Here is a 378,314-nt window from a genome sequence, read left to right as displayed (position 1 = left end):
GCACACCCCCACCCTTCTGACACACGCACCACCCCGCACCCACGCCTCCCTGCGCGCGCTCCTCCCCGCGCGCGCTCCTCCCTCCCCGCACGCCTCGCAGACGCGCCCGCATCGAACACACGCCCTCGCCTCGAGCAGGCGCACCCGCGCCCGCGCCGATGCGCTCGCCTCGAGCAGACGCGCCCGCGCCCGCGCCGATCGACACCCAACCTTCTGACGCGTGCCGCCCCGCACCCGCACCCGGCAAGCGCACCCACGCCCTCAGCGACTCATCCCCACACCCCGGGCGCGCACCGCCCTGCACCCGCGCCCGTCAGGCCTGCCCGCGTTGTGGAGACGCACTCGCGCTCGGTGCAGGCGCGCGTCCCCGTGTCGGCGGTCCGCGGTCGGCATCAGCACCCGCGCTGAGCAGCCGCGCGCGCCTCGAGCAGACGCACCCGCCTTGAGCAGGCGCGCTCACGCCGAGTGCGAGCGCACGGGCATCTCCGCATCGGCGGTCGGAAACGACAGCCGGGCCACGCGAACGACGAACTGCCCAGGCCGCATCACCCGGTCAAGGCTGGGGCGGCAGAGCCTCGGAATCGATCCAGCGCGACAGCGTCGCCGCGGCATCCGCTCCCCCGGCGCGCTCGACGGCGCGACGGAAGTCATCGGTGGTGACGAGGGCGTGGCGGTGCTCGGCGGTCCACGACCGCAGCAGGTCGAAGAAGGCGGCGTCGCCCAGCTGACGGCGCACCGCGTGAAGGGTGAGCGCCCCGCGCTTGTAGACCCGATCGTCGAACATGTCGTCGGGCCCGGGATCCACCAGCAGCAGATCGCGCGGTTTCGCCGCCAGGCGCGCGTGGTACTCGCCCACGCAGGTCTGCACCCTCGGTCCGCCCGAGTGCTCCGACCACAGCCACTCCGCGTAGCAGGCGAAGCCCTCGTTGAGCCAGATGTCGCTCCAGCGCGCCAGCCCCACGCTGTTTCCGAACCACTGGTGCGCGAGCTCGTGCGCGACGAGGCGCTGGGCGGCGGGAACGAGGTGGTTCATTCCGAAGACGGCGAGACCCTGGGCCTCGAGGGGGATCTCGAGCTCGTCGGCCGTCACCACCAGCGTGCACGCGGGCTGGGGGTACGGCCCGAACAGGGTGTCGAAGAGCCGCAGCATCTCGGGCACCGGCGCGAAGGCGCGATCGACGGCAGCGGTGAGGGAGGGCGGCGCGCTCACCGTCACGGCGGGAACGACCCCGGTGCCGGAGCCCGCGAGCGGGCGCGTGCGATAGCGCCCCACGTGCACGGCGGCGAGGTAGGTGGCGGTCGGCACGTCGGAGACGAACGTCGTGGTCACCCGACCTCCTCGACGCGAGCTGACGCCCTCGACTCCCGTGGCGACCGCGGTGTAGCCGTCGTCGACGGTGATCTCGATCCGCATCGCAGCCCGGTTGTCGGGCCGGTCGTTGCAGGGGAACCACGTGGGGGCTCCGACGGGCTGCCCCGCCACGAGGGCGCCGTCGGTGAGCTCCTCCCACCCGACCGCGCCCCACCGCGACCGCCGCGGCGCGGGCGCACCCGCGTACGCCACTTCGATCTCGAACGCCTCCCCGGCGCTGAGTCCCCGCGCCGGCGTCACCCGGAGCACGCGGGGCCCCGGAGTGAAGCGCACCGCCTCTCCATTGACCTTCACCCGCGTGGTGCGGAGTCCGACCAAATCGAGCGCGAACGAGGTCACGGGTTGGCGGGCGACCGCGGAGATGGTGGCCACCCCGTCGAGGCGGTTCGTGCGAACGCGGTATCCGAGTACCAGGTCGTACGACGTCACGTCGTACGAGAGATCGCCGCTCTGCGGAGCGTAGGCGTCGGCGCTCACGAGGTCGACTGGTAGGCGCGCACCTTGACCGCGCGCCAGGGGCCGATGGGGTTGCCGCTCCACCGCGAACCGACGGGCACCGTCTCTCCGCGCATGACGAGCGACGCGGGTCCGACCGTGGCGTGCGCCCCGAGGGTCGAGGCGGGCAGCACGACGCTGTGGGGGCCGAGCGTGGAACCCGGTTCCAACTCGACGGTGTCCATGCTCATGATTCGATCATGGAACAGATGCGTCTGAACCACGCATCCGCGGTTGACGGTTGACGCGTCGCCCAAAGTGACCAGGTCGGGCTCGGGCAGCCAGTAGCTGTCGCACCACACGCCCCGGCCGATCTTGGCACCGAGGGTGCGCAGCCACACGGCGAGCGCGGGCGTCCCCGCGGCCGCGCGGGCGAACCAGGGAGCGGCGACCATCTCGGTGAAGGTGTCCGACACCTCGGTGCGCCAGACGAAACTCGACCACAGCGGCTGCTCGCCCGCCCGGATGACACCCACGATCGCCCACTTGGCCGCGGTCGACACCCCGGCGGCCACGGCTCCCGCGGCCAGCAGCACGATGCCCGAGAGCAGCAGCGTCCCCACCGGACCGACCGTGTCCCACAGCGCGGCGAGCGCGAACAGCACGCCCAACCCGATGGCGCAGGTGACGACGACGGGCACGAAGCGGCACAGCTCCCACAGCGTGCGCGCGAGCCGCAGACCGGCGGTGGGCCGGTACGTGCGCGACTCGTCGCCCTCCGCCGACAGGCGACGCAGGCGCACGGCGGGTGAACCGAGCCACGACGACCCCGCCTTCGCCTTGGGCGGGGCGGCCGAGAGCACCGCGACCAGTCCGTCGCGAGGCACGCGGTGGCCGGGGGCTGCCATACCGGAGTTGCCGAGGAAGGCGCGCTTGCCGATGCGCACGGGGCCGATGCGCATCCATCCGCCGTGCAGCTCGTACGAGGCGATCATCGTGTCGTCGGCGAGGAACGCGCCGTCTTCGATGCGCGCCATGGACGGAATGAGCAGCACGGTCGAGGCCTCGACGTCGCGACCCACGCGCGCGCCCAGCATGCGCAGCCATATCGGCGTGAACAGCGACGAGTACAGCGGGAAGAGGATCGTGCGCGCGGCGTCGAGCAGTCGCTCGATCGTCCACGCCTGCCAGGCGACGCGGCTGCGCACCGGGTGGGGGCCCTCGACGAGCCCGATCGACAACAGGCGCACGAGCAGCACGACGGATGCCGCGAACACGAGCCCCGTCACGGCCACGGCCGGAACGAGCCAGGCGAACGCCGCCCCGACGGCCTGCGCGAGATCCGCGCTGCCGCGCAGCCCCTGGGCGAGCACGAGTCCTCCGACGGTGAAAGCGGCGAGCGGCAGCAGAGCGAGCACGACGGCCGATACCGCGTACGCCCACAACCATCGCGTGGGGGCGGCGGGCCGCTCGCGCGGCCAGTCCCGTGCGATCCCGCCCACCCGTTCGGCGGGCGAGCCGGCCCACGACTGGTCGGCCTTGACCCGACCGAACACCGCGGAGCCCGGCGCGATCTCGGCCCGTCGACCGATGCGGGTGCCGGGCGCGAGAGTAGATCGCGCGCCGACCGTCGCCCCGGCCCCGATGCGCACCTGGCCGATGCGCACGAGGTCGCCGTCGATCCAGTACCCGGTCAGATCGACCTCCGGCTCGATCGAGGCGCCGTCGCCGATCACGAGCATCCCCGTCACGGGCGGCAGGGCGTGCAGGTCCACGTCGCGGCCGATGCGCGCCCCCAGGGCCCGCGCGTAGTACGACACCCACGGCGCTCCGGCCAGGCCGACGGCATCCACCTGGTCGGCGATCTGCTCCGCCAGCCACAGGCGGATGTGCACCCCGCCGCCGCGCGGATAGTCGCCGGGGCGCACCCCGGCCAGCAGGAGGCGAGCGGATGCCACGGCGATGGCCATGCGCCCGAACGGGGTCGAGAAGATCAGCAGGCCGATGCCGAGCACGGGCCAGGAAACGGAGGGCAGCACCTCGAAGCCGGGCACGGTCTGCAAGATCGCGGATGCCGTGAGCAAGTACAGCACCCAGCGCACGCCCGACAGGATGAACAGCGGCGCTCCGAGCAGCGTCTGCACCCACTGGGTCGATCGCGGGGTGGGCGCGGCCCGATGGAACGACGCGGGCGCCTCGTCCTTGAGCTGCGGACCGAGGGCCTTCGCCATCGCGCCCAGGCGCGGCACGTCGTAGATGTCGGCGACCGAGAACTCCGGCACGCGCGCGCGGATGCGCGAGACCAGCTGCGCGGCGGCGAGCGAGCCGCCTCCGAGGTCGAAGAAGTCGGTCTTGCGGTCGGTGACGGGCAGCCCCAGCACGGCCTGCCACTGCTCGGCCAACCACGCCTCGTCGGCGGAGAAGTCGGTGGCCGCGGGCGTCTCGACGCCGGGCAACGGCCACGGCAGCGCGGCGCGGTCGACCTTTCCGGAGGTGCGTACCGGCAGGGCGTCGACGACGCCGAGCAGGGGGATGGTCGCCGCGGGCAGCCGCTCGGCGAGCGCCGTCCGCGCGGCGGACCGATCGAGCTCCATCCCCTCCTCCATGACGAGGTAACCCACGAGCACCGGCACCCCGGCCTCGGTGGTGCGCACCGCGACCGTCGCGGCGCTGACATCGGGCAGGTCCTGCAGCGCCGACTCGACCTCGCCGAGCTCGATGCGTCGACCGCCGACCTTCACCTGGTCGTCGGCGCGCCCCTGGAACACCAGGCCCGCCGGGTCGAAGCGCACGAGGTCACCCGATCGGTAGGCCCGCTCCCATCCCAACGTCGGCATCGGCGCGTACTTCTCCGCGTCCTTCGCGGGGTCGAGGTAGCGGGCGAGGCCCACGCCGCCGATGATGAGCTCTCCCACCTCGCCCTCGCCGACCGGCAGGCCCTCGGCGTCGACCACCGCGAGCGACCAGCCGTCGAGCGGCAGGCCGATGCGCACGGGGAGCGATCCGTCCAGCAGCGCCGCGCACGCGACGACGGTGGCCTCGGTGGGGCCGTAGGTGTTCCACACCTCGCGCCCCTCCGCGACGAGTCGCGCCGCCAGTTCAGGCGGGCACGCCTCACCACCGAAGATCAGCAGGCGCACGTTCTCGATCGAATCCGCCGGCCACATCGCCGCGAGCGTCGGCACCGTCGACACGACGGTGATGCTCTGGCGCAGCAGCCACGGGGCGAGGTCTTCCCCCGAGCGCACGAGCGAGCGCGGCGCCGGCACGAGGCACGCGCCGTGCCCCCAGGCCAGCCACATCTCCTCGCACGAGGCGTCGAAGGCGACGCTCAGTCCGGCGAGCACCCGGTCGCCCGGACCCAACGGGTCGCCCTGCAGGAAGATGCGTCCCTCCGCCTCGACGAACGCCGCCGCCGACCGGTGCGAGACGGCGACTCCCTTGGGCACCCCGGTGGAGCCGGAGGTGAAGATGATCCACGCGTCGTCGTCGACGCCCGGGGGCGCGACCACGGGGACCGCGTTGGTGCTCGGGTGGGGCGCGTCGCCCTCGTACAGGCGCACGAGGTCGGCATCCGGATCGCTTGCGACGAACTCCCCGTCACCCGCCACGATGCCTTTCACCCCCGCCTCGCCGAACACCAGGCGCGCGCGCTCGTCGGGGTCGTCGGCGTCGACGGGCACGTAGGCCGCCCCGGCCGCCATCACCGCGAGGATCGACACGTACAGCTCCTTCGAGCCCGACGGCATCCGCACGCCCACGCGGTCTCCGCGGCGCACCCCGGCGGCGTGCAGCGCCGCGGCCGTGCGCCACACGCGCGCCAGCAGTTCGCGGTAGCTCAGCGCGCCCGATCCGTCGTCGATCGCCGAGGCTTCCGGATGCCGCGACGCGACGTCGCTGAGGAGGTCGATCAACGTGCGGGCGGGGGCAGCGGCGTCCGTTCGATCGAGCGGGGCCTGTGCGGCGAAGGCGGGTGTCGTCACGGGCGAACAGTACAACGCCCAGGAAAACGCCCCGGAACGGCGTACCCGGTTCACCTCCCGTTCACCCGCACAACGCAGTCTGTTAGCAGTCGCTGTTTACCGTGCCGGAGAGCCCTGCACCGGGTTTCCAGTTCCCGACATCCGAAGGATTCACACAGTGAAGATCTCCCGCCTCGCCCAGCTGGGCACCGTGGCCGCCGTGGCCTCTCTCGCGCTCGCCGGTTGCGCCGGCCCCTCGGCCTCCGGTGGCGACGCCGCCGGCGCCTCGGCCTCCCCCTCCGACTCCGGCGTGGCATTCACGGTCGACACCGCCCTCACGGGCACCATCACGTCGGGCGGCTCGAGCGCTCAGTCGAACGCGCAGGCCGCGTGGACCGCCGCGTACAACGCCCAGGCCAAGGGTGTCACGATCAACTACGACAAGTCGCAGGGCTCCGGCGGCGGTGTCACCAACTTCCTGAGCGGCGCCTACGACTTCGCCGGCTCCGACGCTCCCCTCACCGCCGACCAGACCACCCAGTCGAAGGCGCTGTGCACCGAGGGTGGCGTGAACATCCCCATCTACCTCGATGGCGTCGCGATCATCTTCAACATCCCCGGCGTCACCGACCTCAAGCTCTCGGGCGAGACCATCGCGAAGATCTTCGCGCTGCAGATCACCGACTGGTCCGACCCGGCCATCACGGCCGACAACGGCACCGCGCTCGCCGCCGGCCCCATCACCACCGTCGCGCGCTCGGACGGCTCGGGCACGACCACGAACTTCACCAACTACCTCGCCGCGACCCAGTCGTCGGTGTGGACCTCCCCGGCCGGTAAGGACTGGCCGATCGAGGGCAACGTGTCGAAGCAGAAGGGTGGCTCGGGCGTCGTCGAGGCCGTCAAGGCCGGCACGGGCACCATCGGCTACGCCGACCACTCGGCCATCGGCGACCTGAACGCGGCGTCGATCGTCCAGGACGGCACGGCCATCGCGTACAGCGGCGAGGCCGTCTCGAAGACCTTCGACCTCGCGGCCGTCGAGGCCAGCAACGGTGTGACGGGTGACCTGTCGAAGAAGTTCGACTACTCGAAGCTCACCGCCGAGACCTACCCGATCCCGCTCGTGTCGTACGCGATCACCTGCACCTCGTTCAAGGACGCCAAGCAGGCCGAGCTCGTGAAGTCGTACCTCGGCTTCATCACCAGCACCCTCGGTCAGCAGGTCGCCGCCAAGAACGCCGGCTCGGCTCCGCTGCCCGAGTCGGTCCTCGAGGCCGCGCAGGAGACCCTGTCGGCCATCAAGTAAACATCTCGTCGGACTCGGCCCGGCTCGCATCCACTGCGGGCCGGGCCGGGCTGATCGGAACGGTCGACCACCGTCGAACGCTCCGCTGAGCCGAAATCCTCAGAGAACACCCGATCGAGGAGAACCCATGACCCGTGCCGAGCGTGAGGTCCCCCGTGACTGACACCGTCACCGAACCCGAGACCTCGCCCGCCTCCCCGCCGCCGTCGCAGCCTCGCTCGAGCATCGTCGGCAAGCGTCGCGTCGGCGACTCCGTCTTCCTCGGTCTGTCGACCACCGCCGCGGTGTCGATCATGATCATCCTCGCCGGCGTCGCGATCTTCCTGATCCTGCGCGGCCTCCCCGCCATCACCGGCAACTGGACCGAGGGCGATCTCGCCGGCTACCAGAACGGCCAGTGGACCAACTTCTGGCAGTACGTCGGCCCGCTGCTGTTCGGCAGCATCTGGGCGGCGCTCATCGCCATGGTCATCGGCGCTCCGGTCGCGATCGGCATCGCGCTGTTCATCTCGCACTACGCCCCGCGCCGCATCGCCGGATTCCTGGGCTACATCGTCGACCTGCTGGCCGCGGTCCCCTCGATCGTCTTCGGCCTCTGGGGCATCATCGTCATGCGCCCCCTGCTGCTGCCGGTCGGCGAGTTTCTCAACCAGTACCTCGGCTGGATCCCGCTGTTCCAGGGTCCGGTCTCGTCCACCGGCTCGACGATGCTCACCGGTGGCGTGGTGCTCGCCGTGATGATCCTCCCGATCGTCACCTCGATCACCCGCGAGGTGTTCCTGCAGACCCCGCGCCTGCACGAAGAGGCGGCCCTCGCCCTCGGCGCGACGCGGTGGGAGATGATCCGCCTGTCGGTCTTCCCCTACGCCCGCAGCGGCATGGTCTCGGCCACGCTGCTCGGCCTGGGTCGCGCGCTCGGCGAGACCATGGCCATCGCGCTGATCGTGTCACCCAGCCTCATCTACTCGGTGCTCCTGCTCACCGACGGGTACAACTCGCAAACCATCGCCGCCAACATCGCGCTGAACTTCCCCATCGCCACCGACCTGCAGCGCTCGGCGCTGATCGGCACGGGCCTGATGCTGTTCGTCGTGTCGCTCGCGGTCAACATGTTCGCCCGCTACATCATCGGTGCGACCGGACCCGGGTCCAAGGGCCGCAAGAAGGGCAAGCGTTCATGACCGTCACGGCCCCCTCCGCTCCCCTGGCGCTGACCAGCGGGCAGCTCCCCCGCTACATCGAGCCGATGATGCTCGTGGGCGTCGCGATCGTCGTCGCCGGCGTGCAGCTGCTGCTCGGCGGCTTCAACCTCGCGACCTGGCTGATCATCACGGCGATCATCTACCTCATCGCGATCGGCGTCGGCTCCACCATCGTCGAGAACCGGCGCAAGGCCGTCGACCGGGTGGTGCGCGGCCTCGTCACCGTCGCGTTCCTGCTGGCCGTGGCCCCACTGATCTCGACCCTCTGGACCGTCGTCTCCAAGGGACTCGCGGTCGTCAACTGGAACTTCATCACCCAGACCGGCGGATCCACGTTCGACCCGAACACCCTCGAGGTCGTCGCCACGGCGGGTGCGTGGCAGGCCATCGCCGGAACGCTGATCATCACGGGCATCGCCGCGCTCATCTCCGTGCCGATCGGCATCCTCGCCGCGGTCTACCTCGTCGAGTACGCGCAGCCGAACAACCCGCTGCGTCGCGCCATCACCTTCCTCGTCGACGTGATGACGGGCATCCCCTCGATCGTCGCCGGTCTGTTCGCGTTCTCGCTGTTCAGCCTGGTCATCGGTCCGAAGGCGTTCAGCGGCTTCTCGGCATCCATCGCCCTCTGCGTGCTGATGATCCCCATCGTCATCCGCTCGACCGAAGAGATGCTGCGCCTGGTCCCCGCCGACCTGCGCGAGGCGTCCCTCGCCCTGGGCGTGCCGCGGTCGGCGACGATCATCAAGGTCGTCCTGCGCACCGCGGCATCCGGAATCATCACCGGCGTCGTTCTCGCCGTGGCCCGCGTGGTGGGTGAGACCGCGCCGATCTTCATCGCCGCCAGCTTCACCGACAACTTCAACGCCAACCCCTTCGACGGCCCCATGCAGACGCTCCCCGTCATGGCGTACACCGCGTACAGCTTCCCCGGGCAGGACATCGACGCGTCGCAGGCCAACGCCTGGGGTGCCGCCTTCCTGCTCGTCGTCCTCGTCGTCATCTTCAACCTGATCGCCCGTATCGTGGCGGCGGTGTTCGCGCCCAAGGCGCGCTGAGCCCAGAAAGGCACTCACTCGTGTCCAAGAGCATCGAGGTCCAGGACCTCAACGTCTACTACAGCGACTTCCTCGCGGTCGAGGGCGTCTCGATCGACATCGAGCCCCGCTCGGTCACCGCGTTCATCGGTCCCTCGGGCTGCGGCAAGTCCACGTTCCTGCGCACGCTGAACCGCATGCACGAGGTCATCCCCGGCGGTCACGTCAAGGGCCGCGTGCTCATCGACGGCGACGACCTCTACGGTCCCGGCGTCGACCCCGTGCTCGTGCGTCGTCACGTCGGCATGGTCTTCCAGCGCCCCAACCCGTTCCCGACCATGTCGATCCGCGAGAACGTGCTGGCCGGCGCGAAGCTCAACGACAAGCGCATGTCACGCAGCGACGCCGACGCCCTCGTCGAGAAGTCGCTGCAGGGCGCCAACCTCTGGAACGAGGTCAAGGACCGCCTCGACAAGCCCGGCGGCGGCCTCTCGGGCGGTCAGCAGCAGCGTCTGTGCATCGCGCGCGCCATCGCCGTCTCGCCCGACGTGCTGCTGATGGACGAGCCCTGCTCGGCCCTCGACCCCATCTCGACGTTCGCGATCGAGGAGCTGATCGGCGAGCTGAAGAGCGAGTACACCATCGTGATCGTGACGCACAACATGCAGCAGGCCTCGCGCGTGAGCGACAAGACGGCGTTCTTCAACATCGCCGGCACCGGCAAGCCCGGAAAGCTCATCGAGTACAACGACACCGCGTCGATCTTCACCGCGCCCAGCGTCCAGGCGACCGAGGACTACGTCTCGGGTCGCTTCGGATAAGCACCCAGCGCACCGCGAAGGCCCCGCTCCGGCGGGGCCTTCGTCGTTCACGCCTCAGTCCCGCAGGCTCAGTCCCGCGGGCTCAGTCCCGCGGGCTCAGTCGCGCGGGCTCAGTCGCGCGGGCTCAGCAGGTAGGCGTTCAGCTCGTCGGTGAACGCGCGGTCGACCGGAACCGACGTGCCGTCGACGGAGCGGATCGGGGCGGCGAGCCGCACGCTCGACAGCAGCCACGCGGCATCCGCCGTCGTGAGATCGGTCACCGGGACCGTCTCGTACGCCGTCGAGAAGCCGCGCGCCTCGAGGAACGAGAACAGACTCAGCTGGGTCGTGCCGTGCAGGATGCCGGCGGCGGGCGACGGGGTCGCGAAGCGATCTCCGACGCGCAGGACGACGGATGCCGTGGGAGCCTCGAGCACGAATCCGTCGGTGGTGACGAAGACGGCGTCGTCGGCTCCGCGCCGTTGGGCCTCGCGGATGGCCGCCATGTTCACGCCGTACGACAGCGTCTTGGCACCCAGCTGCAGCCACGGCGCGTGCGCGGGGGCGTCGAGGGCGTAGCCGCGGTCGAGGGTGACGACGTCGACACCCTCGCTCCGGGAGCGGGAGTTGTCGGGCGCCGTGGCGAGCGTGATCCACGCGGTCGGGGTCGGGCCCTGCTCCACTCCGCGGCTCAGGACGAGCTTCATGACGTTCTCGCCCGAGCCCGCCTCGGTCGCGACGCGGGCGATCGCCGCCCGCCACTGCGCGGGGTTCGGCGCGGGCAGCTCGCAGAGCTCGGCGGAGCGCGCGAGGCGGGCCAGGTGCGGGCCCACCTCCTGCACGTGCCCGTCGACGACGCCGAGCGACTCGAAGATCCCGTCGCCGCGCTGGGCGCTCAGCTCTCCGAGCGGAAGGACGGGCCCGTCGGGGTCGACGACGCGGAAGGTCGCGTCCCAGTCCTCTCGGGTGTCGTCGGATGCCGCGGGGTCGAGCAGAAGAGCGGAACGCCAAGCCATACCGCGAGCCTAGACGCGGGAAACGACACGCCCGGGGCTTGTCAACGGGGCTGTCGGAGGGAATGCCACCGCGCCGGTCTTGTTACACTCTTCATGCCGGGCCGCAGTAACCCCGGGCTCCATCTTCTGCCGCTCTGAGCGGCCTTGCGCCGAGAGGCGTTCTGCGGTCCGGCACTTTTCTTTTCCGCGGTGTGTTCTCCCGCGGAGCGCTCACGTCAACGCGTCGCGGCGCCAGAGAGCGGCGGATGCCGAGAGATCTTCGGCGTAGGTCGCCAGCCGCAGGGCGCGCGTGGTCAGGGCACTCGCCCGCTCCGACTCGGTGTTCTCGTAGTCGTCGGCGAGGTGGGTCGAGCCCGCCGCCTGCACCCGGCAGAACGCCGCCGCGCGATCGAGGGCGACGGCGAAGTCCCCCTCGAAGAGACCGCGCAGGATGGTGTCGATGAGCGCCACGAGCTCTTCGGGTCCGGCGGGAGCCGGGGCCCCGGCCACCACGGCATCCACCGTCGCCATCTCGACCCGGCCACGCTCGTACAGCAGGGCGGCGGTCGGGGCGTCGTCGTGGATCATGAGCTGCAGCAGGTAGAGCCGCCACAGTGCCCCGGGAAGCGACCGCGCGGGCGAGCGCGACCACAGCTCGGCGATGTCGTCGATGCCGTGGTCGTCGGTGAAGGCGACGAGACGTTCGACTACGTCGATGCTGGGGTCGGCCCGCACTCGGGACAGCAGCGCCTGAGCGGTGCTGTGCGCGACGCGCGACACCTCGGCGGGGTCCTCGGCGGAGAACAGGCGGTCGAAGAGCTCGGCGGGGCGCCGGACCGGCTTGTGGAACTCGCGGGGGGAATCGCTCATGCATCCAGGCTAGAGCGTCGGCCCCGGAGGCCGGGCCGGGCTCAGGCGGGGCGACTCACGCCGTGGCGACAGCGAGCACGGGGGCCGAGCTCGGCGTGCCGTCGGGCGAACCGCCGGCGGGTTCGACGGTCACGGCGATGACGTCACCGCTGTGCATCTCGCCCGTGAGCTGGGCCGTGGCGTTGCCGTCGGCATCCGGCTCGAAGATCCCGGCCGGGATCGCGATCTGGTCCTCACCGCGGACGAACCACAGTTCGTAGGTCTTGCCGTCGGGCAGCGCCGGCATGCCGTCGGCGACGAGCACGCTCTTGCCGCTCGAGGGCGACCAGTGGGCCGTGGCGACCGTGCCGTCGGGCATGGTGGCCGAGGCCGACTGCGCGTCGGGCGCGTCTTCGATCTGCTGGAGGGCCACGACCGCGGCGGGCGGGGCGAACAGCTGACTGACGGTGACGGCGCCGAAACCGAGGACGAGGACGGCGGCGAACGACGCGGCAAGCGCGAACCAGCGGCGGGCACCCCAGCCGGAGGCCGACGACGCGCCGACCGTGACAGCCTCGCGCTCGGGCTCGATGACGGCGGGCCCGGCCGCGGCGTAATCCTCGTCGTCGACGACGGATTCGTTCGGAGATGTGGATACCGCTGAGTCCTGCGGGAGCTCGGAGATGCGGGCGAACAGCGACGCACGCACGGACGGCGGGGGCTCGACGGGCTCGACGGAGTCGCCGATCGCGGCGACCGCATCGACGGCGTGGCGTACGTGGTGGTCCCAGTTCGGGTTCCCCGCGAGAGCCTCCTGGTACGCGCGCTCATCAGCCTCGGAGAGCGCGTTGAGCGCGTGTCCGACGGCGAGGTCGGCGAAGTCCCTCTCGTTCACTTGTCCACCCCCATTTCCATCCTCAAGCGCGACAGGCCGTCGCGCATCCTGGTCTTGATCGTGCCGAGCGGTGCCCCGACGAGGGTTGCGATCTCACTTTGGCTGTACCCACCGAAATAGGCCAGCGTGAGTGCTTCCTTCTGTGCTTCGGGAAGCGCCGCCAGTGCATCGACGACGCGCCGCCCTTCTATTTTCATCTCTACTTTTTCCGATACGGCGTCGTAAGCGACATCCATATCGCGGAATCCTGCGCGCACATCGCGATCCACGCTCGACTGCGATGACCGCACGCGGTCCACCGCTCGACGGTGCGCGATCGTGAGAATCCACGATCTTCCTTGCCCTCTGTTCGGAGTGAACCGCGCAGCGGATTGCCAGATTTCGAGGAAGACCTCCTGCAGAACCTCTTCGCTCTGCGACCGGTCGACGAGCACGCGCAGGATGAGACCGAACACTCGAGGGGACAGCGTGTCGTAGAGCTCGGCGAAAGCGGAGCGGTCGCCGTCGGCCACGCGCTGCAGCAAGGCACCGACGTGATCGGCAGGCGCAGGCCCCTCATCGGGGAGGTCGAAGCCGTCGATCACCATGCGTCCCATCATTGCGTACGTCTCCGCGTGGGCACGCGTGCGTGCGCGCGCGTCGCGCGTGAGCTAGCGCCCGCGGCCTTCCCGCCCCCTTCTCCGGCGCGAAGCAAACTCGTCCAAAAATATTCTCGGGAACATTTTCACCCCTCTGATCTGGTATTTATCGTCGTCCGGATGCCGTGACGCCGGGCGAATCGCAACATTCCGCAATCCGATGCGACGGGGGTCCCGAATGCCCTGTGTAAGCCGCTCCACGGCGAACCGCCCCTCGCACCGGGGTGTCCCTGACGGGTCGCAGACGCGATCCGGACGATTTCGGAGGAATGTCATGCTCACCAACAAGAAGCCCGTTATTGCTGGTCTCGCCCTCGTTCTGGGCTCGGCCTTCGCACTCACCGCCTGCTCGGGCGGCTCCACCGCTGGCGGCTCCACCACCGACGAGTCCTCGTCGATGCCGTCGATGTCCGCATCGCCGTCGATGTCGGCGTCGTCCAGCGCCATGGACCCGGCCTCCAACCTCGTGGGCCCCGGTTGCGCCGACTACGCCGCCGCCGTTCCGTCCGGTGCCGGTTCGGTCGAGGGCATGGCCGCTGACCCGGTCGCCGTCGCCGCGTCGAACAACCCGCTGCTCAAGACGCTCACCGCAGCCGTCTCGGGCCAGCTGAACCCCGACGTGAACCTGGTCGACACCCTGAACGGCAGCGAGTTCACCGTCTTCGCCCCCGTCGACGACGCGTTCGCCAAGATCGACGCCGCGACCATCGACTCGCTGAAGACCGACTCGGCCACCCTGACCAAGATCCTCACGTACCACGTGGTCCCCGGCCAGCTCTCGCCCAGCGAGATCGACGGCACCCACACCACCGTCGAGGGCCAGGACGTGACCGTCGCCGGCTCGGGTGACGCGATCACCGTCAACGGCTCGACCAACGTCATCTGCGGTGGCGTCCAGACGGCCAACGCCACGGTGTACCTCATCGACTCGGTGCTGATGCCCCCGATGTAAGTCCTCGGACGCGCGGCGACGCGCATCCGACCGATCACTGAGTGATCGATCCTGACGGCGAGCGCCGGACCCCAGGCGAGGGGGTCCGGCGCTCGCTTTCGTTCGTCACGAACCTAGGACGCGGACGATCTCGTCTTGCACGAGCCGTGCCGCGACGGGGCCGGCGTTCATGAACCAGGGGTCGAAGTCGACGATCGTCGTCTTCCCGTCTGCGACGGCGGAGAGCGTCGACCACAGCGGGGCGTCCTCGATGAACGAGACACCCTGCCCTGTTCCCCCGTAGAACACGTGATCGGCGTCGGCGAGGTCGATCTGCTCGGCGCTGATCTCCTGCGACGTCTCGTCGAACCGCTGCGACTCCGGGCGTCCGAGACCGAGGTCTTGAGCGATCCCGCCCGCGAACGAGGGCACGCCCATGATGCGCGTGCGATCGCCGGTCGACTGCAGGAACGACACCGTCGGCTCCTCTACGGCGTGCGTCGCGGCGAAGTCCGCGCTGTCGCTCTGCAGCGCATCCAGCACACCGCGAGCCGCTCCCTCGTCGCCCAGGGCGTCGGCGATCAGCAGGAAGTCGCTCTTCCAGTTCACTCCGTTGCCCTTCGTCACCACCGTCGGCGCGATCGCCGACAGCGCGTCGTAGAGCGCCTCGCCGCGTGTCGAGTTGATGAGGATGAGGTCGGGCGCCGCCTGCGCGATGGCCTCGAGGTCGGGCTCGGTGCGTTCTCCGATGTCGGTCATCGCGTCGAGCGACGCCGCGTCGTCGGCGAACGCGTCGCGCAGGTACTGCGGGACGAGCCCGCTGTTCTCGGCCCGGGTCGCGGCGACGGGGACGTCGCCGAGCGCGAGCACCGCATCGAGCTGCCCCGTCGAGACCACCGCGATGCGCGTCGGCGCAGCCGGGACCTCGGTGACCCCCTCGAAGTGCGTCACCTCGCGGGGGAAGACGCCGTCGGCCTCGTCGGACCCCATGCCCGGCTCGAGGTCGCGCGAGACGACCCACTCTCCGGTCGCCGCGGCTTCGGCATCCACCTTCGAGGTGGGGGCGGCAGGGCCGGCGCAGCCCGCGAGGGCGACGACGGCGACGGCACCGAGAGCGGCGACGAGGGGACGGAAACGGTGGCGGGAAGACAGGGAACGAAAAGCAGTCACAAGGTTAGGTTATCCTTACCTTTGTGCTCGACATCCACCCGGCCGTGTCTGCGGATGCCGACTCCCCGGCGCGCCTGCGTCGCCGCTCGCGAGCGCGCATCGCCGTCGTCACGCTGGGCCTCACCGTCGTCTTGATGGGCGTGATCGTGGCGAGTCTCGCCGTCGGATCACGGCCACTCTCGCCGCCCGACGTCGTCTCGGCGCTGTTCTCGAATCGCACGGATGCCGCGGGCGTCATCGTGCACCAGCTGCGCCTGCCGCGCACGATCACCGCCGTGTTCGCGGGCGCGTGCCTCGGCGTGGCCGGGGTGCTCATGCAGGCGCTCACCCGCAACCCGCTCGCCGACCCCGGACTTCTCGGGGTGAACGCGGGCGCCGCCCTCGGCGTCGTCGTCGCGATCGCCGTGTTCGGCATCGGGACCGCGAGCGGCTACGTCTGGTTCGCCTTCGCGGGGGCAGCCGGCTCGGCCGTGCTCGTCACCCTCGCCGCCCGACCCGGGCGACGCACCGACACCGTCGGGCTCGTGCTCGCGGGGGTCGCCCTCAGTGCCTGCCTCGGCGCGCTCGTCCGCATCATCACGCTCGCGGACGACGACACGTTCGAGTCGTTCCGCTTCTGGGCGGTCGGTTCGTTCGAGCGACGCGATCCCGGCGTCGCCGCGCAGCTGCTCCCGTTCGCCGTCGTGGGCATCGTGCTGGCGGTCGTCGTCGCGCGCGGCCTCGATCAGCTGCGTCTCGGTGACGACCTCGCCCGAGCACTCGGCGTTTCCCCGCTCCCGGTGATCCTCGGCGCGGGTGCCGCGATCACCATCCTCTGCGCGGCGGCCACCTCCGCGGCCGGCCCCCTCGCGTTCATCGGACTGCTGGTCGCGCACCTCGTCCGCGGATCGGCGAGCGGTGGCCTTCGCTCCTCACTCCCCCTCGCGGCGGTCGGCGGCGCCACCCTGACGCTCGCGAGCGACGTCGTCGGTCGCGTCATCGCGCTTCCCGGCGAGGTGGAGGCGGGGATCGTCGCCGCCTTCGTCGGCGCGCCCCTGCTGCTGTGGCTGATCTTGCGGAAGACGACGTGACCGCGCTCGTGCGACGCCGCTCCCGCCGTCCCGTCATCGCCCTCGGCGTGACGCTGGTCGTCGCCGCGGTGGCGGCAGTGGTCGGGCTGACGACGGGTTCGTTCCAGGCGTCGGTGGGAGACGTGGCATCCGCCCTCTCCGGCACGGGCGATGCGCGCACCTCGCTCGTCGTGCTGGGCCTGCGGGTTCCCCGGATCTCGGCCGCGCTCGCGATCGGTGCCGCCCTCGGGCTCGCCGGGGCGGTGTTTCAGACCCTCGCCCGCAATTCGCTCGCGAGCCCCGACATCGTCGGCTTCAGCGCCGGCTCGGCCACCGGGGCGTTGATCGGGCTGACCCTCATCGCTCCCACCGCCTCGCCGGCGGCCGGTGCGTGGATGGGCGGGCTGCTCACGGTCGTGGTCGTCATGATGATCGCCCGGCGGGTCGGGATCTCGCGCGAGAAGACGATCCTCGCGGGGATCGCGCTCAGCATGCTGCTCTCGGCCGTCAACGACTACCTGCTCACACGTGCGCCGCTCGAGATCGCGCGCAACGCGACGCAGTGGCTCTTCGGCAGTCTCGTGGCCGCTTCGGCATCCGACGTCGCCCTGCTCCTCGCCTCGCTGATCGTGCTGTCGACGGTGCTGGTCGTCGTGCACCGCGAGGTCCGCGCGCTCGAACTGGGCGACGACACCGCCCGCTCGCTGGGTGTGCGCACGGGCCGCGCCAAGCTGGTGCTCATCGTCGTGGCCGCGCTGCTGACCGGCACGGCCACCGCCGTCGCGGGACCGATCGGCTTCGTCGCCCTCGCCGCACCCCAGCTGGCGAGGAGGGTGATGGGCACCAGCGGCATCCCCCTCGTCGGGTCGGCCGCGATCGGCGCGACGGTGCTGCTCATCGCCGACGTCGTGGCGCAGCGGGCGCTCGCTCCCCTGCAGATCCCGGTCGGGCTCGTCACGGGCGTGGTGGGCGGGGCGTACCTGTTCTGGATCGTGGCGCGCACGCGCCGGTGAACACGCGGGCCCGTTCGCGCCCGGTACGCTGGAGACATCAGGGCCTGTAGCTCAGTTGGCAGAGCATCGGACTTTTAATCCGCGGGTCGAGGGTTCGAGCCCCTCCGGGCCCACTCTCTCCCTCTCGGAGCACTACGCCGTCGGACCGGACGCGACGCTCTCCGCCGCCGTCGCGCGCTTGCGCCGCCAGAGGTGCGTTCATCCCCCCGCTCTGCGCCCACGACGCACCCGCTCGACGGTCTCGGCGGCTGCGACACCGGCGAGAAGGATCGCGGCCGCGATCGACAATCCGAGCGCGTCGAGGACAGGCAAGAGAAGGGCCATCCCCGCAAGCACGGCCAGACCGACGAGGCCGAACAGCTGAGCTCTCGGCCACCGCCGTTCGAGGGTGCGCCGGAACAGCACGGTGCCCGCGAGGAAGAGGAGGGGCCCGCCGACGATGACGATGGTCGCGGCGGCACTTCGCTGGTCGGGATGCGAAAGCATTTCCTTGTCGCCCACACTCAGCAACACGATCCCGCCGATGATCGGAAGGTGCACCCAGGTGTACGCCGTGCGAGCGAGTCGGCCTGGTTCGTCCGACGCCTCGATCGCCTCAGCGCCGACGCGCTCGCCGTGATCGAAGTAGATCCACCACGCCGCCGCGGCGGCGACGAACGCGGTCACCAGCGACGCCACCGATGACGCGGACGACTCCTTCTCGACGAAGGTGAGGCCGGTGACGAGCAATCCCTCGCCGACCGCGATGAGGACGAAGAGCGCCGTGCGTTCGGCGATGTGGGGGCCGGACAGATCCCACGACTGCAGCCGCACTTTTCCTCGACCCGGTATCGGGTACCCCAGGATCGTGCCGAGCAGTTCGAGAGCGAGCGCCGCGGTCCACAACGGCAGCTGCCCGGCAGGGGGCAGCACGGCACCGACGATCCAGAGGGCGCCCCCGACGACGGTCCATCCGAGGATCAGAGCGAAATCGTGCGCCACCCGCCGGTCGTGACGAACGGTCGCCCACACGATGAACCCCGTGCGCCCGATCTGCAGGACGACGTACGCCACGGCGAACGCCCACGCTCGATCACCGAAGGCCTCCGCGATCGAGACGCTCATCACGAGCGCGACGAACCCCAGAGCGACGACCACTCCGCGCACGGGAAGCTTCACAGGGTCGAGCCAATTGGTCACCCAGGTGGTCGACACCCACGCCCACCACAGCGCGCACACCATGATGACGCCCTCGAACGCGCCGAGCGGAGTCTGGTTCTCGAAGAGGTAGGCGGACAACTGCGTCAGCGCGAGAACGAACATCAAGTCGAAGAACAGCTCGACGTACGTCACCCGGTCCGCGCGCGAGGAGTCCGTGGGGCGCAACACGTCGCGGGCCATCCCGAATGCCATGCCTCATCCTGGCACCGACGCGTCGGGTCACGACGGCGAACCGCTCACCGACCCGAGCCGGCCGTCAGCCGATCAGCTCGACCCCGAACTCCGCCACCACGGCGCGCATCTCGGCGAGGTAGCGCTGCGCCTGCTCGGTGAGGGGGATGGCCGTGCGACCGATCCAGCCGATCTCGATGCGCTCGTCGACCTCGAGGGGCACGGCGACGATCTCGGGGTCGAGGTCGTCACTGATGATGCCGGTCGAGATCGTGTAGCCGTCGAGGCCGATCATGAGGTTGAAGATCGTGGCGCGATCCGAGACGCGGATCTCCTGGCGGCTCGACAGGGTCGAGAGGATCTCCTCGGCGAAGTAGAACGAGTTGTTCGCGCCCTGGTCGAAGGTCAGGCGCGGCAGGTCGGCGAGGTCGTCGAGACTCGCGCGCTCGCGCCCGGCGAGAGGATTGCGCCGCGAGACGAAGATGTGCGGTTCGGCGCGGAAGAGCGGATGGAAGGCGAGTCCCGAGTCCCGCAGCAGCTTGTCGAGCACGTTGCGGTTGAAGTCGTTGCGGAAGAGCACGCCGACCTCACTGCGCAGGGTGCGCACGTCTTCGATGATGTCGAAGGTGCGGGTCTCGCGCAGGGAGAACTCGTACTCCGCGGCATCCGTCGCCTTCACCATCCGCACGAACGCGTCGACGACGAACGAGTAGTGCTGCGCCGAGACGCCGAGCAGGCGACGCGAAGGCGGGCGCCCCAGGTAGCGCTGCTCGAGCAGCTCGGCCTGCTCGACGACCTGGCGGGCGTAGCCGAGGAACTCCACACCGTCGACGGTCAGCGTGACCCCGCGCGCGGAGCGGGTGAGCAGGTCGCGACCGACGCGCGTCTCGAGGTCGCGCATCGCCGCCGACATCGTGGGTTGCGCGACGAACAGCAGGTCGGCCGCCGCGCTGATCGAGCCCTCGGCCGCGACCTCGATGAAGTACTGCAGCTGCTGCAGGGTGATGCCGCTCGATCGCCTAGCCATAGTCGAAGGCTATACCTCTGCATAGTTCAACGGAATTACCCGATGACTCCGGTCGAAGCGCACCATGAAGACACGATCACCGCACGGCCCACCCGGCCCTTCTCGATTGGCTTGCCATGGCGAACGACATCACGTTCCGCATCTCCAGCACCCGCTTCGACGAGGACTACGCGCCGTCGAGCAGCTCGCGGATCACCACCAACTTCGCCAACCTCGCCCGGGGCGAGCACCGCCAGCAGAACCTGCGCAACGCCCTCGCGATGATCGACCGCCGCGTGAACGACCTCGTCGGCGGCGGCGCGGATACGTACAGCGTCGAGCTCGACATCGTCTCGGCCCACCTGCAGTTCGACGACGACGCCGGCGCCGACCGCGAGTTCCCGCTGCTGGAGGTGCTCGACATCCACGTCGTCGACACCACCACCGGCGAGCGCCACCAGGGCATCGTCGGCAACAACTTCTCGTCGTACCTGCGCGACTACGACTTCAGCGTGCTGCTGCCGGCGGCCAACGCGGACGGCAAGCCCTTCACCCTGCCCGAGGACTTCGGCATCCTGCACGGCAAGCTCTTCCAGCACTTCCTGGGCTCCACCGCCTACCGCGAGCGCTACGCGCAGTCGCCCGTCGTGTGCATCAGCGTCTCGACGAGCCGCACCTACCGCCGCACCGGCGTCGAGCACCCCGTGCTCGGCTTCGAGTACGAGCAGGACAGCTTCAGCCTCACCGACGAGTACTTCGGCAAGATGGGCCTGCAGGTGCGCTACTTCATGCCGCACGGCAGCGTCGCTCCCCTGGCGTTCTACTTCGAGGGCGACCTGCTCGCCGACTACACCGACCTACAGCTGGCCGGCACGATCGCCACGATGGAGACGTTCCAGAAGATCTACCGCCCCGAGATCTACAACGCCCACTCCCCGGCCGGCGAGGTCTTCCGTCCGACCCTCGAGCACGGCGACTTCACGCGCACCGATATCGCCTACGACCGCGAGGAGCGCAGCCGCCTCGGCATCACGCAGGGCCGCTACACCGAGGAGCACTTCGTGACGCCGCACCGCGCGGTGCTCGACGCCTGGCTCGTCGCCGACGCCCTCCCGACCCGATGACTTCCCCGGAGACCCCCACCGTGAACGCGCTCATCCCCACCGCCCTCGTCGGCAGCCTCCCCAAGCCCTCGTGGCTCGCCCGCCCCGAGGTGCTCTGGTCGCCCTGGGAGCTCGAGGGCGACACCCTCGCCGAGGGCCAGCACGACGCCCTGCGCGCCGCCGTCCAGGAGCAGGAGCGCCGCGGCATCGACATCGTCAGCGACGGCGAGCAGACGCGTCAGCACTTCGTCACGACCTTCATCGAGCACCTCGAGGGCGTCGACTTCGAGAACCGAGAGACCGTGCGCATCCGCGACCGCTACGACGCGAGCGTGCCCACCGTCGTCGGCGCGGTCGGCCGTCGTCAGCCGGTGTTCGTCGCGGATGCCGCTTTCCTGCGGCAGCAGACGGATCGCCCGATCAAGTGGGCCCTTCCCGGGCCGATGACCATGATCGACACCCTCGCCGATCGCCACTACCGCAGCCGAGAGAAGCTCGCCTGGGAGTTCGCGACCATCCTCAACCAGGAGGCCAAGGAGCTCGAGGCGGTGGGCGTCGACATCATCCAGTTCGACGAGCCCGCGTTCAACGTCTTCTTCGACGAGACGAAGGATTGGGGCATCGCCGCCCTCGAGCGCGCGGTCGAGGGCCTGCGCGCCGAGACGGCCGTGCACATCTGCTACGGCTACGGCATCAAGGCCAACACCGATTGGAAGGCCACGCTCGGCGCGGAGTGGCGCCAGTACGAGCAGTCGTTCCCGCTGCTGCAGAGCTCGAGTATCGACATCGTGTCGCTCGAGAGCCACAATTCGCACGTGCCGATCGATGTGATCGAGCTCATCCGCGGCAAGAAGGTCATGCTCGGCGCCGTCGACGTGGCCGGCCACGACATCGAGACGCCCGACGAGGTCGCCGACACGCTGCGGCGCGCCCTGGAGTTCGTCGACGCCGACAAGCTGATCGCGAGCTCGAACTGCGGCATGGCCCCCCTGCCGCGCCAGGTCGCGTTCGACAAGATGAGCGCGCTCTCCGCCGGCGCCCGCATCCTGCGCGACGAACTGGCGCGCGTCCCGGCCTGACGCGCGCACCGGGTCATCCGTGGCAGAGTCGGTCCATGCCCATCGCTGCCGATGACCCCCGCCTGACCTCCGCCTTCTCCGCGTCGACCGCACGGTACGACGACGTCCCGTTCGCGCGGGCGGGTGTCAGCGGCATCCGTCTACCCCGCATCTCTCTCGGTCTGTGGCAGAACTTCGGCAGCGGCCGCACGCTCGACTCGCAGCGCGAGATCCTCCTGCACGCGTTCGACCGCGGGGTCGTGCACGTCGACCTCGCCAACAACTACGGCCCGCCCTACGGCGCCGCCGAGTCGACGTTCGGCACCGTTCTCGACAGCCACCTGCGCCCCTACCGCGACGAGCTGTTCCTCTCGACGAAGGCCGGCTACGACATGTGGCCCGGCCCCTACGGCGACGGCGGATCCCGCAAGTACCTGATGCGCTCCCTCGACCAGAGCCTCACCCGCATGCGCACCGACTACGTCGACGTGTTCTACTCGCACCGCGTCGACCCCGAGACGCCCATCGAAGAGACGGTCACCGCCCTCGCCGACATCGTGCGCAGCGGCAAGGCGCTCTACGTCGGCATCTCGAACTACCCCGCCGACCTCACCCGCCGCGCGTACGAGCTGCTCGCCGCCGAGGGCGTGCGCCTGTTCGTGCACCAGCCGCGGTACTCGCTGTTCGACCGCACGCCCGAGGCCGACCTGTTCCCGACGCTGCGCGACCTCGGCGTCGGCAGCGCGGTGTTCTCGCCGCTCGCTCAGGGTCTGCTGACGGCCAAGTACCTCGACGGCACCGTTCCGGCCGACTCGCGCGCCGCTGACAGCCGCTTCCTCGACGGCAGCGCCCTCACCGACGACTACCTCGAGCGCATCCGCGGCATCGAGGGCGTCGCCCGCGAGGCGGGACTGTCGATCCCGCAGCTGGCGGTGGCATGGGTGCTGCGCGACCCCGTGGTCACCACCGCGATCATCGGCGCCTCGCGTCCGAGCCAGGTCGACGACGCGGTGCACGCGAGCAAGGCCACGCTCTCCGACGACGTGATCGCCGCCCTGGAGCCGTTCGCCGCCCCCGTGGGCGCCGCCGTCCGCTGAGCGCAGGCATATCGCCCGCGGTGACGCAAGCGGCACGGCATCCGCTGCTCGATCGTGTGGGGTGGACACCTCACGACGCGAGCAGAGGAGTCACCATGGGAGTCGGACGTTGGATCGGGACCGGAGCGGTCGCCCTCGCGGGCGCCGTCATCGCCCGCACGGCCATCGGGCGCGCCGCCGCCGCGGGGACCGTCGCCTACCGGGTCTGGAAGGACCCGAAGGTGCAGAAGATCCGCCGCAAGGTGATCGCGAAGATGAGCAAACAGCGCGGCGTCCGCACGAACACGCGCTGAGTTCTCCCGGCGTTCACGCGACCCTCGTACCCTCCGGGTGAGGAGGTCGACGGATGCCGAAGAACGTGCGGTCCCGCATCGCCGTCGTCGCTGCTGCGGCGGCGGCGATCGCCGTTCTCGGCGGGGGCGTGCTGATGTTCGGCCTCATGGCCGATGAGACGCGCTTCCCCCGCTCCGACCCCGCCTTCGACGCGTTGAGCGCGCAGGTCGGCTCGATTCCCGGGGTGACGGACGTGCAGAGCGAACGCTGGGTCGAGGCGCCGTTGTTCGTCCAGCCGCACGCGTCCCTCTCGGTGACCGTCTCCGATGACGACCTCGACGAAGTCTGGCGCCTGGCGTGCGCGTCGGAGTATTCGGATGCCGTGTCGTGGGGTTTCGACGTGGTCACCGTCGCCGACACGCGCGTCTCCTTCGCGGGCGAGGCCGACGACGGGTGTCCCGACGTCGGGTTCGATCCCGCCCCGGTCGTGACCGAGATCGGCCGACTCGCGCCCGGGGAGACCGTGCAGGCTGCGATCTGGGACGGTGCGCGCCTGGGGATCTCGACGATCGACGGCCGCGAGATGGCGGACCGCCTTCTCCCCCTCGTCGCCGGCGCCGACGCGCTGCGGACGGCCGCGGGCGTCGGCCCCGGCACTCCCGTGGAGGTGAGCGGCCCGCAGCTGGGCGTCGTCGTCGGCCCCGGCGAGGCGCAGCGCTATCACGACCTGCTCGCCCGGCTCATCGACACCTATGGAGCCACGGCGCTCTTCCTCGGCGGCGGGGGAACCCCCATCGACGGGGCCGAGAAGGTGCAGCTCACCGCCCCCGCCGAACACCACGCGGCGATCGAACGCGAGATCGCCGCCTCGGGTCTCCCGATCGCCGACCTGCCGGTGGCGTTCCTCTCCTGATCGGGCGACCGGTCGATCCGATCAGCGGCGCGCGGTCTCCTCGCCGAGCGGGAGCGGCGAGAGCGGCTTCGTCTCGGCGAAGGCGAACGTGGTGTCGATCGAGGCCAGCGACGGGATCGCGCGCAGGTGCTCCCGCAGCAGGCGCTCGTACTCCGCGAAGCTCGGCGTGACGATCCGCACGAGGTAGTCCCAGTCACCCGCCAGCAGGTGCGCCTCGACGATGTGCGGGATCGCGCGCAGGCGCTGCTCCACGGCATCCACCGTCGCCCCCTCGTGCGTCGCCAGGCGTAGTCGCACGAACGCGGTGATGCTCAGCCCGACGACCTTCGGGGCGACGACGGCGCGATAGCCCTCGATGACCCCCTGCTGTTCGAGGTGGCGCACGCGCCGCAGGCACGGCGAGGGCGAGAGGCCGACACGATCGGCCAGCTCCTGGTTCGTGAGACGGCCGTTCTGCTGCAACTCGTGCAGGATTCGCTTGTCGATGCCATCGAGAGCCGTCATACGGCAGATTCTGCCAAGATCAACGATTCACGGGCAACTTTCGCAATCGCCTGCCACCGGCGAATCCCTACGCTCAGCGGGTGACCACGTTCGCCCTGCCGCGCCGCCCCGCGCTCGCTCGCTCCACCGTGATCGGCCTCGCGGCCGTGGCCGCGGTCGTCGCGCTCTGGTCGTCGTTCGCCCTGTCGGCGCGGGCCCTCGAGGGAGCCGGACTGACGATGGCGGATGCCGCGATCGTGCGTTTCGCGGTGCCCGCGCTCGTGCTGTCGCCCTGGATCTCCCGCACCCTTCGCGCTCTCCGCCGGGAGCGGGCGCTCATCGTCGCGCTGGTGTTGCTCGCCGGACTCCCCCACTACCTGCTGTTCGCGTGGGGCGCCCACCTCACCTCCGCCGCGCTGACCGGCCTGCTGGTGCCCGGGACGGTGCCCCTCTTCGTCACGCTCCTGCTCTTCGCGCGCAGCCGGCGCGGCATCCCCCGCCGTCGAGCCCTCGCCCTCGCCGCCATCGTCGCAGGCGTCGCCGCCAGCGCGGTCTTCACCGGCGGATCGGCCGGCCCCGGCGGCATCGCCGTGCTGCTGGCCGCGGGGTTCGTGTGGGCGGCGTACACGGTGGGCCTCGCTCGCACGCGCCTCGACCCCGTCGGGGTGATCGTCGTCGTCTCGCTCGCTTCACTCCTCGGTGCCGCGGTGCTCGCCGCAACCGGCGCCCTGCCGTCGCACCTGTTCTCGGGCTCCATCGACCTGGGAGCCCTCGGCGGCTACGCCCTCGTGCAGGGCATCGGGACCGGCCTGCTGTCGACCGCCTGCTACGTCGTGGCGGTGAAGAACCTCGGCAGCAGCATCCCCGCGGCGGCCGGCGCGCTCAGCCCCGTGCTCACCGCGGTCGTGGCGGCCCCCCTGCTCGGCGAGCCGGTCACGGCCGGACTGGCTCTCGCCCTGGCCCTCATCGCGTCGGGCGTCGCCCTCTTCGCACTCACCCCCACGGCATCCGTTTCCCCTTCCGCTCCGAATGAGGTGTGAGGCCTCGTCACGCGTGCGCGACGGCCGGAGACGAGGGATGCCATGACCACCGACACCACGGCGAAGACCGACCGGAAGGCGTCGGTGCGCCGCCCCCACGCCTGGATCTGGGCCGCACTCGCCGGAATCGTATCGGCGGCAGCACTGCTGGCGGTCGCCGAGGCCCTTGCGGCACTGGTCGCCCGCTCGGCGAGCCCGATCCTCGCGGTCGGCTCGTTCATCGTCGACATCGTCCCGCGCCCCCTGAAGGAGCTCGCGATCACCCTGTTCGGCGAGAGCGACAAGATCGCCCTGCTCGCCGGCGTCGGACTCGGTGCCGCCGTCGCGGCCGCCGTCGCCGGTGTCCTCGAATACCGCTTCCGCTTCGTCGGGGTCGTGCTGCTCGGCATCGGCGGAATCCTCGCCACCGCCGCCATCGTCACGCGCACTGGCGCCGGCGCCCTCAGCTGGCTCCCCCCGGTCGCCGGCACCATCGCCGGCGTCCTCGTGCTGATGCTGGCCATGGTCCGCCTGCGTCGCTGGGTGGCGGCCGCCACCGCGCAGAACGTCGAGGCCACGGGCACCGACCGCCGCCACTTCCTGCTCTTCACCGGCCTCACCGCCGTCGGCGCCGTCGTCGTCGGAGTGGGCGCACGTGTGCTGAACGCAGCGACCTCGTCGGTCGCCGCCGCTCGCGACGCCCTGCGTCTGCCGGCCGCGCGGTCGACCGTCACCGTCCCCGCGGACGCCAACTGGGAGATCGACGGCCTCAGCCCGATCATCACCCCCAACGCCGACTTCTACCGCGTCGACACGGCGCTGAGCGTTCCCAACGTCGACCCCACCACGTGGCGCCTGTCGATCGAGGGAATGGTCGACAACCCCATCGAGCTCAGCTTCGACGACCTCGTCAACATGGGCCTCGACGAGTACGGCGTGACCCTCACCTGCGTGTCGAACGAGGTCGGCGGAGACCTCGTCGGCAACGCGATCTGGACGGGGCTGCCGATCCGCGACGTGCTGCGGATGGCGGGTGTGCAGGCGGATGCCGACATGGTGCTCTCCGAGAGCGTGGACGGCTTCACGGCATCCACTCCCCTCTCCTCGCTCACCGACGACAACCTCGACGCGATCTTCGCGGTGGCCATGAACGGCGAACCGCTGCCCTTCGAGCACGGGTTCCCCGTGCGCATGGTCGTTCCGGGTCTGTACGGCTACGTCTCGGCGACGAAGTGGGTCACCAAGCTCACCGTGACCCGCTTCGACAAGGACGAGGCGTACTGGACCCCTCGCGGGTACGCCGCGCAGGCGCCGATCAAGATGTCGTCGCGCGTGGACACCCCCAAGATCGGCACGCCGATCGCCGCCGGACCCGTGGTCGTGGCCGGAATGGCCTGGGCCCAGCCGATCGGCGTCGAAAAGGTCGAGGTCAGCATCGACAACGGCGAGTGGCAGCAGACGCAGCTCTCGACGCCCATCAACGCCCAGTCATGGGTGCAGTGGAAGTTCGACTGGACCGCCGAGGCCGGCACGCACTACATCGCGGTCCGGGCCACCGACGCGCAGGGCAACGTGCAGATCCAGGACCAGGCGCCCATCGCCCCCGACGGCTCGAGCGGCTGGCAGCGCACCCTCGTCACCGTCTCGTGACACGGGAGCGGACCGGTTCGGCGAATGTCAATCGCTGTCGGTCCGCCCCACCGGGGGGCCATGATCGAGGCATGGCTTCAGCGAGTATCCCGACCCGCGCCCGTGCCGTCCGATGAGCAGCGTGCCCGAAGAACCCCCGACTCCGCCCGTCGCGCCCGGGGTCGACCCGGCGCACCCGTTGACGAGCATCCGGCGCTCGATCCCTCAGGACTGGGACGAGCAGGTCGACCTCTTCGCGATCGTCAAGCTCGACAGCGGCGGGTTCGTCCGCGGCTGGAACCTCGGCGCGGAGCGCATCAAGGGCTACAGCGAAGACGAGATCCTCGGATCGCACTTCTCGCGCTTCTACCGTGAAGAAGACCGCCGACGCGGGGTTCCCGACTCACTGCTGGCCGCCGCGCAGCGCGACGGTCACGTCGAAGACACCGGCTGGCGCCTGCGCAGCGACGGCTCGGAGTTCTGGGCCCGCGTCACGATCTCGGCGATCCGCAACGACCAGGGCCAGGTGCTCGGGTTCGTCAAGATCGTGCGCGACCTGACCGGCGAGAAGCAGGCCGCCGACGAGCGGGTCGCCCTGCAGCGCACCTTCGCCCACGACCTGCTCTCCCCCGTGACGGCGCTGCGCGGCTACCTCGACCTGATCGGCGAGGAGATCGGCGACGACAATCGCCTGCTGCAGCGGGCCGGCGAGGCGAGCGACCACATGGTCGCGATGGCCGAGGCGCTCATGGCCAACGTCAACCCGGAGTCGACGCGCGGTCACCACCGCGCCACCATGGATCTCGTCGCCCGGGGCGCCGTCGCACTCGTTCTCCCGGGCGCCGCGTCCGAGCGCGTCGTCTATGCGCAGATGGACCCCGTTCCGGTCTGCGGAGACGTCCTGGGTCTGCGCCGCGCCATCGCGAACGTGCTCGAGAATGCGGCCAAGTACTCCGACGACGAGATCGAGATCTCGGTGTTCGAGACCGACGAGGGTGCCGCCGTGCGCGTGCGCGACACCGGCCGCGGCATCCACCCCGACGATCTCTCGGTGATCACGAACGACGGCGAACGCGGCCGCTACGCCGCGAAGGGCGACGGCGGTCAGGGTATCGGGCTCGCCAGCGTACAACGCGTGGCCAATGCGCACGGCGGTCGACTGCGCCTCGTCAGCGCACCCGGCGAGGGCACCACGGTGACCCTCTCGATCCCCCGCACCGACGACGACGACCCGACCGGGTGCGTGTAGCCGAGCTCACTCCGCCGAGGGGGTCAGCCGCGCACCGGCTGCCTCGAGCTCGGCGAGAGCGGTGGCGCTGGAGTCGGGGTGCACCCCCGCGATCAGGTCGGTGAACACCCGCACCCCGCGACCGGCCGCCAGCGCGTCGAGGGTCGAGGCCCGCACGCAGTAGTCCGTCGCGATCCCCACCAGATCGATGTCGCGGATGCCGTGGGCCTCGAGGATCTGCGCGGCGGTCTCACCCTCGTCGGACACTCCCTCGAAAAGCGAGTAGGCGGGCTTGCCCTGCCCCTTCTTGAGGTGGTGCGTAACCCGCGAGGTGTCGAAGAACTCGTCGTAGTCGGCGCCAGGGGTGCCACCGACGCAGTGCACGGGCCACGAGTCGACGAAGTCGGGGGTCGACGAGAAGTGCCCGCCGTTGTCGTCATCGCCGTGATGCCAGTCGCGCGAGGCGACGATCACGGCGTACTCCCCCGCGTGACGCTCGAGGAAGCGCGAGATGCGCTCGGCGACTGCATCCCCTCCCTCGACGCCCAAAGCGCCGTGCTCGGTGAAGTCGTTCTGGACGTCGACGATGAACAGGGCTCGGGTCATGCCTCGAGCCTAGGCGCGTCGGCATCCGCCCGCTCCTGCCGGCCGAGCTTCGAGGGCCACCAGATGCGTCGACCGAGGTCGTACGCCAGGGCGGGCACGAGCAACGAGCGCACCACGAAGGTGTCGAGCAGCACACCGAAGGCGACGATGAAGGCGATCTGCGCGAGGAAGAGGATCGGGATGACGCCGAGCGCCGCGAACGTGGCGGCCAGCACGAGTCCCGCCGAGGTGATGACGCCGCCGGTGGCGACCAGGCCGCGCAGGATGCCCGCGCGGGTGCCGTGCGCGAGCGACTCCTCCCGCACGCGCGACATCAGGAAGATGTTGTAATCCACCCCGAGCGCGACGAGGAAGACGAAGCCGTACAGGGGGACGGCGGGGTCGGCGCCCGGGAAGCCGAAGAGGCCGTCGAAGACCAGCGCACTGATTCCGAGGGCGGCTCCGAACGACACCACCACGGTTCCCATCAGCAGCAGCGGAGCCACGATCGAGCGCAGCAACGCCATCAGGATGAGCAGGATCACCACGAGGACGATCGGGATGATCAGCGATCGGTCGCGGATGGACGTGTCGATGGAGTCGATGTCGGTGGCCGTGACGCCGCCGACCAGGGCGGTGCCCTCACCGAGCCGGTCGGTGAGATCGACGCGCAGCTGCCGCACCGCCTCGTCGGCGGCGGGTGAATCCGCGGTGTCCGAGAGCGTCGCCGCGAGCAGTACGTCGCCGTTCGAGACGGTGGGCGCGGGGGCGGGCGTGCCGGGAGGCCCGAACGCCGTGGTCTGCAGGGCGCCGTCGACGACGCTCACCGGCGACTGGCCGCCGGGCGCGTCGCCGCTGAGCACGGCCACCGCGTCGACGCCTGTCGCTCCATCGAGCACCTCGACGGCCTGAGCCGCCTGCGCTTCGGGGACCAGCACGTACGCGGGGCTTCCCGAGCCGCCCGGGAAGTGCTCGGCGAGCGCGGCCTGACCGTCGCGCGCCTCGGACGCCCCCAGCACCAGGTCGCTCGCGGGCACGCCGTCGGCGCGCAGCTGCGTCACCCCGACGCACGCGGCCAGGAGCACGAGCGTGCACACGATCCAGACGGGGCGGGCCCGACGCGCGACGAAACGCGCCTGCCGCGGCCACAGGCCCTTGGCGGGCTGCGTGAAGTCGTCGGGCAGGGCGGTGCTGCCCGGCTTGGGCAGGAAGGGCCAGAACGCCGCACGCCCCACCAGGGCGAGCAGGGCCGGAAGGAAGGTCAGCGCCGACAGCACCGCGAAGGCGATGCCGATCGAGGCGATCGGACCGAGGGCCCGGTTCGTCGCGAGATCCGACAGGAGCAGGCAGAGCAGGCCCGCGATGACCGTGCCACCCGAGGCCAGGATGGGCTCGAACGCTCCGCGCCAGGCACGGGTCGTGGCATCCCACCTCTTGCGACCCTCGCCGATCGCCTCGCGGAAGCGCGCCGTGTATAACAGCGCGTAGTCGGTCGCGGCACCGATCACGAGGATGAACAGGATGCCCTGCACCTGGCCGTTGAGCACCACGATGCCCGCGTAGGCGAGCCACCAGACGGTCAACAGCGCCACGCACAGCGCGAACACCGAGGTCAGCAGCACAAGCACCGGCAGCAGCGGCGAGCGGTAGACGATCACGAGGATGACGAAGACCGCGACCAACGCGACACCGAGCAGCAGCCCGTCGATCCCGAGGAAGCCCTTGGCGAGATCGGCGGTGAAGCCGGCGGGACCCGTGACCCACGCGTCGATGCCCGCGGGCACCTCGGCGGACACCTTCTCGCGCACCTGCTCCACGACGTCGCGCACCTCGCCCGAGCTGTCGATGGGCACGAAGATCTGCGCGGCCTGCCCGTCGTCCGAGACGACCGGAGGCGACGCGTCGCCACTGACGCCGTCGAGACCCGCGATGTCGGTGGCGAGCGTCTGCAGGTCGGTCACCTGCTCATCGGTCAGGGCACTGCCATCGGCGGACGAGGCAACGACGATGGCCGGAATCGTGTCACTGCCCACGAAATCGGTCAGGCGCTCGCTGACCCGGGTGGCATCCGCCGACTGGGGCAGGAACGACGACTGGTCGTTGGTGGCGACCTGGTCGACCTTGCCGAAGAAGGGTCCACCGATCGAGCCGCCCACGACCCAGAGGAGCACGAGAAGGCTCGGGATGCCGATGCGCAACCAGCGCGACGCCGTCGATCGATCGTCGAGGCGGCGTGAACGGCGGCGGGCGGGCGCGGGAGCGTCGGGCATATTGCTAGCTTATCTAGCGATATGGTCCGTTCGTCAAGTCCGACCTTCGCGGGCCGCGCGGGAGCCGGGCACGGATCACCCGCGCGCGAACAACAGCACGATCGAGATCACGAACGCGATGGTCCCGAGCGAGAGCACCCCGGCGGCCAGCAACGAGACGAACCGTACGAGCGGCGACGACTTCGTCAGACGCATGCGGTGCGCACTCCCCCGGCGATAGAAGATGTCGGTCATGTCCGCGGCGCCGACCTTCGCGTCGTCGTGCGCGGACAGCGGCGCCTCGTTGACCCCACCGTCGTCGTCGAACCACCGCACGACGCGCCCACCCTCGACGTGCTCCACCACGGCGCGTGCGGGCATCCACGTGCCGTCGGCGAGGAAGAGGAACACCGCCGCGAAGGCGAGGAGCAGACCACCGCCGAGGCCCACCCACGTGAAGATCTCGATGACGGCATCGAGGGCATTCGACACGGGGGCTCCTGCGGGGTAGCGGGCGGAAAGACGCCGTCGCGCGAGCGCGGAACGAGGCGCCCCTCAGCCTATCGGGCACCGTCACCGGCCCCCGGCTCGTCGCGCGGGATGCAAAAAGGCCCCCACCCGGTGGAAGCGGGTGAGGGCCTTCGGAGCCGCCTAAGGGAATCGAACCCTTGACCTATTCATTACGAGTGAATCGCTCTGCCGTCTGAGCTAAGGCGGCACGTGCGCGCTGTCGCGTGCACGATCATCGATCTTACATGCTCCAGCGGGCCTCGCGGTACGCGGGTCAGTAGTCCCCGGTCGCCGAGCGGTCAGCGAGGATGTCGCGGCTCGACGACAGACCGAGGCGCGTGGCCCCCGCCGCGATCATCTCTTCGGCGGCGGCGCGGGTGCGCACGCCGCCGGAGGCCTTGACCTCGGCGCGATCGCCGACGGTGCGCTTCATGAGCTCGACCGCGTGGACGCTGGCGCCGCCGGCCGGGTGGAAGCCGGTGGAGGTCTTGACGAAGTCGGCACCGGCGGCGACCGCCGCCTCGCACACGGCGACGATGGCCTCGTCGCTGAGCGCTGCGGACTCGATGATGACCTTCAGCACGGTGGGCGCGGGAGCAGCCGTGCGCACGGCGCGGATCTCGGCCTCGACCACGTCGTACGAGCCCGCGATGGCCGCACCCACGTCGATGACCATGTCGATCTCGTCAGCGCCCTGCGCGACCGAGAGGGCGGCCTCGGCGGCCTTGACTTCGGCGTGGTGCTTGCCGCTCGGGAAGCCGCAGACGACGGCGAGCTTGAGCCCTGCGGGCAGGTCGACGGGCAGGAACGACGGCGAGATGCACACGCTGTAGGTTCCGAGCTCGGCGCCCTCGGCGATGAGGCGCTCGACGTCGGCGCGGGTGGCCTCGGGCTTGAGCAGCGTGTGGTCGATGTAGCTCGCCAGGTCGGCGATGGGCGCGGTCATAGGGGTCTCCTCGAGATGTGACATGACAAGCCTAGGCGGGTGGGGGTCGCGACGCTGTGCCGCTACTCGCAGCGGAGTCCCACCGCGGGGACGGTGCCGTCGACGAGGTAATCGTCGACGGCCGAGTTCACGCAGTCGTTGCCCTTGTTGTAGGCGAGGTGTCCCTCGCCCACGTAGGTGACGAGAACGCCCTGCGAGAGCTGCTCCGCGAGCGCCTGCGCCTCGGTGTAGGGCGTGGCCGGGTCACCGGTGGTACCCAGCACCACGATGGGCGGGGAGCCCGGCGCCGTGATCTTCTCGCGGACGCCGGTCGGCGGCGCGGGCCAGGCGGCGCACGCGTCGGGCCCGATCCAGTACGGAGCGACGACGGGAGCCTTCTGTTCGAGCTCGGCCAGCAGCTGCGGGTCGTCTTCGTCGCCTTCGTCGGGATAGTCGACGCAGTTGTAGGCGCGCAGCGCCTGCATCGTGTTGTCCTGGTACGTGCCGTCGACGCGTCCGTTGTAGAAGTCGGCGAGCTGGAAGGCCACCGTGGCGTCGCCGTTCTGCACGTCGGCGAGCGCCTGCCGCAGGTAGGGCCAGTTCTGATCGCTGTACAGCGCCGCCACGATCGAAGTTACGAGCGTGTCGGCCCCGAGCTGTCGCCCGTCGCCGGCGGTGAGCGGGCGCGCATCGACGCGGGACAGCAGGGACGACAGGTCGTTCATCGCGTCGTCGACCGAGCCGGTGAACGGGCACTCCGACGAGGTGAGGCAATCGGCCATGAAGGCGCGGAGGGCGTTCTCGAACCCGACCGCCTGGGCGATTCCGCTCGCGCTGGACGGAAGGCTCGGGTCGATCCCGCCGTCGAGCACCATGCGTCCGACCCGCTCGGGGAACAGGCCCGCGTACGTGGTACCGAGGAACGAGCCGTACGAGAACCCGAGGTAGTTGAGCTTCTCGTCGCCGAGCACCGCGCGCAGCAGGTCCATGTCGCGCGCGGCGTTCGCAGTCGAGACGTACGGCAGGATGCCGTCGCTGTTGTCGGCGCACGCCTGGGCGAAGTCGGCCTGACGCTTCTCGAGCGCGGCGTTGCGCTCGTCGCTCCCCCGCTCACCGGGCGGGATGTCGTACAGGAAGGCGTCCATGCCGGCCGCGTCGTAGCAGGTGACGGGCGCGGACTGCCCGACTCCGCGCGGGTCGAACCCAATGACGTCGTAGTCGCGCGTCAGCGTCTCGTCTGCCACGAGCGAGAGGGAGTCGCGCACGGTGTCGACGCCGCTCACGCCCGGGCCACCCGGGTTCGTCAAGAGCGACCCGAGAGGTTGACCCGACGTCGCGCGGTGGCGGATGACGGCCAGCTGCAGCTCGCCCGCCGAGGGGTCGGCGTAGTCGCGCGGCGCCGTGACGCTCGTGCAGTCGAAGCCGGCGGATCCGCAGGGCTGCCAATCGAGCGTCTGACCGTAGTACGGCAGCAGCGAGGAGTCGATGCCCTCGGTCTGAGGCGTGAGCGACGGACCGTCGACGGGGGCCGTGGGCGGGATCTGCGCGTAGAGGCACCCGCTCAGAACGAGGGCGAGGCCGGCGAGACCCGCCGCGGCAGCGGTGATGCGCCTGCGCAGGCTCACGGGGTCGATCCGTTGGCGACGGTGATCATCAGACTCTCCAACGCCAGCACCGGGGCGGCGTTCTGCTCGAGGTTGCGGCGAGTGACCGAGATGCGGTCGAGCACGCCGAGGGTGCGGGCGGGCGACCACTCGCTCGCGAGGGCGCGGAGCGCGTCGATGCGCTCGCTGTTGACGAGGTCGCCCTCGCGGCCGTACTGGATCATCACCACGTCGCGGAACAACGACTGCAGGTCGGTGAGCACGCGGTCGATCCCGTCGCGCAGGCTGCGCGTGGCGCGACGCTTCTGGTCGTCTTCGAGCGCGTTGACCTGCCCGCGCACCGAGGGCGGCACGGCGACCCCCTCGGCCACTCCGAGCATGCGCAGCAGAGAGCGACGCTCTTCTTCGTCGCGGGTCGCGGTGAGCGCGTTGGCGTCGTCGGTCGCCAGTCGCACGATGCGGCTCGCCACGTCGACGGCGTCGCCGATGCCCCGCACCGCGAGCACCGCAGCGAGCGTCTCGGCCCGCCGGGCGCGGGCGTCGTCGTCGGTGGCCAGGCGCTGCGCCATGCCGATGTGGCGTTGCGCGTGCCGGGCGGACTCCTCTGCGACCTCGGGGGTCACTCCGGTGCGTTCGACGATGAGCGCCGCGACGTCGGCGACGCTGGGCTCGGCCAGTCGCAGTACGCGGACGCGCGAGCGGATGGTCGGCAGCAGGTCGGCGTCGCTGGGTGCGCACAGCACCCAGACGGTCTTCTCGGGCGGCTCTTCGAGCGCCTTCAACAGCACGTTCGAGGTGCGCTCCGACATGCGGTCGGCGTCTTCGACGACGATCACGCGGTGTCGCCCGAGCGAGGGGGCGAACGAGGCGCGCTCGACGAGACGGCGGGCCTCGTCGATGCGGATCACGACCTGCTCGGTGCGCAGCGCGGTGAGGTCGGGATGGGTGCGCGCGAGCACCTGCCGCTGGGCCTGCTCGTCGCCGGGGTCGGCGATCAGCGCGGCGGCGAAGGCGTAGGCGAGGGTCGAGCGACCCGACCCGGGCGGACCGGTGATGAGCCACGCGTGGGCGAGGGCGGAGGGGTCGGATGCCGCGGTGCGCAAGCTCGCGACCGCTTCGTCTTGCCCCCACACGGCGTCCCACGGGAAGGGCGCCGGACCGGCGGTCCGGGACGACGGCTCGATCACGACGGACATGGGCCCAGCCTATCCGGGGGGTCGGACACCGCCGTCGGTGCGCGGCTGTGCATCCCCTGGTGACCCGTGATCAGCCCAGTCGCCGGCCGACGGCCTCGCGTACGCGCGCCGCCAGCTCGTCGGCCGGGCGAGCGGCGTCGAGCACCAGGAAGCGCTCCGGCTCGTCTGCGGCGAGCGCGAGGAACCCCTCTCGCACGCGGGCGTGGAACTCGCTCTTCTCGGCCTCGAGGCGGTCGAACGGCTTGTCGTCGGCGTCGAGGCGCGCTCGCGCCGCCGCGGGATCGAGGTCGAGCAGCACGGTGAGGTCGGGTAGCAGCCCTTCGGCCGCCCACAGCGACAGCGCGCGGACGTCGTCGGCGTCGAGCACCCGCCCCGCGCCCTGGTAGGCGACGGAGGAGTCGAGGTAGCGGTCTTGGATGACCACGCCGCCCCTCGCGATCGCGGGCCGCACGAGGGTCTCGACGTGGTGCGCGCGGTCGGCGGCGTAGAGCAGGGCTTCGGCGCGGGAAGCGACGTGACCGCGGTGATGCAGCACGATGTCGCGGATGCGGACGCCCACCTCGGTCCCCCCGGGCTCGCGCGTGCGCACGACCTGTCGGCCCTGGTCGGTGAGCCACTCCTCGAGCAGCGACGCCTGCGTGGTCTTGCCCGCGCCGTCGCCGCCCTCGAACGTCACGAACAGGCCGGGCCCCCCGGCCGCCGCGGCCCGAGGGACCTGCAGCGGCCGGGTGGTGTCGCCGGTCACGACTTCTTCGCCGGCGCCTTGCGCGTGGTCGTCGCCGTGGCGGCGGTCGTCTTCGCCGCCGTCGTCTTGGCCGCGGTGGTCTTCGCCGCCGTGGTCTTCGCCGCGGTGGTCTTCGCCGCCGTCGTCTTGGTCGCCGTGGTCTTCTTCGCGGCGGTCGTCTTCGCGGCCGTGGTCTTCGCGGCCGTGGTCTTGGCCGCGGCGGTCTTGGCGGCCGGCGCCTTGCGTGCCGCAGTCGCCCGCTTCGGCGCCGGTCCCTTCGCGCGCTTGTCAGCGATCAGCTCGACGGCGCGCTCGAAGGTGATCTCCATCGCGTTCTCGCCACGCGGCACCGTGGCGTTGGTCTCGCCGTCGGTGACGTACGGACCGAAGCGACCGTCCTTCAGCTTGAGCGGCTTGCCGCTGACCGGGTCGGCGTCGAACTCCTTCAAGGCGCTCGAGGCGCGGCGAGCGCCGTACTTGGGCTCGGCGTACTTGGCCAGCGCCTCCTCGAGGGTGATGTCGAAGATCTGCTTCTCGTCGTCGAGCGACCGAGAATCGGTGCCCTTCTTCAGATACGGACCGAACCGACCGTTCTGGGCGGTGATCTCCTCGCCCGACGTCGGGTCGGCGCCCACGACGCGCGGCAGCGAGAGCAACTGCAGGGCGGTGTCCAGCTCGATCGTGTCGACCGACATCGAGCGGAACAGCGAGGCAGTGCGGGGCTTGGGGGCCGCGTCCTTCTTCGTCGCGCGCTTCTTCGGCTGCTCGACGACCTCACCCGTGGCCTGGTCGACCTCCTCGGGCTCCTCGGCGTCGACCTCTTGCACGTAGGGACCGAAGCGGCCGTCCTTGACGACGACGAGCTTGCCGTTCTCGGGGTTCTCGCCCAGCACGCGGTCGCCCGCGACCGGAGCGTCGATGAGCTCCTGCGCCTTCTGGGGCGTGAGCTCGTCGGGAGCGAGGTCTTCGGGGATGTTGACGATGCGCGGCTTGGCGTCGGCGTCGGCCGTCGGGTCGGTGACCTCGAGGTAAGGACCGTACTTGCCGAAGCGCAGGGTCGCGGTGTCGGTGATGCGCGTGGAGTTGAGCTCGCGCGCGTCGATCTCGCCGAGGTTGTCGACGATGTGACGCAGGCCCACCTGCTTGTCGGAGCCGAAGTAGAACGACTTCAGCCACTCGGTGCGGCGCTGCTCGCCGCGGGCGATGGCGTCGAGGTCGTCTTCGAGGGCGGCGGTGAAGTCGTAGTCGACGAGGTCGGCGAAGTGTTCTTCGAGCAGTCGCACGACGCTGAACGCGAGCCAGCTCGGCACGAGCGCCTGACCCCGCTTGGTGACGTATCCGCGGTCGAGGATGACGCCGATGATGCTGGCGAAGGTCGACGGGCGACCGATCCCCTTCTCTTCGAGGGCCTTCACCAGGCTCGCCTCGGTGTAGCGCGGCTTCGGCGAGGTGCTGTGCCCCTTGGGCTCCACGTCGCTGACGACGAGCTCGTCGCCGACGGCCACCGCGGGCAGCGACTGGTCGGCGTCGTCGTCGTTGCGCTTCTCGTCGGCGCCTTCCTCGTAGGCCTCGAGGAAGCCCTTGAAGGTGTAGACGGTGCCGGATGCCGTGAACTCGGCCGTCTGCGCGCCCGCCTGCACCGTGAGCGTGACGGTCGTCGTCTCGTACTTGGCATCCGCCATCTGGCTGGCGACGGTGCGCTTCCAGATGAGGTCGTAGAGCTTCTGCTCGTCGCGGTCGAGCGACGAAGCGAGCGACGCCGGCGTGCGGAAGGTCTCACCCGAGGGACGGATCGCCTCGTGCGCCTCCTGCGCGTTCTTCGACTTGCTCTTGTACATGCGGGGGTTGGCGGGAACGGCCTTGTCACCGTAGAGCGCCACGGCCTGCGCACGGGCGGCCGAGATGGCCTGGCCCGACAGCGCGACCGAGTCGGTACGCATATAGGTGATGAAGCCCTTCTCGTAGAGCCGCTGCGCGACGCCCATGGCGTGCTTGGCGCTCATCGAGAGCTTGCGACCGGCCTCCTGCTGCATCGTGGAGGTGGTGAACGGGGCGCGCGGGCTGCGGGTGCCGGGCTTCGCCTCGACCTTGGCGACCGTCGCGCGACCGGCGGCGGTGATCGCCTCGGCCAGGGACCGGGCCTGCTCTTCACCGAGCACGACGACGGCCTTCTTCAGCTGTCCGTTGTCGTCGTAGTCGCCACCGCGGGCGATGGGAGCGCCGTCGAGACGATTCAGGCGCGTGCGGAACGACGACCCCGCCTGCGAGGCGAGCGCTTCGACGTCCCAGTACGACGCTGACACGAACGCCATGCGCTCGCGCTCGCGCTCGACGACCATGCGGGTGGCGGCGGACTGCACGCGGCCGGCGCTGAGGGCGGTGCCCTCGCGACCCGAGCCGACCTTGCGCCACAGGACCGGCGAGACGTCCCAGCCGTAAAGGCGGTCGAGGACGCGGCGGGTCTCCTGCGCGTCGACGAGCGAGACGTCGAGCTCACGCGTGTGTTCGGCCGCTTCTTTGATGGCGTCCTTGGTGATCTCGTGGAAGATCATGCGACGCACGGGAACCTTGGGCTTGAGGACCTCGAGCAGGTGCCACGCGATGGCTTCGCCTTCGCGGTCACCATCAGTGGCGAGCAGGACTTCGTCGGCCGTCTTGAGCGCGCGCTTCAGCTCGGCGACGGTCTTCGTCTTGCGATCGTTGACCACGTAGAAGGGGTCGAAGTCGTTCTCGACGTCGATGGAGTACTTGCCGTACGCCGCCTTCTTGTCAACCGGGATCTCCTTCTTCGACGCGAGGTCGCGGATGTGACCGACCGAGCTGAGCACCTCGTAGTCGTCGCCGAGGTATCCCTGGATCGACTTCATCTTCGTCGGGGACTCGACGATGACGAGCTTCTTTCCGTTTGCCACTGGGGTCCTTTCTTCGATGCACACCATACACACGCCTCCCTGTTCGGGTTCCGGGAGGTCTCACGGGCTCACCGGCTTGGGGGTCCGGCTCGCGAGCGCGCATCGAGGGAGATTCCACCGTACGCCCCGCCGACGGTGACGGTGGCGACGAGGCCCGCGACATCGCACTCTCGCAGGGTCGCTCCGCCGGCCGCGGCGATGCGTCCCGCTTCGTCGCACGGGGTGCCCGTCACCGCCCCGCTCGCCGCGTCCGCCGCGGCGAGTGCGGCCGCATCGGCCGTCCCCGCGAGGCGCGACGCGGCGATCGCGGCCCCGCCGACGCAGCCGAGGCCGACGGCCAGCGCCGCCACGACGGCGACCACCCCCACCGTCGCCGTCGCGCCGGCCATCAGTGCCTGCCGTCCAGGGCGCACGCCCGGGCGGCGACGGGAGGGAGAGGAAGGTGCAGCGGCACGGGGGCTGAAGCCTCGACGCATACCAGGTCGTCCGAACGCTGCATCGTGGCCGTGGCCCCGATCTCGGCGACCCGCGCGAGCCCGCTCTCGTCGCCGCGGCCGAGGAGCCGTGCCGCCTCGGTGGCGGCGTGCTGCACGCGGATGGTCGCCGCCGCCGTGCTCAGCGCACCGACCGCCAGGGCGAGCACGACCAGTACGGCGGGCAGGGCGACGGCGAACTCGGCCGTGACCGACCCCCGTTCACCGAGCCGTCGGCCGGGCTCACCTCTCGACGCGCCCGCCACCGCGATGCGAGTACACCCGCTGCGCGACCAGGGCATCGTCATTGCACCGTCAGGGCGCGGCGCACCAGGTCGGTGAGGATGCCGCGCACCTCGTCGCTGCGCATGATGACGACGAGCAATCCCGCGAAGGCGACGGCGGCCATCGTGGCGACCGCGTACTCGGCCGTCGCCGCCCCCCGTTCGTCGAGGAAGAGCGCACCCGCCCGCGCCGACGTGAGGGAGGGAAACGGGAGCAAGGAAGAACCCGAGTCGCGATGAGGGAAGAGAGGCATGTCGTTCTCCAGGGTAGAGGTGGGGAGGGGATGACTCCGCGGGCCGACGGCGAGCGGAGGGCGCGGTCGCGCCGGATCGCGGGTCAGGGGAAGGCGTTCGATCGGACGATGCCGAGCACCAGCGGGACGACGGCGAGGAGGAGGAACGCGGGGAGGGTGCAGACGGCGAGCGGAAGCAGCAGCCGCGTCGACAGCCGCGCTGCGGCCGTTCGCCCCTCGGTGCGCGCGCGGTGGCGGGCGAGCCACGCGTCGCCGCGGAGCAGCTCGACGGCGGGGACACCCGCCCGGGTCGCCAGATCGAGCGTCCGCTGCACGGCCGCTGTCGCCTGGTCGTCCTCCCCGACGTCGGCGAGGCCGCCCATAAGCGCGCTCGCGCGGTCGACCGACACTCCCGCCGACAGCGCGACGGCCCACAGCTCGGGCTCCAGACCCGGAATGCGTGCGGCCGGGCGAGCTCGGCGCGCGAGCGCTCTCGTCCAGAGTCGCGCCCCGACCATGAGGAGGCCCCCGATGACCAGGCACGGCGGTCCGAGGGGATCGGTGACGAGGATGCTCACGGGGTCGAACCCCATCGCGTACCCCATCGGCACCCCGAGCACCGGCAACCAGCCGAGCAGCCGGGCGGTCGAGGTGGGCTCGGCCAGCGCGACGGCCACATCGGCCGACACCTCCGAGACATCGCGCAGCGCCACGACGGCCCCGCGCAGCGTCTCGGCAAGGGGAGCTCCGGTCTCGACCGCGACGCTCCAGATCGCCCCGACCCCGATCCACGAGCCGCCCGCGGCGACCAGCACGGGTCCGACGTCGACGCCGCGTCGCGCGGCATCCGCTGCGGCGTTCACGACGGCACCGCCTCCGGCTGCGAGGTGCGACCACGCCGCCGCCGGTGCAGCGCCCCCGGCCATGAGCGTCGCCAACCGCGCGACGGTCTCGATCGCGTCGTCGTCGCCCGCGGCCGGACGGGCGGAGGGCCGTGTCACTCCCACTCCCGCGCCTCGATCAGCAGTCGACCGTCGCGAATCGCGGGTCGCCCCCATGCCGCGACACGGCGGCGCCCGGCGACACGCTCCACGTGCACGATCGCCGCAATCGCCCCCGCCGTCTGCCGTGCCACCGCCCCGGCATCCATCCCCGCGAGAGCGCCCAGGGCCTCGAGCCGGGGCGCGACGTCGACGAGGCTGTTGGCATGGAGCGTCCCGGCTCCCCCGTCGTGGCCGGTGTTCAACGCGAGCAGCAGCTCGCGCACCTCTTCGCCGCGCACCTCGCCGATCACGAGCCGGTCGGGCCTCATGCGCAGCGCCTCGCGCACGAGACGCGACACGGGGATGCCTCCGACGCCTTCGATGTTGGCCTGGCGCGCTTCGAGAGCGACGTGATGGGGGTGCGCTGGTCGCAGCTCGGCGACCTCCTCGATCGTCACGATCCGTTCGGTGTCGGCGACGCAGCCCAGGAGAGCGGCGAGGAGAGTGGTCTTCCCGGCCCCCGTCGCGCCGACGATCAGCAGGTTGTCGCGCCGAGCGACGAGTCCCTCGAGCCGGGCCCTCTGCGCGGCGTCGAACATGCCGGTACCTTCGAGCCTCGCCATGTCGGGTGCGGACCACACCGGCACGCGCACCGAGATGCACGTCCCGGTCGCTGCGACGGGCGCGAGCACCGCGTGCACGCGCACCCCTCGCGCCCACCTCACATCGACGCATGGAGAGGCGTCGTCGAGGTGCCGCCCTCCGCGCGCGATGAGGCGGACGGCGAGTCGTCGCACCTCCGCCTCGCTGGCCCGCCACGACGGCACGCGGACGATGCCGTCTCCGCGGTCGACGAAGAGGCCCCGTTCGCCGTTGACGAAGAGATCGGTGACAGTGGGGTCGTCGAGGAACGGGCGAAGGAACGCCAGCGCCGCGTCGTCGCGATCCGCGTCCGTCGCGTCGACGACGGACGGAGCGGGGAGGGAGGGAATCGACATGACGACGACCGTAGGGACCGGTCGACCGCGCCCGCTGACCGGATCGGTCGATCGGTGGAGAGACGGAGCGATGAGTCATCTGGGGAGGAACCCCGCGCCTCGTCGCGCGGGAGGGCCGTCCGAAAATGAAGGGGGCGGCATCCCTACAGTGGGGGGCGAGGGATGCCGCCACGCGCCGGGGAAAATTGGGGGGCTCCCCCGACGCGGTGCCGGAAGCGATGTTCGGGCGGTAGACAGCGTACGCGCGCCGGAGGGCGCCACCAACTTTCCAGACGTATGCAACGCGATATATCAGTTGTTTCCCTGCTGCGCCGACCGATCACCGCGATGCCAACTATCGGAGGTGGCCCGTGTCGGAGGGTGTCGCTAGCGTGACCGACGTGACGACGCTGCGCATGGGCGCCGGCGTCCGTGAACGCGAAGGAGCGCCGCGATGAGCAGCCAGATCGACCACCTCCTCAACGAGACCCGCCGGTTCGCCCCGTCGGCCGCATTCGCCGACGCCGCGATCGGCGACCGCGAGCTCTACGAGCGCGCCGCAGCCGACCGCGAGGGCTTCTGGGCCGACCAGGCACGGGAGCTGCATTGGCACACCCCCTTCACGAAGGTGCTCGACTGGTCGAATCCGCCCTTCGCCGAGTGGTTCGCCGACGGCGAGCTCAACGTCGCCTACAACTGCCTCGACCGCCACGTCGAGGCCGGTAACGGCGACCGGATCGCCTTGCGCTGGGAGGGCGAGCCGGGAGACACCCGCAACGTGACGTACGCCGAACTCACCGACGAGGTGAAGCGTCTGGCGAACGTGCTGACCGACCTCGGCGTCGAGAAGGGCGACCGCGTCGCGCTGTACCTGCCGATGATCCCCGAGGCGATCTCGTCGATGCTCGCAGTGGCCCGCATCGGCGCGGTGCACTCCGTCGTCTTCGGCGGGTTCTCGGCCGACAGCCTGCGCGCGCGCATCGACGACGCCGGAGCGAAGGTCGTGATCACGGCCGACGGCGGCTGGCGTAAAGGAAAGGTGTCGCCGCTGAAGCCCGCGGTCGACCAGGCCCTGGCCGATCGCAACGGGTCGGGCGTCCAAGAGACGGTCGAGCACGTCGTCGTGGTCAAGCGCGGCGGCAACGAGGTCGAGTGGACCGATGAGCGCGACCTCTGGTGGCATGACGTCGTGCCCCAGGCGTCGGGCGAGCACCAGGCCGAGGCCTACCCCGCCGAGACGCCGCTGTTCATCCTCTACACCTCCGGCACGACGGGGAAGCCCAAGGGCATCCTGCACACCTCCGGCGGATACCTGACGCAGGCGGCCTTCACGAACCGCGTCGTCCACGACGTGCACCCCGAGACCGACGTGTACTGGTGCACCGCCGACATCGGCTGGATCACCGGGCACACCTACGTCACCTACGGCCCCCTCGCCAACGGCGCCACTCAGCTCCTCTACGAAGGCACCCCCGACACCCCGCACCCCGGACGCTGGTGGGAGCTCATCGAGAAGCACAAGGTGTCGATCTTCTACACCGCGCCCACCGCGATCCGGTCCTTCATGAAGATCGGACGCGACGTTCCGCAGAAGTTCGATCTGTCGTCCCTGCGCCTGCTCGGCTCGGTCGGCGAGCCGATCAACCCCGAAGCGTGGGTCTGGTACCGCGAGATCATCGGCGCCGACGAGACGCCGATCGTCGACACCTGGTGGCAGACCGAGACCGGCGCCATCATGATCTCCGCGCTGCCGGGCGTCACCGAGACGAAGCCGGGCTCGGCGCAGGTGCCCGTGCCCGGCATCTCGATCGCCGTCGTCGACGACGCGGGCGAACCGGTCGGCAACGGCAGCGGAGGACTCCTCGTGGTCACCGAACCCTGGCCGAGCATGCTGCGCGGCATCTGGGGCGACCCCGACCGCTACCGCGAGACGTACTGGGAGAAGTTCGCCGACAAGGGCTACTACTTCGCCGGCGACGGCGCCCGCCTCGACGACGACGGCGACGTGTGGCTGCTCGGCCGCGTCGACGACGTCATGAACGTTTCGGGGCACCGCCTCTCGACCGCCGAGATCGAGTCGGCCCTGGTCGGTCACGAGGGCGTCGCCGAGGCGGCCGTGGTCGGCGCGAGCGACGAGACCACGGGTCAGGCGGTCGTCGCCTTCGTCATCATCAAGAGCCGCTACCTCAAGCAGAACCCCGTCGAGGGGCTCGGCGACGAGCTGCGCAAGTGGGTCGGCCAGCAGATCGGCCCGATCGCCCGCCCGCGCGACGTCTACATCGTGGGAGAACTGCCCAAGACGCGCTCGGGCAAGATCATGCGCCGTCTCCTCCGCGATGTCGCCGAAGGCCGCGAGGTCGGCGACACCACGACCCTCGCCGACACCGCCGTCATGAGCGTCATCAGCGCCCAGGTGAAGTGAGGAAGATCCCGGATGCCGTGATCCATGGCATCCGGGATCTTCAACGTTCGAAAAGCACGGGGAGCGGCCGTCGAGCTAGGTACTGTGGTGTCGGGAATCGACATTCGAGGGGGACGAGGATGGCGGATCGCATCCGGATCGATTTTGGCCGCGTCAGCCAGACCGTCGAGACGCTTCGCAGCGCGTCGTCACGCATGGGCGCAGAACTCGATCAGCTGGACGCACAGCTCGCTGCCATGGAGAGTGGTTGGCAGGGCGAGGCGCGTGAGGCGTACTCCCTCGCGCGGACGCAGTGGGAAGAGCAGATGCGCGCCATGCAGGCTCTGCTCGACGGCTGCGCCGAAGTGCTCCTACGGACCGGGACGGCGATCGCCGACGCCGAGTCGGCGCTCGCACGTTCATTCTGACCGCCTTCCCCCTCCTCCCGCGAGTGGCTGCACCCGCAATCGGTCGCGGCGATGGGTTGCGCACGTAGACTGCGACCGTGATTTTCGGCAAGCGTAAGCGCGAGGAGGCTCTGCGCGAACGGGCCCAGCTCCGAGCGGAGATGGAGGGCAGCGGGTGGGCCTGGTTCGCCAGCCAGCCCGCACCTCCGTACGAGCTGCGCGAGGCAGCTCTGCGCGGCATCCGCCGCAACGACATCTGGACGGTTGCGGTGATCGACGTCGCCGAGGGGTCCGTCGCCGGGCACCGCTGTCGCGCGGGCCGCCTGATCGGGTACGAATACGGCACGACGAACAGCGGCATTCCGCACGGAGATCGGCGGGAGACGAACGCGGTGTGGATCGATCTGCCTGCGCCTCTCCCCGAAATCAGACTGGTCGACGCTGCATCGACGCAGAAGGACTACGGGCTCTCACTTCCGCCGCTGGGTCCCGGGCGCACGGCTGACGGCCGTTGGACCGTCGAGGGATTCGTGCCTTCCTTCGCCGAGGACCTTCTGACACCGCAGACCCTCGACGTGCTCGCAGAGATGGTTTCCGTGAGCGCCGTGGTCATTCGCGCCGGCGTCGTGCTCGCCTACGGCTTCGAGCCCTACGACGCAGGCCACATCCGTAGCGTCGCGACGACGCTTGCGGGCGTGATCGAATCCGTCCCCGAACGCGCATGGGGTCGCGCCGATCCCCTGGTCGCGGGCACGGGGGTCTTCCCGCGTCGTCTCGAGGGTGGTGCCGGACTCTCCCTCGGCCAGCGCCTCATCCGCCCGGACTGGAAGGGGTACGGCCTCGAGGGCAAGGTGCCATGGCAGGAGGCGCCCGACGCTCAGAAGCACGTCACGATGTCGCGCCAACAAGCCATCGACGTCTGGGACGTTCCACCCGGCACGCCGACTGGTGTGTATGTGGGCACGCGGTCGGGAGGCTCGCACCTTCCGACGGTCGCGTCAACGATGGGCGGCGAGCGGTAGGCGACGGCGCGCCACCGCGCGATGTCACTGCTGGCGCGCAGTTTCTGTATCATCCAGGGCTGCCAGAGGGCCCCGCAATCCACCCGTGACCTCTGCCACGAGTGCAGCAGAAGCCTCGGAGTGGCCGGTCTCGTCGACCGCAGCGATCAGATTGCCCTCGAGATCGAGCAGCGCCTCGCGGATCGTCGTCGAGACGAGCCGTCCCAGGACCCGTGGGCCCAGCGCGGCTCCTCGCGGCGTGATCTGCAGATCGGTCAGAAGGCCCCGGGCCGACACCGTCGCCGTGACCTCGCCGAGGTAGGACGAGGCTGTGCCCCGCGCCGCGTCCATCGCCCGCTGAGCGGCGAGGATTTCTTCTCCGCGTGCGCGGGCAGCGGCGTACTGCGCCTCACGCAGGGCGAGGCGCTCGCGCGTGGGCTGCGGTACCCCGGAGGAGTCGCCGGGGCCGCTCACGACTCGGCCCCCGCTTCGGTGGACTTCGTGATGCCGCTGTTGATGCCCTTCACGGCGTTGACGAGATCGACGGACTGGACGCTGACCAACACGTCGACCTTTCTGTCGAGGGTGCCTTTGATGGTGCCCGCGTTGATCTCGAACTTGCGTCCGAGCTGCGTGAACGTCTCGACGATGTCCTGTATTCGGCGCATGACCTCCTGGATCTTCTCCACCCATCGCGCGACCTGGGGTACGCGTTGGGCGATCTTCGCGCTGCATTGGGCGACGACGGCCGGCAGGCCGACGCCCACGGTCGCCATGGCGATGACGACCGCCTGGATGAGCTGACCGACCAGATCAGCGATGATGCCCTTCACGATCTCGTACACGACTTGCACGACGGAAGCCGCGAGACGCAGTCCGTTGGCGTTGCTGTGGGCGGCGTCGGCCAACGAGCGCATAAGGGTCGTCAAGCCGTTGGCGACGGTCTCGTAGCCGGTGGCCGCCGCGCCCTCCCACGACTCGCGCAACCCGGCGAGCGCGCGGTCGCGATCGTCGGCGATCGCGGTGAGCGCCTCCCCCACGTTGTCCCAGGTCCCGCCGAGCGCACGCACCATCTCCGGACTCCCGGTGAGGAGTTCGAGTTCTTCATGCAGCGGGCTCATGTAGTCGAGGAGGAACGCCGCGCACGACGATACGAGCGTGGCAATGGGGTTCGCGATGACGCCGACGACGTCGAGAGCCGATCCGGCGACGTCGATCACGCCCGAGGTGATATTGCCGTTACCGAAGTCGCGAACACTGTCGGCGATTCCTCCCGCAATGGGAATCGCCCCGAGGATGGCTTCCCCGCTCGCTCCGCTCTCATAGGTGGGCGCGACGAGCAGGGACATCAGATGACCTTCGCGATCTCGGAGGCGAGCACGTCGTCGAGGAGGGCGTAGGCGCTCCCCGCTGCTGAGACGGCGGTCGCCTCTGCGGACAAAGCGAGCTTGAGTGCGCCCAGCCCCGCAACCGTGGTCGCTTGCTGCGTGCCGACGACGGGTACGAGGAACGAGCACAGCAGCCCGAAAGCCTCGGGCGAGAGAGAGACCGCTTGCAGCGCCGCAACCGCCGCCGCGTCGAACCTCTCCGCCGAACCGTGAAGAGCGGACGCGTGCGCGTGCAACGCGTCGGCCTGGACATCGAGATCGGTCATCAGCGATTCTCCTCGTCTGTGATCCCGTCGACCGCTTGAACACGACGGAAAAGCTCGTCCAACTGCGCCGAGAAGTCAACGGTCTGCTGGGGGCGGTAAGGCTGCAGGATGGCCGCCTGCAAAGGCTCGGCCTGACGCTTGACGTCGTCGATCGCACGCTTCGTCGCAGTGAGGATCGCCTCCGCGATCGAGCGACCATCCGAGCGAGAGACCCCGGCGGACAGAGTCACCCCCGTCACGATGCCCTGGTGATCGACCGTCACCGTCGCCTCGTCATCTTCGCTGCTTCCCACCCCGGTGAGAGCGGCGAGCTCCCCCGACAGGTTCTCCGCGACGTCGGATAGCTCCTTGGCTTTTTCCAACTGACCGGCGATCGCGATCAGCATCTGCGCGGCGTCGTTCATTCGAGCCCTCCCCCCGGTTATCGGCTCGGCCCGATGCTATCGAACCTCATGCCGCGCACGGGGAGGGTCCGGCTCACCGGCGTCGGGCGTCGACCACTTCCTGCGCCCGTGCGACGACGAACGCCAGGAGGGCGCGCACGGCCGGGAAGATGCCCGCCACCCAGATGACGGATGCCACCGCGTCGCCGACGTAGTGCACGCCGATGTACACCACCGACAGCATCATCGCCGCGACCAGCACGACGCCCACTCCGATCGCCAGGGCGCGCCAGCGGGTCGCCCACGACACGCAGATCACCGCCGCGGCGAAAGCGGCGACGAACGCGACGTGGCCGCTCGGGAACGACGGGTCGGCCGTCGTCCCGACGGCGTTCACCACCTGCTCCGACAGGCCGGGGCGAGGCCGCTCGACGACGAGCTTGATCGCTTCCGCCGAGCCCCAAGTGAGCGCGATCGTCCCGACGAACGCGAGGGCCGCCTGCCACCGACGCGTGGCGAAGCCGACGACCGCCGTCGCCACGACCATGATCCCGGCCGCCGAGACCGGTTTGACCGCACGATAGAACCCCTCCGCGATCGCACCGAGGGCACCGAGGTGCGAGCGGTGCACGACACGGGAGAGCCCGACGTCGAGCGGCACGAGCCGCAGGAGGAAGCCGACAGCGACGAGCACGAGCACGGTCGCCACGGCGGTGAGCACCAGCCGACGCGGGTGGGCGGCGGGGGCCAGGAAGGGGTTCGAGGCGGCGGCGGACGACGCGCCCGGCACGACGGAGGTGGTCATGAGCACGAATGATCCTCCCCGCCACTTCAGAATCCGCCGTGACCGGCGACCGGCGGCGCGACGAAGGGGGCGCCCCGACACGCGGGACGCCCCCTTCGATCCGGATGCCGAGGAGTCGGCATCCGGAATTCCGCTCACGCGACCGAGAAGACCACCTCGACCTCGACGGGGCTGTCGAGCGGGAGCACCGGCACTCCCACCGCGGAGCGCGCGTGCGCCCCGGCCTCGCCGAAGACTTCGCCGAGGAACTCGCTCGCACCGTTGATGACGCCGGGCTGCCCGGTGAATTCGGGGACGGATGCCACGAAGCCGGTCAACTTCAGCACACCGGTGAGGTTGTCGACGCCTCCCACGAGCGCGGCGGCCGCCGCGATGGCGTTCAGCGCGCACTGACGGGCGTAGGTCTTGGCATCCGCGGGGCTGACGAGCCCGTCGGTCTCGCCGACCTTGCCGGTGGCGGGGAGTGCACCCTGCACCATCGGAAGCTGGCCCGAGGTGTAGACGAGGTCGCTGTGGCGCTTCGCCGGGATGTACGACGCCACGGGCGGCACGACCGCGGGCACCTCGACGCCCAGAGCGGCCAGACGCTCCGAGACGGTCACTGCTGCCCCTCGAACTGCTTGGCGGCGGTCTCGGCGGCACCGAGACCCGCGTTCGCTGCGCCTCCGCCCGTGGGGCGCTTGAGGTAGGCGACGAGTCCGCCCTCGGGGCCGGTCACCACCTGCACGAGCTCCCAGCCCTGCTTGCCCCAGTTGTTGAGGATCGCGGCGGTGTTGTGGATCAGCAGCGGCGTGGTGAGGTACTCCCACGTGATCATCTCGGGCTCCCGGAGGTTGCTCGGAGCGCGCAGCATCTGCGCGCGGGGGCGGACGCGTACGCGCGCAGGGCTCACCTTCGAGGCATCGCCCAGCAACGTCGCTTATCCTCAAGGCTATGCCCGAGAACAAACGAACGGCTAGCGGTGCCCTCGGCGGCATCGTCGGCCTCGTCGGCCTGAGCGCGGTCGCCGGACTCCTCGTCACCGCTGCCGTGACGCCCGCCATCGCCGTTTCCGGCGCGGCGGCCTCCAGCGCCATCACGATCTTCGACAACATGCCGAGCTACCTGCAGCCCGACGAGCTGATGCAGCCGACGACGCTGATGGCCGGCGACCAGGTCCTGGCCAAGTTCTACGACCAGAACCGCTCCCCGGTCACCTTCGACCAAGTCAACCCGGTCATGTACGACGCAATCCTCTCCTCCGAGGACCCGCGCTACTACCAGCACGGTGGTGTCGACCTCATCGGTACGACCCGTGCACTGCTCAGCAACGCCTCGGGCGGCGAGACGCAGGGTGGATCCTCGATCAGCCAGCAGTACGTCAAGAACGTGCTCGTGCAGCGTTGCGAGCGCGACGCCCGTGCGATCCCCGCCGTGGAGGCGACGGACAGCACCCCGGCGGTCGAAGCCAAGAGCCGCGACGAAGTTCTGCAGGCGTGCGCGCTCGAGGCCATCCAGTCGGACGGTGCCGCGGGCTACCAGCGCAAGCTGCAGGAGATGCGCTACGCGGTGCAGCTCGAGAAGGAGTACACGAAGGATCAGATCCTCCTCGGGTACCTCAACATCGCCAACTTCGGCGGAACCACGTACGGCATCGACGCCGCCGCGCGGTACTACTTCAACACCCCCGCCGCGAACCTGACCGTCGGACAGTCCGCGATCCTCGCCGGCATGGTGCAGAACCCCAACCGCTTCCGCATCGATCTGCCCACCGGCAGCATCAGCGACGGCGAGACCGCCTACAACAAGGCTCCCGACGGCTCGATCGACGATGTCGACCAGGGCACCATCCAGGCGCTGTACACGCTGCGCGACAACGGCGAGATCACGCAGGACCAGCTGGTCGCCGCCGCCGACGGCTACAGCGAGACCAAGGGCCGCCAGCTCTACGTGCTGAGCCGCATGGAGGCCGACGGCAAGATCACCCACGAGCAGTACGTGTCGTTCGCGATCGAGCCGATCACCCCGGCGATCACCCCGACGACCCAGGGCTGCGCCGCCTCGGCCGCCCCGTACTTCTGCCAGTACGTGGTCTCGACGATCCTGAACTCCCCCGCGTTCGGCGAGGGAACCGACGACCGCGTCAACGCGCTGCGTCAGGACGGTCTGACGATCCAGACGACCCTCGACTGGAACGTGCAGAACGCCGCTCAAGAGACCATGAGCGAGAACGCGCCGACCAACCTCGACCCGGCCCGCTACGACAACCTGAAGTTCGGTGCCACCGCCGTCAGCCTCGAGGCCAAGACCGGTCGCCTGCTCGCCCTCGCGCAGAACACGAAGTTCACGCAGGACCCGACCCTCGCCGACTCCGACCCCTCGTACAGCTCGATCGTCTTCGCCGGCGATTCCGACAACGGCGGATCGATCGGTTTCAGCGCCGGATCGACGTTCAAGCTGTTCACCCTCATCGACTGGCTCGAGAAGGGGCACTCGCTCAACGAGACGCTGAACGGTCGCCTGCAGCCCGTCCCCAACATGAAGAACTCGTGCCAGGGTCCGTGGGTCAACACCACGAAGTACACGATCAACAACTTCAACGAGAGCCGCGGCTACGTGGGAACGCCGATGATGTTCACGCGCGACTCGCTGAACACGGGCTATCTCGCCATGGCCGCCGAGCTCGACCTCTGCGACATCGCCAACGTCGTGAAGAAAATGGGCGTGAAGACGGGCGACGGCAAGGAGATCTTGATGGCGAACGCCAACGAGGTCATCGGTAGCGACAACATCTCGCCGATCGCCATGGCCGGCGCCTTCTCGACGGTCGCCAACGGCGGCACGCGCTGCCCCGCGAAGGTCATCGACAAGGTGACTGCGGCCGACGGCTCCGAGCGCCCCATCCCCGACCAGCAGTGCGAGACCGCACTGACGCCCGAGATCGCGGCGACCGCCGCGTACGCCCTCCAGGGCGTCATGCAGGGTGGCGGAACGGGTTCGCAGGCCAACCCCGGCGACGGCACCCCCGTGCTCGGTAAGACCGGTACGCACGAGGCCCACGAGACCTGGATGATCGAGTCGTCGACCAACGTCACGACCGCGGTCTGGGTCGGCAACTGGGACGGCGGCACCGTCAGCCTCTTCCAGAAGTTCGCCAACGGCCTGCAGCTCAGCGACATGCGCTACCGACTGGCACGTGACGTGCAGCGCGCGGCCGACGACGTCTACGGCGGCGACCGCTTCCCCGACCCCGCGAGCAACCTGCTGCGCACGCAGCAGCGCGACCTCCCGAACGTGGTCGGCCAGAGCATCGACAGCGCGACCTCGACGTTGCAGAACGCCGGCTTCCGCGTGACGGTCGGAGACCCGATCGATTCCGAGCTCGGCGGCGACCGCGTGGCCGCGCAGAACCCCGGTGGCGGCTCCGCCCCCGCCGGTTCGCAGATCACCCTGAGCCCCGGCAACGGAAAGGGTGGCACCGTCCCCGACGTGATCGGCCGCAGCATCAACGCCGCGCAGAACGATCTCAAGAACGCCGGTTTCACCAACTTCTCGATCGGCGACTGCAAGAAGAGCGACAAGGCCCCCGACGGCGGCCAAGTCACCGCCAGCAACCCCGCCGGCGGCACCGCGGCCAACAAGGACACCCCGGTCGTGCTGAACGTCAGCGCGAAGGACTGCCCGTGAGCCGCGCCTCCCGCGTCGCCGCCCTCGCGCCCCTCGGGGTCGCGGGGGCGGCCGCTGTCGGGGCGGCCGTCTGGGGCATGGGCGTCGAGCGCTACCTGTTCACGGTGCGCTACCACGCCCTGCGCGTGCTTCCGAAGGGCGCGGAACCGATCCGCGTGCTGCACGTCTCCGACGCGCACATGGCCCCCTGGCAGCACCGCAAGCAGGAGTGGATGGCGCGCCTGGCCGACCTTTCGCCCGACCTCGTCGTGAACACGGGAGACAATCTCGGTCATCGCGATGGGCTCACCGGCATCCGGACCGCCTTCGCCGCCCTGCGCGGCGTCCCCGGACTCGTCGTGCACGGCTCGAACGACTACCAGGAACCCGCGCCGCGCAATCCGCTGCGCTACTTCCTCGGACCGTCCGGGCATGTTCCGGCTCACAAGCACCTCGACATCGATGCCCTCGATCGGTTCTTCACCGCCGACCTCGGGTGGAAGCTCCTCGACGACACGGCCGTCTCGCTCGAGGTGAAGGGCACGCGGATCACGGCGTTCGGCGTGAACGACGCGCACCGCAACTGGGATCGGCCCGAGCTCATCCCCCCGGTCGTCTCGAGACTGGATGCCGGCGACCTCACCCTCGGTGTGATGCACGCCCCCTACCGGCGCACCCTCGACGCCTTCACCTCGTTCGGCGCCGACGTGCTTCTGGCCGGGCACACCCACGGCGGACAGGTGCGCATCCCCTTCAGCAGCAAGGCGCTGGTGTCGAACTGCGACCTGCCCCTCGACCAGGCGCGCGGTCTGAGCGAGTGGACGCACGACGGGCGAACGGTGCCGTTGAACGTCAGCGCGGGTCTCGGACACTCCATCTACGCCCCCGTGCGCTTCGCGTGCCGGCCGGAAGCCACGCTGCTGACGCTGCTGCCTCGCTGACCGCTTCTGCACAGCACCAGAACGGACCGATCCCTCCACGGATCGCTCCGTTCTCGCATCGGCGGCGATCGCTCCTCACGCAAGATCGAGTCTCTTCCAATCGAAGGGACTCGCATGCAGCACTCACCACCTCCGTCACGGCGCCGTCGGGCGGCGTTCGCCGCCGCCGTCGCCGTACTTCTCGGCGCCGTCGGCTTCGCGCCCGCCGCGCACGCCGCCGACCAGGGCACCGGTTTCGGCACCTGGGCGCCGTTGTCGTCCACGGGTTGGCACGGATCGATGCGCGTCGGCGACGTGCACACGTACTGCATCCACCCGGGGCTTCCGGTGGCGACCGGTGACACGACCGACCACGGCGAATCCTCCGACGTGAACGGCCTCAGCCCCCAGCAGCTGGTCTCGATCAACCACCTCGTCGGCACCTACGGTCAGACCGACGACCCGGTGCAGGCGGCGAGTGTCGGCTGGGCGGTCAAGGCGATCGTCGACCGCGACACCACCCTGCATTCGTGGGGCTACACCGGCGACGATCTGCGCGGCGCCATCGACCACATCATGCGGCGGGCCAGCCCCGAGAACAACGTCGCGGTCCAGAACCTCGCTCTGACCTACCTCGCTGAGGCCGAGGCGTTGGCGGTCCCGCGCGTCGGCGGAACGCTGACCCTCACCACGCAGGCAGACGACCCCACGCGCGGCACGGTGACCGCCGACGTCGACCCCACGGCGTCGGGCACGCTGCGGCTCGAGAACGCCGTGTTCGCCGACACGGGCGCCGCGGAGCGATCGGGGGTCGTGGGAGGCATCGTCTACCCGATCTCCGCCCCGGTTCCCGCCGCGAACGACGGACGACCCTATGCGGTCCGCGCGACGGGGACGTTCACCGTCGAGACCGCCGCGATCCGTTCGTACACCACCCCCGATCAGCAGCAATCGGCCGGGCCCGCACGCCCCACGACCTTCGAGCTGACCGCCGAAGACGCCACCACGCGCCCCGTGCGCTTCGCGCCGCACATCTCCACCTCAGCGCACCTGCAGGACGGACGATTCGTCGACGAGGTCGCCGTCGAGAGCGACGAGCCGTGGCCGCGTCACGAGGACGGCTCGTTCGTCGTCATCACGGCCACGGCCGACGTGTTCGCGACCAGCTCGTTCCCGGTCGAATCCGACGAGATCCCCGCGGGGCTGGACCCCGTCGCGCACCTCGAGCTCCGCACCGATCCGGCCACGGGAGGCGGCGTCTACCGGGTGCAGAGCGACCCCCTTCCCGGCCCCGGCGTGTACACCGCCGTCTGGCGCATCGATCGCGGCGCCCAGGATGCCGAGACCATGGAGCACCTCTCTCCCGGCTTCGTCTTCGTCGAGAGGTTCGCCTCCCCCTCGCAGACGACGCAGTGGGGGGATCCTCCCCCGGTGCGGGTCGACCCGACCCCCGCGGCGAGCACACCGCCGCCCGTGACGTCGAGTCCGCCCGCGTCGACTCCGGCCGCCCTCGCCGCGACCGGGATGTCGGCGGCGGCGATCGGAGGAACCGGCGGGATCGCGGCCGTCGTCCTGGCGATGGGGGCCGCCGCGTACTGGATCGCGCGGAGACGAGGCACTCCGCGCACCTGATCCCGCACGAACGGCCTCGATCATGACGCGCCCGGGTCCTGCCGTGGTTCGGAGCATCCGCTTCGACAGGGTAGACTTTTCTAGTTGCAACGGGGTGTGGCGCAGCTTGGTAGCGCGCGTCGTTCGGGACGACGAGGCCGCAGGTTCAAATCCTGTCACCCCGACCACAACACAGAAGGCCCTCCGCGGGATCGCGGGGGGCCTTCTTCCTGTCCGGCGGATGGATGCGCCGCTCCGTCGGCTCGCGGGTCACCGCGCCGGAGGCGGCGAATCGCTCGTGGTCACGAAGATCGGCGACGTCGAGACCTCCTGCGTCGAAGACGCCGCGGTACCGGTGACCGCGGCCAGGCGCGCCCCGTCGACGCTCGTGACCGTCAGGTACGCCTTGCCCGTCGCCGGGAGCGTCACCGACGTCGTCGAGGTGTCCGCCGACGACCGGGTCGTGCGCCACATCACCCGCGTGGTGACCCCCTTGTCGTTCGAGAACACGTACGACTGCACGTCGCCGGCGAGCGTGTCCGTGCGCACGTAGTGGAAGCCGTCGAGTTGCGACCGCAGGACGTAGAACGCGACCGCGGCCTTCTTCGGCTGGAACCCCTTGACGTTGTCCGTCGCCTGACGGAACAGGCCGAAGTTGTACTCCGTCTCGGTCGGGCCGTAATCGAGCGCCTGGTACCAGTTGACGAGAGCGATCTGCGGGCTCGCCTGCGGCGCGATGAAACTGTAGACGAGCCGGTCGGCCTGCTGTTCCTCGGTCCCGACCTTCGCGGGGTTGCCCTTCTGCTCGGTGGAGATCGACCACCCGACCTCCGTCATGTACAGCGGCTTGCCGACACCTCGATTGTTCTTCTTGATCAACCGCGTGATCTCGTCGGCGACCTCGCCCAGGCGCTGCGGCGTGAGCCCGTAGGGGTGGTACGAGAAGGCGTCGCCGTAGGCGACTCCCCCCGCCGAGAAGAAGTCGCGCCACCAATCGAGGCTGACACCCGCGAGTCCCCCCGCGACGATGACGACATCCGGATGCCGCGACTTCACGAACGGATAGACGACCTTCGCGATGTCGAGATAGCACGCCGCCGTCGCGCCGCAGGCGCTGTTGTTCGTGCCGTTGAACTCGTTGAGCATCTCGACGGTGGTGACGTGGGGGTGCGCGGTGAGGAATGCGTCGATGTACTTCGCGTACGCGCGGATCGCCTCGGGCGACGACGGGAGGCGGCCCCCGTCGTACAGGGGATTGCCGCTGCCGGCCGTCCAGACGAGCGACATGTCGTTCTGATCATCCTCGTCGAGCGTGCGCTGGATCGACGGCGGGGTCGAGTATTCGCCGGCCGACAGCTCGAACTGGCTCCAGTACACCGAGTCGCGTCGCGACGAGAAGCCGAGTCCCTTCAGCATCGGGATCAGACGGTCCATGTTGACGCTGTAGACGCTGTTCGGGTGCGCGCTCAGGGTCTGCACGCTGTAGTAGCGATCGTCCGCGGGGGCGGGGCCGGTGACCCCGAACGCGGCGGTGACGTCTCCATCGGACGGCGAGGAGAGGGTCACCGTGTAGTAGCCGGTCGGCACCCGCTGCGCGACGTCGATGGTGAGGGATCCGTCGTCGGGCTCGGCGGTGCCGGAGACCACCTCGTGACCACCCTCGTCGGCCACGCTCCACGTCACGCTCGCGCTCGCCCCCGACACGGCGAACGACACCGCCCCCGGGTCGGAGAAGATGAGCGTCGGGTTCTCGAGGACGAGATGCGAAGACGAACTCACCCGCTGGACCGCGAAGGTCAGGACGAGGGCGGCGACGACCACGGCCGCCACGACGAGAACGATCGTGGTCGCCCACGCTGCGCGTCGGGTTCTCATCCGTTGCATCCTTCGCGGGCTCCGTCGGGCACGTCAGCTCATCGTAATCGCGCGACGAGTCGGCGCCGTCCCCCTCGTCGCGCGCACCGACCCGCGGTCGCGACAACGAAAGCGCCCCCGACGCCTTCCGAAACGGGAAGGCGCCGGGGGCGCTGGCTCATCGACCTCAGCGGGCCGAGCGGCGCACCTTGCGGAAGCCGAGGGCACCGAAGCCCGCGAGCAGGAGTGCCGCAGCACCCCACGCGAACGGAGCCACGTCGCCCATACCGGTCACGGCGAGGCCGCCACCGTTACCGCCGTTGCCCGCGCCACCGTTGCCGGATCCACCGTTGCCGTTGCCGCCCGGAGCGGGGGTGCCGCTCGGGGAGGGCGACGGCGCCGGAACGGCTGCGACGGCGAAGCTGACCGTCGCGGTGCTGGAGACACCCTCGACGGTCTGGGTCGCGACGACCGCGTAGGAGCCCTCACCGAGGGCGGCGGGCAGCACGATCGACCAGGTGCCGTCTTCGTCGACAGTGGTCTCGCCGACCTTGGCGTCGTTGATCGTCACGACGACCTTCGCACCGGCGACACCGGTGCCCGAGACCGAGGTGGGAACGGCCGCGCCGCTGTAGGTGGCGCCGTCCTGGATGCCCGAGATGGTCGGAGCCGACGGAGCGACCGTGAACGACGAGGTGGCCTCGGCGGAGGTCTGCCCGTCACGCGCCTGAACGGCGGTGACGGAGTAGGTGCCGATGCCGAGGTCGGTCTTGACCGACCACTGTCCGCTGGCCGAGACCTTCGCGGTGCCGGTGGCGTCGCCGCTCAGCGTCACCGTGGCGCCGGCGAGGCCGGTGCCCGAGATGGCGGTGAGCTCGTTCTCGACGATCGAGCCGTCGACGGGCGAGACGATGACCGGGGCCTCGGCCTTGACGACGACCGAGGCGTCGACCTTGGCCGAGGTGTTGTAGCCGTTGACGGCCTGCAGCGAGAAGTCGTAGTCGCCCAGCTTGTCGGGGGCGGGGAAGCTCCAGTTGCCGGAACCGTCGGTGGTCGCCTCGAAGGCGTCGCCCGCGGCGGGGGTGACCTTCACGGTCGAACCGGCAGGCGCGGTGCCCGAAATCGTGCCGCCCACGGCGACCGATCCGCCGTCGGCGGGGGTCGTGAGAACGGGAGCGTCGATCTTCAGCGCCACGGTGTAGCCACCGGTGCGCTCGAGTCCGGCCTGGAGGTCGGCGGCCCAGAGGAAGGCACCCGTGGGGTCTCCACCCGAGACGACGCCCACGGCGGTCGAGCCCTGGAACACCGAGCCACCGGAGTCACCGCTGAGGACGGTGCCGGGGGCACCCTCCACCGCGAAACCGTAGACCCAACGGGCATCGCCCGCCTCTTCTTCCACCTGCACCCAGCCCTCGGCCGTGACGGTGCCGCTGGTGAGCCCCGTCGTGCGACCCGACTTGGACGCCGGCTTGTCGAGCTGGGCCTTGCCCACCGCGCGCACGTCGGTGGTCGACTTCGACAGATCGCTCGGCGTCGACCAGTCGGTGATCTCGGGGAGCAGATCGAGCGTGACGTTGGTCACGTCGATGGTCGCGATGTCGACCGACGAGGCGTTTCCGTTCGCGCCCTCGCTGTTGCCCGGACCGCCGAACTGCGAGAAGCCGAGGGTTCCGAGCGGAGCACCGATCGCGGGCTGGGTGCCGCCGGCGGCCTCGTCGCGGGAGGGGACGGTGAGGAAGCTCTGCGTGAGAGTGCCGTCGGCGTTGCAGTGGCCGGCGGTGATGACGGCGGGGTCGCCCTCGGGGGTCCACCCGCTGAAGCCGACCGAGCACAGGGCGCCCGAGGTGTCGTCGATGGGCGAGACGTAGCCCGCACCGCCGACGACGTCGGTGGCGGCCAGGGCCGAGATCTTGCCGATGTTCTTGACCACGACGTTCGAGGTGGAGTCGACGAAGGCCTTGGCGGTGCCCTCGAGCTCGGCCTCGTCGGTCGAGGTGAAGATCACGACGTTGCCGGAGCCGTCTTTCGCGACGCCCTCGACCTGGTCGTTCTCGGTCATCAGCTTCTTCGCCGTGGAATCGAACTGGGGTCCCGAGGTCGGGGCGGTGGACTCCGCCTCACCGGCGAAGGCGACAGCCGGGGCCAGGAGTCCGGAGGCGGTGAGCGCCAGAGCGGCGGACGCACCGGCCCACCCCAAGCGCTTCATGTTTCGTGTCATCGTCTCTCTCACGTGTCTCGTCGGAAGACGCACGGCGAGCAGGACGGGAACCGCGATCGGGCCCCCACCCACCTCTCAGCGTCGCGCCTACCCTACGACAACCTGAACGTTCGTTATGAAGTTCTTTTCGCTTTCCGTCATTCATGAGAGGACTCTCATGCTTCCCCGGGATCCTTCGGCTGCGTCTCCTGTCTGCGGCCGACGCCGTGGAGCACTTCGGGATCGAACCACCCGCGGCGGAACGCCTTCCCGTGGGGGACGCCGCCTCTTCACCCGCAGCCTCGCCTGAGGGGCCGTCGGGAGATCCGCGGCCTCCCGCCTAGAATCGACACGACCCCGCGCCGCATCTGTAGGCGTGCGCGCAACGACCACCTGATGCCAGGAGCACCCGTGCCCGACACCACGCCCCGCCTCGTCGCGTTTGATCTCGACGACACCCTCGCCCCGTCGAAGTCGCAGATCGACCCCCGCATCGGCGAGCTCCTGCTCGCCCTCGCGGCCCGCGTCGAGGTGGCGATCATCTCCGGAGGCCAGTTGCAGCAGTTCCGCACCCAGGTGGTCGAGCGTCTGCCGCAGGCCGACGCCGCGCTCCTGTCGCACTTCCACCTCATGCCGACCTGCGGCACGCAGTACTACCGCCTGAACGCCGAGGGCATCGAGACGGTGTACGCCCACTCGCTCACCGACGACGAGAAGCAGCGCGCCCTCTCCGCAGTGCGCGAAGAGGCCGAGCGCCTGGGTCTGTGGGAGGCCGAGCCCTGGGGTGACATCCTCGAGGACCGCGGCTCGCAGATCACGTTCTCGGCTCTCGGCCAGTCGGCGCCGCTCGAGGCGAAGATGGCGTGGGACCCCACGGGCGAGAAGAAGAACAGCCTGCGCGAGGCCGTCGCCGCACGCATTCCCGACCTCGAGGTGCGCTCGGGCGGGTCGACCTCGGTCGACATCACCCACCGCGGGATCGACAAGGCCTACGGCATGGGCAAGCTCGCCGAGGCGACCGGCATCTCCCTCGACGACATGCTGTTCGTCGGCGACCGCCTCGACCCCGACGGCAACGACTACCCCGTGCTCGCCATGGGCGTCGAGTGCCAGGCCGTGCACGGCTGGGAGGACACCGCGGCGTTCCTCGACGAGCTCGTCCCCACGCTGCCCGAGCGCGCCGAGAGCTGAGCCCCGAGGGCCGGGCCATCCGCCCGCGCTGACGCCCACCCGCGCTCGAGCGCGGGCGGCGTTCGCCCGTCAGAGGATCTGACCGATGGGCTCGCGCTTCTCGGCCTGGAACCGGTCTTCGGTACGCCCGTAGGCCCAGTACCCCGACAACGACACCTGCGACCGCTCGAGCTGCCACTGCCCGAACACGATGTCGCGCAGGGCCTTCATCGCCTCGCGCTCCCCGTGGGCGAACACCTGCCCGCGTCCGGGGAGCGGATGCCACTGCGAAACGGCCTCCGCGAGCACCGGCGTCGCGCCGGCGGGGGCGTCTCCCCGGTGCACCCAGGTGAGGGCGATGCCCTCGGGCGCCCGCAGGGTCACCTGCTCGTCGGGGCTCTGCACCTCGAGGAACGCCGCCCCCACGGCATCCGGAGCCAGAGCCTCCAGCGCCGCCCCGATCGCCGGCAGGGCCGACTCGTCGCCGGCCAGCAGGTGCCAGTCCGCTGTCGAGTCGGGGGCGTATCCCCCGCCGGGCGACGAGACGACCAGGCGCTCCCCCGGCTCGGCTCGGGCGGCCCAGGGGCCGGCGAGTCCCTCGTCGCCGTGCACGACGAAGTCGATCGTGAGCTCGTCGCCGTCGACCGCCCGCACCGTGTACGTGCGCGTGACGGGGAGGTCATCGGGGGCCAGCGTCTCGCGCAGCGCCGCCAGGTCGTACGGCGGCTCGAGACCCAACTCGGGCTTGGCGAAGGTGATCTTGACGTAGGCGTCCGTGTGCGGGCTCTCGCGGAACGCGGTGAGGTCGGTACCGCGCGCACGGATGCGCACGAGGTGCGGGCTCAGCCGCTCACGGGAGACGACGGACAGCACGTGCTGCGGACGCGGCGGGCGCGCGGGGCGATCGGACACGGTTCTCCTTATCAAGACGGGTGCGACGCCCGTCGACGGCTCAGACGGGCGTAGACGACCTGTCGGCGGTCACGGCGACACGCGCCGCGTCGGCGACGGCGGCGTCGGCGGGGTCGGACGGGCTCAGAGCCTGCGCCACCTCGGTGTAGTAGTCGGCGATGTGCCGGCGGATGCAGTCCCGCGCCTCGGCGGCGTCTCCGCGTTCGACGGCGTCGACGATCCGCCGATGCTCGCGCCGCAGCCGCTGCGCGGTGCTCGCCCAGTCGTCGAGCCGCAAGGCCCCGGCTCGCGTGTAGGCCTCGATCGAGCTGCGGAGTCCGGCCATCATGGCCGAGACGACGGCGTTACCCGACGCCTCGGCGAGGGCCTGATGGAACCGCGCGTCGAGAGCGAGGAACTCATCGGATGCCAGGTCGTCGGCATCCATCGCGTCGAGCACCTCGACGGTGTCGGTGAGGTCGGCCTCCGCGCCGGCGAGGCGTTCGGCGACGTCGCACTCGAGCACGATGCGCGTGCGCACCACGTCGCCCAGCGGGAAGCCGTTGGCGGCGACCTGCAGGCGCAGGAAGGCGGCGAGGCCCCCGCGCGGGGTCGTGACGATCATCGCCCCCGCGGTGGGGCCCGATCCCGTCGCGGTGCGCACCACGCCGAGCACCTCGAGCACGCGTACCGCTTCGCGCACGCTCGAGCGCCCGACGCCCAGCTGGGTCGCGAGCTCGCGTTCGGGCGTCAATCGATCGCCGGGGGCGAGCCGGCCCTCGCGGAGGTCGCCCTCGATCCGCTCGAGCACCACCTGCCAGGCGCGTGGAGCGCTGTTCGGCATGGCATCCTCCGTCTGCGCGGACCTCACGGTGTGGCCCGACCACATCACCCTACGCTCGTGTCCGCGCGGCGACAGGGGGTTCAGGCGTCGGCGGCCGTGCGGTACCCCTCGGGGTTCGTCGTCTGCCAGTTCCAGTAGTCGCGGCACGCGTCGTCGATCTCGAGTCGCGTGCGCCAGCCGAGCACCTCGCCGGCCTTGGTGGGGTCGCAGTAGGTCGCGGCGACATCCCCCGGGCGGCGGTCGAGGATCTTCTTGGGCAGTTCGTGCCCCACGGCCTTCTCGAACGAGGCGATGAGCTCGAGCACGCTGACCGGACGACCGGTGCCGAGGTTAAACACCGCGTGACCCGGCTGCGCCTGCTCGAGAGCGGCGACGTGACCCTCGGCGAGGTCGACGACGTGGATGTAGTCGCGCAGACCCGTGCCGTCGGGGGTGTCGTAGTCGGAGCCGAAGACGCCGATCTCGTCGAGCGAGCCGATCGCCACGCGCGAGACGTACGGCATGAGGTTGTTGGGGATGCCGGCGGGGTCTTCACCGATGAGACCCGACGGGTGCGCGCCGACCGGGTTGAAATAGCGCAGCACCGTCACGTTGAGATCGGGGTTCACCCGCGCGACGTCGGCGAGCACGACCTCGTTCATGCGCTTGGACTTGCTGTAGGCGTTCGAGAGGTCGACGCTCGTGGTCGACTCCTCGGTGAAGGGCAGGTCGGCCGGGTCGGAGTACACCGTGCCGGTGCTCGAGAAGACGAAGCTCCGGATGCCGCGGGCGATACCGACCCGCAGCAGAGCGAACGTGGTGTCGAGATTGTTGGAGTAGTACTCGAGGGGCTTCTGCGTCGACTCGCCCACGGCCTTGAACGCGGCGAGGTGGATGATCGCGTCGATCGGTCCGTGGTCGTCGAAGGCGGAGGCGACGACGGCTTCGTCGGCGGCGTCGCCGATGATCAGCGGCGCGGGCTTGCCGGTGATCTTCTCGACCCGCTCGGCGGCGACGGCGTGCGTCCCCGACAGGTCGTCGAGCAGGACGACGTCATGACCGGCTTCGAGCAGGGCGACGGCCGTGTGGGTTCCGATGTAACCGGCACCGCCGGCCAGGAGTACGCGCATGCCTCCAGGCTATCGGTCGACTCCGACGCCGATCGTCACGCTCGCGCTCGCGGCGGCCCTCAGCGGCCGTCGAGCCGCCCGCCCGACTCGCGCAGGTAGCAGGCCGCGCACATCGACTCGTAGGTGACTTCGCCCGCGATCTGCCCCTCGTCGATCGCGACCTGGTCGCCATCGAAGACGAACCTTCCGCCGACGAGACGCGCGTTGAAGATCGCCTTGCGGCCGCAGCGGCAGATGGTCTTGAGCTCTTCGAGGCTGTGGGCGATCTCCATCAAACGGGCCGATCCCGGGAAGGCCTCGGTGCGGAAATCGGTGCGGATGCCGTACGCGAGCACGGGGATGCCGTCAAGCACCGCGATGCGCAGCAGGTCGTCGACCTGCGCCGGGGTGAAGAACTGCGCCTCATCGACGAGCAGGCACGCGACGGGCGCGTGCCCCGCCGCAGCATGGAACACCTCGCGCAGGTCGTCGGCGGGCGCCACGAGGAAGTCGACCAAACGCTTCACACCGAGTCGGCTGTCGATCTGGTCGGCGCCCTTGGTGTCGATCTCGGGCTTGGCCAGCAGCACGCGCTGACCGCGCTCCTCGTAGTTGTACGCCGCTTGGAGCAGGGCCGTCGACTTGCCGGAGTTCATCGCCCCGTAGCGGAAGTACAGCTTCGCCACGAGCGCCTCAGGGGTTGATCGAGAGGGCCTGCGCCGTGGCGTCCAGCTCTCGACGGGCGACGTCGGGTCGCGTGTTCAGCGACTCCCCGTAGCTGGGGATGAGCTCGCGCAGACGCGGCTCCCACGCGGCCATGCGCTCGGGGAAGCACGTCTTGATCAGGCCGAGCATGATCGACACGGCCGTCGAGGCGCCCGGCGAGGCGCCGAGGAGACCGGCGATGGAGTGGTCGGCCGAGGTGACGACCTCGGTGCCGAACTGCAGGACGCCGCCCTTGTCCTTATCGCGCTTCATCACCTGGGCGCGCTGACCGGCGTCGAGCAGCTCCCAGTCGTCGTCCTTCGCGGTGGGCATGAACTCGCGGAGGCTGTCGACCTTCTTCGCGTGCGTCTTGAGCAGCTCGCTCACGAGGTACTTGATGAGGCCCGGGTTGTCGACGGCGACCTTGAGCATGGGTCCGATGTTGTGCGGACGAACCTGCGTGACGATGTCGAGCATCGAGCCGTTCTTGAGGAACTTCGGGCTGAAGGTCGCGAACGGTCCGAACAGCAGAGCCGACTCCCCGTCAACGACACGCGTGTCGAGGTGCGGCACCGACATGGGAGGCGCGCCCACCGAAGCCTGCGAGTAGACCTTGGCGCGGTGCTTCGAGACGATGTCGGGGTTCGAGGTCTTCAGCCACTGCCCGCCGATCGGGAAGACGCCGTAGCCCTTGATCTCGGGGATACCCGAGCGCTGGAGCAGCTTCAGCGCCCATCCGCCTGCACCCACGAAGACGAACTTCGCGTTGATGGAGCCCGGGGTGCCGCCGATGACGTGGCGGTACGAGACCTCCCAGGTGCCGTCTTTCTTCTTTTTGAGCTTCTTGACGTCGTGGTTGGTGGCGACCTCGACGCCCTTCTCGCTCAGGTTCGCGAAGAGCTGGCGCGTGAGCGAGCCGAAGTCGACGTCGGTGCCGGCGGGCACGCGGGTGGCGGCGAAGGGCTCGCCCTTGCGACGCTTCTGCATCAGCAGCGGAGCCCACTGGTTGATGACGCGGGAGTCCTCGCTGTACTCGATGCCGGCGAACAGCGGCTGCTGCTTGAGCACCTCGTAGCGGCGACGCAGGTACGCCACGTCTTTCTCGCCGCGCACGAAGGTCATGTGCGGGGTCGCGTTGATGAACGTTGACGGCTCGTCGAGCACGCCCTCGGCCACGAGCGTCGACCAGAGCTGGCGGCTCTGCTGAAACTGCTCGTTGATCGCGACGGCCTTCGACGGGTCGAGCGCTCCGTCTTTGCTGTCGGGCATGTAGTTGAGCTCGCACAGCGCCGCGTGGCCCGTGCCGGCGTTGTTCCAGGCGTTGGAGCTCTCCTGCGCGACGTCGCTGAGGCGCTCCAGCACCGCGATCTTCAGATCGGGCTGGAGGTCTTTGAGCAGCGTGCCGAGAGTGGCGGACATGATGCCGCCACCGATGAGGAGAACATCGACGTTTTCAGTCACCCGTCGATTCTAGGTGCGGGCCGTGAGGTGTCTCGACATCGAGAGATCGGTCGGTTCGATGTCGAGACACCTGACACCCGGCATCCGGATGCCGTGTCCTCAGGCGGTCGCGAGACGCTTCTGGGCGACGAGCTCGGCGATCTGCACCGCGTTCAGCGCCGCGCCCTTGCGCAGGTTGTCGTTGCTGATGAACAGCACGAGGCCCTTGCCCTCGGGGGCGGACTGGTCGGCGCGGATGCGGCCGACGTAGCTGGGGTCGGTGCCGGCGGCCTGCAGCGGGGTGGGCACCTCTTCAAGGCGCACGCCGGGGGCGTCGGCGAGCAGTTCGCGGGCGCGCTCGGGCGAGAGGTCGCGCGCGAACTCGGCGTTGATGCTGAGCGAGTGACCCGTGAAGACGGGGACGCGCACGCAGGTGCCGGCGACGCGCAGCTCGGGCAGCTCGAGGATCTTGCGGCTCTCGTTGCGCAGCTTTTTCTCTTCGTCGGTCTCGTTGAGGCCGTCGTCGACCAGGTTGCCCGCGAAGGGGATGACGTCGAACGCGATCGGGGCGACGTACTTCTCGGGTGCGGGGAAGTCGAGGGCCGAACCGTCGCGCACGAGACGCTCGACACCGCCCTGCGCGAGCACTCCCTCGACCTGGCCCAGGAGCTCCTGGGCACCGGCGAGGCCGGACCCCGAGACGGCCTGGTAGGTGCTGACGATGAGGCGCTCGAGGCCCGCCTCGGTGTCGAGCACCTTCAGCACCGGCATGGCGGCCATGGTCGTGCAGTTGGGGTTGGCGACGATGCCCTTGACGGCCTCGTCGATCGCGTGCGGGTTGACCTCGCTGACGACCAGCGGCACCTCGGGGTCCATGCGCCAGGCGCTGGAGTTGTCGATGACGAGCGCGCCCGCCTCGGCGAAGCGCGGCGCGTGGGCGCGCGAACCGGTGGCGCCGGCGGAGAAGAGGGCGACCTCGACCCCCGCGGGATCGGCCGTGGCGACGTCTTCGACGACGACGGAGTGACCGCCGAAGTCGATCGAGGTGCCGGCGGAGCGAGCGGTGGCGAACAGCCGCAGCTCGCGGATGGGGAACGAGCGCTCGGCGAGGATCTCGAGCATGACGGTGCCGACCTGGCCGGTGGCGCCGACGACGGCGAGGGAGATTCCGGAATCGGAGATGCGGGTCATGCGAGTGTCCTTGCGTTCGGGATTTCGATGATCTTACCGGCAGGCGCAGACGGCTCTTTGCGAACCCGTTACACCGCGGAAACAGCGCGCTCTATATTGTGTTCACGATGAACACTTATGACGGATCCTCCCCCGTGCGGATCGCCGTTCTGCAGGCCCGCGGAGAGCCCGGCGACGTGCCCCGCAACCTCGAGCGCATCGCCCGGGCCGCACGCGAGGCGCGGAAGGGCGGAGCCGAGATCCTGGTCACCCCCGAGATGTTCGCGACCGGCTACAACATCGGGCCGCGACTCGGCGAGGTCGTGACCGATGACCTCGTCGACCGCCTGCGCGAGGTCGCCGTCCGGGCCGGCATCGCCCTCGTCGTGGGCACCGGCCTGCGCCGCCCCGACGGCATCGCGAACGCCGTGCTCGTGATCGACGCCGAGGGCACGGTGCTCGCGCGGTACGACAAGACGCATCTCTTCGGCGACCTCGACCGTTCGCTCTTCGTCGCGGGCGAGACGCTCGGTCCCCTCCTCACCTGGCGGGGCCTTCGCCTCGGTCTGCTCATCTGCTACGACGTGGAGTTCCCCGAGAACGTCCGAGCCCTCGCCGTGGCCGGCGCCGATCTGATCCTCGTGCCGACGGCGCAGATGGAGCCCTACGCCTTCATCGCGGAGCACCTCATCCGCGTGCGCGCGTGGGAGAGCCAGGTCGCGATCGCCTACGCCAACCGCGTCGGGTCGGAGGGCGATCTGAGCTACGTCGGGCGCAGCAGCGTCGTGGGTGCCGACGGCGTCGTTCTGGCCGCCGCGGGCCCCGACCGCGACGAACTGCTGCTCGCGACGGTCGACCCCGCCGCGATCGAGCGCTCCCGCGCCGCGAACCCCTACCTGCGCGACCGGCGTCCCGACCTCACCTCCGCTCCCTCCCCGCAGACCGCCCCCCGGCAGCCCGACCCCGTCACCCGCAACGAAAGGCCGCCCGCATGACCCCCACTCCCCCGACAACCCCCGGCGTGAAGCGACTCTCGGGTCGACTCGGCACCGGCTCGATCGTCTTCATGGTGATCGCCGCCGCCGCTCCCCTCACCGTCATCGGCGGCAACGTGCCGATCGCGGTCGGCTCGGGCAACGGCGCCGGCGCCCCGGTCGGCTTCCTGCTGGCCGCGCTCGTGCTGCTCGTCTTCGCCGTCGGCTTCGTCACGATGACGCCCTACGTCCGCGATGCCGGAGCGTTCTTCTCGTACGCCTCGGCGGGGCTCGGCCCGCGCGCGGGACTGGCCGCCGCCTTCGTCGCCCTCGTGGCCTACACCGCCATCCAGGTCGGCGTGTACGGCTTCCTCGGGTGGGCGCTCGGAGATCTCGTGACGTTCTTCGGGGGGCCGACCCTGCACTGGGGCGTCTACGCCTTCGTCGCGCTGATCCTCGTCGCCGTGCTCGGCTACAGACACATCGAACTGTCGTCGCGCGTGCTGGGGATCGCCCTGGTCGCCGAGATCACCGTGGTCGTCGTGCTCGACGTCGTCATCTTCTCGACCGGTGGCGCCGAGGGGATCGCGTGGTCGACGTTCTCGGCCGAGAACGTCTTCAGCCCCGGCCTCGCCATCTCGGTGCTGTTCGCGCTCACCGGGTTCATCGGGTTCGAGGCGACGGCCGTCTTCCGCGACGAGGCGCGCGACCCCGCCCGCACGATCCCCCGCGCCACCTACCTCGCCGTCATCATCATCGGCGTCTTCTACGCCGTGTCGTGCTGGGCGCTGATCACGGGCGCGGGCGCCGACGGCGCGGTCGCTCTCGCGAAGGCGACGCTGGCGGGCGACGCGAACATGCTGATGGACCTCACCGGTCGCTACCTCGGCCCGATCTTCCAGGACATCACGCAGGTGCTTTTGGTGACGAGCCTGTTCGCCTGCGTGCTGTCGTTCCACAACATCATCGCGCGCTACCAGTTCACCCTCGCCGGTCGCGGCGCACTCCCCCGGCGCCTCGGCGTCGTGCACGGGCGCCACGAATCGCCCGCGTTCTCGTCGATGGTGCAGACGATCACCGCCGCGGTCATCGTGGGTGCGTTCGCGCTGTTCGACGTCGAACCCCTGGTCGGCGTCTTCGGCTCGATGGCCGGGGTCGCCACGGTCGGCATGGTGCTGCTCATGCTGCTCACCTCGGTGGCCGTGCTGGTCTTCTTCTCGCGCAACGCCCAGGTGCGCCGCGCCCTCATCGGCCGCGCGGTGGTCGCCCCGATCGCCGCGGTGATCGGCCTGGCGCTCTCGCTCTGGCTGGTGCTGTCGAACTTCACGCTGGTGACCGGAGGAAGCGTCGCCCTGTCGATCGTGCTCGCTCTGCTCCCGGTGGCCGCGGGTGTGGTCGGTGCGGCGTGGGGCGGGCGACGCCGTATCGGGGAGATCCAGGTACCGGATGCCACGCCCACCGCCGCGATCGCCGTCGCCCGCGCGCAGGATGACATGATCGACGGATGACGACGGAGAGTGCCGATGCCGCCGCGGCCCCGGCACTCTCGTCGATCGTCCCGCTCTCGGCATCCGACGCCGTACGCGCCCGACTGTGCCTCGCGATCGAACTGGGCCTGCTGCCGCCCGGTGCCCACCTGCCCTCGGATCACCGCGCGGCGGACGCGTTCGGAGTCAGCACGGCGACCGTGCGCCGGGTGTTCGAGACCCTGACCGAGGAGGGACTGCTCGAGCGGCGCCGCGGCCGCAACGGCGGCACGTTCGTCTCGGCCCACGCCGACATCTCGCGCTGGGCGAACGACCCGGCCGTGGTCCGACTGCGCGGCGAGACCCCGACGGTGCGGGTCCTCATCGCCCAGCGCGCGCTGATCGAGTCGTCCCTCGCCGCCGAGGCGGCCTGGCACCGCGACGACCCGACCGCGATCGCCCACCTGAATGCGGCTCGGCAGGCGAGCGCCGACGCGTCCGCCGCGGACGACTGGTCGCAGTTCCACGAGGCAGACGTGCGGTTCCACCGCGCGATGGCCGCGGCGGCGCTCCAGGACTGGGCCCTCGAGACGCACCGCACGACCGCCGACGCGCTCTACGGCTACTTCGTGCCGTACCCGATCGAGTACCTCCGCGGCAGTAACGACGAGCACCTTGCGATCCTCGCCGCCGTCGAAGCCGGCGATGCCGAGCGCGCGGCGGCTCTCGCGCGCGAGCACGTGCTCGAGCTGCGCGCGTCGATGTTCATCTCGGCGCGACCCAGCGGCATCCGCTCGTCGTGAGCGTCGACCGCCGCGGATGAGCCGGGCGGATCAGCGACCGGTGCCGGCGTGGACCGTGGCCTCGGCGTCGCCGTCGAGACCGTACGCGGTGTGCACGAGGCGGGCGGCCTCGGCGAGGTCGACGCCGCGCACCACGACCGAGATGCGGATCTCGGAGGTCGAGATCATCTCGATGTTGACGCCCGCCAGGCTCAGCGCCTCGAACAGCGTCGCCGAGACGCCCGAGTGCGTGCGCATGCCCGCGCCGACGACCGAGAGCTTGCCGATCTGATCGTCGTGCACGAGGCTCTGGAACCCGACCTCGGACTGCTCGCCCGCGAGGGCCTTGAGCGCGACGGAGGCGTCGGTCTTGGGCAGCGTGAACGAGATGTCGGTGCGACCGGTCGCCGCCGCCGAGACGTTCTGCACGATCATGTCGACGTTGGCACCGGACTTGGCGACGATCTTGAAGATGTCGGCGGCCTTGCCGGGCACGTCGGGCACGCCGATGACGGTGATCTTGGCCTGGCTGAGGTCGGTGGCGACGCCGGCGACGATGGGCTCTTCCATGGTGGCTCCCTCGGGGACGAGCGGGTACTTCTTCGACGGGTCGAGCACCCAGGTGCCCTCGTTCGGGCTGAACGTGGACCGGGCGTGGATCAGCACGCCGTGGCGCCGCGCGTACTCGACCGCGCGAATGTAGAGGACCTTGGCACCGTTGGCGGCGAGCTCGAGCATCTCTTCGCTGCCGACGCGGTCGAGCTTGCGCGCGAGAGGCACGACGCGCGGGTCGGCGGTGAAGATGCCGTCGACGTCGCTGTAGATCTCGCAGACGTCGGCCTTCAGCGCCGCGGCGAGCGCGACGGCGGTCGTGTCGGATCCGCCGCGACCGAGCGTGGTGATGTCGCGGGTGTCGCGGTTGAATCCCTGGAAGCCGGCGACGATGACGATCGCGCCCTCGTCGAGCGCCTCGCGGAGTCGGATGGGCGTGACGTCGACGATGCGGGCCGCGCCGTGCGTGGCATCCGTGATCATGCCCGCCTGGCTGCCGGTGAACGAACGCGCCTCGAAGCCCATCGAGTGGATGGCCATGGCCAGCAGCGCCATCGAGATGCGCTCTCCGCTGGACAGCAGCATGTCGAGCTCGCGCGGCGCGGGGATCGGCGCGACCTGACCGGCGAGGTCGAGGAGCTCGTCGGTGGTGTCGCCCATGGCGCTGACGGCGACGACGACCTCGTGGCCGGCGCGACGCGTGTCGACGATGCGCTTGGCGACCCGCTTGATGCTCTCGGCGTCGGCGACGGACGAGCCGCCGTACTTCTGGACGATCAGAGCCATGAGGAGAACTCCCGGAGGGGTCGTGCGTCGGGATGCCACGACGCCGGCGCTGGTGTCGCGCCCGAGGATCATCCTAAAGGCGCGCGCATACCGCCCCCGTCATGCACGTACTGTCATGCGAGCGCCCAGCCGCCCGCGGATAGGATCGACGGGTTCCACCCCCTCCCCCCTGGAGCGATCGGATGCCGCTCACCCCCGGCCACTGGCTGTCGTCGCTGCGCCGTCTCGTGCACACCGACGACGCGTCGTCGTCGCCCGACACGACCCTGCTGCCCGTCATCGACGAGGCGCTGTCGACGCGCATCCTCGACCTCGCGATCCGCATCGGCGAGACGATGCTGGTCGTCGGCGCGCCCGCCAACGAGGTGACGCTCACGATCGTGCGCGTGTGCGGGGCGTACGGACTCGACCCCGTGCACGTCGACGTGACCTACAACTCGATCACCATCGCGCACAGCCGGCCGGGGGCGACCCATCCGACGACCCTGCTGCGCGTCGTGCGCGGCTCGGTACCCGACCACGCGAAGCTGCAGCGCCTGCAGGCCCTCGTCGAGGAGATCGCGAACGGCCTGGCCCTCGACGACGCCATCTCGCGCTGCCGCGCCATCCGGCGCCTGCCGTTCCGCTACCGCCCCGCGATCGTCATCGTCTCGCAAGCCTCGCTCGCGGCCGGCGTCGCCATCATGTTCGGTGCGAACTGGCTCGCCCTCGTGCTGTCGTTCATCGCCGCGGCGCTCGCCGCGACCACGCAGCACATCATGGCCCGTGCCCGCGTGCCCTACTTCTTCGCCCAGATCGCGGGCGGCTTCGTGCTCACCGTCGTCGCGGCGCTCTCCCCCCTGCTGCGTTACACGGGCCTCGACGCGGCCGCGGCGATCAGACCGTCGGTGATCGTGGCATCCGGGATCGTGCTGATGCTCGCGGGACTCACCGTCGTCGGCGCAGCCCAAGACGCGATCGACGGCTTCGCCCTCACCGCCACGGGCCGCATTCTCGAGCTGACGACGCAGACGCTCGGCGTGGTACTCGGAATCCTCGCCGGTCTCGAGACCGTGCGCGTGATCGGTCTCGGCATGTCGCCGCCGTCCACGGCTCTGCCGCTCGGACCCGTCGCCCTGCAGTTCGTGGGCGCCGCCGTCATCGCCATCGCGGTAGCGGTGTACAACGGCGCCGGCGCACGCATCGTCGTGGTCAGCGCGGCGCTCAGCCTCGTCGCCTGGGCCGGGTACGTCGCGGCGACCGGGGTCGGCTTCGAGGTCGCGGCCGCGAGCGGCGTGGGCGCCTTCGTCGGCAGCTTCGCCGGCATCGTGGTCGCCTACCGCCTGCACGTGCCGTCGGTCGCGATCACGACCGCGGCGATCCTGCCACTCGTGCCCGGTGCCGCGGTGTTCCGCGGACTGCTCGGCGTGGTCGAGTCGGGCGACGACCCCACCGTGCTCATGACCGGCGTGACCACCCTCGCGGGGGCGGCCACCATCGGCATCGCGTTGGCCGTCGGCGCCTCGCTCGGCATCTACCTCGGCCAGCCGGTGCGCGCGACGCTGACCAGCGTCACCCGGGTGCGGGCGCGCGTGCGGCGGTAGTCGCGGGCGGCCGGCGCGGACTTTCCGAGGCCGAGGTCAGAGCGCGCGGCGGCCCTCGAAGGCGCGACCCAAGGTGACCTCGTCGGCGTATTCGAGGTCTCCGCCGACGGGGAGACCGGATGCCAGGCGGGTGACGCGGATCTCGAGCGTGTGCAGCAGCCGGCTGAGGTAGGTCGCGGTCGCCTCGCCCTCGAGGTTGGGGTTGGTCGCGAGGATGACCTCTTGCACCGTGCCGTCGGCGAGGCGCTGCATGAGCTGGGTGACGCGCAGGTCGTCGGGACCGATGCCGGCGATCGGGCTGATCGCCCCGCCGAGCACGTGGTACAGACCGCGGAACTCGCGGGTGCGCTCGATCGCGGCCACGTCTTTCGCGTCTTCGACGACGCAGATCAGGGTGGCGTTGCGACGGGGGTCGCGGCAGATGGAGCAGCGCTCCTGCTCGGTGACGTTGCCGCAGATCTCGCAGAACTTGACCTTGTCGCGGATCTCGCCGAGCAGAGTCGACAGTCGCGAGACGTCGAACGACGGCGACTGCAGGATGTGGAACGCGATGCGCTGGGCCGACTTCGGGCCGATGCCCGGCAAGCGGCCGAACTCGTCGATGAGGTCTTGGACGATTCCGTCGTACATCAGTTGAACCTCGTCGGGGGCTCGTAGGGTTCGTCACGCACGTAGGTGGCGCCGAGCATCTGTCGCACGACCGCCTCGCCGTAGCGCTGCACGCCGCCGCCAAGCGGGGGCATGCGCGGAACGACGACCGGCGGCAGCGGGGCCTCGGTCTCGTCGGCGGGCGGGATCACGTCGTCGTCGTCGACCTCTTCGGGGGCCGGGACCGACCGGGCCACGTCACGGGGCGGGAGCACGACACCCTCGCGCACGGGGGTGGCCGGTGCGATGCCCGCGGAGGCCTCGTCGGGTTCGTCGTCGACCGCCAGGGCGGTCGGAGCGCGGAACGCCGACGGCGCGGCGCCGTCGGAGGCCGGGATGGGCGCCACGGCCCACTCGGTCACCGACGAGGCGTACGGGGCCGACGAGGTCGCGGCGCGCGGCGCGGGGGGCTGCTGCCCGCTCGGTCGCGTCGCCTGCGGGCCGGCGGGCGCCGGGCCGGCCGGTCCGCGCGGAGCGCCGCCCTGGCCGCCGGGGCCACCGCCCGACCCACCGGGGCCACCGGGCTGGTCGCCCTCGAGGCGGGCGAGGTACTTCACTCGGACCCCGAGCACGGCCTGGATCGCCTGCCGCAGGTCTTCGCTCGGGCCGCCCTCGGGCGTGCGGGTCTTGAACGCCGACAGATCGTTCGTCGTGCGGAACGCGAGGGTGAGCACGTCGTCGTCGTACGCGACGACAGTCGAGGTCGACACGATCAGCCATGAGGCACGGCTCGCCACCTCGAGCTGACCCAGCACCTCGGGCCACGCGTCTCGTACGTGCGCCAGGTCGATCGGGCCGACCGGGGTCGCCGGCGGCGTCGGGGCGGACGGCTCGAGCGGGAAGGCCTCGTCGGATGCGGGAGCTTCGCCGGGCGCGGGAGCCGCGTCGGCGGGCTCCGCCGCAGCGGCGTTCTCGGCTGCCGCGTCGTTCTGGGCTGCCGCGTCGGGCGCGGGGGTCGCGTCGGGCGCGGGGGTCGCGTCGGGCGCGGGGGTCGCGTCGGGCGCGGGGGTCGCCGTCGGCTCAGCCGCCGCAGCGGGCTCGACGCGTTCCGAGGGCTCGGCTGTGCCGGTCGCCTCAGCGGGCGGGGCCGTGGACGCCGACTCGGGCTCCGACGCCGGCGCGGCTTTCGTCGGGGACTCGGGCTTCGCGACCGGTTCGGGCTTCGCGTCCGGCTCGGCCTCCGCGACGGAATCTGTTGCTGAAGTGCCTCCCGACGTCGAGACGGATGCCGCCGAGGGCGCTCTGTCGAAGGGGTGCGCCTCGTCGTCGTCGGGCATGGCGAGAGCCGGTTCGACGGCCGTCGCGGGCGAGGCCGCGCGGGTCGGTGCGGGTTCGTCGAACACGGAAGCGTCGCCGTCGTCGAACGGCGGCGGAGCGTCGTCGTCGGTGAAGGGCGGCGGGGCGTCATCGTCGGAGGGGGCGCTGCCGGCCGTCGCGGGGGCGGCGACGCGGTTCGTCGCGGGCGCGGGCGCGGGCCTCTCGGCATCCGCCGGCGTCGGCTCGGGGCGACCGGGAGCCGCGATCCGCGGGGCGGCGACGCCCGGAGACGCCACCGCGGGGGCTGCCCCGCCCGGCGACGCGATGCGGGGGGCGGCGACCCCAGGAGAGGCGATGCCGGGGGAAGCGACGGCCGGCGAGGCCACGGTCGGTGAGGCCACCGCCGGTGAAGCGATCTTCGGGGAGGCCACGGCCGGCGACGAGGCGCCGCCCGATGAGGTACCGGGCGACGCGATGCGCGGGGCCGCCGCGGGAGCGGACGACACCGCCGACTGGGTCGACGGGGCGGCGATGTCGGCCGCGGGTGACGCGGGACGCCCCGTCGCGGGGGCGACCTGCGCGGGGGCTGCGGCATGACCGCGCCCTGCTTCGATGTCGTGCGCCGTGGCGGGCGATCCGCCCTGAGCGACACCCGCGTGCGTGAGCACGCGCGCCACCAGCAACTCGAGCTGAAGACGGGGCGAGGTGGCGCCGGTCATCTCGTCGAGCGCGGCCACCACGAGGTCGGCCGTGCGGGACAGACGGGTGGTTCCGAAGGCGGTGGCCTGCCGCGACATGCGCTCCAGCTCGTCGTCGGGGACACCGCGCAGGACCGCGGAGGCGCCCGCACCCGTGGCCGCCACGATGATCAGGTCGCGCAGGCGCTCGAGCAGGTCGTCGACGAAACGGCGGGGATCTTGGCCGGTCTGCACGACACGGTCGACGGCGGCGAAGGCTCCTCCGCCGTCGTTCGCGGCGAAGGCGTCGACGACCTCGTCGAGCAGCTCGGAGTGCGTGTAGCCCAACAGCGAGACCGCGCGCTCGTAGCGCACGAGCACGTGGCCCGCGGGTTCGGTCGCCGAGCCTGTCGACGGGTCGCTGCCGGCGATGAGCTGGTCGAGCAGCGAGAGGGTGTCGCGGGGCGACCCGCCACCGGCGCGAACGACGAGGGGCAGCACGCCGGCTTCGACGCTCACGCCCTCGGTCTCGCAGAGCTCTTGGACGTACTCGAGCATCGCGGCGGGCGGAACCAGCCGGAACGGGTAGTGGTGCGTGCGCGAGCGGATGGTGCCGAGCACCTTCTCGGGCTCGGTGGTGGCGAAGATGAACTTCACGTGGGCCGGAGGCTCTTCGACCAGCTTGAGCAGGGCGTTGAAGCCCTGCTGCGTCACCATGTGCGCCTCATCGAGGATGAAGATCTTGAAGCGGTCGCGCGCGGGGGCGAAGATCGCGCGCTCGCGCAGGTCGCGGGCGTCGTCGACACCGTTGTGGCTCGCCGCGTCGATCTCGACCACGTCGAGCGACCCGCCGCCGCCGCGCCCCAGCTCGACGCAGCTGTCGCACGTGCCGCAGGGGGTGTCGGTGGGACCCGCCGCGCAGTTGAGGCAGCGCGCCAGAATGCGGGCCGAGGTGGTCTTTCCGCAGCCGCGCGGACCCGAGAACAAATACGCGTGACCCACGCGGTCGCTGCGCAGGGCGGTCATGAGCGGCTCGGTCACCTGCGACTGCCCGATCATCTCGCCGAACGCCTCGGGGCGGTATCGGCGGTACAGGGCTGTCGTCACTCCACCAGCCTACGGCGTACCTCCGACATCGCCTCCGCGCCCCCGACGATCGACCCTCGGACCGCGGGGAACGGCGGAGATTCCGGCGACGGAGGACGCGATCGCCCCCTGGCGTCCTCCCCTCCCCGATCCTCCTCCCGCGGGCGGAGAAGGCGCCCGCGAACGCCGAACGCGGCGACCCCCGCAGGGTGCCGCCGCGTTCGAAGAGCTCAGAAACCGCCGTCGAGTCCGACCGCGATGGGTGCCTCGTCGTCGCCGACGACCGGGATGGTCGCGGTGACGATCGGCACCGACGCCGACAGCAGCGTGCCGTCCTCGCGCACGGAGCCCTCGAGCTGGCGGATCGAGGGACGACCGGGCCGCACCGGCCCCTGTCCGTGCAGGGCCACGCGCACCGTCTCACCTGGCGCGACGGTGTAGTCCACCCCGCGCACGGCGAAGGTGACGGGGCCGCCCTCTCCCCCTGCGCGAAGGGTCAGCGCCGACGCGGTGAGGGTGATGTCGAGGCGCGTGCCGTGCCAGTGCAGCACGTACGACAGCTCGGGCCAGTCGGCGGGCAGACGCGGGTCGAAGGTCAGCAGACCGAAGTGGTCGCGCATGCCGCCGAAACCGCTGACGAGGGCCGTCCACACCCCACCGGCCGAGGCCACGTGCACGCCGTCAGAGGCGTTGTGATGCAGGTCGCCGAGGTCGACGAACGCGGCCTGACGGAAGTACTCCAAGGCGAGGTCCTGGTAGCCGACCTCCGCCGCGAGGATCGACTGCACGACCGCCGACAGCGTCGAGTCGCCCGTGGTCAGCGGGTCGTAGTACTCGAAGTCGGCGAGCTTCTCGGCATCCGTGAAGTGATTGCCCTGCAGGAACAGCGCGAGCACCACGTCGGCCTGCTTGAGCACCTGGTACCGGTAGATCACCAGCGGGTGGAAGTGCAGCAGCAGCGGACGCTGATCGGGCGGGGTGTTCTCGAGGTCCCAGATCTCGCGCTCGAGGAACACGGCGTCTTGGGGGTGGATGCCGAGGGCCTCGCTGAACGGGATGTGCATGGCCTCGGCGGCCTTGTCCCACCGCTCGGGCTCCGACGGGTCGAGGTTCATGCGATCGGCCATGTGCGCGTACGCGTCGGGATCACGGTCGGCGAGATCGCGGACCGTGCGCGCGGCGAAGCGCAGGTTGAACCGCGCCATGACGTTGGTGAACAGGTTGTCGTTGACGACGGTGGTGTACTCGTCGGGCCCGGTGACGCCGTGGATGTGGAAGGAGTCGCGCTCCCCGTCGTCGGAGCCGTCGCTCGAGCGCCAGAACCCCAGCGTCGCCCACAGGCGGGCCGTGTCGACGGCGATGTCGACGCCCTCACGGGCGAGGAACTCCTCGTCGCCGGTCGCCCGCACGTACTTCGCCAGCGCGTAGGCCACGTCGGCGTTGATGTGGTACTGCGCGGTGCCCGCGGCGTAGTAGGCCGAGGCCTCTTCGCCGTTGATGGTGCGCCACGGGAACAACGCCCCGGCCTCATTCAGCTGGTGCGCGCGTTTGCGGCCCGCGGGAAGCATGAGGTAGCGCATGCGCAGCGCGTTGCGGGCCCACAGCGGCGACGTGTACGCCAGGAACGGCAGCACGTAGACCTCGGTGTCCCAGAAGTAGTGCCCGCTGTAGCCGGAGCCCGTGACGCCCTTGGCCGGCACGCCCTGCCCGTCGGCGCGGGCGGCCGCCTGCGCGAGCTGGAAGAGGCACCAGCGCGTGGCCTGCTGCAGGTCGCCGTGACCGCCGATGCGCACGTCGGAGCGATCCCAGAAGTCGGCGTACCAGGCGATCTGCTCCTCGACGAGCCGGTCGACGCCCGTCTCGACCGCGCGATCGAGCGTGCGGCGGCAGCGGTCGAGCAGCTCACCCGTGGGAACGCCACGCGAGGTGTGGTAGCTCACGAGCTTGGTGATCGTGGTGGGGACGCCGGCCCGGGCGTGCACCCGATAGACGTTCTTGGCGATGTCGGGCTCGATGAGCTGGCGCGAGGTGTACTCGTTCTCGGTCTCGACGAGGTGGTCGGCGATGACGGCGAGCGTCATGGCCGACTCGCTGACCTCGTAGCTGAGGGCCGAGCGGTCGCCGTCCTGCCAGTACTCGCGCGGCTGCAGCACGCGGTCGCTGAGCTTCTCGGTCTTGCGCGGGTCGAAACCGGACTGCTTCGATGCCATGGGCGAACCGCCGTAGATGCCCTCGCCGTCCTGACGGTTCAGCAGCTGGCTGCTCACGGTGACGGGGGCGTCGGCATCGAGCACGGTGACGGTCAGGCGCAGCACCGCGAGGTGCTTCTCGTCGAACGACACGAAGCGCTCGTCCTCGATGCGCACGCGCTTGCCCGAGGGCGTGACCCACAGGAGGTTGCGGCGCAGGATCCCCTGACGCATGTCGAGCACGCGCTCGTACTCCCGCACGTCGGCGACGTCGAGCGACAGCGGCTCGTCGTCGACGTAGACGCGCATGACCTTGGCATCCGGAGCGTTGATGATCGTCTGACCGACCTCGGCGAAACCGTAGGCCTGCTCGGCGTGACGGATCGGGAACGTCTCGTGGAACCCGTTGATGAACGTGCCCTGTTCGAGCGCGAACCGCCCCTCGATGGAGTTGCCGCGCAGTCCGAGGTAGCCGTTGCCGACCGCGAAGAGGGTCTCGGTGACCCCCACGTCGTCGAGCGAGAACTCGGTTTCTACGAGACGCCATTCGTCGATGGGGAAACGATCGCGATCGATCATCACGTGCCTTCCAGGGCGAGGGGGCATCCCGCGCGCCCGCGGTGAGTCGGGTGGGTCGCGTGCAGGCGACGGCTCAGTCTACGAAGGCCGCGAGGTCGTCGACGACCACGGTGGCCCCGGCGGAGGCGAGGTCGTCGGCCCCGACGCCGCGATCGACGCCGACGACGACCGCGTATCCGGCCGCGACGGCCGACTTCACGCCGCTCAGTGCGTCTTCGACGGCGACGGATCGGGCCGGGTCGACGCCCAGCATGCGCGCCGCCTCGGCGAACACGTCGGGTGCGGGCTTCGACGACAGGTGGTCGCGCTCGGCGACGACGCCGTCCATGACGACGGGGAAGCGATCGCGGATGCCGGCGGCGTCGAGCACCTCGACGGCGTTCTTCGAGCTCGACACGACAGCGATGGGGACCCCGGCCTTCTGGAGCACGTCGAGAAGGGCCACCGACCCCGGGTACGGCGCGATGCCCTCGCGGCGGAGGATCTCTGAGAAGACCACGTTCTTGCGGTTGCCGACTCCGCACACGGTGTCTTCGGAGGGGTCGTCGGAGGGATCGCCCCACGGCACCTCGACGTCGCGGCTGCGCAGCAGACTCGCCACGCCGTCGTAGCGCTTCTTGCCGTCGACGTACTCGAAGTAGTCGCGGTCGGTGTAGGCCGGCTCGATCTTCCACGCGGCGAACAGCTCGTCGAACATCGTCTTCCACGCCCGCATGTGCACCTCGGCGGTGGGGGTCAGCACGCCGTCGAGATCGAACAGCACCCCGTCGAACGTCGTCAGGTCGGGCAGATCGGCGGTGGGGGTCATGGGGAACTCCGGGTCGAAGAAGACGATCGCCCCAGCAGGGCGGGGTCAGCGTAGCGGGACGAGGTGTCTCAGCGGGTGACCGACAGGGTCTGCCGCGCGATCTCGAGCTCTTCGTCGGTGGGCACGACGAGCACCTCGACGCGCGAGGCGTCGGTGGAGATGCGCCGGATGCCGCGTCCGCGCGTCGCATTGCGCTCGGCGTCGATCTCGACCCCGGCGAACCCGAGAGTCGCCATGGCCTCGGCGCGCACGGCGGCGGCGTTCTCGCCCACCCCCGCGGTGAACGAGATGACGTCGACCCCGTTCAGCTGCGCGAGGTAGGCGCCCGCGTACGCGCGCAGGCGATGGATGTAGACGTCGAAGGCCAGGCGCGCCGCCGGGTCTCCCGCCTCGCGTCGCTGCTGGATGTCGCGCATGTCGGACACTCCCGCGATGCCGAGCAGGCCCGAGCGCTTGTTGAGAAGCGTGTCGAGATCGGCGGTCGACATCTCGGCGCGGCGCGCGAGCTGCAGCAGCACCGCGGGGTCGAGGTCTCCCGAGCGCGTGCCCATGACGAGCCCCTCGAGAGGCGTGAGGCCCATCGAGGTGTCGACCGAACGCCCGCCCTCGATCGCGGCGACCGAGGCGCCGTTGCCGAGGTGGAACACGATCTGCTTCAACTCGGTGAGCGGGCGACCCACGAAGGCGGCGGCTGCCTCGCTGACGAATTTGTGGCTCGTGCCGTGGAACCCGTAGCGACGGATGCGGTGGGCCTCGGCGACCTCGCGGTCGATCGCGTACGTGTACGCCTCGGGAGCGAGCGACTGGTGGAAGGCCGTGTCGAACACGGCCACGTGCGGAACGTCGGGGAACGCCTTCTTCGCCGCGACGATCCCCGCGAGGTTCGCGGGATTGTGGAGAGGCGCCAGGACCGACAGCTCGTCGATGTTGATCTCGACGAGCGGCGTCACGACCGTGGGCGCGAAGAAGCGCGCACCGCCGTGCACGACACGGTGACCGACCGCGACCGGGGCGCGCTCGTCGAGCGAGGGCCCGTGCGCGGCGAAGGCGTCGAGCATGACGGCGAAGCCCGCGGTGTGGTCGGGGATCTCGCGCTCGATCGTGTAGGTGGCATCCGTCACCGTGGGCGCCGGAGCGTCGGGAGCGGAGAGGGCCGCGGCGGTGATGGTGTGGGTCGCCGTTCCCCCGGTCCCTGAGCCTGTCGAAGGGTCGCCGATGCGTTCGACGAGACCGGATGCCAGCACCCGCTCGTGCGCCATGTCGAGTAACTGGTACTTGAACGACGACGAACCGCTGTTGACGACGAGGACGACGCTCATTGGGTGCCCCCCTGGGCCTGGATCGCGGTGATCGCGATGGTGTTGACGATGTCGTCGACGAGGGCGCCGCGCGAGAGGTCGTTGATGGGCTTGTTCAGACCCTGCAGCACGGGGCCGATCGCGACGGCCCCGGCCGAGCGCTGCACGGCCTTGTAGGTGTTGTTGCCCGTGTTGAGGTCGGGGAAGACGAACACCGTCGCGCGACCGGCGACCTCGGAGTCGGGCATCTTGGCCCGGGCGACGGCCGCGTCGGCCGCGGCGTCGTACTGGATGGGTCCCTCGACGAGCAACTCGGGCGCGCGCTCGCGCACGAGGGCGGTCGCGGTGCGCACCTTCTCGACGTCGGCGCCCGTGCCGGACTCGCCCGTCGAGTACGACAGCATGGCCACGCGCGGCGCGATGCCGAACTGCTCGGCGGTGGCGGCCGACGACACGGCGATGTCGGCGAGCTGCTCGCTCGTGGGGTCGGGGATGACGGCGCAGTCGCCGTAGACGAGCACGCGGTCGGCGAGGGCCATGAGGAAGACGCTCGAGACGACCGAGACGCCGGGGGCGGTCTTGATGATCTCAAACGCGGGGCGGATCGTGTGCGCCGTGGTGTGAGCGGCGCCGGAGACCATTCCGTCGGCGAGGCCGAGGTGCACCATGAGCGTGCCGAAGTACGACACGTCGGTCACGGTGTCGGCGGCCTGCGCGAAGGTGACGCCCTTGTGCGCGCGGAGCCGGGCGTACTCGGTCGCGAACTTGTCGACGTGCACGGCGTCGAAGGGGCTGAGCACCTCGGCGTCGCGGATGTCGATGCCGAGCTCGATCGCGCGCCCACGCACCTCGATCGGCTCGCCGAGGATCGTGAGGTCGGCGATGCCTCGCGAGAGCACGGTGGCCGCCGCCCGCAGCACGCGGTCGTCGTTGCCCTCGGGCAGCACGATGCGGCGCTTGTCGCTGCGGGCGCGGTCGACCAGGCCGTACTCGAACATGAGCGGGGTGACCACGCTCGGGCGGGCGACGCCCAGTTCGCGCGTGAGGAGTTCGGTGTCGACGTGGCGCTCGAACAGGGCGAGGGCGGTGTCGTAGCGGTGCTGCGAGTCGGCGGCCAGGCGACCACGCGTGTTCATGATGCGCACCGCGGTGTCGTAGGTGCCGAGGTCGGTCGCGATGATCGGCAGGGGCGAGCCGAGGCCGTCGATGAGGCGCACGATCGCATCGGGCAGCTCGAACCCGCCGTTGAGCACGATGCCGGCGAGAGAGGGGAAGGTGCCCGAGGCGTTGGCCAGCAGGGCGGCGATGAGCACCTCGCTGCGATCGGCGGGGATGACGACGACCGCGGACTCTTTGAGCCGTGGCAGGACGTTGACCATCGACATTCCCGCGACGACCACGTCGAGCACCTCGCGGGTCAGCAGCGCCGGGTCGCCCTTGATGAGCTCACCCTCGACGGAGCGCAGCACGCCGCGCACCGAGGGGGCGATGAGGAAGCGGTCTTCGGGAAGAGCCCAGACGGGCACGCTGCGGCGTTCGGCCGCGGTGCCGACGGGCAGCGCGTCGACGACCTGACGCACGGATGCCGTGATCTCGTCGAGGTGATCGGGATCGGCGCGGTTGGCGATCACGGCGAACAGCGCCGCCCGCTCGTGCTGCAGTTCGGAGACGGCGAGCGAGGCGATCTGTCCGACCTCGTGCGGGGTGCGTGCGACCGACATGCCCAGCGTCTCGCTGTGACCCTGCTGCGCACGACCGCCGAGCACGAGGAGCACGGGGGCGCCCAGGTTGGCCGCGATGCGGGCGTTGTAGGCCAGCTCGGCGGGGCTGCCGACGTCGGTGTAGTCGCTGCCGATGATGACGACCGCGTCGCACTGGGCCTCGACGGCCTTGTACCGCTCGACGATGCGGGCCAGAGCGGCGTCGGCGTCGTCGCGCACGTCGTCGTAGGTCACGCCCACGCAGTCGTCGTAGGCGAGGTCGACGCTGTCGTGATCGAGCAGCATCTCGAGCACGTAGTCGCGCTCGGCCGTCGATCGCGCGATGGGACGGAACACCCCCGCGCGCGGCGTGACGCGGCTGAGGGCGTCGAGGACGCCCAGAGCCACCGAGGATTTGCCCGAATGACCTTCGGCCGACGTGATGTAGATGCTCTGCGTCACGGAGCCAGCCTATTGCGGGCCTCCGACACCGCCGCGGGGTTGCTTCGGTGTCGAGTGATCAGGAGGGGTCCACCGGCACGAGCCGGGCGCCGACCCTCCGGAGATCCGCGGCGAGCGCCGTGTCGGGGTCGAGGTCGGCGATGATCCCCGCGACCCCGTCGAGCGGCAGGATGCCGAAGCGCGAAGCCGCACCGAGCTTCTCCTCGCTCGCGAGGACGAACGTCTCGGCCGCGCGGGCCGCGAGAGCGCGCTTCATGGCCGCCTCCTCGGCATCCCCCGTCGACAGCCCCGTTTCGGGGTGAACCCCCGTCACGCCTAGGAAGAAGAGGTCGGCGCTGACGTTCTGCGCCGCTTCCATCGCCGCGGCCCCGCAGGCCACGGCGGAGTGCTTGTAGAGGCGCCCGCCGAGGATGATGACCTCGGCGTCGTGGTCGAGGAGCGCGGCGGCGATCGTCGGCGAGTGGGTGATGATCGTGCCGCCGAACGAGCGCGGCAGCAGATCGACCATCGCCAGGGTCGTCGTCCCGCCGTCGAGCAGCACGGTGGAGTCGGGCTCGATGAGGGCGACCGCGGCGGCGGCCACGCGCTCTTTACTCCCCCGCGCGACCTCGCGACGAGCGGCGTAGTCGGCGACGGCGGGCGAGGCCGGGAGCGCCCCGCCGTAGACGCGGACGGCGAGGCCCGCGGCATCCAATTCTCGGAGGTCCCGGCGGATGCTGTCTTCAGAGAGACCCAGCTCGACGGCGATGTCCTTCACGACGAGACGGCCGTCGCGCCGGAGCCGGTCGAGCAGGGCGTCTTTCCGGGCGGCAGCGAGCATGGTCCACAGTGTTGCACGTTTCTGCACTATTGTTCCGAGTCATGACCGACCCTCGCCCCGGCACCACCGTCGCCGATCACCGCGGCCGCACCGGCCTGCACCTCACCGGCCGCGACCTCGACCGCAACCCGCGGGTGGAGGTCACCGACGTCGACCTCCTCGCGGCCGGCTGGCACGTGCTGCGGGCGACGACGTTCCGCTACCGCGGCGACGACGGCGAGTGGACGACCCTCACACGCGAGACCTACGACCGCGGCAACGGTGCGACGATCCTGCTTTACGACCCCGACCGGCGGACCGTGCTGCTCACCCGGCAGTTCCGCTACCCCGTCTACGTCAACGACCACCCCGACGGCATGCTCATCGAGACCGCCGCGGGCCTGCTCGACGACGACGACCCGGTCACCGCGATCCGTCGCGAGGCCGAGGAGGAGACGCGGGTGCGCGTCGATGAAATACAGCACGTGTTCGACGTCTACATGAGCCCGGGATCGGTCACCGAGCGCCTGCACTTCTTCGCCGCGGCCTACGACGGCGCCGACCGCGAGGGCGATCGCGGGGGCCTGGCCGAGGAGGACGAGGAGATCGAGATCCTCGAATACGACATCGATCTGGCGATGCAGATGATCCGGGACGGATCGATCCATGATGCCAAGACCATCATGCTGCTGCAGTGGGCGGTGCTCGACGGGCCCTTCGCCCGGCATTAAGGCGCGGTGTCGAGCCACAGAGTCGGGCATCGGGGAAAAGAAAAGACCCTCCGCGCACCCGGTAGAGCCTGGTTACCCTTGCTACGTTTCCGTCCTGGGGGAGTTGGCCGGGATACCGCCACGCGGAGAGCCGTCGACTAGCCTACCCGACTCATCGGCGTCTCCCCGCCGCGATCCAGCCGCGCGCATCCGTCGCCGGGATTCACCGCCGAAACCGGCCCCGCGACGACGGCACGCGGCGCCTCACGCCTGCAGCGCCAGCGCGGCCGCGCCCAGCAGCGGTCCGTCGCCGTCGAGTCCCGACCCCACGATGCGGCAGCGGCGCGCGTAGGCGTGCAGAGAGGCGGCCTGGGCCGCCGCGCGCACCTGATCGATGTAGTCGGGCGCGACCTGCGAGAACCCGCCGGCGATGGCCACGGCCTCGAGGTCGCACAGCGTGGCCGCGGCCGCGATCGCCTGCCCGACGGCGGTGGCCGAGCGGCGCACCGCGCGGACGGCGATGTCGTCACCCGCCGCGTGCGAGGCGGCGAGATCGAGCCCCGTCAGGCCCTCCCACCCCTGGGCGCGTGCCCACGCGACAGTGCCGGGTCCGGCCGCGACGGCTTCAAGGGTCGAGGCGACGACCTCGCCGTCGTCGATGGTGCGCACGAAGATCTGGCCGAGGTGTCCGGCATTGCCGCTGGCGCCCCGCACCGGCTCGCCGGCCAGGACGAAGCCGCCGCCCACGCCCGTCGACACCACGATGGCCATCGCGTCGTCGCAGCCGACCAGGGCTCCGCGCCAGTGCTCGGCGAGGGCGATGCAGGTGCCGTCCAGGGCCAGGTGGATCGGACCGTCGACGAGTCCGTCGAGCACCTCGTCGATCTGCAGGCCCGCGGCCAGGGGAAGGTTCAGCGGCGACACCGACCGCGACGGGAGGTCGACGGGACCGGCACTGCCCACCCCGATCGCTCCCACGCGGGCACCGGGCACCGCGGCGAGCGCGGCGACGGCGGCCTCGCGGACGTAGCGGGCGATCTGCGCACGGTCGGCCTCGCGCCCCGTCGGGCGCCGGGCCACGCTCGCACGCTCGACCTCTCCCTCGACGGACACGAGGGCCGCGTCGACCTTGGTCCCGCCGATGTCGACGGCGAGCACGTGAGTGAACGGGAGGGTGGTCGCGGTGTCGGGCATGGGGCTCCTCGGGCGGATCGACGCCCCCGATCCTAGGGGTGCAGCCGTGCGCCCCCTGTGCACCCGGCTCTTTCCGACCCGCCGCACCATGACGCGGGTTACGATCAGGTCACGGCGGCGAGGATGCGCCGCCGCCCTCCACGACACAAGGGATGCCATGGACGAGACGGTCACGCCCGAGGCGACCACGCGGACACGCCGCACCGACACGAGCCCGCGCCCGGGCGTCGACATCGGCCTGGACGCCGCGTCATTCGCCCAGCTGACCGGCGACATCGTGGCATCCGTCTCCCGCGTGATCGACGGCAAGCCCGATGCCGTGCGCAGCGCCCTGATCGCGTTGCTCGCCGAGGGACACCTGCTGATCGAAGACGTTCCCGGCGTCGGCAAGACCATGCTCGCGCGGGCCCTGGCCGCCACGGTCGACGCCGACGTGCGGCGCATCCAGTTCACTCCCGACCTCCTTCCCGGTGACATCACGGGCGTGTCGGTGTTCAACCCGGTGCAGCGGCAGTTCGAGTTCACCCCCGGTGCCGTGTTCGCCAACATCGTGATCGCCGACGAGATCAACCGCTCCTCCCCCAAGACGCAGTCGTCGCTGCTGGAGGCGATGGAGGAGCGCCAGGTCACCGTCGACGGTCGGACCCACGTGCTCCCCTCGCCGTTCCTCGTCGTCGCGACGCAGAACCCCCTCGAGATGGAGGGCACCTACGCGCTGCCCGAGGCGCAGCGCGATCGCTTCCTGCTGCGCATCTCGATGGGGTATCCGGATGCCGCGGCCGAGGCGCTCATGCTGCGCCAGCGCGACAGCGTGAACCCGCTCGACGGACTGACTCCCGTGGTGACCGCGCGTCAGGTGACGGCGATGATCGCCTGGGCGCGCGGCGTGCACGTGGCGCCCGCGCTCGAGGACTACGTCGTCGCCCTCGCGCAGGCGACCCGCAGCCATCCCGACATCCGCCTGGGGGCGAGCCCCCGCGCGACCCTGCAGCTCGTGCGCGCGGCGAAGGTGCGCGCGGCCCTCGACGGTCGCGCCTACGTCATCCCCGACGACATCACGGCGCTGCTGTCGCCGGTGTTCGCCCACCGTCTGATCGCCAACCGGTCGGCGGCCGGCGGTCGCGCCGGGGCCGCCGTGGTCGCCGACGCGCTCGATCGGATCGCCACGAGCGTCCGCGTGCCGCTCGCGCCGCGACCGTGAGGCCGGCCGTGCGGCGCTGGTGGCCGTTCACCGTCCGCGGCACCGGCGCGGTGCTGCTGGCCGTGGCCTCGTTCGTGATCGCCCAGCGCGCCGGCATCCCGGAACTGTTGTACTTCGCCTCGCTGCTGGCGGCGCTTCTCGCGGCCTCCGGCATCGCCCTGCTGCTCACGCGGGGCGCGGGCTCGGTGACGCGCACGATCACCCCGGAGGTGCCCGAGGTCGGCGCCCGCGCGAGCGTGCTCGTGCGCGCGGGTCTGCACAGCGCGCTGCCGACGGGCCCCGGACGCTGGCGTGACGCGCTGCCGTCGGGTCTCTCGGGTCGGGCGGAGGGCGCTTCTCCCGGCCTCTCATCGACGCTCGCGGGCGCGGGCGGAGCGATCGAGGTGCGTTACGAGGTCGTCGGCACGTCGCGCGGCATCCATTCCCTCGGTCCGTTCGAGGTCACCACGACCGATCCCTTCGGCCTGGTCCGGCGGCGGCTCGCCCTCGGGCGCCCCACCCCCGTGACCGTGGGTCCGGCCGTGGTCGACCTCGCTCCCCTGCCCACCGCGTCGGGCGAGGCCGGCGGGTCGCGCCAGACGACGACGATGCAGTTGGGCCAGGGCGCCGACAACCTCGTCGCCCGGCCCTACGCCCCGGGCGATTCGATGCGGCGCATCCACTGGCGGGCGACGGCCCACCGCGACACCCTCATGGTGCGTCAGGAGGAGCAGGAGTCGTCTCCGGCCGCGACGGTCGTGCTCGACCGCGCGCTGTCGCGCTGGTCGCCGCTCGCCGCGCACGCGCCGGGCGCCGATGCGGCGTTCGAGACGGCAGTCAGCGCGTGCGTGTCGGTCATCGCACGTCTCGTGCACGAGGGCTACACCGTCGACGTCGTCGACAGCGACGGGGCCCTGCTCACGGATCCCGTCGAGGGCGGTGACGACGTCGACGCCCGCCGGACCGCGGCCGGTTTCGCGAGCCTGCGTGCGCGCCCCGACGACCCCTCGCACCGCATCGTGCCCGCCTCGGCCGGCGCGCTGCTGGGCCCGGTCGTGGTGGTCACCGGACGACTGGGGGCCGACGATCGTGCTTCGCTGGGCACCGTGGCGCGACACTCGGCCATGCCGGTGCTGATCGTCGTCGCGGACGAGGGTTTCGACACCGACCTCGACGGCCTGCGCGCCGGCGGATGGCGTGCGTCCCTCGTGCGGTCGGGCGGCGAGGTCGCCGCAGCGTGGGACGACGCCATGGAACAGGGGTACTCCCGTGTCGGCTGACCTCACGGTGCTGCGCACCCCGCGTCGACGTCGCGATGCGACGATGCTCACCCTGGGGCTGTTCGCGGCCATCGTCTCGGCGATGCTGCCGGTGTTCTCGGTCATCGCGCCGGGCCCGTGGGTCGCGGGCGCCGTCGTCGTGACGGCCGGGGTGCTGGGCGCGGGCCTGCTGGTGCGCATCGCCCGCCTGCCCGCGATCCTCGCCAGCGCCATCGAGCTCGGTGTGTGGGTCGTGCTGCTGACGGCGATCTTCGGTCGCACCACGGCGCTCCTCGGGCTCATCCCCACCCCCGCCACCTTCGCGAGCGTCCCGGGTCTGCTCTCGGGGGCGTCGGAGGAGATCCGCCTCGGTGTCGCCCCCGTCGAACCGGCCGTCGGCCTGGCGTTCCTGCTCGTGGGAGCGATCGGCGGACTCGCCCTGGTGCTGGATCACGTCGTGCTCACGGCCCGGATGCCGTTGCTCGCCGGCGTCGGTCTCGTCGCGGTCTCGTTGATCCCGACCATCGCGATCCCCTCCGACGTCGACATCGTCGCCTTCGTGCTGCTGGCGGCCTCTCTGCTGTTCCTCTTGCGCGTCGACACACGCGCTCGGGCGATCGCGGTGTCCGACCGCGACCCGGCCCCGCGTCGCCTGGGCGCCTCGTCGACCGCGCTCGGCGTGGCCGCCGTCGCCGTGATCGTCGCCGTGGTCGCCACCCCGCTACTGCCCCAGCCGGGCCTGCGTTTCGCGACCGGCGGGACCGGCGGTATCGGGACGACCATCAACCCCAACCTCGAACTCGGCAACGACCTGCGCCAGCCGCGCGAGGTCGACGTGCTGACCGTGCGCACGACCGGGCCGACCGCCCCGTACCTGCGTGCCGTCACGCTCTCGCGCTTCGACGGCGCCGTGTGGGAACCCGACAGCTCCGATACGGTGCCCGTGCCCTCCGACGGGCCCGTGTTCGACCGCGTGGGCGTCGACCAGGACATCGCCCTGGCCGATTGGTCGACCACCGTCACCGTCGATCAGCTCGACAGCCCGTGGCTGCCCGTGCCCTACCCCGCCTCGACCGTCACGGGACTGTCGGGCGACTGGCTGGGCATGCCGCAGAACCGCACCGTCGTCACCCGCGCCGGCTCGACGCGCGACCAGGTGTACGAGGTGCAGGCGAACGTGCCCCGGCCGACCCTCGAGCAGATCCGCGCCCGTCAGGTCGGCAGCCCCGACCTCGACCCGGCGCTCACCTCGCTGCCCCCCGACGTCCCCGCCATCATCGGCGACACGGCTCGACAGGTGACGGCCGGCGCGAGCACGTCGTACGACGCGCTGATCGACCTGCAGACGTGGTTCCGCAGCAGCGCGTTCCGCTACTCCCTCGATGCGCCCGTCGAGGCGGGCTTCGACGGGGCGGGGATGGATGCCGTCGCCGACTTCCTGCAGGTGCGCGCAGGCTACTGCGTGCACTACGCCTCGGCGTTCGCGGTCATGGCGCGCTCGCTGGGCATGCCCTCGCGCATCGTGATCGGGTACCTGCCCGGCACGGCCTCGAGCATCCCGCAGCAGGGGGGCATCGAGTACACGGTCACCTCCAGCCAGCTGCACGCGTGGCCCGAGGTGTACTTCCAGGGCATCGGCTGGGTGCCCTTCGAGCCGACCAACAGCCTCGGCGTGCCCACGAACTTCGCCTCCAGCTCCACGACAGGGGGAGCCGCCCCCACGACCCCCGAAGAAGACGCGGCCGTTCCCTCGACGGCTCCGTCGCCGGCGGCGTCGTCGGCGGATCGCGGAGACACCGGGGCGGTGGAGGCCGGAGGCGCGGGCGTGGCCGCCCGCACCGGCACGGCGTGGATCCCCTCCGTCGTGATCGCACTCGCACTGCTGCTGCTGGCTGCCGCACCGTCGGTCGTGCGCACCGTCGTCCGGCGCCGTCGACTCGCCGCCGCACGGGCGGGAGACCCGGTGGCCGCGTGGACGGCGATGCGCGAAGACGCCGTCGATCTCGGCATCCCCTCCCCCGCGAGCGTGTCGCCGCGCGCCTACGCCACCCAACTCGTCGACGAGCACGGCGTGGACGCCGACGACGTCGATCTGCTCCGCGCAGCGCTCGAAGAGGTCAGCTACGCCGGAACGGAGCCGGATGCCGCGGCGGGACCCGCGCTCGCCGACGCGGTCGAGCGCATCCGCACGCAGTTGGCGTCGGGCGCCTCCCGCACGCGACGCCTCGTGGCACGGATCGCGCCGCGCTCCCTCCTCGTGCGACCGGGGGCCGAGGCCCCGGAGCGCGAGACCACCCCCGTCTGACGAGCGAAAAGCGCCCCCCCCGAGGGGTGACGCTCTTCGTGTGGCGGAAGTGACAGGATTTGAACCTGCGAGGCGAGTTACCCCGCCTACATGGATTCCAGCCATGCTCCTTAGGCCGCTCGGACACACTTCCAAGGGACGATCTTACACGGCGCTCCGGCCCCGCTCGAACCGCCACCGCGTCCGGGCCACCCCCCGGTCAGAGCACGCTCTTGGGCAGGCGGTGCAGCGTCACCGCCCCCACGGCGCGGAACGGATGCAGCGGATCGGGCGCTTCCGACCCCGTCGGTCCGCCCAGCTCGCTGTGCACGAGGGCGCTCATGACCGCGTACGCGTCCATCCGGTCCCAGCCGCGCTCGTCGACGAGGTGGTCGAAGACGTCTTCGTAGCCGCGCCGGACGCTCTCCTGCACGGGGTCGCCCAGGCCGACGAAGATCCACTCCTCGTCGGTCTCGACGCGGGGCGCGCGCAGAGCGGCATCCGGGATCAGATCGATCGAGACCACGGCCACGCCCGCCGCCTCGATCGCGACGAACGACGACTCGCCGCGGGCCATCACGGCGTGGATGTCGCCGATCGACAGCAGCGCCCCCTCGACCTCGACGGGCAGGTACACCGTGGCGCCCGGGGCGACGTCGGTGAGGTCCATGTTGCCGCCGAGCGCGGTCGTGGGCATGACGGTGGAGTTCTGCCCCGTCGCCGGCGCCGTGCCGATGCACCCGATCATCGGACGCGCGGGCACCACGTGCCGCTCGGTGAGGTGAACTCCCTCCGCGTCGATCGGGATGCGCCGGCTGACGACGTGGTCGGGCATGCGGTGCTGCAGCGCTCCGGCGCCGGGGAGGCTCTGCGACCAGCCGTAGTCTCCCAGGCGGATCTCGTGCACGTGCACCGCCAGGGCGTCGCCCGGCTTCGCCCCCTCGACGTACACCGGACCCGTCACCGGGTTGATCGGCGCCTGGAGGGCAGCGAGATCGCCGTGGTCGTGCAGCTCGGCGTACACCGCGTCGTCGGTCTCGAACGCGATCCTCTCGCCGGTGCCGGGGCGGATGCGCAGCACCGGGGGCACCGAGGCGTCGTACCCCGGGCGACCGTGCTCCTTACCGAGCCGGTGCTCGAAGGTCATCGGGACGCCACCTCTCCGCCGCCCTCGCCGGCGGTCGCCGTGGCGTGCTCGGGCAGGGGTCCGGTGGCCCCGCCGCTCTTGCGGGCGAAGATCACGTAGACGATCGCGCCGACGACCAGCCACAGGATGCCGCCGATCTTGGCGGTCATATCGGCGTTGAGCAGCACGTATCCGATGATCAGGAAGCCGACCAGCGGCACCACGAGGTGGAGCAGGTAGTTCTTCGACTTCTTCTTGCCGAGGTAGTACGCCGCGACCGACACGTGCAGCAGCATGAAGCCGAGCAGGGCGCCGAAGTTCACCAGCGACGAGATGACGGCGATCTGGCCGACGAAGAACAGCACCAGCACGAGCGAGATCGCGCTCACCAGCAGGATCGCCGCCATCGGCACCTGGCGCGAGGTGACCTTCGACAGGAAGGCGGGAAGGCGCCGGTCGCGGCTCATCGAATAGAGCAGGCGCGAGGTCGCCGCCTGGGCCGCGACCGCGTTGGCGATGCCGACCGCGATGACGTTGACCGCGAGGAAGGCGGTCGCCCACCCGCTGCCGGCGGCCTTGGCCACGAGCAGGAAGAAGGCGTTGTTGACCTCGTCGTCGCCGAAGGCGATCGTGCCGTTGGCGAGGGCGCTGGCGAACCAGGTCTGCGCGATGAAGAGCACCGCGACCACGAGCAGGGCGATGATCATGGCGCGACCGCCGGACTTCCGGTCACCCGTGGACTCCTCGGCCATCGTGGAGATGCCGTCGAAGCCGAGGAAGCTCAGCACCGCGATCGAGAGGGCGGTGGCGATGAGCGCGGGGTTGACCTTCTCGGCATCCCACAGCGGAGCCATGGTGAACTCCGCGCCGGGGATCGTGCCGGACGACAGGGCGACCATCGCGATCACGACGAAGATCACCACGAAGGCGAGCTGGATCGCGAGCATGACCCGGTTCGCGATCTTGATCGAGCCGATGCCGAGCACGTTGATGACGGTGTTGATGATGACGAACGAGACGGCCCAGATCCACTGCGGGACGTCGGGGAAGATGCCCGCCATCGACGAGGCCGCGAACACGTACAGCAGCGTCGGCACGAGCAGGTAGTCGAGCAGGATCGCCCAGCCCGCGAAGAAGCCCACCGTGGGGTGCAGACCGCGACCGACGTACGAGAAGACGGAGCCGGCGATCGGGAACGCCTTCGACATCTGCGCGTAGGCGAGGGCGGTGAAGATCATCGCGATCACGCCGGTGAGGTAGACCAGCGGCACCATGCCGCTCGCGGCGTTGAACACCACGCCGAAGATCGCCCACGGCGCGATGGGCACCATGAAGACGAGACCGTAGACCACGAGGTCGAAGGTGGACATGGAGCGCTTGAGCTCCTGCTTGTAGCCGAACGACTCCAGCGACTGCTGGGCCTCGGGGGCGGGGTGCGACATCGGGTCTCCTGGTTCGGGTGGGGTGGGGCGGGTGTCAGGGAAGGGGCGCGAGGAAGTCGGCGATGACCGTGCGGAAGGCGTCGGGCATCTCGAGGTGGGTGCAGTGGCTCGCCCCGGCGAACACGTGCGAGCGGGCGCCGGGGATGTGCGCGACGAAGGGCTCCCACGTCTCGGGGGTGGCCTCGTCGAACTCGCCGGCGACCACCAGCGTGGGCACGGCGACCTGGGGCAGGCGGTCGATGATCGTCCAGTCACGACCCGTGCCGACGACGTGGAACTCGTTCGGCCCGTTCATCGTGAAGTAGACCGTGGGGTCGGCGAGCATCTGCTGCTCGCTGTCGACGAAGTCCTGCGGCATCGGCGTGACGCGGCACACATGGCGCTCGTAGAACACGCGGGTGGCCTCGGCGTACTCGGGGTCGTCGAGGGTGCCGGCGGCCTCGTGCCGGTCGAGGGCGTCGCGGGCGTCTTCGGGGAGTTCGGCGCGCAGTCGCGCCGCTCCCGCGAGCCAGAGGGCCATGGATGCCGGGGAGTTGCAGATCTCCAGGCTTCGCAGCCCCGCGGGCTGACGCACGGCGATCTCGGCGCCGAGCATGCCGCCCCACGACTGACCGAGCACGTGGTACTCGTCGAAGCCGAGCGCTTCGCGCAGGTTGTGGAACTCGTCGACGAACAGCTGCGGCACCCACTGGGAGGCCGAAGCGTCGGGGTGGTGGGAGCTCTTGCCGCACCCGATCTGGTCGTAGTGCACGACGGTGCGACCGGTCAGCTCCGCGAGGGCGTCGAGGTTCGAGACGTAGTTGTGCGCCATCCCGGGGCCCCCGTGGAGCACGAACAGCGGCGCGGCGCCGGTGGGCTCGGTCGGTTCGGTGAGGCGGGCCCAGGTGAAGCCGTCGCGGAAGGGAACGGTGATCTCGCGTTGCGTGGAGCGGTGCGTGGAGCGGTGCATGCAGTCATGGTGGACCCGTTAAAGGTGCGTTGGCAAACCTTTTCTGCGGAATTAACATGGGAGAAACGACGGGAGCCCATGGCCGACACCGACGACGCCTCCCTGGTGGAGCGCGTAACCGATCGATTGATCACCGCCGTGGCGGTGGGCGAGTTCCTCCCGGGCACCCGTCTTCCCGCCGAGCGCGACCTCTCTCCCCTCCTGGGCGTCGGACGCACCACGGTGCGCGCTGCCCTCGACGACCTGTCGACACGCGGCCTGATCGAACGGCGTCGCGGACGGAGCGGCGGCACGTTCGTCGCCGAAGACTGGCCCGCCTCGATCGTGGTCGGCGTCGACCGGTGGTTCGAGGAGCGATGGAGCGACCTCGTCGACGCGTGCACGGCGAGCTCGATGCTGCACTCCTCGCTCGCGCGCCTGGCCGCCGAGCGGCGCACCGACGCCGACATCGCCGCGATGCGGGGCCGCCTCGACGACTTCCACGCGGCGGAGTCGGGCGACCCGAAGCAGCGCGCCGACAGCCTGCTGCACCTCGCCATCATCGACGCCGCGCACAACACCGCGCTGCGCGACATCCTGCTCGAGCACGAGCGACACCTCTCGCTGTCGGCCCCGGCGCACCCGTGGGGCGACCGCGGAAGCCATCGCCGCATGGAGACGCGCGCCGCCCGCGAGCACGACGCGATCGTCGACGCGATCGTGCAGGCCACCCCCGACGAGGCCGCCGAGCTCGCGCGCCGACACGTGCAGATCGACCTCGAGCTGTTCACCGAGGCGCGGGAGTTCGCCCGTCGTCGCGCCGCCGAGGCCGCCGCCGGCTGAGCCCGCGCCCATACGCGTCCGCCTCACGCCACGATCACCGCGAGACTGCATCTCGCTGACACGCCCGTTGCAGACTGCGGCCGTTTCGTCGGCGAGATGCAGTTTCGGCGCGATCAGGCCTCGCGCAGACGCTCCTCGAGACCGGCGCGCACCGCGGGCCACTCGTCGCGCAGGATCGAGAAGTACAGCGTGTCGGCCACGCTGCCGTCGGGAGCGATGCGGTGCTGTCGCAGGCGCCCCTCGCGGGTGGCCCCGAGACGCTCGATGGCGCGCGCGCTGCGCTCGTTGCGGGCGTCGCACCGGAGCGCCATGCGATTGACCTCCCACGCCTCGAACGCGTGGGTGAGAAGCAGCATCTTCGCGGCGGGGTTGGTGCGACCGCCCTGGAACGCGCGGCCGTACCAGGTCGTCCCGATCTCGACCCGCCCCTGCGCGGGCACGTACTCGTAGAACGTCGTGGCGCCGCGGACCTCACCGGTCTCGGCATCCCGCACCGTGAAGGCGTACAGCCCCGGCGTCGCGCGCTGCTGCTCGACGCGCGCGGCGTAGGCCTCGACCGAGTCCGCCCAGGGCGTGGTCATGCGGCTCCACAGCTCCGGGTCGGTCAGCGGCCACGCCTCGGCCGCGTCGTCGGCTCGAGCGGGAGACAGGCGGATGCCGTGACCCTCGAGGACGATGTCGTGCGCGGTCATCGTGCCTCCAGTTGAGCGATGAATTCGTCGGCCGCGGCGACCTTGCGGCGGAGGTCCTCCCGCCGCTGGTGCGCCTCGTCGCGGATGTCGGCGAGCCGCGCGCGCAGCGCCTCGTCGGAAGGATCGGCCTCGAGGCCGTCGACCACCGAGAGCAGCTCCCCCATCTGCTCGAGGGAGTAGCCGAGCGGCTTCATGCGGCGAATGAGGAGCAGGCGCGACTCGTCGTCGGCGGTGTAGAGACGGAAGCCACCCTCGGTGCGGGCCGAGGGACGCAGCAGACCGATCTCGTCGTAGTGACGGAGCGTGCGGATCGACAGCCCCGTCCGCTCGGCGAGCTCGCCGATCTGCATCGGTCGCACCTCGGTCATCGCATCCCCGATCCCGCAACCCTCTCGTTACGGTAGAGTCTAGTTCGTCGCGATCGCGACCCCCCTATTCTTCCCCGCGCCGACGCGGGTCCCCTCCCCTACCTCCTGGAGACTCTCCATGACCTCTGCCCTCGCGCGCCCGCGCACCGAGCCCACCGTCCTGCAGGCCCTGCGCTCCCCCCGCCTGCTCACCCGCGAGGTGCTCGCCGGCCTCGTCGTCGCCATCGCCCTCATCCCCGAGGCGATCGCGTTCTCGATCATCGCCGGCGTCGACCCGCGCCTGGGCCTGTTCTCGTCGTTCGTCATGGCGGTCGCCATCTCGTTCCTTGGCGGACGCCCCGCGATGATCTCGGCCGCCACCGGGGCGATCGCCCTCGTCATCGCCCCCGTCGCCCGCGAGCACGGTGTCGACTACCTGCTCGCGACGGTGATCCTCGGCGGCCTCCTGCAGGTGATCCTCGGCCTGCTCGGGGTGGCCAAGCTCATGCGCTACATCCCGCGCAGCGTCATGGTCGGCTTCGTCAACGCGCTCGCGATCCTCATCTTCACGGCGCAGGTGCCCCAGCTGATCGGCGTGCCGTGGGCGGTCTATCCGATCGCCGCGGCGGGCCTTGCGATCATGTACCTGCTTCCGCGCCTGACCAAGGTCGTGCCCGCCCCGCTCGTGGCGATCGTGCTGCTGACCGGCGCCGTCGTCGTGTTCGGCATCTCGGTGCCGACCGTCGGCGACCAGGGCGCCCTTCCCGAGAGCCTTCCCGCGCTGCTCGTGCCCAACGTCCCGCTGACGGGCGAGACGCTGGCGATCATCTTCCCGTTCGCGATCGCCATGGCCATCGTCGGACTGCTCGAGTCGCTCATGACCGCGGCCCTGGTCGACGACATCACCGACACCCCCTCGTCGAAGACGCGCGAATCGCTCGGGCAGGGCGCCGCCAACGTGCTGTCGGGCCTGTTCGGCGGAATGGGCGGGTGCGCGATGATCGGCCAGACGATGATCAACGTCAAGGCGTCGGGGGCCCGCACGCGCATCTCGACCTTCCTCGCGGGCGTCTTCCTGCTGGTCCTCGTTCTGGCATTCGGCGATGTCGTCGCGATCATCCCGATGGCGGTGCTCGTGGCCGTCATGATCGTCGTCTCGGTCGCCACCTTCGACTGGCACAGCATCCGCCCCGCGACTCTGCGGCGGATGCCGGTGAGCGAGACCATCGTCATGGTGCTCACCGTCGCCGTGACGGTGTGGACGCACAACCTCGCCATCGGCGTCGGTGTCGGCGTGATCGCCGCCGCCGTGCTCTTCGCCCGCCGCGTCGCGAGCCTCACCCGCGTCACGCGTGAAGTCGGCGCCGACGTCGCCCGCTACACCGTGGAGGGCGAGCTGTTCTTCGCCTCGAGCAATGACCTCACCACGAAGTTCGCGTACCACGACGACCCCTCGCGAGTGGTCATCGACCTGTCGCGCTCGCACGTGTGGGACGCCTCGACGGTCGCCGCCCTCGACGCCGTGCGCACGAAGTACGCGCACGTGGGCACCACGGTCGAGCTGGTGGGCATGAACGACCACGCCTCGCGCTTCCACGACCGCCTCAGCGGAGAGCTCGGCGCGGGCCACTGACCCGGCGCGGGTGACCGCTTCGTGTCAGGAGCGCAACGTCGTGGAGGGCGTCTCTCCGAACTCGCCGCGGTACATCGCCGCGAACCGGCCGAGGTTCGAGAAACCCCAGCGCGCCGCGATCGCGGCCACGGTGTCGACCGACGGATCGGCGCTGCGCAGCTCGGCGCGCGCGGCGTCGAGACGCACCCGGCGCAGGTACTGCATGGGCGTGCGACCCGTCGCGGCGCGGAAGGCGTACTGCAGCCCGCGGGGCGACAGGCGCGCCGCCTGGGCGATGTCGGCGAGCACCACGGGCTCCGCGGCGTGCGCTTCGACGTACGCCTTGGCGCGGCGCACGGGCGCGGGCAGCGGTCGCGAGGGTCGACCCGCCGCGAGGGCGTCGGTGAAGGTGGTCGGGAAGGCCAGGAGCGACGCCTCGAGCATGAGGGTGCGCGCCTGCTGCTCGATGAGTGGGGTGCGCTCGGGCGAGCGCAGCAGCACGTCGCGCGTGTACTCCCACGTGCGCGACCAGTAGCGCATGCGCTGTTCGCTCACCGGGGCGTAGCCCGTGGCGCGCACGCGCAGGGTGTCGTCACCCGAGAGACGGCGCGCGGCCTCGTCGAAGTCGGTGCGCGAGAACGAGACGGCGGTGCCGGCGATCCTCCCCGTGAAGGCGATCTCGAGAGGACGATCGACCACCATGAACGGCACGGCCGCGTCGATGCGCTCGCGACGATAAGTGGCCGAGACCCGCGGGCCGGCGATACGGCCGACGACGACCTGGTCGAGCGGGTCGGATTCGACCAGCATGGTGGAGCCGATCGTGTAGTCGCAGAACGCGAACCCCGGCTCGGATGCCGCGTGCCAGGTGAGCGCCGGCTGAATCGCCTCGGCTCGCGAGATGCGTGCACCGGGGACGACCGTCTGCCACAGATGCTCGACGGTCTCGGCGTCTCGCGTCTCGATGTTCGTATGCTCCACGAAGTGTCCTCATTCGTCCGGGATCGACGGCGATAACCGGCGCGATAGCGCAGGTGAATGCGGGAACGCTCCCACGCAGTCGATACGACGAATGCGAATTTCGCGGATGCCCCCCATCCGTCTTTCCACCGTATCTTTCCCGCGCGCATTCATGCGCATTTCGACTTGATCAGCCATAAAATGAAGCGCTCAATACAGAATGCGCATTCGCGTGAGTAGTCCTCGGCCAGCGGAGACGGGCCGCGCGCGAGGCCATAATGGGAGGGTGACGCCGCCCGGCGCCCCGCCCGCCGAAGGGACCCGCATGCCGTTCCGCACCATGACGACCCTGCAGACCTGGGTCGACGACTTCCGCGCAATGGGGTACGACCACGCGGAGATCCTGCGGGTGATCCCGCAAGACGGCGACGACGGCTCCGACACGGGTCTGATCGCCGCGCAGCTGCGCAGCGTGTCGACGACGTTCTTCATCTCCCCCGGCCCCGAACAGGGATCCACCGAGTGGGCCGTCACCTTCGAGCCGCGCGAAGACGCCGCACCGCTGCCCGCCGGACGCGTCATGGCGCTGTCGGGCGAACTCGCGACGCTCAGCGCTCTGTGCTCGTTCCTGCAGGCGCGCTCCGAAGCGTTCGTCGCACGCTCCTGACCCGACGCCTCGTCGGCGACGTGATCCGCGGGCGATCCGAACGGTCGCCGATGCTCAGCTGTCGGTGGCCCCGATGAGCTGATCGATGACGCTGGCCGCGATGGCGGCGTGGGCGGGGTCGAGATCGGCGACGGCCTTCTCGATGCCCGCGTCGAACGCGCGCAGGTGACGCCAGGGCTCGGCGTCGAGATCGACGGTCGCGGTGATGTGGTTGACGCGGCGATCCTCGTCGTCGAGGTCGCGGCGCACAGCGCCGCGCTGCACGAGGCGGTCGATGAGGGTCGTGACGCCCGCGGAGGTGATGCCCAGGTGGTCGCGCACGTGCGAGGGACGCGCTCCCGGGTTCTCGGCGACGAACATGAGGGCGCGTGCGTCGAGCTCGTTGAGCGAGAGGACGCGCCGCGCTTCCGCGGCCGCCGTGCGGCGGGCCTCGCCGTAAGCGAGCAGCGCGCGACTCAGGTCCGACCCCGGCGAGGGGGGCGTCGAAGCACCGGTAGACGTCTGCACGAGGCACGATCGTACTCACTGCAACCCAGAGCGCCGCCCGCTTGCGCCCGCGCGCCGTCATCGTGACACTCCGAGCCGACGCACACGCCACCCTTTCGCAAACGCCCCGCGGGTCGGCCCGGCGGCGGAGTACGCGGTTCCCGGCCGGCATGCTCACCGTGTCACCGCTGTCAAGGGCGCGTCTCGCCGCGCATCGCGGGGTTAGGACTGAGGTCACGACCCCGTCGGGAGACGGGCATCCCCGTCGGGAGACGGGAGCGAGGAGAACGACCATGATCTACGGACAGCAGAGCGGACGGCAGACGGGCTCGGTGTGGAGCATTGCGATGACCGCCGCCATGGGTAACGGCATCGGCCCGCGCTCGATCGATGAGGCCCCCCAGCCGTCGGCGACGGCGCCCGCGACGAAGCGGTGGCCCTGGTCGCGCACGCACGAGGTCGGCGAGGCGAAGGAGGTCGCGCCCCCGGCGTGATCGACCGCCCCTTCACCCGACGCGTCGGTTCCTTCCCCCGGGAGCCGGCGCGTCGGCTCGTTCACGGGGGCGAACCGGGTCGTGTCCCGGCGTTCATGCGATGGTCTCGTGGACGTAACCCACCACTCGGGGTCGAGCCTTCAGCATGGGACGACCGCGTCCGCGGTGCCCCACCCCCGGCCCCGAAGGCGACTGACGATGACTCGACCCATCCGTGTTCTCTCGCTCTACGAGGGCTTCTTCGCCGGCGGGGCGCGCATCCTCCACTCCGACGTGGTCGCCGGCCTGTCGCAGGGCGGGGCGCAGCAGCACCGCGTGCTCTCGCTCACCTCCGCCGCGCGTCGCGACGCCTCGATGCAGTCCGCCCGCGACGACACGCGCTTCCGCCGCCTGCAGCAGGCGGGGGTCGTCATCGACACCTTCGACCGCATCGCGGGCGATCGTCCCCTCGCCCCCGAGGAGTTCACCGCGACCGAGCTCGCCCGGGCCGCCGCCCTGTTCACCGAGGCCGACGTCGTGCTCTCTCTGAAGGAGCAGCCGCTCAGCCTCGTCGTCGCGCTGGAGCGTGCAGGTCTGCTCCCCGACCGCCCGATCGCCGCGTGCCTGCACCGCTCCGACCCGACGCACTCCGGCCCCGCTCTCGAGTGGTTGACGGATGCCGCGGGCAGCGGCGCCGTGACCGCCACGATCTCGTGCGCCGAATCGACCTCGCTCGCCTACGCGAACGCCGGTGTCGTCGCCCGCGAGGCGCGGGTGATCGACAACGGCATCGACACGCGACGCTTCCGCCCCGGCACGCGCGTGCAGCGCCGGCGCATCCGCGCGGGCCTCGGCATCCCCGACTCCGCCCCCGTCGTGCTGCTCGCCGCGCGGTTCGACGCGATGAAGGACCCCGGGCTCTTCCTCCGCGCGGTCGCCACGCACGCGCGTCGCGCGCCCGGAGCGCACTACGTCATGTGCGGCTCGGGCATGACGGCCGACAACCCCGCGTTCCGCGCCCTGCGGGCCGAGAGCGGAGTGGGCGAGTCGGTGAACCTGCACGCGCTCGGGCTGCGCGAGGACATGCCCGAGCTGTACCGGATCGCCGACATCGTCGCCCTCACGAGTGCCTTCGGCGAGGCCTCGCCGCTCTGTCTCGTCGAGGGGGCGGCATCCGGAGCCGTTCCCGTCACCACCGACGTCGGCGACGCCGCGCGCATGATCGACGGGTTCGGCCTGGTCACCGCCCGCGACGAGTCGTCGATCGTGGCGGCGTGGACCCACGCCCTCGCCCACCGGCCCGCCCTGCGCGCCGCGGCCGTCGCCGCCCGCGGGCGCCTCGACCGCCGGCGCATGATCGACGACTACCGCGGAGCCATCGCGGGGCTGCTGTTGGCGGACCTGGTCGCCGTCTGAGGCGCTGGCACGAGAATCGGCGCACGACAACCGGTCTCCGATCCGCGCCCGGTCGGGTGAAACCGTGTCAAGGTGAGGCATGACCGCCCGCATCGTGTCGATCGGCACGGCCCTGCCCGATACCCGTGTCTCCCAGTCGACATTGCGCGACCTGTTCGCCGCGCAACCCGGGTTCGACCGCAAGAGCCAGCGCCTCGTCGGCGCGGCGTTCGACGCCGCCGCCATCGACACTCGCCACGTCGTGCTGCCGCAGCTGGCGGGCACCGAGGTCGAGGGGCTCCCGGTGCGCGACGGCGACACCCTGCTGATGCCCCCGACGGGAGCGCGCAACGATGAGTACCGCCGCCGTGCGCCCGCCCTCTTCGCCGCGGCTGCCGGGGAGGCGCTGTCGGGCTCGGGGTACGGGGCCGACGCGGTGACCCACGTCGTGACGGTGTCGTGCACCGGCATGTTCGCCCCCGGGCCCGACTACCACCTCGTGCGCGACCTCGGACTCTCGCCGGCGGTCGAGCGCTACCACCTCGGCTTCATCGGCTGCGCGGCGGCCATTCCCGCCCTCCGTCTCGCTGCCCGCATCGTCGGCGACGACCCCGCGGCGGTCGTGCTCGTCGCATGCTGCGAGCTGTGCTCCCTGCACTGGCAGACCTCCTCGCACCCCGACCAGATCGTCGCCGCCTCGGTGTTCGCCGACGGTGCGGGAGCGGCGGTCGTGGCATCCGGAGACTCCTCGCGTGACGGCCTCGACCTCGACGGGTTCGCCACCCATGTGACCGACGACGGCGAGAAGGACATGGCCTGGACGGTCGGCGACTCGGGGTTCGAGATGACCCTGACCCCCGAGGTTCCGCGGATCATCGGTCGCGAGATCTCGACCATCGCCGACGACGTGCTGGGCGACCTCTCGGCCGTCGACGCGTGGGCCGTGCACCCGGGCGGGCGCAGCATCCTCGACCGCGTCGAGAACGCCCTGGGTCTGGATGCCAGCGCCCTCGCCCCCTCGCGCGAAGTTTTGCGCCGACACGGCAACATGTCGAGCGCGACGCTGCTGTTCATCCTGCGCGACCTGCTGGCCGATGCGGAGCGCGTCGAGGGCGACAGGGTGGCCGCCCTCGCGTTCGGGCCGGGGCTCACGGTGGAGGCGGCGCGGCTGACGATGCGCCGCACCGGCGCGTGAGCACGCTGGCCCGGCGCGACACCGCGCTGACAGAGCTGATGGACGACCCCGACTGCGACCCCCGCGCACTCGCCGCGACGTATCGGCGGTTCGACGTGGTGAACCGTCTCGTCTCGGCGTGGGGGCACGTGTACCGCACGCGGGTGCGTCCCGAGCTGCGCGCCCTGGGCCGACCGGCGCGCGTGCTCGACCTCGGATGCGGGGGCGGCGACGTCGTCGTGCGGCTGGCGGCGCTGGCCGCGCGAGACGGACTCGAGGTGGAGTGGGTCGGAGCCGACCCCGATCCGCGCGCCGTCGAGGCCGCGCGCGAGCGGCAACGATCCGGCGTGCGGTTCGTCGCGCAGGGGTCGGACGATCTGCTGTCCGCGGGCGAGAGGTTCGACCTCGTGATCTCGAACCACGTGCTGCACCATCTCGACGCCGACGGGCTGCGGCGCTTCGCCGATGACTCGCTCGCCCTCTCGCGCGGACGTGTGCTGCACGCCGACATCGCCCGCGGGCGCCTCGCCTACGCCCTGTACGCCGCGGGGATCGCCCCTCTCGCCGCCGGCACCTTCCTGCGGGTCGACGGGCTGCGCTCGATCCGGCGGAGCTATCGCGCGCCCGAGCTCGCCGCGGCCCTCGGCGCGCCCTGGCAGGTGGAGACCCCCGCGCCGTTCCGGGTGCTCGCCGTGGCTCGAGGGCGGGCGGATGCCGATGACTGAGGTGCTCGTGGTCGGCGCCGGCCCCGTGGGGCTGGCGTTGGCCGCCGACCTGCGCGCGCGGGGCGTCGACATCGCCCTCGTCGAACGTCGCACCGAGGCCGGAGCGGGAACGCGGGCGATCGGCATCCACTCCCCCGCCCTCGCCCTGCTCGAGGCCTCGGGCGCCACCGACGGGATCCTCGACCGAGCGGTGCGGATCGCGCGCGGAGAGGCCCGAGCCGACGGACGCCTGCTCGCCGCGATCCGCTTCGATCGCCTGCGGGCGCGCCACCCGTACGTGGCGGCGCTGCCGCAGTCCGACACGATCGAGGTGCTGACCGCCCTCGCCCCGCCGGTGCGGCGCGGGGTGACCGTGGAGTCGCTGCGGGCGGAGGCGGACGGCGTGCGCGTCGGCGTCGCGGGGGCCGACGACCTGCGCGCGAAGGTCGTGGTCGTGGCATCCGGATGGGCGGGACGCTCCCTCGTCTACCGCGACGGGGCCGTGCGCACCCACCACTACCCCGATCGCTACGTCATGGCCGACGTCACCGCGCCGGGAGGGCCGGTCGCCCGCGTGCACCTCGAGCGCGACGGCGTGGTCGAGTCGTTCCCCCTCCCCGACGGACGTCGGAGGCTCGTGGCCTGGGCCGGGCGGGACGAGGTTCCGGATGCCGCGGCCTTCCTGCACGACGCGGTGGCGCGCCGAACGGGGGTCGAGGTCGACACGGCCGGGGCGTCGAGCTTCGGCGTGCGACGCGCGGTGGCTCCTGCACTGCGTCGCGGCCGCGTGATCGTCGTCGGCGACGCCGCGCACGAGGTGAGCCCGATCGGCGGTCAGGGCATGAACCTCGGACTGCTCGACGCGCTCACCCTCGCCCCGCTGCTCGCGCCATGGGTGCGCGGGGGCGACGAGACCGGTCTGGATCGCTGGCAGCGCGACCGCCTCGCGTCGGCCCGGCACGCCGCGCGCCTCGCCTTCCTCAACACCCTGCTGGGCCGCGCCTCCGGCCCGCGGGCGCACGCGGCCCGTTCCGCCGCGCTCCGCACCGCTCTGCGCGGACCGGGTGGCGCGCTGTTCACCCGGGCCTACGCGATGCGCCTCGACCGGGCGGCATCCGGAACCTGACGAGCAGTTCTCACGCGATGACGAGCTGGGCGGCCAGCAGGAGGGCCGCGAGCATCGTCATCTGGAACACCGCGCGTCCCGGGGGCCGCACCAGCACGAGCACCGCGGTGACGACCGCGACCACGACCACGGCCGCGAAGAACACCGCCCCGACGGCATCCGCCCCACCCGACGGCCCGAGCAGCACCGCCAGAGCTCCGACGACGATCCCGGCCGCGGCGATCAGCACCGACCCGCGGGCACCGAGGCGGTGCGGCAACCCGCGCACGCCCGTGCGGCGGTCATCGTCGAGGTCGCGCACGACGTTGGTGAGGTGCACGGCGGCGCCGAGCGCGGCTCCCGCCAGTGCCGCCCACGGCGCGGCGAGCGCCGGGTCGGGGCCGGCGAGGGTCGCGAACGAAGGGAAGAGACCGAAGCTCAGCACGAACGGCACGATCGAGAGCGGGGTCGACTTCAGGCCCGCGTTGTAGGCCCAGGCCGAGGCGAGGGCGATCGCGTGCGCCGCGACGAGAGCAGCCCCCAAGGGTGCGGAGAGCAGCAGGGCGACCACGAGGGCTCCGACGGCCACGGCCAGCGCGCGCTCGGGGGTGAGGGCTCCCCCCGCGATCGGCTTGTCGGTGCGTCCGACCGCGGCATCGCGGGCGCCGTCGATCGCGTCGTTCGACAGTCCGACCGAGACCTGCCCCGCGAACACCGCCACGACCAGCAGCCCCAGGCGCCACGGCTCGAGCCCCGCCGCGATGCCCAGCGCGAGTGAGAGGACGGTCACGACGAGCGTGGGCCCCGGATGGGTGGCCCCCCACAGGGCCCGCAGGGGCGACCTCGTGGTCGCGGCATCCGTCACGGGTCCGACGCTACCGCGCGGCGGCGGTCCGGTGGCCCGCGGCGGTGGCGGTCCGGAGGCCCGCGGCGGGGTCGCCGGGCACAACGGCGGGGATCCGGCGCAACGCGCCGCGGATCGGCATCCGGGAACGGCGTGTCCACCGGGCGGCCCGCCGGTGCGCACGGGCGTCGGCCGTCGGTACGTCAACCCCCGCGGCATCCGATCCCCTCCCGCCTACCGTCGCGAGCGCCGGGGCAGCAGCGTTCCGCAGAAGCCTCGAAGGAGACCCCGATGCCCCAGGTCGTCGTCATCACCGGAGGATCCCGCGGGATCGGCCGTGCCACCGCCCTGCGCTTCGCCCGCCAGGGGGCGCGTCTCATGCTGGTGGCCCGAGACGAGGAGGCGCTCGCGTCCGCCGCCGCGGAATGCCGCGCTCGCGGGGCCGAGGTGCAGACCGCGTCGATCGACCTCGCTCTCGCCGACGGCCCGCAGCGCGCCGCCGACATCGCCCTCCTCCGGTTCGGACGCATCGACGTGTGGGTGGCCTCGGCATCCGTCTTCTCGTACGGGTCGATCGCCGACACCCCCGATGCCGTGCGCGACCGGGTCATCGAGACCAACCTCACCGGCCACATGCGCGCGGCGCGGGCGGTGCTCCCCCACTTCCTCGCCCGCGGCACCGGGACGATCGTTTTCGTCGGCTCGCTGTACGCGCAGGTGGCGGGCCCGTACGTCTCGTCGTACGTCGCCGCGAAGCACGGCCTGCTCGGATTCACGCGGTCGCTGCGGCAGGAGATGCTCGCGCACCGCGGCATCCGGGTGAAGATCGTGCTCCCGGCGAGCATCGACACCCCCATCTACCAGCGCGCCGCCAACTCGACGGGGCGCACGCCCTTCCCTCTGCCGCCGGTGGTGTCGGCCGACCGCGTCGCCCGGGCCGTCGTGCGGGTGACGCGCGGGCCCCGTCACGAGGTCGGCGTGGGAGCGGCGCAGTTCGTGACCCGCCCCCTGCAGTTCTTCGCGCCGCGCGTGTACGACCGTTTCATCCGCACGCTGCAGCACGCGCTGGGACTGCGGCGTCGCCCCGCGCCGACGACCACCGGAGCCGTCCTCGCTCCCCAGCACGATCCCGGTGCCGTGAGCGGGGGCTGGTCGCGGATCCCGCTGCGTCGCCCGCGCTGACCGTGTCGGGAAGGGCCACGAATGCCGACGCGCACGGGGCTCGCGTCAGGGCCGATGGGCTCGGCGAGGTGCGCCGATTTCGCATGCAGGGTCTTGGCACTCTCCTGGGCCGAGTGCTAATCTGATCGCAGTTGAGCCATATGGACTCAACTTCACAGAACATCGGGGATCCGAGTCCCGACCGATCGAAAAGGAGAACGACCATGGCCACCTACGACCCCTTCCGCGACCTCGACCGCCTCGCGTCGACGCTCCTCGACGCTCGCCGCGGCGGTGGTCCGCGACGGATGCCGATGGACCTCTACCGCGACGGCGACCACTACGTGCTCGCGGCGGACCTCCCCGGTATCGACCCCGGCTCGGTCGACATCGACGTCGACGGCCAGCTGCTCACGATCCGCGCCGAGCGCACCCTCGGCTCGGGCGAGGGCGTCAAGTGGATCACGCGCGAGCGCGAGACGGCGTCGTTCGTCCGCCAGCTCAACCTCGGGCAGGGCATCGACACCGACGGCATCAGCGCGTCGTACCGCAACGGGGTGCTGAGCGTGACGATCCCGGTCAGCGAGAAGGCGAAGCCGCGCCGCATCGCCGTCTCGACCGACGAGCACGACGGTGCCATCGCGGCGCACGAGAGCACGCCTCAGCTGATCGAGCAGTAGTCCGCACGCGACGATGCCCCGGCCCCCTCATCGAGGGTCGGGGCATCGTGCGGTGTTCGCGAGACGTCTCAGAGGTCTTCGGGAGCGAGGTCGCCCTGTCCCTCTTCGCCCAGCTCGACAACGCCCGGGTCCATACCCTGCGAGTCGGTGCCGGTGGACTCGGGGTGAATGTCCTCGAGCGGGATGTCGCTGTCGTCGGCGGGGATCTCGGCCGGGTCGGCGCCCGTCGCGGTGGCAGGGTTGATGTCGTCGGGGTCGGCGCCCTCGTCGATGGCGGTCGTGGCGTCCCACTCCGCCTGGGCGGGGTCGAGCGTGGGATCGGGCTCGATGGAGGTGTCGCCGTCGCGCAGCGGCTGCACGCCCGCCATAGCCGCGTCGGAGGGAGTGGGGTCGATCGAGGCGTCGCTCATGAGAGGGTCCTTTCGTCGCAGACGCGAAGCCGCGGGTGGCGCGGCTCTCTCATCAAACGGGGCCGCGGTCATCGGCCGGTGCCCCTTGACAGGTCCCTGCGACCGTCGTCGCCGTCGTGAGCGGCACCTGTCAAGGTGCTGGCGGCGTATACGCCGATGACGCACGGTGGGACGAACGAGAGGATCCCCCATGCCCGACCCCCGTTCCGCCGTGCCCGCCCGCGCGACCCCGCGCATCGTCGTGATCGGCGGCGGCAACGCCGGACTGTCGATCGCCGGGCGCCTGCACCGCGCCCGTCTCGGCGACATCACCGTGATCGAGCCGCGGGAACAGCACGTGTTCGCTCCCCTGCAGTCCCACATCGCCGGCGGCGCCGCCCGCGCCTCGGAGGCCGTCCGCCCCCAGGCCGACGTCATCCCGCCGGGGGTGAGGTGGCTGCGCGACGAGGCGTTCACGGTCGACCCCGACGCCCGACGCGTGCACCTGGTGTCGGGCGGTCGCATCGACTACGACCAACTCGTCGTGTGCGCGGGCCTCCGCATGGCGTGGGAGCAGGTTCCGGGCCTTCCCGAGGCGATGGCGGATGCCACGGGCATCTCGAACTACGACTACGACCTGGCGGCCAAGGCCTCGCCCGCGCTCCGTGACTTCCGCTCCGGCACCGTGGTCTTCACGCAGCCACCCGAGCCCGCGTCGTGCGGAGCCGCGGCGCAGAAGCCGATGTACCTCGCCTGCGACTGGTGGCGCTCGATCGGCGTGCGCGACGGCATCCGCGTCGTCTTCGTGTGCCCCGACCCCGTACCCTTCGGCATCCCCGCCATCGACCGCGAACTTCAGCGCAAACTCGACGAGTACGGCATCGAGGTGCACTACAGCCGGGAGCTTCGAGCGGTGGATGCCGCGGCACGGACGGTGACGATCGGCCACGGCGACGCCGAGGAGACGATCGCCTACGACCTGCTGCACGCCGTCCCTCCGCAGCGGGCGCCCGAGTGGATCGCCGGCAGCGGCCTGGCGGCCCCGGACGACCCGCACGGCTTCGTCGACGTCGACCCCGAGAAGTTCCAGCACACCCGGCATCCGGAGATCTGGGCCCTCGGCGATGCCGCGACCGTCGCCACGCGCCGCTCGGGCGGAGCGATCCGCCGCCAGGCCCAGGCGCTGGTGAAGAACATGACGGCCGTGCTGGCCGGGCGCGCGCCCACGGCGACCTACAACGGGTACAGCGTGGTGCCGTTCACGGTGTCGCGCGGCACCGTCGTGTTCGCGGAGTTCGACCGCCAGGGCCGGCTGCAGCCGAGCGTCCCGTTCTGGCGCTCGCTGTATCGCGAGCGCCGGCTCTCGTGGATCGCCGACCGCCGCGTGCTTCCGTGGGTCTACTGGCACCTGATCCTGCGCGGCCGCGCCTGACGCGTCTCCCCCGCGTATAGGCCACGAGGGCCGATCCCTCAACCCCCGGGGTGCGGGCGGGTGGGCGCACGAAGACTGGGGGCAGCCCCGGAAGACACACAGGAAGAGGACACCATGGCCCAGGTCATCGAAACCATCGACGTCGACGTTCCCGTTCGCGTCGCCTACAACCAGTGGACGCAGTTCGAGGAGTTCCCCCACTTCATGAGCTTCGTGGAGTCCATCACGCAAAAGTCCGAGACCCTCACGCACTGGAAGGTCAAGATCGCCGGAGCCGAGCGCGAGTTCGACGCCGAGATCACCGAGCAGCACCCCGACGAGCGCGTCGCGTGGAACAGCGTGGGCGGCGACGAGAACCACGCCGGCGTCGTGACCTTCCACCGCCTGTCCGACACCGAGACGCGTGTCACGGTGCAGATCGACTGGGCCCCCACCGGCGTCCTCGAGAAGCTCGGTGCCGCCTTCGGCGCCGACGACCACTCGGTCAAGAAGGACCTCGACAACTTCAAGAAGTACATCGAGTCGCGCGGCACCGAATCGGGCGCCTGGCGCGGCGACGTCAGCTGACGTCACCTTCCGAACGAAAGCCGGGCTCGTCCATATGGACGGGCCCGGCTTTCGTCATGTCGGTCTCACCACTGCGGGTGGATCTCCGCCCGCAGACGCCGGTCGTACACGTCGCGCACGAGGGTGTCGAAGGCCGCGAGGTCGAAGCCGCCGTCGATCAGGTCGGCCGCGGCGGCGTTCGCGGTGGCCTGCTGCACCGAGCGGGCCCCCGGGATCACCGAGGTGATGCCTTCGCGCGACGCGATCCAGGCCAGCGTCGCCGCGGGCAGCGTCACGCCCTCGGGCAGGGCGTTCTTGAGCTCGTCGGCGGCCGCCACTCCCTCGTCGAACGGCACGCCCGAGAAGGTCTCGCCCTTGTCGAACGCCTCGCCGTTGCGGTTGTATGTGCGGTGGTCGTCCTTGTCGAACGTGGTGTCGCGCGTGTACTTGCCCGACAGCAGACCGCTCGCCAGGGGCACGCGCGCGAGCACGGCCACGTTCTTCTCGGCCGCGAGCGGCAGCACCTCGTCGAGCGGCTTGAGGCGGAACGGGTTGAAGATGATCTGCAGGTTGGTCAGGTTCGGCCGCTGGAGGGCCGACAGGGCCTGGTCCATCGTCTCGACCGAGGCGCCGTACGCGGCGATGACGCCGTCGCTCACGAGCTGGTCGAGGGCGTCCCAGGTCGCGTCGTCGTCGATGACCGCGGACGGCGGGCAGTGCAGCTGGACGAGGTCGAGGGTGTCGGTGCCGAGCAGGCGCCGCGAGCGGTCGAGCCAGCCGCGGAAGTTCTCGATCGTGTAGTTCTCGGGCACCTGGTCTTCACGGCGGCCCATCTTCGTCGCGACGGTGATGCCCGTGGCATCCGTGCTCCGAAGGAAGGTGCCGATGATCTCTTCGCTGCGGCCGTCGCCGTAGACGTCGGCGGTGTCGAAGAGAGTGACGCCGGCGTCGGCCGAGGCCGCGAGCACCGACAGGGCCTCGTCTTCGCTCACCCCGCCCCAGTCGGGGCCGAGCTGCCAGGTGCCGAGGCCGATCGCCGAGACCTCGCGGCCGGTACGAGAGAGGGGACGCTGCTGCATTGCGGTTCCTTTCGAAGCTGTTCCGAGCCTACCCACGGGCTCCGACATCGTCGGCCGCAGGCTCCGGATGCCGCGACCCGATGACGCGCAACCCCGGTCCACCCCGATGGATCGGCGCCTAGCGTGGCGGCACACCCACGGAAGGAACACCATGGACAACCCCGCCGACCACCTGCCCGGAACCGACGAGGAGAACCTCGTGCCCGAATCCGACGGTCTCGCCGCCGACGTGCCCGCCGGCGCCGCCGGTGCCGACACGGGGGCCGTGGGAGCCGCGCGCATCGACCCCGACGACGAAGCGCGCGTGCAGGGCGTCTCGAGCCAGAACGACCTGCCGGGGGTCGGCACGCGCAACGCCGACGGAGAGCGCGAACACGGCGGCGACGGGGGCTCGACCTCGCGTCACACCGAAGACATCGACAGCGCAAACGCGGACGCCGACCACACGGCCGACGAGTCGGCCGAGAAGACGCCGGCCTCGCCCGCGCCCGCCGATGACGGCCCCGAGCCGCACGTCGACGGCGACGACCCGATCGCGAAGTTCCAGCCGGGGGTCGGTCGCGATTCGGCGGCCTCGAGCCGCATCGCGCAGACGCTGCCCGACCCCGACCGGGCCTGACGAGCGCGGCGGGGGCGGCCGGGAGAGCCGGTCGCCCCGCCGCGCTCGGGGCGGCCCTTCGACAGGCTCAGGGACCTTCCACCGGCTCGGGGACCTTCCGGGTTCGGGGTCCCTTCGACAGGCTCAGGGACCTTCTGCGGGGTCAGGGAGCTTCTGCGGGTTCGGGGCCCTTCGACAAGCTCAGGGACCTCAGACAGGATCGCGCTCAGTGCGCGAGGCGCAGGGCGTCTTCGGCGAGGTGGAAGAAGTCCCGCGTCGCGCCGGTGACCGCCGCGGCATCCGTCGACGACATCATCAGCACCACGATCGCCTCGCCGTCGTCGTCGCGCACGAACCAGCTGCCGGTCACGACGCCCCGACTCGAACCGCCCTTGAAGGCCACGTAGGGCCAGGTGCCCACGTCGAGGCCCTGCCCGGGGTTCTCGCTCAGGATGCCGAGCACCTCGGCGTCGCCCGTCTGCTGCAGCGTTCGGTGCACCCCGGCGACATCAGCGGCCGAGGCGAACCAGTCGAAGCCGTCCTCCCACGCCGGCGCGACGACCGCCGCACCGTCGACCGCGAGCGGTGCCGCATCGATGCGGTCGAGCAGAGCACGCTTGCCCGCGACATCGGCGGCGGCCCACTCCTCGTGGAGCGCCGGATCCCCCCAGCCGAGGGTGAACAGCTCCTTCGTCGAGACGAACGGCACCAGCACCGCGGGGTCGGCATGTCCGCTGCGCGCGACCGCAGCCTCGACCCTCTCGCGGCCCAGTCGGCCGATCAACAGGTCGGTCGCGGTGTTGTCGCTGATGCGGATCATCGCCGAGGCGGCCTCGCGCACCGTCACCTCGGTGCCGGTCGGTTCGTCCTGCAACTCGCCGGAGGGGAGGCTGCGGTCGGCGTCGCCGAGCACGAGCACCTCGTCCCACGACAGGTCGCCGGATGCCACGGCATCCGCCACCGCGAGCAGCACGTACAGCTTGAACACCGACGCGAGCGGGGCCGATCGCGCGCTGTCGATGTCGAGCATCTCGTGGTCGCCGCGGAGCACCAGCGCGCTGACGTCGCCCGGCAGGGCGCGCAGGCGCTCCTCGACCTGGTCGAGCGAGGTCGAGGGCTCCCAGGGCGTGGCGGCCGGCCCGAAGATCATGCCGGTGATGCGGTCGTCCGCGTCGATCGAGAGGGTCAGGTCGAAGGGATCGCCCAGGCTCCCGGCGACGGTGGCGAGCGCCTGGGTGTCGGTGCCCTGGTAGGCGGTGACGGTGAAGGGAGCCGCGGGCCGGATCTGCCGATTGAGCAGCTCGGCGACCTGCTCCGCCGACACCTGCTTCTGGAAGTCCTCGTGGAGCACGCGGGCCCAGGTTCCGGGCGTCGCGTCCTCCTCGGCTTCGAGCTGGTCGAGAACCCACGTCATCCGCTCCCCCACCGCGGTGGAGGGGATGTCGACGGATGCCGCGCGACTCGCACGCGACTCGGGGGCCGCGCTCGTGCACGCGGCGAGCGCGGCGACGGCGAGGACGGACAGGGCGGCGGCGAAGCGACGGGCGAGAGTCACGGTGGTCCTTCCGGGGGGGGGTGGGGATGCCTCCACGCTACGGATCTCTCACGCCCCGTCGCCTCCCCCTGTCGAGGGAGATCAGCCGCGCCCGATCACCGCCCCACGAACAGGAAGGCGGTCGCCGCCAGCACCACGAAGACGCCTCCGGCGATGCCGTAGGAGGTCCCGTTGGTCGTGCGCGTGACATCGGCCGAGCGCCCGACCTCGGGCAGAGCGGGCAGCGGGGTCTCGGCCCGAGCGCGCGTGGTTTCGACGATGAGCGCGGGCGCGGCGGAGGGCAGGCGCACGGCGGCGTACCCCCACTCGACGCTGAACTGGTTGAGGTTGACCGTGAACGAGGAGGCGCTGTTGCCGACCTCGAGGGCGGCTGCGAAGGCCGACACCGCCTGTGCGCCGGGCTTGAGCTTCGGGTCGCGATAGGGCGGCTCGACCAGGGCGTCGTACGCGACGGGGGCGGGAAGGGTGATCCAGCTGTCCTGCTCGTGGGCATTCACCGTTTCATCATGCCCATCGCATGGCACCTCTCGGTCGCGATGACGCGCACGGTCACGGCCTCACTAGCATCGACCCGGCGAGAGGATGCGGGAAACCATGATCGAAGCAGACGGTGCCGACGCTGAGACCGCGGCGCATGCGCACCGCGTGATGCCGGGCGAGGCGCCCGACCGGCCCCGCGTCGTGATCGCCGGGGCGGGCGGATTCGTGGGCGGAGCGCTCCGCGCGGCGTTCGCGGACGACGGCTACGAGGTGGTCACGGTCGGTCGGTCGGGGCCGATCGTCTGGGGCGACACCGCGGCCATCGCCCGCGCGGTCGACGGCGCCGCCGTGCTCGTGAACCTCGCCGGAAAGATCGTGTCGTGCCGGTACACCGACGCGAACCGCGACGAGATCCTGCGCTCGCGCGTCGACACGACGAGATCGTTGCACCGCGCCGTGAGCGCCGCCCGGCGACCACCCCGCGTGTGGATGAACGCCTCCACCGCGACGATCTACCGGCACGAGACCGAGAGCGGCAACGACGAGGTCGACGGCATCATCGGCGAGGGGTTCTCGGTGGATGTCGCCACGAGCTGGGAACGCGCGTTCTTCGACGGCGACCTCCCCGGCACCCGGAGGGTCGCCCTGCGCATGGCGATCGTGCTCGGCGACGGCCCCGCCACCCGCATGCTGTTCGCCCTGGCCCGCCTCGGACTCGGCGGGCCGCAGATCGACAGCTGGTGGTTCCCGCATCGCCGCTATCGCGCGATCGGCGCGCACCCCACGGGCCCGACCCTTTCGGGATGGCACCGGACCTCGGGCCGCCAGCGGTTCAGCTGGATCCACATCGACGACGTCGTGGGGTCGGTGCGGTTCCTCCGCGATCGCGAGGATCTCGCCGGTCCTGTCAACCTGTCGGCCCCGGAAGCGAGCGACAACCGCACGCTGATGCGCGAGCTGCGGCGCATCGCGCGTGCGCCGTTCGGTCTGCCCGCCTTCCGCTGGATGCTCGATCCCGCCATGGCCGTGCTGCGCAACGAGCCGGAGCTCGTGCTCAAGAGCCGCTGGGCCGTGCCGCGCGTCCTGCAGGAGGCCGGCTTCGCGTTCCGCCACGACAAGCTCGGACCCGCGCTCGAGGCCGTCGCGGCGCAGCACCCGCCGCGGGCGCGCGATCTCTTCACCGCCTGAACGAACGAACGCCGCCCGCCGCGACGAGTGTCGCGAGGGGCGGCGTGGTAGACGCGGAGCGTCAGGCCTTGCGGCGGATGAAGCGCATGAGGGCGGCGATCACACCGATGATCAGGATGATGATGCCGATCCACAGCAGGAACTTGACCGCCTCGACGAAGACGCCGAGGAACAGCAGCACGAGACCGACGATGACGAGGATGATGGCGAGAGCTGGCATGTCTCCACCCTGCCCGGCGTCCGCGATCCGGCCCACGCCCTTGACACCGTCGACGGCGCACGGCAGAACGCGTGTCAAGAGCCTCGGGCACGCGGCATCCGGGGACTACCGTCGATTCCACCACGACCCCGAGGAGGCGGCTATGGCTGATCACCACGTTCCCGGCCACGACGGCGACCACGCCGACGGACATGCGGGCGCACACGGCACCGGACCCGGCGAGGGCGAGTACACCGACGTGCAACTGCCCGATGGCACCGCGGATCGCGGCAGCGCCGACCAGCCCGGCGAGTACGTCGACCGCGAGAACGCCGACGGCAGCGCCTCTCGTCCGCGTGCCGACGAGGCGGGCGCCTACACCGACGTGCAGCTGCCCAGCGGCGACCGCGACGACGAAGACGTGAGCGACCCCGGCGAGTACACCGACCGCGATCGCTGAGCGGTCAGCGTTCGAGCGTCGTGCGCGGCGAGACGCCGTAAGCCGCTCGGTACGCGGTGGCGAACACGGCGGGATCGCCGAAGCCCCATCGCGCAGCGACCTGCTCGGTGCTCGTCTCGTCGGCGTGCGCATCGAGCAGGTCGGCGTGCGCGGCGCTGAGGCGGGCGAGTTCGAGGTAGCCCTCGGGCGACTCGACGACCTGCCCGTTGGCGGCGAACGCGCGACGAAGCCCGTCGACCGAGGTGCCCGCGGCGCGAGCGGCGTCGTCGACCGTGACCGGCAGCGAGGCGTGATCGTCGATCCACGCGGCGGCGGCGTTGTAGATCGACGCCTGGGCCGCGGCCGACGCGCGTCGCTCGCGCGGATCGCCGACCAACGCGAAGCTCTCGAGCGCCGCGACCGACAACGCGCGGTACACGTGCGCCCGCACGAGCGGTTCCGCGAGGACCGGCAGCTGCGTCAGGGCCCATCGCTGGGTCGCCAGCCAATAGTCGCGCAGGCGCGGCGAGACGGGGTCGGTACCGGCGAAGCGGACGGTGAGCTCGTCGTCACCGTAGATGGTGCACGCGGTCTGCGTCAGTCGTTCGGCATCGAACGAGACGACGTCGAGACGGCAGTGGTCGGCGAGGGCGCGCAACTCGTCGCCGGGTTGGATGACACCCGGAGCGACGCTGAACTCCCCGTCCCAGCGACCGATCCGCCAGGCGTACCCGGGCGTCGAGCTGCACACGTAGAAGCGGTCGGATTCGTAGGCCAGATCGACGCGGGAATCCCACTCGAGTCGTCGCAGTGCGAATGCGCCGTCGCCGACGAGACGCTCGGCGTAGACGGCGTCGTCGGCCTGCAGGTCGACGTGACCGTACTGCGCGCGCAGCCACGCATCCGTCGCGGCGATGTCGTCCGTGCGGACCGAGGTGTCGTAGAAGTCATTCATGGTGCGAGATACCGTTCACCCGAATGACGCGGCACCGAAGCCCATGATAGTTAACCCGCAGCCTCACATCCCTCAGAAGGACACGACCATGGCCGACGCGCCCACCATCCGTCCGATCACCACCGACGACGCGGGAGAGGTGCTGACCATTCAACGCGCCGCCTTCGCGAGCGAGGCGCTCATCTACGGCGACCCCGACATGCCGCCGCTCACCCAGACGCTCGAAGAGCTGCGGGCGGAGCTCGTCGAGAACCTCGGGTGCGTCGCGGTCGACGCACACCGCATCGTCGGAGCCGTCCGCGCGCGCCGCGACGGGGAGCTGCTGCTGATCGGCCGCCTCGCGATCGCGCCCGACCAGCAGGGCGCGGGGCTCGGTTCGGCGCTGCTGGCGGCCGTCGAGCAGCGCGGCCGCGATGAAGGGGCGACGACCGCGGAACTCTTCACCGGCGGTCTCAGCGAGGCCAACCAGCGCCTGTACGAGCGCGAGGGCTATCACCGCACCGAAGAGACCGCCGACGGCGAGATCTTCTACCGCAAGCCGCTCACCGACTGACCTGCCGGAGCGAGGTCCCTGAGCCCGTCGAAGGGACCGGAGGCTTCGACAGGCTCAGACACCTGCGCCCCGCCCCGCACCATCTGCCGGAGCGAGGTCCCTGAGCCCGTCGAAGGGACCGGAGGCTTCGACGAGCTCAGCCACCTGCGCCCCGCCCCGCACCACCTGCCGGAGCGAGGTCCCTGAGCCCGTCGAAGGGACCGGAGGCTTCGACAGGCTCAGCCACCTGCGCCCCGCCCCGCACCACCTGCCGGAGCGAGGTCCCTGAGCCCGTCGAAGGGACCGGAGGCTTCGACAGGCTCAGCCACCTACGCCCCGCTTCGCACCATCTGCCGGAGCGAGGTCCCTGAGCCTGTCGAAGGGACCGGAGGCTTCGACAGGCTCAGCCACCTACGCCCCGCTTCGCACCATCTGCCGGAGCGAGGTCCCTGAGCCCGTCGAAGGGACCGGAGGCTTCGACAGGCTCAGACACCTGCGCCCCGCCCCGCACCACCTGCCGGAGCGAGATCCCTGAGCCCGTCGAAGGGACCGGAGGCTTCGACAGGCTCAGCCACCTACGCCCCGCCCCGCACCACCTGCCGTAGCGAGGTCCCTGAGCCCGTCGAAGGGACCGCAGGCTTCGACCGGCTCAGCCACCTACGCCCCGCTTCGCACCATCTGCCGGAGCGAGGTCCCTGAGCCCGTCGAAGGGACCGGAGGCTTCGACAGGCTCAGCCACCTGCGCTCCGCGAACGACGGAGGGCCGCCGTCCGAACCCCGGACGACGGCCCTCTCTGCGCACGACGCTTACGGCGTGGGCATGCCGCCGTTGACGTTGAGCGTCTCGCCGATCACGTAGCTCGACTCCGCCGAAGCGAGGTAGACGTACGCCGGGGCGAGCTCGGCCGGCTGGCCCATGCGACCGAGAGGGGTCTCCTCGCCGAACTCGTCGACCTTTTCGTCGGGCTGACCGTCGGTGACCTGGAGCGGGGTCCAGATGGGGCCGGGAGCCACGGCGTTGACGCGGATGCCCTTGGGGGCGAGCTGCTGACCGAGCGCCTTCGTGAAGGTGTTGATGGTCGCCTTGGTCGAGGCGTAGTCCACGAGGATCGGCGCCGGCGAGTAGGCCTGGATCGAGGTCGTGTTGATGATCGTCGAACCGGGCTTCAGGTGCGGCACGGCCTCTTTGCAGATCCAGAACATCGCGTAGACGTTGGTCTTGAACGTGTCGTCGAACTGCTCGTCGGTCAGGGTGGTGACGTCTTCGTTGAAGATCTGCTTGCCGCCGTTGTTGACGACGATGTCGAGGCCGCCGAGGCCCTCGACCGCCTCCTTCACGAGCGTGCGGGCGTACTCGCGCTCGCGCAGGTCGCCGGGGATCTGCACGACCGTGGCACCGGCTTCGCGGAGGATCCCGGCGATGCGGTCGGCATCCTCCTTCTCCTGCGGCAGGTACGACATCGCGACCGAGGCGCCCTCGCGGGCGAAGGCGATCGCGGTGGCGGCACCGATGCCCGAGTCGGCGCCCGTGATCAGGGCCTTGCGGCCCTTGAGGCGCTCGGTGCCGACGTAGGTGTCCTCACCCAACTTGGCCTTGGGCGTCAGCTCGGCGTCGAGGCCGGGCTCCTTCTGGTCCTGCGACTGCGGGTCGATGTCGGCGTACAGCTTCGACGGGTCGGTGAACGTGTACTGCGTGCTCATGGCGAGTCCTTTCAGGGGGGGGTGGATGCCGGGACCGGAGGCCCCGGTGGAGGATCAGTGACCGCCGAGGTCGGCGGGGTCGACCACCTCGCGGATGACGAGGGCGGCGTTGATGAGGGCGAGATGGCTGAGTGCCTGCGGGAGGTTGCCCCAGAAGGCGCCGTCGTCTTCGGCGATCATCTCGGAGTAGATCCCGACGTCGTTGCCCTGGGCGACGAGGGAATCCATGGCCTCGATCGCCTCGGCGTGCCGGCCGACGCAGGCCAGGGCGGTCGCCCGCCAGAAGGCGCACGCGACGAAGGTGTGCTCCTCCTGGTCCATGCCGGTGTAGCGGTAGACGAGGTGGTTCTCGGTCGTGAGGCGCTCGGTGATGGCATCCACCGTCTTCGACATGCGCTCGCCCCGGTCGAAGCCCGTCGGAGCGTGCAGCAGCACCGAGGCGTCGAGGTCTTCGCTGCCGGGGGCGAGCGTGTAGGTCTGCAGGTCTTCCGACCAGCAGTGCTCCCCGACCCAGTGATGGATGCGGTCACGCTCGGCGCGCCAGCGGTCGCCGTTGTCGGGGATGTGGCCGCCGGTGGCGAGCCACTGCGCATCGTCGAGCGCCTTCCAGCAGCCCATCTTCGACGAGGTGTAATGCCGCAGCTCGGGGAGCTCCCACATGCCCGAATCCTCGAGACGCCACAGGTCGCACGTGCGGTCGGCGACGTCGGCGAGCAGACGCCCGGTCTGGATGTCGAGGCGGTTGCCGGCCTCGACGTAGGTGCGACAGAGGGCGATGAGGTCGCCGTAGACGCCGAGCTGCAGCTGCCCCTGCGCGGGGTTGCCGGTGACGACGGGCTGGTTGCCGTTCCATCCCGGCACCTGGTGCTTCTCGAGCCCGATCTCGGCGTCGCCGTCGAGGGTGTACATCACCTGTACTTCGGGGCCGTTCTTGCGGATCGTGCGCAGCAGCCACGAGATCGCGGCGTGCGTCTCTTCGCGCAGGCCGAAACCGACCCAGGCGTGCGCGGTGTAGGCGAGGTCGCGCACCCAGGCGTAGCGGTAGTCCCAATTCTTCCCCCCACGCGGGTTCTCGGGCAGCGACGTCGTCGCCGCGGCCGCGATCGCACCGGTCGGGCTGAACAGCAGGAGCTTGAGGGCGAGGGCGCTGCGCTGCACGTCGTCGGCCCAGGGACCGTCGTACGAGAACTCGTCCGACCACATCTCCCAGCCGCCGATGGTGCGGTCGATCCCGCGGTCGACGTTCTGCGCGTCGGGGACGCGCAAGGGCTCCCCCTCGGTCGCGGCGATCACCAGCAGGTGACGCGACCCCTTCTCGGTCGTGAAACCGCCGTCGATACTCTCGTTCCCGGCATCCGGATCACCGTGAAGACCGTGCTCGTGACCCGTCACTGCGAGCGACACGTGGCCGATGCGCATGATCGAGAAGCCGTCGATGCGCTCTGTCCAGGGGGCGGCGGAGCGCAGCATGGTGCCGGGCTGCACGCACCAAGCGAACTCGACCTCGCCCTTCACGCCGTCGACGCGGCGGGCGAGTTCCGCCCACGGCAGGCGACCGGCGATGCCGGTGACCATCGCGTCGGTGACCGTGGCGACCCCGGTGTCGGTCGTGAACGTCGTCTCGAGCACGTTCGTGCGCGGGATGTAACGACGGGTGACGGTGTACTCCCCGACCGGGGCGAGCTCGATGCAGCCGCCGGACGACTCGTCGACGAGGCGCGCGAACACGGGCCGCGAGTGGATGTTGGGCAGCGGCAACCAGTCGACCGAGCCGTCGAGGCCGATCAGGGCGACCGTGCGGCCATCGCCGATCGCGGCGTAGTCGCGAAGGGGGCGAGAGGGCGAGGGCGGATGCAATGGCACGACTCTCACGCTAGGAACGCGGCGGCGGCACGGAGCCGGGGTTGTCGATCCCCGGGTGAACGGCTAGGGGCGATCGGCGGTACCCCGGCTTCGCAACCCCCGCAACCCCCGCTGCGAGTGCGTGCGTCGCGCCTAGCGTCGATATCGACCGTGAGTGAAAGGAACGCGCATGTCCACTACCACCAAGGACGCCCCCACCAAGAACCGTCGTCGCCCCGCGCGCGGAGGCAGCGGTCCCGAGACCACCGACGAGCAGAACGCCGAGAAGGGCTTCCAGGCGTCGGAGAAGCTGACCGACTCGCTGCAGGCCGTGCTCGTCGACCTGATCGAGCTGTCGATCCAGGGAAAGCAGGCCCACTGGAACGTCGTCGGCAAGAACTTCCGCGACACGCACCTGCAGCTCGATGAGATCATCGACGCCGCACGTGAGTTCAGCGACGAGGTCGCCGAGCGCATGCGCGCTCTGCACGCCCTGCCCGACGGCCGCAGCGACACCATCGCCGAGACCACCACCCTGCCGGAGTTCCCCCAGGGCGAGGTCGACACGTCGGAGGTCATCGACCTCATCACCCAGCGTCTCGACGCGACGGTCGGCACCGTCCGCGAGGTGCACGACGACGTCGACGACGAAGACCCCACGAGCGCCGACATCCTGCACGGTGTGCTCGAGCGCCTCGAGCAGCTGTCGTGGATGGTCAGCGCCGAGAACCGCGTCGCCCGCAAGTCGTAACACACGCAGAAGAGACCGGATGCCGGGGCCCCGGGGCCTCGGCATCCGTCGTTCGTGCGCGGGTTCCCCCGGCTTCGCCGCTCACCCGCGCGCGATGAGGAACGGCGGGTGGGGGCCCTCGAGGCGGGCCACCGTCGTTCGGATCTCGGCGAGGGATTCACTCACGGCGATGAAGCGCGCGCCCACGGCGACGAAGCGCTCGTCCGTGCGCGCTTCGAAGCGCGCGAGGTCGAGCTTGAGGCCGACGAGGGATTCGTCATGGATTGCGGAACGGGCATCGGCCCGGTCCATGCGCTCGTCCATCCGATCGAAGCGCGCGTCCATCCGGTCGAAGCGCGCGTCCATCTGGTCGAAGCGTGCGCCGACTTCGGCGAAGCGCGCGTCGGTGCGGTGTCCGACACGACCGATCATCCACTTCGTGCCCCCGAGGATGGTCGCCGAACCGGTGACGAGCAATCCGATCGCTGTCGACAGCAGGGGGATCGTCTCCATGGCCCGGTCCTTTCACGATGAGATGCCCCGACTGTAGATCACGGTGCGGGCTGCCCGCGGGCAGCTGTCGTGAGACTGTGCACGAATGCACCCGATCGCCCACTGTGGAGAAGGCCGCCGCCGCGCGTGCCAGGTGGCGGCGACGGCTCGGCGACACGATGCGCCCGCGTCGCTCCGATAGCGTCGGAGCATCGACCGAGACGGGGGCCTCATGGACGACGACACCGACCTGCGCCGACGAACGGGCACTGCGTGGTTCGTGCTGCTGGGGCGGCGGGCGGCGTGGCGGGTCTGCTGCCCTGGTTGCTGACCGGGCCGTTCCTGCCGCTGCAGAACCTGGGCGAGGGGCAGGATCCCGCGAAGGTCGGGCCCTTCGTGATGCTGCCCTACAGTCAGTACGCGATCACGACGATCATCGTGCTGCTCGTCGTCGGGGGCGTCTTCGCCGGGATCATCGCCCGCGCGCGCCGGTCGCGTCCGGGCCTGGCCCGATCATTCGCCGCGCTGGGCGGGCTCGTGATCGTTCAGGTCGTCGCGATCGTGCAGACGGCGGCGACCACCCGCTCGGTACTGCAGCAACGCCACCGGCCGCATCTCCACCATGGTGTTCCCCGTCGCAGGGGCCGCCGGGGCAACGACGACGGTGACGTTCACGTACGACTCCTCACACCGTGTGACGAAGGTCGCGCAACAGCCGGGCATTGACACCACCTTCGCCTACTCGTTCGGTCGAACGGTAGTGACGGATGCCAACGGGAACGCATCCGCCTACGCCTACGACAACACCGGCAAGGTGACCAACACCAAGGACGCGCTCGGACGCGGGCGGTCGCAGTCTTGGACAGCAAACAACCCGGAAGCCGGCGGCGCGCGACTCGCTCGCGCTGCGCTCGGCTCAGGCCACGGAGTCGGAGGAGGCATCGGGCGCGGGCCTGGTGAACTTCGGCATCCTCGTGACCGCGACTGTAATCGACCCGAGCAAGGAGGCCGACGCTCGCGCGGCGGTCGACAACCTCGGCGCGACCGCTCGGCTGCGGCTGCGCCCGGTGTGCGGGTCACAGGACAGCGCCTTCGCCGCGGCTCTGCCCCTCGGGCTCGTGCTGACCAAGCACGTAGCTGTCCCGGCGATGCTGAGGGAGGGAATCTGATGAGCCCTGATCTGATCGCGCTGCTCGCGTTGGGCGGGTTGATCCTGCTCGTCGTGGTGGGTGCGCTCGTCTTCGTCCGCACCGGGCGCAAGAACACCGCCACGGGCGCGGGCGCGTCCGGTGGGTCGCTCACCTCTCGCGGGTGGAGCGGCCCCGGCGGCGGTTCGTCGACGTACCTACAGCCCGTCCCGGAGTGGCGCGGCACGACGGTGCAGACGTGCGGCCTGTGGCCGTACGCGATCGGCGCCGGTACGCCGATGGTGGGCGTGCCGCTGGGTCGCCACATTCACACGGGGGCGACGCTCTGCGCCGACCCGATTTCGTGGTTCCAGCGGGCGAAGCTCATCAGCAACCCGTCTGTGTTCGTGCTCGGTAAGCCCGGGCTCGGCAAGTCGACGGTCATCGCTCGCATGGCGTCGGGACTCGCCGGCTACGGCGTGCAGCCCCTCGTGCTGGGCGATCTGCGCCCCGACTACGTGGAGGTCATCCGCGCGCTCGGCGGTCAGGTCATCACCCTCGGCCGCGGGCGCGGATACCTCAACGTGCTCGACCCCGGCGAGGCCAAGGAGGCCGCTCTGCGCCTCATCGAGGCCGGTTTCCAGAAAAAAGCCAACGAGGTACTGGAAGACGCCCACGGTCGCCGCCTGGCGATGGTGTCGTCCCTGCTGACGATCCAGCGCAAGTCGCCGCCGACCGACGTCGAGGAGTCGATCATCGACCAGGCCCTCCGCGTGCTCGATCGCAACATGGAAGGCATCCCGGTGCTCGGTGATCTGCTGGCCGTCGTGCAGAAAGGCCCGGAGGAGCTGCGACAGGTGGCCGTCGACCGCGGCGACTTCGACAAGTACCAGGAGATTACGCGTGGCCTCGAAGCGTCGTTGCTCGCCCTGGCGACCGGTAGCGGTCGCCTCGGCGGGGTGTTCTCGCACCACACGACGAACCCCATGGCGCTCGACCGTCCGGTGGTCTACGACATTTCCGCGATCGGTGAGGCTGAGGGCGATCTGCGCGCGGCCACGCTGCTCGCGTGCTGGTCGAACGGCTTCGCGACGGTGAACATCGCCAACGTCCTCGCGGACGCTGGCCTGGAACCCCGACGGCACTACTTCGTCATCATGGACGAGCTGTGGCGCGCCCTGCGCGCCGGAAACGGCATCGTCGACCGCGTGGACTTCCTCACCCGACTCAACCGTCAGGTGGGCGTCGGCACGGCGATGATTTCGCACACCATGGCCGACCTGAGCGCCCTCCCGGAGGAGGACCGCTTGAAGGCGAAGGGCTTCGTAGAGCGCGCCGGCATGGTCATGTGCGCGGGTCTGCCGTATACGGAAATGCCGGAGCTCACGACGGTCATCCCGTTCTCTGAGGCTGAGCAAGAGCTGTTGACCGCGACGAGTCGGTGCTCTACCTGGTGCTGCTGACGGCCGTGGCCGTGCTGGCCGCGCTCACGGCGTGGGTCGCCTGCGTCCTCCTCGCCGCCGCGCCGCGCGCCGGCGCGGGTCTCGGCCTGGTGGTCGGGGCCGCGGCGGGGGGATCGTGGCTCGCGACGTTCCTCTTCCCGTTGTTCTCGTACACCTCTCCGTTCGAGGCCCTGCTGCCGGTGCTGCCGTACGTCTCCCCGGTTCTCGTCGGCCTTGCGATCGTCTGGACGGGTGTCTCGACCATCGGGCGGGTGCTGACGGGCCTCGTGGGACTCGTGCTGGTGTGGCTGGTCCCGGCTCTGACGACGGCGCTGTCCTCGGCCGCGGGGACGCGAGTGCTCGCCCGTGATCTGCCGGGTATGGCCGATCTCGGTGCGCGCGTCTTCGTCTCGGCATCCACCATGCCGGAGATCATCGTGCCGCCACTGGTGACGACCGTGGTGGTCGCCGTGGTCGGTCTGGTGCTCCGCCGCGTCGTCGGTCGGCGCCCCACCGGGGGAACCGCGGGTTAGAGGCGGATCACCTCGGTGACGCGCACGATCGCCGTGCCCTCCTCCTCGGAGGCGGCGAGGTCGACCTCGGCGCGGATGCGCCAGTCGTGGTCGCCGGCGGGGTCGTCGATGATCTGCTCGACGCGCCAGACGCCGTCCGCAGCGGACGACTCGTCGATGACGACGAGGGCCGAGGAGCGCGCCGCTCCCCCGGTGCCGATCTCGTCGTGCTCGTCGAAGTAGGCGTCGAGGGATGCGGGCCAGTCGACGTCGGGGTCGAGTTCGACGAGCTCGTCGTCGCGCTGGAGAGCGGCCAGCTGCACGCGGCGGAACATCTCGTTGCGCACGAGCACGCCGAACGCGCGCCGGTTGGTGAGGATCGACGGCGGAGCGGGCGGAACCACCGGAGCCGTGGGATCGTCGGCCGGGTTGATCAGCTGCTCCCACTCGTCGACGAGACTCGAGTCGACCTGACGCACGACCTCGCCGAGCCACGCGATGAGATCGAGCAGGTCGGGGGTCTGCGCATCGACCGGAACCGTCTGGCGGATCGCGCGGAACGCGTCGCTCAGGTACCGCAGCACGAGACCCTCGCTGCGGGCGAGCTGGTACAGCGAGACGTACTCGCCGAACGAGCACGCGCGTTCGTACATGTCGCGCACGACCGACTTGGGCGACAGCTCGAAGTCGCGGATCCACGGCTGGCTCGAGGCGAACACCTCGTACGCCTGTGCGAGCAGCTCGTCGAGGGGCTTCGGCCAGGTGATCTCCTCGAGCAGCTCCATGCGCTCGTCGTACTCGATGCCCTCGCGCTTCATCGCCGCCACGGCTTCGCCGCGCGCGCGGAACTGCTGCTGCGACAGGATCGGGCGCGGGTCGTCGAGGGTCGACTCGATGACGCTGACGACGTCGAGCGCGTAGTGCCCCGTGCCCACCGACGACGCCGCCGGCACGGCATCCGGAGCCCTCCCGAGCTCGACCTCGGGGTCGAGCATCTCGATCGCGGCGAGCGCGAACGGCGAGAGGGGTTGGTTGAGCGCGAAGTTCGGCTGCAGATCGACGGTGAGGTGGATGCCGTCGGCATCCGCCTCGACGACACCGGCCTGCACGAGGGTGCGGAAGATCGCGAGGGCTCGACGCGCGAGTTCGTACTGGCGGGCGCGCGACTCGTGGTTGTCGAAGACGAGCGAGCGGACGTTGCCGAACACGTCGCCCCCGCGGGCGATGACGTTGATGAGCATCGCGGCGCTCAGCTTCATCTGCGGCTGCAGCGGCTCGGGCTCGGCGGCGACGAGGCGGTCGTAGCTCTGCTCGGTCCAGTTGACGAAGCCCTGCGGCGCCTTCTTGCGCACGATCTTCTTCTGTTTCTTGAGGTCGTCGCCGGCCTTGAGGATCTGCGCGGCGTTCTCGATCTCGTGGTCGGGCGCCATGACGACGACGGTTCCGGCGGTGTCGTAGCCCGCGCGGCCCGCGCGACCGGCGATCTGGTGGAACTCGCGCGCCGAGAGCTGGCGCATGCGCGTGCCGTCGTACTTGGTCAGCGCGGTCATGAGCACGGTGCGGATCGGCACGTTGATGCCGACGCCCAGGGTGTCGGTGCCGCAGATCACGCGCAGAAGACCGCGCTGGGCGAGTGTCTCGACCAGGCGGCGGTAGCGCGGCAGCATGCCGGCGTGGTGCACGCCGATGCCCGCGCGCACGTAGCGCGAGAGCGTCTTGCCGAAGCCGGTCGTGAAGCGGAAGCCGCCGATCGCCTCGGCGATCTCGTCGCGCTGCTCGCGACCGATGATGCGGATCGACGACAGCGCCTGGGCGCGCTCCATCGCCGCGGCCTGCGAGAAGTGCACGACGTAGATCGGCGCCTGCTTCGTGTCGAGCAGCTCCTGCACCGTCTCGTGCACGGGCGTGCGCGCGTACTCGAAGTGCAGCGGCACGGGCCGCTCGACACCTGTCACCCGCGCGGTGGGCCGGCCGGTGCGACGCGAGAGGTCGTCGGCGATCTCGGTGACATCTCCCAGGGTGGCCGACATGAGGATGAACTGCGCGCGGGTCAGCAGCAGCAGCGGCACCTGCCAGGCCCAGCCGCGGTCGGCCTCGCCGTAGTAGTGGAACTCGTCCATCACGACCTGGTCGACGTTCGCGTCGGCCCCTTGCCGCAGGGCGAGATTCGCGAGGATCTCCGCGGTGCAGCAGATGATCGGAGCGTCGGAGTTGACCGACGAATCGCCCGTGACCATGCCGACGTTCTCGGCGCCGAAGATGTCGACGAGGGCGAAGAACTTCTCGCTCACGAGGGCCTTGATCGGCGCGGTGTAATACGTGCGCCCGCCGCGGGAGAGGGCGGCGGCGTGCGCGGCGACCGCCACCAGCGACTTGCCCGTGCCGGTCGGGGTCGACAGGATCACGTTCGCGCCCGAGACGATCTCGATGATCGCCTCGTCCTGCGCGGGGTAAAGCGTGAGCCCTCGCGAGCCCGCCCACTCGACGAAGCCCAGGTACGCGGCATCCGCATCGGCGCCGACGGGAACGTGCTCGAGAAGGGGGGTCACTCCCCCAGCCTCTCATCCGCGCCCTTCGACAGGCTCAGGGACCACCCTTCGACAAGCTCAGGGACCACCCTTCGACAGGCTCAGGGACCACTGCGCACGAGGTGGCTGAGCCTGTCGAAGCCACCGGAACCACGCGAGGCGACTGAGCTTGCCGAAGCCTCAGGGACCGCCCTTCGACAGGCTCAGGGACCGCCCTTCGACAGGCTCAGGGACCGCCCTCCGACAGGTTCAGGGACCGCCCTGGATGCCGCCTGCCGCGACCGCGGGTCGGTCCTCTCCGTCGCGGTCCGCGAAGACCCCGACGTTCTCTCCGTCGAAGACGAACTGCACGCTCGTGCCGAGGGGGAACCGCTCGACGAAGGCCTCGGGCATGCCGTCGGCGACGACGAACTGCACGGTCGCGGGGAACACTCCCGCGCCGCACCCGCCGTAGACGAAGTTGCCGCGGAAGCCGCGCGAACCACCCTGGTCGACCTCGTCGGTGTCGAGGAGGTACAGGCAGGGGCTGCGGTTCTCGCTCGCGTCGATCTGCACGTACCCGGCGAAGGCGGTCACGCCGAAGTAGTCGCGGTAGCCGCGGGAGTCGAGTCCGCGGTCGCCGAAGATCGAGGGGACCGTGGCCGCGGGATCGGGCACGAGCACGTCGACCTGCGACGCCCCCGTCGCCGTCGACACCGGAACGAGCGCCACCCCCGACGCCGTGGCGGCGCTCGCGAGGGCGGTGACCGCCGCCAGAGATATCGCCCACGCCCAGAAGCTGCGCTTCGACCGCACGAGCGGGCGGCGCTCGCGGGGCGTCTCGTGGTCGCGACCTGCGTCATCGTCGGACGGCGTCTCGTCGGTGCTCGCGACCTCGAGGGGGCGGGAGGTTCCGGATGCCGCGGCGGCGGGGTCGACGGCAGGCCGGGGCGGCAGCGGGGGCGGGTCGACCGGGGTCGGAGCCGGGGTCGCGCGAGCCCGTCGCTCCTGCTCCTCGAGCTGTGCGAGCCGCTGCTGGGCTGCGGGGTCATCGGCGATGTCGGCGTCGGGTCCGTACGCCCGTGCGCGCAGGAGCTGCAACTCCTGGAGCACGTCATCGTCCATGCTCTGAATGGTTCCACACCTGGACGCCCCCGGGGCCGATCGCGGTATATGCGCGGGAATAGATCGAGGAGTGTGATGTTGTATCCGACATGCGCTCCTTCGGCACACTCTCCTTCGGCCACTACGGGCCCCTCGGCGGTGGGCGTCAACTGACCGCCGGCGACTCGATGCTCCAGGCGATCGATCTCGCCCAGGGCATGGACGACCTCGGGGTCAACGGCGTCTCGTTCCGCGTTCACCACTTCGCCCGCCAGCAGGCCGCCCCCATGCCCCTGCTTGCCGCGATCGCCGCCCGCACCTCGCGCATCGAGGTCGGCACCGGCGTGATCGACATGCGGTACGAGAACCCGCTCGTGCTCGCCGAGGAGGCGGCATCCGTCGACCTCATCAGCGGCAATCGACTCGCCCTCGGCGTGAGCCGTGGCTCACCCGAGTCGGTCGTGCGCGGCTACGAGGCGTTCGGCTACACGGGCTCGCAAGACCCGCGCGGCGGCGACATCGCCCGCGAGCACTTCGACCTGTTCCTGCGCGCAATCGACGGCGAGGGTCTCGCCGAGCGCGACCCGCACAGCCCCTTCGGCGGCGGCACCGGCCTGCAGCGCATCGAGCCGCACTCCCCCGGTCTGCGTCAGCGCATCTGGTGGGGTGCCGGCACCACCGCGACCGCCGAGTGGGCGGGACGCCTGGGCGTCAACCTCATGTCGTCAACGCTGCTCACCGAGGCCGACGGCACGCCGTTCGACATCCTGCAGGCGCAGCAGCTCGACGCCTTCCGCGCCGCGTGGCGCGAGGCCGGACACCCGGGCGAGCCCCGCACCTCGGTCAGTCGCAGCATCTTCCCGATCGTCACGGCCGAAGACGAGATGTACTTCGGCGGTTCGTCCGGCAGCGACCAGATCGGCGTGATCGACGGCATGCGCTCGACCTTCGGCAAGACCTACGCCGCACCCCCCGAGGTGCTCGTGGAGCAGCTGCAGAACGACGCCGCCGTCATGAGCGCCGACACGCTCATGCTCACGATCCCTTCGCAGATGGGCGTCGACTTCAACCTGCGCCTGGTGGAGAACTTCGCGAAGCACGTCGCCCCCGCCCTCGGCTGGCAGTCGACTCTCGCCACCGCCTGATTCGCGAGTGCCCGGACGGGCCCGGATGCCGATTCCCCGGCATCCGGGCCCGTTCCGTCTACGGTGGGGCGGTGAGCGTCGTCATCCGCACCGCCCGGTTCCCGCGCGACGGTGAGTCCGTCTCGATGCTCGTCGGCGACTACCTCCGTCGCACCGAGTCCGAGAAGGCCGAGCACGGACTCGTCGACGCGGATGCCGCGATGCCCGCCCGCTACGCGCGCGAGATCGACGATCCGGCCGACGTCTTCGCCGACCGTCGCGTGCTCATCGCCGCGGTCGACGATGAGGACTGCGGCGTCGTGGTGATCGCGCGCTCAGCCGAGGGAGGCGAGATCTCCCGCTTCTGGACGACCCCGGCCGCCCGCGGTCGCGGCGTCGGTTCAGCGCTGCTGGCCACCGCCGTCGACGGTGCGCCACGACCGGTGCGGCTGTCCGTGTGGAGATGGCGCGAGCCCGCGCTGTCGCTGTACGCGCGCGCCGGGTTCGAGGTCGTGCCGTCGTGGGACGAGCGGCCCGACCTGGTCTGCCTCGAGCTGCGGTGATCCGAGCGGCGCCGATCAACGCGCCGCGGCGGGGATTACCGGTAGCCCGTCAGCCCGTGCGAACGCGCGATGGTCTGCGACACGAGGTACTCACCCCACGCCACGGCATACGCGCCGAGCGAGGCCCACACCCACCCCGAGGGCAGGGGGCCCGCGAGACCGAGCAGAGCCGCCACCGTGAGGGCGACCACGACGACGAGCACCGGCACCGTGGCGCGGGCACCGACCGTGGCCCCATCGCTCCGCCAGATGACGAGCAGCGCCCCGGCCGTGGCGACCAGCAGGATCACCGGCGTGAACCAGGGCCCCAGGGCGCCCATGGTGATCGCGGCGCCGATCCCGGCGATCGCGAGGGAGGCGGTGCGCAGGGCGCGGATCCTCGTCGAAGAGGGCGAAGCGGCGATGGGGGTCTCCTTCGGGTGCGCGCGAGTCGGTGACGCGACTCGGCGGTTCCAGGGTACCGACGCCGCGATACGACTCTGCTGGACGTTCCTGCCTACGGTGGGCTCGTGGGCATTTCCCTGACGCGCCTCGACGCGGCCGATCCCGACGACCGCTCTCCTTCGCGCGGGCCTGAAGTCACGCTCTCCGGCGAGCTGCGCTGCGCCGACGCGGCCGAGGCGGAACGCGTGCGCGCCCACCTCGACGAGCACGTCGCGCTGACTCGCGCCGAGCCCGGATGCCTGTCGTTCGAGGTCACTCCCACCGCTGACGAGCTGGTGTGGCGGGTGGCGGAGCGCTTCGTCGACGAGGCCGCATTCGACGCCCACCAGCGTCGGGTCGCCCCGAGCACCTGGGGGCGGGAGACCGCCGGGATCGAGCGGTCGTACGTGATCCGCGGGCGGGTTCGGGATGACGAGGCCCTCGTCGCCGCGGCCTGGGCAGCCGAGCAGCACCTGCTGGATCCGTCTGTGCGCTCCGACCCGCAGGAGGCGGGCCGACTGCTCGATCCCTCGTTCGTGGAGTTCGGTCAGTCCGGCCGCCGCTGGACGCGCGACGAGATCGTGGCCGCGCTGCAGAACGAGCCGGGCACCGACCCCGCCCCCTCGCTGAGCGAGAGGGAGCACCGAGTGCTCGGACCCGACACGGTGCTGCTGACGTACCTGCTGCGGTTCGAAGATCGCGTCAGCCGCCGGTCGTCCCTCTGGCGGTGCGACCCCGCACCGCGGTGCCTGTTCCACCAGGGGACGCCGGTCGGCTGAGCTCACCCCATCGTCGGGTAGGTCGTGTGCTCCTTCGGCGCGGGCTCGGGGTGCACGGAGCGGAATGCGGCGAGGTCGCGCACGTTCTTCTGCACGGCGACGACGGCGAACAGGCTCATCGCGAATCCGATGCCGTAGAAGCCCTTCTCCGACAGCAGCAGCTCGGCGTTCCACAAGCCGACGGCCATGACCGTGAGCGCGACGAGCAGCATGCTCCACGCGACGCCGAGGTATGCGCCGGTGACCGGGATCTCTTCCGCACGGTCGCGCACGGCCTTCTGCACCGAGATCGCGGCGAACAGCCCGAGCAGGAAGACCGAGAGGTAGAAGCCCTTCTCGGCCAGCGTCATGTGCGCGCTGTACAGGCCGATGAAATACACCGAGGCGCCGAGCCCGAGTGCCACCCAGGAGGCCCCCACGAAGGCTCCGGTCGGCCGACCGAGCACCTGCGGTGTGTGCGTGTCCGTCATCTTTCCCACCCCTTCGTCGATCCCCGTGCGGGGATATATGCCGTGGCGGAGAAGCTAGCGGAGGTCGTATGTCGAAAGTGAGATACGCGGCTCGGATGTGGACGATCTCCGGATGCCGAGGCCTGGGGAGAAGCCTCGTCAGGGGTGGCCGACGGGCTTCTGCCTGCCCGCGTCGCGGCCGTGCTCGCGCTCGAAAGCGACGATGGCACCTCGCGCCCTGACCAGCATGACGATGCTCGCGGTCAGCAGGACCGCCCAGAGGACGACAACGATCCACTGCCAGCCGACGGTGCCACCGGACTCGACGAGGGGCACGATCTGGAACATCAGATTGAGCGCCGATACCGCGATGGCGGCGATCGGGTAGGCCAGACCGCGCGAGAGGGTCATGCGTCGCTGGATGAGGGACGGGGCCTGCGGCTGGTCGGGCACGTCTCTTCCTATCGTGCTGATCGGTTCGCGCGGAAGCCCTTGCCGCTGTCTCGGGCCGTTGTCCCCGGCCGACGTCCCGGGCCGATGTCGGAGGTCGGCGGGAGCATGTTTACATGCACAGCCGCCCCGTCACCGACGACGCGGACGAGCTCGCGCTCGACCAGATCGTCGAGGCGTTGATGCGGGTCGACGCGTCGATCGCGAAGCTCGAGGCGGAGCGAGCGCGGCTGCTCGGCCGGGCGTTCGCCATCGCCGCGGCGCGGACCGCGCACTCGCCCGCGGCCGTGCAGGAGCGCGAGCTCGCGCTGCGGTCGGTGGCGGCCGAGATCGGCGCAGCACTCCGGTGGCACGACCGCACGGCGCAGCGCCGCCTGTCCGAGGCGGCGAGCCTGGTCGACGACTTCCCCGCCACGGTGGAGGCACTGGCCGAGGCGCGCATCACGGCGCGGCACACCGAGGTCGTCCGCGAGATCGGTGCGTGCCTCGTCGACGAGCCGAGCCGACGGCAGTACGAGCGTCGAGTGCTCGCACGGGCCGAACGCGACACCGTCGCCGGCACTCGCGCATTCGCCCGCGCCGTGGTCGACGAGCTGCAGCCCCGCTCGATCGACGAGCGCCACGACGAGGCCGTCCAGCGGCGCCGTGTGTGGATCGAAGACGACGTCGACGGCATGGCGCAGCTCGGGGTGATCGACAGTGCCGCGAAGATCCGGGCGATGTTCGACCGCCTCACGCGCCAGGCCCGCGCGGTGCGCCAGGTCGCGCACCTCGCGGGCGACGACGGTGGGGTCGACGACACGAGATCGATCGATGAGACCCGCGCCGACCTGCTGTGCGACCTCGTCCTGGGCGGCCGGCCCGTCGTCGATCCGACCCAGGCGCACCTCCCCGGGGGCCTCGGGGCGATCCGTGCCGAGGTCTCGGTCGTCATTCCGGTGCTCACCGCCGTCGGCGCGAGCGAGCGGGCGGCGATGCTCGACGGATGCACTCCCGTCGACGCCGACACGGCGCGCGAGCTCATGGCCGGGGCACCCGGGTGGGAACGCCTGCTCACCGATCCCGTGACCGGTGTCGCCCTCGCCGTCGACCGCTACCGGCCGACGCCCGCGATGCGTCGCTTCGTGCGCATCCGCGACGTGCACTGTCGATTCCCCGGATGCCGCCAGCCCGCCCGACGCTGCGAGATCGACCACAACCTGGACCACGCGAAGGGCGGCGCGACGCACCTTTGCAACCTCGCCTGCCTGTGCAAGCGCCATCACGTGCTCAAGACCGAGGCCGCGTGGACAGCCGAGCAGCAGCCCGACGGGAGCATCGTATGGACCAGCCCGTTGGGTCGTCGCACCACTGACCCGCCGGAGCGGCGAGTCGCCTTCGCGCCCGACCCCGACCCGCCGCCGTTCTGACGTGCGACGGCCCCTCCGGCGGGCCCGTTTCTGCCCGACTCAGCGGCCCCCTCACGCGGCGACGCATCCGCGCGAACACCCGCTCGCCAGCACCCTCGCCTCCGCCACCCGCGAACACCCTCGCGTCCGCCACGCGACGGTGGTTGGCTGGCCGGCATGCGACGCGTCCTCATCCTCGGCGGAACGGCGTGGCTGGGCCGTGCCATCGCCGCTCATGCCCTCGCGCACGGCGCCGAGGTCACGTGCCTCGCCCGCGGCGACTCCGGCGACCCCGCGCCGGGTGCGCGGCTCGTGCGCGCCGACCGCGACGACCCCCACGCTTACACCGACGTGCGGCACGACTGGGACGAGGTCGTCGAGCTCTCGTGGGACGCCGGGTTCGTGGCATCCGCCCTCGAGGCCCTGGCCGACCGCGCCGCGCACTGGACGCTCGTGTCGAGCGTCTCGGTGTACGCCCACTCCGACGTCCCCTTCGCCGACGAAAGCGCCGATCTCGTCGAGCCGCGGGATCTGACGGCGTATCCGGATGCCAAGGTGCACGCCGAACGGCTCACCGCGGCGCGACTGCCCGATCGGGCTCTGCTCGCCCGGGCCGGACTGATCGTCGGTCCGGGCGACCCGAGCGACCGCTACGGTTACTGGCCGGCTCGGTTCGCCCGCGGCGGCCGCGTCCTCGTGCCCGCGACCGCCGGTCGGCACGTGCAGGGCATCGACGTCGACGACCTCGCCGCGTGGATCGAGCTCGCCGGGCGCACGGGGGTGACGGGGCCGATCAACGCGGTCGGCGAAGAGCTGCCGCTCGCCGCGGTGCTCGCCGCCGCTCGCGACGCCGCCGGGGGCGACACCGCCCGGGGGCACGCCGATGCGCCGGTCAGCGAGAGCGTGCCGCTCGACGACGACACCCTCTCGGCGCGCGGGGTGCAGTACTGGGCCGGGCCGCGGTCGCTGCCGTTGTGGCTCCCCGCCGAGGCGCGGGGCTTCTCGCGGCGCAGCGACGCCGCCTTCGTGGCATCCGGGGGTCGTCGACGACCGCTCGCCGAGACGATGCGTCGCACGCTCGACGACGAACGCGCGCGCGGAATCGATCGCCCGAGACGCGCCGGACTGACCCCCGCAGAAGAGGCCGAGGTGCTCGCGGGCTAGCGCTGCGCGCGGGTCAGCGACCGTTGCGATCCGCTGCCGACCGCGGCGGGGCCGAGGCCACCTCGAGTCGGTCGAGGCCGCGCAACGACGTCCAGATCAGTTCTTCGCCCTTCGCGGCGTGCTGCGAGGCCCGCACCGCGCGCTCGTCGGCCCACGAGTTCAGCACGTGGCCGGAGTGTCCGCGCACGTGCTCGAGCACCACGTCGGGGAGCCCCGCGGCCCGACGGGCGTCGCGCGCGGCGATGAGCGCCTCGAGGATGCCCTGGTTGGCGACCGGCTTCTTCGCGCTCGTGACCCAGCCGCGGCGGCGGTGGCCGTCCATCCACTTCGAGTACGTGTCGATGGCGTACTTCGAGTCGGCCTGCACGACGAGTTCGCGCACGTCGGGGTGGTCGGTGATCGCGTGCAGGAGACCCAGCAGTTCGCCGATGTTGTTCGTGCCCTCGGGGATCGAGCCCGCGGCCCAGTGCCCGTCTTCGCCGACCCACGCCCAGCCCGCCGGCCCCGGATTGCCCTTGCAGGCGCCGTCGGTGGCGACGACGTAGCGGTCGGAGGGCGCGGTCGCGGAGGAACTGCTCATCCCTCTAGTCTCCCCTGCCCGAGGGAGCGCCTTCACCCGTGGGATCCGGCCCGCATGGTGAGCACCCCATCACACGCGTGCGAAACGGCGGGTGAACGCGAGAGGGGCTCGCCGGGACGACGGGCGACGGCGCGCTCTGTGCGCCGCGCGCCCGTGTGAATCTGGCGCGACCCGCTCTCGCGTCTTGCGCACCCCTCGAGAAAGCGTCCCGCCATGTCGACGTCGTCCCCCGCCCCGACCCGCGCCCGCCTCCACCCCGCCGCGGTCGTCGCGCTCGCGACGGGTGGGGTGATCATCCTCGGCGCCATCGCGTTCCTCGTGTGGCTGCTGACGGCAGGACAGACGACGCCCAACGCCGCCGCGACCGACAAGCTCGTGCAATGGCAGCAGGTCTTCGAGACCTACCGCGACGCGAACAGCGGCCTGCCCGACGTCGCCGCCGGCGGTTACTGCCTCGGCACCGGCTTCCCGGTCGGCGCGGGAGGCACCCCCAACTGCCGCGACTACGACGGCAACACCTTCTACACCGAAGAGGCCAGCGCCCCGCTGATGCAGGCGCTGGCGACGACCGGTCCCCTCCCCGAGGGGGTTTCGGCGCCCGTGCGCGGCACGGTCGGGCCCTACGCGATCGTCGACGACGCCGGCATCCACCTGCTCACCGCCGAAGACGGCACGTGCGAGGCCCCCGCCGTCGAGGTGTGGAACGACGGCGGGGGCCTCTTCATCTGTCAGATCCTGCTCGAGCGCTGACGCCGCCCCGACCCGCGCCGGGGCCGCTCGTCAGTCGCGACCGCTCTCGGCCTTCTTCTGGCCGGCTTCGAGCACGTCGCCCGCGGGCAGCTCCTGGTGGCCGCCGAACTGCAGACGCATCGCCGAGAGCACCTGGTTGGCGAAGTGGTCCTCACCGCGCGAGGCGAAACGCTCGAACAGCGACGCCGCCAGCACGGGCACGGGCACGCCGGTGTCGACGGCGGCCTTCACCGTCCATCGGCCCTCACCCGAGTCCGACACGCGACCGGCGAGGCCGTCGAGCGTGGGGTTCTGCGAGAGGGCGGCGGCGGTGAGGTCGAGCAGCCACGACGAGATGACCGACCCGCGGCGCCAGAGCTCCGTGACCCGCGCGGTGTCGATGTCGAACTGGTAGAACTCGGGCTCCTCCAGCGGGGCGACCTCGGCGGAGTGCTCGCCCTGGTGCAGGCCCGCGTCGGCGCTGTTGAGCACGTTCAGTCCCTCGGCGAGCGCGGCCATGATGCCGTACTCGATGCCGTTGTGCACCATCTTCACGAAGTGTCCCGAGCCCGACGGACCGCAGTGCAGGTAGCCGCGCTCCTCGGTCGAGTAGTCGCCGGTGCGGCCGGGTGTGCGCTCGACCTCGCCGGGGCCCGGGGCGATCGTGCGCAGCACCGGCTCGAGGTGGGCGACGGCTTCGTCGTGGCCGCCGACCATGAGGCAGTAGCCGCGCTCGAGACCGAAGACCCCGCCGCTGGTGCCGACGTCGACGTAGTGGATGCCGCTGTCGTCGAGCTTCTTCGCGCGGCGCACGTCGTCGCGGTAGTTGGAGTTGCCGCCGTCGATGATGATGTCGCCCGGCTCGAGCACCGCGGCCACCTCGTCGACGACGGTGCCGGTGAGGCCGGCGGGGATCATGAGCCAGATCGCGCGCGGCTTCTCGAGCTTCGAGGCCAGGTCGGCGATGCTGGTCGCTCCCGTGGCCCCTTCGGCCACGAGGGCCTGCACGGCGTCCTGGTTCACGTCGAACACGACGCAGTCGTGACCGTCTCTCATGAGCCTGCGGACGATGTTGGCGCCCATTCGTCCGAGTCCGACCATGGCGAGTTGCATTGGTACCCCGTTCGTCGTGGATCACGGCCGCCGCGAGCGGCCCCTCCGCGAGTCTAGGAGCGCCCGAGGGCCCCGGGCATCGGTGCTAGCCCTGGAAATCCTCGGGATCGACGTCGTCGAGGAAGCGACGGAACTCCTCGACCCGGTCCTCGTCGGCCGCGGCCTCGAGCTCGACCGCCTCGTCGGGAACCCCGGCCTCGGCGAAGACCGCCTCGGCCACGAGGATCACCGCATCGGCGCGGGCGGCAAGGGCGATGGCATCCGAGGGTCGCGCGTCGAAGGTGCGGGGGCCGACCGGGGTGTTCAGCACGACCCGCGCGTGGAACGTGCCCTCGTCGAGGTGCGTCACCTCGACCCGGTCGACCGAGGCCGACAGCTCGCCGAGCATCGCGGTCATCAGGTCGTGCGCGAGCGGCCGCGGCGACCCCGAGCCCTCGATCGCGACCAGGATCGACATCGCCTCCTGCGGACCGATCCACACCGGCAGGACGCGGTCGCCGTGGCTCTCGACGTCGACGGGCTTGAGCAGGATCACGTGCTGCTGGGCGGGATCGAGCGCCACCCCGACCACGCGCACCCGGATCATGGGGCCCATCGTACGGGCACGCGGTGGTCGGTCGTCAGCGCAGGATGCCGAGCGATCGGGCCGCCGACACCGCCGCGGTGCGGGAGGTCACGCCGAGCTTGGAGAAGACGTGCGCGAGGTGCGACTTCACCGTGGCGTCGGTGATGTGCAGGCGCCGCGCGACGTCGGCGTTCGACGCCCCGCGCGACACGAGGCGCAGCACCTCGATCTCGCGGACCGACAGCGTCACCCGCGGTTCGCGCAGGCGCGCGAGCAGGCGCCCCGCGATGGCCGGGGCCAGGGCGCTCTGCCCGGCAGCGGCGGCGCGCACGCCGGCGAGCAGCTCGTGCGGCGGCGCGTCTTTGAGCAGGTATCCGCTGGCGCCCGCCTCGACCGCGCCCAGGATGTCGCCGTCGGTGTCGTAGTTGGTCAGCACCAGCACGTAGGGCGGGGCGGCGAGCGCACGCACGCGGCGGGTGGCGTCGGCTCCCGCGGCCCGGTCGCCGAACTGCAGGTCCATCAACACGAGTTCCGGGGCGAGGTCGGCGGCGAGCGCGACCGCCTCGTCGGGGGTCGAGGCCTCGCCCACCACGGCGATGTCGGGCTCGGCGTCGAGCAGGGCCCGGACCCCGGCGCGCACGACGGGGTGATCGTCGGCGATGACGACGTGGATCACGACGCCCCCACCGGCAGGGTCACGGTGAGAGTCGTGCCAGCGCGAGGGGCGCTGTCGACCTGGATGCGCCCGTCGAGCTGGTCGACCCGCTCGCGCATGGCGCGCAGCCCGAAGGAATCGGTGGCTGATGCCGTGGACTCCGCCCGCTCGATATCGAACCCCATGCCGTCGTCGGTCACGGTCAGCCGTACGCCCTCTTCGACGGACGCCAGCAGGATGCCGACGCGGTGGGCCCGCGCGTGCTGTCCGACGTTCGCGAGCGCCCCCTGCGCGATGCGCAGCAGAGCGGTCTGCGCGTCCATCGGCAGCGACACCTCCGCATCGAGGTCGAGGTCGACCTCCACGCCCTCTCGGCTCCCCCACCCGGCGGCGAGGCGTTCGAGCGCCGACGCGAGCCCGCGATCGAGGCTCGGGGGCGCCAGCTCCCGGATGAACCGACGGGTCTCGGCCAGGCCGTCGGCCGCGGTCTGGCGCGCGAGGCGCACGTGGGCGATGCCGGGGCCCGTGGCATCCGCCCGCTCCGCCGCGTGCAGCAGCATCTGGATGCTCGACAGCCCCTGCGCGACGGTGTCGTGCAGTTCGCGGGCGAGGCGCGAACGCTCGGCGAGGGTGCCCTGCTCGCGTTCGGCGGCGGCGAGGCGGTCGCGGGTGGCCAACAGCTCGGCCATCAGGGCCTCGCGCTCGGCCGCCCGCTTCTCGAGCGCCGAGTAGCCCAGTCCGATCAGCAGGGCCACCCCGGCGCCCACGATCGGTCCCACGACGCCCCCGACGCTCAGACCGCCGTGCACCGCGAACGCCACGATGGTCAGCGCCGTGGTCAGCACCACGGCGATCGGTCCCACCCCTCGCGGCAACAGGTGCAGGTACAGGAAGAACAGCGGGAAGACGAGATAGGCCGCCTCGGGCACCAGCCACACCAGCGCCGCCCACACGAGCGTCAGCGCCACGATCCACACGATGCCCCACGCGCGGCGTCGCGTCCGGGCGACGACGAGGCCCGAGAGATAGACGAGGCCGAGGACACCGGCGAGCACCAGCGCCACGAGGGAGCCGTTCGTCACGAGCACGCGCACCACGACCAGCGCGAGCAGCCCGCAGAACAGAACGTGCAGGCCGACGCGCAGGCCCGCGAAGACGGGGGCGAGGGTGCGGTGCGGCATGTCGGTGTCCAGGCTACGGAAGCCGCGCCCCCGACGGATCATCCGAAAGGTGGAGAGCGGGTTCGCCCGTTGCCCCGATGACGCGGACGCGTCCGCTGACCACGCTGGAGGGGTACCGGTGAGATCCGCCGGCGGAAGGAGGCGACGTGTACGTCGCATGGCGCGATCTGCGGTTCGCCCGCGGGCGGTTCGCCCTCATCGGGGCGGTCGTCGCCCTCATCACCCTCTTGGTCGGCTTTCTCTCCGGCCTGACCGGCGGTCTCGCCGCGCAGAACGTCTCGGCGGTGCTCGCCCTGCCCGGCGACCGGCTCGTACTGCAGCCCACCGCCGACGCCGCGGCCACGTTCGCCGAGTCGGCGATCGACGACTCCACCGTCGCCGCGTGGCGGGCGGCACCGGGCGTTGAGAGCGTCACCGCGGTCGGCATCTCGCAGGCGCGAGCGGAGGGCCCCGGCGGCTCGGCGGGAGTCGCCCTGTTCGGGCTCGACTCCCCCGCGTTCGGCGTGAGCGCGGCGGGCGACGACGAGGTGGGCCTGTCCTCTGCCGCGGCAACGGCCCTCGGAGCCGGGGTCGGCGACACCGTCACCCTCGCCGGAGCCGCCTTCCGCGTGTCGTCGATCGGCGCCGACCTGTCGTACAGCCACACGCCGGTACTCGCCCTGACTCCCGGGGCGTTGCGCGCCCTCGACGAGCGGCTCGGCGGCACGGGCGCGGCGACCGTGCTGGCCGTCACCGGCACTCCCGCGTGGGATGAGGTCGCCGCCGAGACCGGCACCACGGCATCCGCCCCGTTCTCGAGCCTCACGGCGCTGCCTACGTTCCGCTCCGAGATCGGCTCGCTCGCGCTCATGATCGCGATGCTGTTCGGCGTCTCGGCACTGGTGGTGGGGGCGTTCTTCACCGTGTGGAGCATGCAGCGCGCCGGCGACGTCGCCGTGCTGAAGGCGCTCGGTGCCAGCACCCCGGCCCTCGTGCGCGACGCCCTGGGGCAGGCCCTGGTCGTGCTGGTGCTCGGCGTCGGCGTCGGGATCGGCTTGACCGCCCTGCTCGGAGCGCTGGCCGGGGGCGCGTTGCCGTTCGTGCTGAACCCCCTGACCACCCTCGCGCCCGCCGCCATCATGATCGCGCTCGGCCTCGCCGGCGCGGCCGTGTCGCTGCGCACCGTCACCTCGTCCGACCCTCTCACTGCTCTGGGGAGCACCCGATGATCCTGCTCGACGACGTCACCCTCACCTACCCCGACGGCGACGCCCGCGTCACCGCGGTCGACCGCGTCACCCTCGAGGGGCGGTCCGGGGTGCTCACCGGCATCACCGGCCCGTCGGGCTCGGGCAAATCGAGCCTGCTCGCGCTGGCGGCGACCCTCGTGCGGCCCGACTCCGGCCGCGTGATGATCGCGGGAACGGATGCCACGCGCCTAAGTCGCTCGCAGGCCACGACGCTGCGCCGCGAGAGCATCGGCATCGTGTTCCAGCAGCCGCAGTTGCTCCCCGCCCTCACCGCGCGGGAGCAGCTGCGGGTGATGGCAGAGCTCGGCGGCTCCGGTCGGCGCGAGCGTCGCGCCCTCGTCCGCGGTCGCGTCGACGAGCTGCTGGATGCCGTGGGGCTCGCCGCCGTCGCCGATCGCCGCCCGGCGCAGCTATCGGGCGGGCAACGTCAACGCGTGGCGATCGCCCGTGCCCTCGTGCACGAGCCCTCGGTGCTGCTGGTCGACGAACCCACCAGCGCCCTCGACACCGCACGCGGAGCCGAGATCATGGGCCTGCTTGCGCGGCTGACGCACGAGCGGCAGACGGCCACCCTGCTCGTCACGCACGACCTCGTGCACCGCGAGGCGCTCGACGAGACCGTGGAGGTGGTCGACGGGCGCGCGGCGCTGGTCACCACCCGAACGCGTTGAACCAGTCGCGTCGGTGATCCGCTTCGGCGCGCGACTCGTCGCCTCGCCACGAGTCGTGCGCCGACAGCGTGCCCTCAGCGGTCAGTTCGACGAACGCCCAGCAGACGGGGCAGACAGCCCGACCGTCGGGGAAGCCGTCGTCGAGTGTCGGCGCGGGTTCAGCCTCGGTCCCCGCTCCGCTACACGCGGGCGGGTCGGCCTGGAGGTCGTTCCACAGCAGGCGTCCGCCTTTGCGGTGGTGCAGCCCGCGGTGGCCATTCTCACGGGTGCAGATCTCGCCGTTTCTTCGACTGAGGCAGAGTCTCCGGGCGGCGCCCGGGAGTGCCGCCAGCGTTCTCGTCATCCTCCGATTGTCTCCGCTGCGAGCGCAGCGGGGGCATCGCCGGGATGCGAACGGGGCGATGGGGGCCGGTGGGGAAGGGCTCGGTGGTCATCGCAGACCACCACCGGTACGACGAGCGAACATGTCGACCTCCTGATGATTCGACGATCCGTCAGGAGACGCCTCCGGCCGAGGGGGTTGACAGGACGGGAGACGGTGCTAGTCATACCCCTCGGGGGTATGCTGGGACCATGCACGGATACGAGGGCCACAAGGACGACCTGCTCAAGCGCCTCCGCCGCGCCGAGGGCCAGGTGCGCGGCATCGCCCGCATGGTCGACGACGACAAGTACTGCATCGACATCCTCACCCAGGTGTCGGCCGTGACCAAGGCCCTCGAGAACGTCGCCCTCTCACTGCTCGACGACCACCTCTCGCACTGCGTCGCCGAGGCGGCCGCTCAGGGCGGACCCGTCGCCGAAGAGAAGCTCAAAGAAGCCAACCAGGCGATCGCCCGCCTGGTTCGATCGTAAGGAGTCCCCCATGACAGAGCAGCGCATCGAACTCGGCCTGAGCGCCTCCACCCCGACCTCGGGCGGCTGCGGCGACGCGTGCGGCTGCGGCCATGGCGCCGCGGCATCCGCACCCTCTTCCCGACCCGCGACCGACGAACTCCGCGTCGAGGGCATGACCTGCGACCACTGCGTGCGCGCGGTGACCGAGGAGCTCAGCGCCCTCGACGGCGTCGAGGTCCTCGACGTCGAGCTGCACGTCGGAGGCGCCTCGATCGTGCGCATCGCCTCCACCGGTGCGGCCGACGAGACCGCCCTCGCGGGTGCGATCGACGAGGCGGGCTACACGCTCGCCCGGTGAGACCGGCTCGGCGAACCGCGGTCAGGCGCCGCGGCGCACGAGCACGTCGACGGCCGCGTGGAACGTGAGGTGTTGCGACACCTCCACCGCGCGGTCGTAGCGCGTACCGCCGAGGGCGACGAAGACCGCCCCGACCACTTCGACGTATCCGACGATGTATCCGCCGCGGGCGACCTCGTACAGATCGAGGTCGATGCGCGTCCACGGGATCTCGGTGATCGTCTCGAGCGCGGACGACGCGACCGGCGACGGGGAGATCACGGTCGGGGTCGTCGGCGCGGAGAGAGCGGCGAGCTTCGCGGCGGCGCGAGCGGCGGCTTTCAGAGAACCCGAGCGACTGAGCGGTGCTTCCATGACCATGTGAGAACTCCTTGGGTCGTTCGGGTTCTCTCACAGTGCGCCGCAGACCCCCGGCCCGCGCCGGGGTTGACGGATCCGACGATCAGCGTTACCCGCGATCAGACCGCGGAACGGGCCGGTCGACCGCGCCGCGGACGCTCCTCCGACAGCCCGAACGGCTCGGCTCCGACCGTGAGCTGCTCCACCTCGTCGAGCCAGCGCAGGTCGGCCTCGAGCCGCGCCCGCCGCGCCGCGCGCACGATGGCCGCCGGCGCGGCATCCGCCCCCTCCTCGTCGACCCGCGCGAGCGCCTCGCGCACGGCCGCGCGCTGAGCCGACAGGATGCCGTCGACGTCGGCGCCCGGCAGAGTGACGGCGAGGGCGATCTTCAGCGCCACCTCGTCGCGCCCCTCGGCCAGCGACGCACCGGCGAGCCAGGACCGCGCGTCGTCGCGACCGGCGGCGGTGGGCTGCCAGAGCACGTGGGCCTCGTCGTCGACGCCGATGCTCTCGATCAGCCCGTCGCGCTCGAGGCGCTCGAGCGTGGTGTACACCTGGCCGACGTTCACGCGGACCCCCGTGCGCCGCTCGTACTCGGCCCGCAGCTGCGAGCCGTAGCAGGCGCCGCGATCGAGGATCGCGAGCAGGCTCTGACGCACCGACATGCGGCCTCCGGACGGGTTCGGGAAAAGACTTGCTCGGTAAGCCCCAATCTAGACCGGCGGAGGTGGTTCGACGCCGAATCATCGCCCTTCGGCGCTCCGACGGCGCGGCGTAGCATGTGGTCTGACCACATAATCCGGTTCGATCGGAGGCTCCTGATGGAGTGGCTCGACCCCCTCGCCCTCGCCCGCTGGCAGTTCGGGTTGACGACGCTGTACCACTTCCTCTTCGTGCCCCTGACGCTGGGGATGTCGCTCATCGTGGCGATCTTCCAGACCGTCTGGTACCGCACGGGAGACGTGCGGTGGCTGCACATCACGCGCTTCTTCGGGAAGATCTTCCTGATCAACTTCGCGATGGGCGTGGTCACCGGCATCGTGCAGGAGTTCCAGTTCGGCATGAACTGGTCGGCCTACTCCCGCTTCGTCGGCGACGTCTTCGGCGCCCCGCTCGCCTTCGAGGGCCTGCTCGCCTTCTTCCTCGAGGCGACCTTCATCGGCCTGTGGATCTTCGGGTGGGACAAGCTCCCCCGCCTCGCGCACCTCGCGAGCATCTGGATGGCCGGTATCGGCGCCACCCTCTCGGCGTACTTCATCATCGCCGCGAACGCGTTCATGCAGAACCCGGTGGGTTATCAGATGTCGGCCGACGGCCACCGCGCCGAGCTCGTCGACTTCTGGGCGATGCTCACCAACCCCGTGGCCCTCGCCGCCTTCCCGCACACGATCTTCGCCGGCTGGATGTTCGCGGCCATGGTCGTCGTCGCCGTCTCGGCCTGGCACATGGCGCGCGGACGCAACACCGACATGATGCGCAAGACGCTGCGCTTCGGACTGTGGGGCACGCTCGTGTCGTTCGTGCTCGTCGCGATCGTCGGCGACCAGCTGAGCCTGGTGATGGTCGCGACCCAACCCATGAAGATGGCGGCGGCCGAAGCGACCTTCAACACCGTCTGCGGGCAGGACGCCTCGTTCTCGATCTTCACGCTCGGCACCCCCGACGGAACCAGCGAGCTGTTCAGCATCCGCGTGCCGTTCCTGCTCAGCATCCTGTCGACGCACTCGCTCGACGGCTGCGTCGAGGGCATCAACGACCTCAACACCCTCTACAGCCAGCAGATGTTCCCGCAGTTCGCCGACCAGGTCGACGGCAACTTCGCCCCCGTGCTGTGGGTCACCTACTGGGCGTTCCGCTGGATGATCGCCCTCGGCGGCATCGCGGCGCTCGTCAGCGTCGTGGGCCTGTGGGTCACCCGCAAGAACGCCAAGCGCCCCGTCGCCGGCTGGATGTGGCGCATCGCGATCTGGGCCGCTCCCCTGCCCATGCTCGCGAGCCTCGTCGGATGGGTGTTCACCGAGATGGGCCGTCAGCCCTGGATCGTGTTCGGCCTCATGCTCACGCAGGACGGCGTCTCGCCGAGCGTGCCGGGCTGGAGCGTGCTGATCTCGCTCGTCTCCTTCACCCTCGTCTACCTCACCCTCGCGATCGTCGAGTTCGGTCTCATCGTCAAGTTCGCGCAGAAGGGCCCCGAGCCCTTGCCCGATCCGGATGCCGTGCACGACGACTCCATCGAGAACACCCCCACCACGGTCTACTAGGAGCAGGAAATGGATCTCGCGCAGCTCTGGTTCTGGATCGTCGCCTTCCTCTTCGTCGGCTACTTCGTGCTCGACGGGTTCGACTTCGGCGTCGGCATGTCGCTCCCCTTCCTCGGCAAGGACGACATCGCCCGTCGGCAGATCATCAACACCATCGGTCCCGTGTGGGACCTCAACGAGACGTGGGTCATCGTGGCCGGCGCCGCGCTGTTCGCGTCGTTCCCCGAGTGGTACGCGACGCTGTTCAGCGGGTTCTACCTGCCGCTGCTGGCAATCCTGCTGGCTCTGATCGCCCGCGGCGTCTCCTTCGAATACCGCCACCAGCGCGATTCGCTCAAATGGAAGCGCTCGTTCGACCGCATGATCGTCATCGGCTCGGCCGTGCCCGCATTCCTCTGGGGAGTCGCGTTCGCGAACATCGTGCAGGGCGTGCCGCTGGATGCCGACCACGAGTACGCCGGCACCGTGCTGACGCTGCTCAACCCGTACGGCATCCTGGGCGGTCTCACCACCCTGAGCCTGTTCTTCCTGCACGGCGTCTACTTCGTGGCCCTCAAGACCGACGGGCAGGTTCGCGCCGACGCACGGGCGCTCGCGAAGAAGGCGGGCCTGCTGACGATCGCGCTGGCCGCACTCTTCCTGGTCTGGACGATCATCGACGCCGCGAACGCCGAGGCGCCCCTGCTGCTCGGTGTCGTCGCCCTCGCCGGGGTCGCCGCCCTCACCCTCATCGGGTCGTGGGTCGCGAACCTGCGCGATCGGGAGGGAACCGCCTTCACCCTCGGGGCCGTCACGATCGTCGCCGCCGTCGCCGCGCTCTTCTTCGCGCTGTTCCCCAACGTCATGCCCTCGACCCTCGCGGGGGGCGCGAGCCTGACGATCGACAACGCGTCGAGCACCGACTACACGCTCACGATCATGAGCTGGGCGGCACTGATTTTCCTGCCGCTGATCCTGGCCTACCAGGGGTGGACCTACTGGGTGTTCCGCAAGCGCGTGACCCGCGCCCGCATCGAGAAGGCCGCGCTCGTCGCGCACTGAGACCCCCGCCATGAAACCCGTCGACCCCCGCCTGCTGCGGTACGCGACCGCGTCGCGGAGCTTCTTCGCCGTGACCGCGGCGATCGTGCTCGCGCAGGCGGGGGTCATCGTGGGCTTCGCCTGGGCGCTCACGAGCGCGCTCGTCGGGGTGATCGAGGGGCGCACGCTGAGCGAGGTGTGGGGTTTCGTGGGAATGGCGGCCGCACTCGTGGTGCTGCGCGGAGCGCTGATCGCCGCCTCCGAGCGGGTGTCGGCCCGCGGCGCCGCGGCAGCCTCGCTGCAGCTGCGCGACGCCCTCGTCTCGGCCGTGACGCGCCTCGGCCCGCGGTGGCTCGGCGCCCGCAATGCCGCCGGCCTCGCCGTGACCGCGGGGCACGGTCTAGAGGCGCTGGACGCGTACTTCGGCCGCTACCTGCCGCAGCTGGTGGCCACCGCGATCACCATGCCGATCCTCATCGGCACCATGACCCTCGCCGACCCGCTGTCGGGGCTCATCGTCGTGCTGACGATCCCCCTCATCCCGGTGTTCATGGTGCTCATCGGCCTCGCCACCCGCGGCGTGCAGCAGAGGCAGTACCGCACGCTCGGCCGCCTCGCCGCGCGCTTCGCCGACACCGTCGAGGGGCTCGGCACGCTGAAGGCCTTCGGACGCCAGCACCGCGCGGCCGACTCCATCGAGACCATCACGCGCGACTACAAGCGCGAGACGATGACGGTGCTGCGCGTGTCGTTCCTGTCGGGGTTCGCGCTGGAGTTCCTGGCCTCGATCTCGGTCGCGATCGTCGCGGTGACCATCGGCTTCCGCCTGCTCGCCGGCGATCTCTCGCTGCTCGTGGGGCTGTTCGTGCTGCTGCTGGCCCCCGAGGCCTACCTGCCGCTGCGTCAGGTGGGCGTGCAGTTCCACGCAGCCTCCGAGGGAGTCGCCGCGACCGAGGAGATCTTCGACGCCCTCGACGCCGCGCGCTCCGCGCGGGAAGGACAGACTCCGGATGCCGCGCCCTCGACGCTCGGATCGACGGTGGCCCTCGACGGCGTGCGGGTGCATCGCGAGGGCCATGCCCTGCCGACGGTCTCGCTCTCGGTGGGTCCGGGCGAAGTGGTGCTGATCGCGGGACCGAGCGGCGTGGGCAAGTCGTCGCTGATCGCCGCTCTGCTCGGCTACGCGGAGCACGACGGCCGGGTGCTCGTCGACGGGGTCGCCGTGCCGCACGCCCGCGCCGTCGTCGCCTGGGCGGGCCAGCGTCCAGGACTCGTGTCGGGCACCGTCGCCGAGAACGTCGCGCTCGGCTCCCCCGCCGATCCCGCCGAGATCGCTGCCGCCCTGGCCGACGCGGGGGCGGCCGACATCGCTCCCGGTACGCCGCTCGGCGCGGGCGGCGCGGGTCTGTCGGGCGGCGAGGCGCAGCGCGTCGCCGTCGCACGCGCCCTGTACCGCAGCCGGGTCGTCGGAGCAGCGGTGCTCGTGCTCGACGAGCCCTCGAGCGCTCTGGATGCCGACACCGAGGCGCACCTGTGGGCCACGCTGCGCCGCGAAGCCGATGCCGGCCGGGGCGTGCTCCTGGTCTCGCACCGCCGGTCCGCCCGCGCGATCGCGGATCGGGTGATCGAGCTCTCGCCCCCGCGCGACGCAGCCCGACAGGTCCCTGAGCCGCCCCCCGAGGTCCCTGAGCCTGTCGAAGGGACCGGAAACCCGCGCCCTGAGCCGCCCCCCGAGGTCCCTGAGCCGCCCCCCGAGGTCCCTGAGCCGCCCCCCGAGGTCCCTGAGCCGCCCCCCGAGGTCCCTGAGCCTGTCGAAGGGACCGGGACCGTCCACAAACTCACCTCGCTCCATCCGGAGGTGCGCTCATGAACGACCGCGTCCGCGGCATCCTGCGCTCGGCCCTGCCGACCCCGCGCCGCCTCGCACCCGCCCTCCTGTCGGGCTTCGGTTCGGCGGCGAGCGCCGTCGCGCTGATCGCGGCGAGCGCGTGGCTCATCACGCGGGCGGCCGAGCAGCCCCTCGTGATGTACCTCTCGGTCGCCGTCGTCGGGGTGCGCGCGTTCGCGCTGTCGCGCGGGGTGTTCCGCTATCTCGAGCGCCTCACCGGTCACGACGCGGCGCTGCACCAGCTCGCCGGGGTCCGCGCCGACCTCGTGCGCGATCTCGTGGCCCTCGCCCCCGACGGACTCGCCCGCTCGCGCCGCGGCGGTCTGCTTTCGAGCGTGGTCGACGATGTCGAAGAACTGCAGAACCTTCCCCTGCGCGTGGTGCTGCCGCTGGTGACCGCGGGAGTCACGGCCCTCGCCGCCGTCGTCTTCACCGCGTTCGTGTCGTGGCCGGCCGCTCTCGTGCTGCTGCTGTGCCTCGCGCTGGCCTTCGCGGTCGCCGTCGCCGTGGGCTGGGCCGCCGGAGCCCGGGCGGAACGCTCGATCGCCCCCTTGCGCGCCGCCGTCGCCGACGCGGTGCACGACCTGCTCGCGAACCTCGACGTGCTCACGGCCTACGAGGCTCTCGATTCCGCGCGCGAGCGCGTCCGGCACGCCGATGCGGCGCTACGCCGGGCGATCGTGCGGCGCGGCGGCGCGCAGGGCCTCACCGCGGGGGCGGTGTCGGTGCTGGCGGGTGTCGCCTCGCTCCTCGTTCTGATCGTCGCGGCGTCGGGGGTCACCGCCGGCACGCTCTCCGGCCCCGGCCTGGCGGTCGTCGTGCTGCTGCCGATGGCCGTGTTCGACGTGTTCGGCCCGGTGCCCCTCGCCCTCGCGTCGTGGCGGCAGGTGCGCGCCGCGGTCGAACGCCTCGCCGAGGCCGTGCCCGACACCGTTCCCGCGGGCCTGCCGCGCGACGAGTCGACCCCGACCGGCGTGGCCCCGGCGCTCGGCGCGGGCCTCGAGCTGCACGGCATCCGCGCGCACTGGCCCGCAAGGGCCGAGACCGACGGCGACGCCGGCCGGCTCACCGACGTCTCGCTGCGCGTGGCACCCGGCGAGACCGTGCTCGTGACGGGTCCCAGCGGCGCGGGCAAGACGACCCTCGCGCACGTGCTCGCGCGCTTCCTCGATTACGAGGGGTCGTTCCGCCTCGGCGGCGTCGAGGCGCGGGAGCTGTCGGGCGACGACCTGCGACAGACGATCGGCCTGATCGACCAGGCGCCGTACCTGTTCGACGAGTCGGTCCGCCAGAACCTCCTGTTCGCGCGCGACACCGCGACCGACGACGATCTGTGGGATGTGCTCGCCCGGGTCGGTCTGGCCGAGTGGGCTCGCGAGCGCGGCGGTCTCGACGCCCGCGTGGGCGACCGCGGCGGTCTCGTCTCCGGCGGGCAGGCGCAGCGCCTCGCCCTCGCCCGTGCGCTGCTGCGCGACTTCCCGGTGCTCGTGCTCGACGAGCCGACCGCGGGCGTCGACCCCGCGGCATCCGATGCCCTTCTTCTCGATCTGCTCGGTGCGGTCGGGCGCGAACGCGCCGTGGTGCTGGTCTCGCACGTCGAGGTGCCCGAGGGCCTGGTCGACCGCGAGGTGCGGCTCGAGGGCGGGCGGGTCGTCGGCGTCTGAGTCAGGATGCCGGCGCGAATCGCACCCGCGCGGGATCGATGCTCCAGCGCACCACGTCGCCCGGGCGCAGGCCCGCCGCCTCGGCCGGTGAGACCTCGGCCACGACCTCATCGGTGATCACGCGGACGCCGGACGGCGTCGGCTCGAGGGCGACGACCGTGGCAGCCCGCACCTCGCCGAGGCGCACGTCGCTCGCGCGGAAGAGCGCGGCCAGGGCTGTCCCGTCGACGGGCGCGGCGTCCGCCGACTCGAGTCGCAGGTCGCCCCGCTGCCAGGCGCCGCCCCGCGCCTCGCCGATGAGCCGCTCGAGACCGGCGATCTTCGCCGCCACCTCCGTCGCCGGTGCCGACAGCACCTCGCGCACCGACCCCTGCTGCGTGATGCGGCCCCGCTCGACGATCACGAGACGATCCGCCAGGGCCGCCGCGTCGACCGCATCGTGCGTGACGGCCACCGTCGTCACCCCGGCGAGGCGCTCGCGCAGCATCGCGCGGATCTCCGATGCCGTGACGGCATCGAGGGCGACCAGGGGCTCGTCGAGCAGCACGACCCGGGGCTCGGCGGCGAGCGCGCGGGCCACCGCGACGCGCTGCTGCTCTCCGCCCGACAGCTCGGCGGGGCGGCGATCCCCGTCGCCGGGGAGCCCCACGCGCGCGATCCACTCGTCGGCGGCGGCACGGGCGACGGATGCCGCGACCCCGGCCGAGCGCGGACCGAAGGCGACGTTCTCGCGCGCGGTCAGGTGGGGGAACAGCCGGGCGTCCTGACCGAGCAGCACGATCCCGCGCTGCATCGGAGCCGTCCGCAGGCGCGGCGCACGGTCGAGGACGCGCCCGTCGACCGAGATCTCCCCGTCGTCGAGCGGGGTGAGACCCGCGAGCGCGCCGAGCAGCGTCGACTTGCCTGCTCCGCTGCGCCCCATCACGGCGACGGTCTCGCCGGGGGCGACGTCGAGGGCGATGTCGACGGCGAAGTCGCGTCGGCGCACGACGACGCGAGCGCTGAGCGCGGCGGCATCCGGGATCGTCATCGCCCCACCCCCGGGCGCCATCCGCGCACGAGCAGCAGCACGGCGACCGCCGTGACGAGCAGCAGCAGCGAGAGGGCCACCGCGGTACCCTGCGACACCCCCGCGCCGTTGAACGCGGTGTAGATCGCCAGCGGCATCGTCTGCGTGACGCCCGGGCGGTTGCCGGCGAACAGGGCCGTCGCACCGAACTCGCCGATCGCGCGGGCGAAGCACAGCACGACCCCCGCCACGATTCCGGGCGCCGCCAACGGCAGGGTGATGCGCCGCAGGATCGTGGCGCGCGACGCCCCGAGAGAGGCGGCGGTGCGCTCGAACCCCACCCCGGTGCTGCGCAGGGCGCCCTCGACGGCGAGCACCAGGAAGGGCAGGGCGACGAACACCTGCGCGAGCACGACGGCGGGCGTCGTGAACGGCAATCCCAGCGCGCCGAGGGGGCCGGTACGCCCGAACAGGTACAGCAGCGCCACGCCGCCGACCATGGGCGGCAGCACGAGCGGCACGGTCACGAGGGCCCGCAGCACCGCCGCCGTGCGCGCGGGACTGCGCGCGATGAGCAGAGCCAGAGGGATGCCGACAACCGCGCACACCGCGGTCGCCACCACCCCCGTTCCGAGCGACAGGCCGAGGGCAGACAGCGCGGCGGGCGAGGTGACGTCGCTCCACAGCGTCGCCCACTGCACGCGTGCGACGAGGGCGGTCAGCGGAACGAGCAGGAACAGCAGTCCGATCCCGGCGGGCACGACCAGCCAGCGAGGAACGAAGCCGCCGCCGGTCACGGAGCCCGGAATCCCGCGTCGGAGAGGATCTTCTGCCCGTCGTCCGACAGCACGAAGGCGGTGAAGGCCGCGGCCGCCTCGGGGTTCGGTGCGTCGGTGAGAGTGGCGATCGGGTAGGTGTTGACCACCGTGTCGGCGCCGTCGGGCACGATCGCCTCGACGTCGCCGTTGCCCTTCGCGTCGGTCGCGTACACGAGTCCCGCGTCGGCCTCGCCGGCGGCGACCTTGGTCAGCACGGCGGTGACGTTCTGCTCGCTGCTCGCCGGAGTGACCGCGACCCCGGCGTTCGACAGCAGCGTCTGCGAGGCGGCACCGCACGGCACCTCGGCGGCGCACAGCACCGTCGTGACCCGCGCGAGGTCGGCGAGCGTCGCGACCTTTCCGGGGTTGCCCGTCGGCACGGCGATCACGAGCGTGTTGCCCGCGAACGGCTGCGGGTCGGGAGCCAGGTCGGCGACCTTGGCCATGTTCTTCTCGTCGGCCGAGGCGAACACGTCGGCGGGGGCACCCTCGCCGATCTGCGTCGCGAGCGTGCTCGACCCGTCGTAGACCGCGCTCACCGTGATTCCGGGGTGGGCGGCCTCGAACGCCGTCGCGATCTCGTCGAACGAACGCTGCAGCGAGGCGGCCGCGTACACCTCGACCGTTCCGGCGAGGGAATCGGCGGATGCGGAGGGGGCCGGGTCTGCGCCCGGGCTCGCGGACGCGCAGCCCGAGGCGAGAACGGCGACCGCGCCGAGGATGGTCAGAAGGCGGAGGGAGCGACGCATGTGGTCCTTTCGGCGACCCGGCGGCTCGCTTGTCTACGATTATTCCGCATTCGCGGAGTTCGACGGCCATTCCCTCCCGATTATGCCGCGAAACTGCATCCCGCTGACAACTGCGCGTCAGCCTGACGTTGACTTGTCAGCCAGATGCAGTCTCGCGTGCGGCAAGCGGCCGAGCGGGCGCGGCAAGCGGCCGAGCGGGCGCGGCGAGCGGCCGAGCGGGTCAAGAGCGGGCCGAGCTGCGCGCGTCAGCTACGCGGCTTCTCGACCGTGACGACCGTCGCCTTCACCGACGCGACGGCCAGCGACCCCGGCTCGAGCGCCAGCTCGCGCGCCGCCTCGGCCGACATCAGCGACACCACCCGGTGCGGCCCGCACTGCAGGTCGACCTGCGCCATCACGCCGTCGACCTGCACGCGCGTGACGAGCCCGACGAAGCGATTGCGCGCGCTCGAGGCAACCTTGGTGGGGTCATCGGGCTCGGCGGCGAGCGCCACGGCCCGCTCCGCGAGAGCGGCCCCGGGGATCTCCACCGGCGTCGCGCCCGTGGTCGGCAGCAGCCCCAGGTCGATCCAGCGGCGCACGGTGTCGTCGCTGACGCCCAGCAGGCCCGCCGCCTGCGCGATGCGGAAGGTGTTCGTCATGCGACGACCGTACCGCCCGCGGTGGCCGGGACGCCCGGCGAGAGCGGCCCGCCGTGGCGGCATCCCGGCTCACCGCCCGACCCCACCGGGACTGACCTAGGCTCGACCCATGGATGCCGAGCACGCGACCCCGACGCGACGGCCGGTGGCCGTGGCCCTCGGCGCGACCGTGACGTCATCGGGGGCCACCGCGCTCCCCTCGACCGGCGCCGCCTCTCCGGCATCGGGCGCGACCGCCCTCCCGGCGACCGGCGCCCCCTCTCCGGCATCCGGCGCGACCGCCCTCGCCGCGACCGGAGCCCCGCAGGACGGCGGCCTGCTCGACCGCTTCGGCCGCGTCGCGACCGACCTGCGCGTTTCGGTCATCGACAAGTGCAACCTGCGCTGCACCTACTGCATGCCGGCCGACGGGATGCCGTGGCTCCCCCAGACGCAGCTGATGTCGACCGACGAGATCCGCCGCATCGTGCGCGTCGCGGTGCAGTCCCTCGGCGCGGAGGAACTGCGGATCACGGGCGGCGAGCCCCTGGTGCGCAAAGACCTCGAGTTCATCATCGCCGGCATCCGCGAAGACAACCCCGAACTGCCGATCTCGATGACCACGAACGCCGTGGGCCTCGATCGCCGCGCCCAGGCGTTGAAGGACGCGGGCCTCACCCGCCTCAACGTCTCGCTCGACACCCTGCACCCCGAGACCTTCGCCGAGCTCACGCGCCGCCCGCACCTCGACAAGGTGCTCGCGGGGCTGCAGGCCGCGCGCGCCGCCGGCCTCGGCCCCATCAAGATCAACGCGGTGCTCTTGCGCGGCGTCAACGACACCGAGATCGTCTCGCTCGTCGACTGGGCCGTGACGAACGGCTTCGAGATGCGCTTCATCGAAGATATGCCCCTCGACGGAGACCGCTCGTGGATGGCGACGAACGTCATCGCCGCGCGCGACATCCGCGCCGAGATCGAGACGGCGTTCTCGCTCACCCCCGATCCGCGCGGACGCGGGGCCGCCCCCGCCGAGCGCTGGGAGGTGCGCCGCCCCGGAGAGACCGCCGTCGCCGGACACATCGGCATCATCTCCTCCGTCACCGAACCCTTCTGCGCCGCCTGCACGCGCACCCGCGTCACCGCCGACGGAAAGGTGCGCTCGTGCCTCTTCTCGCACGAAGAGACCGACCTCCTCTCGACCCTTCGTGCGGGCGCCGACGACGCCGGCATCGCGCAGGTCTGGCGGGAGGCCATGTGGGCCAAGCCCCGCGCCCACGGCTCCGACCGCGTGGGACTCGCGCGCCCCGACTTCGTGCAGCCCGAGCGCACGATGAGCGCGATCGGCGGATGAAGCCGCTGGTCGAGCCGGTGGCCTCGCTCGCCCCGGAAGAACTCATCCGCACCGCTCGTCACGCCGTGCTCGCCGCGATCGGCGAGGAGGGCCAGCGCCGCCTCGCGGCAGCGCGCATCGCCGTCGTCGGAGCCGGCGGTCTCGGCTCCCCCGTGCTGCTCGCACTGGCCGCGGCCGGAGTCGGCGAGCTCGTCATCATCGACGACGACACCGTCGAGCGCACCAACCTGCAGCGCCAGCTCGCGCACCGCATCACCGACATCGGCACCGCCAAGACGGCCTCCGCCGCGCGCGCCGTGCGTGACCTGTCGCCCCTCACCGTCGTCCATGAACGAACGGTACGACTGACCTCCGACAATGCCTCCGAGCTCTTCGCGGGCGCGCATCTCGTCATCGACGGAAGCGACACCTTCGACACGCGCGAGGCCGTCGCCGCCGCGACCGAGGGCCTCGGCATCCCCCTCGTCTGGGGCGCCGTGCAGGAGTGGGCCGCGCAGGTGACCGTGTTCTGGTCGGCCCCGCCCGAGGGGCACGCGCCCGTCGTGCTCGGCAACCTCTTCCCAACGGGCTCGGCGGGCGAACCACCCACGTGCGCCCAGGTCGGCGTGCTCGGGTCGCTTTGTGTGCAGGTCGGCGGCATGCTGGCCACCGAGGCGATCAAGCTCGTCACCGGCGCGGGCGACCCCCTGCTCGGCCGGCTCGTCGTGATCGATGCCCTGCGCGTCCGCCACGACGTGATCCCGCTCTCCCCCGCCGCCCGCCCCGCCGTTTCGTCCTGACCCCGGAGGCCCCGATGACCCCGCTGCTCACCGTCGAGGAGCACCGCGTCCGCGTGCTCGACGCCGTCTCGGTCCTGCCCGTCGAGACCGTGCGCCTCGCCGATGCGGCCGGCCGCACGCTCGCCGCCCCCGTGCGCGCCGCTCACGACCTGCCCGGCTTCGACAACTCCTCCATGGATGGTTTCGCGGTCCGCTTCGCCGACGTCGAGGGGGCGGATGCCGAGAACCCGGTGACCCTGCGCGTCATCGCCGATCTGCCCGCCGGGTCGTCCGACGACCCGTCGTTCGGCGCGGGCGAGGCGGTGCGCATCATGACGGGCGCGCCGGTCCCCGCCGACGCCGACGCGATCGTTCCGTTCGAAGACACCGCGGGAGGCCTCGCCGACTCCCTGGGCACCGTCGAGGTGCGGCGCGCGCCCGCGGCATCCGGAGCCTTCATCCGCCGCCGCGGCGGCGACACCCGCGCGGGCGATGTCGTCCTGTCGGCCGGCGAACGCCTGGGGCCGTTCGCTCTGGCCGCGGCCGCCGCGGCGGGGGTGGCCGAGCTCGACGTGCACCGTCGCCCGCGGGTCGCCGTCGTGTCGACCGGCAGCGAACTGGTCGTCCCCGGGGTCGTCCCAGGGCGCGGTCAGACCCCCGACTCCAACTCGACGCTCCTGACCGGCCTGGTCGCCGACGCCGACGCCGACGTGACGGTCATCTCGTCGCTGCGAGACGACGCGAACGCGATCCACGCCCTGCTCGAGCACGCGGCCGACGTCGACGTCATCGTCTTCAGCGGGGGCGTGAGCGCGGGAGCCTACGAGCCCGTGCGCCAGGCCCTCGAGGGGCGCATCGCCTTCGAGAAGGTCGCGATGCAGCCCGGCAAGCCGCAGGCCTTCGGCGCGCTCGACGACGGTCGGCTCGTCTTCGGCCTGCCCGGCAACCCGGTGAGCGTCGCGGTGTCGTTCGAGGTGTTCGTGCGCCCCGCCCTTCTGGCCCTGCAGGGCCGCACCGTGATCGATCGGCGGATCGCCCGGCTCACGGCATCCGAGTCCTGGACCACCCCGCCCGGCCGCCGCCAGTACCTCCCCGCGGTGATCGACCTCGTCGCCGGCACCGTGCGCCCCGCCACGGCGGGCGGATCGGGCTCGCACCTCGCCGCCTCTCTCGCGCGCGCCGAGGCGTTCGCGATCGTCCCCGCCGAGGTGTCCACCGTGTCGGTGGGCGACCCGCTCGATGTCATGCTGATTCCATGACCTTCACCCACCTGGACGCCGCGGGCCACGCCCGCATGGTCGACGTCACCCTCAAGCAGCCCACCGTCCGCACCGCCACGGCGCGTGGCTTCGTGCGCTGCGCCCCCGAGGTGGTCGCCGCCCTCCGCGACGGCACGGCCCCCAAGGGCGATGTGCTCGCGGTGGCCCGCATCGCCGGCATCCAGGCCGCGAAGTCCACTCCCGCCCTCCTCCCCCTCGCGCACGTGATCGGGGTGCACCGCGCCTCGGTCGACCTCGCGATCACCGACGAGGGCGTCGAGATCGAAGCCACCGTCGGCACCGCCGACCGCACCGGCGTCGAGATGGAGGCCCTCACGAGCGTCTCGGTCGCCGCCCTCGCGATCGTCGACATGGTGAAGGGCATGGACAAGGGCACGGTCATCGAGAACGTGCGCATCGTGTCGAAGACCGGCGGCAAGTCGGGCGACTGGATGCGTCCCGGAGAAGACGCATGAACGTCCGCGTGCGCTACTTCGCCGCTGCGGCGGAGGCGGCGGGAACGGATGCCGAGGACCGCGCCGAACCGTCTCTGACGGCCCTGCGCGAGGCCGTCGTCGCCGACCACCCGGCTCTGGGCGAGATCCTGGATCGTTGCGCCGTGCTCGTCGACGGCACCCGTCACGACGACGACGTCCCGCTCGCGGGGGTCACGCACGTCGACGTGCTTCCGCCCTTCGCCGGCGGCTGAGCCCGGGCTCGCGCACTCCCTCACCCGCCCGCCGCCACCCTTCCTCGCAGGGAAGCGGCATCGCACCCTGTTTTACTGGCCGCATGTCGACCGCCCGCCGCACGGCCTTCTTCGTCACGCTCGTCCTCGGCTCGGCCCTCGCCGTGCTCGCGGTCTGGCCGCAGCTGGTCGGCGCGCAACGGCTGCAGGTGTTCGCGCAGCTGATCCCGTTCCGTGGACCTGTCGCGCTGGCCTTCGCCGTGCTCGCAGCCGTCGCCGCGCTCGTCGCCGTGCTCCGACGTCGGTGGGCCGTGTCCGCGGCGCTCGCGATCGTTCTCGCGGCAGCAGCCGTCGGCAACGGCGCGGTGGTGCTGAGTCGCGGCTTCGGCGGCTTGATCGCCGACGGCGAGGTCGTCGTGGCCGCGTGGAACACCTACGGGGGCGGTGCCTCACCCGACAGCATCGCGCGGCTGGTGCGCGAGACGGGCGCCGACGTAGTCGTCCTCCCCGAGACCGATGCCGTGGCGGCGGCGACCGTCGTCGACCTCCTGGCCGGCGACGGCATCGGCATGACCGCAACCACCCGAGAAGCCGACCCGGGCGACGACCCCATTCCGACCTCGCTCCTGCTCTCCACGTCGATGGGGCCGTACGCCCTCGACGCGTCGGCGGGCTCGACGCCGGGAGTGCCGAGCGGCGTGTACCGCCCCGTCGGCGGTGACGGGCCGACGATCGTCGCCGCGCATCCGCTGCCGCCGTTGCCGCTGATCATGACGGAGTGGACGGAGGGGATGGACTGGGTCGCGGCGCAGTGCACGGGCCCCGATGTCATCCTCGCGGGCGACCTCAACTCGACCCTCGACCACCTCGCGGGCCTCGGCGAGGGTGAGGCGACGGTCGGCGGATGCCGGGATGCCGCCGCCGACGCGGGAGCGGCCGCGCTCGGCACGTGGCCCGTGCGCCTGCCGACGGGTCTCGCCGCGCCGATCGACCACGTGCTGGTCGGGTCGGCGTGGGAGGTGCGCTCCTTCGAGGTCCGCACCGATTTCGACGACGCCGGGAGCGACCACCGCCCGATCGTGGCGACGCTGTCGCGCCGGTGAGCGGCGCGGAGCGAACCTAGCCGCCCAGGCCCTTCCACTCCGTCGTCCCGTCGGCCTCGACCTGTCGTTTCCACACGGGCAGGTCGGTCTTGATCGTCTCGATCACGGTGCGGCACACCTCGAACGCCTCGGCGCGATGACCGGATGCCACGGCGATGACGACGGCGGCCTCCCCCACGCCCAACCGGCCCACGCGGTGGCTGACCGCGACGATCGCGTCGGTGCCGGCGGTCGCGCTCTCGGCGATGCGCTGCAGCGCCTGCTCGGCGTCGGGGTGCGCGCTGTACTCGAGCGCGACGACCTGACCCGTGGCGTCGGGGTCGATGTCGCGCACGCGCCCGACGAAGGTCGTGACGGCGCCCGACGAGGAGTCCTCGACGGCGTCGAGGTGCGCGTCGAGATCGAGAGGCGTCTCGGACAGGCGGGCGATGCGGACGGCGCTCATGCGTGGTCTCCTCCGGAGAGCTGGTCGAGCACGTGAGGGGCGAGCTCGGCGATGACGGCGATCCCGGATGCCACGGCGCGGGTCGACCCGGGCAGGTTGACGATCAGGGCGCCGGGGTCGGCGATCCCCGCGAGGCCCCGCGAGATGACGGCCATCGGGGTGTCCGCGAGGCCCCGCCGACGCAACTCCTCGGCGATGCCGGGGATCTCGCGGTCGAGGACGCGTGCCGTGCCCTCGGGCGTGCGGTCGGTGGGGGCGATGCCCGTGCCGCCGGTCGTGACGATGAGCCCCGGTCCCGCCGCGACGAGTGCGCGCAGCGCCGTCTCGACGCTGTCGGCGCCATCGGGCACGACGACCGCGTCGTCGCAAGCGAACCCCGCCTCGCGCAGCAGTGACACCGCGAGGGGTCCTCCGCGGTCTTCGCGCAGCCCTGCGGCCGAGCGGTCGGAGACGGTGAGGACGCAAGCGTGATGTGGCACGCGGCTCAGCCTACGGGCGCGACACGAGAGCGGGGCAGGCCTGCGGCCAGGCGAAGCTCACGACGAGGGGGCCGCGGTCGTCTCGACCTCGGCGATCTCCGGCGCGATGCGCCCCGCCTTCGCCTTCGGCTCGAGGTCTTCGCGCTGTACGTGCTCGGCGGCGGCGGTGATGCGCCGGGCCATGCCGCTGAAGATCAGCCCGTGGAACGGCAGCACCGACAGCCAGTAGAGCCGCCCGGCGAGCCCGGTCGGGAAGAACAGGGCGCGCTGGTCGAACCGCGCCCCCTCGCCCTCGGGGGTGGCCCGCAGCTCGAGCCAGGCCCCGCCCGGCACCTTCATCTCGGCGCGCAGACGGAGCAGGTGACCGGGCTCGATCGCTTCGACGCGCCAGAAGTCGAGGGCATCGCCCACGGTGACCACCGAGCGGCTGCGCCGGCCGCGGGCGAGGCCCACGCCACCGACGAGGCGGTCCATCCAGCCGCGGATCGCCCACAGCAGCGGCGAGGAGTACCAGCCGTTCTCGCCGCCGATCCCCTCGATCACCGACCACAGCTGCGCCGAGCTCGCCGTCGTCGTCATGGTGCGGATGTCGGTGTACACCAGGCGCCCCGACCACTCCGGGTCGCTGGGCAGCGGGTCGCTCGGGGCACCCGACACCTCGGAATCCTGCCAGCTGGTCTCGATCGCGTCGTCGTTCACGCGTCCCAGCGCGCGGCGCACGGCCTCGCGGTACGGCATGAGCCCGCCTTCGGGGCGCGGCACGAGATCGTCGATCGCGCGGTCCTTGACCACGCAGTCGTTCTGCAGCGACTCGACGAGAGGGCGCGCGATCGCCTTGGGGATCGGGGTGACGAGGTTGACCCAGTGCGAGGCGAGGCGCGGGGTGAGCACCGGCAGCGACGCGATCGCGCGCTGCGGCAGCCCCGCCTCCATGGCGTAACCGTTCATCATCTGGCCGTAGCGCAGCACGTCGGGGCCGCCGATGTCGGCCGCGCGGTTGACGTTGGGGGCGACGCGGGCAGCGCCGAGCAGGTAGTGCAGCACGTCGCGCACGGCGATCGGCTGGATGTGGTTGCGCACCCACTTGGGCGCGGGCATGTAGGGCAGCACGTCGGTGAGGTGGCGCACCATCTCGAACGAGGCCGAGCCCGAGCCGATCACGACGCCCGCCTGCAGCACGAGGGTGGGCACACCGCTGCGCAGCAGGATCTGCCCCACCTCGACGCGCGAGCGCAGGTGGGCCGAGAGCGTGGCGTCATCGGGGTGGAGCCCCCCGAGATACACGATGCGCGAGACCGATGCCGCCGAGGCCGCGTCGGCGACGGTCTGGGCCGCGACCCGGTCGGTGGCCTCGAAGTCGCGGGCGCTGCCCATGGAGTGGATGAGGTAGTAGAGCACGTCGACGCCGTCGACCGCGGCGCGCACGGCGTCGACGTCGGTCGCGTCGCCCGTGGCGGTCTCGACGTCGTCTCCCCACGGGAAGGCGCCGACACGTCGCGGATCGCGCGCGAGCACCCTGACCCGGTAGCCCGCCGAGAGCAGCCGCGGCACGAGCCGCCCGCCCAGATAGCCCGTGGCCCCGAGGACCAGGGCGAGGGGTGCAGACCCGTCGGATCGCGGCTGCGCGACCAGGGCTGGTTCGCGGCCGGTGGGGGCGGAGAGCTCGCTCATGCCGGTCACGGTACGCCGCCCCTCCGACATCGCCGGGGGCTTGACCTCCGGCGGAGAAGTCTGCGGATCCGTGGACTAGCAAATCGCCGGGCGCAACGCCTGGACTGGAAACGCGAGCGCGATGGGGGTAACGGTAGAAGGATGAACGAGAAATCCCCCTCGGCATCCGGAGCCCCCCGGCTCGAGGTCGACGATGTCATCGTCGTCGACACCAAGCGCGTCCGCACCGCCATCGGCGGCACCGTCGTCGGCAACTTCATGGAGTGGTTCGACTTCGGCATCTACGGCTACCTCGCCGTGACGCTGACCGCGGTCTTCGCCTCCGACGTCCCCGCCCCGTGGGGCCTGCTGGTCACCCTCCTCGGTTTCGCGATCTCGTTCCTGGTCCGCCCGTTCGGCGGGTTCGTGCTCGGCCCCCTCGGCGATCGCATCGGCCGGCAGAAGGTGCTGTTCCTGACGATGGCCATGATGGCCTCGGCGACCGCGCTGATCGGCCTCCTGCCCACCTCCGCCCAGATCGGGCTCTGGGCGATCATCCCGCTCTACCTGCTGAAGATGATCCAGGGCTTCTCCACCGGCGGCGAATACGCCGGGGCCACGACCTACGTGTCGGAGTTCTCCCCCGACAAGCGCCGCGGCTTCTGGTCGTCATGGCTCGACGTGGGCTCGTACGTCGGCTTCGCCGCCGGCGCCTCGGCCGTCGCGATCACCACCGCGATCACCACGTCGATCTCGGGCGAGAACGCGATGATCGACTACGGCTGGCGCATCCCGTTCCTGCTCGCCATCCCGCTCGGCATCGTGGCGATCTACTTCCGCCTGCGCATCCCCGAGACGCCCGCCTTCGAGCAGGGCGGATCGACCGAGATCGACGCGAGCGACCCGATGGCCCGGCAGGGCCTCGTCGGCATCGTCCGCCACCACTGGAAGGCGCTGCTGATCGGCATCGCTCTCGTGGCCGCGACCAACACCGCCGGCTACGCCCTCACGAGCTACATGCCGACCTACCTCGAGAAGGAGGTCGGCGTCTCGAACATCACGGCGGCGGTGGCGACGGTTCCCGTGCTGCTGGTGATGTCGGCCGCGCTCCCCCTCATCGGGCGGTTGAGCGACCGCATCGGCCGCAAGCCCGTGTATGCGATCGCCGCGGGCTCGGCCCTGGTGCTGCTGGTGCCGGCGTTCCTCATCATGCAGATCGGCGAGCTGTGGGCCGTCATGATCGCGCTGTGCCTCGCGGCCGTGCCGGTGGCGTTCTACGTCGCGATCTCGGCATCCGCTCTTCCGGCGCTCTTCCCCACGGCCTCGCGCTTCGGAGCGATGGCCGTGGCTTACAACATCGCCGTCTCGCTCTTCGGCGGCACGACCCCGTTGTTCAGTCAGGCGCTGATCGACCTCACCGGCAACACCCTGATGCCGGCGTTCTACATCATGTTCTTCGCCGCGCTCGGACTCGTCGCGCTCCTGGCGATGAGCGAGACCGCCAAGCGTCCGCTCCTCGGGTCGCTGCCCACGGTCGAAACGCCGGCCGAGGCCGAGGCCCTCGTCGAGGGGCAGGACGAAGACCCCTTCCTCGACACCTCGACCATGCCGCTGGCGATCCGCCGCTCGTAGCGGTGACGTGGAAGGGGGCGGATGCCGAACACCTCGGCATCCGCCCCCTTCCACGTTCTCGGGGTCAGCGCCGTCGGCTGTTGCCGAACAGGCCGCGGATGACGCCGTTCACGATGCTCTTCGTGGCCCCGCGACCCAGCAGGCCGTCGAGCCCCGAGGCGGGCGCGCTCGTGCGGCTGCGCGGAGCGGCCGTCGACTTCAGGATGCGGTCGTACTCCCGCTGGGCCTTCTTCTGCGCCTCGGCGTTGGCCTTGTCGATCGCGGCCTTCTGCTTGGCGTATTCGGCGGCGTCGGCGGCCTCCTTCTTCGCCCGCTCGTCCGCTTCGCGCGCCTCGGTCGCCGCCTGCATGCGCGCACCGAGGATCTCGCGCGCCGACTCGCGGTCGATGGGCGTGCCGTAGGTCGAGAAGAGGGCGGATGCCGTCACGGTCGCGGCCATCGTCTCGGCGGCGATCGGCGACATCGAGGCGCGGGGCGCGAAGATGCGCGTCCACGCGACAGGGGTGGGTGCCCCCCGCTCGCTCATCACCGTGATGATGGCCTCACCCGTACCGAGCTCCTGCAGCACCCGCTCGAGGTCGTAACCCGAATCGGGGTAGGTGCGCACGGAGGCGCGCAGCGCCGTGGCGTCGTCGGGGGTGAAGGCGCGTAGCGCGTGCTGCACCCGCGAGCCGAGCTGGGCGAGCACGTCTCCCGGCACGTCCTTCGGGGTCTGCGTGACGAAGAAGACGCCCACGCCCTTCGAGCGGATGAGCCGCACGGTCTGCGTGATCGCCTCGAGGAACGCCTTCGACGCGTCACGGAACAGCAGGTGCGCCTCGTCGAAGAAGAACACGAGCTTCGGTTTGTCGACATCGCCCACCTCGGGCAGCACCTCGTAGAGCTCCGCCAGCAGGTACATGAGGAACGTCGAGTACAGCTCGGGGCGGGCGGCGACGTTCGGCACCTCGAGCAGGCTCACGATGCCCGCGCCCGAGGCGTCGGTGCGCAGGAAGATCGAGACGTCGAGCTCGGGCTCGCCGAAGAAGGTCTCGGCCCCGGCGGCCGAGAACGCGACGAGCTCGCGCAGGATCACGCCGGCGGTCGCCGCCGACAAGCCGCCGATGCCCTTCAGCTCGGCCTTGCCCTCGTCTCCGGTGAGGAAGGTGAGCACCGCCCGCAGGTCGGACAGGTCGACGAGGGCGAGCCCCTTCTGATCGGCGTAGTGGAACACGAGCCCCAGGCTCGACTCCTGCGTCGCGTTGAGTCCGAGCACGCGGCTGAGCAGCAGCGGACCGAAGCCCGACACCGTGGCGCGCACGGGGATGCCCGAACCCACATCGTCACCGAGCGCGAAGAACTCCACGGGGAACGCCCGCGCCGACCAGTTCTGGCCCAGGGCGGCGGTGCGTGCGGAGAGCTTCTCGCTGGGAGTCCCCGCGGCGGCCAGGCCCGACAGGTCACCCTTGATGTCGGCGGCGAACACCGGAACGCCGTTCTCCGAGAGCTGTTCGGCGAGCAGCTGCAGGGTGCGCGTCTTGCCCGTGCCGGTGGCGCCGGCGACGAGGCCGTGGCGGTTCGTCATGGCCAACGGAATGCGCACGGGCACGGCGGGCACCGGTCCCCCGTTCACGAGCACGCCGAGATCGAGCGCTGCGCCGGTTCCGGCGTACCCGGCGGCGATGCCCGCGACCTGCGCTTCGGTGAGAGGCGCGTCGGGGGCGGGGGTTCCGGATGCCGCGGGGTGTGCGGGAGCGGCGGGGGTTGCGGGAGCGGCGGGGGCTGCGGGGGTCGCGGATTCGACCTCATCGCCGGGCGCCGGCGTCTGTTCGGCGGCCGGGGTCGCGGCATCCGGCGACGGCGTCCCCGACGCGGATCGGGCCCGTGCGGCGGCGGCTTCGGCCGCGGCGAGTTCCGCCCGCGCCCGCGCGAGCCTCACTTCGGCTTCGGCAGCCTCCGCCTCGGCGCGAAGTCGCGCCAGCTCGGCATCGGCTGAGGTCGGATCGGAGGGCACGGCACCGGGCTCGCTCATGCGCGTCAGCCTACGACGAGGGCGCGGCCTCGGCATCCGCCTTGCGCGCGCGTCTGATGGCCAGTCGGTCCTCGTCGCGAGCACGCAGGCGCGAGAACGCCGCGGCCAGGATCAGCGCGGCCCCGGCGCCGACCAGGGCGCCGCCCACGGTGTCGGAGAGCCAGTGCGCGTGCAGGTACGTGCGGCTGAACGCCATGAGCACGACCCACGCGACGCCGACGATGCGCACCCAGACCTTCGGGAAGAGCACCGCCGCCACCACGGCGATCGTCGCGGCGTTGGCCGCGTGCCCCGAGGGGAACGAGCCGAAGTCGCTGAGGATGAGGATGTCTTCCGGGCGCGCGCGCCCGAACGTGTGCTTGAGCGCCTGCACGAGCAGCGCACTGCCGACCGAGGCGCTCAAGAAGTACAGCGCCGACCATCGTCGTCGCGAGAAGAACAGCGCGGCCGCGCCCAGCACCGGCACGATCAGCACCGCGGTGAGGTGGCCGCCGACGGTGTCCATGAAGATCGCGAAGACGTACACCGGCTGCGACGGAGCCGAGGCGAAGAGCTGGTTCCACCATGTGTCGATCGCGAAGGGGCTGGGGCCGCGGAAGAACACCCACGCGCCCAGACCGCACGCCAGAGCGACGAGCACGATGCCGACGGTGGCGCGGAAGCGCTGCGGGCGCGTGTCGAGCACGTCCTGAGTCGCTGTGGCATCCATCGCCTCATGATGCCGGGTCGGCGCCACCGAGGGAATGGCCCCCGTCAGCGCGGGGCGTGCAGGGGCCGTTCTGCTACTGTGTGCGCTCCCACGGGTGCGAGGGTCACGGCGCGAGACGCTCGACGGTGCGCGGGCGCACCAGCAGCCACAGCGAGAGCACGCCGATGACCGCGCAGCCCAGCATGACCGAGGCCATGGTCGTGGCGGTGATGCCCGAGCCGACCGACAGCAGTCCGACCAGCGGCGAGATGATGCCGGCGATGCCGAAGTTGGCCGCGCCGATGATCGACTGCGCCGTGCCGGCGGCCTTACCGTGGCGATCGAGGGCCAGCACCTGGGCGCAGGGGAAGGTGAACCCGCACGCGGTCATGAAGAAGAACAGCGGGATGATCGTGCCCCAGAGTCCGAGCCCGAGCTGGTCGGTCAGCACGATAGCCCCACCGGCGACCACGAGCACCGCCGTCGAGACGGCCAGCACCCACTGCGGCCCGAAGCGCGCCGCCAGACGCGAGGCGATCTGCACGCCCACGACGACGCCGATCGAGTTGGCCGCGAACAGCACGCCGTACTGCTGGGCGTTGAAGCCGTACGACACCTGGAACAGGAACGACGACGCCGACAGGTACGAGAACAGGCCCGAGAAGGTCATCGCGCCGATGATGAGCACGCCGATGAAGACGCGGTCGCGGAAGACGCTGCCGTAGCGCTGCCACACGGTGGTCGAGCCGGGGCCCCCACGACGGGCGGCCGGAAGCGTCTCGGGGATGAACAGGATGGCCGAGACCAGCATGACCGCACCGTAGACGGCGAGCACCACGAAGATGCCGCGCCACGGCATGACCAGCAGCAGAGCGGAGCCGGCGAGCGGGGCGAGCACCGGGGCGACGCCCGACACCATCGCCATACGCGAGAGCATCACGACGAGGCGCTTGCCGCCGAACAGGTCGCGGATGATCGCCGCGGCGACGACGCCGCCCGCAGCGGCTCCGGCACCCATGAGCACGCGCGCGATCGAGAGGGTCTCGAGCGTCGGGGCGAGAGCGGCGAACACGCTCGCGACGACGTGCAGGGCGGTCACCGACAGCAGCGGCACGCGGCGGCCGACCTTGTCGCTGAGGGGCCCGACGATCAGCTGACCGAGCGCGAAGCCGATCATCGTGCCGGTCAGCGTGAGCTGGATCGCGGCCGCGGTGGTCTGGAAGTCGGCCTCGAGGGTGGGGAACGCCGGCAGGTACAGGTCGATCGTGAAGGGCCCGAGGGCCGTCAGCGCACCGAGAACGATGATGTAGAGCAGGCGGCGCGACGACGGGATCGCGTCTCCCGGGTGCAGCACGATCGGCGCGGTGGCGGGGTTCTTGCCGAGCGCGCGGATGGCGCCGGTGTGCGTCTGCGCGGAGCGGGAGTCGGGGGAGACGACGGGAACGGAAGCAGTATCGAGCACGGGGGTTCGTTTCGCAGCATGGACAGCCCGAACGGGTCGGGCTGAGAAAGTTTGGGGGGAATATCGAACCTCGAATCGATTCGACTTCGTTCATACTAGCGCGCAGACCCCCTGCGCCACCATCCGGGCTCGCGGGTTCCTCCCAGGCCGTCAGCTCATTCACCCGAATAAAATGGACCCGTCGGCGGCTGCCGATGCGTCCCGCCCACCAGAGAGACGAACACAGCGCATGACCTCTTCCTCCGACAAACGTGCCAGCGGAAACCCGGCCAAGCAGGCGCAGATCGACCTCACCGTGAAGCAGCAGCGCGAGCAGAAGCGCCAGGAGAAGCTCGCGGAGTACCAGAAGCAGGTCGCGAAGCGGAAGCGCGGCAAGCTCGTGTGGTGGGTCGTCGGTTCGACCGCGGCCCTCGTGGTGATCGGCCTGGTCGTCGCCTCGTTCGCGTTCGCCCCCGCTCCCCCCACCAGCTACCAGGCGGGCAACAGCACCGGCCGCGAGATCGACGGCGTGCAGACGTTCGAAAACCGCTCCGATCACGTGCAGGGCACCGTCACCTACGAGCAGACCCCGCCCGCGGGTGGCCCCCACAACCCGATCTGGCTGAACTGCGGTGTCTACACCGAGCCCCAGCAGAACGAGAACGCGGTGCACTCCATGGAGCACGGCGCCGTCTGGATCACCTACGACCCCGAGCGGGTCGACGCAGCCGGCATCGACGCCCTCAAGGCCGTCATGCCCTCGAGCTACGCCCTGCTCTCGCCCTACCCCGGCATGGACACCCCCGTCGCGGTCAGCGCGTGGAACCACCAGCTGAAGGTCGACGACCCGTCCGACCCGCGCATCTCGGAGTTCTTCACGGAGTTCTGGCGCAGCCAGAACGCCCCCGAGCCGAACGCCGCGTGCTCCGGTGGAGCGAACGGCCCGGGCCGGGCCTGATGACCGACGACACCCCGGTCGCGCGCCCCGCCGTCCGGTGGGCCGTCGTCGCACTGGTCGTCGTGGCGATCGTGGCCGTGGCGTTCGCGATCGGACGCTTCACCGCGTTCGGCGCGACCGCCGCGCCCGCGCATCCCTCCGACACGTCGGCGGATGCCGGCTTCGCACGCGACATGCAGGTGCACCACACGCAGGCGGTGCTCATGGCGATGGAGATCTACCGCAAGACCTCCGACGACGAGCTGCGCAGCCTCTCGTACGACATCGCCACCGCCCAGTCGGGCCAGCGCGGCGAGATGTACGGGTGGCTCGTCGAATGGGGGCTCCCCCAGTCGTCGTCGCAGCCGCTCATGACGTGGATGGAGAAGTCGGGCGAGCACAGCCACGGCGACACCGCCACGCTCACCGAACAACAGCTGCTCGATGAGATGGGCATGGCGACCGACGCGCAGCTCGACGAGCTCCGCAGCGCCGAAGGTCAGCCCGCCGACTGCCTGTTCCTGCAGCTCATGATCCGCCACCACGAGGGCGCGATCCCCATGGCGCAGGCCGTCATCGAGCTCGGCAGCGATCCCCGCGTCAAAGAGGTCGCCGGCGCGATCGTCACCGGCCAGTCGGCCGAGCTCGACGCGATGCGCGACATCCAGTCGCGCCTGGGCTGCAGCGCCTGACCGCCCGGCGCGACGCGCGCCGCGATCCGGACCGCCAGCGCCCCGCGGCATCCGCCCCACCCCACCCGTGAACGCGATCCGCTCGTGTCGACGGTCTCTCCTCGCGTCTTTGCGGGCGGATGCCGTTCATGCACGCGCCCCCGGCCGATATCCCCCGCCACCCGGGCACCTCGCCAGCCGGCGCACCCCGCCACCCGGCGCACCTCGCCACCCACCGACCGCCGGGAACGACGAAGGGGCGCGACACCCGTGCGGATGCCGCGCCCCTTCGGTCGTGACGGGCTCAGCCCTTCGTCGCTCCGGCCAGCAGGCCGCGCACGAAGAAGCGCTGCAGCAGGAAGAACACGATCAGCGGCACGAGGATCGAGATGAACGTGCCCGCGGACTGCAGGAACCACTGGTCGCCCCAGGTGCCCGACAGCGAGTTGAGCGATTGCGTCAACGGCAGCGACGACGATGGCGCGAAGATCGTCGCCACCAGCAGGTCGTTCCACACCCAGATGAACTCCAGCACTGCGAACGACGCGAGCGCGGGGGCCGCGAGCGGGAGGATCAGGCGGAAGAAGATCTGCCCGTGACCGGCCCCGTCGACGCGCGCGGCCTCGATGACCTCGGCCGGGATCTCGGCGATGAAGTTGTGCAGCAGGAAGATCGCCAGCGGCATCGCGAAGATCACGTGCGCGATCCACACGGTGGCGAAGCTGTGCTCCACCCCGCGCAGGTCGAAGCCCGGGAAGATCGTGACCTCGTTGATCGTCAGCCCGCGCGAGAACAGGCTCAGCAGCGGCACGAGGGCCATCTGCAGCGGCACGATCTGCAGCGCGAAGATGAAGATGAAGAAGAAGTTGCGGCCCTTGAAGTCGATCCAGGCGAAGGCGTACGCGATGAGCGAGGCGACCGCGAGGGCGAAGAGCACGACCGGGATCGTGATCGCCAGCGAGTTCAGGAACGACTGCGCCAGCGTCAGGGCGGTTCCGCCCGAGGTCAGCGCGAGCCGATAGTTGTCCAGCGTGAACGCCGGGTCGACGAACACGGTCCACCAACCGGTGGACTGCGTGTCGGAACCCGGACGGAACGACGTGATGAACAGGCCGAACGTCGGGATCGTCCAGAAGAAGGCGATCACGATCGCCGCGATCGTCGCGCCCTTCGAGGTGAGGCGCTTGCGCGCCATCGCCTCGTGCTTGCGCGTGTCGCGGGCGACCTGGCGGGCCGAGCGGTTGTCGGTGGTGGGCTCGATCACCACGGTGGAGGTGGTCATCGCACTTCCCTCTGCTTCCGGATCTGGCGCACGTTGAAGATGATCAGCGGCAGCACGAAGATGAACAGCACCACGGCCAGCGCAGCGGAGTGCCCGTAGCTCTGGAATCGCTGCTGCTGGTTGACCATCTCGAAGGCGAGGACGGTCGAGTCGTTACGTCCACCGGTCATGACGGCGACGATGTCGTAGATCTTCAGCGCACCGATCGCGATGGTGGTCAGCACGACGATGAGCGACGAGCGGATGCCGGGGACGGTGACGTTGATGAAGCGCTCCCAGGCGCTCGCGCCGTCGAGCTCGGCGGCCTCGTTCTGCTCTGGCGGAACGGCCTTGATGGCCGCGGACAGGATCACCATGGCCAGACCCGTCTGGCTCCAGATGAAGACCACGACCAGCAGAAGGGTGTTCACCAGCGGCGCCGCCGACAGCCACGAGATCGGCTGACCGCCGAAGGCCGTGACGATCGCGTTCAAGACGCCGAGCTGGTCGCCTTGGCGGAAGTCGTAGACGAACTTCCAGATGATTCCGGCGCCGACGAACGAGATCGCGAACGGCATGAAGATGAGGACCTTGAGGTACTTCTCGCCCGCGGCCCGGTCGATGAAGACGGCGTACGCGAGACCGATCGCGGTGGCGATGGTCGGGGCCAGCAGCACCCAGATGAGGGTGTTGATGACCGACCAGAAGCCCTCGGGGTTCGTGAAGGTCCAGATGTAGTTCTCGAAGCCGACGAAGTTGTCGCCCGTCTTGTCGAAGAACGACTGGAAGAACGTGGTGATGGCCGGGTAGACCAGGCCGATCAGCAGGAGGATCGCCGCGGGTGCGGCGAAGAGGATGAGCTGGAACAGGTAGCCGGCGCCCTGGCGTGAGCGGTAGTCGGCGTAGAAGAGGATCGCGCCCAGGATGACAGCGATGCCGAGCACGTAGACGACGGCGTTCTGGTAGGGCCGCAGCAGCATGAAGGCCAGCACCGGGATCGCGAAGCACGCGATGAGGCGGAGCCAGAAGTATCCCTTGCCCGCGCGCGGCGCGTACTCGATGAGCAGCAGCAGGAGGGCGACCACCACGCCGAACACGACGATGACGAGCGGGATCTGCACGAGGGGGCTCAGGCCGCCCAGCCAGATGAAGAAGCTGTTGAGGGAGAAGCCGAGGGTGGTCGGCTTGGTGTCGGCGGGAGCGCGCGTCACCATGAACAGGAAGAGCGCCACCGCGAGGATGAGGCCCACGAGGACCACGATCGTCGTGGTCCGTCTCGTGGCGGCGGTGCCGCGCGATGCACGGGCCTCTCTGCCACGCGGCGGTGGCGACGCCGCCGGCGTCGTCTCCGCGTTCTTGATGTCGGTCATGACGTCCCTCCCGAACACGCCTTCGTGCTCATCGATGAGTGCCCGTTAGCAACAGGGCGGATGAGAAGTATGGACCCGGTGGGCCGCCCGCGTCGCGGACGGCCCACCGGTTGATCTTCCAGGGTCAGTTGTCGTAACCGGCCTGGATGTCGCTCAGCACCTGGTCGGTGGGCGTGCCGTCGATCCAGCTGACCATGCCCTTCCAGAACGAGCCCGAGCCGACGGTGGCCGGCATGAGGTCGGACGCGTCGAAGCGGAGCGTGGTGTTCGGGTCCTGCAGCGTCTTCATCGCCTCGGTGAGGAACTCGCTGGAGGCGAGCGACGGGTCGGCGCCCTTGTTCGCGGAGATGACGCCGCCGAGCTTCACGCGAGCGTTGGCGAAGTCGGGGGTCGACATGAACTCGGCGACCTTCTGGACGGCCTCGTTGTCGGAGAACGTCGCGACGAACTCGCCGCCACCCTCGACGGCCAGCTCGCCCTCCTTGACGCCCGGGAGCAGGAACGCGTAGACGTCGCCGTCGGGGGCGATCGTCGGGGTCGCGCCGGCCGCGGTCTTCACCGTGAGGAAGTTGGCCGAGAGGAACGACGCCTGGTGCGTCATCGGGCAGCTGCCGTCGGCGACCTTCGCGGCCACGTCGGCGAACGCCGTCGAGTTGATGCTCTTGACGTCACCGAAACCGGCGTTGACGTACGACGGGTTGAGCAGGATGTTGCCGACCGCGTCGAAGGCTTCCTTGATCTGGGGGTCGGTGAACTTGACCTCGTTGGCGACCCACTGGTCGTAGACGTCGGGGCCGGACTGGCGCAGGACCATGTCCTCGATCCAGTCGGTGCCCGGCCAGCCCGACGCGGCGTCGGAGGCGAAGCCGGCGCACCACGGGGCGGCGCCGGTCTTCTGCTGGATGGTCTGCGTCAGGGTCATGAGCTCGTCGAACGTCTTGGGAACCTCGACGCCCCACTCCTTGAACTTCGCCGGCGAGTACCAGACGTAGCCCTTGAGGTTGGCGAGCATCGGGGCGGCGTAGAACTCGCCGTCCTGGGTGCCGTAGGACTTCCAGTCCTCGCCCCAGTACTCGTCGACGTTCTTCGACACGGTGTCGGACGCCTTCTGGACGTCTCCGGTGCCGATGAGGGTCTTGAGCAGACCGGGCTGCGGGACGATCGCGATGTCGGGGGCGTCGCCACCGGACACCTTCGTGACGATGTTGCCCTCGAAGCTCTTGTCGCCGGTGTAGACGACCTTGATGCCGGTGTCCTTGGTGAACTGCTCGAAGCTCTGGTTCAGCGCGTCGGCCTCGGTACCGGTGATGCCGCCGGAGATGCGGACGGTCGTGTCGCCTCCCGAGCCGCTGCCGGTGCCGCCGCTGCTGTCACCTTCGGCGCAGCCTGCGAGGGCGATCGCTCCGACCGCCAGCAGCCCGACGGGAGCCAGCAGGCGATACCGCTGTGACATACCCATGTGATCTCTCCTCTTTGAGTTCAGTGGTGCATCGGAACCTGTCAGGAACCGATTCCAGGCAACCGTAGATGCAATCCCGAAGAGTTGCAACCGGTCCCACATCACGAACCGATAACTCCCGGAAAGACGCGGGATCTCGGCCTGGATCCGACGCGAAACCGGTTCCAGTTCGGGTCGATCTCGGATACGCTACTTCGACGTCGACACGGACGTCGACCACGGGAAGAAAGATCACGCATGAGCGGAATCGCCGATGTGGCACGCCTCGCCGGGGTGTCGAAATCGACCGCGAGCCGTGCTCTCACGGGCGGCGGCTACGTCTCCGACAGCACGCGCCGACGCGTCGCGGACGCCGCGGAATCCCTCGGCTACGTGCCCTCGACGAGCGCGGTGAGCCTAGCCACCGGACGCACGCGCACCATCGCCCTGATCGTGCCGAAGGTCAACCGCTGGTACTTCGGATCCATCGTCGAGGGCGTCGAACGCACCCTTATCCCCCTCGGCTACGACGTGACCCTGTACGTCGCGGAGCCCGGGTCGGACGACCGCGAGACGCTGTACTCGACCTATCTCGCGAGAAAGCGCTTCGACGGCATCATCGCCGCGGCCCTCGAGCCCGACGACGCCGATCTCGAGCGTCTCGCCAACATCGGCAAACCCGTCGTCAGCATCGGCAACCCGCTGACGGGCGTCCCCACCCTCGGCCTCGACAACGTCGCGATCACGCGCAACATCACCGAGCACCTGATCGCGCTGGGCCACACCGACATCGCCTTCGTCGGCAGCACCCCCTCGACCGACGCACCCGCGAAAGACGTCGACGAACGCTCGATCGGCTACCGCAACACCATGAACGATCACGGCCTGGCCGTGCGCATCCGCAGCGTGCCGGCGACGCTCACCATCACCGACGCGTACGCGGCGGCGGTGTCGTTCCTCGCCGACACGGCGACGCGTCCCACCGGGGTGGTCGCCGCGTGCGACGAGGTCGCGATCGGCGTCATCATCGCCGCGCGCAGGATGGGCATCTCGGTACCGACCGAATTGAGCGTGGTCGGCATCGACGGTCACGACTACGCCGAGATGTTCTCGCTCACCACCGTTGAGCAGTTCCCCGAGGCCCAGGGCGTCGAGGCCACCCGCCTGCTGCTGTCGATGATCGAGGGCACCAGCCAGCCGCCGTGGCGCACGCCCGCCGAGACCCGTCTCGTGGTGCGCGCCTCCACCGCTCCCCCGCGACCGGCCTGAGCCACCCCGGCCGCGCGACCGGCCGGGAACGACGAAGACCCCGGATGCCGCGGCATCCGGGGTCTTCGTGCGACTCGAGGTCAGTCGGCGTTGCGCGTCGCGCGTCGGCGGACGACGAGGCCGAGACCCAGCAGAGCGAGCGCGGCGAGCACGCCGGCACCCATCCAGGCGGTGTCGGTACCGGTGAGTGGCAGCGCGCCGGGCTGTCCCGGGGTTCCCGGACCGGCGGGCTGCCCCGGCTCGCCGGGTGTGCCGGGCTGTACCGGAGTGCCCGGGTCGACCGCGGCGTCCGTCACCCGCACGGGCACCGTCGCCGTCGTGCCCGTCGCGGTGGTGAGGACCACCTCGAGGGACTCGCCGGCGTCGGCCGGCACGGTCACCGACACCTGAGCCGCGCCGTCGACCACGGGCACCGTGACCGGGGCCGCGGAGCCGACGGTCACCGTGAGCTCCGTGGTGAGGGGGCTGCCCAGCGAGGTCAGGTCGAGCTTCGAGACGCCGAAGCTGATCTGGCCCCCGCGCTGCACCTCGGCCGGAGCCCCCGTCACCTGCACCGCGCGAGCGGCGAAGTCGGGCGTGAGCCCCGGGTTGGCCTGCAGGTAGGCGATCCAGCCATCGCGGTCGATGAGACCCGAGTCGCGCGTGTCGGCACCCTCGGTGAAGACCGAGAAGGCGTCACCGCCCTGCAGCAGGAAGCTGAACGTGCCCACCCGGTACTCGGCCTCGGGAGTGACGGCTGCCCCGTCGATCCAGATGCCCGTGATGCGCTCGCCCGCGGGGAGCGAAGCATCGTAGGTGTAGCGGACGTTCTGGGACACCCCGAGCGCGAGCGTCGCGGCGCGGCCGGCCTCGTCGCCCCACTGCTGCTCGAGCAGGCGGCGCAACTGGTCGCCGGTCAGCGTCGTCGTGCCGAGGTTGTTCACGAACGGCAGGACCGCGTTGGCCTCGGCGAACGTGATCACTCCGTCGTCGCCCCGCAGCAGCTCGGCGCGCAGCCCACCCGGGTTCACCAGGGCGATGTCGGCGCCGCCGCGGTCGGGGTCGGCCAGCGTCGTGCGCAGCGCATCGGCGACCAGGCCGCCCAACGCCGAGGCGCTCGAGCGGTCGTCGCGCGTGCCACCGGTGTAGACGCCGTCGACGTAGGCGCCGCCGGTGAACGCGGTGGTGATGTCGGCCGTCACCGAACCGACCGGCTGCGAACCGACGCGGTCGGCCTCGGCCAGGGCGGCGTCGACGATGGCGTCGACCTCGGCGACCCGCGGGTAGGTCGCGATCAGCTCGGCGTCCAGCGCCGCGCTGTTCTCGGCGGTCTTCTCGGGGTCGTCCTCGACGGCCTCGGCCGCCAGACGGGGGACGTTGCGGGCGGTGTGACCGACGACCTCGCCGCTCTCGCGGTCGACGTCCAGGACCACCTGGCCGATGTTCGCGCCGTAGCTGCCGGTCTGGAGGATCGGACGCGTGCCCTCACCACCGGGGATCGGTGCCTCCCACACGTACTCCTCGTGGGTGTGACCGGTGAAGATCGCATCCACATCGGCATCCGTCTCCGTCACGATCCGCGCGAAGGCGCCGCCCTCGGCGACGGCCTTCTCGAGGGTCTCGCCCGCCGACGCGCTCGCGCTGGCACCCTCGTGGTACTCGGCGACGATGACGTCGACCTGGTCGCGGATCTCGCCGACCACGCGGTTGACCTCGGCCACCGGTTCGCGGAACTCGACGCTTTCGATGCCGCTCGGGGTGACGAGCGACGCCGTCTCCTCGGTGACGGCGCCGATCACGCCGACGCGCAGACCGTCGACCTCGAGGATCTCGTAGCCGGGGAGCATCGGCTGACCGTCGCGGTAGACGTTCGCGCCGAGGTACTCGAAGTCGGCGAGGTCGGAGACGCGCCCGAGCAGGTCGTCGGCGCCCTTGTCGAACTCGTGGTTTCCGACTCCGGATGCCGCGAGATCGAGCGCGTTCAGCACGTCGATCGTCGGCTTGTCACCGGCGTTCGACGACGCGAACAGCGAGGCGCCGATGTTGTCACCGTTGGAGAGGAACAGCGTCTTGTCGTCGCCGCCCTCCGCGCGCAGCTGCTCGATCGTGCCCGCGAACTTCACGGTGTTGGCGTCGATGCGCCCGTGGAAGTCGTTGATGTTGAGCAGGTTGAGCTCGGTGGTCGACGACAGGTCGACCCCCACGACGACGGGGTCGTGGTCGCTGGAGCGGTAGGGCGAGGCGTCGTAGAAGTTCAGCGCGTTGTAGTTGTAGCGGCTGTACTCCAGGGCGAGGGCCTCGACGGCGTTGATGTTCCACACGTCGACGCCGGTCACGAGGTCGCGCGCCGAGGGCGACGCGAGCACGTGGTCGAGCGACCCGGACTGCCCGCTGAACGAGTACGAGTACTTGCCCGTGCCCGCCTCCAGCGGCTCGTAGCCGAACGAGCGCAGCGTCTCGATCGGGTCCTCCTGCGTGTAGGAGTTGAAGTCTCCGAGCAGGAACACCTCGTCGGTGCCGACCTGCGCGGAGCGCTCCTGCGCGAAGGCGCCGAGCGCTTCGGCCTGACGCACGCGGTCGCCGTTGAACGCGCCCTGCACGCCGTTGGCGTTGTCGCCGGTGGCGGCGGGTCGGCTGTCGCCCTTCGACTTGAAGTGGTTGACGATCGCGAGCATCTTCGCGCCCTCGTCGTCGACCGGCGCGAAGGCCTGGGCGAGCGGCTGGCGGGCGTTGGCGAACGCCGGGTCGTCGAGGATGACGCTGTCGCCCACCGTGGTCACGACGGCCTTCTTGTAGATGAAGGCCGTGCGGATGACGTCCTCCGACGCAGGCACGGCGGCGGGCGAGGGCACGAAGGCCCACTCCTCGGCTCCGAGGGCGTCGTTGAGGGCGTCGACCAGCGTCGACAGTGCGTCGTCGCGGTCCTTGCCGAACTGGGCCGAGTTCTCGATCTCCTCGAGCGAGACGACGTCGGCGCCCAGACCGTTGATCGCAGCGACGATCTTCGCCTGCTGACGCTCGAGGTTCTCGGCGTTCGCGGCACCGCGAGGACCGGGGGCGGGGCACGTGTCGGCCGTGACGGGGTTGCCGTCGCGGTCGTCGTAGGTCGAGGTGCACCCGACGCTCTCGGCGGTGGTGGTGAAGTAGTTCAGCACGTTGAAGCTCGAAATCTTCACGCTGCCGCCGACCGGCTCGGGAGCCGAGGTGCGGGTGTTCGCGAAGGTCGCGGGCTGCACCGTCGAGGCGTTGTCGACCGTGAGCTGCTGGGTCGGCTGGAACTTCCACGCGTTGTTGCGGTAATCGAGGATGACCGGCTGCGTGAACGTCACCGGAGCACCCACGCGCACCGGGTCGGTGAGCGAGACGTAGGGCAGCGGAATGCCCTTGTTCGCATCGTTCAGGAAGTTGATCGACGCCCCGTCGTCGAGCACCACGGCCCGAGCGTTGTTGTCGGCGACCGCCGCCACGTACTCGGGGGTCGCGGGACGAGCGACGTCGGTGGGGGTGCGCAGCGGCGTGGTCCCGGCGGCGAGACCGACCTCGGCGTACTGGTTGGTGCTGTACGAGTTGGTGACGGTGAAGTCGCCCTGAGGCGCCAGCAGCATCCCCTCGAAGCGCTCGCGCTCCTCGTCGGTCTGGGGCCAGCCGATCTCGGCCGGCGACACGGCGTCGGCGTCCTCGGTCAGGATGCTGACCGCAGCGGCATCCGCGGTGATCTGGGTCTGGCCGGAGAACTCGCCCGCCGTCCCGGTCACCTCGACGTAGTCGCCCTGCGCGACGAGCGCCGTCGCGGCCGAGCCGTAGACGAAGATCGCGTCGGATGCCGTGTGGGTCGCGGCGTCGACCGCTCCGCCGGTCCCCGGGGTCTGCAGGAAGAAACCGTTGTACCCGCCCGTGGGGTATGCGGCGGTGACGATGCCGCGGGTCGTGACGGTCGTGCCGTCGAGTGGGGTCGTGGCGCCCGTGCCCTGGATCTCGCGGATGGGCGTGACGACGTCGGGAGCCGGAGCCGAGGGCTCTTCGGTCGGCTCGGGGTCAGGCTCGGGCTCGGGGGCGGGGGTTCCGCCGGCGGAACCCTGGGGCGTGACCGTCGTGGCGTTGGTGAAGTCGGTGGAGTTGTCGTCGGTGTCGACGAAACCCGAACGCACGAGCGAGTTGGGCACGGAGTTGCCCCCGTCGACCGTCGCCGCCGCCGTCTCGAAGCCGACCGCCGAGCCGTAGCCGACGAAGTCGACCACGCGGTCGTCGTCGACCGAGCCGGCGGGAAGGGCGAGCGACTCCGCCACATCGGCGAGGAACAGCTGGCCGTTCGTCCCCGAGGGGTTCAGGCCCGTGCTCGTGAGGTCGGCGGCGGGCAGGGCCGCGCCAGTGGCGCCGTTGCCGGGGAGGGCGATGAGGTAGTAGCCGCCAGCGGCGATCGAGCCGGTCAGGCTCTGCGTGTTCGCACCGGTCGGGGCGCTCTCGCTGGAGGCCGAGCGGTACTGCAGCGACCACCCGCTCAGGTCTTGCGCGGTGTCACCGGCGTTGTAGAGCTCGACGAACTTCTGCGAGAACGGAGCGTTCGCGCTCCCGCCCTTCAGGTAGGCCTCGTTGATCACCACCCGGGGGCCGTCGGCCGCGAAGGCGGGGAGCGGGACGAGGGCGGAACCGAGCAGAGCCGCGCCGAGGGCGGCGCTCAGGACGGTCGTGAAACGGCGTGCGGGCACGCGCGACACATCGGAAAGCATGGGTCTCCAGATAACGACGAACGTGGGAACGACGTCGCGTGGGGGGATCGACGGGGGTTCTCAACGACCGTAAACGATCCGCATACCCTTTTCCCAGACTCACAGGTTTCGTTTGCGTGAACTCCGTCCGAGGCTCCGACCGGGAACGACGAAGCCCCGGATGCCGTGGCATCCGGGGCTTCGTGTGCATCGCGTTACCGCGACCGTGAAGCGTTATTACTTCAGGGTCACCGTGGCGCCGGCGGCCTCGAGGGCCTCCTTGGCCTTGTCGGCGGTCTCCTTGTTCGCGCCCTCGAGCACGGCCTTGGGAGCACCATCGACGACGGCCTTGGCCTCGCCGAGGCCGAGCGAGGTGAGCTCGCGGACGACCTTGATGACCTGGATCTTCTTGTCACCGGCGGCCTCGAGGACGACGTCGAACGAGTCCTTCTCCTCGACCTCTTCGGCGGGGGCAGCGCCACCGGCGGCGGGGCCGGCAACGGCCACGGGGGCGGCAGCGGTGACGTCGAAGGTCTCCTCGAACGCCTTGACGAACTCGGAGAGCTCGATGAGGGTGAGCTCCTTGAACGCGTCGAGCAGCTCTTCGGTGCTGAGCTTAGCCATGTTGTATCTCCTTGATCGGGTTAATCATCCGGGGCCGGGTCAGGCCGCGGTGTCCTGCTTCTCGCGCAGCGCGTCGACCGTGCGAACGGCCTTCGACGGAAGCGCCTGGAAGACGTATGCCGCCTTGGTCATCGTCGCCTTCATCGCGCCGGCGAGCTTCGCCAGCAGGACTTCACGGCTTTCGAGATCGGCGAGCTTGTTGACCTCATCCGCGGTCAGAGCGGCGCCATCGAAGTAGCCGCCCTTCACCACGAGCTGAGGGTTAGCCTTGGCGAAGGCACGCAGGCTCTTCGCGACGGCGACAGGGTCACCGTGCACGAACGCGATGGCAGACGGGCCCTTGAGCTCGTCGTCCAGTCCCGTGACCCCCGCGTTAGCCGCGGCGATCTTGGTCAGCGTGTTCTTCACCACGGCGTAATCCGCGTCCTGACGGATGTCGTTGCGCAGCTGCTTGAGCTGGGCAACCGTCAGACCGCGGTACTCGGTCAGCAGAACGGCGGTCGAGCTCTCGAAGTTCTTCGTGAGCTCGGCGACCGATGCATCCTTCTGCGCCATGGCCACTCCTTGTGTGAACGAGGCGCTCCGCGATGGCGGGGCGCCGGCCGAAGACACCGGGGTCCGGACAAAAAAGAAGAGCTCCGGCGCAAGGCACGGAGCTCGATTCCCGAAGGAGAGTTCGTACACCTGCGTTGGTCCCCTGCTTTTCAGCAGACGCTTCGATCGGAATGCGAGCACTCCGATAACCGACGGTCTTTGGCTTGCCCCCACTGTACCCGATCCCCCGGGCCTGCGCCAATCCGCCCGCGTCAGGAGACGCGGGGTTCGGGCAGCAGAGCGCGGGTCATGCGCACGATACGCGACGGAGTGCGCGCACCGAGCCACACGGTGCACATCGGCGCGTCGCCGCACGCCCACTCCGCGCACCACGCGTGGATCGCCTGCGCGAGCCGCTCGCCGCGCGGACGCAGTTCGCCGTCGATCGTGCGGTCGAGCCAGCTGACACGCCCGTCCCCCGCGTCGACGACGCCGACCTCGGCGGCGCCGCACACCTCGACGACGACGGTCAGGTGCACGTCGGGCGAGAGCGCGGCCGCGATCCGACGCATCTCGGCGACGTTCTGCGCGTCTCCCCCGAGCAGCACGGCGCCCTCGATGTCGCACCAGCGCCCGCCGTCGGGGCGCTTCGCGGCGTGATCTTCGGCGGGCATGCAGACAACTTAGGGCACCCTTACCTGCGGCACAAGACCCCGGATGCCGACGCGCCGCGCCTCGCATGCGCTCCACGGGCGAGCGGGGTTAGGGTCGAACGCATGTCCCCCGAGCTCGTCGCATCGCGCAGCGCCGACCTCGACGCCCGGATCGTCGCGGACTCGCGTGATCGCGTCGCCTGGATCCGCGCGCGCAGCCGGGGCATCACCGCGACCGACGTCGCGACGCTGACGAGCCACAACGCCATCGCGCGAGCGGCGGATGCCAAGCTCATGGGCTCGAACTTCTCGGGCAACGCCTTCACGGCGCACGGTCGTCGTCGCGAGCCCGAGATCGCCGCATGGGTGGCGGCGACCCACGGCATCCGCCCCTCCTCCGCGCTCTACCACGCGGTCGTCGAGAAGCGTCACCTCGCCACCCCCGACGGCGTGGTCGTCGACGGCGAGGGCCGCATCGTGCTCGCCGAGATCAAGACGACCAACAAGGCGTGGCGCTCGATCCCCAAGACCTACATGCGTCAGATCTGGTGGCAGCAGCACGTGCTCGGCGCCGAGCGCACCCTCGTCGCCTGGGAGCAGCACGACGGCTTCGTCCCCCTGCACGACGAACCGCGGTGCCAGTGGATCGACCGCGACGAGCGCGAGATCTCCAAACTGGTGGGTCTCGCCACCTCCCTCATCGACGAGCTCTACCGCCGCACGATGGAGGCGCGTCAGCCGCGTCCCGAGCCGGTCCGCCCCGAGCCCACGGAGAGGTACCGCGCTCTCGCGCTCCTCGATTAATAGTTGACGGAAGTCAAGCAATAGGCGTATCGTTGACATCAGTCAACTAATCGCGCCATCGTCGTCGCGGCATCCGTCCCCCCTTTCGTGGAGCTCCCGCATGACAACCTCTTCCCCCGAGGCGCCCGCACAGCGGCGCGTCCTCCCGGCCCTCATCGGCCTGCTGCTCGGCACGTTCGTGTCGATGCTCGCCTCGACCGTCGTCTCGACGTCGCTGCCGGTCATCGTCCACGACCTGTCGGGCGACCAGAACGCCTATACGTGGGTCATCACCGCGACCCTGCTCACCACCGCGATCTCGACCCCGATCTGGGGCAAGCTCGCCGACCTGTTCAACCGCAAGGTGCTCATCCAGATCGCGATCGCGATCTTCGTGCTCGCCACCGCGGCCGCCGGGTTCTCGCAGAACACCGACATGCTGATCGGCTTCCGCGCGGTGCAGGGCCTCGGTGCCGGCGGTCTCGCCGCCCTCAGCCAGGTGATCATGGCCGACATCATCAGCCCGCGCGAGCGCGGCCGGTACATGGGCCTCTTCGGCGCCGTGATGGCCGTCGCCACCGTCGGCGGCCCCCTGCTCGGCGGTGTCATCACCGACGCCTTCGGATGGCGCTGGAACTTCTTCGTCGCCCTCCCCTTCGCCGTCGCCGCCCTGCTGATCCAGCAGCGCACGCTGCACCTCCCCGCCCGCCCGACGCGCAAGGTCAAGATCGACTACCTCGGCATCGTGCTGCTCTCGGCCGCCGTCTCGCTGCTGCTCGTCTGGGTGACCAACGCCGGCAGCACCTTCGAGTGGGCCAGCACCGAGACTTTCCTGATGGTCGGCGGCGCGGTGCTCGCGGCGATCCTGTTCGTCGTCGTCGAGCTGCGCTCGTCGGAGCCCCTCGTGCCGCTGACGCTGTTCCGCGACGCCACCTTCACCCTCGCCACGATCGCCTCGATCGCGACCGGCCTGGCGATGTTCGGCACCTCGGTGTTCCTCAGCCAGTACATGCAGATGGCCCGTGGCGCCACGCCCACCGAGGCCGGCGTCATGACCATCCCGATGATCGGCGGCCTGCTGGTCTCGTCGATCGTCGTCGGTGCGCTCATCTCGCGCTTCGGTCACTGGAAGCCGTTCCTCATCACCGGCGGCGTGCTGCTGATCGCGGGGACGTTCCTGCTGTCGACGATCCACTACGACACCAACTTCGCGCTCGTGTCGCTGTACATGGCCCTGCTCGGTGCCGGTGTCGGCATGACGATGCAGAACCTCGTGCTCGTCGTGCAGAACACCGCCAACCCCAGCCAGATGGGTGCGGCCAGCTCGGGAGTCACGTTCTTCCGCAGCCTCGGCGGCACGATCGGCGTCTCGGTCATGGGTGCGGCCCTGGCGAGCATGGCGACGAGCCTGTTCACCGACCGCGCGGCCGACCTGCAGGCCGCGATCATGGGCCTGGGCGAGAAGGGCGCCGCCGTCGCCCAGACGCTGCAGTCGGGAGCCATCCCCCAGGTGTCGACCCTGCCCGAGAGCGTGCGCGTGATCGTCGAGGACATCTACGCCCAGTCGATCGCCCACTCGTTCCTCATCGCGGTGCCCGTGGCGATCGTGAGCCTCATCGCGATCGTGTTCCTGCCGAACCGTCCCCTCACCCGCATGACGACGACGGAGCGCGTCGCCGCGAGCGAAGCCGACCTCGCCACGGTCTCGGTCCCCGAGGCGATGGCGACGCTCTCGGCCACGGGAACGATCCCGACTCAGGATGCCGCCTCCCCGCGCCGCGCACGTCGTGACGCCGGGATGGGAGAGGATGTCTGACGTGAAGAGCGAAACGGACGACGAGCGCCGCGAGGCCGTACAGGCCCTGGAATCGTCGTTCTCGGAGCTCATGACCGTGTTCCGCCGCTTCGTCTCCGAAGCGGCGGAACGCGTGAGCCCGGGGATGCTGCCGGCGACGTTCAAGGCCCTCTCGGTCGTCAGCCGCTTCGGACCGCTCACCCTCTCGGCCCTGGCCGAGCGCCTCGCCGCCGACAAGGGATTCCTCAGTCGCGGGATCAGCGAGCTCGAGGATCTCGGACTCGTCACCCGCACGCCCGACCCGAACGATCGTCGTTCGCGCCTGATCGCCGTCACCGAGCTCGGGCACACCCGCTTGGCCGATGCCCGCGCCCCGCACGAGAGCCGCCTCTACGACGCCATCGCCGATTGGACCATCGGCGACATCCGTCACCTCTCGACGCTGCTGCACGCCCTCGCCGTCGGCGAAGTCCCCTCGCGCGACTGACCGGCAGCGGGGGCCGACCGCGGAGGGCATCGGGCGATCCCGGATGCCGTGGATCCCGGCCCTCGACGGGCTTCGCGACACGGTGACCGACGCGTAACACCGGCGAGACAATGGCGCGATTGACTGGGCGGACCGCAGCGAAGTCGCTGCGTAGCGACGTCACGAGAGAGAGCGCCCGATGAGATTCCGATCGACGCGTCCCGAGGCCGCCCTCCAGCCCGCCCCCGCGCTGCCCGAGACGATGCGAGCGGTGGTGTTCGATGCCCCCGGTTCCGCCGAGGTGCTCCGGGTCGCCGACGTCGCGGTCCCCACTCCGGTGCTCAGCGAGGTCCTCGTGCGGGTGATCGCCGCCGGCGTCAACCCGATCGACGCGAAGACCCGCGCGGGACGCGGCATGTCGGCTGCCATCGACGCGTGGCCGGCCGTGCCGGGGTTCGACGTGAGCGGCGTGGTGGTGCGCACCCCCTTCGACGCGCACCCGTTCCCCGTCGGCACCGAGGTGTACGGCATGGCCGCCTTCCCCCGCACCCCCGGGACCTCGGCCGAGTACGCCGTCGTTCCCACGCTTTCGCTCGCCCGCAAGCCCGCCTCGCTCTCGCACGTCGAGGCCGCCGCCGTCCCCCTGGCCGCGCTGACCGCCTGGGGACTCGTCGTCGAGACGGCCCTCGCGCACCAGGGGCAGCGCATCCTCATCCACGCCGGCAGTGGCGGGGTGGGGCACTTCGCCGTGCAGTTCGCCGCCTACTTCGGCGCGCACGTCATCGCGACCGGCTCGACGCGCAACCTCGAATGGCTCCGCGAGCTCGGAGCCGCCGAGGTCGTCGACTACACCGCGACGCGCTTCGAAGACGTCGTCCACGACGTCGACGTGGTCATCGACCTCATCGGCGACGTCTCCGACGACACCGGCACGCGCTCCCTCGAGGTGCTGCGCCCCGGGGGCCTGCTCATCGAGGTGCCGACCGGCGCATGGCCGGGCTTCCGCGAGGCGGCCGCGGCCCGCGGCATCCGTTCGACGGACTACAAGACGATCCCCGACGGCGGCGCCCTGGCGACCATCGCCCGCCTGCTCGATTCGGGTGCGGTGCGGGTCTACGTCGAGCACGTGTTCGACCTCGCCGATGCCGCCGACGCGCACGTCGAACTCGAGCGCGGGCACACGCGCGGCAAGATCGTCCTCTGCGTCAGCGACGACTGACCGGCGGATGCCGCGGAGCCGGGGGTCACCCGGCTGCGAGCATCCGCCGCCCCTCGCCGACGATCTCGTCGGCCACCTCGTCGAGCAAGGGAGAGGTGAGGTTCCACTGCTGCCAGAACAGGGGCACGTCGACCGGATCGGCACCGAGCCGCACCAGGCGACCCTGGGCGAGCCCCTCGGCGGACTGGAATCCGGGGAGAAGCCCCCACCCGAGCCCGAGCCCGACCGCTGCGGCGAAGTCCTGCGAGGCGGGCACGCGGTGCCGCGGAGGATCCGCCGGCGAGACCCCGCGCCGCAGGAGCCACTGCGTCTGCAGGTCGTCTCGTCGGTCGAAGTCGACGATCGGCGCCACCGCGAGCGCGTCGGCGTCGACCCCCCGAGCGAACCACCGCTCGGCGAACCCCACGGTCGCCACCGCTTCGTAGCGCAGCACCCCGAGTGAGCGCACCCGGCACCCGGCCACCGGGGTCTCGCGCGAGGTGACGGCGGCCATGACCGTGCCGCTCTCGAGAAGCCCGGCCGTGAAGTCCTGGTCGTCGCGGTGCAGGTCGAACACCACCGCGCGGCGCGCCGCCACGCGCGCCAGCGGGGGCAGGAACCACGTCGCGAGCGAGTCCGCGTTGACGGCGAGGGCGACGGATGCCACCGAGCCCTCCTCCGCGCCCAGGGCGGCCAGGGCGTCGTGTTCGAGCAGGGCGAGCTGGCGGGCGAGGCGCACCACGGCGTCGCCGGCCTCGGTCGTGCGTACGGGCTTGGACCGCACGAGCACGACGCGTCCGAGTTGGTCCTCAAGCGCGCGCAGCCGCTGGCTCACCGCCGACGGGGTGATGTGCAGGCGTCGGGCGGCGGCGTCAAGGGTGCCCTCGTCGACGACGGCGGCGAGGGTGCGAGCGAGATCGAGCGGGACCGGCATGAAGCGATGCTAATGGTTCATCAGAATAATGAGCTGTTCTTTTCTTCTGGGCGACCGTAGCGTCGTCGTCGTGCTCCCCTCCGTCTTCGCCGGTCTCGGCCTCGGCCTGTCGCTCATCGTCGCCATCGGCGCCCAGAACCTCTTCGTGCTGCGCCAGGGCATCCGGCGCGAGCACCTGCTCGCCGTGGTCGCGGTGTGCGCTCTGTCCGATGCGATCCTCATCGTGCTCGGCGTCTCGGGCGTCGGGCTCGTGCTGCAGGCCGTGCCGTGGCTGCTCACCGTCGTGCGCTGGGCGGGGGCCGTGTTCCTCGTCGGTTACGGCGTGCTCGCCGCGCGGCGCGCTCTGCGTCCGAGCGGCGAGACCCTGCGGGTCGACGGGGGCGCGGCATCCGCCCCCTCCCCCCGCGCCGGAGACGCCGGCGGTACCGCCGTGCGCACGCGCCCGGCCCGGACCACGCTGGCCGCCGCCCTCGCGACGTGCCTCGCCCTGACGTGGCTGAACCCGCACGTGTACCTCGACACGGTGTTCCTGCTGGGCTCGGTCGCCTCGACCCACGGCGACGATCGATGGGCCTTCGCTTTGGGCGCCTGTGTGGCGAGCGTGCTGTGGTTCACCTCGCTCGGCTTCGGCGCCCGCTGGCTCGGGCGGTGGCTCGACACCCCGCGCGCGTGGCGCATCCTCGACGCGGTGATCGCCGTGGTGATGTTCGCGATCGCGATCTCGCTCGTCCTGCCGCACTGAGCGGCGATTCGCCGGCCGCGGGGCATCCGCGGCCCACGGGACGACGAGAATGGACCCATGCGCACGGCGACGATCACGGTGAACGGACGCGTGCAGGGTGTGGGGTTCCGCTACGCACTGCACGACGAGGCGCAACGGCTCGGGCTGCGCGGATGGGTGCGCAACCGCCGCGACGGCTCGGTCGAGGCGCAGGTGGCGGGCGATCCCGACGCCGTCGAAGCCCTCATCGCCTGGGCGCACGAGGGTCCGTCGACGGCCCGCGTCGACGACGTCGATGTGATCGAGGGCACCACCGATCCCGGCGACGGGTTCGAGATCCGCGCGACCGCCTAGAGCGGAAGACCCGCCCGCAGCTCGGCGAGAACGTCGGCGGCATCATCCAGACGCGCGAGGCCCGCAGCCTGGCCCAGCCACAGCGACAGCAACTCGGCGTCGCCGCTCGCCGCGGCGGCCTGACGGAACACTCCCGTGAGCCAGTTCTGCGCCGGGAAGGGCGCGATCTCGCCGGACTCCTCGATCGCCCGCACCGCGTCGTTGGGCACTCCGCGCGCGAGCCGACCGCTCATCGCCGTCGTCAGAACGGTGGTGGTGTCGGATGCCGAGGCGATCGCCTCACGATGCGCCCGCGTCGCCGCCGACTGCCTCGTGCGCAGGAACGCGGTGCCGACCTGCACGCCCTCGGCCCCCAGGGCGAAGGCCGCGGCGACACCCCGACGATCGGCGATGCCCCCCGCCGCGATCACCGGCACCCCCACGGCGTCGACGACCTGGGGCACGAGGGCGAACGTGCCGACGAGCGAAGCCGAGGCGTCGCGCAGGAACGAGACCCGGTGACCACCCGCCTCCATTCCGGTCGCCACGATCGCGTCGACACCCGCGGCATCGAGCGCGCGGGCCTCGTCCACCGACGTGGCCGTTCCGATCACGCGGATGCCGAGCTCTCGTGCGGTCGCGAGGGTCGCGGCATCCGGAACGCCGAACACGACGCTCAGCACGTCGGGGCGCGCGTCGAAGACGGCCTCGAGCTGCTCGGCCACGGGCGGGATGAAGGCGCGCGGCGCCTCGGGGCGGGAGATGCCTGCGCGCGCGAAGAGGTCGCCCGCGGCGTCGACGTAGCGCTGCAGGTCGACGTCGTCGGGGGTGACCTCGTCGCCCCGCGGCATCCACAGGTTGACGGCGATCGTCTTGTCGGTCGCCGCGCGCAGAGCAGGGACGGTGTCGCGGATGCGCTCGGCCGCGTAGCCGTAGAGGCCGAACGATCCGAGCCCGCCCGCCTCGCTGACCGCGGCCGTCAGCCCCACCGACGACAGGCCGCCGAACGGGCCGAGTACGATCGGCACCTCGACGCCGAGCACCTCCCGCAGACGCGACATGATCAGTCCATCGGTCGCAGGAGTCGGTCGAGGAAGCGCTTGGTGCGCTCCATCTTGGGCTGACGCAGGATCTCGGACGGAGTGCCGCGCTCGACGATCACTCCCCCGTCGAAGAAGAGCACCTCGTCGGCGACTTCACGGGCGAAACCGAGCTCGTGCGTCACGATGACCATCGTCCAGCCCTCGGCCGCGAGTTCGCGGAGTACCGTCAGCACCTCGCCCACGAGTTCGGGGTCGAGGGCACTGGTGGGCTCGTCGAAGAGCAGCAGCTGCGGCTGCAGCGCGAGGGCGCGCACGATGCCGACGCGCTGCTGCTGTCCGCCGGAAAGCTCGGAGGGATACGCGTCGCGCTTCTCGGCGAGGCCGAAGCGGGTCAGCAGAGTGTCGGCGCGGGCGATGGCCTCGGCCTTCGCGACGCCGTGCGCCTGCGTCGGCCCCTCGATGACGTTCTGCAGCACCGTCAGGTGCGGGAACAGGTTGTGGTGCTGGAAGACCATCGCCGACTTGTCGCGCAGCGCCGTGCGGTCGGCCTTCGACACCTTGCCACCGAACTCGACCACCGGACCCTGATCGAACGCCACGACGCCGGCATCCGGGGTCTCGAGTCCGTTCAGGCAGCGCAGCACCGTCGTCTTGCCCGACCCCGACGGACCGATCAGCACGAGCACGTCACCGCGGCGCACCTCGAGATCGACGCCGTCGAGCACGCGGTTCGTTCCGAAACTCTTCTGCAGCCCGGTCGCTGCGAGCAGCGGGGCGGACGGTTCAGTGGGCGACATGGCGGTCCAGCCTCTTCTCGAGGGCGTTCTGCCCGAACGACAGCACCAGGCAGAACAGCCAGTAGATCAACGCCGCCTCGAGGTAGACGGCCATGAATTCGTACGAGAACGCCGCGATGTTCTGCGCCTGGCGGAAGAGCTCCGTGACGAGGATCAGCGACGCGAGCGAACTGTCCTTCACCAGCGAGATGAAGGTGTTCGACAGCGGCGGCACCGACACCCGGGCCGCCTGCGGGAGGATGATGCGGGTCAGCGTCTTGGTCGGCGACAGGCCGACGGTGTGCGCGGCCTCCCACTGCCCGCGGGGGACGGAGAGGATCGCGGCGCGGATGATCTCGGCCGCGTAGCCGCCGACGTTCAGCGAGAAGGCGATGACCGCCGCCGGGAACGGATCGATCGTGAGCCCCAGCGACGGCAGGCCGAAGAAGATCACGAACAGCTGCACGAGCAACGGCGTCCCGCGGATGACCGAGATGTAGAACCGGGCGATGCCCGACAGCACGAGGTTGCGCGAGAGGCGCATGAGCGCCATCAGCAGGGCGAGCACGAGACCGATCGCGAACGAGGCCAGCGACAGCGGAATGGTGCCGGTGAACCCGGCCAGCAGCATGGGCCAGAACGATTCGACCAGGAGCGACCAGACGTCGTTCATGGGCTTCCTTCCTCGCGCGGGCGCGGATCACCCGCGGCGGACGCCGCAGCGGATCATCCGCCGTCCACGCTACGGGTGGGTGGCGGATGATCCGCGGGGCTTTACATCGGGCTTACTGGGTGACGTCTGCGCCGAAGTACTTCTCGCTGATCTGCGCGAGAGTGCCGTCGGTACGAAGCTCGTCGAGGGCGCCGTCCACGGCATCCGCCAGCTTGTCCTGACCCTTCTTGAACGCGAACGCGCTCTCGGAGGTGTCGTCGGTCTGCGCGGCGATCTTCAGGCCCGTGGGGCTGTTCGTCTTCTCGTAGTCGAGGTAGGTGAGCTGGTCGTTGACCGTGGCGTCGACCCGGCCCTGCTTGAGCAGCGCGACGGCCTGCGCCCAGCCCTCGACGGCTTCGACCTGGGCACCGCTCGAGGTCGCGAGCTCGTACCAGTTGCTGGTGAGCGACTGCGCGGTGGTCTTGCCCGACAGGTCGGCGAAGCTCGAGATGCCGTTCTCGTCTTCGGTGGTGACGATCACGCCACGCGACACCGTGTACGGCGAGCTGAAGTCGTACTTCGCCTGACGGTCGGGGTTGATCGAGACCTGGTTGGCGATGACGTCGAAGCGACCCGCATCGAGGCCCGCGAAGATCGCGTCCCACTGGGTCTCCTGGAACTTCACCTGCAGGCCGAGCTTGTCGGCGACGGCCTTGGCGATCTCGACGTCGAAGCCCGTGAGCTCGCCGGCGCCCTCGTGGTACGAGAACGGGCGGTAGGTGCCCTCGGTGGCGACGGTCAGCGTGCCGCCCGAGACCAGACCGAGGTCGGCGCCCGCGGCGGGATCGGTCGTGGAGGAGCCGCCGCTGCAGGCGGTCAGCGCGAGGGCGCTCAGGCCCAGGGTGGCGGCGAGGACGGTCAGACGGCGACGGGGCATAGCTGTTCCAGACATGTGTGATGTGGGGGGGGTGGCGCGGTGCGGCGCCGGACGTGGTCGGTGCGCGAGCGCACCCTCCAGCAGAACACGCCGCGGCAGCGGAGTCTTCCCGGATGACGCTGTATTGCACGATCGTGCACGCGCCGGCAACGCAGAAGCCCCGCCGCGCAAGGCGCGACGGGGCTTCCGAAGTGACGGATGTCACATGATGGAGTTGACGTCCAGCGGGATGCCGGGGCCGAACGTGGTCGACACGGCGCCCTTCTGGATGTAACGGCCCTTCGAGCTCGACGGCTTGAGGCGGACGATCTCCTCGAGAGCGGCGGCGAGGTTCTCGTCGAGCTGCTCAGCGGTGAACGATGCCTTGCCCACGACGAAGTGCACGTTGGCGTGCTTGTCGACGCGGAACTCGATCTTTCCGCCCTTGATCTCCTCGACGGCCTTGGCCGGGTTGGGGGTCACGGTGCCGGTCTTGGGGTTCGGCATGAGGCCGCGGGGTCCGAGGACCTTACCGAGGCGACCGACCTGGCCCATGAGCTCGGGCGTGGCGACGGCCGCGTCGAACGCGGTGTAACCGCCGGCGACCTTCTCGATGAGCTCGGTGCCACCGACCTCGTCGGCGCCGGCGGCGAGAGCCGCCTCGGCCGCGGGGCCGTTGGCGAAGACGATGACGCGCGCGGTCTTACCCGTGCCGTGGGGCAGGATGACCGTGCCGCGAACCATCTGGTCGGCCTTACGGGGGTCGACCGCGAGCTTCAGCGCGACCTCGACGGTCGAGTCGAACTTCTTCGAGCCGGTCTCCTTCGCGAGGGCGACGGCCTCGGTCGGGGTGTAGAACGTGTCGGCCGCGATCTTCTCAGCAGCGGCGCGGAATGCCTTGGACTTGGTAGCCATTGTTATCTCCCTCAGTCCTCGACCGTGATGCCCATGGAACGGGCGGTGCCGGCGATGATCTTCGAGGCGGCCTCGATGTCGTTCGCGTTCAGGTCGGGCTGCTTCGTGGTGGCGATCTCGCGGACCTGGTCCTTGGTGAGCTTGCCCACCTTGACCGTGTGGGGCGTCGACGAGCCCTTGGCGAGACCGGCGGCCTTCTTGATGAGCTCTGCGGCGGGGGGCGTCTTCAGGATGAACGTGAAGCTGCGGTCCTCGTAGACGGTGATCTCGACGGGGATGACGTTGCCGCGCTGGGCCTCGGTCGCCGCGTTGTACGCCTTGCAGAACTCCATGATGTTGACGCCGTGCTGACCGAGCGCCGGACCGATGGGGGGCGCGGGGTTGGCCGCACCCGCCTTGATCTGGAGCTTGATCAGGCCGGTCACCTTCTTCTTGGGTGCCATATCCTTTTCCTCTCTCGAGCGGGGCCGTGGCGGCTCCCTCTCTCCCGCACACCCGGCGGATTCCGGGCAGCGGTCGTCGCGCGCTGACGCACGCAACCTGCCCATCATACGCGACGTGACGCCCGTCGGCATCCCACCCTCCCGACGCAAGGAGAGCGGCGCCCGCCGGGAACGGCGAACGCCCCGCCGGACGAGCCGGGCGGGGCGTTCGCGAAGACGCGGGTGGGCGTCAGACCATCTTGGTGACCTGGTCGAACGACAGCTCGACCGGGGTCTCGCGCTCGAAGAGCGACACCAGCACCGTGAGCTTGCCGCTCTCGGGCTTGATCTCGCTGATCGTGCCGGGAAGACCCGCGAACGAGCCCTCCTTGATCGTGATCGTCTCGCCGGTCTCGAAGTCGACCTCGGCGGGGATGACGCGCTGCGCGGTCGGAGCACCCTTGACGGCGCCGCCCTTCGCGGGAGCGGACTCCTTGACCTCGACGAGGCTCTTCAGCATGTTGAAGGCCTCTTCGAAGCGCAGCGGCGTGGGGTTGTGGGCGTTGCCCACGAAGCCCGTGACACCGGGGGTGTGACGCACGACCGACCAGGTGTCTTCATTGAGGTCCATGCGCACCAGCACGTAGCCGGGGATGCGCACGCGGTTGACCATCTTGCGCTGGCCGTTCTTGATCTCGACGACGTCCTCCATGGGGACCTCGACCTGGTAGATGTCGTCCTCGACCTCGAGCGTCGACTTGCGCTGCTCGATGTTGGCCTTCACCTTGCGCTCGAAACCGGCGTAGGAGTGGATGACGAACCACTTGCCGGGGAGCGACCGCAGCTCGGCGCGGAACGCCTCGTACGGGTCGGCGTCTTCGTCGGTCTCTTCGGCGTCGACATCGGTCGCGGCGTCGGCCGGCGACTCGGACGCCTCGGCCTCGTCGACGACGGATGCCGCGGCGGAGACCTCGTCGACGAAGTCCTCGTCGAGCACGGGCGCGTCGGGCTCGCCGTTGATGTCGGGACCGTCGTAGGGGGTGACCTCGTCGGCGGCCTCGGCGGCCTCTTCGGCCTGCTCCTCGGCGAGGGCGTCGGTGAGCACCTCGGCGGCGGCCTCGGCCTCGCTGGTCTCGTCGATCTCGAGAGCGTCGTTCACGATCGCGTCCGCCTCCGGGTCGGTGATGTCGATGTCGCCGAGGTCGGCGTCGTCGGTGTCGGTCTCGTCGTCGACGACGTGCACGGCGGAGTGCTCGGCCGAGTCGGAGGCGCGCTCCTGCGATTCGAGCACGTTGCCTTCTTGGGCCTCGTCGTCCTCGCTGGACTGCTCGGCTGCCGTCGCCCAGTCGGCGTCGTCGACATATCTTTCAGACACTGTGATCTCTTCCGTTCAGAGGCGGCCGCTCCAGGCGCCGCGCGTCCGTCCAGACGCGGTCAGGCGCCGGCGGTACCGGGGACGCCGAAGACGGCGGTGGTGATCCACACGAACAGCACGTCGAGGCCGTAGACGATCGCCATCATGACGACGACGAACCCGAGGACGACGGCGGTGAACTTCAGGAGCTCCTGCCGCGTCGGCGTGACGACCTTGCGCAGTTCTGCGAAGACCTGACGAATGAAGAGAGCGATCCGCGCGAAGAAGTTCAGCTTCTTCTCGCGGGGCGCGCCGCGGTCTGCGACGATCTCGCCCTTCGCCTCTTCCTGCGTCATCGAACCACCTAGGTCTGTCTGTGTGCCAGCGTGCGCTGTGCGCAGGGCGGACAGGAATCGAACCTGCAACCTGCGGTTTTGGAGACCGCTGCTCTGCCAATTGAGCTACCGCCCTAAGATCCCGACGGGATCCAGGATTCGAAACCGACATGCGTTCCGCCTGGAATCTCTCGGGGAGGGATGCCGCGTGCCCGGGGGCACGGCGAAAGAATGCAGATTTCGACTGCACTCCCCAGTCTATGTCATGAGGTCGGACCTGGCGAACCGAGCCGGCCCCACCGGGCATGTCGCGGAGCGCGCCGCACCCCTCGGTCGGAGCGCATGAGAGCGCGCGGACCGAGGGGTGCGGTGGGGGGTCACGCCGAGCGGATGAGCTTCTTGTTGACGAACTCGTCGGCCGCCAGCAGGCCCATCTCTCGCGAGGTGCCGCTGCGCTTGACGCCGCCGAAGGGCAGCTCCGGCGAGTCGGCGAGCACGAGGTTGACGTAGACCATGCCGGCCTCGATCTTGTCGGCGATGCGCTGCGCCTGCTCGGCATCCGTGGTGAACACGTACGAGCCCAGGCCGTATCCCGTGTCGTTGGCCAGGGCCACCGCCTCGTCTTCACCCGAGACCCGGTAGACCACGCCCACGGGGCCGAAGAACTCCTCGCCGTAGGCGTCCATGTCCTTGGTCACCCCGGTGAGGACGGTGCCGGGGTAGAACGCCCCGTCGCGCTTTCCGCCGACCTCGACGGTGGCGCCCTGCGCCTGCGCGCGCTGCACCTGCTCGTCGAGCCGCTCGGCCGCGGTCAGCGACGAGAGGGGCCCGAGCACCGTGTCGTCGGCGAACGGGTCGCCCACCTTGGCCTCGCCGAGGGCGGCGGTGAACTTCGACAGGAAGCCCTCGTACAGGTCGTCGGCGACGATGAAGCGCTTGGCCGCGTTGCACGACTGTCCGTTGTTGTCGAGGCGCGCGTCGACGGCCGCCTGCACCGCGGCGTCGAGGTCGTCGGTGGACAGCAGGATGAACGGGTCGGACCCGCCGAGCTCGAGCGCGACCTTCTTCAGGTTGCGGCCGGCGATCTCGGCGACCGCGGCACCCGCGCGCTCCGAGCCGGTGACCGAGACGCCCTGCACGCGACGATCGGCGATGATGGTCGCCGCCTGGTCGTTGGTGGCGCGGATGTTGACGTAGGCACCCTCGGGGAGCCCGGCGTCGCGGTAGATCGCCTCAAGCGCCTCGGCCGACTCGGGGCACTGCGGCGCGTGCTTGAGGAGGATCGTGTTGCCCACCGCCAGGTTCGGCGCCGCGAAACGGGCGACCTGGTAGTACGGGAAGTTCCACGGCATGATGCCCAGCAGCACGCCCAGCGGGGAGCGGCGGATCACGGCGGTGCCCTCGGCCAGGATGTCGAGCGGGGTGTCGCCGGTGATCTTGTCGACGTTGTCGGCGTAGTACTCGGTGATGTCGGCCGCGAAGTCGACCTCGCCCAGGGCGGCCTCGAGGGGCTTGCCCATCTCGCGCACGATGATGGCCGCGAGCTCGTCGCGGCGCTCGCGGTGCAGCTCGGCGACGCGGCGGATGGCCGTGGCGCGCTCGGCCGGGGCGGTCGCCGCCCACACGCGGTAGCCCTCGTGGGCGGAGGCGATGGCCTCTTCGACCCCGGAGTCGCTCAGCGTGTCGTACTCGGCGAGGGTCTCGCCGGTGGCGGGATTGACGACGGCGTAGTCGCTCATGGTGCTCCTTTTCGTTTCGTTGTCAGGTCGTGCGGCGACGGCGGGCGCTGGCGGGCGCCTCGCGTCCCAGGGTCTCACCGCGGAAGAAGCCGGGGCTCTTCACGCGCTGGGCGATCATGAGGACGATCCCCACCACGATGATGACCACCGTGATGACGAAGACCAGGCCCACTCCCCCGATCTCGGAGCCCGAGCCGTAATCGGGGCTCGCGCTGTCGATCAGCGTGGTGACGAAGAGCACCGCGAGGATCACTCCGCCCACGAGCGGGGCGAGCAGCGTCAGCAGCACGTTGCGCACCGAGTCGAACCACTGCTTGCGGAAGTACCAGACGCACGCGAAGGCCGTGAGGCCGTAGTAGAAGCAGATCATCGCGCCGAGGGCCGTGATGGTGTCGGTGAGCACGTTCTCGCTGAGCACGCGCATGACGGCGTAGAACACGGATGCCACGATGGCCGACACGATGGTGGCGTAGCCGGGCGTGAAGAAGCGCGGGCTGACCTTCGCGAACTTCGCCGGCAGGGCGTCGTAGTGCGCCATCGCGAGCAGCGTGCGGGCGGGTCCGACGAAGGTCGCCTGCAGCGACGACGCGGAGCTGGTGAGCACGGCGAGCGAGACGAGGAAGGCGAGGGGGCCGAGGATCGGTCCCGAGAGGTGGAAGAAGACGTTCTCCTGGATGTCTTCGTTACCCAGTCCCAGTTCGCCCGTGCCGTTGCCGGCGAACATCAGCAGCGCGACGGCGATGAAGAGGTACAGCGCCACGATCAGGAACACCGTGACGGTGGCCGCGCGACCGGGGGTCTTGTCGGGATCCTTCGTCTCCTCGTTCATCGTGAGGATGACGTCCCACCCCCAGAAGATGAAGATCGACAGCGAGAGCCCGGCGGCGAACGCGCTGAACGAGTCGACCTCGAACGGGTTGAACCACGACAGCTGCACGGGGCTCGCGTCGAAGGCGTTGCCGTTCGTCATCTCGACGACCGCCGCCCCGGCGAACACCAGCAGCACGAGGATCTGGAAGCCGACGAGGCCGTACTGCAGACGCTGGGTGGTCTGCAGGTCGCGGTACGACACGATCGTGGCCAGCAGCATGAACAGCAGGCACACCGCGATGTTGATCGGCACGACCCGCGTGAGCTCGGCGATCTCGGCGTTGCCGCTGATCTGCGCGAGCAGAAGGAACAGGAAGTCCACCGCGATGCCGGCGAGGTTCGACAGCACGATCACGGTCGCAGCGATCAGACCCCACCCGGCCATCCAGCCGACCCAGGGCCCGAAGGCGCGGGCCGCCCAGGTGAACGAGGTGCCGGCATCCGGCAGCCGGGAATTCAATTCGCGATAGCCGAGGGCCACCAGCAGCATCGGGATGAACCCGACGAGGATGATCGCGGGCACCTGGAACCCGACGGCCGAGACCGTCGGACCGAGGGCCCCGGTGAGGGTGTAGGCGGGGGCGATGGTCGAGATGCCGATGACGACGGCGCCGACCATGCCGATCGAGCCGACCCGGAGTCCCTTGTTGGAGATGCCGGTGGTGACGGCGCTGTCGGGTGCGGGGCTCGCCTCGTTGCGAGAAGTGGTCATGAGGAGGTCTCCGAGGTGCGGGGCACCACGATCATGGGAACGGGCAGGGCGCGGAGGATCCGCCCTGCGGTGGAGCCGAGGAACAGCCGGCGCGGCTGGGCCAGCCGGCTGGAGCCCACGAGGGCGATCTCGCCCGGCATCCAGTCGATGCGCGACACCGCGTCTTCGATGTCGGAGCCTGCGCCGACGACGGCCTCGGCCTCGATCTCGGCGGGGAGGGCCGTGCGGACCGACTCGAGCACGCTCTCGGCGTGCGCCTGACCGGTCAACCGGGTCAGCGACGCGTCGACGCGCCCCGGCAGGTCGACCCCCGCGAGCGAGAGGAGTCGCAGCGGAGCGTTCGCCCGACGGGAGACGGATGCCGCGGTGTCGAGCAGCACGTCGGCTCCGGGGCGGGTGCCGATCGCGGCGGTGATGCGCGGGAGACCCACAACGGGATCGACGTCGCGTGCACCCTCGGGAGCGAGGGCGACGGGGACGGGAGCGGAGTGCACGAGCTCTTCGGCGGTCGTGCCGAGGCGGTGCCGGCCGCGCGGCCCTCCCCCGCCGGTGCCGACGACGATGACGGCCGCCCCGAACTCCTCCGCCGCCGAGACCAGGCCGTCGGAGACGGACGACGCGAAACGCACGTGCCCCCGGATGCCGGGATACGGCGCCAGCGCCTCGCGCAGCCAGCCGCGGGCGGTGTCCTGCACGAGACGCTCGTAGCCGGCATCCGTCGGGATCGAGACGTTGTTCTCGGCCGAGGGCAGCACGACCACGACGTGGACGGACGTGTCGAGCGCGGCTCCCAGTCGCGCCCCGAGGGCGAGGGCGTCGGCGCCCGCGTCGGTCGCCGTGTAGCCGACGACGACGCGGTCGCCGCTCATCCGCGCGTCCGCTCGAGGATCTCGTCGGCGGCGCGGTGGCCCTGACGGATCGCTCCGTCGACGTGCTGGTAGCCCGCGCCGGCCATGTCGCTGCAGGCGAGGTGGATCGCGCCGACGGGCTCGCGCAGGTCGGCGCCGTAGCGGTGCAGACCGCCCATGTCGAAGCTCGCGGCGTAGGCGCCGCGCGTCCACTCCTCGGTGCCCCAGTCGCTCTCGTAGTAGACGACGGGGTTCTTCGCCTCGGGGCCGTAGTAGTGCGACAGCGACTCGAGGATGCGCTCGCGGCGCTCCTCGGCGCTGAGACGGAAGACGTCGTCGGCGTTCTGGTCGGACACGAAGCCGACCAGGGTGCCGCGCTCGTCGCCGTGGTTGGTGTTGTCGTAGGCCTCGTGCACGAGCTCGTACGGGCTGAAGGCGGTGCCCGACAGGCCCTTGTCACGCCAGAACGGCGTCTCGTAGACGGCGTGCACCTTGATGACGAAGCCCATCGAGATGTGCTGGTGCATCTGGTGCTGCACGCGCGGCAGCGGGGGCTCGAACGAGATGCGCGAGTAGAGCACGGGCGCGAGCGCCAGCACGGCGAAGCGGGCGCGCACCGTGACGCCGTCGGCGATCACCGTGACCCCGTCGGACGAGGACTTCGCCGCATCGACGCGGGCGGTCAGCGCACGCAGGTCGTCGACGCGCTGCCCCGTGGCCGCGTCGGCGGGGCTCGCGGGGGTCGCCGATGCGGCACCCCAGACGATGCGGCGCACGGGCTGGTTGAGGATCACGTCGTCGCCGAGGCGCTCGGCGAGCAGTTCGGGAACCTGCTGGAGGCCGCCGGCGACACGCTTGTCGAGGATGAAGTCGGCGTCGACGAGGTTCGAGTACGAGCCGGCGGATGCCGCCATGAGCAGCGACTGCAGCAGCGAGAAGGTGTGCGTGGGCTTGGTGAGCATCGCCGAGCCGGTCGCGAAGGCGAGGTTGCGCACGGCCTCGTCGTCGTCGGTCTGCTCGCGCAGCCAGGCGTCCCACGAGATCTTGTCCCACTCGGCGGCGTTCGGGTGCGCCCACGGCTTGTCGGGGTCGATCTCGGCGACCATCTGATCGAGACGCGCGGTGATGTCGTCGATCGCCCTCTCGGTCTCGGGCGCGACGGGGAACATCTCGCCCGTGAAGCGCTTGGATTCGCCGTCGGGGCCGACGTAGACGCTGTCGCCCTCGCGGTAGCGGCTGTAGGTCTCGAGCCCGAGGTCGGCGACGGTGTCGATGAGCGCCGTCTGGTCGGGCGAGACCCACTGGCCGCCGAGCTCGAGCATCGCGCCGTCGACCACGTCGGTCCACAGGCGCCCGCCGACGCGGTCGCGCGCCTCGAGCACGACGACCGACAGTCCGGCCGTGCGCAGGTCGTTGGCGGCGGTCAGGCCGGCGGCGCCGGCTCCGATGACGACCACGTCTCGGGTGATCTCGTCCATGAAAGCGTCCTTAGGTTTGTCGTTCGAAGTCGGAAAGTGTGGCCCCGACGGCGGCGGGCTCTCGGGTCTTCCGCCGCCGTCGGGACGCCTGTCAGCTGCGCGCGAGGGCCGCGGCGACGACGTCGAGGCCCTCGGCGAGCAGGTCGTCGCCGATCGACAGCGGGGGCAGGAAACGGATGACGTTGCCGTAGGTGCCGCAGGTGAGCACGATCACGCCTTCGGCGATCGCGGCCTTGGCCACGGCTGAGGTGAGCGCGGCGTCGGGGGCGCCGGTGGCGGGGTCGACGAACTCGGCGGCGATCATCGCGCCGTGGCCGCGCACGTCGCCGATGCGCGGATCGCTCTGCTGCATCTCGCGGAGGCGACCGAGCAGCAGCTCGCCGATCTCGCGGGCGCGCCCGACGAACCCTTCGTTCTCGAAGGCGTCGATCGAGGCCAGGGCGGCGGCGCAGGCGATGGGGTTTCCGCCGTAGGTGCCGCCGAGGCCGCCGGTGTGCGTGGCGTCCATGATCTCGGCGCGGCCCGTGACCGCCGCCAGCGGCAGACCGCCGGCGATGCCCTTGGCCGTGGTGACGAGGTCGGGGACGATGCCGAAGTGCTCGCTGGCGAACATTGCGCCGGTGCGGGCGAAGCCCGACTGCACCTCGTCGGCGATGAAGACCACGCCGTTGTCGCGGCACCAGTCGACGATCGCGTTGAGGAAGCCGTCGGCGGGGACGATGAACCCGCCCTCGCCCTGGATGGGCTCGATGATGACCGCGGCGAGGTTCTCGGCGCCGACCTGCTTCTCGATGAGCGAGATGGCCTTGGCCGCGGCATCCGGTCCCGAGAGCCCGTCACGGAACGGGTACGACAGCGGAGCGCGGTAGACCTCGGCGGCGAAGGGGCCGAAGCCGCTCTTGTACGGCATGTTCTTCGCCGTCAGCGCCATCGTGAGGTTGGTGCGGCCGTGGTACGCGTGGTCGAAGGCGACGACCGCCTGACGACCGGTGAACTTGCGGGCGATCTTGACGGCGTTCTCGACCGCCTCGGCGCCCGAGTTGAACAGCGCGCTCTTCTTCGCGTGGTCGCCGGGGGTGAGGCGGTTCAGCGCCTCGGCGACGGACACGTACGAGTCGTAGGGCGAGATCATGAAGCACGTGTGAGTGAACGCGGCCACCTGCTCCTGCACGGCCTTCACGACCGCGGGGTGGGCGTTGCCGACGCTGGTGACGGCGATGCCCGAGCCGAGGTCGATGAGCGAGTTGCCGTCGGCGTCGACGACGACTCCCCCGCCGGCCGCGACGGCCTGGATGGGCACGGTGTGGCCGACTCCGGATGCCACGGCGGCGGCCTTGCGCTCGAGGAGCTCCTGCGAGCGCGGGCCGGGGATGGCGGTGACGAGGCGGCGCTCCTGCGGAAGGGTCGGACCGCCGACGAGGGGAAGGGTGTCGAGGCTCATGGCGGCGATGCTACGGACGCCGCCACGGAGCCCGCACTCTCCTGCCTGTACAGTCGCAAGCGCCCTCATATACGTCTCGTACAGGAGAATCCATGGCCGACAGCGCCGTCGCCCCGCCGAGCCTGCGCGCCCTGCTCGCCCGCACCGACCTGCACCTGCGCCTGGTCGTCGACGAAGCCGAGCTGCCCGCCGGCAGCATCGACCGGGCCGTGCGGTGGGTGCACTCCAGCGACCTCGCCGATCCGACGCCGTTCCTCAGCGAGGGGCTCGTGCTGCTGACCACGGGCACGCAGTTCGCCGACGCCGCCCCGACCGACTACGACTCCTACGTCGGACGCCTGCTGGCGCGCGGGGTGCGCGGACTGGGCTTCGGCACTGAGGTCGTGCGCGAGGGCATTCCGGCGGGACTGTCGGCGGCGTGCCTGGCCGGCGGGATGCCGCTGTTCGAGGTGCCCTACCGCACCCCCTTCATCGCGGTGGCCCGCGCCGGCGCCGAGGCCATCGCCGCGGAGTCGTACGCGCGGCGCAGCTGGTCGCTGTCGGCCCAGCGCGCCGTCTCGCTCGCGGCCCTCCGCCCCGACGGCCTGTCGGCGACCCTCGCCGAACTGTCGCGGCAGCTGGACTGCTGGGTCGGCCTGTTCGACGCGGCCGGCACGCTCAGCACCGAGCACCCTCCGGCGCGACTCTCCTCCCCCGTCCTCGACGCCGTCGGAGCCGAGGTCACCACGATGCTCCGCCGGGGAACGCGCGCCGCGTCGACCGTGCGCCCGGACGACACCTCGGTGAGCCTGCAGACCCTCGGCCGCGGCGGGCACCTGCGCGGAGTGCTCGCGCTCGCGGCCGACGACCTCGACCACGAGGCGCGCAGCGTCGTGACCGCCGTTGTCGCGATGGCCGCCCTCGCCCTCGAGCAGCAGGACGGCCTCGGCCGGGCCATCGGCACCTTCCGGGCCGGGCTCGTGCAGTCGCTCGCGACCGACGATCCCGCGCTGGCCCGGCGCGCGGGCCGCGACCTGTTCGGCCCGCTGCCGACCGCGCCGGTCGTGGTGGCGCTGACGCCCGCGGCATCCGCCCGCTCCACCGCCCTCGCCGAGTGGCTCGAGCTGCGCGCACAGGAGCGCCGCGGCGAAGTGTTCTTCGGCCGCGGCGACGACGGCCTCGTCATCGTCGTACCCGCCGGCGCGCGCGACACGCTGGCCGAGGTCGCCGAGCGGTTCGAGATCGTCGTCGGGTGCTCGGCACCCACCGGCTACGACGCGTTCTCGGCCGCCCTGACCCAGGCGCGCACCGCGCGCGACCGGCTGGCCACGCCCGGCGTCGCCGACTTCGCCGACACCGCGCGGGCGGGTCTTCTCGCCGCCCTCGGCTCCGAGGCCGCGCGCACCGTCGCCGCCGGCGCACTGGTTCCGCTGCGGACCTACGACGAGGCGCAGGGCTCGGCGCTGCTCGAGACCCTGGATGCCTGGCTCGCCCACGACTGCTCGCACGAGGCGACCGCTCAGGCCCTCGGCATCCACCGTCACACCGTGCGCGCCCGCGTCGCCCAGGCCGAGCGCGTGCTCGACCGCGACCTGTCGTCGTTCGGCGCGCGCGCCGAGCTGTGGGCGGCACTGCGGCTGGCGAAATAGGCCGGGCCGCGGGCGCCGTCGTGCGGACGGGACGCCCGACACGCGCTGCCGCGAGCGCCGTCGCGCGGACGGGACACCCGACACGCGCTGCCGCGGGCGCCGTCGTGCGGACGGGACGTTCGACACGCCGGATGCCGGTGCCCCTGGCCCCGCGCGTCGCCCGCCGGATCCGCACGACGGCGCGGCCCCCGCGCCCGCTCAGCACCCGCAGCTGCGGCGCACCACGACCCTGGCCTCGAAGACGACGTCGAACGCGCCACGGGACGGAGCGGCACCCGCGGTTCCGGCGAGGATGCGGGCCGCCGCGCGCCCCATCGCCTCCATCGGCTGACGCACGGTGGTCAGGGCCGGAGTCGTCAGGCGCGAGCCGAGGGTGCCGTCGAAGCCGGTGACCACCACGTCGTCGGGCACGCGCAAGCCCTCGGCCTCGAGGGCGTCGAGCAAGGCGAACGCGTGCTGATCCGACGCGCAGACGAAGGCCTGCGGCATCCGCCCCGCCGCGATCAGCGCGCGCACCTGCGGCACGAGGTCGTCGGCGCCCCGGACGGTGGCATCCACGACGCCCGGGCGAGACCGGATGCCGCGATCCTGCAGTTCCGCGAGCATCGCGTCGTGACGCTCGACCACGTCGGCCGCCTCCGGCCGCCCCACGAACGCGAGATCGGTCGCGGCATGCTCGTCGATGAGATGCGACACGAGGGCGCGCATGCCGCCGGCATTGTCGACGCGCACACGGTGATGCGCGTCATCGGCGGGAGCCGTGCTGAACAGCACGATGGGGATCGACGGCGAGTGCCGGGCGAGCGTCGGAGCGGTCTGCGGCGACGGGAAGATGGCGAGCCCGTCGACGCGCCCCACGGTGTCGGCGACCGACACGTCGGTGTCGGACCCGCTGCTGAGCATCACGGGCCGCCCAAGCGCCCAGCACTCGAGCTCGAAGCCGCGCTGCACCTCGTCGACGTACAGGGGGAAGGCTCGAGGGTCGCTCAGCACCTCGTCGTCGGTGTCGTCCCAGCCGATGGGCGACCCGGTGTCGAGCCGCGGCGACTTCAAGCCGCTGAGCGGCCGTGCGAGCGGATCAGGGCGCTCCAGCAACAGGTCGAACGCGTGCAGGCCGAGAGTCCCCGTGCGACCGCGCGCGAGGCCGCGGGCGGCCGCACTGGGGGCGTACCCGAGACGTCGCGCGGCATCGAGCACGCGTTCGCGCGTCGCGTCGCTGAGCTTGTCGGGTCGGCGGAACGCGAACGACACCGACGCGATCGAGACGTTCGCCTCTTGCGCGACGTCGTACACGGTCGGTCGACGCGTCGCCTGTCCCTCCGCCATCGGCCGCTTTACCCCCTCTGCCCCGCAGTCACCAGCGCGTCCGTGAGCTCCAGCCCATGGTGCACGGGGAAGACGGGATCGCCGGTGTCCGACGGTACATCCTCGCGGGAGGAACGCACGGCATCCATCGATCGGGGGATCTCGATAGGCAGGCGACCGCGCGGCAGCACGCGCCCGGTCAGCGCATCGAGCACGGCGCGCGCCGAGCTGCCGTAGTCGGCCACGATCGCCGCCGCGTGGCCCACGAACGGGGTGAGGATCGCCGGGCGGTCGAGGTTCACGACGATGACCAGCGGGCAGGATGCCGCGATCTGATTCAGGCGGTAGACCAGGCCGGGCGCGAACTCGAGCGAGCCCTGGTGGAACCACGCCTCGAGGAACAGGTCGTCGCGCGGGTCGAACGGCGCCCCGATGCGCACGATCGCCAGATCGGCCTGCAACGGGTCGGCGACGACCTCGCCCAGTTCCGCCACGTCGTCGGCCCGGAACCCCTCGGCGTACACGGCACCGACCGAGCGCAGCGGAAGAACGGGGCGGCCGTCGCGCTCCTCGTTGACGAGCACCGTCAGCGAGCGCGCCTGCGCCTCCTCGCCGAGAGCGCGGAACTCCGGGTTGCCGACGATGCGCTCGGCGGCATCGACGTCGACGTAGGGGTCGTCGAAGAGGCCGAGCTCGAACTTCACGCGCAGCAGGCGGCGCACCGATTCGTCGATGCGCTGCTCGGACACCCGGCCCGCGCGGACGAGCTCGAGGAGCATCTCGACGCACTCCTCCCCTCCGAACTGGTCGGAGCCGGCATCGAGGATCTTCTCCATACGCTCGACGGCGGTGAGGTGCTCGACACCCCAGGCGCGGGCAGGCAGCACCTGATCGCCCACGTGGTTGTCGTTGACGAGCTCCCAGTCGGTGACGACGACACCGTCGTAGCCGAGCTGCTCGCGCAGCAGGCCCGTCACGATCTGCCGGTTGTAGCCGAAGCCGACCTCCTCGATCGCTTCGCCGTCGACCTCGAGGCCGATCGGCATGCCGTAGTACGGCATCATCGCGGCGGTGCCGCGGCGGATCGCCTCGCGGAACGGCTCGAGGTGGTAGTCGAACATCCCGCCCGGGTACACCTGCTCGCGGCCGTAGGGGAAGTGCGCGTCCTCACCATCCTGCTGCGGCCCTCCGCCGGGGAAGTGCTTGGTCGTGCAGGCGACGCTGTCGGGCCCCAGCTTCTCGCCCTGGAACCCCCGCAGGTACGCCGCGGTGAACTCCGTCACGCGCGCGGCATCCTGCCCCAGGGTCTGCGCCTGCCGCCCCCACCGGGGCTCGGTGGCCAGATCGATCTGCGGGTGCAAGGCTGCCCGGATCCCCACGGCGACGTACTCCCGGCGCGCCACCTCGGCGAACCGGCGCACCGTCTCGACGTCGTCGAGGGCGGCGAGTCCCAGCCCCTCCGGCCACTGCGAGAAGGGACCCGCCGAGAACGCGACACCCGTGTTCTCGACGAAGGCGTGCCGCGGGTCGGTGCTGATGGTGACCGGGATGCCGTGCGGCGTCGACTCGGCCAGCGCCTGCAGGTTGTTGTTCCAGGTCGCCGCCTGACGGGCCGTGCGGATCGCGTGCACGTTGAAGTGGTTCATGTTCTTGTGCACGACCACCGTGGTCGTGGGCGACTTCGAGATCTTGCCCGGCGCCTCGAGCACCTCGCCGTCGTCGCCGACCTCGATGACGGTCTGGAACATCAGACCGACCTTCTCTTCGAGGCTCAGACGCCCCACGAGATCTTCGGTGCGTTCGTCGGCGCTCCGGCGCGGGTCTTCATAGGGGTCCATCACGCCGTTGCCGTTCAGGTCGCGGAAACGCGTCCCGTCGGGGGCGGTGGAGAAGCGGGGGGAGGTCATGGGGTCCTTTCGAGGGCTCGGGTCTCGTGCGGGGCGCGTGGCCTTCGCGTCACTTGAGACCGGTCGAGGCGATGCCCTGGATGAAGTAGCGCTGCAGGAAGACGAACAGCAGGATGATGGGCGCGATCACCAGCACCGACCCCGCCAGCAGCAGGCCGTAGTCCGTCGCGTTCTGGCCCGTCGAATACAACGACAGCGCCACGGGCAGGGTGTACTTCGCCTCGGTCTGGGCCGCCACCAACGGCCAGAGGAAGTTGTTCCACGAAGCGAGGAAGGTCAGGATGCCGAGGGTCGCCAGCGGCGGGCCGCAGAGGGGCATCACGATGCGGGCGAAGATGCGCAGCTCCCCCGCCCCGTCGATGCGCGCGGCCTCGAGCAGCGGGTCGGGGATGCCGAGCATGAATTGCCGCATGAGGAAGACACCCAGCGGCGTCGTCACGAACGGCAGGATCAGCGCCGCGTAGCTGTCGACGAGACCGAGCGACGACACCATCACGAACAGCGGCACGAAGGTGACCACGCCCGGCACCATCAGCGTCACCATCACGACGATGAACAGCGCCTTCTTGCCCGGGAAGTCCATTTTCGCGAGCGCGTAGCCGACCATCGAGCAGAAGACGAGATTGCCCGCCACCGTCAGCACCGCGACGAGGAAGCTGTTGCCGAAGAACTGCCCGAAGTTCAGTTGCCCGAACCAGGCGGCGAAGTTCTCCCAGGTGAACTGCTGGGGCCACCAGGTCGGCGGGCGCTGCAGGATCTCGCGCTGGGTCTTCACCGAGCCCAGCAGCATCCACGCGAACGGCAGCACCCAGACGAGCAGGCCGACCACCAAGACGACGGAGGTGAGCAGACGACCGGGGGTCATCCGGTCGGCCGGACGACGTCGACGACGGGGCGCCTCGGTCGTCTCGACGACGGCGGCCGGAGCCGCGGGAGTGGTGAGGGTCATGACGGCTCCTGACGTCAGTCCTGCGAGCGCAGCAGGCGGAACTGCACGAGGCTGAGCAGCGCGATGGCCAGGAACAGCAGGTAGCTGGCCGCGGAGGCCGTGCCGTACTGCCCGAAGCCGAACTGCTTGAACGTGTAATAGGCCACCGAGAGGGTGGAATTGAGCGGACCGCCCTGGGTCATCACGAAGGCCTCCTCGAAGAACTGCAGGAAGCCGACCGAGATGAGCACCGCGCCCAGCAGCAGCGTGGGACGCAGCAGCGGGAGGGTGACCGAGGTCAGTCGCCGCCACGACGAGGCGCCGTCCATCAGGGCGGCCTCCTTGACGTCGGTGGGGATCGCCTGGAGCCCGGCGAGGAAGATCACCATCAGCGTGCCGACGTTTCGCCACACCGCCATCGCGATGAGCGACGGCAAGGCCGTCGAGGTGTCGTTGAGCCAATCGGGCCCCTGGATGCCGATGATCGCCAGAGCTGAATTGAGAAGCCCCTCGGGCTGCAGGATGTAGCGCCAGACGACGGCCACGGCCACGATGCTCGTCACGACGGGGGCGTAGAAGCCCACGCGGAGCACCGAGACGATCCGGCCCTTGCTGGCGTTCAGGGCGAGCGCAAGAGCCAGGGCGAGCGCCATCGTCACCGGGATGCCGACGATCACGAACGTCGCCGTCACCCCGAGGGAGGTGAGGAAGACGGGGTCGGAGAGGACGCCGGCGTACTGCTCGAGCCCGACGAAGTTCACCGCGAAGGGCGAACGGATGTCCCGCGAACGGAAGTCGGTGAACGACATGGCGAAGGACCCGACGATCGGCACCACCATGAACACCGCGAAGACCGCGACGAACGGCAGGGCGAAGCCCCACGCGACCCATCCCTGGCGCCGGCGGCGGTTCGACACCCCGCCGGCGCGGGCGCGACCGGGGGCCGGAGCCCGCCCGGTCGCACCCACGACTGCCTGCGTCATGATCTCAGCCCAGACCCAGCTGGTCGGCGGTGGCCTGGAGTTCCTTCACACCATCGGCCGGGGACTGCTGACCGAGACGGATCTTCTCGAGCATGGCGTCACCGGCGGCGGCCACCTGCACCCAGGTCGTCGTCGCGGGCACCGACTTGGCCGTCTCGAGCTGCGTGCCGAAGGCGGCGAGGGTCGACGACGACGCCAGCGCATCGTCCTTCCACGCGTCCTGCACGGCGGGCAGGTCTCCGGTCGCGGCGTACCACGACGCCTGCGTTTCGGGCTCGGTCAGCCACTGCACGAGCTTCCACGCAGTGGCCGCATTGTCGGAATCGTCGAAGACCGCGAGGTTCGCGCCGCCGCTGAACGAGGTCGACGACTCCTTCGTGGGCAGGACCGCGGTGGTGAACTTGTCGCTGAAGCCCTCGCCGCCCAGTTCTTCGAGCTGTCCGATCAGGAACGGTCCGTCGATGAGCATCGGGGTCGAGCCCGCCACGAAGTCCGCCTCCTGCGCGCCGGCCGAGCGATCGGCGGCGGGGTTCGCGACGCCGTCGGTGTAGAACGACTGGTAGTACTCGTAGGCCTCGACGGCCTCCGGGGTGTCCAAGGTCCACTCCGACCCGTTCTCGAGCGCGACGCCGTTCGACCACGGCATCCAGAGATTGCCCTGGAAAGAGTCGTTGCCCGCCGGGAGCCGCATGCCGTATTGCGCGCCGCCCTTCGACTGCATGTCGGCGGCCATCTGCTTCAGCTCGTCCCACGTGGTGGGGGCCTGGTTCCAGCCGGCCTGGGCGGCGATGTCGGTGCGGTAGTACAACACGCGGGTGTCGACGTACCAGGGAACACCGGTCGCGCGGTCGTCGATCATGGTCGAGTCGAGCGCACCGGGGAAGATGCCGTCGGTCGACAGGTCGGTCGGAACGGTCTGGAGCGCGTCGCCGAAGTCGGCCATCCACGTCGAGCCGACCATCGCGAGGTCGGGGGTGTTGCCGCCCGCGATCGCCGTCTGGAACTTGCTGTACGCGGCATCCCACGGCACGGGAGTGACGTCGACGGTCACACCGGGGTTGGCTTCTTCGAACTGCTTCACGAACTCGGGCAGGGCCTCGCCCTCAGCACCCATCGCCCACATCGTGAGCGTGCCCTCGGCCTTTGCGTCGCCGATCGTCGAGGCCTCAGCGGCACCGGAACCGGTGTCAGAGGCGCGTCCGCAGCCCGTCAAGGCGATCGCGGCGACCGCGACGACGGCCACGGCGCTCCATCGGGTGATCTTCATCGTGTTCCTCCTCGAACCTGGGCGACCGTCGTCGGTCGCCTTCTGCACGTCGTGGTCAGTTTATGCGCATAACCTGGATAACCGCAAGGCGCGAGTCCCGCGGCTGTGGACGCCCGGCTGTGCGTGCGGAGGTCACTCCGGGCGTGCCGTCCTGCGGATGCGAGCCTCGACGCGCCGCGGGTGCGCGGAACCCTCCGCGCGTGCCGTCCTGCGGATGCGAGCCTCGACGCGCCGTGCGCCCGCCCCTCCCGCCCGGCGTGTCTCTCGCGGCATCCGCAGGACGGCGAGGCGCCCGCGGCGCCCGGACAATCCGGCCCGCGTCAGCCGGTGGGCCCGACCGCGGCATCCGTCGGGCCCGACCGCGGCATCGCCCGCCGGCGACTCGCACGTCGCGGGCGCGCCGTCCTGCGGACGAGAACCCCGACACGCCGGATCGCGCGATCCTCGGACGGCGTGTCTCCGCCGCGGTCCGCACGACGGCATCCCCTGACCACATCCCCTGACCACATCGACACCGGACGGGCCGCGTAGGTGCGGCTGATCCACAGGACAAGATCCTCGGAGTTCGTCCACAGACAGCGGCATCCACCCCGCGCGCTCTCGCCGCCTCGCGACACAGTGGCCGCATGTGTTCCGCTGGCAGCCGCATCCGTCGGCGTCTCGACCTCTACCGCGATGGATGGTCGCGCGCCCGAGTGGACCGCGCGGTGGCGTCCGGAACTCTGGTGCGCCTCCGGCGTGGGATCTACGCGGATGCCGACATCTGCACGCCCCGTCGGACCGCGGCGCAGCACGGAGGGGCACTCGCCTGCGTGACAGCGGCGCGGCACCTCGGTCTCTGGGTGCTCACCCCCTCCGGCGACCAGCACGTCGGACTGACCCACGACGGTCACGGACTCGCCCACGCGGCGTGCGCGTGCGTCGAGCACTGGGATCAGGACCGAACCGACCGGTTCGCGACACCCGGCGTCATCCGCATCCTGCGCCAGATCCTGCTGTGCCGCGGTGTCGAGGAGTTCTTCGTCGCCGTCGAATCCGCGTTGCACCTGCGAGCGATTGCGGCAACCGATATCCCCCGGCTCGCCTCAGGCCTGTCGGCTGACGCGCGGCGTGCACTGCAGTTCGCCCGTGACGACGCGGAGAGCGGACTCGAGTCGCTTCTGCGTTGGCGGCTCCGCCATCTGAACCTCGACGTGCGCACACAGGTGTCGGTCTACTCGGTGGGCAGAGTCGATCTCCTCGTCGGAGACGCCCTCATCATCGAGGTGGACGGGGTCGAGAATCACGGCGGAGCCGACCACCGCCACAAGGATCTGCGTCGCGACGCTCGAGCCGCCGCGTGGGGATTCGTCACCCTCCGTTTCGACTACGCCCTCGTGGTTCACGACTGGCCGACCGTCGAGGCCGCCATCCTCGGCCTCCTGACGAGAGGCCTCCACCGGCGCTGAGGCCTCCGCCCCACCCGGGTTTCGCTGTCATTCCTTCCGCCGTCCTGCGGACCACACCCCCGACACGCCGTCCGGCCACCCCACCCACACGGCGTGTCACGTCTCGGATCCGCACGACGGCGAACCACCCCCGGCACACCCACACCCGCCGTCCTGCGGACCACACCCCCGACACGCCGTCCGGCCACCCCACCCGCACGGCGTGTCACGTCTCCAATCCGCACGACGGCGGACCGAATCGGGCGGATGCCGCGAGCGCGGCGGCCCGAGGGCGTCAGCCGCGCGGCTCGAGGTAGCCCCGCACGAACTCGGAGAACAGGGCCGACATGTCGACCGATTCGTCGAGGAGCCACTGCTGCTGCAGGCCGTCCATGACCGCGCTCAACAGGCGCGCCGCGCGCTCGGGATCGACGTCGGCGCGCACCTCGCCCGCTGCCTGGCCGGCGCGCAGCAGGTCGGCCGCGGTCTCGGCGCTGCGGCGGTAGCGCTCGGCGAACGCCGCGTGCGAGGGGTGCCCCGGGTCGCTCGCCTCGGCGACCACCAGCGTGTACAGCGAGGTCAGGCCGCGGGTCGTGGCGTTGTGGGCGACGACCTTGCGCATCTGCTCGACGAGCGTGTGCTCGCGGGGGTCTCCGGCCGCTGCTCGCACGCGCTCGTCGCGCTGCCGCAACACCTCGGCGAACAGTTCCTCCTTCGACGAGAAGTGGTGCATCACGCCGGCCGGGGTCAGCCCGACCCGCGTCGCGACCTCGCGCAGCGACCCCGCCGTCACACCCGACCGCCCGAAGACGACGACCGCCTCGTCGACGATCCGCTGCCGGGTCTGCTGACCCTTGGAGTAGCTCCCGCGGCGAGCGCGCGGTGCGGTGGCGTCGGTCATCGGCATCCTCTCCCCCGGGCGCGACGATGCCCGGCACCCCACGGGAACCGGGCATCGAGCGATCGAGACGTCAGCGGCGCGAAGTGCCCCACGACGATCCGAAGACCTGCTGTTCGATGGCGGGCCGGAGGTTCTGCTCCATCCTGTCATCGACCATGTAGTCCTTCAGGCTGTCGCCGGTGAGGGCATTTCCGATCGCGGCCATGATCATCGACTGGTCGAGCGACAGGTAGCGTTCGGCGATCGTTCCACTGCCGACCGCGACGGCGTCGTAGAAGCCACCGGGCCCATAGGCGCCCATCTTCTCGAGGCCGCGCAGGTTCTTCAGCACGCCCTGGCGGTCGTAGGGCAGCGCCAGGAACGACGCGTGCGGGGTGACGACGCCATCGCCGAAGGTCGGATCGGGGTTGGTGCCCTCGCTGCAGCCGGGGCGATCGACGTCGACGTCGGTCTTCTCGGCATCCGAGGTGTATCCGTCGGAGCGCATGCCGGCGATGTCGACGCCGTACTCGGCGTACCCTCCGAACGGGTTGCTCGCCGGCGAGAAGCCCCACGAGCCGTAGCCGGCCTCATCGAGACCGTGACGCTTCTGGATCTCGACCGTGATCGGGTGGTTGACCGCCCACGACGTCGGACCCCATTCGGTCTCGGGAATGAGCAGGTCGGGCATGAGGGCCTCGAACATGCTGCCGCCCCAGCTCGGCACGAACGACATGCCGTCGTACGAGTAGACGCCCTCGTAGACGTCGACGCCGTCGTAGGTGCGCGTCTCGCCGGTGGGCAGTTGCTCCTGCCAGGCCCAGTCGCAGCCCGCGGGCATCGTGCGGTGCGTGCCGTAGAGACCGGATGCCGGGATCGAGCCCTCGGAGATGCCGAGGTAGGTCGCGATGCGGCTCTCGCTGACGGTCGTGTCGTAGTGGTGGCAGGTGTAGAACGCCTGCTCGCCGCTGCCGTTGTACATGGGGGCCTCGACGGCGCAGCCGTCTCCGGGAGGGGCCTCCCAGAAGCCGCCGCGGTTGGTGCCCGCGGGGAGGTTCGCGGCCCCGGCGGAGTCGAAGAAGGCCGAGAAGTCCATCGAGCGGTACAGCGCATCGGCGCGGTCGGCGAGGGTGGGCTCGGCCTCGCGCACGATGCGCAGCGCCGCTGCCAACCATCCGTTGTCGACGGTACTGAGGAACGGGTGGATGACCTCGCCCGAGGTCGGGAAGATCTCGAGCTTCGCGCCGGTGTCGGGCGCGTACCAGTTGTAGTACATGCCACTGCCGTCGTTGCGGTCCATGGTCTCGAGCGTCGACACGGTGGCGGTCAGTCGCTCGCGCGCCTCGTCGGCGTCGATGATCCCGAGGTCGCGCGCGGTGACGGTCGACCAGAGGTAGCCGCCGATGTTGGTCGGCGAGGTGTATCCGGATGCCGTGGCGGCCTCGAGCGCTCCGCCGATGTTGTCGTCGGGCAGGCCGGTGTTCGCGTGGGCCATCGCCGCCATCGACTCCCAGGTGTCCGCGGCGTAGCGCTGGAGGTCGCGGGCTTCGGGACCGGCGTGCGGAGGCGGCCCCGCGTGCGCCGGCGGCCCCGCGTGCGGCGGGGGTCCCGCGTGCGGCGGGGGTCCCGCGTGCGGAGGCGGCCCCGCGTGCGGGGGCGGACCGGGCTGTCCGGGCGGGGCGGCGAAGGCGGGGGATGCCGCGGCGAGACCGCCCACGACGAGTCCGACGATCGCGGTGGATGCCGCGAGGGTGTGCTTCATGACTGGCTCTCCTCATCGAAAGCGCTCCGGGGGGACGGAGCTCACGTGGGAGATACCTTACACGTGTCAGGTTTTCGATCAACCCCCGCCCGCCGTCCCGCGGATGCGGGAGCCGACACGCCGAGTTCGCGGCATCCGGAATCGGCAGGTCACACCCGACATCCGCACGACGGCGCTGGTCGGCGCCCGCACGACGGCGCCGAGTCCGCACTCCGGCGCCGGACCCGGCCTCCGCACGACGGCCCCGTCCCCTCACCCGCGCGGGGCGTGCGCCTCGAGGAACTCGTACATCTCGGTCGTGTCCACGCCGGGGAACGCCCCGGTCGGCAGGGTCGCCAGCAGGGTGCGGGGCGTGCGCACGTTGGGCCAGGCCTGCCCGCGCCATGCGTTCTCCAACGAGGCCGGAGCACGGCGGCAGCACGTCTCGACGGCGTGCCGCGACACCCCGCGGTTGGGGGTGTCGCGTCCCCGGAACCACTTCGTGTCGTCGAAGCGCACGCCCACGCTCACCGAGTGCGCGCCCTCGCTGGACTGCTCCACGCGGGCGGTGCACCAGTAGGTTCCGTTGCCGGTGTCGGTGTACTGGTAGTACGGGTTGAAGCGGTCGTCCTCGTCGAAGACCACGCGGCTCGTCCAGCGCCGGCAGCACATCTGTCCCTCGATCGACCCGAGGCGGTCGGTGGGGAAGTTCACGTCGTCGTTCTCGTAGGCCTTTGTGATGGTGCCCGACTCGTGCACCTTCAAGAAGTGCACCGGGATGCCGAGGTGCACGGTCGCCAGATTGGTGAAGCGGTGCGCGGCCGTCTCGTACGACACCGAGTAGGCGTCGCGCAGGTCTTCGATGCTGATCGTGCGCCGCTCCTTCGCCTCACGGAGGGCGGGCACGACGTGCGCCTCGGGCATGAGCAGGGCCCCGGTGAGGTAGTTCGTCTCGACGCGCTGGCGCAGGAACTCGTCGTAGCTCGTCGGCTCGCCGTGGCCGAGCATGCGGCTCGACAGCGCCTGCAGCACCGCCGCGCGGGGGTCGCCCTTCGCGACCTTCGTCGACAGGTACAGCCGGCCGTTCTTCACGTCGGCGATGCTCCGGGTCGACGAGGGCAGGTCGGGCACGTAGTGCAGCGTGAAGCCGAGGTGCGCGGCGATGTCGCTCGCCCCGCGCTGGGTGAGGGGACCGCCGGGGTGCTCGATCGCGGTGAGGATCCCGGATGCCGTGCGCTCGAGGTCGGGGAAGTGGTTGTCCTGCGTGCGCATGAGCCGGCGCAGCGCCACGTTGGCCCGCCGCGCCTCTTCGGGTGTCGCGGAGCGCTCCTCGCGGAGGCGCTCGATCTCGCCCTGCAGCGCGAGCATCGCCGAGAGCACCTCGTCGGGCACCGACCGGCCGACGCGGAACGGCTCGATGCCGAGCGCCTGGAAGGTCTGCCCGCGCATCGCGCGCTCGACCGAGATCTCGAGCGCGGCGCGCGCGTCGAGGGGCTCGGCGTCGAGGATCTGCTCGAGCTTGCACTCCAGCGCCCGCGCGATCGCCTGCAGCAGGGTGAGCTTCGGCTCGCGCCGGCCGTTCTCGATCATCGACATCTGGCTCGGGGCACGGCCGACCGCCGCGGCCAGCTCGTCGAGCGTGAGGCCGCGCGCGGTGCGCAGCTGACGGATGCGTCGGCCGATGGTGAGGGTGTCCACCTCGTCATCGTCGAACGGGAGGGATGCCGAAGAAGCAGAGACGCCGGTGTCCATACGTCATGTTCTCACCGGAACAGAAGATCGCGCGATCTTCACACGACAAATGCACTCCGAGGGAGTTGTTCTTCGCCGACAGTGGTCTCCACGGGGCACCGCAGCCCCGGCATCCGAAGGAGAACGCTCATGACGATCCAGGCCACCCCCGCCCAGCAGCCCCTGCGCCCCGGCGACCAGACCGAGACCGCCGACGAGATCCGCGCCGCGTGGGAGAACGACCCGCGCTGGGACGGCATCGAGCGCACGTACTCGGCGGAAGACGTCGTGCGCCTTCGCGGCAGCGTCCGCGAGGAGTCCACCCTCGCCCGTCGCGGCGCCGAGAACCTGTGGAACCTCATCCACACCGAGGAGTACGTCCGCGCCCTCGGCGCCTACACCGGCGGGCAGGCCGTGCAGCAGGTGCGCGCGGGGCTGAAGGCCATCTACCTGAGCGGGTGGCAGGTCGCCGCCGACGGCAACCTCGCGGGGCAGACCTACCCCGACCAGAGCCTCTACCCCGCCAACAGCGTGCCCGCGGTGGTGCGTCGCATCAACAACGCGCTGCTGCGGCAGGACCAGATCGAGCGCGCCGAGGGCGAGATCACGCAGGACTGGCTCGCCCCGATCGTCGCCGACGCCGAGGCCGGGTTCGGCGGTCCGCTCAACGCCTACGAACTGGCCCAGTCGCTGATTTCGGCCGGAGCCGCCGGCATCCACTGGGAAGACCAGCTCGCGAGCGAGAAGAAGTGCGGCCACCTCGGCGGCAAGGTGCTCGTGCCGATCCAGCAGCACATCCGCACCCTCAACGCCGCGCGCCTGGCCGCCGACGTCGCGGGGGTGCCGACCGTCATCATCGCCCGCACCGACGCCCTGGCCGCCGACCTGCTGACCAGCGACGTCGACCCGCGCGACGCGGAGTTCCTCACCGGCGAGCGCACGAGCGAAGGCTTCTACCGCGTGCGCCCGGGCCTCGACTCGGTCATCGCCCGCGGCCTCGCCTTCGCTCCCTACGCCGACCTCCTCTGGGTCGAGACGGGCGAGCCCGACATCGAGCTCGCGCGCCGCTTCGCCGAGGCGATCCACGCCCGCTACCCGGGCAAGAAGCTCGCCTACAACTGCTCGCCGAGCTTCAACTGGAAGCGCCACCTCGACGACGAGCAGATCGCCACGTTCCAGGCCGACCTGGCCGCTCTCGGCTACGCCTTCCAGTTCATCACGCTGGCCGGCTTCCACGCCGTGAACCACTCGATGTTCGACCTCGCTCGCGGGTACGCCGAGCGCGCCATGAGCGCGTACGTCGAGCTGCAGGAGGCCGAGTTCGCCGCCGAAGCGAAGGGCTACACCGCCACGCGCCACCAGCGCGAAGCGGGCACCGGCTACTTCGACGTCGTCTCGACAGCGCTCAACCCCGACAGCGCCACGCTCGCCCTGGCCGGCTCCACCGAGACCGCGCAGTTCCACTGAGCCCTCGCCCGCTCCCACCCACCCCTCGTCCCACTTTTCGCAAACCATGTCCCACTTTCGGCTGCCTGGGCCACCCCCAGGCCGCCATTTTCGGGACATGGTCTCCGATGCCCGGCCCGGCGCGCACCCCGCGCCGCCGGGCACCCCACCCACCCCTCGTCCCACTTTTCGCAAACCATGTCCCACTTTCGGCTGCCTGGGCCACCCCCAGGCCGCCATTTTCGGGACATGGTCCGAGAAGCGGACGCGCCACAGAAAGCCACGACCATGACCCTCATCGACACCTCTCCCCCGCCCACGACCTCAACCCCGCCCACCACCGCGACATCGCCGACCTCGACGACCGCCACCGGCACGAACGCCGAAGGGCACCGGATGCCGAGCACCTCGACATCCGCCCCGCACCTTCGTCTCGACCGGCCCCTGCACGGGCGCGACGTCGAGATCCTCACCCCTGCGGCCCTGGCCTTCGTCACCGAGCTGCACGACCGCTTCGCCCGGCGTCGGCACGACCGCCTCGCCGCTCGCCTGCGCCGCCGGTTCGAGATCGGCACGGGCGACGACCCGCACTTCCGCGCCGACACCGCGCACATCCGCGACGACCCGTCGTGGCGCGTGGCCGGAGCCGGCCCGGGGCTCGAAGACCGCCGCGTCGAGATCACCGGTCCCACCGATCCGAAGATGACGATCAACGCGCTCAACTCCAGCGCGCGGGTGTGGCTCGCCGACCAGGAAGACGCGACGAGCCCCACCTGGAGCAACGTCATCGGCGGGCAGCTGTCGCTGTTCGACGCCATCCGCGGGCAGCTGTCGTTCACGAGCCCCGAGGGCAAGCGCTACGAGGTCACCGCCGAGCGCACCCCCACGATCGTGATGCGCCCGCGCGGCTGGCACCTGCCCGAGAAGCACGTGAGCTTCATCGATCGCGCGGGGCGCGAGCTGCCGGCATCCGGATCGCTCATCGACTACGGGCTGTACGTCTTCCACAACGCGCACGCCCTGATCGCGGCGGGCCGGGGACCGTACTTCTACCTGCCGAAGATCGAGTCGGCCGAAGAGGCACGCCTCTGGGACGACGTGTTCTCGTTCACCGAAAAACGCCTGGGCCTGGACCACGGCACGATCCGCGCGACCGTGCTGATCGAGACGTTGCCCGCGGCGTTCGAGATGGAGGAGATCCTCTTCGCCCTGCGCGACCACTGCGCGGGCCTGAACGCCGGGCGGTGGGACTACATCTTCTCGATCATCAAGACCTACCGCGGCCGGGGCGCCCGCTTCGTGCTCCCCGACCGCAGCGAGGTTACGATGACGGTGCCGTTCATGCGGGCCTACACCGAACTGCTCGTGCAGACGTGCCACAAGCGCGGCGCCTACGCGATCGGCGGCATGAGCGCCTTCATCCCCAACCGTCGTCGTCCCGAGGTCACCGAGGCGGCGTTCAAGAAGGTGGCCGCCGACAAGCGGCGCGAGGCCGGCGACGGCTTCGACGGCACGTGGGTGGCCCACCCCGACCTCATCCCGGTGGCGCGCGCAGAGTTCGACGCGGTGCTCGGCGACGAGCCGAACCAGCTCGGGCGCACCCGCGACGAGGTGGCTGTCGACCCCGCCGACCTGCTCGACGTGCGCATCGGCCTGCCGGTGACCACGGCGGGGGTGCGGGGCAACGTCTCGGTGGCGATCCGCTACATCGAGGCGTGGCTGCGGGGCCTGGGCGCTGTCGCGATCGACGACCTGATGGAAGACGCCGCGACCGCGGAGATCTCGCGCTCGCAGATCTGGCAGTGGATCCACCAGGATCACTCCACCGCCGAGGGCATCGCCATCACCCGCGGCTTCGTCGAGGAGCTGATGACCGAGGTGCTCGCCGACGCTCCCCGGTTCGAGGGCGACCGCTTCGACGACGCCGCCGCGGTGTTCCGCGAGGTGGCGCTGCGCGAGGAGTTCCCCGCGTTCCTCACCCTGCCGGCGTACGCGAAGTACCTGGACTGACTCACCGGATGCCGAGGGGCCGGGGCCACGAGCACCGGCCCCTCGGCATCCGGACGTCAGCGCGCGGCGGACCGGAAGCGTCGGGGTTTGCCCTCGCCGAGGTCGCCGAGACGCTCGACGCGCTCGAGCTGGACGGGCTGATCGAGCAGGGCCCGCAGCGCCGCCTCGATCGCCGTTCCGTCGCCTCCGGCGATCCGCACCTCGAGCCCGCCGTCCGCTCTCTGCTCCACCGTCCAGCCGTGCGCGCCGTGGCTCTGCAGCTGCTGCGTGAGATCGACCGACGGCACGCGCGCCCCCGCGGCGCTGATGAAGTCGGTGTGCTCGCGCCCCTCGAGGTCGGCGATGCCGACGCCTCCGCCGGGGAGGTCGACGAGCCGGCCGAAGTCGCCGGTGCGGTACCGCACGAGAGGCAGCAGGGGGTTCTCGCCCGCGGTCACCGTGATCTCGCCCATCGCGCCGTCGACGACCGGCTCGCCCGCGGCGTCGAGCACCTCGACGTGCACGCGCCGGTCGAGCACGCGGAACGGTCCGTCGTCGGTGCGCACCGCGATCGGCCGGGTCTCGTGCAGGCCGTACACGTCGAACACGGGGCACGAGAACGCGGCCTCAAGCTCCGCGCGCAGCGGCGCCGACAGCGCCATCGCCCCCGAGAACAGGGCCAGCGGGCGCACGACGGCCCGCAGCTCGGGGGTCAGCAACTCGGACAGGCTCGTGGGGTTTCCCGAGATCACCTGCGGATCAGCGTCACGCACGAACGTCGAGCGATCGGATGCCGCCCGCCAGGCGCCCCGATCGAGGTTGACCCGCGCCATGGCGCGCTGGGCGAAGCCGCTGACGATCGACACGTACGTGAAGGCCTGGCGCTGCTGCAGCACCCACATGAGCGCGAGCCGCTCGGCATCCGGTTTCCAGTCCACTCCCGCCTCGCGCACCAGGCGGACGAGCAGGTGGAAGCCGCGCGCCACCTCCTCGACGTCGTCGGGAATGACGAGGGCCGCCCCCGTCGACCCCGAGCTCGTGCCGTGCAGCATGCGGTCGAGGTCGGCGTCGAGGGGAACGAACGCCGAGATGTCGGCGACGAGATCGGCGCGCCCGATCAGAGGGAAATCCTCGAGGGTCCGAAGCCCCGTCATCCGACGGTAGAACGGCAGCGCGCGGGCGCCGGCGAGGTGCTCGTCGAGCCACCCGTCGAGCGGCAGCGGCGTGCGCGCGCGGTCGACGGCTTCGGCCGAGAGGCGATCCCCCGTGGCGTGCACCCACGCGGGGGCCGCGGGGTGCGTGCGCCAACGCTGCAGCCGCGCGGCGCCGTCGGCGTCGAGGGTCGGCCAGCGCTCGGCATCCGTCAGCACCGCCGCCGACCCCGGTCGGTACTCGCCGAGCGCGAGCGGGTCGTCGGGGTCACTCACTCGAGTACCTCGCGGCGGCCTCCCGAGCCCGCGCCTCGGCCAGGCGGCGGGCGATCTCCTCGCGGTGTCGGTAGGCGGCGTAGGCCTCGGCGAGCGCGGCGTTCCGGCGCAACGAGTCGCGCGCGTCGAGGAGGGCGCGTGCGGTCTCGCGGTCTTCGCCGGCCGGCAGGAAGCCCACCCACAGCAGGAAGAGGCGCGCCGCCTCTTCCCGCCGCTCGGCGTCGGCGAGCCAGTCGCGCGGATCCACCACGGGCGCGAGGCGCAGCGCCAGGGCGTCGATCGCGCGCGTCACATCGCCGCCCGCCAGTGACGGGACGAACGGCTGCACGAGGTCTTCGCTCGCCACCACCCACAGACCGATCGCCGCGCCCGTGCGCACCCGCGCGTCGTCGGCATGATCGACGGATGCCAGGGGGCGGCCCAGCACGTCACCGGCGAGCGCGCGCAGCGAGACGTCGTCGTCGAGGAACGGCCGCGGCACGCTCGACAGGCGCGCGGCGATCTCGTCGACCCCGGGGCCGGGCCGGGCGCTCGCCCACGCCGTGTTCTCGGGCGGCGCGATCGCCGACCACGCGCTCAGCAGATCGTCCGCCTCAGCCACCGAGCACCTCCGCCAGTTGGGCGCACACCGCGGGTGCGTCCTCCATCCGTTCGATGTAGATCACGTCGTATCCCGCCCGCAGCGCCGGCTCCGCGACCCGGTGCTGTCGATCGAGCACGACGAGGGTCGCCGTGCTGAGCGTCTCGCGCACCCGGGGCGCGACATCGGCGCGAGCGGGGTCGCCGTCGCCGAAGAGCGAGGTCAGCCCGTCGTCGGAGAGCACGACGAGGTGACGGCGGTGCGCGGCATCCGGAGTCCCCCGTCCGGCGTACCTCTTGTCGAGCAGGTCGAGGGGGAACGTCGTGCCGCCGGCGAAGAAGTGGGCGAGGTCGGCGATCGTGCGGGCGGGGTCGCGGGAGTACTCCTCGTGGCCGGCGACCTGACCGGGCCCCGAGAAGCTGGTCACGCGGACCCGTCCCCCTCCGCGCAGCACCGACAGGGCGAGGATCGTGCCCGCGAGCACGGCGGGCGAGCCCGTCTGCGGCTGCGGCATCGACCCCGAGCTGTCGATGTAGAGGTCGAGATCGATGCTCGACGACACCGGCGGCGGATCATCGGGCAGGTACGAGCGCCGCAGCGTCGTCACCCCCGGGACGACGACCCCGCCCGCCTGCAACGTCGCGGGCCAGTCGAGGTCGGCGAGGTCGTCACCGGTCTCCCAGCTCTCGAACGGCCCCGGAAGATCGGCCGAGACCGCGCGCGGCAGCCGTTGGGTGAACGGACGCACCCACCGCGTCGCCTCGGCGCGGTACCAGGCCGCGATCACGGCAGCCGGGTCGGCGTCGGCGTACAGCTCGAGAGTTTGCGCGATCCCGAGGGCCTGCCCCGTGGCCGAGCCCTTCGCCACCGACGCGGCCGCGGCCCCTGCGGAGGAGGGGACGGCGCCGCTCAATCGCCGGTCCGACAGCACCCGACCGAGCTCCGAGGGGGTCGGGGCGGCGGCGTCGGCCGCGCAGGTGCCGCCGGGGAGCGCGCCCGCGCCGTCGGTGCGCGGGTCGATGAGGTACGGCGCCACCACGACGCCGAAGCGCAGAGCTCCGGCCACGGCGTCGCCCGCGAAGGTGCGCACGAGCGAGGCGAGCACGTCGGCGTCGAGCGCAGGACGCGTGACCGTCGCCTCGGCCAGTTCGTCGGACACGCGCTCGGCGGCCTTCCGCGCCTGCCGCAGCGCCTTCTCGGCGGCGCGATGCTCCGCGGCGATGCGCGTCCACGGCAGTTCCTGCTTCTGCTTCGGCGGGCGTCGGTCGGGCGCTGGCGGCTTGGGGTCGCAGAGGGTTCCGCCCGGCAGGTTCCACAGCAGCTCGTAGGTGCGCAGGTAGACCCACCACAGCGGGCTCGGCGACGAGCGCGACGCGCGGTACAGCTCCCGCGACAACCGCACGATGCCGGGCTCGCCCGCGCCGTCGCGCCGTCGCTGCAGGATGGCGACGCGCGCGTTGACGAGCAGGTCGGTCCACAGGTTCGACATCAGCGCGAGATCCGCGTCGCGCAGGGCGGGAGCACCCGCGGCCTGCAGGGCCCGGGCCATCTGATGGCGGATCTTCAGCGCGTCCAGGCGCGTGCTGGGGGCGAGCACGTGGTGCCCGAGCTCGTGCGCGAACACGCTCTCCATCTCGTCGGCTCCCCCGAGCTGCGCGACCATGACCGGGTCGACCGTGACCACCGGCGGAAAGGTGAACCACGCGGGAGCGCCCTGCCCCTCGCCCGCGCCGGGAGCCATGCGCGCATCGTGCAGCCGCACGCCCCACAGCCGCTGCGCCGCCTCCCACGCCGCCAGGTCGCCGCCGACCGGCGCGGTCGTCGTGCTCACGCGGGCGCCGCGACGTGGATCCAAGCCAGGTACGAGTCGGCGAAGGTGAGGACGGATGCCGCGCCCGCGGCGCCCGGCTCGGGCTCGTCGTCGAGCGGGGTCAGGCGCGACCCCCACACGTCGGCGTCGATGCGCCACCACCGCTCCCCGGTGCGCACGGCGAACGCGCCGTCGGCGTCGAGCGGTCGACCGTCGGCCGGCGGCGCCGTCCACGCCCCGCCGAGGCCGCGGAAACCCCCGACCGCGCAGACGTAGCCGTTGGCCTCGCGGCGGCCCGGCCACCAGTACCGGTCGGCGCGCTGCCGGTCGACGAAGGCGCCGAGGTCGGCGGCATCCATCCCCAGGGCGGCCGCCGCGGCCACCCCGGCACCCGTCGACCGCGCCGCGTCGATGCTGCGCAGGGCGTCGTCGCGCAGGCCGAGCGCCCCGGCCCGCCAGCCCGCGATGCCCGCGAGGGCGACGGGGTCGATGCCCTCGGCGGCCGCGCGTCCCGCGGCGAACGACACCGCGAACCTCTCGGCCGAGCCGCCCGCCGCCGCGACGTTGCGCCCCGCCAGCGCCAGGTCGAGCCCCTCGACCGGCACCGGAGTACCCACCGGCGGGGTGTGATCGGCGAGGTGGCCGGGGCGTCGGATCACGAGCGCCCCTCGAGCCAGCGCAGGTAGGCGGTGTAGCGCTGGTGCAGGTACTTGAGCGCCATGAGGTCGTCGAAGTCGCGCCCGTAGAGCTTGCCGGTGCCCGCGACCGTGCGCAGGCGCGCCTCGATCTGGGTGAGGCGGCGACCGGCCTCCACCGTCCCGACGCCGTCGAGGCCCGCCTCGAGCTGCGCGAGCAGCTCGCCGACGGGATCGTCGGTCCCGCGACCGAGGGCGTCGAACTGCCGGCACGACTCGGCGAACAGGTCGGCCAGCCAGCTCATCACGTCGGTGCTCAGCTCGCGCTCGGCGCCCACGTCGAAGCGCGGATGCGTGGGGTTGGGCAGCAGCTTGCCGCGCAGCACGAACGGCAGCATCGCGCCCACGTCGGCGACCGACACGGCGTCGCGGCCGCGGAACCAGGCGACGGCCTTGGCGTAGACGATGAGGGTCTGCAGCGCCCGGACCGACAGGCCGTTGAGGGTCTGCGCGCCCAGGTCGGTCATGAGGTCGGCCCCGGAGTTCGCCTCGATCGCCTCGGCGACCCGGCCACCCGCCGTGGTCACCGTGTCCTTCGTGCGGTACTCGAACCGGCGCCCACCGCCCTGCACGAATTCGAAGTGGCCGAGGAAGAACTCCAGTCGCCGCCGCACCTCGGCCGGCACGGGCACGGCACGGATCGCCGCGCGCATCGCCGACTGCTCGTCGGGGCCGAACACGAGTTCGGCGGGCACGTGCTCCTCGGGCTTCTCGCCCGCTTCGACGCGCGCGACGAGCTCATCGAGGAAGCGGCTGTTGAAGCCCGCCGCGGGCACAGTGACGTCCATGCGGTCGCGCAGCGCCTGGATGACGGGGAAGGTGCCCCCGCCCGCGTCGTCGTTGGCGGTGAAGAACCAGCTCTCCACGCCCGAGGCCGGGGCCGTGCGACGCATCTGATCGTGGCTCTCGACGTAGCCCTCGGCCACCATCGTCAGCAGGGCCGACTGGGTCTTGGTGGGGATGCGGTTGTACTCGTCGACGATCTTGACCGGACGCGACAGCCACTCGCGCCACGCGATGCCGATCTCGGCCAGGCTCGACGCGTTCATCAGGTCTCGCGGCAGTGGGATGCCGACGAGGTCGCTGATCGACAGCTGCGGCTGCCCCTGCTGCACGCCGCGGCGCACCTCCTCGGGCGTCGACCCGGCGAGCACTCCCATGAGCACCGCGACCGTGGTCTTGCCGCGGCCCGGGCCGCCGATCAGCAGGCACTTGCCACCCACCGCGAAGCTCAGCAGCGGCAGCAGCACGTTCGAGGAGTACGACGGCTCGTTCGGCAGCGTCAGCTCGGCGCCGGCGTCGCCCAGCTCGAAGGTGAGCGGGCGCCCCGACGAGAACTCCACGTCGTAGTACGGCGAGATCACCGCGCGGTTGACGATCCAGTAGTACGTCTGCCGCAGCTTCTCGTCGAGCGGGGGCGCGGCCAGGGCGGGCGCCTCACGGAAGAGGTCGGCCGCAGCGAGCGGGGCGACCCCGTCGGCGGCATTGGACGTCGTGGGTGACTCGGAGAGCTTGTGCCAGCGGTCGGCCATCGCGCCAGCCTAACGTCCGGCCCGTCGCCGCAGCTCCTCTTGCTCGGCGAGCGACCGCCCCTCCATCGGCGGGGCGAACGACGTCGCCCGCGCCACGGCGTCGCGCACGGCGGGCAACGCCTGAGCGAGTCGCTCGGCGACCGACCCGCGCACCTCGAGCCAGGGCACGGACTGCGCGGCGAGCACCTCGCGGAAGCGCTCCTGCATGTCGGCGCGGATGTGCTCGCCGTCGCGCATGCCGTCCTGCACGAAAGGGATCTCATCGCCGGTCAACACGTACAGCACCGGCGGATGGGCGGCGGCCCGGGCATGCAGGCGATCGGCGACGAACCCGACGTACCGCTCGTGCCAGAGGGCCGTCGCCAGCACGTCGGTGTCGCACACGAGCACCGGGGTGGGGACCCGCCGCAGCGCCTCGTCCTCCCAGGCGATCTGCCGATCGACGACGAGGTCGAACTCGTCGCTGCGCCAGGGGGCGTCGAGCCCGCCCTCGCGCGTCTCGCTCAGCTCGCGTCCGTATTCCGGCACCCACAGCGTGCCGAGCTCCGCGGCGAGCGCCTCGGCGAGGGTGGTCGACCCCGTCGACTCGGCACCCAGCACGACGACGCGCGCGGCGAGGTCGGCCCGTGTGACGGGCGACAGTTCCGACCAGTGCGCGGCGAGATCCGCGCGGATCGCCGTGCCCGAGACGGGGTTGATCACGCGACCGGGGTCGACCTGCACCCACTCGGCACCCAGGCGCCGCGCGAGCTCTCCGCCGTAGTCGTCGGAGGTGAACACCACGTCGGCGGGCTCGTCGAGCAGGCCCGCGATGGTCGCGGTGTGCGCGTCCCACGCGGTCTCGGAGGCGAAGTCGACGGGGGTGTCGTCGACGAGGTCGACCACGCGCACGCTCGGGTGCCCCTCGCGGATCCACGCGACCCTCCGCTCGAGCGGGATGTTCTCGACGGATGCCGCGATCACCTCGACCGTGACGCGGTCGCAGGCCCGCGCCGCGGAGCGGATCAGATGAGCGTGCCCGGCGTGGAAGGGGTAGAACTTGCCGACCACCACGCCGTGGCGGAACCGCCGCTCAGACACGCGCGTCCGCGGGCGCGGCGGCGGGGCTCTCGCGCATGACCCGGGTCCATCCCCGCCATCCGCCGATGCACAGCACGATGAACAGGGCGTAGAGCGCGGCGATGATCCACAGGCCGGTCGCGATCGACAGGCCGACGAACGCGACGTCGACCGCGATCCACACGCCCCAGTTCTCGATCCACTTGCGATTGAGCATGTACTGGGCGACGAGGCTGGCCGAGGTGGTCGCGGCATCCGCCACCGCCACCTGGGAGTCGGTGAACGTCGCCAGCACCCACGTCAGCACGGCGGTGCCGACGATCGCCACGGCGATCAACCAGGGCACCGCTCGGCGCGGTGTGCGGGCCACGTATCCACGGTCGTGCTCGACGCCGCGCGTCCACCGGATCCACCCGTGCACGCCCAGCACGAGGTAGACCAGTTGCAGCGCGGCCGAGGCGTAGAGGCCCGCGGGGACGAACACCGCGAGGAAGACGACGTTGTTGGCGATGCCGATCGGATAGGTCCACACGTTGCGCCGCGCGGCCAGCACCACGCACGCGGCACCCGTCGCGAACCCCAGGATCTGCATCCACTCGGCCAAGATCCACTCGATCACCCGTCGAGCCTAGGGGCCGGCGACGCTACGGTCGTGCGGGGTCGATCGGCGCGAACGGGCGCAGGCTCTCGCGCGAGGTGAGCTTGGAGGCCACGAGCGACCCGGCCACGGCGAGGAAGATCGGCAGCAGCAGCGTGAACCCGGTGTTCGTGAACTCGATGATGAGCGCGATCGCCGTGAAGGGGGCGCGCATGTTCGAGGCGAGGAACGCGGATGCCGCGACGATCGCGAGCGCCGTGCCGTCGGCACCGGGCCACACGAACGCCCAGCCGGCCGCAGCGGCCGCACCGAGCGCGGCACCGATCGCGACCGACGGCTGCAGCGTGCCACCGATCGCCCCCGAGCCGAGTGACACGGTCGTCGCGACGTACTTCAGCACGGCGAGCGCGATGAGCAGCAGGGCCGGCTGCGACAGGTCGAAGCCGGCGGTGGCGAGAGCCCGACCGTTGCCGAGGATGAGCGGGAACGCGGCGCCGAGCGCGCCGACCGCGGTGAAGGTCAGGGGCAGGACGACCAGCAGCTTCCACCCCTGGGGACGGAAGCGCGACAGCTTCTTCGTGATCGTCGCGAAGCTCGTGGCACCCCATCCCATGAGGGGTCCGATGAGCACTGCCGCGACGATCAGCGAGGCGTTCACCTCGAGCGATCCCACCGTGTACAGCGAGCCGTCGCCGACGAGAGGGCGTGCGACGAGCGTCGCGACGGCGCTGACGGTCAGGGCGACCACGGCCGCTCCCACGCTGAACTGCGCGAGAAGGATCTCGACGGCGAAGAGCGCACCGGCCAGGGGGACGTTGTAGACCGCGGCGAGACCCGCACCTGCGGCTGACGCGATCAGGATGCGGCGCCACCGGGGGTCGAGGCCGAACCACCGTACGATCTTCGATCCGGCCATGGCCGACAGCTCGCGCGGGGCGACCTCCTTGCCGATCGAGGCGCCCATCGCGACCGACCCCACTTGCAGCACCGTGTCGACGAGGGTCTCCCACCACGGCATCCGGGCCCCGTCGACCCCCTGCTCGACCGTGGCGAGCGTGCGGCCGAAGCGGCGCAGCAGGTACCACCCGACGGCGGCGACCACACCGGCCCCGCCGACGGTGACGATGGGCAGCCACCACACCGACGGGTACGCCAGACCATCGAGGAACGGACCCTCTTCGTGCCCCCACACGAGGTGCTCGAGGCTGTGCACGATCCACACCAGCAGGAGCACCGCGAGGCCCGTGGCGACTCCGGTGATGAGGGTGGCGATACCGAGGCGGAGGAGCGTTGCCAATCCCCCGCGGCGAGAGCGCACGGGAGAGGCGGGAGCGGCGGTCACCCGGCCACGCTAGTGGAGCCGTGTTTCGGAGTCGTCACGGCCCTCGGCTCGGGCGGGCGCGAACAGTAGGCTCGGAACCGTGACTTCCCGCGCCCCGCTCTCCCGCAAGCTGTCCGCCATCGCCGAGTCCGCGACCCTCAAGGTCGACGCCAAGGCCAAGGCCCTCCAGGCCGCCGGCCGACCGGTCATCTCGTACGCGGCCGGCGAGCCCGACTTCGCCACGCCCTCGTTCATCGTGGATGCCGCAGCGAAGGCGCTGCACGACCCGAAGAACTACCGCTACACCCCCGCCGCGGGCCTCCCCGTGCTGCGCGAGGCGATCGCCGCGAAGACCCTCCGCGACTCCGGCCTCGAGGTCGCGCCCTCGCAGGTCATCGTGACCAACGGCGGCAAGCAGTCGGTGTACCAGGCGTTCCAGACGGTGGTGAACCCCGGCGACGAGGTGCTGCTGCCCGCCCCGTACTGGACCACCTACCCCGAAGCCATCGCCCTGGCCGACGGCACGCCCGTCGAGGTGTTCGCCGGGGCCGACCAGGACTACAAGGTCACCGTCGCCCAGCTCGAGGCCGCGCGCACCGACAAGACCACGGTGCTCGTGTTCGTCTCGCCCTCGAACCCCACCGGCTCGGTCTACTCGCCCGAAGAGACCGCCGAGATCGGTCGCTGGGCCCTCGAGCACGGCATCTGGGTGATCACCGACGAGATCTACCAGAACCTCACCTACGAGGGCGTCAAGGCCGTCTCGATCGTCGAGGCCGTGCCCGAGCTCGCGGGGCAGACCATCCTCGTCAACGGCGTGGCCAAGACCTACGCCATGACCGGATGGCGCGTGGGCTGGATGGTGGGACCGGCGGATGCCATGAAGCTCGCCGGCAACCTGCAGTCGCACTTGTCGAGCAACGTCAACAACGTCGCGCAGCTCGCCGCCGCCGCAGCGCTCAACGGACCCCAGGACGAGGCGGAGCAGTTCCGCCTCGCCTTCGACCGCCGTCGTCAGCTGATCGTGTCGGAGCTGTCGAAGATCGACGGTGTCGAGGTGCCCAACCCGCTGGGCGCGTTCTACGTCTACCCCGACGTGCAGGGCCTGCTGAACCGCACCTGGGGCGGCGTCACGCCCACCACCTCGCTCGAGCTCGCCGACTTCATCCTCGAGCAGGCCGAGGTCGCCGTCGTGCCCGGCGAGGCCTTCGGCCCGAGCGGATACCTGCGCCTGTCGTACGCTCTGGGCGACGACCAGCTGCTCGAGGGCATCCAGCGCCTCCAGCGCCTGTTCGCCTGATCTTCCACGTCCGTCGGGGCGGTCGCCGGGATTCCGGTGGCCGCCCCGCGGTCGTTCCCGGCGGGTCGCCCGCGACCGTCCTGCGGACGCCACGGCCGACACGCCGACCCACGGCATCCTCGACCGGCGTGTCGACGCCCGCATCCGCAGGACGGCACCGCGGCCCGCGCGCGAGCGCCCGCGACCGCCGTGCGGACGACACGGCCGACACGCCGTTCCATGGCACTCACAATCGGCGTGTCGACGCCCGCATCCGCAGGACGGCACCGCGGCCCGCGCGCGAGCGCCCGCGACCGTCGTGCGGACGACACGGCCGACACGCCGTTCCATGGCACTCACAACCGGCGTGTCGACGCCCGCATCCGCAGGACGGCACCGCGGCCCGTGCGCGAGCGCCCGCGACCGCCGTGCGGACGACACGGCCGACACGCCGACCCACGGCATCCTCGACCGGCGTGTCGACGCCCGCATCCGCAGGACGGCACGCGGATGCCGGAACGGGCGGGGCTACAGCTCGACGTTGACCAGCACCGGCTCGGGCTGCAGCAGCAGGCCGAACTCGGCCTGCACGCGACTCTGCACGAAGCGCGCGAGCTCGGCGATCTCGGCCGCGGTCGCCTCTCCGCGGTTGGTCAGGGCAAGCGTGTGCTTGGTCGAGAGCCCGGCGCGCGAGCGCGGGAAACGGAAGCCGCGCGACAGACCGGCGTTCTCGATGAGCCAGGCCGCGCTCACCTTGACCTGCCGCGACACCACGGGGGGCGGGGGCAGGATGCCGTCGAACGCGGCGAGCGGAATGACCGTCACCGGATCGAGCACCGGCGTCAGAGGCCACTTCGGGCACTCGGCCGGGAGGGTGCGTGCGAAGGCCTCCGAGACGATCGCGTTCTGGAAGAACGAGCCCGCGCTCCAGGTGTCGGGGTCTTCGGCGTCGAGCACCATGCCCTTGCGGGCGCGGGTGGCGAGCACGTGCTCGCGGATCCATCGCAGCGACACCGCCTGGCCCGGTTCGAGACCGAGCGCTCCGCGCAGCTGGTCGCCCGCGATCGGTCGCTCCTCGGCACCGACGCGCTCGAGCTCGAGCGTCACCGACACGATCACCCCGGGCCGCTCGGGCTCCGACCCGTAGTGGTGCTTGAGCACCGAGGTGCGGAAGCCGAGTCCGAGATCGGATGCCGAGACGGTCGAGACCTCGCCCGTGGTGGCATCCAGCAGCTCGACCTCGACGAGGGTCTGCACGATTTCCTGGCCGTAGGCTCCGACGTTCTGCACGGGGGCGGCGCCGACGGTGCCGGGGATGCCCGACATCGCCTCGATGCCGGCGAACCCGCGCGCCACCGTTTCAGCGACCAGGGCGTCCCAGTCGTGCCCGGCCTGCACGCGCAGCCGCACCGTGCCCTGGTGCGAGCCCGGCAATTCTTCGATGCCCGAGGTGCGGATGCGCACGACGGTGCCCTCGAACGGCTCGTCGCCGACGAACAGGTTCGAGCCGCCGCCGAGCACGAACCACGGCTCGCCCTCGGCCCAGACCTCGCGCAGGGTCGCGACGAGTTCGTCGGCCGATCGCGCCTCGATCAGGCGCGCGGGCGCACCACCGGTGCGCAGCGTGGTGAGCTGCGCGAGCGGAACGGATTCGACGTCGGGCATCAACCGAGCCGCACCCGCACCTGCGCCTTGCCGAGGACCGTGGTCTCGGCGAACGTGACGGTCAGGTCGATGCGGGCGGTCTCGTCGTCGACGGCTCCGACCTTCGCGCTGACGTGCAGGTCGGCCCCGGTCTCGGGGTCGACGACCACCGGGCGGGTGAAGCGCACGCCGTACTCGACGATGCGTCCGCTGTCGCCCAGGGCTTCGACCAGCGTGCCGACGGCGATGCCCATCGTGAGCATTCCGTGTGCGAGCACGCCGGGGAGCCCGACGGCCGCGGCGACGTCGTCGCGGTAGTGGATGGGGTTGAAGTCGCCCGAGGCGCCGGCGTACCGCACGAGCGACTCACGGGTGAGGTGGACGGAGCGTTCGGCGACGACCTCGCCGACGGTGAACGGGCTCATGCGCCGGCCTCCCCTGCGAGCAGGACGCTCGTCGTCGTGACGACGTGGGCGCCGTCGGCATCCACGATCTCGGCCTCGCTCGTGATCATCGCGTTGCCGCCCATGGTGCGGATGCCGGTGACCGAGAGCGTCGCGACGAGTTCGTCGCCCGCGACGATGGGCCGCGTGTAGCGGAACCGCTGCTCGGCGTGCACGAGGCGCGACAGCTCGATTCCGGAGTCGGGGTCGCCGAGCAGCTGCTGCAGCGTGAGGTCTTGCACGACCATCGCGAAGGTCGGCGGGGCCACCACATCGGCGTATCCCAGGGCGCGCGCGGCCTCGGGGTCGGTGTGCTGCGGCGCGTCGGCGAAGACGGCGCGGGCGAACTCGCGCACCTTCTCTCGGCCGACCAGGTAGGGGGCGGTCGGTGCGAAGGCACGACCGACGAGTTCGGGGTTCACGGGCACCCGCTCAGTCTATCGAGCGGGGTCGCGCCGCCGCGGGGAGTCAGCGCTGGTGGCGCCCGCGCACGGCCTTGACCGCCATCTGCGAGGCGATGAAGACGAGGAAGATCGCGAACAGCACGTTGCCCACGAACGGGTCGACGAACTTCGCGATGAGGGCTCCCACCGGGGTGGTGAGGCACGCCGCGACCCCGATGAACAGGGCTGCGCGCACGTCGACGTTGGAGCGGCGCAGGTTGCCGACCGTGCCCGAGATCGCCGTGGGGATCATCATGAGCAGCGACGTGCCCTTGGCGATGAGATCGCTCGTGCCGAACAGCAGCAGCAGGGCGGGGACGACGATGATGCCGCCGCCGACGCCGAGCAGGCCCGCCAGGGTCCCGGTGATGACACCCAGCAGCGCGAGGCCCGGTCCGGTGATCCAGGTGAGCTCGAGTTCCGCGTCGCGCGAGGGGATCACGAAGAACAGACTCACCATCACCACGACGAGGAAGGCCACGAACGCCCAGCGCAGGGCGGTCTGCGACAGCTTGGGCAGCAGCCACGTGCCGATCTGCGCACCGACGACGGCGAAGGCGGCCAGGATCAGCGCGGGGAGCCACGCGACGTGCCCGTCGATGGCGTAGGTGATGACACCGACGGATGCCGTGGGGACGATCGCGGCGAGGGAGGTTCCGGCCCCGAGACGCTGATCGAAGCCGAGCAGCAGCACGAGCAGGGGCACGATGACCGTGCCGCCACCCACGCCGAACAGTCCGGACATGAGACCGGCGAGGAGGCCGACGCCGATGCAGACGAGATACAGGCGGGCGGAGCGCGTGGGGCGGGTCTCGAAGGTCACGCCGACAAGTCTTCCACCGTCCGGGCGCAGCGCGGACGCGGTGACTCTCCCGGAAAAGAAAGCGGCCCCCGGTGGTCCGAAGCCGCGTCCACCGGGGGCCGTCGCCCTCACAGGTCAAGCAGGACGGTGACCCGAACACCGGACTGCGACCACTCGCGTGAGGGTGCGACAGCAATGACGATATGACCCCCGGCATCCGGGTCACGACCCATTGACTAAAGTATCTAGGACTGCTAGTTATTTAAGTTGCTGAAGGTTTGGTACCGCTCCCGGGAATGCGTCATCGGATGCCGCGGTTCACCTTTGCATGACGACTGTAGGAATCATCGGAGCAGGCAACATCGGTTCGGCCCTGGCGAAGGGCTTCACGGGTCTCGGTTACGACGTGGTCATCGCCAACTCACGGGGCCCCGAGACGCTGAGCGACCTCGTCGCCTCGGTGGGAGAGCGCGCCCGCGCCGCCACGGCGCAGGAGGCCGCGGAGGCCGGAGACATCGTCGTGGTGACGGTGCCGCTGAAGGCGATCGACGCCGTGCCCGTCGCCCCGCTCGTGGGCAAGACGGTGCTCGACACGAACAACTACTACTTCGAGCGCGACGGCCACATCGCCGAGCTCGACGACAAGAAGACCACCACGTCGCAGATGCTTCAGGAGCACCTGCCCGAATCGACCGTGGTGAAGGCCTTCAACCACATCCCCGCCGCCGACATCACGACCGACGGCTCCCCCGACGGCAGCGAGAACCGTCGCGCCCTGGCGACCTCGAGCGACTCCGACGAAGCCGTCGCCCTGGTGACGCGCATCTACGACGAGTTCGGCTTCGACACCGTCAACGTCGGACCGCTGAGCGAGAGCTGGCGCGTCGAGCGCGACCAGCCCGCCTACGTGGTGCGCCAGAACCGCGACGAGCTCGAGAAGAACCTGGCCCGCGCCCAGCGCTGACCCGCGTCCGTCGCGTAGACGAACGAACCCGGCCCCCGCTTCTGCGGGAGGCCGGGTTCGTCATTTCAAGACCCGGGGCGTCAGAGAGCCGCGAGGGCCTGATCCACGTCGGCGACCAGGTCGTCGACCGACTCGATGCCGACCGACAGGCGCACGATCGTCTCGGGCACCGCGAGCTCCGTGCCGCGGACGGAGGCGTGGGTCATGGCATCCGGGTAGTTCACGAGCGACTCCACACCTCCCAGCGACTCGGCGAGGGTGAACAGGCGGGTCGACTCCGCGAAGCGGCGGGCCGCCGCACCGTCGGCCAGCTCGAGCGACACGATGCCGCCGAACCCGCTCATCTGCCGCGCGGCCAGCTCATGACCGGGGTGCGAGGGCAGGCCCGGGTAGTACACCTTCGCGACGCGGTCATGGGCGAGCAGGTGCTCGGCCACCGCCTGTGCGTTGGAGCTGTGCCGCTGCATGCGCACGGCGAGGGTCTTGATGCCGCGCGTGGTCAGGTAGGCATCGAACGGTCCCGACACCGCGCCCGCGGCGAACTGCAGGAACTGCACCTTCTCGGCGAGGTCGGCGTCGGCGAACGCCAGCGCGCCGCCCACGACGTCGCTGTGGCCGCCCAGGTACTTCGTCGCCGAGTGCACGACGACGTCGGCGCCGAGCGACAGCGGCCGCTGCAGAGCCGGCGAGGCGAAGGTGTTGTCCACCACGACGAGGGCGCCCGCGGCGTGGCCGAGGGCGGCGAGGCCGGCGATATCGGTGATGCGCAGCATGGGGTTGCTCGGCGTCTCGACCCAGACCATGCGCGGCGCGCGCTCTTCGATGGCGGACGCCACGGCATCCAGGTCGCTCATGTCGACCACGCGCAGCTTCACGCCCCACGGACCGAGCACCCGGGCCAGCAGGCGATAGGTGCCGCCGTACACGTCGTTGCCGAGCAGCACCTCGTCGCCGGGCACGAGGGCGGCGCGCAGCAGCGCGTCTTCGCCGGCGAGGCCGGACGCGAACGAGAGGGCGCGCGCACCGCCCTCGAGGGCGGCGATCTGCGTCTCGAGAGCCGTTCGGGTCGGGTTGCCGCTGCGGCCGTACTCGTACCCGCCGCGCAGGCCCCCGATGCCGTCCTGGGCGTAGGTCGTCGAGACGTGGATCGGCGGGATGACCGCGCCGGTGGCCTCATCGGGCGCTTGGCCTGCGTGGACGGCGAGGCTGTCGAAACCGCGGGCGGCGTCGTGGGTGCTCATGCGGAGTGCTCCTGGGTGGGGGTGGGAAGGACGGATGCCGCGGCGGACACGTCGTAGCCGCGCGCGGTCATCCAGTCGTCGTCGAAGATCTTGCTGAGGTAGCCGCGGCCGTGATCGGGCAGGACCACGACGACCACGGCATCCGCCGGCAGCTCCCGCGCGACGCGCAGCGCACCGACGACGGCCATGCCGCTGGAGCCGCCGACGAGCAGCCCCTCCTCGCGAGCGAGACGGCGGGTCATCGCGAACGACTCCGCGTCGGAGACGCGCTCGTAGCCGTCGACGAGGGTCGGGTCGAACGCCGCCGGCCAGAAGTCCTCGCCGACGCCCTCGACGTCGTAGCCGTGGATGTCGTCGCCCGAGTAGATCGAGCCCTCGGGGTCGACCCCGACGATGCGCACCGCCGAGCCGGCGACCTCGCGCAGGTATCGGCCGGTGCCGGTGATCGTGCCGCCCGTGCCGACGCCGGCGATGAAATGCGTGAGCCGGCCCTCGGTGTCGCGCCAGATCTCGGGACCGGTGGTCTCGTAGTGGCTGCGCGGTCCGTTCGGGTTGGCGTACTGGTTGGGTTTGAAGGCCCCGGGGATCTCGCGCACCAGGCGGTCGGAGACGCTGTAGTACGAGTTCGGGTCGTGGGGCTCGACGTTCGTGGGGGTCACCACGACCTCCGCGCCGTAGGCCCGCAGCACCGCGCGCTTGTCTTCGGCGACCTTGTCGGGCACGACGAAGACGCACCGGTACCCGCGCTGCTGCGCGATCAGGGCGAGACCGACGCCGGTGTTGCCGCTGGTGGGCTCGACGATCACGCCGCCCGGCTGCAGCAGGCCGTCGCGCTCCGCGGCATCGACGATGTTCGCGGCGATGCGGTCTTTGGCGGAGCCGCCGGGGTTGAAGTACTCGATCTTCGCGAGCACCGTGGCGGCGATGCCGTCGGTGACGCGAGAGAGGCGGACGAGGGGGGTGTTGCCGACGAGGTCGGCGACGCTCTGGGCGTAACGCACGGTGGAGTCCTGTGGGATCGGTGCGCCGGAACGGCGCGGCTGACGGGGTCGTCGAAAGAGAACGCGAGAGCGTTCAGCGACAACAGCGACAGGTCAGCACGCGGTCAGCATACCCGAGCCGGCGGTTCATGACACGGCGCCGAGAAACTCGTCGAAACTCTGCGCCGGCCGCCCCGTCACCGTCGCGACGTCGGACGACACCGCCGCGAGGTCTCCGCTCGCGATCGCGGTGTAGGTGCTGACCCACGCGTCGACCTGCCAGCGCGGGGCGCCGTAGCCCGCGCGCGAGGCATAGGCCTCGTCGACGGTCTCGTCGTGGAAGCGCACGGGATTGCCGCGGACGGCCGAGATCTTCTCGGCCACCTCGGCCAGGGTCAGCGCCTCGGGCCCGGTGAGGTCGTAGGCGGTGTCGGCGTGGGCGGCCGGGTCGAGGAGTACCGACACCGCGGTCGCGGCGACGTCGGAGCGCGAGACGAGCGAGCAGCGTCCCTCGCCGGCGGGGCCGCGGATCACGCCGTCGTCGCCGGCGAAGAGCTCCATCATGTCCATGTAGAAGTTGTCGCGCAGGAACGTCCACGACATGCCCGACGCCCGGATGATCTCCTCCGTGGCGGCGTGGTCGCGCCCGAGCGTGAACACCGCGTCGGGCGCCGCCGCGAGGAACGAGGTGTAGACGATCGAGCGCACCCCTGCTGAGGCCGCGGCCTCGACGAACGTGCGGTGGTGCTCTACGCGGTCGGCCGTCTCCGACGCCGACACCATGAAGAGCGTCTCGACCCCCTCGAGGGCCGCGCGCGCGGCATCCGCATCGGAGTAACGGGCGACGCGCACCTCGGCGTCGGGCAGGTCGGGAGCGCGCGTCGCGTCGCGCACGATCAGACGCTGACGGATGCCGCGGGCGGCGAGGTCGCGCGCGACCCGCCCTCCGACGGAGCCGGTGGAACCGGTGACGGCGATGACGGGCGGCGTGGACATGCGGCCTCCGGGGACGAGGGGACGGTGATCCCAGCGTAAGCCGCCGCGCCCCGGTCGGGCCCGGATCCGGTCAGGAGGCGGGAGCGACCAGTCGCGACACGCGCACGCGCACCGACGCGGGCACGTCGTCTCCCCCGGCGGCGCGAGCCGCGGCAGCCACCGACGCCGCGACCTCCGCCGCGTCGTCGTCGAGCGACACCCCGATGCAGACGGTGATGGCCCGAACCCCACCGGCCTCGTCGACCGCGGCGAGCGACCCCTCGACGTCGGTGACGTGCTCGAAGGCTCGAGCAACGACGGGGCGCGCCGAATAGCACTCGCGCACGCCCTGCACCGCCGTCACCGCCAGGTCGATGCGCGGAGCGAGTTCCGCTGCGTTGATGCCCGTCATCACTCTTCCCCCTCGTCGATGTGCACGTCGCCCACGGTGACGTCCACCCGTCCGACCCGCAGGTCGCCCTGCCTGTCGATGGCCGAACGGATGCCGTCGCGCATCTCGTCGACGGCGTCGGTCATCGCGCGACCGAACCGCACGCTCACCGTGACGGTGACATCCAGCGGAGCATCGGGCTCGGGCTGGTCGAGGCGCACGCGTCCGACCAGCACTCCCTCGATGCGGTCGCCGACCGTGCGGATGAGCTCGTAGAGCGCACCCTCCGTCACGACCAGTTCGGTTCCGTCGTCGGTGCGCGCCAGGGGGATGTCGCGGCCGGCTCGGAATTCGCGCATGACCTCGCGCATGATGCTGTCGTACCAGGACTCGGCGATCGGTTCGCTCGCCTGTTCGTCGACGATCTCGCGCGACAGTCGTCCCATGCGCTCCATCGACGCCAGGATCGCCTGGCACTCGGCATTGCGCTCGATCGCGGGGATGCGGGGGGTGCGTCCGCGGTCGACATACGCGGAGAGGTCTTCGAGGGAGTAGCCCGACCCCCCGATGTCGTCGTCGTGCTCGCTCATCCGGGTCACCTCCACTCCTGCATTCGTTCCAACACGGTCTTGCGGGCCCGAGCCAGTCGACCGCGCACGGTCGCCGCGGATTCTCCGACCTCGACGGCGATCTCGTCGTAGCTGTGGCCGCCGACCTCGCGCAGCACCCACACCACGCGGAGGTCTTCGGGAAGCTCGGCCAGCACCCTCTTCAACGCATCCATCTGCGACGACGTCACGACCGAGCGCTCCGGATCGTCGCGGCCGGACACCATCTCCTCTTCGATCTCCTCCGAGATCTTCCGGGAGCGCAGACGATCGGTCGCTTTGCGCGACACGATCGTCGTGAGCCAGCTTCGCACCTTCTCGGGTTCGGTGAGATCGGGCAGACGCCGCCACGCCGTGATCAGGGCCTCCTGCACGCAGTCGTCGGCGTCGGCGCGCGAGCCGGTCAAGCGCGTGGCGAAAGCCACCAGAAAAGGAGCGTGCCTTCGCACCAGCACGCCGAAGGCGAGGTGGTCGCCATCGGCCGCGCGCGATGCGAGGAACGCATCGGTGGCGGAGGACAGAGAGGGCATTGCGGTTCCTGTCGGTGCGGTTTCGGGATCGGGCCGTGGGCATAGCGAAACACCCCGAGCCGAAAGGGGTGCGACATCTTGACGAACGCGTCGCCGCGTGGCAGGGGCGCCGGGGCCGCCCGTCAACCCGCGGGTCGATGTCGAAGGGCGCCGCTATCGTCGTCGCCACCCCAACATCCCCGGAGGACTCCCATGCGCATCGCCCTCACCGGTTCATCCGGCAAGCTCGGCACCGTCGTCGCCCGCGAACTGCGCGCGGCCGGTCACGACGTCATCGGCCTCGACGTCCGCGGCGAGCGCGGCCCCGGCTTCGTCCAGGTCGAGCTCACCGACTACGGCCAGGTGATCGACGCCCTCGCCGGCGTGAACGACCAGCACGACGGTTTCGACGCGCTCGTGCACCTCGGGGCGATCCCGGCCCCCGGCATCCGCTCCGACGTCGCGACCTTCCACAACAACATGACGAGCACCTTCAACGTGTTCTGGGCGGCCGTGCGACTCGGCATCCGCAAGGTCGTCTACGCCTCGAGCGAGACGGTGCTCGGTCTGCCCTTCGATGTCCCGCCGCCCTACATCCCCGTCGACGAGGAGTATCCGCCGCGCCCCGAGTCGGTGTACTCGCTGGTCAAGACGCTCGAAGAGCGCATGGCGGTCGAGCTGGTGCGCTGGCACCCCGATCTCTCGATCACGGCGCTGCGCTTCTCGAACGTCATGGTGCCCGAGGACTACGCCGAATTCCCGTTCGACGACGACGCCCGCACGCGCAAGTGGAACCTGTGGGGCTACATCGACGCCCGCGACGGCGCCCAGGCGATCGAGCGTGCGCTCGAGACCGCGCCGGTCGGGTTCGACACGTTCATCATCGCGGCGGCCGACACCGTCATGACCCGGTCGAACGCCGACCTCGTGGCCGAGGTGTTCCCCGCCGTCGAGACGCGCGGCGACCTCGACGACACCCGCACGCTGCTGTCGATCGACAAGGCCCGCCGACTGCTCGGCTATGACCCGCAGCACTCGTGGCGGGACGAACGATGAGCGAGAACGCCTCCGACGAACCCGTCATCCCGCTGCCCACCGCCCAAGAGAAGGAAGTCAGTTTCCTCGCGCGCAGCGGAGCGGTGGTGACCCTCCGCCTCATCGACACGGGCCGGTTCGAGCTCAAGCTCGACACCCGCGGCGACTACACCGCCGAGCTGCGCTACGACGGAGAGACCTTCGAGGTGAGTCCCGCACCGGGCGTGCACGCACTGGGTGGAAAGGGCCTCACCGCGACCGAGCTGTACGAGGGGTTCTGACGACGTTCTCTGACGAGGATTCCGGCCACGGGCGCAAGCCCGAGCGCCCCGTCGCCCCCGAGCGATTGACTGGGGTCCTCGACCCGTCCGGAGGATCACCGTGAACCACGACGCCGACACCTACGACATCGCCGTGATCGGGGCCGGGCCCGCGGGCACCGCCGCGGCCCTGCGCGCCGCCGAGCTCGGCGCCTCGGTGGTGGTGCTCGAGGCCGGACGCGTCGGCGGCACGTGCGTCAACACCGGCTGCGTCCCGACGCGCGTGCTCGCCAAGGCCGCGCGCCTGATGCGCGAGACGCGCTCCGCCGACGACTACGGCATCGTCGTGAACGAACCGCGCATCGATTGGGCCGCCGTCGTGAATCGCGTCCACGAGCGGGTGGATGCCGTGCGCTCCATCAAGCGCGAGGCCGAGCGTTTCGCCGCAGCCGGCGTCGACCTGGTGCACGAGGGTCGCGCGCGCTTCGCGGACGATCACACCCTGGTCCTCGACAGCGGACGCCGGATCCGCGCGGAGTCGATCCTGGTGTGCGTCGGCGGTCACTCGCGGCGTCTGCCGATCCCGGGCGCCGAGCTGGCGACCGTGCCCGAAGACGTGCTGTCGCTCACCGCGCTCCCCCGCCGCGTCGCCGTCATCGGCGCCGGCAACACCGGAGCGCAGCTGGTGACGGTGTTCCGTTCGTTCGGGTCGGAGGTCACCCTGCTCGACGTCGCGCCGCGTGTGCTCATGACATCCGACGCCCGCATCTCCGAGGTCATCGCGTCGTCGTTCCGCGCGAACGGTGTCGACGTGCGCACCGGCATCGACACGGTCGAGAGCCTCGAGCAGTCCTCCGACGGAGCCGTCACGCTCGCATGGAGGGAGGGCGGTGGCACCCGCACGACCGAGGTCGACGTGGTGATCATGGCCACCGGCTGGCCCGCCGATGTCGACGACCTCGGTCTCGAGAACGCCGGGGTCGAGGTCGTGCGCTCGGCGATCCCCGTCGACCGGTACTTCCGGACGATGGTCCCGCACATCCTCGCCGTCGGCGACGCCAACGGACGCGACATGCTCGTGCAGGCCGCGCAGTTCGAGGGCGAGGCGGCGGCCGAGAACGCGGTGCTCGGGGCTAACAGGCGAACGCCGCACCACCTGCTCCCCGCGGGTGGATTCACCGACCCCGACTACGCGGGCGTGGGCCTCACCGAAGAGCAGGCGCGCGACCGCGACCCCTCGTGCGTGGTCGCGACCGTGCGCTTCGCCGACCTCGACCGGGCCGTGATCGACGACCGCGAGAACGGCTTCCTCATGCTCATCGCCGACCGCCGGCGCGAGCTCGTGCTCGGCGCCCATGCGGTGGGCGAGAACGCCGTCGAGGTCATCCAGTCGGTGACCACGGCCATGGCCGCGGGGATCGACGTGGCGACCCTCGCGGGGGTGCGCTTCGCGTATCCGACCTACAGCGCGGTCATCGGCAACGCGGCGCGTGCGCTGCTGCGCGCGGACTCCCCCGCCCTGCTGGAGTGACACACTGACATCGTGAGCATCGCCGATTCCGCCACGACCTCGGGCGCCCCCGCGCGCCGCGGGCGGCCCGGATACGACCGCGAGGGCCTGCTGGCCGTCGCCGTGCAGTTGTTCAACGAGCAGGGCTACGACGCCACGAGCGTGGCCGACCTCGCCAAGCGTCTCGGACTGACCAAGTCGGCGCTGTACCACCACTTCTCCTCGAAGGAGGAGCTGCTCGCGGTCGCGCTCGAGGCGGCCCTGGGCGGCCTCGAAGCCGTGCTCGACGAGCCCGGCGCGCGCGAGGGTGCGGCATCCGACCGCCTGCGTCACGTGCTCACCGGCGCGACCGACGTGCTGGTGGCGCAGCTGCCCGCCGTCACGCTTCTGCTGCGGGTGCGCGGCAACAGCGCCGTGGAGCAGGCCGCGCTCGAGCGGCGGCGCGTCTTCGATCACCGCGTCACCGGACTCGTCGCCGAAGCCCAGGCCGAGGGCAGCGTGCGCGACGACGTCGACGCCGCCGTCGCCGCCCGCCTGCTGTTCGGCATGATCAACTCGGTCGTCGAGTGGTACCGCCCCGGGGGCAGCGTCGACGGCGACCGCCTCGGGGCCGACATCGTGCGCATCGCCCTCGACGGCCTGCGCACCGCCTGACCCGGCGCCCTCGCCTCGCGCGTGCTCCCACGACACCACGAAGGGGCCCCGCGCCGTGCGCAGGGGCCCCTCCTCGGCATCCGGGATCACGCCCGCAGATCGACGCCCTTCGGCTCCGTGATGAGCGAGACGGCGCCGAGCGAGATGAGCGCGGCGATCGCGATGTACACGCCGATCGTCCACGAGGCGCCGGTCGAGCGCAGCAGGGCCTCGGCGATCATCGGGGCGAAGGCTCCGCCCATGATCGCGCCGAGCGCGTAGCCGATCGAGACGCCCGAGTACCGCACGTTCGCGGGGAACATCTCGGCGTACAGCGCGGCCTGCGGTCCGTACGACAGGCCGAGGCCGAGCGTCATCACGAACAGCGCGACGAAGTACCAGACGATGTTCGCGGTGTCGATGAGGAACCACATCGGCACGGCCCACACGGCCAGCAGCAGGTAGCCGAGCTGGAAGGTGCGCACGCGTCCGAGACGGTCCGAGAGCCGGCCGCCCCACAGGGTGAAGCCGAGCCAGCCGAAGGATGCCAGGGTCGTGGCCAGCAGCACGGTGGGGCGATCCATGCCCAACGCCGTGACGGAGTACGTCGCGAAGAACGCGATGAGCAGGTAGCCCGCGGCGTTGTTGCCGATGAAGACGAACGCCGTCAGGGCGACCTGGCGCCAGTTCTTGCGGAACAGCTGACCGAGAGGGGCCGACGACTCCTTGCGGCGGCGCACGAGGTCTTCGAACACGGGGCTCTCCTCCACCGCGCGGCGGATGACGTATCCGACGACGATGAGCACGATCGAGAAGAGGAACGGCACGCGCCAGCCCCACGCGAGGAAGGCCTCGGCCGACATCGACGAGGTGAGGATCCACAGCGTCGCGGTGGCGAGGATCATGCCGACCGGCACCCCGATCTGCGGGTACGCGCCGAAGTAGCCGCGGCGGTTGACCGGGGCGTGCTCGACCGAGAGCAGGGCCGCACCGCCCCACTCGCCACCGGCCGAGAAACCCTGCAGCACGCGCAGGAGGATGAGCAGGATGGGGGCGGCCACGCCGATCGCGGCGTAGGTCGGGAGCACGCCGATGAGGGCCGTCGAGACGCCCATCATGATGAGCGTGAGCACGAGCATCTTCTTGCGGCCGAGGCGGTCGCCGAGCCATCCGGCCACGACGGCGCCGAGCGGGCGGAAGAGGAACGAGATGCCGATCGTCGCGAACGACAGCACCTGGGCGATGGCCGAATCGGTCTGGGCGAGAGGGGCGAGGAACAGCGGCGCGAGCACGAGCCCCGCCGCCTGGGCGTAGATGAAGAAGTCGTACCACTCGATCGAGGTGCCCACGAGGGTGCCGGCGAGCACGCGCCGTTCCTCTCGCGAGATACCTGCGGTGGGACGGGTGGATGCCGGGGCGTGGGTGGTGGCCATGAGAACTCCGTCGTTCTGTGGGCAGGGCGGTGGATCTCGATCGGATCTGTTACCGACCGAGCGTTCAGTAATAGTGTCAGAGCCGGACGCGCTCGACAAGAGCGCACGAGTCGGCTGCGCACGAGCGTGGCGGAAGGAGCAGTCATGCCGGTGTGGAGCATCGTCCCCGGAGCCCTCGACGAGCGTCTCGGCATCACCGTCACCGAGCAGTCGGCCGACCGGGTCGCGGCCTCGATGCCGGTGGAGGGCAACACGCAGTCGCTCGGGCGCCTGCACGGCGGGGCGACCGCCGCCCTCGCCGAGGCAGTCGGCTCGTGGGCGGCCATGATCCACGCGTCGGGCTACGACAAGGTCTGCGTCGGGGTCGACCTCAACATCACGCACCACCGCGGGGCAGGTGACGGGCGGATCCACGCCGTCGCCACGGCGGCGCACCGAGGTCGACGTCTCGCGACGTACGACGTCCACGTCACCGACGACGACGGCAGGCCGATCGCGACGGCCCGCATCACGAACCTGCTCGTCGACCCGGACGCGAAGCCCTAGCCGGACGGCGCAGTCGACGCCGGGCAAGGCGTCGCGACTCTGACATCCTGGAACGCATGACGGGTATCCGAGGGGTTGCGCCACCCCCATGCGGCGCAACCCCTCGCCCGTCGTCGTCAGACCCGAACATCGGACGACGGGCATGCGGGTGCCCTCTCGAAGCCGGAGACGGCACCCACCCCCACCAGTGCTGTGTCACCCCCGCCGCATTCCTTACACCGGGGTCGAAAAGTTTTTTCCGCGGCTCCGCCGTAAGGTTCACCGCCCTGGCGACACAGCCCGGGTACGAGCACGAGGAAAGACGGCGGTGACGGACGACGCGGGCTTCGTGGCGCTCTTCCGTGAGCACTACATCGCGGTCAGACGGTTCATCGAGCGACGCGTGTCGGATCGCGAGGCCGCCGACGACCTCACGATGGAGTGCTTCGAGATCGCGTGGCGCAAGCGGGATCCGCGAGAGCCGTTCGGATTGCCGTGGCTGTACCGCACGGCACGCAACCTCATCGCGAACGAGTACCGACGACGAGACAGGGAGGGGGCACTGTGGACGCACATCGAAGACCAGGTGCGCACTCTCTCGAGCTCGTCGGAGGGCGAGATGATCGAACGTCTGGTCGACGCGATCCGCGAGCTCTCCGAACGCGAGCGGGAGATCCTCTGGCTCACGTACTGGGAGGAGCTCTCGGCGACCGAGGTGGGGATCGTCGTCGGCGCCAGCGCGGGGACCGTCTGGACCCGGTTGAACCGCGTGCGGGCGAAACTCCGGCCCTTGCTCGAGGGGACCACCGTCTCGGCGGAGGAGGTGTTCGATGACCGACGATGATCTGACCCGCGCCCTGCAGCGCCTCGATCCGGCGCGCACCCCCCTCGACGCCCCGATCCCGCTCGACGCCGAACGTCGAGCCCGTGCCTTCGCCGCGTCCGCGCAGAACACGCGCCGCCGACCGGCCTTCGTGACGTGGGGCTCCGCCGCCGCGGTCGTCGTCCTCGTGCTGGCGATCGTGACCGGAGTCCTGTGGATGCCGAGTTCGCCGGCATCCGCCCTCACTCCCCAACCTCTGGCGTTCACCGTGATCTCCGACGACGCCTCGCAGGTGATCGCGCAGGCGCGGCAACGCCTGACCGACGGCACCGGACCCGCCGAGCCCGAGCGCCGCTCGCTCTCTCTCGGCTGGTACTTCAGCGGGTCGCCCGACGAGGCCGAAGCGACGGTGTTCCGCCGCGAGTGGGTCGACGTCCGGTGGAACGCCGACCTGTCCGGTTCGGTCGTGACGACCGCCGCCGAGGCGACGAACGCGGCGGGAGACACGGTCCCGGCCGGAGAACCGACGCCGGGCACCGTCGTGGGCGACCTGACGTTCGTGCAGAACCAGTTCGCGCCCCTCTCCCCCACCCCACCCGAGCCGACGGTCGACGCGATGCGGGCACTGGTGCTCACCTCGACGGGCGCCGGCGATCAGTTGACGGCGGGCGATGCGATGCTCGGGGCACGCGCCCTGCTCGGCGAGTGGACGCTCACCGGTCCGCAGCAGGCAGCCCTGCTCGAGGTCGTCGGCCAGGCCCCCGGACTCCGCGTGGTCGGAACGGCCTTCGACCGCCTCGGCCGCCCGGTCGTCGGTCTCGCCGCGGTGCCGTCGGGGCTGACCACGTCGGAGTCGACTCTGTTGCTCTCGGCCGACACGGGGCGCATCGTCGGGTTCGAATCCGCGCTCCTCGCCGACAGCGACACCCTGAAGCTCCCCGCGGGATCCATCACCGATTACACCCTCTGGGATGTCCTCGACAGGAAGGCGGACACCGAATGACCAGCACCGACCAGCTGCACCCCGACATCGCCGCGGCGCTCCGCGAGATCCCGGGCGGCGTCGTCATCGACTCCCATCACGCCGAATGGCCCGAGCAGGGCATGACCATGGACGCCCCCTCCGGCACCGAGCGCGCGGTCGGAAGCTGCGCCGACGGCAACGTCTGCGCCTTCAGCGGATCGAGCCTCTCGGGCACGCGCGTGTCGTTCTCGACGTGCGGCACCTACTCCCCCGGCATCACCGTGCGCTCGATCGCCGACGCGCGATCCTCCGGTTACGTCCAGGCGCGTTCGTCGTCGGGCGCGGTGCTGGCCACGGCGATCGCGACCTCGTGGGCGAACGTCTCGGGCACCGTCGCGACCCTGAACTGCGTGCCCTGAGCGCAGCTCACCGCCAGGGGCGCTCCGACCGCCGGCGCCAGTAGTCGTCGGGATCGGTCGCGAGCTCGTCCGGGGCCGCGACGGGGCCCGCCTGCACCCCGCGGCGCAGGTGCGCGGCCGTCGTCGCTCCGCTGAGCACGATGTCGGCCCAGGGCTGCGCTCGTGCGGCGCCGAGGGCGAACACGTCGGGCGAGAGTCCGGATGCCAGGCGGTCGAGGCGACTGCCCGGCTCGGCGCGCGCGAGCTCGCCGTTGGCGAGAGCCTCCTTCACCACCACCGTCCAGCCGTCGCCGTGGGCCGTCTGCAGGGCCGGCGCCACCGAGGTCTCGAGCAGGTTCCACGTCGACTGCACCACCGAGAAGGGGTGCTCATCGACCGCGAGGGCGGCGTGGATCACCTCGCCCTGATGCGGCCCGCTCGTCGACAGGCCGACGCGGACGCCGCGGTCGCGCAGGGCGCGCAGCCGGTCGAGCAGGACGGCATCCGACAGCGCGGGACTGTCGGGGGTCACCGAGTGGATGAGGTAGAAGTCCGGAGCCGAGCCCAGCGCCGCCAGCGTCTCGGGCCACTGCCGGTCGAACATGGCGACCGAGTGCTCTTTGCGCTCGTGCACCGCGGCATCCATCCGCCATTCACCGACGTAGGCGTAGCCCCACTTCGAACCGATCGTCAGCGCGGCGCGACGCTCCGGATGCCGTGCGAGCCACGACCCGAGGAACTCCTCCGCGCGCCCGTACGAGCGGGCCGCGTCGACGTAGCGGATGCCGAGAGCCCACGCCTCGTCGAGCAGCGCGTGCGCACGGTCGCGCAACGCCTCGATCGAGCGCAAGGCCGGATCGCCGAGATCCTCGTCGCGGGCCGTGGTGATGTAGGCGGGGCGGCCGACGGCGGCGAGGCCGAGACCGAGGCGGGCGACGTGCATGCTCCGACGCTAGCGGCGGGGAACACGACACGACAGCGCGCGGTTGCACCCGCCATGACCTTGCGCGACCCGTACACCGACGACCGGCAGCCGATCTGCCCGGCGTGCGGGGTGACGATGCATCCGCTGCTCGACGAGCAGGTCACCGCCGACGAGTGCCGCGAGTGCGGCTTCCAGGTCGACTGGGCGGCACCGGATGCCGCGCGGCCCGACGACGATCGCGGCTACCGCGACCGCTGGGCCGACGAGAGCTGAGGCCCCGACCCCCGCGGCGTCAGCGTCCCGACGCGGGCGCCACCAGGTCGAACTCGGCGTCGAGCGCCGCGATCTCCGCTTCGGCCGCGGCGACCGCACGGGCACGCTCCGCGGCGGGAAGCCACGACGCCTCGAACGAGGAGACGGCCATGCGGCGCACCTGGTCGGCGGTGGCGCCGATCTGCTCAGAGACGATGCGGTACTCGGATGCCAACGTGGTGGGGAACATGCCGGGGTCGTCGGAGCACGGGATGACGTTGAGGCCCGCGTCGAGCATCGCCGAGATCGACGCGCGTCGCCACGGACGCCACGACCGGCGCGAGGTGGTGGAGGCGACGGTGAAGGCGACCTGCTGATCGCGTAGCCGCGCGACGACCTCGTCGTCTTCGAGCACGTAGTAGCCGTGGTCGATGCGGTCGCAGCCGAGCTCGTCGAGACACGTGATCGTGTTGACGGCGGTGGGGGCGTGCTCCGACGAGTGGGCCGTGCGGCCGAGGCCCGCCTCGCCCGCGAGCCGGTACGCGTCGACGAAGCGCTCGGGGGGACCTGCGGTCTCGAGGTTGTCGAGGCCGATGCCGGCGACGTAGGGGTGCGGGTTGTCGACGACGCGGCGCACGACCTCGAGGGCTTCGTCGCCGCTACGGCTGCGGTCGATGCCCTGGATCATGAGCCCCGTCATACCGAAGTCGCGCTCGGCACGGCGGATTCCCTCGGCGTAGGCCTCGACCGCGCCCGAGTAGCCGAGCGAGGCGAGATGCGGCGGGAGCGCGTCGAAGAAGAGCTCGAGGTGACGGGTACCGCTGAGGCGGTGGGCGTCTTCGAAGGCCTCGTAGACGATGCGGGTCAGATCGTCGGCGTCGCGCAGCACCTCGACCACCCAGTTCGACACCTGGAACAGCGAGTACGACACGGCGGGCTCATCGGCGCCGCGCTCCTGAGGCACCGGGATGCGGGTGTGCCGATACAGGGCGGGATCCGGCGGCAGCGAGTTGATGTCGGCGAAGATGCGCTCGGGGTCGGCCGGCAGGGCGAGCGACTCCCGTCGCGCCAGCTCGGCGAACGTCGCGGGGCGCACCGTGCCGATGAGGTGGCAGTGCAGATCGGCCTTGGGCAGGCGGTGGAGGTACGCGGCGGGCAGGGGCTGTGCGGACATGGTGGAGCCGTTCATGCGTGGTGGAGCGGAGGGGACCCGGCCACCGAGCGGGGGGATCTCGGTGGCCGGGCGGGCGGTCGCCCGGCGTGGGGCACGGACGACCGGTCGGGGGGTCAGCGCGAGGTGACCTCACGGGCGAAGCGTTCGACCCACTGACCGCGGTTGGGGAGGATCTCCGCCGGGTCGAGCGTCGAGTAGCCGGCGGCGACCGGGTCGGCGGCGATGTCGCCGACGACGGCGGTGATCTCGGCGGGGATCTCGGCGTCGAGGGCGACGGGCAGGTCGCCGACGATCTTGGCCGACTGGCTCTGGGCCTCGGTGGAGAGCAGGTAGTCGACGAAGGCGGAGGCGCCCTCGACGTTCGGCGCACCCGCGGGGATCATGGCGCGGTTGGTCGCCATGTAGCGACCCTCGGTCGGCGCCGTCCACGCGACCGGCTCACCCGAGGCGATCAGCGTGGTCGCGAACCCGCTCAGCGCGTCGGCGGCGACGATCTCGCCCTGCGTGAGCAGGTTGGTCACCTCGGTCGACGACGAGTAGAACTGCAGGATGCCGGGGGCCCAGCCGCCGATGGTCGAGTAGGCCGTGTCGATGTCGAACGGGCCGGTGCCGAACGCGTCGGCGACGCCCGAGACGGCGAGCTGACCGGCGGTGACCGAGATGTCGGGGAACGCCAGGCGACCGCTGAGGGCGGGGTCGGCGTACAGCGACCAGTCGGCGGCCTGCGCCGCGGTGACCTCGCCGGTGTTGTAGATGGTGCCGTTCAGCTGGTAGCTGTACGCGGGGCCGTCGAAGCCCTCCTCGACGGCGAAGTCGGCGATGTTCGCCAGGTTGGGCACGTTCGACTCGTCGAACGACTGGAACAGGTCTTTCTCCTGTCCGGATGCCGCGAAGGTGTCGGAGATCAGCATCACGTCGATGCCGGGATCCCCAGCGGCCAGCTGCAGCTGCGACAGACGGTCGGCGTTGCTGCCGGTCTCGACCTCGACCTTGATCCCGGTCTTCTCAGTGAAGGGGTCGATGACGGCCTTCTGGAACTCCTCGACGCCGAACGGGAAGGTGCTGACGACGATGGTGTCGCTCGCCGCGGCATCGCCGCCGCCGGAGGAGCCGGAGCATCCCGTGGCGATGAGCGCGGTGGCGGCGAAGACGGACGAGGCCGCGAGGATGCGGCGGGGGGTGCGGTTCATGCGGTGTCCTCTCGAACGGCGGGCGGGGCCGGCCGACGTGTGCGGTGGGGCGGGGCGGGTGGAGCAGGCAGGGGAAGCGCGCGGGTCAGGCCGCGAGCCGGATGAGTCGCGCGGCGGGTGCCGACACGGTGACGCTCTGGCCCGGGCGGGCCGTGACGTCTTCGTCGCGGACGTCGGCGACGAGGCGGACCGTCTCTCCGGCGCGGTCGACGGTCTCGACGGTGACGAGGCGGTCGACGCCGCGGTACGCCACGTCGGTGACGACGCCGTCGATCGAGAGTCCGGATGCCGCCGACGCACCGAGTGTCAGGTGCTCGGGCCTCACGGTGGTGAGCGACCCGTCGGCATCCGTCACGAAGTTCTCGTAGCCCAGGAACTCGGCGACGAACCGGTTGGCCGGAGCGCCGAACACCTCGGAGGGAGCGCCCTCCTGCATGATGCGGCCGGTGCGCATGAGCACCATGCGGTCGGACATCTCGAGAGCTTCGTCCTGATCGTGGGTGACGAGCACGACGGTGAGGCCGGTCTCGGCCTGGATGCGACGGATCTCGGCGCGCATCTGCACGCGCAGGCGGGCGTCGAGGTTCGACAGGGGCTCATCGAGCAGCAGCAGGGTCGGGCGGATGGCGATCGCGCGGGCGAGGGCGACACGCTGCTGCTGCCCGCCCGAGAGCTTCTTGGGCCGGCTCGCGGCGAGATGCCCGAGCCCCACGAGGTCGAGGGCCTCGGCGACCCGGCGTTTGCGTTCGGTCGGGGCGACCTTGCGCAGCTTCAGGCCGTAGCCGACGTTCTCGGCCACGCTCATGTGCGGGAACAGCGCGTACGACTGGAACACCATGCCGAGGCCGCGCTTCTCGGGAGGCAGGCGCGTGGCATCCGTTCCCGCGATCATGATGCGCCCGGAGGTGGGCTGCGTGTAGCCGGCGAGCATGCGCAGCGACGTGGTCTTGCCGCACCCGCTCGGGCCGAGCAGCGTCGTGAGCTTGCCCGTGGGGATGGCGAGGTCGATGTCGTCGACGGCGGTGAAGTCGCCGAAGCGCTGGGTGACCCCGACGAATTCTGCTGCAGTGGTCATCGGTTGATCCCTCCGAAGATGCGGGCGAAGCCGACCGTGCGTTCGGCGATGACGGCCACGACGACCGTGCTCGCGAGGATGATGGTGCTGGTCGCCGCGACCATGGGGTCGTAGCTCTGCTGCACGTAGTCGAGCATCGTGACCGGGAGCGTGCGGAAGTCGCGGCTCTGGAGCAGCAGCGACAGCGGCACGTTGTTGAACGAGGTGACGAAGCTCAGCAGCCCGGCGGAGAAGATGCCGGGGCGCAGCAGCGGCAGGGTCACGGTGAAGAAAGTGCGCACCGGCGAGGCGCCGAGGCCGCGGGCGGCTTCTTCGACACCGGGGTCGGCGAGCGCGAGCGAGGCACCCGTCACGCGCACCGCGTACGGGAGCATCAGCACCGTGTGACCGATCAGCAGCACGGGGAAGTTGTCGAGACGCAGACCGATGATCAGCTGCTGGTAGAGCGCCAGGCCGACGACCAGCTCGGGCACGATCAGCGGCGACAGGAACAACCCCTCGACGATGCCCTTGCCGGGAAGACGGCCGCGATGGATCGCCAGGGTCACCGGCACGCCGATCACCAGCGCGAGCAGCGTTGCGAGCAGGGCGAGCTCGAGGCTCGACACCAGGGCCGACAGGAACGGGTCGTACGAGAAGGCGGCTTCGAACCAGCGCAGCGAGAAACCCTCGGGCGGGAACTTCAGCGAGCGACCGGCGGTGAACGCGGTGGCGACCACGAAGAGGATCGGAACGATCATCACGATGTAGCCGGCGACGGCGAGCGAGGCCGCGACGGGACGCGAGGTCTTCACGAGGTGGCCCCCCGTCGTCCGACGACGGCCGACAGCCCCGACACCGCGAAGACCAGGACGGTCATGATGATCGCGGTCGCGCTGGCGGCGGCCCAGTCGATGCTGACGCTCGAGTACGAGTAGAGCTGCGTCGACAGCATGCGCTGGCTCGACCCGCCCAGAAGGTACGGCGTCGTGTAGGCGGTGACGCTCCCGGCGAAGACCAGGGTCGCCGCCACCACCATGCCGGGAGCCGACAGCGGCACGACGATTCCCCAGAAGGTGCGCGTGCGACCGGCGCCGAGTCCGCGGGCGGCGTCGTCGAGGCCCGGGTCGACCTGGGCGACGGCGGAGTAGCACGAGATCACCGCGAGCGGGAGGAAGAGCTGCGTAAGGCCGAGCACGATCGCCAGCTCCGTGTAGAGCAGCTGGGGCGCCTTCTCGACGAGCCCGAGCCCGACGAGCAGTTGTCCGACCGCGCCGTTCGAGCCCAGCAGCACGAGCCAACCGAAGGTGCGCACGACGTTGCTGAGCAGCAGCGGGAAGATCGCGAGGGCGAGCAGCACGCCCGCCCAGCGGGAGGTCGAGCGGGCCAGCAGGTACGCGATCGGGAAGCCGAGCACGATGCAGACGATCGTGACGATGAGCCCGAGGCCGACGGTGCGTCCGATGATCGCGAGGTCGTAGGGGTCGGTCAGCATGCGGCCGAGGCGCTCGAAGATGTCGAGCGCGCTGACTCCGGGAGGTGCGAAGAGCATCGCCACCGAGGGGACGAGGAACCCCACCAGCAGCAGCGCCAGCCCCGGCAGGGCGAGCAGTCCGGTACGGCGTGACAGCACGGGCGGACTCCGTTCGTGAGGGGGTTTGCAACCGGTTGCGCAACCGGTTGTTACCACCGTAGGGCGCTCGCGAGCCGAAATGCGACCCCTCGTGTAAACAGCGTGTAAAACGCCGTGCCGCCGCCAACGCAACCGGTTGTCACGGCTCAGTAGGATGATCGGACTGTGCGCGAGGCTCGCGTCAGCGGAAGGGGAATCCGTGACGACGCTCGCCGACGTCGCCGCTCTGGCCGGTGTGGCCAAGTCGACGGCATCCCGGGCGCTCGGGCGCCCCGATCTCGTCGCCCCCGAGACGGTCGCGCGCGTTCGCGCCGCCGCGGTGCAGCTCGGGTTCGTTCCGAATCGCGCGGCCAGTCACCTCGCCCGTGGCGACAGCGGCATCGTCGCCCTCGTCGTGCCGACCCTCGACAACGCCTTCTTCACGCCCATCATCGCCGGGGCGCAGGCCCGCGCTCGCGCATCCGACCTGCAGCTCACCGTCGCGGTGCACCCGCTCGACGACGCCGACGACATCGTGGACCTGGGGCGCCTCATGCGTCAGGTCGACGGATGCATCCTGGTCGCCCCGCGCGCGCCCGACGTTGTCGTGCGCGAGGTGGGCGCCTTCGGCCCGACAGTGCTCGTCGACCGGGAGGTCGCGGGAATGACCTCGCTCGTCGCCGACACCCCGCGCGCCTTCGCCGACCTCGCCGCGCGCTTCGCGGACGACGGGCACCGGGCGATCGCCTACCTGGGCGGTCCGGAGGGATCGTGGCAGGATGCGCAGCGGAGCGCGGCGATCGACCGGGCGGTCGGCGACCGCGTCGCGCTGACCCGACTGGGACCCTTCCCCGCGACCTTCGCGGCCGGGGTCGGTGCGGCCGATGCGGTGGTGACCTCGGGCGCGACCGCCGTGGTGCCCTATGCGACGTCGATCGGGCTGGGACTCGTCTTCGCGCTGAGGGCGCGGGGAGTCTCGTCACCCGGCGAAATCGTCGTGAGTGCCGAGCGCCTGGTCGCCGAGGCCATCGGGGCCGACGAGGTGCCGGCGATCGACGTGGACGGCGACGAGCTGGGCCGCGAGGCGATGGCCGCGCTCGTCGATCTGCTCGCCACCGGCGCCGACGCCGGCGAACGACGCCGCCTCGACGTGGCGGTGCACTGGCCCGAGACCACCCCGGTCTGACGCATCCCGGGCCGGTGCGGGTCGCCGCTCAGATGAAGTCGGCCGTCGCCGCCTGAGCGATCGTCCGCTCGCGCACTTCGTGCTCGTACAGGACCGACGCCTGGTTGACCCCGACCGGTCGTCGCACGAGTTCGCCCACGCGCCGTCGCACGAGCTCGGCCGGGGTGTCGGCGGCGACGACGAGCACCGTCACGTCGACATCCGCTCCGCGCTCGCACGCGGAGCGCTGCAGCAGCGAGAACGCCCACCGCTGCAGCCGGTGATGCGCGCGGACCGGGAGCGGGAGGCGCGCCTGCACCACGGCGACGACGTGCGGCCCGGCGGCGCCGGTGCCCCACACGGCGAGTTCGGCGGTGTGCAGCAGGCAACCGGGTTCCGATGAGGATGACACCGTCGAGCGACGACGGCGAGGGCGTATCCATGTCTCCTGATTTTGAGATAACGCACGTCCGCCCGGTCGAGACGCCGGCAGGGCGAGCTCGACCGGGCGGACCGGCATCGTCGTCAGATCTTCCGAGCGACCGGATCGACGCCCTGACGACGGCGACGGATCACCACGGCGAGCGCCCCGGCACCGAGCAGACCCGCACCCGCCACGAGCAACGCCCAGACCTCTGCGGTACCCGTGCGCGCGAGCTGGTCGCCGGTCGGCTGCGCGGCGGGCGCAGGGTTTCCGCTCGCCCCGCCGCCCGTGCTCGCGGGGGCACCCGACGAGGGCGAGCCGCCGGCGTCGCCGGATCCGGGCGCGTCGGCCACCGTGAACGACAGCGGCTCGGAAGCCGACGCCGACGCGGTGTCGGTGCGGTCGAACACCGCCTTCACGACGTACGTCCCGGCCGGCAATCCGTCCGGAACGTCCAGCTGAGCGCTGCCGTCGACGAGCGTGGCCGAGGCGAGGACGCGCTCCGTCTGGTCGAAATCGGTCGCGGCCGGCACGACCACCAGGTGCACCGTGCCCTCGCTCGCGCCGTCGACGGTCGCCGTGAAGCGTAACGCGCCGCCCGCGGTGAGCGTCGAACCGCCGTCGAGCGTGACGGTGGTCGAGGTGGGAGTCAGCACCGCGATGTCGACGTCCAGCAGCCGACCCGAGCCTTCGCCCTCCGCCTCGGCGGCCCGCACACCCCGCGCGGCGTCCGCCGGGATCTCGACCTCGACCGTCGCCGTTCCGCTGGCGTCCGCGACGACCGAGGCGATCTCCTCGCCCGCGAGGGTGAAGCGGACGGTCTCACCGGCGCGGAAACCCGACCCGGTGAGGGTGACGGAGCCGCCCGGGGCGACCTCCGTCTCAGACGCGGAGAGCCGGCCCGGGGTGAGCGCGGCCGCGAGCTCCGCGCAGGCATCCCCCTGCACTCCGACCGGGGCGAGCTCGGGGCTGTCACCCGTCACGCCGTCGTCCTCCCGCACGGAGAGCCGTCCGAACGCGTCCGCCCCCATCACGGCATCCGTCGAGTTCGTCGCACTGATGACGAACGACGAGGTGGGGGTGGCCGACGCGGTGTCGTTGCCGACGATGGGGACGGTCACGGTTTTGCAGATCTCCCCTGGGGCGAAGACGACCTTTTGCGAGGCCGACGACACGACACCGTTGCCCAGCACGCTGAACCACGCGGTCACCGTCGCCGAGTCGGCGTGATTCAGCGCCACCGCCACCTGCGCGGTACTCGGGCCGTCCGTCTCCTCCACGATCGTCGACCCGACGCCCACCGTGGTCCGCTTGCGGACGTCCGCGGCGATGCTGGTCGGGGTGTCGAAAGCGAGGTCGGAGAGGTAGAGCCCACCCGCCCCGGTGCCGTCGGCGCCGACCGCGGCCGAGAAGCGCACCTCGCGGACGTCGGTGAGGTCGACCCCCAGGTCGGAGAGCGGGATCGTCACCTGCTGCAGCACGAACTTGTTCAGCACGGCTTGAGACCCGCCCGGCATGCGGTTGACGGCGAGTGGGTTGATGTCCGACACGGCGCGGCTGAAGACGCGGCCGGAACCGTCGACGACGCTGACCACGACATCGGTGCCCGAGGTAACCGTGCGGTCGGGGGCCATCTTCACCGTGAGCTGCGACCGCTTCGACACGTCGCGCGAGCCCGGCGGCAGCGACACCCGCAGTTCCCCGGTGCTCGGGGTCGCCGGATCGGTCCCGCCGCTCCACACGAACCGCGTGACGGGCGTGGCCTCGACGTTCAACCCGAACCGCGCCGGCGTCCAGTGCGGCACGCGAGCCGACCCGATGTCGCGGGTGGTGCAGTACGGCATGGCCGGCGGGATCGACGACGACGTCTCGGCGTTCGCACACACCTGGGCGGAGGCCGCACCGGTGGTGCGCACCAGGGTGCTCGGCGAGGCGAAGTCGGTCACCAGACTCGTCGCCGACCCGGGCTGCGCCGCCATGACGCGCACGTCCGCGAAGGCGGTACGCGGCGTCGACGGCGTGGTCGACCCGTCGAACAGCGACTGGAACTGCTTCTCGTGCCCCATCGTCATGCGGAAGAAGCCCGTCATGTACGACACGCCCACCTGATACTGATCGGCGGCGGTGAGTCGGGTGGAGTCGGTCGTCGAGCAGCTCGAGGTGAGGTCTTTCGTGCTCCAGTCGTCGCCGGTCGCGTAGGGGTACTTCCCGGGCGTCCAGACGGAGTTGAAGAAGTTGTGGTTCGCCCCCATCACCCACACCGCCGACCGCAGCACGTCGTCGCCGAAGGCGTGACGCGAGTCGTCCACGAAGTGCTGGCCCTGTTGATTGACCACGTCGCCGTCGCAGTAGGGCAGCACCACGCTCATCGGAACGTCGGGAACGGTCATACGGCCGAAGTCGACGGGCGCCAGGGGCAGAACGGCGGTGATGCCGAACGGCTGGGCCCGCGCGGCGTTCAGGGTGACCGCCGCGGTCACGCCCTCACCGCCTCGAGAGTGCCCCATGATCCCGACGTCGTCCAGGTCGAAGCGGCCGGCGAGGCTCGCGGCCGTCACCCCCGCCGCCGCGGTCGCCGGTGCGTCCGAGCGGGTGGTGGCGTAGGCGAGCGCCTGATCGAGCGTGCGCGTCACGGTGGTCGACGACCCCTGCGCGTCGGGCCAGCTCACGTCGTCGTACGAGACGGGTCGACCGGCGTCGACGGCCGCGAGCATGTCGAGGGTGTCGAGCACGAGCTGCCCGCGTGCGCGCGCGCCGAAGTCGAGGGCGAACGGGTTGTCGTTGGCGTTGATCGCGTTCGCGGCGATCGACACGACGTTGTAGCCGTGCGAGGCCAGGGCGCGCCCGGTCCCCTCGTAGCCCTGGTACGACCGCACGTTCACCTGGCTGGGGTCGCACGGCCAGCGCAGGGTGTTCGCCGTTCCGGTCGCGCACCAGGCGTGGCGGCCGTGCAGCAGGATCACGGTGGGGCGCTCACCCGGGGCGTCGGTGAGGTACATCTTGCCGGTCATCTCGCCCCGGATGCCGCCGATGCCCTGCAGCGCGATGGCGCGGTCGCCGAAGTCGTACTCCACCTCGGTCACGGAGTTCGGCCCCGGGTCGGCGGGGTCGTCCGCCCCGGAGAACGTCGTCGCCCGCGGGGCGGCCTGCTCGTCGTCGGTGCGGGAGGAGATCTTCGCGGTCGGGTCCTCCGCCGCCTTGTCTCCTCCGCCGGAGGCCCAGCCCTTCTCGACGTCGTGCGCGGAGACGACGCGGGAGTCGGAGGTGGACACCGACAGGGTGAGCCCGTCGGCCGACTCGGTCGCGAGACCGATCGTCTCGCCGTCGACGAGAAGGGTCGGCGCGTCGCTCACGATGGGGAGCGGCTCGTCGAGTTCGTAGCTGACCAGGTAACCGCCCGGTGCGGAGGTGATGGACCAGTCGTCGCCGGAGGCGAGAACGCCTCCGGGCGGGGCGGCTGTTGCCGCGGGGGCGAGGCTGAGGACGAGCGCGGACGTCAGGACGGTCGCCGAGAGGGCGGACCAGCGTGCGCGCGAGGACGCGAGTGATCGCATGAGGCTCCGATGCGGGTCGAGTGCGGGATTCGGGTGGCGCATCGCACCGATCGGTCGGTACGCCCCGTCAGGGTAGGGTCCGACCCGACGCCGTCCGGGGCCCGCTGCACTCCTGCGGACGCCACCACCGAGACGCGGCGGGAGCCGCTTCACCGCCCGGCAACGCGGCGAAACAGGGGAATCACCTCGGAACCCACCCCTGACGCGCACGAGAGCGTTCCGCCCGAGCGCGGCGAAGCGCTACCGGCCGCCTACCGCTCGCGGTGGCGCCGCACCTCGATCGCGCTGAGCAGCATCGCCGCCCCCGAGAACACCACCGACACCGAGAGGGCGAGGGTGAGCGCGTCGGCGAAGGGAACGGCATCCGGTGCCGGAGTACCCGAACCGCCCGCACGGGCCGCGGTCCCGACGGCGAGCACGAAGCTCGTGCCCAGCACGGTCTGGCCGATCGACGATCCCACGCGCTGCGCGGTCTGCACGACGCCCCCGGCGACCCCGCCGCGTCGGGGGTCGACGTCGGCGAGGGTCAGCGTCTGGTTGGGCGTGACGATCGCGCCGCCCGCGACGCCGAGCACGAACAGCGGCACGCACAGGCGCAGGATCACGGTGACCGGATCGGTCGCGTCGGCCGCCGTCTGCACCAGCACGCCGAGGATCACCGTGACGGTCGTGAAGACCGCGACCGCGCCCACGAGCAGCGGGCGCCCCACCCGCGAGACGAATCGGCCGGCGACGGGTGCGCCGACCACCGATCCGATCGCGTACGCCGTGACGCCGAGGCCCGACTGCAGCGCGGTGAAGCCGAGTCCGTCCTGGTAGTACAGCGCGAGCACGAGGGGGATGCCGGTGTTGCTGCAGAAGAAGACGATCGCGAACACGACGCCCGTGACGAACGAGCGCACGCGGAACAGGCGCAGGTCGAGAAGGGGCCCGGCATCCGCCCTCGTCAGACGCGCCTCGTGCCGCACGAGCCCGAACAGGAAGACCGCCGCCGGGATCAGCAGGAGCAGCATGAGCGGGCCCCCGCCCTGGCCGGTCTCGACGATCGGGAACAGCAGACACAGCACGCCGGCGCCCAGCAGCACCGCCCCGAGCACGTCGACGCGCTGACCGGATGCCGCGGCCACGGGCTCGTCGGCGGGAACCCACCGTCGGGCGAGCAGCACCGCGGCGACACCGACCGGCACGTTGATGAAGAACACCAGACGCCAGCCGATGTCCGGCCCGCCCGCCGAGATCAGCAGCCCCGCGATCACCGGGCCGAGGGCGGTGCCCGCGCCGACCGTGAGCCCCAGGCGCCCGAAGGCCCGGCCCCGCTCCCACGCCGGGAACGCGTTCTGGATGAAGCCCGAGACCTGCGGCCCCATCATGCCGCCGAACAGCCCCTGCACCACCCGCGCCGCGATCAGCAGGCCCGCGTTCGGTGCGAGACCGACCGCGGCGCTCGCGATCACGAACCCGAGCACGGCGATCGTGAAGATGCGCCGCCGCCCCCACCCGTCACCCAGTCGTCCGCCGATCACCGGCACGAGCGCGAAGGCGAGCACGTACCCCGTCACGATCCACTGGAGTTCGCTGGCATCCGCCCCGGTCGAGCGCCCGATCGACGGCAGGGCGACGTTGGTCACGCTGACGTCGAGCAGGGCGGCGAACTGCCCCATCAGCATGACCGAGAGCGCACGCCATCGACGCGGGTCGGGAGCGGGGGCGGATGCCGTCACGAGGCGCCGCGACTCAGTTCGCCGTGCGCAGACGCAGGAAGGCCTCGGCGATCCCTCGGTCCACGGCATCCGGAACGGGGTGCACCCCGGTGGCGACCTCGCCCCGCGCGACGGCGGCCAACGAGCGCGCCTGCAGCGTCAGCCCGAGGTCCATCGCCTCGATCGGGTTGCCGAGCCCCGCGACGAGGTTGACCATGTTGGTGTCGGCGATCACGTGCACCGCGCGGTCGCCGGGCAGGGCGTAGGTCGCGTGGAATCCCTCGGTGGCGACGGGCCGGCCGAGCGCGGCCAGATCCATCTCCCACGGGTGATGACCGACCCCGGCGATGATGAGGCCGTGCGGGAGGTGCGCGATCTGCGCGGCCCCGAGCACCCCGGGTGCCCCGGTGGCGAGGAAGACGAACCGGGCCTGCGCGAGCGCCTCGTCGAGCCCGGCGACGATGAACCCCTCGAGCGACGCCTCGAGGGCGCGGTAGGGATCCGTGTCGACCACCGTCACGACGGCACCCAGCTGGCGCAGGGTGTGCGCGGTCCCCCGCCCGCACGGACCGAACCCGATGACCGTCGCCCGCGAGCCGGGGATCATGAGGTTCGTCGCGCTCATGAACGCCTGCACCACCGACTGGCCGACGCCGAAGCGGTTCTCGACCAAGAGCTTCAGCGGACTGTCGTTGATGACGACGATCGGATGCCGCACCTCGTGCTCGCGACGGCGCAGGACGATGCCGCCGGTCGTCGTCTCTTCGGTCCCGCCGCGCAGGTGCTTGGCGGGGTGACCGTCGAGCACGCCGCGGAACAGGTCGCCGCCGTTGTCGAGGATGAGGTGCGGGTCGCTCGCGAGCACCGCGGCGACGCGCGGGGCGTCGTCGTCGCGGGCGGCGTGCACGGTGACACCGCGATCCCGCAGGTCGGCGACGGTGTCTTCGCGGGTGGTCCCGGGCGAACCGGTGAGCGAGACCTGTGCTCCGGCCTCGACGAGCAGGCGCACGAGCACCGCCGTCTTCGGCTCGATGTGCAGGCACATCGCGATGCGCAGGCCGTCGAACACCGGCGCGAGCTCGCGGACGGCCTCGCGGGTGAGGGGCATGTGCGCGTCGGCCCATTCGAGGCCGGGCGCGGGAGGGGTGGGGTAGGTACGGGTGGTCATGGCGATCCGATCAGTGAGGGGTGGCGAAGAACGACACCCGCGTCACTGATAGAGCTCGGACCGGTAGGAGTGGTCGCCGAAGATCGGGGCGGGGTGGGACCCGCCGCCGTGACCCGCGGCGATCGACATGCGCTGAGCCTATGCCCGCGAGCGAAGGGGGAGGGCTTCGGAGCTCAGAGAGCGCGAAGCTCCCACCACAGCGACGTCGACTGACCGGGCTCGAGCAGGCGCAGATCCACCCCGGAGCGGAGGGCGTCGGGTGGACAGGTCGACGGTTCGACGGCCACCGCGTGCCGGTACTCCCCCGCGGGTCCGTGGTCGGCGGTGTAGACCTGCAGCCAGGGCGAGCTGCCGTCGACCCGCAGCTCGACGCCCGTCCCGTCGGCCGGATCGACGAGAGAGACCCGGACGATCCCCTCGTCGTCGGGTCGCAGCGCTGTCAGCGCGTTGTTGACGACCCGGTCTGCGATCGGCCGTCTCCGACGCAGGTCGTATGGAGTCCCCTCGACGGGCACCCGACCGACGGGGAGCATCCTGTCGCCCGACACCAGCATCACCTCGTCGGCGGGGACCGTGAGGGTCCACCGGTCGATTGCCGACGGGACCGCAGGTCCCGCCACGAGGGAGGGGTGCGCTCCGAGCCCGACAGGGGCGCGCTCTTCCGACTCGTTCGTCGCGGTGATCCGTTGTTGGATGCCCTCCTCGGACACGACGGTCGAGACGTCGAGTCGCATCCGCCAGGGGTAGCCCGAGGGCCGATCGATCACCGTGCTCAGCACGGCGGATCGCGCGGTCCGCGCGGCGACGTCGAACAGCGTTCGCGTCACGAGGCCGTGCACGGCCGTCCGGGTCGTCGGTTCGGTGATCTCCAGCTCGTGCGTCAATCCGTCGAACTCGTAACGACCGTCCGCCGTCCGGTTCGGCCACGGTGCCAGCACCGCACCCCTCATCGACGGGTCGAACCCCGGCGGGCGCGCGGCGACGAGGTCGCGCCCCCGGTGTCGCGCGGAGCGCAGCGCGGCGCCGAACGGGGTGACGACGGCCTCGTAGTGCCCCGCCGTCAGAACGACGTCGTCGATCATCCCCTCTCGTCCTCGCGGTGGAACAGCAGCAGCTCGGGCAGGCTCGTCGCGAAGTAGTCGGTGACCCCGTCGTCGCGGACGGCGGCGGGAGCGACGTAGCGCGGGCGCGCCTCGCCCAGAGACGGCGGCGGGTCGGCGGGCGCGAGACCGAGCGCGGCGTTGGTCTGGTCCCACGCGGCCAGCGCGCGCCCCTCGCCCCCTTCCCACGGGTGGAAGGCCCGACCGAGCAGGATGCCGCGCGCCTCCCCCGCACGTCCCTCGGAGGTCAGCAGCGTGACGTATTCGATGGTGAGGTCGTCGCGGGTCAGCACGACCTCGCGCCGTTCGTCGAGCACGGCGAGACGATCGGCCGTCGAGTGCCCCAGCTTGGCCGCCAGCTGATCGCGTTCGAAGAGCAGCCGCGCGTCGTCGGGGGCGGTCCGCGTCGCCTCCTCGTAGAGGTTCCACGCCGCGTCGTCGTCGCGGGCGACGGTGAACTCCGCGATCGCGGCGTTGCGCAGCAGCACCACGTCGCGAAGGCCCCGCTCCATCGCCTCGCGCCACCGCGCCAGGGCGTCCTCGCGCCGTCCTTGCCCGTAGAGCAGGTTGCCGAGCAGGAAGCGGGCGACAGCGTCGGAGTCGTCCGCGGCGATCGCGGCGCCGAGGGCGTCGAATGCCGCGAGTCCGTGCGGGAACGCCCACGTCAGATCACTGTCGCGCGCCGCCGATCGCGCCGCGGCGGCCGCATCGGCCTCGCCCCGCTCCTCGAGAGCGGCCGCGGTGAGATAGTGCGCGAGGGGGATGACGTTCCCCGCCGCACAGACCGGGAGGCCCGTGACGCGGGCGAGGAGCCCGAGAGCGTCGTCCACCTCACCGAGATGGAGGAGGTCGAGGGCGGTGTCGAGCAGCAGACCGGGGTCGTCCGTACCGGGCGCGCCCGAGAGGTGCCGCGCGGTGGGGTTCAGGGGCTCGACCGCGAGCACCTCGCGCAGGACGAGGTCGGCCTCGGTCGCCCGCTCCGCGCGGCGCAGGAGCACGGCCCGCAGTACCTCTCGACGACTGTCGTACGCTGCGACCCCGTCGAGCGAATCGAGAACCCGCAGGGCCGCCCGGGTACGACCCCGGCGCGCGAGTGACGACCCCAGCTCGAAGCCGGCGGCCGCCGCCCACGTGCCGTCCCATCCGGCCTTTCCGAAGGCGCGCTCCGCGTCGATGGGCCGCCCCAGTCGCTGCAGGATCAGCCCCCCGAGGTAGAAGGCCTCGGCATCCGTCGGGTTCGCGTTGCGGCGCGTGAGCCGGCTCACGGCGGTCTCGACGTGGCGGAGCGCCTCGGCGTACTCGCCCGAGCGGTATCGCGCGTCGCCCAGCGCGAGGTTGACGCGCACGTCGCCGGGATCGCGGTCGAGGGCCGCTTCCCAGTACGAGAGCGGAGAGCGCGTCGGGTGCCGGAACTGGCTCAGGTGCAGACCCGTGAGATACAGCTCCTCCACGGTGTCGATCTGCGCGGGGAGCGGGGGTTCGTCGGCCACCCACGGTTCGGCGTCGTCGACCACCGAGGGCGTCCACCGCACGAGGCTCGCCCCGCCCGCGGAGCGCAGCTCGACCTCGAGCGCTCCCTCGACAGGCCCCTCCCACACGATCTCGTCGACGGATCCCGGATGCAGATCCGCCCGCCGCTCCGCCACGACACGGCCGTCCACGACGATGCGCATCACCGCCGCCGGCCGCGGCGACGTCACGGCGAAGACCGCCCGCACCCCCTCGGCGCGATCGACGTGCACCGCGGCGTCGGGGGTCGCCTGATGGGCGGGTCCGAGGGCGGGGATCGGATACCAGTACTGCGAGAACGTCTTCGTCTCGCCCGGCAGGAGCCAGCTGAAATCCGGTTGATTGTCGGTGTAGACGCCCGCCATCAACTCCACATACGGACCATCTTCGTCGGTCAACTGCGCATCCCAGGCGTGGCCGAAGGGAGCGTCTCCCCACGTCCACTGCTTCTTTCCGGGTGAGATGCGGCGCTCCGCCCAGTGGACGAAGCCCGCCCCCGCGCCGTGGTCGTACCCGCCGAAGAAGTCGTCCTCCGAGTCGACGATCATGTACGAGGTCGGCACGGGGATGTTCCGGTAGAAGTCGATGCGGTCGGCCGCCGGGACCGCCTCGGGCGCGGCCGCGGCGAGCGCGGCGTAGTCGACACCGTAGTAGGGCCGGTCCGCGCGGGGGAACGCCGTCAGAGCACGACGCGCGTGATCGGCGACGTAGCGCACGTCCTCGGGGAAGAACGACTGGTAGTCGTCGTTGACCCGAGCGGCGACGTTCGCCCACCAGAGGAAGGTCTGGCGCTCGCTCGTGCGGTTGTGCAGGCGCACCGCGACCTCGACGACCGTGCTGCCGGGGCGGATCCGCACGCCGTGCTGCGCGGCCATGCGCGTGAAGGGGTCGTGGTCAGCGCACCATACGGTGACCGAGCCGTCGTCACCGTGCTCGATCGACGTCTCGACGGGCAGGTGGGTCGCCGGTCGATGGTGCTGCGGCCAGTTGAACTCGACACCGCCGCTGACCCACGGGCCGGCGAGGCCGACGAGGGCGGGCTTGATGACGTTGTTGCGATAGAAGAAGTCGTAGTCGGTGGTCTTGTCGTAGGCCACGTGGATGCGACCGCCGAGCTCGGGGAGGACCACGAGACGGAGGTACTCGTTCTCCAGATGCACGGCCTGCCACTGCCGCGCCCGCGGCTCGTCCGACACCCGCTCGATGAACGGCAGCGGATAGACCTTGCCGCTCGACCCCTGGTACACGCGATGGTCGAGGAACATCGGGTACGCACTGGGCTCGTGGGCGTCGTACGTGCGGATGGTGAGCGGCTCGTCCCACGCGATCGCCCGCCCCTCGGCCAGCTCGTCGCGCAGGGCGCTCGGGGCGTCGGGGAGCTCGATCTCGGCCGGCCCGGGCGCGGTGGAGGTCTCGGGGTGCATGGTCATCGGACGCCTCCTCGGCGAGCAATAGGGTGTTCCACATGAGTGAGTCGGGGCCGATCGCCCTTGCGCCGGAGGGCGACGACGTCTCGGGACTGATGGAGGGTTTCGCGAACCAGCGCTTGTGCGTGGTGCCGCGTCCCCTCGTCGAAGAGGCCATCGGTCGCGCCGGGACGCGGCAGCTCCTCGTCACCGACGCGGGCTACTTCCCCCGCGCGCGGCGCCATCGCCGCCGGCGGGCGCACGGCACGTCGGAGACGATCGTGATCCTCTGCGTCGCGGGCAGCGGCACGGTGACCGTGGACGGCCAGAGCTTCGCCCTCGACGCCTCCGGGTGCGCGATCATCCCGCCCTACGTCAGCCACCACTACGCGGCGTCCGACACGGATCCGTGGACGATCTGGTGGATGCACGTCCGCGGTGCCGACGTGGCCGACCTGATCGGTTCGGTGCTCCGCGCGCAACAGCCGGTCGTGGTGCTGAAGTCGGTGGACCGCATCGCCGCGCTGTTCGACGAGCTCGTCGAGACGATGGAGCAGCGGCCCTCGCCGATCCACCTGCTCGCGGCATCCGGAATCGCCTGGCACCTGCTGACGCGACTCGCCGCCGACAGCCGGCTCCCCGCGACCGGCTCGCCCCTGGAGCGCGCCATGCGCTACCTCGAGGCCCGCGTGGAAGGTGCCATCTCGGTGCCGGAGCTGGCCGCCATCGTGGGCGTCTCCCCCTCGCATCTGAGCGCGCTGTTCCACCAGGCCACCGGCGGCGGACCGGGTGCCTTCCACACATCGCTGCGCATGAGCCGGGCCCGGACCCTGCTCGACACCACGACGATGCCCATCGCCGACGTGGCGGTGGCGGTGGGGTACGCGGACCCGCTGTACTTCTCGCGTCATTTCCGGCGCATGCACGGCGTCAACCCCTCCACCTATCGTTCGCAGCACAAGGGATAGATCGGGACTCGGCATCCGTCGGCGTCAGCCGGGGATCCCGATGCGACGCTCGCCGGAGCGGAGCTGCTGGATGACCACGGCGATCACGAGCAGCGTGCCCTGCGCGACGTTCTGCCAGAACGTGTTCACGCCCAGCAGCGTCATGCCGTTGGTGAGCACGCCGAGCAGGATCACCGCGAGGATCGTTCCGGCGATCGCGCCCTTGCCGCCCTTGAGCGCGGCACCGCCGAGGGCGGCGGCCGTGATCGCCTGCAGCTCGAGCCCCTCGGAGCCGGAGATCGGCTGACCCGAGCCGGTTCGGGCGGTGATGAGCACGCCGGCGATGGCCGCGACGGCGCCGGTCACCATGTAGACCCCGATGATGTACCGGTTGATGTTGATGCCGGCGAGGCGGGCGGCGATGTTGTTGCCGCCCACCGCGTAGATGTTGCGACCGATGGTCGTGTACCGCAGCACGAGGTGGGCGACGACCGCGACGATGACCAGCACCCAGATGAGCGTCGGCACGCCGAGCACCGCTCCGCGGGCGAGGAACACGAAGAACGGGTCGGCCCCGGTGTAGCCCTGCGCGCGACCGTCCGAGATCAGCTGGGCGACGCCCTTGAACGCCGCGAGGGTCGCGAGGGTCGCGATCACGGGGTTCACGCGGCCGAACACGATGATGCAGCCGTTCACGAGACCGCAGACCACGCCGATGGCGACCGCGCCGACCACCCCGACCAGAGCGGACGACGTGGCGGTGAACAGCATCGCCGAGGTCACCGAGGTGAGTCCCGCGATCGATCCGACCGAGATGTCGAGCGCGCCGAGGATGATCACGATCGTCTGCACGACCGCCAGCAGGCCCACGATGGCGACCGCCGTCCCGATCACGCGGAGGTTCGCGATGGTGAAGAAGAGCGGATTCTGGATGCCGATGACGGCGACGACCAACGCGATGGCGATGATCAGCGAGATGTTCTGCACGCCGACCGTCGCGACGAAGCGCTTGGCCGGGGAGACGGTGTGGGTCTCGGGTGCGTCCGCGCGAGCCGGCGCGAGGGGGGCGGTAGACACGGAGGGGTCCCTTCGGGGTGAGGAGGTCATGCGGAGATGTCGTTCATCGCGAGCGCGAGGATGCGCTCCTCGGTGGCGTCTTCGCGGTCCAGCTCGCCGGCGATGCGCCCGTCGGCCATGACGTAGATGCGATCGGAGACGCCGAGGATCTCGGGGAGCTCGCTCGAGACGACGATGACGGCGACACCCTGGTGGGCGAGTTCGTCGATGATCGCGTAGATCTCCGACTTCGCCCCGACGTCGATGCCGCGGGTGGGTTCGTCGAGCAGAAGCAGTCGGGGCTTCGTCGCGAGCCACCGTGCGAGCACGACCTTCTGCTGGTTGCCGCCCGACAGATTGCCCACCAGCTGCTCGGAGGAGGGGGTGCGGATCCGCAGCCTCTGGATGTACTCCTGGGCGAGCGCGCGTTCGGCGCGACCGCGCACGAAGATCCAGCGGGCGAGAGACTTCAGCACGACCAGGGCCGCGTTGTCGCGCACCGACCTCTGCAGGAGCAGGGCCTCGGCCTTCCGCTCCTCGGGCGCGAAGCCGATGCCGGCGCGGATGCTGTCGGAGGGTTGGCGGATGCTACGGACCTCGCCCGAGACGACGATCCGGCCCGCGGTCGCGGGGTAGTCGCCCGCGATGGTCTTCATGAGCTCGCTGCGGCCGGCGCCGACGAGGCCGGCGACCCCGACGACCTCTCCGGCCCGCACGGTGAGATCGACGTCGGTGACGTGCTCGTTGCCGACGCCGATGAGCTCGAGCACCGTCTCGCCCAGGGCGGCACGGTCGCGGTGGAAGAACTTCTCGAGGTCGCGGCCCACCATCATGCGCACGAGGTCGTCGTGATCGGTCTCCGAGACCCGCTTGGTCCCGACGAAGGCGCCGTCGCGCAGCACCGTGATTCTGTCGGCGAGTTGAAAGATCTCGGCCATGCGATGGGACACGTACGCCACCGCCACGCCGTCGTCCTGGAGCTGTCGGATGAGGGAGAAGAGCAGCGCCACTTCCTCGTCGCCGAGTGAGGAGGTGGGCTCGTCGAAGCAGATGATGCGCGGGCGGCTGACGACCGCACGCATGATCTCCACGAGCTGCCTCTGCGCGGGCGAGAGGTCGGAGCCGAGGGCGTCGGCGCGCAGGGCCCGATCGAACCCCCAGCGGCGCAGCTCCGTGCGCGTGCGCTCGATGAGGGCGCGTCGGTTGAAGCCGACTCCCCCGAGGTCGCCGACGAAGATGTTCTCGGCGACGGAGACCGCGGCGATGATCTCCGGTTCCTGGGCGATGACGCGCAGGCCCGCTCGCCGCGCGTCCGAGGGGTCGGAGAACTCGACGGGCCTCCCGTCGATCTCGAGGCTGCCGCCGTCGGGACGGTAATCGCCGTTCAGGATCTTGAGCAGGGTGGACTTCCCCGCACCGTTCTCCCCCATGAGCGCGGTGACCTCTCCCGACCGCAGCTCCACTTCCACTCCCCGGAGGGCATGGACCGGGCCGAAGTTCTTCGAGATTCCCGCCGCGCGCAGCGCGATGCTTTCCTGACTCACCGTCGTCCTCTTCTCACGTCGTCGTGGCACCGGTGATGGAGGCGGCGCTCCGCCGCCTCCATCCGTCGTCGGGTCAGGTGCAGACGACGCCCTTGGCTTCCCAGTTGCTCGCATCGACGATCTCGGTGTTGGCGATCGACTGGGGCGGCAGGGCGGTGCCGTTGCGCAGCAGGTCGATCATCGAGTTCGCGGCGGCCTTGCCGACCTCGACGCCCGAGATGAACAGCGCGGCCTTGTTGCCCGTCTGCTGACCGGCTTTCCAGTCCTTGCAGGTCAGGTAGGCGCCCAGGCCGACGCCGATGATGTTGTCGGCGGCGACGCCCGAGTTCTGCAGGGCCGTCACGACGCCCGTCTCGCTCTCGTCGTTGCAGCCCCACACGACCCAGTTGGTCACTCCGGCGTTCGCCGTGATGACGGCGCCGGCCTTGTCCTGCGCGTCGGTCGCCGAGTTGTCGGTGCCGACGTCGATCACCTCGGGGCCGTCGGAGATCGCCTCGGTGAAGGCGCTCTTCGCGCCGTCGACGCGCTGCTGGCAGACGGTGAGGTCCTGCTTGTATGCCGACAGGATGCGGGTGTTCGCCGCGGTCCATCCGGCTTCCTCGTACAGTCGGGCGGCTTCGGCCCCGACCTTCTCGCCCATCGAGGTCCCGTCGAAGCCCGAGAACGGCGCAGCGTTGCCCGCGGCGTCTTCGATCGTGTCGTCGGCCGCCATGATCGGAATGCCGGCGTCCTTCGCCAGCTGGATGACCTGGGGGCCGATCTGCTGGTCGGGGACGACGATGATGATCCCGTCCACCTGCTGGGCGATCGCCGCCTCCACCTCGGAGATGGCCTTGTTCGAGTCGGTGCCGAGGTCGACGGCGTTGATCGTGACGTCCCCCGCCGCCTGCGCGGCCTCCTTGGCGCCGTTCGCCTCGTCGATGAAGTACTGCTGATCGCCCTGCTTCTGCAGGAAGGCGATCGTGAGGGGGCCGTCCTTCGGGCCGGCGGCGGCGCCCGAGTCGGGTGACGCGGTCTCCATGCCCGAGCTGCAGGCGGTCACGGCGGCCAGGGCCAGGACGGCGATGGCCGCTCCGACCATCCGGGTCGCGCTCGTGCGAACTGTCTTCTTCGTCATCCGCGTTCCTTATCTCCATTGATCGCCGGTCGCGCGACCGGGCGGGATGTTCCTCGCTCACGCTACTGGGGCCCAGGCGCGTGATCAGAGGACGATCGCCCACCCAACATGGACGATTCGACGATCGGAAGGATCCCCGCGCTGCAGCATTCCCCGAAGCGGCGCCGCGGCCGACGCGGTCCGCGATCGCCGGGCACGCGCAGCGGTCGCTACGCTCCTTCTGTCGATCATGCGATCGGCGCCCCCACACCCGGAGAACCCCGATGACCAACAGCACTCCCGGCCGCATGCACGAGGTCACCGACGAGACGCGCGCGATCGTCGACATGGTGCTCGACTACTCCCGCACCCGCCTGCTGTCGGAGGACACCCCTCTCGACAAGCCCCTCCCCGCCGCCGAGCTCACACGTTTGGCAGGTCGCACGATCGACGAGGCCGGCATCGGCGCGCGCAAGGCCCTCGGGGTGTTCGAGCACGTGCTGGCGCCGGCCTGCATCACGACCGACGACCCGCGGTACCTGTCGTTCATCCCGAGCGCGCCGACGAAGGCGGCGGCCGCGTTCGACCTCGTCGTGTCGGCGAGCGCCCTGTACGGCGGATCGTGGCTCGAGGGTGCGGGCGCGGTGCACGCCGAGAACGAGGTGCTGCGCTGGCTCGCCGCCGAGTTCGGCCTGCCCGCCGGAGCGGGCGGGGTGTTCGTGCAGGGCGGCACCCTCGGCAACCTGTCGGCGCTCGTCGCAGCGCGCGAGGCCGCTCACGATCGATTCGCGGATGCCGGCACGCCGCGCCCCGACGCGTGGCGCGTGGTCTGCAGCGTCGAGGCGCACTCCTCGATCGCCTCGGCCGCGCGGGTGATGGACGTCGAGGTCGTCGGCGTGCCCGTGGGCGAAGACGGCGTGCTGCGCGGCGATGCCGTGCGCGCGGCCCTCGACGAGTACGGCGAGAGCGTCTTCGCCGTCGTCGCGACGGCCGGCTCGACCAACTTCGGCATCGTCGACGACATCGCCGACATCGCCCTCGCCATCGAGGGGACCGACGCGTGGCTGCACGTCGACGGCGCCTACGGCCTGACGGGCATGCTGTCGCCCCGCGCCCGGCACCGCTTCGCCGGGGTGGAGCACGCCGACTCCCTCGTCGTCGACCCGCACAAGTGGCTCTTTGCGCCGTTCGACGCGTGCGCCCTGATCTACCGCGACCCCGAGCTCGGTCGCCGCGCGCACACGCAGCACGCCGAGTACCTCGACACCCTCACCGAGACGAGCGACTGGAGCCCGTCCGACTTCGCCGCGCACCTGACCCGCCGCGCGCGCGGACTCCCCCTCTGGTTCTCGCTCGCCACCTACGGCGCCGCCGTGTACCGCGAAGCCATCACGGCCGCCATCGACCTCGCCGAACGCATCGCCGACGAGATCGAGCGCCGCCCCGAGGTCGCGCTGGTGCGACGCCCGCAACTCGGCGTCGTCGTCTTCGAGCGCGTGGGATGGGACAAGCCCGACTACGACCGCTGGTCGGCCCGCCTGCTCGACGACCAGCACGCGTTCGTCACGCCGTCGAGCCACGCGGGCCGCGTCAACGCGCGCTTCGCGATCCTCAACCCGCGCACGACCTTCGACGACCTGGTCGGGATCCTCGACACGATGGTCTGAGGCCGGGCCCGGCGCCGCGCGGGCCGGGCGGGAGCACACGACCGCGGGGAACATCGACCGTTCGCCGCCGCCACACGTCATACCGCACGCACAACCGCGGGGATCATCGACGACACGCCGCCACGCGGCGACCGCGGCGGCGTGTCCGGCGAACATCCCGCGGTTGTGTCCGCGACCGACGCCCGAGCACGCGCCAAGGCAACGAAAAAGCCCCGGGCGACCGGGGCTTCATCCGTAGCGGGAGCGGGGCTTGAACCCGCGACCTCACGATTATGAGTCGTGCGCTCTCACCAACTGAGCTACCCCGCCGCACGGCATCCGGTATTCAGAAGTGGATGCCTTGAGCCCCGAGTCAGGATTGAACTGACGACCCCTTCCTTACCATGGAAGTGCTCTGCCACTGAGCTATCGGGGCGTACCCGGATCGCTCCGGGCAACTAGAAGAGAATATCAGATCGCGACACTCTCACACGAATCGAGGGTCACCCTCCGGCGTGCTGACGCAGCCACGCGATCGGGTCGATCGGCGTGGTGCCGTTCTGCAGGATCTCGACGTGGGTGTGCGCACCGAACGAGCGTCCGGTGTTGCCGGTGCGGCCGAGGAACTGGCCCACGTGCACCTTCTCGCCCTGCGTGACCTGGAGCGAGCCGTACTGCATGTGGCCGTAGCGGCTCGAGACGAGCTGTCCGTCGATCTCGTGGTCGATCAGCACGGTGACGCCGAAGGCGCCGCCCTGCTCGGTGGCGATGCGCACGGTGCCGTCGGCGATGGCCTGCACGGGCGAGCCTTCACCGGGGACGAAGTCGGCGCCCTCGTGGAAGCCGCCGTCGCGCATGCCGAAGCCGTACGAGATCGACACACCCACGGCGAAGGGCCACTGGATGGGCGCCGTCGGGTCGTTGGTGTAGAAGTCGGAGGGCCGCGTGATGCCCGAGTCGAGCGCCATCTTGGTGTACGTGGTGGCGGAGTATCCGTCATCGGCACGGTCGACCGCGGCCGACTGCGCCTGGGCGGGCGCGACGTAGGCCTGGATGTCGTTCGCACCGGATGCCGCGACGTCGCCGGCGACGGCGAGACGCGTGGTCGCGACCTCGGGGGCGGCGACGTTGTCGGTGCCGGCCGCCGACGCGAGAGCGCTGACCGGCATGGTCATGCCGACGGTGAGCAGACCCACGACGCCCATGACGCCGACCGAGAACGAGGTCGCGGCGATGCGACGGGCGGTGCGGCGCGAGCGGGGAGCCGCAGCGGCGGGGAGGCCCTCCGACACCGGCTCGGCGGCCGGGGCGACCGGCGCGGCCTGCTGGGTGGGGGTCTCGCCGGTGAAGGCGAACAGGCGGGCCGCCGAAGCGAATTCGTCGGCGACGTCGTCGGCGGGGGCCGAGACGGAGGCCGCGACCTCGGGCTCAGCGGCATCCGGAGTCTCGACGGGCTCGGAGTCGGCGACCGAAGCGTCGACGGCGGAGTCGATGATCACGGCGTCGGCGACGGGGCGACGGCGCGAGCGGCGCGAGACGGGGAGCGTGATCGGCGAGGTCGGGAGGCTGACCGGCGTGGTCGCGGCGTCGCTGTCGGCGCTCTGCAGGATCACGGCGACGTCATCGGAGCGGTGCTCCTCGACGACGGTGACCTCGAGCGCATCGGCGGGATCCGCTTTCTCGACGAGGGCGTCGGACGCGGGGAGGGTCGGCTCGATCGTGGCGGCGATCACCGTCTCGACGACGGCGGCGGCGACGGCCTCGACCATCGCGGGCTGGCTCGCGGACTCGGCGTCGACGGGGGCCGGATCGGCCGCCTTCTGGTCGGCGGAGGCCGGGGCGTCGAGGGTGGCGACGCTCGCTGCCCGGCGACGCATCTCGGCTCGAGTGAGCCGGGGTTCTGCATCGGGGGCGCTGACGGGGAGGGGGCGACGAGACCGTCGGGTGACGGCGGGCTCAGTCTCGGAGGCTTCAGACGGCAACGCGGAAGGGGCTCTCGTGTCGTGTCGCAGGCGCGACGGCTTCGGGCTTCGGGGCTTGACCATCTCCGCAGGTTCGGGTTGCGGAAGATAACGAACTGGTAAACACCCTACCCCGACGGGTCTGTGAATGCCATGAAAGGTGCCCGACTCACCTCGCGTAATCGAGCAGCGGCTCGAGGCGACCGAAGAATCCGGGCCCTGCCGCGATGACCATGCCGTTGCCGGGACGCCCGCCCGGCGCGCCGCCGACCGTGCCGCCGGCCTCTTCGACCAGCAGGGCGCCCGCCGCGTGGTCCCACGGGTGGGTGCCGCGCTCGTAGTACGCGTCGACCCGCCCTGCGGCCACCGAGGCCAGATCGAGCGAGGCCGCACCGATGCGGCGCACGTCGCGCGCGATCGGCATGACGCGCGACAACTGGGCCAGGGCGGGTCCGTGCGTCTCGGGGTCGTAGCCGAAGCCGGTCGCGACGAGACCACCGGCGGGTCCGACCTCGCTGACCGACAGGCGCTGGTCGCCGAGCCACGCTCCCCCGCCGCGCGACGCGGTGAAGAGCTCCCCCGTGACCGGGTTGAAGACGGCCCCGGCGAGCGCCGTCCACGACGCGGTCTCGGCCGTGCCCTCGACCGCGGCGATGCTGACCGCCCATGCGGGGATGCCGTAGGCGTAGTTGACGGTGCCGTCGATCGGGTCGACGACCCACGTGATGCCGCTCGTGCCCTTCTCGGCGCCCGACTCCTCGCCGAAGAACCCGTCGTCGGGCCGCTCGCGCGCGAGCTCCGCACGGATGAACGCCTCGACCTCGCGGTCGGCGGCGGTGACGATGTCGGCGGCGGCCGATTTGGTGGCGGCGACCGTCACCCCCTCCCGGCGGCGACGGTGGGCCAGTTCGCCGGCCTCCCGGGCGATACGCGTGGCGAGCTCGAGCAGATCCGCGGGAGAGGTCATGGCATCCACGCTACTGCGCCACCCCCTCGGCCGATTTCTTCGCCGTCGTTAGCGTGGGCTCATGACCGCCTCGGATTCTCGCCAGTACGACGTCGTCATCGTGGGGGGCGGGCACAACGCCCTGGTCTCCGCGGCCTATCTCGCGCGCGCCGGGCGCCGCGTGGCGGTGATCGAGAGGGCGGATGCCGTGGGCGGAGCCGCCGTGTCGGAGAGACCCTGGCGCGGAGTCGACGCCCGCCTGTCGCGCTACTCGTACCTCGTGAGCCTGCTGCCGCAGCAGATCATCGACGACCTCGGCCTGCAGATCACCTTGAAGCGCCGGCGGTACTCGTCGTACACGCCCGACCCGGCGGACCCCTCGCGCGGGATCCTCGTCGACACCCACGACGCCGAGGCCACGGCCGCGTCGTTCACGCGCGCGCTGGGCGACGACGGTGCCGCCGAGGCCGAACGCTTCTCGGCCTTCGGCGAGCGCCTGGCGCCCCTCGGCCGCGCGGTCTTCCCGACCATGACCGAGCCCCTGCCCACCGCCGACGAGGTGCGCGAGCGTCTCGGCGACGACGAGCTGTGGGAGGCCCTCACGAGCCGCCCCCTCGGCGACCTCCTGCGCCGGTCGCTGCAGAGCGACCTCGTACGCGGCATCGCCCTCACCGACGGCCTCATCGGCACCTTCTCGACGTCGGACGACCCCTCGCTCGCGCAGAACCGGTGCTTCCTCTACCACGTGATCGGCGGAGGGACGGGCGACTGGGACGTTCCCGTCGGCGGCATGGGCGCCGTGACCGCCGAGCTCGAACGCGCCGCCCGCTCATTCGGTGTCGAGATCTTCACCGGCGTCGAGGTGGTCTCGATCAGCCCCGACGGCGAGGTGCACACCATGACCGACCGCTCCGAGGTCTTCCGCGGCGACCTCGTGCTCAGCGGGGTCGGACGCGCGGTGCTCGACGGCCTGCTCGCGGCCGGTGGCTCCGCCACGATCGGCGGCGACGAGCCCGAGGGAGCGCAGGTCAAGGTGAATATGCTCCTCTCGCGCCTGCCGCGCCTGCGCGACGTATCGGTGACGCCGGAGGAGGCGTTCTCGGGCACGTTCCACGTCAACGAGACCATGACACAGCTCGATGCCGCCTACGCCGCGGCATCCGGAGGTCTCGTCCCCGACCCGCTGCCCGTCGAGATCTACTGCCACTCGCTGACCGACCCGTCGATCCTCGGCGAGGAGCTGCAGGCGTCGGGGGCGCAGACGCTCACGATGTTCGGCCTGCAGGTGCCGCACCGCCTGCTCGACGACACCGACCCCGTCGCCGCGGGAGCGCGCCTGCTGGCCGCGGCGCAGGCCTCGCTCGACTCCGTGCTGGCCGAGCCGCTGCGCGACTGCATCCACCGTGCCCCCGACGGGCGCCTGTGCATCGAGGCGCGCACGACGACCGACCTCGAGCGCGCGCTGAACATGGCCGGCGGCGACATCTTCCACGGGGCGCTGTCGTGGCCGTGGCTCGAGGCGCCCGCCTCGACGCCAGCCGAGCGGTGGGGCGTCGCGACCCCTCACCCGCGGGTGCTGATGTGCGGGTCGAGCGCCCAGCGCGGCGGCGCGGTGAGCGGCATCGGCGGGCAGAACGCGGCGATGGCGGCGCTGGAGATGCTCGGCGGCTAGCTCGTCGCCGCACGGGCGGTCGCGATGATCGTCTCGACCGCCCTCATCAGAGCGGGAGTCGAGGGCTCGGCGTACCCGAACACCAGGCCCGGCGGCAGCTCGGTCTCGGTTCCCGGCACCGCGTATCCCGCGAGGGGCGCCACCACGATGCCGCGGGCCGCGAGCGCTGCGACCACGCGGGTTTCCGCCTCGCGCGCGGAGCCGGGCAGCAGGACGACGGCGTGCAATCCCCCGTCGGTGGCCGTGAGCGTCACGCCTTCGACACCGGCGAACGCCTCGAGCATCAGCCGGCGCCGGTGGCGGTAGTCGCGGCGGCGCCGGGCGGTGTGGCGAGCGAGGGCTCCGTCGCCGAGGTACAGGGCCAGCGCCTGCTGCTGCACCTGCGAGACGGACGGATCGAGGTCGGCGCGCGCGGCCGCGAGGTGTTCGCGCCACGCCCCGGTCGCCACGATCCACCCGCAGCGCAGGGCCGGGGTGAGCACCTTCGACAGCGAACCGATCAGCACCACGTTCGCGGGATCGAGCAGGTGCAAGGGCGGCAGCGGCACGCGGCCGTGGGGGAACTCGCTGTCGTAGTCGTCTTCGACGACGACGGCTCCCGTGCGGGCCGCCCACGCGAGCAGACGGGCCCGGGCCGCGGCATCCAGCCGACTGCCGAGAGGGTAGTGGTGGTGCGGGGTGACGATCATCGCGTCGAGGTCGTCGCGCGCCTCGATGTCGTCGAGGTCGAGACCCGCGCCGAGTCGCACCGCGATCGGCACCGCCTCGACGCCCACGCGGCCGAGCAGATGCCGCACGCGGGGGTACCCGGGGTTCTCGATGCCGACCCGCAGCCGCGCCCCGCGGGGTTCGAGGGCGAGCACGGTGAGCAGCATCGCATCGCTCGTCCCCGCCGTCACGATGACATCGTCGGGGGCGACGTCGAGCCCGCGCGTGCGGCCGAGGTGCGCGGCGATCTGACGGCGCAGGGCGGGCTCGCCGAGCACGTCGGCCACGTCGGCGGCGACTTCGAGCGCACTCGCGCGCCGCCACGCCGAGCGCCATGCGGCGTCGACGATTCCCGCCGTCCCGGGCCGCCCCGGACGCAGGTCGATCACGGCCGGGGCGGGCTCGCGTGCGGCGGCGACGACTGGAAGAGACCGCGGCTCCGAGGGACGCACGATCTCGGCGACGACGGTGCCGCCGCCGGGCCGGGCCGTCAGGTACCCCTCCCCCGTGAGGATCTCGTAGGCCGAGACCACCGTGCCGCGAGCGAGCCCCAGGTCGGCGGCGAGGGCCCGCGTCGAGGGGACCGCCTCGCCGCTGGTCACCCGACCGGCGAGGATCGACGCGCGCAGGCTGTGGGCGAGCTGCTCGTGCAGGGGCGCGGGGGCGCCACGGTCCAGGATGCCGACGTCGATCACGCGACGATTCTGCCACTGGTCCATTCGATCGGCGCAGAACCGGACTACGCACTGGGCCATCGGATGCCCTGCAATGGGGACATGACCGATCTCCCGCTCACCACCCTGACGCGCGTCCGCCGTGGGGCCCATCACCAGCGCACCGACCGCGCCGCCCTGTACGACGTGATCGACACGGCCCTGTACGCCACCCTCGCGATCGTCCGCGACGACCGCCCGGTCGCCCTTCCGGTGGGCATCGGTCGCGACGGCGACGATCTTCTCGTGCACGGCTCGACCGGCAGCGACTTCTTCCGCCGCATCGCCGCCGGAGCCCCGGTGAGCCTAACCATCACGCACCTGCTGGGCCTGAAGTACGCCCGCTCCCTGTTCGACAGCTCGATGCGGTACCGCTGCGCGGTCGTGCACGCCGTGGCATCCGTCGTCCCTCCCGAAGAGAAGGAGGCGGCCCTGCTCACCCTGTCGGAGCACCTCATGCCGGGGCGCAGCGAAGACGTGCGACCCATGACCGCGCGCGAGATCGCCGCGACGATGGTGCTGCGCATCCCGCTCGCCGAGGCGAGCGTGAAAGACAACGCCGGCTCGCTCGTCGAGGTCGACGACGACGGCGAGGATCGCTCCGTGTGGGCCGGGATGCTGCCGCTGCGGGTCGTCGCCGGCGACCCCGTCACCTCACCGCAGACGGTGGCGGGCACGCCGGTGCCGGAGTCGGTCCGCCGGGCCGCGCGCCGCGTCGCGGCCTCGGGCACGGCCTGAGCCCCTCGGGCTCCGCCGTCCTGCGGATTCGGGGCCCGACACGCCGCGGCCCCGCGCCCTGGGGCGGCGTGTCGCCCGCGGCATCCGCACGACGGCGGTCCCGTGCAGGGGACGACGACACGTCCCCGACGACTCCAGTCGAAAAGGCCCCACCCCATCGGGGACGACCGTCGTGCGGACGCCAGCCCCGACACGCCGCGGCCCCGCGCCCTGGGCCGGCGTGTCGCCCGCGGCATCCGCACGACGGCAGTCCGGCACCGGTCCGCCGCGGAAACGACGGACGGGGCCGCCCCGTAAGGAGCAGCCCCGTCCGCCGAGGTCGTCAGCCGACCAGCGGCGGCACCTCGTAACGGCGCGGCGTGCCGAAGCGGTGCGCCGTGATCGACACGGCCTGCTCGCGCAGGAACGGCAGCAGTTCGACGTGCCCGGCGCGGGTGACCTCGCCGGCGTACACGGCCACCGAGGGCGAGCCGTTCGTCGCCTCGGCCACCGCCACGGGCGATCCGCCGAGCAGGCGGACACGGCCGCCGGTGCGGGCCAGACGTGCAGCGCGGCGACCCCAGTCGGCGGCGTCCTCGACCGAGGCCCGAACGCCCACGCCCTCGAGCCACGCGCGCACGGCGGGTGAGAGCTCGCGCGCCGAGCTGACCGTCACCGTCGAGCGGGCGCGGACGCCCGCCGCGACCACGCGCACCAGCGCGGCCTCCGAGGCGTCTTCGAGGCGCACGGTCACGGGCACCGCGGCGTAGCGCAGCACGTTCTGCTCCGACTCCAGGCCGGTCACGTCGCGGGCCAGCGAGAACTCTTCGGCCCAGGCGGCGGCGTCGCTCGAGAGGGCGGATGCCACCCACTCGCGGTCGGCCGCGGGCACGGCGGCCAGCGCCGGGGCGTCGAGGGCGTCGGGCGTGCGGGGCGCCGAGGTCTCGGCATCCGCCCACGTTCCGAACCCGTAGAGGTAGTGCGGTCCGCCGGCCTTGGTGCCCGCGCCGACGGCCGACTTCTTCCATCCGCCGAACGGCTGACGCTGCACGATCGCGCCGGTGGTGCCGCGGTTGACGTAGACGTTGCCCGCCTCGATGCGCGAGAGCCACTGCTGGATCTCGGCCTCGTCCAGCGCGTGCAGACCCGAGGTGAGGCCGTATTCGATCGCGTTGACGATCTCGATCGCCTCGTCGAGCGTCTCGGCGGTCATGATGCCGAGCACGGGCCCGAAGTACTCGGTGCGGTGGAACTCGCTGCCGGGCTGCACCCCCTCACGAATGCCGGGGCGCCACAGCGACCCCTCGTCGTCGAGCTTGCGCGGCTCGACTACCCAGCGTTGGCCGGGCTCGAGGCTCGTGAGGGCCTTCAGCAGCTTGCCGTTCGCGGGCTCGATGAGGGGTCCGATGCGGGAGGCCTCGTCCCACGGCAGGCCGACCTCGAGGGAGGTGACGGCGTCGACGAGCTGGTCGCGGAAGCGGCGCGAGCGCGCCACAGATCCGACGAGCACGACGAGGGATGCCGCGGAGCACTTCTGTCCGGCGTGGCCGAAGGCCGACATCGCGACGTCCTTCGCCGCGAGGTCGAGGTCGGCGCTCGGGGTGACGATCACGGCGTTCTTGCCGCTCGTCTCGGCCAGCAGCGGCAGGTCGGGGCGGAAGGAGCGGAACAGCTCGGCCGTCTCGTACGCCCCGGTGAGCACGACGCGCTCGACGGCGGGGTGGGTGAGCAGCTGGCGACCGAGGTCGTTCTCCGACACCTGCACGAGCTTCAGCACCTCGCGCGGGACGCCGGCCTCCCACAGCGCCTCCACCATGACGGCGCCCGAGCGCTCGGCCAGGCCCGCGGGCTTGATGACCACGGCCGAGCCTGCGGCGAGGGCGGCGAGGGTCGAGCCCGCGGGGATCGCGACGGGGAAGTTCCACGGCGGGGTGACGACGGTGACGCCGACCGGGGTGAAGGTCGCGCCGTCGACGGTCTCGAGCGTGCGCGCCTGCTCGGCGTAGTAGTGGGCGAAGTCGATCGCCTCCGACACCTCGGGGTCGCTCTGCTCGATGACCTTGCCGCACTCGGCGCCCATGACCTCGAGCAGGTCGGCGCGGTGCTTCTCGAGGGCGTCGCCCGCGCGGTGCAGGATCTCGGCGCGCGTGGCGGCTCCGAGCTCGCGCCAGCCCGCGGCGGCTGTCGCGGCGTCCTCGATCAGCGCGTTCAGCGCGGCCTCGTCGGTGATCGTGTGGTCGGCGATGGTCTGCGCGCCGAGGGTCGACTCCTCCATGCGAGCGACGATCGCCCGCGACCAGTCACGGTTGGCCTCGATCGCCGGGTCGGAGTCGGGGGTGTTGCGGAAGCCGTGCGTGGGGGCGGAGGCGGCCTCGGCCGACCGGTCCTGCACGCGGTTCGAGGCGGGCACGCCCCCGGGCATGTCGGCGAGCGAAGCGAGGAAGCGGTCGCGCTCGCGCGCGAACAGCGCCTCGTGGGTGTCGAGGTCGAACACCGCCGACATGAAGTTCTCGCTCGACGCGCCCTCTTCGAGGCGGCGGATCAGGTAGGCGATCGCGACGTCGAACTCCTGCGGGTGCACCACGGGGGTGTAGAGCAGGATCGAGCCGACCGTGCGACGCACGACGGCCTGCTGCGCGGTCGCCATGCCGAGGAGCATCTCGACGTCGATGCCGCCGGTCACCCCGCGGCGCTCGGCGAGTAGCCAGGCGAGGGCGACGTCGAAGAGGTTGTGCCCGGCGACGCCGATGCGCACGTGCTTCGTGTGCTCGGGGCGCAGCGCGTAGTCGAGCACGGCCTTGTACGAGGCGTCGGTGGCCTGCTTCGAGGGCCAGGTGGCAAGCGGCCAGTCGTGCACATCGGCATCCACCCGCTCCATCGGCAGGTTCGCGCCCTTGACCACGCGCACCTTGATGTGGGCTCCCCCGGATGCCACGCGCGCGGCGGTCCACTCCTGCAGGCGGATCATCGCGGCGAGCGCGTCGGGCAGGTAGGCCTGCAGCACGATGCCGGCCTCGACGCCGTGGAACTCGGGCTCCGACAGCAGCGTCTCGAAGACGGCGAGGGTGAGGTCGAGGTCTTTGAACTCCTCCATGTCGAGGTTGAGGAAGGTCCCCGTCTCCTTCGCCACGCGGTACAGGGGGCGGAGAGCGGCGACCGCGTCGGCGACGGCGGCGTCGAAGGCCCACGGCGTGTGCGGGGCGACGGTGGACGACACCTTGATCGAGACGTAGTCGACGTCGTCGCGCGAGAGGAGCTTGCGGGTGCCGGCCAGGCGGCGCGCGGCCTCTTTCTTGCCGAGGATCGCCTCGCCGAGCAGGTTCACGTTGAGACGGATGCCGTCGCCCCGGCCCCGGATCGAGGTGATGGCCTCGCCGAGCTTGCGGTCGGTGGCGTCGACGATGAGGTGGCGCACCATCGAGCGCAGCGCCGTGCGGGCGGCGGGCACGACGACCTGCGGCAGGATCGGGGCGGCGAAGGCGCCGAGGCGGATCGCGGCCTTGAGGTGCAGCGGCAGGAAGCCCGGGATGAGCGGGGTGAGCGCGGCGAGGTTGCGCGCGGCGACGCGCACGTCTTCGGGGCGCACGACGCCGTCGACGAAGCCGACGGTGAAGTCGAGGCCGTGCGGGTCGCGGAGGACTCCCGCGAGTCGCTGGGCGGCGGCGTCGACGGGCTCGTCGCGGCTCTCGGCGAGCCAGCGGCGCACGAGGGCGATCGCCTCGTCGGCGAGCTCGTGCGGAGAGACGAGCGCGGCGGGGGTGGTGCCGGACGTGGTGTCGGGGACATCGGTGAGCGACATGGCGATCCTTCCTCGGATGCTCTCAGCATGGGGCTCGCGTCCGTTCGAGAAAAGCGATGATTCCTGACGCATACTGTTCGATGAAGTCGAAGGGATGCCATGTTCGATCTGCGCCGTCTGCGCCTGCTGCACGAGCTGTCGGTGCGGGGCACCCTCGCGGCCGTCGCGGAGGCGCTCGCCTACAGCCCGTCGACCATCTCGCAGCAGCTCGCACTGCTCGAGAAAGAGGCTGGCGTCCCCCTGCTCGAGCCCGACGGGCGCCGCGTGCGCCTCACCGCGCAGGGCGCCGCCCTCGCCGCCCACGCCGCGCGCATGCTCGCCGCCGACGAGGCCGCGCGCGCCGAGCTCGAGCGCATGCGGCCCTCCCTCGCCCCGGTGCGCCTGGCCGTGATGCAGTCCGCCGCCCACGGCCTTCTCCCCCGCGCCCTCGACGCCCTCGCCGAGAGCGAGCCGCAGCTGCGCGTCGAGGTCGCCGAGCTCGCCCCCGAGGAGGGGCTGTTCGAGGTCGCTGCGCGTGGCTTCGACCTCGCCGTCGCCGAGCAGTACCCCGGGCACACGCGTGAGCACCGCGAAGGCCTCGAACGCGGACTCCTGGGGCGCGACGCCATCCGCCTCGCCGTCGCGCACGACGACCCCGCGCAGCACCTCGAAGACCTTCGCGAGCGCGCGTGGGTCATGGAACCGGTGGGAACCGCCGCCCGACAGTGGGCCACGCAGCAATGCCGGGCCGCCGGGTTCGAGCCCGACGTGCGGTTCGAGATGGCCGACCTCACCGCTCACGCCCGGCTCGTGGCATCCGGTCATGCCGTGGGGATGATCCCCGACCTCGTCTTCGCGGGCGAGGCCCCGCCCGTGCGGCTCGTGGGTCTTCCCGGCCAGCCGCGGCGCGAGGTGTTCACGGCCGTGCGCCGCGGAACCGCCGACCGCCCCGGCGTACGCGCGGTGCGCGCGGCACTGCAGGTGGCGTACGACCGGGGCGGCCGGTAGGGGCGCGTTTACTTCGTCAGCGCGATCTCGTTCGGCGTCTGCTCGAGCGTCGCGCTCTTCACGATCTCGCCGGTGGTGAGGTCGACCGCGTGCACGGCGTTCTTCGCCGGCTCGGTCACGTAGGCGAGGTCACCCGAGACCTTGATCGCGGGGTGGGCGTCCTGCCATTCGACCGGACCCTCCCACGGATCGATCACGGGGAACGCGTCGGTGAACTCCCCCGTCGCGGGGTCGAGCACGTGGATCGCCCCGTCGGATGCCAGGACGTAGGCGAGATCACCGGGACCCCGGGCCACGTCGCGGAAGGTGTACTCCGCCCCCGCGGGCATGTCGACCACGCGCTGGGTCTTCGCCGCGGTGTCGATCAGCGCGAGGCGGTGCAGCAGGTAGCCCTCGGCGTCGCGGTCGTCCTTGTAGTCGCCGACGATGAGCGCACTGTTCTCACTCACGTACGCATTGCCCATGCGGCCGTAGGGCTGGTCGGGGGCGGTGAGCTTCGTGAAGGTGCCGCCGTCGTAGACGAGGGCGCCGTTCTCGCAGCCGAACACAACGACCTCGTCCTTCGCGGTGCCCTCGCCGTGCACGCCGGGGCAGTCGCTGCTCTCGGCGATGGGGGCACCGGAGGCGTCCTTCGCCACCACGCCGTTGCGGCCGTCGGCGTTGCCCACGGTGGTGAGGAAGGTGCCGTCGGTCAGAACGATCGACACTCCGTGGTGCGCCTCGATGCCCGGGATGGTCTCGACTTCGGGGAGGGAGTCGGTGGATGCCAAGAGCGCATCGGTGTCGAAGATGGTCGAGTCGCTCGTGCCGTCGGCGTACAGCACCGTCTTTCCGCCGTGGGTGACGACGTGGCCGGGCTTCGCCGCCTCGAACACCAGGTCGGTCAGCTCGGGGGCGGTCGTCGAGGTGCCGGCATCCAGCACCTGGAAACCCGCGCTCGTGGTGACCATGACGTGCCGTTCGTCGCCGGCCGGGTTCAGGCGGGTGAATTCCTCCGAGGGGAGGTCGGCGACGGTCTCGAGGGTGTCGCCGTCGAGCACCAGGATGCCGCCGGGGTACGACAGGGCGACGCGGGTGGCGGTGTCGGTCGCGGGGCTCGACGCCGGGGCCGCCGACCCGGGGCCGGTTCCGCCGGCGCACGCCGACAGGGTGACGGTCGCGCCGATCGCGAGGGCGACCAGGCCCGCGCCGGGCAGGGAGAAGCTGCGCATTCGTGTCTCTTTCTTCAGGTGGGGTGGGTCTCGTCAGGGTGAGAGCCCGGTGGCGATGCGCTCCGTGTTGACGCGCATCATGGTCAGGTAGTCGGGGGCGTCGCCGCTCGCGTCGGTCAGCGATTCGGTGAACAGCTCGGTCACGACGACGTCGCGGTCGGCCTCGTCGGCGAGGGCCCGCATGAGGCGGTCGGGCGAGGAGCTCTCGGCGAACACCGTCGGCACGCCCGCCTCGTCGATCGCCGCCACGAGGTCGGCGAGGTCGCTCGCGCTGGGCGCGGCGAGGGTCGTCCCTCCCGGGATCACCGCTCCGACGAGGCGGAAGTCGAAGCGCTCGGCGAGGTAGCCGAACACGTGGTGGTTGGTGACGAGGGCGCGTCTGTCCGCCGGGATCGTCGCGAAGGTCGCAGTCATGTCGGCATCCAGGGCCTCCAGCTGCGCGCGGTAGTCGGCGGACCGCGCGGTGACGGCCGGGTCGCCGAGCTTCTCGAGGGCCGGGGTGAGCCGGTCGACGACGGCGATCATCTGCGCGGGGTCGGTCCAGAAATGCGGGTCGTCGGCTCCTTCGGCATCCGTCGACGTATACGGCAGCACGCGTACGGCATCCCCGGCCACGACCGTCTCGACTCCGGCGGCCGCAGCGGCGTCGAGGTGCTGCTGCAGTCCCTCCTCGAGCCCGAGCCCGTTGGTCACGAGCAGGTCGGCCGAGCGCATCCGCGCCGCTTCGGCCGCGGAGATCTCGAACGAATGCGGGTCGCTCCCGGGGCGCATCAGGGTCAGCACCTCGATGTCGTCGCCGACCAGCTGCGAGACGACGTCGCCGAGGATGTCCGTCGACACGACGACGAGAGGGCGGTCGGATGCCGTGCCCCCGGCGCATCCGGCGAGGATCAGGGCGACGGCGGAGAGGGCCGCGACGGCGAAGCGGCGCACCTCAGCGCCCCGTCTCGGCGACGAAGAGCGGGGTCCGCGACGGCGTGAACTCCCGCGCGATACGTGCGTCGTCGGCGAAGTCGATCTCCCACAGGCGACCCTCGGCGGGTCCGTTCAGGTAGGCCCGCTGCTGGTCGGCGACGAGCGACACGGGCTCGCCCGCGGCGAGGCTCGCGCCCACCAGCGCCGGCGTCTGCGCCCGCAGCTCTCCCGTTGCACCGTCGAGCACGAGCACGCGCCCGTCGGCGGTGAGGGCGAGGAGGTTCTGCGCCCTGTCGTCGACCGCGGTCGCCTGCACGACCGGCTCCGGGGTCGGCACGAGCGTCCACGACCGCTCCCGGGTGTCGAGCATCCACACGCCCGCTTCGCCCGCGACGGCGGCGACCGTCGGCCGGCCCTCGCGATTCGCGAAGGCGCTGGCGCGCGGCGCGGTCGCGGCAGCGGGGTAGGGGATGCGTTCGACGACGGGGACGGCATCGGCGACCGTCACCAGCAGCGCCCCGTCGCGGCATCCGATCACCGCTCCGACTCGGGTGGTGATCGTGCCGCTCGGCTCGACGCACGGAGCGGTCGCCCCGATCTCCGTGCCGTCGGCGGCGTGCAAAGTCACCTCGTCACCCGCGGCGACCGCGGCGAACGTCCCGGCCGGCACGACCATGCCCGCTCCGGCCGCGCGCTCGAGACGGAACAGCTCGACGATCTCACCCGCCGACAGCGCCTCGGTGTCGAGCAGCACCGCCTCGCCGGAACCGGGGAAGAACACACCCGTGCCGCCGGTGGTCGAGGAGTTCGAGGTCGCGACCGTGGCGACCCCCTCCCCCGCGACCTCGCCCACCACGCGAGCGGGCGCGCGGTAGTAGTGGAAGTGGTCGACGTGATCCCACGTCCACACTCCGCTGTCGGCGATCGAGAGCCCTTCGGCATCCGCGGCGAACAGGTAGCGGCCGTCGGAGTGCAACCTCTCCGGCGCACGCACCCGTCCGAGCTCGGCGGTGGTCTCGTCGAGCAGGTCGAGGTGCGACACGTGTCCGTCGGGGTCGATGGTGGTCAGACCGAGAGCGGGCTCGGCGAGTTCGGACGCGCCGGCGATCGCTCCGTGCGTGTCGACCGGTTCGGCGGCGGGGCCGTCGACGGGGGCCGCGCAGCCGGTCAGGGTGAGCGCGCCGAAGAGGCCGACGGCGGTGAGGCGTCGGGAGAAGAGGTGGGGCATGGGGGCTTTCCGGATCAGGCGGATGAAAGGACAGGGGATGCCGTGCGGCGGCGCACCGCCACGATGACGCCGCGGAGGGCCCACGACAGCCCCGCGGCGACGATCGCGGTGGCGGCGATGGTGGCGCCGGCGGCGGTGGCCGCGTGCCACGACACGACGAGGCCCGCGGCGACGGCGGCCGTGCCGATGGCCGCGGCGAGCACCATGGTCGATACGAGGCGGGTCGTCCACTGCCGCGCGGCAACGGCGGGAGCGACGAGCAGTCCCACCACGAGCAGCGACCCGACCGCCTGGTACGAGGCGACCACGGCGAGGGTGACGAGGCCGACCAGCACGGTCTGGGCGAGTCGCGGTGCGAGGCCCAGCACGCGTGCGACGCGTTCGTCGACGGCGAGCGCGACCAGCGACCGGTGGGCCAGGGCCGCCGCCCCCACGCCGATCACGACCGCGATCGCGAGCACGACGAGGTCGTCGACGCCGATCGCCAGGATGTCGCCGAAGAGGATCGCCGTGGCATCCGTCGCGAAGCTCCCGGCGTGCGAGATGACGATGACGCCGAGAGCGAGCATGCCGACGAACAGCAAGCCGATGCTCGTGTCGTACGAGAGCTTCGCGCGCCTGCGAAGCGCGCCGATGCCGAGGCTCATGGCGACGGCGCTCGCCGCGGCGCCCACCAGCACGGGCAGTCCGAGAACGGTGGCCAGAGCCACGCCGGGCAGCATCCCGTGGGCGAGCGCCTCGCCGAGGAACGCCATCCCCCGCACGACCACCCAGGTGCCGGCGACGGCGCACAGGATCGCCACGAGCGTGCCGCCGAGCATCGCCCGCTGGACGAACTCCAGCGCGAACGGATCGGTGAGCGAGGTCATGGTGCTCGACCGTAGCGTTAAGTGAGAACGATTCTCAAACTCATATAATGGATGCCATGACCCCCCAAGCCCTGATCGGCACAGACCTCCGCGCCGACTACGGCGGCATCGCCGCACTCGCCGAGGTCGACGTGGAGATTCCCGAGGCCGCCCTCACCGTGATCGTCGGACCCAACGGAGCGGGCAAGTCGACGCTGCTCGAGATCCTCGCGGGAGCGCGCCCGCCGGCATCCGGAATCGTCGACGCCGGACCCCGCTCGCGAGCCTTCGTCCCCCAGCGCGCGGCCATCGCCGACGACCTCCCCCTCACCGTGCGCGACGTGGTCGTCGTGGGCGCCTGGGGCGGCGCCGGACTGCTCGGACGGGTCACCGGCGCGCACCGTCGGGCGGTGGATGCCGCGATGCTCAGGCTCGACATCGCGGATCTCGCTCGGCTCCCGTTCTCGAGCCTGTCGGGCGGCCAGCGCCAGCGCGCCCTGCTCGCCCAGGGCCTGGCGCGCACCGCCGACATCCTGCTGCTCGACGAGCCGACGACGGGGCTCGACGCCGCCAGCGCGGCTCTGAACCACACGGCGATCGCCGACGAGGTCGAGCGCGGGGTCGCCGTGGTTTGCGTCAGCCATGACGACAGACTGATCTCGTCAGCGAATCAGGTGATCCGCGTCGAGGCAGGGCGACTCAGGCGCGAGAACGAACCCGCTCGGTGATGCGACGCAGCAGTTCAGCCGCCGCCCGCGCGCTCTCGACCGGCTCCGCGGCCACGGCGCGTTCCACCTGACGGGGGAAGCTGCGCAACGCGGACCACGGCTCGGCCTCGAGATCGATCTGCAGGTAGATGTGGTTGACGCGGCGATCTTCGGCGTCGAGTTCGCGGCGCAAGAGACCGCGGCCGATGAGCCGATCGACGAGGGTCGTGACCCCCGCGGCCGTCACACCGAGGTGACCGCGCAGATTCGAGGGGCGAATACCGGGTTCTTCGCCGATGCACCGGAGGGCCTCGGCCTCGAGCTCGCTCACGCCGAGGTCGATCCGCGCTTTCGCGATGCTCTCGTCGCGCACCGCGACGTATTCGTCCAGCGCCTGCATCAGCACAGAGGTGTGTGCCACTGTCACCACCTCCTCGGCGTAGCCCGGCCGGCCACAACCCCACCTTAGTGAAGATCTCGAATATTTTGCGAAGTTAATTAATCCGGTTAAATTTCTGGTACCTTAGTGATTAGCCCGACCGACCCCGACTGAAGGAGATCGTCATGGCAAAGCTTTACTACGGTTCTGACACCGCTCCCATCGCCCTGCCCGACCGTCTGATGGGTTACATCAAGGTCATCGCGTCGACGAAACTCCGTCGCGGAGAATCGTTCACGCTGACGTGGACCGGCACCGCCGAGGAGCCCGGTCGCTCGACCATCTGGCTGCAGCCGGCCATCCCCCTGCGCTTCGTCTTCGACTCGGTCGAGCCGGAGCAGCTCGTGGGCGACTACCTCCGCAGCCTCGCCGACCAGGCCAACGCTGCGTCGGGTCTGGTCATCGACACCCGCACGTGGGAGTCGGCCGAAGAAGCGACCCGCACTCCGGTGCGCTCCGCGCGCCCCGTCGGCCGCTCGGTCCGCGCCGCCTGATAGCACGAATGACGCCCGCTCGCCCGAAAGGCGCAGCGGGCTTCATACTGGTCGGACGCGTGACGCTCACGCGCCTGGATCGGAGACGCCCGTGCCCGTACGCACGCTGATCGACATGGCCCTTCTCGACGCGTGGCTCGCGGAGTTCCGGGCGATGGGCTACCTCACCGGCAGCGACATCCGCGTTCTCGAGCGTGACGACGAGACCGACCCCGACACCGGGCTCATCGTCGTCGACCTGACCGAGGCGAAGACGGTTACCTATCTCCAGCCGATCGCCGGCGGCGACGGCAGCTGGAAGGCGACGATGGAAGCCCGCGAGGCCACCATCGAGCTCGGCTGCGTCGAACTGGTCAACCTCGGCAACGAGCTCAACGTGCTCGGTGCCCTCGTCTCCTTCCTCGAGACGAAGTCGAAGGCACTGCTCGCGGCGAGCTGAGCGCGGTCACGGCGCCGACGACACCGTCGTCGCCCGATACCGTTCGGCGACCGTCTCGAAGGCCGCCGCCAGTTCGGGCGGGCCCACCACCTGCATCGCGGTTTCGAACCGACCGAACGATGCCGCCAACGACCCCCACGACCACGATCCCGACTCGAGGGCGCAGCGCCCCTCGTCGACCACGGTCACGGTTCCGTCCCCCGCGAACGGCAGCACCTCGTGCGCCGGGAGGTCGAGGATCACGGTGCCGCGGCAGGGCCACTCGTTCACGTCCGACCCCTTGAAGCGCGCGGAGACGAATTCTTCGACGTCGCCACCGGGCACGGCGCGCGGGGTGAATTGTGGTCCGTTCGGCGTGCGCGGCCGGACGCGGTCGACGCTGTAGAGACGCCAGTCCTCGCGATCGAGATCCCATCCGAGCAGGTACCACCGACCGTTCGAGGCCACGACGCGCACGGGCTCGCAGCGACGCGCAGGCCCGAAGGCAGGGCCGTCGTCCACGGCGTCGCGGGGCGGATAGTCGAACCGCAGCACCTCGTGCGCGCGGGTCGCCTGCGCCAGGGTGACGAGCACGTCGAGCGAGAGCGGCATGGGCGCTGCGTCACCCGCGCCCCGGACCGTCGTGACCTTCAACGCGTCGAGGCGGCGGCGCAGACGCTCCGGCATCACCTGCCGGATCGTCCCCAGCGCTCTGCTCGCGGCTTCCTCGATGCCGGCACCGATCGCGGGGAGGGTCTGCAGGGCGAGGGCCACCGCCACCGTCTGATCGTCGTCGAACAGCAGGGGCGGCAGGTCGTCGCCGGGCCCGAGGCGATATCCCCCGTCGGGGCCCATCGTCGCCTGGATCGCGTATCCCATCTCGCGCAGCCGTTCAATGTCGCGTCGCACCGTCCGATCGCTCGTGCCGAGCCGCACGGCCAGGAGCGAGCCGGGCCAGTCGCGCCGGGTCTGCAGCAGCGACAGCAGGGTGAGCAGTCGGGCGGTGGTGGTCATGGGGTTCACGCTACGCGGGGTCTAGGACGGAAACGCGCCTATACGGGTGCGACTCTTCCCGTATCGGGCCACCCGGGCCCACTCGGACAGGAGCATCATGACCATTCAGACGACCACGCACCTCAACTTCCGCGGCGATGCCCGCGCGGCGCTGGAGTTCTACCAGAGCGTCTTCGGCGGACACCTCGTCGTCAACACCTACGCCGACTTTGGCATGCCGGCCGAGGTCCCGGGCTCCGACAAGGTCGTCTTCGGCCTCGTCGCCGCCGAGAACGGCTTCCGCGTGATGGGCTACGACATCCCGGGCCTGACCGACGGACCGATCGTCGGCGGCGGCTCCACCCGTCGCGAGAACGGCACGACCGTCACCGACCAGGCGGTGTTCGTCTCCCTCAGCGCGGACACGCTCGAAGAGCTGCAGGGCCACTGGGACGCCCTCGCCGTCGGCGCCGTCGTGGTCGAGCCGCTGGCCGCCTCGGCGTGGAGCGCCGGGTTCGGCATGCTCACCGATCGCTTCGGCGTGACGTGGAGCATCAGCGTCTCCGCCTGAGCCGAGAGCGATTCCCTCGGGAACGAGAAAAGGGCACCCGATCCGGGTGCCCTTTTCTTCGGGGTGGTGGCGAGTGAGGGATTCGAACCCCCGAATGCAATGCAGTCTGATTTACAGTCAGATCCCTTTGGCCGCTTGGGTAACTCGCCAGGTGCGCACCCGTCCGGCTTGTTCAGTCGACCGGAGGCGCGATAGACCACTCTACTATCCCGCGGGCGATGCTCGAAACCATCGCCACCGTCACTCCGGCGTGCGCAGCAGAGCACCCTCGTGGCGGCAGGTCGCGGCCGCGACGTCCATGGCGCGCGAGAGCACGGCATCCCACTCCCCCGCATCCGCAGGCAGCCGGTCGCGCACGAGCGCGGCCGTGGTGGCGAGCACGGCGTCGCCGCCGCCCATGGTGTCGACGATGCGGCCGGGAAGGTCGGAGATGCCCCGAGAAACGGTCGTCTCCCCCGCATCGATCGCGGCCCCGCCGGCGCCGTAGGTCGCCAGCACGGCCTCGACGCCGAGGCCGACGAGCTTCTTCCGCAGGTCGTCGAGCGGTGCGTCGTAGAGCAGCTGCGCATCGTCTTCGCCGACCTTGACGAGAAGGGCTCCGGATGCCGCCTTCTCGAACCCGCGCACGAACTCGGCGCGGTCGCGCAGCATGCCGCTGCGGGGGTTGGGGTCGATCGCAAGCGGGGTCGAGACGGATGCCGTGGCCTCCACCAGCAGCGCGGTCTGATCCGCGTCGTCGAAGGGGAAGCAGCTCACCACGACCATGGGAGCAGCGGCGATCGCCGTGCGCTCGGCTTCGCCGTAGGCAACCCGGCGGTTCTGCGCCGCCTCGTTGAAGACGTAGACGGGCTCACCCTGCGGCGAGCGCGTGCTCACCGCGCGCGACGAGCCGTGCTCCGCGGGACTCGCGAGCAGCTCGACGTCGTACTCGGCGAGAAAAGCGCGGATCTGCTCCCCCGCCGCATCGTCGCCGACCATCGCGATGAGTGCGGCCGGAACGCCGAGCCGCGAAAGGCCCACGGCGACGTTGAGGGCGGCCCCGCCGACGAACTCGCGCACGCCGGCGTCGTCGCGAATCTCGTCGATCAGCGCGTCCCCGATGACGACGACCCGACCGCTCACCGCGAGACCTCGGCGGCGTCGAGCACGCGCGCGACGAACTCTTCGGTACGGCGCTTGGCGCCGTCGATCTTGCGGTCGACGCTCGCGCGGATCTCGCTGGGCGCGAGAGGCGCGGCGAGGCGCACGGTCTCGTGGCACGACATGTCGGCGCAGATGTAGGTGCCGACGGTGTCGCCGTGCTCGCCGGCGGTGCCCGCCTTGCGCGCGGTGAACAGCGAGACCTGGTCTCCGGGCTGCATCGTGTGGCAGAGGTTGCACATCGCCGAGCGCGCCCGCGACTGCCCGTCAGCCGCGCGCAGCACGATCGCAGCGGGCTCACCCTCGTGCTCGGCGACGATGTAGCCGCGCCCGCGGGTGCGGGGGTCGCGCCACGCGAGGAAGTCCAGGTGGTCCCAGTCGGTCAACACGAAGTCGTGGGGCAGGCTCATGACCCGCAGTTCCTCGGGTGCGGCGTTGACGAACGCGTCGCGGACCTCGTCTTCGGTGAGTGCTCGCATGGGATCCGAGTCTACGAGCGCACGGGCCACCCGGGGCGGGCGCGACCGCGATGTCCAGGGGGTGCGCGAGCGAACCTCCCGAATAGAATCGAGCCATGGCTGATTCTTCGTTCGACATCGTCTCCAAGATCGACCGGCAAGAAGCCGACAACGCGCTCAACCAGGCGCACAAAGAGGTCGAGCAGCGCTACGACTTCAAGGGCACCGACGCCTCCATCGCCTGGAGCGGCGACTCGATCGTCATCAAGGCGAACTCCGAAGAGCGCGCGAACGCCGTGCTCGACGTATTCCAGACCAAGCTCATCAAGCGCGGAATCTCGCTGAAGAGCCTCGATGCGGGCGAGCCCGTGCCGAGCGGCAAGGAATACCGCATCACCTCGACTCTCAAAGAGGGCATCTCGCAAGAAGACGCCAAGAAGGTGAACAAGATCATCCGCGACGAGGGACCCAAGGGCGTCAAGTCGCAGATCCAGGGCGACGAGCTGCGCGTGCAGTCGAAGTCGCGCGACGACCTGCAGGAAGTGCAGCGCATCCTCAAGGCCGCCGACCTCGACGTCGACCTGCAGTTCACGAACTACCGCTGATCCTCGCCGCAGAACGGGCGTGCCCCGCCCGTGGTCTGCGGGAAGTCATCGAGAGCGGCGATCGCGGCCGAAGGGGCCTGCGGTCGCCGCTCTCGTCTTGTCCGTCGCGGGTGGTCCCGCTCGAGCAGGGCCCCGCGGTCGCCTCGCCGTCGACCGAGACTCGCGAGCCAGTCAGGCTCTCTTCTTGACCGGCTTGGACAGGAAGATCGCCAGCAGCAAGAGAACGACGCCGACAGCGAGTTTGAGCCAGCCCCAGCCCTGCCCCAGAACCCCGGCGACGAGCCCGGTCAGCAGAGCGGCGCCGGCGAGAATCCACATGATGACCGCTGCGGATCGGCGCATCAGTTCCATGTCGGAAGCGAAGGTGTCATCGGTCAACGCGACCTCCCGCAGCGATCGCATTTCTCGAGTCACTCGCCTTCAGCGCCGACCACGCGGAGCTGAGGCACGCTACCCCGACGCCGGCACAACCGATCACTGACGCGATCGTTCCGAATCGGAATGACCCGCTCACAACCATGAACACGACGCCGGCTACCGCGGCCACCAGGGCGATGATCCCCAGGATCACACCCCCCACCACAGGCCACGTCGTGGTCGCGCGTTTACGCTCTTGCGCCCAACGTACCCGCGGAGGTTCGGCTAGCGCCGTGGGCTTGCGCGTCAGCCTCCGACACCCGCGCAGCGCGTCACTCCTGCGCCGCTACCCGCTTCCGCCGACGAATGGCGGTCAGCTGCTGGATGCAGTTACCGATGAGGGCGACGCAGACGGTCAGGAAGAACCATGCGTACCCCCTCGCGTCATTCGAAGCGAGCACGGCGACGCAAATCACCGCTCCCAGCGCGAGAACCGGCAGCGCCCACCACCACAACGCCTCCGATCCGAGCACACGCTTCACTGGCCCGACACTACTGCGCCGGGTCGGCCTGAGCGGACGGTCGACACTGAGAGAGAAAACCCCATGGCATCGAATACCGATTCCGCCCCTGACGCCGCCGGTGTCAGAGCACCGACGACAGCCACTTCGCGGCGCCCATCGCGAATAGGGAACCCCCGCCACAGCCCATCAGGACCACTAGCCACCAGCGTCCGCTGTTCTGCGGGACTCCGCCGCGGTCACGGAATACAGCGACGAGTATCAGTGCACCGACGAACGAGAACAGTCCGGTCACCATCAGGCCGACGTACAGCTGCATGCCGCTGATCGTATCCGCGGAGCCCGCGGAACCAGGAGCGCCGCCAACGTCGGCGCTCGTCGTACTTGAAATCACGTCGACGCTATGTTGTCCAGCATGGTGCGCAACCCGCTTCTCCCCTTCAGCATCTACGAAATCGCGGGCGCGGCCGCCGTGATCGTCATTGCCGCGCTGATTACCGCGCTCGTCATCACCCTCGTCCTGCGCCGCAAGTCCCGCGGCAAATGAGTGACATCTCTGGCACACAGCTGCGACGTCGGCCATGAACGGCCGGCGATGGGCAGTCGCAATACTGGTCGGCGCCGTCGTGGTCGTGGGGCTGACGTTCGCGATCCAGTCGGCTGTCGTCGGAACGTTTTCGTGGAGGGCCCTCGGTCTGGTGGTGATCGGAACCCTTGCCGGGGTGTTCCTCTGGAAACAGCAGAAGCCGCGAGACGGCGACGAGTAAGTCCCTCCCTACCCGTCGCTACGTCGGCCGCGGCGACGAACACGGATCAGCTGGCCGATGCAGACGGCCGCGAGCAGCGCATTGCCCATCAGACCCAGTGCCGGCGCGGGCCCAGGCCCGTCGACAACGAGAGAGACGATGTGGCCCGACGCATACAGCGCCATGCACAGAAGCAGCACCGCCCAGAACCACGACCTGTTGCCAACTTTCTCCAACCACTCCACGGCGTCAGTCCCTGTTCTTCATCCGCTGCAACCCCCAAATGAACCACGCCAAGTCCATCAGCAAAAGGACACTCGCCCCGACGATGAGCGGAATTATCGGCTTTTCCATGGTCGCCGCGAGTATCAGCACGGCCGCGATCGCAACCGCTGATGCGCCATGCAGGACCGTCGACCGCACGAGAGTCCGCCTGCGCCGGTCAGCGTCGGGCGGCTGAGTGATGTCCCGCATGCTCGCATCGTAGGCCCCAGCGTCAACCATCACCTGCACCACGGAATGCGACTCGACAGACTGACCCAGCACGGAGAGGGGCCCAGCGTCGGGGAACACCCGCTGCGCCCAGACACAGGGCGCAGCGCCCGGATGGGAGGCGCCGATCTGCGGCCAGTCCCGTCGGCAACGCTGCGGCGTCACCACCGGAGGGTTTTTCGCCTCCCCCTCCGACGGCCATTCCAAGCTACCTAGACCCGACTTTCATTGCCGCAACGGCAAAGTGTCGATGTGTTCTCCGTCGCCGTCGTACCAGACGAAGTCGACGGAGAAGACAAGCTCACACGGACGCGATGGAACCTCACGTCTACTCGCCTCCAGCTGCTCGGCCCAGGCCCGCTCGTCGAGCGAACGCGCGTATGCAAGTGACAGGTGAAAGATCCACTCTTCGAGCGGAAGTTCTCCAATGCGGCGAAAATCGGTCGCATCAAGGACCTCGGTCAGCCTCCGGTAGGCGCCCGTCAACGAGCTCGTCCGCTCGAGACGGGCGACCAGCACCTGAAACGGCGGCGGGAACCCGTCGATCGCGTCGACACTCAACTCGATCGGCGGTTGCGAGCTGGCCCAGGAGGCGACGAATTCCCTGAGGACGTGCACGCGCTCCGGCTCGAAGAAACCGCGAAGCGTGACGTGCCCCGTGTTCGGGTGTGGCGTCCCATCCGGAAGCCGCGCCAAGACCTTGGACTGCTCGCTCCGGTAAAGGGCGGCCACAGACTCGTCCGGGCGCAGGACCACATACTGCTGGCCTTGGAGCGACTCCAACTGCACGGGTTCCGTCATGTACGGGGTGGACATCTGGCGCCTCCGGTCTCGCAAGTTAGCCGACGTTACCTGCCGCAACCACCTCATATGTTGCTTGTTTCAGACGTCGCCCCACAAACCAGGGGCCGCCTCTGTCGGCTAGCCGATGGCCGCCTGACTTGAACTGCCAGCACGGGCCGAGCTCAGGCAGCACTTGGGGGGCTGGGGGTGTGGAGTACTGCCGCCAGTGGGTGGGGGCCGAAGCCGCCGGAGCCCGATCAGGATCAGCTGTTTCACCTCGAATTCAGACCTGCTCATACGCGCGACATGAGTCTTCAGGCTCGCCGGGACCTCCCACACCTCGTTCCGCTGCCGCGCGACGCCCCCATCCAGCCCACCGCGGGCAAGGGCACGCGCGTCGTGGCGAGCCGAGCAGAGGGTCGACATCCCCCGTGCCCGGGGCGGTACCGCCGGTAGCCCCATCCCGGCAAGGGGCAGACGCGAAACGGCATCCGGCCCGCAGACTCCCGGAGCGGCCGCGAACGACGCGGAGCGCAGAGACACGGGGCATCCCCGCGGGAGTCGAGATGGCCAAGCACACCCTGGAGCGGGACACCCGCACTGACGCCGACGATCCCGAAGACGGCCGCAAGCCCGATTCACCCACCGACCTGCACGAGCGCTCGTGGAAGTACGTGCTGCGCAAGACGCTGCGCGAGTTCAGTGCCGATCAGTGCACCGACGCCGCAGCCGCCCTCGTCTACTACGCCGTGCTCGCGCTGTTTCCGGCGCTGCTCGCGATCTTCTCGATCCTCGGCGTCGTCGGGCAGGGCGATGCCGCAGCGGAGGCCGTCATCGGCATCGTCCACGACGTCGCGCCCAGCGCCGCCGACACGCTGGCCGGCCCCATCGAGCAGATCGCCGGTTCACCGGCCGCCGGGTTCGCCCTCATCAGCGGAACGGTCCTCGCTCTGTGGTCCGCCTCCGGGTACGTCGGAGCTTTCAGCCGCGCGATGAACCGCATCTACGAGATCGACGAAGGTCGACCGTTCTGGAAGCTGCGCCCGATGCAGCTGGTCGTGACCCTGACCGCCGTCGTCGCCCTCGTGCTCGTCGCCCTCGGACTCGTGATCAGCGGCCCGGTCACGACCGCGATCGGCGAGGCGCTCGGACTCGGCGAGGGTGTGCAGGTCGCCTGGGACGTCGCGAAATGGCCGGTCATGCTCCTGGTCACCGTCTTCCTCGTGGCGGTGCTCTACTACGCCACCCCGAACGCCAAGCAGCCGAAGTTCCGGTGGCTGAGTCTCGGCGCGATCATCGCCATCGTGGTGCTGGCCGCCGCCACCGCCGGATTCGGCTTCTACGTCGCGAACTTCTCGAACTACGACCGCACCTACGGCTCACTCGCCGGCGTGATCGTCTTCCTGCTGTGGCTGTGGATCGCCAATCTCGCACTCCTCTTCGGCGCCGAGTTCGACGCGGAGCTCGAGCGGGGTCGTCAGCTCCAGGCCGGAATGGCCGCGGCGACCGACATCCAGCTTCCGCCCCGCGACACCCGCCAGAGTGACAAGCGGGAGAAGAAGGAAGAGGCCGACATCGCCGAGGGCCGCCGCATCCGTCGAGACGCCGGTCGCGACGAGGCCCCCGAGGCCGTCGAGCGCCCCGCGCCCCAGCGTCGCCGACGCTGGTGGCAGCTGCGGCGCAAGTGAGGGCGCGCGGCTAGCATCGTCTGCGAACGCGCACCTCGGTTGCGCCTCCCCACCACCTTTGGAGCACGCCATGGCCGTCCGCGTCGATCTGAACATCTCGCTCGATGGCGTCGCGATGCCCGCCGACCCCACCCCCGAGAACCCGATGGGCGAGGACTGGGGCCGGCTCGTCGCCGACTACATGGCGACGAAGACGTTCCGCGAGCGCGTCTTCCGCGACACCTCCGGCGCGGGCACGACCGGCGTCGACGACCGCTACGCCGCGGCGTACTTCGAGGGCATCGGCGCCGAGGTGATGGGCGCGGCGATGTTCGGCCTGCACTCCTTCCCCGACGACCCCGACTGGCGCGGCTGGTGGGGTGACGAACCGCCGTTCGAAGTGCCGGTGATCGTGCTGACGCACCGCGAGCGCGCACCCCTCTCCTTCGCCAACGGCACGCGCTTCGAGTTCTCGTCGGAGAGCATCACGGATGCCGTGGCCCGGGCGACCGATCTCGCGAACGGCGCGGACGTGCGGGTGGGCGGTGGCCTGTCGACGGTGCGGTCCGCGCTGGCTGCGGGTCTCGTCGACCGTCTGCACGTCGCCGTCCGCCCCGTGATCCTGGGGCGCGGCGGCCGCCTCTGGGACGACCTGCGCAACCTCGACGAGTGCTACACCGTCACCTCGGAGGTCGCCGAGAGCGGCGTCGTGCACGTCACCTTCGCGCGGTGAGCGCGGAGACCCCGATGGATCAGCCCCTCAACCCGCTCATGTGCCCCACGTGCGGCGACCCCCTGCGGTTCGAGATCCTCGACGATGAGCGGTTCCTCGTCGCGTGGTCGTGCGTCAACTGCGGACTGATCCGCACGACCGAGCCGGTGTGAGTCGCGGGGGCCTGTCAGCCCTCGATGCCGTTGATCATCTGGGTGATCTCGCGCTCGGTCTCGCGACCGATGTTGCGCTCCTCCATCAGCGAGGGCATGTCGCTGTCGTCGTCGACGGAAGGGTTCTCGAACGGCTGCTTCTGATCCTTTTCCATGGATCGATGCTCACACGCGGAAACGGCGACCGCGAGGGGCTTGCGCGTCAGCGATCGCCCCGCAGCGCGGCATCCGTCCACTCCACGCAGTCGACCTCTCCGCGGAACACCGCCTCTTCGCGCTGACGCAGTTCGACGCGGCGGATCTTGCCCGAGATCGTCTTCGGCAGCTCGAAGAACTCGACGCGGCGCACGCGCTGGAACGGGGCGAGCCGCTCGCGCGCGAAGCGCAGGATGTCGAGGGCGACCTCCTCGCCCGCCTCGTGACCGCCGGCGAGCACGATGTACGCCTTTGGCACGGCGAGGCGCAGCTCGTCGGGTGCGGGAACGACCGCGGCCTCCATGACCGCCGGGTGCTCGATCAGCACGCTCTCGAGCTCGAACGGACTGATCTTGTAGTCCGACGCCTTGAAGACGTCGTCGGTGCGGCCGATGTAGGTGATGCTGCCCGTCTCATCACGTCGCGCGACGTCGCCGGTGTGAAAGAGCCCGTCGGCGAACGCCTCGGCGTTGCGCTCGGGGTCGCCCACGTACCCGGTCATGAGGTTGACGGGTCGCTCGGCGAGGTCGATGCAGATCTCGCCCTCGTCGGTGCGCTCGCCCGTCACCGGGTCGACGAGCACGACCGGGCATCCGGGCAGCGGCCGCCCCATCGAGCCCGGCACGAGGTCGGCGCCGGGGGTGTTCGCGACGACCGCGGTCATCTCGGTCTGCCCGTACCCGTCGCGGATGTCGAGGCCCCACGCGCGCTGCACCGAGGCGATCACCTCGGGATTGAGCGGCTCGCCCGCCGACACGACCTCGCGCAGCGACCCGCGACGCCCGGTCAGATCGGCCTGGATGAGCATGCGCCACACTGTCGGCGGCGCGCACAAGGTGGTGACGCGGTCGTTCTCGAGCTCCGTGAGCAGGCGCTCCGCCGAGAAACGCGAGTAGTTGAGGGCGAGCACCGTCGCCCCGGCGATCCACGGGGCGAAGAACAGGCTCCACGCGTGCTTGGCCCACCCGGGCGAACTGATGGCGAGGTGCACGTCGCCGGGCTGCAGCCCCAGCCAGTACATCGTCGTGAGGTGGCCCACCGGGTACGACGAGTGCGTGTGCTCGACGAGCTTGGGCTTCGAGGTGGTTCCCGAGGTGAAGTAGAGCAGCAGGCGCTCGTCGGCGGTGGTTCCCGGATGCCGAGCGGGCTCCGCCTCGATGGCGAAGGCGTCCGAGTAGGTCGCCCACCCCGCGTGCGAACCGCCCACGACGATGCGACCGAGACCCTCGGGCAGGTCGTCGAACTTCTCGGCATCCGTCGCTCCGACGACGACATGGCGGATCTCGGCGCGCGCGATGCGGTCGGCGAGGTCGACCGAGCCGAGCGCCGTCGTGGTCGGGGCGATGACGCCGCCGAGCTTCATGATGCCGAGCATCGCCTCCCACAGCTCGACCTGGTTGTCGAGCATGAGCAGCACGGTCTCGCCGCGGCGGACGCCCCGCGTCTCGAGCCACGCGGCGACCTGGTCGGAGCGCCGCGCGAGCTCGTCGAACGTGCGCTCGTGGTGCGTGCCGTCGTCGTCGACGACGATGAGCGCCGTGTCGCCGTTGCCGCGGGCCATCGGGTCGAACCAGTCGATCGCCCAGTTGAACGACCCCTCGAACTGCGGCCACGAGAAGTCCGCGGCGGCGGCGGGGTTGGAGCGGACGGCGAGGAGGTGGTCGCGAGCGGCGCGGTAGTGCTCGGTCGCGGACGCGGCGGTGGGGGTCATGGAGCTCCTTCGAACGCGTTCTACGCTAGACCTCTCATGCCGGCATCGAGCGCGTCGAAGGCCCGAGCCCTGGCATCCGGAGCCGACAGGAAGACGTCGTGCAGGGCCCCGTCGATGCGCGTGATGGTGACGGTGCTCGAGATGCGGGTGGCGGCGCGGGCGATGTCGTCGACGACGAGCACCGAGTCGGTCGCGCGCATCGCGTCGTTCCACGACAGGGCCGGGGTCGAACGCGCCGAGAGAAGCACGAGCGCCGGGCAGCCGACGTCGACTCCGGATGCCACCCGCGCGTGCCCCGCGATGATCGCGGCGAGCCAGCCGGGGTGGGTCGGGAAGCCCTGCGCCGGGCGCCACCCCTCGGGGCTGTCGGGGAGAGTGCCGAGATCGCGCTGGGCGCGCGTGTAGAAGCCGAGGTCGACCACCGGATGAGTGCCGAGCGGGTCGAAGCGGGCGCGCGCCTGCACGATCGGCGCCAGGGCCTGGCGCGCGAGCGGGCCGAGCTGCAGTTCGAGCCACGGGCTGTTCAGCACGAGAGCGTCGGCGACGCCCGGATGCCGCGCGGCCCAGAGTGTGAGGGTGAGGCCGCCCGTGCTGTGGCCGAGGAGCACGAGGCGTCGCCCCTCGGCGGACGTGCCCATGACCTCGAGCGCAGCCGCGATATCGGCGTCGTACACGTCGAGGGCGGCGACGTAGCCCGGCGCCTGGCCGGGCCGCAGACTCCGGCCGTACTTGCGCAGGTCGAGGGCGTGGAAGCGCGCCCCGCGGTCGGTGAAGAAACGCGCGAGGTCGGTTTGGAAGAAGTAGTCCGACCAGCCGTGCACGTACAGCACGTCGACCTCGCGCAGGGCGCCGAACAGCCGGGCGCCGGCATGGGGACGGGAGCGGACGAGGGTGGCGACGACCTCGCCCTCGGCATCGCTGCCCAGCGGCAGCGTCTGCTGCTCGAACCCGTCGCCGAGAATGTCCGGTCGCCACTCCCCCATCGCCCCAGCCTACGACGGGCGTTTTCCTGAGGCACCGGCCCGGCTTGCCCGTGCCCAACTCCGGATGTCTCGCGTCGAACGGGCCCGCGCAGCCGGTTCAAGGGGGTGCACCGGCCGAATCTCCGGAGTTCGGTACCGCCGCCCGCGCGAGAAGAGCCGCCCGCGTCGACATGACGTGGCGGCTCTTCAGCGGGGAGGATTACTCGCCGCGCGAGATCTTGATCATCTCGTCGCGCGGCACGACCTTGATGCGCGCGCGCTCGTGCGGGGCACCGAGGGCGACCTCGTGCTCGTCGAGGCGGTGCCAGCCGTCGAGGTCGGTCCAGCGCACGCCACGCTCCTCGAGCAGAGCCGGAATGGCGTCCTCCTCGGGGTGCTCGGGGCGCCACCACTCGGCCTGGTCGTTGATGACGTGGCGCACCGTCTCCATGGCATCCGACTTGGTGTGCCCAATGAGACCGACGGGGCCGCGCTTGATCCAGCCGGTCGCGTACAGACCCGGCATCCGCGAGTTCGAGTCGGCCGAGAGCACCTGGCCCTCGTGGTTGGGGATGACGCCGTGACGCTCGTCGAAGGGGATGTCCTTCAGAGGAGAGCCGAAGTAGCCGACGGCGCGGTAGATCGCCTGGATCGCGACCTCGCGGATCTCGCCGGTGCCGACGACCCCGCCCTCGGCGTCGGGCTTCGTGCGCTCGTACCGGAAGGCGGAGACCCGGCCCTCGTCGTCGGTGACGACCTCGAGCGGCTTCGCCCAGAAGTGCAGGTGCAGGCGACGCGACGCCTCGCCCCCGGCGTTGTTCACGCCCGGGCGGGTGCGCCACTGCTGCAGCACGCGGTCGATGACCTTGACCTGCTTGTTGGTCTCGATCGCGGTCTTCGAGGCCTCGTCGTAGTCGAAGTCCTCGTCGTAGACGACCATGTCGACGTCGCGCAGCTCGCCGAGCTCGCGCAGCTCGAGCGGAGTGAACTTCACCTGGGCGGGACCGCGACGACCGAAGACATGCACGTCGGTGATCGGCGAGGCCTTGAGCCCCTGGTACACGTTGTCGGGCACCTCGGTGGGCAGCAGGTCGTCGGCGTGCTTGGCCAGCATGCGGGTCACGTCGAGGGCGACGTTGCCGTTGCCGATCACGGCGACCGACTCGGCCTCGAGCGGCCACTCGCGCGGCACGTCGGGGTGGCCGTCGAACCAGCTGACGAAGTCGGCGGCGCCGTAGGAGCCCTTCGCGTCGATGCCGGGGATGTCGAGGTCGGCGTCGCGGATCGCGCCGGTCGAGAAGATGACCGCGTTGTAGTGCTTCTTGAGGTCGTCGAGGGTGATGTCCTCGCCGAAGCGCACGTTGCCGAAGATGCGGATGTCGCCGCGGTCGAGCACCTCGCGCAGGGCCGTGACGACACCCTTGATGCGCGGGTGGTCGGGGGCGACGCCGTAGCGGACGAGACCGTAGGGCGCGGGCAGCTGCTCGAACAGGTCGATGGAGACGTCGAACTGACGCTCGGACTTCAGCAGGATGTCGGCGGCGTAGATACCGGCGGGGCCGGCTCCGACGATGGCGAGGCGCAGCTTCGTCATGGGTTCCTCTCGATCGCGATCGGGGGGGGTGGAAAGGGTCAGGCCGAGCGGTCGGCCACGGCGCGGGCGAAGCGCGTCAGCGCCTCGCGCACGGCGCCGTCGGGAAGCGGCGCAAGGGCGTCGATCGCCTCTTGCGACCACTGGTGCGCGAGGCTCAGGGTCTCGTGCGTGGTCTCGTGGTCGCGCAGCTCGGCGAGCGGCGCGTCGAGGATCGACGGGTCGGCGCCGGCGGCGATGCGCTCCTGCCCCTCGTCGATGCGCGCGCGCAGATCGGCGGATGCCGCGTCGGAGCGGTGACCGAGAAGCAGGTAGGGCATGGTCGGCACGCCCGCGCGCAGGTCGGTGCCGGGTACCTTGCCCGTCTCGGACGGGTCGGGCGAGAGGTCGATCACGTCGTCGAGCAACTGGAAGGCGACACCCGCCTTCTCGCCGAAGACGACCATCGGCTCTTCGAACTCCTCGGGAGCCCCCGAGTAGATGACACCCGACTGCGCGGCCGCGGCGATCAGCGAACCGGTCTTGTCGGCGAGCACCTTGAGGTAGAAGTCGACGGGCTCGTCGCCCTCCTGCGGGCCCACGGTCTCGTGCATCTGCCCGAGCACGAGGCGCTCGAACGTGTCGGCCTGCAGCTGGATCGCGCGCTCCCCACGGCGGGCCATCAGCTGGCTCGCGCGGGCGAAGAGCAGGTCGCCGGTGAGGATGGCGATGTTGTTGCCCCAGACCGTCTGCGCGCTGGGGACGCCGCGGCGCTTGTCGGCGCCGTCCATGACGTCGTCGTGGTAGAGCGAACCGAGGTGCGTGAGCTCGAGCGCCGTGGCGACCTCGACGACCTCTTTCGTCGTGCCCTGACCGAGCTGCGCGGTGAGGATCGCGAGCATGGGCCGCACGCGCTTGCCGCCGGCCTCGTAGAGGTAGCGGGCGGTGACGTCGGCGAGCTTGTCGGCGCTGCGCACCTCGCCCTCGAGCTCGCTCTCGACCCGGGCGAGCCCCGCCTCGACGGTGCTGAGGAGGGTGCGCGAACGCAGGCCTGCGAAGATGCGGTCGCTCAGGCCCATCTTGCCGGACAGGCGCGAGCCTGCCGCGTGCGGTCTCGGGGTCACGGTTTCAGCCTATCCTGGCGCGGTCGCGGGCCGTCGCGGGTATCTCGACGGCTTGACAGTGGGCTCAGACGCCCGGGTTGATCCCGCGGTGCAGGGCCACGATGCCGAACGTGAGGTTGCGGTAGGCCACCTCGTCCCATCCCGCGTCGCGCATCCACTGCGCGAGCGTCGGCTGGTTCGGCCAGTCGCGGATCGACTCGTTGAGATAGTCGTAGGCCTCGGCGTTCGAGCTCACGGCCTTGGCCACGACGGGCAGCACCCGGCCGTTGTAGAAGCGGTACAGGCTGTTGAAGGCGCGCGACTGCGGGTGCGAGAACTCGCACACGACGATGCGCCCGCCGGGGCGGGTGACGCGGCGGAGTTCCCGCAGCGCGCGACGGGGGTCGTTGACGTTGCGCAGACCGAACGACATCGTCACCGCGTCGAACTCGCCGTCGGCGAACGGCAGGTCGGTGGCATCCGCCTGCACGAACTCGAGGTTCGGGACGTCGCCGTGGCGGCGTCGCCCCTCGGCGATCATGCCCTTGGAGAAGTCGGCCGCGACCACGTGCGCCCCGCTCGGCACGAACGCCATCGACGAGGTGCCGGTGCCCGCGGCGAGGTCGAGGATGCGCTCCCCCCGCTGCGGCGCGACGGCGCGCAGGGTCGCGACGCGCCAGAAGCGGTCGTTGCCGAGGCTCAGCACCGAATTGGTGCGGTCGTAGGCTGCCGCCACCTGGTCGAACATGCCGCTGACGCGCTGCGGGTCTTTACCGAGGTCGGCGCGGTTGGGGTCGCTGCTCACCCGTCGAGTCTAGGCGGGCTCCACCGCGTCGTCGCCGGGGCTTGCCAGAGCCGCGAGCCGGTGCAGCCACGGCCCGGTGACCTCGTCGTTGAACGGCGCCTCGCGCTCGCGCACGCGGCGCTCGAGGTCGCTCGCGGTGGCGTCGAGGTGCTGCACGATGTCGCTCGGGTAGCCGTAGCGCACGCGGTGCTCGTCCCACTCGTCGCGGTCGTCGATCCACGTGCCCCGCTCGTCGGTGCGGCGCACCACGTCGAGGTCCATGTCGATGCCGCGGGGCACCCCGTCGTCGTGCCAGCGGATGTCCCACGCCAGGTCGATGTACACCGCGACCGGGTGGGGGTCGGCGTTGTGCGTGAACGCCCAGTCGCCGCTCGCGGGCACGAGGGTCACGTTGGGCTGACGGCACACGAACTCCGCGCCCGGGCGGGCGCTGCGCCACCCGACCTGCTGGCCGAACCACTCGCCCCAGGCGTCGGAGCCGAGGTACACGCTGTCCTGCACCCAGTGCGGGGAGCCGTCCCATTTGCGCCACTCGAACATCAGCCGGGTGCCGGGTGCGGGTCGAGGATCCATGTTCGGAGTCTAAAACGCGCTCCGACGGGGGTCGGCGCATCCTCCTCCCGACACAACGCAGGAATTCCGAGGCGCTCTCCTCGCCCGGGAGCAGCCTGGACCGCCCGCCGGGACGATTCCCCTGCGTCGTGCACGCCCCGTCGCCTCGACGCCGTAGCATCCGGATGCCGTGCACCTCCGGGCCGGCGAGTGCGGGTCTACGCTGGCAGGCGTGCTGGAACCCGCGGATGACGTCGTGCCGCGCCTGCGCGTGGTCACGCGCGAGCTGCCCCCCATGGACGACGTGCTAGCCTACACCACCCCTTACGACCCGCTGTTCTGGAGCCGTCGCGGGGAGTCACTCGCGGCCTTCGGCGACCTGCTGACCCTGCGCTACACCGGCGCGCAGCCGGGCGACGCCACGATCTCGGAGCGCTGGCGCGCGATCGCCGCGGCCGCCGAGGTCGACGACCCGGTGCAGTTGCCCGGTTCGGGTCTGGTGGCGTTCGGCTCGTTCGTCTTCGACCCCGAGTCCGAGCGCGAGAACGTGCTGCGCGTGCCCGGCATGATCGTCGGCCGCCACAGCGGACGGGCGTGGGTCACGCGGCTCGCCTTTGATGACACCCCCGACGAGCCCGAGCCCGAGCTGCCTCCGCGCTCGCCCTTCGGTCCGCACTGGTCGGCGACGCTGGGCCCGGGCCGCCAGACGGCGGAGAAGTATCAGGATGCCGTGCGCCAGGCGATCGAGGCGATCGGCCGGCGCGAGGTGGGAAAGGTCGTGCTCGCCCGCGACATCACGGGCACGATCCCGGCGGGTTCCGACCTGCGCCGGCTGGTGCGGTCGCTGCTCGAGGGCTATCCCGACTGCTGGGTCTTCGCGGTCGACGGACTCATCGGGGCGAGCCCCGAGACGCTGGTGACGGTGTCGAACGGGACGGTCTCGGCGCGGGTCCTCGCGGGGACGGTCGCGCGCGGCGGCGACGCCGACGCCGACGTGGCGGCGGCCATCGGACTCACCCGCAGCACCAAAGACCAGGACGAGCACCGCTTCGCCGTGCAGAGCGTGCTGAAGGCGCTCGGCCCGCACACCTCATCGCTCGCGGCCGAGGATCAGCCGTTCACGCTGAAGCTGCCGAACGTGTGGCATCTCGCCACCGACGTCGAGGGCGTGCTGAGCGAAGACGCCTCGTCGCTCGACCTGCTCGGGGTGCTCCACCCCACGGCCGCGGTGGCGGGGACCCCGACTCCCGCGGCGATGGACGTCATCCGCCGGCTCGAGCCCTTCGACCGGGGCCGCTACGCCGGCGCGGTCGGGTGGACGGCCGCCTCGGGCGACGGCGAGTGGGCGATCGCGCTGCGCTGTGCGCAGATCGACCGGTCCGCCCCCTCCTCGCCGACCGCACCGATCACGGCCTACGCCGGCGCCGGAATCGTGGCCGACAGCGTGCCCGAGTCGGAGCTGCTCGAGACGCGGGTGAAGTTCCGCCCCATCGTCGAGGCGCTCGCCTGAGTCAGGACTCTGCGAGCCGCTTCTTCTCCGCCTCGACGTCGTAGTCGGCCGCGGGCCACTGCGGGTCGATCTGCTCGAGGGCGTCGATGAGCAGGCGCTGCACCGCGAGGCGGGCGTACCACTTACGATCGGCGGGAACCACGTGCCAGGGCGCCAGGGGCGTCGACGTGCGCTCGATCGCCACCTGGTAGGCGTCCATGTACGAGTCCCACAGTTCGCGCTCGTCGACGTCGCCCGGGTTGTACTTCCAGTGCTTGTCGGGGCGGTCGAGCCGTTCGGCAAGGCGCTCGCGCTGCTCGTCCTTCGAGATGTGCAGCATGACCTTGACCACGCGGATGCCCATCTCGGCGGCCTGCGCCTCGAACGCCACGATCGCGCCGTAGCGCCGCTCGATCTCGTCGGCGGGGGCGAGCGAGCGTACCCGGCCGATGAGCACGTCCTCGTAGTGCGAGCGGTCGAAGACGCCGATGCGCCCGGCATCCGGGAGCCTCTTCTCGATGCGCCAGAGGAAGTCGTGCGCGAGCTCTTCGGCGGTCGGCTTCTTGAACGAGGCGAGCTCCACCCCCTGCGGGGCGACCGCCCCCACGACGTGACGGACGATGCCGCCCTTGCCCGCGGTGTCCATCGCCTGCAGCACGAGCAGCACTGATCCGGTCGCCGTGCCCGCGACGCTCTGCGCGAAGAGGCGCTCCTGCAGAGCCTCGAGCGGGGCGCGACCGGCCTCGAGGTCTGCCTTCCCGTCGTCCTTGTCGCCGTCGTATCCCGGGGTCGAGCGGGGGTCGACGTCGGCGAGGCGGAACCCGGGCTCGACGCTCAGGGCGGCGGCGGCGGGCGTGGACCAGCGGTTCTTCGAGCTCATGGGGTCATGCTGCCGCGGCATCCGGGATCATCGCCACCCGTTGACGGAGCGGACTCAGCGCGGAAGGGGGACCTCGATCAGCTGCCGACCACCGGTGGGGGCGGTGAGCACCTGGTCGAGCGCGACGCGCGTGGTGCAACGGTGGTACTCCCAGCCGAACGCGAGGGCGAGCTGCTCGAGGCGTGCGGTGTGCGGGGTGTACTGCACGCGCGTCATGGCGTCGTCGCCTGCGACCGAGGCGACCTCGAGTCCGTCGAAGATCGTGCCGCCGCCGTCGTTGCCGACCACGACCTGCAGGCGCGGCTCGTGCTCGCCGGGGGGAAGCATCAGCGCGCCCATGTCGTGGAGGAAGGCGAGATCGCCGAGCAGCAGACGGGTGACGCCGGGCCGATCGTCGACCTGGCTCGCGAGGGCGATCCCGGTCGCGGTCGCGATGGTGCCGTCGATGCCCGCCAGCCCCCGGTTGGAGTGCACGGCGACCTTCTTGCCGCCCAGCAGTTCGTCGGCCACGCGCACGATGCGCGACGACCCGAAGACGAGCCGGTCGTGCGGCCAGCTCGCGCGCCAGAGGGCATCGACGAGAGCGGCGCGGTCGATGGGGGCGCGCATCACCTCGACCTCGGCGTTCAGGGCGCCCAGACGCTCGTGCGGCACGGCCGAGGCGAGGCCGTCGGCGTCGGGGGCGGGCGGAGACAGATCCACCAGGTGCGCGCGCGAGGCGCGCATCCACGCCCCGAGCCACTCGCGATCGGGGGCCCCGTCGCCCACGCGCACCGCGTCGACCGCGACCGTCGACCCGTTGAGGTTGATTGGTTCACCCGGTCCGCGCACGGCGAGCACCTCGGCGTCGTCGCGCATGAGCAGACGCGTCACCTGGCGGCTGAGGGTGGGCCGACCGAACACCACGACGCGTTCGATGCGTCCGCCGAGCTCGGGGTCGTCGAGCAGCGCGCGGTAGCCGTGCACGATCTGGCGGCCGAAACGCGCGCCGCTGACGATCTCCGCGACCAACGGGAAGCCGCCGTCGTGGGCGAACTGCTCGGCGGCCGCTCCGGCGTCGGCGCCGGCGACGACGATCGTGCGCAGCCCGAGTTCGACGGGGTGCGGGCCTTCGGCGTCGGGCGCGACATCGGCTTCACCGATGCCCCCGCCGCCCTGGTACAGGGCACCGGATCCGTCGTCCTCGCCGGACTCGTCGGCCGCGACGGCTTCGGCGATGATCCCGGATGCCGCCCGCTCCGCCAGCCATGACGGAGACGCCCCCGCGAGGGGTTCGCGGAAGGGGACATTCAGGTGCACGGGCCCGGCCGCGCGGGAGCCCTCGCCGAGGGCCGCCGCGAGCGTGTCGGCGGCGACCGCGTCGAGGGCGATGCTCTGCTCGCTCGACCCGTCGTCGTCGACGAGCTCGGGCACGGCCAGATCGGCCTCGAAGCGCACGGCGGACCGGAAGAGACCGGGCTGACGGGTGGTCTGGTTAGCCCCGACGCCGCGGAGCTCAGGCGGGCGATCGGCGGTGAGCAGCACGAGCGGCACCCCCGCGTGGTGGGCCTCCAGCACGGCGGGCACCAGGTTGGCCACCGCGGTGCCCGAGGTGCAGACGACCGCGGCGGGGATCCCGGTCTCACGGCCGATGCCGAGGGCGGTGAAGCCGGCGACGCGTTCGTCGATGCGCACGTGCAGCTCGATCAGGCCGGCGCGCTCGAGGTCGGCGGCGACGAGGGCCAGGGCCTGCGAGCGCGAGCCCGGGCTGACCACGACGTGGCGCACGCCACGCGAGACGAGACCGGCGAGCAGGGCCGCCGCGGCATCGGTGGCGGGCGCGGCGGAACGCACGGTGTCGGAGACCACGGTTCAGCCGACGGCGCCGCGCTGACCGCGGGTGTCGTCGTCGCCGGTTCCGGGGGTGCCGGGGGCTCCGGAGCCCTTCTCGGGCGTCTCGCCCTGACCGGTCGCCTTCTGGGGCGGAGCCGGGTCGTCGGCCTCGGAGTCGAGCTGCGCCAGCTCCTCTTCGAGACGGCGGATGCGCTCGTCCTGCTCGGCACGGGCCGAGGCGGTCATGCGGCCGAGGAACTCGGGGTCGTCGTCGGGGGCACGTCGCACCACGGTGTTCGTCGCACGTCCGCGGCCGATCAGGAACCAGAGGATGCCGCCGAGGACGGGGAGCAGGATGACGATCGCCAGCCACGCGGGCTTGTTCACACCGCGGTGGCGGGACGGATTCTGCACGGCGCAATCCACGATCGTGTAGACCCAGAAGACGGTCGCCACGAGCGCCAAGATGAGAAGCAACCGTGCCATGACCCGAGTCTACGTGCGTCGGCTGGACAGCGGCCCGGAGTCGGCGGTCCACTTCACCGTCGAACCACCCGGACTCGGGTGCCGACCCTCCGCCGTAGAATCGAAGGATGCGTGCTCGTTCGGCCCTCGTCTACACGGTCCTGCGACTCCTCGCATTCCTCGTGCCCCTCGGCATCCTGCTGCTGTTCCCGGTGTTCCAGGAACTGCCGTGGCTCGCGGCGATCTTCGCCGCCCTGATCGGCTTCAGCCTGTCGCTGCTGTTCCTGCGCCGCCCGCTCGACATGGTCACCGGGGGTCTCGCTGAGCGTCGCGCCCAGCGCACCGCCACGGGCCGCCGCTCCGGAGCCGAGAGCGACGCCGACGCCGAAGACGCGGTCGTCGACGCGGCCCGCCCCGACGACGAGCCTCGCGCCGACCTCCGCTGAGCTTCAGCCCGCCACGAACGCCCAGAACAGCAGGGCGCTGGCCCGGCGGTCAACCGCGGGCGATCCTGCGGGTGAATGCTCCGATGAGCATGCGGGTCCTGACCGGGCCTTCCGGGCCGCGTCGAATCAAGCGAGTCGGGTGCGAGCTCCCCGGCACGCCCGCGGTGCCGGCAGGAGAGGCCGCATTCGTCGATGATCAAATGCACACATGCGCCCGACGCGGCGCCGCCGATCATTCCCGGTCGGCGACTTTCCCGCCGGAATGGATCCTCATGCTCGAAACCGACACGACCGCAGCACCGTCTTCGTCGCGCGGCGACATCGCACGGCGTACCGTCCTGACCACCGCAGCGTGGGCGGTGCCTGCCGTCGCGCTGACGACAGCCTCGCCCGCATTCGCGGTGTCCGGGGCACGTCTGACGTCGATCTCCGTGCCGAACAATTGCGTGCCCGCCGCAGGGGCCACGACCGTGACGGTGACCGTCGCGAATGACTCGGGTGCGCCGGTGGCGGGTCAGACCGTGTCGTTCGCCGGCCCTTCCGGCGCGGTGTTCTCGCCGACGACCACGACGACGGACTCCTCCGGCACAGCCACGACCTCCTTCGACCTGAACAAGCGTTGGGCTTCTCCCGGGTCGACAACGACGATCACCGCGACGGTGAACGGGGCCAGCCAGTCGGCGACCCCTACGGTGCTGGGTGCGAACGCCCTGGTCTTCGGGCAGAACCACACCTCGACCCCCACGCAGATCGAGCTGGTCTTCCCCTCGCCGATCGTGAAGATGACCAGCGGCATCGACCTCAGCACCGAGGGGAGCACGTTCTTCGCCCTCGCTCTTCTGCAGAACGGCACCGTGTGGGCGAAGGGATCGAACCAGTACGGCCAGCTCGGCGACGGGACGACGACGAACCGGTCCACATGGGCACAGATCTCCGGTCTCTCCAGCGTGACCCAGATCGCTGCAGGGCAGCAGACGGTGGTCGCCCTGCAGTCGGATGGCACCGTGTGGAACTGGGGAAAGATCAGTCGTAACGGAGGGCCCGTCGACGTGTCGCGGCCCGTTCAGGTGTCGGGGCTGTCGGGAGTCACGCAGATCGCCGTCGCGCCCGGCCTTCAGGCGCAGTACCCTGCGGCGTCCTTCGCTCTTCTCAGCGACGGCTCGGTCAAGGCGTGGGGCACCAACACGAACGGTATGACGGGGACGGACGCAGGATCGAACAACCCCTGGACGCCGACGCAGGTGACCGGACTGACGTCGGGCGTGAAGAGTATCGGCGCGGGTGGCGTCCACGGAGGAGCGGTGCTCTCCGACGGGTCGGTACGAACATGGGGATGGAACCGGAATGGACAGCTCGCCGACGGCTCCACGACTGACCGAGAAGGTCCTGTATCGGCTCAGGGGCTGACGACGAGTGCCACCCTCTTCGCCGGCGGCTTCTTCTGCTCATTCGCCGCCCAAGCGGACGGCTCACTTCGAAGCACCGGCGCGGGAACGTACAACGCGCGCTCCGGGCCGAGTCTCACGTTCCAGGGAGTTCCCGAGCTGACCTCGGGGGTATCCCGCGTCTCCCTCAACTGCGATGCCGGTTATGCGCTCATGAACGACGGAAGCGTCCGCACGTGGGGGAACAACAACAACGGCCAATTGGGTGACGGGACGACCACTTCCCGGAGCACTCCGACAGCACTCACGACAATCCCCTCCGGTGTTACGGTCACGGGGTTCGCCGATAACGGCAAGAGCGCGCGCACGATGTATCTCATCACCGGCACGAGCTGAGGACGGCGTCGAAACGGGCCGCGTGAGCTTCCGCTCCGCGGCCCGTTTCGGTGCCCTCTTCAGCCCGCCACGAACGCCCAGAACAGCAGAGCGCCGTACGCGACCGAGGTGAAGCTCGTGACCTGCAGCGCGGTGATCAGCTCGCGCGGGGTCCGGTAGGTCCAGACGATGAGGATCGCCGCAAGTCCGCCCAACAGCGCGATGAGCGTGAGCCACGCGACCGGGTAGAACACGGCGAGAAACACCGCGATCCCGAACGGGATCAGCACGAACAGCGTGAAGAGCACCTGCGTCGCGCGGCGCCCGATGAGCACCGACAGCGTGCGCTTTCCCGCGAGGCGGTCCTGGTCGATGTCGCGCAGGTTGTTGGCGAGCAGCACCGCGCAGGCGAGGAGTCCCGCGGCCACCGCCCCGAACCAGGCCTCCTGCGGGAGCGACAGCACCTGCAGCCAGGTCGTGCCGAGGGTGGCGACCAGGCCGAAGAAGACGAAGACGAAGATCTCGCCCATCGCGTTGTAACCGTAGGGGCGCTTTCCGCCGGTGTAGAACCACGCCGCGACGATGCACAGCGCTCCGACGAGGATGAGCCACCACTGACCCGTGCGGATCACGAGGGCGAGACCGATGACCGCGGCGAGCGCGAAGAACCCCAGCGCGACGACGAGCACCGTCCGCGGCTTCGCCTTCTTGCCCCCGGTCAGGCGTCCCGGGCCCACGCGCACGTCGTCGGTGCCGCGGATGCCGTCGGAGTAGTCGTTGGCGTAGTTGACGCCGATCTGCAGCGCGAAGGCGACGGCGAGGCACGCGAGGGCGATCACCCAATGCAGCTGATCGTCGACCAGCGTCGCAGCGCCCGTCCCGATCAGCACCGGGGTGATGGCCAGCGGCAACGTGCGCAGGCGAGCGGCGGCGATCCAGTCGCGCGCGGTCGCTTTGGCGACGGCCTGCGGAGCGCCGCTCTTCGGCTTCTGCGGATTGCCGCCGGGATGACGCTTCTTGGCGGTGTTCGAACGCTTACGAGAGGGAGCTGCCACGGAGGGTCATCCTAATCCCGCGCGCCGGTCGCGCCGGTCTCGGCCAGTCGCCGCAGGGCCGCACGGTCGGGCTTTCCGGAGGTGAGAGTCGGCAGTTCGTCGACCGCGATGACCCGTGCCGGACGAGCCGGCGCGCCCACCGCCTCGCCGACCGCCCGGCGCACGCGTTCGAGCACCTCGCTCTCGTCGACGACGGAGAGCCCGGGGATCACCACGGCGGATCCCTGGCCCCAGGTGGCATCCGGGATCGGAACCACCACGGCGGATTCGAGACCCCGGATGCCGCGCACCGCGGCCTCCACGCGATCGAGCGACACGTTGACCCCGCCCGAGACGATGACGTTGTCGAGGCGTCCCGTCACCTGCAGCACCCCGTCGACGATCTCTCCCCCGTCGCCGGTGCGGTACCAGCGGGTGCCGTCGGCCTCGACGGGGAAGACGGAGGCCGTGCGCGCCGGGTCGTCGAGATAGCCATCGGCGAGAGTGGGGCCCGACAACTGCACCTCGCCCGCGACGATGCGCATGCCGACGCCGTCGAGCGGGACGCCGTCGTAGACGCACCCGCCGCTGGTCTCGCTCGAGCCGTAGGTGCGCACGATCCGCGCCCCGACCTCTGCGGCGCGCTCCCGCACCGCGGGGGCGAGCGCCTGGCCACCGATGAGGATCGCCTCGAACGACCGCAGCGCCTGGGCGACCGTGTCGTCATGCTCGGCGGCGTCGAGCAACCGCTGCAGTTGGGCGGGGACGAGTGAGGTGTAGGTCGGAACCCGCGCACCGTCGAGGTGCGAGGCCATGCCGAGGGCCGCCGCCGCGAACGGCTCGGCGCGGAAGGGCCCCGCCACCACGGCGGGCTCGCGATCGGCGAGCAGCGCGCGCACGATCACCTGCACCCCCGCGACGTAGGTCGCCGGCACCGCGAGCAGCCAGGCCCCCTCGCCGAGGCGCGCGGCCGTGGCATACGCGCTGCTGATCAGGGCGTTGCGCGAGATCACCACCGACTTCGGCACGCCCGTCGAACCCGACGTGGTCACCACCGCGGCCGTGCCCGCGGGGGCTTCGCGCGGCGCCGCGTCTCCCCCGAGGGCAACGGCGGGACCTGCGCCGAGCACGGCTGAGCGCAGCGCGCGGAGCACGTCGCGGGGATCCCCGGATGCCGGCGGCTCGAGCCTCACGCGTGCGACCCGGCGCTCAGTAGTGCCACGGCACGTCGGACCAGTCGGGGTCGCGCTTCTCGAGGAACGAGTCGCGCCCCTCGGCCGCTTCGTCGGTGCCGTACGCCAGGCGCGTGGCTTCGCCGGCGAACAGCTGCTGGCCCACGAGTCCGTCGTCGACCGCATTGAAGGCGTACTTGAGCATGCGGATCGCGGTGGGCGACTTCGTCAGGATCGTGCGCGCCATCGAGAGGGCTTCGCGCTCGAGCTCGGCGTGCGGCACGACGCGGTTGACCGCGCCCATCTCGTACGCGCGCTCGGCGGAGTACTCCTCGGCGAGGAAGAAGATCTCGCGGGCGAACTTCTGGCCGATCTGCCGCGCGAAGTAGGCCGAGCCGTAGCCGGCGTCGAACGAGCCGACATCGGCATCCGTCTGCTTGAAACGACCGTGCTCGGCGCTCGCGATCGACAGGTCGCACACGACGTTGAGCGAGTGCCCGCCGCCGGCCGCCCAGCCCGGGACGACGGCGATGACGACCTTCGGCATGAAGCGGATCAACCGCTGCACCTCGAGGATGTGCAGGCGACCCGCGCGACCCGGATCGTGCACCGTGGTCTCGTCGGTGGAGTACTTGTAGCCGTCGCGACCGCGGATGCGCTGGTCGCCGCCGGAGCAGAACGCCCAGCCGCCGTCTTTCGGACTCGGGCCGTTGCCGGTGAGCAGCACGACGCCGATGCGGTGGTCCTGCCGCGCGATGTCGAGGGCGCGGTACAGCTCGTCGACCGTGTGCGGGCGGAAGGCGTTGCGCACCTCGGGTCGATCGAAGGCGATGCGCGCGACCCGGCCGTCGTGCGTGACGTGGGCGGTGATGTCGGTGTAGTCCTCGGCGCCGGGCGCCAGGGTCCATTCCGCGGGGTCGAAGAGCTCGGAGACGGTCACCCGTTCAGCCTACGCGCGGGCGTTCCACGCACCGGCGGCACGCAACCCGAGCGCGGCGTCCCGAGCAAGTTCTTTACAGCTCGCATGCAAATTGTGCGAAGGTAGACACGCGAGAATTTCACCTAGATACGGCCCATTTTGTCTTCAAGACGCAAATAGTTCTCTCCGCTACCGCAAAACAGGAGCAGCGTGCCAGGCAAGTACACCATCCCGAGACTCGATTTCGGCTCCGATCTCGTCGCGACGCTGTTCGAGATCGAGAGACTGCGCGCGGACATCGGAACGGGCGACACGCCTTACGACACGTACGTCGAGCTGCACCGCCTCTTCGATTTTGTGATGAGCGTGGTGTCGGCTCGTATCGAGGGTAATCACACCACCGTCTACGAGGCCATTGAACGGACCGACTCTCAGTCGGATCCCCAGCGCGAGATCACGAACATCGCCGCGGCGGTGCGCTTCATCGATGAGCTCGACGCGCACACTCCACTGACCCACGCCCTCGTGCGGGAACTCCACCAGCGCGTCGTTGCTGATCTCGTCCGTGAGGGCGACCCCACTCCCGGCGCGTACCGCGATGTCGAGGTCGGGATCGTCGAGTCGGACCACAGGCCTCCCAGCTGGGTCACGGTTCACGCGGAGATGAGCGCCCTCCTCGACTTCGCCAACGAGGATCGTCCGCTGCACGAGCAGATGCTCCAGATCGCCATCGCCCACCACCGCTTCGTGTGGATTCACCCTTTCCGCAACGGGAACGGGCGCGTCTCACGCCTCTTCACCTACGCGATGCTGCGCAAGACCGTCTTCGCGACGCGGGGTTACAGCGCGCTCAATCCGACCGCGGTGTTCGGGAACGACCGGGACTCGTACATCTCGGCGCTCGAGGCCGCCGACGACCTCTCGGACGTCGGCACGATCGCGTGGGCGGAGTACTTCGTCACGGGCATCCGCGATGACATCGCGAGGCTCGTGGACTTGCAACAGCATGCGTTCGTCATCGATCAGGTCGTCGCCCCGGCTCTCGATGGTCTCCGACGGGACGGGTTGGTATCGAGCCAGGAGCATGATGCGCTGCGCATCGCGCTGGAACGGGGCGTCATCAAGTCGGGTGATCTGGAAGACGTCGTCCCGGGCTCTCCCTCATATCGCTCACGGTTCATACGAGGACTACGGGAACGACACTTTCTCCAGCAAGCGGAGGAGGGCCCGCGCTTCTACAGACTGTCCTTGGCTCGAGGCCCCATCGCTCTTCGGCTCATCCGTCGGCTCGATGTATTGGGATACCTCCCCCGAATGCTCGCCGACGACTGACGCCGAGGCACGTTGTGCTCGACGTGTCCGTCCGCCGTCGGTAGCCTGGACGACCCCGACGATCGGAGTCAGCATGACGAAGAAGGTGTCGATCCTGGGCCGCATCCGCGAATACTTCGTCGGAGCGCCCTCGCATGACCAGTCCGAAGACGCGCGCCGCTCGATGAACCACCAGAGCGAGACCGCGTACTACGCCGGCGAAGCCGCGAAGACCTGGACGGGCACGTCCGGCGGCGCACAGTTCAAACCGTGAGCCGCTGCGGCGCCCCGAGGAGATCGGGGCGCCGCATCGCTCACGCGTTCTTGCTGTCGCGCCAGCGCAGCCAGCGCTCGACGAGCGAGTAGTCCCACTCGGGGCCCGAGAAGCCGAGCGTGAAAAGGCGGGTCCCGGCGTCGAAGAGGGCGTCGGCCACGTCTTCGTCGCGGTCCTTGAGCTCGTTCGAGACGACCAGGCCCGACAGGTCGCGCTGCTCGGTCTCGGCCCAGCGCTCGATGACCTCGAACTTGTGCGGCAGCTCGTCGGGAGTGACGAAGCTGTGCCAGATGTCGGCGTGACGCGCGACCATGCGCAGCGTCTTCTGCTCGCCCTTGCCGCCGATCATCACGGGGATCTTGCGGGTGGGGGCGGGGTTGAGCTTGCCCCAGCGGTCGACGACACGGTCGAGGTCGGCGGCGAGCGCGTTCAGCCTGGAACCGGCCGTGCCGAAGTCGTAGCCGTACTCGTCGTAGTCGCGCTGGAACCAGCCCGAACCCGTGCCGAAGATGAAGCGGCCGGTGTCGCCGCCCTTCTTGCTGATGTGGTCGACGGTACGGGCCATGTCGGCCTGCAGGTCGGCGTTGCGATAGCTGTTGCAGTTGACGAGGGCGCCGAACTCGACGCGCTCGGTCTGCTCGGCCCAGGCCGACAGCATCGTCCACGCCTCGAAGTGCTCGCCGTCGGGGTCTCCGTAGAGCGGGAAGAAATGGTCCCAGTTGAACAGGACGTCGACGCCCATCTCTTCGAGACGGAAGACGGCGTCGCGGATGTCGGAGTACTGCACGTGCTGCGGCTGGATCTGCACACCGAGCCGGACGGGGGTATCGAAGAGCATGGCGTCAGCCTATGCCCGCCCTCCGACACCGGGGCGGGTGGATTCCCCGCGCCGAGGCACGTACCGTGGAGAGGCCAGACGATCGGAGTCATCATGACGAAGAAGATGTCGAGGCTCGCGCGAGTGCGCGATTACCTGTTCGGCCCGCGACGCACGCACGAGCAGTCGGAGGCCGCGAAGGAGTCGCTCGAGTCGACCCCCGACCTGTCCTCGTACACGGTTGAACGTCAGACGTTCTGGTTCGGCGGGTTCGGCGGCGGCGGACCGCGCTGAGCGGCAGGATGAGGGCATGAGCACCGTCGCCCTCCCCCCTCTCGCCGACGTCCTCGCGACGGCGCGGGTCGTCGCCCTCCCCCTGGCCGCGCGGTTCCGCGGAGTCGAGACGCGCGAAGCCCTCGTCTTCGAGGGTCCCGAGGGCTGGACGGAGTTCTCGCCCTTCGTCGAGTACGCCGACGCCGAGGCCGCGACCTGGCTGGCGGGGGCGATCGACTACGGATGGCGCGCGTCGCCGGCACCTGTGCGCGACGCGGTCGGGGTGAACGCCACGATGCCCGCCGTCGCGGCATCCGAGGTCGCGCGGATCCTCGCGAGGTTCGACGGATGCCGCACGGTCAAGGTCAAGGTCGCCGAGCCCGGTCAGCACCTCGCCGATGACGTCGCACGGGTGCACGCGGTGCGCGAGGCGCTGGGCCCCGAGGGCCGCGTGCGGGTCGATGCGAACGCGGCGTGGACCGTCGACGAGGCCGAGCGTGCGGTGCACGCGCTCGCGGAGTTCGACCTCGAGTACGTGGAACAGCCCTGCGCCGAGGTCGACGAGCTCGCGCAGCTGCGCGAGCGCATTGCCTACCTCGACATCCCGATCGCCGCCGACGAGAGCGTGCGCAAGGCGGCCGACCCCCTGCGGGTCGCGCGCTCGGGCGCAGCCGATCTGCTGGTCGTCAAGGCGCAGCCGCTGGGCGGAGTGCACGCCGCGCGCGAGATCGTGTCGCAGGCGGGGCTTCCGGTGGTCGTCTCGAGCGCCCTCGACACCTCGATCGGCCTGTCGATGGGGGTCGCGCTCGCGGCATCGATGCCCGAGCTCGACTACGACTGCGGTCTCGCGACCGCCTCGCTCTTCACCGCCGACGTGGTGGCGTCTCCGCTGCGCGCCGCGGGCGGATTCCTGTCGCTCGAGCGACCGCGACCGACCGGCGCCGAGCTCGACCGGGTCGCCGCGGCCGACGATCGCCGCGACTGGTGGATCGAGCGCCTGCGTCGCTGCTACGCGCTGCTCGAGGTCACTCGAGGATGAGGCGCACGAGCTGTTCGAGCCGGGCGCCGAGGGCGGCGCGCGTGGCCGCGGGAGTCTGACGCGTCATCAGCGCCGTCTCGGCCGTCGACACCCACGCCGACAGCAGTAGCTCGGTCGCCGTCTCGGCCGAGACCCGCAGCGACAGCCCGCGCACCTGCGCGATGTCGGTGACCAATTGGGTGACGCTCTCGCCCAGGGCCCGGTTGAGGGCGAGGTAGGCCTCGGCGAACTCGGGGTTGCGCAGTGCCTGCACGCGGATCTCCGCGCCCAGCAGCACGTCGAGCCGGTCGTCGCCGGTCACCTCGAGCACCTGCTGCACGAGCTGCAGCACCTCGCCCGTGGCATCCAGCCCCCGATCCTCGATCGAGGTGACCCGCTCGCGCACGGCGGCGACGGTGGTCTCGGCAGACCGGGCGCAGAGGGCGAGGAACAGCTCCTCCTTCGAGCCGAAGTTCGAGTAGAAGGCTCCGCGCGTGAATCCGGCGCGCTCGCAGATGGCCTCGACCGATGCGGCCTCGATGCCGATCTCGGCGAACATCTCGGCGGCGGCGTCCATCAGGCGCGTGCGCGTGTTCTCGCGACGGCGTGACGGTGCGGGGGCGGTGTCGGTCATCCGCGTCCTCCTGTTTCTGGGGGGAGATTCAGCTTCGAGCCCTCCCCTGACGACTACGATACATTGATGTATCCGATACGGTGATGTATCGACCCGTTCACCGATCGTGGGAGCCGCCGTGTCGACATTCCTGTACACCCTGGGTCGCTGGTCGTTCCGTCACCCCTGGCGCGTGCTGAGCGCCTGGTTGCTCATCCTCGTGCTCGCCGGCGGCGGCGTCGCCCTGCTCGCGAAGGGCACCGACAACACCTTCACCATCCCCGGCACCGAGTCGCAGGCCGGCCTCGAGATGCTCGGACGAACCTTCCCCCAGGTCAGCGGCGCGAGCGCCGAGATCATCGTCGTCTCGGCCGACGGCGCGAAGGTGACCGACCCCGAGTACCAGAGCGCCATCCAGAAGACGACGGGCGACATCTCCGACCTCGACTTCGTCGAGGCCGTCACCGACCCCTATGACTCCCAGATCTCGGGCGGCATCTCCGACGACGACCGCGCCGCGATCGTGCGCATCCAGTTCTCGGGCGAGGCGACGGCGGTCCCCCCGGCGACCGAAGACGGACTGCGCGAGGCCGCCACCGCTCTCGGCGACGCCCTGCCCAGCGGCTCGCAGGCCGTGCTCGGTGGGCAGCTGTTCGCTACCGAGATCCCCGGCGCCTCGATCACCGAGGCGCTCGGCGTGGTCATCGCCGCCCTCGTGCTCATGGTGACGTTCCGCTCGTTCCTCGTGGCCGGGATGCCGCTGGCCACCGCGATCCTGGGTGTGGCGCTCTCGATCGGGCTCATCTTCATCGCGACCGGCTTCGCGACGGTGTCGTCGACGACTCCGCTGCTGGCGGTGATGCTGGGCCTGGCGGTCGGCATCGACTACGCGCTGTTCATCGTCTCTCGACATCAGGATCAGACGCGCGCCGGCATGGACCCCGAGGAGTCCACCGCCCGCGCGGTCGGCACCGCCGGCTCCGCGGTCGTCTTCGCCGGCATCACGGTGCTCATCGCCCTCATCGGCCTGGGCTTCGCCGGCATCCCCTTCCTCACCACGATGGGCATCGCCGCCTCGGTCGCCGTCGCGATCGCCGTGTGTGTCGGCCTCACCCTCACCCCCGCGTTCCTCGGCTTCGCCGGACACCGCGTCGTCGGCTGGGGCTACAAGAAGCAGAAGAAGCGCTCCCGCACGGCCTCCGCCGAAGACGACGCCGCGGCTGCGGAAGAGGCCGCCGCCGAGAGCCTGCGCCGCGCCTCCACGGCGGCCGTGCGCGCCCAGCGCAACGGGCCCGCCAAGCGCTGGGTCGGCCTTGTCACCCGGCATCCGGTCATCACCACCGTCGCCGTCGTCGGCCTGCTGGGCGTCACCGCCATCCCGGCGGCCTCGCTCGCCCTCACGCTGCCCAACGCCGGACAGCTGCCGAAGGGCGACGAGGCGCGCGTCGCCTACGAGCTGACCGACGAGTACTTCGGCCCCGGCGCCAACGGTCCGCTCATCATGACCGGCACGATCGTCACCTCCGACGACCCGCTCACCCTGATGAAGGACATCGGCGACGAGATCGCCAAGATCCCGGGCGTCGCCGAGGTGGCCCTCGCCACCCCGAACGCCACCGCCGACACCGGCATCGTGCAGATCGTGCCCGAGACCGCGCCCGACGACCCGCGCACCGCCGACCTCGTGCGCGAGCTGCGCGCGGCCGAGCCCCGCCTGTACGACGAGTTCGGCGTGCACCTGCTCGTCACCGGCTACACCGCCGTCACCATCGATATCTCCGACCAGCTCGGCGCCGCCCTGCTGCCGTTCGGGCTGTTCGTGGTGGGGCTGTCGCTCGTGCTGCTGATGATCGTGTTCCGTTCTATCTGGGTGCCGCTGACCGCCGCCGGCGGATACCTGCTGTCGGTCGCCGCCTCGTTCGGCGTCGTCGCCGCGGTGTTCGAGTGGGGCTGGTTCGCCGATGCCCTGCACGTGGCCAAGGTCGGACCCATCATCAGCTTCATGCCCATCGTCGTGATGGGCGTGCTGTTCGGCCTCGCGATGGACTACCAGGTGTTCCTCGTCTCGCGCATGCGCGAGGACTACGTGCACGCCAAGCGCGAGGGTCGCACCCCCCGTGAGGTCGCGCTCGGTGCCGTCCGCAGCGGTTTCGTGGGCTCGGCCCGCGTGGTCGTGGCTGCCGCCGTGATCATGTTCGCGGTCTTCGTCGCGTTCGTGCCCGAGGGCGACTCGAGCCTCAAGCCCATCGCGCTGGGCCTCGCCGTCGGCGTCGCGGTCGACGCGTTCCTCGTGCGCATGACCCTCGTGCCCGCGATCCTCGCCCTGCTCGGCGCGAAGGCCTGGTGGATGCCGCGCTGGCTCGACCGGATCCTGCCCAAGCTCGACGTCGAGGGCGAAGCCGTCGAGCGCGAGGTGCACCTGGCCGACTGGCCGTCGGGCGCGCCGGTCGCGATCGCGGCCGAAGACCTGCAGACGATCGTGGCGACGGATGCCGAGGAGCCGGTGTTCCGCGACGTCGCGGTGCGACTGCCGTACGGCGGCACGCTGCTGGTCACCGGCGAGACGCGCACCACCCGCACGCTGCTGCTGACCCTGGCCGGGCGTCTGTCGAAGATCGAGGGGCGCCTGCGCGTCGACGGGCTCCTCGTGCCCGAGCGAGCGGGAGCCGTGCGCGCCCGCGTCGGCGTCGCCCTGCTCGACGACCCGATCAGGGCGCGCTCCGACGTCGCCGAGGCCGTCGCCCGCGGAACCCGCATCGTCGTGATCTCCGACGTCGACCGGCTCGACGACGACACCCGTGACGACGTCGCCGAGGTGCTGCGCCTCGCCGCGACCGAGGCGCGCGAGCGCAGCGGCGACGACGACTCCCCGTTCACGCTCATCGTCTCGGCCCGCGACGAACGGCGGGCCCTCGCCCTGCTGTCCGCCGCCCAGCGGCCCGACGTGACGTCGCTCCCCCTCGCGACGCCGCGCCGCCCCCGCCCCGAACCCGAAACCTTCGCCGATCTCTCCGAGGTGTTCGCATGACTCTCCCCGTCGAGCGCTCCCGCTCGCGCCGCCCCGTCACCTGGCTGACCCTCACCGGCGTGCTCCTGCTGCCCGCGGTGATCGGCGGCATCCTGGTCGGTGCCCTCTACAACCCCACCGACCGCCTCGACAACATCACGGCCGCGATCGTCAACGACGACAAGGCCGTCGAGCTGAACGGGCAGCTGGTCCCCCTCGGGCGCCAGCTCACCGGCGGCCTGGTCAAGGGCGCCGACGACCAGCCGAGCAACATCGACTGGGTCATCTCGAACGACGACGACGCGGCCGCGGGCCTGGCCGACGGCACCTACACCGCCGTCGTCACGATCCCCGAGAACTTCACCGCCGCCTCGCTCTCGACCCGCCCCGGAGAGACGCCCGAGAAGGCGACCATCGGCGTGCAGACGGCGCCCGACGCCCGCGTGGTCGACGGCGCGATCACCGCGCAGCTGGCATCCACCGCCTCCTCCGTCTTCGGCAGCACGCTGTCGTCGCAGTACCTCAAGAACGTGTTCCTCGGCTTCACCAGCCTCAGCGACCAGCTCGGCACGGCGGCGAGCGGAGCCCACCAGCTCGCCGACGGCGCCTCGCAGGCCGCCACCGGCGCCGGGAGCCTGCGCGACGGCCTCGGTCAGCTCTCGAGCGGAGCTTCGCAGCTCGCCGACGGCGCCGGCCAGCTCGCCGCGGGCACCGGGCCCCTCGCCGACGGCGCCGGCCAGCTCGCCACGGGAGCCACCGCCCTCGCCGGCGGAACGCGCGACGCCGCCGCCGGAGTCGACAAGCTCGCGGGGGGAGCCGACGGCGTCGCCGCGGGCAACCAGCAGCTCGCGACGCAGATCAACGGCCTCGCCGACCAGATCCCACCCGGCTTCGCCGACGACGCCGCCGCGCTGTCGAAGGCCGCGCCGCAGGTCAACCAGGCGCTCGTCGACGCCGCCGCCGCGCTGCAGAAGGCCGCCGAGGAGTGCACCGGCACACCCGAGCAGTGCCAGGCCCTGCGCACCGCCGCCGCCGAGGCGAAGAAGGCGCTCCCCCAGGCCACCGAGACGGTCACGAAGATCGGCGACCTCGCCGGTCAAGCGTCTCAGCTGCCCGCCGGCATCCGCGCGATCGCCGCCGCCAACCAGCAGCTCGCCGACGGCGCGACCGGCCTCGCCGGAGGAGCGCGCGAAGCGGCATCCGGACTCACCACCATCGCGGGCGGCATCGACGGCCTCTCCGGCGGGGCGACGAAGATCGCCGACGGCACGCGACAGCTCGGCACCGGAGCGGCCGCCCTCAGCTCGGGCGCCTCGCAGGTGGCATCCGGGATCTCGGGCGCCGAGACCGGAGCCGCCCAGCTCACCGACGGCGTGAGCCAGGTCGCGACCGGAACGGGCTCGCTCGCCGACGGTCTCGACAAGGCCGTCGCGCAGCTGCCGACCTACACCGACGCCCAAGCGACGAACCTCGCCGACGTCGTGGCCGATCCCGTCTCGGCGACCGGGGCCAGCGACTCGCTGTTCGGCCTCGCCGCGGTACCGCTGCTGGCCATGGCCGTGCTGTGGTTCGGCGGGCTGGCGTCGTTCGTGGCGTTCCAGGCCGTGTCGGCACGCGCGCTGACCAGCCGTCGCCCCTCGGCGCTGGTCGCCCTGCGCGGGTTCGCGCCCGCCGCGCTCGTCGGCGCGGTGCAGGGCGTGCTGGTCGCCGGCGTCGTGCAGATCGCGTCGAAGTACGACTGGGGCGACTGGGCGCTGTTCGCCCTTGTCTGCGTCGCCGCAGGCATCGCGTTCGCCGCTGTGCACCAGGCCCTCGTCGCCCTCTTCGGCGGAGCGGGCCGTTGGATCGCCGCCGTCATCGGCGCCCTCGCGCTCGGGGCGAGCATCGTCTCGACCGTGCCGCCGGCCCTGGCCGCCGCCGCCTCGCTGCTGCCCACCGCCCCCGCCTACGACGCGATGCTCGGCGCCCTGTCGTCGTCGGGCGGCGTGGCCGCGGGCGTGGCCGGATTCGTGGTGTGGGCAGTGCTGTCGCTGCTGGTGACCACGCTGGTGGTCGTGCGCCGACGCACGACGACGACCCGCGCCGCCGCCCAGCCGGTCTGATCTCGGCGCGGCGCGGGCCGCCCGGCGCGTCGCGCTCACGTCGAGTCGCCTCGCGTCGCGCGTGCGGCGCAGGGATGCCGCGCCGAAAAGCCTGTTGAGCGTCCAAAACACGCCGCATGCGATTTGTGGACACGGCATGTCCTGGACACTCAGTGGGGGGTCTGTGGGACTCAGACGGCTCCTCCACACGGCGCGGATTCGCCGGGCGGCTGTGGGTCGCCACCGACGCACGACGAGATGCGGCGTGTTTCGGACACTCAACAGTCGGGGAGCCCGGCGCTCCAGCGGAGCGCTCGTTGAGTGTCCAGGAAACGCCGCAACGTGTGACGAGATGCGGCGTGTTTAGGACGCTCAACAGGTGGTGAGCCCGGCACCCGCGCTCGACCCGCGCCGCGCAACACCCCGCACACGCGCAACACTCCGCACACGCGAGACGCCCCGCACACGCGAGAGGGCCCGCCCGGCGCGATGCCGGACGGGCCCTCGAGCACGAAGGCCGCGCGTCAGGTCGTCAGACCGCTGTACGCGTGCAGGCCCTTGAAGAAGACGTTGACGATCGTGAAGTTGAACAGCACCGCGGTGAAGCCGATGATCGACAACCACGCCGAGCGGGTGCCGCGCCAGCCGCGGGTCGCGCGGGCGTGGATGTATCCGGCGTAGAGCACCCAGATGACGAAGGTCCAGACTTCCTTGGTGTCGAAGCCCCAGAAGCGACCCCACGCGTCGTTGGCCCAGATGGATCCGGCGATGAGAGTGAAGGTCCAGAAGATGAAGCCGACGATCGCGAAGCGGTAGGCCAGCGACTCGAGCGCCTCGGCGTTCGGCACGGTGCGCAAGAAGCTGCGCTTCGGCTCGGCATCCACCGGGGCGTCGACGAGCTTGCGCTCCCGACGGGTCTGGATGAGCTGCACGACCGACAACCCGAACGCGAGGGCGAACAGGGCGGTCGCGAGGCTCGCGACGAACACGTGCACGACGAGCCACACCGACTTCAGCGGGTCGGCGAGGGGCACGACGTCGACGTGGAACGCCAGGGTCGCGCCACCGAGCAGCAGCACCGCGAGTCCGGTCATCAGCGATCCGAGGAAGCGCAGGTCGTAGCGGGTCAGCACGGCCAGGTACACCGCGATGATCAGCAGCAGGCCCGTCATGGCGAACTCGTACATGTTCGACCACGGCACGCGCTCGGCGGCGATGCCGCGCAAAACGGTCGCGACCAGGTGGAACACGAAGCCGAGCGCCGTCAGCACCGTCCCCAGTCGCGCCCAGAGGTACCGCGGCTTGGACGGAGCGGGGGCGGATGCCGATGTCCCGGCCGATGCGGAGATGACTCCTCCGCCGCCCGCGGTCACGAGCTCGCGAGCCACGACCTCGTCTTTCGCCTTGAGCGCGAGGTCGCTGCGCCGAGCGAGGTCGATGGCGTAGGCGATGAACGCCAGCACGTAGATGGTGACCGCCGTCCACACCAGGAGGAGGGAGATCTCATCGAGGAGAAGCGGGTCGGTTCCGGTCATGGTGTCAGTCTACTTTTCCGGTGTCGGGGTGGGTCGAAGAAACAACGGCGCCGTGCTTGTCTGCGAGCTGGTCGACGGCGGAGGCCAGCGTCGGGTCTTCACCGCGCGCGAGGCCGGCGTACTCGACGAGCACGGTGTCGCCCTTCGGGGTCGCCTTGACCCACATGCGCCGGCGCGGCACGAACAGCGCCGCGAGCAGTCCGAACAGCGCGAGCAGCGCGAAGCCGAGCACCCAGGGACCGGCGAGGTCGCGGTGGATCGACAGCGAGGCGAAGCGCTTGACCGACTGCTCGTAGCCCGTGGCGCCCGCGGGGGCCTCGTTCTCGAACGTGATGGTGCCGAGGCCGTTGGGCAGGTCTTCGGTCTGGCCGGGCATGAGCTGCAGCGCCGGGGTGCCGCTGTCGCCGCCGGCGATCTGGGTCATCTTCGAGGGGTCGAGGGTGTACACCGAGCGCGGGGTGCCGTCGTCGATGCCGAGGTCGCCCTCGTACACGCGCAGCGTCAGCGTCGGGTACTCGAGGCCGCCATAGGTGGAGGTCAGCGCTCCGGAGTCGAGCACGTCCATCGTCGGGTAGAAGAACCCGAGCAGACCGAGCTGTTGCGGCAGGCCGTCGGCGACCTTGATGACGCCGAGCGAGGTCATGTTGGCGTCCTGCGGCAGGAAGGCGATCGAGTCGTGGAAGACCTCTTTGCCGTCGGCGTCGCGGATCGTCACGGTCGGCGCGTAGCCGTTGCCGAGCAGGTAGACGCGGTCGCCCTGCACGTCGAGCGGGTGGTTGACGCGCACCTCGCCGTCCTGCGCGTCTTGCCCGGGGGCCTGGGTGGTCACGTGGGCGATGAAGTCGCCGGCCTGGCCCGAGCCGGGCTGGCCGGGCGGCACGTAGCTGACGTCGAACTTGTCGAGCGTGATCGAGTAGGGCGTCAGGGTGTCGCCGCCGACGAAGCGGCCCGGGTTGAACGAGGAGTAGTCGAGCAGGCTGTTGGCGAACGCCTGGCCCTCGACGAGCACGCGCTGGCCCGTGTAGGTGAATCCGCCGCCGACGCCGACGGCCACGAGCACGCCCACGAGGGCGGCGTGGAAGACGAGGTTCCCGGTCTCACGCAGGTATCCGCGCTCGGCCGACACCGAGAAGGTGCCCCGACCGTCGTAGCGCGCGACGCGGTAGCCGCTCTTGCGCAGCTGCGCGGCAGCGCTCTCGACGGCGGCTGCCGCCGCGGCATCCGCATCTCCCTCCACCGAGAACGAACGCTCGCGGTGGTCGTCGAGGCGCGACAGGCGGGCGGGCGTGCGCGGGGGCTGCGAGCGCAGCGCCTTCCAGTGGTGCTTGGTGCGCGGCAGCACGCAGCCGATCAGCGAGATGAACAGCAGCAGGTAGATGGCCGAGAACCACGGCGAGCTGTACACGTCGAACAGGCTGAGCTTGTCGAGCACCGGCGCGAGGTCGGGGTTGTCGGTGAAGTACTGCGTGACGCCGTTCGGGTCGGCGGTGCGCTGCGGCACGAGCGAGCCGGGGACGGCGGCGATCGCGAGCAGGAGCAGCAGCACCAGCGCGGTGCGCATGCTGGTCAGCTGGCGCCATCCCCAGCGCAGCCATCCGACGGCACCGAGGCGCGGCTGGGTGATCTCCTCGCCGTCGCCGTCGGCGTGGTCGGACGGACGCAGCGGGTCGGTCATGGTGTTCCCTCGATCAGAGCGGGAGCTGGACACTGCCGATCACCCCCTGCAACACGGACATCCACTGACCCCAGAGGCCGGTCACCATCAGCAGACCGAGCACGATGAGCAGAGATCCGCCGATCAGGTTGACGACGCGGATGTGTTTGCGCACGAACGACACCGACTTCGTCGCCCACCCGAGGCCGAGGGCCAGGAGGACGAACGGGATGCCGAGACCCAGCGAGTACGCGAGGCCGAGCAGCGCCGCGCGCCCGGGGTCGCCGAGGTTGTACGACACCGACAGGATCGCGGTCAGCGTCGGGCCGATGCAGGGCGTCCACCCGATGCCGAGGGCGATGCCCAGCAGCGGGGCGCCGATCAGCCCGAGGTTCGCGCGCGACTGCATGCGCACCGACCTCTGCGCGAGGCCGAACAGGCCGATGAACACGAGGCCCATGAGGATGATGACGACGCCCATCACGCGCGTGATGATGTCGGCGTACTCGATGAAGAAGCGTCCGAGCGTGCCGCCCAGCACGTTGATGGCCATGAAGACGACGGTGAAGCCGGCGATGAACAGCAGGGTTCCGCCGAGCAGCCGCCCGCGCCCGGGGGCGGATGCCGAAGACCCGCGCGGCGCGACGGCACCGCCGATGTAGCCGAGGTAGCCCGGCACGAGCGGCAGCACGCAAGGGGACAGGAACGAGATGAGACCCGCGGCGAGCGCGATGGGCACGGCCACCCACAGGGCCCCGTCGAAGACGAGGGCGCCCGGGTTCACGCGTTCTCCGCGACCAGCGTGCGCACGATCGCCTCGAGGATCGAGGCCTCGGGAAGTTCACCGACGATGCGCGCGGCGACGCGGCCCTGCTTGTCGAGCACGAGGGTCGTGGGGGTGGCGTTCAGCGGGGTCGCCTTGTTGAACGCGAGCTTGAGCTGGGCGTCGCCGACGGCCATGGCGCTCGAGTACGACACTCCGTGATCGCGCGCGAACGACAGCGCGGTGGCGGGCTGGTCGTAGGTGTTGATGCCGAGGAACGACACGTCCTGGCCCTGGAACGTCTGGTAGGCCTGCTCGAGGCGCGGGGCCTCGATGATGCACGGGCCGCACGTGGCGTACCAGAAGTTGACCACGAGCACCTTGCCGGCGAAGTCGGAGCTCGACACCGCGGATCCGTTGTCGAGGGTGCCCTCGAACGAGATCGGGTCGGTGCGGTTCTCGGGCGCGATCTCGGTGGTCTGGAACCCGTTGGCGGCGATGTAGCCCTTGTTGTCGCCCGCGCGGTACTGGTCGGCCAGCGGGTCGGCGGTGCAGGCGGACAGCCCCACGATCAGGGCCGCCGCGGCGGCGAGGGCTCCGGCGGCGGTGCGGATTCGGCGCATCAAACTGCTCCTACGTCGACGGCTCCGGCCGTTGCGGCCGGCTCGGCGTACGCCACCTCGACCCAGCGCGCCGAGCCGTCGGCGCCGTCTCGCCGTTCGAAGCTCGTCACGCTCGACAGCGCGCAGCGGCGCTTGCGAGGGTCGTGGCGGGTGGGCTGGTGGGACAGGGCGAGGTGCGTGACCCAGATGGGCAGCTGGTGAGAGACCACGACGACGTCACCGCCGTCGACCCGCTCCCACGCGTCGGCCATGGCGGCGGTCATGCGCGCCACGATGTTCTCGTAGGGCTCACCCCAGCTCGGCACGGCGGGGCGGCTCAGGTGCCGCCAGTTGAGCGGGTTCGCGAGCGCCTGCTTCATGCGCCGCCCCTCGAACACGTTCGTGGGCTCGATGACCCGATCGTCGATGAACGGCTCGATGCCGAACAGCTCGACGAAGGGCTCCGCCGACTCGCGGGTGCGCTGCAGGGGCGAGACGACGAGAGCCGACACAGGCCGCTCGAGGCCGTGCACGTACTCCGCGGCCTGGCGGGCCATCCGGCGCCCGTCGACGCTCAGGCCGAAGCCGGGGAGCCGACCGTAGAGCACGCGACGGGGGTTGTGAACCTCTCCGTGGCGCACGAGATGGAGGCGGTCGGCGGGCACGGGCCCAGTCTACGGGCGGGTTCTGTGGTCTGACTGAGTCCGGATGCCGGTTGCCTCGACGTGGAGATAACCCCGTTCAGGCGTCTTTCCGGGCCGCCAGGAGCGAGCGCACTCGCGAGTACAGGAACCACGCGACGCCGATGCCGACGGCGGCGATGACGACGTACTGCAGGATCGAGGCGTACTCCTCGACGATGTGCCAGTTCTCGCCCAGCAGGTAACCCGCCAGCACGAAGATCGTGTTCCAGACCAGGCTGCCCGCGCCGGTGAGCAGGCCGAAGCGCCACATCGGCATCTTGGCCACGCCCGCGGGGATCGAGATGAGGCTGCGGAAGATCGGGATCATGCGCCCGAAGAAGACCGCCTTGCCGCCGTGCCGCTCGAACCACGCGACGGTGCGGTCGACGTCTTCGGGGTGCAGCAGCGGCATCTTGGCCGCGAACGCCCGCAGGCGCGCGGCGCCGAGCCAGCGACCGAGACCGTAGAGCATGAAAGCGCCGACGACCGAGCCGAGAGTGGTCCACAGCAGCGCCTCGAAGAGCGTGAACGATCCGCGGCTGGCCGTCAGGCCCGCCATCGGGAGCACGACCTCGCTGGGCAGCGGGGGGAAGAGGTTCTCGAGCGCGATCGCCACGCCGGCACCGACCGGGCCGATGACCTCCATCAGCGAGACGGTCCAGTCGGCCAGCGAGGTGAGCCACGACTGGCCCTCGGGCGAGCCGGAGGTCGATCTGACGGGGGTCAGGGTGAGGGTCATGTCGGTCATCGGGTGCCTTCGCGCTCGGTGATCGGCCGCCCGTGCGGGCGCCCAGTGCAAGGCTACGGGCCCGTCACCGCGCGTTCCTGGGGGTTGCCCCCGAGCGGTTCAGGATGCCGAGACCCCGGCGCCGACGAGGGCGGCGGCGACGAACCACACGGCGACCATGGCCACGGCCGCCACCAGCGGCACCCAGAAGGCGAGGCGATGGCGCACGAGGCGGATGATCGCGACGATCACGCCGATGAGGAGGACGACCCACGGCGAGACCACAGCGATCCAGAACCCGGCGTTCATGAGGTCGGTGTCGCAGGCGGCGCCGCTGCAGGCATCGGAAGCGAAGGCGAGCAGCACCCCCGCGTAGGAGGCACCGAGCGCCAGCAGGGGCAGCAGCACCAGCAGCGCGATCGTGATGGCGACATCCCACGGTCGTCCCGCGCGGGGCCGCGGTTCGGGGCTCAGCGTGCGGAACGACTCCGGGGGGAGCGAGTACGTCACGAGCGACATCTTAGGGACGCGGCGTCGTGAATTCGCGCCGAACCGGGTTCGCGCCCTACGTTCGAGCCGTGTCGTCCACTCATCCCGCTCCACCCCACGGGCTCGCCGACGCTCTGCCCGCCACCCGCCGCCTGCTCGCGGCGCCCTCCCCCTCCGCCCGCCCCCTCTCGTACGGCGGCAGCCTTCCCGCGCTCTCCCCGGGCTGGCGCTCCGCCCTGCGCGATGAGCTGGGCCTCGAGGTCGCGTACGACGAGAACGCGGTCGATCCGCTCTCGTCGCGCGTGTTCGACGTCGTGTACAGCCGTCTCCGCGCGGAGCAGGTGGTGCTGGCCCTCTCGGCCCGCACGAACCTCACCCTCGCCGGCAGCACGGTCCGCATCGTCGGCGACTCCTCCCTCGCCACCGCGTTGACGGCGCTTCTCCGCCGCCTCGGCGCGAGCGTGGTGCGCTCCACGGACGACCCCGTGGAGCGGCTGACCGCGACTCTCGACGGCGTGCGCGTCGAGGACGTGGCGGCGGCGACGTCGGGCTCCACCCCCTCCGCGATCCTCACCGGCGTCGGATACGACGCCCTCGGCATCGACGACGTCGCGGGGCTCGTGGCCGACGCCTCACCGCGGCCGGCCGACGCCTCCCCCGCTCCCTCGCCGCGCCCCTTCGTGCGCACCACCTCGAAAGGATCGCTCGTCGAGATGCCCTCTCCCCTGCCCGTCGACGGCGCCGCGCCCACGAGCGCGCAGCGGCGCATCCTCGACGCGCTGATCGCGGCTCTGGTCGTCGACGGCGGCCCCGACGATCCCCGCGGCGTCTACGCCCGGGCGGTGACCCCGTGACCGGCCGCATCGCCGACGCCTCGCTGTGGCGTGCGGGCCTCGACCGCATCGAGTGGGCGCGCGCGCACATGCCCGTCACCTCGGCCCTCGCCGCGCGTCTCGCGAGCGAGGGGACGGTCGCCGGCATCCGGATCGGGGTGTCCGACGTGCTCGAGCCGAAGACCGCCACCGTCGCGCTCGCCCTCGCCGAGGCCGGTGCCGAGGTGACCGTCACCTCCGCGGGCCGCAACACCGACGACGCCGTCGCCGCCGCCCTCGCGCACGCGGGTCTCCCCGTGTACGCCCGGGCCGACGCCGAGCGCGCCGATGACCGGGCGAACGCCCTCGCCCTGATCGATCACCGGCCGCAGGTGATCGTCGACGACGGCGCCTCGACCATCCGCCTCGCCCACCTCGAGCGTCCCGACGTGGTCGCCGAGATGCGCGGAGCGACCGAGCAGACCACCTCGGGGGTCCGGCCGCTGCGCCGCATGCAGGCCGACGGCGCGCTGCGCATCCCGGTCGTCGCCGCGAACGACGCCCGCTCGAAGTCGCTGTTCGACAACATGCACGGGACCGGCCAGTCGGTCGTGTTCGCCGTCGCCGACGTGGCCGACCGATCGCTGCGCGGGGCCACGGTCGTCGTGGTCGGCTACGGGCGCGTCGGCACGGGGATCGCGCAGCACTGCGCCGCCCTCGGCGCGCGCGTCGTGGTGACCGAGACCGACGCGGTGGCGGCCCTGCAGGCGGCGTTCGCGGGGTACGAGGTGCGCCCGCTCGCCGACGCCGTGCGCCGCGCCGACATCGTCATCTCGGCCACCGGCATCCGGCACACGATCGACGTCGCCCATCTCGACGCGCTGCCCACCGGGGCGATCGTCGCCGTCGGCGGCGGCGTGGGGCAGGAGATCGCGCTCGACGCCGCTCGCGCCGCGGGGGCCGTCGAGATCTCGCGCGACGCCGCGGTGTCGGTGCTGCGGATGCCGAGCGGCACCCGGGTGCGCGTGCTCGACGACGGCAACTGCCTCAACGTCAGCGCGGCCGAGGGCAACCCGGTCGAGATCATGGACCTGTCGTTCGGCGTGCAGCTCGCCTCGGTCGCGCACCTTTTGGTCACCCCCGATCTCGCCCCGGGCGTGCACGACCTGCCGCGCGCGGCCGACGACGAGGTGGCGGCGATCGCGCTCGGCTCTTTCGGGGGCGCCCTCGACGTGCCCTCGGCGGCGCAGACGGCGTTCCTCGCGGCGTGGCACCCCGAGGACGGCGACGAGTGAGCGTCGAGGTCCACCGGGCGCCGGTCGTCCTCTCGGCCGGGCGCCCTGCTCTCGTCGACGGGGCGGTGGCCGTGGCCGGGGGCCGCCTCGTCGCGGTGGGCACCGCCGACGAGGTGCTGGCCGCGCTCGACTCGGCGGCGACCAGCGTCCACGAGCACCGCGGCGCCCTCACCCCGGGGCTCGTCAACGCCCACACGCACCTGCAGTACACCGACATGGCCGAGGTCGGCAGTGCCCAGCACGCCGGCTTCGAGTCGTGGATGAGCGCCTTCATGGCGCTGTACCCCCTGCCCCGCGACTGGAGCGCCTCGGCTGCCGCCGGTGCGGCCCTCGCTCTGCGTTCGGGGACGACCTCGGTCGCCGAGATCGTGACGGATGCCGCGGCCGGAAGCGCCGTGCACGACGCGGGTCTGCACGGCGTGGCGTTCTGGGAGGTCCTCGGCTACACCGATCGCACGTGGGCGGAGGGAGGAGAGGAGCGCGTACGGGCCCAGCTCTCGGCGCTCCCCTCGCCGCCCGCGACGGGTCTGTCGCCCCACGCGGTCTACTCCCTCGACACCGGGGTGATCCGCGAGCTCTCCCGCCTGTCCGCCGAGCTCGGCGTGCGCCAGCACATCCACGCCGCGGAGTCGGCGTGGGAGGACGCGTACGTGCGCTCGGGCACCGGCGACCTCGCCGAGCGCTGGCGCGCCAACGGCCGCGGCGAGTTCGCGCTGCTGCAGGGCGGCGGGGTGGGCACGGGGGTCATCCGCTACCTCGACGGCCTGGGCGCGTTGAGCCCGACGACCCACCTCGCGCACGGCATCTACGTCGCCGCCGACGATCGCGCCCTGCTCCGCGCACGCGGCGTCAGCGTCGCGCTCTGCCCGCGCTCGAACCGCGTGATCGGCCTCGACGCGCCGCCCGTGGCGGCCTACCTCCGCGAGGGCAACGCGATCGCCGTCGGCACCGACTCGCTGTCGTCGTCGCCGAGCCTGTCGATCTGGCATGACGTCGCCGCGCTCCACGACATCGCCCGCGACCAGGGCTACGCCGACGACGACCTGCACGAGCGCCTCTTCGCCGCGGCCACCGCGGGCGGCGCGCACGCCCTGGGTCTCGACGACACCGGCGTGCTGCGTCCCGATGCGCGGGCCGACCTGGCGGTTTTCGACGTGTCGAGCACCGATCCCCGCGACGCGCTCGTCGAGCTCGTCGAATCGGGTCCGGGCGAGGCGTCACTGACCGTCGTCGGCGGAGAGATCCACTGGGCGGGCCTCGCCGCGCACGAACGGGCCACCGCCCGGGTGTGAGCGCCGCGACCGGAGGATGCCCGTCGACGCGGCATCCGGAATCTGCTCCGACGGGAGGTTCCGGATGCCGCGTCGCCGGCGTCAGGCGCGCGGAGCCGGTCCGCTCGAGAGTGCGTCGACGAACAGGCGCAGGAACGCCGTGCGATCGAACGAGGTCACCGCGCGGACGGTCGACCCCTCGGGCGTCCCCCACACCAGCGGCAGTCCGTCGGCGGTGAGCGCGATGCGGGTCGCGAGCGAACCGCCGTACGGCGTGTAGTCGACGGGCCCCTCGATCCAGCCCGTGACGATCTCGGGGCGGTGCAGCACGACCGTGGCCAGGCCGTCGTGGGCGGACGAGATCCGCCGGCCCCACTTGTACTGGTAGAAGTCGTTGTAGGCGTCGAGCACCTCGCCGGCGAAGCTCGCCCAGGGCGTGCCCTTCCCGCGCAGCACCGCGAGCACGTGCTCGTCGAGGATCGCGGTCGCCGTGACGTTGACGCCCACCATGACGACGTTGCCGGCATTGCGCGCCCCGAAGACGATCTCGGCGGCGCGGCGATCGTTCGCCGTGTTGGCGTCGGTCAGCGTGGCGCCGCCCGGCGCGGGGTACGGACCCGCCCCGCCCATGATGACGACCGAGCGGTACTTCAGGAACAGATCGGGGTCGCGTTTGAGCGCGCGGGCGATGTTGGTCAGGGGACCGAGCGGGTGCAGGTCGACCTCGCCCGGGCTCTCCGCCGCGATGCGCACGATGGCGTCGACCGCGCTCTCGTCCTCGACGCGCAGCTCCGCCCGCTCGAAGCGGTCGCCCAGCCCGTCGGTGCCGTGCACGAAGTCGGCGATTGACGCCTCGCCCTCCAGCGGCGCGGCCTCGCCCAGGTGCAGCGGAGTGTCCTCGCGGTCGGCCAGGCGCAGCACCGTGCGGACGTTGCGGGCCGAATCCTCGACGGGCGTGTTGCCGTAAATCGTCGAGATCGCCTCGATCTCGACGTCGGGCTGCGCCAGCAGGTACATGAGCGAGTGGGCGTCGTCGAGGCCGGTGTCGGTGTCGACGACGACGCGGCGGACGGAGGAGGGGACGGATGCCATGCACTCACCCTGCCAAGTCGGCGGCGGCGACACGGCGTGGTGTTACATCGCGTGACACGTCTGTTCCCTGTTCGTCACGTCAACACTCCACAGTGGGGGGTGATGCGGGCGGCACCGGCCCGCACCCTCCTCAGCACAGGTCGAACGACGCCCCCAACGTCGTCGGGAACGGACACACCATGGCTTCCTCGTCTCAGCGGCTGCGACGTCTCGCGCTGCCCGCGGTCGGTCTGACCGCCGCCCTCGCCCTCACTGCCTGCGCGGGCGGCCAGGCCGCCCCCGTGTCCAGCGACGGATTCCAGGGCGTCCAGCTCACGGTCTGGAACAACATCGACTTCGAGCCGTACCAGAGCCTGCAGAAGGGCTACTTCGAGTCGTGCGCCGCCGACCTCGGCATCACGGTCGACGTGCAGACGCAGTCGGGCGACTACACCACGAAGCTCCTGCAAGCGGCCGGTGCCAAGGCGCTGCCCGACGTCGCGATCCTCTCCACCGACACGCAGCTGCCGCAGCTCGCCTCGCAGGGGGTCCTCGCCGATCTCAGCCAGTACGACGTCACCACCGACGGCCTCGCCGACAGCGCCGCCGACCTCGGCCGCTACGACGGCACCCTGTACGGCCTGCCCGTGCAGGTCGAGGACTACGCGATCTTCTACAACAAGGCCGCGTTCGCGGCGGCGGGTGTGCCCGAGACCGCCCCGAAGACCTTCGACGACCTGGTGTCGCTCGCGGGTTCGCTCACCACCGGCTCGCAGAAGGGCATCGTGCTGCCGGGCATCGGCGGCGACGGCTCGACGCCGGTCTACTTCCTGCCGTTCCTGCTCTCCGCGGGCGGCGACCCCGCCGACCCGACCGGCGCCGGCGCCGTCGAGGCGGTCGACCTCTACAAGAACCTCGTGGGCAACGGCTCGCTGTCAACCGAGTTCGTCAACTGGGGCTGGGAGTCCATCGACCAGTGGACCTCGGGTGCCGCGGCGATGACGGTCTCGGGTCCGTGGAACCTCGTCGACACCTCGATCCCCTTCGAGTGGGGCACCTTCCCGTTCCCGACCGCGAAGAGCGGCGAGTCGCCCAAGGTGAACCTGCTCGGCTACGCCTACGGCGTCGCCGCCAACGCCGACGCGCAGAAGGAGGCCGCCGCCGCGGCCCTCGTGAAGTGCCGCGCCTCGGAGGAGAACCAGATCGACACCGCCGTTCAGGGCGGCTACATCCCCGCGCTCAAGAGCGCGCAGGACGCCTTCGTCGAGAAGGTCCCCGCGGCCGCCCCGTTCGTCGACGCGGTCGACGGCGCCTACAACTCCGCACAGCTGGGCACCGAGTGGAACACGCTGCAGCAGGAGTACGTCGACGCAATCCAGAGCGCGACGGTCGGCGGGCAGACCGCCCAGGCCGCACTGGAGCAGGCCAGCGGCAAGTGACGGCCCACACCATCTCGACCGGCCGGTCGGGGGCACCCGCCCCCGGCCGGTTCCGGCGTTCTCTGGCCGCCCGCCGGCGGGGCGAGCTGTGGGGGTTCCTGACCCCCGCGCTGGTCTTCTTCGTCGTGTTCTTCCTGTTCCCGCTCGGGTACGGCGTCTACATGAGCACGACGAACTTCACCACCGGCACCTTCATCACGGGGCGCGCGCCCTTCGTGGGCACGGCGAACTTCGAGGCCGTGCTGGCCGAGCCCATCACCTTCCGCGCACTCGCGAACACCCTCACCATCACGCTCGTCTCGGTCGCCGTCGAGCTGGTGCTCGGCCTGCTGCTCGCCCTGCTGTTCGCCCGCACCTTCCCGGGCAGCCGGTGGCTGCCGACGCTCATCCTTCTTCCGTGGCTGCTGCCGGCCGTGGTCGTCGCCACGGTGTGGAAGTCGCTGCTGGCCGGTGACGGCCCCATCAACGACGTGCTCGGTGCACTCGGCCTGCCCGTCCAGGCGTGGCTCGCGAATCCGGCGACCGCGCTGCCGTCGGTCATCGTCGTGGCCGTCTGGGCGAGCCTCCCCTACTGGGCGACGATCCTCGGCGCCGCCCTCAAGCAGGTCCCCGCCGAACAGCTCGAAGCCGCCCAGCTCGACGGCGCCGGCGCGTGGCGGAGACTGACCGCGATCGTGCTGCCGACCATCTGGCCCGTCGTCTCCGTTCTCGTCGTGATGAGCGTGGTCTACACCCTGCTGATCGTCGACCTCGTGCTCGTTCTCACCGCGGGCGGCCCCGCCAACAGCACCGTGACCCTGGGCCTGCTCTCCTACCGGCAGGCGTTCCAGCAGTTCCAGTTCGGTCTGGGCGGCGCGTACGGAATGCTCCTGCTGGGGATCAGCGTGGTGTTCGCGATCGTCTACACCGTGATGTCGATGCGTCGGGAGCGCGAAGAATGACCGCCACCCTTCCCTCCGCGCCCGCCGTGGTCGCCCCGGCATCCGCCCCTCCCGTCGCGCGACGTCGCCGGCGCCGCGGATGGATGTGGACCCTCGTCACCATCGCCGTGCTGGTGGTCTACCTCTTCCCCGTGTACTGGATGGTCTCCGCCTCGCTGCAGCCCTCCGCCAACTCGGCGGACACGCAGTGGTTCCCCACGGCGCCCGGCCTCGGGGGGTACGAGAAGGCGCTCGACGACGCGGGCATCGGCGGCCTCCGCGTCACCACCCTCGTTTCGCTCGGCTCGGTGCTGGTCACCCTGCTGGTGTCGATCCCGGCGGCCTACGCGCTCAGCCGGCTGCGCTCGCGGGCGGTGAGCATCGCGCTCATCCTGCTGCTGCTGGCGCAGATGATCCCGAGCGTCGTGCTGGCCACCTCGTTCTACGCGATGTTCAACTCGTGGGGACTGCTCAACACCTTCATCGGCCTGATCCTGGCGAACTCGACCGCGGGCGTCCCCTTCGCCGTCATCGTCATGCGCGCGTTCATGCTGCGCCTCGACACCGAGGTGCTCGAGGCCGCGACCGTCGACGGACTCGGGCCGTTCGGAACGCTCTGGCGCATCGTCGTGCCCCTCTCGCGCAACGCGATCGTGACAGCGGGCGTCTTCGCGTTCCTCTTCAGCTGGGGCGATCTGCTGTTCGGTCTGACCCTGGTCAATCGCAACGAGATGTACCCGATGTCGGTGCTGATCCTCGCGCTGTCGAACTCCAACCTAAACACGTGGGCGGCCACGATGGCGGCCTCGCTCATCGCGAGCCTGCCCGCGCTCGTGGTGATCCTCGCCGCGCAGCGGCACGTCAAGGCCGGCCTCACCGCCGGCGCCGGGCGCTGAGGCGTGGGCGGGGTCGTGAGCCCGGGCCGCGCCCGCACGTAGACTGGTCGACCGTGAGCGAACGCGTCCTGGTCAACCAGTTGAAGTCCCTGCCCGCCGGCCCCGTCGAGGTGTCGGGATGGGTCGAAACCGTGCGCGATCAGAAGAAGGTGCAGTTCGTCGTCCTGCGTGACGAGACCGGCGCCGTGCAGCTGGTCAACCCCGCGACGCGTCCCTCAGAGGAGGCCGTCGACCAGGATGCCGCCGCTCTCGCCCTCACCGAGACGATCGGCGCCCTCTCGACGGGCACGTTCCTGACCGTGCGCGGCGAGCTCAAGCACGACGAGCGCGTGAAGCTCGGCGGCGTCGAGATCAAGGTGGGCGAGCTCGTGATCGCGGCCGCCGCGAACCCCGAGACCCCCATCGCGGCCGACAGCAGCCCCGACAAGCGCATGGACTGGCGCTTCATCGACCTGCGTCAGCGTCGCAACAACCTCATCTTCCGCGTGCAGACCACGCTCGAGCACGCCATGCGCACCTACTGGGTCGAGCGCGACTACATCGAGGTGCACTCCCCCAAGCTGATGGCCTCGCCCTCCGAGTCCAACGCCGAGCTGTTCGAGGTCCCCTACTTCGAAGACAAGACGGCCTACCTCGCGCAGAGCCCGCAGTTCTTCAAGCAGATGGCCCAGGTCGCCGGCTTCGGCAAGATCTTCGAGATCGCCCCCGCGTTCCGCGCCGACCCCTCGTTCACGAGCCGCCACGCCACCGAGTTCACCTCGATCGACGCCGAGATCAGCTGGATCGACTCGCACGAAGACGTCGCGCGCATGCAAGAGGAGCTCATCGCGACCGCGTTCCAGGCGGTCGCCGACAAGCACGGCGCCGAGATCCAGGAGCTCTTCGGCATCGAGGTGCAGGTTCCCGCCCTCCCGTTCCCGCGTATCCCCCTCGCCGAGGCGCGCGAGATCGTCGCCGCGCGCGGCTACGACATCCCCCGCACCGACGGCGACCTCGACCCCGAGGGCGAGCGTCAGATCGCGGCGCACGTGGCCGAGACCTTCGGTCACCAGTTCGTCTTCATCACCGACTACCACCCCGAGATCCGCGCTTTCTACCACATGCGCGACGAGGAGACCGGGCTCACCAAGTCGTACGACCTGCTGTTCAACGGCGTCGAGATCACCACGGGCGCCCAGCGCGAGCACCGCGTCGAGGTGCTGATCGAGCAGGCCAAGGAGAAGGGTCTCGACCCCGAGCACCTCGACTTCTACCTCGACTTCTTCCGCTTCGGCGCCCCGCCGCACGGCGGATTCGGCATGGGACTCGCGCGCGTGCTCATGCTCATGCTGGGCGAGTCGTCGATCCGCGAGGTCACGTACCTCTTCCGCGGCCCGACGCGTCTCGCCCCGTAAGGTTCGAGCGAGCGACGCCCGGGGTTCACCCCCCGGGCGTTCTGCTGTCATCCGCGGTTTCTAGCGTGCGTTCATGGTCGCTGTCATCCCCGTGGATCCTTCGTCGACCGCGGATGCCGCGCCCGCGCCGGGCTGGACCATCACGTTGAGCGGAGTACGCCGCGAGCGAGCGGGCTCGGTCATCCTCAGCGACGTCGATCTCGAGGTGGGTCCGGGGCGGATCGTGGCGCTCGTCGGCGCGTCGGGCTGCGGCGCGTCCACGCTGCTGCGCCTGGTGACGGGGGCCGAGCGTCCGGATGCCGGCACCGTCACCGTCGACGGACGGTCGGGGGCGGCTGCTCCCCGGGTCGCCGAGGTGCGCGATCGCACGACCGTCGCCCGTTTCGGTCGCGTTCGTGCGGCCATCGTGAGCGCGGCCCGCCAGGCGGGGGCTCCGGATGCCGAGCGCGAAGCCGATCGCCTGTGCGCGCTCGTGGGTCTGAGCTCGACCGCGAAGCCGGTGAGCCGACTGAGCCACGGTGACCGTCAGCGGTGGGCCGTGGCGCGCGCCCTCGCCTCGCGACCGCGCGCCCTCGTGCTCGACGATGCCCTCGCGGCGCTGCACACCACCGCCCGGGCCGAGCTTCGCGATCGACTCGCCCGCGAACTGCGCGAACGCGGCGTCACGACGCTGTGGGCGACGCGCGACACCACGGAGGCGGCGGCCGTGGCCGACGATCTCGTCGTCATGGCGCAAGGGCGCGTCGTGGCATCCGGATGCCCCGACGAGGTCTTCGCGCGGGTCGGCGACGCCGCCGTGGCCGAGGTGCTCGGTCCGGTCAGCGCGGTGCCCGGGATCGTCGAGGGCGTGGTCGTCGAGGTCTGGGGCCAGCACCTGCCGCTCGCCGCGGCCGCGCACGACGGGCACTGCGAGGTCGTCGTCCGCCCCGAGCACGTCGTGCTCGTGGGGCCGGACGCCCCCGGCGTCGACGCGGTCGTCGAAGAGACGACGTTCCTCGGCAGCGTGCGTCGCTCGACGGTGCTCACCGCCGACGGCAGCCGCGTGGTCGTCGAACATGCGCCCGAGCGACGGCTCGACGATCACGACGAGGTGCGCATCGCCCTCGCCGCGGTGCCCGCGACGGTGAAACCGCTCGACGCGAGCGGACCGGCTCAGGCCGGGTAGTCGACCGAGGAGCGCTCGGCGACCACGGAGCGGATGAATCCCGCGGCCTCCTGATGCGCGGGGTGCACCTGGTAACGCTCGAGAGCCTCGACGTCGGCGAACTCGCTGACGAGCGCGACGTCCCAGTTGGACTGCGGGTAGGCGACGTTGCGGCCGACCTCGATGTGGTCGATCTCGGTCACGACGCCCTTCAGGGCAAGAAGTCGCTCGGCGATCTGCTCGGCGTGCAGGGCACGCGTGTCGGCGTCGTCCGCCGCGAGCTTCCAGAGGACGATGTGACGGATGCTCACGCGGAGGCTCCTTCGGAGTCGGCCGCCAGGAGGGCGGCACGCAGACGGTCGGCCGAAACGCGCCAGTGCGCGTGCAGCTCGCCGTCGATGAGGACGACGGGGATCTTCTCCCACCACGTCGAGAACAGCTCGGTGTCATCGGCGATCGAGGCCTGCTCTATCGTGATGCGGTCGGCCACCTCGACGGGGAGGTCGTCGACGACGGACTCGACGATCTGCTCGGCGACATCGCAGAGATGGCAGTCGGGCTTGCCGATGAGCGTGAGGGTGGTCACGCCGTCCATCCTATGAGGCGCATGCGGGCCGGGGCGGAGCCCACGACGTCAGGACTCGACGTCGTAGCCCGCCGCGATCCAATCGCCCGTGCCGCCCTCGACGTTGGTGGCGTCGTGGCCGCGCGCCGTGAGGGCCTCGACGACGCGCGCCGAGCGCCCGCCCGCCTGGCAGATCACGTCGAACGGCTCGCCCGGCAGTTCGTCGAGGTGTTCGCCGATCGTCGACATCGGCAGGTTCACGGCACCGGGCACGTGGCCCGCCGCGAACTCGTGCTCCTCGCGCACGTCGATGAGGGGACGCTCGCGCCCCGCGTGCAGATCGTGGACGGAGATGGACTGCATGGCTTCCTCCGAAAGAGAACGAACGGGCACGGCGGATACACGAAGCGCCCGTCGCTTCGGACAGGCGCTCGGTGTGGTGGCCGCTTACTTCTTGTTGCGGCGCTGGTGACGAGTCTTGCGAAGCAGCTTGCGGTGCTTCTTCTTCGCCATGCGCTTACGGCGCTTCTTGATGACAGAACCCACGGAAAACCTCACTAAGTCGGGGTCTGGGTGCCGATGTCGGCGCCCGGGAACACTAGGCGTTTGGAAAAAAGCCTCGGATCAGTCTAGCCGACGTCGGACACCGGTCGTTGCACAGCCTCCACGACCGCCGACTCGGGCACGCGATAGCTGCGTCCGAAGCGCACAGCGGGCAGTTCTCCGGCGTGGACGAGGCGATAGACCGTCATCTTCGACACGCGCATGAGATCGGCCACCTCAGCGACCGTCAGAAACCGCACGTCGGGCAGCTCGGCCATCGTTCACCTCATATTCCGGGTGAACTCACCCTCCTGATGCTGACCCACACTCTAGGGTCTGCGTGCAAGGGCTGTAAACCTATGGGCACGCTGTGACGAAAGTGCAACGTGGGACGCCGGGAGCCGGCATCCGGAGCGATCATCTGCCCGGGAGTTTGCGCAGCGCCGTCGAGAACGAGTGCTTGACCGACGCCGCGGCCCGGCCCACCACTTCGGCGGCGTGCATCGCCGACTCCGGAAGAGCCGGTTCGTTCTCTTCGTCGATGGAGAAGAAGGGCACGAGCCAGTCGTCCACTTCATCGAGTGGAGCGACGGCCAGGCTGTAATAGCGGTGCTGGCCCTCTTCGCGCACCGACACCAGCTCCGCCTCGCGCAGCACCTTGAGGTGCTTCGAGACTGTCGGCTGGCTGACCCCCAGCGATGCCACGATCTGCGAGACGCTCGTGCCCCGCTCACCGCCGGTCGCCCGGTCGAGAAGCAACTGAAGGATGTCGCGACGCGTTCCGTCAGCGATCACGTCGAAGATGTCCGCCATGGCATCAGATTAGCGGCGCCCCGGCCGGAGTACCATGATTCGGGTTCGGACACCGGAGGGAGCGGCGCATGGCGGCGACGCCGAACGAGGTTCGACTGTCGACGCGGATGCGTCGCATCGCCTACGAGGCATGGGATCGTCTGCGCAATCTGACGACGGCATCCCCCGCGCGATTCGCGGTCCTGGTGTTCGTGACACTGATCGCTCTGTTCACCGCGCTGTTCTCGCTTCCCGCGGCATCCGCCACCGGTCAGCGCATCGCGTTCGCCGACGCGCTGTTCACCGCGGTGTCGACGATCTGCGTCACCGGCCTGTCGACGCTGAACATGTACTCCGACTTCTCCCCCCTCGGTCGGGCCATCACCTACATCGGCGTCAACGTCGGAGCGCTCGGCGTGCTGACCCTCGCGTCGATCCTCGGCCTGGTGATCTCGAAGCGACTGGGACTGCGCGCCAAACTGATCGCCGCGGGCGACAGCAACCCTCTGCGCGCGCACGGCGGACCGGTGAACGAGGGTCAGACCGTTCGTCTCGGCGAGGTCGGACAACTGCTGCGCACCGTCGCCCTGTCGACGCTGGTGATCGAGGCCGTGCTGACGGTGCTGATCTACCCGTCGCTGATCATCGGCGGCATCAACCCCCTCGTCGCGCTGTGGGAAGCGCCCTATTACGCGGCGATGGCCTTCACGAATACGGGTTTCATCCCCAACGCCGACGGGCTCACGCCGTTCGCGCAGGACTACTACCTGCTCACCGTGCTGATGGCGGGCGTCTTCCTCGGCTCGATCGGCTTCCCCGTCATCTTCACGCTCTGGCGCCACTACTGGCGCTTCCGTCTGTGGTCTCTGCACGCCAAGCTCACGATCATCACGACGGTCATCCTGTTCTTCGCCGGAGCGGGCGTCATACTCCTGCTGGAATACGACAACCCGCTCACATTCGGCAGCATGGATGCGTGGGACACGACGTTCCAGGCGTTCTTCCTCTCGGCCATGACGCGCTCGGGCGGATTCAGCGTGATCAACATCGGCGACCTCAACGGCGCCACCCTGATCGTCGGGTCGATGCTCATGTTCGTCGGCGGCGGATCGGCGTCCACCGCCGGCGGCATCAAGGTCACCACCCTCGCCGTCCTGGCCCTCGCCGTCTTCTCCGAGGCGAAGGGGCGCCCCTCGGTGCAGGCGTTCGGACGCCGCATCCCCAGCGACGTCCAGCGCGTGGCGCTGTCGGTCGTCGCGTGGGGGGCGACGATCGTCGCCGTCTCGACCGTCACCATCAGCCGCATCACCGACGCCCCCATCGAGTACGTACTCTTCGACGTCGTCTCGGGCTTCGCCACCGTGGGCCTGTCGACGGGACTCACCGCCGAGCTCCCCGACCCCGGGGTCTACGTGATGGCGGCCACGATGTTCATGGGGCGCATTGGTACAGTGACACTCGCCGCGGCCGTGGCTGCTTCGTCCCGGTCGCAGCTGTACGCGCTCCCCGTGGAAAGGCCCATCGTTGGTTGAACGCATCCGCAGTGACGCCCCCGTCCTCGTGATCGGCCTCGGGCGCTTCGGCGCCGCGTGCGCGGGTGAACTCGACCGGCTCGACCGCGAGGTGCTCGCCGTCGACGGCAACCTCGAGCTCGTGCAGAAGTGGTCGGAGCGCGTCACCCACGCCGTCCAGGCCGACGCGCGCAACATCGACGCCCTGCGCCAGATCGGCGCCCAGGACTTCCAGGTCGCCGTGGTCGCGGTCGGTTCGCTCATCGAGGCGTCCGTGCTGATCACCGCCAACCTCGTCGACCTCAAGGTCCCGCAGATCTGGGCGAAGGCGGTGTCGCAGTCGCACGGCAAGATCCTCGCCCGCGTCGGCGCGAACCACGTGATCTACCCCGAGGCCGAGGCCGGAGAGCGCGTCGCGCACCTCGTCAGCGGCCGCATGCTCGACTTCATCCGCTTCGACGACGACTTCGTGCTGGCCAAGATGTACCCGCCCAAGCTCGTGCGCGGGGTGGGCCTGAACGAGTCGGGCGTCCGCTCGAAGTACAACGTCACGGTGGTCGGAGTGAAGAGCCCGGGCCGCCCGTTCCGCTACGCGGAGGCCAACACCGTGGTGACCAACCACGACCTCATCATCGTGTCGGGGACGAACAGCGACATCGAGCGCTTCGCGTCGCTCGACCGCTGAGCGTCCCCACCGTCGCCGCCGCCTCGGGCTCAGGCGTCGATGTCGAGCGCGAGGTCGACCTCGTCGTCGACGCCGAGCCCCTCGGCATCCTGCAGCGCCTTCTTGATCGGAACGACGTACCCGCCGTCCTTCGGCCAGAGCGAGGTGGTCACGGTCGTGCCGCCGATGGTGACGGATGCCGGGATCATGCCCCAGCCGTAGGTGACGAGGGACGCGACTTCGGCGATCATCGCGGCCTCGGCCGGCGGCACCGAGACGAAGTGGTACGGCGCCGGACCGCGCCAATGCCAGATCGTTCCGGTGAACCGCAGGCGCACGGTCAGCTCCCCGCGGCCAGTTCCTTCGCGCGGGCCAGGGCGGCCTCGGCGGCGGTGGTGAAGGTCGAGGCGAGGTCGGCGTCCTGCAGCACCGCGACGGCGCGTTCGGTCGTGCCCTTCGGGCTCGTGACGCGACGGCGCAGCTCGGCCGGCTCGTCGTCGGAGGCCGCCATGAGGGCGGCGGCGCCGATGAAGGTCTGCTCCGCGAGCAGGCGGGCCTGGTCGTGGTCGAAGCCCATCCGTTCGGCCGACGCGGTGAACTGCTCGGCGAGCAGGAAGACGTAGGCGGGGCCCGACCCCGAGATGGTGGACAGCGCGTCGATCTGCGACTCGGGCACCTCGACGACCGCTCCGACGGTCTCGAACAGGGCCCGCACGACCGCGACGTCGTCGGCCGACGCCGAGGCTCCCGCCGCGAGGCCCGTGACGCCCTTGCCCACGAGCGACGGGGTGTTCGGCATCGAGCGGATGACGGCGACGTCCGTGCCGAGGTGGCGCGCGAACGTGTCGAGTGTCACACCGGCCGCCAGGCTCACCACGACGGAACCCGGCCGCAGGTGCGGGGCGATCTCATCGAGCAGATCGGGCACCATCGCGGGCTTCACCCCGACCAGGACGATGTCGGCGGATGCCGCGGCCTCGGTGTTGCCGGTCGGACGCGCTTCGAGGGCGACGCTGGTCACGCCCTCGAGGTCGGCGAGCTCTGCGGCCTTCGCGATCGAGCGATTGGTGGCCGTCACGCCGCCCTCCGCGAGTCCCGACGCGACGAGGCCGTGCAGGATCGCCCCGCCCATGGACCCGGCTCCGAGGATCGCGATCGGGGGCAGCGAGAGGGTGGCATCCGTCATGCGCCCAGTCTACGAAGACCCCTCGCGACGCGGGGCACGCCGGGTGCGACCACAGGGGTCGCGCGTTAGAGTCGGGAAGCGGTGTACCGCGGCACCGGCGAGCGATACGGAGGACCCTGGATGACTCTCTTCGACGGCATCAGCGCGCGCCTGGTCGAGACCGACCGGCTGGGTGTCAACGTGCTCGAGCGCACGGGCGACGACCCGGCGACGACGCCCGATCACACGGTCGTGTTCGTCCACGGCAACGTCTCGTCGTCGCTGTTCTGGCAGGAGATCATGCAGGACCTGCCGAGCGACCTGCGCGTGCTCGCCGTCGACCTGCGCGGGTTCGGACGCACCGAACACACGCCCCTCGACGCCACCCGCGGCGTGCGCGACTTCAGCGACGACCTGTTCGCCACGCTGCAGGCCCTCGACATCCCCGAGGCGCACCTCGTCGGCTGGTCGATGGGAGGCGGGGTCGTGATGCAGTTCGCCCTCGACCACCCGGTGCGCTCGCTGACCCTGCAGGCCCCCGTGTCGCCCTACGGCTTCGGCGGCACCCGTCGTGACGGCTCACGCCTGAATGACGAAGACGCCGGGACCGGCGCGGGCGCGGCCAACGCCGACTTCATCCAGCGTCTGATCGACCACGACACCACCGCCGACGCCCCCACCTCGCCCCGGTCGGTCTTCCGGGCGGGTTACGTCGCGCCCGGCTACGAGAGCGAGCACGAAGACGTGTGGGTCGAGTCGATGCTGACCACCTCGACCGCGGGCGGCAACTACCCGGGCGACTCGGTCCCGACCGCGACGTGGCCCGGCTTCGCCCCGGGGACCACCGGGGTGCTCAACAGCTTGGTGCCGAAGTACTTCGACGTCTCGGGCATCGTCGATCTCTCGCCCAAGCCCCCGATCCTGTGGATCCACGGGACGGCGGATGCCATCGTGTCCGACGAATCGTTCTACGACCTCAACCACCTCGGCGCCCTCGGCGTCGTACCGGGCTGGCCCGGGGCGGAGGTCGCCCCCGCGCAGCCGATGGTCTCGCAGACGCGCGACGTGCTCGCGGCGTATCAGGAGAAGGGCGGCGAGGTCACCGAGGTCGAGATCGAGGGGGCCGGTCATTCGGTGCACCTCGAGCGTCCCGCGCAGTTCCGTCGCGCGCTGCTGACGCACATCGGCTACGTCGGCCGGCCCGCCGACCCCGCACCGCCGACCGAGGCGATCATCCTGCGCTCCGCCGACTGACCTCTCCCCCGCCCCGCCCCACACCGCCCCCTGGAGCTGACCGTGGAATACTGCCTGTTCACCGAGCCCCAGCAGGGCTTCTCGTACGACGACCAGCTGGCCTTCGCGCAGTCCGCGGAGCGCCACGGCCTCGACGGGTTCTTCCGCTCCGACCACTACCTGCGCATGGGAGAGGGCGACCCCCGTCCCGGCCCCACCGACGCGTGGACGACGCTCGCCGGCCTCGCCCGCGAGACCTCGCGCATCCGCCTCGGCACTCTCGTGTCGTCGGTGACGTACCGGGTTCCCTCGATCCTCGCGATCCAGGTCGCACAGGTCGACGCCATGTCGGGCGGTCGCGCCGAGCTGGGCCTCGGTACCGGATGGTTCGAGCGCGAGCACGAGGCCTACGGCATCCCGTTCCCGCCCAAGCGCTTCGATCTGCTCGAAGAACAGCTGCAGGTCGTGACGGGGCTCTGGCAGACCCCGGATGCCGAGACCTTCAGCTTCGACGGCGAGCACTACCGGCTCGACCGGGCGCCGGCGTTGCCGAAGCCCGTGCAGTCGCGCGTGCCGGTCATCGTCGGCGGCGGCGGCCCCAAGCGCACCCCCGCGTTGGCCGCGCGGTACGCGACCGAGTTCAACATCGGCTTCGTCGCCGAAGACGTGGTGGCGGAGAAGTTCCGCGTGGTGCGGCAGGCGTGCGAGAGCATCGGGCGCGACCCCGAGACCCTCCAGCTCTCGGTGGCCCTGCCCACGATCGTTGGCGCCGACGACACCGAGATCGAGCGCCGCGTCGCCGCGATCGGACAGACGCGCGCGCAGTTCGACAACGGTGCCAACCTCATCGGCTCCCCCGCGCAGATCGCCGAGAAGGTCGAGCGCCTGCGGGCTCTGGGTGCGTCGCGCGTGTACTTCCAGCTGCTCGACCTGCGCGACGTCGAGCACGCCGACCTCGTGGGCGCGGAGCTGCTGCCGCTGCTACCGCGCTGACGAGGCCGCGTCGTCCGAGCCGCGACGGTCGCGGAAGAAGGCCTGGAGCTGAGCGGTGGCGTGCTCCTCGTGGACACCGCCGACCACCTCGACGCGGTGCGGCAGACGCCGGTCGCGCAGAAGGTCGTACATCGACCCGGCGGCTCCCGCCTTGGCATCCCACGCCCCGAACACCACGCGCGGGACGCGCGCCTGCAGGATCGCGCCCGCGCACATCACGCACGGCTCGAGGGTGACGACGAGCGTGCAGCCGGCAAGGTGCCACGATCCGAGGCGCGTCGCCGCCTGCCGAAGCGCGACCACCTCGGCGTGCGCCGTGGGATCGTGCGTGACCTCGCGGAGGTTGCGCCCTTCGCCGATGACCTCGCCAGCGGCATCCAGCACCACCGCCCCCACCGGCACGTCGTCGTCGCTCGCGGCGGCGTCGGCGAGCGCGAGAGCCCGACGCATCGCGTCGAGGTCGCGGGCGGTCGAGATCACAGAAGCTCCAAGAACGGGGGCTGAGCCGCGCGGGTGAAGAGGTTAGCCTTGAGCCTATGCGTGTCCACGTCGCCGACCACCCGCTCATCACCCACAAGCTGACGGTGCTGCGTGACGTGCAGACGTCGTCGCCGGTGTTCCGTCAGCTCACCGAAGAGCTCGTGACGCTCCTCGCGTACGAAGCCACCCGCAACGTCCGCGTCGACCCGATCGAGATCCAGACCCCTGTCACCACGACCATGGGCGTGAAGATCAGCGAGCCCCGCCCGATCGTCGTCCCGATCCTGCGCGCCGGACTCGGCATGCTCGAGGGCATGGTCAAGCTGCTCCCCACGGCCGAGGTCGGATTCCTCGGCATGGTGCGCGACGAAGAGACCTTCGAGCCGACGACGTACGCCGAGCGCCTGCCCGACGACCTCAGCGACCGCCAGTGCTTCGTGCTCGACCCGATGCTCGCCACCGGCGGCTCGCTCGGCGCGGCCATCAAATTCCTCTTCGCACGCGGCGCGCAGGACGTGACCGCGATCTGCCTGCTCGGCGCTCCCGAGGGTGTCGCGGCGATCGAGAAGCAGGTCGAGGGCCACGACGTCACCCTCGTGCTGGGCGCCGTCGACGAGCGCCTCAACGAGAAGGGCTACATCGTGCCCGGTCTCGGTGACGCCGGCGACCGCCTCTACGGCACCGCCTGAGGTTCAGGCGCGCCGGGCCTGCCCGGTGCGCCCTGATCGCGGCGTCGCCGGTCAGTCGGCCTCGGCCACGAGACGCGCGAACGCGCTGAGGCGCGCGACGCCCTCGGGGGTGCGCGGGAGATCGTCGAGCAACGCGGGCGAGTAGACGACGTACGCCGCCTGCATCGCGCGCGAGACCGCGACGTTGATGCGGTTGCGCAGAAGCAGGAACTCGAGTCCGCGAGGCGCCTCGCGCCCCGACGACGCCGCCAACGTGAGGATGGCGACGACGGCCTCCTTGCCCTGGAACCGGTCGACGGTGCCGACCGGTACGTCGGCGAGTCCCGCGGCCAGGAGGGCTTCTTCGACCGCGACCTGCTGGGCGTTGTAGGGCGTGATCACGATGATGTCGTCGGTGCGCAGGGGACGCGGCTCGTGCACCGTCGCGGTGTCTCCGGGTCCGCCTTCAGCGCCCGTCCAGACACGGCCGACGAGCCCGCCCACGATGCGCGCGACCTCGGCCGCCTCCTCGGACGAGAAGGTCGAGTTTCCGCGATGGCGAACGGGCACGACGTGCACGCCCGGCTCGACACCTTCGAGATGACGAAGAGCTGTCGAGGGGTGCGCCTCGAGGCGACCCTCGTACGACAAGCGCGAGACCGGTCCGGCGACGGCCGGGTGCATGCGACGGGTGCGGGCGAGGAAGTAGCCGAGCTCGGCGGGCACGACCTCGGCGCCGTCGATGATCCAGCCGAGGGCGGACGTGTCCACCGGCTCGGGGTGAGTGCCCTGACTCACCTGCGGCAGCTGCTGGGGATCGCCGAGCAGAAGCAGTCGCTGCGCGGCGAGAGAGACCGCGATGGTCGAGGCGAGCGAGAACTGCCCCGCCTCGTCGATGACGAGCAGGTCGAGGCTGCCGCGCGGGATGCGCGTCTCGTGGCTGAAGTCCCACGCGGTGCCACCGACGACGAAGCCGGTTGCGGCGTTCTCCGCGGTGAACGCCGAAACCCCGTTCTTCGGCAGCACCGTGAACGCGTGAGGCGCGGCCGGGTCTTTGGGGGCCTTCCCGACGCGCGACGCGGGGACGCCGGCGACGATCACCTGGTCGAGCATGTGCTCGATGGTCGCGTGCGATTGCGCCACGACGCCGATGCGGTAGCCGCGCTCCGCGACGAGGCGGGCGATGACGTGCGACCCCACGTAGGTCTTGCCGGTACCGGGAGGGCCCTGCACCGCGAGGTAGCTGTGGTCGAGGTCGGCGACGCTCCGCGCGATGGCAGCGACTTCATCGTCTCCGTCGCCGCCGTCCACGGCCGTGACGGGAGCGAGACTGCCCGACCGCGTGCGCGGCGGAATGCGGCGGAGGATGTCGACCGCCGGACCGTCGGGGATGCGAGGGAGAGCGGCGAGCACCTCGTCGGCCCACGCGTCGATCGCCTTCTGCTGGTTCCCCGCGCGCGGCGGCGCCGGTGGCGTCAGCGCGAGGGGGAGATCGTCCCACGTCACGCCGTCTGCGGCGGTCTCTTCGACGATCGCCCCGTCATCGAGCACCTCGCGCACCGTCACGCGCCGCGCACCGTGGATCCACCGCGGGCGGGTGTCGAGGGGGAACGGCGCCGGGAGGTCGTAGACCGCGAAGGGGTCGGAGTCGACGCTCAGGCGGGTGCCGGGGGCGACGTCTCCGCGCAGCTCGACGAGACGGCGCTCCGATCCGCGCCCCGACTCAGGGAAGTGCCAGTCGGCGACGACCCGTGAGCGCGACGCGTCGACCACGACCACGTCGCGCGTCTCTTCCCACACCGACACCGGCTCGCGCAGACGCAGGAAGTGGGTGGCCCAGTAGGTCTTCTCTTCACGCGGGTAGTAGTCGATCGCGGCCGCCGCGAGGCGGAGCGCCTGGGCGTCGGCGGAGTGTTCGTCGGTCTCGGCCGCGCTCGCGGCCCAGCGCTGCAGAGCGGTCGCCCGCGGAGAGGGTTCGTACGTCTGCTCGTCGGGCTCCGCTCCCCGGGCGGGGACGGCGCCCGCCTCGCGCGCCCGGTCGACCAGCCAGTCGCGCAGGCGGCGCGTCGAGACGCAGTCGTAGCGGTTGTAGTCGGCGAGGTCGTCGAGCACGCGCTGCGCGCCGGCGGCGTCGCCGTCTGCCGCGAGGGCCCGCGCCTCGACGTACTTCACGATCGAGTCGTCGCCGCGCTGCACGTCGCTCGTGCGCACCTCGTCGCCCATGTAGAGCGGCTCGAGCTTCTTGATCGAATACGAGCGCGATCCGACGCGCAGGGCGCGCCGCACGACCGGGTAGAGGTCGACGAAGACGCCGTCGCGCAGCAGCCGGTCGACATCGGCCTCGCGCACGCCGTAGCGCGCCGCCATGGTCAGCAGGTGCGTGGGCTCGTAGGGCGCGTAGTGGTAGATGTGCATGTCGGGGTACTGCTGCCGACGCAGGGCCACCATGTCGAGGAACCGCTCGAGGGCGAGGCGCTCCTCGTCGAAGGTGTGGGCCCACAGCTCGCCGTAGACCTCTCGTGTGTCGACCCACCCGAACAGGTAGTCGATGCCCCACTGCACGCCCGCGCCCTCGGTGTACAGCGGGTCGCCCTCGAAATCGAAGAACAGGTCGCCGTGGTCGGGACGCGGCAGCACGCCGAGGGACTTCGGCGCCACCACCTCGAACGTCGGCACCGCGGGGGCGCTGTCGGCGGTGTCCGTCGCTGCGGGGTCACCGGGGACGCCGGCGGGGCTGGTGAGCTGCAGTCGCGCCTGCGTCCGCAACGAGGCGAACGTGTCGCCGCTCATCGCCGTCGGCGGCTCGGTGGCCGCGGCGAGGTCGTCGATGGTGCGGATGCCGCCCGCGCGCAGGCGATCGCGCTGCACCGGCCGCATGCCGGCGACCACGAGCAGGTCGCGATGGGCGACGACCTCGAGCTCGCAGGTGGCGCAGCGGCCGCACGCGATGACGTCGAGGTCTCCGCGCGGGTCTCCCCACGCGATGACCGGGCCCGCGAGGCCGAGCTCGACGCGACGGTCGGCGATGAGGGCGTGCAGGCGCGCGCGCCTCAGCGCGAACACCGGCAGAAGGTCGTCGACGCGGTGCGTGCTGGTCGTGCCGTCGCCGAGCAGGAGCTGCACCTCGTCGGCGCGCGCGACGCCCAGGCGGTCGAGCTGATCGACGTAGGCCGCGAGCTGCATGAGCGCGGTCACCCGCGCCCGGCGGGCGAGCTTGGTGTCTTGCACGAGCCACCGGCGCGGCGCGCCGGACCCGTCGGCGGGCTCGCGCACGAGGAAGTCGGCGAAGCCCACGAACTCGTCGGTCGCGAACGCCGCCTGGTAGACGACCTCGGCGCTCGGGTCCGCCAGCGCGGCGTCGGTGAGGCGGACGGCCTCGGCGAGCGCCTCGGCATCGGACGAGCGGGCCGCCGGGATCTCGCGCACCGCGTCGCCGAGACGCCGGCGGTACTCCTCGAGCACCCGCTGCTCGTGCGCGGTGCCGAGCCGCGCGGCGCGCTCGAGGGTCGCGTCTTCGGGGTCGTCGACCGGGGCGATGCGGCCGATCTTCGCGTCGATGGCGCGCAGCCACGCGAACTCGCACTCCGCCGCCGCCTTGAGGTCGCTGGCGCTCCAGACGATCCGCGCGTCTTGCTCGATGTACCGCATGGTCGTCAACGCTAATCGGGACCACCGACATCGGTCGTCGCCCGTCCACAGCCGGGGTCCGATCGCCAAGGGTGGCCACGGTGTCGGAGGCTCCTGCCAGACTGGAGCGGTGATCACCGATCTGCCGTTCGAGAGCGTCTACCGTCACGGATTCGCGCGCGTGGCGGCGTGCACGATCCCCGTCGCCGTCGCCGACCCCGCGACGAACGCCGATGCCGTGCTGAGCGCCGCGCGGGAGTGCGACGCGGACGGCGTCGCGGTCGCGGTGTTCCCCGAGCTGTGCCTGAGCGGCTACGCGATCGATGACCTCGTCATGCAGGATCCCCTGCTCGACGCGGTCGAGACGGCGCTGGAGCGTCTCGTCGCGGCATCCGCCGATCTGCTTCCCGTCCTGCTGGTCGGCGCTCCCCTGCGGCACGGCAATCGCCTGTTCAACTGCGCCGTGGTCGTGCACCGGGGCCGCGTGCTGGGCGTCGCCCCCAAGTCGTACCTGCCGACGTACCGGGAGTTCTACGAGCACCGCTGGTACGCCCGCGGCGACGACCAGGCGGGGGGCGAGATCCGCGTCGCCGGCGAGACGGTCCCGTTCGGTCCCGACCTGCTCTTCGCCGCCACCGACGTCCCCGGTCTGACCGTGCACGCCGAGGTGTGCGAAGACGTGTGGGTGCCGATCCCCCCGTCGTCGAGCGCGGCCCTCGCCGGAGCCACCGTGCTCGCCAACCTCTCGGGCAGCCCCATCACGATCGGTCGCGCCGACGATCGGTCGATCCTGTCGCAGTCCCAGTCGATGCGCTGCCTCGCCGCCTACGTGTACGCCGCCGCCGGCCAGGGCGAGTCGACGAACGACGTCTCGTGGGACGGGCAGACGATGATCTACGAGGGCGGGCGGCTGCTCGCCACCACCGAGCGCTTCCCCGACGGTCCGCGCCGCAGCGTCGCCGATGTCGACCTCGATCGGTTGCGGCAGGACCGCCTGCGTCAGGGCACCTTCGACGACAATCGCCGCACGGTCGACCCGCACTTCCGGACCGTGACGTTCGAGCTCGCCCCGCCCGCGGGTGACCTCGGCCTGCGGCGCGCGCTCGACCGCTTCCCGTTCGTCCCCGACGACCCCGCCCGGTTGGCGCAGGACTGCTACGAGGCGTTCAACATCCAGGTGTCGGGCCTCGTGCAGCGCCTGCAGGCGATCGGCTCGCCGAAGCCGGTGCTCGGCGTCAGCGGCGGGCTGGACTCCACGCATGCGCTGCTGGTGATCGCGCGGGCCATGGACCGCATGGGCCGCCCCCGCAGCGACATCCTCGCCTACACGCTCCCCGGCTTCGCCACGAGCGCGAAGACCAAGGGCAACGCGATCGCCCTCGCCGAGGCCGTGGGCGCGACGATCGAAGAGATCGACATCCGCCCCGCGGCATCCGAGATGCTCTCGCGCATGGGTCACCCGTTCGCGGCCGGCGAGCCCGTGCACGACGTCACGTTCGAGAACGTGCAGGCGGGTCTGCGCACCGACTACCTCTTCCGCCTCGCCAACATGAAGGGCGGGATCGTCATCGGAACGGGCGACCTGTCCGAGATCGCGCTCGGCTGGTCCACCTACGGCGTGGGCGACCAGATGAGCCACTACTCGGTCAACCCCGGCGTCCCCAAGACGCTGATCCAGCACGTCATCCGGTGGGTCATCTCGGCCGGCGAGCTGAGCGACGCGACCGTCGACGTGCTGCAAGACGTGCTCGACACCGAGATCAGCCCCGAGCTCGTGCCGGCCGGCCAAGACGGCCGCATGCAGTCGACCGAAGACCGCATCGGCCCGTACAACCTGCACGACTTCTCGCTCTACCACGTCATGCGGTACGGCTTCCGGCCGTCGAAGATCGCGTTCCTCGCGGCGCACGCCTGGGGCGATCCGGATGCCGGGTCCTGGCCCGCCGGCTATCCCGAGGGCGAGCGTCCGTCGTACGACCTCGACACCGTGGCGAAATGGCTCGAGGTGTTCCTGAAGCGGTTCTTCGGGTTCGCGCAGTTCAAGCGCTCGGCGATCCCCAACGGTCCGAAGGTCTCCCCCGCCGGGTCGCTGTCACCGCGCGGAGACTGGCGCGCACCGTCGGATGGCAACGCGCGCGCGTGGATCGCCGAGTTGCACGCGGCGGTGCCGGGGGCTTTCGACCGCGCCTGAGGCGTGGCATCCGGTGTCCCTTCTCCCCAAGAGGGGGGGGTCACCACCCCATGGAGCCCGGCACGCCCTTGAACGGACCCGCGAGGTCGGCGGTCACCCACCCGCCGTAGAACCCGCCCGGCTGGGGCTCGACCGTCTCGCCCGCGAGCACGACGCGATCCATCGGGCCGGCGTACAGTGCCACGCGGTCTTCGAGCGCCTCGTAGCCCGGCATGGGGTGCGGGTAGTTCCAGGCCGCACGCGGAGCGACCGCTCCCCCACCGCCGTGGACGTCGAAGTACCGCGCGCCGCCCTTGAACTCGCAGAACGACGCTCCCTCGCCCAGCGTGAGCGCACCACCGAAGGCCGAGATGGGCAGGTAGTACACCGGAGGGTGACTCGTCTCGAGCACGCGCACCACGTCGTCGGTGTCGACGATGCGGGTGCCGCCGAAGTCGATCTGCACGCGTTTGTCGACCCGCTCCACCCGGGGCGGGCGGGGGTAGTCCCACACGGATTCCTGGCCGGGGCGGACGGGGTCGGGAGCGGGGCGCGACATAGGCCCACGCTACGCCGCGCGGGGCCGTTGCGGGGCGTCCCCCGAGACGGAATCGGGGGGACAGTCGCTTTTCGGTAGCCTGAGCAGGAGGGGGAATCGTGAGCGAACAGAAGGTGACGTCGGGTGAAGGCCGGCGCTATCGCGTGTACCAGGTGGCCGGGCTCGTGCTCGGCGTGCTGTTCGTTGCTCTCGGCGTCGCCGCGTTCTTCGCCGGCGGCGGACCCGTCATCGCCACCATCGCCGTCCTCGGAGGTCTCGCCGTGCTCATCGTCTCGATCATCATGATGGTGCGCTCGTGAGCGCCCCCGACGGCGGCAGCGGCGACGGCAAGAAGAAGTACCCCCCGGGAACGGTCGTCATCTGGATCGCCGGCGCGGGCGTGGGCCTGTGGCTGTTGATCAGCGGCCTCATCGGCATCCTCTCGGGCGGCAACTGACCGCGCGTTCCGTGCCGCTCGCTGCGCGTTGCGGGAATGCACGCCGAGCGTCACCGTTGACCACAGGGTCAGCGAACCTCGACGGAAAGGGCATCATGACCCGCATTGGACGCAGCGACCTCGACATCCTCCCCCTCTCGCTCGGGGGCAACGTCTTCGGCTGGACCGCCGACCGCGACACCTCGTTCGCGGTGCTCGACGCCTTCCACGCGGGCGGAGGCGATTTCATCGACACCGCCGACGCGTACAGCGCCTGGGTTCCCGGCAACTCCGGAGGCGAGAGCGAGACGCTCATCGGCGAGTGGCTCGCCTCGCGCAAGCCCGCGAACGTCGTCGTGGCCACCAAGGTCAGCCAGCACCCGGAGTTCCGCGGCCTGTCGGCCTCGAACGTGCGCGCCGCGGCCGAGGCATCGCTGAAGCGCCTCGGTGTCGACGCGATCGACCTCTACTACGCCCACTTCGACGACGCCGAGACACCGCTCGAAGAGACGGTGGCCGCCTTCGCCGACCTCGTCACCGACGGCCTCGTGCGCTACGTCGCCGTGTCGAACTACACCGCCGAGCGCATCCGCGAGTGGATCTCGCTGGCCGAGGCGGCCGGGGCCGATCTGCCCGTGGCGATCCAGCCGCACTACAACCTCGTGCACCGCACGCAGGTCGAGAGCGAGATCGTGCCCGTCGCCGAGCAGTACGGGATGTCGCTCGTGCCCTACTACGCCCTGGCGAGCGGCTTCCTGACCGGCAAGTACCGGTCGTCGGATGCCGCCGGGTCGTCGCCGCGCGCCGAAGGGGCGGCGAAGCTCGCCACCCCCGCGGGTCTCGCCCTCATCGACGCACTCGAGGAGGTCGGTGACGCGCACGGCGCCTCGATCGCCTCGACGGCACTCGCCTGGCTGCGCGCGCAGCCCACGGTCGCCGCCCCCATCGCCAGCGCCTCGAAGGTCGAGCAGGTCGCCGACCTTCTCGCGAGCACGTCCCTGGAGTTGACCGCCGACGAGGTGGCCCGTCTGTCGGAGGCTTCCGCGCCCGCTCAGGGCTGACATCGACCCGGCCGAGCCCCGCTCGAGGGGCTCGGCCGGTTCCGGTCCCGGAGGTCGGTGAGCGCTTCACCGATCGGGGACAATGGCAGGGTGAAGCTTCTCGTCGCCGCCCATGCCTCCGAACTCGTCGCCTTCGAAGACGACATCCCCGGTTTCGAGCGTCTGCTCACGGGAGTCGGCAAGATCCCGGCGGCCTACGCCCTCACGCGGGCTCTCGCGACCGGCGAGTACGACGAGATCATCGTGGTGGGCACCGCCGGAGCCATCGACGACGAGGTCGAGGGCGGTATCTACGACATCGCGGGAGCGATCCAGCACGATGTGAAGGGCCTCGACGGCACCTTCGGCGAGCACGTCTCGCTGCCCACCCGTGTGGACACCGGGGTCGAGGGCGTGGTCATCGCGACCGGTGACCACTTCGTCGACGACGCGGAGGCCGTGCGCCTCATCCGCGGTCTCGGCGCCAGCCTGGTCGACATGGAGACCTACGCCCTGATCTGGGTCGCGCAGCAGTTCGAGGTGCCGGTCCAGGTTCTCCGCGCCGTGTCGGACCGCGCCCAGGACGGCGCCACCGAGCTGTGGGACGACGTCGTCGAGCGCTGCAGCCACGAGCTGCGCGCGGAGTTCCGCACCCGCTACGGCGTCTAGTCGTCGCTGCCGAACGGCGTCTGCGAACCCGAGCGGGCGCGGCCGGCGAGATCGGCGACGCCCACGATGAGTGCGAGGCCCAGGAAGACGCCGACCGTGATCATCCCCGACGCGTAGGCGTCGTGGTACAGCACGGCCTGATCGTCGACGCTCCCCTGCTCGCGGTAGACCGTGGCGTAGAACAACGCGAGGGCGATCGCGGTTCCGACCGCGGTTCCGATGCGCTGCCCCAGCTGTCCGACCGAGCCCGCGACGCCGCCGCTCTTGACCGGGATCTCGGCCAGCGTGAGCGTCTGGTTCGGCGAGATGACGAGACCGCCGGCGAACCCGCCGAAGGCCATGACCGCGGCCATCGCCCACGGCGTCCACTCGGGTGCCGTGAAGAGCGCGACAAGCACGAGGGCGCCCGCGGTGACGACCATGCCGAGGATGCCCCAGACCACCAGGGGGCGTCCGAATCGGGTGACGAGATTGCCGCCGATCCACGAGCTGCCGGCCGAGGCCACCGCGAAACCGATGGTCACCATTCCGGCGAAGACCGGAGCGAGCCCGAGTCCGCCCTGGAGGAACAGGGTGCCGAGCAGGAACATCGCGGGCACGGCGGAGAAGTAGGCCGTCGAGATCAGCACGCCGTTGCGGTACGACGACAGCGAGAAGATCGAGAACGGCATGAGCGGCATGTGGCCCCGCTCGGCGTACCGGCGCTCCCAGAACACGAACGCCGCGGCGAACACGACGGATGCCACGAGGAACCACCACCGGTTCGGGTCATCGTCGGGGCTGCCGGTGGTGAACAGGAACGGCCACATGAGGGCGAGGATCGTCAGAGCGAACAGCACCACCCCGACCGGGTCGAGATCGAGCCGACGATGCGACTTCGTCCGGGTGTCGGGGAGCAGCCACGCCGCGAGGGCGATCACGATCGCCACGAGGGGGATGTTGATCCAGAAGATCAGGCGCCAGCCGTCGGTGTCGCCGCCCAGGGCGATCAGCAGGCCGCCGAGGGTGGGACCGAACGCGGTGGCGATTCCGATCGTGGCTCCGAACAAGCCGAAGGCGCGACCGCGCTCTTTGCCCTGGAACAGCTGCTGCACGAGCCCCAGCACCTGCGGCATCTGAATGCCGGCCGCCACCCCCTGCAACAGGCGCGCGACCAGCAGCACCGTCGTGTTCGGCGCCAGCGCGCACGCGAGGCTCGTGACGAGGAAGAGCGACAGCCCCACCAGGAAGAGCATGCGGCGCGAGCGCAGGTCGCCGAGCCGACCGGCGGGGACCAGCACGAGGCCGAACGTCAGGATGTACCCCGACACGACGAGCTGCAGCTCGGTCGGCCCGGCGTTCAGCGCCGCCTCGATGGAGGGCAGCGCGACGTTGACCTTCGTCAGGTCGAGGATCGTGAGAGCGGCCACCGCCACGGCCACCCAGTACGCCCGCCACCGATGCCGCGGCGACAGGACGATGTCGCGTGTCGGGGGGTGGGCGGAGTCCGTGGGTGCAGGCGGTTGAGACATCGATGCCGACGCTACTCCCGACCTCCCGCACCGGGTTCGGGCTTGCATCCGACGCGAGCGCCGCTACCGGGAGACACGAGGGGACCGGCCCCGGCGCCCGCGCTCAGTCGACGTCGCGACGCGCGAACACCGCCCGCAGCACGAAGAACACGATCACGGCGACGACGGCCACGGCCACGAGCCGGAACACGAAGGCGAGGAGCGAGAAGAGGATGTTCACCAGGACCCACGCGATGATGACGGCCACGACGACGCCGACGATGGTCCAGATGGTGCTCTTGCGCATGTTTTCAGCGTAGTCGGCCGCGTCACCACCTCGCTCACCCGGTCGGCGCCACGGCCCCCTGCCGGATGACGCTCTGCCCGCGCGGGGTCGCGGCGACGTGCAGCTGGGCGGGGAGCTGATCTTTCATCGACGCGACGTGGCTGATGATCCCCACGGTGCGTCCGCCCTGGCGGAGTTCGTCGAGGGTGCGCATCGCGAGCTCGAGCGTGTCGTCGTCGAGGGAGCCGAAGCCCTCGTCGATGAAGAGCGTGTCGAGGCGGATGCCGCCCGCACGGGCTGTGACGACCTCGGCGAGGCCGAGAGCGAGGGCGAGGGAGGTGAGGAAGGTCTCGCCGCCCGACAACGACTGCGGGGGTCGGAACTGGCCGGTGAAGGCGTCCATCACCTCGATGCCGAGGCCGCTGGCCGCGCCGCGCGCCGCGAGGGCGTCGGTGTGCTGCAGACGGTATCGGCCCGCCGACATGTGCTCGAGGCGCAGGTTGGCCGCGGCCACGATCTCTTCGAGTTCGGCGGCGAGCACGAAGGTCTCGAGGGTCATCCGGCGCGTGTTGGGCGCCCGACCGGCCATGGTGTCCGCCAGTCGCGCCACCACGGCGTGCTCGTCGGAGAGCGCCGCGATGTGGCCCTGCGCCTCGTCGGCTCGATGGGCGATCCCACGCAGGCGATCAGCCAGCGCTTGCGCGGTCGCGTGGCCGGCTGCGGCGGTCTGCAGGCGCGCCCGCGCCTCGGACACGGCGGCGGCGAACGGTGCCGGATCGACCGGCTCGTCTGCGTCGTCGACCAGTTCGAGCTCGAGCTCGAGCAGACGTTGCTTCGCGGCGGTCACCGCGGCATCGTGCTCGGCGACGGTGGCGTCGAGGCGCTGTCGCTCGGCGGGGGTGCGCCGGGCGGCGGTGACGGCGTCGACGTCGGCGAACGGGCTCGCGCCGACGAGTCGGTCGAGGGCCTCGTCTGCGACGCGGGCCGCGTCGTCGGCCGCACGGAGCTGAGCGCGGGCATCGCGGAGCTCGCGGACGGCGGCGCGACGCGCGCGCAGGTCGTCTCGACGCGCGGAGACCGAGGCGAACTCTCCGCGGGCCTCGCCCACGGCGGCGCTCACGACGTCGACGCGGTGGGCGAGGAGGGCCGCCTCTTGACGCACCGTTGCGAGCTCATCCACGAGGGTCTCGATGCGTGCCGCGATCTCGCGATCGAGGTCGGCGCAGCGGCGGCGCTCGGTCTGCACGACATCTCTCTCGACGACATCCGCCTCGGCTGCGGCCAGCGCCGCCTCTGCGTCGTCGAGTCGCGCGGAAAGCGTCTGCACGTCGTCACCCCCGGCGCGAGCTGAGGCCAGGGCGTGCTCGTCGCGCGCGATGCGCGCGGCGTCGGCGGCGAGGCGATCGGCGGCCGCCGCGGTGTTCTTGCGGTCTTCTGCCGCCGCGATCTGGTCGTCGGTGACGGGCTCGCCGTCGCCGACCGCGGGACGGGGGTGCTCGGTCGAACCGCACACCGCGCAGGGTCGCCCGTCGACCAACTCATGGGCGAGCTCCGCCGCCGCGCCGGCGAGGCGCGCGCGCAGCAGGGTCGTCCACGCTTCGACGGCCTGCTGCAGCTCATCGGCGCGGACCAGCGAGGTGAGGTCGGCGTGCTCGCGTTCGTTGAGCAGACGGTCGGCCTGCCGCGCCGCCTCGAGACGCCGGCGGGTGTCGTCGCGGGTCGCGAGGGCGGCTTCTCGACGCGCCGCCGCACCCTCGAGCCGACCGAGTCGCTCGTCGAGGTCGCGAAGCACCTCGGGCACCTCGGCGCGGCCGTCGACCAGGGTGGAATGCTCCGCTTCAAGGGTGACGACGCGCGCCGCGGACGCGGCGCGTTCGGCCTCGAGCCGTTCCAGCTCGACCTCCGCCGCGCGGGCCTCTTCGGCGCGGGAGAGCAGACCGGTGAGCGCGTCGTCGCGGGCGCGGAGAGCGTCATCGTCGTCGTCCGCCGGCTCTTCGCCGATCGAGCGGACGACCTCGATCGCGGCGGCGGATCGCACCCGAGCGGCTTCGGCGGTCGTTCGCGCCGACGCCGCGGCGTCCAGCGGCGCGCCCAGGGCCTCGGCCTCGGCTGCCTCCGCCGCCTCCCGACGGGCGCGATCGACGGCGTCAGCGACCTCGTCGAGCGCGGCGAGACGATCTCTCATCCGCAGTCTCTCGACCTGTCGATCGTGCAAGGCCGTCGCGGCGCGCTCCGCGGTGAGAGCGCCGTCGAGGCGCTGATCGCTCTCGTCGCGCTCACGCGCGAGGGTGTCGACCCGGTAGTCGGCGCGCTCGACGGCCCGGACGAGGCGGGAGAGGCGGTCGGTGACGCCGAGACCGGCGAGGCCCTCGACAGCGGTGGGTGCAGAGTCGCCCTCGGTCACCGCGGCCTCATCGAGGTCCGCTGCGAGCCGTTCGGCCTCATCGAGGAGAGTGGCGACCTCGACCCCCTCGTTCGCGAGGCGCTCGGCAGCCCGCTTGCGGCGATCATCGACCTCGGCCGCGTACTGCTCGAAGGTGCGCGTGCCGAAGAGCGTGCGCAACAGGCTGAGGCGTTCGTCGTTCTTGGCCAGCAGGAAGCGCGCGAAGCGGTTCTGCGCGAGCAGGATGACCTGCAGGAACTGCTGCTGGGTCAGCCCCAGGATCTCGTCGAGGCGGGCGGCGACGTCGACCGGTCGCGCGGCGACGCCCGTCCATCCCTCGGGCGCCAGTACCTCGAGCACCGCCCGGTGGGGTTCTCGGGTGGTGCCGCCGCCGCGGCGCTTCGGCCGCTCGAACTCGGGCGATCGCGTCAGACGCCAGCGGTCGCCTTCGGCGCTGAACTCCAACGTCACGCGCGTGGGGTCGTCGGGTTCGCAGTGGTCGCTGCGCAGCCGGCGCTCCCCGCCGTCGTAGCGGGGGACGCCGCCGTAGAGCGCGTAACAGACGCCGTCGAGGATGCTCGACTTGCCGGCACCGGTACGCCCCGTGATCAGGAAGATGCCGTCGGCCGCGAACGCGTCGAAGTCGACCTCCTGTGTCTCGAGGAACGGGCCGAAGCCCTCGAGTTCGAGCCGGTGGAGCTTCATTTCGCGGCCTCCGCCACCGAGCGGGAGTCGAGGACGTCGCGGATCAGCTCGCGCTCGGCGTCGGATGCTCCCTCTCCTTCTCTGACGTGCGCGAGGAAGGCCTCGATGATCTCGCCGTCGTCGCGGGCGGCGCGCACGCGCGCGCTGTAGGCGACGCCGTCATCGGCGCGGACACCGGCAGGCTGGTGCACCACCGTCGCGCACCAGGGGAAGCGCGCCTGGAGACGGCGCATGGGATCGGGTTGGGGTGTCGCGTCGGTGTACTCGGCGCGCACCCAGTGCTCGTCGTGTCCGTCGAAACGGGGATCGACGAGCAGGTCGTCGAGCGACCCGCGGAGGGTGACGAGAGGGCGCGGGACGGGCAGGTCGATCCAGCGCACCGACGCCAGCCCCGTGGCGTCGAAGTCGACGAGCCACGACCCCCGGGGCTTGCCCTCTTCGGAGAAGCTGTAGTGCAGGGGCGCCCCCGCGTACCGCACGCGCTCGGACAGCTGCTGGCGGCCGTGGATGTGCCCGAGCGCGACATAGTCGGGTCCGTCGAACGCCGGGAGCGGGACCACGTCGAGTCCACCCTGACGGATCTCGCGCTCGACCCCCGGGGTGGCGTCGACACCGGCGGCGAAGCAGTGCGCCGCGACCACCGAGCGCCCCCCTCGCCGAGCGAGGTCGGAGCGGACGAGGTCGAGCGCGTGCTGCATGGTCTGCGCCTGGCTGCGCAGCTCGACCCCCTCCCAGAGATGACGCACGATGGCCGGCTCGAGGTAGGGGATGCCGTAGAAGTGGACCGTTCCGTGCTCGTCGTCGATCGAGACGGGGGTGCCCACCGATAAGGGGTCGGTGACCACCGCGATCTCGGAGCGCAGCAGGGCGGACTGGAAGCCGAGTCGTGCGGCCGAATCGTGGTTGCCGCTGGTGACCACGACGCGCGCGCCCTCGTCGGCGAGAGCGGCCAGCGTCTGCGACAGCAGCGGATAGCACGCCGCCGAGGGGGCGGCCGAGTCGAACACGTCGCCCGCGACGATGACCACGTCGACCTGATTCTCGCGCACCTGGGCGACGAGCGCCTCGAGCACCCCGCTCAACGCGTCGAGCGTCGAGAACCCGTGGAAGGAGCGCCCGATGTGCCAGTCGGAAGTGTGGAGGATCCGCATGCTCACACGGTACGTCGGACCTCCGACATCGGCTCGCAGCGACCCCCGCACATGCGGATGCCCCGCCTCCGTGAGGGAGTGCGGGGCATCCGAGCGAGCGTGTCAGGCGCCGGCGACCTCCGCCGCGAGGGCGCGGATGCGGTCGTCACCGAGGTCGAGACCGACGTCGGCGAACCGCTGGCGCAGGACGTCGGCGATGCGCTCCTGGCTCTTGTCGCCCACATCGGCGCGGGTCTGCACGAGCACGCCCGCGATGCGTGCCTCGTCGTCGGTGGGATGGGTGTCCATCGCCGGCTCGGACTGCTCGTCCGGTCGGGCGATCTTGCGGTCGGCGTGCACCGCACCGCCGACGGAGTCGGCTGCGCCCGCACCGCCGTCGGAAGCGTCCGTGGGCTCGGGGGCCCGGGTTGCATCGGTCATGTCAGTCCTCCGTGCTCATGTCGGGGTCGATGCCCTGGCTGGCGGCATCGCCCTCGATGGGGTCCGAGGGAGCGGCGTCGTTGAGACGGGACGATCCCTTCGCGCTGTCGTTGCGCTCCGCGGTCTCGCCGTCGGCGACGGCACCGCTCTCCCACCCTCCGGGCGGGTCCGCGTCGATGACTCCCTCGGGAAGGTCGCGTTCGTTGTTCATGACACCCCTTTCCAGAGCTTCAGCTTCGCGAACGACCGCCCGCATCGGGCAGGGGTTGACGACCGCACCGAGGCGGACATAGGCGCCAGGAGCTGCTCAGGAGGCCGAACGTCGATGGAGCAGGCCCGCGCGCTCGGGGTGCGCTGCGAACCACTCCCCCACGTACCAGCACACGGGGAGGATCTCGCGGTCGCCCGCCGCCTCGATCGCGTCGACGGCGCGCTCGGTGATGACACCCGCGTAGCCGTGACCGCGGAAAGTGGGAATGGTGAACGCGCGCGTCAGGGCGACCGTGCGCCCGTCGTCGCGGTAGTCGAGCACCGAGACCAGGTCGTCTCCCCGGTGGAGGGTGTACCGCGAGGCGGTCTTGTCGTCGGCGAACTGCAGATCTGACATGCGGGAAGGCTACGCCTCCCGGAAACATCGTCGGGCGGATGCCGCAAAGTGCACGGTGCACACCGAGCTCAGGCCACGCCGGCTGAGCATGATGCTCACCGGGATCCCGGTCGACGCGATTTGACGCACGAGGACTCGGTGGGTCATAATCCCCCCATGACTGTCAACGCGCGTTCTCTGTCCGCCCGGGAGGCGAACGGGACTGCCGGCATGATGATGCCCGGCCGCGTTGTCATGTGTTGTCGAATGTGCCGCTAACAGCGACCCTCGCCCGGACGACCCTCGCGCTTCTGAACGCCGACGTCGTCCCCCGGTCCACGGATCCGCGCGTCGATCACGCGCATCCGCATGCCGCGCTCCGGCCCTTCGGCCCCCACCTCCCGTCGAACCCCGCTCCGTGACGATGCCCGGGTTCACACACCCAAGGACTTCCTCCTCATGTCGCTTACCGCTGTTCTCGACCGCCCCGTGACCACCACCGTCTCGCCCCGCGCCGCTCGCCCCGCCGCTCCGGGCCCCGCCGCCCCCGTGGCGCCGGCCGCCGCGGCCCCCGCCCGCCCGACCGGCCCGGCGACCACCTCCCCCCGCGGCTTCGCCCTCTACGTGGGCATCGACGAGGCCAAGGCCGCCGCCGCGGGCGTGAGCCTCGGCACCCTGGTCGAGGCCCTCCGCCGCACGCTCGGCGAGCTGGCCCCCGCAGCCGAGACGTACGCCACCGTGGCCCTCGCCCCCGCGGGTGCCGGTGGCCGCGACGTCGACGTCGTGCGCCTCGCCCTGCACGAGCCCTCGGCGGTCGCTCGCGCCAAGGACGAGCCCGCCGAGGAGGATCGCGCGCCCGGCGGCGTGGTCGTCGACATCTCGCGCAAGCGCGTGCTCATCGATGGCGAGTCGGCGGCCTTCACGTTCAAGGAGTTCGAGCTGCTGCAGTACCTGGTGCTGCGCGAGGGGCGCACGATCGAGCGCACCGAGCTCGTGGCATCCCTCTGGGAGGGCTCGACCGACGAGGACGCCCCCGGCGAGCGCACGATCGACGTGCACGTGCGTCGCCTGCGCGCGAAGCTCGGCGTCTACGAAGACATCGTGCGCACGGTGCGCGGGGTCGGCTACCGCTTCGACCGTCACGCCGACGTGTCGATCCGCTACGGACACGGCACGCCGTCGCCCGACCGCTTCTGACCCTCCCGACCGGTCCTCACCCTCTCCGCGACGCCGGATGCCGCGATGTCGGTGCTCCGACGTAGGGTGTCGGCATGAGGTCGACCGGGGTCCGCGCGCATCACGCGTCACGCGAGCTCGCCGCCCCCGCGGGACGCCCGATCGAGTCGGAGTACCGCCCGGCGGGCCCGGTCGACATCGGCCGAGCCGTCGCGGCGCAACGCCACGGCGCGAACGATCCCACCTACTCCGCCTCGCAGCCGTTGTCGGCCGGGGGCGTGGTGTGGCGCGTGAGCCGCACCCCTCTCGGCGTCGCCACCCTCGCCCTGCGCCTGCGCGTCGGCGGTACGGTCACGGCGGCTGCCTGGGGTCCGGGCGCCGAGTGGGCACTCGACCAGCTGCCCGCCCTGTGCGGACGCGACGACGACCTCGACGGATTCGACGCGTCGCGGCATCCGTCGGTCGCCGAATGGCATCGCCGTCACCCCGATCTGCGCATCGGTCGCACCGACCTCGTCTTCGACGCGCTCGTGAGCGCCGTCATGGAGCAGAAAGTCACCAGCATGCAGGCCTTCTCGGCCTGGCGCAGCATCGTCACCTGGTTCGGCGAGCGGGCGCCCGGTCCGACTCTGCGACCGATGTTCGCCCCTCCCGACATCGAGGGATGGCGGCACGTTCCGTCGTGGGCGTGGCATCGCGCCGGCCTCGAACCGCCGCAGTCGCGCACGATCGTCGAGACGGCCCGTCGCGGCGCATCGGTCGTCCGCGCGGCGGAGGCGGCCGTCGACGGCGAAGCCCGCGATCGCGTGTTCATCAGCCTCAAGGGCGTGGGCATCTGGACGAGTGCCGAGACGCGGATACGCGCGTTCGGTGATCCGGATGCCGTGAGCGTCGGCGACTACCACCTCGCCCACCAGGTGGGCTTCGCGTTGACGGGTCACCGCACCGATGACGACGGCATGCTCGAGCTTCTCGAACCCTTCGCGGGGCACCGGCAGCGCGTGATCCGTCTCATCTACGCGGGCTCCGCCCTCGAGCCCCGCCGCGGACCCCGCCTGCACCCCGAGGACCACCGCGATCGCTGAGGCGCCCGCGACATCGGCGGCGGTCCGCCCTAGGCTGACCGCATGACGCAACCCGATACCGGCTGGCCGCGCGGACGCACCTACTGGGTGCTGGGCAGTGTCGTGCTCTTCGGGCTCGGCGCCGTGTTCGGTCTCGTCTGGCAGAACATCTGGCTGGGCCTGATCATCGCCGCGGCCGTCTCGGTCGGATGGCTCATCGCCTACGAGTCGAGCCGGGGCCGCAACGTCGGCGTGAACGATCCCGACAACGGCATCCAGCTCTGAGACGTCAGGTCTCAGCGGTAGTACACCGCGAGCGGGTACGCGCCGTCACGGCGCACCTCGACGGGGGTGCCAAACACCTGCTCCAAGACCGCGGGGGTCATCAGATCGGCCGGCGTTCCGATGTGCACGACCCGGCCCTCCGACAGCGCGATGATGCGGTCGGCGTAGGCGGCCGCGAAGTTGATGTCGTGCACGACGATCACGATGGTCTTGCCCAGTTCGTCGGCTGCTCGGCGGAGCTGGCCCATCATGGCGACCGCGTGCTTCATGTCGAGGTTGTTCAACGGCTCGTCGAGCAGGATGTAGTCGGTGTCCTGCGCGAGGACCATCGCGACGTACGCACGTTGACGCTGACCGCCCGACAGCTGATCGAGGTAGCGGCCCGCCAGCGGCGTGAGGTCGAGGAACGCGAGGGCCTCGTCGACCTTCTCGTGGTCGAGGGCGGTGAGCCTGCCCTGCGAGTGCGGGAAGCGGCCGAAGCCGACCAGGTCGCGCACCGTGAGCCGGGTGACGAAGTGGTTCTCCTGGCGCAGGATCGAGACGATTCGGGCGAGCTCGCGGCCGGGAGTCGATGTCACGTCGTGACCGGCGACGGTGACGCGACCGGTCGTCGCCGTCGCGAGTCGGCCGACGATGGTCAGAAGGGTCGATTTGCCTGCCCCGTTCGGCCCGACGAGGGCCGTGACGCCGCCCGCCGGGATGTCGAGCGTGACGGGGCCGAGCACGGTGAGATCGCCGTAGGTCATGGTGACGTCGGTGAGAGAGATCACAGGCTCCCCTTCCGGAGGAGGTAGACGAGGAAGAACAGGCCTCCGGCGAACTCGATGATGATCGAGAGCATGCCCGCGGCGTAGAAGACGTGGCGCAGCACGAAGTACCCCACCAGCAGGGTCGCCATGCCGAGCAGCACCGCGAAGGGGAGCACCACGCGATGCTGCGACGATCCGGAGAGTTGGTAGGCGAGGGTCGCGACGATGAAGCCGAAGAAGGTCATCGGACCCACCATCGTCGTGGACACCGAGATGAGCACGGCGACGAGCACGAGCACGCCGATCACCTCGCGACGGTAGGCCAGGCCCAGGTTGAGGGAGGTCTCGCGACCGAGGGCGAGCACGTCGAGCCGATGACGCGCGCGCCACACGAGCAGGAGCACACCGGCGACGACCAGGGCACCCCAGGGGAGGTAGTCGGGGTCGGAGTTCGACAGGTTGCCGAACAGACGAGCCGAGAGGATGTCGAAGTCGCTCGGCGTCAGTAGTCGCTGCATTACGGTCGAGAGCGAGCCGAAGCCGACGCCGAGCACCACGCCGACCAGCAGCATGATGTGCAGGTTGCCGCGCCGACCGGCGAACAGCCAGCCGTACAACAGGGTGGCGAACCCCACCATCAGCACGCTCTGCACCACGACTTTGAGCAGGCCGTCGGTCGCCGAGAGGGCGGCGCTGCCGAAGAAGAACACGAGAGCGGTCTGCATCACGACGTAGAGCGCATCGAAGCCCATGATCGACGGCGTCAGAATGCGGTTGGCCGTGGCCGTGTGGAACAGCACGGTCGCCACCGCCTGGCAGCAGGCCACCAGCGCGATGGTCGCCACGCTCACGACGCGGAGGTTCACCGCGATACCGAAGCCCCGCGAACCGGGGGCGCCCCGAACATCCCAGGTCAGGACGCCGACGGCTGCGATCACGACGACGAGAGCCAGGATGCCGAAGCGCCAGGCGATCCGTGGACGGCGCGGGCGGGCGGGGGCGATCGTCGCCAGGGTGTCAGGCACGGGCGCGCATCCTCAGCAGCAAGGTGATGAACACGGCGGCGCCGACCACGCCGAGGATCATCGAGACGGGGACCTCGAACGGCATCCGGATGATCCGTCCGACGATGTCGCACACCACCACGATCGCGACTCCACCCAGACATACCCAGGGAAGGTTGGTGCGGGCGTTGTCTCCGCGCCACATCGATACGAGGTTCGGCACGACGAGACCGAGGAACGGCAGAAACCCCACCACGACGGTGGTCACCCCCGTGGCGACCGCGACGAGACCGGTGCCGATGAGCAGCACGCGGGTGTGATCCAGGCCTACCGAGGTGGAGATGTCGCGACCGAGGCCGGCGACGGTGATGCGGTCGGCGTAGAGGAACACAAGGAGGACCACGAGCGCGACGATCCACAGCACCTCGTACCGCCCGCGGACGATCGAGGTGAAACTGCCCATGAACCATGTGCCGAGCATCTGCAGGGAGTTGGTCGAGACGGCCAGGTACGTGGTGAAGGCCGAGACGACGGCGCCGAGCATGATGCCGATGAGGGGCACGACGAGTGAGGACCGGAGCGAGATCCGCTGCAGGATGCCGATGAACACCATGGTGCCGACGAAGGCGGCGATCGAGGCCGCGACCATGCGCACCCACAGGGGTGCCGCCGGCACGAGCAACACCGTGACGAGCAGCCCGAGCGCCGCCCACTCGGTCGTGCCCGTCGTCGACGGTTCGACGAAGCGGTTCTGGGTGAGCAGCTGCATGATCAGGCCCGACACGGCCATGGCGCAGCCGGCGAGGACGAGCGCGACCGTGCGAGGCACGCGCGAGATGAAGAACATCTCGCCGCCGAAGTCGTCGGCGGCGAGATCGTAGGCGCCGACGAACAGCGAGAGCACGACGAGCGCGGCCACCCCAGCCAGGGCGAGAGGCAACGCGATGCGCGCGCGGAGGCGAACAGGTGAGGAGGTCATGGCATCCGTCCTGAGCCGCTCGTGTGAGGGTCGGCGGATCCGACCCCCACACGAGCGGGTACAGCCGGGTCAGGACGCGAAAGCCTCGGCGGCCGAGCGGTACAGCTTCGTGTAGGCCTGGATGCCCTCGTCGAGGTAGAAGCTCGCGTCGAGGTAGACGATCTGGTCTTTCTGCACGGCGGGGACGTTCTTCAGCGCCTCGGCGTTCTCGACCAGTTCCTTCGCCGAGACGTACCCGTCCTCGCCGAACATCGCGTCGCGGTCGAGCACGAACAACCACTCGGGGTTCGCAGCGGCGATCGCCTCGACGCTGATGTCGTCACCGTGCGACGCGTCTTCGGCCGAGCGCTCGAGGGCGGGTGTGAGTCCGAGCGTCGGGAAGAGCGTTCCGACTCCGCGGCCCTCACCGGGGGCCGCGTAGGCGATCTTGCCGCCCGAGGTGATGAGGCCCATCACCGTCTGCGACGGGTCGTAGGCCTCACGGGCGTCGGAGATCGCGGCATCCAGATCGGAGGAGAGCTGCGCGGCCTCGTCTTCCTTGTCGAAGACCTGACCCAGGATCGCGGTCTGCCGCTTCAGCTCGGCGGCGTGGTCTTCGCCGTCGCGCGGGCTCGTCTCGATGATCGCCGGCTGGATCTGCCTCAACTGGTCGTAGATCTCGCGGAAGCGGTAGCCGCCCACGATCAGGTCGGGCTCGCTCGCGACGACGGCCTCGATGTCGGGCTCGCGATGCAGGCCCACGTCGAGCACATCGTCGCCACCGGAGAGCGAGGGCCAGAGGTCGTACATGAGGGGCTTCGGAGCGGCGACGAGCGTCACTCCCCAGTCGCTGAGCGTCTGGAACGTCGTGTTGTCGAGGGCGACGACCCGCTCGGGGGCGACCGGAACCTCGATCGATCCGTGGTTGTCGTCCACGGTCACCGTGGACGCGCCTGCGGCCTGGTCGGCGGGGGCGGATGCCGCGGAGGCGCAGCCGGCGAGGGCGAGAGCGGCCGTGAGCGAAGCGACGGCGAGGGGACGGAACAGGCGTGAACTCATGCGGATCTCTCCAGTGCTGTATGTGCAGGACGACCCGATCGAGGTCTCGGCCGGGTCGAGAAGTTAGGTTAGCCTTTCCTTTGTGAAGAAGTCGAACCCGACCCCCGGAGCCCGCCTCGAACCCCGCCGACACGAGCTGGTCTTCCGCTCGGCGGCCCTCTCCCGGCGCACCTACCTCACACCCGCCTTCGTCCGTCTCCGACTGGAGGGCGACGATCTGCGCGGGTTCGACTCCCCCGGCGCCGACGATCACATGCGGGTGTTCTTCCCGTCGGAGCCGACGGCGGGAACCGATGACCTCCGGTCGGCGCCGAACCGCGAGTACACCCCCGTGTCGTGGGATGCCGTCGACGGGTGGCTCGACATCGACGTCGCGCTGCACCGCGACGGCGTCGGCAGCCGGTGGGCCGAGACCGCGCTGATCGGCGACGCGGTGGGCGTCGGCGGTCCGCGCGGCTCGATGGTGCTCGAAGGCCGTCCCGACGCCTGGCTTCTGGCCGGCGACGAGACCGCCGTGCCCGCGATCCGGCGCTTCGCCGCGGCGATGGACGACGATGCGGTCGGGCGCATCGCGATCGAAGTCCCCGACGCCGCGCACGACCTTCCCGTGGCCGCTCCCCCCGGTGTCGAGGTGGTGCAGCTGCACCGCGGAAATCGCGAGGCCGGCAGCGAGCTGACCGACTGGCTCGACGCCCTCGACGTCGAGGAGCGGCCCGACGGATGCGTGTTCGGCTTCGTCGCCGCGGAGCAGTCGGTCGTGCGCGCCGGACGCGCCCTCCTTCTCGAACGCTGGACCGGCGACCCCGCGGCGACGATCGTGAAGGGCTATTGGAAGCGAGGCACCGCCGAGTATCACGCCCCGCACTGAGGCGCGGGCCGTGGGGTCAGTCGCGCTGCACGCCGCCCACGAAGGCGAGCACGCGAGCGCGGAGGAACGGCGAGGTGAACGCCGTGAACGCCCCCGGCGCGAGCGTCGCCGATGCCCGCGCCGCGGCATCCGCCGCCGCCGCCCGCACGAGGGGCACCTCGGCGCCGGTCCCGGTGAGCGCATCGACGGCCCGCACGACGTATTCGTCACCCACGGCGATGCGCTGGGCGATCGCGTCGGCGGGGTCGACACCCTGAGGAACCGCCACCGCCTGGCTCGCCAGGAGCGGAGTGATGCTGCGGTCGTAGCTCGTTGAGGCGACCGCCAGTGCGACCCACTCGCCGCTCTCGTCGGCGCGCGACGAGAGCGTCTCGCGCGCCTCTTCGAGAGCCCGCAGCCGCACAGCGGCGGGGTCATCGGCCGCGGGCGTCTCGTCGGCGCCGCCGTCGTACGCGTCGTCGGCGGCGATCGCGGCACGGCGCAGCAGCGAGGCGAGACCGTCGAGGTCGGCGTCTGCGGCGACGGGGCCGGCGTCGCCCAGAGATGCGCGCACGTCGTCGATCGTCCGGGCGCGGGCGAGGGACGCGGATGCCAGCGACGCGGCGATCCGCCCCGCCTCGAGCTGCGCGTCGTCGGCGTCGGCGGCGAAGATCGATCGGGCGAACGAGGCGAGCGCCCAGGCCTCCGCAGTGGCGCCTGTCGTCGCCAGGAGGGCGTCGGCGCCGTCGAGCGTCGTCGGCGTCTCGCCGGCCAGAGCGGTGAGCAGGGCATCGGAGTCCGCGAGGACGGCGGACGCCTGCGCGGAGGCCTCGACCGCGGAGAGGGCGGACCCGCGCGCGGCCGCGGCGTCGTCTGCGGCCGAGAGAGTCGTCGCGAATGCGCCCGCGGTGTCTCCCGCCGCGCTCAGCTCTCGCGCCCGTTGTACGCCCGCGCGCACCCGATCCGCGAGGTCGCCGTCGAGCCCCTGTACCGCGGCGGCGGCCGCCGTCAGAGCGTCGTCGGTGGGCCCGGCCAGCGCCCCGTCGGTCAGCCCGTCGGCGTCCGCACGCGGTGAGGGGAGGGCGTCGGGTGAGGCGGCGGGGGTCGGGAAGGCCGCTTCGGGCAGATCCTCCCCCGTCATCACGGCGTAGGCGCCCGCGATGTCGGCCACCTCGGTGATCGTCATGCCCCCGGTCGCTGCGAGCTGATCGAGGTCGACCGGCGCCCCCGTGGCATCCGCCGCCACGCGTTGCCCCGCGGGGACGAGGATCGTGTCGATCCCTCCCGCCTCGATCGCCGCCGAGACCTGCTCCGGCAGCCCCGCGACGGGACTCACGATGCCGAGCGGCGTCACCCCGCCCGCGAGAGCGACGCCGGGCTGCACCTCGGTGCCGTAGTACAGCGCGAGCACGCCGACCGCGGTCACGGCTCCCGCGGACGGGGTGGCGAGGCGTGCGTCGAAGCCGAAGGTGTAGGCGGTGTCGGGGCGGGCGCCGGTGAGCAGTGTCGCGGCGGTGACGGCCGTCCACGTCGCCGACTGGGTGACCGGGTCGACGCCGCTGACGTCGTTCTCGGTGATGTCGATGCTGAGGTCGCCGCCGTCGGCGGACGCGGCGGTGATGCGCTGCGAGGTCAGTCCGCCCTTGGAACCGCTGGCGTAGAGCACGGGCACCGTCACCTCCGAGCCCTCGAAGGTGCCGTCGGAACCCGTGCCGAAGCCGAGCGAGAACTTCAGGTCGCAACCGGCGAGCGCAAGCACGCCGACCAGCACGAGGGCGATCCCGGCGCGACGTCTCACGGACCCTCCGCGACGAACAACGAGCACTCGGCGTCGTAGTACTCACGGGTCGTGCCGACCGGCCGCATCCCGATGCGCTCGGCGACGGCCTTCGACGCCTCGTTCGCCGGGTTCGTCACCGCGACGACACGACGGATGCCGCGCTGGTGGGCGAGCGTCAGCACCGCTTCGGCTGCCTCTGTGGCGGAGCCCGCACCCCACGCGTCGGGGTGGAAGTGCCACCCGATCTCGACGTCGTTCTCGCGGCCGTCGCCCGCGTCGCGCGACCACGGGATGCGCTTGAGCAACACCGAGCCGAGGCGGCGACCTTCGCGCGTCGTGACGGCCCGGACCCCGAGCACGCCCTCGGCGAGCCCCGCCCAGCGATCGAGCAGCGCGTCGACCTCACCCGGGCCGGCCATGACGCGACCGTCGCCGAGGAATCGACGCACCTCCGGCCGGCGGTACATGTCGTACAGGAACGCGCGGTCGTCGTCGGAGCGCGTCCACTCCCGCAGGATCAGGTTCGGCGTCTCGAAACGTGTGCGGCGCATGGGGACGTGCGGGATGCCGTCTTCGGCGAACGGAGCCCCCGACACGACGAAACCGAAGCGGCCGTACCACTCGGCGAGATGCGCCTGGGCGTCGAGCAGGATGGGCACCCCGGGCGCCTCGACCTCGAGCTGCCCCACGGCCGCGCGCATGAGGTCGGCGGCGATCCCGCGGCCGCGGGCGTGCGGGGCCGTGGCGACCCGACCGATGCGGGTGTTCGCCGGCTCCCGCAGGAGGCGGAGTGTCGCGAGCACGTCGTCGCCGTCCTGCGCCCACATGAGCTCGGCTCCCGGCTCGATGTCGCGACCGTCGATCTCGGGGTACGCGGCATTCTGCTCGACGACGAACACGGTGACGCGCATCCAGAGGATGCGGTACAGCGTGAGGGGGGCGATGTCGGCGACGGGCGCGCGGTGCACGGTGACGGCCATCCTTCGACCGTACCCGGGCCCGGCCCGGTGGCCTGCCGCCCGGCAACGGGCGACGCGGTGGACCGATGTCGGAGCAGACCGCTAGCCTCCGGTCATGTCCTTCCAGTCCTACCTCGACAACATCGAGACCAAGACGGGTCTCACCCCACGGCAGTTCATCGCCCTTGCCGGAGAGCGCGGTTTCGGGCCGGGCACCAAGGCGACCCCGATCCTCGAGTGGTTGAAAGACGACTACGACCTCGGGCGCGGCCACGGCATGGCCCTCGTGCACGTGATCACGAAGGGCCCGCAGATCGACGACACGCACGTCGGTCGCGGCGGGTCGCACGGCGACAAGAGCGACACGCTCTGGCTCGACGGGGCGGCGTCGAACCCGAACCCCTAACCTCTCGGCGAGAAGCGTCGCGACGCGGCGATCTGTTCGGCGACCCGCCGCAGCGCCAGGACGAGGGGCTCGACCAGGGCCGTCCCCAGCACGACGTAACGCACGGCATCGTCCATCGACGTCTCGGGTGTCGCGGCGAGCTCGGCGTCGCCGATCGCGCCGAGATGGACGAGATAGGCGTCCATCACTGACGGGGGCACCGTGAACCCCGCGCGATCGAGCGTCGCGAGGGCATGCGCGACGGCACGGAGCTGGTCGGGGAAGCAATCGAGGGGTGAGCCGCCCATGCGTTCCAGCAGGGCGGTGGCCGCGGACAGGTCGAGGTCGCCGTCGACCACCGGGGTCACGGCGGCGTTGGCGGCACCGAGCAGGTCATAGGGATTCTCGGGCGGTTCTTCGAGCACCCCGATCACCTTGCGCACCCCCGCGATCCCCACGCCGGCGTCGACGAGCGCGCGGATGACGCCGAGGCGCTGCACGTGCGGGATGCCGTAGCTCGCCTGCGTCGGCGAGGTGCGCTCCCCCTCGGGCAGCAGCCTCTCGCGCAGGTAGTACTTGATGGTGGCGACGGGCACTCCGCTCTCCGCCGACAATTCCGAGATCCGCACCGCTCACCCCTTGACTCGATAGCTTTACTATCTAACACTGGATAGTGACACTATCGAGTGAGGACGAGCCATGGCATCCATCAATCCGGGACGAATGACCCACCGCTGGGACGGCGAACTCGTCGTCTTCCACATCGGAATGACGATCAACAAATGGTGGCGGCCCGATCAGTGGATGCCACTGATGAGCGACATGCCCAAGATGCTGCGCGAACTGAGCACCGACCCCGACTCCGGGCTGCTGGGCTTCACGATGCTGCTCGGCGCCCGCGGTCCGTACCTCGTGCAGTACTGGTCGTCGCTCGACAAGCTCTACACCTACGCCTCGGCGCCGACCCAGGAGCACCGCCCGGCGTGGACGCGCTTCAACAAGCGGGCGCGCACGGTGCCCGGGGCGGTCGGCATCTGGCACGAGACGCACGTGGTCGAGCGCGCCGAGACGATCTACGTCGCGACCCCGCCGATGGGCCTGCCGCGCGCGACCGAGACCGTGCCCATCGCCTCGCGACACGACCGGGCCCGCGCGCGCGTGGCCGACGGCCGAACACGTGGCCCAGAGACGACAGACTGAGGGCATGGCTGCGATCCTCACCACCGCCGAAGAACTGCACGACGCCCTGGCCGCCGGCCGATACCCCGACGGCGGGCCCGTCCGCGTGCTCGACGTGCGCTGGCGACTGGACCGCCCCGACGGGCGGCCCGACCACCGCGCCGGGCACATCCCGGGCGCGCAGTACGTCGACCTCGACCACGACCTCGCCGCCCACGGCGCGCCGACAGAGGGCCGGCATCCGCTCCCCCCGATCGAGGCGCTGCAGCAGACCGCCCGCCGGTGGGGAATCGACGAGGGCGACACCGTCGTCGTCTACGACGACCTGAAGAACATGTCGAGCGCCCGGGCCTGGTGGCTGCTGCGCGCGGCCGGGGTCGCCGACGTGCGCCTGCTCGACGGAGCGCTGACCGCGTGGGTCGAGGCCGGGTTCACCCTTGAGGAGGGGGATGCCGCGGCCCCCGCGCCCGGCTCGATCTCACTGGCCTACGGCGCGATGCCCACCCTCGCGCTCGACCAGGTCGCGTCGTTCGCCGACGACGGGCTGCTGCTGGATGCCCGGGCCGGAGAGCGTTATCGCGGCGAGGTCGAACCCCTCGACCCGCGCGCTGGCCACGTGCCCGGAGCGGTGAGCGCCCCGACCACCGAGAACGTCGGTGACGACGGACGCTTCCGCGCGCCGGACGAGCTGCGTTCGCGATTCCGGATGCTGGGAGCCGAGGACGGCATGAGCGTCGGCGTCTACTGCGGGTCGGGCGTGACGGCCGCGCACCAGGCGGTCGCCCTCACGCTCGCGGGCTTCGAGCCGCGGGTCTTCGCCGGGTCGTGGAGCCAGTGGTCGAACCACCCGGAGCTGCCCGTCGCGACGGGGCCGGAGCCGCGCTGAGGCTCCGTCGTTGGTGGCTGAGGCGCCGTCGCGGGTGGCTGAGCCTGTCGAAGCCACACGCACCCGCGATGGCCCCGGTCCCTTCGACAGGCTCAGGGACCTCGGTGAGGCTCAGGGACCTCGGTGAGGCTCAGGGACCTCAGTGAAGCTCAGGGACCTCAGTGAGGCTCAGGGACCTCGGTGAGGCTCAGGGCCCTTCGACAGGCTCAGGGACCTCGGTGAGGCTCAGGGACCTCGGTGACGCTCAGGGCCCTTCGACAGGCTCAGGGACCTTCTGGGCAGTCACGCCCAGAGTTCGCTGATGAGGATCTCGCGGCCGAGCACGTTCTGCGCGGCGCGGTGCCCCGAGAGCATCGCGCCGGGAACGGTCGCCGGATCGTCTCCCCACGCCGCCTCGCCCGCGAGGTGCAGCGCTCCCCCGGCGAGCGGCTCGGCGAGGTCGTCGTGGTCGGCGCCGATCGATCCGGGCAGCATGTAGGCGTACGACCCGCGTGAGAACGGGTCGTCCTGCCAGCGGGTGACGAGGGCGCTCGTCGGCGCGGGCACGGCGTCGCCGTACAGGCGCCTCAGCTGAGCGAGAGTCGAGGCGACGATCTCGTCGTCGCTCCACCCGCGGGTGGCGACCGCCGCGGGCCCGGCCGCGAAGGTGAGCAGGGCGGGCTCGTCGTGCAGGCGGCCGAGGTCGTACCAGGAGTGCCACCACTCCCCCTCGTCGCCGAGCTGACGGATGCCGTAGACCCCGTCCTCCCAGAATCGCTCGGCGAAACGCAGGACGACCTTCTCGAACGCGTTCATGCGCAGAAGGTCGAGAGCACGTCGGTGCCCGGCCGGAAGCGGGGGTTCGAACACGACCCCGCCCGCGTGGAGGACGCCGACGGGAACCGTGACGACGGCCCGCGCCGCGGAGAACGTGCCTCTATCGGTCTCGACCTCGACACCGCCCTCGTTCCATCGCACCTGCGAGACGATGTGCTCGAAGCGCACCTCGAGGCCCGCTGCGAAGTGGTGGGCCAGCTCGTCGTAGCCCTCGGGGAAGACCACCTCGTCGCCGTCGACCGTGTCGTCGTCGAGGCCGTGGGCTCCGAGTCCGTGCATGCCGACGCCGTACTGCTCCTGCGCGCGGCGGTCGTTGTACTCGCGGACGCGCTCCTTCCGCTCGGCGTCCCAATCCCGTTCCCCGAGCGCCTGCTCCACCGCGTCGCCGTACGTCGCGTCGGGGGCGGCCGCGGAGATGACGTCCACGAGGGCCGCATTGAGGGCGCGGATGTCGTCGGCGTACTGCCGCACCTCCGCGGGGTCGAGTCGGCGCCCCTTGTCGTCGAAGTAGGTCAGGGGGCGGGAGTCGGGCTGGTACCCGCCGACGGTGAACTCCACCATCGGCATGCCGAAGGCGCGGGCAGCCGCCGCGACGGGGCTGTCGTCGATGCCGTGGATCCACGAGGCTCCGCGGTCGGTGACATGACCCTCGCTGCGGTCGGTGAAGACCCGGCCGCCGACGCGGTCGCGGGCCTCGAGCACGACGACGCGGTGCCCGGCCTGCGCGAGGAGTCGGGCGGCCGCGAGGCCGGAGATCCCGGCCCCGACGACGAGGGTGTCGAGCTGGTCCATGTGTCCTCCGCGTGCTCGTGGTTCCGCGACGCTACCGAGGACGGTGGGCTCGCGGCATCCGCCACTCCGGCGCGCATGCGCCGACGCACTGGACGCGGTGTACAGCGATCAGGCGAGGGGGGCCTCTTCGTCGCGGCGCTCGGGAACCCGGCCCATGCGGCCGTAGCGCAGCCAGAAGAACAGGTAGCAGAGCCCCACGAACGGGATGCCGAAGTACAGGGCGGCGACCTGGTTCGGGTCGAACGCGATCGCCACGATCGACGCGGTCAGCAGCACGAAGGCGAGGATCGGCACGAGCGGATACATCGGCGTGCGGTAGGCGAGGGTGGAGAGGTCGCCTCCCTCGCGCAGGAACTGGCGCCGGTGGAAGAACTGCGCGGCCACGATGGCCATCCACACCGCCACCGCCGCGAACCCGGCGATCGACACGAGCACGATGTACACCGTCTCGGCGGCGACGACGCTGGTGATGAGCGAGACGAGGCCGATCGCGAGACTGACGAGCAGAGCCACCATCGGGATGCCGCGGCGCGTGAGCTTCGTGAAGGCGCGGGGAGCGTATCCCTCCTCGGCGAGGGAGAAGAGCATGCGCGCGCAGGAGTACAGGCCGCTGTTACCGACCGAGAGCAGGGCGGTGATGACGACGAAGTTCATGATGTCGGCGGCGTACGGCACCCCGACGATGTCGAAGACCTCGACGAAGGGGCTCTCGCTGACGCCGGCCTTGTCGTACGGCAGGAGCGCGGCGATCACGACGATCGAGCCGACGAACAGCACGAGCAGACGCAGCACCGTCGAGCGCAGCGCGCGGGGGATGTTGCGGGCGGGATCCTTCGTCTCACCGGCGGCGACACCGACGATCTCCGCCCCGCTGAAGGCGTAGAAGACGGCGAGCGAGGTGATGAGCACCCCGCCGAGACCCGCGGGCAGAAGCCCGTCGGGCGTGACGAAGTTGCTCAGCAGCACCGCCTCGTGCGGCTCGGACGACAGAGGGGTGAAGCCGAAGATCGCCATGCCGCCCAGCACGATGAGGGCGACGATCGCGAGCACCTTGATGAGGGCGAACCAGAACTCGGTCTCGCCGAAGACGCGCGCCGAGATGGCGTTGAGGGTGAACAGCACCGCGGCGAAGACCACGCACCACACCCAGACGTCGACGTTCGGGAACCATCTCTGCATGAGGATCCCGGATGCCGTGAACTCCGACCCGAGCGCGACGACCCAGCACAGCCAGTACAGCCACGCCGTGGCGAAGCCCGTCGCCGGTCCCATCGTGCGGGCGGCGTAGATGTGGATCGAGCCCGAGACGGGGTAGGTCACCGCCAGCTCGCCGAGGCACACCATGACGAGCCACACGACGAACGCGCCGAGCAGGTACGCGAGCACGGCCCCGAGGGGACCGGCCTGGGCGATCGTGTATCCCGAGCTGAGGAAGAGGCCCGACCCGATGACGCCGCCCAGGGCGATCATGACGAGGTGGCGGGCGTTCATGGCACGGCGGAGACTCCGCTGCGGCTGAGAGGTCGCCGTCTCGGGAGCGGACGAATCGGTGGGACGACTCATGGGGGGCTCGCAATCATGATCGAGCCCGGAGCCGTCGAGGCGTCCGGGCGACGCAGAAACAGTAGTCGATGTGCACGCGGATCGGCGCGCGGCCGCTCGCTACGCTGGGGTCATGACGCTCGCCGACGGCACCTCCGACGACGACGCCGACGCGACGTCGACCGTGAGCCGGGCCTTCGACGTGGTCGCGAGCCTCGCGGCCCTCACCCGCACGCGCCCCGGGGCCTCGGTCACCGACGTCGCCCGTGACCTGGGGCGCGATCGCTCGCACGTCTCGCGCACCCTCACCGCCCTCGCAGCGAACGACGTGGTCGTGCGCGACGAGCAGCGCCGGTACCGCCTCTCGTGGGCGTGGTACACCGCCGCGGAAGAC

361 protein-coding genes, 8 tRNA genes, 1 other RNA gene and 3 pseudogenes (1 of these 373 running past the window's edge) are annotated in these 378,314 nt (G+C 71.0%); 149 read left to right on the top strand and 224 right to left on the bottom strand.

Annotated elements, in window-relative coordinates; translation table 11 throughout:
* Window positions 1-553: 553 nt before the first annotated feature.
* Both LPW41_RS14270 and LPW41_RS14265 read right to left on the bottom strand, forming a co-directional pair.
* The gene (locus LPW41_RS14270) at window positions 554-1,849 is read right to left on the bottom strand and encodes a M1 family metallopeptidase (protein ID WP_230705181.1); all 1,296 of its coding nucleotides are present in this window, start codon (window positions 1,847-1,849) and stop codon (window positions 554-556) included.
* The gene (locus LPW41_RS14265; protein ID WP_144833091.1) at window positions 1,846-5,790 is read right to left on the bottom strand and encodes a Pls/PosA family non-ribosomal peptide synthetase; all 3,945 of its coding nucleotides are present in this window, start codon (window positions 5,788-5,790) and stop codon (window positions 1,846-1,848) included. The genes LPW41_RS14270 and LPW41_RS14265 overlap by 4 nt, the downstream gene beginning before the upstream one ends.
* A gap of 157 nt (window positions 5,791-5,947) precedes the next feature.
* Between LPW41_RS14265 and LPW41_RS14260 the strand changes: the two genes are divergently transcribed.
* The 4 genes from LPW41_RS14260 (at window position 5,948) to pstB (ending at window position 10,138) form a co-directional block, all read left to right on the top strand.
* Window positions 5,948-7,078, top strand: coding sequence for a PstS family phosphate ABC transporter substrate-binding protein (locus tag LPW41_RS14260; protein WP_144833089.1), 1,131 nt, complete (start codon window positions 5,948-5,950; stop codon window positions 7,076-7,078).
* 155 nt (window positions 7,079-7,233) lie between these two features.
* Window positions 7,234-8,259, top strand: coding sequence for a phosphate ABC transporter permease subunit PstC (gene pstC, locus LPW41_RS14255; protein ID WP_144833087.1), 1,026 nt, complete (start codon window positions 7,234-7,236; stop codon window positions 8,257-8,259).
* A complete protein-coding gene (gene pstA, locus LPW41_RS14250) occupies window positions 8,256-9,338 on the top strand; it encodes a phosphate ABC transporter permease PstA (protein ID WP_144833085.1) in 1,083 nt (360 codons plus the stop codon). Before pstC ends, pstA begins: the two co-directional genes overlap by 4 nt.
* Window positions 9,339-9,358: 20 nt before the next feature.
* Window positions 9,359-10,138, top strand: coding sequence for a phosphate ABC transporter ATP-binding protein PstB (gene pstB, locus LPW41_RS14245; RefSeq protein ID WP_144833083.1), 780 nt, complete (start codon window positions 9,359-9,361; stop codon window positions 10,136-10,138).
* A 110-nt stretch (window positions 10,139-10,248) separates the two neighbouring features.
* On the opposite strand, the gene LPW41_RS14240 is transcribed toward pstB, so the two are convergent.
* The 4 genes from LPW41_RS14240 to sigK all read right to left on the bottom strand — a co-directional run bounded on the left by LPW41_RS14240 (window position 10,249) and on the right by sigK (window position 13,455).
* Window positions 10,249-11,133 carry an aminotransferase class IV gene (locus LPW41_RS14240; protein ID WP_154097446.1) on the bottom strand — a complete coding sequence of 295 codons (885 nt, stop codon included), beginning with the start codon at window positions 11,131-11,133 and terminating at the stop codon, window positions 10,249-10,251.
* Between the two features lie 210 nt (window positions 11,134-11,343).
* Window positions 11,344-11,982, bottom strand: a complete 639-nt coding sequence (locus tag LPW41_RS14235; RefSeq protein ID WP_154097445.1) for a DNA-directed RNA polymerase subunit beta — start codon at window positions 11,980-11,982, stop codon at window positions 11,344-11,346.
* A gap of 55 nt (window positions 11,983-12,037) precedes the next feature.
* Window positions 12,038-12,856 carry an anti-sigma factor gene (locus LPW41_RS14230; protein WP_144833077.1) on the bottom strand — a complete coding sequence of 273 codons (819 nt, stop codon included), beginning with the start codon at window positions 12,854-12,856 and terminating at the stop codon, window positions 12,038-12,040.
* On the bottom strand, window positions 12,853-13,455 hold the full coding sequence (sigK, locus tag LPW41_RS14225) for an ECF RNA polymerase sigma factor SigK (RefSeq protein ID WP_230705180.1): 603 nt from the start codon (window positions 13,453-13,455) through the stop codon (window positions 12,853-12,855). Before sigK ends, LPW41_RS14230 begins: the two co-directional genes overlap by 4 nt.
* 313 nt (window positions 13,456-13,768) lie before the next feature.
* Between sigK and LPW41_RS14220 the strand changes: the two genes are divergently transcribed.
* The gene (locus LPW41_RS14220; protein ID WP_144833073.1) at window positions 13,769-14,446 is read left to right on the top strand and encodes a fasciclin domain-containing protein; all 678 of its coding nucleotides are present in this window, start codon (window positions 13,769-13,771) and stop codon (window positions 14,444-14,446) included.
* Window positions 14,447-14,551: 105 nt separating this feature from the next.
* Here the strand turns inward: LPW41_RS14220 and LPW41_RS14215 are convergent, their stop codons facing one another.
* On the bottom strand, window positions 14,552-15,595 hold the full coding sequence (locus LPW41_RS14215; RefSeq protein ID WP_230705179.1) for an iron-siderophore ABC transporter substrate-binding protein: 1,044 nt from the start codon (window positions 15,593-15,595) through the stop codon (window positions 14,552-14,554).
* A 23-nt stretch (window positions 15,596-15,618) separates the two neighbouring features.
* Here LPW41_RS14215 and LPW41_RS14210 point away from each other — a divergent pair, with 23 nt between their 5' ends.
* The 3 genes from LPW41_RS14210 (at window position 15,619) to LPW41_RS14200 (ending at window position 17,770) form a co-directional block, all read left to right on the top strand.
* Window positions 15,619-16,665 (top strand): iron ABC transporter permease, encoded by a 1,047-nt coding sequence (locus tag LPW41_RS14210; protein WP_230705178.1) that lies wholly within the window; start codon window positions 15,619-15,621, stop codon window positions 16,663-16,665.
* The gene (locus LPW41_RS14205) at window positions 16,638-17,657 is read left to right on the top strand and encodes an iron chelate uptake ABC transporter family permease subunit (protein WP_230705177.1); all 1,020 of its coding nucleotides are present in this window, start codon (window positions 16,638-16,640) and stop codon (window positions 17,655-17,657) included. Before LPW41_RS14210 ends, LPW41_RS14205 begins: the two co-directional genes overlap by 28 nt.
* Before the next feature lie 40 nt (window positions 17,658-17,697).
* Window positions 17,698-17,770: transfer RNA gene (locus LPW41_RS14200), tRNA-Lys, on the top strand.
* Window positions 17,771-17,855: 85 nt separating this feature from the next.
* Here LPW41_RS14200 and LPW41_RS14195 read toward each other — a convergent pair.
* Together LPW41_RS14195 and LPW41_RS14190 are read right to left on the bottom strand one after the other, a co-directional pair.
* Window positions 17,856-19,049: a low temperature requirement protein A gene (locus LPW41_RS14195; RefSeq protein WP_154097443.1), complete on the bottom strand. Its 1,194-nt coding sequence runs from the start codon at window positions 19,047-19,049 to the stop codon at window positions 17,856-17,858.
* 64 nt (window positions 19,050-19,113) lie between these two features.
* Window positions 19,114-20,055: a LysR family transcriptional regulator gene (locus tag LPW41_RS14190; RefSeq protein ID WP_154097442.1), complete on the bottom strand. Its 942-nt coding sequence runs from the start codon at window positions 20,053-20,055 to the stop codon at window positions 19,114-19,116.
* Between the two features lie 116 nt (window positions 20,056-20,171).
* On the opposite strand from LPW41_RS14190, the gene LPW41_RS14185 reads away from it, so the two are divergent.
* The 5 genes from LPW41_RS14185 (at window position 20,172) to LPW41_RS14165 (ending at window position 24,478) form a co-directional block, all read left to right on the top strand.
* A complete protein-coding gene (locus tag LPW41_RS14185) occupies window positions 20,172-21,158 on the top strand; it encodes a putative oxygenase MesX (RefSeq protein WP_230705176.1) in 987 nt (328 codons plus the stop codon).
* 20 nt (window positions 21,159-21,178) lie between these two features.
* Entirely contained in the window at window positions 21,179-22,216 is a 1,038-nt protein-coding gene (locus tag LPW41_RS14180; RefSeq protein WP_144833062.1) for a methionine synthase, read from the top strand.
* Window positions 22,217-22,251: 35 nt separating this feature from the next.
* Window positions 22,252-23,292: an aldo/keto reductase gene (locus LPW41_RS14175; RefSeq protein ID WP_230705175.1), complete on the top strand. Its 1,041-nt coding sequence runs from the start codon at window positions 22,252-22,254 to the stop codon at window positions 23,290-23,292.
* A gap of 95 nt (window positions 23,293-23,387) precedes the next feature.
* Entirely contained in the window at window positions 23,388-23,585 is a 198-nt protein-coding gene (locus LPW41_RS14170; RefSeq protein ID WP_144833059.1) for a hypothetical protein, read from the top strand.
* 53 nt (window positions 23,586-23,638) lie between these two features.
* Window positions 23,639-24,478, top strand: a complete 840-nt coding sequence (locus LPW41_RS14165; RefSeq protein WP_230705174.1) for a hypothetical protein — start codon at window positions 23,639-23,641, stop codon at window positions 24,476-24,478.
* Window positions 24,479-24,499: 21 nt separating this feature from the next.
* Here the strand turns inward: LPW41_RS14165 and LPW41_RS14160 are convergent, their stop codons facing one another.
* Window positions 24,500-24,982 carry an Lrp/AsnC family transcriptional regulator gene (locus LPW41_RS14160; RefSeq protein ID WP_230705173.1) on the bottom strand — a complete coding sequence of 161 codons (483 nt, stop codon included), beginning with the start codon at window positions 24,980-24,982 and terminating at the stop codon, window positions 24,500-24,502.
* A gap of 80 nt (window positions 24,983-25,062) precedes the next feature.
* Between LPW41_RS14160 and LPW41_RS14155 the strand changes: the two genes are divergently transcribed.
* The 3 genes from LPW41_RS14155 to LPW41_RS14145 all read left to right on the top strand — a co-directional run bounded on the left by LPW41_RS14155 (window position 25,063) and on the right by LPW41_RS14145 (window position 28,858).
* The gene (locus LPW41_RS14155; protein WP_230705172.1) at window positions 25,063-26,001 is read left to right on the top strand and encodes a DMT family transporter; all 939 of its coding nucleotides are present in this window, start codon (window positions 25,063-25,065) and stop codon (window positions 25,999-26,001) included.
* Between the two features lie 42 nt (window positions 26,002-26,043).
* Window positions 26,044-27,630, top strand: coding sequence for a molybdopterin-dependent oxidoreductase (locus tag LPW41_RS14150; RefSeq protein WP_230705171.1), 1,587 nt, complete (start codon window positions 26,044-26,046; stop codon window positions 27,628-27,630).
* Between the two features lie 121 nt (window positions 27,631-27,751).
* Window positions 27,752-28,858 carry a PAS domain-containing sensor histidine kinase gene (locus LPW41_RS14145; RefSeq protein WP_230705170.1) on the top strand — a complete coding sequence of 369 codons (1,107 nt, stop codon included), beginning with the start codon at window positions 27,752-27,754 and terminating at the stop codon, window positions 28,856-28,858.
* Window positions 28,859-28,864: 6 nt separating this feature from the next.
* Here LPW41_RS14145 and LPW41_RS14140 read toward each other — a convergent pair whose 3' ends face one another.
* The 14 genes from LPW41_RS14140 to LPW41_RS14075 all read right to left on the bottom strand — a co-directional run bounded on the left by LPW41_RS14140 (window position 28,865) and on the right by LPW41_RS14075 (window position 42,513).
* Window positions 28,865-29,443 carry an isochorismatase family protein gene (locus tag LPW41_RS14140; RefSeq protein ID WP_230705169.1) on the bottom strand — a complete coding sequence of 193 codons (579 nt, stop codon included), beginning with the start codon at window positions 29,441-29,443 and terminating at the stop codon, window positions 28,865-28,867.
* Window positions 29,440-31,692, bottom strand: coding sequence for an efflux RND transporter permease subunit (locus tag LPW41_RS14135; protein WP_230705168.1), 2,253 nt, complete (start codon window positions 31,690-31,692; stop codon window positions 29,440-29,442). The genes LPW41_RS14140 and LPW41_RS14135 overlap by 4 nt, the downstream gene beginning before the upstream one ends.
* Window positions 31,693-31,767: 75 nt before the next feature.
* Window positions 31,768-32,163 carry a hypothetical protein gene (locus LPW41_RS14130; protein WP_144833042.1) on the bottom strand — a complete coding sequence of 132 codons (396 nt, stop codon included), beginning with the start codon at window positions 32,161-32,163 and terminating at the stop codon, window positions 31,768-31,770.
* Window positions 32,164-32,316: 153 nt separating this feature from the next.
* A tRNA-Thr gene (locus tag LPW41_RS14125) sits at window positions 32,317-32,389 on the bottom strand.
* Between the two features lie 66 nt (window positions 32,390-32,455).
* Window positions 32,456-33,127 carry a deoxyribose-phosphate aldolase gene (gene deoC / locus LPW41_RS14120; protein ID WP_144833040.1) on the bottom strand — a complete coding sequence of 224 codons (672 nt, stop codon included), beginning with the start codon at window positions 33,125-33,127 and terminating at the stop codon, window positions 32,456-32,458.
* A gap of 62 nt (window positions 33,128-33,189) precedes the next feature.
* Window positions 33,190-34,731, bottom strand: coding sequence for an alpha/beta hydrolase (locus tag LPW41_RS14115; RefSeq protein ID WP_230705167.1), 1,542 nt, complete (start codon window positions 34,729-34,731; stop codon window positions 33,190-33,192).
* Window positions 34,728-35,906 (bottom strand): DNA polymerase III subunit delta', encoded by a 1,179-nt coding sequence (locus LPW41_RS14110; protein ID WP_186325502.1) that lies wholly within the window; start codon window positions 35,904-35,906, stop codon window positions 34,728-34,730. The genes LPW41_RS14115 and LPW41_RS14110 overlap by 4 nt, the downstream gene beginning before the upstream one ends.
* Window positions 35,907-35,976: 70 nt before the next feature.
* Entirely contained in the window at window positions 35,977-36,651 is a 675-nt protein-coding gene (gene tmk, locus LPW41_RS14105; protein ID WP_186325501.1) for a dTMP kinase, read from the bottom strand.
* Complete coding sequence (gene topA, locus LPW41_RS14100) at window positions 36,648-39,542, bottom strand: type I DNA topoisomerase (protein ID WP_144833038.1); 2,895 nt, start codon at window positions 39,540-39,542, stop codon at window positions 36,648-36,650. The genes tmk and topA overlap by 4 nt, the downstream gene beginning before the upstream one ends.
* Before the next feature lie 68 nt (window positions 39,543-39,610).
* On the bottom strand, window positions 39,611-39,931 hold the full coding sequence (locus LPW41_RS14095) for an Rv3654c family TadE-like protein (RefSeq protein WP_144833036.1): 321 nt from the start codon (window positions 39,929-39,931) through the stop codon (window positions 39,611-39,613).
* A complete protein-coding gene (locus tag LPW41_RS14090) occupies window positions 39,931-40,323 on the bottom strand; it encodes a TadE family type IV pilus minor pilin (RefSeq protein ID WP_230705166.1) in 393 nt (130 codons plus the stop codon). Before LPW41_RS14090 ends, LPW41_RS14095 begins: the two co-directional genes overlap by 1 nt.
* Window positions 40,320-40,517: a DUF4244 domain-containing protein gene (locus LPW41_RS14085; RefSeq protein ID WP_230705165.1), complete on the bottom strand. Its 198-nt coding sequence runs from the start codon at window positions 40,515-40,517 to the stop codon at window positions 40,320-40,322. Before LPW41_RS14085 ends, LPW41_RS14090 begins: the two co-directional genes overlap by 4 nt.
* A gap of 119 nt (window positions 40,518-40,636) precedes the next feature.
* A complete protein-coding gene (locus tag LPW41_RS14080) occupies window positions 40,637-41,533 on the bottom strand; it encodes a type II secretion system F family protein (protein WP_230705164.1) in 897 nt (298 codons plus the stop codon).
* Window positions 41,530-42,513: a TadA family conjugal transfer-associated ATPase gene (locus LPW41_RS14075; protein WP_154097430.1), complete on the bottom strand. Its 984-nt coding sequence runs from the start codon at window positions 42,511-42,513 to the stop codon at window positions 41,530-41,532. Before LPW41_RS14075 ends, LPW41_RS14080 begins: the two co-directional genes overlap by 4 nt.
* 433 nt (window positions 42,514-42,946) lie before the next feature.
* On the opposite strand from LPW41_RS14075, the gene acs reads away from it, so the two are divergent.
* The 3 genes from acs to LPW41_RS14060 all read left to right on the top strand — a co-directional run bounded on the left by acs (window position 42,947) and on the right by LPW41_RS14060 (window position 46,322).
* Entirely contained in the window at window positions 42,947-44,914 is a 1,968-nt protein-coding gene (acs, locus tag LPW41_RS14070; RefSeq protein WP_230705163.1) for an acetate--CoA ligase, read from the top strand.
* Window positions 44,915-45,033: 119 nt separating this feature from the next.
* On the top strand, window positions 45,034-45,321 hold the full coding sequence (locus LPW41_RS14065; protein ID WP_230705162.1) for a WXG100 family type VII secretion target: 288 nt from the start codon (window positions 45,034-45,036) through the stop codon (window positions 45,319-45,321).
* Between the two features lie 77 nt (window positions 45,322-45,398).
* On the top strand, window positions 45,399-46,322 hold the full coding sequence (locus LPW41_RS14060) for a hypothetical protein (RefSeq protein ID WP_230705161.1): 924 nt from the start codon (window positions 45,399-45,401) through the stop codon (window positions 46,320-46,322).
* Window positions 46,323-46,346: 24 nt separating this feature from the next.
* Here LPW41_RS14060 and LPW41_RS14055 read toward each other — a convergent pair whose 3' ends face one another.
* The 7 genes from LPW41_RS14055 to LPW41_RS14025 all read right to left on the bottom strand — a co-directional run bounded on the left by LPW41_RS14055 (window position 46,347) and on the right by LPW41_RS14025 (window position 49,960).
* Entirely contained in the window at window positions 46,347-46,775 is a 429-nt protein-coding gene (locus LPW41_RS14055) for a YbaB/EbfC family nucleoid-associated protein (protein WP_230705160.1), read from the bottom strand.
* Window positions 46,772-47,650: a WXG100 family type VII secretion target gene (locus LPW41_RS14050; protein WP_154097425.1), complete on the bottom strand. Its 879-nt coding sequence runs from the start codon at window positions 47,648-47,650 to the stop codon at window positions 46,772-46,774. The genes LPW41_RS14055 and LPW41_RS14050 overlap by 4 nt, the downstream gene beginning before the upstream one ends.
* Window positions 47,650-47,955, bottom strand: coding sequence for a hypothetical protein (locus LPW41_RS14045; protein WP_144832997.1), 306 nt, complete (start codon window positions 47,953-47,955; stop codon window positions 47,650-47,652). Before LPW41_RS14045 ends, LPW41_RS14050 begins: the two co-directional genes overlap by 1 nt.
* Window positions 47,955-48,359, bottom strand: coding sequence for a YbaB/EbfC family nucleoid-associated protein (locus tag LPW41_RS14040; protein ID WP_230705159.1), 405 nt, complete (start codon window positions 48,357-48,359; stop codon window positions 47,955-47,957). Before LPW41_RS14040 ends, LPW41_RS14045 begins: the two co-directional genes overlap by 1 nt.
* Before the next feature lie 73 nt (window positions 48,360-48,432).
* Entirely contained in the window at window positions 48,433-49,143 is a 711-nt protein-coding gene (locus LPW41_RS14035) for a phosphatase PAP2 family protein (RefSeq protein WP_230705158.1), read from the bottom strand.
* Window positions 49,144-49,277: 134 nt separating this feature from the next.
* On the bottom strand, window positions 49,278-49,745 hold the full coding sequence (locus LPW41_RS14030; protein ID WP_230705157.1) for a RidA family protein: 468 nt from the start codon (window positions 49,743-49,745) through the stop codon (window positions 49,278-49,280).
* Window positions 49,742-49,960, bottom strand: coding sequence for a hypothetical protein (locus LPW41_RS14025; RefSeq protein ID WP_144833146.1), 219 nt, complete (start codon window positions 49,958-49,960; stop codon window positions 49,742-49,744). The genes LPW41_RS14030 and LPW41_RS14025 overlap by 4 nt, the downstream gene beginning before the upstream one ends.
* 116 nt (window positions 49,961-50,076) lie before the next feature.
* Between LPW41_RS14025 and LPW41_RS14020 the strand changes: the two genes are divergently transcribed.
* The 4 genes from LPW41_RS14020 to LPW41_RS14005 all read left to right on the top strand — a co-directional run bounded on the left by LPW41_RS14020 (window position 50,077) and on the right by LPW41_RS14005 (window position 55,507).
* Window positions 50,077-52,809: a transglycosylase domain-containing protein gene (locus LPW41_RS14020; protein WP_230705156.1), complete on the top strand. Its 2,733-nt coding sequence runs from the start codon at window positions 50,077-50,079 to the stop codon at window positions 52,807-52,809.
* Window positions 52,806-53,729 carry a metallophosphoesterase gene (locus LPW41_RS14015; RefSeq protein ID WP_230705155.1) on the top strand — a complete coding sequence of 308 codons (924 nt, stop codon included), beginning with the start codon at window positions 52,806-52,808 and terminating at the stop codon, window positions 53,727-53,729. Before LPW41_RS14020 ends, LPW41_RS14015 begins: the two co-directional genes overlap by 4 nt.
* A gap of 114 nt (window positions 53,730-53,843) precedes the next feature.
* Complete coding sequence (locus tag LPW41_RS14010; RefSeq protein WP_230705154.1) at window positions 53,844-55,340, top strand: hypothetical protein; 1,497 nt, start codon at window positions 53,844-53,846, stop codon at window positions 55,338-55,340.
* 90 nt (window positions 55,341-55,430) lie between these two features.
* Window positions 55,431-55,507: transfer RNA gene (locus LPW41_RS14005), tRNA-Pro, on the top strand.
* Between the two features lie 82 nt (window positions 55,508-55,589).
* Here the strand turns inward: LPW41_RS14005 and LPW41_RS14000 are convergent.
* Both LPW41_RS14000 and LPW41_RS13995 read right to left on the bottom strand, forming a co-directional pair.
* Window positions 55,590-57,194 (bottom strand): hypothetical protein, encoded by a 1,605-nt coding sequence (locus LPW41_RS14000; RefSeq protein WP_230705153.1) that lies wholly within the window; start codon window positions 57,192-57,194, stop codon window positions 55,590-55,592.
* A 166-nt stretch (window positions 57,195-57,360) separates the two neighbouring features.
* The gene (locus LPW41_RS13995) at window positions 57,361-59,391 is read right to left on the bottom strand and encodes an Ig-like domain-containing protein (RefSeq protein WP_144832983.1); all 2,031 of its coding nucleotides are present in this window, start codon (window positions 59,389-59,391) and stop codon (window positions 57,361-57,363) included.
* A gap of 375 nt (window positions 59,392-59,766) precedes the next feature.
* On the opposite strand from LPW41_RS13995, the gene LPW41_RS13990 reads away from it, so the two are divergent.
* Window positions 59,767-60,561, top strand: a complete 795-nt coding sequence (locus tag LPW41_RS13990) for an HAD-IIB family hydrolase (protein WP_144832981.1) — start codon at window positions 59,767-59,769, stop codon at window positions 60,559-60,561.
* A gap of 69 nt (window positions 60,562-60,630) precedes the next feature.
* On the opposite strand, the gene LPW41_RS13985 is transcribed toward LPW41_RS13990, so the two are convergent.
* The 6 genes from LPW41_RS13985 to LPW41_RS13960 all read right to left on the bottom strand — a co-directional run bounded on the left by LPW41_RS13985 (window position 60,631) and on the right by LPW41_RS13960 (window position 66,699).
* On the bottom strand, window positions 60,631-61,452 hold the full coding sequence (locus LPW41_RS13985; RefSeq protein WP_144832979.1) for a siderophore-interacting protein: 822 nt from the start codon (window positions 61,450-61,452) through the stop codon (window positions 60,631-60,633).
* Window positions 61,453-61,492: 40 nt separating this feature from the next.
* Window positions 61,493-62,275 (bottom strand): FadR/GntR family transcriptional regulator, encoded by a 783-nt coding sequence (locus LPW41_RS13980; RefSeq protein ID WP_154097420.1) that lies wholly within the window; start codon window positions 62,273-62,275, stop codon window positions 61,493-61,495.
* An 80-nt stretch (window positions 62,276-62,355) separates the two neighbouring features.
* The gene (gene galE, locus LPW41_RS13975; RefSeq protein ID WP_144832975.1) at window positions 62,356-63,384 is read right to left on the bottom strand and encodes a UDP-glucose 4-epimerase GalE; all 1,029 of its coding nucleotides are present in this window, start codon (window positions 63,382-63,384) and stop codon (window positions 62,356-62,358) included.
* Between the two features lie 59 nt (window positions 63,385-63,443).
* On the bottom strand, window positions 63,444-64,049 hold the full coding sequence (locus LPW41_RS13970; protein WP_230705152.1) for a thymidine kinase: 606 nt from the start codon (window positions 64,047-64,049) through the stop codon (window positions 63,444-63,446).
* A gap of 7 nt (window positions 64,050-64,056) precedes the next feature.
* Window positions 64,057-65,487: a malate dehydrogenase (quinone) gene (gene mqo, locus LPW41_RS13965; RefSeq protein ID WP_307214106.1), complete on the bottom strand. Its 1,431-nt coding sequence runs from the start codon at window positions 65,485-65,487 to the stop codon at window positions 64,057-64,059.
* Window positions 65,488-65,628: 141 nt separating this feature from the next.
* Window positions 65,629-66,699 (bottom strand): aspartate-semialdehyde dehydrogenase, encoded by a 1,071-nt coding sequence (locus LPW41_RS13960; protein ID WP_230705151.1) that lies wholly within the window; start codon window positions 66,697-66,699, stop codon window positions 65,629-65,631.
* A gap of 107 nt (window positions 66,700-66,806) precedes the next feature.
* On the opposite strand from LPW41_RS13960, the gene LPW41_RS13955 reads away from it, so the two are divergent.
* Genes LPW41_RS13955 through LPW41_RS13945 form a run of 3 tightly spaced genes read left to right on the top strand, consistent with a single transcriptional unit; the run spans window position 66,807 to window position 69,921 of the window.
* Window positions 66,807-67,673 (top strand): carbon-nitrogen hydrolase family protein, encoded by an 867-nt coding sequence (locus tag LPW41_RS13955; protein WP_230705150.1) that lies wholly within the window; start codon window positions 66,807-66,809, stop codon window positions 67,671-67,673.
* Window positions 67,670-69,160 (top strand): APC family permease, encoded by a 1,491-nt coding sequence (locus LPW41_RS13950; protein ID WP_230705149.1) that lies wholly within the window; start codon window positions 67,670-67,672, stop codon window positions 69,158-69,160. The genes LPW41_RS13955 and LPW41_RS13950 overlap by 4 nt, the downstream gene beginning before the upstream one ends.
* Entirely contained in the window at window positions 69,157-69,921 is a 765-nt protein-coding gene (locus LPW41_RS13945) for a FadR/GntR family transcriptional regulator (protein WP_144832966.1), read from the top strand. The genes LPW41_RS13950 and LPW41_RS13945 overlap by 4 nt, the downstream gene beginning before the upstream one ends.
* Window positions 69,922-69,951: 30 nt before the next feature.
* On the opposite strand, the gene LPW41_RS13940 is transcribed toward LPW41_RS13945, so the two are convergent.
* On the bottom strand, window positions 69,952-71,238 hold the full coding sequence (locus LPW41_RS13940) for an aspartate kinase (RefSeq protein ID WP_144832964.1): 1,287 nt from the start codon (window positions 71,236-71,238) through the stop codon (window positions 69,952-69,954).
* A gap of 182 nt (window positions 71,239-71,420) precedes the next feature.
* Between LPW41_RS13940 and LPW41_RS13935 the strand changes: the two genes are divergently transcribed.
* Window positions 71,421-72,821, top strand: coding sequence for a threonine/serine exporter ThrE family protein (locus tag LPW41_RS13935; protein ID WP_230705148.1), 1,401 nt, complete (start codon window positions 71,421-71,423; stop codon window positions 72,819-72,821).
* A gap of 36 nt (window positions 72,822-72,857) precedes the next feature.
* On the opposite strand, the gene recR is transcribed toward LPW41_RS13935, so the two are convergent.
* The 7 genes and pseudogenes from recR to LPW41_RS13900 form a co-directional block, all read right to left on the bottom strand.
* Window positions 72,858-73,451: a recombination mediator RecR gene (recR, locus tag LPW41_RS13930; protein ID WP_150958566.1), complete on the bottom strand. Its 594-nt coding sequence runs from the start codon at window positions 73,449-73,451 to the stop codon at window positions 72,858-72,860.
* 1,430 nt (window positions 73,452-74,881) lie between these two features.
* Window positions 74,882-76,510, bottom strand: a pseudogene (locus LPW41_RS13925) (DNA polymerase III subunit gamma and tau); the annotation flags it as partial.
* 209 nt (window positions 76,511-76,719) lie between these two features.
* Window positions 76,720-79,257: a glycoside hydrolase family 65 protein gene (locus LPW41_RS13920; RefSeq protein WP_230705147.1), complete on the bottom strand. Its 2,538-nt coding sequence runs from the start codon at window positions 79,255-79,257 to the stop codon at window positions 76,720-76,722.
* Between the two features lie 73 nt (window positions 79,258-79,330).
* Complete coding sequence (locus LPW41_RS13915) at window positions 79,331-80,065, bottom strand: HAD family phosphatase (RefSeq protein WP_144832956.1); 735 nt, start codon at window positions 80,063-80,065, stop codon at window positions 79,331-79,333.
* A 68-nt stretch (window positions 80,066-80,133) separates the two neighbouring features.
* Window positions 80,134-81,384, bottom strand: coding sequence for an acetate/propionate family kinase (locus tag LPW41_RS13910; RefSeq protein ID WP_230705146.1), 1,251 nt, complete (start codon window positions 81,382-81,384; stop codon window positions 80,134-80,136).
* The gene (pta, locus tag LPW41_RS13905) at window positions 81,381-83,525 is read right to left on the bottom strand and encodes a phosphate acetyltransferase (protein ID WP_144832952.1); all 2,145 of its coding nucleotides are present in this window, start codon (window positions 83,523-83,525) and stop codon (window positions 81,381-81,383) included. The genes LPW41_RS13910 and pta overlap by 4 nt, the downstream gene beginning before the upstream one ends.
* Before the next feature lie 58 nt (window positions 83,526-83,583).
* Complete coding sequence (locus tag LPW41_RS13900; protein WP_144832950.1) at window positions 83,584-84,345, bottom strand: DeoR/GlpR family DNA-binding transcription regulator; 762 nt, start codon at window positions 84,343-84,345, stop codon at window positions 83,584-83,586.
* A gap of 41 nt (window positions 84,346-84,386) precedes the next feature.
* Between LPW41_RS13900 and LPW41_RS13895 the strand changes: the two genes are divergently transcribed.
* On the top strand, window positions 84,387-85,055 hold the full coding sequence (locus tag LPW41_RS13895; protein WP_144832948.1) for an NUDIX domain-containing protein: 669 nt from the start codon (window positions 84,387-84,389) through the stop codon (window positions 85,053-85,055).
* A 38-nt stretch (window positions 85,056-85,093) separates the two neighbouring features.
* Here LPW41_RS13895 and ffs read toward each other — a convergent pair.
* Window positions 85,094-85,190, bottom strand: an RNA gene (gene ffs / locus LPW41_RS13890) — signal recognition particle sRNA small type.
* 108 nt (window positions 85,191-85,298) lie between these two features.
* A complete protein-coding gene (locus LPW41_RS13885) occupies window positions 85,299-86,228 on the bottom strand; it encodes an ROK family protein (protein ID WP_144832946.1) in 930 nt (309 codons plus the stop codon).
* A 157-nt stretch (window positions 86,229-86,385) separates the two neighbouring features.
* Between LPW41_RS13885 and LPW41_RS13880 the strand changes: the two genes are divergently transcribed.
* The 3 genes from LPW41_RS13880 to LPW41_RS13870 are packed head-to-tail and all read left to right on the top strand — an operon-like array spanning window position 86,386 to window position 90,972.
* A complete protein-coding gene (locus LPW41_RS13880) occupies window positions 86,386-87,429 on the top strand; it encodes a MoxR family ATPase (RefSeq protein WP_144832944.1) in 1,044 nt (347 codons plus the stop codon).
* 8 nt (window positions 87,430-87,437) lie between these two features.
* Window positions 87,438-88,688 carry a DUF58 domain-containing protein gene (locus LPW41_RS13875; RefSeq protein WP_154097409.1) on the top strand — a complete coding sequence of 417 codons (1,251 nt, stop codon included), beginning with the start codon at window positions 87,438-87,440 and terminating at the stop codon, window positions 88,686-88,688.
* Complete coding sequence (locus LPW41_RS13870) at window positions 88,678-90,972, top strand: DUF3488 and transglutaminase-like domain-containing protein (protein ID WP_230705145.1); 2,295 nt, start codon at window positions 88,678-88,680, stop codon at window positions 90,970-90,972. The genes LPW41_RS13875 and LPW41_RS13870 overlap by 11 nt, the downstream gene beginning before the upstream one ends.
* Window positions 90,973-91,013: 41 nt before the next feature.
* Here the strand turns inward: LPW41_RS13870 and LPW41_RS13865 are convergent.
* The 4 genes from LPW41_RS13865 to LPW41_RS13850 form a co-directional block, all read right to left on the bottom strand.
* Window positions 91,014-91,105, bottom strand: a tRNA-Ser gene (locus tag LPW41_RS13865).
* A 66-nt stretch (window positions 91,106-91,171) separates the two neighbouring features.
* Complete coding sequence (locus tag LPW41_RS13860) at window positions 91,172-92,098, bottom strand: acetamidase/formamidase family protein (RefSeq protein WP_144832940.1); 927 nt, start codon at window positions 92,096-92,098, stop codon at window positions 91,172-91,174.
* Window positions 92,095-93,519: an APC family permease gene (locus LPW41_RS13855; RefSeq protein ID WP_144832938.1), complete on the bottom strand. Its 1,425-nt coding sequence runs from the start codon at window positions 93,517-93,519 to the stop codon at window positions 92,095-92,097. Before LPW41_RS13855 ends, LPW41_RS13860 begins: the two co-directional genes overlap by 4 nt.
* A gap of 34 nt (window positions 93,520-93,553) precedes the next feature.
* Window positions 93,554-94,468: a proline iminopeptidase-family hydrolase gene (locus LPW41_RS13850; RefSeq protein ID WP_230705144.1), complete on the bottom strand. Its 915-nt coding sequence runs from the start codon at window positions 94,466-94,468 to the stop codon at window positions 93,554-93,556.
* Between the two features lie 78 nt (window positions 94,469-94,546).
* Here LPW41_RS13850 and LPW41_RS13845 point away from each other — a divergent pair, with 78 nt between their 5' ends.
* A complete protein-coding gene (locus LPW41_RS13845; protein ID WP_230705143.1) occupies window positions 94,547-95,290 on the top strand; it encodes a FadR/GntR family transcriptional regulator in 744 nt (247 codons plus the stop codon).
* Window positions 95,291-95,403: 113 nt separating this feature from the next.
* Here LPW41_RS13845 and LPW41_RS13840 read toward each other — a convergent pair whose 3' ends face one another.
* Both LPW41_RS13840 and LPW41_RS13835 read right to left on the bottom strand, forming a co-directional pair.
* Entirely contained in the window at window positions 95,404-95,982 is a 579-nt protein-coding gene (locus tag LPW41_RS13840) for a GNAT family N-acetyltransferase (RefSeq protein ID WP_230705142.1), read from the bottom strand.
* On the bottom strand, window positions 95,979-96,350 hold the full coding sequence (locus tag LPW41_RS13835) for a MerR family transcriptional regulator (RefSeq protein WP_144832931.1): 372 nt from the start codon (window positions 96,348-96,350) through the stop codon (window positions 95,979-95,981). The genes LPW41_RS13840 and LPW41_RS13835 overlap by 4 nt, the downstream gene beginning before the upstream one ends.
* Before the next feature lie 118 nt (window positions 96,351-96,468).
* Here LPW41_RS13835 and LPW41_RS13830 point away from each other — a divergent pair, with 118 nt between their 5' ends.
* A complete protein-coding gene (locus LPW41_RS13830; protein ID WP_230705141.1) occupies window positions 96,469-97,962 on the top strand; it encodes a SulP family inorganic anion transporter in 1,494 nt (497 codons plus the stop codon).
* A 24-nt stretch (window positions 97,963-97,986) separates the two neighbouring features.
* Here LPW41_RS13830 and LPW41_RS17110 read toward each other — a convergent pair whose 3' ends face one another.
* Entirely contained in the window at window positions 97,987-98,922 is a 936-nt protein-coding gene (locus tag LPW41_RS17110; RefSeq protein WP_222123922.1) for an AraC family transcriptional regulator, read from the bottom strand.
* A 304-nt stretch (window positions 98,923-99,226) separates the two neighbouring features.
* On the opposite strand from LPW41_RS17110, the gene LPW41_RS13820 reads away from it, so the two are divergent.
* Entirely contained in the window at window positions 99,227-99,568 is a 342-nt protein-coding gene (locus LPW41_RS13820) for a hypothetical protein (RefSeq protein ID WP_144832927.1), read from the top strand.
* Window positions 99,569-99,622: 54 nt separating this feature from the next.
* Here LPW41_RS13820 and LPW41_RS13815 read toward each other — a convergent pair whose 3' ends face one another.
* Complete coding sequence (locus tag LPW41_RS13815) at window positions 99,623-100,075, bottom strand: helix-turn-helix domain-containing protein (RefSeq protein WP_144832925.1); 453 nt, start codon at window positions 100,073-100,075, stop codon at window positions 99,623-99,625.
* A 272-nt stretch (window positions 100,076-100,347) separates the two neighbouring features.
* On the opposite strand from LPW41_RS13815, the gene LPW41_RS13810 reads away from it, so the two are divergent.
* The 5 genes from LPW41_RS13810 (at window position 100,348) to LPW41_RS13790 (ending at window position 104,926) form a co-directional block, all read left to right on the top strand.
* Window positions 100,348-100,548: a hypothetical protein gene (locus LPW41_RS13810; protein ID WP_144832924.1), complete on the top strand. Its 201-nt coding sequence runs from the start codon at window positions 100,348-100,350 to the stop codon at window positions 100,546-100,548.
* A gap of 198 nt (window positions 100,549-100,746) precedes the next feature.
* Entirely contained in the window at window positions 100,747-101,943 is a 1,197-nt protein-coding gene (locus tag LPW41_RS13805; RefSeq protein WP_230705140.1) for a glycosyltransferase, read from the top strand.
* 79 nt (window positions 101,944-102,022) lie between these two features.
* Window positions 102,023-103,117, top strand: coding sequence for a type III polyketide synthase (locus LPW41_RS13800; RefSeq protein WP_230705139.1), 1,095 nt, complete (start codon window positions 102,023-102,025; stop codon window positions 103,115-103,117).
* A 38-nt stretch (window positions 103,118-103,155) separates the two neighbouring features.
* Window positions 103,156-103,821, top strand: a complete 666-nt coding sequence (locus LPW41_RS13795; protein WP_230705192.1) for a methyltransferase domain-containing protein — start codon at window positions 103,156-103,158, stop codon at window positions 103,819-103,821.
* The gene (locus tag LPW41_RS13790) at window positions 103,808-104,926 is read left to right on the top strand and encodes an NAD(P)/FAD-dependent oxidoreductase (protein ID WP_230705138.1); all 1,119 of its coding nucleotides are present in this window, start codon (window positions 103,808-103,810) and stop codon (window positions 104,924-104,926) included. The genes LPW41_RS13795 and LPW41_RS13790 overlap by 14 nt, the downstream gene beginning before the upstream one ends.
* A gap of 10 nt (window positions 104,927-104,936) precedes the next feature.
* On the opposite strand, the gene LPW41_RS13785 is transcribed toward LPW41_RS13790, so the two are convergent.
* Window positions 104,937-105,770, bottom strand: a complete 834-nt coding sequence (locus LPW41_RS13785; RefSeq protein ID WP_230705137.1) for a UbiA family prenyltransferase — start codon at window positions 105,768-105,770, stop codon at window positions 104,937-104,939.
* Between the two features lie 270 nt (window positions 105,771-106,040).
* Between LPW41_RS13785 and LPW41_RS13780 the strand changes: the two genes are divergently transcribed.
* Together LPW41_RS13780 and LPW41_RS13775 are read left to right on the top strand one after the other, a co-directional pair.
* Window positions 106,041-106,931 (top strand): SDR family oxidoreductase, encoded by an 891-nt coding sequence (locus LPW41_RS13780; RefSeq protein WP_230705136.1) that lies wholly within the window; start codon window positions 106,041-106,043, stop codon window positions 106,929-106,931.
* A gap of 203 nt (window positions 106,932-107,134) precedes the next feature.
* Window positions 107,135-107,590, top strand: coding sequence for an Hsp20/alpha crystallin family protein (locus tag LPW41_RS13775; RefSeq protein WP_230705135.1), 456 nt, complete (start codon window positions 107,135-107,137; stop codon window positions 107,588-107,590).
* 68 nt (window positions 107,591-107,658) lie between these two features.
* On the opposite strand, the gene LPW41_RS13770 is transcribed toward LPW41_RS13775, so the two are convergent.
* The gene (locus LPW41_RS13770; protein ID WP_144785787.1) at window positions 107,659-108,000 is read right to left on the bottom strand and encodes a sugar ABC transporter ATPase; all 342 of its coding nucleotides are present in this window, start codon (window positions 107,998-108,000) and stop codon (window positions 107,659-107,661) included.
* A 190-nt stretch (window positions 108,001-108,190) separates the two neighbouring features.
* Between LPW41_RS13770 and LPW41_RS13765 the strand changes: the two genes are divergently transcribed.
* Together LPW41_RS13765 and LPW41_RS13760 are read left to right on the top strand one after the other, a co-directional pair.
* Window positions 108,191-109,411: an NAD(P)/FAD-dependent oxidoreductase gene (locus tag LPW41_RS13765; RefSeq protein WP_230705134.1), complete on the top strand. Its 1,221-nt coding sequence runs from the start codon at window positions 108,191-108,193 to the stop codon at window positions 109,409-109,411.
* Window positions 109,412-109,525: 114 nt separating this feature from the next.
* Window positions 109,526-109,978, top strand: coding sequence for an SRPBCC family protein (locus tag LPW41_RS13760; protein ID WP_144832908.1), 453 nt, complete (start codon window positions 109,526-109,528; stop codon window positions 109,976-109,978).
* Window positions 109,979-110,043: 65 nt separating this feature from the next.
* Here LPW41_RS13760 and LPW41_RS13755 read toward each other — a convergent pair whose 3' ends face one another.
* Entirely contained in the window at window positions 110,044-111,036 is a 993-nt protein-coding gene (locus tag LPW41_RS13755; RefSeq protein WP_144832906.1) for an aldo/keto reductase, read from the bottom strand.
* Between the two features lie 151 nt (window positions 111,037-111,187).
* On the opposite strand from LPW41_RS13755, the gene LPW41_RS13750 reads away from it, so the two are divergent.
* Window positions 111,188-111,655, top strand: coding sequence for a hypothetical protein (locus LPW41_RS13750; RefSeq protein WP_154097398.1), 468 nt, complete (start codon window positions 111,188-111,190; stop codon window positions 111,653-111,655).
* A 205-nt stretch (window positions 111,656-111,860) separates the two neighbouring features.
* Here LPW41_RS13750 and LPW41_RS13745 read toward each other — a convergent pair whose 3' ends face one another.
* A complete protein-coding gene (locus tag LPW41_RS13745) occupies window positions 111,861-113,189 on the bottom strand; it encodes a Cpe/LpqF family protein (RefSeq protein ID WP_230705133.1) in 1,329 nt (442 codons plus the stop codon).
* 95 nt (window positions 113,190-113,284) lie between these two features.
* On the bottom strand, window positions 113,285-113,686 hold the full coding sequence (locus LPW41_RS13740; RefSeq protein ID WP_230705132.1) for a hypothetical protein: 402 nt from the start codon (window positions 113,684-113,686) through the stop codon (window positions 113,285-113,287).
* 151 nt (window positions 113,687-113,837) lie between these two features.
* On the opposite strand from LPW41_RS13740, the gene LPW41_RS13735 reads away from it, so the two are divergent.
* Complete coding sequence (locus LPW41_RS13735) at window positions 113,838-114,857, top strand: epimerase (protein ID WP_230705191.1); 1,020 nt, start codon at window positions 113,838-113,840, stop codon at window positions 114,855-114,857.
* A 61-nt stretch (window positions 114,858-114,918) separates the two neighbouring features.
* Here LPW41_RS13735 and LPW41_RS13730 read toward each other — a convergent pair whose 3' ends face one another.
* Window positions 114,919-115,077, bottom strand: coding sequence for a hypothetical protein (locus tag LPW41_RS13730; RefSeq protein ID WP_186325499.1), 159 nt, complete (start codon window positions 115,075-115,077; stop codon window positions 114,919-114,921).
* Window positions 115,078-115,219: 142 nt separating this feature from the next.
* Between LPW41_RS13730 and LPW41_RS13725 the strand changes: the two genes are divergently transcribed.
* A complete protein-coding gene (locus tag LPW41_RS13725) occupies window positions 115,220-115,516 on the top strand; it encodes a hypothetical protein (protein ID WP_144832899.1) in 297 nt (98 codons plus the stop codon).
* Window positions 115,517-115,520: 4 nt separating this feature from the next.
* On the opposite strand, the gene LPW41_RS13720 is transcribed toward LPW41_RS13725, so the two are convergent.
* Window positions 115,521-116,450, bottom strand: coding sequence for a helix-turn-helix transcriptional regulator (locus LPW41_RS13720; RefSeq protein WP_144832897.1), 930 nt, complete (start codon window positions 116,448-116,450; stop codon window positions 115,521-115,523).
* Window positions 116,451-116,538: 88 nt separating this feature from the next.
* Between LPW41_RS13720 and LPW41_RS13715 the strand changes: the two genes are divergently transcribed.
* Window positions 116,539-117,003, top strand: coding sequence for a GNAT family N-acetyltransferase (locus tag LPW41_RS13715; RefSeq protein ID WP_144832895.1), 465 nt, complete (start codon window positions 116,539-116,541; stop codon window positions 117,001-117,003).
* A gap of 786 nt (window positions 117,004-117,789) precedes the next feature.
* On the opposite strand, the gene LPW41_RS13710 is transcribed toward LPW41_RS13715, so the two are convergent.
* Both LPW41_RS13710 and LPW41_RS13705 read right to left on the bottom strand, forming a co-directional pair.
* Window positions 117,790-118,683, bottom strand: coding sequence for an SDR family oxidoreductase (locus LPW41_RS13710; protein WP_144785800.1), 894 nt, complete (start codon window positions 118,681-118,683; stop codon window positions 117,790-117,792).
* Window positions 118,684-118,737: 54 nt separating this feature from the next.
* A complete protein-coding gene (locus LPW41_RS13705; protein WP_230705131.1) occupies window positions 118,738-120,546 on the bottom strand; it encodes a glycoside hydrolase family 15 protein in 1,809 nt (602 codons plus the stop codon).
* A 169-nt stretch (window positions 120,547-120,715) separates the two neighbouring features.
* Here LPW41_RS13705 and LPW41_RS13700 point away from each other — a divergent pair, with 169 nt between their 5' ends.
* Window positions 120,716-121,276 carry a Dps family protein gene (locus tag LPW41_RS13700; RefSeq protein WP_144832893.1) on the top strand — a complete coding sequence of 187 codons (561 nt, stop codon included), beginning with the start codon at window positions 120,716-120,718 and terminating at the stop codon, window positions 121,274-121,276.
* Window positions 121,277-121,357: 81 nt separating this feature from the next.
* Here LPW41_RS13700 and LPW41_RS13695 read toward each other — a convergent pair whose 3' ends face one another.
* Window positions 121,358-121,768 (bottom strand): response regulator, encoded by a 411-nt coding sequence (locus LPW41_RS13695; RefSeq protein WP_144832891.1) that lies wholly within the window; start codon window positions 121,766-121,768, stop codon window positions 121,358-121,360.
* 282 nt (window positions 121,769-122,050) lie between these two features.
* On the opposite strand from LPW41_RS13695, the gene LPW41_RS13690 reads away from it, so the two are divergent.
* From LPW41_RS13690 to LPW41_RS13675, 4 genes and pseudogenes are all read left to right on the top strand, one after another.
* Window positions 122,051-122,473 carry a hypothetical protein gene (locus tag LPW41_RS13690; protein WP_230705130.1) on the top strand — a complete coding sequence of 141 codons (423 nt, stop codon included), beginning with the start codon at window positions 122,051-122,053 and terminating at the stop codon, window positions 122,471-122,473.
* Window positions 122,474-122,622: 149 nt separating this feature from the next.
* Window positions 122,623-122,916 (top strand): annotated as a pseudogene (locus LPW41_RS13685) (SCO6880 family protein); the annotation flags it as partial.
* Window positions 122,916-124,337: an ATP/GTP-binding protein gene (locus LPW41_RS13680; RefSeq protein WP_230705128.1), complete on the top strand. Its 1,422-nt coding sequence runs from the start codon at window positions 122,916-122,918 to the stop codon at window positions 124,335-124,337. The pseudogene LPW41_RS13685 and the gene LPW41_RS13680, both read left to right, overlap by 1 nt.
* Complete coding sequence (locus LPW41_RS13675) at window positions 124,316-124,849, top strand: hypothetical protein (RefSeq protein WP_230705127.1); 534 nt, start codon at window positions 124,316-124,318, stop codon at window positions 124,847-124,849. The genes LPW41_RS13680 and LPW41_RS13675 overlap by 22 nt, the downstream gene beginning before the upstream one ends.
* Here LPW41_RS13675 and LPW41_RS13670 read toward each other — a convergent pair.
* Both LPW41_RS13670 and LPW41_RS13665 read right to left on the bottom strand, forming a co-directional pair.
* Window positions 124,846-127,377, bottom strand: coding sequence for an RNA helicase (locus LPW41_RS13670; protein ID WP_144832846.1), 2,532 nt, complete (start codon window positions 127,375-127,377; stop codon window positions 124,846-124,848). The two genes, LPW41_RS13675 and LPW41_RS13670, sit on opposite strands and share 4 nt — an antisense overlap.
* A 228-nt stretch (window positions 127,378-127,605) precedes the next feature.
* Window positions 127,606-128,460, bottom strand: a complete 855-nt coding sequence (locus tag LPW41_RS13665) for a hypothetical protein (protein WP_230705126.1) — start codon at window positions 128,458-128,460, stop codon at window positions 127,606-127,608.
* A gap of 89 nt (window positions 128,461-128,549) precedes the next feature.
* On the opposite strand from LPW41_RS13665, the gene LPW41_RS13660 reads away from it, so the two are divergent.
* Window positions 128,550-129,584 carry an LLM class flavin-dependent oxidoreductase gene (locus LPW41_RS13660; protein ID WP_230705125.1) on the top strand — a complete coding sequence of 345 codons (1,035 nt, stop codon included), beginning with the start codon at window positions 128,550-128,552 and terminating at the stop codon, window positions 129,582-129,584.
* A 71-nt stretch (window positions 129,585-129,655) separates the two neighbouring features.
* Complete coding sequence (locus LPW41_RS13655; RefSeq protein WP_230705124.1) at window positions 129,656-130,126, top strand: GNAT family N-acetyltransferase; 471 nt, start codon at window positions 129,656-129,658, stop codon at window positions 130,124-130,126.
* Window positions 130,127-130,161: 35 nt separating this feature from the next.
* Here the strand turns inward: LPW41_RS13655 and LPW41_RS13650 are convergent, their stop codons facing one another.
* Window positions 130,162-130,446: a hypothetical protein gene (locus tag LPW41_RS13650; protein ID WP_230705123.1), complete on the bottom strand. Its 285-nt coding sequence runs from the start codon at window positions 130,444-130,446 to the stop codon at window positions 130,162-130,164.
* 189 nt (window positions 130,447-130,635) lie between these two features.
* On the opposite strand from LPW41_RS13650, the gene LPW41_RS17105 reads away from it, so the two are divergent.
* Entirely contained in the window at window positions 130,636-131,328 is a 693-nt protein-coding gene (locus LPW41_RS17105; RefSeq protein WP_308071719.1) for a DUF4440 domain-containing protein, read from the top strand.
* 2 nt (window positions 131,329-131,330) lie between these two features.
* On the opposite strand, the gene yiaA is transcribed toward LPW41_RS17105, so the two are convergent.
* Together yiaA and LPW41_RS13630 are read right to left on the bottom strand one after the other, a co-directional pair.
* The gene (gene yiaA / locus LPW41_RS13635) at window positions 131,331-131,798 is read right to left on the bottom strand and encodes an inner membrane protein YiaA (protein ID WP_230705122.1); all 468 of its coding nucleotides are present in this window, start codon (window positions 131,796-131,798) and stop codon (window positions 131,331-131,333) included.
* Between the two features lie 138 nt (window positions 131,799-131,936).
* Window positions 131,937-132,230 (bottom strand): hypothetical protein, encoded by a 294-nt coding sequence (locus LPW41_RS13630; protein ID WP_230705121.1) that lies wholly within the window; start codon window positions 132,228-132,230, stop codon window positions 131,937-131,939.
* 113 nt (window positions 132,231-132,343) lie between these two features.
* Here LPW41_RS13630 and LPW41_RS13625 point away from each other — a divergent pair, with 113 nt between their 5' ends.
* Window positions 132,344-133,636, top strand: coding sequence for an HNH endonuclease signature motif containing protein (locus LPW41_RS13625; RefSeq protein ID WP_230705120.1), 1,293 nt, complete (start codon window positions 132,344-132,346; stop codon window positions 133,634-133,636).
* A 156-nt stretch (window positions 133,637-133,792) separates the two neighbouring features.
* On the top strand, window positions 133,793-134,779 hold the full coding sequence (locus LPW41_RS13620) for an NAD-dependent epimerase/dehydratase family protein (protein WP_230705119.1): 987 nt from the start codon (window positions 133,793-133,795) through the stop codon (window positions 134,777-134,779).
* A 13-nt stretch (window positions 134,780-134,792) separates the two neighbouring features.
* Here the strand turns inward: LPW41_RS13620 and LPW41_RS13615 are convergent, their stop codons facing one another.
* Entirely contained in the window at window positions 134,793-135,359 is a 567-nt protein-coding gene (locus tag LPW41_RS13615) for a ribonuclease H (RefSeq protein WP_144832829.1), read from the bottom strand.
* A 213-nt stretch (window positions 135,360-135,572) separates the two neighbouring features.
* Here LPW41_RS13615 and LPW41_RS13610 point away from each other — a divergent pair, with 213 nt between their 5' ends.
* Window positions 135,573-136,109: a hypothetical protein gene (locus tag LPW41_RS13610; RefSeq protein ID WP_144832827.1), complete on the top strand. Its 537-nt coding sequence runs from the start codon at window positions 135,573-135,575 to the stop codon at window positions 136,107-136,109.
* A gap of 30 nt (window positions 136,110-136,139) precedes the next feature.
* Here LPW41_RS13610 and gnd read toward each other — a convergent pair whose 3' ends face one another.
* The 4 genes from gnd to LPW41_RS13590 form a co-directional block, all read right to left on the bottom strand.
* A complete protein-coding gene (gnd, locus tag LPW41_RS13605) occupies window positions 136,140-137,201 on the bottom strand; it encodes a phosphogluconate dehydrogenase (NAD(+)-dependent, decarboxylating) (protein WP_230705118.1) in 1,062 nt (353 codons plus the stop codon).
* A gap of 85 nt (window positions 137,202-137,286) precedes the next feature.
* Complete coding sequence (locus LPW41_RS13600; protein WP_230705117.1) at window positions 137,287-137,787, bottom strand: bifunctional nuclease family protein; 501 nt, start codon at window positions 137,785-137,787, stop codon at window positions 137,287-137,289.
* Between the two features lie 34 nt (window positions 137,788-137,821).
* Window positions 137,822-138,442, bottom strand: coding sequence for a response regulator transcription factor (locus LPW41_RS13595; protein WP_230705116.1), 621 nt, complete (start codon window positions 138,440-138,442; stop codon window positions 137,822-137,824).
* Window positions 138,439-139,602, bottom strand: a complete 1,164-nt coding sequence (locus tag LPW41_RS13590; RefSeq protein ID WP_230705115.1) for a sensor histidine kinase — start codon at window positions 139,600-139,602, stop codon at window positions 138,439-138,441. Before LPW41_RS13590 ends, LPW41_RS13595 begins: the two co-directional genes overlap by 4 nt.
* 146 nt (window positions 139,603-139,748) lie before the next feature.
* Between LPW41_RS13590 and LPW41_RS13585 the strand changes: the two genes are divergently transcribed.
* Window positions 139,749-140,810, top strand: coding sequence for an ABC transporter permease (locus LPW41_RS13585; protein ID WP_230705114.1), 1,062 nt, complete (start codon window positions 139,749-139,751; stop codon window positions 140,808-140,810).
* Window positions 140,807-141,502, top strand: coding sequence for an ABC transporter ATP-binding protein (locus LPW41_RS13580; protein ID WP_154097381.1), 696 nt, complete (start codon window positions 140,807-140,809; stop codon window positions 141,500-141,502). The genes LPW41_RS13585 and LPW41_RS13580 overlap by 4 nt, the downstream gene beginning before the upstream one ends.
* On the opposite strand, the gene LPW41_RS13575 is transcribed toward LPW41_RS13580, so the two are convergent.
* On the bottom strand, window positions 141,483-141,845 hold the full coding sequence (locus LPW41_RS13575; protein ID WP_230705113.1) for a hypothetical protein: 363 nt from the start codon (window positions 141,843-141,845) through the stop codon (window positions 141,483-141,485). The genes LPW41_RS13580 and LPW41_RS13575 overlap by 20 nt on opposite strands.
* A gap of 230 nt (window positions 141,846-142,075) precedes the next feature.
* On the opposite strand from LPW41_RS13575, the gene LPW41_RS13570 reads away from it, so the two are divergent.
* Together LPW41_RS13570 and LPW41_RS13565 are read left to right on the top strand one after the other, a co-directional pair.
* The gene (locus tag LPW41_RS13570) at window positions 142,076-142,357 is read left to right on the top strand and encodes a metal-sensitive transcriptional regulator (RefSeq protein WP_144832815.1); all 282 of its coding nucleotides are present in this window, start codon (window positions 142,076-142,078) and stop codon (window positions 142,355-142,357) included.
* A 10-nt stretch (window positions 142,358-142,367) separates the two neighbouring features.
* The gene (locus tag LPW41_RS13565) at window positions 142,368-142,697 is read left to right on the top strand and encodes a heavy-metal-associated domain-containing protein (RefSeq protein WP_144832813.1); all 330 of its coding nucleotides are present in this window, start codon (window positions 142,368-142,370) and stop codon (window positions 142,695-142,697) included.
* A 21-nt stretch (window positions 142,698-142,718) separates the two neighbouring features.
* Here LPW41_RS13565 and LPW41_RS13560 read toward each other — a convergent pair whose 3' ends face one another.
* Both LPW41_RS13560 and LPW41_RS13555 read right to left on the bottom strand, forming a co-directional pair.
* Window positions 142,719-143,057, bottom strand: a complete 339-nt coding sequence (locus LPW41_RS13560) for a hypothetical protein (RefSeq protein ID WP_144832812.1) — start codon at window positions 143,055-143,057, stop codon at window positions 142,719-142,721.
* Window positions 143,058-143,155: 98 nt separating this feature from the next.
* Entirely contained in the window at window positions 143,156-143,701 is a 546-nt protein-coding gene (locus LPW41_RS13555) for a PadR family transcriptional regulator (RefSeq protein WP_230705112.1), read from the bottom strand.
* 156 nt (window positions 143,702-143,857) lie between these two features.
* On the opposite strand from LPW41_RS13555, the gene LPW41_RS13550 reads away from it, so the two are divergent.
* From LPW41_RS13550 to cydC, 4 genes are read left to right on the top strand one after another with little or no spacing between them, the layout of a single operon-like run.
* Complete coding sequence (locus LPW41_RS13550) at window positions 143,858-145,297, top strand: cytochrome ubiquinol oxidase subunit I (protein ID WP_230705111.1); 1,440 nt, start codon at window positions 143,858-143,860, stop codon at window positions 145,295-145,297.
* Between the two features lie 9 nt (window positions 145,298-145,306).
* Complete coding sequence (gene cydB, locus LPW41_RS13545) at window positions 145,307-146,338, top strand: cytochrome d ubiquinol oxidase subunit II (protein ID WP_154097376.1); 1,032 nt, start codon at window positions 145,307-145,309, stop codon at window positions 146,336-146,338.
* Between the two features lie 10 nt (window positions 146,339-146,348).
* Window positions 146,349-148,187, top strand: a complete 1,839-nt coding sequence (gene cydD / locus LPW41_RS13540) for a thiol reductant ABC exporter subunit CydD (RefSeq protein ID WP_230705110.1) — start codon at window positions 146,349-146,351, stop codon at window positions 148,185-148,187.
* On the top strand, window positions 148,184-149,869 hold the full coding sequence (gene cydC, locus LPW41_RS13535; protein ID WP_230705109.1) for a thiol reductant ABC exporter subunit CydC: 1,686 nt from the start codon (window positions 148,184-148,186) through the stop codon (window positions 149,867-149,869). Before cydD ends, cydC begins: the two co-directional genes overlap by 4 nt.
* A gap of 1 nt (window position 149,870) precedes the next feature.
* Here cydC and LPW41_RS13530 read toward each other — a convergent pair whose 3' ends face one another.
* The 4 genes from LPW41_RS13530 to LPW41_RS13515 all read right to left on the bottom strand — a co-directional run bounded on the left by LPW41_RS13530 (window position 149,871) and on the right by LPW41_RS13515 (window position 153,086).
* Window positions 149,871-150,899 (bottom strand): sulfate/molybdate ABC transporter ATP-binding protein, encoded by a 1,029-nt coding sequence (locus LPW41_RS13530; protein ID WP_230705108.1) that lies wholly within the window; start codon window positions 150,897-150,899, stop codon window positions 149,871-149,873.
* On the bottom strand, window positions 150,896-151,675 hold the full coding sequence (gene modB / locus LPW41_RS13525) for a molybdate ABC transporter permease subunit (protein WP_144832801.1): 780 nt from the start codon (window positions 151,673-151,675) through the stop codon (window positions 150,896-150,898). Before modB ends, LPW41_RS13530 begins: the two co-directional genes overlap by 4 nt.
* Window positions 151,672-152,445: a molybdate ABC transporter substrate-binding protein gene (gene modA / locus LPW41_RS13520; RefSeq protein ID WP_230705107.1), complete on the bottom strand. Its 774-nt coding sequence runs from the start codon at window positions 152,443-152,445 to the stop codon at window positions 151,672-151,674. The genes modB and modA overlap by 4 nt, the downstream gene beginning before the upstream one ends.
* Before the next feature lie 245 nt (window positions 152,446-152,690).
* Window positions 152,691-153,086 carry a molybdopterin-binding protein gene (locus LPW41_RS13515; RefSeq protein WP_144832799.1) on the bottom strand — a complete coding sequence of 132 codons (396 nt, stop codon included), beginning with the start codon at window positions 153,084-153,086 and terminating at the stop codon, window positions 152,691-152,693.
* Between the two features lie 109 nt (window positions 153,087-153,195).
* Between LPW41_RS13515 and moaA the strand changes: the two genes are divergently transcribed.
* The 6 genes from moaA (at window position 153,196) to LPW41_RS13485 (ending at window position 158,224) form a co-directional block, all read left to right on the top strand.
* The gene (gene moaA / locus LPW41_RS13510) at window positions 153,196-154,416 is read left to right on the top strand and encodes a GTP 3',8-cyclase MoaA (protein ID WP_230705106.1); all 1,221 of its coding nucleotides are present in this window, start codon (window positions 153,196-153,198) and stop codon (window positions 154,414-154,416) included.
* Window positions 154,413-155,195 carry a HesA/MoeB/ThiF family protein gene (locus LPW41_RS13505; RefSeq protein ID WP_230705105.1) on the top strand — a complete coding sequence of 261 codons (783 nt, stop codon included), beginning with the start codon at window positions 154,413-154,415 and terminating at the stop codon, window positions 155,193-155,195. Before moaA ends, LPW41_RS13505 begins: the two co-directional genes overlap by 4 nt.
* A 14-nt stretch (window positions 155,196-155,209) precedes the next feature.
* Window positions 155,210-156,433, top strand: coding sequence for a gephyrin-like molybdotransferase Glp (gene glp / locus LPW41_RS13500; protein WP_230705104.1), 1,224 nt, complete (start codon window positions 155,210-155,212; stop codon window positions 156,431-156,433).
* A complete protein-coding gene (moaC, locus tag LPW41_RS13495) occupies window positions 156,430-156,909 on the top strand; it encodes a cyclic pyranopterin monophosphate synthase MoaC (RefSeq protein WP_144785831.1) in 480 nt (159 codons plus the stop codon). Before glp ends, moaC begins: the two co-directional genes overlap by 4 nt.
* Window positions 156,906-157,142: a MoaD/ThiS family protein gene (locus LPW41_RS13490; protein WP_230705103.1), complete on the top strand. Its 237-nt coding sequence runs from the start codon at window positions 156,906-156,908 to the stop codon at window positions 157,140-157,142. The genes moaC and LPW41_RS13490 overlap by 4 nt, the downstream gene beginning before the upstream one ends.
* 83 nt (window positions 157,143-157,225) lie before the next feature.
* Window positions 157,226-158,224 carry an endonuclease/exonuclease/phosphatase family protein gene (locus LPW41_RS13485; RefSeq protein ID WP_230705102.1) on the top strand — a complete coding sequence of 333 codons (999 nt, stop codon included), beginning with the start codon at window positions 157,226-157,228 and terminating at the stop codon, window positions 158,222-158,224.
* Window positions 158,225-158,240: 16 nt separating this feature from the next.
* Here LPW41_RS13485 and LPW41_RS13480 read toward each other — a convergent pair whose 3' ends face one another.
* From LPW41_RS13480 to LPW41_RS13470, 3 genes are read right to left on the bottom strand one after another with little or no spacing between them, the layout of a single operon-like run.
* Window positions 158,241-158,669, bottom strand: a complete 429-nt coding sequence (locus tag LPW41_RS13480; RefSeq protein WP_144832792.1) for a molybdenum cofactor biosynthesis protein MoaE — start codon at window positions 158,667-158,669, stop codon at window positions 158,241-158,243.
* Window positions 158,666-159,148, bottom strand: coding sequence for a molybdenum cofactor biosynthesis protein B (locus LPW41_RS13475; RefSeq protein ID WP_230705101.1), 483 nt, complete (start codon window positions 159,146-159,148; stop codon window positions 158,666-158,668). Before LPW41_RS13475 ends, LPW41_RS13480 begins: the two co-directional genes overlap by 4 nt.
* Before the next feature lie 57 nt (window positions 159,149-159,205).
* Window positions 159,206-160,819 (bottom strand): SDR family oxidoreductase, encoded by a 1,614-nt coding sequence (locus tag LPW41_RS13470; RefSeq protein ID WP_230705100.1) that lies wholly within the window; start codon window positions 160,817-160,819, stop codon window positions 159,206-159,208.
* Window positions 160,820-160,960: 141 nt separating this feature from the next.
* On the opposite strand from LPW41_RS13470, the gene LPW41_RS13465 reads away from it, so the two are divergent.
* The gene (locus LPW41_RS13465; protein ID WP_154097368.1) at window positions 160,961-162,430 is read left to right on the top strand and encodes an MFS transporter; all 1,470 of its coding nucleotides are present in this window, start codon (window positions 160,961-160,963) and stop codon (window positions 162,428-162,430) included.
* A 64-nt stretch (window positions 162,431-162,494) separates the two neighbouring features.
* On the opposite strand, the gene LPW41_RS13460 is transcribed toward LPW41_RS13465, so the two are convergent.
* The 3 genes from LPW41_RS13460 to LPW41_RS13450 form a co-directional block, all read right to left on the bottom strand.
* Window positions 162,495-164,441 carry a helicase HerA-like domain-containing protein gene (locus LPW41_RS13460; protein ID WP_230705099.1) on the bottom strand — a complete coding sequence of 649 codons (1,947 nt, stop codon included), beginning with the start codon at window positions 164,439-164,441 and terminating at the stop codon, window positions 162,495-162,497.
* A gap of 10 nt (window positions 164,442-164,451) precedes the next feature.
* Window positions 164,452-165,150 carry a phosphatase PAP2 family protein gene (locus tag LPW41_RS13455; RefSeq protein ID WP_154097366.1) on the bottom strand — a complete coding sequence of 233 codons (699 nt, stop codon included), beginning with the start codon at window positions 165,148-165,150 and terminating at the stop codon, window positions 164,452-164,454.
* Window positions 165,151-165,253: 103 nt separating this feature from the next.
* The gene (locus tag LPW41_RS13450; protein ID WP_230705098.1) at window positions 165,254-166,591 is read right to left on the bottom strand and encodes a multidrug effflux MFS transporter; all 1,338 of its coding nucleotides are present in this window, start codon (window positions 166,589-166,591) and stop codon (window positions 165,254-165,256) included.
* A 229-nt stretch (window positions 166,592-166,820) separates the two neighbouring features.
* On the opposite strand from LPW41_RS13450, the gene LPW41_RS13445 reads away from it, so the two are divergent.
* On the top strand, window positions 166,821-167,528 hold the full coding sequence (locus LPW41_RS13445; protein ID WP_230705097.1) for a DUF3105 domain-containing protein: 708 nt from the start codon (window positions 166,821-166,823) through the stop codon (window positions 167,526-167,528).
* A complete protein-coding gene (locus LPW41_RS13440) occupies window positions 167,528-168,199 on the top strand; it encodes a DUF305 domain-containing protein (RefSeq protein WP_154097365.1) in 672 nt (223 codons plus the stop codon). Before LPW41_RS13445 ends, LPW41_RS13440 begins: the two co-directional genes overlap by 1 nt.
* A 283-nt stretch (window positions 168,200-168,482) precedes the next feature.
* On the opposite strand, the gene LPW41_RS13435 is transcribed toward LPW41_RS13440, so the two are convergent.
* From LPW41_RS13435 to LPW41_RS13425, 3 genes are all read right to left on the bottom strand, one after another.
* The gene (locus LPW41_RS13435) at window positions 168,483-169,460 is read right to left on the bottom strand and encodes a carbohydrate ABC transporter permease (protein WP_144832779.1); all 978 of its coding nucleotides are present in this window, start codon (window positions 169,458-169,460) and stop codon (window positions 168,483-168,485) included.
* Entirely contained in the window at window positions 169,457-170,653 is a 1,197-nt protein-coding gene (locus LPW41_RS13430) for a carbohydrate ABC transporter permease (protein WP_144833122.1), read from the bottom strand. The genes LPW41_RS13435 and LPW41_RS13430 overlap by 4 nt, the downstream gene beginning before the upstream one ends.
* Before the next feature lie 280 nt (window positions 170,654-170,933).
* On the bottom strand, window positions 170,934-172,268 hold the full coding sequence (locus tag LPW41_RS13425) for an ABC transporter substrate-binding protein (protein WP_144832777.1): 1,335 nt from the start codon (window positions 172,266-172,268) through the stop codon (window positions 170,934-170,936).
* Between the two features lie 237 nt (window positions 172,269-172,505).
* Here LPW41_RS13425 and LPW41_RS13420 point away from each other — a divergent pair, with 237 nt between their 5' ends.
* Entirely contained in the window at window positions 172,506-173,516 is a 1,011-nt protein-coding gene (locus LPW41_RS13420; protein ID WP_144832775.1) for a LacI family DNA-binding transcriptional regulator, read from the top strand.
* Between the two features lie 80 nt (window positions 173,517-173,596).
* On the opposite strand, the gene LPW41_RS13415 is transcribed toward LPW41_RS13420, so the two are convergent.
* The 4 genes from LPW41_RS13415 to LPW41_RS13400 all read right to left on the bottom strand — a co-directional run bounded on the left by LPW41_RS13415 (window position 173,597) and on the right by LPW41_RS13400 (window position 180,033).
* Window positions 173,597-178,222 carry an ExeM/NucH family extracellular endonuclease gene (locus tag LPW41_RS13415; RefSeq protein WP_230705096.1) on the bottom strand — a complete coding sequence of 1,542 codons (4,626 nt, stop codon included), beginning with the start codon at window positions 178,220-178,222 and terminating at the stop codon, window positions 173,597-173,599.
* A gap of 216 nt (window positions 178,223-178,438) precedes the next feature.
* Window positions 178,439-178,825: a 50S ribosomal protein L7/L12 gene (gene rplL / locus LPW41_RS13410; RefSeq protein WP_058232706.1), complete on the bottom strand. Its 387-nt coding sequence runs from the start codon at window positions 178,823-178,825 to the stop codon at window positions 178,439-178,441.
* 39 nt (window positions 178,826-178,864) lie between these two features.
* Window positions 178,865-179,380 (bottom strand): 50S ribosomal protein L10, encoded by a 516-nt coding sequence (gene rplJ / locus LPW41_RS13405; protein WP_094735742.1) that lies wholly within the window; start codon window positions 179,378-179,380, stop codon window positions 178,865-178,867.
* 251 nt (window positions 179,381-179,631) lie between these two features.
* On the bottom strand, window positions 179,632-180,033 hold the full coding sequence (locus LPW41_RS13400) for a hypothetical protein (protein WP_230705095.1): 402 nt from the start codon (window positions 180,031-180,033) through the stop codon (window positions 179,632-179,634).
* 102 nt (window positions 180,034-180,135) lie between these two features.
* On the opposite strand from LPW41_RS13400, the gene LPW41_RS13395 reads away from it, so the two are divergent.
* The 4 genes from LPW41_RS13395 (at window position 180,136) to LPW41_RS13380 (ending at window position 184,275) form a co-directional block, all read left to right on the top strand.
* Entirely contained in the window at window positions 180,136-180,816 is a 681-nt protein-coding gene (locus LPW41_RS13395) for a YqaJ viral recombinase family protein (protein WP_144832769.1), read from the top strand.
* A gap of 100 nt (window positions 180,817-180,916) precedes the next feature.
* Window positions 180,917-182,611: an MDR family MFS transporter gene (locus LPW41_RS13390; RefSeq protein WP_230705094.1), complete on the top strand. Its 1,695-nt coding sequence runs from the start codon at window positions 180,917-180,919 to the stop codon at window positions 182,609-182,611.
* A complete protein-coding gene (locus tag LPW41_RS13385; RefSeq protein WP_144832766.1) occupies window positions 182,604-183,077 on the top strand; it encodes a MarR family winged helix-turn-helix transcriptional regulator in 474 nt (157 codons plus the stop codon). The genes LPW41_RS13390 and LPW41_RS13385 overlap by 8 nt, the downstream gene beginning before the upstream one ends.
* A gap of 241 nt (window positions 183,078-183,318) precedes the next feature.
* Window positions 183,319-184,275: an NADP-dependent oxidoreductase gene (locus tag LPW41_RS13380; RefSeq protein WP_230705189.1), complete on the top strand. Its 957-nt coding sequence runs from the start codon at window positions 183,319-183,321 to the stop codon at window positions 184,273-184,275.
* Between the two features lie 25 nt (window positions 184,276-184,300).
* Here LPW41_RS13380 and LPW41_RS13375 read toward each other — a convergent pair whose 3' ends face one another.
* Window positions 184,301-185,188, bottom strand: a complete 888-nt coding sequence (locus LPW41_RS13375; protein ID WP_144832762.1) for a LysR family transcriptional regulator ArgP — start codon at window positions 185,186-185,188, stop codon at window positions 184,301-184,303.
* A 28-nt stretch (window positions 185,189-185,216) separates the two neighbouring features.
* Between LPW41_RS13375 and lysE the strand changes: the two genes are divergently transcribed.
* Both lysE and LPW41_RS13365 read left to right on the top strand, forming a co-directional pair.
* Window positions 185,217-185,930 carry an L-lysine exporter gene (gene lysE / locus LPW41_RS13370; RefSeq protein ID WP_230705093.1) on the top strand — a complete coding sequence of 238 codons (714 nt, stop codon included), beginning with the start codon at window positions 185,217-185,219 and terminating at the stop codon, window positions 185,928-185,930.
* 57 nt (window positions 185,931-185,987) lie between these two features.
* Window positions 185,988-186,263, top strand: coding sequence for an acylphosphatase (locus tag LPW41_RS13365; RefSeq protein WP_144832758.1), 276 nt, complete (start codon window positions 185,988-185,990; stop codon window positions 186,261-186,263).
* On the opposite strand, the gene LPW41_RS13360 is transcribed toward LPW41_RS13365, so the two are convergent.
* The 14 genes from LPW41_RS13360 to gabT form a co-directional block, all read right to left on the bottom strand.
* Window positions 186,260-187,303 carry a nitronate monooxygenase family protein gene (locus LPW41_RS13360; protein ID WP_144832756.1) on the bottom strand — a complete coding sequence of 348 codons (1,044 nt, stop codon included), beginning with the start codon at window positions 187,301-187,303 and terminating at the stop codon, window positions 186,260-186,262. The two genes, LPW41_RS13365 and LPW41_RS13360, sit on opposite strands and share 4 nt — an antisense overlap.
* Window positions 187,304-187,305: 2 nt before the next feature.
* On the bottom strand, window positions 187,306-188,082 hold the full coding sequence (locus LPW41_RS13355; protein ID WP_154097361.1) for an amino acid ABC transporter ATP-binding protein: 777 nt from the start codon (window positions 188,080-188,082) through the stop codon (window positions 187,306-187,308).
* Complete coding sequence (locus tag LPW41_RS13350; protein WP_144832752.1) at window positions 188,069-188,734, bottom strand: amino acid ABC transporter permease; 666 nt, start codon at window positions 188,732-188,734, stop codon at window positions 188,069-188,071. Before LPW41_RS13350 ends, LPW41_RS13355 begins: the two co-directional genes overlap by 14 nt.
* Window positions 188,735-188,846: 112 nt before the next feature.
* Window positions 188,847-189,650 (bottom strand): amino acid ABC transporter substrate-binding protein, encoded by an 804-nt coding sequence (locus LPW41_RS13345; protein WP_144833120.1) that lies wholly within the window; start codon window positions 189,648-189,650, stop codon window positions 188,847-188,849.
* 201 nt (window positions 189,651-189,851) lie between these two features.
* Window positions 189,852-190,544: a 50S ribosomal protein L1 gene (rplA, locus tag LPW41_RS13340; RefSeq protein ID WP_144832750.1), complete on the bottom strand. Its 693-nt coding sequence runs from the start codon at window positions 190,542-190,544 to the stop codon at window positions 189,852-189,854.
* Between the two features lie 11 nt (window positions 190,545-190,555).
* Window positions 190,556-190,987, bottom strand: coding sequence for a 50S ribosomal protein L11 (rplK, locus tag LPW41_RS13335; RefSeq protein WP_013585556.1), 432 nt, complete (start codon window positions 190,985-190,987; stop codon window positions 190,556-190,558).
* A 229-nt stretch (window positions 190,988-191,216) separates the two neighbouring features.
* Window positions 191,217-192,341 (bottom strand): transcription termination/antitermination protein NusG, encoded by a 1,125-nt coding sequence (nusG, locus tag LPW41_RS13330; RefSeq protein WP_144832748.1) that lies wholly within the window; start codon window positions 192,339-192,341, stop codon window positions 191,217-191,219.
* A gap of 59 nt (window positions 192,342-192,400) precedes the next feature.
* Window positions 192,401-192,676, bottom strand: a complete 276-nt coding sequence (secE, locus tag LPW41_RS13325; protein ID WP_144832746.1) for a preprotein translocase subunit SecE — start codon at window positions 192,674-192,676, stop codon at window positions 192,401-192,403.
* Between the two features lie 42 nt (window positions 192,677-192,718).
* A tRNA-Trp gene (locus LPW41_RS13320) sits at window positions 192,719-192,791 on the bottom strand.
* A 241-nt stretch (window positions 192,792-193,032) separates the two neighbouring features.
* Window positions 193,033-194,394 carry an NAD-dependent succinate-semialdehyde dehydrogenase gene (locus LPW41_RS13315; RefSeq protein ID WP_230705092.1) on the bottom strand — a complete coding sequence of 454 codons (1,362 nt, stop codon included), beginning with the start codon at window positions 194,392-194,394 and terminating at the stop codon, window positions 193,033-193,035.
* Window positions 194,395-194,416: 22 nt separating this feature from the next.
* Window positions 194,417-195,976, bottom strand: coding sequence for an APC family permease (locus tag LPW41_RS13310; protein ID WP_230705091.1), 1,560 nt, complete (start codon window positions 195,974-195,976; stop codon window positions 194,417-194,419).
* Window positions 195,973-196,845 (bottom strand): universal stress protein, encoded by an 873-nt coding sequence (locus tag LPW41_RS13305; RefSeq protein WP_154097358.1) that lies wholly within the window; start codon window positions 196,843-196,845, stop codon window positions 195,973-195,975. The genes LPW41_RS13310 and LPW41_RS13305 overlap by 4 nt, the downstream gene beginning before the upstream one ends.
* Window positions 196,842-198,302: an NAD(P)/FAD-dependent oxidoreductase gene (locus tag LPW41_RS13300; RefSeq protein WP_154097357.1), complete on the bottom strand. Its 1,461-nt coding sequence runs from the start codon at window positions 198,300-198,302 to the stop codon at window positions 196,842-196,844. The genes LPW41_RS13305 and LPW41_RS13300 overlap by 4 nt, the downstream gene beginning before the upstream one ends.
* A 91-nt stretch (window positions 198,303-198,393) precedes the next feature.
* Window positions 198,394-199,743, bottom strand: a complete 1,350-nt coding sequence (gabT, locus tag LPW41_RS13295) for a 4-aminobutyrate--2-oxoglutarate transaminase (protein ID WP_186325493.1) — start codon at window positions 199,741-199,743, stop codon at window positions 198,394-198,396.
* Between the two features lie 92 nt (window positions 199,744-199,835).
* Between gabT and LPW41_RS13290 the strand changes: the two genes are divergently transcribed.
* On the top strand, window positions 199,836-201,371 hold the full coding sequence (locus LPW41_RS13290) for a PucR family transcriptional regulator (RefSeq protein WP_230705090.1): 1,536 nt from the start codon (window positions 199,836-199,838) through the stop codon (window positions 201,369-201,371).
* A gap of 198 nt (window positions 201,372-201,569) precedes the next feature.
* Here the strand turns inward: LPW41_RS13290 and LPW41_RS13285 are convergent, their stop codons facing one another.
* From LPW41_RS13285 to LPW41_RS13265, 5 genes are read right to left on the bottom strand one after another with little or no spacing between them, the layout of a single operon-like run.
* Entirely contained in the window at window positions 201,570-202,697 is a 1,128-nt protein-coding gene (locus LPW41_RS13285; RefSeq protein ID WP_230705089.1) for a LacI family DNA-binding transcriptional regulator, read from the bottom strand.
* An 8-nt stretch (window positions 202,698-202,705) separates the two neighbouring features.
* Window positions 202,706-204,583 carry a glycoside hydrolase family 3 protein gene (locus tag LPW41_RS13280; protein WP_230705088.1) on the bottom strand — a complete coding sequence of 626 codons (1,878 nt, stop codon included), beginning with the start codon at window positions 204,581-204,583 and terminating at the stop codon, window positions 202,706-202,708.
* A 49-nt stretch (window positions 204,584-204,632) separates the two neighbouring features.
* Window positions 204,633-205,532, bottom strand: coding sequence for a carbohydrate ABC transporter permease (locus tag LPW41_RS13275; RefSeq protein WP_186325492.1), 900 nt, complete (start codon window positions 205,530-205,532; stop codon window positions 204,633-204,635).
* A gap of 14 nt (window positions 205,533-205,546) precedes the next feature.
* Complete coding sequence (locus tag LPW41_RS13270; protein WP_230705087.1) at window positions 205,547-206,494, bottom strand: carbohydrate ABC transporter permease; 948 nt, start codon at window positions 206,492-206,494, stop codon at window positions 205,547-205,549.
* Window positions 206,495-206,498: 4 nt separating this feature from the next.
* On the bottom strand, window positions 206,499-207,761 hold the full coding sequence (locus tag LPW41_RS13265; protein ID WP_230705086.1) for an extracellular solute-binding protein: 1,263 nt from the start codon (window positions 207,759-207,761) through the stop codon (window positions 206,499-206,501).
* Window positions 207,762-208,387: 626 nt separating this feature from the next.
* Between LPW41_RS13265 and LPW41_RS13260 the strand changes: the two genes are divergently transcribed.
* The gene (locus LPW41_RS13260; protein WP_144832726.1) at window positions 208,388-209,209 is read left to right on the top strand and encodes a type IV toxin-antitoxin system AbiEi family antitoxin domain-containing protein; all 822 of its coding nucleotides are present in this window, start codon (window positions 208,388-208,390) and stop codon (window positions 209,207-209,209) included.
* A gap of 274 nt (window positions 209,210-209,483) precedes the next feature.
* Here the strand turns inward: LPW41_RS13260 and LPW41_RS13255 are convergent, their stop codons facing one another.
* From LPW41_RS13255 to LPW41_RS13245, 3 genes are all read right to left on the bottom strand, one after another.
* Window positions 209,484-210,089, bottom strand: coding sequence for a TetR/AcrR family transcriptional regulator (locus LPW41_RS13255; protein WP_154097353.1), 606 nt, complete (start codon window positions 210,087-210,089; stop codon window positions 209,484-209,486).
* A gap of 70 nt (window positions 210,090-210,159) precedes the next feature.
* Window positions 210,160-211,830, bottom strand: coding sequence for a glucoamylase family protein (locus tag LPW41_RS13250; protein ID WP_230705085.1), 1,671 nt, complete (start codon window positions 211,828-211,830; stop codon window positions 210,160-210,162).
* 252 nt (window positions 211,831-212,082) lie between these two features.
* Window positions 212,083-213,561, bottom strand: coding sequence for an XRE family transcriptional regulator (locus tag LPW41_RS13245; RefSeq protein WP_230705084.1), 1,479 nt, complete (start codon window positions 213,559-213,561; stop codon window positions 212,083-212,085).
* A 129-nt stretch (window positions 213,562-213,690) separates the two neighbouring features.
* Between LPW41_RS13245 and aceA the strand changes: the two genes are divergently transcribed.
* Together aceA and aceB are read left to right on the top strand one after the other, a co-directional pair.
* Window positions 213,691-215,007: an isocitrate lyase gene (gene aceA, locus LPW41_RS13240; protein WP_230705083.1), complete on the top strand. Its 1,317-nt coding sequence runs from the start codon at window positions 213,691-213,693 to the stop codon at window positions 215,005-215,007.
* A 375-nt stretch (window positions 215,008-215,382) separates the two neighbouring features.
* Window positions 215,383-216,996, top strand: coding sequence for a malate synthase A (gene aceB, locus LPW41_RS13235; protein WP_230705188.1), 1,614 nt, complete (start codon window positions 215,383-215,385; stop codon window positions 216,994-216,996).
* A gap of 56 nt (window positions 216,997-217,052) precedes the next feature.
* Here aceB and LPW41_RS13230 read toward each other — a convergent pair whose 3' ends face one another.
* The 8 genes from LPW41_RS13230 to LPW41_RS13195 are packed head-to-tail and all read right to left on the bottom strand — an operon-like array spanning window position 217,053 to window position 226,018.
* Window positions 217,053-218,402 carry an AMP-binding protein gene (locus LPW41_RS13230; protein WP_230705082.1) on the bottom strand — a complete coding sequence of 450 codons (1,350 nt, stop codon included), beginning with the start codon at window positions 218,400-218,402 and terminating at the stop codon, window positions 217,053-217,055.
* The gene (locus tag LPW41_RS13225) at window positions 218,395-219,003 is read right to left on the bottom strand and encodes a phosphohydrolase (protein WP_230705081.1); all 609 of its coding nucleotides are present in this window, start codon (window positions 219,001-219,003) and stop codon (window positions 218,395-218,397) included. The genes LPW41_RS13230 and LPW41_RS13225 overlap by 8 nt, the downstream gene beginning before the upstream one ends.
* Entirely contained in the window at window positions 218,996-220,813 is a 1,818-nt protein-coding gene (locus LPW41_RS13220; RefSeq protein ID WP_230705080.1) for a VWA domain-containing protein, read from the bottom strand. The genes LPW41_RS13225 and LPW41_RS13220 overlap by 8 nt, the downstream gene beginning before the upstream one ends.
* Window positions 220,810-221,451, bottom strand: a complete 642-nt coding sequence (locus LPW41_RS13215; RefSeq protein WP_230705079.1) for a potassium transporter Kef — start codon at window positions 221,449-221,451, stop codon at window positions 220,810-220,812. Before LPW41_RS13215 ends, LPW41_RS13220 begins: the two co-directional genes overlap by 4 nt.
* Window positions 221,448-223,019, bottom strand: a complete 1,572-nt coding sequence (locus LPW41_RS13210) for a MoxR family ATPase (RefSeq protein WP_230705078.1) — start codon at window positions 223,017-223,019, stop codon at window positions 221,448-221,450. Before LPW41_RS13210 ends, LPW41_RS13215 begins: the two co-directional genes overlap by 4 nt.
* 9 nt (window positions 223,020-223,028) lie before the next feature.
* Window positions 223,029-224,099, bottom strand: a complete 1,071-nt coding sequence (locus LPW41_RS17100) for an AAA family ATPase (RefSeq protein ID WP_230705077.1) — start codon at window positions 224,097-224,099, stop codon at window positions 223,029-223,031.
* A complete protein-coding gene (gene pnuC, locus LPW41_RS13200) occupies window positions 224,092-224,697 on the bottom strand; it encodes a nicotinamide riboside transporter PnuC (RefSeq protein WP_230705076.1) in 606 nt (201 codons plus the stop codon). The genes LPW41_RS17100 and pnuC overlap by 8 nt, the downstream gene beginning before the upstream one ends.
* A 25-nt stretch (window positions 224,698-224,722) precedes the next feature.
* Window positions 224,723-226,018: a chloride channel protein gene (locus LPW41_RS13195; protein ID WP_230705075.1), complete on the bottom strand. Its 1,296-nt coding sequence runs from the start codon at window positions 226,016-226,018 to the stop codon at window positions 224,723-224,725.
* 79 nt (window positions 226,019-226,097) lie between these two features.
* Between LPW41_RS13195 and LPW41_RS13190 the strand changes: the two genes are divergently transcribed.
* A complete protein-coding gene (locus LPW41_RS13190; RefSeq protein ID WP_144832704.1) occupies window positions 226,098-227,297 on the top strand; it encodes a pyridoxal phosphate-dependent aminotransferase in 1,200 nt (399 codons plus the stop codon).
* 507 nt (window positions 227,298-227,804) lie between these two features.
* Here the strand turns inward: LPW41_RS13190 and LPW41_RS13185 are convergent.
* The 4 genes from LPW41_RS13185 to LPW41_RS13170 are packed head-to-tail and all read right to left on the bottom strand — an operon-like array spanning window position 227,805 to window position 230,629.
* On the bottom strand, window positions 227,805-228,941 hold the full coding sequence (locus LPW41_RS13185) for a UDP-N-acetylmuramate dehydrogenase (RefSeq protein ID WP_144832702.1): 1,137 nt from the start codon (window positions 228,939-228,941) through the stop codon (window positions 227,805-227,807).
* Entirely contained in the window at window positions 228,941-229,345 is a 405-nt protein-coding gene (locus LPW41_RS13180) for a MaoC/PaaZ C-terminal domain-containing protein (protein ID WP_230705074.1), read from the bottom strand. The genes LPW41_RS13185 and LPW41_RS13180 overlap by 1 nt, the downstream gene beginning before the upstream one ends.
* Complete coding sequence (locus LPW41_RS13175) at window positions 229,342-229,791, bottom strand: MaoC family dehydratase N-terminal domain-containing protein (RefSeq protein WP_144786051.1); 450 nt, start codon at window positions 229,789-229,791, stop codon at window positions 229,342-229,344. The genes LPW41_RS13180 and LPW41_RS13175 overlap by 4 nt, the downstream gene beginning before the upstream one ends.
* 40 nt (window positions 229,792-229,831) lie before the next feature.
* Window positions 229,832-230,629, bottom strand: coding sequence for a sulfite exporter TauE/SafE family protein (locus LPW41_RS13170; protein WP_144832697.1), 798 nt, complete (start codon window positions 230,627-230,629; stop codon window positions 229,832-229,834).
* 307 nt (window positions 230,630-230,936) lie between these two features.
* Here LPW41_RS13170 and LPW41_RS13165 point away from each other — a divergent pair, with 307 nt between their 5' ends.
* Window positions 230,937-231,572: an NADPH-dependent F420 reductase gene (locus LPW41_RS13165; RefSeq protein WP_230705073.1), complete on the top strand. Its 636-nt coding sequence runs from the start codon at window positions 230,937-230,939 to the stop codon at window positions 231,570-231,572.
* Between the two features lie 80 nt (window positions 231,573-231,652).
* Here LPW41_RS13165 and LPW41_RS13160 read toward each other — a convergent pair whose 3' ends face one another.
* The 6 genes from LPW41_RS13160 to LPW41_RS13135 all read right to left on the bottom strand — a co-directional run bounded on the left by LPW41_RS13160 (window position 231,653) and on the right by LPW41_RS13135 (window position 236,297).
* On the bottom strand, window positions 231,653-232,813 hold the full coding sequence (locus tag LPW41_RS13160) for a cystathionine gamma-synthase (protein ID WP_230705072.1): 1,161 nt from the start codon (window positions 232,811-232,813) through the stop codon (window positions 231,653-231,655).
* Window positions 232,810-233,814, bottom strand: coding sequence for a pyridoxal-phosphate dependent enzyme (locus tag LPW41_RS13155; protein WP_144832691.1), 1,005 nt, complete (start codon window positions 233,812-233,814; stop codon window positions 232,810-232,812). Before LPW41_RS13155 ends, LPW41_RS13160 begins: the two co-directional genes overlap by 4 nt.
* Before the next feature lie 126 nt (window positions 233,815-233,940).
* Entirely contained in the window at window positions 233,941-234,789 is an 849-nt protein-coding gene (locus LPW41_RS13150) for an SDR family oxidoreductase (RefSeq protein ID WP_230705071.1), read from the bottom strand.
* Between the two features lie 70 nt (window positions 234,790-234,859).
* A complete protein-coding gene (locus LPW41_RS13145) occupies window positions 234,860-235,180 on the bottom strand; it encodes a hypothetical protein (RefSeq protein WP_144832687.1) in 321 nt (106 codons plus the stop codon).
* Complete coding sequence (locus LPW41_RS13140; protein ID WP_230705070.1) at window positions 235,180-235,749, bottom strand: Asp23/Gls24 family envelope stress response protein; 570 nt, start codon at window positions 235,747-235,749, stop codon at window positions 235,180-235,182. The genes LPW41_RS13145 and LPW41_RS13140 overlap by 1 nt, the downstream gene beginning before the upstream one ends.
* A gap of 5 nt (window positions 235,750-235,754) precedes the next feature.
* Window positions 235,755-236,297: an RNA polymerase sigma factor gene (locus LPW41_RS13135; protein ID WP_144832682.1), complete on the bottom strand. Its 543-nt coding sequence runs from the start codon at window positions 236,295-236,297 to the stop codon at window positions 235,755-235,757.
* 192 nt (window positions 236,298-236,489) lie between these two features.
* Here LPW41_RS13135 and LPW41_RS13130 point away from each other — a divergent pair, with 192 nt between their 5' ends.
* From LPW41_RS13130 to LPW41_RS13115, 4 genes are all read left to right on the top strand, one after another.
* The gene (locus tag LPW41_RS13130) at window positions 236,490-237,332 is read left to right on the top strand and encodes an NAD(P)-dependent oxidoreductase (RefSeq protein ID WP_144832679.1); all 843 of its coding nucleotides are present in this window, start codon (window positions 236,490-236,492) and stop codon (window positions 237,330-237,332) included.
* Window positions 237,329-237,592, top strand: coding sequence for a hypothetical protein (locus LPW41_RS13125; RefSeq protein WP_144832676.1), 264 nt, complete (start codon window positions 237,329-237,331; stop codon window positions 237,590-237,592). The genes LPW41_RS13130 and LPW41_RS13125 overlap by 4 nt, the downstream gene beginning before the upstream one ends.
* Before the next feature lie 100 nt (window positions 237,593-237,692).
* Entirely contained in the window at window positions 237,693-239,102 is a 1,410-nt protein-coding gene (locus LPW41_RS13120) for an NAD(P)/FAD-dependent oxidoreductase (RefSeq protein WP_230705069.1), read from the top strand.
* A gap of 12 nt (window positions 239,103-239,114) precedes the next feature.
* Entirely contained in the window at window positions 239,115-239,735 is a 621-nt protein-coding gene (locus LPW41_RS13115) for a TetR/AcrR family transcriptional regulator (RefSeq protein ID WP_154097336.1), read from the top strand.
* A gap of 86 nt (window positions 239,736-239,821) precedes the next feature.
* Here the strand turns inward: LPW41_RS13115 and LPW41_RS13110 are convergent, their stop codons facing one another.
* The gene (locus tag LPW41_RS13110) at window positions 239,822-241,147 is read right to left on the bottom strand and encodes an MFS transporter (protein WP_230705068.1); all 1,326 of its coding nucleotides are present in this window, start codon (window positions 241,145-241,147) and stop codon (window positions 239,822-239,824) included.
* 144 nt (window positions 241,148-241,291) lie between these two features.
* Here LPW41_RS13110 and LPW41_RS13105 point away from each other — a divergent pair, with 144 nt between their 5' ends.
* The 4 genes from LPW41_RS13105 to LPW41_RS13090 all read left to right on the top strand — a co-directional run bounded on the left by LPW41_RS13105 (window position 241,292) and on the right by LPW41_RS13090 (window position 243,878).
* Entirely contained in the window at window positions 241,292-241,693 is a 402-nt protein-coding gene (locus LPW41_RS13105) for a PaaI family thioesterase (RefSeq protein ID WP_144832664.1), read from the top strand.
* A 307-nt stretch (window positions 241,694-242,000) separates the two neighbouring features.
* Entirely contained in the window at window positions 242,001-242,516 is a 516-nt protein-coding gene (locus tag LPW41_RS13100) for an RNA polymerase sigma factor (protein ID WP_187358464.1), read from the top strand.
* Complete coding sequence (locus LPW41_RS13095; RefSeq protein WP_144832657.1) at window positions 242,503-243,498, top strand: hypothetical protein; 996 nt, start codon at window positions 242,503-242,505, stop codon at window positions 243,496-243,498. Before LPW41_RS13100 ends, LPW41_RS13095 begins: the two co-directional genes overlap by 14 nt.
* Complete coding sequence (locus tag LPW41_RS13090) at window positions 243,495-243,878, top strand: hypothetical protein (RefSeq protein ID WP_230705067.1); 384 nt, start codon at window positions 243,495-243,497, stop codon at window positions 243,876-243,878. Before LPW41_RS13095 ends, LPW41_RS13090 begins: the two co-directional genes overlap by 4 nt.
* Window positions 243,879-243,885: 7 nt before the next feature.
* Here LPW41_RS13090 and LPW41_RS13085 read toward each other — a convergent pair whose 3' ends face one another.
* Complete coding sequence (locus LPW41_RS13085; protein WP_230705066.1) at window positions 243,886-244,800, bottom strand: aldo/keto reductase; 915 nt, start codon at window positions 244,798-244,800, stop codon at window positions 243,886-243,888.
* A 54-nt stretch (window positions 244,801-244,854) separates the two neighbouring features.
* Here LPW41_RS13085 and LPW41_RS13080 point away from each other — a divergent pair, with 54 nt between their 5' ends.
* Complete coding sequence (locus LPW41_RS13080; RefSeq protein WP_230705065.1) at window positions 244,855-245,055, top strand: zf-TFIIB domain-containing protein; 201 nt, start codon at window positions 244,855-244,857, stop codon at window positions 245,053-245,055.
* Between the two features lie 19 nt (window positions 245,056-245,074).
* On the opposite strand, the gene LPW41_RS13075 is transcribed toward LPW41_RS13080, so the two are convergent.
* From LPW41_RS13075 to LPW41_RS13055, 5 genes are all read right to left on the bottom strand, one after another.
* Window positions 245,075-246,208: a hypothetical protein gene (locus tag LPW41_RS13075; protein WP_230705064.1), complete on the bottom strand. Its 1,134-nt coding sequence runs from the start codon at window positions 246,206-246,208 to the stop codon at window positions 245,075-245,077.
* 113 nt (window positions 246,209-246,321) lie between these two features.
* Window positions 246,322-247,398 (bottom strand): PotD/PotF family extracellular solute-binding protein, encoded by a 1,077-nt coding sequence (locus LPW41_RS13070; RefSeq protein ID WP_230705063.1) that lies wholly within the window; start codon window positions 247,396-247,398, stop codon window positions 246,322-246,324.
* Between the two features lie 85 nt (window positions 247,399-247,483).
* Window positions 247,484-248,473, bottom strand: a complete 990-nt coding sequence (locus LPW41_RS13065) for an ABC transporter ATP-binding protein (protein ID WP_230705062.1) — start codon at window positions 248,471-248,473, stop codon at window positions 247,484-247,486.
* Complete coding sequence (locus LPW41_RS13060; protein WP_230705061.1) at window positions 248,470-249,267, bottom strand: ABC transporter permease; 798 nt, start codon at window positions 249,265-249,267, stop codon at window positions 248,470-248,472. Before LPW41_RS13060 ends, LPW41_RS13065 begins: the two co-directional genes overlap by 4 nt.
* Window positions 249,264-250,085 carry an ABC transporter permease gene (locus tag LPW41_RS13055; protein ID WP_144832636.1) on the bottom strand — a complete coding sequence of 274 codons (822 nt, stop codon included), beginning with the start codon at window positions 250,083-250,085 and terminating at the stop codon, window positions 249,264-249,266. Before LPW41_RS13055 ends, LPW41_RS13060 begins: the two co-directional genes overlap by 4 nt.
* A 199-nt stretch (window positions 250,086-250,284) precedes the next feature.
* Here LPW41_RS13055 and LPW41_RS13050 point away from each other — a divergent pair, with 199 nt between their 5' ends.
* On the top strand, window positions 250,285-251,250 hold the full coding sequence (locus LPW41_RS13050) for a LacI family DNA-binding transcriptional regulator (protein ID WP_230705060.1): 966 nt from the start codon (window positions 250,285-250,287) through the stop codon (window positions 251,248-251,250).
* 28 nt (window positions 251,251-251,278) lie between these two features.
* Here LPW41_RS13050 and LPW41_RS13045 read toward each other — a convergent pair whose 3' ends face one another.
* The 6 genes from LPW41_RS13045 to LPW41_RS13020 all read right to left on the bottom strand — a co-directional run bounded on the left by LPW41_RS13045 (window position 251,279) and on the right by LPW41_RS13020 (window position 262,114).
* Window positions 251,279-251,641, bottom strand: a complete 363-nt coding sequence (locus LPW41_RS13045) for a hypothetical protein (protein ID WP_230705059.1) — start codon at window positions 251,639-251,641, stop codon at window positions 251,279-251,281.
* 113 nt (window positions 251,642-251,754) lie between these two features.
* A complete protein-coding gene (locus LPW41_RS13040; RefSeq protein WP_230705058.1) occupies window positions 251,755-255,207 on the bottom strand; it encodes an LPXTG cell wall anchor domain-containing protein in 3,453 nt (1,150 codons plus the stop codon).
* A gap of 251 nt (window positions 255,208-255,458) precedes the next feature.
* A complete protein-coding gene (locus tag LPW41_RS13035; protein ID WP_230705057.1) occupies window positions 255,459-256,928 on the bottom strand; it encodes an MFS transporter in 1,470 nt (489 codons plus the stop codon).
* A 13-nt stretch (window positions 256,929-256,941) separates the two neighbouring features.
* A complete protein-coding gene (locus tag LPW41_RS13030; RefSeq protein WP_230705056.1) occupies window positions 256,942-258,075 on the bottom strand; it encodes an adenosylhomocysteinase in 1,134 nt (377 codons plus the stop codon).
* A 173-nt stretch (window positions 258,076-258,248) separates the two neighbouring features.
* Entirely contained in the window at window positions 258,249-259,157 is a 909-nt protein-coding gene (locus LPW41_RS13025; RefSeq protein ID WP_230705055.1) for an aldose 1-epimerase family protein, read from the bottom strand.
* Entirely contained in the window at window positions 259,154-262,114 is a 2,961-nt protein-coding gene (locus tag LPW41_RS13020) for a DUF5107 domain-containing protein (protein ID WP_230705054.1), read from the bottom strand. The genes LPW41_RS13025 and LPW41_RS13020 overlap by 4 nt, the downstream gene beginning before the upstream one ends.
* Window positions 262,115-262,149: 35 nt before the next feature.
* Between LPW41_RS13020 and LPW41_RS13015 the strand changes: the two genes are divergently transcribed.
* Window positions 262,150-263,058 (top strand): AraC family transcriptional regulator, encoded by a 909-nt coding sequence (locus LPW41_RS13015; protein ID WP_230705053.1) that lies wholly within the window; start codon window positions 262,150-262,152, stop codon window positions 263,056-263,058.
* A 24-nt stretch (window positions 263,059-263,082) separates the two neighbouring features.
* Here LPW41_RS13015 and LPW41_RS13010 read toward each other — a convergent pair whose 3' ends face one another.
* The 3 genes from LPW41_RS13010 to LPW41_RS13000 form a co-directional block, all read right to left on the bottom strand.
* Entirely contained in the window at window positions 263,083-264,114 is a 1,032-nt protein-coding gene (locus tag LPW41_RS13010) for an ABC transporter permease (protein WP_222846090.1), read from the bottom strand.
* Between the two features lie 26 nt (window positions 264,115-264,140).
* The gene (locus tag LPW41_RS13005) at window positions 264,141-265,637 is read right to left on the bottom strand and encodes a sugar ABC transporter ATP-binding protein (RefSeq protein WP_144832609.1); all 1,497 of its coding nucleotides are present in this window, start codon (window positions 265,635-265,637) and stop codon (window positions 264,141-264,143) included.
* Window positions 265,638-265,710: 73 nt separating this feature from the next.
* A complete protein-coding gene (locus LPW41_RS13000) occupies window positions 265,711-266,754 on the bottom strand; it encodes a substrate-binding domain-containing protein (RefSeq protein ID WP_222846089.1) in 1,044 nt (347 codons plus the stop codon).
* 263 nt (window positions 266,755-267,017) lie between these two features.
* On the opposite strand from LPW41_RS13000, the gene LPW41_RS12995 reads away from it, so the two are divergent.
* Window positions 267,018-268,400, top strand: coding sequence for an aminotransferase class V-fold PLP-dependent enzyme (locus LPW41_RS12995; RefSeq protein WP_230705052.1), 1,383 nt, complete (start codon window positions 267,018-267,020; stop codon window positions 268,398-268,400).
* Between the two features lie 235 nt (window positions 268,401-268,635).
* Here LPW41_RS12995 and LPW41_RS12990 read toward each other — a convergent pair.
* The 4 genes from LPW41_RS12990 to LPW41_RS12975 all read right to left on the bottom strand — a co-directional run bounded on the left by LPW41_RS12990 (window position 268,636) and on the right by LPW41_RS12975 (window position 271,307).
* Window positions 268,636-268,709, bottom strand: a tRNA-Met gene (locus LPW41_RS12990).
* A gap of 34 nt (window positions 268,710-268,743) precedes the next feature.
* Window positions 268,744-268,815: transfer RNA gene (locus LPW41_RS12985), tRNA-Thr, on the bottom strand.
* A 67-nt stretch (window positions 268,816-268,882) separates the two neighbouring features.
* Window positions 268,883-270,256 carry a M23 family metallopeptidase gene (locus LPW41_RS12980; protein ID WP_144832603.1) on the bottom strand — a complete coding sequence of 458 codons (1,374 nt, stop codon included), beginning with the start codon at window positions 270,254-270,256 and terminating at the stop codon, window positions 268,883-268,885.
* 253 nt (window positions 270,257-270,509) lie between these two features.
* Window positions 270,510-271,307, bottom strand: coding sequence for an inositol monophosphatase family protein (locus LPW41_RS12975; protein ID WP_144832600.1), 798 nt, complete (start codon window positions 271,305-271,307; stop codon window positions 270,510-270,512).
* 61 nt (window positions 271,308-271,368) lie between these two features.
* On the opposite strand from LPW41_RS12975, the gene LPW41_RS12970 reads away from it, so the two are divergent.
* A complete protein-coding gene (locus tag LPW41_RS12970; RefSeq protein ID WP_230705051.1) occupies window positions 271,369-272,958 on the top strand; it encodes an NAD(P)/FAD-dependent oxidoreductase in 1,590 nt (529 codons plus the stop codon).
* Here the strand turns inward: LPW41_RS12970 and LPW41_RS12965 are convergent.
* A complete protein-coding gene (locus tag LPW41_RS12965) occupies window positions 272,955-274,361 on the bottom strand; it encodes a PLP-dependent aminotransferase family protein (protein WP_230705050.1) in 1,407 nt (468 codons plus the stop codon). The two genes, LPW41_RS12970 and LPW41_RS12965, sit on opposite strands and share 4 nt — an antisense overlap.
* 81 nt (window positions 274,362-274,442) lie before the next feature.
* On the opposite strand from LPW41_RS12965, the gene LPW41_RS12960 reads away from it, so the two are divergent.
* The gene (locus LPW41_RS12960; RefSeq protein ID WP_230705049.1) at window positions 274,443-275,117 is read left to right on the top strand and encodes a pyridoxamine 5'-phosphate oxidase family protein; all 675 of its coding nucleotides are present in this window, start codon (window positions 274,443-274,445) and stop codon (window positions 275,115-275,117) included.
* 322 nt (window positions 275,118-275,439) lie between these two features.
* Here LPW41_RS12960 and LPW41_RS12955 read toward each other — a convergent pair whose 3' ends face one another.
* Window positions 275,440-278,895, bottom strand: coding sequence for a bifunctional proline dehydrogenase/L-glutamate gamma-semialdehyde dehydrogenase (locus LPW41_RS12955; protein ID WP_230705048.1), 3,456 nt, complete (start codon window positions 278,893-278,895; stop codon window positions 275,440-275,442).
* 99 nt (window positions 278,896-278,994) lie between these two features.
* Between LPW41_RS12955 and LPW41_RS12950 the strand changes: the two genes are divergently transcribed.
* Window positions 278,995-279,882, top strand: a complete 888-nt coding sequence (locus LPW41_RS12950; protein ID WP_144832586.1) for a LysR family transcriptional regulator — start codon at window positions 278,995-278,997, stop codon at window positions 279,880-279,882.
* A gap of 8 nt (window positions 279,883-279,890) precedes the next feature.
* On the opposite strand, the gene aztD is transcribed toward LPW41_RS12950, so the two are convergent.
* From aztD to aztB, 4 genes are read right to left on the bottom strand one after another with little or no spacing between them, the layout of a single operon-like run.
* A complete protein-coding gene (gene aztD, locus LPW41_RS12945; protein WP_230705047.1) occupies window positions 279,891-281,093 on the bottom strand; it encodes a zinc metallochaperone AztD in 1,203 nt (400 codons plus the stop codon).
* 33 nt (window positions 281,094-281,126) lie between these two features.
* Complete coding sequence (aztC, locus tag LPW41_RS12940; protein WP_230705046.1) at window positions 281,127-282,026, bottom strand: zinc ABC transporter substrate-binding protein AztC; 900 nt, start codon at window positions 282,024-282,026, stop codon at window positions 281,127-281,129.
* A gap of 1 nt (window position 282,027) precedes the next feature.
* Entirely contained in the window at window positions 282,028-283,236 is a 1,209-nt protein-coding gene (locus LPW41_RS12935) for an ABC transporter (protein WP_230705045.1), read from the bottom strand.
* Between the two features lie 14 nt (window positions 283,237-283,250).
* Entirely contained in the window at window positions 283,251-284,105 is an 855-nt protein-coding gene (gene aztB / locus LPW41_RS12930) for a zinc ABC transporter permease AztB (protein WP_230705044.1), read from the bottom strand.
* 56 nt (window positions 284,106-284,161) lie between these two features.
* Between aztB and aztA the strand changes: the two genes are divergently transcribed.
* Window positions 284,162-284,812, top strand: coding sequence for a zinc ABC transporter ATP-binding protein AztA (gene aztA / locus LPW41_RS12925; RefSeq protein WP_186325489.1), 651 nt, complete (start codon window positions 284,162-284,164; stop codon window positions 284,810-284,812).
* On the opposite strand, the gene LPW41_RS12920 is transcribed toward aztA, so the two are convergent.
* Window positions 284,784-285,212, bottom strand: coding sequence for a MarR family winged helix-turn-helix transcriptional regulator (locus LPW41_RS12920; protein WP_144832567.1), 429 nt, complete (start codon window positions 285,210-285,212; stop codon window positions 284,784-284,786). The genes aztA and LPW41_RS12920 overlap by 29 nt on opposite strands.
* A gap of 143 nt (window positions 285,213-285,355) precedes the next feature.
* Here LPW41_RS12920 and LPW41_RS12915 point away from each other — a divergent pair, with 143 nt between their 5' ends.
* Both LPW41_RS12915 and LPW41_RS12910 read left to right on the top strand, forming a co-directional pair.
* Window positions 285,356-285,724: a hypothetical protein gene (locus tag LPW41_RS12915; RefSeq protein ID WP_144832563.1), complete on the top strand. Its 369-nt coding sequence runs from the start codon at window positions 285,356-285,358 to the stop codon at window positions 285,722-285,724.
* A gap of 91 nt (window positions 285,725-285,815) precedes the next feature.
* Window positions 285,816-286,163: a hypothetical protein gene (locus tag LPW41_RS12910; protein WP_144832560.1), complete on the top strand. Its 348-nt coding sequence runs from the start codon at window positions 285,816-285,818 to the stop codon at window positions 286,161-286,163.
* 6 nt (window positions 286,164-286,169) lie between these two features.
* Here the strand turns inward: LPW41_RS12910 and LPW41_RS12905 are convergent, their stop codons facing one another.
* Complete coding sequence (locus LPW41_RS12905) at window positions 286,170-287,156, bottom strand: YafY family protein (RefSeq protein WP_230705043.1); 987 nt, start codon at window positions 287,154-287,156, stop codon at window positions 286,170-286,172.
* Window positions 287,157-287,253: 97 nt separating this feature from the next.
* Here LPW41_RS12905 and LPW41_RS12900 point away from each other — a divergent pair, with 97 nt between their 5' ends.
* Window positions 287,254-287,706, top strand: coding sequence for a VOC family protein (locus LPW41_RS12900; protein WP_230705042.1), 453 nt, complete (start codon window positions 287,254-287,256; stop codon window positions 287,704-287,706).
* A gap of 64 nt (window positions 287,707-287,770) precedes the next feature.
* Here the strand turns inward: LPW41_RS12900 and LPW41_RS12895 are convergent.
* The 3 genes from LPW41_RS12895 to LPW41_RS12885 form a co-directional block, all read right to left on the bottom strand.
* Window positions 287,771-287,855, bottom strand: a tRNA-Tyr gene (locus LPW41_RS12895).
* 91 nt (window positions 287,856-287,946) lie between these two features.
* Window positions 287,947-288,828, bottom strand: coding sequence for a PfkB family carbohydrate kinase (locus LPW41_RS12890; protein WP_154097309.1), 882 nt, complete (start codon window positions 288,826-288,828; stop codon window positions 287,947-287,949).
* Window positions 288,825-289,325, bottom strand: a complete 501-nt coding sequence (locus LPW41_RS12885; RefSeq protein ID WP_154097308.1) for an FBP domain-containing protein — start codon at window positions 289,323-289,325, stop codon at window positions 288,825-288,827. Before LPW41_RS12885 ends, LPW41_RS12890 begins: the two co-directional genes overlap by 4 nt.
* 95 nt (window positions 289,326-289,420) lie before the next feature.
* Between LPW41_RS12885 and LPW41_RS12880 the strand changes: the two genes are divergently transcribed.
* The gene (locus LPW41_RS12880) at window positions 289,421-289,909 is read left to right on the top strand and encodes a YajQ family cyclic di-GMP-binding protein (RefSeq protein ID WP_144832507.1); all 489 of its coding nucleotides are present in this window, start codon (window positions 289,421-289,423) and stop codon (window positions 289,907-289,909) included.
* A gap of 171 nt (window positions 289,910-290,080) precedes the next feature.
* Here the strand turns inward: LPW41_RS12880 and LPW41_RS12875 are convergent, their stop codons facing one another.
* The 3 genes from LPW41_RS12875 to LPW41_RS12865 form a co-directional block, all read right to left on the bottom strand.
* Window positions 290,081-290,287, bottom strand: coding sequence for a hypothetical protein (locus LPW41_RS12875; protein WP_230705041.1), 207 nt, complete (start codon window positions 290,285-290,287; stop codon window positions 290,081-290,083).
* Window positions 290,288-290,598: 311 nt separating this feature from the next.
* On the bottom strand, window positions 290,599-290,808 hold the full coding sequence (locus LPW41_RS12870; protein ID WP_230705040.1) for a hypothetical protein: 210 nt from the start codon (window positions 290,806-290,808) through the stop codon (window positions 290,599-290,601).
* A gap of 103 nt (window positions 290,809-290,911) precedes the next feature.
* Entirely contained in the window at window positions 290,912-291,106 is a 195-nt protein-coding gene (locus LPW41_RS12865; protein ID WP_154097304.1) for a hypothetical protein, read from the bottom strand.
* A 96-nt stretch (window positions 291,107-291,202) separates the two neighbouring features.
* Here LPW41_RS12865 and LPW41_RS16880 point away from each other — a divergent pair, with 96 nt between their 5' ends.
* Window positions 291,203-291,334, top strand: coding sequence for a hypothetical protein (locus LPW41_RS16880; protein ID WP_262346270.1), 132 nt, complete (start codon window positions 291,203-291,205; stop codon window positions 291,332-291,334).
* A gap of 448 nt (window positions 291,335-291,782) precedes the next feature.
* On the opposite strand, the gene LPW41_RS12860 is transcribed toward LPW41_RS16880, so the two are convergent.
* On the bottom strand, window positions 291,783-292,007 hold the full coding sequence (locus LPW41_RS12860) for a hypothetical protein (protein ID WP_230705039.1): 225 nt from the start codon (window positions 292,005-292,007) through the stop codon (window positions 291,783-291,785).
* Between the two features lie 243 nt (window positions 292,008-292,250).
* Window positions 292,251-292,841 (bottom strand): 2'-5' RNA ligase family protein, encoded by a 591-nt coding sequence (locus LPW41_RS12855; RefSeq protein WP_230705038.1) that lies wholly within the window; start codon window positions 292,839-292,841, stop codon window positions 292,251-292,253.
* A gap of 533 nt (window positions 292,842-293,374) precedes the next feature.
* Between LPW41_RS12855 and LPW41_RS12850 the strand changes: the two genes are divergently transcribed.
* The 3 genes from LPW41_RS12850 (at window position 293,375) to LPW41_RS12840 (ending at window position 295,360) form a co-directional block, all read left to right on the top strand.
* Window positions 293,375-294,496 (top strand): YihY/virulence factor BrkB family protein, encoded by a 1,122-nt coding sequence (locus LPW41_RS12850; protein WP_230705037.1) that lies wholly within the window; start codon window positions 293,375-293,377, stop codon window positions 294,494-294,496.
* Between the two features lie 70 nt (window positions 294,497-294,566).
* On the top strand, window positions 294,567-295,208 hold the full coding sequence (locus LPW41_RS12845) for a dihydrofolate reductase family protein (RefSeq protein ID WP_230705036.1): 642 nt from the start codon (window positions 294,567-294,569) through the stop codon (window positions 295,206-295,208).
* A 14-nt stretch (window positions 295,209-295,222) separates the two neighbouring features.
* Complete coding sequence (locus LPW41_RS12840; protein WP_187358461.1) at window positions 295,223-295,360, top strand: hypothetical protein; 138 nt, start codon at window positions 295,223-295,225, stop codon at window positions 295,358-295,360.
* 14 nt (window positions 295,361-295,374) lie between these two features.
* Here LPW41_RS12840 and LPW41_RS12835 read toward each other — a convergent pair whose 3' ends face one another.
* From LPW41_RS12835 to LPW41_RS12805, 7 genes are all read right to left on the bottom strand, one after another.
* Complete coding sequence (locus LPW41_RS12835; RefSeq protein WP_176786349.1) at window positions 295,375-295,515, bottom strand: hypothetical protein; 141 nt, start codon at window positions 295,513-295,515, stop codon at window positions 295,375-295,377.
* A gap of 47 nt (window positions 295,516-295,562) precedes the next feature.
* Entirely contained in the window at window positions 295,563-297,266 is a 1,704-nt protein-coding gene (locus LPW41_RS12830) for an AMP-binding protein (RefSeq protein WP_230705035.1), read from the bottom strand.
* 20 nt (window positions 297,267-297,286) lie between these two features.
* A complete protein-coding gene (locus LPW41_RS12825) occupies window positions 297,287-298,249 on the bottom strand; it encodes an alpha/beta hydrolase (protein ID WP_144832499.1) in 963 nt (320 codons plus the stop codon).
* A 199-nt stretch (window positions 298,250-298,448) separates the two neighbouring features.
* Entirely contained in the window at window positions 298,449-299,822 is a 1,374-nt protein-coding gene (locus tag LPW41_RS12820) for an FAD-dependent oxidoreductase (RefSeq protein ID WP_230705034.1), read from the bottom strand.
* A 38-nt stretch (window positions 299,823-299,860) separates the two neighbouring features.
* A complete protein-coding gene (locus tag LPW41_RS12815) occupies window positions 299,861-300,877 on the bottom strand; it encodes a polyprenyl synthetase family protein (RefSeq protein WP_230705187.1) in 1,017 nt (338 codons plus the stop codon).
* A gap of 109 nt (window positions 300,878-300,986) precedes the next feature.
* Window positions 300,987-301,706 carry a demethylmenaquinone methyltransferase gene (locus LPW41_RS12810; protein ID WP_144832493.1) on the bottom strand — a complete coding sequence of 240 codons (720 nt, stop codon included), beginning with the start codon at window positions 301,704-301,706 and terminating at the stop codon, window positions 300,987-300,989.
* A 9-nt stretch (window positions 301,707-301,715) separates the two neighbouring features.
* Window positions 301,716-302,279 carry a DUF402 domain-containing protein gene (locus tag LPW41_RS12805; protein ID WP_154097300.1) on the bottom strand — a complete coding sequence of 188 codons (564 nt, stop codon included), beginning with the start codon at window positions 302,277-302,279 and terminating at the stop codon, window positions 301,716-301,718.
* 274 nt (window positions 302,280-302,553) lie between these two features.
* Here LPW41_RS12805 and LPW41_RS12800 point away from each other — a divergent pair, with 274 nt between their 5' ends.
* A complete protein-coding gene (locus LPW41_RS12800) occupies window positions 302,554-303,768 on the top strand; it encodes an isochorismate synthase MenF (protein WP_144833107.1) in 1,215 nt (404 codons plus the stop codon).
* A gap of 1 nt (window position 303,769) precedes the next feature.
* Here LPW41_RS12800 and LPW41_RS12795 read toward each other — a convergent pair whose 3' ends face one another.
* From LPW41_RS12795 to LPW41_RS12785, 3 genes are read right to left on the bottom strand one after another with little or no spacing between them, the layout of a single operon-like run.
* On the bottom strand, window positions 303,770-304,627 hold the full coding sequence (locus tag LPW41_RS12795) for a PPK2 family polyphosphate kinase (protein ID WP_230705033.1): 858 nt from the start codon (window positions 304,625-304,627) through the stop codon (window positions 303,770-303,772).
* A 54-nt stretch (window positions 304,628-304,681) separates the two neighbouring features.
* The gene (gene menD, locus LPW41_RS12790; RefSeq protein WP_144832484.1) at window positions 304,682-306,475 is read right to left on the bottom strand and encodes a 2-succinyl-5-enolpyruvyl-6-hydroxy-3-cyclohexene-1-carboxylic-acid synthase; all 1,794 of its coding nucleotides are present in this window, start codon (window positions 306,473-306,475) and stop codon (window positions 304,682-304,684) included.
* A gap of 3 nt (window positions 306,476-306,478) precedes the next feature.
* Entirely contained in the window at window positions 306,479-306,925 is a 447-nt protein-coding gene (locus tag LPW41_RS12785) for a PLDc N-terminal domain-containing protein (RefSeq protein ID WP_144832481.1), read from the bottom strand.
* A 107-nt stretch (window positions 306,926-307,032) separates the two neighbouring features.
* On the opposite strand from LPW41_RS12785, the gene LPW41_RS12780 reads away from it, so the two are divergent.
* From LPW41_RS12780 to LPW41_RS17095, 3 genes and pseudogenes are all read left to right on the top strand, one after another.
* A complete protein-coding gene (locus LPW41_RS12780; RefSeq protein ID WP_154097299.1) occupies window positions 307,033-307,350 on the top strand; it encodes a DUF4229 domain-containing protein in 318 nt (105 codons plus the stop codon).
* 83 nt (window positions 307,351-307,433) lie between these two features.
* Window positions 307,434-308,279 (top strand): annotated as a pseudogene (locus LPW41_RS17175) (Ig-like domain-containing protein); the annotation flags it as partial.
* A gap of 18 nt (window positions 308,280-308,297) precedes the next feature.
* Window positions 308,298-309,131, top strand: a complete 834-nt coding sequence (locus LPW41_RS17095; protein ID WP_230705031.1) for a hypothetical protein — start codon at window positions 308,298-308,300, stop codon at window positions 309,129-309,131.
* Window positions 309,132-309,190: 59 nt separating this feature from the next.
* On the opposite strand, the gene LPW41_RS12765 is transcribed toward LPW41_RS17095, so the two are convergent.
* From LPW41_RS12765 to LPW41_RS12755, 3 genes are read right to left on the bottom strand one after another with little or no spacing between them, the layout of a single operon-like run.
* Window positions 309,191-310,165 carry a 1,4-dihydroxy-2-naphthoate polyprenyltransferase gene (locus LPW41_RS12765; RefSeq protein ID WP_144832476.1) on the bottom strand — a complete coding sequence of 325 codons (975 nt, stop codon included), beginning with the start codon at window positions 310,163-310,165 and terminating at the stop codon, window positions 309,191-309,193.
* An 11-nt stretch (window positions 310,166-310,176) separates the two neighbouring features.
* Window positions 310,177-311,337 (bottom strand): AMP-binding protein, encoded by a 1,161-nt coding sequence (locus tag LPW41_RS12760; protein WP_144832473.1) that lies wholly within the window; start codon window positions 311,335-311,337, stop codon window positions 310,177-310,179.
* Window positions 311,338-311,353: 16 nt separating this feature from the next.
* Window positions 311,354-312,256: a 1,4-dihydroxy-2-naphthoyl-CoA synthase gene (locus LPW41_RS12755; protein WP_144832470.1), complete on the bottom strand. Its 903-nt coding sequence runs from the start codon at window positions 312,254-312,256 to the stop codon at window positions 311,354-311,356.
* 189 nt (window positions 312,257-312,445) lie between these two features.
* Between LPW41_RS12755 and LPW41_RS12750 the strand changes: the two genes are divergently transcribed.
* Window positions 312,446-313,567 (top strand): Fic family protein, encoded by a 1,122-nt coding sequence (locus LPW41_RS12750; protein WP_144832467.1) that lies wholly within the window; start codon window positions 312,446-312,448, stop codon window positions 313,565-313,567.
* A gap of 73 nt (window positions 313,568-313,640) precedes the next feature.
* Window positions 313,641-313,820, top strand: a complete 180-nt coding sequence (locus LPW41_RS12745; RefSeq protein WP_144832464.1) for a hypothetical protein — start codon at window positions 313,641-313,643, stop codon at window positions 313,818-313,820.
* A gap of 40 nt (window positions 313,821-313,860) precedes the next feature.
* Here the strand turns inward: LPW41_RS12745 and LPW41_RS12740 are convergent, their stop codons facing one another.
* Complete coding sequence (locus LPW41_RS12740; protein ID WP_230705030.1) at window positions 313,861-314,658, bottom strand: LLM class F420-dependent oxidoreductase; 798 nt, start codon at window positions 314,656-314,658, stop codon at window positions 313,861-313,863.
* A gap of 93 nt (window positions 314,659-314,751) precedes the next feature.
* Between LPW41_RS12740 and LPW41_RS12735 the strand changes: the two genes are divergently transcribed.
* Together LPW41_RS12735 and LPW41_RS12730 are read left to right on the top strand one after the other, a co-directional pair.
* Complete coding sequence (locus LPW41_RS12735) at window positions 314,752-314,931, top strand: hypothetical protein (RefSeq protein ID WP_230705029.1); 180 nt, start codon at window positions 314,752-314,754, stop codon at window positions 314,929-314,931.
* A 16-nt stretch (window positions 314,932-314,947) separates the two neighbouring features.
* Entirely contained in the window at window positions 314,948-315,949 is a 1,002-nt protein-coding gene (locus LPW41_RS12730) for an o-succinylbenzoate synthase (RefSeq protein WP_230705028.1), read from the top strand.
* Here LPW41_RS12730 and LPW41_RS12725 read toward each other — a convergent pair.
* The gene (locus LPW41_RS12725; protein WP_144832451.1) at window positions 315,936-316,562 is read right to left on the bottom strand and encodes a TetR/AcrR family transcriptional regulator; all 627 of its coding nucleotides are present in this window, start codon (window positions 316,560-316,562) and stop codon (window positions 315,936-315,938) included. The genes LPW41_RS12730 and LPW41_RS12725 overlap by 14 nt on opposite strands.
* A 118-nt stretch (window positions 316,563-316,680) precedes the next feature.
* Here LPW41_RS12725 and LPW41_RS12720 point away from each other — a divergent pair, with 118 nt between their 5' ends.
* Window positions 316,681-319,569, top strand: a complete 2,889-nt coding sequence (locus tag LPW41_RS12720; RefSeq protein WP_144832448.1) for an MMPL family transporter — start codon at window positions 316,681-316,683, stop codon at window positions 319,567-319,569.
* Window positions 319,566-321,650 (top strand): YhgE/Pip domain-containing protein, encoded by a 2,085-nt coding sequence (locus LPW41_RS12715; RefSeq protein ID WP_144832444.1) that lies wholly within the window; start codon window positions 319,566-319,568, stop codon window positions 321,648-321,650. The genes LPW41_RS12720 and LPW41_RS12715 overlap by 4 nt, the downstream gene beginning before the upstream one ends.
* 503 nt (window positions 321,651-322,153) lie before the next feature.
* On the opposite strand, the gene ccsB is transcribed toward LPW41_RS12715, so the two are convergent.
* From ccsB to LPW41_RS12680, 7 genes are all read right to left on the bottom strand, one after another.
* A complete protein-coding gene (gene ccsB, locus LPW41_RS12710; RefSeq protein ID WP_154097295.1) occupies window positions 322,154-323,164 on the bottom strand; it encodes a c-type cytochrome biogenesis protein CcsB in 1,011 nt (336 codons plus the stop codon).
* Between the two features lie 4 nt (window positions 323,165-323,168).
* On the bottom strand, window positions 323,169-324,839 hold the full coding sequence (locus LPW41_RS12705; RefSeq protein WP_154097294.1) for a cytochrome c biogenesis protein ResB: 1,671 nt from the start codon (window positions 324,837-324,839) through the stop codon (window positions 323,169-323,171).
* 13 nt (window positions 324,840-324,852) lie between these two features.
* Window positions 324,853-325,602 (bottom strand): cytochrome c biogenesis CcdA family protein, encoded by a 750-nt coding sequence (locus tag LPW41_RS12700; protein WP_144832436.1) that lies wholly within the window; start codon window positions 325,600-325,602, stop codon window positions 324,853-324,855.
* Window positions 325,599-326,204, bottom strand: coding sequence for a TlpA disulfide reductase family protein (locus LPW41_RS12695; RefSeq protein WP_154097293.1), 606 nt, complete (start codon window positions 326,202-326,204; stop codon window positions 325,599-325,601). The genes LPW41_RS12700 and LPW41_RS12695 overlap by 4 nt, the downstream gene beginning before the upstream one ends.
* Entirely contained in the window at window positions 326,204-326,848 is a 645-nt protein-coding gene (locus LPW41_RS12690) for a histidine phosphatase family protein (RefSeq protein WP_144832430.1), read from the bottom strand. Before LPW41_RS12690 ends, LPW41_RS12695 begins: the two co-directional genes overlap by 1 nt.
* 76 nt (window positions 326,849-326,924) lie before the next feature.
* Window positions 326,925-327,605, bottom strand: a complete 681-nt coding sequence (locus LPW41_RS12685) for a DedA family protein (protein ID WP_144833105.1) — start codon at window positions 327,603-327,605, stop codon at window positions 326,925-326,927.
* 108 nt (window positions 327,606-327,713) lie between these two features.
* Entirely contained in the window at window positions 327,714-328,103 is a 390-nt protein-coding gene (locus LPW41_RS12680) for a DUF6264 family protein (protein WP_144832427.1), read from the bottom strand.
* A gap of 68 nt (window positions 328,104-328,171) precedes the next feature.
* Here LPW41_RS12680 and LPW41_RS12675 point away from each other — a divergent pair, with 68 nt between their 5' ends.
* Genes LPW41_RS12675 through LPW41_RS12665 form a run of 3 tightly spaced genes read left to right on the top strand, consistent with a single transcriptional unit; the run spans window position 328,172 to window position 331,481 of the window.
* Entirely contained in the window at window positions 328,172-328,936 is a 765-nt protein-coding gene (locus LPW41_RS12675) for a hypothetical protein (RefSeq protein WP_186325486.1), read from the top strand.
* Entirely contained in the window at window positions 328,933-330,189 is a 1,257-nt protein-coding gene (locus LPW41_RS12670; RefSeq protein WP_230705027.1) for an adenosylhomocysteinase, read from the top strand. Before LPW41_RS12675 ends, LPW41_RS12670 begins: the two co-directional genes overlap by 4 nt.
* Entirely contained in the window at window positions 330,186-331,481 is a 1,296-nt protein-coding gene (locus tag LPW41_RS12665; protein WP_144832421.1) for an amidohydrolase family protein, read from the top strand. Before LPW41_RS12670 ends, LPW41_RS12665 begins: the two co-directional genes overlap by 4 nt.
* 81 nt (window positions 331,482-331,562) lie before the next feature.
* Here LPW41_RS12665 and LPW41_RS12660 read toward each other — a convergent pair whose 3' ends face one another.
* On the bottom strand, window positions 331,563-332,552 hold the full coding sequence (locus LPW41_RS12660; RefSeq protein WP_230705026.1) for a nucleoside hydrolase: 990 nt from the start codon (window positions 332,550-332,552) through the stop codon (window positions 331,563-331,565).
* A gap of 179 nt (window positions 332,553-332,731) precedes the next feature.
* Between LPW41_RS12660 and LPW41_RS12655 the strand changes: the two genes are divergently transcribed.
* The 5 genes from LPW41_RS12655 (at window position 332,732) to LPW41_RS12635 (ending at window position 338,345) form a co-directional block, all read left to right on the top strand.
* On the top strand, window positions 332,732-333,970 hold the full coding sequence (locus LPW41_RS12655; protein ID WP_230705025.1) for an extracellular solute-binding protein: 1,239 nt from the start codon (window positions 332,732-332,734) through the stop codon (window positions 333,968-333,970).
* Complete coding sequence (locus tag LPW41_RS12650) at window positions 333,967-334,911, top strand: carbohydrate ABC transporter permease (RefSeq protein ID WP_154097289.1); 945 nt, start codon at window positions 333,967-333,969, stop codon at window positions 334,909-334,911. The genes LPW41_RS12655 and LPW41_RS12650 overlap by 4 nt, the downstream gene beginning before the upstream one ends.
* Window positions 334,908-335,786: a carbohydrate ABC transporter permease gene (locus LPW41_RS12645; protein ID WP_144832409.1), complete on the top strand. Its 879-nt coding sequence runs from the start codon at window positions 334,908-334,910 to the stop codon at window positions 335,784-335,786. Before LPW41_RS12650 ends, LPW41_RS12645 begins: the two co-directional genes overlap by 4 nt.
* A gap of 53 nt (window positions 335,787-335,839) precedes the next feature.
* Window positions 335,840-337,180, top strand: a complete 1,341-nt coding sequence (gene aspS, locus LPW41_RS12640; protein WP_144832406.1) for an aspartate--tRNA(Asn) ligase — start codon at window positions 335,840-335,842, stop codon at window positions 337,178-337,180.
* Between the two features lie 73 nt (window positions 337,181-337,253).
* Entirely contained in the window at window positions 337,254-338,345 is a 1,092-nt protein-coding gene (locus LPW41_RS12635) for an ABC transporter ATP-binding protein (protein WP_230705024.1), read from the top strand.
* Here the strand turns inward: LPW41_RS12635 and LPW41_RS12630 are convergent.
* From LPW41_RS12630 to LPW41_RS12605, 6 genes are all read right to left on the bottom strand, one after another.
* Window positions 338,333-338,635 carry a Dabb family protein gene (locus LPW41_RS12630; RefSeq protein WP_144832400.1) on the bottom strand — a complete coding sequence of 101 codons (303 nt, stop codon included), beginning with the start codon at window positions 338,633-338,635 and terminating at the stop codon, window positions 338,333-338,335. The two genes, LPW41_RS12635 and LPW41_RS12630, sit on opposite strands and share 13 nt — an antisense overlap.
* On the bottom strand, window positions 338,632-338,910 hold the full coding sequence (locus tag LPW41_RS12625; RefSeq protein ID WP_144832397.1) for a glutaredoxin family protein: 279 nt from the start codon (window positions 338,908-338,910) through the stop codon (window positions 338,632-338,634). The genes LPW41_RS12630 and LPW41_RS12625 overlap by 4 nt, the downstream gene beginning before the upstream one ends.
* Before the next feature lie 48 nt (window positions 338,911-338,958).
* Complete coding sequence (locus tag LPW41_RS12620; RefSeq protein WP_144832394.1) at window positions 338,959-339,252, bottom strand: rhodanese-like domain-containing protein; 294 nt, start codon at window positions 339,250-339,252, stop codon at window positions 338,959-338,961.
* A gap of 84 nt (window positions 339,253-339,336) precedes the next feature.
* On the bottom strand, window positions 339,337-339,435 hold the full coding sequence (locus LPW41_RS12615; RefSeq protein WP_003792170.1) for an AURKAIP1/COX24 domain-containing protein: 99 nt from the start codon (window positions 339,433-339,435) through the stop codon (window positions 339,337-339,339).
* Window positions 339,436-339,518: 83 nt separating this feature from the next.
* Window positions 339,519-339,710 (bottom strand): helix-turn-helix domain-containing protein, encoded by a 192-nt coding sequence (locus LPW41_RS12610; RefSeq protein ID WP_144832390.1) that lies wholly within the window; start codon window positions 339,708-339,710, stop codon window positions 339,519-339,521.
* Window positions 339,711-339,849: 139 nt separating this feature from the next.
* Window positions 339,850-340,245, bottom strand: a complete 396-nt coding sequence (locus LPW41_RS12605; protein ID WP_144832387.1) for a helix-turn-helix transcriptional regulator — start codon at window positions 340,243-340,245, stop codon at window positions 339,850-339,852.
* A 107-nt stretch (window positions 340,246-340,352) separates the two neighbouring features.
* Here LPW41_RS12605 and LPW41_RS12600 point away from each other — a divergent pair, with 107 nt between their 5' ends.
* Both LPW41_RS12600 and LPW41_RS12595 read left to right on the top strand, forming a co-directional pair.
* Window positions 340,353-341,756 (top strand): TrkH family potassium uptake protein, encoded by a 1,404-nt coding sequence (locus LPW41_RS12600; RefSeq protein ID WP_230705185.1) that lies wholly within the window; start codon window positions 340,353-340,355, stop codon window positions 341,754-341,756.
* Window positions 341,749-342,420, top strand: coding sequence for a TrkA family potassium uptake protein (locus LPW41_RS12595; RefSeq protein WP_056224009.1), 672 nt, complete (start codon window positions 341,749-341,751; stop codon window positions 342,418-342,420). The genes LPW41_RS12600 and LPW41_RS12595 overlap by 8 nt, the downstream gene beginning before the upstream one ends.
* A 29-nt stretch (window positions 342,421-342,449) precedes the next feature.
* On the opposite strand, the gene LPW41_RS12590 is transcribed toward LPW41_RS12595, so the two are convergent.
* On the bottom strand, window positions 342,450-342,737 hold the full coding sequence (locus LPW41_RS12590; protein ID WP_154097287.1) for a DUF1905 domain-containing protein: 288 nt from the start codon (window positions 342,735-342,737) through the stop codon (window positions 342,450-342,452).
* A gap of 2 nt (window positions 342,738-342,739) precedes the next feature.
* Window positions 342,740-343,585, bottom strand: coding sequence for a pyrroline-5-carboxylate reductase (gene proC, locus LPW41_RS12585; protein ID WP_230705023.1), 846 nt, complete (start codon window positions 343,583-343,585; stop codon window positions 342,740-342,742).
* 120 nt (window positions 343,586-343,705) lie between these two features.
* Between proC and LPW41_RS12580 the strand changes: the two genes are divergently transcribed.
* Together LPW41_RS12580 and LPW41_RS12575 are read left to right on the top strand one after the other, a co-directional pair.
* Window positions 343,706-344,818: an alpha/beta fold hydrolase gene (locus tag LPW41_RS12580; protein ID WP_230705022.1), complete on the top strand. Its 1,113-nt coding sequence runs from the start codon at window positions 343,706-343,708 to the stop codon at window positions 344,816-344,818.
* A 42-nt stretch (window positions 344,819-344,860) separates the two neighbouring features.
* A complete protein-coding gene (locus LPW41_RS12575) occupies window positions 344,861-345,790 on the top strand; it encodes an LLM class F420-dependent oxidoreductase (protein ID WP_154097286.1) in 930 nt (309 codons plus the stop codon).
* On the opposite strand, the gene tadA is transcribed toward LPW41_RS12575, so the two are convergent.
* Window positions 345,779-346,240 carry a tRNA adenosine(34) deaminase TadA gene (gene tadA / locus LPW41_RS12570; RefSeq protein ID WP_230705184.1) on the bottom strand — a complete coding sequence of 154 codons (462 nt, stop codon included), beginning with the start codon at window positions 346,238-346,240 and terminating at the stop codon, window positions 345,779-345,781. The two genes, LPW41_RS12575 and tadA, sit on opposite strands and share 12 nt — an antisense overlap.
* A gap of 86 nt (window positions 346,241-346,326) precedes the next feature.
* On the opposite strand from tadA, the gene upp reads away from it, so the two are divergent.
* Window positions 346,327-346,959 carry a uracil phosphoribosyltransferase gene (upp, locus tag LPW41_RS12565; protein ID WP_076677423.1) on the top strand — a complete coding sequence of 211 codons (633 nt, stop codon included), beginning with the start codon at window positions 346,327-346,329 and terminating at the stop codon, window positions 346,957-346,959.
* A gap of 51 nt (window positions 346,960-347,010) precedes the next feature.
* Here the strand turns inward: upp and LPW41_RS12560 are convergent, their stop codons facing one another.
* Window positions 347,011-350,586 (bottom strand): bifunctional RecB family nuclease/DEAD/DEAH box helicase, encoded by a 3,576-nt coding sequence (locus LPW41_RS12560; protein WP_230705021.1) that lies wholly within the window; start codon window positions 350,584-350,586, stop codon window positions 347,011-347,013.
* Window positions 350,587-350,695: 109 nt separating this feature from the next.
* On the opposite strand from LPW41_RS12560, the gene LPW41_RS12555 reads away from it, so the two are divergent.
* Entirely contained in the window at window positions 350,696-352,756 is a 2,061-nt protein-coding gene (locus LPW41_RS12555) for an NAD(+) synthase (RefSeq protein ID WP_230705020.1), read from the top strand.
* Window positions 352,757-352,796: 40 nt separating this feature from the next.
* Here the strand turns inward: LPW41_RS12555 and LPW41_RS12550 are convergent, their stop codons facing one another.
* Complete coding sequence (locus tag LPW41_RS12550; protein WP_144832363.1) at window positions 352,797-353,294, bottom strand: DUF427 domain-containing protein; 498 nt, start codon at window positions 353,292-353,294, stop codon at window positions 352,797-352,799.
* 98 nt (window positions 353,295-353,392) lie between these two features.
* Here LPW41_RS12550 and LPW41_RS12545 point away from each other — a divergent pair, with 98 nt between their 5' ends.
* The 4 genes from LPW41_RS12545 to LPW41_RS17090 all read left to right on the top strand — a co-directional run bounded on the left by LPW41_RS12545 (window position 353,393) and on the right by LPW41_RS17090 (window position 355,418).
* Window positions 353,393-353,593, top strand: a complete 201-nt coding sequence (locus LPW41_RS12545) for a hypothetical protein (RefSeq protein ID WP_144832360.1) — start codon at window positions 353,393-353,395, stop codon at window positions 353,591-353,593.
* Complete coding sequence (locus LPW41_RS12540; RefSeq protein ID WP_186325483.1) at window positions 353,590-353,730, top strand: hypothetical protein; 141 nt, start codon at window positions 353,590-353,592, stop codon at window positions 353,728-353,730. The genes LPW41_RS12545 and LPW41_RS12540 overlap by 4 nt, the downstream gene beginning before the upstream one ends.
* A 95-nt stretch (window positions 353,731-353,825) precedes the next feature.
* Window positions 353,826-354,770 (top strand): aldo/keto reductase, encoded by a 945-nt coding sequence (locus LPW41_RS12535; RefSeq protein ID WP_154097283.1) that lies wholly within the window; start codon window positions 353,826-353,828, stop codon window positions 354,768-354,770.
* 90 nt (window positions 354,771-354,860) lie between these two features.
* Window positions 354,861-355,418 (top strand): nucleoside phosphorylase, encoded by a 558-nt coding sequence (locus LPW41_RS17090; RefSeq protein ID WP_154097282.1) that lies wholly within the window; start codon window positions 354,861-354,863, stop codon window positions 355,416-355,418.
* Here LPW41_RS17090 and LPW41_RS12525 read toward each other — a convergent pair.
* The 7 genes from LPW41_RS12525 to LPW41_RS12495 form a co-directional block, all read right to left on the bottom strand.
* A complete protein-coding gene (locus tag LPW41_RS12525) occupies window positions 355,415-356,929 on the bottom strand; it encodes an MFS transporter (RefSeq protein ID WP_230705019.1) in 1,515 nt (504 codons plus the stop codon). The genes LPW41_RS17090 and LPW41_RS12525 overlap by 4 nt on opposite strands.
* 103 nt (window positions 356,930-357,032) lie before the next feature.
* Window positions 357,033-357,215, bottom strand: a complete 183-nt coding sequence (locus LPW41_RS12520) for a hypothetical protein (protein WP_144832350.1) — start codon at window positions 357,213-357,215, stop codon at window positions 357,033-357,035.
* 34 nt (window positions 357,216-357,249) lie between these two features.
* A complete protein-coding gene (locus tag LPW41_RS12515; protein ID WP_230705018.1) occupies window positions 357,250-360,282 on the bottom strand; it encodes an AAA family ATPase in 3,033 nt (1,010 codons plus the stop codon).
* The gene (locus LPW41_RS12510) at window positions 360,279-361,433 is read right to left on the bottom strand and encodes an exonuclease SbcCD subunit D (protein WP_230705017.1); all 1,155 of its coding nucleotides are present in this window, start codon (window positions 361,431-361,433) and stop codon (window positions 360,279-360,281) included. Before LPW41_RS12510 ends, LPW41_RS12515 begins: the two co-directional genes overlap by 4 nt.
* Before the next feature lie 102 nt (window positions 361,434-361,535).
* On the bottom strand, window positions 361,536-361,853 hold the full coding sequence (locus LPW41_RS12505) for a hypothetical protein (RefSeq protein WP_230705016.1): 318 nt from the start codon (window positions 361,851-361,853) through the stop codon (window positions 361,536-361,538).
* 1 nt (window position 361,854) lies between these two features.
* Window positions 361,855-362,064 (bottom strand): hypothetical protein, encoded by a 210-nt coding sequence (locus LPW41_RS12500; protein ID WP_154097279.1) that lies wholly within the window; start codon window positions 362,062-362,064, stop codon window positions 361,855-361,857.
* Window positions 362,065-362,160: 96 nt separating this feature from the next.
* Complete coding sequence (locus LPW41_RS12495) at window positions 362,161-362,460, bottom strand: GNAT family N-acetyltransferase (protein ID WP_154097278.1); 300 nt, start codon at window positions 362,458-362,460, stop codon at window positions 362,161-362,163.
* Between the two features lie 438 nt (window positions 362,461-362,898).
* On the opposite strand from LPW41_RS12495, the gene LPW41_RS12490 reads away from it, so the two are divergent.
* The 3 genes from LPW41_RS12490 to LPW41_RS12480 all read left to right on the top strand — a co-directional run bounded on the left by LPW41_RS12490 (window position 362,899) and on the right by LPW41_RS12480 (window position 364,964).
* A complete protein-coding gene (locus tag LPW41_RS12490) occupies window positions 362,899-363,636 on the top strand; it encodes a winged helix-turn-helix domain-containing protein (RefSeq protein ID WP_230705015.1) in 738 nt (245 codons plus the stop codon).
* Window positions 363,637-363,710: 74 nt separating this feature from the next.
* Window positions 363,711-364,700 (top strand): DNA-3-methyladenine glycosylase, encoded by a 990-nt coding sequence (locus LPW41_RS12485; RefSeq protein WP_230705014.1) that lies wholly within the window; start codon window positions 363,711-363,713, stop codon window positions 364,698-364,700.
* A gap of 42 nt (window positions 364,701-364,742) precedes the next feature.
* On the top strand, window positions 364,743-364,964 hold the full coding sequence (locus LPW41_RS12480; protein ID WP_230705013.1) for a hypothetical protein: 222 nt from the start codon (window positions 364,743-364,745) through the stop codon (window positions 364,962-364,964).
* Between the two features lie 11 nt (window positions 364,965-364,975).
* Here LPW41_RS12480 and LPW41_RS12475 read toward each other — a convergent pair whose 3' ends face one another.
* The 4 genes from LPW41_RS12475 to LPW41_RS12460 all read right to left on the bottom strand — a co-directional run bounded on the left by LPW41_RS12475 (window position 364,976) and on the right by LPW41_RS12460 (window position 368,734).
* Window positions 364,976-365,734: an ABC transporter ATP-binding protein gene (locus tag LPW41_RS12475; protein ID WP_144832325.1), complete on the bottom strand. Its 759-nt coding sequence runs from the start codon at window positions 365,732-365,734 to the stop codon at window positions 364,976-364,978.
* Window positions 365,731-366,738 carry an iron chelate uptake ABC transporter family permease subunit gene (locus LPW41_RS12470; RefSeq protein WP_230705012.1) on the bottom strand — a complete coding sequence of 336 codons (1,008 nt, stop codon included), beginning with the start codon at window positions 366,736-366,738 and terminating at the stop codon, window positions 365,731-365,733. Before LPW41_RS12470 ends, LPW41_RS12475 begins: the two co-directional genes overlap by 4 nt.
* Window positions 366,731-367,696 carry an ABC transporter permease gene (locus LPW41_RS12465; protein WP_144832320.1) on the bottom strand — a complete coding sequence of 322 codons (966 nt, stop codon included), beginning with the start codon at window positions 367,694-367,696 and terminating at the stop codon, window positions 366,731-366,733. Before LPW41_RS12465 ends, LPW41_RS12470 begins: the two co-directional genes overlap by 8 nt.
* A 69-nt stretch (window positions 367,697-367,765) precedes the next feature.
* Complete coding sequence (locus LPW41_RS12460; RefSeq protein ID WP_144832317.1) at window positions 367,766-368,734, bottom strand: siderophore ABC transporter substrate-binding protein; 969 nt, start codon at window positions 368,732-368,734, stop codon at window positions 367,766-367,768.
* Window positions 368,735-368,816: 82 nt separating this feature from the next.
* Between LPW41_RS12460 and LPW41_RS12455 the strand changes: the two genes are divergently transcribed.
* The gene (locus tag LPW41_RS12455) at window positions 368,817-369,602 is read left to right on the top strand and encodes a siderophore-interacting protein (RefSeq protein WP_230705011.1); all 786 of its coding nucleotides are present in this window, start codon (window positions 368,817-368,819) and stop codon (window positions 369,600-369,602) included.
* Window positions 369,603-369,618: 16 nt separating this feature from the next.
* Here LPW41_RS12455 and LPW41_RS12450 read toward each other — a convergent pair whose 3' ends face one another.
* Together LPW41_RS12450 and LPW41_RS17085 are read right to left on the bottom strand one after the other, a co-directional pair.
* Window positions 369,619-371,379 carry a S16 family serine protease gene (locus LPW41_RS12450; RefSeq protein WP_230705010.1) on the bottom strand — a complete coding sequence of 587 codons (1,761 nt, stop codon included), beginning with the start codon at window positions 371,377-371,379 and terminating at the stop codon, window positions 369,619-369,621.
* On the bottom strand, window positions 371,376-372,341 hold the full coding sequence (locus tag LPW41_RS17085; protein ID WP_308071718.1) for a GNAT family N-acetyltransferase: 966 nt from the start codon (window positions 372,339-372,341) through the stop codon (window positions 371,376-371,378). Before LPW41_RS17085 ends, LPW41_RS12450 begins: the two co-directional genes overlap by 4 nt.
* Before the next feature lie 94 nt (window positions 372,342-372,435).
* Here LPW41_RS17085 and LPW41_RS12435 point away from each other — a divergent pair, with 94 nt between their 5' ends.
* On the top strand, window positions 372,436-372,726 hold the full coding sequence (locus LPW41_RS12435) for a DUF4287 domain-containing protein (protein ID WP_230705009.1): 291 nt from the start codon (window positions 372,436-372,438) through the stop codon (window positions 372,724-372,726).
* Here the strand turns inward: LPW41_RS12435 and LPW41_RS12430 are convergent.
* Window positions 372,723-373,334, bottom strand: a complete 612-nt coding sequence (locus tag LPW41_RS12430) for a MerR family transcriptional regulator (RefSeq protein WP_308071717.1) — start codon at window positions 373,332-373,334, stop codon at window positions 372,723-372,725. The genes LPW41_RS12435 and LPW41_RS12430 overlap by 4 nt on opposite strands.
* Window positions 373,335-373,404: 70 nt before the next feature.
* On the opposite strand from LPW41_RS12430, the gene LPW41_RS12425 reads away from it, so the two are divergent.
* Both LPW41_RS12425 and LPW41_RS12420 read left to right on the top strand, forming a co-directional pair.
* Window positions 373,405-373,905 carry a DUF4188 domain-containing protein gene (locus tag LPW41_RS12425; protein WP_144832303.1) on the top strand — a complete coding sequence of 167 codons (501 nt, stop codon included), beginning with the start codon at window positions 373,405-373,407 and terminating at the stop codon, window positions 373,903-373,905.
* Window positions 373,906-373,909: 4 nt separating this feature from the next.
* The gene (locus tag LPW41_RS12420) at window positions 373,910-374,770 is read left to right on the top strand and encodes a sulfurtransferase (protein WP_230705007.1); all 861 of its coding nucleotides are present in this window, start codon (window positions 373,910-373,912) and stop codon (window positions 374,768-374,770) included.
* Between the two features lie 282 nt (window positions 374,771-375,052).
* On the opposite strand, the gene LPW41_RS12415 is transcribed toward LPW41_RS12420, so the two are convergent.
* Window positions 375,053-376,378 (bottom strand): NAD(P)/FAD-dependent oxidoreductase, encoded by a 1,326-nt coding sequence (locus LPW41_RS12415; protein WP_230705006.1) that lies wholly within the window; start codon window positions 376,376-376,378, stop codon window positions 375,053-375,055.
* 108 nt (window positions 376,379-376,486) lie between these two features.
* Window positions 376,487-377,941, bottom strand: a complete 1,455-nt coding sequence (locus LPW41_RS12410) for an amino acid permease (protein ID WP_230705005.1) — start codon at window positions 377,939-377,941, stop codon at window positions 376,487-376,489.
* A gap of 112 nt (window positions 377,942-378,053) precedes the next feature.
* Between LPW41_RS12410 and LPW41_RS12405 the strand changes: the two genes are divergently transcribed.
* Window positions 378,054-378,314, top strand: the 5' end (the start) of a protein-coding gene (locus LPW41_RS12405; protein ID WP_154097268.1) for an IclR family transcriptional regulator. 531 nt of this gene lie beyond the right edge of the window; only the first 261 of its 792 coding nucleotides appear in the window; its start codon is at window positions 378,054-378,056; its stop codon lies off the right edge, out of view.

It is taken from the genome of Microbacterium sp. JC 701, from assembly GCF_021026215.1.
Lineage (GTDB): Bacteria > Actinomycetota > Actinomycetes > Actinomycetales > Microbacteriaceae > Microbacterium > Microbacterium algihabitans.
This window is presented reverse-complemented; position numbering and strand designations above follow the sequence as displayed.

Bases quoted from the DNA above. Each gene is read 5' to 3' on its own strand.
- pstA (WP_144833085.1), top strand. From the start codon at position 8,256: ATGACCGTCACGGCCCCCTCCGCTCCCCTGGCGCTGACCAGCGGGCAG.
- LPW41_RS14240 (WP_154097446.1), bottom strand. From the start codon at position 11,133: ATGGCTTGGCGTTCCGCTCTTCTGCTCGACCCCGCGGCATCCGACGAC.
- LPW41_RS14235 (WP_154097445.1), bottom strand. From the start codon at position 11,982: ATGAGCGATTCCCCCCGCGAGTTCCACAAGCCGGTCCGGCGCCCCGCC.
- sigK (WP_230705180.1), bottom strand. From the start codon at position 13,455: ATGATGGGACGCATGGTGATCGACGGCTTCGACCTCCCCGATGAGGGG.
- LPW41_RS14220 (WP_144833073.1), top strand. From the start codon at position 13,769: ATGCTCACCAACAAGAAGCCCGTTATTGCTGGTCTCGCCCTCGTTCTG.
- LPW41_RS14195 (WP_154097443.1), bottom strand. From the start codon at position 19,049: ATGGCATTCGGGATGGCCCGCGACGTGTTGCGCCCCACGGACTCCTCG.
- LPW41_RS14190 (WP_154097442.1), bottom strand. From the start codon at position 20,055: ATGGCTAGGCGATCGAGCGGCATCACCCTGCAGCAGCTGCAGTACTTC.
- LPW41_RS14185 (WP_230705176.1), top strand. From the start codon at position 20,172: ATGGCGAACGACATCACGTTCCGCATCTCCAGCACCCGCTTCGACGAG.
- LPW41_RS14175 (WP_230705175.1), top strand. From the start codon at position 22,252: ATGCCCATCGCTGCCGATGACCCCCGCCTGACCTCCGCCTTCTCCGCG.
- LPW41_RS14170 (WP_144833059.1), top strand. From the start codon at position 23,388: ATGGGAGTCGGACGTTGGATCGGGACCGGAGCGGTCGCCCTCGCGGGC.
- LPW41_RS14165 (WP_230705174.1), top strand. From the start codon at position 23,639: ATGCCGAAGAACGTGCGGTCCCGCATCGCCGTCGTCGCTGCTGCGGCG.
- LPW41_RS14160 (WP_230705173.1), bottom strand. From the start codon at position 24,982: ATGACGGCTCTCGATGGCATCGACAAGCGAATCCTGCACGAGTTGCAG.
- LPW41_RS14150 (WP_230705171.1), top strand. From the start codon at position 26,044: ATGACCACCGACACCACGGCGAAGACCGACCGGAAGGCGTCGGTGCGC.
- LPW41_RS14140 (WP_230705169.1), bottom strand. From the start codon at position 29,443: ATGACCCGAGCCCTGTTCATCGTCGACGTCCAGAACGACTTCACCGAG.
- LPW41_RS14135 (WP_230705168.1), bottom strand. From the start codon at position 31,692: ATGCCCGACGCTCCCGCGCCCGCCCGCCGCCGTTCACGCCGCCTCGAC.
- deoC (WP_144833040.1), bottom strand. From the start codon at position 33,127: ATGACCGCGCCCATCGCCGACCTGGCGAGCTACATCGACCACACGCTG.
- LPW41_RS14110 (WP_186325502.1), bottom strand. From the start codon at position 35,906: ATGTCCGTCGTGATCGAGCCGTCGTCCCGGACCGCCGGTCCGGCGCCC.
- LPW41_RS14095 (WP_144833036.1), bottom strand. From the start codon at position 39,931: ATGGCCGGCGCGACGGCGACGGTGGGGGTGGTCGCCGTCGTGGCGGCG.
- LPW41_RS14090 (WP_230705166.1), bottom strand. From the start codon at position 40,323: ATGACGATGCCCTGGTCGCGCAGCGGGTGTACTCGCATCGCGGTGGCG.
- LPW41_RS14075 (WP_154097430.1), bottom strand. From the start codon at position 42,513: ATGTCGATTCCCTCCCTCCCCGCTCCGTCCGTCGTCGACGCGACGGAC.
- acs (WP_230705163.1), top strand. From the start codon at position 42,947: ATGAGCAGCCAGATCGACCACCTCCTCAACGAGACCCGCCGGTTCGCC.
- LPW41_RS14065 (WP_230705162.1), top strand. From the start codon at position 45,034: ATGGCGGATCGCATCCGGATCGATTTTGGCCGCGTCAGCCAGACCGTC.
- LPW41_RS14050 (WP_154097425.1), bottom strand. From the start codon at position 47,650: ATGTCCCTGCTCGTCGCGCCCACCTATGAGAGCGGAGCGAGCGGGGAA.
- LPW41_RS14045 (WP_144832997.1), bottom strand. From the start codon at position 47,955: ATGACCGATCTCGATGTCCAGGCCGACGCGTTGCACGCGCACGCGTCC.
- LPW41_RS14040 (WP_230705159.1), bottom strand. From the start codon at position 48,359: ATGAACGACGCCGCGCAGATGCTGATCGCGATCGCCGGTCAGTTGGAA.
- LPW41_RS14035 (WP_230705158.1), bottom strand. From the start codon at position 49,143: ATGACCACCTCCGTCGTGCCGGGCGCGTCGTCCGCCGCCGCCTCGAAC.
- LPW41_RS14025 (WP_144833146.1), bottom strand. From the start codon at position 49,960: ATGATCACGTGGGAGTACCTCACCACGCCGCTGCTGATCCACAACACC.
- LPW41_RS14020 (WP_230705156.1), top strand. From the start codon at position 50,077: ATGCCCGAGAACAAACGAACGGCTAGCGGTGCCCTCGGCGGCATCGTC.
- LPW41_RS14010 (WP_230705154.1), top strand. From the start codon at position 53,844: ATGCAGCACTCACCACCTCCGTCACGGCGCCGTCGGGCGGCGTTCGCC.
- LPW41_RS14000 (WP_230705153.1), bottom strand. From the start codon at position 57,194: ATGAGAACCCGACGCGCAGCGTGGGCGACCACGATCGTTCTCGTCGTG.
- LPW41_RS13995 (WP_144832983.1), bottom strand. From the start codon at position 59,391: ATGACACGAAACATGAAGCGCTTGGGGTGGGCCGGTGCGTCCGCCGCT.
- LPW41_RS13990 (WP_144832981.1), top strand. From the start codon at position 59,767: ATGCCAGGAGCACCCGTGCCCGACACCACGCCCCGCCTCGTCGCGTTT.
- LPW41_RS13980 (WP_154097420.1), bottom strand. From the start codon at position 62,275: ATGCCGAACAGCGCTCCACGCGCCTGGCAGGTGGTGCTCGAGCGGATC.
- galE (WP_144832975.1), bottom strand. From the start codon at position 63,384: ATGCGCGTACTCCTGGCCGGCGGTGCCGGTTACATCGGAACCCACACG.
- mqo (WP_307214106.1), bottom strand. From the start codon at position 65,487: ATGTCCGCCACTCTCGGCACGCTGCTCAAAGACCTCCAGCCCGATCTG.
- LPW41_RS13960 (WP_230705151.1), bottom strand. From the start codon at position 66,699: ATGACCCGCATCTCCGATTCCGGAATCTCCCTCGCCGTCGTCGGCGCC.
- LPW41_RS13955 (WP_230705150.1), top strand. From the start codon at position 66,807: ATGAACACTTATGACGGATCCTCCCCCGTGCGGATCGCCGTTCTGCAG.
- LPW41_RS13950 (WP_230705149.1), top strand. From the start codon at position 67,670: ATGACCCCCACTCCCCCGACAACCCCCGGCGTGAAGCGACTCTCGGGT.
- LPW41_RS13945 (WP_144832966.1), top strand. From the start codon at position 69,157: ATGACGACGGAGAGTGCCGATGCCGCCGCGGCCCCGGCACTCTCGTCG.
- LPW41_RS13940 (WP_144832964.1), bottom strand. From the start codon at position 71,238: ATGGCTCTGATCGTCCAGAAGTACGGCGGCTCGTCCGTCGCCGACGCC.
- LPW41_RS13935 (WP_230705148.1), top strand. From the start codon at position 71,421: ATGCCGCTCACCCCCGGCCACTGGCTGTCGTCGCTGCGCCGTCTCGTG.
- recR (WP_150958566.1), bottom strand. From the start codon at position 73,451: ATGTACGACGGAATCGTCCAAGACCTCATCGACGAGTTCGGCCGCTTG.
- LPW41_RS13920 (WP_230705147.1), bottom strand. From the start codon at position 79,257: ATGATCGATCGCGATCGTTTCCCCATCGACGAATGGCGTCTCGTAGAA.
- LPW41_RS13915 (WP_144832956.1), bottom strand. From the start codon at position 80,065: ATGACCCCCACCGCCGATCTGCCCGACCTGACGACGTTCGACGGGGTG.
- LPW41_RS13910 (WP_230705146.1), bottom strand. From the start codon at position 81,384: ATGAGCGTCGTCCTCGTCGTCAACAGCGGTTCGTCGTCGTTCAAGTAC.
- LPW41_RS13900 (WP_144832950.1), bottom strand. From the start codon at position 84,345: ATGCTCGCTGCCGCCCGGAAAGACGCCCTGCTCGACCGGCTCCGGCGC.
- LPW41_RS13895 (WP_144832948.1), top strand. From the start codon at position 84,387: ATGACCGACCCTCGCCCCGGCACCACCGTCGCCGATCACCGCGGCCGC.
- LPW41_RS13885 (WP_144832946.1), bottom strand. From the start codon at position 86,228: ATGCCCGACACCGCGACCACCCTCCCGTTCACTCACGTGCTCGCCGTC.
- LPW41_RS13880 (WP_144832944.1), top strand. From the start codon at position 86,386: ATGGACGAGACGGTCACGCCCGAGGCGACCACGCGGACACGCCGCACC.
- LPW41_RS13860 (WP_144832940.1), bottom strand. From the start codon at position 92,098: ATGACCTTCGAGCACCGGCTCGGTAAGGAGCACGGTCGCCCGGGGTAC.
- LPW41_RS13855 (WP_144832938.1), bottom strand. From the start codon at position 93,519: ATGTCGCACCCCGCCCCCGAGGCCCAGCAGTCGCTGGAGTCGTTCGGC.
- LPW41_RS13850 (WP_230705144.1), bottom strand. From the start codon at position 94,468: ATGCACCGCTCCACGCACCGCTCCACGCAACGCGAGATCACCGTTCCC.
- LPW41_RS13845 (WP_230705143.1), top strand. From the start codon at position 94,547: ATGGCCGACACCGACGACGCCTCCCTGGTGGAGCGCGTAACCGATCGA.
- LPW41_RS13840 (WP_230705142.1), bottom strand. From the start codon at position 95,982: ATGACCGCGCACGACATCGTCCTCGAGGGTCACGGCATCCGCCTGTCT.
- LPW41_RS13835 (WP_144832931.1), bottom strand. From the start codon at position 96,350: ATGACCGAGGTGCGACCGATGCAGATCGGCGAGCTCGCCGAGCGGACG.
- LPW41_RS13830 (WP_230705141.1), top strand. From the start codon at position 96,469: ATGACCTCTGCCCTCGCGCGCCCGCGCACCGAGCCCACCGTCCTGCAG.
- LPW41_RS13820 (WP_144832927.1), top strand. From the start codon at position 99,227: ATGCCGTTCCGCACCATGACGACCCTGCAGACCTGGGTCGACGACTTC.
- LPW41_RS13810 (WP_144832924.1), top strand. From the start codon at position 100,348: ATGATCTACGGACAGCAGAGCGGACGGCAGACGGGCTCGGTGTGGAGC.
- LPW41_RS13805 (WP_230705140.1), top strand. From the start codon at position 100,747: ATGACTCGACCCATCCGTGTTCTCTCGCTCTACGAGGGCTTCTTCGCC.
- LPW41_RS13800 (WP_230705139.1), top strand. From the start codon at position 102,023: ATGACCGCCCGCATCGTGTCGATCGGCACGGCCCTGCCCGATACCCGT.
- LPW41_RS13795 (WP_230705192.1), top strand. From the start codon at position 103,156: ATGGACGACCCCGACTGCGACCCCCGCGCACTCGCCGCGACGTATCGG.
- LPW41_RS13790 (WP_230705138.1), top strand. From the start codon at position 103,808: ATGCCGATGACTGAGGTGCTCGTGGTCGGCGCCGGCCCCGTGGGGCTG.
- LPW41_RS13780 (WP_230705136.1), top strand. From the start codon at position 106,041: ATGCCCCAGGTCGTCGTCATCACCGGAGGATCCCGCGGGATCGGCCGT.
- LPW41_RS13775 (WP_230705135.1), top strand. From the start codon at position 107,135: ATGGCCACCTACGACCCCTTCCGCGACCTCGACCGCCTCGCGTCGACG.
- LPW41_RS13770 (WP_144785787.1), bottom strand. From the start codon at position 108,000: ATGAGCGACGCCTCGATCGACCCCACTCCCTCCGACGCGGCTATGGCG.
- LPW41_RS13765 (WP_230705134.1), top strand. From the start codon at position 108,191: ATGCCCGACCCCCGTTCCGCCGTGCCCGCCCGCGCGACCCCGCGCATC.
- LPW41_RS13760 (WP_144832908.1), top strand. From the start codon at position 109,526: ATGGCCCAGGTCATCGAAACCATCGACGTCGACGTTCCCGTTCGCGTC.
- LPW41_RS13755 (WP_144832906.1), bottom strand. From the start codon at position 111,036: ATGCAGCAGCGTCCCCTCTCTCGTACCGGCCGCGAGGTCTCGGCGATC.
- LPW41_RS13750 (WP_154097398.1), top strand. From the start codon at position 111,188: ATGGACAACCCCGCCGACCACCTGCCCGGAACCGACGAGGAGAACCTC.
- LPW41_RS13735 (WP_230705191.1), top strand. From the start codon at position 113,838: ATGCCGGGCGAGGCGCCCGACCGGCCCCGCGTCGTGATCGCCGGGGCG.
- LPW41_RS13730 (WP_186325499.1), bottom strand. From the start codon at position 115,077: ATGCCAGCTCTCGCCATCATCCTCGTCATCGTCGGTCTCGTGCTGCTG.
- LPW41_RS13725 (WP_144832899.1), top strand. From the start codon at position 115,220: ATGGCTGATCACCACGTTCCCGGCCACGACGGCGACCACGCCGACGGA.
- LPW41_RS13720 (WP_144832897.1), bottom strand. From the start codon at position 116,450: ATGAATGACTTCTACGACACCTCGGTCCGCACGGACGACATCGCCGCG.
- LPW41_RS13715 (WP_144832895.1), top strand. From the start codon at position 116,539: ATGGCCGACGCGCCCACCATCCGTCCGATCACCACCGACGACGCGGGA.
- LPW41_RS13710 (WP_144785800.1), bottom strand. From the start codon at position 118,683: ATGAGCACGCAGTACACGTTCACCGACCCGTCGAAGCTGTACGCCGAC.
- LPW41_RS13700 (WP_144832893.1), top strand. From the start codon at position 120,716: ATGTCCACTACCACCAAGGACGCCCCCACCAAGAACCGTCGTCGCCCC.
- LPW41_RS13695 (WP_144832891.1), bottom strand. From the start codon at position 121,768: ATGGAGACGATCCCCCTGCTGTCGACAGCGATCGGATTGCTCGTCACC.
- LPW41_RS13680 (WP_230705128.1), top strand. From the start codon at position 122,916: ATGAGCCCTGATCTGATCGCGCTGCTCGCGTTGGGCGGGTTGATCCTG.
- LPW41_RS13665 (WP_230705126.1), bottom strand. From the start codon at position 128,460: ATGGACGATGACGTGCTCCAGGAGTTGCAGCTCCTGCGCGCACGGGCG.
- LPW41_RS13660 (WP_230705125.1), top strand. From the start codon at position 128,550: ATGCGCTCCTTCGGCACACTCTCCTTCGGCCACTACGGGCCCCTCGGC.
- LPW41_RS13650 (WP_230705123.1), bottom strand. From the start codon at position 130,446: ATGGGCGCCCTGGGGCCCTGGTTCACGCCGGTGATCCTGCTGGTCGCC.
- yiaA (WP_230705122.1), bottom strand. From the start codon at position 131,798: ATGACGGACACGCACACACCGCAGGTGCTCGGTCGGCCGACCGGAGCC.
- LPW41_RS13625 (WP_230705120.1), top strand. From the start codon at position 132,344: ATGCACAGCCGCCCCGTCACCGACGACGCGGACGAGCTCGCGCTCGAC.
- LPW41_RS13620 (WP_230705119.1), top strand. From the start codon at position 133,793: ATGCGACGCGTCCTCATCCTCGGCGGAACGGCGTGGCTGGGCCGTGCC.
- LPW41_RS13615 (WP_144832829.1), bottom strand. From the start codon at position 135,359: ATGAGCAGTTCCTCCGCGACCGCGCCCTCCGACCGCTACGTCGTCGCC.
- LPW41_RS13610 (WP_144832827.1), top strand. From the start codon at position 135,573: ATGTCGACGTCGTCCCCCGCCCCGACCCGCGCCCGCCTCCACCCCGCC.
- gnd (WP_230705118.1), bottom strand. From the start codon at position 137,201: ATGCAACTCGCCATGGTCGGACTCGGACGAATGGGCGCCAACATCGTC.
- LPW41_RS13600 (WP_230705117.1), bottom strand. From the start codon at position 137,787: ATGATCCGGGTGCGCGTGGTCGGGGTGGCGCTCGATCCCGCCCAGCAG.
- LPW41_RS13590 (WP_230705115.1), bottom strand. From the start codon at position 139,602: ATGCCGCACCGCACCCTCGCCCCCGTCTTCGCGGGCCTGCGCGTCGGC.
- LPW41_RS13580 (WP_154097381.1), top strand. From the start codon at position 140,807: ATGATCCTGCTCGACGACGTCACCCTCACCTACCCCGACGGCGACGCC.
- LPW41_RS13575 (WP_230705113.1), bottom strand. From the start codon at position 141,845: ATGACGAGAACGCTGGCGGCACTCCCGGGCGCCGCCCGGAGACTCTGC.
- LPW41_RS13570 (WP_144832815.1), top strand. From the start codon at position 142,076: ATGCACGGATACGAGGGCCACAAGGACGACCTGCTCAAGCGCCTCCGC.
- LPW41_RS13565 (WP_144832813.1), top strand. From the start codon at position 142,368: ATGACAGAGCAGCGCATCGAACTCGGCCTGAGCGCCTCCACCCCGACC.
- LPW41_RS13560 (WP_144832812.1), bottom strand. From the start codon at position 143,057: ATGGTCATGGAAGCACCGCTCAGTCGCTCGGGTTCTCTGAAAGCCGCC.
- LPW41_RS13555 (WP_230705112.1), bottom strand. From the start codon at position 143,701: ATGTCGGTGCGTCAGAGCCTGCTCGCGATCCTCGATCGCGGCGCCTGC.
- LPW41_RS13550 (WP_230705111.1), top strand. From the start codon at position 143,858: ATGGAGTGGCTCGACCCCCTCGCCCTCGCCCGCTGGCAGTTCGGGTTG.
- cydB (WP_154097376.1), top strand. From the start codon at position 145,307: ATGGATCTCGCGCAGCTCTGGTTCTGGATCGTCGCCTTCCTCTTCGTC.
- cydD (WP_230705110.1), top strand. From the start codon at position 146,349: ATGAAACCCGTCGACCCCCGCCTGCTGCGGTACGCGACCGCGTCGCGG.
- cydC (WP_230705109.1), top strand. From the start codon at position 148,184: ATGAACGACCGCGTCCGCGGCATCCTGCGCTCGGCCCTGCCGACCCCG.
- LPW41_RS13530 (WP_230705108.1), bottom strand. From the start codon at position 150,899: ATGACGATCCCGGATGCCGCCGCGCTCAGCGCTCGCGTCGTCGTGCGC.
- modA (WP_230705107.1), bottom strand. From the start codon at position 152,445: ATGCGTCGCTCCCTCCGCCTTCTGACCATCCTCGGCGCGGTCGCCGTT.
- LPW41_RS13515 (WP_144832799.1), bottom strand. From the start codon at position 153,086: ATGACGAACACCTTCCGCATCGCGCAGGCGGCGGGCCTGCTGGGCGTC.
- moaA (WP_230705106.1), top strand. From the start codon at position 153,196: ATGGATGCCGAGCACGCGACCCCGACGCGACGGCCGGTGGCCGTGGCC.
- LPW41_RS13505 (WP_230705105.1), top strand. From the start codon at position 154,413: ATGAAGCCGCTGGTCGAGCCGGTGGCCTCGCTCGCCCCGGAAGAACTC.
- glp (WP_230705104.1), top strand. From the start codon at position 155,210: ATGACCCCGCTGCTCACCGTCGAGGAGCACCGCGTCCGCGTGCTCGAC.
- moaC (WP_144785831.1), top strand. From the start codon at position 156,430: ATGACCTTCACCCACCTGGACGCCGCGGGCCACGCCCGCATGGTCGAC.
- LPW41_RS13490 (WP_230705103.1), top strand. From the start codon at position 156,906: ATGAACGTCCGCGTGCGCTACTTCGCCGCTGCGGCGGAGGCGGCGGGA.
- LPW41_RS13485 (WP_230705102.1), top strand. From the start codon at position 157,226: ATGTCGACCGCCCGCCGCACGGCCTTCTTCGTCACGCTCGTCCTCGGC.
- LPW41_RS13480 (WP_144832792.1), bottom strand. From the start codon at position 158,669: ATGAGCGCCGTCCGCATCGCCCGCCTGTCCGAGACGCCTCTCGATCTC.
- LPW41_RS13470 (WP_230705100.1), bottom strand. From the start codon at position 160,819: ATGAGCGAGCTCTCCGCCCCCACCGGCCGCGAACCAGCCCTGGTCGCG.
- LPW41_RS13465 (WP_154097368.1), top strand. From the start codon at position 160,961: ATGAACGAGAAATCCCCCTCGGCATCCGGAGCCCCCCGGCTCGAGGTC.
- LPW41_RS13460 (WP_230705099.1), bottom strand. From the start codon at position 164,441: ATGAGCGAGCCCGGTGCCGTGCCCTCCGATCCGACCTCAGCCGATGCC.
- LPW41_RS13455 (WP_154097366.1), bottom strand. From the start codon at position 165,150: ATGGATGCCACAGCGACTCAGGACGTGCTCGACACGCGCCCGCAGCGC.
- LPW41_RS13445 (WP_230705097.1), top strand. From the start codon at position 166,821: ATGACCTCTTCCTCCGACAAACGTGCCAGCGGAAACCCGGCCAAGCAG.
- LPW41_RS13440 (WP_154097365.1), top strand. From the start codon at position 167,528: ATGACCGACGACACCCCGGTCGCGCGCCCCGCCGTCCGGTGGGCCGTC.
- LPW41_RS13435 (WP_144832779.1), bottom strand. From the start codon at position 169,460: ATGACCACCTCCACCGTGGTGATCGAGCCCACCACCGACAACCGCTCG.
- LPW41_RS13430 (WP_144833122.1), bottom strand. From the start codon at position 170,653: ATGGTGACGCGCGCTCCCGCCGACACCAAGCCGACCACCCTCGGCTTC.
- LPW41_RS13425 (WP_144832777.1), bottom strand. From the start codon at position 172,268: ATGGGTATGTCACAGCGGTATCGCCTGCTGGCTCCCGTCGGGCTGCTG.
- LPW41_RS13420 (WP_144832775.1), top strand. From the start codon at position 172,506: ATGAGCGGAATCGCCGATGTGGCACGCCTCGCCGGGGTGTCGAAATCG.
- LPW41_RS13415 (WP_230705096.1), bottom strand. From the start codon at position 178,222: ATGCTTTCCGATGTGTCGCGCGTGCCCGCACGCCGTTTCACGACCGTC.
- rplL (WP_058232706.1), bottom strand. From the start codon at position 178,825: ATGGCTAAGCTCAGCACCGAAGAGCTGCTCGACGCGTTCAAGGAGCTC.
- rplJ (WP_094735742.1), bottom strand. From the start codon at position 179,380: ATGGCGCAGAAGGATGCATCGGTCGCCGAGCTCACGAAGAACTTCGAG.
- LPW41_RS13400 (WP_230705095.1), bottom strand. From the start codon at position 180,033: ATGCCCGCCGAAGATCACGCCGCGAAGCGCCCCGACGGCGGGCGCTGG.
- LPW41_RS13395 (WP_144832769.1), top strand. From the start codon at position 180,136: ATGTCCCCCGAGCTCGTCGCATCGCGCAGCGCCGACCTCGACGCCCGG.
- LPW41_RS13390 (WP_230705094.1), top strand. From the start codon at position 180,917: ATGACAACCTCTTCCCCCGAGGCGCCCGCACAGCGGCGCGTCCTCCCG.
- LPW41_RS13385 (WP_144832766.1), top strand. From the start codon at position 182,604: ATGTCTGACGTGAAGAGCGAAACGGACGACGAGCGCCGCGAGGCCGTA.
- LPW41_RS13380 (WP_230705189.1), top strand. From the start codon at position 183,319: ATGCGAGCGGTGGTGTTCGATGCCCCCGGTTCCGCCGAGGTGCTCCGG.
- LPW41_RS13375 (WP_144832762.1), bottom strand. From the start codon at position 185,188: ATGCCGGTCCCGCTCGATCTCGCTCGCACCCTCGCCGCCGTCGTCGAC.
- lysE (WP_230705093.1), top strand. From the start codon at position 185,217: ATGAGCTGTTCTTTTCTTCTGGGCGACCGTAGCGTCGTCGTCGTGCTC.
- LPW41_RS13365 (WP_144832758.1), top strand. From the start codon at position 185,988: ATGCGCACGGCGACGATCACGGTGAACGGACGCGTGCAGGGTGTGGGG.
- LPW41_RS13360 (WP_144832756.1), bottom strand. From the start codon at position 187,303: ATGTCGCGTCTGCGGGAGGTGCTCGGCGTCGAGGTGCCGATCGTACTC.
- LPW41_RS13355 (WP_154097361.1), bottom strand. From the start codon at position 188,082: ATGTCGCCCACTGAACCGTCCGCCCCGCTGCTCGCAGCGACCGGGCTG.
- LPW41_RS13350 (WP_144832752.1), bottom strand. From the start codon at position 188,734: ATGAACGACGTCTGGTCGCTCCTGGTCGAATCGTTCTGGCCCATGCTG.
- LPW41_RS13345 (WP_144833120.1), bottom strand. From the start codon at position 189,650: ATGCCCCGTCGCCGTCTGACCGTCCTCGCCGCCACCCTGGGCCTGAGC.
- rplA (WP_144832750.1), bottom strand. From the start codon at position 190,544: ATGGCTACCAAGTCCAAGGCATTCCGCGCCGCTGCTGAGAAGATCGCG.
- rplK (WP_013585556.1), bottom strand. From the start codon at position 190,987: ATGGCACCCAAGAAGAAGGTGACCGGCCTGATCAAGCTCCAGATCAAG.
- secE (WP_144832746.1), bottom strand. From the start codon at position 192,676: ATGACGCAGGAAGAGGCGAAGGGCGAGATCGTCGCAGACCGCGGCGCG.
- LPW41_RS13315 (WP_230705092.1), bottom strand. From the start codon at position 194,394: ATGAGCGACTACGCCGTCGTCAATCCCGCCACCGGCGAGACCCTCGCC.
- LPW41_RS13310 (WP_230705091.1), bottom strand. From the start codon at position 195,976: ATGACCACTTCTCGCAACGAGGCGAGCCCCGCACCCGACAGCGCCGTC.
- LPW41_RS13305 (WP_154097358.1), bottom strand. From the start codon at position 196,845: ATGAGCGGCGACCGCGTCGTCGTCGGCTACACGGCGACCGACGCGGGC.
- LPW41_RS13300 (WP_154097357.1), bottom strand. From the start codon at position 198,302: ATGGACGAGATCACCCGAGACGTGGTCGTCATCGGAGCCGGCGCCGCC.
- gabT (WP_186325493.1), bottom strand. From the start codon at position 199,743: ATGAGCCTCGACACCCTTCCCCTCGTCGGCGGTCCGACCCTTCCGCAG.
- LPW41_RS13290 (WP_230705090.1), top strand. From the start codon at position 199,836: ATGGCCGACAGCGCCGTCGCCCCGCCGAGCCTGCGCGCCCTGCTCGCC.
- LPW41_RS13285 (WP_230705089.1), bottom strand. From the start codon at position 202,697: ATGGCGGAGGGACAGGCGACGCGTCGACCGACCGTGTACGACGTCGCG.
- LPW41_RS13280 (WP_230705088.1), bottom strand. From the start codon at position 204,583: ATGACCTCCCCCCGCTTCTCCACCGCCCCCGACGGGACGCGTTTCCGC.
- LPW41_RS13275 (WP_186325492.1), bottom strand. From the start codon at position 205,532: ATGACCCTCACCACTCCCGCGGCTCCGGCCGCCGTCGTCGAGACGACC.
- LPW41_RS13270 (WP_230705087.1), bottom strand. From the start codon at position 206,494: ATGACGCAGGCAGTCGTGGGTGCGACCGGGCGGGCTCCGGCCCCCGGT.
- LPW41_RS13265 (WP_230705086.1), bottom strand. From the start codon at position 207,761: ATGAAGATCACCCGATGGAGCGCCGTGGCCGTCGTCGCGGTCGCCGCG.
- LPW41_RS13260 (WP_144832726.1), top strand. From the start codon at position 208,388: ATGTGTTCCGCTGGCAGCCGCATCCGTCGGCGTCTCGACCTCTACCGC.
- LPW41_RS13255 (WP_154097353.1), bottom strand. From the start codon at position 210,089: ATGACCGACGCCACCGCACCGCGCGCTCGCCGCGGGAGCTACTCCAAG.
- LPW41_RS13250 (WP_230705085.1), bottom strand. From the start codon at position 211,830: ATGAAGCACACCCTCGCGGCATCCACCGCGATCGTCGGACTCGTCGTG.
- LPW41_RS13245 (WP_230705084.1), bottom strand. From the start codon at position 213,561: ATGGACACCGGCGTCTCTGCTTCTTCGGCATCCCTCCCGTTCGACGAT.
- aceA (WP_230705083.1), top strand. From the start codon at position 213,691: ATGACGATCCAGGCCACCCCCGCCCAGCAGCCCCTGCGCCCCGGCGAC.
- aceB (WP_230705188.1), top strand. From the start codon at position 215,383: ATGCCGAGCACCTCGACATCCGCCCCGCACCTTCGTCTCGACCGGCCC.
- LPW41_RS13210 (WP_230705078.1), bottom strand. From the start codon at position 223,019: ATGGCCGACCGCTGGCACAAGCTCTCCGAGTCACCCACGACGTCCAAT.
- LPW41_RS13185 (WP_144832702.1), bottom strand. From the start codon at position 228,941: ATGCCCGACGTCGAATCCGTTCCGCTCGCGCAGCTCACCACGCTGCGC.
- LPW41_RS13180 (WP_230705074.1), bottom strand. From the start codon at position 229,345: ATGAGCCCGTTCACCGTCGGCGAGGTCGTCGCCGAACGCTCCGTCCAC.
- LPW41_RS13165 (WP_230705073.1), top strand. From the start codon at position 230,937: ATGACGACTGTAGGAATCATCGGAGCAGGCAACATCGGTTCGGCCCTG.
- LPW41_RS13160 (WP_230705072.1), bottom strand. From the start codon at position 232,813: ATGAGCACCCACGACGCCGCCCGCGGTTTCGACAGCCTCGCCGTCCAC.
- LPW41_RS13150 (WP_230705071.1), bottom strand. From the start codon at position 234,789: ATGTCCACGCCGCCCGTCATCGCCGTCACCGGTTCCACCGGCTCCGTC.
- LPW41_RS13145 (WP_144832687.1), bottom strand. From the start codon at position 235,180: ATGACGGGCATCAACGCAGCGGAACTCGCTCCGCGCATCGACCTGGCG.
- LPW41_RS13140 (WP_230705070.1), bottom strand. From the start codon at position 235,749: ATGAGCGAGCACGACGACGACATCGGGGGGTCGGGCTACTCCCTCGAA.
- LPW41_RS13135 (WP_144832682.1), bottom strand. From the start codon at position 236,297: ATGCCCTCTCTGTCCTCCGCCACCGATGCGTTCCTCGCATCGCGCGCG.
- LPW41_RS13130 (WP_144832679.1), top strand. From the start codon at position 236,490: ATGCGCATCGCCCTCACCGGTTCATCCGGCAAGCTCGGCACCGTCGTC.
- LPW41_RS13125 (WP_144832676.1), top strand. From the start codon at position 237,329: ATGAGCGAGAACGCCTCCGACGAACCCGTCATCCCGCTGCCCACCGCC.
- LPW41_RS13110 (WP_230705068.1), bottom strand. From the start codon at position 241,147: ATGGCCACCACCCACGCCCCGGCATCCACCCGTCCCACCGCAGGTATC.
- LPW41_RS13105 (WP_144832664.1), top strand. From the start codon at position 241,292: ATGCCGGTGTGGAGCATCGTCCCCGGAGCCCTCGACGAGCGTCTCGGC.
- LPW41_RS13095 (WP_144832657.1), top strand. From the start codon at position 242,503: ATGACCGACGATGATCTGACCCGCGCCCTGCAGCGCCTCGATCCGGCG.
- LPW41_RS13090 (WP_230705067.1), top strand. From the start codon at position 243,495: ATGACCAGCACCGACCAGCTGCACCCCGACATCGCCGCGGCGCTCCGC.
- LPW41_RS13085 (WP_230705066.1), bottom strand. From the start codon at position 244,800: ATGCACGTCGCCCGCCTCGGTCTCGGCCTCGCCGCCGTCGGCCGCCCC.
- LPW41_RS13080 (WP_230705065.1), top strand. From the start codon at position 244,855: ATGACCTTGCGCGACCCGTACACCGACGACCGGCAGCCGATCTGCCCG.
- LPW41_RS13075 (WP_230705064.1), bottom strand. From the start codon at position 246,208: ATGTCCGCACAGCCCCTGCCCGCCGCGTACCTCCACCGCCTGCCCAAG.
- LPW41_RS13070 (WP_230705063.1), bottom strand. From the start codon at position 247,398: ATGAACCGCACCCCCCGCCGCATCCTCGCGGCCTCGTCCGTCTTCGCC.
- LPW41_RS13065 (WP_230705062.1), bottom strand. From the start codon at position 248,473: ATGACCACTGCAGCAGAATTCGTCGGGGTCACCCAGCGCTTCGGCGAC.
- LPW41_RS13040 (WP_230705058.1), bottom strand. From the start codon at position 255,207: ATGCGATCACTCGCGTCCTCGCGCGCACGCTGGTCCGCCCTCTCGGCG.
- LPW41_RS13030 (WP_230705056.1), bottom strand. From the start codon at position 258,075: ATGACCACCCGTACCTACCCCACCCCTCCCGCGCCCGGCCTCGAATGG.
- LPW41_RS13025 (WP_230705055.1), bottom strand. From the start codon at position 259,157: ATGATCGACGACGTCGTTCTGACGGCGGGGCACTACGAGGCCGTCGTC.
- LPW41_RS13020 (WP_230705054.1), bottom strand. From the start codon at position 262,114: ATGACCATGCACCCCGAGACCTCCACCGCGCCCGGGCCGGCCGAGATC.
- LPW41_RS13015 (WP_230705053.1), top strand. From the start codon at position 262,150: ATGAGTGAGTCGGGGCCGATCGCCCTTGCGCCGGAGGGCGACGACGTC.
- LPW41_RS13000 (WP_222846089.1), bottom strand. From the start codon at position 266,754: ATGACGAAGAAGACAGTTCGCACGAGCGCGACCCGGATGGTCGGAGCG.
- LPW41_RS12995 (WP_230705052.1), top strand. From the start codon at position 267,018: ATGACCAACAGCACTCCCGGCCGCATGCACGAGGTCACCGACGAGACG.
- LPW41_RS12980 (WP_144832603.1), bottom strand. From the start codon at position 270,256: ATGCGTCGCCGGGCAGCGAGCGTCGCCACCCTCGACGCCCCGGCCTCC.
- LPW41_RS12975 (WP_144832600.1), bottom strand. From the start codon at position 271,307: ATGACCTCTCCCGCGGATCTGCTCGAGCTCGCCACGCGTATCGCCCGG.
- LPW41_RS12970 (WP_230705051.1), top strand. From the start codon at position 271,369: ATGACCGCCTCGGATTCTCGCCAGTACGACGTCGTCATCGTGGGGGGC.
- LPW41_RS12960 (WP_230705049.1), top strand. From the start codon at position 274,443: ATGACCGATCTCCCGCTCACCACCCTGACGCGCGTCCGCCGTGGGGCC.
- LPW41_RS12955 (WP_230705048.1), bottom strand. From the start codon at position 278,895: ATGTCGCTCACCGATGTCCCCGACACCACGTCCGGCACCACCCCCGCC.
- LPW41_RS12950 (WP_144832586.1), top strand. From the start codon at position 278,995: ATGTTCGATCTGCGCCGTCTGCGCCTGCTGCACGAGCTGTCGGTGCGG.
- aztD (WP_230705047.1), bottom strand. From the start codon at position 281,093: ATGCGCAGCTTCTCCCTGCCCGGCGCGGGCCTGGTCGCCCTCGCGATC.
- LPW41_RS12935 (WP_230705045.1), bottom strand. From the start codon at position 283,236: ATGCCCCACCTCTTCTCCCGACGCCTCACCGCCGTCGGCCTCTTCGGC.
- aztB (WP_230705044.1), bottom strand. From the start codon at position 284,105: ATGACCTCGCTCACCGATCCGTTCGCGCTGGAGTTCGTCCAGCGGGCG.
- aztA (WP_186325489.1), top strand. From the start codon at position 284,162: ATGACCCCCCAAGCCCTGATCGGCACAGACCTCCGCGCCGACTACGGC.
- LPW41_RS12915 (WP_144832563.1), top strand. From the start codon at position 285,356: ATGGCAAAGCTTTACTACGGTTCTGACACCGCTCCCATCGCCCTGCCC.
- LPW41_RS12905 (WP_230705043.1), bottom strand. From the start codon at position 287,156: ATGACCACCACCGCCCGACTGCTCACCCTGCTGTCGCTGCTGCAGACC.
- LPW41_RS12900 (WP_230705042.1), top strand. From the start codon at position 287,254: ATGACCATTCAGACGACCACGCACCTCAACTTCCGCGGCGATGCCCGC.
- LPW41_RS12885 (WP_154097308.1), bottom strand. From the start codon at position 289,325: ATGCGAGCACTCACCGAAGACGAGGTCCGCGACGCGTTCGTCAACGCC.
- LPW41_RS12880 (WP_144832507.1), top strand. From the start codon at position 289,421: ATGGCTGATTCTTCGTTCGACATCGTCTCCAAGATCGACCGGCAAGAA.
- LPW41_RS12865 (WP_154097304.1), bottom strand. From the start codon at position 291,106: ATGCAGCTGTACGTCGGCCTGATGGTGACCGGACTGTTCTCGTTCGTC.
- LPW41_RS16880 (WP_262346270.1), top strand. From the start codon at position 291,203: ATGGTGCGCAACCCGCTTCTCCCCTTCAGCATCTACGAAATCGCGGGC.
- LPW41_RS12860 (WP_230705039.1), bottom strand. From the start codon at position 292,007: ATGCGGGACATCACTCAGCCGCCCGACGCTGACCGGCGCAGGCGGACT.
- LPW41_RS12855 (WP_230705038.1), bottom strand. From the start codon at position 292,841: ATGTCCACCCCGTACATGACGGAACCCGTGCAGTTGGAGTCGCTCCAA.
- LPW41_RS12850 (WP_230705037.1), top strand. From the start codon at position 293,375: ATGGCCAAGCACACCCTGGAGCGGGACACCCGCACTGACGCCGACGAT.
- LPW41_RS12845 (WP_230705036.1), top strand. From the start codon at position 294,567: ATGGCCGTCCGCGTCGATCTGAACATCTCGCTCGATGGCGTCGCGATG.
- LPW41_RS12840 (WP_187358461.1), top strand. From the start codon at position 295,223: ATGGATCAGCCCCTCAACCCGCTCATGTGCCCCACGTGCGGCGACCCC.
- LPW41_RS12835 (WP_176786349.1), bottom strand. From the start codon at position 295,515: ATGGAAAAGGATCAGAAGCAGCCGTTCGAGAACCCTTCCGTCGACGAC.
- LPW41_RS12830 (WP_230705035.1), bottom strand. From the start codon at position 297,266: ATGACCCCCACCGCCGCGTCCGCGACCGAGCACTACCGCGCCGCTCGC.
- LPW41_RS12825 (WP_144832499.1), bottom strand. From the start codon at position 298,249: ATGGGGGAGTGGCGACCGGACATTCTCGGCGACGGGTTCGAGCAGCAG.
- LPW41_RS12820 (WP_230705034.1), bottom strand. From the start codon at position 299,822: ATGACGAAGCTGCGCCTCGCCATCGTCGGAGCCGGCCCCGCCGGTATC.
- LPW41_RS12815 (WP_230705187.1), bottom strand. From the start codon at position 300,877: ATGGGCCTGAGCGACCGCATCTTCGCAGGCCTGCGTTCGCGCACCCTC.
- LPW41_RS12805 (WP_154097300.1), bottom strand. From the start codon at position 302,279: ATGGATCCTCGACCCGCACCCGGCACCCGGCTGATGTTCGAGTGGCGC.
- LPW41_RS12800 (WP_144833107.1), top strand. From the start codon at position 302,554: ATGGACGACGTGCTAGCCTACACCACCCCTTACGACCCGCTGTTCTGG.
- LPW41_RS12795 (WP_230705033.1), bottom strand. From the start codon at position 304,627: ATGAGCTCGAAGAACCGCTGGTCCACGCCCGCCGCCGCCGCCCTGAGC.
- LPW41_RS12785 (WP_144832481.1), bottom strand. From the start codon at position 306,925: ATGGCACGGTTGCTTCTCATCTTGGCGCTCGTGGCGACCGTCTTCTGG.
- LPW41_RS12780 (WP_154097299.1), top strand. From the start codon at position 307,033: ATGCGTGCTCGTTCGGCCCTCGTCTACACGGTCCTGCGACTCCTCGCA.
- LPW41_RS12745 (WP_144832464.1), top strand. From the start codon at position 313,641: ATGACGAAGAAGGTGTCGATCCTGGGCCGCATCCGCGAATACTTCGTC.
- LPW41_RS12740 (WP_230705030.1), bottom strand. From the start codon at position 314,658: ATGCTCTTCGATACCCCCGTCCGGCTCGGTGTGCAGATCCAGCCGCAG.
- LPW41_RS12735 (WP_230705029.1), top strand. From the start codon at position 314,752: ATGACGAAGAAGATGTCGAGGCTCGCGCGAGTGCGCGATTACCTGTTC.
- LPW41_RS12730 (WP_230705028.1), top strand. From the start codon at position 314,948: ATGAGCACCGTCGCCCTCCCCCCTCTCGCCGACGTCCTCGCGACGGCG.
- LPW41_RS12725 (WP_144832451.1), bottom strand. From the start codon at position 316,562: ATGACCGACACCGCCCCCGCACCGTCACGCCGTCGCGAGAACACGCGC.
- LPW41_RS12715 (WP_144832444.1), top strand. From the start codon at position 319,566: ATGACTCTCCCCGTCGAGCGCTCCCGCTCGCGCCGCCCCGTCACCTGG.
- ccsB (WP_154097295.1), bottom strand. From the start codon at position 323,164: ATGACCGGAACCGACCCGCTTCTCCTCGATGAGATCTCCCTCCTCCTG.
- LPW41_RS12705 (WP_154097294.1), bottom strand. From the start codon at position 324,839: ATGACCGACCCGCTGCGTCCGTCCGACCACGCCGACGGCGACGGCGAG.
- LPW41_RS12695 (WP_154097293.1), bottom strand. From the start codon at position 326,204: ATGCGCCGAATCCGCACCGCCGCCGGAGCCCTCGCCGCCGCGGCGGCC.
- LPW41_RS12685 (WP_144833105.1), bottom strand. From the start codon at position 327,605: ATGACCCTCACCCTGACCCCCGTCAGATCGACCTCCGGCTCGCCCGAG.
- LPW41_RS12660 (WP_230705026.1), bottom strand. From the start codon at position 332,552: ATGGCATCCGTCCCCTCCTCCGTCCGCCGCGTCGTCGTCGACACCGAC.
- LPW41_RS12655 (WP_230705025.1), top strand. From the start codon at position 332,732: ATGGCTTCCTCGTCTCAGCGGCTGCGACGTCTCGCGCTGCCCGCGGTC.
- LPW41_RS12645 (WP_144832409.1), top strand. From the start codon at position 334,908: ATGACCGCCACCCTTCCCTCCGCGCCCGCCGTGGTCGCCCCGGCATCC.
- LPW41_RS12635 (WP_230705024.1), top strand. From the start codon at position 337,254: ATGGTCGCTGTCATCCCCGTGGATCCTTCGTCGACCGCGGATGCCGCG.
- LPW41_RS12620 (WP_144832394.1), bottom strand. From the start codon at position 339,252: ATGCAGTCCATCTCCGTCCACGATCTGCACGCGGGGCGCGAGCGTCCC.
- LPW41_RS12610 (WP_144832390.1), bottom strand. From the start codon at position 339,710: ATGGCCGAGCTGCCCGACGTGCGGTTTCTGACGGTCGCTGAGGTGGCC.
- LPW41_RS12605 (WP_144832387.1), bottom strand. From the start codon at position 340,245: ATGGCGGACATCTTCGACGTGATCGCTGACGGAACGCGTCGCGACATC.
- LPW41_RS12600 (WP_230705185.1), top strand. From the start codon at position 340,353: ATGCGTCGCATCGCCTACGAGGCATGGGATCGTCTGCGCAATCTGACG.
- proC (WP_230705023.1), bottom strand. From the start codon at position 343,585: ATGACGGATGCCACCCTCTCGCTGCCCCCGATCGCGATCCTCGGAGCC.
- LPW41_RS12580 (WP_230705022.1), top strand. From the start codon at position 343,706: ATGACTCTCTTCGACGGCATCAGCGCGCGCCTGGTCGAGACCGACCGG.
- tadA (WP_230705184.1), bottom strand. From the start codon at position 346,240: ATGCGTCGGGCTCTCGCGCTCGCCGACGCCGCCGCGAGCGACGACGAC.
- upp (WP_076677423.1), top strand. From the start codon at position 346,327: ATGCGTGTCCACGTCGCCGACCACCCGCTCATCACCCACAAGCTGACG.
- LPW41_RS12560 (WP_230705021.1), bottom strand. From the start codon at position 350,586: ATGCGGTACATCGAGCAAGACGCGCGGATCGTCTGGAGCGCCAGCGAC.
- LPW41_RS12550 (WP_144832363.1), bottom strand. From the start codon at position 353,294: ATGTCGCGCCCCGCTCCCGACCCCGTCCGCCCCGGCCAGGAATCCGTG.
- LPW41_RS12535 (WP_154097283.1), top strand. From the start codon at position 353,826: ATGACCCGCATTGGACGCAGCGACCTCGACATCCTCCCCCTCTCGCTC.
- LPW41_RS12525 (WP_230705019.1), bottom strand. From the start codon at position 356,929: ATGTCTCAACCGCCTGCACCCACGGACTCCGCCCACCCCCCGACACGC.
- LPW41_RS12520 (WP_144832350.1), bottom strand. From the start codon at position 357,215: ATGCGCAAGAGCACCATCTGGACCATCGTCGGCGTCGTCGTGGCCGTC.
- LPW41_RS12515 (WP_230705018.1), bottom strand. From the start codon at position 360,282: ATGAAGCTCCACCGGCTCGAACTCGAGGGCTTCGGCCCGTTCCTCGAG.
- LPW41_RS12510 (WP_230705017.1), bottom strand. From the start codon at position 361,433: ATGCGGATCCTCCACACTTCCGACTGGCACATCGGGCGCTCCTTCCAC.
- LPW41_RS12505 (WP_230705016.1), bottom strand. From the start codon at position 361,853: ATGACCGATGCAACCCGGGCCCCCGAGCCCACGGACGCTTCCGACGGC.
- LPW41_RS12500 (WP_154097279.1), bottom strand. From the start codon at position 362,064: ATGAACAACGAACGCGACCTTCCCGAGGGAGTCATCGACGCGGACCCG.
- LPW41_RS12495 (WP_154097278.1), bottom strand. From the start codon at position 362,460: ATGTCAGATCTGCAGTTCGCCGACGACAAGACCGCCTCGCGGTACACC.
- LPW41_RS12490 (WP_230705015.1), top strand. From the start codon at position 362,899: ATGTCGCTTACCGCTGTTCTCGACCGCCCCGTGACCACCACCGTCTCG.
- LPW41_RS12485 (WP_230705014.1), top strand. From the start codon at position 363,711: ATGAGGTCGACCGGGGTCCGCGCGCATCACGCGTCACGCGAGCTCGCC.
- LPW41_RS12480 (WP_230705013.1), top strand. From the start codon at position 364,743: ATGACGCAACCCGATACCGGCTGGCCGCGCGGACGCACCTACTGGGTG.
- LPW41_RS12465 (WP_144832320.1), bottom strand. From the start codon at position 367,696: ATGACCTCCTCACCTGTTCGCCTCCGCGCGCGCATCGCGTTGCCTCTC.
- LPW41_RS12460 (WP_144832317.1), bottom strand. From the start codon at position 368,734: ATGAGTTCACGCCTGTTCCGTCCCCTCGCCGTCGCTTCGCTCACGGCC.
- LPW41_RS17085 (WP_308071718.1), bottom strand. From the start codon at position 372,341: ATGGCCGTCACCGTGCACCGCGCGCCCGTCGCCGACATCGCCCCCCTC.
- LPW41_RS12435 (WP_230705009.1), top strand. From the start codon at position 372,436: ATGTCCTTCCAGTCCTACCTCGACAACATCGAGACCAAGACGGGTCTC.
- LPW41_RS12425 (WP_144832303.1), top strand. From the start codon at position 373,405: ATGGCATCCATCAATCCGGGACGAATGACCCACCGCTGGGACGGCGAA.
- LPW41_RS12420 (WP_230705007.1), top strand. From the start codon at position 373,910: ATGGCTGCGATCCTCACCACCGCCGAAGAACTGCACGACGCCCTGGCC.
- LPW41_RS12415 (WP_230705006.1), bottom strand. From the start codon at position 376,378: ATGGACCAGCTCGACACCCTCGTCGTCGGGGCCGGGATCTCCGGCCTC.
- LPW41_RS12410 (WP_230705005.1), bottom strand. From the start codon at position 377,941: ATGAGTCGTCCCACCGATTCGTCCGCTCCCGAGACGGCGACCTCTCAG.